General features: G+C 61.7%; 293 protein-coding genes, 2 tRNA genes, 4 pseudogenes and 1 riboswitch. Of the genes and pseudogenes, 116 read left to right on the top strand and 183 right to left on the bottom strand.

The features are described 5' to 3' along the window. Positions 1 to 235: 235 nt before the first annotated feature. The 6 genes from phhA to HBH1_RS11265 all read right to left on the bottom strand — a co-directional run bounded on the left by phhA (position 236) and on the right by HBH1_RS11265 (position 6,967). Positions 236 to 1,117, bottom strand: a complete 882-nt coding sequence (gene phhA, locus HBH1_RS11290; RefSeq protein ID WP_006465139.1) for a phenylalanine 4-monooxygenase — start codon at positions 1,115 to 1,117, stop codon at positions 236 to 238. An 80-nt stretch (positions 1,118 to 1,197) separates the two neighbouring features. Continuing rightward, positions 1,198 to 1,923, bottom strand: a complete 726-nt coding sequence (locus HBH1_RS11285; protein WP_077236185.1) for a GNAT family N-acetyltransferase — start codon at positions 1,921 to 1,923, stop codon at positions 1,198 to 1,200. A gap of 14 nt (positions 1,924 to 1,937) precedes the next feature. Beyond that, complete coding sequence (locus HBH1_RS11280) at positions 1,938 to 3,170, bottom strand: multifunctional CCA addition/repair protein (RefSeq protein ID WP_102662824.1); 1,233 nt, start codon at positions 3,168 to 3,170, stop codon at positions 1,938 to 1,940. A 10-nt stretch (positions 3,171 to 3,180) separates the two neighbouring features. Continuing rightward, a complete protein-coding gene (locus tag HBH1_RS11275) occupies positions 3,181 to 3,882 on the bottom strand; it encodes a glutathione S-transferase family protein (RefSeq protein WP_102662823.1) in 702 nt (233 codons plus the stop codon). Positions 3,883 to 3,926: 44 nt separating this feature from the next. Further along, a complete protein-coding gene (locus tag HBH1_RS11270) occupies positions 3,927 to 4,895 on the bottom strand; it encodes a complex I NDUFA9 subunit family protein (protein ID WP_102662822.1) in 969 nt (322 codons plus the stop codon). Positions 4,896 to 4,954: 59 nt separating this feature from the next. Continuing rightward, positions 4,955 to 6,967 carry a lytic transglycosylase domain-containing protein gene (locus HBH1_RS11265; RefSeq protein ID WP_102662821.1) on the bottom strand — a complete coding sequence of 671 codons (2,013 nt, stop codon included), beginning with the start codon at positions 6,965 to 6,967 and terminating at the stop codon, positions 4,955 to 4,957. 34 nt (positions 6,968 to 7,001) lie between these two features. Between HBH1_RS11265 and HBH1_RS11260 the strand changes: the two genes are divergently transcribed. Further along, positions 7,002 to 7,598 (top strand): 5-formyltetrahydrofolate cyclo-ligase, encoded by a 597-nt coding sequence (locus HBH1_RS11260; protein WP_233207584.1) that lies wholly within the window; start codon positions 7,002 to 7,004, stop codon positions 7,596 to 7,598. Positions 7,599 to 7,701: 103 nt separating this feature from the next. Here HBH1_RS11260 and metF read toward each other — a convergent pair whose 3' ends face one another. The 4 genes from metF to metK all read right to left on the bottom strand — a co-directional run bounded on the left by metF (position 7,702) and on the right by metK (position 11,885). Continuing rightward, positions 7,702 to 8,544, bottom strand: a complete 843-nt coding sequence (gene metF / locus HBH1_RS11255) for a methylenetetrahydrofolate reductase [NAD(P)H] (RefSeq protein WP_102662819.1) — start codon at positions 8,542 to 8,544, stop codon at positions 7,702 to 7,704. Then, positions 8,541 to 8,894, bottom strand: coding sequence for a phage holin family protein (locus tag HBH1_RS11250; RefSeq protein ID WP_006465147.1), 354 nt, complete (start codon positions 8,892 to 8,894; stop codon positions 8,541 to 8,543). Before HBH1_RS11250 ends, metF begins: the two co-directional genes overlap by 4 nt. A 145-nt stretch (positions 8,895 to 9,039) precedes the next feature. Continuing rightward, positions 9,040 to 10,440, bottom strand: coding sequence for an adenosylhomocysteinase (gene ahcY / locus HBH1_RS11245; RefSeq protein ID WP_208399168.1), 1,401 nt, complete (start codon positions 10,438 to 10,440; stop codon positions 9,040 to 9,042). A gap of 49 nt (positions 10,441 to 10,489) precedes the next feature. After that, positions 10,490 to 10,579, bottom strand: a riboswitch (S-adenosyl-L-homocysteine riboswitch). A gap of 142 nt (positions 10,580 to 10,721) precedes the next feature. Continuing rightward, positions 10,722 to 11,885, bottom strand: a complete 1,164-nt coding sequence (gene metK / locus HBH1_RS11240) for a methionine adenosyltransferase (protein WP_102662817.1) — start codon at positions 11,883 to 11,885, stop codon at positions 10,722 to 10,724. A 189-nt stretch (positions 11,886 to 12,074) separates the two neighbouring features. Between metK and HBH1_RS11235 the strand changes: the two genes are divergently transcribed. From HBH1_RS11235 to dapF, 3 genes are read left to right on the top strand one after another with little or no spacing between them, the layout of a single operon-like run. Further along, positions 12,075 to 12,923: a lysophospholipid acyltransferase family protein gene (locus HBH1_RS11235; protein ID WP_102662816.1), complete on the top strand. Its 849-nt coding sequence runs from the start codon at positions 12,075 to 12,077 to the stop codon at positions 12,921 to 12,923. After that, a complete protein-coding gene (locus HBH1_RS11230) occupies positions 12,920 to 13,804 on the top strand; it encodes an LpxL/LpxP family acyltransferase (protein ID WP_077236195.1) in 885 nt (294 codons plus the stop codon). Before HBH1_RS11235 ends, HBH1_RS11230 begins: the two co-directional genes overlap by 4 nt. 41 nt (positions 13,805 to 13,845) lie before the next feature. Then, positions 13,846 to 14,709: a diaminopimelate epimerase gene (gene dapF, locus HBH1_RS11225; RefSeq protein ID WP_006465152.1), complete on the top strand. Its 864-nt coding sequence runs from the start codon at positions 13,846 to 13,848 to the stop codon at positions 14,707 to 14,709. A gap of 93 nt (positions 14,710 to 14,802) precedes the next feature. Here dapF and HBH1_RS11220 read toward each other — a convergent pair whose 3' ends face one another. Beyond that, positions 14,803 to 16,422 (bottom strand): tetratricopeptide repeat protein, encoded by a 1,620-nt coding sequence (locus tag HBH1_RS11220; RefSeq protein WP_102662815.1) that lies wholly within the window; start codon positions 16,420 to 16,422, stop codon positions 14,803 to 14,805. Between the two features lie 368 nt (positions 16,423 to 16,790). Here HBH1_RS11220 and HBH1_RS11215 point away from each other — a divergent pair, with 368 nt between their 5' ends. The 4 genes from HBH1_RS11215 to HBH1_RS11200 all read left to right on the top strand — a co-directional run bounded on the left by HBH1_RS11215 (position 16,791) and on the right by HBH1_RS11200 (position 20,667). Continuing rightward, the gene (locus HBH1_RS11215; RefSeq protein ID WP_102662814.1) at positions 16,791 to 17,945 is read left to right on the top strand and encodes a porin; all 1,155 of its coding nucleotides are present in this window, start codon (positions 16,791 to 16,793) and stop codon (positions 17,943 to 17,945) included. Between the two features lie 291 nt (positions 17,946 to 18,236). Beyond that, entirely contained in the window at positions 18,237 to 18,905 is a 669-nt protein-coding gene (locus HBH1_RS11210; protein ID WP_102662813.1) for a DUF484 family protein, read from the top strand. 64 nt (positions 18,906 to 18,969) lie between these two features. After that, positions 18,970 to 19,968 carry a tyrosine recombinase XerC gene (locus HBH1_RS11205; RefSeq protein WP_102662812.1) on the top strand — a complete coding sequence of 333 codons (999 nt, stop codon included), beginning with the start codon at positions 18,970 to 18,972 and terminating at the stop codon, positions 19,966 to 19,968. Between the two features lie 126 nt (positions 19,969 to 20,094). Continuing rightward, positions 20,095 to 20,667 carry a Fur family transcriptional regulator gene (locus tag HBH1_RS11200; protein WP_006465157.1) on the top strand — a complete coding sequence of 191 codons (573 nt, stop codon included), beginning with the start codon at positions 20,095 to 20,097 and terminating at the stop codon, positions 20,665 to 20,667. A gap of 42 nt (positions 20,668 to 20,709) precedes the next feature. On the opposite strand, the gene HBH1_RS11195 is transcribed toward HBH1_RS11200, so the two are convergent. Then, positions 20,710 to 21,447: an HAD-IA family hydrolase gene (locus HBH1_RS11195; protein WP_077236202.1), complete on the bottom strand. Its 738-nt coding sequence runs from the start codon at positions 21,445 to 21,447 to the stop codon at positions 20,710 to 20,712. 73 nt (positions 21,448 to 21,520) lie between these two features. Between HBH1_RS11195 and HBH1_RS11190 the strand changes: the two genes are divergently transcribed. After that, a complete protein-coding gene (locus HBH1_RS11190; protein ID WP_102662811.1) occupies positions 21,521 to 22,441 on the top strand; it encodes a TraB/GumN family protein in 921 nt (306 codons plus the stop codon). 86 nt (positions 22,442 to 22,527) lie between these two features. Here HBH1_RS11190 and argB read toward each other — a convergent pair whose 3' ends face one another. The 4 genes from argB to HBH1_RS11170 all read right to left on the bottom strand — a co-directional run bounded on the left by argB (position 22,528) and on the right by HBH1_RS11170 (position 26,075). Next, positions 22,528 to 23,421: an acetylglutamate kinase gene (gene argB, locus HBH1_RS11185; RefSeq protein ID WP_006465160.1), complete on the bottom strand. Its 894-nt coding sequence runs from the start codon at positions 23,419 to 23,421 to the stop codon at positions 22,528 to 22,530. Positions 23,422 to 23,549: 128 nt separating this feature from the next. Next, complete coding sequence (locus HBH1_RS11180; RefSeq protein WP_102662810.1) at positions 23,550 to 24,386, bottom strand: SPOR domain-containing protein; 837 nt, start codon at positions 24,384 to 24,386, stop codon at positions 23,550 to 23,552. A 64-nt stretch (positions 24,387 to 24,450) separates the two neighbouring features. Further along, a complete protein-coding gene (locus tag HBH1_RS11175; protein WP_102662809.1) occupies positions 24,451 to 25,236 on the bottom strand; it encodes a type III pantothenate kinase in 786 nt (261 codons plus the stop codon). Further along, positions 25,233 to 26,075: a biotin--[acetyl-CoA-carboxylase] ligase gene (locus tag HBH1_RS11170; protein WP_199181566.1), complete on the bottom strand. Its 843-nt coding sequence runs from the start codon at positions 26,073 to 26,075 to the stop codon at positions 25,233 to 25,235. Before HBH1_RS11170 ends, HBH1_RS11175 begins: the two co-directional genes overlap by 4 nt. A 97-nt stretch (positions 26,076 to 26,172) precedes the next feature. Between HBH1_RS11170 and HBH1_RS11165 the strand changes: the two genes are divergently transcribed. The 4 genes from HBH1_RS11165 to HBH1_RS11150 all read left to right on the top strand — a co-directional run bounded on the left by HBH1_RS11165 (position 26,173) and on the right by HBH1_RS11150 (position 29,836). Next, positions 26,173 to 27,333 (top strand): VanZ family protein, encoded by a 1,161-nt coding sequence (locus HBH1_RS11165; protein ID WP_102662807.1) that lies wholly within the window; start codon positions 26,173 to 26,175, stop codon positions 27,331 to 27,333. A 69-nt stretch (positions 27,334 to 27,402) separates the two neighbouring features. Next, the gene (locus tag HBH1_RS11160) at positions 27,403 to 27,723 is read left to right on the top strand and encodes a (2Fe-2S) ferredoxin domain-containing protein (protein WP_102662806.1); all 321 of its coding nucleotides are present in this window, start codon (positions 27,403 to 27,405) and stop codon (positions 27,721 to 27,723) included. A gap of 31 nt (positions 27,724 to 27,754) precedes the next feature. Next, positions 27,755 to 28,417, top strand: coding sequence for an alpha/beta hydrolase (locus HBH1_RS11155; protein WP_102662805.1), 663 nt, complete (start codon positions 27,755 to 27,757; stop codon positions 28,415 to 28,417). A 264-nt stretch (positions 28,418 to 28,681) separates the two neighbouring features. Continuing rightward, positions 28,682 to 29,836: a D-alanyl-D-alanine carboxypeptidase family protein gene (locus HBH1_RS11150; protein WP_039873826.1), complete on the top strand. Its 1,155-nt coding sequence runs from the start codon at positions 28,682 to 28,684 to the stop codon at positions 29,834 to 29,836. 212 nt (positions 29,837 to 30,048) lie between these two features. On the opposite strand, the gene ahpF is transcribed toward HBH1_RS11150, so the two are convergent. Further along, entirely contained in the window at positions 30,049 to 31,650 is a 1,602-nt protein-coding gene (gene ahpF / locus HBH1_RS11145; RefSeq protein WP_102662804.1) for an alkyl hydroperoxide reductase subunit F, read from the bottom strand. A 252-nt stretch (positions 31,651 to 31,902) separates the two neighbouring features. Further along, complete coding sequence (gene ahpC / locus HBH1_RS11140; RefSeq protein ID WP_102662803.1) at positions 31,903 to 32,466, bottom strand: alkyl hydroperoxide reductase subunit C; 564 nt, start codon at positions 32,464 to 32,466, stop codon at positions 31,903 to 31,905. Positions 32,467 to 32,829: 363 nt separating this feature from the next. Between ahpC and HBH1_RS11135 the strand changes: the two genes are divergently transcribed. After that, a complete protein-coding gene (locus HBH1_RS11135; RefSeq protein WP_102662844.1) occupies positions 32,830 to 33,273 on the top strand; it encodes an acyl-CoA thioesterase in 444 nt (147 codons plus the stop codon). Positions 33,274 to 33,362: 89 nt separating this feature from the next. On the opposite strand, the gene HBH1_RS11130 is transcribed toward HBH1_RS11135, so the two are convergent. After that, the gene (locus tag HBH1_RS11130) at positions 33,363 to 35,231 is read right to left on the bottom strand and encodes a phosphoenolpyruvate carboxykinase (GTP) (protein ID WP_102662802.1); all 1,869 of its coding nucleotides are present in this window, start codon (positions 35,229 to 35,231) and stop codon (positions 33,363 to 33,365) included. A gap of 386 nt (positions 35,232 to 35,617) precedes the next feature. Next, complete coding sequence (locus tag HBH1_RS11125) at positions 35,618 to 36,508, bottom strand: LysR family transcriptional regulator (RefSeq protein ID WP_102662801.1); 891 nt, start codon at positions 36,506 to 36,508, stop codon at positions 35,618 to 35,620. Between the two features lie 206 nt (positions 36,509 to 36,714). Here HBH1_RS11125 and HBH1_RS11120 point away from each other — a divergent pair, with 206 nt between their 5' ends. Both HBH1_RS11120 and HBH1_RS11115 read left to right on the top strand, forming a co-directional pair. Next, positions 36,715 to 37,725: a zinc-dependent alcohol dehydrogenase family protein gene (locus HBH1_RS11120; protein ID WP_199181565.1), complete on the top strand. Its 1,011-nt coding sequence runs from the start codon at positions 36,715 to 36,717 to the stop codon at positions 37,723 to 37,725. A 101-nt stretch (positions 37,726 to 37,826) separates the two neighbouring features. Continuing rightward, the gene (locus tag HBH1_RS11115) at positions 37,827 to 38,813 is read left to right on the top strand and encodes a D-2-hydroxyacid dehydrogenase family protein (RefSeq protein WP_006461393.1); all 987 of its coding nucleotides are present in this window, start codon (positions 37,827 to 37,829) and stop codon (positions 38,811 to 38,813) included. On the opposite strand, the gene HBH1_RS11110 is transcribed toward HBH1_RS11115, so the two are convergent. Further along, a complete protein-coding gene (locus HBH1_RS11110) occupies positions 38,791 to 39,555 on the bottom strand; it encodes an L-asparaginase (RefSeq protein ID WP_102662800.1) in 765 nt (254 codons plus the stop codon). The two genes, HBH1_RS11115 and HBH1_RS11110, sit on opposite strands and share 23 nt — an antisense overlap. A gap of 228 nt (positions 39,556 to 39,783) precedes the next feature. On the opposite strand from HBH1_RS11110, the gene HBH1_RS11105 reads away from it, so the two are divergent. Beyond that, positions 39,784 to 40,269: an asparaginase domain-containing protein gene (locus HBH1_RS11105; RefSeq protein WP_006461390.1), complete on the top strand. Its 486-nt coding sequence runs from the start codon at positions 39,784 to 39,786 to the stop codon at positions 40,267 to 40,269. Between the two features lie 21 nt (positions 40,270 to 40,290). Here HBH1_RS11105 and HBH1_RS11100 read toward each other — a convergent pair whose 3' ends face one another. Further along, the gene (locus HBH1_RS11100; RefSeq protein WP_077236213.1) at positions 40,291 to 41,190 is read right to left on the bottom strand and encodes a LysR family transcriptional regulator; all 900 of its coding nucleotides are present in this window, start codon (positions 41,188 to 41,190) and stop codon (positions 40,291 to 40,293) included. Between the two features lie 184 nt (positions 41,191 to 41,374). Here HBH1_RS11100 and HBH1_RS11095 point away from each other — a divergent pair, with 184 nt between their 5' ends. After that, complete coding sequence (locus tag HBH1_RS11095; protein ID WP_102662799.1) at positions 41,375 to 42,442, top strand: YeiH family protein; 1,068 nt, start codon at positions 41,375 to 41,377, stop codon at positions 42,440 to 42,442. 88 nt (positions 42,443 to 42,530) lie between these two features. On the opposite strand, the gene HBH1_RS11090 is transcribed toward HBH1_RS11095, so the two are convergent. Further along, positions 42,531 to 43,001, bottom strand: coding sequence for an SRPBCC family protein (locus HBH1_RS11090; protein ID WP_077236216.1), 471 nt, complete (start codon positions 42,999 to 43,001; stop codon positions 42,531 to 42,533). Between the two features lie 156 nt (positions 43,002 to 43,157). Between HBH1_RS11090 and HBH1_RS11085 the strand changes: the two genes are divergently transcribed. The 6 genes from HBH1_RS11085 to HBH1_RS11060 all read left to right on the top strand — a co-directional run bounded on the left by HBH1_RS11085 (position 43,158) and on the right by HBH1_RS11060 (position 49,749). Further along, positions 43,158 to 45,230, top strand: a complete 2,073-nt coding sequence (locus HBH1_RS11085; RefSeq protein WP_077236217.1) for a UvrD-helicase domain-containing protein — start codon at positions 43,158 to 43,160, stop codon at positions 45,228 to 45,230. A gap of 229 nt (positions 45,231 to 45,459) precedes the next feature. Continuing rightward, on the top strand, positions 45,460 to 46,269 hold the full coding sequence (locus HBH1_RS11080; RefSeq protein ID WP_102662798.1) for a basic amino acid ABC transporter substrate-binding protein: 810 nt from the start codon (positions 45,460 to 45,462) through the stop codon (positions 46,267 to 46,269). An 89-nt stretch (positions 46,270 to 46,358) separates the two neighbouring features. Then, positions 46,359 to 47,102, top strand: coding sequence for an amino acid ABC transporter permease (locus HBH1_RS11075; protein ID WP_102662797.1), 744 nt, complete (start codon positions 46,359 to 46,361; stop codon positions 47,100 to 47,102). A gap of 94 nt (positions 47,103 to 47,196) precedes the next feature. Continuing rightward, complete coding sequence (locus HBH1_RS11070; protein WP_102662842.1) at positions 47,197 to 48,495, top strand: TIGR03862 family flavoprotein; 1,299 nt, start codon at positions 47,197 to 47,199, stop codon at positions 48,493 to 48,495. Further along, positions 48,492 to 48,701, top strand: coding sequence for a SlyX family protein (locus HBH1_RS11065; protein ID WP_102662796.1), 210 nt, complete (start codon positions 48,492 to 48,494; stop codon positions 48,699 to 48,701). The genes HBH1_RS11070 and HBH1_RS11065 overlap by 4 nt, the downstream gene beginning before the upstream one ends. Positions 48,702 to 48,822: 121 nt before the next feature. After that, entirely contained in the window at positions 48,823 to 49,749 is a 927-nt protein-coding gene (locus HBH1_RS11060) for a recombination-associated protein RdgC (protein WP_102662795.1), read from the top strand. A gap of 95 nt (positions 49,750 to 49,844) precedes the next feature. On the opposite strand, the gene HBH1_RS11055 is transcribed toward HBH1_RS11060, so the two are convergent. Continuing rightward, entirely contained in the window at positions 49,845 to 50,480 is a 636-nt protein-coding gene (locus HBH1_RS11055; RefSeq protein ID WP_102662794.1) for a TetR/AcrR family transcriptional regulator, read from the bottom strand. 230 nt (positions 50,481 to 50,710) lie between these two features. On the opposite strand from HBH1_RS11055, the gene fusA reads away from it, so the two are divergent. Further along, on the top strand, positions 50,711 to 52,816 hold the full coding sequence (gene fusA, locus HBH1_RS11050; protein ID WP_006461379.1) for an elongation factor G: 2,106 nt from the start codon (positions 50,711 to 50,713) through the stop codon (positions 52,814 to 52,816). 96 nt (positions 52,817 to 52,912) lie between these two features. Here fusA and HBH1_RS11045 read toward each other — a convergent pair whose 3' ends face one another. Then, a complete protein-coding gene (locus HBH1_RS11045; RefSeq protein ID WP_102662793.1) occupies positions 52,913 to 54,226 on the bottom strand; it encodes an MFS transporter in 1,314 nt (437 codons plus the stop codon). 68 nt (positions 54,227 to 54,294) lie between these two features. Further along, positions 54,295 to 55,107 carry a class II aldolase/adducin family protein gene (locus tag HBH1_RS11040; protein WP_006461377.1) on the bottom strand — a complete coding sequence of 271 codons (813 nt, stop codon included), beginning with the start codon at positions 55,105 to 55,107 and terminating at the stop codon, positions 54,295 to 54,297. Positions 55,108 to 55,279: 172 nt separating this feature from the next. On the opposite strand from HBH1_RS11040, the gene HBH1_RS11035 reads away from it, so the two are divergent. Then, positions 55,280 to 56,167: a LysR substrate-binding domain-containing protein gene (locus HBH1_RS11035; RefSeq protein ID WP_102662792.1), complete on the top strand. Its 888-nt coding sequence runs from the start codon at positions 55,280 to 55,282 to the stop codon at positions 56,165 to 56,167. 259 nt (positions 56,168 to 56,426) lie between these two features. Here the strand turns inward: HBH1_RS11035 and HBH1_RS11030 are convergent. The 7 genes from HBH1_RS11030 to rpmH form a co-directional block, all read right to left on the bottom strand. Then, positions 56,427 to 56,503 (bottom strand) — tRNA-Asp (locus HBH1_RS11030). 109 nt (positions 56,504 to 56,612) lie between these two features. After that, a complete protein-coding gene (locus tag HBH1_RS11025; RefSeq protein WP_102662791.1) occupies positions 56,613 to 57,206 on the bottom strand; it encodes a nitroreductase family protein in 594 nt (197 codons plus the stop codon). 326 nt (positions 57,207 to 57,532) lie between these two features. Next, positions 57,533 to 58,933 carry a tRNA uridine-5-carboxymethylaminomethyl(34) synthesis GTPase MnmE gene (gene mnmE, locus HBH1_RS11020; RefSeq protein ID WP_006461364.1) on the bottom strand — a complete coding sequence of 467 codons (1,401 nt, stop codon included), beginning with the start codon at positions 58,931 to 58,933 and terminating at the stop codon, positions 57,533 to 57,535. Between the two features lie 152 nt (positions 58,934 to 59,085). Next, positions 59,086 to 60,801, bottom strand: coding sequence for a membrane protein insertase YidC (yidC, locus tag HBH1_RS11015; protein WP_006461363.1), 1,716 nt, complete (start codon positions 60,799 to 60,801; stop codon positions 59,086 to 59,088). Positions 60,802 to 60,817: 16 nt separating this feature from the next. Continuing rightward, positions 60,818 to 61,159 (bottom strand): membrane protein insertion efficiency factor YidD, encoded by a 342-nt coding sequence (yidD, locus tag HBH1_RS11010; protein WP_102662790.1) that lies wholly within the window; start codon positions 61,157 to 61,159, stop codon positions 60,818 to 60,820. 6 nt (positions 61,160 to 61,165) lie between these two features. Next, positions 61,166 to 61,579, bottom strand: coding sequence for a ribonuclease P protein component (gene rnpA, locus HBH1_RS11005; protein WP_102662789.1), 414 nt, complete (start codon positions 61,577 to 61,579; stop codon positions 61,166 to 61,168). A gap of 26 nt (positions 61,580 to 61,605) precedes the next feature. Then, a complete protein-coding gene (rpmH, locus tag HBH1_RS11000) occupies positions 61,606 to 61,743 on the bottom strand; it encodes a 50S ribosomal protein L34 (protein ID WP_006461360.1) in 138 nt (45 codons plus the stop codon). A 1,183-nt stretch (positions 61,744 to 62,926) separates the two neighbouring features. Here rpmH and HBH1_RS10995 point away from each other — a divergent pair. From HBH1_RS10995 to HBH1_RS10980, 4 genes are all read left to right on the top strand, one after another. Beyond that, positions 62,927 to 64,849 carry a PrkA family serine protein kinase gene (locus HBH1_RS10995; RefSeq protein ID WP_102662788.1) on the top strand — a complete coding sequence of 641 codons (1,923 nt, stop codon included), beginning with the start codon at positions 62,927 to 62,929 and terminating at the stop codon, positions 64,847 to 64,849. A 102-nt stretch (positions 64,850 to 64,951) separates the two neighbouring features. Continuing rightward, positions 64,952 to 66,220, top strand: a complete 1,269-nt coding sequence (locus HBH1_RS10990) for a YeaH/YhbH family protein (RefSeq protein ID WP_102662787.1) — start codon at positions 64,952 to 64,954, stop codon at positions 66,218 to 66,220. Beyond that, positions 66,217 to 67,746: a SpoVR family protein gene (locus tag HBH1_RS10985; RefSeq protein ID WP_102662786.1), complete on the top strand. Its 1,530-nt coding sequence runs from the start codon at positions 66,217 to 66,219 to the stop codon at positions 67,744 to 67,746. Before HBH1_RS10990 ends, HBH1_RS10985 begins: the two co-directional genes overlap by 4 nt. A gap of 22 nt (positions 67,747 to 67,768) precedes the next feature. Further along, the gene (locus HBH1_RS10980) at positions 67,769 to 68,422 is read left to right on the top strand and encodes an LON peptidase substrate-binding domain-containing protein (protein WP_077236298.1); all 654 of its coding nucleotides are present in this window, start codon (positions 67,769 to 67,771) and stop codon (positions 68,420 to 68,422) included. 23 nt (positions 68,423 to 68,445) lie between these two features. Here the strand turns inward: HBH1_RS10980 and HBH1_RS10975 are convergent, their stop codons facing one another. The 4 genes from HBH1_RS10975 to metH all read right to left on the bottom strand — a co-directional run bounded on the left by HBH1_RS10975 (position 68,446) and on the right by metH (position 74,854). Continuing rightward, positions 68,446 to 69,135 (bottom strand): MarC family protein, encoded by a 690-nt coding sequence (locus HBH1_RS10975; RefSeq protein WP_102662785.1) that lies wholly within the window; start codon positions 69,133 to 69,135, stop codon positions 68,446 to 68,448. 141 nt (positions 69,136 to 69,276) lie between these two features. Further along, positions 69,277 to 70,440 (bottom strand): MFS transporter, encoded by a 1,164-nt coding sequence (locus tag HBH1_RS10970; RefSeq protein ID WP_369878614.1) that lies wholly within the window; start codon positions 70,438 to 70,440, stop codon positions 69,277 to 69,279. Positions 70,441 to 70,718: 278 nt separating this feature from the next. Further along, positions 70,719 to 71,003 (bottom strand): WGR domain-containing protein, encoded by a 285-nt coding sequence (locus HBH1_RS10965; protein ID WP_077236299.1) that lies wholly within the window; start codon positions 71,001 to 71,003, stop codon positions 70,719 to 70,721. Positions 71,004 to 71,110: 107 nt separating this feature from the next. Further along, complete coding sequence (gene metH, locus HBH1_RS10960) at positions 71,111 to 74,854, bottom strand: methionine synthase (protein ID WP_102662783.1); 3,744 nt, start codon at positions 74,852 to 74,854, stop codon at positions 71,111 to 71,113. 203 nt (positions 74,855 to 75,057) lie between these two features. On the opposite strand from metH, the gene HBH1_RS10955 reads away from it, so the two are divergent. Continuing rightward, complete coding sequence (locus tag HBH1_RS10955) at positions 75,058 to 75,642, top strand: phosphorylase family protein (protein ID WP_102662782.1); 585 nt, start codon at positions 75,058 to 75,060, stop codon at positions 75,640 to 75,642. Between the two features lie 10 nt (positions 75,643 to 75,652). On the opposite strand, the gene fmt is transcribed toward HBH1_RS10955, so the two are convergent. The 7 genes from fmt to hemE all read right to left on the bottom strand — a co-directional run bounded on the left by fmt (position 75,653) and on the right by hemE (position 84,998). Next, positions 75,653 to 76,606 carry a methionyl-tRNA formyltransferase gene (gene fmt / locus HBH1_RS10950; protein WP_102662781.1) on the bottom strand — a complete coding sequence of 318 codons (954 nt, stop codon included), beginning with the start codon at positions 76,604 to 76,606 and terminating at the stop codon, positions 75,653 to 75,655. A 43-nt stretch (positions 76,607 to 76,649) separates the two neighbouring features. Beyond that, a complete protein-coding gene (locus HBH1_RS10945) occupies positions 76,650 to 77,456 on the bottom strand; it encodes an SDR family oxidoreductase (protein ID WP_102662780.1) in 807 nt (268 codons plus the stop codon). A gap of 108 nt (positions 77,457 to 77,564) precedes the next feature. Next, a complete protein-coding gene (locus tag HBH1_RS10940) occupies positions 77,565 to 78,272 on the bottom strand; it encodes a thiol:disulfide interchange protein DsbA/DsbL (RefSeq protein ID WP_102662779.1) in 708 nt (235 codons plus the stop codon). A 108-nt stretch (positions 78,273 to 78,380) separates the two neighbouring features. Continuing rightward, positions 78,381 to 79,037, bottom strand: coding sequence for an SPOR domain-containing protein (locus HBH1_RS10935; protein ID WP_039873803.1), 657 nt, complete (start codon positions 79,035 to 79,037; stop codon positions 78,381 to 78,383). Positions 79,038 to 79,057: 20 nt separating this feature from the next. Continuing rightward, positions 79,058 to 80,791 (bottom strand): arginine--tRNA ligase, encoded by a 1,734-nt coding sequence (gene argS / locus HBH1_RS10930; RefSeq protein WP_102662778.1) that lies wholly within the window; start codon positions 80,789 to 80,791, stop codon positions 79,058 to 79,060. Positions 80,792 to 80,998: 207 nt separating this feature from the next. Next, positions 80,999 to 83,170, bottom strand: a complete 2,172-nt coding sequence (locus HBH1_RS10925; RefSeq protein ID WP_102662777.1) for a primosomal protein N' — start codon at positions 83,168 to 83,170, stop codon at positions 80,999 to 81,001. Positions 83,171 to 83,888: 718 nt separating this feature from the next. Continuing rightward, the gene (gene hemE / locus HBH1_RS10920; RefSeq protein WP_102662776.1) at positions 83,889 to 84,998 is read right to left on the bottom strand and encodes a uroporphyrinogen decarboxylase; all 1,110 of its coding nucleotides are present in this window, start codon (positions 84,996 to 84,998) and stop codon (positions 83,889 to 83,891) included. 240 nt (positions 84,999 to 85,238) lie between these two features. Between hemE and HBH1_RS10915 the strand changes: the two genes are divergently transcribed. After that, the gene (locus HBH1_RS10915) at positions 85,239 to 86,030 is read left to right on the top strand and encodes a transporter substrate-binding domain-containing protein (protein WP_102662775.1); all 792 of its coding nucleotides are present in this window, start codon (positions 85,239 to 85,241) and stop codon (positions 86,028 to 86,030) included. Between the two features lie 27 nt (positions 86,031 to 86,057). Here the strand turns inward: HBH1_RS10915 and HBH1_RS10910 are convergent, their stop codons facing one another. From HBH1_RS10910 to HBH1_RS10855, 12 genes are all read right to left on the bottom strand, one after another. After that, on the bottom strand, positions 86,058 to 86,870 hold the full coding sequence (locus tag HBH1_RS10910) for a polyphosphate kinase 2 family protein (RefSeq protein ID WP_102662774.1): 813 nt from the start codon (positions 86,868 to 86,870) through the stop codon (positions 86,058 to 86,060). Positions 86,871 to 86,922: 52 nt separating this feature from the next. Then, on the bottom strand, positions 86,923 to 87,384 hold the full coding sequence (locus tag HBH1_RS10905; protein ID WP_102662773.1) for a CoA-binding protein: 462 nt from the start codon (positions 87,382 to 87,384) through the stop codon (positions 86,923 to 86,925). Positions 87,385 to 87,691: 307 nt separating this feature from the next. Beyond that, positions 87,692 to 88,114, bottom strand: a complete 423-nt coding sequence (locus HBH1_RS10900; protein ID WP_102662772.1) for a F0F1 ATP synthase subunit epsilon — start codon at positions 88,112 to 88,114, stop codon at positions 87,692 to 87,694. Between the two features lie 116 nt (positions 88,115 to 88,230). Continuing rightward, positions 88,231 to 89,631 (bottom strand): F0F1 ATP synthase subunit beta, encoded by a 1,401-nt coding sequence (gene atpD / locus HBH1_RS10895; RefSeq protein ID WP_006461339.1) that lies wholly within the window; start codon positions 89,629 to 89,631, stop codon positions 88,231 to 88,233. A 57-nt stretch (positions 89,632 to 89,688) separates the two neighbouring features. Next, positions 89,689 to 90,561, bottom strand: a complete 873-nt coding sequence (atpG, locus tag HBH1_RS10890; protein WP_006461338.1) for a F0F1 ATP synthase subunit gamma — start codon at positions 90,559 to 90,561, stop codon at positions 89,689 to 89,691. Between the two features lie 30 nt (positions 90,562 to 90,591). Next, on the bottom strand, positions 90,592 to 92,133 hold the full coding sequence (gene atpA, locus HBH1_RS10885; RefSeq protein WP_006461337.1) for a F0F1 ATP synthase subunit alpha: 1,542 nt from the start codon (positions 92,131 to 92,133) through the stop codon (positions 90,592 to 90,594). A 45-nt stretch (positions 92,134 to 92,178) separates the two neighbouring features. Further along, a complete protein-coding gene (locus tag HBH1_RS10880) occupies positions 92,179 to 92,712 on the bottom strand; it encodes a F0F1 ATP synthase subunit delta (RefSeq protein WP_006461336.1) in 534 nt (177 codons plus the stop codon). A gap of 1 nt (position 92,713) precedes the next feature. Further along, positions 92,714 to 93,184: a F0F1 ATP synthase subunit B gene (locus tag HBH1_RS10875; RefSeq protein WP_006461335.1), complete on the bottom strand. Its 471-nt coding sequence runs from the start codon at positions 93,182 to 93,184 to the stop codon at positions 92,714 to 92,716. Positions 93,185 to 93,258: 74 nt separating this feature from the next. Continuing rightward, a complete protein-coding gene (gene atpE / locus HBH1_RS10870; protein ID WP_006461334.1) occupies positions 93,259 to 93,504 on the bottom strand; it encodes a F0F1 ATP synthase subunit C in 246 nt (81 codons plus the stop codon). Between the two features lie 76 nt (positions 93,505 to 93,580). Then, positions 93,581 to 94,402: a F0F1 ATP synthase subunit A gene (gene atpB, locus HBH1_RS10865; protein WP_102662771.1), complete on the bottom strand. Its 822-nt coding sequence runs from the start codon at positions 94,400 to 94,402 to the stop codon at positions 93,581 to 93,583. After that, positions 94,399 to 94,743: an ATP synthase subunit I gene (locus HBH1_RS10860; protein ID WP_077236247.1), complete on the bottom strand. Its 345-nt coding sequence runs from the start codon at positions 94,741 to 94,743 to the stop codon at positions 94,399 to 94,401. The genes atpB and HBH1_RS10860 overlap by 4 nt, the downstream gene beginning before the upstream one ends. A gap of 592 nt (positions 94,744 to 95,335) precedes the next feature. Then, positions 95,336 to 96,853: an HD domain-containing phosphohydrolase gene (locus HBH1_RS10855; RefSeq protein WP_102662770.1), complete on the bottom strand. Its 1,518-nt coding sequence runs from the start codon at positions 96,851 to 96,853 to the stop codon at positions 95,336 to 95,338. A 203-nt stretch (positions 96,854 to 97,056) separates the two neighbouring features. Here HBH1_RS10855 and HBH1_RS10850 point away from each other — a divergent pair, with 203 nt between their 5' ends. The 5 genes and pseudogenes from HBH1_RS10850 to rfbD all read left to right on the top strand — a co-directional run bounded on the left by HBH1_RS10850 (position 97,057) and on the right by rfbD (position 101,543). Then, on the top strand, positions 97,057 to 97,842 hold the full coding sequence (locus HBH1_RS10850) for an alpha/beta fold hydrolase (protein ID WP_102662769.1): 786 nt from the start codon (positions 97,057 to 97,059) through the stop codon (positions 97,840 to 97,842). A 236-nt stretch (positions 97,843 to 98,078) separates the two neighbouring features. After that, positions 98,079 to 99,159, top strand: a pseudogene (rfbB, locus tag HBH1_RS10845) (dTDP-glucose 4,6-dehydratase). Next, entirely contained in the window at positions 99,156 to 100,058 is a 903-nt protein-coding gene (rfbA, locus tag HBH1_RS10840) for a glucose-1-phosphate thymidylyltransferase RfbA (protein WP_102662768.1), read from the top strand. The pseudogene rfbB and the gene rfbA overlap by 4 nt, the downstream one beginning before the upstream one ends. A gap of 22 nt (positions 100,059 to 100,080) precedes the next feature. Further along, positions 100,081 to 100,626 carry a dTDP-4-dehydrorhamnose 3,5-epimerase gene (gene rfbC, locus HBH1_RS10835; RefSeq protein WP_102662767.1) on the top strand — a complete coding sequence of 182 codons (546 nt, stop codon included), beginning with the start codon at positions 100,081 to 100,083 and terminating at the stop codon, positions 100,624 to 100,626. After that, positions 100,623 to 101,543, top strand: coding sequence for a dTDP-4-dehydrorhamnose reductase (rfbD, locus tag HBH1_RS10830; RefSeq protein WP_102662766.1), 921 nt, complete (start codon positions 100,623 to 100,625; stop codon positions 101,541 to 101,543). The genes rfbC and rfbD overlap by 4 nt, the downstream gene beginning before the upstream one ends. A gap of 295 nt (positions 101,544 to 101,838) precedes the next feature. Here the strand turns inward: rfbD and HBH1_RS10825 are convergent. Further along, positions 101,839 to 101,914: transfer RNA gene (locus HBH1_RS10825), tRNA-Arg, on the bottom strand. Between the two features lie 233 nt (positions 101,915 to 102,147). Between HBH1_RS10825 and HBH1_RS10820 the strand changes: the two genes are divergently transcribed. After that, the gene (locus HBH1_RS10820) at positions 102,148 to 102,708 is read left to right on the top strand and encodes a c-type cytochrome (protein ID WP_006461323.1); all 561 of its coding nucleotides are present in this window, start codon (positions 102,148 to 102,150) and stop codon (positions 102,706 to 102,708) included. Positions 102,709 to 102,855: 147 nt separating this feature from the next. Here the strand turns inward: HBH1_RS10820 and HBH1_RS10815 are convergent, their stop codons facing one another. From HBH1_RS10815 to HBH1_RS10795, 5 genes are all read right to left on the bottom strand, one after another. Beyond that, entirely contained in the window at positions 102,856 to 103,581 is a 726-nt protein-coding gene (locus HBH1_RS10815) for a YiaD family glycine zipper/OmpA-like lipoprotein (RefSeq protein WP_006461322.1), read from the bottom strand. Positions 103,582 to 103,757: 176 nt separating this feature from the next. Next, a complete protein-coding gene (locus HBH1_RS10810) occupies positions 103,758 to 104,186 on the bottom strand; it encodes a hypothetical protein (RefSeq protein WP_077236254.1) in 429 nt (142 codons plus the stop codon). A gap of 30 nt (positions 104,187 to 104,216) precedes the next feature. Beyond that, on the bottom strand, positions 104,217 to 104,627 hold the full coding sequence (locus HBH1_RS10805) for a phage holin family protein (RefSeq protein WP_102662765.1): 411 nt from the start codon (positions 104,625 to 104,627) through the stop codon (positions 104,217 to 104,219). Between the two features lie 11 nt (positions 104,628 to 104,638). Beyond that, the gene (locus HBH1_RS10800) at positions 104,639 to 104,947 is read right to left on the bottom strand and encodes an ElaB/YgaM/YqjD family protein (RefSeq protein WP_077236255.1); all 309 of its coding nucleotides are present in this window, start codon (positions 104,945 to 104,947) and stop codon (positions 104,639 to 104,641) included. Between the two features lie 286 nt (positions 104,948 to 105,233). Continuing rightward, positions 105,234 to 106,424 (bottom strand): gamma-glutamyl-gamma-aminobutyrate hydrolase family protein, encoded by a 1,191-nt coding sequence (locus tag HBH1_RS10795; protein WP_102662764.1) that lies wholly within the window; start codon positions 106,422 to 106,424, stop codon positions 105,234 to 105,236. Positions 106,425 to 106,740: 316 nt separating this feature from the next. Here HBH1_RS10795 and HBH1_RS10790 point away from each other — a divergent pair, with 316 nt between their 5' ends. Both HBH1_RS10790 and kefC read left to right on the top strand, forming a co-directional pair. Further along, entirely contained in the window at positions 106,741 to 107,262 is a 522-nt protein-coding gene (locus tag HBH1_RS10790; protein ID WP_102662763.1) for a glutathione-regulated potassium-efflux system oxidoreductase KefF, read from the top strand. 54 nt (positions 107,263 to 107,316) lie between these two features. Next, a complete protein-coding gene (kefC, locus tag HBH1_RS10785) occupies positions 107,317 to 109,146 on the top strand; it encodes a glutathione-regulated potassium-efflux system protein KefC (protein ID WP_102662762.1) in 1,830 nt (609 codons plus the stop codon). Positions 109,147 to 109,307: 161 nt separating this feature from the next. Here kefC and HBH1_RS10780 read toward each other — a convergent pair whose 3' ends face one another. The 5 genes from HBH1_RS10780 to HBH1_RS10760 form a co-directional block, all read right to left on the bottom strand. Beyond that, positions 109,308 to 110,792 carry a DegQ family serine endoprotease gene (locus tag HBH1_RS10780; protein WP_102662761.1) on the bottom strand — a complete coding sequence of 495 codons (1,485 nt, stop codon included), beginning with the start codon at positions 110,790 to 110,792 and terminating at the stop codon, positions 109,308 to 109,310. A gap of 168 nt (positions 110,793 to 110,960) precedes the next feature. Further along, entirely contained in the window at positions 110,961 to 112,304 is a 1,344-nt protein-coding gene (locus HBH1_RS10775; protein WP_102662760.1) for an ATP-binding protein, read from the bottom strand. Beyond that, the gene (locus HBH1_RS10770) at positions 112,301 to 112,957 is read right to left on the bottom strand and encodes a response regulator (protein WP_006461313.1); all 657 of its coding nucleotides are present in this window, start codon (positions 112,955 to 112,957) and stop codon (positions 112,301 to 112,303) included. Before HBH1_RS10770 ends, HBH1_RS10775 begins: the two co-directional genes overlap by 4 nt. A 21-nt stretch (positions 112,958 to 112,978) precedes the next feature. Further along, a complete protein-coding gene (locus HBH1_RS10765; protein ID WP_006461312.1) occupies positions 112,979 to 113,173 on the bottom strand; it encodes a DUF2905 domain-containing protein in 195 nt (64 codons plus the stop codon). A gap of 10 nt (positions 113,174 to 113,183) precedes the next feature. Further along, a complete protein-coding gene (locus HBH1_RS10760) occupies positions 113,184 to 114,344 on the bottom strand; it encodes a class I SAM-dependent methyltransferase (protein WP_102662759.1) in 1,161 nt (386 codons plus the stop codon). 44 nt (positions 114,345 to 114,388) lie between these two features. Between HBH1_RS10760 and HBH1_RS10755 the strand changes: the two genes are divergently transcribed. The 4 genes from HBH1_RS10755 (at position 114,389) to HBH1_RS10740 (ending at position 116,410) form a co-directional block, all read left to right on the top strand. After that, positions 114,389 to 115,156, top strand: coding sequence for an SDR family oxidoreductase (locus HBH1_RS10755; RefSeq protein WP_102662758.1), 768 nt, complete (start codon positions 114,389 to 114,391; stop codon positions 115,154 to 115,156). A gap of 17 nt (positions 115,157 to 115,173) precedes the next feature. Beyond that, positions 115,174 to 115,569, top strand: coding sequence for a dihydroneopterin aldolase (locus HBH1_RS10750; RefSeq protein ID WP_006461309.1), 396 nt, complete (start codon positions 115,174 to 115,176; stop codon positions 115,567 to 115,569). A 143-nt stretch (positions 115,570 to 115,712) separates the two neighbouring features. Then, on the top strand, positions 115,713 to 116,006 hold the full coding sequence (locus HBH1_RS10745) for a type II toxin-antitoxin system HigB family toxin (protein WP_102662756.1): 294 nt from the start codon (positions 115,713 to 115,715) through the stop codon (positions 116,004 to 116,006). A gap of 11 nt (positions 116,007 to 116,017) precedes the next feature. Further along, complete coding sequence (locus tag HBH1_RS10740; RefSeq protein WP_006461307.1) at positions 116,018 to 116,410, top strand: helix-turn-helix domain-containing protein; 393 nt, start codon at positions 116,018 to 116,020, stop codon at positions 116,408 to 116,410. A 79-nt stretch (positions 116,411 to 116,489) separates the two neighbouring features. Here HBH1_RS10740 and HBH1_RS10735 read toward each other — a convergent pair whose 3' ends face one another. From HBH1_RS10735 to HBH1_RS10720, 4 genes are all read right to left on the bottom strand, one after another. Further along, positions 116,490 to 117,122, bottom strand: coding sequence for a YitT family protein (locus tag HBH1_RS10735; RefSeq protein ID WP_077236265.1), 633 nt, complete (start codon positions 117,120 to 117,122; stop codon positions 116,490 to 116,492). Further along, positions 117,115 to 118,305, bottom strand: a complete 1,191-nt coding sequence (locus tag HBH1_RS10730; protein WP_102662841.1) for an amino acid aminotransferase — start codon at positions 118,303 to 118,305, stop codon at positions 117,115 to 117,117. The genes HBH1_RS10735 and HBH1_RS10730 overlap by 8 nt, the downstream gene beginning before the upstream one ends. 118 nt (positions 118,306 to 118,423) lie before the next feature. Next, entirely contained in the window at positions 118,424 to 119,740 is a 1,317-nt protein-coding gene (locus HBH1_RS10725) for an MFS transporter (protein WP_102662755.1), read from the bottom strand. 50 nt (positions 119,741 to 119,790) lie between these two features. Continuing rightward, entirely contained in the window at positions 119,791 to 121,230 is a 1,440-nt protein-coding gene (locus HBH1_RS10720) for a M20 family metallopeptidase (protein ID WP_102662754.1), read from the bottom strand. 279 nt (positions 121,231 to 121,509) lie between these two features. On the opposite strand from HBH1_RS10720, the gene HBH1_RS10715 reads away from it, so the two are divergent. The 4 genes from HBH1_RS10715 (at position 121,510) to galE (ending at position 126,198) form a co-directional block, all read left to right on the top strand. After that, entirely contained in the window at positions 121,510 to 122,433 is a 924-nt protein-coding gene (locus tag HBH1_RS10715) for a LysR family transcriptional regulator (protein WP_102662753.1), read from the top strand. A 216-nt stretch (positions 122,434 to 122,649) separates the two neighbouring features. After that, positions 122,650 to 123,615: a tRNA 2-thiocytidine(32) synthetase TtcA gene (gene ttcA, locus HBH1_RS10710; protein WP_199181564.1), complete on the top strand. Its 966-nt coding sequence runs from the start codon at positions 122,650 to 122,652 to the stop codon at positions 123,613 to 123,615. A 452-nt stretch (positions 123,616 to 124,067) separates the two neighbouring features. Continuing rightward, positions 124,068 to 125,144 carry a CDP-glucose 4,6-dehydratase gene (gene rfbG / locus HBH1_RS10705; RefSeq protein ID WP_174616835.1) on the top strand — a complete coding sequence of 359 codons (1,077 nt, stop codon included), beginning with the start codon at positions 124,068 to 124,070 and terminating at the stop codon, positions 125,142 to 125,144. A 34-nt stretch (positions 125,145 to 125,178) separates the two neighbouring features. Further along, positions 125,179 to 126,198 (top strand): UDP-glucose 4-epimerase GalE, encoded by a 1,020-nt coding sequence (gene galE / locus HBH1_RS10700; protein ID WP_006461302.1) that lies wholly within the window; start codon positions 125,179 to 125,181, stop codon positions 126,196 to 126,198. A 17-nt stretch (positions 126,199 to 126,215) separates the two neighbouring features. Here the strand turns inward: galE and HBH1_RS10695 are convergent, their stop codons facing one another. From HBH1_RS10695 to rfbF, 15 genes are all read right to left on the bottom strand, one after another. Continuing rightward, a complete protein-coding gene (locus HBH1_RS10695; protein ID WP_102662752.1) occupies positions 126,216 to 127,190 on the bottom strand; it encodes an NAD-dependent epimerase/dehydratase family protein in 975 nt (324 codons plus the stop codon). Between the two features lie 46 nt (positions 127,191 to 127,236). After that, positions 127,237 to 128,349: a class I SAM-dependent methyltransferase gene (locus HBH1_RS10690; RefSeq protein WP_158243293.1), complete on the bottom strand. Its 1,113-nt coding sequence runs from the start codon at positions 128,347 to 128,349 to the stop codon at positions 127,237 to 127,239. 150 nt (positions 128,350 to 128,499) lie between these two features. After that, a complete protein-coding gene (locus tag HBH1_RS10685; RefSeq protein ID WP_102662750.1) occupies positions 128,500 to 129,828 on the bottom strand; it encodes an FkbM family methyltransferase in 1,329 nt (442 codons plus the stop codon). 63 nt (positions 129,829 to 129,891) lie between these two features. After that, the gene (locus HBH1_RS10680) at positions 129,892 to 130,560 is read right to left on the bottom strand and encodes an LbetaH domain-containing protein (RefSeq protein ID WP_006461298.1); all 669 of its coding nucleotides are present in this window, start codon (positions 130,558 to 130,560) and stop codon (positions 129,892 to 129,894) included. Continuing rightward, entirely contained in the window at positions 130,557 to 131,279 is a 723-nt protein-coding gene (locus HBH1_RS10675) for a nucleotidyltransferase family protein (RefSeq protein ID WP_158243291.1), read from the bottom strand. The genes HBH1_RS10680 and HBH1_RS10675 overlap by 4 nt, the downstream gene beginning before the upstream one ends. Further along, a complete protein-coding gene (locus tag HBH1_RS10670) occupies positions 131,276 to 131,839 on the bottom strand; it encodes a D-sedoheptulose-7-phosphate isomerase (RefSeq protein ID WP_006461296.1) in 564 nt (187 codons plus the stop codon). The genes HBH1_RS10675 and HBH1_RS10670 overlap by 4 nt, the downstream gene beginning before the upstream one ends. Before the next feature lie 25 nt (positions 131,840 to 131,864). Then, the gene (locus HBH1_RS10665; protein ID WP_102662839.1) at positions 131,865 to 132,704 is read right to left on the bottom strand and encodes an SDR family oxidoreductase; all 840 of its coding nucleotides are present in this window, start codon (positions 132,702 to 132,704) and stop codon (positions 131,865 to 131,867) included. Between the two features lie 79 nt (positions 132,705 to 132,783). Next, entirely contained in the window at positions 132,784 to 133,530 is a 747-nt protein-coding gene (locus tag HBH1_RS10660; protein ID WP_102662748.1) for an SDR family NAD(P)-dependent oxidoreductase, read from the bottom strand. After that, the gene (locus HBH1_RS10655) at positions 133,520 to 134,359 is read right to left on the bottom strand and encodes a sugar phosphate isomerase/epimerase family protein (protein ID WP_102662747.1); all 840 of its coding nucleotides are present in this window, start codon (positions 134,357 to 134,359) and stop codon (positions 133,520 to 133,522) included. Before HBH1_RS10655 ends, HBH1_RS10660 begins: the two co-directional genes overlap by 11 nt. Continuing rightward, on the bottom strand, positions 134,359 to 135,105 hold the full coding sequence (locus HBH1_RS10650) for an SDR family oxidoreductase (protein ID WP_006461292.1): 747 nt from the start codon (positions 135,103 to 135,105) through the stop codon (positions 134,359 to 134,361). Before HBH1_RS10650 ends, HBH1_RS10655 begins: the two co-directional genes overlap by 1 nt. 7 nt (positions 135,106 to 135,112) lie before the next feature. Then, on the bottom strand, positions 135,113 to 136,906 hold the full coding sequence (locus tag HBH1_RS10645; protein WP_102662746.1) for a thiamine pyrophosphate-binding protein: 1,794 nt from the start codon (positions 136,904 to 136,906) through the stop codon (positions 135,113 to 135,115). 100 nt (positions 136,907 to 137,006) lie between these two features. Then, a complete protein-coding gene (locus tag HBH1_RS10640; protein ID WP_102662745.1) occupies positions 137,007 to 138,908 on the bottom strand; it encodes an N-acetylneuraminate synthase family protein in 1,902 nt (633 codons plus the stop codon). Then, positions 138,905 to 140,248 carry a GHMP family kinase ATP-binding protein gene (locus tag HBH1_RS10635; protein ID WP_102662744.1) on the bottom strand — a complete coding sequence of 448 codons (1,344 nt, stop codon included), beginning with the start codon at positions 140,246 to 140,248 and terminating at the stop codon, positions 138,905 to 138,907. Before HBH1_RS10635 ends, HBH1_RS10640 begins: the two co-directional genes overlap by 4 nt. 17 nt (positions 140,249 to 140,265) lie before the next feature. After that, complete coding sequence (gene rfbH, locus HBH1_RS10630; protein WP_006461286.1) at positions 140,266 to 141,579, bottom strand: lipopolysaccharide biosynthesis protein RfbH; 1,314 nt, start codon at positions 141,577 to 141,579, stop codon at positions 140,266 to 140,268. Between the two features lie 39 nt (positions 141,580 to 141,618). Beyond that, on the bottom strand, positions 141,619 to 142,389 hold the full coding sequence (gene rfbF / locus HBH1_RS10625; protein ID WP_006461284.1) for a glucose-1-phosphate cytidylyltransferase: 771 nt from the start codon (positions 142,387 to 142,389) through the stop codon (positions 141,619 to 141,621). 303 nt (positions 142,390 to 142,692) lie between these two features. Here rfbF and HBH1_RS10620 point away from each other — a divergent pair, with 303 nt between their 5' ends. Together HBH1_RS10620 and glmU are read left to right on the top strand one after the other, a co-directional pair. Next, on the top strand, positions 142,693 to 144,096 hold the full coding sequence (locus HBH1_RS10620) for a CDP-glycerol glycerophosphotransferase family protein (RefSeq protein WP_006461283.1): 1,404 nt from the start codon (positions 142,693 to 142,695) through the stop codon (positions 144,094 to 144,096). Between the two features lie 45 nt (positions 144,097 to 144,141). Beyond that, the gene (gene glmU / locus HBH1_RS10615; protein WP_102662743.1) at positions 144,142 to 145,500 is read left to right on the top strand and encodes a bifunctional UDP-N-acetylglucosamine diphosphorylase/glucosamine-1-phosphate N-acetyltransferase GlmU; all 1,359 of its coding nucleotides are present in this window, start codon (positions 144,142 to 144,144) and stop codon (positions 145,498 to 145,500) included. Between the two features lie 95 nt (positions 145,501 to 145,595). Here glmU and HBH1_RS10610 read toward each other — a convergent pair whose 3' ends face one another. Continuing rightward, positions 145,596 to 146,066, bottom strand: a complete 471-nt coding sequence (locus HBH1_RS10610) for an Lrp/AsnC family transcriptional regulator (protein WP_102662742.1) — start codon at positions 146,064 to 146,066, stop codon at positions 145,596 to 145,598. Positions 146,067 to 146,272: 206 nt separating this feature from the next. Here HBH1_RS10610 and glmS point away from each other — a divergent pair, with 206 nt between their 5' ends. Together glmS and HBH1_RS10600 are read left to right on the top strand one after the other, a co-directional pair. Next, the gene (glmS, locus tag HBH1_RS10605; protein ID WP_102662741.1) at positions 146,273 to 148,090 is read left to right on the top strand and encodes a glutamine--fructose-6-phosphate transaminase (isomerizing); all 1,818 of its coding nucleotides are present in this window, start codon (positions 146,273 to 146,275) and stop codon (positions 148,088 to 148,090) included. A gap of 333 nt (positions 148,091 to 148,423) precedes the next feature. Beyond that, on the top strand, positions 148,424 to 149,404 hold the full coding sequence (locus HBH1_RS10600) for a toll/interleukin-1 receptor domain-containing protein (protein ID WP_102662740.1): 981 nt from the start codon (positions 148,424 to 148,426) through the stop codon (positions 149,402 to 149,404). A gap of 30 nt (positions 149,405 to 149,434) precedes the next feature. Here the strand turns inward: HBH1_RS10600 and HBH1_RS10595 are convergent, their stop codons facing one another. Further along, positions 149,435 to 149,725, bottom strand: a complete 291-nt coding sequence (locus HBH1_RS10595) for a DUF3892 domain-containing protein (RefSeq protein WP_102662739.1) — start codon at positions 149,723 to 149,725, stop codon at positions 149,435 to 149,437. 270 nt (positions 149,726 to 149,995) lie between these two features. Here HBH1_RS10595 and HBH1_RS25420 point away from each other — a divergent pair, with 270 nt between their 5' ends. Further along, positions 149,996 to 150,157, top strand: coding sequence for a hypothetical protein (locus HBH1_RS25420; RefSeq protein WP_233207582.1), 162 nt, complete (start codon positions 149,996 to 149,998; stop codon positions 150,155 to 150,157). A 272-nt stretch (positions 150,158 to 150,429) separates the two neighbouring features. On the opposite strand, the gene HBH1_RS10585 is transcribed toward HBH1_RS25420, so the two are convergent. Further along, on the bottom strand, positions 150,430 to 150,939 hold the full coding sequence (locus HBH1_RS10585) for a DUF6471 domain-containing protein (RefSeq protein ID WP_146012844.1): 510 nt from the start codon (positions 150,937 to 150,939) through the stop codon (positions 150,430 to 150,432). 1,096 nt (positions 150,940 to 152,035) lie between these two features. Here HBH1_RS10585 and HBH1_RS10580 point away from each other — a divergent pair. The 6 genes from HBH1_RS10580 (at position 152,036) to HBH1_RS10555 (ending at position 160,748) form a co-directional block, all read left to right on the top strand. Then, positions 152,036 to 153,412, top strand: a complete 1,377-nt coding sequence (locus HBH1_RS10580; protein WP_146012843.1) for a P-loop NTPase family protein — start codon at positions 152,036 to 152,038, stop codon at positions 153,410 to 153,412. Then, entirely contained in the window at positions 153,409 to 155,355 is a 1,947-nt protein-coding gene (locus tag HBH1_RS10575) for a TnsD family Tn7-like transposition protein (protein WP_158243290.1), read from the top strand. Before HBH1_RS10580 ends, HBH1_RS10575 begins: the two co-directional genes overlap by 4 nt. Before the next feature lie 36 nt (positions 155,356 to 155,391). Then, entirely contained in the window at positions 155,392 to 156,966 is a 1,575-nt protein-coding gene (locus HBH1_RS10570; RefSeq protein ID WP_158243289.1) for a TniQ family protein, read from the top strand. Beyond that, positions 156,942 to 157,883 (top strand): PDDEXK family nuclease, encoded by a 942-nt coding sequence (locus HBH1_RS24895; RefSeq protein ID WP_146012842.1) that lies wholly within the window; start codon positions 156,942 to 156,944, stop codon positions 157,881 to 157,883. The genes HBH1_RS10570 and HBH1_RS24895 overlap by 25 nt, the downstream gene beginning before the upstream one ends. A 225-nt stretch (positions 157,884 to 158,108) precedes the next feature. Continuing rightward, on the top strand, positions 158,109 to 160,400 hold the full coding sequence (locus tag HBH1_RS10560; protein WP_102662732.1) for a hypothetical protein: 2,292 nt from the start codon (positions 158,109 to 158,111) through the stop codon (positions 160,398 to 160,400). A gap of 3 nt (positions 160,401 to 160,403) precedes the next feature. After that, the gene (locus HBH1_RS10555; protein ID WP_102662731.1) at positions 160,404 to 160,748 is read left to right on the top strand and encodes a hypothetical protein; all 345 of its coding nucleotides are present in this window, start codon (positions 160,404 to 160,406) and stop codon (positions 160,746 to 160,748) included. Positions 160,749 to 161,084: 336 nt separating this feature from the next. Here the strand turns inward: HBH1_RS10555 and HBH1_RS24890 are convergent, their stop codons facing one another. From HBH1_RS24890 to HBH1_RS24885, 14 genes are all read right to left on the bottom strand, one after another. Beyond that, a complete protein-coding gene (locus HBH1_RS24890) occupies positions 161,085 to 163,553 on the bottom strand; it encodes a phospholipase D-like domain-containing protein (RefSeq protein ID WP_146012841.1) in 2,469 nt (822 codons plus the stop codon). Beyond that, a complete protein-coding gene (locus tag HBH1_RS10545; protein ID WP_102662729.1) occupies positions 163,550 to 165,148 on the bottom strand; it encodes a hypothetical protein in 1,599 nt (532 codons plus the stop codon). The genes HBH1_RS24890 and HBH1_RS10545 overlap by 4 nt, the downstream gene beginning before the upstream one ends. An 86-nt stretch (positions 165,149 to 165,234) precedes the next feature. Further along, positions 165,235 to 165,873: a hypothetical protein gene (locus HBH1_RS10540; protein ID WP_146012840.1), complete on the bottom strand. Its 639-nt coding sequence runs from the start codon at positions 165,871 to 165,873 to the stop codon at positions 165,235 to 165,237. After that, positions 165,870 to 170,369 (bottom strand): AAA domain-containing protein, encoded by a 4,500-nt coding sequence (locus HBH1_RS10535; protein WP_102662727.1) that lies wholly within the window; start codon positions 170,367 to 170,369, stop codon positions 165,870 to 165,872. Before HBH1_RS10535 ends, HBH1_RS10540 begins: the two co-directional genes overlap by 4 nt. A gap of 481 nt (positions 170,370 to 170,850) precedes the next feature. Further along, a complete protein-coding gene (locus HBH1_RS10530; protein WP_102662726.1) occupies positions 170,851 to 172,038 on the bottom strand; it encodes a Wadjet anti-phage system protein JetD domain-containing protein in 1,188 nt (395 codons plus the stop codon). Then, positions 172,013 to 175,369, bottom strand: a complete 3,357-nt coding sequence (locus HBH1_RS10525; RefSeq protein WP_102662725.1) for an ATP-binding protein — start codon at positions 175,367 to 175,369, stop codon at positions 172,013 to 172,015. Before HBH1_RS10525 ends, HBH1_RS10530 begins: the two co-directional genes overlap by 26 nt. After that, complete coding sequence (locus tag HBH1_RS10520) at positions 175,366 to 176,097, bottom strand: DUF4194 domain-containing protein (RefSeq protein WP_233207581.1); 732 nt, start codon at positions 176,095 to 176,097, stop codon at positions 175,366 to 175,368. Before HBH1_RS10520 ends, HBH1_RS10525 begins: the two co-directional genes overlap by 4 nt. Further along, positions 176,081 to 177,544 (bottom strand): DUF3375 domain-containing protein, encoded by a 1,464-nt coding sequence (locus tag HBH1_RS10515; RefSeq protein WP_102662723.1) that lies wholly within the window; start codon positions 177,542 to 177,544, stop codon positions 176,081 to 176,083. Before HBH1_RS10515 ends, HBH1_RS10520 begins: the two co-directional genes overlap by 17 nt. 174 nt (positions 177,545 to 177,718) lie before the next feature. Continuing rightward, the gene (locus HBH1_RS10510) at positions 177,719 to 180,892 is read right to left on the bottom strand and encodes a UvrD-helicase domain-containing protein (protein WP_102662722.1); all 3,174 of its coding nucleotides are present in this window, start codon (positions 180,890 to 180,892) and stop codon (positions 177,719 to 177,721) included. Further along, complete coding sequence (locus HBH1_RS10505) at positions 180,892 to 183,510, bottom strand: PD-(D/E)XK nuclease family protein (RefSeq protein WP_102662721.1); 2,619 nt, start codon at positions 183,508 to 183,510, stop codon at positions 180,892 to 180,894. The genes HBH1_RS10510 and HBH1_RS10505 overlap by 1 nt, the downstream gene beginning before the upstream one ends. A 158-nt stretch (positions 183,511 to 183,668) precedes the next feature. Beyond that, the gene (locus HBH1_RS10500) at positions 183,669 to 183,845 is read right to left on the bottom strand and encodes a hypothetical protein (RefSeq protein ID WP_102662720.1); all 177 of its coding nucleotides are present in this window, start codon (positions 183,843 to 183,845) and stop codon (positions 183,669 to 183,671) included. Between the two features lie 17 nt (positions 183,846 to 183,862). Further along, positions 183,863 to 184,141 carry a hypothetical protein gene (locus tag HBH1_RS10495; RefSeq protein ID WP_102662719.1) on the bottom strand — a complete coding sequence of 93 codons (279 nt, stop codon included), beginning with the start codon at positions 184,139 to 184,141 and terminating at the stop codon, positions 183,863 to 183,865. Positions 184,142 to 184,215: 74 nt separating this feature from the next. Further along, positions 184,216 to 185,208, bottom strand: a complete 993-nt coding sequence (locus HBH1_RS10490) for a helix-turn-helix transcriptional regulator (RefSeq protein WP_102662718.1) — start codon at positions 185,206 to 185,208, stop codon at positions 184,216 to 184,218. Continuing rightward, complete coding sequence (locus HBH1_RS24885) at positions 185,181 to 185,324, bottom strand: DUF4236 domain-containing protein (RefSeq protein ID WP_146012846.1); 144 nt, start codon at positions 185,322 to 185,324, stop codon at positions 185,181 to 185,183. Before HBH1_RS24885 ends, HBH1_RS10490 begins: the two co-directional genes overlap by 28 nt. Before the next feature lie 731 nt (positions 185,325 to 186,055). On the opposite strand from HBH1_RS24885, the gene HBH1_RS24880 reads away from it, so the two are divergent. Beyond that, positions 186,056 to 186,433, top strand: coding sequence for a hypothetical protein (locus HBH1_RS24880; RefSeq protein ID WP_146012839.1), 378 nt, complete (start codon positions 186,056 to 186,058; stop codon positions 186,431 to 186,433). Between the two features lie 272 nt (positions 186,434 to 186,705). Here HBH1_RS24880 and HBH1_RS10480 read toward each other — a convergent pair whose 3' ends face one another. Then, entirely contained in the window at positions 186,706 to 187,539 is an 834-nt protein-coding gene (locus HBH1_RS10480) for a P-loop NTPase family protein (RefSeq protein WP_102662716.1), read from the bottom strand. A gap of 338 nt (positions 187,540 to 187,877) precedes the next feature. Then, positions 187,878 to 188,237, bottom strand: a complete 360-nt coding sequence (locus HBH1_RS10475) for a hypothetical protein (RefSeq protein ID WP_102662715.1) — start codon at positions 188,235 to 188,237, stop codon at positions 187,878 to 187,880. 169 nt (positions 188,238 to 188,406) lie between these two features. Between HBH1_RS10475 and HBH1_RS10470 the strand changes: the two genes are divergently transcribed. The 9 genes and pseudogenes from HBH1_RS10470 to HBH1_RS10430 all read left to right on the top strand — a co-directional run bounded on the left by HBH1_RS10470 (position 188,407) and on the right by HBH1_RS10430 (position 198,951). Beyond that, positions 188,407 to 189,138, top strand: coding sequence for a hypothetical protein (locus tag HBH1_RS10470; RefSeq protein WP_102662714.1), 732 nt, complete (start codon positions 188,407 to 188,409; stop codon positions 189,136 to 189,138). A gap of 92 nt (positions 189,139 to 189,230) precedes the next feature. Beyond that, positions 189,231 to 190,055: a hypothetical protein gene (locus HBH1_RS10465; protein WP_146012838.1), complete on the top strand. Its 825-nt coding sequence runs from the start codon at positions 189,231 to 189,233 to the stop codon at positions 190,053 to 190,055. A 247-nt stretch (positions 190,056 to 190,302) separates the two neighbouring features. Further along, positions 190,303 to 190,713: an SHOCT domain-containing protein gene (locus HBH1_RS10460; RefSeq protein WP_102662712.1), complete on the top strand. Its 411-nt coding sequence runs from the start codon at positions 190,303 to 190,305 to the stop codon at positions 190,711 to 190,713. Positions 190,714 to 191,039: 326 nt separating this feature from the next. Continuing rightward, positions 191,040 to 192,134, top strand: a complete 1,095-nt coding sequence (locus HBH1_RS10455; protein WP_102662711.1) for a hypothetical protein — start codon at positions 191,040 to 191,042, stop codon at positions 192,132 to 192,134. Positions 192,135 to 192,193: 59 nt separating this feature from the next. Beyond that, positions 192,194 to 192,847, top strand: coding sequence for a hypothetical protein (locus tag HBH1_RS10450; protein ID WP_102662710.1), 654 nt, complete (start codon positions 192,194 to 192,196; stop codon positions 192,845 to 192,847). 480 nt (positions 192,848 to 193,327) lie between these two features. Then, positions 193,328 to 194,433: pseudogene (locus HBH1_RS10445) on the top strand (IS3 family transposase). A gap of 416 nt (positions 194,434 to 194,849) precedes the next feature. Beyond that, positions 194,850 to 197,699, top strand: a complete 2,850-nt coding sequence (locus HBH1_RS10440) for a DEAD/DEAH box helicase (RefSeq protein ID WP_102662709.1) — start codon at positions 194,850 to 194,852, stop codon at positions 197,697 to 197,699. A gap of 414 nt (positions 197,700 to 198,113) precedes the next feature. Continuing rightward, a complete protein-coding gene (locus HBH1_RS10435) occupies positions 198,114 to 198,380 on the top strand; it encodes an HTH domain-containing protein (protein WP_102662708.1) in 267 nt (88 codons plus the stop codon). Between the two features lie 310 nt (positions 198,381 to 198,690). Beyond that, positions 198,691 to 198,951, top strand: a complete 261-nt coding sequence (locus tag HBH1_RS10430) for a helix-turn-helix domain-containing protein (RefSeq protein ID WP_102662707.1) — start codon at positions 198,691 to 198,693, stop codon at positions 198,949 to 198,951. A 123-nt stretch (positions 198,952 to 199,074) separates the two neighbouring features. On the opposite strand, the gene HBH1_RS10425 is transcribed toward HBH1_RS10430, so the two are convergent. Genes HBH1_RS10425 through HBH1_RS10415 form a run of 3 tightly spaced genes read right to left on the bottom strand, consistent with a single transcriptional unit; the run spans position 199,075 to position 202,078 of the window. Further along, positions 199,075 to 199,641 (bottom strand): carboxymuconolactone decarboxylase family protein, encoded by a 567-nt coding sequence (locus HBH1_RS10425; protein WP_102662706.1) that lies wholly within the window; start codon positions 199,639 to 199,641, stop codon positions 199,075 to 199,077. Between the two features lie 11 nt (positions 199,642 to 199,652). Beyond that, the gene (locus tag HBH1_RS10420; RefSeq protein ID WP_102662705.1) at positions 199,653 to 200,924 is read right to left on the bottom strand and encodes an MFS transporter; all 1,272 of its coding nucleotides are present in this window, start codon (positions 200,922 to 200,924) and stop codon (positions 199,653 to 199,655) included. Positions 200,925 to 200,965: 41 nt separating this feature from the next. Then, the gene (locus HBH1_RS10415; protein WP_102662704.1) at positions 200,966 to 202,078 is read right to left on the bottom strand and encodes a porin; all 1,113 of its coding nucleotides are present in this window, start codon (positions 202,076 to 202,078) and stop codon (positions 200,966 to 200,968) included. Positions 202,079 to 202,413: 335 nt separating this feature from the next. Between HBH1_RS10415 and HBH1_RS10410 the strand changes: the two genes are divergently transcribed. Further along, positions 202,414 to 203,424, top strand: coding sequence for a helix-turn-helix domain-containing protein (locus tag HBH1_RS10410; RefSeq protein WP_102662703.1), 1,011 nt, complete (start codon positions 202,414 to 202,416; stop codon positions 203,422 to 203,424). 94 nt (positions 203,425 to 203,518) lie between these two features. Here HBH1_RS10410 and HBH1_RS10405 read toward each other — a convergent pair whose 3' ends face one another. The 4 genes from HBH1_RS10405 to HBH1_RS10390 are packed head-to-tail and all read right to left on the bottom strand — an operon-like array spanning position 203,519 to position 206,582. Then, positions 203,519 to 204,295, bottom strand: a complete 777-nt coding sequence (locus HBH1_RS10405) for an alpha/beta fold hydrolase (RefSeq protein WP_102662702.1) — start codon at positions 204,293 to 204,295, stop codon at positions 203,519 to 203,521. A 1-nt stretch (position 204,296) separates the two neighbouring features. Continuing rightward, on the bottom strand, positions 204,297 to 205,124 hold the full coding sequence (locus HBH1_RS10400) for a DODA-type extradiol aromatic ring-opening family dioxygenase (RefSeq protein WP_102662701.1): 828 nt from the start codon (positions 205,122 to 205,124) through the stop codon (positions 204,297 to 204,299). Next, positions 205,117 to 205,422 (bottom strand): subunit of meta cleavage enzyme, encoded by a 306-nt coding sequence (locus HBH1_RS10395; protein WP_102662700.1) that lies wholly within the window; start codon positions 205,420 to 205,422, stop codon positions 205,117 to 205,119. The genes HBH1_RS10400 and HBH1_RS10395 overlap by 8 nt, the downstream gene beginning before the upstream one ends. Continuing rightward, a complete protein-coding gene (locus tag HBH1_RS10390; protein WP_102662699.1) occupies positions 205,419 to 206,582 on the bottom strand; it encodes an alpha/beta hydrolase family protein in 1,164 nt (387 codons plus the stop codon). The genes HBH1_RS10395 and HBH1_RS10390 overlap by 4 nt, the downstream gene beginning before the upstream one ends. Before the next feature lie 271 nt (positions 206,583 to 206,853). On the opposite strand from HBH1_RS10390, the gene HBH1_RS10385 reads away from it, so the two are divergent. The 3 genes from HBH1_RS10385 to HBH1_RS10375 all read left to right on the top strand — a co-directional run bounded on the left by HBH1_RS10385 (position 206,854) and on the right by HBH1_RS10375 (position 210,268). Next, positions 206,854 to 207,975: an FAD-dependent monooxygenase gene (locus tag HBH1_RS10385; protein ID WP_102662698.1), complete on the top strand. Its 1,122-nt coding sequence runs from the start codon at positions 206,854 to 206,856 to the stop codon at positions 207,973 to 207,975. Positions 207,976 to 208,115: 140 nt separating this feature from the next. Beyond that, positions 208,116 to 209,270: an aromatic ring-hydroxylating dioxygenase subunit alpha gene (locus HBH1_RS10380; RefSeq protein WP_102662697.1), complete on the top strand. Its 1,155-nt coding sequence runs from the start codon at positions 208,116 to 208,118 to the stop codon at positions 209,268 to 209,270. Between the two features lie 26 nt (positions 209,271 to 209,296). Beyond that, positions 209,297 to 210,268, top strand: coding sequence for a PDR/VanB family oxidoreductase (locus HBH1_RS10375; RefSeq protein WP_102662696.1), 972 nt, complete (start codon positions 209,297 to 209,299; stop codon positions 210,266 to 210,268). Between the two features lie 52 nt (positions 210,269 to 210,320). On the opposite strand, the gene HBH1_RS10370 is transcribed toward HBH1_RS10375, so the two are convergent. The 8 genes from HBH1_RS10370 to HBH1_RS10335 form a co-directional block, all read right to left on the bottom strand. Continuing rightward, positions 210,321 to 210,812 carry a DinB family protein gene (locus HBH1_RS10370; protein WP_102662695.1) on the bottom strand — a complete coding sequence of 164 codons (492 nt, stop codon included), beginning with the start codon at positions 210,810 to 210,812 and terminating at the stop codon, positions 210,321 to 210,323. 108 nt (positions 210,813 to 210,920) lie between these two features. After that, complete coding sequence (locus HBH1_RS10365; protein ID WP_102662694.1) at positions 210,921 to 211,736, bottom strand: IclR family transcriptional regulator; 816 nt, start codon at positions 211,734 to 211,736, stop codon at positions 210,921 to 210,923. A 58-nt stretch (positions 211,737 to 211,794) separates the two neighbouring features. Then, positions 211,795 to 213,345 (bottom strand): AMP-binding protein, encoded by a 1,551-nt coding sequence (locus HBH1_RS10360; protein ID WP_102662693.1) that lies wholly within the window; start codon positions 213,343 to 213,345, stop codon positions 211,795 to 211,797. 27 nt (positions 213,346 to 213,372) lie between these two features. Further along, complete coding sequence (locus tag HBH1_RS10355; protein WP_102662692.1) at positions 213,373 to 215,088, bottom strand: ABC transporter permease subunit; 1,716 nt, start codon at positions 215,086 to 215,088, stop codon at positions 213,373 to 213,375. 12 nt (positions 215,089 to 215,100) lie between these two features. Further along, on the bottom strand, positions 215,101 to 216,153 hold the full coding sequence (locus HBH1_RS10350; RefSeq protein WP_102662691.1) for an ABC transporter ATP-binding protein: 1,053 nt from the start codon (positions 216,151 to 216,153) through the stop codon (positions 215,101 to 215,103). 152 nt (positions 216,154 to 216,305) lie between these two features. Beyond that, complete coding sequence (locus HBH1_RS10345; protein WP_006461254.1) at positions 216,306 to 217,364, bottom strand: ABC transporter substrate-binding protein; 1,059 nt, start codon at positions 217,362 to 217,364, stop codon at positions 216,306 to 216,308. A gap of 72 nt (positions 217,365 to 217,436) precedes the next feature. Further along, complete coding sequence (locus HBH1_RS10340) at positions 217,437 to 218,210, bottom strand: enoyl-CoA hydratase/isomerase family protein (RefSeq protein WP_102662690.1); 774 nt, start codon at positions 218,208 to 218,210, stop codon at positions 217,437 to 217,439. 444 nt (positions 218,211 to 218,654) lie between these two features. Next, positions 218,655 to 219,587: an NAD-dependent epimerase/dehydratase family protein gene (locus tag HBH1_RS10335; RefSeq protein WP_102662689.1), complete on the bottom strand. Its 933-nt coding sequence runs from the start codon at positions 219,585 to 219,587 to the stop codon at positions 218,655 to 218,657. 107 nt (positions 219,588 to 219,694) lie between these two features. Between HBH1_RS10335 and HBH1_RS10330 the strand changes: the two genes are divergently transcribed. From HBH1_RS10330 to HBH1_RS10320, 3 genes are all read left to right on the top strand, one after another. Further along, the gene (locus HBH1_RS10330) at positions 219,695 to 220,588 is read left to right on the top strand and encodes a LysR family transcriptional regulator (protein ID WP_102662838.1); all 894 of its coding nucleotides are present in this window, start codon (positions 219,695 to 219,697) and stop codon (positions 220,586 to 220,588) included. Between the two features lie 211 nt (positions 220,589 to 220,799). After that, positions 220,800 to 221,411, top strand: coding sequence for a TetR/AcrR family transcriptional regulator (locus HBH1_RS10325; RefSeq protein ID WP_102662688.1), 612 nt, complete (start codon positions 220,800 to 220,802; stop codon positions 221,409 to 221,411). Between the two features lie 9 nt (positions 221,412 to 221,420). Beyond that, positions 221,421 to 221,900: a nuclear transport factor 2 family protein gene (locus HBH1_RS10320; protein WP_102662687.1), complete on the top strand. Its 480-nt coding sequence runs from the start codon at positions 221,421 to 221,423 to the stop codon at positions 221,898 to 221,900. 19 nt (positions 221,901 to 221,919) lie between these two features. Here the strand turns inward: HBH1_RS10320 and HBH1_RS10315 are convergent, their stop codons facing one another. Both HBH1_RS10315 and HBH1_RS10310 read right to left on the bottom strand, forming a co-directional pair. Continuing rightward, positions 221,920 to 223,245: an MFS transporter gene (locus HBH1_RS10315; RefSeq protein ID WP_102662686.1), complete on the bottom strand. Its 1,326-nt coding sequence runs from the start codon at positions 223,243 to 223,245 to the stop codon at positions 221,920 to 221,922. Between the two features lie 60 nt (positions 223,246 to 223,305). Next, positions 223,306 to 224,535, bottom strand: coding sequence for a lactonase family protein (locus HBH1_RS10310; protein WP_369878611.1), 1,230 nt, complete (start codon positions 224,533 to 224,535; stop codon positions 223,306 to 223,308). A 78-nt stretch (positions 224,536 to 224,613) separates the two neighbouring features. On the opposite strand from HBH1_RS10310, the gene acnA reads away from it, so the two are divergent. From acnA to HBH1_RS10295, 3 genes are read left to right on the top strand one after another with little or no spacing between them, the layout of a single operon-like run. Further along, entirely contained in the window at positions 224,614 to 227,241 is a 2,628-nt protein-coding gene (gene acnA / locus HBH1_RS10305) for an aconitate hydratase AcnA (protein ID WP_102662684.1), read from the top strand. A gap of 41 nt (positions 227,242 to 227,282) precedes the next feature. Beyond that, positions 227,283 to 228,179: a GntR family transcriptional regulator gene (locus tag HBH1_RS10300; RefSeq protein WP_369878613.1), complete on the top strand. Its 897-nt coding sequence runs from the start codon at positions 227,283 to 227,285 to the stop codon at positions 228,177 to 228,179. A 15-nt stretch (positions 228,180 to 228,194) separates the two neighbouring features. Further along, entirely contained in the window at positions 228,195 to 228,920 is a 726-nt protein-coding gene (locus tag HBH1_RS10295; RefSeq protein WP_102662682.1) for an ABC transporter substrate-binding protein, read from the top strand. 31 nt (positions 228,921 to 228,951) lie between these two features. Here HBH1_RS10295 and HBH1_RS10290 read toward each other — a convergent pair whose 3' ends face one another. The 4 genes from HBH1_RS10290 to HBH1_RS10275 all read right to left on the bottom strand — a co-directional run bounded on the left by HBH1_RS10290 (position 228,952) and on the right by HBH1_RS10275 (position 233,557). Further along, the gene (locus tag HBH1_RS10290) at positions 228,952 to 229,935 is read right to left on the bottom strand and encodes a M14 family metallopeptidase (RefSeq protein ID WP_102662681.1); all 984 of its coding nucleotides are present in this window, start codon (positions 229,933 to 229,935) and stop codon (positions 228,952 to 228,954) included. A gap of 20 nt (positions 229,936 to 229,955) precedes the next feature. Next, positions 229,956 to 231,314, bottom strand: coding sequence for an MFS transporter (locus tag HBH1_RS10285; RefSeq protein WP_102662680.1), 1,359 nt, complete (start codon positions 231,312 to 231,314; stop codon positions 229,956 to 229,958). Between the two features lie 276 nt (positions 231,315 to 231,590). Then, a complete protein-coding gene (locus HBH1_RS10280; RefSeq protein WP_102662679.1) occupies positions 231,591 to 232,520 on the bottom strand; it encodes a LysR family transcriptional regulator in 930 nt (309 codons plus the stop codon). 65 nt (positions 232,521 to 232,585) lie between these two features. Then, positions 232,586 to 233,557 carry a 3-hydroxyacyl-CoA dehydrogenase NAD-binding domain-containing protein gene (locus tag HBH1_RS10275; protein WP_102662678.1) on the bottom strand — a complete coding sequence of 324 codons (972 nt, stop codon included), beginning with the start codon at positions 233,555 to 233,557 and terminating at the stop codon, positions 232,586 to 232,588. Positions 233,558 to 233,733: 176 nt separating this feature from the next. Between HBH1_RS10275 and HBH1_RS25645 the strand changes: the two genes are divergently transcribed. Then, a complete protein-coding gene (locus HBH1_RS25645) occupies positions 233,734 to 233,892 on the top strand; it encodes a DUF5993 family protein (RefSeq protein WP_338073354.1) in 159 nt (52 codons plus the stop codon). A gap of 14 nt (positions 233,893 to 233,906) precedes the next feature. Beyond that, the gene (locus HBH1_RS10270; RefSeq protein WP_102662677.1) at positions 233,907 to 234,521 is read left to right on the top strand and encodes a disulfide bond formation protein B; all 615 of its coding nucleotides are present in this window, start codon (positions 233,907 to 233,909) and stop codon (positions 234,519 to 234,521) included. 128 nt (positions 234,522 to 234,649) lie between these two features. Here HBH1_RS10270 and HBH1_RS10265 read toward each other — a convergent pair whose 3' ends face one another. From HBH1_RS10265 to HBH1_RS10245, 5 genes are all read right to left on the bottom strand, one after another. Beyond that, complete coding sequence (locus HBH1_RS10265) at positions 234,650 to 235,729, bottom strand: porin (protein ID WP_102662676.1); 1,080 nt, start codon at positions 235,727 to 235,729, stop codon at positions 234,650 to 234,652. Between the two features lie 197 nt (positions 235,730 to 235,926). Next, on the bottom strand, positions 235,927 to 237,015 hold the full coding sequence (locus tag HBH1_RS10260; RefSeq protein ID WP_102662675.1) for an ABC transporter ATP-binding protein: 1,089 nt from the start codon (positions 237,013 to 237,015) through the stop codon (positions 235,927 to 235,929). An 85-nt stretch (positions 237,016 to 237,100) separates the two neighbouring features. Beyond that, on the bottom strand, positions 237,101 to 238,912 hold the full coding sequence (locus HBH1_RS10255) for an ABC transporter permease (protein WP_006461241.1): 1,812 nt from the start codon (positions 238,910 to 238,912) through the stop codon (positions 237,101 to 237,103). Between the two features lie 180 nt (positions 238,913 to 239,092). After that, positions 239,093 to 240,199: an ABC transporter substrate-binding protein gene (locus tag HBH1_RS10250; protein WP_102662674.1), complete on the bottom strand. Its 1,107-nt coding sequence runs from the start codon at positions 240,197 to 240,199 to the stop codon at positions 239,093 to 239,095. Positions 240,200 to 240,278: 79 nt separating this feature from the next. Then, a complete protein-coding gene (locus HBH1_RS10245; RefSeq protein WP_102662673.1) occupies positions 240,279 to 241,250 on the bottom strand; it encodes a Bug family tripartite tricarboxylate transporter substrate binding protein in 972 nt (323 codons plus the stop codon). Between the two features lie 291 nt (positions 241,251 to 241,541). On the opposite strand from HBH1_RS10245, the gene HBH1_RS10240 reads away from it, so the two are divergent. Continuing rightward, a complete protein-coding gene (locus HBH1_RS10240) occupies positions 241,542 to 242,216 on the top strand; it encodes a response regulator (protein ID WP_006461238.1) in 675 nt (224 codons plus the stop codon). Next, on the top strand, positions 242,216 to 243,673 hold the full coding sequence (locus HBH1_RS10235) for a sensor histidine kinase (protein ID WP_102662672.1): 1,458 nt from the start codon (positions 242,216 to 242,218) through the stop codon (positions 243,671 to 243,673). The genes HBH1_RS10240 and HBH1_RS10235 overlap by 1 nt, the downstream gene beginning before the upstream one ends. Before the next feature lie 52 nt (positions 243,674 to 243,725). On the opposite strand, the gene HBH1_RS10230 is transcribed toward HBH1_RS10235, so the two are convergent. Then, positions 243,726 to 245,516: a methyl-accepting chemotaxis protein gene (locus HBH1_RS10230; protein WP_102662671.1), complete on the bottom strand. Its 1,791-nt coding sequence runs from the start codon at positions 245,514 to 245,516 to the stop codon at positions 243,726 to 243,728. Between the two features lie 399 nt (positions 245,517 to 245,915). On the opposite strand from HBH1_RS10230, the gene HBH1_RS10225 reads away from it, so the two are divergent. After that, positions 245,916 to 246,506, top strand: coding sequence for a biliverdin-producing heme oxygenase (locus tag HBH1_RS10225; RefSeq protein ID WP_102662670.1), 591 nt, complete (start codon positions 245,916 to 245,918; stop codon positions 246,504 to 246,506). A gap of 6 nt (positions 246,507 to 246,512) precedes the next feature. Further along, on the top strand, positions 246,513 to 246,980 hold the full coding sequence (locus tag HBH1_RS10220) for a YbaN family protein (protein ID WP_199181563.1): 468 nt from the start codon (positions 246,513 to 246,515) through the stop codon (positions 246,978 to 246,980). A 60-nt stretch (positions 246,981 to 247,040) separates the two neighbouring features. On the opposite strand, the gene mgrA is transcribed toward HBH1_RS10220, so the two are convergent. The 4 genes from mgrA to HBH1_RS10200 form a co-directional block, all read right to left on the bottom strand. Then, positions 247,041 to 248,075, bottom strand: coding sequence for an L-glyceraldehyde 3-phosphate reductase (gene mgrA / locus HBH1_RS10215; RefSeq protein WP_102662669.1), 1,035 nt, complete (start codon positions 248,073 to 248,075; stop codon positions 247,041 to 247,043). 163 nt (positions 248,076 to 248,238) lie between these two features. Continuing rightward, positions 248,239 to 249,792: an ATP-binding protein gene (locus tag HBH1_RS10210; protein WP_199181562.1), complete on the bottom strand. Its 1,554-nt coding sequence runs from the start codon at positions 249,790 to 249,792 to the stop codon at positions 248,239 to 248,241. Next, positions 249,776 to 250,489: a response regulator gene (locus tag HBH1_RS10205; protein WP_006461231.1), complete on the bottom strand. Its 714-nt coding sequence runs from the start codon at positions 250,487 to 250,489 to the stop codon at positions 249,776 to 249,778. Before HBH1_RS10205 ends, HBH1_RS10210 begins: the two co-directional genes overlap by 17 nt. A gap of 59 nt (positions 250,490 to 250,548) precedes the next feature. Further along, positions 250,549 to 251,952, bottom strand: a complete 1,404-nt coding sequence (locus tag HBH1_RS10200) for an ABC transporter substrate-binding protein (RefSeq protein ID WP_102662668.1) — start codon at positions 251,950 to 251,952, stop codon at positions 250,549 to 250,551. A gap of 412 nt (positions 251,953 to 252,364) precedes the next feature. Between HBH1_RS10200 and HBH1_RS10195 the strand changes: the two genes are divergently transcribed. The 7 genes from HBH1_RS10195 to HBH1_RS10165 all read left to right on the top strand — a co-directional run bounded on the left by HBH1_RS10195 (position 252,365) and on the right by HBH1_RS10165 (position 259,906). After that, a complete protein-coding gene (locus HBH1_RS10195; protein ID WP_102662667.1) occupies positions 252,365 to 253,657 on the top strand; it encodes an ABC transporter substrate-binding protein in 1,293 nt (430 codons plus the stop codon). A gap of 186 nt (positions 253,658 to 253,843) precedes the next feature. Continuing rightward, entirely contained in the window at positions 253,844 to 254,758 is a 915-nt protein-coding gene (locus HBH1_RS10190) for a carbohydrate ABC transporter permease (protein ID WP_006461227.1), read from the top strand. 72 nt (positions 254,759 to 254,830) lie between these two features. Beyond that, the gene (locus HBH1_RS10185; RefSeq protein WP_102662666.1) at positions 254,831 to 255,685 is read left to right on the top strand and encodes a carbohydrate ABC transporter permease; all 855 of its coding nucleotides are present in this window, start codon (positions 254,831 to 254,833) and stop codon (positions 255,683 to 255,685) included. A 15-nt stretch (positions 255,686 to 255,700) separates the two neighbouring features. Then, the gene (locus HBH1_RS10180; protein WP_102662665.1) at positions 255,701 to 256,834 is read left to right on the top strand and encodes an ABC transporter ATP-binding protein; all 1,134 of its coding nucleotides are present in this window, start codon (positions 255,701 to 255,703) and stop codon (positions 256,832 to 256,834) included. 3 nt (positions 256,835 to 256,837) lie between these two features. Continuing rightward, positions 256,838 to 257,779, top strand: coding sequence for a glucosamine kinase nucleotide-binding domain-containing protein (locus HBH1_RS10175; RefSeq protein ID WP_102662664.1), 942 nt, complete (start codon positions 256,838 to 256,840; stop codon positions 257,777 to 257,779). Continuing rightward, on the top strand, positions 257,776 to 258,903 hold the full coding sequence (gene nagA / locus HBH1_RS10170; protein ID WP_102662663.1) for an N-acetylglucosamine-6-phosphate deacetylase: 1,128 nt from the start codon (positions 257,776 to 257,778) through the stop codon (positions 258,901 to 258,903). The genes HBH1_RS10175 and nagA overlap by 4 nt, the downstream gene beginning before the upstream one ends. Beyond that, entirely contained in the window at positions 258,896 to 259,906 is a 1,011-nt protein-coding gene (locus HBH1_RS10165) for an SIS domain-containing protein (protein ID WP_102662835.1), read from the top strand. Before nagA ends, HBH1_RS10165 begins: the two co-directional genes overlap by 8 nt. 8 nt (positions 259,907 to 259,914) lie before the next feature. Here HBH1_RS10165 and HBH1_RS10160 read toward each other — a convergent pair whose 3' ends face one another. After that, positions 259,915 to 260,802 carry a LysR family transcriptional regulator gene (locus tag HBH1_RS10160; protein ID WP_077234892.1) on the bottom strand — a complete coding sequence of 296 codons (888 nt, stop codon included), beginning with the start codon at positions 260,800 to 260,802 and terminating at the stop codon, positions 259,915 to 259,917. A gap of 249 nt (positions 260,803 to 261,051) precedes the next feature. On the opposite strand from HBH1_RS10160, the gene HBH1_RS10155 reads away from it, so the two are divergent. Continuing rightward, a complete protein-coding gene (locus tag HBH1_RS10155) occupies positions 261,052 to 261,480 on the top strand; it encodes a hypothetical protein (protein ID WP_102662662.1) in 429 nt (142 codons plus the stop codon). 385 nt (positions 261,481 to 261,865) lie between these two features. Further along, entirely contained in the window at positions 261,866 to 263,524 is a 1,659-nt protein-coding gene (locus HBH1_RS10150) for a DUF3300 domain-containing protein (RefSeq protein WP_102662661.1), read from the top strand. A gap of 89 nt (positions 263,525 to 263,613) precedes the next feature. On the opposite strand, the gene HBH1_RS10145 is transcribed toward HBH1_RS10150, so the two are convergent. Beyond that, positions 263,614 to 264,135: a GNAT family N-acetyltransferase gene (locus HBH1_RS10145; protein ID WP_102662660.1), complete on the bottom strand. Its 522-nt coding sequence runs from the start codon at positions 264,133 to 264,135 to the stop codon at positions 263,614 to 263,616. Between the two features lie 184 nt (positions 264,136 to 264,319). Between HBH1_RS10145 and HBH1_RS10140 the strand changes: the two genes are divergently transcribed. Beyond that, entirely contained in the window at positions 264,320 to 264,751 is a 432-nt protein-coding gene (locus HBH1_RS10140) for a hypothetical protein (RefSeq protein WP_006461217.1), read from the top strand. 4 nt (positions 264,752 to 264,755) lie between these two features. On the opposite strand, the gene HBH1_RS10135 is transcribed toward HBH1_RS10140, so the two are convergent. Then, positions 264,756 to 265,088, bottom strand: coding sequence for an ArsR/SmtB family transcription factor (locus HBH1_RS10135; RefSeq protein WP_006461216.1), 333 nt, complete (start codon positions 265,086 to 265,088; stop codon positions 264,756 to 264,758). 124 nt (positions 265,089 to 265,212) lie between these two features. Between HBH1_RS10135 and HBH1_RS10130 the strand changes: the two genes are divergently transcribed. Both HBH1_RS10130 and HBH1_RS25205 read left to right on the top strand, forming a co-directional pair. Continuing rightward, positions 265,213 to 266,301 (top strand): NADH:flavin oxidoreductase/NADH oxidase, encoded by a 1,089-nt coding sequence (locus tag HBH1_RS10130; RefSeq protein WP_102662659.1) that lies wholly within the window; start codon positions 265,213 to 265,215, stop codon positions 266,299 to 266,301. Between the two features lie 111 nt (positions 266,302 to 266,412). Continuing rightward, positions 266,413 to 266,565: a hypothetical protein gene (locus tag HBH1_RS25205; RefSeq protein WP_166758000.1), complete on the top strand. Its 153-nt coding sequence runs from the start codon at positions 266,413 to 266,415 to the stop codon at positions 266,563 to 266,565. 273 nt (positions 266,566 to 266,838) lie between these two features. Here HBH1_RS25205 and HBH1_RS10125 read toward each other — a convergent pair whose 3' ends face one another. Then, positions 266,839 to 267,462 carry a glutathione S-transferase family protein gene (locus HBH1_RS10125; protein ID WP_006461213.1) on the bottom strand — a complete coding sequence of 208 codons (624 nt, stop codon included), beginning with the start codon at positions 267,460 to 267,462 and terminating at the stop codon, positions 266,839 to 266,841. A 220-nt stretch (positions 267,463 to 267,682) separates the two neighbouring features. Between HBH1_RS10125 and HBH1_RS10120 the strand changes: the two genes are divergently transcribed. Continuing rightward, positions 267,683 to 268,588 carry a DMT family transporter gene (locus HBH1_RS10120; protein ID WP_102662834.1) on the top strand — a complete coding sequence of 302 codons (906 nt, stop codon included), beginning with the start codon at positions 267,683 to 267,685 and terminating at the stop codon, positions 268,586 to 268,588. Between the two features lie 112 nt (positions 268,589 to 268,700). Here HBH1_RS10120 and HBH1_RS10115 read toward each other — a convergent pair whose 3' ends face one another. The 8 genes from HBH1_RS10115 to HBH1_RS10080 all read right to left on the bottom strand — a co-directional run bounded on the left by HBH1_RS10115 (position 268,701) and on the right by HBH1_RS10080 (position 274,196). Beyond that, on the bottom strand, positions 268,701 to 269,621 hold the full coding sequence (locus HBH1_RS10115) for an ornithine cyclodeaminase family protein (RefSeq protein WP_102662658.1): 921 nt from the start codon (positions 269,619 to 269,621) through the stop codon (positions 268,701 to 268,703). Positions 269,622 to 269,670: 49 nt separating this feature from the next. Then, the gene (locus tag HBH1_RS10110) at positions 269,671 to 270,609 is read right to left on the bottom strand and encodes a LysR family transcriptional regulator (RefSeq protein ID WP_102662657.1); all 939 of its coding nucleotides are present in this window, start codon (positions 270,607 to 270,609) and stop codon (positions 269,671 to 269,673) included. A gap of 249 nt (positions 270,610 to 270,858) precedes the next feature. Beyond that, on the bottom strand, positions 270,859 to 271,722 hold the full coding sequence (locus HBH1_RS10105) for a cysteine hydrolase family protein (RefSeq protein WP_102662656.1): 864 nt from the start codon (positions 271,720 to 271,722) through the stop codon (positions 270,859 to 270,861). 134 nt (positions 271,723 to 271,856) lie between these two features. Next, positions 271,857 to 272,081, bottom strand: a complete 225-nt coding sequence (locus tag HBH1_RS10100) for a hypothetical protein (RefSeq protein ID WP_006461205.1) — start codon at positions 272,079 to 272,081, stop codon at positions 271,857 to 271,859. A gap of 144 nt (positions 272,082 to 272,225) precedes the next feature. Further along, the gene (locus HBH1_RS10095; RefSeq protein WP_006461204.1) at positions 272,226 to 272,486 is read right to left on the bottom strand and encodes a DUF4148 domain-containing protein; all 261 of its coding nucleotides are present in this window, start codon (positions 272,484 to 272,486) and stop codon (positions 272,226 to 272,228) included. 424 nt (positions 272,487 to 272,910) lie between these two features. After that, the gene (locus tag HBH1_RS10090; protein ID WP_146012837.1) at positions 272,911 to 273,114 is read right to left on the bottom strand and encodes a hypothetical protein; all 204 of its coding nucleotides are present in this window, start codon (positions 273,112 to 273,114) and stop codon (positions 272,911 to 272,913) included. 17 nt (positions 273,115 to 273,131) lie between these two features. Continuing rightward, positions 273,132 to 273,725: a low affinity iron permease family protein gene (locus HBH1_RS10085; RefSeq protein ID WP_102662655.1), complete on the bottom strand. Its 594-nt coding sequence runs from the start codon at positions 273,723 to 273,725 to the stop codon at positions 273,132 to 273,134. Positions 273,726 to 273,914: 189 nt separating this feature from the next. Further along, entirely contained in the window at positions 273,915 to 274,196 is a 282-nt protein-coding gene (locus HBH1_RS10080) for a hypothetical protein (protein ID WP_102662654.1), read from the bottom strand. A 205-nt stretch (positions 274,197 to 274,401) separates the two neighbouring features. Between HBH1_RS10080 and HBH1_RS10075 the strand changes: the two genes are divergently transcribed. Then, on the top strand, positions 274,402 to 275,844 hold the full coding sequence (locus tag HBH1_RS10075; protein WP_199181561.1) for an MFS transporter: 1,443 nt from the start codon (positions 274,402 to 274,404) through the stop codon (positions 275,842 to 275,844). A gap of 8 nt (positions 275,845 to 275,852) precedes the next feature. Here the strand turns inward: HBH1_RS10075 and HBH1_RS10070 are convergent, their stop codons facing one another. Both HBH1_RS10070 and HBH1_RS10065 read right to left on the bottom strand, forming a co-directional pair. Beyond that, a complete protein-coding gene (locus tag HBH1_RS10070; RefSeq protein ID WP_102662653.1) occupies positions 275,853 to 278,348 on the bottom strand; it encodes a DEAD/DEAH box helicase in 2,496 nt (831 codons plus the stop codon). A gap of 87 nt (positions 278,349 to 278,435) precedes the next feature. Beyond that, complete coding sequence (locus HBH1_RS10065) at positions 278,436 to 278,615, bottom strand: metallothio multi-domain protein (RefSeq protein WP_102662652.1); 180 nt, start codon at positions 278,613 to 278,615, stop codon at positions 278,436 to 278,438. Positions 278,616 to 278,818: 203 nt separating this feature from the next. Here HBH1_RS10065 and HBH1_RS10060 point away from each other — a divergent pair, with 203 nt between their 5' ends. Next, the gene (locus HBH1_RS10060; RefSeq protein ID WP_102662651.1) at positions 278,819 to 279,349 is read left to right on the top strand and encodes a cysteine hydrolase family protein; all 531 of its coding nucleotides are present in this window, start codon (positions 278,819 to 278,821) and stop codon (positions 279,347 to 279,349) included. Between the two features lie 14 nt (positions 279,350 to 279,363). Here the strand turns inward: HBH1_RS10060 and HBH1_RS10055 are convergent, their stop codons facing one another. Continuing rightward, positions 279,364 to 280,650, bottom strand: a complete 1,287-nt coding sequence (locus HBH1_RS10055; RefSeq protein ID WP_102662832.1) for an NAD(P)/FAD-dependent oxidoreductase — start codon at positions 280,648 to 280,650, stop codon at positions 279,364 to 279,366. A gap of 200 nt (positions 280,651 to 280,850) precedes the next feature. On the opposite strand from HBH1_RS10055, the gene HBH1_RS10050 reads away from it, so the two are divergent. Then, entirely contained in the window at positions 280,851 to 281,237 is a 387-nt protein-coding gene (locus HBH1_RS10050; protein WP_102662650.1) for a VOC family protein, read from the top strand. Between the two features lie 118 nt (positions 281,238 to 281,355). After that, the gene (locus HBH1_RS10045) at positions 281,356 to 281,811 is read left to right on the top strand and encodes an SRPBCC family protein (RefSeq protein WP_006461196.1); all 456 of its coding nucleotides are present in this window, start codon (positions 281,356 to 281,358) and stop codon (positions 281,809 to 281,811) included. Between the two features lie 10 nt (positions 281,812 to 281,821). On the opposite strand, the gene HBH1_RS10040 is transcribed toward HBH1_RS10045, so the two are convergent. Beyond that, complete coding sequence (locus HBH1_RS10040; RefSeq protein ID WP_102662649.1) at positions 281,822 to 283,504, bottom strand: phosphoethanolamine transferase; 1,683 nt, start codon at positions 283,502 to 283,504, stop codon at positions 281,822 to 281,824. A gap of 269 nt (positions 283,505 to 283,773) precedes the next feature. Here HBH1_RS10040 and HBH1_RS10035 point away from each other — a divergent pair, with 269 nt between their 5' ends. Then, positions 283,774 to 284,412, top strand: coding sequence for a cysteine hydrolase family protein (locus tag HBH1_RS10035; RefSeq protein ID WP_102662648.1), 639 nt, complete (start codon positions 283,774 to 283,776; stop codon positions 284,410 to 284,412). A gap of 59 nt (positions 284,413 to 284,471) precedes the next feature. Here the strand turns inward: HBH1_RS10035 and HBH1_RS10030 are convergent, their stop codons facing one another. From HBH1_RS10030 to HBH1_RS10020, 3 genes are all read right to left on the bottom strand, one after another. Further along, positions 284,472 to 286,043, bottom strand: coding sequence for a methyl-accepting chemotaxis protein (locus HBH1_RS10030; protein WP_102662647.1), 1,572 nt, complete (start codon positions 286,041 to 286,043; stop codon positions 284,472 to 284,474). A 173-nt stretch (positions 286,044 to 286,216) separates the two neighbouring features. Continuing rightward, positions 286,217 to 287,047: an amidohydrolase family protein gene (locus HBH1_RS10025; protein WP_102662646.1), complete on the bottom strand. Its 831-nt coding sequence runs from the start codon at positions 287,045 to 287,047 to the stop codon at positions 286,217 to 286,219. Then, the gene (locus HBH1_RS10020; RefSeq protein ID WP_102662645.1) at positions 287,044 to 288,285 is read right to left on the bottom strand and encodes an MFS transporter; all 1,242 of its coding nucleotides are present in this window, start codon (positions 288,283 to 288,285) and stop codon (positions 287,044 to 287,046) included. Before HBH1_RS10020 ends, HBH1_RS10025 begins: the two co-directional genes overlap by 4 nt. Positions 288,286 to 288,662: 377 nt before the next feature. Between HBH1_RS10020 and HBH1_RS10015 the strand changes: the two genes are divergently transcribed. Beyond that, entirely contained in the window at positions 288,663 to 289,394 is a 732-nt protein-coding gene (locus HBH1_RS10015; RefSeq protein ID WP_006461190.1) for a GntR family transcriptional regulator, read from the top strand. A gap of 104 nt (positions 289,395 to 289,498) precedes the next feature. Here HBH1_RS10015 and HBH1_RS10010 read toward each other — a convergent pair. Further along, positions 289,499 to 289,894, bottom strand: a pseudogene (locus tag HBH1_RS10010) (type II TA system antitoxin MqsA family protein); the annotation flags it as partial. A 1-nt stretch (position 289,895) separates the two neighbouring features. Next, entirely contained in the window at positions 289,896 to 290,192 is a 297-nt protein-coding gene (locus HBH1_RS10005) for a type II toxin-antitoxin system MqsR family toxin (RefSeq protein WP_102662643.1), read from the bottom strand. A gap of 444 nt (positions 290,193 to 290,636) precedes the next feature. On the opposite strand from HBH1_RS10005, the gene yfcF reads away from it, so the two are divergent. After that, positions 290,637 to 291,323, top strand: coding sequence for a glutathione transferase (yfcF, locus tag HBH1_RS10000; protein WP_166757997.1), 687 nt, complete (start codon positions 290,637 to 290,639; stop codon positions 291,321 to 291,323). 84 nt (positions 291,324 to 291,407) lie between these two features. Here yfcF and HBH1_RS09995 read toward each other — a convergent pair whose 3' ends face one another. Further along, complete coding sequence (locus HBH1_RS09995) at positions 291,408 to 292,664, bottom strand: MFS transporter (protein WP_039873717.1); 1,257 nt, start codon at positions 292,662 to 292,664, stop codon at positions 291,408 to 291,410. A gap of 463 nt (positions 292,665 to 293,127) precedes the next feature. Between HBH1_RS09995 and HBH1_RS09990 the strand changes: the two genes are divergently transcribed. Then, positions 293,128 to 293,856, top strand: coding sequence for a FadR/GntR family transcriptional regulator (locus HBH1_RS09990; protein WP_102662642.1), 729 nt, complete (start codon positions 293,128 to 293,130; stop codon positions 293,854 to 293,856). Between the two features lie 11 nt (positions 293,857 to 293,867). On the opposite strand, the gene HBH1_RS09985 is transcribed toward HBH1_RS09990, so the two are convergent. The 12 genes and pseudogenes from HBH1_RS09985 to HBH1_RS09925 all read right to left on the bottom strand — a co-directional run bounded on the left by HBH1_RS09985 (position 293,868) and on the right by HBH1_RS09925 (position 307,037). Continuing rightward, positions 293,868 to 294,644, bottom strand: a complete 777-nt coding sequence (locus HBH1_RS09985) for a DeoR/GlpR family DNA-binding transcription regulator (protein ID WP_102662641.1) — start codon at positions 294,642 to 294,644, stop codon at positions 293,868 to 293,870. 112 nt (positions 294,645 to 294,756) lie between these two features. Continuing rightward, entirely contained in the window at positions 294,757 to 295,218 is a 462-nt protein-coding gene (locus HBH1_RS09980) for a nuclear transport factor 2 family protein (protein WP_102662640.1), read from the bottom strand. A 24-nt stretch (positions 295,219 to 295,242) separates the two neighbouring features. Then, on the bottom strand, positions 295,243 to 296,427 hold the full coding sequence (locus HBH1_RS09975) for a sialidase family protein (protein WP_102662830.1): 1,185 nt from the start codon (positions 296,425 to 296,427) through the stop codon (positions 295,243 to 295,245). 31 nt (positions 296,428 to 296,458) lie between these two features. Continuing rightward, the gene (locus HBH1_RS09970) at positions 296,459 to 297,904 is read right to left on the bottom strand and encodes a sodium:solute symporter family protein (protein WP_102662639.1); all 1,446 of its coding nucleotides are present in this window, start codon (positions 297,902 to 297,904) and stop codon (positions 296,459 to 296,461) included. A gap of 95 nt (positions 297,905 to 297,999) precedes the next feature. Further along, positions 298,000 to 300,329 (bottom strand): annotated as a pseudogene (pdxA, locus tag HBH1_RS25640) (4-hydroxythreonine-4-phosphate dehydrogenase PdxA). Beyond that, on the bottom strand, positions 300,326 to 301,495 hold the full coding sequence (locus tag HBH1_RS09955; RefSeq protein WP_102662636.1) for an iron-containing alcohol dehydrogenase: 1,170 nt from the start codon (positions 301,493 to 301,495) through the stop codon (positions 300,326 to 300,328). The pseudogene pdxA and the gene HBH1_RS09955 overlap by 4 nt, the downstream one beginning before the upstream one ends. A 32-nt stretch (positions 301,496 to 301,527) precedes the next feature. Continuing rightward, positions 301,528 to 302,415, bottom strand: a complete 888-nt coding sequence (gene dapA / locus HBH1_RS09950; RefSeq protein ID WP_102662635.1) for a 4-hydroxy-tetrahydrodipicolinate synthase — start codon at positions 302,413 to 302,415, stop codon at positions 301,528 to 301,530. Positions 302,416 to 302,806: 391 nt separating this feature from the next. Then, positions 302,807 to 303,571, bottom strand: a complete 765-nt coding sequence (locus tag HBH1_RS09945) for a transporter substrate-binding domain-containing protein (RefSeq protein WP_369878612.1) — start codon at positions 303,569 to 303,571, stop codon at positions 302,807 to 302,809. Positions 303,572 to 303,660: 89 nt separating this feature from the next. Continuing rightward, a complete protein-coding gene (locus HBH1_RS09940) occupies positions 303,661 to 304,455 on the bottom strand; it encodes an amino acid ABC transporter ATP-binding protein (protein ID WP_102662633.1) in 795 nt (264 codons plus the stop codon). After that, complete coding sequence (locus tag HBH1_RS09935) at positions 304,439 to 305,092, bottom strand: amino acid ABC transporter permease (RefSeq protein WP_102662632.1); 654 nt, start codon at positions 305,090 to 305,092, stop codon at positions 304,439 to 304,441. The genes HBH1_RS09940 and HBH1_RS09935 overlap by 17 nt, the downstream gene beginning before the upstream one ends. Then, positions 305,089 to 305,886, bottom strand: a complete 798-nt coding sequence (locus HBH1_RS09930) for an amino acid ABC transporter permease (RefSeq protein ID WP_102662631.1) — start codon at positions 305,884 to 305,886, stop codon at positions 305,089 to 305,091. Before HBH1_RS09930 ends, HBH1_RS09935 begins: the two co-directional genes overlap by 4 nt. 296 nt (positions 305,887 to 306,182) lie before the next feature. Further along, entirely contained in the window at positions 306,183 to 307,037 is an 855-nt protein-coding gene (locus HBH1_RS09925; protein WP_102662630.1) for an NAD-dependent epimerase/dehydratase family protein, read from the bottom strand. A gap of 452 nt (positions 307,038 to 307,489) precedes the next feature. On the opposite strand from HBH1_RS09925, the gene HBH1_RS09920 reads away from it, so the two are divergent. Continuing rightward, positions 307,490 to 309,127, top strand: coding sequence for a methyl-accepting chemotaxis protein (locus tag HBH1_RS09920; protein ID WP_102662629.1), 1,638 nt, complete (start codon positions 307,490 to 307,492; stop codon positions 309,125 to 309,127). Positions 309,128 to 309,206: 79 nt separating this feature from the next. Here the strand turns inward: HBH1_RS09920 and HBH1_RS09915 are convergent, their stop codons facing one another. From HBH1_RS09915 to HBH1_RS09905, 3 genes are read right to left on the bottom strand one after another with little or no spacing between them, the layout of a single operon-like run. Next, positions 309,207 to 310,697, bottom strand: coding sequence for an efflux transporter outer membrane subunit (locus HBH1_RS09915; protein WP_369878609.1), 1,491 nt, complete (start codon positions 310,695 to 310,697; stop codon positions 309,207 to 309,209). Between the two features lie 11 nt (positions 310,698 to 310,708). Continuing rightward, entirely contained in the window at positions 310,709 to 313,864 is a 3,156-nt protein-coding gene (locus HBH1_RS09910; RefSeq protein WP_102662627.1) for an efflux RND transporter permease subunit, read from the bottom strand. Between the two features lie 11 nt (positions 313,865 to 313,875). After that, positions 313,876 to 315,216 carry an efflux RND transporter periplasmic adaptor subunit gene (locus HBH1_RS09905; RefSeq protein WP_102662626.1) on the bottom strand — a complete coding sequence of 447 codons (1,341 nt, stop codon included), beginning with the start codon at positions 315,214 to 315,216 and terminating at the stop codon, positions 313,876 to 313,878. Between the two features lie 209 nt (positions 315,217 to 315,425). Here HBH1_RS09905 and HBH1_RS09900 point away from each other — a divergent pair, with 209 nt between their 5' ends. From HBH1_RS09900 to HBH1_RS09885, 4 genes are all read left to right on the top strand, one after another. Next, complete coding sequence (locus HBH1_RS09900) at positions 315,426 to 316,877, top strand: ATP-binding protein (RefSeq protein ID WP_233207580.1); 1,452 nt, start codon at positions 315,426 to 315,428, stop codon at positions 316,875 to 316,877. Next, positions 316,874 to 317,605 (top strand): response regulator, encoded by a 732-nt coding sequence (locus HBH1_RS09895; protein WP_102662625.1) that lies wholly within the window; start codon positions 316,874 to 316,876, stop codon positions 317,603 to 317,605. Before HBH1_RS09900 ends, HBH1_RS09895 begins: the two co-directional genes overlap by 4 nt. A gap of 201 nt (positions 317,606 to 317,806) precedes the next feature. Beyond that, the gene (locus HBH1_RS09890) at positions 317,807 to 318,385 is read left to right on the top strand and encodes a ComF family protein (RefSeq protein WP_102662828.1); all 579 of its coding nucleotides are present in this window, start codon (positions 317,807 to 317,809) and stop codon (positions 318,383 to 318,385) included. A 4-nt stretch (positions 318,386 to 318,389) separates the two neighbouring features. Further along, positions 318,390 to 318,980: a hypothetical protein gene (locus tag HBH1_RS09885; RefSeq protein WP_102662624.1), complete on the top strand. Its 591-nt coding sequence runs from the start codon at positions 318,390 to 318,392 to the stop codon at positions 318,978 to 318,980. Between the two features lie 13 nt (positions 318,981 to 318,993). Here the strand turns inward: HBH1_RS09885 and HBH1_RS09880 are convergent, their stop codons facing one another. The 4 genes from HBH1_RS09880 to HBH1_RS09865 form a co-directional block, all read right to left on the bottom strand. Then, positions 318,994 to 320,544: a methyl-accepting chemotaxis protein gene (locus HBH1_RS09880; protein WP_102662623.1), complete on the bottom strand. Its 1,551-nt coding sequence runs from the start codon at positions 320,542 to 320,544 to the stop codon at positions 318,994 to 318,996. A gap of 177 nt (positions 320,545 to 320,721) precedes the next feature. Next, entirely contained in the window at positions 320,722 to 322,230 is a 1,509-nt protein-coding gene (locus HBH1_RS09875) for an efflux transporter outer membrane subunit (RefSeq protein ID WP_102662622.1), read from the bottom strand. Then, a complete protein-coding gene (locus HBH1_RS09870) occupies positions 322,227 to 323,441 on the bottom strand; it encodes an efflux RND transporter periplasmic adaptor subunit (protein ID WP_102662621.1) in 1,215 nt (404 codons plus the stop codon). Before HBH1_RS09870 ends, HBH1_RS09875 begins: the two co-directional genes overlap by 4 nt. A 3-nt stretch (positions 323,442 to 323,444) precedes the next feature. Further along, positions 323,445 to 326,633, bottom strand: a complete 3,189-nt coding sequence (locus HBH1_RS09865) for an efflux RND transporter permease subunit (RefSeq protein WP_102662620.1) — start codon at positions 326,631 to 326,633, stop codon at positions 323,445 to 323,447. 418 nt (positions 326,634 to 327,051) lie between these two features. Here HBH1_RS09865 and HBH1_RS09860 point away from each other — a divergent pair, with 418 nt between their 5' ends. Beyond that, the gene (locus HBH1_RS09860; protein WP_102662827.1) at positions 327,052 to 327,930 is read left to right on the top strand and encodes an oxygenase MpaB family protein; all 879 of its coding nucleotides are present in this window, start codon (positions 327,052 to 327,054) and stop codon (positions 327,928 to 327,930) included. Between the two features lie 11 nt (positions 327,931 to 327,941). On the opposite strand, the gene HBH1_RS09855 is transcribed toward HBH1_RS09860, so the two are convergent. From HBH1_RS09855 to HBH1_RS09845, 3 genes are read right to left on the bottom strand one after another with little or no spacing between them, the layout of a single operon-like run. Beyond that, positions 327,942 to 328,322, bottom strand: a complete 381-nt coding sequence (locus tag HBH1_RS09855) for a c-type cytochrome (RefSeq protein ID WP_199181560.1) — start codon at positions 328,320 to 328,322, stop codon at positions 327,942 to 327,944. Between the two features lie 34 nt (positions 328,323 to 328,356). After that, on the bottom strand, positions 328,357 to 329,148 hold the full coding sequence (locus tag HBH1_RS09850) for a DUF2145 domain-containing protein (RefSeq protein ID WP_102662619.1): 792 nt from the start codon (positions 329,146 to 329,148) through the stop codon (positions 328,357 to 328,359). Positions 329,149 to 329,171: 23 nt separating this feature from the next. Further along, complete coding sequence (locus HBH1_RS09845; protein ID WP_102662618.1) at positions 329,172 to 329,582, bottom strand: hypothetical protein; 411 nt, start codon at positions 329,580 to 329,582, stop codon at positions 329,172 to 329,174. Between the two features lie 190 nt (positions 329,583 to 329,772). On the opposite strand from HBH1_RS09845, the gene HBH1_RS09840 reads away from it, so the two are divergent. Next, a complete protein-coding gene (locus HBH1_RS09840) occupies positions 329,773 to 330,516 on the top strand; it encodes a helix-turn-helix domain-containing protein (protein WP_102662617.1) in 744 nt (247 codons plus the stop codon). Positions 330,517 to 330,522: 6 nt separating this feature from the next. Here the strand turns inward: HBH1_RS09840 and HBH1_RS09835 are convergent, their stop codons facing one another. From HBH1_RS09835 to HBH1_RS09825, 3 genes are all read right to left on the bottom strand, one after another. After that, on the bottom strand, positions 330,523 to 331,752 hold the full coding sequence (locus HBH1_RS09835; protein WP_102662616.1) for an MFS transporter: 1,230 nt from the start codon (positions 331,750 to 331,752) through the stop codon (positions 330,523 to 330,525). Beyond that, positions 331,749 to 332,096, bottom strand: coding sequence for a DMT family protein (locus HBH1_RS09830; protein ID WP_006461163.1), 348 nt, complete (start codon positions 332,094 to 332,096; stop codon positions 331,749 to 331,751). Before HBH1_RS09830 ends, HBH1_RS09835 begins: the two co-directional genes overlap by 4 nt. 133 nt (positions 332,097 to 332,229) lie before the next feature. Further along, entirely contained in the window at positions 332,230 to 332,994 is a 765-nt protein-coding gene (locus HBH1_RS09825) for a hypothetical protein (RefSeq protein WP_102662615.1), read from the bottom strand. 175 nt (positions 332,995 to 333,169) lie between these two features. Between HBH1_RS09825 and HBH1_RS09820 the strand changes: the two genes are divergently transcribed. The 3 genes from HBH1_RS09820 (at position 333,170) to HBH1_RS09810 (ending at position 335,378) form a co-directional block, all read left to right on the top strand. Further along, positions 333,170 to 333,523, top strand: coding sequence for a DMT family transporter (locus HBH1_RS09820; protein WP_102662614.1), 354 nt, complete (start codon positions 333,170 to 333,172; stop codon positions 333,521 to 333,523). 128 nt (positions 333,524 to 333,651) lie between these two features. Continuing rightward, on the top strand, positions 333,652 to 334,464 hold the full coding sequence (locus tag HBH1_RS09815) for an SDR family NAD(P)-dependent oxidoreductase (protein ID WP_102662825.1): 813 nt from the start codon (positions 333,652 to 333,654) through the stop codon (positions 334,462 to 334,464). A 155-nt stretch (positions 334,465 to 334,619) separates the two neighbouring features. After that, on the top strand, positions 334,620 to 335,378 hold the full coding sequence (locus HBH1_RS09810; RefSeq protein ID WP_102662613.1) for an SDR family oxidoreductase: 759 nt from the start codon (positions 334,620 to 334,622) through the stop codon (positions 335,376 to 335,378). Positions 335,379 to 335,519: the final 141 nt, after the last annotated feature.

Raw genomic sequence — 335,519 nt, 5'->3', positions numbered from 1 at the left:
GCGTGGGCGGGCGGTACCAGCAAGGTGCTGGCGGCCAGCAGCAGGGTGGACAGGATGGGCTTGAAGGGCATGGCTGACTCCTTGGTGACGGACAATGAAGTCGATCATTGTCTGTAGCCAAGGCGGGCCTTTCTTGACCTGCATCATCGCGTCTTGAAAGGTCAGCAATCTGACCGGCGGCCTCGAAGTTCTTCAGTGAGTCTTCAACGAGGCCGCCTGCCGATCTCTTCAGGTTTCAGCGATTCGGTGGCAGGTTGGTCTCGCCCGGCAGCAGGCTGTGGGCGGACAACGCTTCCTGTTGCTTCAGTCGCTCATAGATGGGCGTGAAATCGGGCGCAGTGTCATTGAACAGTTGCTCGAAATCGCGGATGACGAAATAGGTTTCCTGGTAGGTATCGATCTTGTAGAGCGTGCGCATGATGCGCTCCACGTCGAAAGGTACGCGGCGTGGCTGCTCGCTGGAGAGGCAATATTCCACCTCGCCGCCGGAAGACAGGATGCCGGCGCCGTAGATGCGCAAGCCCTGTTCGCTCTGGATCAGGCCGAACTCGATGGTGTACCAGTACAGGCGTGCCAGGTAGGCCAGGCCGTCGAGCTTGAGCGCCTTCAGGCCGCCCTTGCCGTATTCCTGCAGGTGATTGGCGAAGACCGGATTGAACAACAGCGGTACGTGACCGAAGAAGTCGTGGAACACGTCGGGCTCGACGATGTAGTCGAATTCGTGTTCTTCCCGCAGCCAGACCGTGACCGGGAAGCGGCGGTTGGCCAGATGCTCGAAGAAGGTGTGGTCTGGTACCAGGCCCGGCACGGCCACCAGCTGCCAGCCGGTGGCCTTGAAGAGTGCCTCGGTGGTCTGGTCGAAGCGCGGGATGCCTTGCGAGACGTCCAGGGCCTTCAGGCTGTCGATGAAGACATCGCAGGCACGCCCCGGGATCAGGCGCGCCTGGCGTTCATACAGACGCCGCCACAGTGCGTGCTGGGCCGGCGTATAGGCCTCCCAGTTCTGGGCCACGACGTAGTTGGCGTCGGCCTGGCTGTAGTCGCCGCGCAAGGCGCCGCTATCGGACTTGGTGGCGACGGTGGCAAAGAAATCGTCAGTGTTGGGATTGGTGCTCATGGCATACCCGTTATCAAAGTGAGGCGCATATTATGCGCCCCCTTGCCGGGATGGTCATGCGTGGCGGTGCGGGAGTGACTCTATGCGCCCGGCGGAGGCGGCGTCCGGTCCTTCTTGTCGCTGCCGATGCCGGTCACGCGGGCGCCCCATTTGAGCAGGGCCTTGAAGTTGGCCTTGACGATGTAGTCGAGCATGGCGACCTGCTCTTCCACGGCCTCCTGGAACACCGTGGCCGAATTGGCGGGCTTGATCTTGAGGTAGGCATCGGCTTCGCCGTAGTCACGATGGATTTCCATGCCGGCCTTCTTGGCGATGTGCATCATCACCTTGTTGGAGGAGAGGCAGTGCATGTACAGCGTATCGACGTCGGCATTGCGGCAGCGCATGGAAGCCCGCATGAACAGGCGCGTTCCCACGCCCAGCCCGCGTGCGGCGGCCGTGACGGAGACCCCGAACTCGGCCACCACCGGCTTGATGGTGGCGCCGCTGATGCGCGTGCTTTCCTTGGGCGCGAAAGCCAGATGCCCCACCCCCAGCAGGCGCAGGCGCCGGTCGTAGACGCCGAAGACGGTATCGCGTTCGAAGTTGATGCCCTCGACATAGCGCGTCACCATCTCGTCGGAGAGCTTGGAGCCGAAGCGCAGCAGGCGATCCTTTTCTTCCAGCGCCAGGAAGTGGCGCAACAGGTGACGCCGCGAGCGGGGTGACAATTCCTTGACGAAGACATGCGGCTTCTCATGTCGCTCACCAGCGGCCGCAGAGGCGCCGCGCAGTCGTTGCATCCAGCGGGTGAAGGGGTTGCTCATGGTCGGCCTCTGCTTCAGTGCTGCACCGGCCGGTGCTGCGCGACGAAGGCCTCGACCTGGGCGGTACGGGCTGCCAGGATGGCCTCGGGGATGCGTTGCGGCTGCGTCTGCTGGCCTGCAATGGCGCCGGCATCGATCTGTTGCGCGGCCTGCAGCGCACCCTCCAGATAGGGCGCCTGCGGGAAGGGCTGCTGCTCCAGGCCGGTGCGGCCGCGATGATCACACTCGGCGGCGCGCAGCATGTCGATGAAGCGCTGCGGCTTGCGGAAGGCGTCGCAACGGGCGAAGAACCTGACCAGCGTATCGGGACGCATCTCGAAGGCGCGGCCGACGTTGCCGTGCTCGCGAGCCGTCATCAGCGCCAGGTCGCGACATTCACCGGGTACCTTCAGGCGGGCGCAGACCTGCTCGGCCAGGCGCTCGCTGCGTGCTTCATGACCGTGATGGCGTGGCCACATCTCGGGCGGCGTGCTGCCCTTGCCGAGGTCGTGCAACAGCGCGGCGAAGCGGATGGGCAAGGAGAAGCCCTGTGCCGCTGCCCAGTCCACCACCAGCATGACATGCACGCCGGTATCGATCTCGGGATGCCACTTTTCCGGTTGCGGCACGCCCCACAGCGCGGCCAGCTCGGGCAGGATGCGCTGCAATGCGCCGCAGCTGCGCAATACCTCGAACATGCGTGAGGGCTTGCGCTCCATCAGGCCACGTGCAAGCTCCTGCCATACGCGTTCGGGCACCAGGGCATCGACTTCACCCTCTTCGACCATGCGCTGCATGAGCGCCTGGGTCTCGGGGGCCACGCTGAAATCGGCGAAGCGCGCCGCAAAGCGCGCCAGCCGCAGGATGCGTACCGGGTCCTCGATGAAGGCATCGGAGACATGGCGGAACACGCGGCGCTCGATATCGGCTCGGCCCTGATAGGGATCGACCAGGGTGCCATCCTCGTCCTGGGCGATGGCATTGATGGTCAGGTCGCGGCGCGCCAGGTCTTCTTCCAGCGTGACGTCGGGCGCGGCATGAAAGGCGAAGCCCTTGTAGCCGGGCGCGGTCTTGCGCTCGGTGCGGGCCAGGGCGTATTCCTCCTGGGTCTCGGGATGCAGGAACACCGGAAAATCCTTGCCCACCGGACGAAATCCCCGCTCCAGCAACTGCTGCGGGGTGGCGCCGACCACCACGTGGTCGCGGTCCTTCACCGGCAGGCCCAGCAAGCCGTCGCGCACTGCGCCGCCGACGGTGTAGATCTTCATCTTGCTTGCCTCACTTGTGATCGGGAAGGACTTCCTTCTCGGCCAGCGCCTCGGCGATCCAGCGTGCCACCGCCGGATGCGCGCGCACGCGGTCGGCGTAGGCCTGCAGGGCCGGGGCCAGCGGCACCTGGTAGCTGATGAAGCGCATCACCACGGGCGCGTAGAAGGCGTCGGCGATCGAGAAATCGCCGAACAGGAAATCGTGATGGCCGAACTGCGACAGGCATTCTTCCCAGATTTCGCAGACGCGGCCGATATCGGCCTGCGCCTCGGGGGTGCGGCCCTGGCCGGGGTAACGACCGCGGATGTCCATGCTCATGGCGCTGCGCAGGCCGGTGAAGCCGGAGTGCATCTCGGCGCAGATGCTGCGGGCGATGGCGCGGGCGTCGGTGCGTGCCGGCCACAGGCCACGGTCGGGGAACTGTTCGGCCAGGTATTCGCAGATGGACAGCGAATCCCAGATCGCGATGTCGCCATCCAGCAGCACCGGCACGCGGCCGGAGCCGGTGTAGCGGGCGATGTCGGCGGCGGTATCGGGCTGGTCCAGCAGCACGCGCACTTCCTTGAAGGGGATGTCGAAGGCGACCATGGCCACCCACGGTCGCATCGACCAGGACGAGTAGTTCTTGTTGGCGATCACCAGCGTGGGCATGTGGCGGCCGGCTTTTTGCAGCGTCTCGGACAGTACCGGATCAAGTTCAGTGTCTTGCATGGGGGCTCGTTTCTTGAAGGTCAAAAGCGCGGTGAGCGACAGGCTCAGCGCCGCGCGGTGCTGCGAAAAAGGTCGAACTGCTGTTGCGGGCTGCGCGAGGACAGGTAGCCGGGGACGATCTCCTCGACCGACCGGGGGGCAAGCCGCAGTTCGGCTGCGATGGGGCCGTGCAGTACGTTGTCCACTTGCATGGAGGCTACGTTGTCGCGGCTCATCAGCTTGCCGGGCAGGTGTTCCAGGGCGAAGGCCTGCAGCCAGCCCAGGGCATCCGGCAAGCCTACCACCGGGCGCGGGTGGCCACTGTACCAGCCCGCCAGACGTACCAGATCACGCAGGGCGTATTGCCTGGGCCCGCCCAGCTCGAACACCTTGCCGCCCAGGCGCGGCAACGCCAGCGCATTGACGAAGGCCTGTGCCACGTCACCCACATAGACCGGCTGGAATCGCGCCTGGGCGCTGCCCAGCGGGATCACGGGGAACATCCGGTTCAGGCCGGCAAACATGTTGAGGAAGTTATCTCCCTCGCCCAACACCACCGACGGCCGGAAGATGGCCACATCCAGCGCCGGCGAGGCCAGTGCTTCCCGTTCGCCGGCTGCCTTGGAGCGCAGGTACATCGATGGCCCCTGGGCATCGGCGCACAGCGCGCTCATGTGCAGGTAGCGCGGTACGCCTTGCTGCACGCAGGCGGCGACGATGCGGCGCGGCAGCAGGACATGCTGGCGTTCGAAGTCGGGGCCATAGGGCGCGCCACCGCGTGCCGGGCGCGACTGCAGGATGCCGACCAGATTGATGACTGCATCAGCCTCGGCCACCAGCCGCGCCAGCACGGCGTCGTCATGGATATCGGCCTGTACCACGCTGACCACCGGCGACACCAGCAGATGCTTGGCGCGCTCGTAGCGGCGCGTGGGGACCATGATGCGATAAGCGGTGCTGCTGCCCAGCAGTTCCACCAGCCGCGTGCCGATGAAGCCGGAACCACCGATGACGAGGATCTTCCTGACTGCCATTTGTCACTCTCCGATTTCCTGTTGGCCGCCGGCCATCGCCGACAGCGCGGGCGACGGGATCAGGGCAGGTCGGTGGCGACGTTGGAATTAGGCGCCACCGTGCCCATGCGCTGCTTCAGCGATTGCGGGCGGTTCTCGAACATGGCCGCATAGTAGGTCGCATTGGACATCACGTTCTTGACATAGCCCCGGGTTTCATTGAAAGGGATGATCTCGGCGAAGATCGCGCCTTCCACCGGACGCGGCAAGGTCGCGCGCCAGGTACGGGGGCGGCCGGGGCCGGCGTTGTAGCCGGCGGTGGCCAGGGTTTCCGAGCCTTCCATGTTGTTGAGCACCATGTCGAGGTAGCTGGTGCCCAGCAGCAGGTTGGTGTTGATGTCGTTGACCTGGTCGGCGGTGAATTCGCTCATGCCGATCTTCTTGGCGACGAACTTGGCGGTAGCTGGCATCAACTGCATCAGGCCGGAGGCCCCCACATGGGAACGGGCCGACTTGATGAAGCGCGATTCCTGGCGGATCAGGCCATAGACCCAGGCGTTCTCCATGCCCAGCGGCTTGGTGGCGGCGTTCATCTCGGGCAGGTGCGGGGCCGGGAAGCGCTGGGTGAAATCGAATTCACTGCGGGTGCGATCGGAGGTATTGACCATGCGGTCCAGCACGTCGCTCTGGCGCGCGTACTCGGCGGCGGCCAGCAGCTGGCGGTCGCTCATGTTGCGCAATTCCCAGTTCCATTCGCGGATGGCTTCGAAGCGCAGGTTCAACTGATAGAACTTGAGCGAACGCTTGAAGCCGGCATTCTGCGAATACAGCGCCACTTCGCCAGCGCCGGGCGGCGTCGGTCCGGGCGGGATGCTGATCTTCTGGCCCAGCTCTTCCAGGGCCAGCTGGCCGTAGAAGCTGAAGTTGGGTGCGATCGATTCGAACAGGCGACGCGCGGCGTCGGTCTGCCCTTCTTCCTTCAGCGCACGGCCCAGCCAGTAGACCCAGGCGGTGTCGCTGCGCAGCGGGGCCGGCATGGCCTCGATGGTCTTGCGCACGGTCTTCCAGTCGCCATCGCGCAGGGCCATGCGGACCTTCCACTGCATGGCATCTTGCGTGAGCGCTGCATCCTTGGCGCGGCGCCAGTAATCGGAGGCTTCCGGCGCCAGCTTGTAGGACGCCGCCAGCGCGATCTGCGCCCAGCCCTGGGCGACTTCCTGCGCCGTCATGTTGCGCCCGGCATCGCCGAGATAGGTGGCGGCCTGGGTCGGATTGCTCTTGGCGATGCGGCCCAGTGCGATGATGTAGAGCTGGTGGTTGGCAGCACCCTTGCCCGGCCCTTTGGCCAGCATCAGCGCGGGGCGGTCCATGACCTGGGTGACGCCGACATCGCCGCTATCGACCAGCACGGCGGCGCGACGGGCGACGGTGGCATTGCCGTTCTCGGCCGCCTGGCGGATCTGGAACCAGACATCGGCCTGGCTGAACTGGCCGTTCTGGGCCAGCGTGGAGATCAGGTCGCTGCAGCCCTGGCCATAGTCCTTGGGGTTGCTCAAGAGGGCGCGTGCTTCCTCGGCCACGTTCTCACCCTTCAGGGCGCGCGAGTTGAGGGCGAAGCACTTGACCTGGACATCGTCGTTGAGCACGAACTTGGGGTATTGCTCGTCGAAGACGGTCCAGTTGCCGGTCTTGCCCAATGCCAGCAGCCAGTCGTTGCGCAGGCGGTCGACGATGGCCTGGCCATCCCAGCGTGCCAGGAAATCGCGGATATCCTGTTCACTGGCGCTATAGTCGCGCACGCGCGGCTTGAGGCGATAGTAATCGACGTAGGAGGCCAGCTCGTAGCCGGACAGGCGCGCGGCCAGGTCCTGCGCCAGCGCGGCATTGTCGCTGGCAGCGGCCTGGCGCAGGGCGAGGAAGAGATCGTCGGGCGCCGCGTCCGGGGCCAGGCGTTTCTGGGCGTGGGCCGCTGGCGCCACGATCAGGACGGTGCCGGTCGCCACGACCAGGGGCAGCGCCAGCGAGGTGGCCAATGAGGCGGCCAGCGCGCGCAGGCGCTGGTTGAACGGATGTTTCTTCGGACGCATACTCATGCAAGCTTCTTCATGCAGATTGATGGAACAAATAATGAACCCAAGCATAGCACGCGATGCACCCGCTCCGGAGACCGAACAGGCCCTCGCGGTGCTGCACAAGAATGCCCTGCGCGCCGACCTGCTCGGACGTCGCAAGGCCCTGGGCGACGCGGACAAGCTGCGCGCCGAACAGCGCATCGGCCAGCGTGTGGTGGATTGGTGCGTCGGCTCGGCCATCACCAGCCTGGCGGTATATCAGCCGATACGGCGTGAACCCGACCTGGCTGACGCCTATAACGCGCTGGCAGCGCACGGCGTGGACCTGTGCCTGCCGGTGGTGGTGGGGCGGGAGATGCCGCTGGAGTTTCGCCGCTGGCGCCCGGGTGATGCCCTGGAAAAGGATGCCATGGGGACCAGGGTACCGCCGGCAGGTACCGCAGTGGTCCAGCCGCAGGCCCTGCTCATTCCCTGCCTCGGCTTCAACGAGGCCGGGTTCCGGCTGGGTTACGGGGGCGGCTTCTATGACCGCACCCTGGCCGGCCCGGTGCGGCCGCTGGCGGTGGGCGTGTGTTATGGCTTCGGGCTGGTGGCGTTCGAACCGCAGACGCATGACGTGCCACTGGAAGCCATCCTCACCGACGTCGGCTGATGTGGGCTGATGTCTTCCAACCATTCGCCATTATCGATTGGACAATGAAAAAGCCGGGCCAAGGCCCGGCTATGCGACTGGCACCCGCTTGCCAGGTGTGGCGTTACTTGACCAGTTGCTGCCAGATCGCCTCGGTGGGGGCGGCCTGGTTCAGTGAATAGAAATGCAGACCCGGTGCGCCACCGGCCAGCAGGCGCTCACACAGCTGCGTGACCACATCCTGGCCGAAGGCGCGGATCGATTCCGTATCGTCGCCATAGCTGGCCAGCTTGAGACGGATCCAGCGCGGGATCTCGGTGCCGCACATGTCCGAGAAGCGCATCAGCTGCGAGTAATTGGTGATGGGCATGATGCCGGCGATCACCGGCACGGTCGCGCCCAGGCGAGCGGCCTCGTCCACGAAGCGGAAGTAGGCATCGGCGTTGTAGAAATACTGGGTGATGGCTGCATTGGCGCCGGCCTTGACCTTGCGCGCGAAATTCTGGACATCGTCCTGCGGCGAACGGGCCTGGGGATGCATTTCGGGGTAGGCCGCCACTTCGATGTGGAACCAGTCGCCGGTCTCGGCGCGGACGAACTCGACCAGTTCGTTGGCATGGCGGAACTCACTGGATGCCTGGTCCATGGCGCCATAACCGCTGGGCAGGTCACCGCGCAGCGCCACCAGGCGCTTGATACCGTTGGCGCGGTAATCGTCCAGGATGGCACGCAGGCTGGCACGCGAGCTGCCGATGCAGGACAGGTGCGGTGCCGCCTGATGGCCTTCGCCGATGATCTCCAGCACGGTGTCGCGGGTACCCTGCTGGGTGGAGCCGCCGGCGCCGAAGGTCACCGAGAAATAGCGGGGCTGCAATTGGGCCAGCCGGGCGCGGGTGGCGCGCAGCTTTTGCGCGCCTTCGGCGGTCTTGGGCGGGAAGAATTCGATACTGAAATTATGCGTACTCATTGATTCGATCCCGATTTCAGCAACAGCGTCGACAAGGCCCAGGACACGATGCTATAGAGCAGCGCGCCGCCCACGGCAGACCAGAATCCGGCCACGTGGAAGCCGCCCACCAGTTGCGCCACGACCCAGAACATCAGGCCATTGATGACCAGGATGAACAGACCCAGCGTGACCACCGTCACCGGCAGGGTCAGCACGACCAGCACCGGGCGCACGATGGTATTGACGAAACCCAGGATGAGCGCGGCCAGCAGGGCCGAGCCGAAGCTGTCGACCTGCACCGAGTGCATCAGGTAGGGAACGGCCAGCAAGGCCAGGGCGTTGATGAGCCAGGTCAGCAGCAGGCGCACGGAGATTCCTTTCGACCCCGTCAGGGGAGTGATGAAGACAACAGCGGCCACTGTGAGCGCGGCGCCCCTGGGGACGCCGCACGGGCCGCTGGATCAGACGTTGCCAACCATGCAGGGCCGACGTGAGGCCGGCCGCTGGCATGGATCAGTAGCGGTAGTGTTCCGGCTTGTACGGACCTTCCAGCTTCACGCCGATGTAGGCGGCCTGCTCTGGCGTGAGTTCGCTCAACTGGGCGTTGAGCTTCTTCAGTTGCAGGCGGGCGACCTTCTCGTCGAGGTGCTTGGGCAGGGTGTACACGCCGACCGGGTAGGCCTTGGTGTTGACGAACAGTTCGATCTGGGCAATGGTCTGGTTGGCAAACGACGAGCTCATCACGTAGGACGGGTGGCCGGTGGCGCAACCCAGGTTGACCAGACGACCTTCGGCCAGCAGGATGATGCGCTTGCCGTCCGGGAAGATCACATGGTCGACCTGCGGCTTGATGTTTTCCCAGGTGTACTGCTTCAGGGCGGCGACTTCGATTTCGTTGTCGAAGTGGCCGATGTTGCAGACGATGGCCTGGTCCTTCATCTTCTTCATGTGCTCATGGGTGATCACATGGTAGTTGCCGGTGCAGGTGACGAAGATGTCGCCATGTTCGGCGGCATAGTCCATGGTCACCACGCGATAGCCTTCCATGGCGGCCTGCAGGGCGCAGATCGGGTCGATCTCGGTGACCCAGACCTGGGCCGACAGCGCGCGCAGGGCCTGGGCCGAACCCTTGCCGACGTCACCGTAGCCGGCCACGATGGCGACCTTGCCGGCGATCATCACGTCGGTGGCGCGCTTGATGCCGTCCACCAGCGATTCGCGGCAGCCGTACAGGTTGTCGAACTTGGACTTGGTGACCGAGTCGTTGACGTTGATGGCCGGGAAGGCCAGCTTGCCTTCCTTGTGCATCTGGTACAGGCGATGCACGCCGGTGGTGGTCTCTTCGGTGACGCCCTTGATTTCCTTGAGGCGCTTGGAATACCAGTTGGCATCCTTGGCCAGGTAGCGCTTGATGGCGTTGAAGAGGCAGACCGCTTCTTCGGAGTCAGGTTTGGCCAGGACCGAGATGTCGGTCTCTGCGCGCGCACCCAGGTGCAGCAGCAAGGTGGCGTCGCCGCCGTCGTCCAGGATCATGTTGGAATAGCCACCGTCGGTCCATTCGAAGATGCGGTGGGTGTATTCCCAGTATTCGTCCAGGTTCTCGCCCTTGACGGCGAACACCGGAGTGCCGTTGGCGGCAATCGCGGCAGCGGCGTGGTCCTGGGTCGAGTAGATGTTGCAGGACGCCCAACGCACCTGCGCACCCAGTGCTTCCAGGGTCTGGATCAGCACGGCGGTCTGGATGGTCATGTGCAGCGAACCGGTGATGCGGGCACCCTTGAGCGGCTGGGAAGCGGCGAATTCGTCACGGATCGCCATCAGGCCCGGCATTTCGGTCTCGGCGATCTTGATTTCCTTGCGGCCCCAGTCGGCCAGGTTGATGTCGGCGACGATGTAGTCTTGTTGAGTAGTCATGGCAATGGCGCTGTTCACGCCCTCCTTTCATGAAAAAGCCAGAAAAAAAGTAACGTGAGCGCGGTTGCCAGGCGCGGTGCGCCTGTTCATCGCTGCAAGCCTGGCAGGGGTTGTCCCTGTCGCAACGCTCCTTGCGGCGGTGAGGCATTGTGAGGATTGACGTACCGGACGCAATGCCGACATCGGTACGGGCAGCGGATGAAGCTGTTCATCCGCGGGAACAGCATTGTAGCGCGGGCCGGGCGTTAGTCAATGCCCGGTCCGCGCCGTCAGGCTGCGTATTACAGGCCGGCCGACGCGCGCAGGGCGGCGACCTTGTCGGTGCGCTCCCAGGTGAATTCCGGCTCTTCGCGGCCGAAGTGACCATAGGCGGCGGTCTTGGCGTAGATCGGGCGCAGCAGGTCCAGCATCTGCACGATGCCCTTGGGGCGCAGGTCGAAGTGTTCCGTCACCAGTTGCGCCAGCTTTTCGTCGCTGATCTTGCCGGTGCCGAAGGTGGTCACCATCACCGAAGTCGGCTTGGCAATGCCGATGGCGTAGGACACCTGGATCTGGCAACGCTCGGCCAGGCCGGCAGCGACGATGTTCTTGGCCACGTAACGGCCGGCGTAGGCGGCCGAACGGTCGACCTTGGACGGATCCTTGCCGGAGAAGGCGCCACCGCCGTGGGGGGCTGCACCGCCGTAGGTATCGACGATGATCTTGCGGCCGGTCAGGCCGCAGTCACCCTGCGGGCCGCCGATGACGAAGCGGCCGGTGGGGTTGATCAGGTAGCGGGTGTTCTTGAGCCATTCGGCCGGCAGCACCGGCTTGATGATTTCCTCGATGGCGGCTTCGTGGATAGCCTTCTGCTCCATCTCGGGCGAATGCTGGGTCGACAGCACCACGGTGTCGATGGCGACCGGCTTGCCGTCCACGTACTTCAGGGTGACCTGGGACTTGGCGTCCGGACGCAGCCAGGGCAGGCGGCCGTCCTTGCGCAGTTGCGACTGGCGTTCCACGATGCGGTGCGCATAGTAGATGGCAGCCGGCATCAGCTCCGGGGTTTCGTTGCAGGCGTAGCCGAACATCAGGCCCTGGTCGCCGGCCCCCTGCTCCAGGTCCACTCCCTTGCCCTCATCGACGCCCTGGGCGATGTCGGGGGATTGCTTGTCGTAGGCGACCAGCACCGCGCAGCTCTTGTAGTCGATGCCGAAGTCGGCATTGTCGTAGCCGATGCGCTTGATGGTTTCGCGGGCCACATCGATGTAGTCGACATTGGCGCGGGTGGTGATTTCACCGGCCAGCACCACCAGACCGGTGTTGCACAGGGTTTCGGCGGCCACGCGAGATTGCGGATCCTGGGTGAAGATGGCATCCAGGATGGCGTCCGAGATCTGGTCGGCGACCTTGTCGGGATGACCCTCGGAAACGGATTCGGAAGTGAAGAGATATTCGTTGGACATGCAAGCCTCTGACTGAAAACGATTTAGCAATGTCGCGGCCCATCGTCAGTCGTGCCTGCGACGCTTTAGCGAAATTTGTACCCCGTCTCGCAAGTTGTCATTAACTCGACGGCTTGTGATATTTTACGCCTCTTGCAATTTTCTGCAATTTGGCGGCGGAAGCGCCCCGCTCAACCGTTATCGGCACGTATGCTCGTTTCTTTATTCCGCCTGCTGTCCTTGCTGCCCTTGCCTGTCCTGCATGCCATCGGCGTGATAATGGGCTGGATGGTGTTCCTGCTCTCACCATCCTATCGGCGCCGCCTGCAGAACAACATTGCCCTGGCCGGACATCGCGCCAGCCTGTTCAAGGCGATCGGCGAGGCGGGCAAGGGCATGTTCGAGCTGCCCTTCATCTGGTGCGCCTCGCCCCGCCGGGTTCTGCGCACGGCACGCCTGCGCAACTGGGATCTGGTGGAGCAGGCGCTGGCGGCCAAGTCCGGTGTCATTTTCCTCACGCCGCACCTGGGTTGCTTCGAAATCTCGGCCCAGGTGGTGGCGCACCAGACCAGCCTGAGTGTCCTCTACCGCCCCCCGCGCAAGGCTGCCCTGAAGCCCCTGATCGAGGGCGCCCGCGCCCGCGCCAACCTGCACCTGGCCCCGGCCAATCTGGCGGGCGTACGCATCCTGCTGAAGGCGCTGAAGAATGGCCAGGCCATCGGCCTGCTGCCGGACCAGGTACCGCAAAACGGTGAAGGCGTCTGGGCCGACTTCTTCGGCAAGCCGGCCTACACCATGACCTTGCCCGCCAAGCTGCAACAGATGAGCGGTGCGCCCTTGCTGCTGGCCTATGCGGAACGACTGTCCTGGGGACGCGGCTTTGCCGTGCACTTCGTTCCATTTGAAGGTGAACTGCCCGAAACGCCGGTACTACAGGCCCGCGCCATCAACGCCGCCATGGAAAAACTGATCGCCCACTGCCCGGCCCAATATATCTGGAGCTACAACCGCTACAAGACACCGCCCGGCGTGACCCGCCCCGGGGAGGCATCGTCATGAGACTGCTCCTGGCCATCATGTGGCTGCTGCACTGGTTGCCCCTGCCCATCCTCGGCCGCCTGGGCGAAGGTATCGGCGCGCTGCTCTATATCTATATGCGTCCCCGGCGCCATATCGCGCTGACCAACCTGCGCCTGTGCTTCCCGGAGAAGACCGAAGAAGAACGCGTACGCATTGCCCGCGAGCATTTCCGCCTGTTCGCCCGCAGTGCACTGGAACGCGGCATCCTCTGGTGGGCGCCGGTATCGCGTCTGCGCCGGCTGATCCAGGTCGACCCGGGCATGCCGCTGGAGACCTTCGCCAAGGGCCCGACCATCCTGCTGGCACCGCATTTCGTCTGCCTGGAAATTCCCGGCGCGACCCTGGGCGTGTTCTCCGAATATTCGGCCTGTACCATCTATACCAAGCAACGCAATGCTGTCATTGACCGCGCGTTGCTGAAGGGCCGCCTGCGTTTCCGACCAGCAACCCTGCTGGCGCGCGAGCAGGGCGTCAAACCCATCATCCGCGCCATGCGCAAGGGCCTGCCCTTCCTGATGTTGCCGGACATGGACTTCGGCATCCGCGACGCCGAATTCGTGCCTTTCTTCGGGGTACCCGCCGCCACCCTCACGGCCACGGCCCGTATCGCCGCGGCTACCGGTGCCGCAGTGGTGCCGGTGGTCTGCACCTTCCTGCCCAACTACAAGGGCTGGAAAGCCACCTACTACCCCGCCTGGACCGACTATCCGGGCGAGGACATCGTGGCCGCCACGCGCCGCATGAATGCCTTCATCGAAGAACGCGTGCGCGAACATCCGGCTGAATACTTCTGGGCCCACAAGCGCTTCAAGACCCGTCCGCCCGGCGAGCCGGACGTCTATGGACGCGACGCGGACTGAGCAGCGAGCGCGACGGCCAGCAGCCGTCCTATAATCTGTCCATGAAAATCAAATTTACCAAGATGCATGGCGCCGGCAACGACTTCGTCGTCCTCGACGCCGTCAACCAGGCCATTTCGCTGACCCCCGCCCAGTGGCAGTTCATCGCCGACCGTCGCTTCGGCATCGGTGCCGACCAGATGCTGGTGGTGGAAAAAGCACAGGGTGCCGGCATCGATTTCCGTTATCGCATCTATAACGCCGATGGCGGCGAGGTCGAGCAGTGCGGCAATGGCGCGCGCGCCTTCGTGCGCTTCGTCACTGAAAAGGGACTCACCGACAAGCGCGCCATCCGTGTGGAAACCATGTCCGGCGTGATCGAACCGCGCCTGGAAGACGACGGCCAGATCACCGTGGACATGGGCGCGCCCATCCTGACCCCGGCCGATGTTCCCTTCGACAGCCATGGCCTGCAGCATCGCAGCGAGGCCGAAGACAATCTGTGGCCGCTGGACGTGGCCGGCAAGACCACCTGGATCTCGGTGGTGTCGATGGGCAATCCGCACGCGGTGCAACTGGTCGATGACAGTGAAGCAGCGCCGGTACTGACCGACGGTCCGCTGATCGAACATCACCCGCGCTTCCCCAAGCGCGTCAATGCCGGCTTCATGCAGGTGGTCGATCGCCATCACATCAACCTGCGTGTCTATGAACGCGGTGCCGGCGAGACGCTGGCTTGCGGCACCGGCGCCTGTGCCGCGGTGGTCGCTGGTATCCGGCGCGGCCTGCTGGATTCCCCGGTGGCGGTGCAGACCCATGGCGGCGTGCTCAACATTGCCTGGGCCGGCCCGGGCGAACCGGTGATGATGACCGGACCGGCGGTGACCGTGTTCGAAGGCGAGATCGATTTGCCGGATCAGCTCTGAGACAATCTAATGCACATATGAAAACGGCTTGCTGAACACATCAGCAAGCCGTTTTCATTTGCCTGCGACCTTGCAAGGCCGTGGCGCGGCGGTTCAAGCAGCCAGATCCTGTTCTTCCACCTCGTCGTCCTCCTGCACCTGCGGCAACACGCTCTTGAGGCGGTACAGCCGCTGACGATAATTGCCTTCCGGACCGGCGGGGCCGCAATCCATGTCTTCGAACAGGCGTCCGATGCGATTGAGCGTACCGCGCTGCTCTCCCGTCTCCACCAGGATCAGGCGCCGCTTGCTGCGCGCATACTGGCTGCGGATGTCTACCATCAGGCAGTGGCCGCAATCGGCCTGTTTCAGATCGATCAGCAGCGCTTCCGGCCGGGTCAGTCCGAACAGGGCCGCCAGTTCGATGCGTGCCGCCAGGAAGGGATGCGCATTGACCTGCTCGCGACTGAGCTGCGCGCGCGCCCGCATCGCCCATTCGGCAGCCAGGGGGCGATCGGCGACCTTGTCCAGCAAGGTCCGCGCCTGCTGCGCCCCCTGGGTGGCAGCCTTCTGCAACCAATACAGGGCGCGCACGTCGTTGCCCGGATCATCGCGGCGGTTGCGCCAGGCGCCCACGCCGCATTCGACCTGGGCTTCCACATGGCCCATCTCGGCAGCACGCTCGAGGTAATGCTGCACGTCAGCCAGATTGCGCTGCGAAAACTCGGGCTTCAGATAGATACGCGACAGGACATACCAGGCCGCTGCCATACCCTGCTCCCCCGCCAGGGTGAGCCAGCGGATGGCCTTCTTGTAGTTGGCCGAACCCTGGCCGGCGAAGCGCCGCACGCCCGCCTGGTCCAGACGTCCATATAAAAGACCCAGGGCCAGCTGCGCATCACGGTCGCAGGCCAGCGCAGCCAGTTCCAGCAATTGCTGGGCGTGCAACAGGTCGGGACGCTTGTCGGCCATGTGTACCTGGGCCAGGCGGTGCAACAGCTGGATGTTCTGCGCGCCCAGCGCCGCCGCCAGGGCCTCGGAGGGGGCATTGAGTTGCGCCACCGTGCTCTCGTGCTGGCGCAACAGGGCGTCAGCCAGGGGCTGGGCCCGCTGGCGGAAGGTGGCGAAGTCAGATTGCCGCCAGGCCGCGTCGGCCAGCGCGTGCTGGGCTTGTTCGACGCCGGCGTCGGCGGCTTTCTTCGTCCACTGATGCAGATCCTCGGCCTTGACCGCCGGCTCGGGCGACTGCGCTTCTGCAGGGATGGTGTTCGAAGAAGCTGTAGTGGCGGGAGCCAGCATGCGCTCGCCCTGCCGGGCTAATAGCCACTGCGCGTCCGGATCCCCCTCACGGGCGACCACTTCCAGGGCGCGGATAGCCTTGTGCTTCAACTCGGCGCTGATGGTGGCGGTCACGGCCGGGTTATCCAGCACCAGCCGCGCAAACACCAGCCCGGCGCGCGTCAGGCCGGCGTCGAATGCACGTTCGTACCATTGCGCAGCTTCCTGCGGCTTGGCCAACGGCACCACGACTTCGTAGGGAATATGCTGGGCGATCAGCATCCAGGCATCGGCCAGCCCCTGGCGCGCCGCCCGCTCCAGCCAATGAAAGGCAGTGCCTGCACTTTGCGGCAAACCATTGCCGCCAAACAGGTAACGCTTGCCCAGCGTCAATTGCGCCTGCGCCTCTCCAGCACGCGCGGCGCGGATGATTGCAAGATCCTCGCGATTGGCCATCAGACCTCCACGTCCGGTCAGAAAGCCAAAATTATGCCCCACAATCGACATTTCTTTAAAAATGACTCGAAAAACTATCAGAATGCATCTTTTTGACAACAAACGTATTGACGAGACGATACGGATCAAGTTTGCACAATACTTGCCGTTAATAAGTGACAAACTGAGCTCCAAAATTTGCCTGTCATGCATTGACGGGGTGGAAAGCGTTTGAAAAAAACAACACTCATACAGCACTTTGGCGCTTTCAACCAAAATTCCTCCCTCCACGTGACCAATCTGCGGCCACGCCAAATGAGAACCCTTAATGTCTCACCATCCGACCAGAAGTACGGATCCTCAAGACTATTTTTATAGAAGGATGTCAAATGAAAAAATCTCTGCTGGCACTGGCCGTCCTCGGCGCGTTCGCAGGTGCTGCTCAAGCACAAAGCTCCGTCACCATCTACGGTATCGTTGATACCGGTATCGCTTACTCCAGCAAGGTCGCTACCGCAACCGGTGGCACCGGCAGCAAGTTCGGCATCAACTCTGGCGTGATCCAAGGTTCCCGTATCGGTTTCAAGGGCGTTGAAGATCTGGGCGGCGGTCTGTCCGCAGTCTTCAACCTGGAAGCCGGCTTCACCAACGACGACGGCGGCCTGCAAGGCTCCGACGCCGTGACCTCCTCCAACCTGTTCCGCCGCAAGTCGGTGGTCGGTCTGGCTGGTGGCTTCGGTACCGTTCTGCTGGGTCGTCAAACCGACTTCTCGGACACCATCTCCGCTTACACCGCTGTTAACGACTTCGGCGGCGTGGTCTCCAACTCGGGTTCGGGCCTGAACCGCCTGCAAGGTGTTCGTACCAACAACTCGATCAGCTACACCACCACCAACCTGAGCGGCTTCACCGGTAACCTGATCTACGGTTTCGGCGAACAAGCTGGCAAGACCTCCGCTGGTCAAGCCTACGGCATCGGTGGTAAGTACGACAACGGTCCTCTGGGTCTGGGTATCAACTACTACCAATCCAAGGCCGGTTCGACCCCGTCTGACACCAGCCTGATCCCGGCTGCTGGCACCACCGGCAACGCCAACACCGCTGCTGCCGTCGCTGGCAACACCGCTCTGAAGGCCCTGAACGTTGTGGCTTCCTACCAGTTCGGCGCCGCTCGCGTGTACGCTAACTACTCTCGCGTCAAGCAAGATCTGAAGGGCACCCCGACCGTTGCTACCGCAACCCTGGGCAACGCACAGAAGGTTGATACCTATGAAGTCGGTACCGCCTACTCCCTGTCGCCTTCCCTGAAGCTGCTGGCAGCTGTTGACCACTCCCGCGCGACCTTCAACGGCGTTGACGGCAAGGGCAAGCTGACCCAGATCAGCCTGGGTGCTGACTACTGGCTGTCCAAGCGTACCGACCTGTACGCCTTCGTGTCCAACATGCGCGCTACCGACATCCAAAACCCGGGTGTCACCGGCGGCGCAACCGGTTCCGATGCCAGCCAAACCGCTGTCATCACCGGTATCCGTCACAAGTTCTAATTCATGGATCTGAAACTGGCATGAATGTGTCAGTTTCAACCTGAATTGAGCCTGAGCTGGAACGAAAAAGGCCTGCATGAGCAATCATGCAGGCCTTTTTCTTTTACCTTTCCTTTACCTTCCCTTGCCTTTTCTTATCGCGCCGACATGCTTTGCACGCCATGGCAGGCAAGGCCGCCAGCCCGCGCCGGCGATGATTGTCAGCATGTCCGATAGCGAGGATAATCTCGCGATATTTCCGGCACGCCATCTTTTGCCTGCCTCTGGTACCTCACTCACAGACCCTCGACGATGACCTCCGAACTGGATTCCAACCTGATTGCCGACTACCTGCTGGAACATCCTCATTTCTTCGAGGAGCATGCAGAGCTGCTTTCGACCATCAAGTTGACCAGCCCGGTGATGGGCCGCGCGGTCTCGCTGCAGGAGCGGCAGATGGAAATCCTGCGCGAAAAGATCCGCGTGCAGGAATTGCGCATGGCCGACCTCATGCGCATCGCCCAGGAAAACGACGAGATCACCAACAAGTTCCAGGCCTGGAGCCGCGCCCTGCTGTTGACGCGCGATGCCGCCGACCTGCCGCGCACGCTGGTCACCCAATTGCAGGAAATCTTCCACGTACCGCAAGTGACCGTGCGCCTGTGGAACCTGGGCCCAACCCATGCCGACAACTGGGCCACCCAGCAAGTCTCGGACGACGCCCGCATCTTTGCCAACGGTCTGTCGGCGCCCTTCTGCGGTCCCAACAAGGAATTCGAAGCGGCCACCTGGCTGGACGATGCCGACTCGGTGAAATCGGTCGCCATCCTGCCACTGCGCGTGGGCGCAGCGCCGGAAGCCTTCGGCCTGCTGGTACTGGGCTCGCCGGACCCGAGCCGTTTCACCTCCGACATGGGGACCGATTTCCTGACCCGTATCGGCGAAACCGGTAGCGCCGCACTGGCCTGCCTGCTGCGCTGATGCACCGCCTGGCAGAGCGGCCCCGTTCCGTTCTGCGCACGCCGCCAATGTGAAGGATGACGCCATGGATGGCACCGCCTCCGCCCTGATCGGCCACTATCTTTCCTTTTTGCGCGCCCAGCGCAAGCTGTCCCCTCATACACTGGACAATTACGGCCGTGACCTGCAGGAATTACGCTCGCTGCTGGCACCGGCCGACGACGCGGCCGCATCCACTGCCGAGCTCGACCTGCGCGGCGTGACCCAGGTACAGATCAGGAAATGCGCCGCCCGGCTGCATGCACGCGGCCTGAATGCCCGCTCGATTTCGCGCAAGCTGTCGGCCTGGCGCGGCTTCTTCGGATGGTTGTCGATGGAAATCGAACTGCCGGCCAACCCGGTCGATGGCGTCAAGCCCCCCAAGAAGAGCAAACCCCTGCCCAAGGCGCTGGCCGCCGATGATGCCGTGCGCCTGGTCGCACAGGCTGATCCGGGGCGCGACCCCGACTCCACCCTGGCGGCCTGCAACCGCGCCATGTTCGAATTGCTCTATTCGAGCGGATTGCGCGTCTCCGAACTGGTCGGCATCGATGTGGCCGATATCGGCGCAGGCAGCTATGAGTCCGCTGGCTGGATCGACCTGGGCGAAGCCGAGGTCACCGTCACCGGCAAGGGTGGCAAGAAGCGCAAGGTGCCGGTGGGAAAAGCCGCCCTGCAGGCCATCGGCGACTGGCTGCCGCTGCGGGCCGGCCTGGTGCGCGCCGATGGCGGCACCGACTGCCATGCACTTTTCCTCAACGAGCGGGGCGCCCGCATGTCGCCCCGGGTCACGCAATTGCGTTTGAAAGCGCATGGCAAGGGACTGGCAATGGCGTCCGACGTGCATCCCCACATGTTGCGGCACTCCTTTGCCTCGCATGTGCTGCAGAGCTCGGGCGACCTGCGTGCGGTACAGGAAATGCTGGGCCATGCCTCCATCACCGCGACCCAGGTCTATACCGCGCTGGACTTCCAGCGCCTGGCCCAGGTCTATGACCAGGCCCACCCGCGCGCGCGCAAGGGCGGCAAGGACAACAACAACTAGCCGCGACCGCCGCTAAGGCTGTCGGCGCGGGAGGGTGAGCGCCGCATGGGCTAAAATAGATGACCGGCGCTTGCTGCGCCGCCAAGTTTCTCCGCCAGTGACCTGGCTCCTCGAACGTTCCAGCCGATGCCGACCATGAAAGCCAAAGCCGCCGACCACTCCTCCGCCAGCACCAGCGCGCAAGCCGCGACCGTGACGGCGCTGGCCGAGGCGCAACTGCGCGAAGCCGGCGTGCGGGTGACACAGGCCCGCGTGAATGTGCTGGGGGCATTGCTGGAAACCCGCAGTGCGGCGTCACACCAGGATATCCAGGATCGCTTCGCCGACATGGACCGGGTCACGCTCTACCGCGCCCTGGATTGCCTGACCGAGGCCGGCCTGGCGCACAAGATTTCCAGCGATGACCGGATCTTCCGCTACAGCGCCGGTGCCGATCATCCCGAGCACGGCCTGCACGACCACTCCCATGGCAAGCAACACCAGCACGGCCATTTCAAGTGCACCCGCTGCCACCGCGTGTTCTGCCTGGATGCCAGCGATGGCACCGATTTCCTGGCGACCGTCCTGCCCGATGCCGACCGGCATCGTTCCACCGCCGCACAATTGCAGTCAGCCCTGCGCAAGACATTGGGCAAGGGTTTCCAGAGCCACGAAGTGGAGCTGACCATCAAGGGCTGGTGCGCCGATTGCGCCGACTAAGGTCACCCCGGCCACTCAGCAACCCAGCAACCCCATCCTCGCCTAGCGCAAGGCTCCCAGCGCCGCCAGCCGGCGCGGCAATTGCCGCACTGAACGAACCTTCACATCAACAAAACCCGGTAAGCGGCTCAAGGCGCGCTGTCCCCCCATATGTCCCAGAAGCGCCTGGCTGCCGCGCAGGTACTGGGTCACCCAGGCGGTGCGCACACCAAGTTCACGGGCACTTTTCAGGTTATCTACGGTGTCCTCGACCAGGATGCAGCGACGCGGCGCGATCTTGTGACGCGCCAGCAGCTTGCGCAGCATCAGCCGCGAAGGTTTGGGCCGCAACTGGCGATGCACGTGCATGCTCTCGATGGAAATGTGGTGCGAGAAATGGCGGTGCAGCCCCAGATGCCGCACCAGTTCGCGTGAATAGCGACGGGGCGCATTGGTGAGCAGGATCTTGCGGCCCGGCAGTTGCTGCAGCCAGCGGCCGATGCCACGCTCGGCACGGACCATGCCGGGCAGGTCATCGAAGAGGTGTGCCTCGTGCAGGAACTCGTCGATATCCATGCCGTGATGGCGCACCAGGCCCAGCAGGGTGGCGCCGTACAGTTTCCAGTAATGCCGGCGCAGATAGTTCACCGCCGCCTCGTCGCTGGGCTGCCCGTCGTTCTCCAGCACCCGCTGGATGATGCGGTTCATGTTGGTGTTGATGGCCGGGAAGATCGCGTGCGAGGCGTTGTGCAGGGTGTTGTCGAGGTCGAACAGCCAGAGCGGTGTAGTATTGGACGCCATAAATCGGACCGGCGCGCCTGCCAGCAGGCATGGACGCACCTTCAGCAAAGAAAGGCCAGCAGTGAACGGATTGATGCAACGGGTGATTATAGTGAGTTTGACCTGGCTGTCCTGCTTTAACTTCTCCCTCCCCGCCCATGCGGCCACCGCCGCCGAGGGGCAAAGCAGTATCCCGCCGCGCGGCGCGCTGTATCAGGTCTCCGATGGTCGCCATTCCCTGCTGCTGTTCGGCACCATCCACGTGGGTGCGCCCGATTTCTATCCGCTGGAACCGCGCCTGACCCGCGCCCTGTCTGCCGCCCCCGTGCTGGCGCTGGAACTGGACCCGGACAATGGCGCCGCGATGCAGAACGCCGTGCAGCGCTATGCCCTCTACCCTGACGGTCAGCGCCTCCAGGACCACCTCGATCCCGCCCTGGCGCAGCGCACGCTTGCCACGCTGGAACGTCTGGGCCTGCCGCTGCAGGCCGTGCAGCACATGCGTCCATGGATGCTGGCCATGGCCCTGACGGTGCAGGAATACGGGCGCCACGGTTACCGCACCGACCTGGCCGTGGACAGCCATCTGGCCCACGCCGTGCGTGCCCACGGTGGCGAGGTAGTCGAACTGGAGAGCGCGGACCGCCAGATGAGCCTCTTCAGCCAGCTTACCGAAGCACAACAGGCCGAATTCCTGGCCGATACCCTGCGGGAACTGAATGACGCCGCCCTGAGCCGCAAGCTCGACCTGCTGGTGACCGCCTGGCGTCACGCTGACAGCGCCGGCTTCGCCACAGCGCTCAAGGACATGCGGCAGGATGACAGCTTCGCCACCCGCTTTACGCTCAAGACCCTGCTCCAGCAACGCAATCCCGGGCTGGCCAAGGGCGTGGCCGACCTGCTGCGCCAGCATGACGGCGCCGTGGCGGCGATCGGCATCCTGCACCTGGTGGGACCGGATAGCGTGCCGCTCTTGCTGAAGAAAACGGGATTGCAGGTCAAACAACTCTATTGAGCTGTACCACGCCTTGACCGGCGGGCATAAAAAAATGGATGAGCATGCTCATCCATTTTTTGTGCTGCCGACTACCCGACGCGGTATCAGTGCGAGCGGATCATGGTCCCGAAGGCCTGCTCGGTCAGCACTTCCAGCAGCAGCGAGTGTTCGATGCGACCGTCGATGATGTGCACCGTGTTCACGCCCGACTTGGCCGCATCCAGGGCCGAGGAAATCTTGGGCAGCATGCCGCCGGAAATGGTGCCGTCGGCGAACATCTCGTCGATCTCGCGGGCCGACAGGTCGGTCAGCAGATTGCCTGCCTTGTCCTGGACACCGGCGATGTTGGTCATCATGATCAGCTTTTCGGCGTGCAGGATCTCGGCGATCTTGCCGGCCACCACGTCGGCATTGATGTTGTAGGCCTGGCCGTCGTCACCGAAACCGATGGGCGAGATGATGGGGATGAAGGCATCGTCCTGCAGCGCCTTGACCACCGCCGGGTTGATCGCCTCGATCTCGCCCACGTAGCCGATGTCCAGGAACTGGCCCGGATGCTCCTTGTCCGGCATCTGCATCTTGCGTGCGCGGATCAGGCCGCCGTCCTTGCCGGTCAGGCCCACCGCCTGGCCACCATAGTGATTGATCAGCATCACGATGTCCTGCTGCACTTCGCCGCCCAGCACCCATTCCACCACTTCCATGGTCTCTTCGTCGGTGATGCGCATGCCCTGCACGAAGGTCCCCTGCTTGCCGATCTTCTTGAGTGCCGCATCGATCTGCGGGCCGCCACCGTGGACCACCACCGGATTCATGCCGACCAGCTTCAACAGGATCACGTCACGGGCGAAGCCGTGCTTGAGGCTTTCCTCGGTCATCGCATTGCCACCGTACTTGACCACGATGGTCTTGCCGTGAAATTTACGGATATACGGCAGCGCCTCGGCCAGGATTTCGGCTTTGATCTGGGGGGCTACGTTGGTCAGGTCGGTGGTCATGGCAATGTCCTGTCGATGCGATGAGGGATGGGTGACGGGTAAAGGTTAGGGACGGGATTTTACATGGAAAGCCGCCCGGCTTCGCAGCGCAACATGCGGCGTGTCCGATCCAGACAACGCCGCCGCCTTCAGGCGCTGCAGCCGCGGATTTCCTGGTCCGGGAAAGCGCTCTTGATGTTGTCCAGGGCGCTGCGCGCCTCCGGTGTCAGATCACGCAACTGGAACACCTGCTTGCCAGCCCCGGAGCGGCGCGCAATGATGCGGGCGCTGCGCACCCCGCGCGAGATCAGCTGGCTGACATAGGCCTTGGCCGCCTCCTCGGTGCGGAAGATGCCCAGCGAAACGCCCGAGCGCAATGCCGGGTTGGGGAAACTGTCAGGAATGACGTAGAAGTCGCCGATGCCCAGGCGACGCAGCTCGGCGATACGCCGGTCGGCTCCCTCGCGGCCATCCTGCGGGGGGATGTAGACCATGTGGCTGGTCACATCCTGGGTCAGCTTCTGGACCACCTTGTCACCCAGGTTGAGGCTGGCCAGCTGGGCCGAGAAGCGACGGGCATCGGCAGCCGTGAAGTTGCCGACCTCGGTACAGGACGGGGTGACGGCAGCGACCTGGGGCGCCGTCGTGGCTGGGGTGGCTGGGGTGGCTGGGGTGGCCGGCCCCGCCGACATCGCTTGCGCAGCGGCGGCAGGATCACCTGCAGCAGGCGTGGCGGCAGCAGCGGGTGCTGCGGCGGGCGCCCCCTCGGCGCTGGCAGGCGCGCCGGGCGCCGGCTGCGCCCGCAGCTGGGAGGCCAGCTTCTCGCTATTGGCCGGCAGCACGCTCAACAGCTCGGGATGCAATTGCTCGGTCAGGCGCTGCGGCTCGCGTCGTTCGGTCGCGCTGGCGCCGAAATAGCCACGCGGCAAGCCGAACAGGACCACGTTACCGACCAGCAATAGCCAAAAAAGCAGTTTCAGCTTCATCCGTGCCTTGTCTTTCCTTGTCTTTGCTTGCCTTGGTTGATCTGCCTGAGTCGATGGACTGGCTTCAACGCCCATGGTTCATGGCCGTCTGCAGGCCGAGCAGGACCAGATTATCCACTTTTTCCAGCGCCGTATCGCCCAGCCGCAGGTAAGGCGCCAGCAGCACGCCGGCCCCACCGGACAGCAGACAGCGCACCCGCGCCCGGGGTCGCGCCAGCTGGCGTTGCGCCAGCGCATGTTCGATCGCCCCGACCTGGGCGGCGATGCAACCGGAAACGATGGCGTCCACCGTATTGTCGGCAAACACCTTCTCGGGCGGTGCCGCGCCATCGATGCGTGGCAGTTGCGCGGTGTTCAGCGCCAGCGAGGTGGCCATGGTGCCGAAGCCAGGCAGGATCATGCCGCCCTCGAACACACCAGTGGCACTGAGCACGTCGATGGTCGTGGCCGTGCCACAGGTGACCACCAGCAATTCCTCGTCGGGAAACAGCGCGCGCGCGCCGATGGCGGCGGCGAAACGGTCACAACCGAGTTGGCCGGGATGGCGATAGCCGTTGCGTACGCCGGCACGCTCGGCGGTGGAGGCAAACCATTCGACGATGGCGCGTGGCCCGAAAGCCTCCTGCAAGATGGCCTGCAGGCTGTCCCGCAATGCCGGGCCGGCCACGTTGGAGACGCATACCTGCATTCCTGCAGCCGGCACCACCAGGCCCGACCAGGCCTGCAACAGCGTGGCCACGTCGGCACGCCCGACCGCGCCCTGCTGCAGCCAGCCGCCCGTCACGGCCTTGTCCACGCTGGACAGGGCCCACTTGATACGGGTATTGCCGGCGTCGATCAGCAGCATCATCCGTCCTGCAGGCGCAACGACAGGTCACCGGCCAGCACCTCGACCTGGCCCAGCTCGGTATCCATCAGGAAGCGGCCCATCATGTCCACGCCGACGGCAGTCCCCTCATGGACCACGCGACCGTTGTCGACGATCTTGACGGCCTGTCCGGCGTAGGCGTGGAAGGCTTCCCAGCGCTTGACGAAGGCACCGAAGCCACGTTGTTCGAACTCCTCCAGCACGCCGGCCAGGGCGCTGGCGATGATGGCCAGCACCGTCTCGCGGGGCGCCTTCTGCAATTCGGTCGCTGCCCCCACCGGGCGCTGCAGCTCGTCGGCCAGGCCCGCCGGCACGGCCAGGTTGATACCGATGCCGATCACCGCCCAGGTGGCGTCACCGCGCCCACCGTCGGAAGCGGTCTCGATGAGGATGCCGGCCAGCTTGGCGCCGTCGCGCAGCACGTCATTGGGCCATTTCAGCTGCGGGCGCACGCCGAACACTTCGAGCGCCTCGGCCAGCGCCACGCCGATGGCCAGCGGCAGACCCAGCAGCGCATGCGTGGGGCGCTGCAGGCGCCAGGCCAGCGAAAAGGTCAGCGAATCCTCGGGAGCCGCGCGCCAGGGACGGCCGGCGCGGCCGCGACCAGCGGTCTGGCGGTCCGCCACCAGCAACAGAGGGCGTTGCAGGCTGCTCAAACGCTGCATCAGGTCGACGTTGGTGGAACCGGTCTGGGCCACGGCCTCGACGTCGATGCGTTGCTGGCCATCGCGGTCGGAACCGGCCAGCAACATGCCGATGCGCTCGGGACGCACCAGCGGCGCCGATTCCGATTCGGCGGGCATGGGAAAAGTCAGGGTCATAGCGCGCATTGTACCGGCAGACAGTGTCCGCGCGGCGGGCCAGGGGCAGTAGGGACGGCAGGGGCGGCGGCCCGCGAAATCGGTTACCCTCTGGCGCATGCCAGCTCCAACCGATTCCGCCGCCAACAGCGAGGCCAACCGCACCCGCGCTCCTGCTGCGCCGACCGCGTCTTCCTTTGCGCGGGTCAGCCTGCTGGTCTATGCCCTGCTGATCGTCTACGCCAGCTGGTACCCCTTCAGCGGCTGGCGCGACATGGGCATCAAACCCTTCGACTACCTGGGCGCGCGGCTACCCTATTACTGGACCGCCTTCGACGTCTGGACCAATGTCGCCGGCTACGCGCCCCTGGGAGCGTTGCTGGTGCTGGCCATGTATCCGCGCATCCGGCCGTGGTGGGCCGTATGGCCGGCCATGCTGGGCGGGGTGCTGCTGTCGGCCTGCATGGAGGCGGTGCAGACCTACCTGCCGACCCGGGTACCCTCCAACCTCGATCTCTTGACCAACTCCGCCGGGGCCGCGCTGGGCGCCGTCCTGGGGGCGCTCTGCAGCCGCTATTTCCTGCACGAGAGCCGCTTCCTGCTGGTGCGGCGGCGCTGGTTCTCGGGTGAAGCCAGCCGCGGACTGGCGGTGGCGGGCCTGTGGCCGCTGGCGCTGATCTATCCCCAGAACCACCTGTTCGGCCTGGGTCATCTGGTGCCCCCCTTGTCGGCCTTCTTTTCCGACCTGCTCGATACCCCCATCGACCTGGCCACCACCTGGCTCAACAGCGCCCAGCTCAGTGCCGAGCAATACTGGCTGGCCGACGTCATCGTCACCGCCTGCGGCCTGACCGGGGCCGCCTTGCTGTTCCTGCTGCTGTTGCGCAGGCAGGCGCCACGGCGGCGCCTGGTGGCGCTGTACCTGCTGGCCTGCATCGCGGCCAAGTCGCTGGCCTGCGCGCTGTTCTTCGCGCCGCAGAATGCCTTCATCTGGATTTCGCCCAGCGCCGTGGGCGGGATCATGCTGGGCACCCTGATGATCGCCGGCCTGACCTGGGCGCCCCCCACGGCACAGCGACGCGTCGCCGCACTGGCGCTGATCCTGAGCCTGGTGGCGACCAATGCGGTACCGGCCAACCCCTACTACCTCTCCACGCTGGAGACCTGGGTACAGGGCAAGTTCCTCAACTTCGATGGCGCCGCCCAGTTCCTGTCGGTCCTGTGGCCCTTCCTGGCGATCTGGTTCCTGTTCCACCCGGTGCACCGCAGGCAAGTCTGAGCGGGGTGTATCATTGACGCTTTGCCGGCCCGCGCCGGCAGCGTCGCCACTGTCCAGAGGTCTTCATCCATGAGCGATCAACCCTACTACGAACACCACGTCTTCTTCTGCCTGAACCAGCGCAAGCCGGGCGAGCGCACCTGCTGTGCCGACAAGGGCGCCCAGGCAGCCCAGGAACACGCCAAGAAACGCATCAAGCAACTGGGCCTGTCGGCACCCGGCAAGGTCCGCATCAACAAGGCCGGCTGCCTGGAACGCTGCGAAGAAGGCCCGGTGGTGGTGATCTATCCGCAGGGCACCTGGTACACCTACGTCGACAACCAGGACATCGACGAGATCATCGACAGCCACATCGTCGGTGGCAAGGTGGTCGACCGCCTCAAGATCTAGCAGCACGCTCCATCACAGTTTTCAGCAAGCCATGAACGCACACACCCAGAATTTCATGATCGCAGGCGCCGTCGGCCAGCTCGAATGCGCACTCGACCTGCCTGACCCCGAACTCTTCGCCGCCCCGGTCGGCCTGGCCCTGGTGGCCCATCCCCACCCGCTGTATGGCGGAACCATGGACAACAAGGTCGCACAAACCCTGGCCCGCACCTTCCTGGCGCTGGGCTATGTGTCGGTACGCATGAATTTCCGTGGCGTGGGCAAGTCCGAAGGCGTGCACGACCATGGCGGCGGCGAGACCGACGACATGGCCCTGCTGCTGCAACACATGCGCAGCCAGTACCCGGACCTGCCGCTGGCGCTGGGCGGATTTTCCTTCGGTACCTTCGTCCAGGCCCAACTGCAGCAGCGCCTGCTGCAACAGGACGCGGGCTCGGCCGCGGAGCGCCTGGTGCTGGTCGGCACCGCCGCCGGCAAGTGGCCCATGCCACCGGCTCCGGCCAATACCATCCTGATCCACGGCGAGCAGGACGACACCATTCCCCTGACCGCCGTACTGGACTGGGCCCGCCCGCAGGAACTGCCGGTAGTCGTCATTCCGGGATCGGACCACTTTTTTCACCGCAAGCTGCAACATATCAAAAACGTCGTGGTCGAAAGCTGGCATCGCCGCCCGGCGCAGCTTCAGGCCTGAGCGTTTTCAGCGACGGCCCGAAGGCACGGCGGCGCTGTGAAGCACAGGGCGCCATGCCGGTTTCGTGAGGGGATTTTCGGGGTGAAGATCCATTCAATTGGGAACGAAGCCACATGACGTTTATAATTCAGTGCGTGCAGCCGGCCCGGTGTCCTCGGCGCCTTCGCCACGCTGCCACCTCACACTGAGCCTGCCCTGCCTTACTCTCTTTTCAAACCAACAGCTACGATGTCCCCCCGTGCTGGCAATTTTTCTTAGGCACCGATGAAAAAGCTTCTCGCGGCGCTCGCCGCAACCGTCCTTTCCGTTTCCGCCCTTACCGCTTCCGCCCAGAGTCTGCCGCCGCCTACCGTGGCTGCCAAGAGCTGGCTGCTGCTGGATGCCTCGGCCAACCAGGTGATCGCCTCCGCCGATCCGGACACCCGCGTGGAGCCAGCCTCGCTGACCAAGCTCATGACCGCCTACCTGGCCTTTGCCGCCCTGCGTGACAAGCGCCTGAGCCTGGAACAGGAAGTCAGCGTCTCGGTCAACGCCTGGAAGGTCGACCCGAGCAGCTCCAAGATGTTCATCGAGCCCAACAAGCCGGTTTCCATCGACAACCTGCTGTACGGCCTGATCTCGGTCTCCGGCAATGATGCCGCCGTGGCCGTGGCCGAAGCGGTTTCCGGCACCGAAGACGCCTTCGTGCAGCTGATGAACCGCGAAGCCCAGCGCCAGGGCCTGACCAATACCCACTTCAGCAACCCGCACGGCCTGCCCAGCGCGGACACCTATACCACCGCGCGCGACCTGGCGATCCTGTGCCGCAACCTGATCAACGACTTCCCCGACTATTACAAGCGCTACTACTCGGTCAAGAAGTTCACCTACAACAACATCACCCAGCCCAACCGCAACCGCCTGCTGTGGCTGGACCCGACGGTGGACGGCATGAAGACCGGTCACACTTCCAGCGCCGGCTATTCGCTGATCACCTCGGCCCACCGCCCGGTGCCCAACGGCGAGCGCCGCCTGATCTCGGTGGTGATCGGTACCGTCTCCGACCAGGTCCGTACCCAGGAAAGCCAGAAGCTGCTGAACTGGGGCTTCCAGAACTTCGACGCCGTCAAGCTGTACGCCAAGGGCCAGCCGGTTGATACGCCTGACGTATGGAAGGGTTCGCAGGGCAAGATCAAGGTCGGCTTCAAGAACGATGTCTATATCACCATCCCCAAGGGCAGCGCCGACAAGGTCAAGACCAAGCTGGATCGCAACGATCCGCTGATCGCTCCGATCTCGGAAAACGCCAAGATCGGTACCCTGAAGGTGACCATCGATGACAAGACCGTGGCAGAACTGCCGGTAGTGGCCCTGGAATCGGTGGGTCCGGCCGGCTTCATCGGCCGTGCCTGGGATTCGCTGCGCCTGATGTTCAAGTAAGCAGGTCTTCCGGCCGCTTCGGCACCCAGCAAAACGCCATCGAGCAATCGATGGCGTTTTTTTTATGCCTTCCGGGAAGGTATGAGAGGCATGAGATGCATGAGATGTGTGAAATGCATGAATTGCGCGGAATGCCGCTGTCGGCATCCCACAAACAAAAACGCCAACCGGCATCAAACCGGTTGGCGTCTTGTTCAGGACTGCGATGATGCTCAGGCAGCCACGGCTTCCTTGGTCACGGCCGGCGCGACATCGTCGGCCGACGAGCGGATCAGGTGATCGAAGGCCGACAGGGCTGCAGTGGCGCCAGCACCCACGGCGATGACGATCTGCTTGAACGGCACGGTGGTCACGTCACCCGCGGCAAACACGCCGGGAATCGAAGTCTGGCCACGGGCATCGATCTCGATCTCGCCGTGCTTGGACAGTGCCAGCGTTCCCTTCAGCCATTCGGTATTGGGCACCAGGCCGATCTGGACGAACACGCCTTCCAATTCCACGTGCTTGACCTCGCCGGTGTCACGCTCCTTGTAGCTGATGCCGTTGACGCGCTGGCCGTCGCCGGTGATCTCGGTGGTCTGCGCCGAGGTCACGATGGTGACATTGGGCAGGCTCTTCAGCTTGCGCACCAGCACTGCATCGGCCTTCAGTTCGGCGGCGAACTCGATCAGGGTCACATGGGCGACGATACCGGCCAGGTCGATGGCCGCTTCCACGCCCGAGTTGCCACCGCCGATCACCGACACGCGCTTGCCCTTGAACAGCGGACCATCGCAGTGCGGGCAATAGGCCACGCCCTTGTTCTTGTATTCCTGCTCGCCCGGCACGTTCACATTGCGCCAGCGGGCGCCGGTGGACAGGATCACGGTCTTGCCCTTCAACACGCCGCCGTTGGCCAGCTTCACTTCGATCAGCTTGTCGCCCGGCACCAGGGCCTCGGCGCGTTGCACGTTCATGATGTCGACGTCATAGGCCTTGACGTGCTGTTCCAGCGCGGTGGCGAATTGCGGGCCCTCGGTTTCCTTCACCGAGATGAAGTTTTCGATCGCCAGCGTATCGAGTACCTGGCCGCCGAAACGCTCAGCCACCACACCGGTGCGGATACCCTTGCGGGCGGCATAGATTGCAGCAGCTGCACCAGCGGGACCACCGCCGACGATGAGCACGTCATAGGCTTCCTTGGCACTCAGTTCCTCACCCTTGCGGGCGGCGGCGCCGCTGTCCAGACGGGCAAGGATTTCTTCCACGCCGGTACGGCCCTGGCCGAACACTTCACCGTTCATGTACACGGTCGGCACGGCCATGATCTGGCGTTGCTCGACTTCACCCTGGAACAGCGCGCCATCGATGGTCACCGAACGGATGCGCGGGTTGATGATGGACATCACGTTCAGGGCCTGCACGACTTCCGGGCAGTTCTGGCAGGTCAGCGAGACATAGGTCTCGAAGCTGTAGTCGCCATCCAGGTTCTTGATCTGCTCGATGACCTTGTCGTCGAGCTTGATCGGGTGTCCGCCCACTTGCAGCAGGGCCAGCACCAGGGAGGTAAATTCGTGGCCCATCGGGATCGCGGCGAATTCGACGCTGATATCGGTCCCGGGGCGGTTCAGTGTGAACGACGGGGTACGTGCGTTCGCGCTGGAGTCGCGTTGCTCGACCAGCTTGATGCGGTCCGACAGCAGCACGATTTCCTGCAGGAGTTCCTGCATCTCACGGGACTTGGCGCCATCATCGAGCGACGCGACGATCTCGATCGGGTGGCTGACCTTTTCCAGATAGGCCTTCAATTGGGTCTTGAGATTGGCATCAAGCATGATGATTACTTCCTAGTTGGGAGATTCAAGTCTTCTGGAGCACGGCTTGGCCCTTGTGAGGATCCGCCGCTGGCCCAAAGGGGCCGCTCCAGACAGGTACTACAGGATAAATTTTGCGTGTATTCCCACGCGTATTTAATTGCCGAGTGGGCGTAGCGAGCGGCCCGAGGTCTGCGGGAGAAGCGCAACCGTACTTCAGTACGGTGCGCATCGCAGCGCAGAGATCGGGCCGCGCAGTAGCCCAATCGGTAATTAAATCTTGCCGACCAGATCCAGGGACGGCTTCAGGGTGGCAGCGCCTTCTTCCCACTTGGCGGGGCAGACTTCACCCGGGTGCGAGGCGACGTATTGTGCAGCCTTGACCTTGCGCAGCAGTTCCGAAGCGTCACGGCCGATGCCGTTGTCGTGAATTTCCAGGACCTTGATCTGGCCTTCCGGATTGATCACGAAGGTGCCGCGCAGTGCCAGGCCTTCTTCTTCGATCAGCACTTCGAAGTTGCGTGCCAGGGTAGCGGTCGGGTCACCCACCAGCGGGTATTGCACCTTCTTGATGGCGTCCGAAGTGTCGTGCCATGCCTTGTGGGCGAAATGGGTGTCGGTGGAGATACCGTAGACTTCAACGCCCAGCTTCTTGAATTCAGCGTAGTTGTCGGCCAGATCTTCCAGCTCGGTCGGGCACACGAAGGTGAAGTCCGCCGGGTAGAACACGAACACGGACCACTTGCCCTTCAGGGTGGCTTCGGTGATGTCGACGAACTTGCCATCGTGGTAAGCAGTTGCCTTGAACGGTTTGATAGTGGTGTTGATCAGGGACATGTCGATTTCCTTTTAAGGGGGGTTGAGTGAAGCGATGGGGTGAATAGTAGAACGCCAAACAAAATAGATCAATTTTATTTAATAAATACTTTTGATTGGATTTAACTATCAGACTCGGAGGCGAGGCTATCGGGCCCGCCGGCGACCGGCCAACAGTCCGGCCACCCGGATCACATGGCGGCACGGCCTGCGGATGCAAGTGCGACGCGAGCCAACATCCGATATCGATCGCTTAAGATGGAGCACTTTCGACGCTCCGGCCGACGTCTGACCGGGGGACAGCGAAAGTGGGAGCAATGTTACTGCAAGCCTGCCGTTCTTGTGCAGCCGCACAAGCCGACCAATCCTGACGCCCAGCCCGAGATGAGTGATTCCCGACCGCAAGCCGGCCAACGCGCCGATTTTCCGCATTTCCACCCGATCCAGACACGCTGGATGGATAACGACGTCTATGGTCACGTCAACAACGTCGTCTACTACAGCTGGTTCGATACCGCCGTGAACCACTACCTTGTGCAACAGGGCGTGCTGGATATCGAGCGCGGGGAAGTCATCGGCCTGGTCATCGAGACCCATTGCAATTATTTTGCGTCGGTCGCCTTTCCGGATGCGATCGAGGTCGGCGTGCGGGTGGCACACATGGGGCGTAGCAGCGTGCGCTATGAACTGGGGATCTTCAAGGCCGGGGAAGAGCTGACGGCGGCACGCGGCCACTTCGTGCATGTCTATGTGGATCGCGCTACGCGGCGGCCGGTGGAATTGCCGGCCACGCTGCGTCAGGCGCTGGCCGGGCTGATGCACGGCTGATACACGACTGATCCGAGGCTGATCCGCAAAAGAAAACGCCTGCCGCATCGCTGCGGCAGGCGCCTCTCGTCTTCTCCGTGCCGGTCAGCTTAGGCTGCCAGCTTCTTCTCCAGCTTGTCCTTCACGCCCTGCAGTTCGGGCGGCAGCTTGTGCTTGAGCTTGTCGAACAGTTCCGCATGCAGCTCCAGTTCCTTCAGCCAGGCGGCCTTGTCGATGGAGGTGATGGTGGAGAACTGCTCGGCGCTGAAGTCCAGGCCTTCCCATTGCAGGTCATCGAAACGCGGGGTGACGCCGAACAGGTGCTCGACACCGCCGGTCTTGACGCCTTGCGGGTCTTCGATGCGGTCCAGCATCCACTTCAGCACGCGCATATTGTCGCCAAAGCCCGGCCAGACGAACTTGCCGTCGGCATCGGTACGGAACCAGTTGACGCAGTAGATCTTGGGCAGCTCGGCCGGGGAGGCGGCGATCTTCTTGCCGATGTCCAGCCAGTGCTGGAAGTATTCGCTCATGTTGTAGCCGGCGAAAGGCAGCATGGCGAACGGGTCACGACGCACCACACCCTGCTGGCCGACAGCCGCAGCGGTGGTTTCCGAACCCATGGTGGCGGCCATGTAGACACCCTCGACCCAGTTGCGGGCTTCGGTCACCAGCGGCACGGTGGTGGAACGGCGGCCACCGAAGATGAAGGCCGAGATCGGCACGCCGGCCGGATCATCCCAGGCCGGGTCGATCACCGGGTTCTGGGTGGCGGCGACGGTGAAGCGGGCGTTCGGGTGAGCCGCCTTGCGGCCGGTTTCCTTGCCGATTTCCGGCGTCCAGTCCTTGCCCTGCCAGTCGATCAGGTGGGCCGGGGCTTCCTTGGTCATGCCTTCCCACCAGACATCGCCGTCATCGGTCAGTGCCACGTTGGTGAAGATGGTATTGGCCGAGACAGAGGCCATGCAGTTGTAGTTGCTCTTCTCGTTGGTGCCCGGGGCCACGCCGAAGTAGCCGGCTTCCGGGTTGATCGCATACAGGCGGCCGTCGGCACCGGGCTTGATCCAGGCGATGTCGTCACCGATGGTGGTGACCTTCCAGCCGTCGAAGGCCTTGGGCGGGATCAGCATGGCGAAGTTGGTCTTGCCGCAGGCCGAGGGGAAGGCCGCTGCGACGTAATGCTTCTTGCCCTCCGGAGATTCCACGCCCAGGATCAGCATGTGCTCGGCCAGCCAGCCCTGGGCGCGGCCCATGGTGGAAGCGATGCGCAGGGCGAAGCACTTCTTGCCCAGCAGCGCGTTGCCGCCGTAGCCGGAGCCGAAGGACCAGATTTCGCGGGTTTCCGGGTAGTGCACGATGTACTTGGTGGCATTGCACGGCCAGGGCACGTCCTTCTGCCCGGCGGCCAGCGGTGCGCCCACGGTGTGCACGCAAGGCACGAACTCGCCATCGCTGCCCAGCACGTCGTACACCGCCTTGCCCATGCGGGTCATGATGCGCATGTTCACCGCCACATAAGGCGAATCCGACAGTTCCACACCGATGTGGGCAATGGGCGAACCCAGCGGGCCCATCGAGAACGGCACGACGTAGAGGGTGCGGCCGGCCATGCAGCCATCGAACAGGCCGCTCAGGGTCTGACGCATCTCGGCCGGGTCGGTCCAGTTGTTGGTCGGGCCGGCGTCTTCCTTGTTCCTGGAGCAGATGAAGGTGCGGTCTTCCACGCGCGCCACGTCGGACGGATCGGAGCAGGCCAGGTAGCTGTTGGGACGCTTTTCGGCGTTCAGCTTCTTCATGGTGCCGGCGGCGACCATCTCGCCGCACAGGCGGTCATATTCTTCCTGGGAGCCATCGCACCAGTAAATGCGAGCCGGCTTGGTCAGCGCGGCGATTTCTGCGACCCAGTTGATCAGTTTCTGGTGTTTGACGTAGGCGGGGGCGTTCACTGCGGGAATGCCTGCCATGAGGGGTTGGTTCATATGCTACCTCCAATGCCACTAAGTTGATGAATTCGGTTGGCACGGCAGGATCGTCGTTTCCAGGCGATGGGGTGTTCACATCAGGCTGCGAGACGGCGGTCTTGTCGATGGCGACCGCCTCGCCGAGGCCGGCCACCTTGCCCGTCACCGTGGGCGGCGGCGGGTTTTGCTCACTCTTCGACAGTCGAGAATGCAAGAAAGTGGCAGCGATTGTACCCCGATAAAAAAGAATTTACGCAAATTTGTAGCGGAAAATACCCGACTTATGTAGTAGGTAATTACAAATCAAAAAAATTCTGTTTTTTCATTACTGTGGCGCATAACATAGATTTCGTTAAAAACCGCATGAAGACTGGATTTGCGAGGGATTGCGGGCGATTCATCATTCACGTTGTGAATATCTCACGTAGAAATTCGACAAAAACTTTCACCTTGGCGGTTTCCCGACGTGTGGGCTGGTAGAGCGCGACGATATCGGGACCAGCCGCCTGCCATTCGGACAGCACCGGTAGCAGACTGCCCTCCTGCAAGGCCGGAGCGAGGGTCACCGACATCTGCTGGATAATGCCGCAACCGGCCTGGGCGGCCGCCACTAGCGACTCCACGTGGTCCATCATCACCAGGCCCCGGGGAATATGCGAGCTTTCCTTCCCCTCATGACTGAAGCGCCAGGGCCGGACCATGCGCGTACGCGGATTGAGAAAGCCCAGGCAGGCAAACTGGTCCAGTGCGTCGGGCGTTTCCGGCCAGCCGTATTGCTGCAGGAAGGCCGGCGCGGCGCAGCACAGGTAACGGGTCGCGGCCAGCTTGCGCGCCACCAGTCCCGAGTCGCCCAGCGCGCCGATGCGCACCAGTACGTCCACACCTTCTTCCACCATGTCGACCATGCGGTCGCTGACGGTGATGCGCAGCTCCAGCTCCGGATACTGGCGCAAGAAACGTGGCAGCGCGGGTGCCACATAGCGGCGGCTGATGACGCTGGGCAGGTCGACCCGCAGCACACCGGCCGGACGGGTATCGGAGGCACGCAAGCCGGCCTCCAGCTCGCCCATGTCCGCCAGCAGTCGCAGTGCCTGCTGGTGGCAGTGGCGGCCTTCTTCGGTGAGAGACATGCTGCGCGTAGTGCGGTTGAGCAACCGCACCTTGAAATGTGCCTCCAGGGCGGCGACGTGGGTGGTCACCGAGGAGGTCGACATCGACAGTTTCTCGGCCGCCCGACTGAACGCGCCGGCCTCGACCACGGTACAGAACACCTTGAGCATGTCCAGCCTGTCCATCTTTTTCTCCCCGGTTTGGTTGTCGTCATCCGTTAGCGAGATTCTAGGGCCTCGCGACGCCGCGATTATCCGCAAACCCGCAATTCTGACTTCGGTCGCGCCCGGTTTTTCCGCTGGCCCGGGCTACCTAGACTGCGTGCATCGACCTCACCGCCACCTGGCGCATGGCGATATCCACCCGTTCACCCAGTCTCAAGGAAGCCATCATGACCCACGCCATCCCTGCCACCATGCAAGCCGCCGTCCTCACCCGCTTCGGCGCAGCACTCGACATCATCGACATCGAAACGCCCAGCCTGCGCCCCGGCCAGGTGCTGGTACGCATCGCTGCCAGCGGCGTCAACCCGCTCGATACCAAGATCCAGGCCGGCAATGCCGCCCACGCCCAGACCCGCCTGCCAGCCATCCTCGGCATGGACATGGCTGGCGTGGTCGAATCCGTGGCGCCCGGTGAAACGCGATTTTCGCCCGGCGACGAAGTCTTCGGCATGAGCGGCGGCATCGGTGGCGTCCCCGGTTCGCTGGCGCAGTTCGCCGCCTTCGATGCCGATCTGCTGGCCCACAAGCCCCGCACCGTGTCCATGCGCGAAGCCGCCGCGCTGCCGCTGATCTTCATCACCGCCTGGGAAGGCCTGGTTGACCGCGCCCACGTGCAGCCAGGGCAGAAGGTATTGATCCACGGCGGCGCCGGTGGCGTAGGCCACGTGGCCGTGCAGATCGCTGTCGCCCTGGGTGCCGAGGTCTATGCCACCGGCAGCGCCGACCAGAAGACCGTGATCGAGAGCCTGGGCGCCACCGCCATCGACTACCGCGCCCAAGAGGTGGAGCAGTACGTGCAGCAACACACCGGCGGCGAGGGCTTCGATGTCATCTACGACACCGTCGGCGGCGCAACCCTAGATGCCTCGTTCGCGGCCGCCCGGCGTTATCTCGGTCATGTCGTCAGCTGCCTGGGCTGGGGCGTGCACAAGCTGGCGCCGCTGTCGTTCCGGGCGGCCAGCTATTCGGGCGTCTTCACCCTGCTACCGCTGCTGACCGGGCAGGAGCGTGCGCGTCACGGCCGGATCATGGCCGAGGCCGCCCGCATGGTCGATGCCGGGCAGTTGCGCGTGCTCACCGATACGCATCACTTTACGCTGGAGCAGGTCAACCAGGCCCACGCGCTGGTCAGCGAAGCTCAGGCCCGGGGCAAGGTGGTCATCGATATCGCCCGCTAGGGTCAGCTCGTGCCGAATCCTGGCAATCGCTTTATGATGGACGCCCACGCCGGCCACCCACCTGGCCGGCGCAGCCCCGAAAGACTGCCACGGAGACCCTCATGAAGATCGCCATCCTCGACGACTACCAGGATGTAGTACGCCACCTCGATTGCTTCAGCCTGCTCGACGGTCACGACGTCAAGGTATTCACCAATACCATCCGCGGCACCGGCCAGCTGGTGGCGCGCCTGTCACCCTTCGACGCCGTGGTGCTGATCCGCGAACGCACTGCCCTGACCCGACCCGTCCTGGAAAAGCTGCCCCTGCTCAAGCTGATCTCGCAGACCGGCAAGGTCAGTGGCCATGTCGACGTGGCGGCCGCCACCGAACGCGGCATCGCCATTGTCGAAGGCGTGGGCGACCCGACCGCGCCGGCCGAACTGACCTGGGCGCTGATCATGGCGGCCATGCGCCGGGTGCCGCAGTATTGCAGCGCGCTGCGTGCCGGTGCCTGGCAGCAGGTCTCGCCCACCCCGCACCTGAACCTGCTGGGCACGGCACTCAAGGGCCGCACGCTGGGCATCTGGGGCTACGGCAAGATCGGTCGCATGGTGGCAGGCTATGGTCGCGCCTTCGGCATGCAGGTGCTGGTGTGGGGCCGCGAGGCCAGCCGCGAACAGGCAGTCAAGGATGGCTACCAGGCCGCTGCCAGCAAGGAAGCCTTCTTCGCCCAGGCCGATGTACTGAGCCTGCACCTGCGCCTGAACGACGCCACCCGCGGCATCGTCAAGGCGGCCGACCTGGCGCTGATGAAGCCGACGGCCTGCTTCGTCAACACCAGCCGCGCCGAGCTGGTCGAGCCGGACGCGCTGGAAGCCGCACTGGCGGCAGGACGCCCGGGCCTGGCCGGACTCGATGTCTTCGAGCGCGAACCCTTGCCGGTGGACTCCCCCCTGCTGAAGATGGATAACGTGGTGGCCACCCCGCACCTGGGATATGTGGAAAAGGACGGCTACGAACTCTACTTCCGCGCCGCCTTCCGGAACATCGTGGACTATGCCGCCGGCACGCCCGCGAACGTGCTCAATCCTGAGGTTCTGGGGTGATGCGATGAATGGTCCGCACCGGTGGCTGATACGCCGACTGCGGCATCGGGCCGCCTGACTTCCACAGATGCCGCCATCCCGGCGGCCATGGCAGCGGTGGCCCCGCATACTCGGGGACATTGCGCCGCACCGGAATGACCGGCAGATGCTCCGGCATGCTGCCGTTGTAGTGCCAGCCCAGGCTGAACGCATAATCCGGCAGCAAGGTGGCGCACACCAGCTCGAACCAATTGGCGTGCTCCTGGTCCTCGCCCAGCGCCTGCGCCAGCCCGTGCGGATCGAACTGCGCCAGCAGGCGTGCCAGTTCCTGCGGCGAGGCCGAGGGGCCATCGCCCCAGCCCAACACCGGATTGAAGTTGTAATCAGCGCCCGAACCATACCAGCCCTCCCGCCATGGCCGCTCGATCCAGTTGCGCGGGCCGCTGAACAGGTGCCAGCGCCAGTGCAGGCCGGACGGTTTGGGCCAGCTGTAGAGATAGAGCCGCTGATAACCGGCACGATGCAGTTCGCGCACCATCTCCATGAGCCGGGCATGCGGCATGCGGTCCGGCGGGGTGCGACGGAACAGGATGGGCGTGCCATCGGCGTGCTGCACTTCGTCGGAGGACAGGTTCAGATCCAGCGTACGCACTTCACTGCCGAAACGCGCAGAAATCCAGCCCGTCAACAGGTTGACGAGCACGATCACGCCATAGCCGCGATGGCGGTGGAAGATAACGGTGCCGGGTGCCAAAGGTTTCATATCCGGACCATTATAGATGTCCTTGCAGAATCGCATTGGCGACCAGGCCGCCACGCGTGCGCCACGGTCGCACCAGGCAGGAAACCGCCGCGGCTGCGTGTAAGATAGCGGCTGGCCCGTGCCGGAACTGCCGTTCCCCGCGCCCTTGGAGCGTTCCTTGCTTGATGCCCGGAACACCCTTTTCTCGATTTCTCGATTTTTTTTGACCAGTTGGAAGATAGGAAGACCATGAGCCTGCGCATCATCGCCACCGGCGGCACCTTCGACAAGCACTATGACGAAATCGCAGGCCAGCTTGGCTTCGGCGAAAGCCACCTGCCGGACGTCATCGCCCGTGCCCGCATCACCACCGAAGTGTCCCTCGAAATCCTGCGCCTGCTCGATTCGCTGGAGATGCAGGATGGCGATCGCCAGCGCGTGCTGGCGGCCTGCCAGGCCTCGCAGCAACAGGCCATTGTCATCGTGCACGGCACCGATACCATGCAGCAGACCGCCCAGGTGCTGGGCCAGGCGCTGACCGACAAGACCGTGGTGCTGACCGGCGCCATGATCCCCTACGAGATCGCCAACTCCGATGCCCTGTTCAATTTCGGCTTCGCCTGCGGCGTGGCGCAAGTGCTGCCGCCGGGTGTGTATGTGGCGATGAACGGGCGCATCTTCGCCTGGAACAAGGTCGCCAAGAACCGCAGTGCCGGCGTCTTCGAGCCGATCTGAAATGGCACCGGCCGCCCTGCGCTAGCGGGGTTGCTGCTGCGCCCACTCCCGACAGAACGACAACAGCGCCGCCAGGCTGGGCGAAGCGGCCCGGTGGCGGCTGACGACCATGTAGAAATGGCGGCGCAAGGTCGGCAACGGGGTCTCCAGTTCGACCAGCTTGCCGGACTCGATCAGGTCCTCCACCACCGAGCGCGACAGGCAACTGATACCCAGGCCTTCGGCGGTGGCGCGCTTGATCGCCTCAGAATTGCCGAATTCGAACGACGACGGCAAGTGGTGCAGATAGGGAATCAGGGCATGCTCGACCGCCTCGCGCGTGCCTGAACCGGCCTCGCGCAAGAGCCAGTCGGCCTCGCGCAACATCTTCAGCGTGATCTTGCGCCCGCCCGTGACAATGGGATGCGCGGGCGCGGCCACCACGATCAGCTCGTCCATCATCCACGGTTCGACCCGCACGTCATCGGCGTGGCAGGGGCCTTCGATCAGGCCGGCATCGACCTCGAAATTGACCACCGCATCGACGATGTCGGCCGTATTGGCCACCAGCGCCCGTACCCGTGCACCGGTATGCTCCCGGCGATAGGCCGCGATCATGGCCGGCAGCAGATAGCTGCCGATGGTGGTGGAGGCCCCCAGATGCAGTTCGCTGCCGGAGGCCGGGTCGTTGAACTGGCGCTCGATGGTATGGGCGGCGTCCAGCATGTGGCGTGCCTGCGGCAGCAGCTGCCGTCCGCTGTCGTTCAAGACCAGGCGCTTGCCGACGCGGTCGAACAGCTGCACGCCCAGCAGACTCTCCAGCTCATTGAGTGAAGCGCTGGCCGCCGATTGCGACAAGGCGACCAGCCCGGCTGCGGCCGTGGTCGAACCCGACTGGGCCACGGCCAGGAAGATCTGCAATTGCCTGAGTGTGATCCGCATATTTTCCCCAATATCCCCCAATATCCCCCAGATGCATTCCCGGCGCCCGGGAGCCATCGCCAATCTACCCATTTAACAGGTAGATATTAGCAAAACAACGCGTTTTTCTTTTACATCCAGCCCACGTACAGTGCACTCCATCAATCGAACTGATCCATCGAACACATCCTGTGTGGAGAGCATCATGCGTACCGCAACCCAAACTTCCCCCCTGCATCCGGCGCTGGCCGGCATCGTCCTCTCGGGCGCGGTGGCGTGGGTCGCCATGCGCCTGGGTGATATCGGCTGGCTGCAGAATCACGGCTTTTCGGCCCTGACGGTGGCCATCGTGCTGGGCATCATCCTGGGCAATACCGTCTATGCGCGCATGGGCGCCTACTGTGGCGAGGGCGTACGCTTTTCCAAGCAGACGCTGCTGCGCGCCGGCATCATCCTGTACGGCTTTCGCCTGACCTTCCAGGACATCGCCCATGTCGGCATCTCCGGCGTGGTGATCGATGCGGCCATGCTGCTCTCCACCTTCGGCCTGGCCTGGCTGGTCGGTACCCGGGTGCTGAAGCTGGATCGCGATGCCGCGTTGCTGATCGGCGCCGGCAGCTCGATCTGTGGCGCGGCCGCGGTGATGGCGACCGAACCTGTGCTGCGGGCACGCAGCGAAGAGGTCACCGTGGCGGTATCGACGGTGGTGATCTTCGGCTCCCTGGCCATCTTCCTCTATCCGCTGCTCTACACCTTGCAGGCCGAACCGGTCTGGGGCCTGCGCCTGCCGGACTTCGGCGTCTACATCGGTTCCACCGTCCATGAAGTGGCACAAGTGCTGGCTGCAGCGCGCTCCATCGACCAGCATACGGCCGACGTGGCGGTGATCACCAAGATGGTCCGCGTGATGATGCTGGCGCCCTTCCTGCTGATGCTGTCGATGCGGGTCGCCCCGCGCAGCTCGGGTCAACAACACCAACCGCACCAGCCGCACCAGCAGCGCAAGCTGTCCATTCCCTGGTTTGCCTTTGCCTTCATCGGCGTGGTGATCTTCAACTCCTTCTTCCCGCTGCCGGCCCAGGTCAACCAGGTGCTGCTGCAGATCGATACCCTGATGCTGGCCATGGCCATGGCCGCCCTGGGTCTGTCCACCCACCTCTCGGCCCTGCGCAGCGCCGGCATCAAGCCGATGATCCTGGGTGCAGTGCTGTTCGCCTGGCTGGTGATCGGCGGCGCACTGGTCAACGGCGCACTGGGACGCTTGCTGGCCTGAGTGTTGGCACGAGATTGAAAAAAAGCGCGGTCTCCCTGGGGAGCCGCGCTTTTCGCATGCGGAAATGACTGCCAGCCAGGGGCGTCACTCAGTGCAAGCCGCCGCGCTGGGACAATTCACGGATGATGCGTATCGTATCGATATCGGCCTCCTGATAGGCCTGGCGCCGGAAATTGTCGTAGAAGGCTTCGGAACCATCGATATCGGCCGGCTTGCCATCGTCGTACTCGAAGCGCACGAACAGCACCTCGGCCTGCGGCTCCTCGATGGTCATGCTCATGCGCGAGGCCGGGATGTCACCCTGCGCCGGCACCTCGTAGAGCACCTGGATCTGCGGCAGGTAGGTCACCTTGTCGATGATCACCAGTTCGCCATAGCGCAACTCGCGATGCACGCCCTCCAGGCTCTTGTCGGACAGGCGGCACTCGTCCAGGTGCGGCATGAACAGGCGCGGCGACTCCGCCCGCAGGACCAGGCCATGCCACAGCTCGTCGCGGCTCAGGGTGTCGATCAGCGGATTGAGCGGATCGTTGATCTGGATGAGGTGATTGAATTTCATGTTTGCACTCGTTTAGTCTGGCCACGCTGGGTGAGCCCAAGCGCGCATTGTCCCACAGGGCCGGCCCGCCGGTAGCGACCTGAAGCGGCCGGGCTGCAGGCGGACTGCTACAATGGCGCCTCTTTTCCACCCCCTGCCGCCGCCGATACCCTCCGTATGTCCGCCCCTTCTTTCGGCCTGAACAAGCCACAAAGCGAAGCCGTCCACTACATGGCCGGACCTTGCCTGGTGCTGGCCGGGGCCGGCTCGGGCAAGACCCGGGTGATCACGCAGAAGATTGCACACCTGATCGAGAACTGCGGTTACGAATCGCGCAACATCGCCGCGCTGACCTTCACCAACAAGGCTGCGCTGGAAATGCAGGAGCGTATCGCCAAGCTGTTGAAGGACCCGAAACAGGCCAAGCACCTCACGGTGTCGACCTTCCATTCGCTGGGGGTGAAGATACTGCGACAGGAGTCCAAGCATCTGGGGCTGAAGGACCGCTTTTCAATCATGGACAGCGACGATTGTTTTTCCCTGGTGCAAGAACTGGCGGTGACCACCGACAAGGCCATCATCCGCGGCATCCAGAACGCCATCTCGCTGTGGAAGAACGGCCTGGTCGATCCGACATTGGCCGAGAAGAACGCCCGCACCGAGGACGAGGCCCAGGCGGCCCGCATCTATCGCAGCTATGTCGCCACGCTCAAGGCCTACCAGGCAGTGGACTTCGACGACCTGATCCGCCTGCCGGTGGAACTGTTCCGCAGCAACGAGGAAGTGCGCGACCGCTGGCAGCGCAAGCTGCGCTACCTGCTCATCGATGAATACCAGGACACCAACACCTGCCAGTACGAACTGGTCAAGCTGCTGGTCACCGGCGTGGGCAAGAAGCCCATGTTCACCGCCGTGGGCGACGACGACCAGGCCATCTATGCCTGGCGCGGCGCCACCATCGAAAACCTCAAGCTGCTGGGTGTGGACTTCCCCAACCTGCACCTGATCAAGCTGGAACAGAACTACCGCTCCAGCACGCGCATCCTGCAGGCGGCCAATGCGGTCATTTCCAACAACCCCAAGCTGTTCGACAAGACGCTCTGGTCGGAACACGGCCTGGGCGATCCGATCAGCGTGATGGCCATGGATGACGAGGAAGCCGAGGCCGACCAGATCGCCATCACCCTCTCGGCGCACCGCTTCGAACGGCGCGCCAAGTTCGCCGACTACGCCATCCTGTATCGCGGCAACCACCAGGCCCGCATCCTGGAAAAATCGCTGCGGCGCGAACGCATTCCCTACGTCATGTCCGGCGGACAGAGCTACTTCGACCGCGCCGAGATCAAGGACATCATTGCCTACCTGCGCCTGATCGCCAATCAGGATGACGACCCGGCCTTCATCCGTGCCGTCACCACCCCGCGCCGGGGCGTCGGCCAGGCCACGCTGGAAGTGCTCGGTACGCTGGCCGGGCAGTGGCAGTGCTCGCTGTTCGAAGCCGTCTACAAGGGCGGTCTGGAAGACAAGCTGACCGACCGCCAGCTGCTGCCGCTGCGCAAGTTCTGCGACTTCATCAATGCACTGGAGTCGCGTGCCACCCGCCCCGGACCCTCCGGCAGCGGTGCCGAGGCCGGCCGCGTGCTGGACGACATGATGGAGGCCATCAACTACGAGTTCTACCTCTATGACAGCTTCGAGGAGCGCGCCGCCCAGGCACGCTGGCAGAACGTGGTGGACTTCATCAACTGGCTGAAGGAACGCGCCTGCGGTGGCCGTGATGGCGACGGCGAGGAAAAGAACCTGCTGGAGATCACCCAGATGGTGGCCCTGATGAGCATGCTCGAAGGCCGCGACGAAGAGCAGGATGCGGTGCGCATGTCGACCCTGCACGCCTCCAAGGGACTGGAGTTTCCGCACGTCTTCCTGGTGGGCGTGGAAGAAGGCATCCTGCCCCACAAGGGCGACCCCGATACCCCGCCCGAAGCCGCCGCCGCACGCGTGGAAGAAGAACGCCGGCTGATGTACGTGGGCATCACCCGCGCCCAGCGCTCGCTGCATCTGTCCTGGTGCAAGCGCCGCAAGCGCGCCAAGGAAGTGATCGAGTGCCAGATTTCGCGCTTCGTGAAGGAGATGCGGCTGGACGAAGGCGAGGCAGTGCCGCAGGAAAGTGAAAAGATCACGCCCCAGGCGCGGCTGGCCAATCTGAAGGCCTTGTTGCAGAAACCTCGTCCGACGCCGGAAGGAAGTTGAGCCTGGCCGCGCCAGGGTGTTCAAAACGTGGCAAAAATGTCGTCCACACGCACATAAATTGTGCGATTTGCCCGGATTTGATGTGCAAGCGCCCGCCCCGGCCGTCTCGCGGTTTAAAATGCCGCCTGCTAAAAAATCCCCGAGTTTCACCGGAGCAACATCACCGGCTGTGCCATCCGCGCGTGCCGCCTTGCTCCGCCCAACCATTCCAGACAAGGAAATCCACAAGATGATCAAGATGTTCTCCCGCCACGCCCGCGCGCTGGCGCTGACCGCCGGCTTCGTCGGCATGCTGGGCCTGGCTGCCTGCAGCAAGCAGGAAGACAAGAGCGCTGCCGCCGCGCCGCAGGCCGCCCCGGCACGGGTGTACGTGGTTGGCGTGGAATCGGCCTATGCGCCCTTCTCCTCGGAAAACGAACAGAAGGAAGTGGTCGGCTTCGACATCGACATCATGAAGGCGCTGGCCAAGAAGATCGGCATCGAAGTGAAGTTCGTGCCGACCCCGTTCGAAGGCTTCTTCAACTTCCTGGCGCAGGGCGACCGTGACCTGCTGATCTCGGCCATCACCATCACCGACGAGCGCAAGAAGTCGGTGGCCTTCTCCGAGCCCTACTTCGTGGCCACCCAGACCATCGCCCTGCCGGCCGCTGATACCAAGGTCAGCAAGATGACCGACCTGAAGCCCCTGACCGTGGGTACCCAGAGCGCCACCTCCGGTGACGAACTGGTGCAGCAGGTGCTGGGCAAGAACAGCGCCAGGATCAAGCGCTTCGACTCGACCCCGCTGGCCCTGAAGGAACTGGAAAGCGGTGGCGTCGATGCGGTCGTGGCCGATGAGCCGGTGGTCAAGAACTACATCGCCAACAACCCCAACAGCAAGCTGCGCACCGTCACCGATCCGGATTTCCCCAAGGAAGACTACGGCATCGCCGTGCGCAAGGATGATCCGGAACTGCTGGCCAGGATCAACAAGGGCCTGGCCGAGATGAAGGCCGATGGCAGCTTTGCCGCCATCAGCGCACAATACTTCGGCAAGTAAGCCGACCGCTGCCAAGACAGGACGGCGGCGCCATGCCGCCGTCCTGCATTTTCGACACCCGATTTCTTCAATCACCGATCGAGTCCGACATGGATTTCCGCTGGAGCATCATCCAAGGCTATGCGCCGCTGTTCGCCAAGGGCGTTCTCATGACCTTGCAGGTGTCGCTGATCAGTATCCTGATCGGCACCGTGATCGGCTTGCTGGTGGGCATGCTGCGCCTGGCCGAGGTACAGCACGGCGCCTGGAAGTGGCCGCTCAGATGCCTGCGCTGGCTGTCCGGCTTCTATGTGGCCTTCTTCCGTGGCACGCCGTTGTTCGTGCAGATCATGCTGATCCACTTTGCAGTGATGCCCTTGCTGGTGCAGCAGGAGCATGGCCTCCTGATCAGCGGCGAACTGGCCCGGACCATCAAGCAGGACTACGGCGCCTTCCTGTCGGGTACGGTGGCCTTGTCGCTCAATGCCGGGGCCTACATTTCGGAAATCTTCCGTGCTGGCATCCAGTCCATCGAGCGCGGCCAGTCCTATGCCGCCGCCAGCCTGGGCATGAACTACGGCCTGACGATGCGCTACGTGGTGCTGCCCCAGGCCTTTCGCCGCATGCTGCCTCCGCTGGGCAACGAAGCCATCACGCTGCTGAAGGATTCCTCTCTGGTCTCGGCCATCGGCCTGGCCGAACTGGCGTATGCGGCCCGTACCGTGGCCGGCACCTATGCCCGCTACTGGGAACCGTATATCACCATCTCGGTACTGTATTTCTCCATGACCATCTGCCTGGCGCTGCTCGTGTCGCGCCTGGAAAACAAGTACAGCGCACCGCATCGTCGTTGATCGCAGCTGACCACTACTGACCACCACCGCAGCAATGTGCGGCAATCGCGTGCGCTCAGCGCAGGCGGGCGGTATCATCCCGCGCATGACACAGATGCAGACTCTCCCAAGCAACACCCCAGGCAACGGACGCGCAGTCGTGATCGGTGCCGGCCCGGCCGGGCTGATGGCGGCCGAAGTGCTGGCCGCCCATGGCCTGGCCGTGGACGTCTATGACGCCATGCCCTCGGCCGGCCGCAAGTTCCTGCTGGCCGGGCGTGGCGGCATGAACATCACGCACTCCGAAGCGCAGCCCGACTTCCTGCCGCGCTACGGCAATCGCCGCGAGCAGGTCGCGCCCTTCGTGCGCCGCTTCGATGCGGATCGCCTGCGCCAGTGGATCCATGATCTCGGCATCGAGACCTTCGTCGGCAGTTCCGGCCGGGTCTTTCCGCGCGAGATGAAGGCTGCACCGCTGCTGCGCGCCTGGCTGCATCGCCTGCGCGAATCCGGCGTGCGCCTGCACATGCGCCATCGCTGGCTGGGCTGGCAGGACGATGGGAGCCTGCGCCTGGCCGGCCCTGATGGCGACATCAGCGTGCGCGCCGACGCCGTGGTCCTGGCCCTGGGCGGAGCGAGCTGGCCGCGCCTGGGCTCGGACGGCAGCTGGGTGCCATTGCTGCGTGAACGGCAGGTCGAGGTCGCTGCGCTGCAGCCCTCCAACTGCGGCTTCGAACTGGACTGGAGCGAACACTTCCGCGAGCGCTTCGCCGGCGAGCCGGTCAAGCCGGTGGTCGCCAGTACCGCGCTGCCCAGTGGCGGCGTACAGAATCGTCGCGGTGAATTCATCGTCACCGCACAAGGCATCGAAGGCAGCCTGGTCTATGCCATGTCGGCTGCCCTGCGCGAGACCATCGCCAGCACCGGATCGGCCCGCCTCTACCTGGACCTGCTGCCGGACTGGTCGCTGGAAAAGGTGGAAGCCGAGCTGGCCCATCCACGGGGCGCCCGCTCGCTGTCCAGCCACCTGCAGAGCCGCCTGCATCTCAAGGGCGTCAAGGCCGGCCTGCTGCGCGAACTGATGAGCAAGGAAGATTTCGCCGACATGGGCAAGCTGGCGCGTGCCATCAAGGCACTGCCGCTGCCGGTGTTGCGACCGCGTCCGATCGAGGAAGCCATCAGCAGTGCCGGTGGCGTCAGCTTCGAGGCCCTGGACGACGCGCTGATGCTGCGCGCCCTGCCGGGCGTATTCTGCGCCGGCGAAATGCTGGACTGGGAAGCGCCCACGGGCGGCTATCTGCTCACTGCCTGCTTCGCCACCGGCCATGCCGCCGGCCTTGGCGTGGTCCAATGGCTCAAGGACGAAGGCCGCCATGCCGGCCTGGCCACCCCCTCTACGGAAGGACAGAAGTGATCAACGAAGACCGCATCATCGACATCGAGATGAAGATCGCCCATCAGGAAGATCTGGTGGAAGAGCTGAACCAGACCGTCTATCGCCAACAAAAGAAGATCGAAGAACTGGAAATGCTGTTGCATGCCCTGGCCAAGCGCTTCAAGGAAATGTCCGACAGCAGCCAGGATCGTGCGGCGGCCAATGAAAGGCCGCCGCATTACTGAACCATAGGCGACGGCACTGTCGCGGGATGGAGAATTCAGGGAGGGACGTGGACAATCCGACATCGCTTGTGTCGGGACGGACGTGTAAAATCTTCCTTTTTGCCCCTGCCTCCGGAAGCCTATGTGGTTTAAGAATCTACAGATCTATCGTCTGCCCGCACCGTGGGCGATCAACGCCGACGAACTCGAATCCCACCTGGCACCGCAGGCCTTCACCGCCTGCTCCAGCCTGGATATGCAAAGCCAGGGCTGGGTCCCGCCGCGCAACAATGAAAAGCTGGTGCATGTGGTGAACCGCCAGCTGTTGCTCAAGCTCGATACCGAAAAGAAACTGCTGCCCTCGACCGTCATCAACCAGGTCACCAAGGCCCGCGCCGTTGAGCTGGAAGAACAGCAGGGCTTCCCGCCCGGCCGCAAGCAGACCAAGGAATTGAAGGAGCAGGTCACCGATGAGCTGCTGCCACGCGCCTTTTCCGTGGTGCGCAGCACCTGGGTGTGGATCGATCCGGTCAATGGCTGGCTGCTGGTCGATGCCGGCTCGCCCTCCAAGGCCGAGGAAGTCCTGAAACTGCTGTTCAAGGCCATTCCGAAGTTCCCGCTGGAAACGCTGCGCACCGTCATGTCGCCAGGCGCGGCGATGACCGACTGGCTGGTCAGCGATGAAGCCCCCAACGGCTTCACCGTGGACCAGGATACCGAACTGCGCTCCACCGCCGAGAGCAAGGCCACCGTGCGCTATGTCCGCCACGCACTGGAAGCGGAAGACATCCGCCGCCACATCGAGGCCGGCAAGCAGTGCACCCGCCTGGCCCTGACCTGGGCGGACAAGGTGTCCTTCGTGCTGACCGAGAACCTGTCGGTCAAGCGCATCGCGCCGCTGGACGTGCTCAAGGAAGACAGCGAAATCGCCGGCAAGAACGACGACGAACGCTTCGACGGCGATTTCATGCTGATGAGCGGCGAACTGGCCAAGCTGCTGGCCGCGCTGGTGGACGCCCTGGGCGGCCAGTTGAAGGAAAATGACGGTACCCTGGCACAAGCGGCCTGAGCACTAAGGCCTGAGCTGCTGCAAGCAAGCCAATGAACAACGGGAGCCTCGGCTCCCGTTTTTTTATGTCCCTTGCCAGCACTGGCATCGCGGTGTCAACTGCCCGCCTCCACCAGCACATTCTCCAGCGGCAGCATGGCGTGCTTGAGCGTGGCGGCCAGCCGCGCATTGGACACCCCGTCCCGGGCGCCCAGCGCCAGCCCGTTGAGGAAGCTGGTATAGAAATCGCCCAGCGCAGTCACGTCGGCATCGGCGCGAATCTCGCCATCGCGTTGCGCCTGTAGCAGGCGGGCGCGGATCTCGTTGCGGCGCTTGTGCCGGCGTTGCGACAGCGCATCACTGTGTTCGCTGTTCTCGGGGGCACAGTTGATGGCGGAAATCACCACCATGCAGCCTTTGCCAACCGGCAATCCTGGTAACTCGGATTTGCCGGAATACATGCGCACGCTGGCGCGCAGCATGGCCTGCAGATCTTCGCGTATGCCCTTTCCAGCCTGCAACAGGCGCAAGGGTTCGGCGCTGACCGTGCGCGAATAGACTTCCACCACCTCCCGGAACAAGGCATCCTTGTCGCCAAAGGCGGCGTACAGGCTCGGGGCCTTCACGCCGATGGCATCGGTCAGGTCGGCCATGGTGGTGCCTTCGTAACCCTTGTTCCAGAAGACTTGCATGGCCTGGCGCAATGCCTGATCGCGATCGAAACTGCGCGGGCGGCCGCGGGTTCTTATCATCGGTGTCCTTTGCGGGGTGTTACCCCAATCGGTAATGGATTCGTCAGGCAGTGTAGTTTATTTTAATCTGGGTTACAAAAATAATTGCAAACCCCTTGAATAATCCCGCAGTCGTTTCTATTATCTAATGCTCGTTACATAAATAAGCGTGTACCGGACAGGATTGGTGGTCCATGACCACCTGTTTCCCACCTCATCAGTCAAATAGGCACCCATCGAAAGGACATGCCATGAGCCGCAAGACCCGAATAGAAAACTACCGCAACATCGGTATCAGCGCCCACATCGACGCGGGCAAGACCACGACCACCGAGCGCATTCTTTTTTATACGGGTGTGAATCACAAGATCGGCGAAGTGCATAACGGTGCGGCCACCATGGACTGGATGGAGCAGGAGCAGGAACGCGGCATCACCATCACCTCGGCCGCCACCACCGCCTTCTGGAAGGGCATGGCCGGCAATTACCCCGAACACCGCATCAACATCATCGACACCCCGGGCCACGTGGACTTCACCATCGAGGTGGAGCGTTCCATGCGCGTGCTGGATGGCGCGGTGATGGTGTACGACTCGGTGGGTGGCGTGCAGCCGCAGTCCGAGACCGTCTGGCGCCAGGCCAACAAGTACAAGGTGCCGCGCATCGCCTTCGTCAACAAGATGGACCGCATCGGCGCAGACTTCTTCCGCGTGCAGCGTCAGATCGAGGAGCGCCTGAAGGGCAAAGCCGTCCCCATCCAGATTCCGGTGGGCGCGGAAGACCACTTCTCGGGCGTGATCGACCTGGTCAAGATGAAGGCCATCATCTGGGACGAGGCCAGCCAGGGCGTGCTGTTCAAGTACGAAGACATCCCGCTGGAGCTGGAAGAGACCGCACGCGAATGGCGCGACCGCATGGTCGAACAGGCCGCCGAGGCCAATGAGGAATTGCTGGAGAAATACCTCTCCGGTACGCCCCTGACCGAGGACGACATCAAGCGCGGCCTGCGCCTGCGCACGGTGGCCAACGAGATCGTGCCGATGCTGGCCGGCAGCGCCTTCAAGAACAAGGGCGTGCAGGCCATGCTGGATGCGGTGATCGACTACCTGCCCTCGCCCATCGACGTGCCGGCCATCGCCGGCCATGCCGAGGACGACAGCGAGATCGAGCGCCATCCGTCGGACGAGGAACCGTTCTCGGCCCTGGCCTTCAAGATCATGACCGACCCGTTCGTGGGGCAGTTGACCTTCTTCCGCGTGTATTCCGGCCTCATCAACTCCGGCGACACGGTCTACAACCCGCTGAAGGGCAGGAAGGAACGCCTGGGCCGCATCCTGCAGATGCACGCCAACGAGCGCAAGGAGATCAAGGAAGTGTTCGCCGGCGATATCGCGGCGGCCGTGGGTCTGAAGGACGTGACCACCGGTGACACGCTGTCGGACCCGGAGCACCCGATCATCCTGGAACGCATGATCTTCCCGGAACCGGTGATCTCGCAGGCGGTGGAGCCGAAGACCAAGGCCGACCAGGAAAAGATGGGCATTGCCCTGAACCGCCTGGCGCAAGAGGATCCGTCCTTCCGCGTGCATACCGATGAGGAATCGGGCCAGACCATCATGTCGGGCATGGGCGAGCTGCACCTGGAAATCCTGGTGGACCGCATGAAGCGCGAGTTCAACGTCGAAGCCACCGTCGGCAAGCCGCAGGTGGCTTACCGCGAAGCGATCCGCAAGGGCGTGGAAGACGTGGAAGGCAAGTTCGTCAAGCAGTCGGGCGGGCGCGGTCAGTACGGCCATGTGGTGATCAAGCTGGAGCCGCAACCGGCCGGCAAGGGCTACGAATTCGTCGATGCCATCAAGGGTGGCGTGGTCCCGCGCGAATTCATCCCGGCGGTCGACAAGGGTATCCAGGAATCGCTCAAGGCCGGTGTGCTGGCGGGTTATCCGGTGGTGGACGTGAAGGCCACGCTGACCTTCGGGTCGTATCACGACGTGGACTCCAACGAAAACGCCTTCCGTATGGCGGGCTCGATGGCCTTCAAGGAAGCGATGAAGCGCGCCGGTCCCATGCTGCTGGAGCCGATGATGCAGGTCGAGGTGGAAACGCCCGAGGAATTCATGGGCAACGTGATGGGCGACCTGTCCTCGCGGCGCGGGATGGTGCAGGGCATGGAAGACATGGTGGGCGGCGGCAAGCTGGTGCGCGCCGAAGTCCCCCTGTCGGAAATGTTCGGCTACTCGACCACGCTGCGTTCGCTGTCGCAGGGTCGCGCCACCTACTCGATGGAGTTCAAGCACTATGCCGAGGCGCCACGGCAGGTGGTGGAGCAGTTGACCGGTAACAAGGCCCGCGGCTGATTGCCTGGCCTGCGCAGGCAACCGGGGTTCTACGCCGGGTAGTCACAAAGCCGGGGCATCTTGCGATGTCCCGGCTTTATTTTTAGAGACGGCCAGTCAACGTGGCTGGTTGACCTTCTCCCTGGCCATCGACAGGGCAATCGCCGCCGCCACGACCAGGCTGGCCGAGATCACATACAGGCCGTTGTTGGTGCTGTGCGTGACATCCTTGATCCAGCCGACGATGAAGGGGCTGACAAAGCCCGCCAGGTTGCCCACCGAGTTGATGACTGCGATCCCTGCGGCGGCAGCGGCACCCCGCAGGAAGGCCGGTGGCAGACACCAGAACTGCGCCAGGCCGGTGATGATGCCCATGGTCGCCAGCGTCAGCGTGGCCACGGCCACCAGCGGCGTCTGCGGCAGCAGGGTACTGGCAATCAGGCCGACCATCCCCAACAGCGCCGGCAGGGCCACGTGCCAGCGGCGTTCACCGGTGCGATCGGAGTGCGTGCTGGTCCAGATCATTGCCAGGGTGGCGGCAGCATAGGGGATGGCGACCAGCCAGCCGATGGTTTCAGGGCTGCTCACACCGGAGGCCTTGATCAACGTTGGCAACCAGAAGCCGATGCCGTACAGGCCCATGATGAAACCGAAGTAGGCCGCCGACAGCACCCACACCATCGGATGTCGGAATCCGCCCAGCATCGAATGCTCGCTGACCTTGGCGTCGTCGGCGTCGATATTGGCCTGCAGCAGGCGCTTCTCGTCATCGTTGAGCCAGGAAGCCTTGTTGATCCCGTCGTCCAGGTATTTGAGCACCATCACGCCCAGCAGCAGCGAAGGCAAGGCTTCGATCAGGAACAGCCACTTCCATCCCGCCATGCCATGCGCACCATCGAAGGTCGCCAGGATCCAGCCCGACAGCGGACCGCCCAGTACCCCGGCCATGGGGATGCCGGTCATGAACAGCGACGTCACCTTGGAGCGCCGGGCCGAGGGGTACCAGTAGGTCAGGTAGAGAATGATGCCAGGGAAGAAGCCGGCCTCCGCCACGCCCAGGAGGAAGCGCATGATGTAGAAGACGGTAGGCGTCTGCACGAACATCATCGCGCCGGAGATGATGCCCCAGCTGAACATGATGCGGGCAATCCAGCGGCGCGCGCCGAAGCGATGCAGCATCAGGTTGCTGGGTACTTCGAAGATGAAATACCCGAGGAAGAAGATGCCGGCGCCCAGACCGTACACGGCCTCGGAAAACTGCAGTTCATTCAGCATCTGCAGCTTGGCGAAACCGACGTTGACGCGGTCGAGATAGGCGACCACGTAGCAGATGAAGAGGAAGGGAATCAGGCGCCAGGTGACTTTGGCATAGAGCCGCTCTTCGGCGGCCGGCGCAAGCCCGGCGTGGCCGGTGGCGATAGTGGTGGTCATGGGGTCTCCGTTGTGATGGGGTATTGCTGGCCGGCCGCCTCTGCGGGGGCTCGGCCGCTATTGCCGGCTCAGGTGAACATGTCGGGCTGGGTCGCCACCAGGTCGTCGTAGATGGGCTGGAAGTGTAACCAGCCGATATAGTCGCTCCCGACGTGTTCGCGGCTGTAGCGGGCCTTGTCTTCGGGCACCAGGCGCGGCGTCTGGCCGCTGGCGGCGATGAGCAACTGCTGTTTGCAGCAGCGTTCCAGGGCGATGAACCAGAAGGCGGCCGATTCGATGCTGTGGCGGCTGGCGGTCAACAGCCCGTGGTTCTGATGGATGGCCGCCTTCACGCCGGCAAAGGCATTGGCCACGCGATGCCCGGCCTTGACCTCGACGGCGACCTGACCAGCCTCGTCGCCGATGACCACGTGGTCTTCGAAGAAGGCGGCGGCATCCTGGCTGATCGGCAACAGCGGCTGGCCCAGCGTGGAGAAAGCGGTGCCGTATTCGGTATGGGCATGGCACATGGCGACGATCTCGGGATGCGCTTCGTGCACGGCCGCATGCAACACGAAACCGGCGCGGTTGACAGCATAGTCACCTTCGACCACGCGACCTTCGTGATCCACCAGGATCAGGTTGGACATACGCACCTGATTGAAATGCACGGCCATCGGATTGGTCCAGTACAGGTGGGGACGTTCCGGGTCACGCACCGTCAGGTGGCCGGCGAAACCGTAGTCGAAGCCTTGCTGTGCGAAGGCGCGGCAGGCCGCGACCAGGCGCTTCTTGAGGTAGAGGCGCTGCTCGTCGAAGCTCTTGAACTCGGGAATCTCGGGGAACCTCAGGCCCAATTGCTCGGGCTGGTAGACAGATGTGCGTTTGACGGTGTCGAGCATGATGCGGTCTCCTGTTATCGGGAATGAAGGGGCGCAGGTAGTCTTCCTGACGGCTGGCTGCCATGGTGGCAGTACGCCCGCGCGTTGACAAAAGACCTGTTTTCACCGATTGTTGAATCTGGCTCAACCATAAGCCGTTCCGCCGCACACTCCACCCTGCCAGCCATCCGCCATGCGCAAACTGCCTTCCTTCTTCTCGCTACGTGCCTTCGAGGCTGCTGCCCGGCTGGGCAGTTTCACACTGGCGGCACAGGAGCTGCACCTGACCACCTCGGCCATCAGTCACCAGGTACGCTCGCTCGAGGAGTGGTGCGGCAAGGAGTTGTTCATCCGCCAGACCCGGCGGGTGACGCTGACCCTCCAGGGGCAGCTGTTTCTGGGCAAGCTCTCCCCGGCCTTCGATGCGATCGAAGACGCCTGTGCGGTGTTCCGCCAGGCCGATGAGCGGGCCGTGCTGGCGGTGCATTGCGCGCCCAGCTTTGCCAGCAAGTGGTTGAGTCCGCGCCTGGGGCAGTTCATGCAGGCGCATCCGGCGATCACCCTGCAGATGTCCACCAGTGCCGAGCCCATCGACCTGCAGCGCGATGCCGCCATCGATATCGACATTGCCTACGGCGCCCCGCCGCACCGCGATGGCGTCCTCGTCGAAGCCCTGGGCATGGAACCGACCGTACCGCTGTGCTCTCCGGCTCTGCTGCAGCGTCATGCCATCCGTGGGCCGCTGGATCTGCTGGAACTCACCCTGATCGAATCCAAGCTCAATCCGGTGCGCTGGAAGGACTGGTTCGACCTGCACGGCGTGCGCCTGCCGCCGCGCGCCCATCCCTCCTTCGACCGTGGCTCGCTGGCAGTAGCCGCCGCCGTCGATGGCCTGGGCGTGGCGCTGGAGACGGCGCGCTTCGCCGAGACCGAACTGGCGCGCGGAGACCTGGTGCGGCTGGACGAGAATGTCTTCAAGCCCATCCAGAAGGAAATGCACTTCCTGTGCTATCGCCGGGGAGACGCCGGCATGCGGGCGGTGAAGGCATTCAGGGAATGGATACGTACGGCTGCGGGCTAAACCGGCGAAGACCACGTGCAACGCGGCTAGTCCGCTTGTTTATACAAGCGCAAAAACAAAAACGCCCCGTTCTTGCGAACGAGGCGTTTTATTTGGCGGAGCGGACGGGGCTCTCCTACACATGCGCAGGCCGCGGAATCGCTTGCAAGCGATTCCCTTCTCGCCCCGCCCGGAGCCGCGCAGGCGGCTCCCTCCACTCCACAGGTTTTTGCTGCGCAAAAACAAAAACGCCCCGTTCTTGCGAACGAGGCGTTTTATTTGGCGGAGCGGACGGGGCTCGAACCCGCGACCCCCGGCGTGACAGGCCGGTATTCTAACCAACTGAACTACCACTCCTAAAACCGTTTCAGCCGTCTTTGCTTGCTGAAAGAACGCTATTATAGGAGAGCTTTTTTTAAAAAGCTAGCCCCTCTCCATAAAATTGCGAAATATTTTACGGTCAGGCTCACGCCTTGAATTTGCCTTCGAATGCCAGCTTCGACAGCGGTTCGCGCGGGCTGGGGACTTCGCGGGCTTGCAGGCCTTCCGGCAGGACGGACTTGTCGCCCAGCTTGCCGATGACGACCATGGCTTCCACCGAGAATTCGGCCGGCACGTTCAGTTCGGTACGGGCCTTGTCCTTGTCGAAACCGGCCATGCCGTGGGCATGCCAGCCGGACAGCGAGGCTTGCAGGGCCAGGTAGCCCCAGGCCGAGCCGGTGTCGAAGGAGTGGGTCGGGGCCGGGACGACTTCGGTCGCGCCAGGGGGCAGCATGACGGTACGCGACAGCACAACGATCAGGACCGACGCGTTGGCGCACCAGGCGCGGTTGAATTCGTTGAGCAGGCCCAGCAGGCTGTCCCATGCAGGCGTGCCGCGACGGGCGTAGACGAAGCGCCAGGGCTGGGCATTGTAGGCAGAGGGCGCCCAGCGGGCGGCTTCCAGGAAGGTCAGTACGGTTTCTTCGGAAATCTCGGCGCCGTTGTAGGCGCGGGGGGACCAGCGGTTCAGGAATTGCGGATCGATGGGGTAGTCGGCGTTGCGCGGATTGGCGGACATGCTCTTTTCCTGTGAAGTTGTTTTTGAGGGATGAATTCAGGCAGCAGGCATATTAGCAGTGCCGCCTTTTTCGTGCAGGGCAGCAAAGGGTGTGGCGGCTGCACGGCCGCGCCAGCCATAAAAAAACCCGCGCACCTTGCGGCGGCGGGTTAAATCCAATTCTCAGGGGTGATGAATTGGAGGGGGAGGAACTTCAGAATAACGATGCTCGCTTCCCGCCTCCAAGCTTTTTACACGCTGTAACATCCGTTGCAATTCTGCAGTGGACTGTGGGGAATCTGTCAGGAATGGCATCCGCACCATCCCCGTCCCCATCGGTGCCACACCTACTTGCCGATACAGAAACGCGAGAAGATCACGCCCAGCAGGTCATCCGGAGTGAACTTGCCGGTGATGCTGGACAGGCGCTCCTGCGCCAGCCGCAACTCTTCGGCGAACAGGTCCAGCGCGTGCTCGCCGGCCTCGTTGTCCAGGGCCGCATGGGCCGCTGCCTGGGCCAGGTGCTCATCGGCCGCCTTCAAGGCCAGCAGGTGGCGCTCACGTGCCAGGTAGCGCGATTCCACCGTCTGCTGCCAGCCGGCGATGCGCAGCAGTTCTCCACGCAGCAACTCCACGCCCTGCCCTTCGGCCGCCGACAGGTAGACATGGGTGGCGTCGGGCATCTGGTCCACCGCCGGCTTGTGGCCGGAACGGTCGATCTTGTTCCAGATGCGGATGATCGGCACGCCCTCGGGGAAACGGGCGGTGATATTTTCGTCTTCCAGTGTCGGTCCACGGTCGGCATCCAGCATGTGCAGGATGACATCGGCCTTGGCCACCTCGGCCCAGGTGCGTTCGATGCCGATGCGCTCGACCTCGTCGGGGCCACTGCCATCGGCGCCAGCCTCGCGGATACCGGCGGTGTCGATGATGTTCAGCGGCATGCCTTCGATCTGGATGGTCTGGGTCACCTTGTCGCGGGTGGTACCGGCGATGGGGGTGACGATGGCCACGTCCGAACCGGCCAGGACATTGAGCAGCGAGGATTTGCCGACATTCGGCTTGCCCGCCAGCACGGCGTTGAGACCATCGCGCAGCAGGGCGCCCTGGGCGGCATGGCGGAAGACATCTTCCAGCGTGCTGCGGATGGTGGCCAGCTGACCACGTGCATCACTCTGCTTGAGGAAGTCGATCTCTTCCTCGGGGAAGTCCAGCGTGGCCTCCACCAGCATGCGCAGCCGGGTGACCTGATCGACCAGCTCGTGGATCACCTTGGAAAAAGCGCCGGAGAGCGACTCCGAGGCCGACTTGGCGGCCGCCTCGGTGGTGGCTTCGATCAGGTCGGCCACGGCCTCGGCCTGGGCCAGGTCGATCTTGTCGTTGAGGAAGGCACGCTGGGTGAATTCACCCGGCTCGGCCAGGCGCAGGCCGATCTCGGCGCCGGCCTGGACACAGCGTGCCAGCAACATCTGCATCACCACCGGGCCGCCATGGCCCTGCAGTTCGAGCACGTCTTCGCCGGTGTAGGAATGCGGGCCCGGGAAATGGATCGCCAGACCCTGATCGATGGCGCTGCCGTCCTCGTTGAGGAAAGGCAGGTAGGTGGCGTGGCGCGGCGCCAGGCTGTCGCGCCCGCACACCGCGCGGATCACCGGTGCCAGGTTCTTGCCGGAAATGCGGACCACGCCGATGCCGCCGCGTCCGGGAGCGGTGGCGATGGCGGCAATGGGAGAAGAATCGAAAGTCATCTGCGTCTACTTGTTGTTGTGTGATCAAAACACGCCGGATCCCCCCTTCGGGCCAGCGGTAAAGACAATGTTAAACCTGACGAGCGCGTAAGACCGAAAAAAAACCCGTGGAATCCACGGGTTTTTCCTTTGATGGCCTGCAGGAACCAGCTTTACTTGGTCTTGCCGCTCTCGATATTGCGGGTGATCACCCATTGCTGCGCGATCGACAGGATGTTGTTGGTCACCCAGTACAGCACCAGGCCGGACGGGAAGAAGAAGAACATGAACGAGAACACCAGCGGCATGAACATCATCACCTTGGCCTGCACCGGGTCCGGCGGGGTCGGGTTCAGCTTGGTCTGCAGGAACATCGAGGCAGCCATGATGATGGGCAGCAGGCCGATGGGCATGTTGAAGTAGGGGATGGTGCCGAACAGGCGGTCCGGTGCGGTCAGGTCATGCACCCAGCCCAGCCACGGCGCGCCGCGCATTTCTACCGATGCCAGCAGCACCGAGTACAGCGCGATGAACACCGGGATCTGGATCACGATGGGCAGGCAGCCGCCCAGCGGGTTGATCTTCTCGGTCTTGTAGAGCGCCATCATCTCGCGGTTCATGGCCTGCGGATCACCCTTGTGGCGTTCACGGATGGATTGCATCTTGGGCGAGACCGCCTTCATCTTGGCCATGCTGCGATAGCTGGCAGCCGACAGCGGGAAGAACACCAGCTTGATCAGCACCGTCAGCAGGATGATGGTCCAGCCCCAGTTGCCCACCAGGTTGTGGATGTGGGTCATCAGCCAGAAGATGGGCTCGGCGATCACGGTCAGGTGGCCGTAGTCACGCACCAGGTCCAGGCCCGGGGCGATGGCCTGCAGGGTCTTGGAGACGGTGGGGCCGGAGTACAGCTGGCTGTCCATGGTCACGCTGGCGTTCGGCGCCACGGTACCCAGCGGCAGGATGGAACCGACCGCATACAGGTTGTCGCCGACCTTCTTGCTGAAGACGTCGCGCTGGGCCTTCTCCGGCGGGATGAAGGCCGAGACGAAGTAGTGCTGCACCATCGCGATCCAGCCGTTGTCGGCCTTGTTCACGTGCTGCTGCTTGCCGTTGGCGATCTTCTCGAAGTCCAGCTTTTCGAAGTGTTCGCTGTCGCTGTAGACGGCCGGGCCGGTGAAGGTGCTGTAGAAGTGCGACTCGCCGCCCGGCTTGTTGCCGTCGCGCACCAGCTGCAGGTACAGCGAGGGATTGATGGCCGCGCCGGTGGCGTTGGTCACCGTGTGCTTGACGTCGATCAGGTAGCTGTCGCGCTTGAAGGTGTAGGTCTTGGTCAGCTTCACACCACCCTGGTCGGCCACCAGCACCAGTTGCACTTCATTGCCGTTGTCCAGCGAACGCGGACCCGGCTGGGCGGTGAAGATGGTCTTGTGGTTGGGGAAGGGGCCGCCGATCAGGCCCGACTCGGCCAGGTACATATGGCCGGGCTCGGAATCGAAGAGCACCACGTTCTTGGTCGGATCGACCACGTCCGGCTGCTTGAGCAGTTCCAGGCGCTTCAGTTCGCCACCGACGGTGTCGATGCTGGCCTTCACCAGATCGGTCGTGATGGTGATGGTTTCGCCCTTGGTCGCCACGGCGTTGCCGTCCGCGCCCGGCACTGCGCCAGGGGTACCGGCAGCGGCCGGCGCCGGCGTACCTGCCTGCGGGACAGGCGAACCGGTCGGGCTGGCGGTGGGTGCGGCCGGATTGGCGGCGGCTTGCTCCTGAGTCGGGGTGGCCGACGGGAAGAACATCGACTGATGTCCGTTATGGCGCATCCAGCTATCCCAGAGCAGCAGCAGGGAGAAGGAGAATACAACCCACAGGACGGTACGTTTGATATCCATATGCGTATTGATGAGTTCAGGAGTGGCTGCAACCGTCAGCGGCCACAGGGGGAGAAACCCGCGCAGCCGGGGGCTGCGACGAAGTATTCGGAAAATCGGGAGAAGACGCGGAAGACTGGCTCATCGCATGCGCCCGCGCTTCGGCCGAACCCGGCACGAAATCCAGTCCGCCGGCATGCCAGGGATGGCATTTGCACAGGCGCTTGCCGGCCAGGAGGCTGCCCTTGAGCGCGCCATGCACGCGCACCGCCTCGGCGGCGTAGTCGGAACAGCTGGGATAGAAACGGCAATTCTGCCCCAGGAACGGGCTTACTCCCAGCTTGTAGGCACGTAACAGCAGGAGCAAAGGCGTTTTCATCACTTCCTATTTCCTGGCAAATGCCGGCGCGTTCGGCAAGAAGGCGAACAACTGCAGCAACTCGGCCCGCAGCATGGCCTTGACGCTGGCACTGCGGGCCGGATCCTTGCGTGCATTGACCGGGCGCGACAGGCGCACGATGCAATCCACGGCGGGCAGTTCGGCCTGGCGGAACAGCTCGCGCGTGGCACGCTTGATCGTATTGCGGGTCACGGCACGCGGCGCGAGCCGCTTGGCCGCAACCACGCCCAGGCGGGCCTGTGGCAGGCTGTTACGGCGCGCATACAACACGAAGTGCTCGGTACGATACACGGGGCGCAAACGAAAAACGGATGAAAACTCATCCGTTTTAACGATTCGCCGATCGCGTGGGAAGTCGCCTGCTTGACGTGCTGGAAGCGGTGAGCGGACGTCCGTCACACGAAACGGCAGCGCAATGCCCTGGCTTAAACAGCAGCCAGACGCTTGCGGCCCTTGGCGCGACGGGCGTTGATCACGGCACGGCCGCCACGGGTTGCCATACGGGCACGGAAACCATGGGTACGCTTGCGACGCACGACGGAAGGTTGGTAAGTACGTTTCATGTTGGACTCGCTAAGTTGGGCTGCCTTGGAGCAAACAGCAAAAATAAATCGGAATTCTGGAACCGCTTTCGGTGTGCCTGTTCCGCATCACCGATGCCCTGCCGCCATATAAGCCGGCAGCCCCTGCATCGCTGACACCATTTGTTGGCCTCTGTCGCTGGCGGCCTGGCTTACCGGGGTAATCGGGCGACCTGCAACTGAAACAGCACTGCGACGGCACCGCGCGCAATTCTTCAGATGGTGAACCCTGAATTAGACTGCATTTTCTACTTAGCTGTCAATGACTTATGTGCTTTTGAGGCCGCTGATGGCAGCCAACGGCCGAGTTCGCGACAGGAACGTGGCAGATTAGCCTCGCCGACGACAGGGACAGGAAAGAAATTGCCATGACGACGTGATTCCCATCCCCTTCCGCCACTGCAATTCTGCCAACGCATGGAGTCCATGCACACGCCTCATGCCTAACTGCGAAAATCATCTAAAGCATTTCACAGCGCCGTACTGGCTCACGGGATGAGGCAGAACAGCAACACCCCAGGCTTGCGACCGCCCTCGTTACAAAAAAGATGGTGGCTCCACGCCGCTGGTAGAAATAAGTCATACCGGGCTGGCACGATTCCAGCTATAAGGAACTAGGGGTAGTCATCAGTGTGCAAATCGCACCGCAACCAGGAGACGACAAACACAGGCGGGAACGCCTGCCAATCTGACCAGGCGGATATTGTCTGCCGGTTTTCTCCCGACGGCCATCAGGGTTTTTACGATGGCACGCTGCGCGAAAATAGCGCACCGTGAGGTCAACCGCTACAGCAATCCGCACATTGAAAGAGCATGGACAGAAGATTGCTTCGCAAATAGCGCGAAAGAATGGCGCGAAGGGATCGTTCCCGGCGGATGGATCATTTTCACCATGACTTCCGGGAGTTCAGAAAATCTTCGCATCAGATGAACCATGCTGGTCACAATGGATCACTACCTGGAAGCAAAAGACGAAGTAAAAAAGGACTAGAATAAAAAACAGAACTGAAAAGTTCTTCGCATCACGCTGTAGATGCTACGGCTTTCAAAGAACACACCGGCAATGACGCTTTCCAGAGTCACCGACGCGTTCTTCGATAACCGCAGATGGCAAGTCCAGACATATGAATCTGTTTCGTACTTTTTTGAGAGCGACGGAGGTGGTATGGATATCTACAGCAGCTTTGCAAGCCGGTTCGACAAGACCAGAGAAGAAGAATTATCGCTTGAAGAGTATCTGAATCTTTGCAAGAACGACCCGGCAGTCTATGCATCGGCTGCCGAACGGATGCTGATGGCCATCGGCGAGCCGGAGAAGGTCGACACCCGGGAAGATCCGCGCCTCTCGCGCATCTTCGCCAACAAGGTCATCAAGGTCTATCCCGCCTTCAAGGAGTTCTACGGCGCGGAAGAAGTGATCGAGCAAGTGGTTTCCTATTTCCGCCATGCCGCCCAGGGCCTGGAAGAGAAGAAGCAGATTCTCTACCTGCTGGGTCCGGTGGGCGGCGGCAAGTCCTCCATCGCCGAGCGCCTGAAGCAGCTCATGGAGCAGGTGCCCTTCTATTCCATCAAGGGTTCGCCGGTCAATGAATCGCCGCTGGGCCTGTTCGACTATGACGAGGATGGCGCCATCCTGGAGGAACAGTACGGCATCCCGCGTCGCTACCTCAAACCCATCCTGAGCCCCTGGGCCGTCAAGCGACTGCACGAGTACAACGGCGACATCCGCCAGTTCCGCGTGGTCAAGCGCTACCCGTCGATCCTGCGCCAGATCGGTATTTCCAAGACCGAACCGGGCGACGAGAACAACCAGGACATCTCGACCCTGGTGGGCAAGGTCGATATCCGCAAGCTGGAACAGTATTCGCAGGACGATGCCGACGCCTACAGCTATTCGGGCGGGCTGTGCCTGTCCAACCAGGGCCTGCTGGAATTCGTGGAAATGTTCAAGGCGCCCATCAAGGTGCTGCACCCGCTGCTGACGGCAACCCAGGAAGGCAACTTCAAGGGCACCGAAGGCTTTGGCGCGATTCCCTTCGATGGCGTCATCCTGGCCCACTCCAACGAATCGGAGTGGAAGGCCTTCCGCAACAACAAGAACAACGAAGCGCTGCTGGACCGTATCTTCATCGTCAAGGTGCCGTATTGCCTGCGCGTGTCCGAAGAAATCAAGATCTACGAAAAACTGATCCGCAGCTCTTCGCTGGGCAAGGCCACTTGCGCGCCGGGCACGCTGAAGATGATGGCGCAGTTCTCGGTCCTCACCCGCCTGAAGGAGCCGGAAAACTCCAGCCTCTTCTCCAAGATGCAGGTCTATGACGGCGAGAACCTGAAGGACACCGATCCCAAGGCCAAGTCCTATCAGGAGTACCGCGACTATGCCGGTGTCGATGAGGGCATGAACGGTATCTCCACCCGTTTTGCGTTCAAGATTCTGTCGCGGGTGTTCAACTTCGATACCACCGAGGTCGCGGCCAATCCGGTGCATCTGATGTATGTGCTGGAACAGCAGATCGAGCGTGAACAGTTCCCGCAGGAAGCCGAGCAGAAATACCTCTCCTTCGTGAAGGACACGCTGGCCTCGCGCTATGCCGAATTCATCGGCAAGGAAATCCAGACCGCCTACCTGGAGTCGTACTCGGAATATGGTCAGAACGTCTTCGATCGTTACGTGACCTATGCCGACTTCTGGATCCAGGACCAGGAATACCGCGATCACGACACCGGCGAGAGCTTCGACCGCGCCGCCCTGAATGCGGAACTGGAAAAGATCGAGAAGCCGGCCGGCATCAGCAATCCCAAGGACTTCCGCAACGAGATCGTCAACTTCGTACTGCGCGCCCGGGTCAACAACGGTGGCAAGAACCCGCTGTGGACCAGCTATGAAAAGCTGCGCGTGGTGATCGAGAAGAAGATGTTCTCCAACACCGAAGACCTGTTACCGGTGATCTCCTTCAATGCCAAGGGCTCCACCGAGGAAATGCAGAAACACGAAGACTTCGTCAACCGCATGGTCAGCAAGGGGTACACGCCCAAGCAGGTGCGCCTGCTGTGCGAATGGTACCTGCGCGTGCGCAAGTCCTCGTAAGCGCCGCTGTTGCGCATCGTCCGCGGCATGCGTGGCGATGCGCGCGGCGACCCTTCGGCGCCGTGCGCCTGGCGCACCGCCGACCACTAGCAGGAGAACCGAGTGCTGCATCAGATCATCGACCGCAGGCTGGCTGGCAAGAACAAGAGCATCGCCAACCGGGAGCGCTTCCTGCGGCGCTTCAAGGGGCATATCCAACGTTCGGTGGCGGACGCCGTGCGCGACCGCAGTATCACCGATCTCGAAAAGTCGAAGAGCATCAGCATCCCGCGCAAGGATGTCTCGGAGCCCTTCTTCCATCACGGCAAGGGCGGCAAGCGCGAAGCCGTGCATCCGGGCAACCAGGATTACCTGCAGGGTGACCGCATCCCGCGCCAGAACGGTGGCAGCGGCGGCGGAGGCGGCAGCAGTGCCAGTAACGACGGCGAAGGACAGGATGATTTCACCTTCGAACTGACCCGCGAAGAATTCATGCATTACTTCTTCGAGGACCTGGAACTGCCACGCCTGGTGGAAACCAACCTGCTGCAGGTACCGAACTGGAAGAACCAGCGCGCCGGTTATTCGGTCGACGGTTCGCCCAACAACATCGACGTGGTGCGTTCGCTGCGTTCCTCGCTGGGCCGCCGCATCGCCCTGGGCGGTCCGCTGCAGCGCCAGCTCGACGTGGCCGAGGAAACGCTGGCCGAAATGAAGCGCAAACCCGAGGAGCACAGCGCCGACATCCAGTTGCTGGAAGAGGAAGTGAAGCATTTGCGCGCCCGCATCCTGCGCATCCCCTTCATCGACCCCTTCGACCTGCGCTATGTGAACCGGGTGCGTCAACCGCAACCCTCCAGCCGTGCGGTGATGTTCTGCGTGATGGACGTATCGGGTTCGATGGATGAGCAGCGCAAGGATCTGTCCAAGCGCTTCTTCATCCTGCTGTATCTCTTCCTCACGCGCAATTACGAGCACATCGAAGTGGTCTTCATCCGCCATCACACCCGCGCCGATGAAGTCGATGAGAACACCTTCTTCCATTCCCAGGAAAGCGGCGGCACGGTGGTCTCCAGCGCGCTGGAACTGATGCACGACATCATCACCAAGCGCTACTCTCCCAGCGAATGGAACATCTACGGTGCGCAGGCCTCCGACGGCGACAACTGGAACGACGATTCCCCGAAATGCCGCGAGCTGCTGGAGTCGGCCATCCTGCCGCTGACGCGCTACTTCGCCTACATCCAGGTGGCCGATCCGGAACAGAACCTGTGGACCGAGTACATGCAACTGATCGAGTCGCACCCGCACTTCGCCATGAAGAAGGTGCAGTCTGCCGCCGAGATCTACCCGGTCTTCCGCGAACTCTTTGAAAAGCAGGTGCACGCATGAACAGCCGCTTCAAGCATGACCCCCTGCCCTGCCCCTCCGACTGGAGCTTCGATCTGATCGAACGCTACAACGATGAAATCGCCCGGGTGGCCAAGGGTTACGAGCTGGACATCTATCCCATCCAGCTGGAAATCATCTCGGCCGAACAGATGATGGATGCCTATGCCTCGCACGGCATGCCGGTCAACTATCGGCACTGGTCCTACGGCAAGCACTTCATGCTGACCGAACGCGACTACAAGCGCGGCCAGATGGGCCTGGCCTATGAGATCGTGATCAACTCCGACCCTTGCATCGCCTACCTGATGGAAGAGAACACGATGACCATGCAGGCCCTGGTCATCGCTCACGCGGCCTACGGACACAACTCCTTCTTCAAGGGTAACTACCTGTTCCAGTTGTGGACCGATGCCAGTGCCATCATCGATTACCTGGTGTATGCACGCAATTACATTGCCGAGTGCGAAGAGCGTCATGGCTTCGAGCGGGTCGAGGAGCTGCTGGACTCCTGCCATGCGCTGATGAATTACGGCGTGGATCGCTACAAGCGCCCGCAACGGCTGTCGCTGGCACAGGAAAAGGCGCGTCAGCGCGAGCGCGAAGCCTACATGCAGTCGCAGGTCAACGAACTCTGGCGCACCCTGCCGGCGAAGAAGGAAACGGCCGCCGCTGCTGTCGAAGGCCGCTTCCCCTCCGAGCCGCAGGAAAACCTGCTCTACTTCGCCGAGAAGAACGCGCCCTTGCTGGAGCCCTGGGAACGTGAGGTGATCCGCATCGTGCGCAAGGTCGGCCAGTATTTCTATCCGCAGCGCCAGACCCAGGTGATGAACGAGGGCTGGGCCACCTTCTGGCATTACACGCTGTTGAATACCCTCTACGACCAGGGTCGCCTGACCGATGGCTTCATGATGGAATTCCTGCATTCGCACAGCAATGTGGTGTTCCAGCCGCCCATCACCAAGCCCTATTACAACGGCATCAATCCCTATGCCCTGGGCTTCTCGATGATGAGCGACATCCGCCGCATCTGCGAACACCCGAGCGATGAAGACCGCGAGTGGTTCCCCGAGATCGCCGGCAGCAACTGGCTCGATACCCTGCAATACGTGATGCGCAACTACAAGGACGAGAGCTTCATCGCCCAGTATCTTTCGCCCAAGCTCATGCGCGACATGCGCATGTTCGCCGTGCTGGACGATGAGGCGCGCAGCGAGATCGAGGTCTCGGCCATCCACAACGAGCGGGGCTTCCAGTATGTGCGCCAGGCCCTCTCGCGGCAGTACGACATCAACCACCGCGAGCCCAACATCCAGGTCTGGTCGGTCAACACGCGCGGCAACCGCAGCCTGACGCTGCGCCACTTCCGCAGCGACGGCCGCTCGCTGGGCGACAGCACCAACGAGGTGCTGCGGCACATGGCGCGGCTGTGGCAGTTCGACGTCTATCTGGAGAGCGTGGATGACAACGGCTACATCGTGCAACGCTATGAATGCGTGGCCGAGAACAGGTATGCTCTGCGCTCATGACTGATCGCCATCAGGAGTGATGATGCCCGCTGCCCCCGCCACCCCGCGCCCGCCGATCTCGGCCCGAACCATCCCGCTGTTTCCGCTGGCCAGCACGCTCTTTCCCGAAGGGCGGCTGCCACTGCAGATCTTCGAGGTGCGCTATCTGGACATGATCGGCAAGTGCATTGCCGAAGGCAGTGGCTTCGGCGTGGTGGCCCTGACGGCAGGCTCCGAGGTCCGTCGTCCGGGACAGAGCGAGCGTTTCGTCGGCGTGGGCACGATGGCCCGCATCAAGGAGTGGAGCACGCCATCCCCCGGTCTGATGCGGGTGGCCTGCCTGGGTGACGAGCGCTTCCGCATCCTGCAGGCCGAACAGCAGAAGCATGGCCTGTGGACGGCCCAGGTAGAAATGATGGAAGCCGATCGCGCCGTGACGATTCCCGAGGAACTGGGCAACACCGCGCAGGCGCTGGACAACCTGCTGCAGTCGGTATTGCGCCAGGGCCTGCCGGAGAGCGAGGTGCCGATCGCGGCGCCTTACCGGCTGGACGATTGCGGCTGGGTCGCCAACCGCTGGGCCGAGATGATGCCCATCACCGTCGAACTCAAGCAGAGCCTGCTGGCGCTGGACAACCCCGTGCTCCGCTTGGAGCTGGTGCAGGACGCGCTGGATGAACTGGGCTGGCTGAAGTAGCCGCCTACCCCTTATCCCTTGCCTTACGGCGCGACCCCGCTGATCCCCGCCTCGGCCAGCAAGGCCGACAATCCCGACCAGAAGATCTGGATACCGATGCACAACAGGATGAAGGCTGACAGGCGCAGCACCACCATGGTGCCCAGGCGCCCCATCAGGTTGACCAGCTTGTGGGCGTAGTTGTAGCAGAGGAAGATCACCAGCGCCGTCAGCGCGGCACCCAGCGCAGCGCTGCCCACCGAAATCACCCAGTCCAGCAGGCGCGTGGGCGTATTGGCACCCAGCGTGATGGAGGCGGCAATCGTGCCCGGTCCCACGGTGAGGGGAAAGCTCATGGGATAGAAGCTGCGCGCCTTGATCTCTTCGTCGGGCAGGTCTTCGTCATAGGTCTTGGCAACCTGGGTGGGGATGGAACTGTCCTGGCTGTTGTCGTTGAGCAGCTTCCAGCCCGATACCGCCACCAGCAGGCCACCACCCACGCGCACGATGGGCAGCGAGATACCGAAGAAGGTCAGCACGTGCGAACCGATGAAGATCGCCGCCACCAGCATGAACCAGCAATTGATGGCCACCTGGCGCGCAATACGCTTCTCGGTGCTGCGGCTGACGTTGCCCAGCAGGTTGGCGAACACCGGTGCGATGCCCAACGGATTGAGGATGGGCAGCAGCGTGATCGGGATCAGGACCACGGCCTTGAGGAAGAGGATGAGCATGGCGGAATGGGCGCTTGGAAATGCATTGATCGGTTGACCCGGCAGCGTAGCTGAAAGCCGCTACGCTGCCAACTACGACCGTGCTGTGCGCCCGATCTTCGGCCCAATCTTCGCCCTGATGTCCACCCGCTGTTGGCCTGATCAGGCCGCCCGCAAGCGCATGCCGCGCGCACGGGTCAGCAGCAGGACCGCGATACCGAGGTTGAGCAGGTTCCAGGCGATGCCGTTGGCGAAGGCGGCGTGATAGGAGCCGGTCAGGTCGAAGATCTTGCCCGACATCCAGCCGCCCAGGGCCATGCCGAACATGGTCGCCATGATGACCGCCCCGACCCGCTGGCCGGCTTCGGCGGCCGGGAAGTATTCGCGCACGATGATGGCGTAGGACGGCACGATGCCGCCCTGGAACAGGCCGAACAGTGCCGAGATGATGTACAGCGAAGCCAGGCTGTCGAAGGGGATGAACAGCAGCAGCGACAGGCCCTGCAGCATGGAACCCAGCAACAGCGTGCGCAGGCCGCCGATGCGGTCGCAGATGGCTCCCGAGACCAGACGGCTGACCACGCCGCAGGCCAGCATCAGTGACAACATCTGGGCACCCCGCGCCGGACCGTAACCGAGATCGCCACAGTAGGCCACGATGTGTACCTGGGGCATGGCCATGGCCACGCAACAGGCCACACCGGCCACGCATAGCAGCAACTGCGCCGCACCGGGCGAGAGGCCGAAGGGACGCGGCCCGCCGCCGATGCGGGCGCCGGTCGTGCCACTTTCCTGCACCGGAGGACGGGCGCGCATCAGCAGGGCCAATGAGCACATGATCAGCGTACAGGTGATGCCCAGGCCGATATAGGTCTGCTGCCAGCCGACACTGTCGACGAAATGCTGGACGATGGGTGGCCAGATCGCGCCACCCAGGTAGTTGCCGCTGGCGCACACCGCCACGGCGATACCGCGTCGCTTGCGGAACCACAGCGAGGTGTCGGCCACCAGCGGCGAAAAGGTACAGGCCGTCCCCAGCAGGCCGATCAGCACACAGTGCGCAGCCATGAAGAACCAGATATTGGGCGCCAGCGCTGCGGCGATGAATCCTCCGCCCAGGCAGACGCCGCCCAGCAGCAGGGGGCGCATGATGCCGGAGCGGTCGGCCATGCGGCCCATCAGCAGACCACCCACGCCCACGCCAAGCATGGTCAGCGTGTAGGGCATGGACGCCAGGCCGCGATCCACCTGGAAATGCGCCTGCACCGCTGGCAGCACCACCGCCATCACGTACATGCCGCTGGCCCCGACGACCATCAAGACCATGGTGATGCACAGGCGCAGCACGGCATAGGAGGAATCGACCTGATGACGGTCAACGGCAGCAGGCTCTGGGGGCAATGAGGGTGGCACGGTCGGTCTCCGGACTAATTATTGATATCGCTGCGGCGTTTCTGGTTTTTATCTGCCGCGCAAGAATTGCACCCGACTGGTGCGGGCCGACTAGCCTAACATGGGTCGCGCCGGCTTGCTGGTGAGTACTTGGCGCCGGCGATGTGGGGGGATCAATCCACGTGTTCAGCCGACGTGATCAGCCAACGTGATCAGCCAACGTGATACAGGTGCACCTGGCGAAAGCCCAGGCGCTCCTTGTGGCGGGCGATCTTCTGCAGCATCTGCAGGCCCTGCTCATGGCCCTCGACCACCACGCGACGCACCGCACTGCGGCCCTCGGCACCGTCCCACGCCTGCGTGAGCACCCAGTCCCCCAGGAGGTCCTGGACCAGGTCCACGGTGAAGATGGCGCGCGACTTGCCGTCCGAGAAGTGCAGGCGCGTGGCCACGGTCACGGGCAGTGCATGGGTGACGTGGTCAGCGGAATCGATCATGGCTAAAGCAAGGGCTACGGAACGGCGGGCGTGGATGATAGCAGGACGGCTGCCGAATACAAGCCACAGGAAAAACTGCCCGGCGCGCAGGCCGGGCATGGGAGGACTTACAGGTTGGGGGCGAGCCAGCGTTCCAGCTCGTCCCTGGACACCTGGCGACGGCGGGCCATGTCCTCGACCTGGTCGGCGCCGATCTTGCCGACCACGAAGTACTTCGACTGCGGATGGGCAAAGTAGAAGCCCGACACCGACGCGCCAGGGAACATGGCATAGGACTCGGTCAACTGCATGCCGATCTCGTCGCACTGCATGGTGCGGAAAGCGTCAGCCTTGACGGTGTGCTCCGGGCAGGCCGGATAGCCGGGCGCGGGGCGGATGCCGAGGTATTTTTCCTTGATCAGGTCGGTGCTGCTCAACTGCTCGTCGGCGGCATAGCCCCACAGGTCCTTGCGCACGCGCTCGTGCAGGTATTCGGCGAAGGCCTCGGCCAGGCGGTCGGCCAGGGCCTTGAGCATGATGGAGGAGTAATCGTCATGCGCATCCTCGAAGCGCTTCTCGTACTTCTCGATACCCAGGCCGGCGGTGACGGCGAACATGCCGATGTAGTCCTGCACGCCCGAGTCCTTGGGGGCGATGAAGTCCGACAGGCACTGGTTGGGACGCGCCACGCCATCGACCACCGGCTTCTCGGTCTGCTGGCGCAGGCCGTAGTAGGTGAAGGCGACCTGGCTGCGGCTGTCGTCGGTATAGATCTCGATGTCGTCGTCATTGACGCTATTGGCCGGCAGCAGCGAGATGACGCCATTGGCGGTGAGCCAGCGGCCATCGATGATCTTCTTGAGCATGGCCTGGGCTTCTTCGAAGACCTTGGTAGCGGCTTCCCCCACGACCTCATCGCTCAGGATGGCGGGGTAAGGTCCGGCCAGATCCCAGGTCTGGAAGAACGGGCCCCAGTCGATATAGTTGGCCAGCAGGCCCAGGTCGACATTCTTGAACAGACGACGGCCGATGAACTTGGGCTTGACCGGTGCGAAGTCGAGCCGGGTCTTGTTGGCGCGGGCCGCCGCCAGCGACAGCATGGGTGCGGCCTTCTTGCTGGCGTGCTGCTCGCGGATGCGTTCGTAGTCGGCATTGAGTTCGCTGACGTACTGGGTCTTCTGCTCGTCGGCCAGCAGCGATTGCGCCACCGACACGGCACGCGAGGCGTCCGGCACGTAGACCACCGGGCCTTCGTAGTTGGGCGCGATCTTGACCGCCGTGTGTGCGCGCGAAGTGGTGGCGCCGCCGATCATGAGCGGCATCTTGATGCCGGCGAAATACGGATCGCGCTGCATTTCCTTGGCCACGTAGGCCATCTCTTCCAGCGAGGGGGTGATCAGGCCCGACAGGCCGATGATGTCGGCCTTCTCTTCCTTGGCCTTGGCCAGGATCTCGGCGCAGGGCACCATCACGCCCATGTTGACCACCTCGAAGTTGTTGCACTGGAGGACCACGGTGACGATGTTCTTGCCGATGTCGTGGACGTCGCCCTTGACGGTGGCGATCACGATCTTGCCCTTGGGCTTGGCGACCTCGCCGGTGGTGATTTCGAGCTGGCGCTTTTCTTCCTCGATGAAGGGGATCAGGTGCGCCACGGCCTGCTTCATCACGCGGGCCGACTTGACCACCTGGGGCAGGAACATCTTGCCCTGGCCGAACAGGTCGCCGACCACGTTCATGCCGTCCATCAGCGGGCCTTCGATGACATGGATGGGACGGCCACCATCGGCGGCGATCTGCTGGCGCACCTCTTCGGTGTCTTCCACGATCCATTGCGTGATGCCGTGCACCAGCGCATGCGAGAGGCGCTTGGCGACCGGTTCGCTGCGCCATTCCAGGGTGGCTTCTTCCATCTTGTCGCCGGCCTTCAAGGTGGCGGCATATTCGATCATGCGCTCGGTGGCGTCGTCACGGCGGTTCAGCACCACGTCTTCCACGCGCTCGCGCAGTTCGGCCGGCAGGTCGTCATAGACGCCGATCATGCCGGCATTGACGATGCCCATGGTCATGCCGGCCTTGATGGCGTGGTACAGGAAGACCGTGTGGATGGCCTCGCGCGCAGGGTCGTTGCCGCGGAAGCTGAAGGACACGTTGGAGACACCGCCGCTGATCTTGGCGTAGGGCAGGTTCTCGTGGATCCAGCGGGTGGCTTCGATGAAGTCGACCGCGTAGTTGTTGTGTTCCTCGATACCCGTTGCCACCGCGAAGATGTTGGGGTCGAAGATGATGTCCTCGGGCGGGAAGTCCAGCTTGTCCACCAGCAGGCGATAGGCGCGCTCGCAGATCTCGATCTTGCGCGCGAAGGTATCGGCCTGGCCCACTTCGTCGAAGGCCATGACGATCACGGCGGCGCCGTAGCGACGGCACAGCTTGGCTTCGCGCAGGAATTTCTCTTCGCCTTCCTTCATCGAGATGGAGTTGACGATGGACTTGCCCTGCACGCACTTGAGACCGGCTTCGATGACTTCCCACTTGGACGAGTCGATCATGATGGGCACGCGGGCGATGTCCGGCTCGGAGGCGATCAGGTTCAGGAAGCGCGTCATGGCGGCGACCGAATCCAGCATCGCCTCGTCCATGTTGATGTCGATGATCTGCGCGCCGTTCTCGACCTGCTGGCGGGCCACGGCCAGGGCTTCGTCGTACTGCTCGTTGAGGATCAGGCGGGCGAAGGCCTTGGAACCGGTGACGTTGGTGCGCTCGCCGACGTTGACGTACAGCGATTCATCATTGATGGTGAAGGGCTCCAGGCCCGACAGGCGCATCTCATGAGTGGCTTCCGGGACCTTGCGCGGAGCGATGGTGGCCACCGTCTCGGCGATGGCCTTGATGTGCGGCGGCGTGGTGCCGCAGCAGCCGCCGGCGACGTTGACGAAGCCGCTCTCGGCGAATTCCTTCAGCAGGGCCGAGGTGACATCGGGCGTCTCGTCGAAGCCGGTGTCGCTCATCGGATTGGGCAGGCCGGCGTTGGGGTAGATGCAGACGTAGGTATCGGCGATGCGCGACAGTTCTTCGGCATAGGGGCGCATCAGGGCTGCACCCAGCGCGCAGTTCAGGCCCACCGTCAGCGGGCGGGCGTGACGGATGGAGTTCCAGAAGGCGGTCACGGTCTGACCCGACAGGATGCGGCCGGAGGCGTCGGTGACGGTGCCGGAGATCATGATGGGCAGGCGCTTGCCGCTTTCCTCGAAGAAGGTATCGATGGCGAACAGTGCCGCCTTGCAGTTCAGGGTATCGAAGATGGTCTCGACCAGCAGCACGTCGGCGCCACCTTCGACCAGCGCGCGCGTCTGTTCCAGGTACGCGGCCACCAGTTGATCGAAAGTTACGTTACGCGCAGCGGGGTCATTGACGTCCGGCGAGATCGATGCGGTCTTGGGCGTGGGGCCAAGGGCGCCGGCCACGAAGCGCGGCTTGTCCGGGGTGGAATACTTGTCGCAGGCGGCGCGGGCCAGGCGGGCCGATTCCAGGTTCATCTCGTAGACCAGATGCGCCATGTGGTAATCGTCCTGGGCCACGCTGGTGGCGCCGAAGGTATTGGTCTCGATCAGGTCGGCACCGGCAGCCAGGTATTGCTCGTGGATTTCCTGGATGATGTGCGGCTGGGTCAGCGAGAGCAGCTCATTGTTGCCCTTGACGAACATCTCCTTGCCGGGAACGCTGAAATCAGCAAAACGCTGGCCACGATAATCCTCTTCGGTCAGCTTGTAGCGCTGGATCATGGTGCCCATGGCACCATCGAGGATGAGGATGCGCTGCGACATCAGGTCGCGCAGCAGCAATTCGGTCTGGCACAGTTCGTTCGGCTTCATCTGGCGTTTTTCTCTGGTTGCGGCAACAATGCGGGCCTGTCTGCGGGACTGTCCACGCTTTGGCGGGACAAAAAAACCGGTCTGGACTGACCGGTTTCACAGGCAAAAATGAGAGCCAGATTATACGCGAAAGCGCCCTACCACCCCGCGCCGGCCGGCCTTTGCGGCTGGATTTGCTTGCAATCCATTAACTGTTGACAAAGATGACAGCGCCTCGCCCCATCCTCATCCTGAGCGCCCTGGAAAGCGAACTCCAGGCCACTGACGCGCCCGATGGCGTAGAGCTGCTCTATTGCGGCGTCGGCAAGGTCAATGCCGCGCTGCATGCCACCCGGGCCATCCTGGAGCGGCAGCCGCGCCTGGTGATCAACTTCGGCACGGCAGGCAAGATCGACCCCCTGCATGACGGCCTGCTGGAAGTGGCGGCGGTGATCCAGCGCGACATGGCGGCCATGCCGCTGGCGCCGCGTGGCGTGACGCCGCTGATGAACCCGGAGCAGCAACCGCCGCGCCTGGAATCCGGCCATCCCGGCGTGCTGTGCGGCACCGGCGACAGCTTCGTCACCGCAGCCGACGACTGGCTGGTGGCGCAGGGGGTCGATCTGGTGGACATGGAGTTGTTTGCCATCGCCCGCGTCTGCCACCATTTCGGGCTGCCCTGGCGGGCCTTCAAGTTCGTCACCGACGGCGCCGACGACGATGCCGCCGATGACTGGCAGGCCCGCGTCCACCTGGGTGCGGAGCTGTTCTGGCGGCATCTGCCGCACGTGCTCAAGCAATACGCCTGAGCCCACCCGCTCAGGCGAAGCGGCCGCCTTCCAGCGGGAAGCCCTTCAGGAATTCCGCCGCCGGCAGGCGCTTGCCGCCGGGCTTCTGCAATTCGGTCAGCAGCAGTGCGCCTTCGCCGCAGGCCACCACGATCCCGCCCTGGGCATCGGCCGACAACACCTGGCCGGGCTCGCCCCGCTGCGCCACGCTGACCGCACGCGCCTGCCACAGCTTGACCACGGTGTCGCCGAAGCGGCCGGTGGCGCCTGGGAAGGGATTGAAGGCGCGGATGCGGCGCGCCAGTTGTTGCGCGCTCTGGCTGAAGTCCAGCGCAGCCTCTTCCTTGGCGATCTTGGCGGCGTAGTTGGCACCTTCTTCCGGTTGCGGCGTGGCCGGCAATGCGCCCTGCTCCAGCTTTTCCATGGCGTCCACGATCATCCGGCCGCCCAGCGCGGCGAGCTTGTCATGCAGGCTGCCGGTGGTGTCCTCGTCAGTGATGGGCAGGCTTTCGATCAACATCATCGGGCCGGTATCCAGTCCTTCTTCCATCTGCATGATGGTGATGCCGGTCTCGGTGTCGCCGGCCTCGATGGCGCGGTGGATGGGGGCGGCACCGCGCCAGCGCGGCAGGAGCGAGCCATGGATGTTGATGCAGCCGTAACGCGGGATGTCGAGCACGCTGCGCGGCAGGATCAGGCCATAGGCGGCGACCACCATCACGTCATGCGGGGTCGATTGCAGCAACGCATGCGCTTCCTGCGCGACCTCGGGGTACTTGCCGTTCAGGCGCAGCGAGACCGGCTGCGCCACCGGCGTGCCGTGCTTCAACGCGCATTGCTTGACCGGCGAGGCCTGCAGCTGCATGCCACGTCCGGCCGGACGGTCAGGCTGGGTCAGGACCAGCGTGATCTCGTGACCGGCGGCGTACAGGGCTTCGAGGGCAACGGCGGCAAATTCCGGCGTGCCGGCGAAAATGATCTTCATGAAAAACTCCAGAGGCGGCGCCGGGCGCCGCGATGTCGGGTGGCTAGAGATTGCGAGGCTTGTGCGGGGCGCGGGCGAAGGCCATATCGTACAGCCAGTTCGGCAACAGCCTGAGCAGCTTGGCCACCACCCCCATCTGCCAGGGAATGACACGGTAGCTGACGCCTTCGGCGATGCTCTGCACGGCGCGTTCGGCGAAGCGCTCCACCGGCATCAGGAAGGGCATGCGATAGGTGTTCACGCGGGTCATGGGGGTGTCGATGTAGCCGGGTGCGATGGTCACGACCTTGATGCCGGAGGTGCGCAATTCCACCCGCAGCGATTCGCAGTAGCTGATCACGGCAGCCTTGGAGGCGCTATAGGCCTCGGCACCGGGCAGGCCACGGATACCGGCCACGCTGCCGATGCCGACCAGGCGGCAGCGGCGACGCTGTGCCTCGGGTTGTGCCTTCATGCGCGCCACGAAGGGCGTAAAGGTGGCGAAGGTAGCGGTGACATTGACGGCCAGGATGCGCTCGAAGGCGCGCAGGTCTTCCTGGTATTCGGTGAGCGTGCCTTGGGAGATGCCGGCGTTGGCGATGACCACGTCGGCGCCACCGAACTCGGTCATGAAAGACTCTGCGGCAGTGGCCAGGGCGGCGTGATCGGTGACATCGAGCGCATACACGCGATGCCGTTCAGGATGCGGCAGGCTGGCGCGCAAGGCATCCAGCTCGGCGCCACGCCGTGCCACCAGCCCCAGGACCGCGCCACGCTGTGCATAGGCGCGCGCCAGCGCCATGCCGATGCCGCTGGAAGCTCCGGTCAGGAACACGCGTTCCTGGGCTGCGACGACGGGAAGGGTGGCCATGCCGGCTCCAGAGGGTATGTGAAGGGTTGCGACGGGGCGGACATGCCCGGGCTCAAATGACAACGGTCCGCGGCCTTGCGGACGCGGACCGTGCAGGACAGGTGAAGCTTACTTCTTTTTGGCTGCAGCGCCGCCGGCGGCCTTCTCGGCAGCGACCTTGGCCACCAGGTGATCCATCACCTGCAGGGCAGCGGCCTGCTGCATCGACTCGGGCTGGTTGGCCAGGGCCACGCCGACCACGGCCGGCGAGGTCACATAACGACCGTCGATGGCGATCATGGGCACGCCGTCCACCTTGTAGGCTTCCTGCAGCTGGGCGGCACGACGGGCCTTGGTCTGCACGCCGAAGGAGTTGTACAGGTCGAGGAATTTCTGCTTGTCCAGACCGATCTTCTCGATGTAGGCCAGGATAGTCTTGTCGGTGTTGATGCGCTGGTTCTCGACGTGGATGGCGTGGAAGATCTTGGGGGTCAGCTCATCCGCCTTGCCCATGGCTTCCAGCGTGTAGTACAGCTTCTGCTGCGGCACGAAGCTGTCGCGGAAGGCCACCGGCACCTTCTTGAAGTTGATCTTGTCGCCTTGCTTCTTGACCCAGGCGGTCAGCGAGGGGTCCCATGCGGCGCAGTGCGGGCAGTCGAACCAGAAGAATTCGGTGACTTCGACCTTGTTGCCGGAATCAGTCGGCTGGGCCTGTTCCAGCACGCGGTAGTCGCTGCCCACTTGCGGATTGGCCGGCGAAGCCGAGGCGCCGACGCTGGCGGTGAAGGCCAGTACGCCAAAGCTGACGGCTGCCAGCAGCTTTTGATGGAAACGCATGGTATTACCCTCTCTGATGGATAGTCGTTTGGAACCGGCCTGTGCGCCGGTCTGCACCCCGTGCCGGCCGGCCATCCCTTGCCGCCGGCACCGTGGGTGCGTTGTGGATTACTTGGGAATGCGCACGATGGCGGCATCGACCCCGTTATCGGACAGCTTGCTGCGCGTGCGGTTCATCGCTTCGGCATGGTCGAAGGGACCGATGCGCACGCGATAGAGCACGCCGCTGTCGGCGGTACGTTCGGTGACGCGGGCTTCGAAACCGAGCAGGGCCAGCTTGGCGCGGGCGCTTTCGGCATCGGCCTGGTCACGGAAGGCGCCGGTCTGCAGGAAGTAGCTCCACTTGTCGTCGTTGCTGTCGTTCTTGGAGGCCGACGGCGCGGCGGCAGAGGGCTTGGCGTCCGCCGTCCTGGTGTCAGGCTGCTTGGCCGGCGGAGTCGCGGCCTGGGGGGCCGGCGCTACTGGCGGCACCGGCTGGGCAGCGGCGGTATTGGGCGGCACCGGGGTCTGCGACTGCTGCTGGTCGCGCGCCGCCTCGCGGGCGATGTCGCGGTTGCCGTAGAGCGGACGGTTGGGGTCGGCCGCCTGGGCCGGGGTCGGATCGGCCCGTTCGGGCCGCACCACCTTGTTGACGAAGGGAATGGGCGACTTGGTGATCATCAGGGCCACGCCCACGGCGATGCCCAGGCCGACGATCAAACCCAGGATCAGGCCGAGCAGCGTGCCGCCGGCCTGCTTGTGATGTTTCGCGTTCAACGGTTTCACGTTTCTCTTTAGCTGCTTGTTTACATTCTGGCCGGAGCCGATACGCCCAGCAGGGCCAGGCCGTTGCGCAGTACCTGACGGGTGGCGGACAACAGCGCCAGGCGTGCGGACCTGGTTGGGACATCGTCGACCAGCACGCGTTCCGCATTGTAGTAGCTATGCAGTTCGCCTGCCAGATCGCGCAGGTAGAAGGCGACCTGGTGCGGTCCCAGCTCCTGCAGGGCATGCGCCAGCATGTCCGGGTATTCGGCCAGCTTGGCCAGCAGCGTCGCTTCACGCGGAGCGGTCAGCGGCGACAGGTCGCTCACGTCCTTGAGCTCATCCTCGTTGCCACCCCACTTGCCCAGCACGGTACAGATGCGCGCATGGGCGTATTGCACGTAGTAGACCGGGTTTTCGTCGGACTGGGCCAGGGCCAGGTCGACGTCGAAGACGAACTCGGTATCGGCCTTGCGCGAGATGAGGAAGAAGCGCACCGCATCGCGGCCGCGGGTGAGGTCGCGTTCCTGGCCTTCGACGGCCTCGCCGGCCGACCATTCGATCAGGTCACGCAGGGTGACGTAGGAACCGGCGCGCTTGGAGATCTTGACCTCTTCGCCATTGCGCATGACGGTGACCATCTTGTGCAGCACGTAGTCGGGATAGCCCTGCGGGATGCCCACGCCGGCTGCCTGCAGGCCGGCACGCACGCGGGCGATGGTGCCGTGGTGATCGCTGCCCTGGATATTGATGACCTTGCCGTAGCCACGTTGCCACTTGTTGATGTGGTAGGCGACATCGGGCACGAAGTAGGTATAGGTGCCGTCGGTCTTCTTCATGACGCGATCCTTGTCGTCGCCATAGTCGGTGGTGCGCAGCCACAGGGCGCCGTCCTGCTCGTAGGTCTTGCCGGCCTTGACCAGCGCGTCCACGGCGGCGGCCACCTTGCCGTCGGCATAGAGCGAGGACTCCAGGTAGTAATTGTCGAACTTCACGCCGAAGGCCTGCAGGTCCAGGTCCTGCTCATGACGCAGGTAGGCGACGGCGAAGCGACGGATCGACTCGATGTCTTCGACATCACCGCTGCCGGTGACAGGTTCGCCATCGCTGGCGGCGACGGTCTTCTTGTCCAGGAAGTCGCGGGCGATGTCGGCGATGTAGTCGCCGTTGTAGGCCGATTCCGGCCATTGCGCATCGCCCGGTTTGAAGCCGCGGGCGCGCGCCTGCACCGAGCTTGCCAGCGTAGCGATCTGGACACCGGCGTCGTTGTAGTAGAACTCGCGCAGGACATCGTAGCCCTGCACGTCCAGCAGCGACGACAACGCATCGCCCAGCGCACCCTGGCGACCGTGACCCACGTGCAGCGGACCGGTGGGGTTGGCGGAGACGAACTCGACCAGCACCTTCTGGCCGGCGCCTGCAGTGCCGCGACCAAAGGCCTCGCCCTGTTCGTGGATCGCCTTCACCACCGCCTGCTTGGCGGCTGCGGCCACGCGCAGGTTGATGAAGCCCGGACCGGCGATCTCGACCGATTCCACCAGGCCTTCGCGGGCCGGGTCGGCCATCACGGCGGCCACGATGGCTTGGGCCAGCTCACGCGGGTTCTTCTTGAGCGGCTTGGCCAGCTGCATGGCGATGTTGCAGGCGATGTCGCCGTGCGAGGCGTCACGCGGGCGCTCCAGGGTGATGGTCGGCGTCAGGCCGCTGTCGGCCAGCAGCGGCTGCAGGGCGGACGAGAACAGGTCGGAGATGCGTTGTTTCTGTTGTGCGAGCATGGGAATGAGGGGTAAAGCGGAAGCGACCGTGGCGCTGGACCGGCTGTGAGGCGCCGCGCGGAGGGATCGCTTGCAATTGGTTGAGCAGCCGAGATTATACCGGCTAGGCGTACCGTGTTGGCTGCATGAACAAGCGGCTTGCCTGCAGTCCGGCGCCCTGCCGAGACAAAGATGCCGTAATCACAACAAAAATCGGCCCGGGCCGTCTCAGATATCGACCGGATCGACTTCCAGCGACCAGCGCGCGCGGGTCTTCATCTGCCGCAACAAGGCCAGCCATTCCTTGAGGAAAGCCTGCAGTGTCGGGCGCGAGGGACATTCGATCAGCAATTGGGCACGCTCGACATTGGCCACCCGCATCATGGTCATCGGGATCGGTTCGTTGATGGTGATGGCCGGGGCGTCCAGCAAACTGGCCGCGTCCTTCAGGAAACCCATGGCGATCTCCAGTTCGCGACCTTCGGCGCGCAACAGTGCCTGGTACATGAAGGGCGGGAAATGCGCCTGGCGCCGCTCGTCCAGCAATTCACCGGCAAAGCCATCGTAGTCGTGGCGGATCACGGCCTGGTACAGCGGGTGATGCGGATAGCGGGTCTGGATCAGCACTTCGCCCGAACTGCCATCGGCCGACAGTCCGGCACGGCCGGCGCGGCCGGCCACCTGCATCAGTTGCGCGAACAGGCGCTCGCTGGCGCGGTAGTCGTGCGAGAACAGGGCGGTGTCGGGATTGAGCACGCCCACCAGGGTGAGCTTTTTGAAGTCATGCCCCTTGGCCACCATCTGGGTGCCGATCAGGATATCGACCTCGCCCCGGTGCACGCTGTCGAAGGCGCTCTGGGCCGAACCCTTGAGGCGGGTGGAGTCGGCATCGATGCGCAGGATGCGGGCCTCGGGGAAGATGCCATGCAGGCCCTCTTCGACCCGCTGGGTGCCGCGTCCCAACGGTTGCAGGTCGACGTTGCCGCAGGTCGGGCAGGCGCGTGGAATGTGCAGTTCCAGGCTGCAATGGTGGCAGCGCAGGCGCCGCTCGGGGCGATGTACCACCATGAAGGCATCGCAGCGCATGCAGTTGCTGATCCAGCCGCAGGCATCGCAGGCCAGCACCGGCGCATAACCGCGCCGGTTGAGGAACAGCAGCGATTGCTCTCCCTGCTCCAGGCGCTTGCGCACGGCCGCGATCAGGGTCGAGGTGAGGCCATCGACGGGCTTGTCGCGCTCCATGTCGATCACCTTGACGCTGGGCAGCACTGCCTGCAGGGCCGCGCGCTGGCGCAGTTCCAGGCGGCGGTAGCGGCCGGCCTGGGCGTGCTGCCAGGTTTCCAGCGAGGGCGTGGCCGAGCCCAGCACCACCGGGATGCCCAGCTGGTGCGCACGCCAGACGGCCAGGTCGCGCGCGGAGTAGCGCAGGCCTTCCTGTTGCTTGTAGGAGGGGTCGTGTTCCTCGTCGATGACGATGAGCTTCAGGGACGGCAGCGACGACAGGATCGCCAGCCGCGTCCCCAGCACGATGTGCGCCTGCCCCAGGTGGGCCGCCAGCCAGTTGCGGGCACGCTCGCCCTCGGCCAGGCCGCTGTGCAGGGCGACCACGTTCAGATGCGGGAAACGTGCGCGGATGTTGCCTTCCAGCTGCGGGGTCAGGTTGATTTCCGGCACCAGCACCAGGATCTGGGCGGGGGCCGGCGTCGACTGGCCAGGCTCAGGCGAACCGGATGAGCTGGCCTGCTCTGCCGCGCGACGCAGGATGGCGGCGGCAGCCTGCAGGTAGACCTCGGTCTTGCCGCTGCCGGTGACGCCATACAGCAGCAACGGGGCGAAACCCTCGGCGCCGGCGATCGCATCGACCGCCTGCTGCTGGGACGGGTTCAGCGGCGGCGCGGCACCCAGTTGCAGCGGGTCCGGCGATGGGTCGGCCATCACAGGATCGACGATGGCTTCCTCCACCGTGGCGGCCACCGCCGCCTTTTTCCTGGACCTGGGCTTGGCCTTGGTGGCGGGCGCAAGCCGGCCCAGGGCCTTGAGTGCCTTGTCCAGCGCCACCGTGGTGAGGGCCCGCAGATTCTTGGGCAGCCCCGGCAGCATCACCTCACCCAGCGGACGCTGGTAGTAGTCGGCGGCAAAGCCGCACAGTGCCAGCCAATGCGCTGACATCGGCGGCAACTGGTGCCGCACGGCGATGACGTCCTTGATCTTGTCGGCCTGCAGGTCGGTCTGCGCATCCTGGCCGACGACCACCCCGACGGCTTCGCGGCGGCCGAAGGGGACCACCACCAATTGGCCGATCGCCGGCAACGGCTCATCCGGCGAACTGGCCTTCCAGCGGTAATCAAAGACGGTATGCAGGGGCGTATCGAGCGCGACCTGAAGCAGACGTTGTTCCACGAACTTAATGTAAATCCTGAAAAACCGGCCTAAGCCCCGGTTTAATCGTCATTTTTCAACCTATCCACAAACCCTGTGGATAACTTTGGGGACAAATGCCTCTTGACATCGCCACGAGTAGACTGGGCGAGGCTTACGGCGCGCTGCCCAAATGCAGGGCAAAAAATTAGTCCAATAAAATCAATGACTTAAAATTGTTCGCCTTAGCACGGGAAAAAAATTTGCTTAGACGGTTTGTGCAAATGCGGCATGCCTTTTATGTGCATAAGTCCCGGTTTGCGGATCAGGCGGAGGGCATTTGTCAAGTGCTGGCTGACAAAAAAACCCCGGCTTTGTCCTGCACCGACCTGCGCGTACTGTCCTACAAACTTAAAGTAATTCTTCAAATACTTCGATAAGCGGCGGTTTTGTAAACGCTTTTGCCCATTATGCACAGCGCCTGTGGATAACTTTGTTGACAAGTGCCTCTTGACAAGTCCGAGAGCTAATACCACAGCGGCTTACGGACAGACGAGGCATTTATTCGACGAAAATAAATCCATGAAAATCAATGACTTACAAACACCGTCTTGCGCTTTCCGTTCATATTCCGATAAGTTTGATTCTCAATCAGAAAACGGCGGCGAATGTGTATAAGTCAAGTCCGACCGGCAAGGATGTGCATATTAACTTATCCCGCCGCACAGATATGAACAGATAACGACAGATACGCGCACGATCAGCCGCGCATGGCACGACTCATCTCGTGCACCGCCTGCGCCAGGGTCGCCACGGCTTGCGGCGGGGTGTGCTGGGAGATGCCATGGCCCAGATTGAAGACGTGGCCACTGCCGGGGCCAGGACGTCCGAATGACTCCAGCAGCTTGCGGACTTCAGCGCGGATGGCGTCGTCGCCGGCGAAGAGGACGTTGGGGTCCAGGTTGCCTTGCAGGGCGACCTTGTCGCCCACACGGCGCCTTGCGTCGCCCAGGTTGACGGTCCAGTCCAGGCCTACGGCGTCGGCGCCGATGGCGGCGATCTGCTCCAGCCACAGGCCACCGCCCTTGGTGAAGACGATCACCGGAATCTGCTGGCCATCCTGCTTGCGCTGGAGCTGGCTGACCACCTGCTGCATGTAGGCCAGGGAGAACTGCTGGTAGATGCCGTCGGCCAGCGCGCCACCCCAGGTATCGAAGATCATCACGGCCTGTGCACCGGCGGCGATCTGCGCATTCAGGTAGGCGGCCACGGCAGCGGCGTTGGTGCTGAGGATGTGATGCATCAGGTCAGGGCGGCTGTAGAGCATGCTCTTGACCAGGCGGAAATCGTCCGAGCCACCACCTTCCACCATGTAGCAGGCCAGCGTCCAGGGGCTGCCGGAGAAGCCGATCAGCGGAACCCGGCCATCGAGCTCGCGCCGGATCTGGGTGACCGCCTTGAAGACGTAATCCAGGCGCTCCAGGTCCGGGGCCTGCAGGGCACGGATCGCGGCTTCATCACGCAGGGGACGCTCGAACTTGGGGCCCTCGCCCTCGGCGAAATAGAGACCCAGGCCCATGGCGTCGGGAACGGTGAGGATGTCCGAGAACAGGATGGCGGCATCCAGGGGATAGCGTTCCAGCGGCTGCAGCGTGACTTCGGTCGCGTAGTCCGGGTTGGTCGCCAGGCCCATGAAGGAACCGGCGCGACTACGGGTGGCGCGGTATTCGGGCAGGTAGCGGCCGGCCTGGCGCATCAGCCACAGCGGGGTGTAGTCGGTGGGCTGGCGCAACAAGGCTCGCAGGAAGGTATCGTTCTTCAGCGGAGCGAAGGTGGACTGAGAGGTGGACGGAGACGTGGAAGAAGACATGGTCGGCCTGCAATGCGCTCTGAGGACAATCCGGCATTATCGCATCCTACGGGCGGGGCTTCCGGGCTAATTGTCGCTATCGGCGTACGCTGATATTGATGCAGGTCGTGGCAGCGGGTTTTGCTATGATGGCCCGGCTGGCGAAGTGCTCGCCCAGCCGGCCTTTCAAATCAACAAGAACCGAACAAGAACCGAACAGAGATCGGGCCGATCCCGCGCAACCATCCACAAGGAGAATCCATGAAGAACACTATCCGCGCCGTCCTGCTGGCAGGTCTGGCGGTGCTGTCACTGACCTTGTCATCGGCCCGCGCCGAGGACAACGTCCCGGCGTCGCGCCTGGACCAGGTACTCAAGGCCGGCAAGCTGCGCATCTGCATGACCGGCGACTACAAGCCCTTCACCTATTACCGGCCCGACCAGACCTTCGAAGGCATGGATGTGGAACTGGGGCAGGCGCTGGCCAAGTCGCTGGGCGTAGAGGCGCAGTTCGTCAAGACCACCTGGAGCACGCTGATGAACGACTTCATCGCCCAGTGCGACATCGCCATGGGTGGCGTCTCCATCACCCTGGACCGCGCCCGCAAGGCCGCCTTCTCGGAACCCACCATGGTGGATGGCAAGGCGCCCATCATCCGCTGTGCCGACAAGGACAAGTTCCGTAACTTCGACATGATCGACCAGCCGGGTACCCGGGCCATCGTCAATCCGGGCGGCACCAACGAGCGCTTCGCCCGTGCCCGCTACAAGCGCGCCACGCTTTTGCTGCACCCTGACAACGTGACGATCTTCCAGCAGATCGTGGATGGCAAGGCCGACGTGATGGTGACCGATGCCAGCGAAACCCTGTGGCAATCCAAGCTGCATCCTGAGCTCTGCCCGGTGACCCCGGACCAGCCGCTGCAGTTCGCCGAAAAAGCCTACCTGCTGCCGCGTGGCGATGTGGCCTTCAAGGCGTATGTGGACACCTGGCTGCACCTGGCCAAGGCCACTGGCGAATACCAGCAGATCTTCGACAAGTGGCTGAAGTAGTCCGCCGGCATCCCGATGGCCGGGCGCTCAGTCGAACTTGAGGTTCTTCAGTTCCGGCTTGGCATCGGGGAATTTCAGTTTCAGTTTCTGCAGTGTTTCCAGGACCACATTGGCCACCAGCAGGTTGCGATGGGTCTTGGAATCCGCTGGCACCACATACCAGGGCGCATGCAGGGTACTGGTGGCACGCAGCACCTCCTGATAGCGCTGCTGGTAGGCATCCCAGAACTTGCGCTCGGCCAGATCCTGGGGATCGAATTTCCAGTGCTTGTTGGGGTCGTCGATGCGGGATTGCAGGCGTGATTTCTGCTCGGCCTTGGAGATGTGCAGGAAGAACTTCAACACCACCGTCCCGGTTTCCCACAGCATGCGCTCGAAATCGTTGATCTGACGATAGCGGCGCTGGCATTCCTTGTCATCGATCCAGTCATGGACGCGGGTGATGAGCACGTCCTCGTAATGGCTGCGGTTGAACACCGCAATCTCCCCTGCTACCGGTACCTGCGCATGTACGCGCCACAGGTAATCGTGTGCCAGCTCGATGGCCGTCGGTCCCTTGAAGTTGGCGATGCGGATACCCTGGGGATTGACGGCGGCGAACACGTCATTGACGGTGCCATCCTTGCCGCTGGTATCCATGCCTTGCAGGATCACCAGCACCTTGTGCTTGTGACCGGCGTAGAGCATCTGCTGCTGCAGGCCGATCTTGGCGGCCAGGGCCTGGACGGTGGCCTTGTCCTTTTCCTTGTCGCCGCTGGAGAGCGGCTTGTTGGAGGCTTCGCTCTCTTTCAGGACGAACTTGGGATGGACGGTGAATGGTGGGCCGATCTTCTTTGCCATGCTGTCTCGCTTTGTCGTTATCAGTGAATGTCCGTATTGCAGGTGGAGCCCTTTACAGCACGCCGTGCAATTCCCCCATGGCGTGCTCGATCTTGATGCACTTGTCCATGACGACCTTCAGGCCTGCGGCGCGGGCGCGCGCCGCCGCTGCTTCATTGACGATGTCCAGCTGCATCCAGACGCAGTCGGCACCGATGGCGATGGCTTCTTCCACCACCGGTGGGATGTCGGCCGACTTGCGGAAGCAATCCACGATGCTCACCCGCAGGCCCTGCCCCGCCAAGGCCGTGCTGGCCTCCTGCAAACTGGCGTGACACTGTTCGCCCAGTATGGTCTGCCCGACGTATATGGGATTGACTGCAACGATGCGATAGCCCGCCGACTGCAGGTAGGCGGCCACGTCGAAGCTGGCCCGCTCGGGGCGGTTGGACAGTCCGACCACGGCGATGATGGGCTTGCCATTGACGCGTGAGGACAGGGCGGCGGCGGAAGAAGGCGAGACGGCTGAAGACATGTGTGCTCCTGCTGAGGATGAAGGGGCGCTCGGGGCCCATATCATCTAAATGATTTACGCACGCCGATTTGGTTCGCCACGGCGCATCGAAGGGCTCACTTTACCCGAACATGGACATGACGGCAGGCGTGCCGCCAGGCCGCTTGATACAGGTTAAGCAGGCGGCGCGAAAGAGGAACGGCCGGGGCGGGAAAGATAGGCATGCGCAGCAAGCACGCAGCTTCGCGATGAACATGAAAAAAGGCAGCCGAGGCTGCCTTTCGATTTACTGCCTTCGTCCCCACTGGAGTGAGGACACGCCGAGTGATCAGCGCTTCTGACGCAACTTCTGGATCGCAGCCAGCTGTGCCACTGCGGCGGCCAGTTCGGCCTGGGCTGCGGCGTGGTCGATCTTGGAGTCGCGATTGACCAGCGCTTCCTCGGCCAGACGCTTGGCTTCGGCGGCCTTGGCTTCGTCCAGGTCGGCACCACGGATCGCGGTGTCGGCCAGCACGGTCACGGTGTCCGGCTGCACTTCCAGCAGGCCACCGGCCACGAACACGAATTCCTCGTGCGCCTGACCCGGCACCTTGATACGGACAGCACCTGGCTTGATGCGCGTGATCAGCGGGGTGTGGCGTGGGTAGATACCCAGCTCACCCGCTTCGCCCGGCAACGCGACGAATTCCGCCTCGCCGGAGAAGATTTCCTCTTCCGCCGAGACCACGTCCACGTGAATAGTATGTGCCATGTCGTTTCCTAGTCGATGGACCGCCACCCTGACGGGTGGCGGCGCCGAAAATCAAAGAATGCTTCCCTGCCCTGCCCGCTCCGCCAAACAGCGGAACCGGCCGGAGCCGGTCAGTCTTAGTTGATCTTCTTGGCTTTTTCGATTGCTTCTTCGATGGTGCCGACCATGTAGAACGCTTGTTCCGGCAGGTGGTCCAGTTCGCCGCTGGCGATCATCTTGAAGCCCTTGATCGTGTCCTTCAGCGAAACGTACTTGCCCGGGGAACCGGTGAACACTTCGGCGACGTGGAAGGGCTGCGACAGGAAACGTTGCATCTTACGTGCACGTGCCACCAGCAGCTTGTCTTCCGGAGCCAGTTCGTCCATGCCCAGAATCGCGATGATGTCACGCAGTTCCTTGTAGCGCTGCAGGGTACCCTGGACCGCGCGGGCGGTCTCGTAGTGTTCCTGGCCGACCACTTGCGGGTCCAGCTGGCGCGAGGTCGAGTCCAGCGGATCGACGGCGGGGTAGATACCCAGCGAGGCGATGTCACGGGACAGAACGACGGTCGAGTCCAAGTGGGCGAAGGTGGTTGCCGGCGACGGGTCGGTCAAGTCATCCGCAGGGACGTAGACGGCCTGGATCGAGGTGATCGAACCGGTCTTGGTCGAGGTGATGCGCTCTTGCAGACGGCCCATTTCTTCGGCCAGCGTCGGCTGGTAGCCCACGGCGGACGGCATACGACCCAGCAGCGCGGACACTTCGGTACCGGCCAGGGTGTAACGGTAGATGTTGTCGACGAAGAACAGAACGTCCTTGCCTTCATCACGGAAGCCTTCGGCGATGGTCAGGCCGGTCAGCGCCACGCGCAGACGGTTGCCCGGCGGTTCGTTCATCTGACCGTAGACCATGGCCACCTTGGAGTTGGCCGGGTTTTCCAGGTCCACCACCTTGGCTTCTGCCATTTCGTGATAGAAGTCGTTACCTTCACGGGTACGCTCACCAACACCGGCGAACACGGACAGACCGCTGTGCGCCTTGGCGATGTTGTTGATCAGTTCCATCATGTTCACGGTCTTGCCGACACCGGCGCCACCGAACAGACCGACCTTACCACCCTTGGCGAACGGGCAGACCAGGTCGATCACCTTGATGCCGGTTTCCAGCAGCTCTTGCGACGGCGACAGTTCGTCGTATGCAGGAGCCTTGCGGTGGATCGAAGCGGTTTGCTCGTGCGAGACAGGACCGCATTCATCGATCGGGTTGCCCAGCACGTCCATGATGCGGCCCAGGGTCGCAGTGCCGACCGGCACCGTGATTGCCTTGCCGGTGTTCGAGATGGTCAGGCCGCGGCGCAGACCGTCCGACGAACCGAGCGCAATGGTACGAACCACGCCGTCACCCAGCTGCTGCTGGACTTCCAGGGTCAGATCCGAACCTTCCAATTTCAAGGCATCGTAAACCTTGGGCATCGCATCGCGGGGAAACTCCACGTCCACCACAGCGCCGATACACTGAACGATTTTGCCATCAGCCATTTTCGTTCCTTCAATAGATAAAATTTAAATTCTGTTTCGCTGCGCTACGTTAGCTGATCAGCCAACTGCGGCCGCACCGGCGACGATTTCCGACAGTTCCTTGGTAATCGCGGCCTGACGAGTCTTGTTGTAGACCAACTTCAACTCGCCGATCACGCTACCGGCGTTGTCGCTCGCTGCCTTCATCGCCACCATGCGCGCCGATTGCTCGGACGCCATGTTCTCGGCGACGGCCTGATAGATCAGTGCTTCGACGTAACGCACCAGCAGCTCGTCCACCACGGATTGCACATCGGGCTCATAGATGTAGTCCCAGGAGTGCGCACCCTCGTCAGCCTTGAGCTTGTCGCTGGTCAGCGGCAGCAGCTGCTGCAGGGTGGCTTCCTGCTTCATCGTGTTGATGAACTTGGTGTACACCAGGTACACCGCGTCCAGCTTGCCTTCCTGGTAAGCGTCGAGCAGCACCTTGACGGGGCCGATCAGCTTTTCCAGGTGAGGCGTATCGCCCAGTTGCGTCACGTTGGCGGCCACGCGGGCGCCGATACGATTCAGAAAACCCAGACCCTTGTTGCCAATGGCGACGGTCTCGATGGACTTGCCCTGGCCTTCCAGTTCACGGAACTTGGTGGTCAACAGACGCAGCGAGTTGGTGTTCATGCCGCCGCACAGACCCTTGTCGGTCGTGACGACGATGAAACCAACGCGCTTGGCCGACTCCTGCTGGACCATGAACGGGTGCACGTACTCCGGATTGGCCTGCGACAGGTTGGCCGCAATGTTGCGGATCTTGTCGCTATACGGGCGGGCTGCGTGCATCCGGTCCTGCGCCTTGCGCATTTTGGATGCCGCGACCATTTCCATCGCCTTGGTGATCTTCTTCGTATTTTCTACGCTCTTGATCTTGCCACGTATCTCTTTACCTGTAGCCATGAGTAAGACTCCTTATAGCTTCAGTAAAAATTAGTACGCGCCGGATTTCTTGAAGTCAGCGATGGCGGCCGCCAGGGCTGCTTCAGCATCCTTATCCAGTTGCTTGGTGTCTTCGATCTTCTTCAACAGGTCAGCATGGCTGGTCTTCATGAAGTTGTGCAGACCGGCTTCGAAGGCCAGGATCTTCTTCACTTCGACGTCGTCCATGTAGCCCTTGTTGACGGCGAACAGGGTCACGGCCATGATCGAGATCGACTGCGGGGTGTACTGAGCCTGCTTCAGCAGTTCGGTCACACGTGCACCGCGGTCCAGCTGCTTGCGGGTGGCTTCGTCCAGGTCGGAAGCGAACTGCGCGAAGGCAGCCAGTTCACGGTACTGTGCCAGGTCGGTACGGATACCGCCGGACAGATTCTTGATGACCTTGGTCTGGGCAGCACCACCGACGCGCGACACCGAGATACCGGCGTTGATCGCAGGACGGATACCGGCGTTGAACAGCGAGGTTTCCAGGAAGATCTGGCCGTCGGTGATCGAGATCACGTTGGTCGGAACGAAGGCCGACACGTCACCCGCCTGGGTTTCGATGATCGGCAGTGCGGTCAGGGAACCGGTCTGGCCCTTGACTTCGCCGTTGGTGAACTTCTCGACGTAGTCGGCGTTCACGCGGGCAGCACGTTCCAGCAGGCGGCTGTGCAGGTAGAACACGTCGCCAGGATAGGCTTCACGGCCCGGCGGACGGCGCAGCAGCAGCGACACCTGACGGTAGGCCACGGCTTGCTTGGACAGGTCGTCATAGACGATCAGGGCATCTTGACCGCGGTCGCGGAAGTATTCGCCCATGGCGCAACCCGAGTAGGCCGACACGTATTGCATCGCAGCCGATTCGGAGGCGGTCGCGGCCACGACGATGGTGTATTCCATCGCGCCGTGCGCTTCCAGTGCGCGCACCACGTTCTTGACCGACGAAGCCTTCTGGCCGATCGCGACGTAGATGCAGGTCATGTTCTGACCCTTTTGATTGATGATGGCGTCGATCGCGACAGCGGTCTTGCCGGTCTGGCGGTCACCGATGATCAGCTCGCGCTGGCCACGGCCGACGGGCACCATGGAGTCGATCGACTTCAGGCCGGTCTGCATCGGTTGCGACACGGACTGACGCGCGATCACGCCCGGAGCGATCTTTTCGATCGGGGCGGTCAGCTTGGCGTTGATCGGACCCTTGCCGTCGATCGGCTGGCCCAGTGCGTTGACCACGCGGCCCTTCAGTTCAGGACCGATGGGCACTTCCAGGATGCGGCCGGTGCACTTGACAACGTCGCCTTCGGAAATGTGTTCGTATTCGCCCAGGATAACGGCGCCCACCGAGTCACGCTCCAGGTTCAGCGCCAGGCCGAAGGTGTTGCCCGGGAATTCCAGCATCTCACCTTGCATCACGTCGGACAGACCATGGATACGGCAGATACCGTCGGACACGGAAATGACCGTGCCCTGATTGCGAATCTCAGCGGTATCGCCAAGGCCTTGGATCCGGCTCTTGATCAGCTCGCTGATTTCAGATGCGTTGAGTTGCATACTAACTCCTAAAAATTGTTCTTTCGCTTAGCCAGCCAGAGGCACTTACGCGGCCAGAGCAGCTTGCAGCTGCTGCAGCTTCGCGCGCACGGAGGTATCGAACACTTCATCGCCGACCACAACGCGCACACCACCGATCAGGCTGCTGTCCACCGTCACCGAAGGGTTCAGCTTGCGGCCGAACTTCTTCTCCAGTGCCGAGACCACATCCTTGACCTGGGCATCGCTGAGCTCGAAGGCGCTGACGATGTTGGCATCGGCCGAACCTTCCGATGCGTTCTTGAGCGCATGGAATTGTTGGGCGATTTCCGGCAGCAGCACCAGACGGCCATTGTCAGCCAGCGTCTTGACGAAGTTCTGCGCCTCGATGGACAGCGGGGTCTTCAAGGCGGCAGCAAAGACGTCAGCCAGCTTGTCATGGGATACGGAAGGGTTCTGCGCCAGGGCCTGCACCTCAGGATGCGCTGCCACCTGGGCCATCTCGTCGACGAGATCGGACCAGGCCGCCAGGCTGCCTGCCTTGGCCACACGGAACAAGGCTTCAGCGTAAGGACGAGCGATCGTTGCGAGTTCGGCCATATTACAGCTCTGTCTTCAGTTGATTCAGCAAGTCGGCGTGGGCCGCAGCATTCACTTCGCGCTTGAGGATGTGTTCCGCGCCCTTGACGGCGAGCGTTGCGACCTGGCCGCGCAGTTCTTCACGCGCCTGGTTCACTTGCTGTTGGGCGTCGGCACGCGCAGCGGCGACGATGCGGGCAGCTTCTTCAGCGGCCGTCTTCTTCGCTTCTTCGATGATCAGCTGAGCGCGCTTTTCGGCTTCGCCGATACGCTTCTGGCCTTCATCACGTGCCGATGCCAGTTCGCCCTGGATGCGCTTTTCGGCGGCGGCCAGATCGGCCTTACCGCGGTCAGCGGCTGCCAGCCCGTCCGCAATCTTCTTGGCGCGTTCGTCGAGCGCCTTGATCAACGGCGGCCACACGAATTTCATCGTGAAGCCGGCGAGGATGAAGAAGACCACGAACTGCGCAATCAATGTTGCATTTAAGTTCACGGTAATTTCCTTCTCAGAATAACGAGTGCCGGAACCAATCGTCCGGCAGATGAGAATCGGCTATGAAGCGCGAATTACTTGGCGATGAACGGATTTGCGAATGCGAACAGCATGGCGATACCAACGCCGATCAGGAAGGCGGCGTCGATCAGGCCGGCCAGCAGGAACATCTTGGTTTGCAGGGTGTTCATCAGTTCAGGCTGACGTGCGGATGCTTCGAGGTACTTACCGCCCATGATCGCGATACCGATACAAGCGCCGATAGCACCCAGGCCAATGATCAAACCGCAAGCCAGAGCAACGAAAGAGACATCAGTCATGACAATTCCTTAAGAAAAGTTAATTAAATACAAAACCAAAAAAACAAACTGAAAAACAGGTACTGCAAGCCTTGTGTTAGTGCGCTTCGTGCGCCTGGCCCAGGTAAACCAGTGTCAACATCATGAAGATGAATGCTTGGAGCAACACGATCAGGATGTGGAAAATTGCCCAGATAGAACCGGCGATCACATGGCCGATGAAGCCGAATGCGGTCGCGGTCGATCCCAGCAATGCGATCAGCAGGAACAACAGTTCGCCTGCATACATGTTGCCGAACAGTCGCATGCCCAGGGACACGGTCTTGGCGGCGAATTCGATGATGTTCAGCAGCAGGTTGAACGGCGCCAGGTAGATGCCGAACGGTGCTGCGAACAGTTCGTGGATGAAGCCGCCGGCACCCTTGATCTTGACGCTGTAATACAGCATCAGGGCCAGCACGCCCAGGGCGATACCCAGGGTGCCGTTGAGGTCGGCGGTCGGAACGATGCGGTGGTGCATTTCACCCAGGCCGAACAGGCCCAGGATGCCGGAAGCCAGGTCCACCGGCAGGAAGTCCAGCGAGTTCATCAGGGCAACCCAGACGAACACGGTCAGTGCCACCGGAGCGATGAAGGTGCGGTCGCCATGCACGATGGCCTTGGACTGGTCTTCGACCATTTCCACGACCATCTCGACGAAGGCCTGGAAGCGGCCCGGCACGCCCGAGGTCGCCTTGCGGGCGGCCAGGAACATGAAGAAGCAGGCAATCACGCCGGAGAACACGGACCAGAAGATGGTGTCCACGTTCAGGATCGAGAAATCGACGATCTTGGTCTGGTGATGGGTGGAGAGGTGTCCGAGGTGGTGGACAATATATTCGGAGGCTGTCGGCGCGTGCTCAGCGGCTTCTACGGTCATGGTCGGTGTCTAAACAGTAAAATGAAATAACTCTTAAGCACCACGATGAAGCTCAGCAGAAATGCGAGCCAATTGACACCGTGGTACAACCAAACGGTCGCGCCCATGAGCGCAAACGTCGTAGCAATCTTGATAAATTCCCCGAAGAAAAAGGCCATCGGGTTGGTACCACCGGGTTTCTGTGCACTGACATGGAGTCGCAGGGCAAACAGGGCGTTGGGGACGACACAGCAAATCCCGCCCAGCAGAGCAGACCAAAGCGCCGAAAGTCCACCCAACATGCCTGCGACCAAAGCAGCGACGACCGTGGCTACGAGCTGCAAGAGAATGATGCGCAGCATATCTATCCAATATCGTGCAGGCGCCGCACCCCTTAAGGGCAGACGGCAGCTTAAAAGCCCGGCGATTATAAAGGTTCGTTTTCCGGTAAGTCAAACCTTTTGCGGCCAGATCAGGGCCTTATCTGGGGCACTTCGCGGCGAGTTGTGGCAAAAAGGCAGCCAGTTCGATTTTTTGCACCGCAATAAGAAGGTTTGCTGATCCGTGCATGGCAGCCATCCTCTTTTCGCGCGCAGCGGGTTCTCCCCTGCTGACTGTTTGTTCAGGTTTGCACAAGCTGCACTGAAATTGCTGGCAAGAATGCACAAAAGGCCAAAAATGGCGCCGGTTTTGCGAACAGCGCTCAATTTAATCAAAAATGTCGCGCAGGGCCAGAAAAATATCCCGCAAATTCAATGATTTACGGAAATTAGCCGGGCGCTCGCAATCGAGCGGCGATTGTACTGACATTTTGTCAGGAAGTTGGAAGTTGTCAGACGACCAAGCTCGCGTTCGCAGCCATATGTTGCAGTACAGCGAAGGTCCCCAGCAAACGTGAGCCCGGACCGCGACGGGCAGGATCGGTCCACCTGGCATGCAGTAGAAATACGGTCTTCAGATCAGACCCAGGTTCAGGCCCTTGAGTGTGGCTGCAGCCCGCGTAGAACACTGCAGCTTGCGGAAAATGCTCTCCACGTGGGTACGCACCGTGGAGGGACTGATCTGCATCACCCGGGCGGCTTCCTTGTTGCTTTCACCCAGGCTGATGCGCCGCAACACCTCGACCTCGCGTTCCGACAGCAACCCTTTGCGGACCGGCACAGGCAAGGAATTGCCGGCGTCGCCGGCGGCGGCAGCGAGCACCCAGCGCACGGCATCGGCGTCGAACAGGCCGTCCACCGCCTGCTGAGTGAGCAGGTCGGCAGCCTCGCCCATGGTCAGCGCCGCCCGCCATGGGCGTCGGGCGCAGAGCGCGGCGTGGGCGGCAGCCACCGCCAGCAGGCGCGCGGGTTGGCCGAGGGTATCGTGGTCCAACCCACGGAAATAGCCCGTGCCGTCCAGGCGCTCATAGAGTTGGGAGGCCAGGGCCGTGTGCTCGCGCAGGGCCGGAATCAATGCGCCGGCGCGCGCCGTCCAGTAGGGTGCCAGGCGGATGCGCTCCCAGTCGTCCACGCCAGGACGCCCCGCGCGCTCCCAGATGGTGTTGGAAACGGAGACCCGACCGATGCCGTGGAGCAAGGCCGCACGCACCAGCCCTTGCTGTTGCAAGGGTGGCAGACCCGCCAGCGCGGCGGCCCGCGCCGCCAGTTCGCTGACGCGACGCGAATAACCTGTCAACCAGGGCAGCTTCAGTTCGATCAGGTCCGCCACGATGCTCAGCGGCACCTCGTGGGCGGGCAGCTCACCGGAGGATGCCAGCGTGTCCTGGCCGTCCAGCGCAGCCAGCCAGGCGCCGGCCTGCGCCGCCACGCGTTCTGCCAACGGTGCCGGGTACTTGATGCCGCCGGAGGCAAGCACCATGCGGATGGCACTGTCGGTACCGTGCGTGCGGCCCAGGATGTCGAGGTCGCCCGCCAGGCTGGTGTAATACACCAGCGCCGGCACCTGGTCGCCGCTCAGTTGTTGTGGCGCCCCGCTGCCGTCGAAGTGCTCCCAGACATGGCGCAGTCCGGCCTCCACCGCGGGCGGCAGGCCCAGCATGCCGGCCACATCGCCGGCGACCTCGCAATGGATGCGCGCCAGCGGTTCGATATTGGAAAAGGTCAGTGGATGGTCTGGCGGCAAGCCATGGCGCAGCATGGCCTCCCGACCACCAACGTCGTCGCCCAACAGGTTGGCAAAACCAGCGGCATTGGCGGTACAGCCCGACCAGCGCAGCAAGGCCACCAGGCGCGCATGCAGGATGTCTTGCGCACCGGCGCCGTCCAGCTGCGCCACCTGGGCCGCCAACCGTGCCGCGCGCTGCGACTGGGCGGGGGGCTGCCCCATGCTGAGATCGCCCACCAGCGCCAGGACATGCACTGCCACCTCGGCGGAAATCATCGGAACACCGCAGGCAAGCGGATCGGAAGCAGCCAGATCGCTGGCTGGGGCAGGCGCGGCACTGCCGGATGAAATGACGTCGGGAAGCATCCCGACACTGTAGCGGCAACTCCGAGCTTGAGGCAATCAACTCTTCGGTGAATGGGCAGGGCCGGCATGAGGGGCCACCATCGCCGCGCCGCACCCGCTGCCACCCCCGGGTCGGTCAATTGACCGATACCGGTGGCCGGAGCGCATTCCTATACTGGCCTCACTGAAACGAACACCCCAACCACCTTCCCAAGGAGAACATCATGAAAGCAACTTCCCGCCTCTTCAGCCTCAAGACCGGCCTCGGCATGCTCGCCGTCGCCGCCGCCTTCACCGGCAGCAGCGCCATGGCTGCCGAACCTGCCGAAAAGCCATCGGTGGTGATCGTCCACGGCGCCTTCGCCGACGGCTCCGACTGGGCCAAGGTGATCCCGCTGCTGCAAGCCAAGGGTATCAAGGTCACCGCCGTGCAGAATCCGCTGACCTCGCTGGCCGACGACGTGGCTGCAGCCAAGCGCGCCATCGACAACCAACCGGGTAAGGTCGTGCTGGTCGGCCACTCCTGGGGCGGCACCGTGATCACCGAGGCCGGCAACAATGACAAGGTCGCCAGCCTGGTCTATGTGGCCGCCTTCGCACCGGACGCCGGCCAGGCCACGGGCGATCTGGGCAAGGACCTGCCGGTTCCCCCGGGCATTGCCAAGCTGTCGGTGGACAAGGCCGGCTTCGCCAGCTTGCCGCCGGCCGCTCTGGCCGCTGACTTTGCCCAGGATGCGCCGGCCAAGCAGGCTGCCGTGATGGCCGCGACCCAAGGTCCGATCGCCCTGAAAGCCTTCGGCGACAAGGTCGAGACCCCCGCCTGGAAGACCCGTCCCAGCTGGTACATCGTCAGCAAGAACGACCGCATGATCCAGCCTGACCTGGAACGCGCCTTCGCCAAGCAGATCAACGCCAAGACCACCGAACTGCCGACCAGCCATGTGCCGCAGCAATCGCGTCCGGCCGACGTGGCCAAGGTGATCCTGGATGCCGTGGCGGCCACCAGGTAAGCACGCGGCCCCCTGCCCCGGCTGCTTAGGCCGGGGGCAGGGGCGCACCCGGCTGCCTTGCCGGATTTCAGTGCATGCAGACTGACCCCGCAGACGATTGCGTCCAAATGCTGCGAACCGGCCTGTGACTCTGACATAATCGCGCTATCCCGTACCAATCAACAGGACCAGCATGATTACCCTCGTCAACCTGCAGGTGGTCTGCCGCCGTCAACCCTGCTGAACCGGGCCGCCCCATGATTTTCATCACTGGCGGTGCCGGCTTCATCGGCAGCAACTTCATCCTCGACTGGTTGACGCAGGCCACGGCCGAACCCGTGCTCAACATCGACAAGCTGACCTACGCCGGCAACCCCTATAACCTGGGCGCGGTCGAGAAAGATGCGCGCTATGCCTTCGTGCAGGCCGATATCTGCGATGAGACAGCGATGGCTACCTTGCTCTCGCGCTACCGCCCACGCGCGATCATTCACTTCGCCGCCGAAAGCCACGTCGATCGTTCCATCCGCAGTCCCGACGAGTTCATCCGTACCAACGTCAATGGCACCTTCAATCTGCTCAACAGGGCGTTGCAGTATTGGCTGACGCTGCCGGGCCCGGAAAAAAACGGACTTCCGCTTCCTGCACATCTCCACCGATGAAGTCTATGGCAGCCTGGCGCCGGAAGATGCGCCATTTACGGAAGCTTCACCGTATGCGCCCAATAGCCTCTACTCGGCGTCCAAGGCGGCATCCGACCATCTGGTGCGGGCCTATCATCAAACCTATGGATTGCCGACACTGTCCACCAACTGCTCCAACAACTACGGCCCCTTTCACTTCCCGGAGAAGCTGATCCCGCTGGTCATTTCCAACGCCCTCGCGGGAAATCCCCTTCCTGTCTACGGCGATGGCTTGCAGATTCGGGACTGGCTGTTCGTGACCGATCACTGTGCCGCATTGCGAACAGTTCTGGCCAGCGGTACGGTCGGCGAGACCTACAACATCGGCGGGGGCAACGAACATACCAACCTGCACGTGGTGCACACCCTCTGCGATATCCTGGACGAACTGGCGGCGCGATCGCAGGGCAGCTATCGCGACCTGATCACCTTCGTCAAGGACCGGCCCGGACATGATCGTCGCTATGCCATCGACGCCGGAAAGATCAAACGCGAACTGGGCTGGCAACCGGCGGAATCCTTCGAGACCGGCATCCGCAAAACGGTGCAGTGGTATCTGGCGCATGGTGAATGGGTACGCCAGGTGCGCTCGGGCGATTACCTGAACTGGCTGCGGCAGCAATACGGCGATCATCCACCGGGAGCACAGATATGAGCGATACCACCCCGCCGGTGCGCCGCAAGGGCATCATCCTCGCGGGAGGCTCTGGCACGCGGCTTTATCCGGCCACCCAGGTTGCCTCCAAACAGCTCATGCCGATCTACGACAAGCCGATGGTGTACTACCCGCTATCGAGCCTGATGCTGGCCGGCATCCGAGATATCCTGCTCATTTCCACTCCGCGCGATACGCCGCGCTTTGCCGAACTGCTGGGAGACGGCCAGCAATGGGGCCTGCAGATCCGTTATGCGGTACAAGCCTCGCCCGACGGACTGGCGCAGGCTTTCCTGATCGGCCAGGATTTCATCGGCAATGATCCTTGTGCGCTCATTCTGGGAGACAACATATTCTACGGACGCGACCTGGAACCGCCGATGCGCCAGGCCAATGCGCGCACCGATGGCGCGACCATCTTTGCCTACCATGTACAGGATCCGGAACGCTACGGTGTGGTCGAATTCGACCCGTCACGCCGGGTAATCGGCATCGAAGAAAAACCGGCGCGGCCGAAATCCAATTTCGCAGTGACCGGCCTCTACTTCTACGACAACCAGGTGGTCGACATTGCCCGCACCATCCGCCCCTCGGCACGTGGGGAGCTGGAAATCACCGATATCAACCGCAGCTACCTGGCACGTGGGCAATTGCAGGTGGAACTGATGGGACGCGGCATCGCCTGGCTCGATACCGGCACCCATGAATCGCTACTGGATGCAGGCCAGTTCATCGCCACCATCGAGAAGCGCCAGGGCCTGAAAGTCGCCTGCCCGGAAGAGATCGCCTATCGTCGAGGCTATATCGATGCCCTCCAGCTGGAGAGGCTTGCCGAGCCGTTGAAGAACAATGCCTATGGCAAGTATCTGCTTCAGCTGCTGACCGAAATGAGTTATTAACTGCCATCGCGGCTACCATTCCATGCTGGTCACCCCCACTCCCCTAGCGGGCCTGATGCTGATCCAACCCCAAGTCTTCAGCGACAGTCGCGGCTTCTTCTACGAAAGCTTCAACGAGCGCGACTTCCGCGCACGGACCGGGGCCGATGTCCGTTTCGTACAGGATAACCACTCTCTCTCCGCGCGCGGTGTCGTGCGCGGTCTGCATTACCAGCTCCCGCAGGCACAGGGCAAGCTGGTACGGGTCACCCGGGGCGCCGTGCTGGATGTGGTGCTTGATATCCGTCGCAGTTCGCCTACTTTCGGTCAGTGGTTCAGCCAGGTCCTGAGCGCGAGCAACCAGCTGCAACTCTGGTTGCCGGCGGGATTCGCGCATGGATTCTCGGTCCTGGAAGATGAGACCGAATGCCTTTACAAGACCACCGATTACTGGATGCCGGAACAGGAACACACCATTCTCTGGAATGACCCGGCGCTGGCTATCGATTGGCAGCTGCAAGGGGAAGCTATCCTGTCCGACAAGGATAGAAACGGGATTCCGCTGGCGCAGGCCGCGGTGTTCGAATGAAGCGCTTGCGCATCCTGCTCACTGGCGCATCGGGGCAGGTGGGCCAAGCGTTGGCGCAACGACTGTATGGCGCAGAACTATTCACTCCCACTCGCTCCGAGCTGAATCTTGAAGACAGTGCGGCCATCCTCCGCTACGTGGACCGGACCCGACCCGACCTGATCATCAATGCGGCGGCCTACACCGCTGTCGACCAGGCCGAAAGCGAACCTGAGGTGGCCATTGCCATCAACGCCGTCGCCCCCCGGGTACTGGCGCGCGCGGCCCGGCACCACGGTATCGGGTTGATCCACTTCTCGACCGATTATGTGTTTGATGGCATGCAGTCTGAACCCTACCGGGAAGATGACCAGACGGCACCACTGAACGTCTACGGTCGCAGCAAGCGGGATGGTGAGATCGCCGTACTGGAAGAGTGCGATGCCGCCTGGATACTGCGAACGAGCTGGGTCTACGCTGCCCACGGCCGCAATTTCCTGAACACCATCCTGCAACTTGCGCAGCAGCGCAGGCAGTTGAACATCGTTGCCGACCAGTGGGGAGCGCCGACCTGGGCTCGCACGATAGCTGACGTCGTAACGCGCATGCTGGGGGACGACGGCAGGATGACGCTGCACGCTCGCATGCAACACACCCGCGGCGTGTATCACCTCAGCTCGCGCGGCGCCACCAACTGGCAGCAGTACGCCTGCCGCATTGTGGAAGCCATGCCTGCCCTGGGTCTGCAGGCACAGCTATCGCCCGCCGAGGTGGCGCCCATTTCGAGTGCGGCGTATCCGACGCCGGCGCAACGTCCGAGCAATTCCCGCTTGTGCACGGACAAGCTCACGCGCGTTTTCGGCATCACCCTTCCCGACTGGGATCAGGCGCTGGATGAGTGTCTGCGCGAAATGAAACAAGAAATGGGACAAGACTAAACGTCAATACCGCGCGGCGCATCCGCAGCCCGCAGGCTGAGAGACATATCAAACATCTCACAATGTCGGCCTGCGCCGGCTGGACATTGATATCGCGCAAAGTATTTGCCGTATAAGCAAAGGATAATATTTCCCAGCAGAATACGTTGCTGTTTTGATAATTTTTGTATCGCGTGGATATCTGCTTTGCCGGAATGACTAATTCTTTTCCAGACTGGCTGAAGGAGTTCCGGACAGGACGGCCCGACATTGCAGGGCACAGGGCGGCGGGCAGGTGACGGCGAAGGGGGGAAAGTGGCGCGGCTGGCGGGGATCGAACCCACGACCCTTGGCTTCGGAGGCCAATACTCTATCCACTGAGCTACAGCCGCGCTGACGGGGCGAACCCCGGAAAGGCCTGAAGGATACCCCCTTTCCCTCTGGACGTCCATGGCACTGGCGGTTTTTCCGTGTCAAACGGAAAGCATTGTGACTATAATCAAGAGTTCGGCGAGAGAGCGCAATGAAAGCCCTGCCTGATCCTAGTTCCACGCAATGCCAGGCGATACAAAGGGAACCGACGTTTTCCGCCCCAATTTCGAGGAAACATTACGGAGGGACGCCAATGAGCTCAGCTCAGCATGAACACGAGTCGGCAATCAAGACTCCCAAGCAATTGATCGCAGCGGTAGTCGCAGGTTTTATGGTCCCCATCGTGTGCATCGTGCTACTGGTGCAGTACGTGACCAACGGCCAGAAGACCGGTGCCGGCTCCGACAGTCAGACGCCCGAGATGATCGCGGCGCGCATCAAGCCCGTCTCCGATGACGGCTTCACCTTCCGCGATGCCAACGGCCCCAAGCAACTGCTTTCGGGTGAAGAGGTCTACAAGACCACCTGTGCCGCCTGCCATGGCGCCGGCGTGGCAGGTGCCCCCAAGGTGGGCGATGCCGCCTCTTGGCAAGCCCGGATCGCACAAGGCTATGACACCCTGGTCACGCACGCCATCAACGGTCTGCGCGCCATGCCCGCCAAGGGCGGCAACCCGGACCTGGACGATGTGGAAATCCAGCGTACCGTGGCCTACATGGCCAACCAGTCCGGCGGCAAGTTCAAGGAACCGGAAGCAAAGGCGCCCGCCGCCGCTGAAGGTGCCGCACCCGCTGCAGACGCACCTGCCAAGTAAGAACTGCATCCCACCGGAAATCATACGTCCGCAAAAAAAATCCCCGAATCGAATTCGGGGATTTTTCATTTGCGGCCGCCCTGTCATGCTGCCAGGGCGCCAGTTGCCGGTGGTGCGCATGGCACCTTCCGGCTGGTCATCTCAATCTCAATAACGCGGCGGAGGCGGCGGGGGATAGCCACCCGGCGCATAGCCTGCCGGCGCTTGCTGGGCGGGTGCTGCAGCCTGTTGCTCGGCCACGAAGATTTCCACGCGACGGTTCTTGGCGCGGTTGGCATCCGAATTGTTCGGCACCAGCGGCTCATGTGAACCACGCCCCATGATCACGAAACGATTGGCCGCTACGCCGCGCGAGCTCAGGTAGTCGCGGGTACGGGCTGCACGCTGTTGCGACAGCGGGTCGTTGATGGCATCACTGCCGGTGTTGTCGGTGTGGCCAACGATGGTGACCGTGGTCGCCGGATTTTCCACCAGGGTGGCGGCGAAGCGATCCAGCACCGGACGCATCTCGGGCTTGATGTCGGCACGACCCGTATCAAAGGAGATGTCACTCGGGATTTCCAGCTTCAGGCGGTTGTCCGCGGTCTGGGTGACTTGCACGCCAGTGCCCTGGGTTGCCTGTTCCATGGCGCGCTTCTGGTTTTCCATACGGTTGGACCAGATGTTGCCCGCTACCGCGCCGATGGCGCCACCAATGGCCGCACCACCCAGGGCGCGTCCGCCACCACCACCACCGGTGGCTGCGCCGATGATGCCACCCAGGCCGGCGCCGATACCTGCACCGGTAGCCGTGCCACGTTGCGTCGGGCTCATGTCGGCGCAGCCGGAAAGCGCCAGCACACCGGCGATCGCCGCAATGGAGAGTTTCTTCATGTCATGTCCTTTCTTGTCTTTTAGTTTTGTTGTCCGGGCCATTAGCCGGTCTTCCTCAGAGCATTCGCCGGCCCGATATGTTCCTGCTTGGGAGATGCACCCGCCAAATTACAAAGGCATCCGGATGAACGGATGCCTTTGGGTGAAACGGCCGGTGCAAATAGAACCAAGCAGAACTAGTCAGGCTGGGACGGTCCTTCCAGTTCCACCGTCTCGTTGCCGCCCGACCCGCCGCGCTGGCTGAAATAATAGGCCAGCCCACCCACGGCGGCGATGACGCCACCCATCATCAGCGGCTTGCGCAGCCAGCGACGCGACAGCAGCGAAGCACCTGTCATCAGCAATGGCGTCACCGTCTGCAAATTCAGGTTGCCCAGCCCGCCGCTGCTGATCGACTTGATCGACTGCACCGTCTTGCCGCCGCCAAACAGCGAAGCGGCAAAATGGCCAACGCGGCTCAAGGCCCCCTTGGCCAGCGACTCGGCGCTGAGATTTTCGCGCACCACCTCACGCGACTCCATCACGCCCAGCCGATACAGCGCACCCTGCGCCAGTACCTTACGCTTGCGCTCCTCATGGGTCATGCCGTGATCCAGGTCTGTCATGCTGTCCTCGTTCTGATGGAAAACTTGCACCTACAACAGTGCATCACGATCCTTGCGCAGCTCGGTCATGGTCTGCGGCAGCGAAAGCTTGCCTTGCTGCAGCACCGAGCGGGCGTACCACACCAGCCCGACCGTCGCCGCAGTGAAAAAGGCGCCCAGCAGGGCCAGGATCTTCCAGCCCCAGGCGTCCCAGGCCAGCATCACGATCAGCACCGACCAGAAGGCAATGGCAAACCACAAGCCCACCGCCGCCAGCACGAAGATGACAGCAAAGCGCAGCAGGTTGGCACCGATTTCGGACATCTCCAGCGATGCCAGCTCGATACGGCTGATGATCAGGCCGAGCAGGTTCTTGGCCAGACCCAGGAGCCCCGCCGTCAATCCGGGGTGGGCGGCCTGGGCGGTGGAGGCCGCCGGGCCTTCCTTGTGGGGCGTCGCCATCGGCGCGGCGCTTACTTGCTGCGACCGATGACCAGGCCCACCAGCAGGCCCAGCCCGGCCGAAATGGCCACCGCACGCCACGGATTTTCGTGGACATAGTCGTCGGTCTTGGCAGCCACTTCCTTGCCCTTCTCGATGGCGGCAGCCTGCGCGCCCTGGGCCGCTTCGGCAGCGGCTTCCAGCAGGGTCAGGCCCTTGGCGCGCAATTCGTCAGCCTTTTCACCGGTGGCAGCAGCGGCCTCGGCGAACAATGCCTGGGCGTCCTTGACCAGGGTCTTCATGTCGTTGCGGACGGTCTTCAGTGCGGGGGATTGAGGCATTTAAATTCTCCTTTTTTGCCGGTTATGGAAAAGACTAGCAAGACGTCGCATCCCTCTCGCCACTTGCCCCATGTCCAGGCTGAGGCGAGCAGGTTTGCTGCGTTGCGACGAGCTTTTGATTCTACAGAGTCCGGTTGCTGGCGAATAGCGCCTTGCCGGTCTGCTGCACATGCATTGGAGCAGGCTTGCGCCAGCGCAAACTGGTTCGATGATGCGGGGCACGTTAGGTTCCGGCGGATTCTCCCGACACAGGCCGTGTCGGGAGGCCATCAGAACCGGCCGACCATCAGAAGCGGGTTTCCCGCGCAGCGCGCAGGAAACTGTCGAGGATGGGGGTGCAATCCAGCAGTTCGGCTCCACCGGCGCGGTGGAATTCCGGGTGCCACTGCAGGCCCATCACGAACGGCGCCTTGCGATAGCGGATGGCCTCCACGATCTGGTCCGGGCCCGATACCGCCTCCACCGACAGGTCGCGTCCGATGTCACGCACCGCCTGGTGGTGAATCGAGTTGACGATGGCATTCTCGGTCTTGACCATGCCTGCCAGCGACGAGCCCTGGGGGAAATGCAGCGCGTGATAATTGCTGTCGTACTGGTCATTGACGTGCAGGATGGCGGTCGGCACATCGGTAGCGATGTCCTGATACAGCGTGCCGCCGAAGGCCACGTTGATCAGCTGGCAGCCGCGGCAGATCCCCAGCACCGGCTTGCCGGCCTCGATGAACTCGTGCAGCAGCTCCAGTTCGTACATGTCGCGCACCCGGTCACCGCTCCACTCCGGGCGCGTGGCAGCCTGGGCATAGCTCTGCGGCGAGACGTCGGCCCCACCCTGCAAGACCAGCCCATCGAGGTGCTTGGCATAGTCCCGCAGGCGGATATTGCTGGGGTGGACCAGGCCATTGGTATTGACGGTCGGGATCATGAAGACCAGCACATCGCGCGACATGACCCACTGCGCAATCGATTCCTCCAGATATTGCAGGGTCTTGCTGCGCAGGCCCTTGGCACCGCTTTCCGGGTGGAAGATACGGGCCGACACGCCGATCTTCAACGTCCGTTGCATGACCCGGCGACCGGCCTTGTCCGACAGCTGGCGCAGGCGCGCCGTGAGGAAACGCCAGGTCTGCGCCCAGGGCGCGTCGCCGGCATGATGGGGCGGCGGGGGCAGGGAAGAATAGGGACTTTGCTGCGGACTTTGCTGCGCCTGTGCCTGGGTCGCTTCTGCCGCAGGCTGGGCACCGGGTCCAGGCTGCACGGGAGCGGCTGCAGCAGCAGGGGCGACCGGCGTAGGCACTGCGGGTTGGACCACGGGGCTGGCGCCAGCGCTGACGGTGGGGCCCGCTACCGGCGGCGTCCCGGCAGGATTCTGGGAGGCGGCCGGCGCCCCGGAGGCGTCGGCGGAGAGAGGCTTGGCCGCGGCCGTACCCGGGGTGCGGTCGGGCGGCAGGTTGGCTTCGGAATCTTGGATGTCGGACATGGCTGCAATAAGTGATCTGGATGGATGAACTGCCGCGCGCTTGATGGGCCACGCGCATGGCGACAATCTACGACAGAGGACCCGGGGAGTGGCTGAGTATAAGCGCATTGCCCGGCTTTGGACACCTGTCGCCCGGCAAGGCGGCTGTGCCTGCGGCAGCCGGTGCTGGCAAGCAGTTTCATACAAGCCGCCGCTCCCGCTTTCATGGCACACTCCTTTCCCTCGTACTGGCAGACAACACAAAGGCCGTGCATGTTCCGGCCAATTTCACCGGATCTGCCAGGCCCGGCCAGATCAACCGTCCAGCTCCGCCACCATGTCCAAGGTCCTGATCCTCTACGCCCATCCCGCTGCCGAGCTTTCGCGCACCAACCACCTCATGCTGGAAGCCGCTGCCCGGCTCCCCGAGGTGCGGGTCCACGATCTCTATGAGCATTACCCGGATTTCCACATCGACATCGCGCACGAACAGCAACTGTTGAGCGAGGCTGAACTGATCGTGATGCAGCATCCCATCCACTGGTACAGCATGCCGGCGCTGCAAAAGGAATGGCTGGACCGCGTGCTCGCCCGAGGCTGGGCCTTCGGCCACGACGGCCACGCGCTGCAGGGCAAGCGATTCTGGCTGGTGGCCTCCACCGGTGGCGAGACCGCCTCCTACAGCAGTGACGGCCGCCACGGCCACCGCTTCGAGGACTTCCTCCCGCCTTACCAGCAGACCGCCCGCCTGTGCGGCATGCAATGGGTAGAACCGCTGATCCTGCACGGCGCCCACCATATCCCACCGGTGCAATTCCAGCACCACGTAGAACGCTATCTGGAGGGCCTGCAGGCATGATGCGCAGCACCCTCCCTCCACACCCGACCCCATTTCTGAAAACTGGACGCTTCCATGGATGAACAACTGCTCATCGCCCTGGTTTATCTGCTCGCCGCGGTGGCCGCCGTGCCCATCGCCAAGCGCCTGGGCCTGGGCGCCGTGCTGGGCTACCTGCTGGCCGGCATCGTCATCGGTCCCTGGGGGCTGGGACTGATCACCGAGGTCAAGCACATCCTCGAATTTTCCGAGTTCGGCGTGGTGCTGCTGCTGTTCCTGATCGGCCTGGAACTCGATCCCAAGCGCCTGTGGGCCTTGCGCCGCTCCATCTTCGGCTGGGGCAGCGTGCAGGTCGCCAGTGTCTCGCTGGCCCTCTTCGCAGCGGCCCTGGCAGCCGGTGTACCCTGGCGCATCGGCCTGATCGCCGCGCTGGGAATGTCGCTTTCTTCCACCGCCATCGCCCTGGCCACGCTGGGCGAGCGCAAGCTCACCGCCACCCCGGCCGGCGCCGCCGGCTTTTCCATCCTGCTGTTCCAGGACATCGCCGCCATCCCGATGATGGCCGCCGTTCCCCTCCTGGGCGTGGCGGCCAGCCAGGGCAGTGGCCAGGGCTGGTTGCATGCTGGCCAGGTGGCCCTGGTGATCGGCCTGCTGATCTTCGGTGGGCGCGTGCTGATCCGCCCCATCCTGCGCATCATCGCCAAGACCGACATGCGCGAAATCTTCACCGCCTTCGCCCTGCTGCTGGTGATCGCCACCTGCCTGCTGATGCAGTCGGTGGGCATGTCGATGGCACTGGGGACCTTCCTGGCCGGCGTGCTGCTGGCCGATTCCGAATATCGTCATGCGCTCGAAAGCGACCTGGAACCCTTCAAGGGCCTGCTGCTGGGCCTGTTCTTCATCGCCGTGGGCATGTCGGTGGACTTCGGCGTGTTCCTCGCGCAGCCCTGGCGCATCATCGGCATGGTGCTCGGCTTTCTGGCCATCAAGACCAGTGTGATGTGGGTCCTCGGCCGCTGCTTCGGCATTCCCCGCGGACAGCAATTGTTCTTCGCCTTCCTGCTCTCCCAGGGTGGGGAATTCGCCTTCATCGTCTTCGGCGCGGCGGTCACCGCCAAGGTGCTCACGCCCGAGATCTCTTCCATGCTGGTGGTGGTAGTGGCCTTGTCGATGCTGATCACGCCGCTCATGCTCCTGGTGCACGACCGCCTGCTGGTACGCTGGCTAGAAGGCGGCAAGCGCCGTCCGGAAGACAAGATCGATCCGCAGGACCATCAGGTCATCATCGCCGGCTTCGGCCGCTTCGGCCAGATCGTCGGCCGCCTGCTGGCCGCCAATGGCATCGGTGCCACCGTGCTGGACCATGACCCGGACCAGATCGATTTCCTGCGCAAGTTCGGCTTCAAGGTGTTCTACGGCGATGCCACCCGCATCGATCTGCTGCGTACCGCCGGTGCCGACAAGGCGCGCGTACTGGTGATCGCCATCGACGATGCGCAAGCCGCACTGGAAATGGTGGACAAGGTCCGCGAAGAATTCCCGCACCTGCAGATCGCGGCCCGCGCCCGTAACGTCACCCATCTCTACGACCTGATGGATCGCGGCGTGACCGTCCTGGAACGCGAAACCTTCGAGAGTGCCCTGCACATGGGCCGGCAGGTGTTGCAGCAGCTGGACTTCGGCGCCTATCGCGCCCGCGAGGCAGCCATGAAATTCCGTGCCCATAATCTCAAGACCCTGGAAGCGCTCTATCCGCACTACAAGAACCAGGCGCAGATGGTATCGATGGCCGCACAGGCAAGAGAGGAACTGCAGGCCATGTTCGCCGGCGACCGCGAGGCGCTGGAGCGCGATCACTCGCACGACCAGTGGCGCCAGGAGCCCCCCGCACCGCCCGCGCCATAAAAAAAGGCCGGACACGCTTGCGCACATCCGGCCAAATCCCTCACTGCTTACTGCTTACCACTTACTACAAGACTACCTACTGCTCACTACTCACAACTACTCACTGCGTACTACTGACTGCTCACCGGTACTACCCACTGCAAAACGTCAAATCATTTATATCAATTCAGCGCCAGCGGCACGAAGATCTTCTCGTCGCCGCGCTCCACCAGCAGCGCCACATTCTTGCCGGCTTCGGTAGCCAGCTTGCGCAACTGGGGCACGCTCGTGACCGGGGTGCCATTGAGCGCCAGGATCACGTCTCCGCTCTGGATGCCGGCCACGGCCGCAGGTCCGCTGGCGTCTTCCACCAGCAAGCCCTTCTGACCACCCAGCTGGGCTTGCTCGTCCTTGTCCAGCGGACGCACCGCCAGCCCCAGGCGCCCCTGGTCATCGCTCTTACCCGGCTTGGCATCGCTCTTGGCCTGCTTCATCTCGCCCACCGTCACATTGAGGGTGCGTACCTTGCCGGCCCGCATCACTTCCATCGGCTTGCTGCTGCCCGGGGCGGCATCGGCCACCAGCGTGGGCAGATCCACCGAGTGATCAATGGCATGACCATCGAAACTCAGAATCACGTCGCCCGGTTGCAGACCCGCCTTGTCGGCCGGGCTACCCTTCTCCACCGAGCTGATCAGGGCACCCTCGGACTTCTTCAGACCGAAGGAATCCGACAGCGCCTGGTTCAGGTCCTGTACGGACACCCCGAGGCGGCCGCGTGTCACCTTGCCATGCGTGACCAGCTGCTGCTCCACCTTCATCGCCACATCGATCGGGATCGAGAACGACAGGCCCTGGAAGCCACCGGTCTGGCTGTAGATCTGCGAATTGATGCCGATCACCTGGCCATTCAGATCGAACAGCGGGCCACCCGAGTTACCCGGATTGACCGCGACGTCGGTCTGGATGAAGGGAACATAATTGTCGTCCGGCAGGCTGCGCGACTTGGCGCTGATGATGCCGGCCGTGGCGGTATTGTCGAAGCCGTAGGGCGAGCCGATGGCCAGCACCGGCTGTCCGACCTTGACCCGCGACGGGTCGCCGATCTGCACCGTCGGCAGGCTCTTCGCATCGATGCGGATGACGGCGATATCGCTCTGCTTGTCGATGCCCAGCACCTTGGCCTTGAACTCGCGGCGATCAGTCAGCTTGACCACCACCTCCTGGGCGCCATCGACCACGTGGGCGTTCGTGAGGATCAGGCCATCAGGCGAAATGATGAACCCCGAACCGAGACCATGCATCACCCGCGGTTGCTGCGGCATCTGCAGCTGCGGCCCGAAGCGCTTGAAGAATTCGGAGAAGGGATCGTTGGGGTCTACGCCGTTGTCGTCGTCATCGGCCACCTTGCGCGCCTTGCCGGTCACGCTGATGTTGACCACGGCCGGACCATAGCGCTGTACGATGCCCGAGAAATCGGTCGCCGCCGCGACCACCGGTCCGGCCGGGGCAGCGGGCGCGGGGCTGGCCGCCACCAGCGGGGCGCTGACCGCGGCCGCCTGCGCCGATGGCAGGTCGGCGCCACGAAAATAGACATAGCTGCCGCCGACCACTGCGGCAATCATGACGGCCAAAGTGTTACGAACAAAAACAATGCGACGGCTCATCTTCTTCTCCTTGATCGAACGCGATATCGATGGTCGGGTCGGTTCGCCGCACTTGAGCGACCCACTGGCCTCAACCGTTGGAGTGAAGATTAAGCAGTGAAAATTAAGGCAGACTTAAGGCAGAAAAAAGAAGCCTGCATGCCCTGCATGTGGTTTGCCTGGCGCCGCCTAGGCAGGCAGCAGGATGAAGTCGACCCTGGCCTGCAAGCCCTTGCCGGTATTGACCAGGGTCACCGGTACGCGGTGCAGGTCGGCGATCTGGCGCACGATGGCCAGTCCCAGGCCGCTACCGAAGGCGGCACGATTGCTGCTGGCATCCTGCGCACCGTGTGGACGCTGGGCGCGATAGAAACGATCGAAGACACGCGGCAATTCGCTCTCGGCAATACCCGGTCCGCTGTCCTGGATGACGACCGTGCAACGACCGGCAACGGACAGATCGACGCCGACATCGACCACGCCGCCCGCGGGCGTGTAGCGCAAGGCGTTGTCCACCAGATTGTTGAAGAGGATGCGCAGGGCATCGGCATTGCCTTGCACCTGCAGCCGCCGGCCATCATCACCCGCATCCGACAACCCCAGATCGATGCCGCCATGCTCGGCCACCGACGACAGGTCGCCCACCACGCTGGCCAGCAGCGCGCGCAGATCGACCGCCGTAAAGCCCATGGCATCGGGTTCCTGGCGCGCCAGGGTAAGCAACTGATGCACCAGGTGGGAGGTCCGCTCCAGGCCGCTCTTGAGGTCCGCAAAAGCAGCCCGGCGCTCCTCTTCATCGCTGGCACGCTCGGCCAGTTGCGCCTGCAGACGCAGGGCGGTCAGCGGCGTGCGCAATTCATGGGCGGCGTCGGCGACGAAGGCGCGCTGGGTTTCGGTGGAATGCTTCAGGCGCGCCAGCAGGTCATTCAAGGCATGCGTGAGCGGCTGGATTTCCTGCGGCATGCCCACGTCCGACAAGGGCTGCAGCGAATTCATGTCGCGCGCGGCCACTTCGGCGGCGGCCTTGCGCACCGGCGCCAAACCACGACTGACTGCCACCCACGACAACACCCCGATGAGGGGAAACAGCAACAGCAGGGGCACCACCGTCTTGACCGCCATCTGCGCGGCGATCTCGTCGCGTGCGCTCTGCGGCTGCGCCACCTGCACCACGGTACTGCCGATCTGCGCGCTGTAGACGCGCCACATGCCATTGGGCCCGCGCACATTGGCAAAGCCCAGTTCGGCCTGGCGCGGCATGGCGCCACGGGCATGCGAGTGGTAGATGACGGAGCCACGACTGTCCCAGATCTGCATCATGATCTCGTCCTCCAGCTCAGGGAACTGCTGCCCCGGCGAGATCGGCGAGAAGGCCTGGCGCGGCAGCGAGGCCGCGATCTGGCGCATCTGGTAATCGAAGATCTGGTTGGCCTCGCCACGCGCCTGGAAGTACAGCGCCACCCCGGCCAGCACGATGATGGAGAACAGGCCCAGTCCCAGCCACAGCAACAGCTTGTTGCGGATCGATTTCATGCCGGCACCAGGTAACCCACGCCGCGCACGTTCTTGATGAAGTCGCTGCCGACCTTCTTGCGCAGCGCGTGGATATGCACTTCGACGGCATTGCTCTCGATGCTGTCGTCCCAGCCGTACAGTTTTTCTTCCAGCTGCGCCCGCGACAGCACCACCCCGGGACGATCCATGAAGGCCTGCAGCAGCGTGAATTCACGCGCCGACAGGTTGACCGGCTTGCCACCCACGGTGACCTCGTGGGTGGCTGGATTCAGTACCACCTCACGCACCTGCACCAGACTCTCTGCCCGCCCCGCCTGACGGCGCGAAAGGGCGCGCATGCGGGCCGACAGTTCTTCCAGGTCGAACGGCTTGATCAGGTAATCGTCGGCGCCGGCATCAAGCCCGGCCACGCGGTCGGCCACTGCGTCACGCGCCGTGGTGATGAGCACCGGGATGCCATTGCCGCGCTCGCGCAGCGTGCGCAACACCGCCAGGCCATCCTTTTGCGGCAGGCCCAGGTCCAGCAGCAACATGGCGTAATCCTCGGTCCGCAGGGCAACGTCGGCCGACTTGCCATCCTGCACCCAGTCGATGGCAAAACCGTCCTGGCGCAAACCCTTGCGCACGGCTTCGCCCACCATGGGATCGTCTTCCACCAGCAATACGCGCATGTCGCAGGCTCCTTGTCGGATTCAGAGTAGCTTCGCCAGCAGGAACACCACCACCGAGATCAGGATGGTCGAGGCAAAGGGCAGCGAAAAGATGCGGCCGAACAGACGGAAGCGCAAGTCCCCCGGCAAGCGGCCGATGCCCAGCTTCTCCAGCCAGGGCAGCAAGGTCGAGAACACGATGACCGAGAGAAAGATGACGACGATCCAGCGTATCAAGCGCTTCTCCTCAGAGTCGGTGGGTGCGGTCGTGACGCAGCATACGGGCCGGCCATTCGACATTCTTACCGATGGCCAGTACCTTGAACAGCTCGCCCATCTCGGCCGGGGAAATCAGTTTCTGCATGCCATTGGCCAGCGGCAGATAACGCAAGCTGTCCTCGGGCGAAGTACGCAGCAGCAGCTCGCCAATGCCGGCATTGAGCAGGAATGCGCCCTGGCTGGTATAGGCCAGCACTTCGGCCCCCTCTTCCACCGCGGCTACTGCCATCGCGGTGAAATCGACGTGGGCCGTAATGTCCTGCAGGCCTGGCCAGTAGAACGGATCAGGGTGGGCATGATGGCGGTAGTGGCACATCAGTGTCCCCTGATCACGATCCAGCAGATAGTATTCCGCGGCCGGGAATCCGTAATCCGGCAGGATCGCCAGGCCACCTGCGCCCCGGGCCAGCATGCGCCCCAGCGTATGCATGAAACCGATGGCCACTGGCGCCAGTTCGGTGAGATAACCCTGCGGCAGTTCATCCGCGTCGGGAATCTGCGCCACCGGCAGATCGGCCACGGCACGGTCCTCGAAGCGCAGGCGCCCCTGGGCATCACATGCCACGCCGCGCTCCAGCCAGCCCTCGGCCGCCTTCACGGCCAGCCGCACCGGCATGGCGTCCAGCACCTCATTGCCCACCACCACACCGGAAAAGCTTTCCGGCAAGGCATCGAGCCACTCCACCACCGACGCGAAAGCGGCCAGTGTTGCCTGTTGCTGTGCGCGCAACTGCGCCGAGATTTCCACGATGAAATATTTTCGCGGCAAGGCCTCCCGCAACTGCAATTCGCTGAGGATGTCCCGTGCCAGCTTGCCGGTACCGGCGCCGAATTCCAGCAGCACGTTGTCCACCTCGGGACTGGCGGCGATCACCTCGGCGGCCAGGTGGGCCAGCGTGGCGCCATACAGGGGCGAGATTTCCGGCGCGGTTGTAAAATCCCCCTCTTTGCCCAGCTTGGCCGAACCACCGCTGTAATAGCCCACCTGGGGCGCATACAGGGCCAGATCCATGTAACGTTCGAAGGAAATCCAGCCACCGGCGGCGGCGATCTCGCCGGCGATCAGTTGCTGGAGGGTGTGCGAGGCCGACTGTGCGTCGGCGCCTGGTTCGGGTAGTTGCAGTTGCATGGGCCGTATTGTATTGGAGTATCGGACTATTGGAGACCTGGAGCATGAGCTCATCCACTTCAGCCGGCGTCGCGCTGGTCACTGGCGCGGCGCGGCGCATCGGCAGGCATATCGCCCTGGCACTGGCGCGGGCCGGCTGGGACGTGGCCGTCCACTACAACCGTTCGCGCGAAGAGGCCGACACCCTGGTACGCGAGATCGAAGCCCTGGGACGCCGGGCGCTGGCCGTGCATGCCGAACTGGGCGACCAGGCCCAGGTGAGCAGCCTGTTGACCCAGGCTGCACCGCTGGGACGCGTGCGCTGTGTGGTCAACAACGCCTCGCTGTTCGATTTCGATGACGCCGCCAGCTTCGGCAACGAACGCCTGCTGCGCCACATGAGTGCCAATGTCGGCGCCCCGGTGTTGCTGGCGCAGGCCTTGTACGAGGCCACGGCGGAGGGCGAACAAGCCGTCGTGGTCAACCTGCTGGACCAGAAACTGTACAATCCCAATCCCGACTTCCTGTCCTACACCCTGTCCAAGGCTGCCCTGCACAGCGCCACCACCCTGCTGGCGCAGGCACTGGCGCCCAAGGTCCGGGTGGTGGGCGTGGCGCCCGGCCTGACCATGGTCTCGGGCGACCAGACCGAGCAACAGTTCGACCGGGCGCACACCGTCACGCCCCTGGGCCGTGGCAGCACCCCCGAGGACATCGCCGCCGCCGTCTGCTACGTGGCCTCGGCGCGGGCCGTGACGGGTACCACCCTGCTGGTCGATGGCGGCCAGCATTTGCTTCCCCTTTCGCGCGACGTCATGTTCGTGGCGAAATAACCTTTACATTTCTGATCATGCTCTTCCTGTCCCATCCTTCCCTGCAAGATTGCCGCCGCGTGTTCCTGCGCAACTACGAGGTGTTCATCAACATCGGCGTGCACGAGTTCGAAAAGAAGGGTGAGCAGCGCATCCTGATCAACGTCGATCTCTACGTCCCGCTGGCCGATACCACCCCCACCGCCGATCACCTCGACGAAGTGGTGGACTACGACTTCATCCGCTCCACCATCGCCCAGCGCATGGCACGCGGCCACATCCACCTGCAGGAAACCCTGTGCGATGACGTGATGACGGCCATGCTGGCCCATCCCAAGGTGCGTGCGGTCCGCGTCTCCACCGAAAAGCCTGACGTCTATCCGGATTGCGATTCGGTGGGCGTGGAGACATTCCGTATCAAGACCGCGGGCTGATCCGATCCGCCGCATTCCAGCCGTCCTCCGCCGGCAGCACGACCAGAACCCCGCCTGATGCGGGGTTCTGTGTTTTTCGAGAATTACATACGGTTTTACACTTCCGTCCCGCTACCAAGGTGGTAGCATGTTACGGTGTGTCGATGCGCATCATTGCCCTCTCCACCTTACGGACTTTCTGGACCGCACACCCTGCCGCGGAGACTTCGCTGCGAGCATGGCACGCCCTGGCCAGCCGGGTGAACTGGAAGACCCCGGCCGACATCAAGGCGGCCTATCGCAATGCCAGCTTCACCAGAAACAACCGTGTGGTGTTCAATATCAAGGGCAACGACTACCGGCTGGTGGTCGCTGTACGCTACGACAAGGAATTGATCTACATCCGCTTCGTCGACACGCATCGCCAGTATGACGCCATTGATGTGGAAACGATTTGAAGGAATGCCACATGCAACTCAAACTGATACGTACCCGCAAGGACTACCGCGCTGCACTGGCCGAGGCGGAGCGTCTGTGGGATGCTCCGGCACGTTCGCAACAAGCCGATCAACTGGATGTACTTACCCTGCTGATCGCCCATTACGAGCGCTCGCACTTTGCCATTGGTGATCCGGACCCCATCGACTTCCTGCTGCATGTCATGGAGGCGCGTGGCCTGACGCGTAAGGATCTGGAGCCCTACCTGGGACCACGTGGTCGCGTCTCCGACATCCTCAACCGGGTGCGTCCGATGACCCTGGACATGATCCGCAAGCTCAGCGCCGGCTTGAACCTCCCGGCCGATCTGCTGATCCAGCCCTATCCCGTCAGGTCGGCGACCGGTGAACCGGTCAGCGCCTGATGCCATCAAGAAAAATGCCGTCCAGCTTGCGTTGGACGGCATTGATCCTGAGCGACAGGCTTGGCAGGAATAAGCTCAACTACATCCCCATATACCTGCCCGCCCGGTGATTCAAGGCAATCACCAGATTGGCAGTAACCGCACCCAGGATGGACGCCAGCAAGACCCGCGGCGTTACCACCAACAGCGAACACAGTACGATCACCACGTCCACGCCCATCTGCAACTTGCCGGCACGCAGGCCGTAACGGTCCTGCAGGAACAGCGTAACCACGTTGATCCCGCCAAGGCTGGCGCCATGGCGGAACAGCATCACGAATCCCACCCCCATCAACAGGCCACCCAGCACCGCGCTGTAGAACAGGTCCAGCTTGCCGTAGCTGATGAAGTGCGGATGCATCAACGAAAAGCCGGACACCAGCGCCACCGCGCAGAAGGTCTTGCCGGTGAAGCGCCGGCCCATCCGGCGAAACGCGAAATAGTAGAACGGGATGTTGATGACGAAGAACACCACGCCAAACGGCAGGCCCGTCAGGTAATGCGTCAGGAAGGCCAGGCCGGCAGTGCTGCCGGTCAACAGGCCCACCTGGCTGTACATGTTCACCGCCAGCGAGACGAAGAGCGTGCCGGCCACCAGCGCCAGCACGTCTTCATAGCTCTTGTGGCGGATGTCGGCCGCAACCAATGCGGCCTTGCCCGCCACTTCAGCCACGCAGCACCTCGGCCATGGTCTCGGCCACGCGTGCAACGTTGCTGTCGTTGAGGCCGGCCACGCAGATGCGACCGGTACCCACGGCGTAGACGCCGAACTCTTCGCGCAGACGGTCCACCTGGGTGGACGTCAGGCCGGTGTAACCGAACATGCCGTTCTGGCGCAGCAGGAAGGAAAAGTCCTGGTCCGGAACCGCGCTCTTGAGTTGCGAGGCCAGCTTGACGCGCATGTCGCGCACCCGTACCCGCATCTCCTCGACTTCGGCACGCCATTGCGTGGCCAGCTTGTCATCGCCCAGCACATGCGCCACCAGCAGCGCACCATTGCGCGCCGGGCTGGAGTAGTTGCGACGTACGGTCAGCTTCAGTTGGCCCAGCACATTGGCCGCCTGGCCTGCCTGCGGGCAGAACACCGACAACGCACCGATGCGCTCGCTGTAGAGCGAGAATATCTTGGAGAAGGAATTGGAGAGGAAGAACGGAATCTGCCGACGCACCGCCTCGCGCACCGGCCAGATATCTTCGTCCAGGCTCTCGGCGAAGCCCTGGTAGGCCAGGTCGAAGAAGGGCAGCAGACCGCGCTTTTCGAGCACGTCGACGATCTGTTCCCACTGCGCGCGGGTCGGATCGACGCCGGTCGGATTGTGGCAGCAGGGGTGCAGCAGCACCACCGCGCCCTTGGGCAGGGAATCCAGCTTGGCCAGCATGCCCTCGAAGTTCAGGCCCTTGGTCTGCGCATCGTAGTAGGGGTAACGCTCGGTCTTGAAGCCGGCGCCTTCGAAGATGCCGACGTGGTTGTCCCAGGTCGGGTCCGGCAGCCAGATGGTGGGTTGAGGGAAGAAACGCGCGATCAGGTCGGCACCCACCTTCAACGCACCCGAGCCGCCCAGGGTCTGCACGATGGCCAGATGTTCCGCCGAGGGCAGATCCGCACCGAAGAGCAGCTTGGCCACCGCCTGGCGATAGGCGGCATGGCCTTCCATGGGCAGATAGACGTAGGGCGCGCCGACTTCGGCCACCGCCGCGGCAGCGGTGCGCACCGAGGGCAGCACCGGCACCACGCCACGACCATCGGTGTAGATGCCGATGGAAAGGTTGACCTTGTTGCTGCGCTCGTCGCGCTGGAACTGTTCCATCAGGCTCAGGATGGGATCGCCGGCATACGGCGGGAGATGCGAAAACATGAGGACCTCGTCAGATTGAGAAACGCCGATGCCGGTGCAGCCGAGCTTCACCGGCAAAACCGCCATGGTAGCGCGGCGCGGGGAAAATTTCCTGCCCCGCGTCACGCTGTTGGCTGTTTTACAGGTATTTTTTCAGGCGCAGGTGGTAGATCGACACGCACACCAGGCTGATGGCCGCGCAGCCCATCAGGTAGTAGCTGGGCGACACCGGATTACCGGTCTTGCCCACCAGCCAGGTCACCATGAAGGGGGTGAAACCGCCGAAGACCGTTGCGCCCAGGCTATAGCTGATGCCCATGCCGCGCACCCGGGTCGCCGGCGGGAAGATCGAGGACAGCACCACGCCCAGCGAACCGAAGTACACCGCCTTCAGGATGCCGGCCCAGATCATGATGGCCATCATCACCCATACGCTGGGCTGGGCGATGACCCAGACGAAGGAGCCATAGATGGTCGCCAACGTCAGCACGGTGGACACCACCATGATGCGGGTGCGGCCATAACGGTCGGCCAGCAGGCCCATGAAAGGCGCGCCCACCATCAGGATGGCGCCGGTCACCGCCGCAGCGGCAAAGGCCGTCGATTGCGGCAGGTGCAGTTGCTTGATGGCAAAGGTCGGCATGTACAGCAGCATCAGGTAGGTGGCGGCAGTGGAGACAGACAGGATGCCCATGGCCACCAGCACGCGGGTCACCTGCAGGCCCCAGGAAGCGTCATCCGCCTGACTGGCCTGGGCCTTCTTCGCCATCGGTACTTCATCGATGTGACGGCGGATGTACAGGCCCACCGGCGCGATCAAGAGGCCGAAGGCGAACGGCAGGCGCCAGCCCCAGGCCGAAATCTGCTCCGGCGTGAGCCACAGGTTCAGCAGGAAACCGGCCAGCGCCGCCATCAACGCGGCCGCGCCCTGGCTGGAGAATTGCCAGCTGGCCATGAAGGCGCGGCGCTTGGAGCCGGTCTCGGTCAGCAAGGCGGTGGCCGAACCGAACTCGCCACCGGCCGACAGCGCTAGCAGGATGCGCGCCACCAGGATGCCGATGGGAGCCGCCACGCCGATCGATTCATAGGTCGGGATCACGGTACAGATCAGGGTGCCGACCACGGTCATCGACAGCGAGACCAGCAGCGCCGGCTTGCGCCCCACCTTGTCGCCGTACCAGCCCAGCAGGATGGCCCCCAGCGGGCGGAACAGATACGACAGGCCAAAGGTAGCGAAGGTCACCAGCAGCGAGACCGTGTCGTCGCCGGTGGGGAAGAACAGCTTGGAGATGGTCACGGCGAAGAAGCCGTAGGCCACGAAATCGAACCATTCCAGGGCATTGCCGATGGAGGAGGCAATGATCAGTCGCCGCGTGCGGGCGGCCGACATCGGGGCCGGCTCGCTGTGCGCGGAGGGAGAAACTTCCTGTGCTGCCGATGGAGACGCTGCGTTCATGTTCTTGTTCCCGTATGGATGGACTGCGTTGGGTAGTGTTCGACGGCCGATCAGGCAGGCAGGGGTGCGGGGTGATGCGCGGCCTGCCCGGCGCGCCGGGCATCGGCCACCTGCCGTCCCTGCTGCCCGATATCCCACAGCAGGCCCGCCATCAGTTGCAAACCCTCGCGGGCCACCGAGGCCAGCAAATGCTCGTCCGGCGCATGCTGCGAGCACGAGGGGTAGGAATGCGGCATCCACAGCGTAGGCAGGTCCAGCGCTTCGGAAAAACAGTGATTGGGGATGGTGCCACCCAGGTTGGGCAGGATGGTCACCGGCTTGCCGACGGTCTCTTGCATGGAGCTGGTGGCCAGCGCGACCCAGGGGTCGTCCGGATCGAGACGGGTAGCCGGGGCGGCCGCCTGGATCTCGATCTGCACATCGTGGTAACCCTGCTCGTCAAGATGCTTGCGCAGGCTCGTCTGCACGTCCTCCCACACAGTGCCGACCACGAAGCGCAACTGGAACACCGCCTGCGCCCGCGCCGGGATGGCCCCCACCGGACGCTGGGCGTTGCCGGCCTCGAAGGCGATCAGTTCCAGCGTGTTCCAGGCAAACAGACGCTCGCCAGCAGACAAGCCTGGCTCACCCCAGTTTGCATCCAGCTTGGGATCGCCGGCGTCACTGCCCACGGCAAAGTCGCGCACCAGTGCGCGCACGCGCTGGCTGACCTGGCGCGGGCGCAGACCCGGCACCAGGATCACGCCCCGCGCATCCACGAGAGAGGCCGCCGCATTGGCCAGCACGGTGGCCGGATTGCGCAGCACGCCACCCCAGTTGCCGGCGTGATGGGCGCCATTGCCGATATCCAGACTGAGCTTGAACTGCAGTGCGCCACGCGAACCGAGGAACAGTGTCGGGCTGGACGCGGCCAGCCGTGGACCGTCCGAGGCCAGGAACAGGTCTGCCTCCAGGTAGTCGGCATACTCGCGGCAAGCCTCGTACAGGCCGGGCGACCCCACTTCTTCACCCATCTCGAAAATCATCTTCACATTGCAACCGAGCTTGCCGTCGGCAGCAGCGATCGCCGCGGCCAACGCTCCCAGGTTGATGCTGTGCTGGCCCTTGTTGTCGGCCGCGCCGCGTCCGTACCAGCGGTCGCCATGGGGTTCCAGCTGCCAGGGCGAGCGGTCCTGCTGCCAGCGCCCTTCCTGGCCGTTGACCACGTCACCATGGCCATACATGAGCACGGTCACGGCATCGGCCGACTCCATGCGGCGCGCCAGCAACAGAGGGGGCGCGCCAGCAATCGGGTTGTCCACCTGGCGCGATTCGAAGCCCAGTGCTGCCAGGGCCGGGGCGATCTCATCCTGCAGATACTGCACCAGCTCCGGTGCACGGGCAGCATTCTGGCTTTCGGTAGGCAGTGCGATGCGACGCTGCAGGTCGTTCTGGAAAAGGCCAGAGTCGAAATACTCGGCGGCCAGATGGAGGGCGGTACTGCGGGACATGGACAAGGCTCCTTGGATCTGAATCTCGAAAGAATTCTAGGAGCCATCAACATTTCCAACAATGTCAATTTTTAAAACGATTCATTCTCTATTTAGCAAACCATAAAATGGTGCTGCAACACCGCCATCAGCCCAAAAATCGTGCACATCTGGCGCTAAAACCGTATTTTTTTACGCACCTATGTCGCCATGCACCATAAGATACTTCCATTGCTTTGCAATGATTAAGCTTCATATTTGTTTAAAATGAAAACCCTTTTCCCTTCACTGGTCCCTTCCATGCAAAGTACCACGCTGCGCTATTTCTACCAGGTCGGTCGCACCGGTTCGCTGACGGCCGCCGCCGAGCGCTTGCATGTGGCCGTCTCGGCAGTGAGCCGTCAGGTTGCCAAGATGGAGGAGGAGACCGGCGTTGTGCTGTTCGAGCGGCGCGCACGCGGCATGCACCTGACCCCGGCCGGCGAGGTACTGATGGCCTTCGCCCGGCGCAACCTGCTGGAGGTGGAACAGGTGCTGGCCGAGGTCAAGGGTCTCAATGCAGTGGGCCAGAGCGTGGTCACCCTGGCCTGTTCGGAAGGCTTCGCCTGGGACCTGCTGCCCAATGTAATGGCGCAATTCCGCGAGCAATATCCGGGCATGCAGTTCAAGCTCAACGTGGTGGGAGCGGCCAAGGCCTCGCAGATGGTCATCGACGGCGAAGCCGATATCTCGGTCACCTACAGCCTGGGGCCGGCGGAGGGCCTGGCCATCGCCTACCGCGAGTCCGGGCCGATCTTTGCGTTGATGAAACGGGAGCATCCGCTGGCCACCCGCAAGCTGCTGGCCCTGAGCGATCTGCAGCCCTATCCGCTGGCGCTGCCGGAGGAAGGCTCCACGGTGCGGCAACTGTTCGACATTGCCTGCGGCATGCGCGGCCTGCTGTTCGCCCCGGTCTTCACCAGCCACTCACTGGGCGCGGTGTACCGCTTCACCGCACGCTCGCCCGATACGGTGGCGCTGGGTGGCTTCCTGACCGTACAGGAGCGTGCCGAGGAAGATGGCATGGCCCTGGTTGCCATGGCCGAGTCCGAACTGCACCAGCGCACCCTGCAGGTGCAGACCATGGCGGGCCGCAAGCTGCCCCCTGCAGTCTCGGCCTTCGCTGATTTCCTGATTGCGGCAATCCGCCAGATTCGCAGTCGCCACGAACTGGGCGTGCGCTGAACCGCCAGGTGAACGTCGGCCCCTACACCGATGCGGCCTGAATGCCACGTTTTGCGCAAGGCGCACTGCCCGAACGCGCCCCGCCCATGGCACGAACCGGCGCTGCATGAGAAAATGCCGGTCCTCCGCCCGTGCCCAGCCATCTTGCCTGTTTATCAACCGGCAGACTTGGCGTTGGCGCGGCAGCAACAGCCTACCGATTGAAGGAATTCCCCCATGAACGACATTGCGGCCGCAGTGCAACTGTCCGACCTGACCCAGCTGCCCGGGCTGGATGAACCGTCCACGCCGGCTGCCGGCGCGCATGCGGAAGTGACGGCACGCGGCTCACGCCGCTTCGAGATCCTGGAAAAGAGCATCCGCCGCATGACCGGCCGTGCCATCGCCGACTTCGACATGATCCGCGACGGCGACGTCATCATGGCCTGCATGTCCGGCGGCGCCGACAGCTACACCATGCTGGAGACCCTGCGTTACCTGCAGACGGTGGCACCGGTGAAGTTCGAGATCATCGCCGTGAACCTGGACCAGAAGCAGCCGGGTTTCCCCGAGCACATCCTGCCCGCGTATTTCGAGCGCATCGGCGTGCGCTACCGCATTGTCGAGGAAGACACCTACAGCATCGTCAAGGACAAGATCGCCCCAGGCAAGACCACCTGCTCCCTGTGCTCGCGCCTGCGCCGCGGCATCCTGTACCGCGTGGCCAAGGAACTGGGCGCCACCAAGATCGCCCTGGGCCATCACCGCGACGATATCCTGCATACCTTCATGCTCAACATGTTCTACGGTGGCAAGATCAAGACCATGCCGCCCAAGCTGATCGCCGACGATGGCGAGAACGTGGTGATCCGTCCGCTGGCCTATGTGCGCGAGCCGGATATCAAGAAGTACGCGGCCGCCATGGAATTCCCCATCATCCCCTGCAACCTGTGCGGATCGCAGCCCAACCTGCAGCGTCAGGCCATGCGCGAAATGCTCAATGAGTGGGAAAAGACCAATCCCTTGTGGATCAAGAGCATGTTCACCGCCATGGCCAACATCACGCCATCGCATATGCTGGACCGTAGCCTGTTCGACTTCGGCAGCTTCCAGCCGGTTGCAGGCAAGCAGGCCGCGGGCGACACCCTGTTCGATCGCGACGACCAGCTCGACCAGGGGCAATCGGTGGTCAGTCTGCTCTGATTCCCAGCCCGACCGGCGTCGTTCTCACGCTTGCCACACCCGCTGCAAGACTTAGGATGACGAGACACCGCGTATCACCTCATTGCCCGGAAGCCCGCCTGCAAAGCGGCTTCTGCGGCCAGCGCGGGCGCCAGCCAAACCCAAAAAAGTAAATTTTTGTTGTCATCCGGCTATAGTCGGGGATTGGACGACAAATACCCTCCTCTTCCACGCTTGAAGGCGAAAAACCGCATGTTCTAATCTGACCCATCGTAGTGAGCTGCCGCGAGGGCTCGCTGCCAGGTCAGAATAAAGACAACCATGCAGTCGTGGTTTCGCAGGGAAAACGTGATCCCGACACGGAAAATACCGGGAGGCCGAGCCGCCACCGACGTGCCGGCCGCCGCGTGAAACATCGCACCCACGCCTCTGCACCCGAACGACTCTCCGCCCTACGTGTAAGAGGCTGCCTGATGGCTCATTTTTGGCGCGACAAGCGCGTTTTCATCACCGGTCACACCGGCTTCAAGGGAAGCTGGCTGACTCTTTGGCTGCACCTGATGGGCGCCAAGGTCAGCGGCTATTCGCTGCCGGCGCCGACCAATCCCAGCCTGTTCCACCTGGCGCGGCTGCACAATTGTGTGCAGACCACCACCGGTGACGTGCGCGATCCCAAGCACCTGGCCGAAACGCTGGCGGCGGTGCAGCCGGACATCGTCTTCCACCTGGCCGCCCAGCCGCTGGTACGCGACTCCTACAGCACGCCCCTCGATACCTACGCCACCAACGTAATGGGGACCGCACACCTGCTGGAAGCAGTGCGCCACACTCCGTGCGTGCGCTCGGTGGTGGTGGTCACCAGCGACAAATGCTATGAAAACCGTGAATGGCTGTGGGGCTATCGCGAGGACGACCCGATGGGTGGCCACGATCCCTACAGCAGCAGCAAGGGCGCGGCTGAACTGGTGACCTCGGCCTATCGCCGTTCCTTCTTCGCCAAGGACCCGGAGAACCCGGTCGGCATCGCCAGCGTGCGCGCCGGCAATGTCATCGGCGGCGGCGACTTCGCAGCCGACCGGCTGGTGCCCGATTTCGTCCGTGCATTGGAAAGAAACGAGGCCGTGAGCATCCGCAACCCGCATGCGGTACGCCCCTGGCAGTTCGTGCTGGAGCCATTGTCGGGCTATCTGCAGATCGCCCAGTTGCTCTATGAGCACGGCGGCAAGTATGGCGAGGCCTGGAACTTCGGCCCGGCCGACACCGATATGCAGACCGTCAGCCAGCTCTGCGCCACCTTCAACCATTCCTTGCAGAAGAATGACGTGATGCCGGTGGAGGTAAGACTGGAGCCGCAACCGCAGGGCCCGCATGAGGCCGGCACGCTGCGGCTGGACATTTCCAAGGCCCGTCAGCGCCTGGACTGGATTCCCAAGATGGAGCTCTACACCGCGCTGGAGCTGACTGCGCAATGGTATGCCGGCTACCTCAACAACGAGGATCTGCGCAGCCTGAGCGAGAATCAGATCGCCTTCTACCAGAGTCTGACATAATCTCCGGGTTACACACCCGGAGAACTGTCAGCTCATGAACATCCTCGTCACCGGCGGCGCCGGTTATATCGGCTCGCACACCTGCGTGGAACTGCTCAATGCAGGCCACGAAGTCATCGTCTTCGACAACTTCTGCAACAGCAGCCCGGAATCGGTCAAGCGGGTACAGCAGATCAGCGGCAGGCAGGTCTCCCTGGTCAAGGGCGACATCCGCAATCGCGACCAGCTCGAGAGCGTGCTGCGCGAATTCAAGTGCGATGCGGTCATCCACTTCGCTGGCCTGAAGGCGGTGGGCGAATCGGTGGAAAAGCCGCTGATGTACTACGACAACAACGTGGTCGGCACAGTGCGCCTGCTGGAAGCGATGGAAGCGACCGGCGTGAAGACCATCGTCTTCTCCTCCTCGGCCACGGTCTACGGTGATCCGCAATACCTGCCGCTGGATGAAGCCCATCCGCTGTCGGCCAGCAACCCCTACGGCCGCAGCAAGATCGTCATCGAGGATATGCTGCGCGACTATTACCGCGCCCATCCCGACTGGAAGATCGCGCTGCTGCGCTATTTCAATCCGGTTGGCGCACACGAGAGTGGCCTGATCGGTGAAGACCCCAACGGCATTCCCAACAACCTGATGCCCTTCGTGGCGCAGGTCGCCATCGGCCGCCGCGAGAAACTCAATATCTGGGGTGGCGACTATGCCACACCCGATGGCACGGGCGTGCGCGACTTCATCCACGTCGTGGACCTGGCCCATGGCCACGTCGCTGCCCTGCAGGCACTGACCACGCCGCAATGCTTCTCGGTCAACCTCGGCACCGGCATCGGCTACAGCGTGCTGGACGTGGTCAAGGCCTACGAAAAGGCCTGCGGCAAGACCTTGCCCTATACCATCGCCGATCGTCGTCCTGGCGATATCGCCTCCTGCTACGCCGATCCGGCCCAGGCCAGGGAAAAGCTCGGCTGGGAGGCCCGCCTCGGTCTGGACGCCATGTGCGCGGATTCGTGGCGCTGGCAGCAGAAGAATCCCAACGGCTTCAAGGACAGCGCCACCTGACTCCGGTCAAAGGCGACTCAGCTGCGTTGCCGCAGGGACTGGACCGTGTCCGCGATGGCCTGGCGCAAGCCGCGCACTGGCGGCGCGCCCAGTGCCTGGGCCTTGGTGATATCGGGAATGTAGCGGTTGCGGCCCGGATTGTCGGCAACGGCCTTGGCCATGATGCGTACCGGCTTGTCCGGTGCAACCAGCTCTCGCACCAGTCCGGCCAACTCGGCCACCGTCACCGCCTCGGACGAACCCACGTTGTAGGCCTCGCCGGCCTTGCCTTCGCGCAGCAAGAACGTCAGCCACTGCGCAAGGTCGGCCTGGTGCATGTAGGAACGTACCGGGCTGCCATCCCCACCGACCACAATTTCCTGCCCGTACAAGGCATCTCGGATGAAGTTGCCGATGGCGAAATGCGCGTTCAACGGCAGATCTTCGCCGACAAAGGCGAAGCAGCGTGCCACTACCGCCTCGAACCCGTATTGCGCCGCATACAGCGCGCACAGGTGCTCCGCCTGGCGCTTGGCGAGGCTATAGACATTACCGGGATTGAGCGGGTCGGGCATGCTGTGCAGATGTTCTGGCATCGCCACCATGTCGGCAGGCTGCGGCCCATAGGCACCACCTGAACTGGTCAGCAGGAAGCGCGAGGCGCCGGTGGTTGCCGCCAGCTCCAGCATATGGCGCGTGCCCGCTGCGATCTGGTCGTACCGTTCCAGCGGCGTCAGCCTCGCTGCATCGGTGGAATCAGCCGCAGCATGCAGGATGTGACTAAAACGGTCGGTGTGCGGCAAGGTCTGCGGCGACAGGATGTCGCCCTCGTGAAAGCGCAGCCAGGGCAAGCCATCGAATTCCGGATGCTGGTCGAGAAAGCGCCGCGGCGCGCGACTGAGCACGACGATCTGGGCGAAGTCCGGCGTGCCGCTCTCCAGTGCCCTGCCAAGGAAATGGCGCAGCAGTGCCTTACCGAAAAAACCCGTCCCGCCAGATATCAGCAATTTCATTGCTTCTCCTTTCATGTTGCGTCCGCCCGCATGATCGTCGCGGATATCAGAACACCAGCACCTTCTGTGCCCCAGCTTCGGCCAGCATTCGTCCTATCGTCTCGCCCCCCCACGATACGGTCACCACAATGGGCAGTCCGGCATGCTCGCGCAGCGCGGCATCACGGTCCATGAAACGGTATTGCCCGGCATAGGCCGATTGCGACAGCGCTTCCCAGCGCGCATCGATCACGGCACGCACCCGGCAGGCAGACAGCGGCCCGCCGGCCGCGCGCGAGCGGAAGAAATTATCGCCAAAACCATAGACCACGATCTCCTGCCCGGGGACAAACTGCGCCGCCATCCTGCCTGCGCGGTCGCGCTCTTGCGCAAGATAGGAGGCCAGCGCCTGCGGCAGGCCACGCGGCGCCTCCAGACCAGCCGCGCTGTCGCCCCCTGCTGCGCCGATGACATAGCAGGCGGGGAAGGGATTGCCATCCTTGTAGGTGAAATCCTGGCGACCAGCCTGGCGGATTCCCAGACCCCAGCTTCGTACTACATCCGACAAGGACGCGAGGGAGAAATGATTCACGTGCAGGCGATCGAAGTAATAGCAGAACTCCCGGCGCGGCGCGGACGCATAGTGCGCCGCATCCGGTACCTCGATGTAGATCTTGCCGCCCGGCGCAAGCTTGCCGACGATGGCGGAAAAATCCTTGAGGTCGACGATGTGTTCCAGCACGTGCGACAGGATGATCACGTCGAACTGTTGATCGATTTCCTGCCACGAACGATTGAAGCGGATGCGCGGATGCGCGCCACGCCCACCCGGCGCATCCTCCTTGACGTTGGGATCGCTGCCGGCATAGCGATGCTGCGGAAAACGCGCCACCAGGGTGCGCAACAGGCCTGCCTCGCCGCATCCCACGTCGAGGACATCCAGCGCCTCCGGACCACCGAGGATGGCGGCCAGGGTATCGGCCTGCGTGACATAGCGCCTGGCGTCCAGCTCGGAAATCTCCGCGTGGACCGACATCTGGTCATTGGTATTGGCGGCGTAATAGCGGTCATAGGCTTGCGCATCGACCGGTGCCACGTAGGCGAAATCGCAGGCTGCACAGACGGATACCGTAATGTCGGAGGGCAGCCCTGCACGCTGCGACAATGAGAGCGACAGCAAGGGTTGCTCGGGCAGGGAGCCGCAAAGGGGACAGGCGCACAGGGGGGGGCGTGTCCAATGGCGGGTATCGGAATGGGGATGGTCCATGGCGTCAAGTCCAGGTCGGAAAACAAGGCGGGAGCGCAGTGCCCGGCACCGCGCTGCGCATCATCAATAGAAATAGAACGACGAGTCGTCCATCAGATCGGAGTAGTGACGCAGTCCCACCTTGTAGTCCGGACGAATCCGCTTGACCTCGTCAAGCAGTTTCCAGAGGTCGGACGCCCGGTGATAGGCACACACGCATAGCTTGGGCCGCTGCGCCCGGATGGTGTCGGCCGCGCCCTTGAGCGCTTCTTCCTCGGCACCTTCGATATCAAGCTTGAACAGCGTCACCGGGCCGGTGATGATGTCGTCCAAACGTATGGTCTGGATGTAGGAGACGATGTCATTGGGGATGGGATTGTCGATCTCCTGCAGCAGGTCGAACGACATCGCGGGACGATAGGTGAATTTCTGGTACGACGACGACAGGCCGAGATTGTAGAAAAACACCTCGGGCCGGTCGGCATGTCGTTTCAGGCCATCGTAATACGCCGGCAACTCCGGTTCGAACAGGTAGGCATGGGTCACCTTGCCCAGGCGCTGTTCCATGCGCTCCAGGCTGTCGCCGTTGAAGGCGCCGGCATCGACGTAGTAGGCCATGTCGGCTGGCTGGACAAAATCCGCATCGAGGTATTCATCGGCGAAAGGCGACTTGATGGCATCAGCCACCTGGGTGGCCAAGGTACGGCGCATCCGGATCAGACCGTCGAAGACCTGGCGCGAACGCTCGTCGTCCAGTGCCAGGAAGGCCGAGATGAAACGCATGGCGTCGGTGTCGAGTACGTCGACGAAGGAGCGGAAATCGCTCTCGGCATTATGCGAGGTACGCAGTGCGAACATCAGTTCGTGCATGTTCTTCACATGCTTCCAGCCCAGCCCCTGCAACTGCGCCATGATGACGTTGCTGTAGCGACCGCTGGCCACGACCACGGACTCGTTCTCGCCATCGATCTGCCCGGGACCACCGATGAGGATGCCATCGATGCGCTTGCCATGCTTATCGCTACTGTTATCGATGAAGCCCTTCACCTCGATCCCGCGTTCCACGCAGAACCGCGCAACCTTCGCCCCCAGCTTGTGGGCACCGAAGATGTACAACCCACGGTCCACACTGAATGCCCCTGCCAGCGCCGCCTCCAGCGTGGCGCTGGCAGCCGGGCGGTTGGCGTCGGCCAGGGCCAGGATCTCGGGATAGCGATGCAACTGTCTGAGCAGCTCGAACTTCTCCCGCGCTGCCAGCACCACATGCTCGCCGCACTCCGAGAGGCGCTGGTCGCCAAGGCGGAACGGCAGCACGACCGCGCCGCCATCGGGCCGGGCGATGCTCAGGAAGTAATCCGTGTCGGCCTGCAGATCGTTGGCGTTCATGCCGGCTGCGTCAATTCCCTTGAACATTCTTTCCTCGCGATGAAATGGAGGGCGCCGGGTGACGACGCCGCAATGCCTGATGCCTGATGCCTAGGCCGACGGTACGTTGAAATAGCGCTCGGCCAGGCTCTCGCGTCCCCGTGGACGGATGACGAGTCCCGTCGGCCCGTTGTAGACCACGCTGTCCGCCGGAATCTCACGATCGAACACCAGCGTATTGGCACCGATGGAAGAGCGCGCACCGATGGGCTTGTTACCGATGATCTGCGCGCCAGCGGTCAATGCCACACATTCACCGATCTTCAACTCCGGATCGGTATTGACGGTCACGTTCTGCAGTATCACCAGGAAATTGGAATACTGCGCATGGCCGAGCACGCTGCCCACCGGATGGTTGAGGAAGAAGATCTCGGGCAGCGCCAGCTTGTAGGAGCAGAACACGCCGTTGAGCGCCTGGTTCAGCAGCATCAGCTTGTCGCACAAGGCTTGATTCTGCGACCGCTTCCAGAGGCTGTTGCCCATGAAATACAGCAAATGGCAGTACTGGCCCGAATGCAGGTGCGACAACTGCACCTTGCCATCGACCACGAAGCCGCGGATCGAGACGAACTTCAGGCAATACTCCAGCCGCTGCAAGGCCTCATCGAAGGCGGCATCGACATCCGCGCCGGCAAACGCGTAACGGTCAGGAAAAAAACGGTCGAGCTGCTGGCCCATGTAGGCCTTGAACTCCTCTACCGGCATGGACAGATCCATCATCGCGCAGGGCCCTCCCCGGCAACGTCCCGCCGTGGCAGTGGCAGTTCGTATTGGGCGCGCGCGAGATCTTCCGGCACTCCCATGTCGATGAAATAGGCATCGGTCTGCATGCCGTAGATGGCTGCCGTATCGAGCTTGCCGGCCAGCACATCGAGCTCGAAGCTGAAGGCGGCGTCGGTGCTGTCAGCGAACACGCGGGCATGGACGTGATAGACGCCGGAGTTGATCAGACCCGCCTGGCCCACACCCTTTTCCCGAAAACCCAGCACGCGTGCAGCCTGGTCAATCTCGACGCGCCCGAAGCGAGAGGTATCGGCCATGTATTTGAGCGCCATGGCAACATCGGCCGCCTTGTCACGGGCGAAAGCGGCCAATGCACCGGCATCCAGGTCGAGCAGGGTGTCGCCGTTGACGACGATGGCTTCTTCAATCTCGTGCGAACGCATGGCATGACGGATCGCGCCGCCGGTTCCCAGCGGCTGCGGCTCCACCGAATAGACCACGGGGACACCACGCCACTGGCTGCCGTAGAGCGCCCTGATCTTTTCCCACTGGAAGCTGACGGCCAGCACCAGCTCACTGGCACCACCCTCCACCAGCCGGTCCAGCACGTAGGACAGGAAGGGACGGCCGGCCACGGGAATCATGGGCTTGGGCGTCTCCCGGGTCAGCTCGCCCAGGCGGGTTCCCAGTCCACCGCACAGGACGATGGCCTTCATACAGGCTCCGGCCGGAAGATCCGTTGTTCGATGTGCGCACACAGGGCATGTTCGATGACCAGGTGACATTCCTGAATGCGCGGTGTGGAAGCCGACGGCACGCACAGGCAATGATCGGACAGGGCCTTGAGCTTGCCACCCGATTGTCCGGTGAGGCCGACGACCTTGATGTCCTTCTGGCGGCAGGCCTCGATGGCGTGCAGGATGTTTTCCGAATTGCCACTGGTGGAAATGGCGATGAACAGGTCACCTGCACACCCATTGGCCAGCACCTGGCGGGCGAACACTTCCTTGTAGCCATAGTCATTGCCGATGGCCGTGAGGATGGAGGAATCGGTGGTCAGCGCGATGGCCGATAGAGGCGGCCGGTCGAAATAGAATCGGCTGACGAGTTCGCCGGCAAAATGCTGGGCGTCGGCGGCACTGCCGCCATTGCCGGCGATCAGTATCTTGTTGCCGCGTTGATAGGTCTGCACGCACAGCTCGCCGATGGCCTGCAACTCCGCATTGAGGGCGGCATCCCCCAGGAAGGCCTGGAAGACCTGCAGCGATTCCTGCATGTGCAGGGACAGTCCATTGGATGAGTTACCAGACACTTCTGCCTCCATCGACGACCAGGTTGGTTCCATTCAGATAGCTTGATGCATCCGAGCAGAGGAAGGCAATCGCGCCACGATATTCGTCAGGCCGGGCCATGCGCCCCATGGGAATGAGCTTGACCAGCTTGCTGACGAACACATCGTTCTGCCCGGCGTACACACCGCCCGGTGAAAGCGAATTGCAGCGCACGCCCTGCTCGCACCAATAGGTGGCCAGGTACTTGGTCAACCCGATCAGGCCGTGCTTGACCACCGAGTAGGTCACCGGCTTGACCGGCTGCAGATGCGGCGCGCGGCCCTCGACCTGGTACAGCCGCTGATCCGGCGCGATGACCCCGAGGTCGGAGGCGATATTGACGATCACCCCGCCACCGGCCTGCGCCATGTGCGCACCGAATACCTTGGAACAGTTGAAAGCGCCGCCCAGACCGACATCGATATCGAGCTGCCATTGATCGGAAGGGAAATTTTCCAGACGCGAGAAATTCATCCCGTCCGCATCTTCCACCTTGGGATTGCGGGCAGCGTTGTTGATCAGGATAGCGATTGCGCCGTGCTGCTGGAGGATGGCCTCACGCGCGGCCTGTACCTGGTCCAGCCGGGTGATGTCGGTCTGCAGGACCAGCACATCGATGGCGAACTCGTCGCGCAGCGCGCGGGCGTTTCTTTCCAGGCCGGCGGGGTCGATATCGAGCAATACCGGCTGCCCTCCCAGGCTGGCAATAGTCGCTGCGTGCTGGTAACCCAGCATGCCGCCACCGCCGGTGATGACAGCGACTTTGCCTTGCAGGTCGAACAGGTCTTTGCTGGAAACGGGATTGGACATAGCCTTGATCTTTGCCACAGAGAAAATGAAAGGACGCTCGCCATCAGGCATGCCAGCTGGCCAGCGCCGGGACGGCCGCTCAACTGCGCAGCTGCCCTCCATCGAGGACGAACACGGCACCGGTCGCGAAGCTGGTGCGCGCCGAGCACAGGAAGAGCACCATGTCGGCCACTTCCTCGGGGGTACCGAAACGGGCCAGTGCGACATCGCGCTCCAGCATCTCGGTCACCTTCTCGGGCGCGGCCTTGACCTTGCGTTCCCAACTGCCGCCCTCGAAGAGGATATTACCCGGTGCCACCGCATTGATGCGCACGCCCTCCTTGGCCAGGTAACGCGCCGCGCTGCGCACGAAACTGTCGACCGCAGCCTTGGAAGCCGAATAGGCCGTCGGCGCACCCAGCTCGGCGCTGCCGCAGATGGACGAAACGCACACGATGGCCGCACCTTTCTTCAGGAAGCGACGCGCGGCGTGAACCGTGTTGGTCGTGGCCAGCAGATTGAGCTGCAAGACCCGCAACCACTCTTCTTCCGATTCGGTACCGGGTGGCACCGAGGTGCCGCTGCCGACGTTGCACACCAGCAGATCCAGCTGACCATGAACGGCAACGGCGCGCTCCACCACCGAGGCGGCGCCGGCCGCAGTGGTGACGTCACCGGCCACGCCGATGCCACCGATCGCATGCGCGGTGGCCTCCAGCCTGGAGGGGTCGCGGCCGTTGAGCAGCACCTGGCAAGCTTCACCTGCCAGGGCGGCGGCGATCTGCCGGCCTATGCCCTGCGAAGAGCCGGTGACCAGGGCCACCTTGCCGCGCAGATCAAGTTCCATAGTGGCGGCTCAATAGCCCGGTCACCATCTGCACATACCGCGCCAGGGCACCGGCATGGTCGCCGTCGTCGGCGCGGGCGGTCTGCAGGATGAAGCTTCCGGCGTAGTGTCGGCGCGCCAGGCCGGCCATCACCTTCTCGAAGTCGGCGTCGCCGGTCCCCAAGGGGACGGTGGTTCCGCCCAGCTTGCGATCCTTGACGTGGACATTGACGATGCGCTCGCCATAGGCGGCAAATTCTTCATCGGGATCGAAGCCCAGGCTGGCGCTGTTGCCGATATCGTAGTTGACGTTGAAGACGTCAGCCGGCAACAGGGCCATGAAGGCCCGATAGTCATCCGGACCATAGTCAGTCTCGAAGATCACCTGCACCCCGGTGGCACGCAGCACCTCTGCCCGTTCCAGCAGATGGCGTACCAGCACATCGCGTTGTTCCGGTGTCTCCAGGCGGCCGTTGTCCACCAGCGGCACCACGACGAAGCGCACCTCCAGGCGCGCAGCCGCGGCCAGCACCAGATCAAACTTGCGCAGCAGTTCGCTGCGTTGCTGGCCCTCGTATTTCCAGAACGGCATCTGCATGAAGCAGTCGCCTGTCAACGAGTGGACGGCCACGCCATGGCTTGCCATCAATGCCCGTATTTCGGCCTGACCTTGTTCAGTGATGAAGGGGTTCTGCTCCAGACGCTCGTCGTCCAGGGTCCATTCCATTGCCGTCAGGCCCAGCGCCTGGGCACGCGGAAACTCGAGTTGCCAGGTATCCCAGGGAAAGGCCTGGATCTTGCCGTCGATACGATCGACCAGGCGTCCCTGCATGAATCCTATGTTGTTCATCACAATCCTTTTGCAGTCCATCCGCCATCGACGATGAGGTCGGTGCCGGTGACGTATTTGCTGGCTGGCGAAGCCAGGAAGATGGCGGCGCCTACCAGGTCCTCGGGCTGTCCCCACCGTCCCAGCATGGTATGACCGGCGCGCTGTTCATGCAGCACCGGGTCGGCATGGCTGGCGGCGGTCATGGCGGTCTGGACATAGCCTGGCACCAGGCAGTTGACGCGCACCTGGCTCGGCCCCAGATCCAGCGCCAGTGCCTTGCTCATCATGCGCAGACCACCCTTGGCGGCGACGTAGGCGGGATTATTGGGAAAGGCCATGAGCGAGCCGATGCTGGTGACCGTGATGATCGAACCCTGCCCGCGTGCGGCCATGCGGCGTCCGGCGTTGGCGCAGCAGTCGTAGGCGCTGCTGAGGTTGCTGGCAAGGGTGGCGTTGAAGGTCTCGCTCGATTGCATACCGCCCTGGGAAGGCAGGGTAATCCCGGCCACGTGCAGGTAGACGTCGATGGCGCCAAACTCGGCCTCGACATCATCGAACAGCCCAGCCACGGCGGCCGGAGCGCATACGTCGCAGCGACGGTAGTCGAAGCGCGCATCGGCAGCGGCATCCGAACGCCCGAAGCCCACCACCCTGGCGCCGGCATCGACCAGGCCATTGGCGATTGCATGACCGATACCGCGCGAGGCACCGGCCACCACGGCGACCTTGCCCTGCAGGGAAAAGAGAGAAAGGATGTCGCTCATTGCGAACTCATTCACCGATCAGCGGGATGAGCATGTTGCTGCGCAGCTCTTCGCGGTCGAGGAAGGGGAACAGGTCTTCCAGCGGCGACGATTCCATCTTGCCGTTGGCGCCCTGGCGGGTGGCAATACGCGGGATACGCGGCTCTTCCGGCAGCACCATGACCTCGCACAGCAGCGGACCGTCGCCGGCCAGTGCCTGCTTGAGCTGCTCGGACAAGCGCGCGCCTGACTCGATGCGGATGAACGGCACGCCATAGGCGCGGGCCAGGGTTTCCAGGTCGGGCAGCGCCATTCCGCTGCTGGCATCGGCTCCGACCAGGCGCTTGAAATAGTTGGTCTGCGAGGTGCGGATCGAAGCGTAACCGGCGTTGTTGATGACGAAGCATTTCACCGGCAATTGCAGGCTGGCCATGGTTGCCAGTTCCTGCACGTTCAGTTGCAGACCGCCGTCACCCTCCACGCAGATGGTGCGCTGGCGGCCCGCCGCCAGGCAGGCGCCGACGGCCGCCGGCACGCCGAAGCCCATGGCGCCGGTGCCACGGTTGTGGAAGCAGCGCTGGCCTGGTTTCAGGCGCAATGCCAACAGGAACAGTTCCACCGAGAAGCCGGCACTGCCGGTGGCGATGACGTCGCCCTCGGCCATCTCGGAGGAGAGTGCATCGGTGAAGTGATACAGGCTAAGCGGTCCTTCGGTGGTGATCTGCTCGGGCTGCAGCAGGGGATACTTCTGCTTCCAGCCGGCAATGCGCTCCAGCCATGCTGCGTAGGACGGCAGGGTCGGCTGGCGATCGAGCGCCGCGTGCAAGGCCACCAGATAATCCTTGGCATCGGCCACCACAGGCAGGGCGATTTCCATCTTCATCTTGCGAATCTCGGCGACGTCGATATCGACCATGATCTTCACGGCACCGCGGGCAAAGCGGTCATGCGCGTAGGCCGTCATCGCCATGTCCAGACGGGCGCCCACCACCAGGATCAGGTCGGCGTTCTGCAACGCGAAGTTGGCCCAGCGCGGCGCGATCGAACCAGGACGACCGGCGTACAGGGGATGGTCTTCCTCGATGATGTCCATGCCCAGCCAGGTGGTCAGCACCGGCACGCCGGCGCGATCGAGGAAATCGCGCAGTTCCGGAACGGCGCCTGCAATGCGCACGCCGCTACCGGAGATGACCACCGGACGTTGTGCCTTGCGCAACAATGCGAGGGTTGCCTCGGCCTCGCTGCGCAGGTCTGCGCGCGGGGCTTGCACCGCTGCCGGCGCCCGGCGCAGGGTGGCCGGATCGACTTCCATGGCCTGCACGTCCAGCGGCACATCCAGCCAGACCGGGCCACGACGGCCACTCATGGCGGCCTGTTCCAGCTCGTCGAAGACCACGCCCACGTCTTCCGGGCGCAACAGGGTCACGGCCTTCTTGGTGATGGAAGACACCATGGTGACGATATCGGCTTCCTGCACGCCCAGCATGCGCAGTTCGGTACCGGCCTTGAGGTCGGCGGTCTTGACCTGACCGGAGACGAAGAATACCGGTGTCGAATCCAGCCAGGCGCCGAGGGTGGCGGTAATGACGTTGGTCGCGCCCGGGCCGCTGGTCACCAGGCAGGCACTGGGGCCGGCCAGCAGCTTGCCGGCGGCTTCCGCGGCGATGCCGGCAGCCTGCTCGTGCAGGCAGAGCACCGGTTCCAGCTGCGGGTGAAGGCCCAGGGCGTCGTTGAGGTGCATGGCCCCGCCACCCGGCAGGAAGAACACCTGGCGGATGCCCAGTTCGGCCAGGCGGGACATGATGTAATCGGCGACGCGCATTTCAATTCCTTCAATGGCTGGGAGCCGTTGGCAGGCTCATCCTTGCCACCGGTTCAAGAGTTGACTTCAGCGTCTTTTAACGGCACGAAGTCCATTTTGTTTAGTTCAGCGAGGCCAGATATTCAAGCGCCGACCAGAATCCGGCGCCGTGGTCCTTGTGCCCTTGCCATACCTCGGGGATGAATCCCATACCCGGGCAGGCAGCGATCTTCTTCCAGCTGGCGGGCCAGTCGACGTCGCCGGTGCCCATCACCACGCCTTCGCCGTTGGTCCCCTTGGCGTCGGCGACGTGCAGATGCGCCGAATAGGGCAACAGCAGGGCCAGGGATTGCTGGAAGTCCAGGCCGAAGTGGTTGCAGGTCATCTGCAGGTGCGACAGGTCCAGGCACAGCCGCATGTTCATGGCGCGCGCCTGGGCTGCCAGCTCATCGGGCATCATGAAGATGTTCTGATGACGCTGGCCGCCGAAGTGCCAGGGGAAAGGCGCCATGTTCTGCGGGACCAGTTCGGTGCGGCCGAAATCGATCTGTGCGCACGATGCCAGGAAACGCTCATACAAGACCTTGCGATGTGCCAGCGGGAACGGTGCATCGGCGGAGAAGCCGCCGACATTGGCCACGATCAGCAAGGAATCAGCCTGGGGGAAGAACTCGGCGATGCGATGCGTGGCATCGACCACGCGCTGCAGGTTGTCGATGGAACGCTGGCGATAGGCTTCGTCGTCCGCGGCCAGGTCCAGCAGTTCGCTGTTCTCGAACAGTTCCGGCGCATGCACCACCAGTCGGGTGCAGGCGACCTGCGTCAGATAGGGAGCAGGATCGACCCCAAGGTCGCGATACGACAGGTGGAACTCGAACAGGTCCGGCTTGACCCAGGTCTCGTACTGACGGAAATCGTGATAACGCACCGGCACGCCCCATTTCACAGGGAAGTGGTAGCGGCGGTCGATGCTGAGTTTTTCGCGCAGATCGCTTTCGAACAGGAATTCACCCTGGGCGATGGCGCGATTGGCCGGCTTGCCCAGCAATTCGACCAGCTTGTAGGGCGCCAGGCCCTGGCCCGGACTGGCCACGCGCAAGGCACTTTCGCTGAATACCTCGCCTTCGGCGATGTCACGCGCGGCAATCACGCTCTTGGCGAGGTTTTCACGGTTGAGCAATTCACCCTGGCTGGCATGACGGCCGGGGCCGCTCCACGGCAGCGCTTTCTCGATCTGGCGGATACCGTCCACCAGCTGCCGGAACTCGGCCGGCTCCAGGCTGGCCAGGTGGTCCGGCCCTTCCATGTTGCGGTCCAGGGTGATGTGGCGCTCCACCAGCGACGCACCCAGCGCCACGGCGGCCAGGGTCACGGCGGTGCCACGCTCGTGGCCCGAATAGCCGATGACGCCATGCAATTGCTTCAGGCGGGCGATATACCCCAGCTGGATATCGGACTCCGGCGCCGGATAGGTGCTGTTGCAATGCAGGAGCGCGAACGGCACCTGCAAGCTCTTGAGCTGATCGATGGCGCGCACGATTTCATGCTCGAAGGACATGCCGGTGGACAGCACCAGCGGCTTGCCCAGGCTGGCCGCCTTGCGAATCAGGTAGGGATTGCACAGGTCGGCCGAGGCGATCTTCAGGGCCGGGACATCGAAGCCTGCCAGCACGTCGACGCTGGGCTCATCCCAGGGCGTGCACATGTAGGTGATGCCGCGCTGGGCGCAATAGTCGCGCACGGCGCGATGATCTTCGATGCTCAGTTCGACCTTGTTGAGCAGGTCCTGGATATATTCGACACCGAGGTCTTCCGCCACCGAGCCGTCGGCCTTGGTGCGATACAGCGCGCTACGATCGCGCAGCTGGAATTTGGCGCAGTCGGCACCGGCCTCGATGGCCGCGTCCACCAACTGCTTGGCCAGTTCCAGCGAACCGTTGTGGTTGTTGCCGATTTCGGCGATGACGAAGACGCGTGCCCCGCCGATTTCATGTCCATCGATGGAAAAAACGGTATTGCTCATAGGATTTTGGTGCGCCAGGAAACGACACCCTCATTTTCAAATTTGAAGATCGACAGCTTGCAGTTCAGGTCCTTGAGGCGCTTGGCCAGTTGCTGGCGATACTGCGGCTGCACGAAAAACAGGAAGAACCCACCCGCGCCGGCACCCAGCAGTTTGCCACCCAGCGCGCCGGCTTGCATCGCCGATTCGTAGATATGGGCCAGTTCGGGATTGCTGATGTCGGCGGAAAGACCGCGCTTGAGCTGCCAGGCCTTGTCCAGGCAACGACCGAAGTCCATCAGTTCGCCGCGGAGGAGATGGCGATGCATCTCCCGGCACAAGGCCACCATCTCGGTCAGTTGCTCGGCCTTGTTCTCGTTGGAGTAGGTCTCGCGCTGCTTCTTGTGCAGCGTGCCGGAATCATGCTTGATGCGCGAATCGCAGAGGATCAGGCATTCTTCCAGTTCGTTGACGGTCGCGGCTTCCAGGCGGATCGCATGGACCAGGTTCTTCTTGTCACCCAGTTCGATCAGGTTGAAACCGCCGAAGGCTGACGCATACTGGTCCTGCCAGCCACCTGCCACACCGAAGCAGACACGCTCGGCCTGGAAAGCCAGTTCAGCCACTTCATAAGTGGTCCAGCGGTCCAGCCGCATTTCATTGAAGGCCGCAACCACGGCGGTTGCGACCGCGGACGAACCGCCCAGTCCGGAACCCACCGGGAAGTCGGAGCGCACATACAGGTCAAACCCATAGATCGGCTTGATCACCGATACCACTGCCGACAGCAGGTCCTGGCGGGGCGAAGCCAGCAGGTCCAGCAGCGAGGGGTAGTGGGTATGGGTATCGAGGTCTTCGGAATAGATGTGGATGTTGCGGTCGGCGCGCGGGATCAGGGTAGCGTGGGCATACAGCGCCACGGTGGTGCTCAGGACCGCACCGGGATGATCCACGAAGTAATAGGTCAGGTCCGATCCACCGCCGCCGAAGCTGATCCGCACCGGGGCGCGGGCGCGCGTGAGGACCGGAGCCTCGGGCGAAGCCAGCTCGTACTCCGGGGTGATCAGGTCCATCAAGCGGCCGTCCGGGGCGACCTTGGGAATGACAGTGAATCCCAGGTCCAGCAACTTCAGCATTTCCTCGCGACTGGCATTCATCCCGACGCTGCGGAAACTCTTGTTCATGCAGGCAGTGACGGCTTCATCGGTCTGGCCGCCGTTGAGCAGGAAGCGCCGCACGTCACCATTGGTGATCAGGCCCTTCAACTGGAGCTCACGATCGGTTACGAAGACGGTCTGGAAACGGCTCGCTTCAATCTTGTCGATGGCAGACAGCAAATCCTCGTCGTCGTAGACGATCATTTTTTCCAGAAGCTGGTTCAAAATGCGACCCCCAGGAAGCGTTCAAGATGATCAACCACGTGATCCAGATGACTTTCGGTCAGCCCAGGGAAGACACCGACCCAGAAGGTATCGTTCATGATGACATCGCTATTGCCCAGCTCACCGCTGACGCGATAGTTGCGCCCGATCATGTAGGGCTGGCGGGTCAGGTTGCCGGCGAACAACAGACGGGTGCCGATGCGCTGCTGGTCGAGGTAGGTCAGCAGGTCTACCCGTGACACCGGCGCGTTGGGGCGCAAGGTGATCGGGAAACCGAACCAGGACGGATCGGATTCCGGGGTGGCCTCCGGCAGGATCAGGAACTCCTCACAGCTCTTCAGACGTTGCTTGAGATAGGCGAAATTGCGCTTGCGGGCAGCCACGAAGTCATCCACCCGCTCCATCTGGGCCAGACCGCAGGCGGCCTGCATGTCGGTGATCTTGAGGTTGTAGCCCAGATGCGAATAGGTGTACTTGTGGTCGTAGCCTTCGGGCAGGTTGCCCAGTTTCCAGCAGAAGCGTTTCTGGCAGGTATTGTCCTTGCCCGGGGGGCAATAGCAGTCGCGCCCCCAGTCGCGGAAGGATTCGGCAATACGCTTGAGCTCGGGGTTGTTGGTGAACACCGCGCCGCCCTCGCCCATGGTGATGTGGTGCGCCGGATAGAAGCTCAGGGTACCGATGTCACCGAAGGTCCCCACCAACTGGCCACGATAGGTCGAACCCAGGGCATCGCAGCAATCCTCGATGAGCCACAGCCCGTACTTCTTGCACAGGCCGACCACCACGTCCAGGTTGTAGGGGTTGCCCAGCGTGTGGGCCAGCATGATGGCCTTGGTCTTGTCCGAAATGGCAGCCTCGATCCTGGCCGGGTCGATGTTGTAGGTCGGGATATCCACGTCCACGAACACCGGCACGGCGCCAAACTGCAGGATGGGGTTGACGGTGGTCGGGAAGCCGGCGGCCACGCCGATCACTTCATCTCCCGGCCGGATGGCGCGCGCGCCCAGGCTGGGCGAGGTCAGCGTCGAAAAGGCGATGAGATTGGCCGATGACCCCGAATTGACCGTGATCAGGTGCTGCACCCCCAGATACCGGGCCAGCTTGGCCTCGAAGGCATCGTTGAAGCGACCGGTGGTGAGCCAGCCATCCAGCACCGATTCGGTCATCAGTTCCAGTTCCCTGCTGCCGATCACCTTGCCTGCCGGGGCCACGGTAGTCACGCCGGGGACGAATGCCACCGGCTGGTGCGCCAGTTCGCCATACTGTTTCACCAGTGCGGCGATCTGCTTTCTCAACTGATCTTTATCCATGATGTTCTGTTTTGCTGTCTTGCGACCTGGTTACCCTGCTTACGTCCAGCGCTTCCACGGAGCGCGTCCGGACCACCACAGGTCTTCGAGATAGTTCTTGTCGCGCAGGGTGTCCATGGGCTGCCAGAAACCGTTGTGATAATGCACCCTGAGCTGGTCTTCCTTGGCCAGGCGCTCGATGGGCGCGCCTTCCCAGACGGTGGCATCCTGCTCGATATAGTCCAGCACGCGCGGCGAGAGGACGAAGAAGCCGGCATTGATCCAGCCGCCCTCCTCGGGCGGCTTTTCCTTGAAGCTCATGACCCGGTCGCCGTCCACGCTGAGCGTGCCGAAGCGCCCCAGCGGGCGCGCCCCGGTCACGGTCGCCATGCGGCCATGCTGGCGGTGATAGGCAATCGAGGCGGTGATGTCGATGTCGCCCACGCCGTCGCCATAGGTGAAACAGAAGTCGTCGTCACCGATATACTGGCCCACGCGCTTGAGACGCCCACCAGTCTGGGTGTCGGCGCCGGTATCGATGAGGGTCACCTTCCATGGCTCGGCATGCTTGTGATGCACTTCCACCGAGTTCTTGGCCAGATCGAACGTGACATCGGAGGTGTGCAGGAAATAGTTGGCAAAGTATTCCTTGATCACATAGCCCCGGTACCCGCAGCACACCACGAAGTCGGTCAGGCCATGGCTGGCATAGATCTTCATGATGTGCCAGAGAATGGGATTGCCGCCGACTTCCACCATCGGTTTGGGTCTGAGAGCCGTTTCTTCGCTGAGTCGAGTACCCAGTCCGCCGGCCAGGATGACAACCTTCATAAGCGCCTTTATTGAACTTTGATGCGATAATTCCAATAATTCGGCCCATTAAATCACACTTGAAAAACGGCCTATTTGGCGATTAGAAAGGTTTTTTTCAGCCTCACCCGCGCCTTCGTAGCTCATCCGGCGACCCGCCACCGCCGCGTTGGATGAATACGGATCAGCTGCGGCGGACGCCCGTCGAACCGTACCAAGAACGGGCCAATCTGATCCAACATGCTTCAATTCCAGACTTCTTCCTTAAAAATCCTGTATTTCCCCGAACAGGTCCCTGTTTAATCCTCTCACTCCGGAATCGCAATGAGCCAGAATGCAAACGACAACGCCCCGTCCTCCAAGGCACTGGAAGAAAAACTGGCGCAGATCGACGGCCGCCTTGACGGGCTGGAACACAGTTTGAGGCAGTTGATGACGACCACCCGCGTCATGGCCGAGACCCAGGCAAAGGGGATCGCCCAGATCGAACGGTCGATGCAGCAATTGCTGATCCCGCTGCATATTTCCTTGTCAAAACTGAAATCGACCACGCAACTGGTGTCGCGCAACGTCTATCGCGGCCCGCGCGAGGTGATCCGCGTGATCTTCCTTGTTCACAATGTGGAAACCTGGAACGCCCTGGATGAAATCTACCGGCTCATGCTGGAACACGAGCGTTTCGAGCCGGTGGTCGTGACCCTGAAGCGGGATTTTCTCAACGCACAGCGCTTTGGACAGGAAGAGATCAACTACAACGGCCTGATGCAGCTGGGCATCAAGCCGATCCGCTTCAACAGCAACGATCCGGTGGAAGAACTGGAACTGCTCAAGCTGATGAACCCGGACATCATCTTCCGGCAAGCGCCCTGGGATATCAGCATCCAGCCTGAATTCCGCTACAACGAAATCAACTTCGCCAAGGTCTGCATGGTGCCCTACGGTTTCGGTTCGGTGGCCATGCAGGATGAACACTACAACCACCACTTCATGCGCAACTGCTGGCGCATCTATGCCGAGTCGCCGCTGGCGCTGGATCGTGCGCGGGACTTCATCTTCGATTCCAACATGGTGGTGGCTGGAACGCCCAAATTCGACCAGATCATCCGTGCCAAGAGCGAGGCTGCCTGGCCACTGCCGATCGGCCCCGACAAGATCCGCATCATCTGGGCACCGCATCACAGCATGACCGCGGACTGGCTCAATTTCTCCACCTTCCGGAGCAACTACAAGCATTTCCTGCAACTGGCGCGCGAATGTCCGCACCTGGACATCGTCTTCAAGCCCCACCCGGCCCTGCTGGAAAAGGTCGTCGCCTATGGCTTCATGACGCAACCGGATCTGCGCAGCTATCTCGAAGAGTTTCTCGCCTTGCCCAACACCGCCATGGTCACCAACGGTGACTACGCGCCGCTGTTCTGGGGTTCGGACATCCTCATCACCGATGGCATTGGCTTCTTCGGGGAATACATGGTCACCGGCAAGCCCATCATCTGGACCGAGAACCCGGGGCACTTCCCCTTCAACCCGATCGGCGAGATGTTGCAGGAAGGCATGTATCGGGCCGGCGATTTCGAGGCTGTCGTGGGCTATCTGGAGCAACTCTGCGTGGAAAAACAGGACCCGCTCAAGGAGAAGCGCGAGGAAATCATCAAGCGCCTGTTGCCGCGCCCCGAGGGCAGCGCGCAATTCATCGTCAACGACCTCCTCAATGAAATGGACAAGCTGTAATCTCGCGTCCTGCTTTGCCTGGTATTTCACCTACAAGAATATCGAATGAACATCGTCATCCTCGCCGCCGGCATGGGCAAACGCATGCAATCTGCCCTGCCCAAGGTCTTGCATCCCCTGGCCGGCAAACCCCTGCTGGGCCATGTAGTCGACCTCGGCCGCTCGCTGGCCCCCTCACAACTGTGCGTCATCTACGGCCACGGCGGCGACGCCGTACCCAAGGCCTTCGCCGACCAGGGCCTGTCGTTCGCCCTGCAGGAACCGCAACTCGGTACCGGCCACGCCGTCATGCAGGCCTTGCCCCATCTGGACGACAACGCCCCCACCCTGGTGCTGTACGGCGACGTCCCCCTGACCAGCACCGCGACGCTGCAGCGCCTGCTGCAAGCCGCCGGCCAGGACAAGCTGGGGGTGCTGACCGTGGAGCTGGACAACCCCACCGGTTACGGGCGCATCGTGCGCGAAGGCGGCAAGATCACCCGCATCGTCGAACAGAAGGATGCCAGCACGGCCGAACTGGCCATCAAGGAAGTCAATACCGGCATCATCGTCGCGCCCACCGCGCGTCTGCGTGACTGGCTGTCCAGGCTGTCCAACAAGAACGCACAGGGCGAGTACTACCTCACCGACGTGATCGCCGCCGCCGTGGCCGATGGCGTCGAGGTGGTCTCGGCCCAGCCCGACGATGTGGCCGAAACCCTGGGTGTCAACAGCAAGGTGCAGCTGGCGGAACTGGAACGGGTACACCAACTGCGCATCGCCCGTGCCCTGCTGGAGTCCGGCGTGACACTGGCCGACCCGGCACGCATCGACGTACGCGGTGCGCTCAACTGCGCGCGCGACGTCAGCATCGACGTCAACTGCGTCTTCGAAGGCGAGGTCAGCATCGGCGAAGGCGCCACCATCGGCGCCCACTGCGTCATCCGCAACGCCCATATCGCTGCCGGTGCGAACATCAAGCCCTTCACCCACATCGAAGACGCGGTGGTCGGCGCCAAGGCCCAGATCGGCCCCTATGCCCGCCTGCGCCCCGGTACCGAACTGGCGGCCGACGTACATATCGGCAACTTCGTCGAGGTCAAGAACAGCATCGTCGGCCTCGGCAGCAAGGCCAATCACCTGGCCTACGTGGGTGACGCCGACATCGGCAGCGGGGTCAACGTCGGCGCCGGTGTCATCACCTGCAATTACGACGGTGCCAACAAATTCCGCACCGTCATCGAGGACGATGCCTTCATCGGCAGTGACAGCCAGCTGGTCGCACCGGTGCGCGTGGGCAAGGGTGCCACCATCGGTGCCGGCACCACGCTGACCAAGGACGCACCGGCCGGCCAACTGACCCTCTCGCGCGCCAAGCAGCTGTCGCTGGCGGGATGGCAGCGCCCGGTAAAGATAAAGAAGTGAGTGCCCGGGCGCGAATCTGAATTATCCACAGCAAAAAAAATCGGCCGGCCACATTGTGCGCTGGCCGATTTGTTTTTAGCGCCGCTCACACGGCATCAGGTCTCGATGGGCACTGCCGTTTCGAACTTGCTGCGATGGATGGAGAAATAGCTGCGCACATTGCGCACATTGCGCTGCGAGGCGAACAGGCGATGCGCCAGCGCGTGATAGGCCGGCATGTCCCGCACCAGCACCACCAGCACGAAATCCGGCCCCGGCGAGACGCGATAGCACTGCTGCACCGCCGGCTCGGTCGCCACCAGCACCTCGAAGGCCTGCTGCTCTTCCTCGCCCTGGCGGTCCAGCGTGATCTCGACCACCGCAGTCAATGTCGACGACAGGCGCACCGGATCCAGCAAGGCCACCTGACGCGCAATCACGCCTGCCTCGACCAGCCGCTTGACCCGCCGCAGACAGGTGGGCGGAGAGGCATGCACCCGGGCAGCCAGCTCCTGGTTGGTCTGGCTGGCATCGGTCTGCAAAGCCTGCAGAATCCGGCGGTCAAGGTCGTCCAGGTCGAGTTTCATCAGCGTTGAATCAGGGGGCCAGTCATGGATCGGAAAAGATTGAACGGCGCATATTGAAATATAAATTCATTAGTTTGAATTTTCTTTCCAAATATTTCTACATGCAGTGATAAGGCAATATTAATTCATTTAATGCTAATTTTAGAAATCATATTTCAAATTGCCTGCCCTACCATGCATGCACATCTTTTCCCAAGAGGCATTCCATGTGCGGCATCGTCGGCGCAGTAGCGCAACAAAACGTCACTCCCATCCTGCTTGAAGGCCTGAAGCGCCTCGAATATCGCGGCTACGACTCCTGCGGGGTGGCGCTGCATGTGGATGGCAAGCTGCAGCGTTCGCGCAGCACCTCGCGCGTGGCCGACCTGCAGCAGCAGATTGCCCAGACCGGCCTGGCCGGCTTCACCGGCATCGCCCACACACGCTGGGCCACCCACGGCGCCCCTGCCACGCACAATGCCCACCCGCACTTCTCGCGCGACCGCATCGCACTGGTCCACAACGGCATCATCGAGAACCACGACGAACTGCGTGCCGAACTGCAGGCAGCCGGCTATACCTTCGAGAGCCAGACCGACACCGAAGTGATCGCCCACCTGGTCGACCACATGTACGACGGCGACCTCTTCCACACCGTACAGCAAGCCGTGCACCGCCTGACCGGCGCCTATGCCATCGCCGTCTTCTGCGCCGACGAACCGCACCGCGTGGTTGCCGCACGCCAGGGATCGCCCCTGATCGTGGGCGTGGGCGAGGGGCAGAACTTCGTCGCCTCCGACGCCATGGCCCTGGCCGGCACGACCGACCAGATCATCTACCTGGAAGAAGGCGACGTCGTCGACCTGCAACTGCAAAAGGTCTGGATCGTCGACAGCAACGGCCGACCAGCCGAGCGCGAAGTACGCACGGTGCAGGCCTACACCAGCGCGGTGGAACTGGGCCCTTACCAGCACTACATGCAGAAGGAAATCTTCGAGCAACCGCGTGCCATCGCCGACACCCTGGAAGGCGTGGTGCGCATCATGCCGGAACTCTTTGGCGACAAGGCCTACAAGGTCTTCAAGGACGTCGACTCCATCCTGATCCTGGCGTGCGGCACCAGCTACTACGCCGGCCTGACCGCCAAATACTGGCTGGAATCGATAGCCCGCATCCCCGTCAATGTGGAAATCGCCAGTGAATACCGCTACCGCGACAGCGTGCCCAACCCGAAGTCACTGGTGGTCACCATCTCGCAAAGCGGCGAGACCGCCGACACCCTGGCCGCACTGAAGCATGCCCGCAGCCTCGGCATGCCGCATACCCTGACCATCTGCAATGTGGCCACCAGCGCCATGGTGCGCGAATGCGAACTGGCCTACATCACCCGCGCCGGTGTGGAAGTGGGCGTTGCCTCGACCAAGGCCTTCACCACGCAGCTGGCGGCATTGTTCCTGCTCACCCTGGCACTGGCACAGACCCGCGGCCTGCTGACTGACGAGGAAGAAGAAGCCCACCTCAAGGCCATGCGGCACCTGCCCGCAGCCCTGCAAAGCGTGCTGGCACTGGAGCCCAGCATCGTGGCCTGGTCCGAGGCCTTCGCGCGACGCGAAAACGCCCTCTTCCTGGGTCGCGGCCTGCACTACCCAATCGCACTGGAAGGCGCACTCAAGCTCAAGGAAATCACCTATATCCACGCCGAAGCCTACGCCGCTGGCGAACTCAAGCACGGCCCGCTGGCCCTGGTCACCGACCAGATGCCGGTGGTGACGATCGCACCCAACGACGCACTGGTGGAAAAGCTCAAATCGAACATGCAGGAAGTGCGCGCACGCGGCGGACAGTTATATGTCTTCGCCGACGGCGACTCACGCATCACCTCGGCCGAAGGCGTGCACGTGATCCGCATGCCGGAACATTACGGCGTGCTCTCGCCTATCCTGCATGTGGTGCCGTTGCAGTTGCTGTCGTATCACACGGCGTTGGCGCGGGGGACGGATGTGGACAAGCCGCGGAATTTGGCGAAGTCGGTGACGGTGGAGTGAGGGGGGATGAGGTTCTGACTATGTTGTAGGCGGTAAATAGATGACCTACTTTCGCCCGTCGTAGATGACCGGATTTCCCTACCCCCGATTCCTGGGAAATCCGCGCCAGACGGGCCAGTCGGCTATTTAGCCATCCGGTATCAAACAACACGCAAAACAGGGGGAAACTACCCTTGTTACAGGATTACCCCTAATTTGAAGCCACCCTCGGGTGGCTTTTCTTTTGGGGCAGCGCCCTTATTTGAAATTGTCCGCAAATAGCACCCTACTTACGGCCGTGCTATCTTGGGATCGGACCTTACTTTTCCCTGATTTCCTTGGTGAGCTAACTGCATGGCATCTGTTTTCTTCTCATACACACACGTGGACGAGCCTCTGCGCGACCAGTTGGAAGTCCATCTTTCACTATTGAAACGCGAAGGCCTGATTACTGCCTGGCACGACCGGCGCATCGTTGCCGGCGACAATCTGGACGATGCTATTAGTGAGCAACTTGAGAAGGCAGACATCATCCTGCTGCTCGTCAGCGCCGATTTCATTGCATCGGATTACTGCTACGCAACGGAAATGAAGCGTGCACTGGAACGCCATGCGGCGAACGAGGCGCGTGTCATCCCGGTTATTCTGCGTGCCTGCGAATGGCATGGTGCTCCATTTGGCAAGCTCAACGCGGTTCCCACCGACGGCCGAGCAGTGACATCATGGCCCAATAAGGACGAGGCATTTGCCAATATTGCGAAGTCCATTCGCGCAGCCGTTGCAGCGACCGGGAAGTCATCCGCGCCAAAAGATCGAGATGGCTTCTTCGCAAGGACCCCGATAGCGGCGCAGGCATCCGCGCCTGAGCAATCGTTCTACGAACTACCCCGGTCAAGCAACATGCGCGTCAGACAGCATTTCTCAGACCTGGATAAGGATACGTTCGTCACTCAAACGTTCGACTTCATCGCCCGATTCTTCGAGGGTTCGCTACAGGAATTACAGACCCGACACGACCAATTCCAGGGGAGATTTACGCGCGTGGATGCCCGCCGCTTCACCGCGAGCATCTATAAGGATGGGAAGAGCGTTTCTCAATGCACCGTCGTACATGGCGGAGCCTTTGGTGGGAATGGCAATCGCGAAATTACCTACTCGAATCAAATCTCCACCCATTCAGGTAGCTACAATGAGGCTTTGACCATCACCGAGGACAGTCAAAGCTTGTACCTCAAGCCAATGATGAGCAGTGCTAGAGGTGTCGTCGACAAGCTGTCAGAAACAGGCGCCGCGGAGTATCTCTGGTCAATGTTGATCGAGCCTGTTCAGCGGTAACAAGTGCTGAACAGGCGACTTTGTTTCTACTCAGAACTCTGGCAAATTCCCTAGGTTGTCCTTTGCTGTTTTATTTGGCTCCGTGGTCAAATATTCGTCGTCAATCACGTGAACGTCAGCCCCATGCTTATAGCCCTTTTCCGGCCCCTTGAACCTAGTGATAAACGTTGCTTTCTTCAAGCGAATCAGGTCGGCCACAAATGCCCGGGCAACTATCCGGTCCGGGCCAAGTGCATCTGGCTTCTCTTCGTTCACGAGGACGAAATCAATGTGGGTGCGCTTCTCGTTATAGCGAACTGCTGTAATACAAAAATCTGCCATACCTCCTCCATTCCTTGTTCTCAGCGGGCGAAATCGCCAACAGTCATATAGGGAGGAGAAAATAGATTTCAAGGATGAGCTTGAGCAAGGGTTACGCAGCACCTTACTGGCCAATCAACTCACCTCTCACCGCGCTGCCCCCCCCCGCCCCATCACCACTGCGATAACAGATGGATTGGCCCTTTCGAGCTGAGCTGCATCGACGCTGAAACCGTATAACCCATGTATGGCCGCGGCGATCCCAGCTGATTTGGAGAAATCGTCCGCGCAATGGACCACGATTGTTTTGATGGCGGCCGGCAGTTCTTCGACGAATTCACCCACCTCGGCAGCTTGCTGCTGCGAGAACGCCTCTGGGAGCTTCTGTACAGCCCGTTTGCCAATTCCCGGCGCCAAATGGTCAACGTCTGCGAAACTCAACCGCAAGATTGAGGTGAAGCCTTACAGCAACAGTGGAGGCTGGGTGGGCGCAGTGATGGAAATGATTGAGACGCTATCAAAGGGCAGCCGCCGCTCCGCCTTCGCGCGCGATAGGACAACGACCTGCGTGGCACCGCCTCCAGACGAATTGTAGATTTTTGGGGCCAGAATCGTAGCTGGCAGAGGCATCTTTCACCCCAGAAAAATCGCTGTATTTACAGCACTTTTCCCTATAGCTATGCGCTTTACCTTGTTCAATGAACGTGCGGCAATTCCAGTGCCCTCTACTCGCTCAACACCAGCTCAGCAGCAGCCACCAAATCGCGATAGTCGATGAAATCGTCCAGGCTATGGCTTCTCAGTACCACGAGGCATCTCAAGAAATCGGACAAGGTGATATTCCCCTTATCCAAGTGAGACATAAGCGTCTGAACCTTGAAGCCAGCCCCAATGTTGCCAATACCCACCGCCAATTTCTCAGTGCTCATTGGTGGAATCTGCGCACGCTCTGCCGCCACAACCCTTGCTGCGCAGTCCTCCCAGCCACTCGCCTCCCTGAACGAACACTGCCAATCAGAAGGGATTTCCGATCCCAAGACATGAATCATTTGAAGGAACATCGCCAAGCGCACGCGTCCGATTGCTACACGAGACGCAAGGGACCTCTCATCTTCCACTACGTCGATGGTAGCCAGCCGACGAGATAGCTCTGCATAGCCGATATCCTTGCGCATCATTGCAACGCGCACAACGCGCGCAGCCAAACTCGCCCACGGAGCACCATTATTGCTCATGAAATCCCTTGCAATTTGCGTTTGCGCGACTATCGTTTACCGATAGATATCTATCAGTTTTTTGAGAGCATCTGCCTTAGCGCGGCACACGACTGAATTCTCTTAATTGTATTGAGGATGAGGGGCACAGCCAACTACATCGACTGACAACGTAACCAATGTCACGCGCAAAAACGGTGCTAGAGAGCAAAACTGTTCGCCGTTAAGAAATCGGACGAGAAGCGCCAACCAAAGTTGGGACTGAAGAAAGGAATGAAACTGGCCGAATCCAGTTTGCAGCAAGAAACACAAAAAGAGCCTTGCTCAAAAGAACAATGCTCAGTACACTTCTAGGCTTCATTTTTTACAAAAATCGGAAAATAATTACCCGATTTTCTGTTAAGTCCGATTATAAGAAAGAATGCCGCTTTTGACAAGTGGCTGCACCCTCTAAAAATTGCACTTTTTCTCAACATCCTTCGAAAAGGACAAAGAACATGTAACCCCAAGACCCCAGCGCCACCCTAGCGTGATTCGCGAGTGAGTTTGTCCACCAAAACACAGGACGCTCTGCTGGCTCGTTAATGTCCGCTAGAAATGAGAAGGGGAGCAAAACCGATTGCAGTCGGCCGCTCCCCCAGTGTTCGCCTGCCCTAAGACACACGCGCCACAGCTACGCGCGATTTTCCCATGGGTAGCGAACGATGTCAACGGCTTCGCCGAAATATTTGGCGAAGTTCAAAGGTATCAACACGCCTATGAAAATGACCTCGCGCGTCGAAGCGCCGGGCTGCACGCATCTACGCGCTCCCGACCCACGCCCCACTTCGGCCTCCCCTCCAAGCTCTCGGAGTAAATGCCCCGCAGCTCTTGAGCGGCTTATGCAAGCAGCGCTGATCACGTCCTCAATACGAGAACCATCGCTGAAAAGAAATTTTGGTGATGAGGAATTCAGACCCTACTACCTCTCCTGCCCGCGCCAAGCATTGATTCCGCGACCTGCATGCCTGAACGCGCTTAAAACAATCGGCCCCAGCATGTGTGTCCCTGCTGGAGCTGGACGTCCGACGCTTTTCAAGCAACAAGTCAACGCAGCTCTTCAATTCCAGGAGGAGTCATGGAAACAGGCGTAGTCACAACTGAAGGAACACCTTCCGCTTCAGTCGCAGTTCCGATTCCGGAGGGGGCACTCATTTCGGTGAGCCAAATGGGCGGCGACACTATGGCGCGTCTCATGCGACAAACGAGCAGTGCCGCTCTGAGACAGTTCATGGAGCGAGACGCCATCCCGCACGCGGACGAACTCCGAGACGCTGACGTGGATACCAAGGTGACGGCACTGAACCGGTTTGGAACCGGGAACCTCCCTCTGAACGAAGGGGTTTTATTCCTCACACAAGTCACAGCCGCCATGAGAGCGTTCTACTCAGCGAAGCATTTTGGCGGCGAGGAATTCAGACTCTACTACCATTCCTGTGCGGAAGTTATGCGGGGCAAGGCATTGCGCCCGCTACCTGCATGCCTGAGCGCACAAAAAACCCTTGGCTTCTGCCTAACAGGCCCGTCCATGATGGGACGCTCGACGTTGATTAAGCAACTCGCCGAGTTTCTAGGGCCACCATTCAGGATTTACGGCAGTCCCCCTGCGCCCCGAGCCATGTGGGTGAAGCCGTCGTTCGTATTGAAGTACCCGACATGTGGCACACCCAAAGGGCTGTTCCGAGATATGAGGCAGACCATTCTTGCCGAATTCGGTGACGAGAAAACTGACCTCAACGCTCTCTCAGATTTGGAGGGAGCAAATGGGGAGAATGTCGCAATTGCACTGTGCACGTTGCTAAATGTGGGCGTGTTCATTCTGGATGGTGCCGGTTGGGATGATATCAACTTCCGCACCACGGCCCTCTTCCGATTCCTGGTGAAACTACGCGAACACACCGGCATCCCCATAGTAATTTCCGGGACGAGTGCGTTCATGTATGCCGCCTCGAACACGCTTGCCTCTAACTTGCTCAACGGTCCGCAGTTGCATCTGGACCCGTTTATGCCTCCCGTCCCACAGCCAACGGAAGGCAAGCGAGTCGAGGACACGGGTATTTGGCGCCAGTATGTCGCGTGGCTCTGGGCGCAAGGGCTACTGCCTCGCGGAAGCAAGATGCCCAGACATCTTCCTGAGTGGACCTACGAGGCGACCCTAGGTCGCCTCGGCTGGCTGGTTCAGGGTTTCCATACTCTTCATGTTGCCCTGGTCAAGATGCCCGATCTGAAGATCGCCGAGACCGTAACGCAAGAGTTTGTGACAAACATCTTTGGACTAGCCTTGCGTGTGTTCGCAAATCCCATGCGCTTGATTCTCCAGCTCGAGAACGGCGCACCAACGGCCGGCAAGATTTCGTTTCTGCGCTCAGCTGACCACTTCCCATCGGTGGCTTTTGAAAACACAACTCTGAATACATGGATGGAAGAGACGCTGGTGAGAAGGGGGTTGGTATGAATTCCAATCTTTTATCGATCCCCCCATTCCCAGATGGACAGATCGTCAATGACTTCCTCCGCCGGACTTTCAGCTATGGCGGGAAGGACTCAGTGCGCATTGCCAACCGACTTCTCTTGAATAACCGCGTCGCACTGAACGGTATGCCGAACTGCATGGGCAAGTTCCACAGAGAACTCGGGCATCACTATGGAGACTTGGACTACCTAATTGACCACCACACCGAATATAACTTCTATTGCTGCGGCCTCCCACGGCACAAGTTTGCACTTCAGAAGGAACGGCTCATCAACAAGCTGCCGGGGCCGGTTCGCTTGTGTCGGCTGCCACTTCTGTTTGGCTCCACAGAGAACCGCTATCTGCGCTGCCCTGAGTGCGATGAACTCCAACTCAAGGAAGTGGGTTTCACGTACGTGCACCGGCGTACTGGTGCACCGCTGGTGAATGTCTGCCCGATTCACGGCGTGGTGATGAGACCTCGTGAGGAACAACTCCTGCTTTTCGATTCGAGATGTCTATTTCCTCCAGATGACTACCAGAGAGGTATGACTATGAAGCTCGCTCAACGAATCAATATTTGCATGGAGAACACTGTGGAACACAGTCAACATCACAAAGACGACGTCTTGCAGTACGCTGCCGGCAGGGGCTGGATTGGCGACAACGGCCGCTGGAATCGAGAGACCGCATCAGAGCTGAAACTGTTCTATCAGGGAGCGTTTTCTGACGCTCGCCTGGACATCATGTTCGCTTCTGAGGAGTCGATTCAGAACGCCTTGAGCAAAATCTCACGTCCCAACGCCAGTATCCATCCTGAATGGCTCTGTATCGTCAAACTCTTCCTGGACGAGTGTGCACCACCCTCAAGCCTCAGCACTCCTTCGAAGACCATCGTAACCAAAAACAAGAAATTGGCCACACCTGCGGAGACTCCGACGAAGGACCTGGTCGTCGAAGCCCTCGCGAAGGGAAAAACGCTCGATGCCGCAGCTCAGTCATTGGGTATGAGCAGTGCTTTTCTGCGTAGCATCACCAAATTCTATGAGATTGATGTCTCTGCCCGTCCCAAGAAAGTCGACGCGGCATTGTCCACCCAGATCAGGGCCGCCTATCTCGATGGGTGCTCTCCGCGGGAGATTCAAAAGATGTTCAAAATTTCCGCGTCTACTGCCTACCGTGAATTCAAGGCCATAAATCCTGACATTAAACCTCGAGACAGGGCGTACACACCAAGCGTCGACCTTGACAAGAAGATGTGGCTTCTCATGCGTGAAAAATATCCGGATGCGTCACGCGGAGAGCTGCGTGAATTCGAACCGCGGCTCTACATGCGACTGTATCGCAACGCTAAGGAATGGATGGAGGCGAATTCTCCACTGCGGAAGCCACGTACTAATGGTGTGCGCCCGCAACCTAATAAACAACTTGTCGAACTGGCTCAAGCTGCCCTTTTCGACGCAACCGAGTGGTGCACGACACCTCCCGAAAACCGCTCGCGCAAAACGGCGTACCGTGCGAGGCGGACGACAGACCTTTCTGAGTACGCTGTGAACGCGCTTACGAAGAGGAAACTCGTCAGGCTCGACACAGAGTCCAAGGCGGACTTCCACATGGATCGCGTGCTGCAAGCGATTGATCCGAGGCAGCTGGACCTTTATCAAGATCGGACCACTAGCGGCAGCCCTATCGCCAACACTCCTCCTGTCCGGAAGGCCGCAACCGACAAGCCGACAACCATAGATAACGGCCCTGGGCCGTTATCGCCTCGTGTGAGGGCGGCACTCAAACACTCATCACGCGCATTCGCCAAAGAAAAGATGAAGACCATATCGCGGCACGCCGACGAAATTTTGTCTCATCCCGCTGCTGTAGCGAAGAAAGCGGGAATTCGGACCGAAAGCTTGCAGAAGGTCCTGAAGCTCGCGACGAAAAAGGGCTCGTAAATGCTAGGTTCGTCTGATGGATTGCAGCTGTTTTCGATGGATATCAAATCCGAGGAGGACATCACAGGCTACGTTCTACGGGAATCTACCGACCGTCGCCAGGGAAGAGGTTTTCTGAAGGCCGATGGCGCATTCGACCCAGCCAAGAAACCCGGCTGGGTATTGCCCTCCAACCTTGGCTCCATGACTGAGAAGCTTGGGCTCAACTTCAGGGAAATTGCTGTGAACAATACTCGGGTACAAGCATACGAGTGGTGCCTGAACAGCGAAGATGCGTCCGCCCTCTGGGAACACTACGAGGGGCGGGCAAAACCCGGCATGGCGGCCAAGTTAGGAATTCTGGGATTCCGAGGCCGACTTGCATTGTGCCCCGACTGTCTGGAGGCCGATCAAAGCTCACACGGGTACACATTTTGGCGTCGACTACCGTTGATGCCAGGAATCTCGGCATGCCATATGCACCAGAGGGTCTTAATGACATTCTGTGATGCATGCGAAGCAGGCCATCGCCGACTGAAATCAAATTGGCATCCCACGATGGAATGCCTGTGCGGTGGAAGTTTGAAACCAGTCGCAGACCTCGACGACAAAGGGATGCTCATGTCCATCAGTTTGTCGTCCATGATCGATAAGACTATGCGTGGTCAGCAACCGAGCGAACTGTCAGCTGAGGCAGTCACTAAAGCTATTGGTTACGAGTTTGGTGCTCATCTTCATGGCGGAAAAGCTGCAGATAACCTTCTTGCAGAGGCGGTGTATGCCAAAGTGGGTTATGAAAATGTCCGCGAGCTGGTGAACTTCCGCGGACACACTTTCAGCCGACTCGCCGGCACCCGGCCTGGTCTCGGCCTCTTGCGGTGCCCTATTCAGCTTCTGCTCGGCGTTTACGCAGTCTTCGAAGACCTCGACGGTTTTTCGGTGGCACTCAAAACAGCCAACGAAGCACCTCCAGTTGAGCAAATGAAGGATGCCAGCAGTGATAGACGGCTGGGAAACCGGGCACGGCGGGGAGCCAAGTTCGTTGCTTGGTACATGTCGCTGGCCATTGAGGAACGGCTCACAATCAAGACGGCCTCCAGGCGTTGGCTGCTAGAGACTCTTAAAGATAACCTCGGAATTATTCGTTCCGAACTGTATGACTGCGAGGGCTCCAATACTCCAATGCGTTACCTCAAGCACATCGAACCCGAATGGCTTGACTACATGGTGCCGAAGGTGAACGGTATCCGGTGGCGTGTCTCAACTGAGATGGAGCTCGTCGAGCGCCTTGAGGAATTGAGCTTGCACATTCCTCAGCGGCAAGCGCTCTCTCTGAAGGTACACCCGATGCATCGCGTTAGTAAGACATTCCTGCTGGCCGGTATCCCTTCCGAATCTACTGGTAGCAAGGCCTTGGAAAGTCCCGAGATTCTGCAAATGTTGGACAAGTATTCGGAGACCGTGGAACAGCGGCAGCAGCGAATTACGAATGACTTCTGTGCAGGCGTTAGGGCTGTTTACCCTGACTCTCCTTACGGGGACGAGCACACGTTCACCAATCTGACACCAGCTAGTTTCAGCAAACGCATGCAAAACGGAGCAAAGCAATGCCCACTCGCCGCCCTCAAGTAATTAGCCATACTCCCCCATTACCCTTCACTGCGGCCGATGCTGAATACATTGCTCGGACCGGCAAGCTGAAGTACGAACGTCCTTACGTACGCCCTAAGAACGAATCAAATTTCTATCTGGACGATCTCACTGGGCACCCTATTCTTTCATGGCCACCAGAACTTCCTGAATGTGATCCACGTGGCAATGCATCAGCTCCAGCGTTTGATCCTTGGAAGAAGGCAACAGACAGTACGGAAGGTATCGCAGGCAACGACTTCAGCTTCAAAGCCGGTGGTCGTATTGTTCCTTTTCACTCGTACGTAGAGGCCAAGATTTTCAGCTGCCTGGAGATGAATCCGTTCGTTGTTGAGATACGTCCGCAGTATCCCGAATGGGACGCCGCCAAGCTTTTCAAGCGTGCTGCCGAGGGCAAGAAAATGCTTAAAACGTCCATCTTGACGATTGATTTCATGCTCACTCTCAAATATCCAGACGACCCAAAGTTGTATTACCACGCCATTTCCTGCAAGCCGTACGACTTAGTAGCAGGAGCTGCTAAGAGACATCTCAAGGAATTTACCTATGTGAACATGTGGAGGTGCACTCACGAAATCATGACGGAGTTCACCTACACCGAACAGCAGAGCGTCAATTGCCGGCGCTTGATGCAGTACATGCGCTACGTGCAAGACATTAGCTCTCACAAAGAGAATGCAGCTCGCCTGGCCCTGTCCTTAGCTCGACAGAGCCATGGCGCCACAACCGACCAACGTATTGACCAAGCTTGCGCGCAACATAGTTGGCATCGGGATGAGGGCTACCGCTACTTCGGCATTGCCGCCTTCCTGGGCTACGTGATCCCGAACCACGACTTCGAGTTGTGGCCCACCAAGCCGCTGCACCTTCGTAGCCGGCTCATTGCGTCAGATAGCTAGTTAGGAGAATGCCATGCAAGTGCAGCCGCATCTCGAAGTTGCCATTTCAGACACCGAACCCTCCGGGCTCTCCATAGCTCTGCAGGAACTAGGGTTTCGCGCAGCGGAAGTTCAATGCTACGGAGCCCGAGATTCCTGGCCGAGAGCCGAGGTCGTTATTACGCGCGCAAGTCAGACATTAGTAGCGTGACGGCTGAGCCGCTCGCCAGACGATAGGAGTACGCCATGGACGTACTAGAAACTCCCCCACAACGCATCATCATCAATGGCAACGTTACGAAGGCTGAAGGACGAGGCCAGATTGGTGTCTATCGAGTGCTGGCCGTGACGCCAAAGTATTGCCACGTCATCAAGCTTGGAACCGATATTGTCACGAATAAGAACGGCATATTGGAGACAGTATTTCAACCACTTCCTCCTAATACGAAAACACGTGCGCGAAAGCCATGGTCACGAGACGACTACGACCGTGGGCTCGCCAACGGCTCAATCAAGAACACCTATGAGCACGGCATTCCGGCGCAAATGAAGATAGAGATTCCAGAGGGGGCCAACCCTGAGCTAGATACCAAGCGCAGCTCGGTGAAGGCCGTCGAGACTTTCGCTGGTGATCGCCTGTTGGAAGATGGGACCCTATATACCCAAGCTTTAACTGAGGTGGCGAATCGTTTTGCAATTGGTGTCAACACAGTTCGAGAACGGTACGAGAAGCACCTGTTCTATGGTGGTCATCCCAATGCACTTATGGACCACTATTGGCTTCGAGGCGGCCCTGGACAGTCACGACGATATCTTCGTGTTCGACTGGGCAACAAAACAACCGCTGAAAAAGACATTAAAGGTACCAAACATACGAGTCGACGCTTGAAAGATCAGGTTTACAGTAGATTCCGTAACTTCATCAAGGACCAGGTGGAACGAAAGTGCTTTCACTTTCCAACTATCTTCCATCGCTGGATAACCAGTAGGATTGCAACAACCCGCAACAAGGACGGAGACATTGTTCGGCTCCCTATTGATGAGAAAAATTTCCAAAATGATGACCACGTCAAGAGGCTGGGGAGGAACTATCTAAAGAAGCTGCTTAATGAGATGGCGGCAGGCAAGCAACGCCGCACTGGCTCTCGCGGTGGTCATGCCACGGACATTGTTCATGCTCAATTGCCAGTTTGGGATATTGACTCTACCGTTGCAGACAATTTCTTAAAGTTCGGTAATAGGGAAATCAGTGTTGAGGGGGTTGGGAAGCCCACAGTCACTTTGGTCACCTGTCGAGGAAGCGGTGCAATCCCTGGCTGGCACGTGTCATTCGGCCCTGAAAATGGCGATGCCTATTTGAATGCAGTCTTCTGCGCATCTACCGACAAATATCGCGAACTCTTTAGATGGAATATGACGCACCTCTATGACGGCATGGTGTACGGCTGCGCTTCCGAAGTCTTTCTCGACCGAGGGCCTGGCGTTTCTATGCGGACGCAGACCACGCTAGTTGAACGATTCCGTGCTGCTGCCAAGATGGCTCAGCCAGGAACCCCGGAAGGCAAGGGAAACGTCGAGCAGGTGATGCGTTACTTCCAAGATGCATTACGCGATATTGCTGGCTCAATATTTAAAGTAGGTGACGACGATGAAGACTGGATGCGGCGAAAGGTTGCCAGGGAAAATGCGGTCACGATAGAGCAATTTATGCAGGCGCTGCTGACAGCTATCTACAAACGTAATATTGCGTCCGACGTTCAGCATCTGCTGACTCCTGACATGATTAAATCTGAAGTACCTGCAAGCCCCAAGGACATCTTCCAGTTCTGCAAAAAATACACCCGCGGTGACGTTTCTTGGGATTGCGCTCCTGAAGATGTCTTCGAACGCCTATGCGTAAAGACCCTCAAAAAAGCGCCAAAGGGCATCATCACACTCGACAAACGCACGTTCACGTCCACCGATCTTCAGTTCCATACCGATGCGATGGAGCGATTGAATAACGGACGCACAACGCAGGTCAATATTTACGAAATTCCCAATGCTCCCTTCTTGCTCCTTTGGGAACTTCCAGGCGGTGGCAAAGGGATTCTCGAGGCAACCAAGAACACGCAGAGGATGTTCGAGGATGGCGGTATGTTTTCCATCAAATTCCAGAACAACCTCAAGAAGCACCTGTTCGCGGAGGCGCGCTGGGCAAGCCGACGGGATGTCATTCAGGCGAATATCATCGCTACCGACGCAGTCGAAAACGCCAAAACATCATCTCGCGCTGAGGTATCCAATGAAAGGCAGGACAAGTTATTCAAAACGGAACGAAGGGCGGAGAACGTCGTACCGGGAGTTTCAGCGAATGACACTGCTCGTCAAAAGGCGAAAGCAGTCTCTGATTGGGAGAATGGCAATGCCATGGCTTCCGTTGGAATTCCTGGTTATGTTCCTCCCGTGAAACCGAAGATACCTGTCTCACAGTCGCGGGCTGCGGTTTCATCTATTGACAATACCCAGTTACTGTTTGAAGAAGATGATGAGGACTGAATCGTGAATCCCGATACGACTCAAGTTGTACCCGATGACTTTCCACGGAGCAGGCACCTGGCCGCGATAGGAGGCGCCCAACCGAAGGCAGCAGTACGGCTGACTCAAGGACAGTTCCTCGAGGGCTGGACGCATGCGGAGCTCATTGAAAGGTTTGACGCCTGCCAGGACCTCGTGGAGCAACTCACACCATTCTGTCTCCAGAAGCTGGCAAGCCTTCCGGATTCAACCGTAGAGAACCTTCTACCGAGGGTCCGCAAGGGCGTGCTCAACAAAGGGTGGGACCTCACTGATGCAGAATTGGATTGGATTTTCGCGAAGGTCAAAGCGAAACTGGAGGAATCGTGAACTCCCACATGCCGATCCAGAGCAACCAGCCAACACTCGACACCGGCCTTAGGTATGTAGATATTTTATTGTCCCCATCCAAGAGAGGCTACCACCCGGAAGACCGTTTTCCCGGGAGTCTCTGCTAAAGCCGGCTCTGAAAAATATCGGCATCACATACTCCGCATTGGTAGCCACGAGAACGACATCTACCGAACTAAAATAGACAGATACAATGCACTCCCCAACCTCCTCAGGCTTCGATTTGTGGTGCAGCTTCTTCAACAGCTCAGCGAGCTCGGACGCACCTTCATCGCAAGCATTACGGATGTATGGCGGCAAGCGTCCTCATCAAGGTCATTCAGAAAGTTTCTCTATGGCTGGCCAGAATTTTCTAGCGCAATCTTGGTGAAATTCTATGAGCTCGAAATGATCAACACCTAGTTTCTCGCCGAAATGTTCAGAATGGCTTCTAAAGGTTGAAATCATCTCATCTCGTTCCAGACCAGAAAACCAGGCCGCCTGAAAATAGATAGCCCTCACAACATTCATCCGAGTATCGGAGCGCCCCAATGCCATTCCGTCATCATCTCTCGCACAAAACATCGCACAAATAGTCCAGATACATTGATATATCGTCTCTACGACATCAACCGGGGCCTCTGATTCTCTATATTCAGCCGCGACATACGAAATCCACGGACTATCGCTCGACGCCGCCCTGAAGAACGGATATAGAAGTCGGCCCGCAACCTCCTTCCAACCACTCTCTCCCTTACTCGGCAAAACACCTGAGGCATAGTCATTGTTGGATTGGGTGAGACAAACGCTATCACGGCACCCTGAATCAAGGATCACCATAATAAGTGCGCGTAGTCTGACGAGTTCAACAATAGAAAGCGTACCGTCCGTATAGATTTTGTCCGCTATCCCACTACTGAATTTCTCAACTGCCTTAAGAATTGCTTTCTGAGAATCTCTAGCTTTGTGCTGGTCTACTTTCTTCTCCGCAGCGTTGTTCCCAACGGTTGTAGACGTAATCTGCTCATTCGAATTGAAGTTCTCGTTTTTTTCCAACGAATTGTCGTCTTCTGGTTCATCATCCCCGGTCGAAAAGTCTAGGGACTCCGCGTCATCCCCGTCTTCTTCCTGCTGCAATTCGGTGCGACCAATAATTACATTGAGGATTGCACGAACGGACTCTAAGCCCGAATGCCTTAATAAGCTTTCTCCTAATGATTGCGATGAGATATTACTCTTCTGAGCTGCAACAAATTCTTCGTAGGACAGCTTCTTCCCACCTGTATTTGATGTGGCGCCCTTAACTGACTGAGTTCTCACCTCCCTTTCCACCCCCTGATTCTCTTGTGCCTCATAGCGCTCGATTCGCTGAATGACATCAAGAAGCCACAATCCAGGGCGAGAGTAATTCTGTTGAAACTCATCCACTACGGATTTCCCAAATTTAGTCACAATGCGATGCTGCTCATTCCTAATTTTGGCGGCAGTAACGATGATGATCGGCGCATAAGTAGTATCCCCTGAAACAGCATGTGCAAACATCGGGTTTTCAGTCCCCGTGCATTTGAACCTCAAGTAGCCGCTCGACTCTGCAATCAGTGCATACTCGATTCCGACGCTTCTTCCATCTCGATCCGTAAAGGACAACTCGAAATCACCCAAGTCGACGCAGTGGGGTAACCACCAATGCAAGACATCGCCATGCATTTCCATGCGTCCGGCTAACCGTCCCTCCATTTCAGCTAGGGGTATTTTCTCCTCTTCCTTGTAGGGAGCAATCTCATCAATTTCAAGCTCTTGGCTCAAGACTTTCCCTAAACCTAGAATCCGAACTGCCTCGCCCCTTGGAAGCTCTTTATATATTGAAGCCTCATGATTAAGTGCCCCTCTGGTGCCAAGTCCTAATGCGGCCTCGGTACAATTTGCACTGCCAAACAAAAGGCAGTCTACTTCGTCAGTTTCCGCTATGAAAATTTTAGCATGTGCAAACCGTCCGGCATTCTCCGTGGAGACCAAATCGATATTGTGTACGGACAGCTTATCTTTTGACGACAACCGATGAACCGGAAATAGCCCGCGGTTCTTCTGTATCAAAAGTGACGTCTTGCGTGGGTTGAGAACTTGTTTAATTACTCGAAGTGACGATAGATCCTTATCCCAATATGGGCTCGCCACAATCAATCTTTGAACTCGCCTTCTGCCAACCAACCTGACAAATTGGCGCCCAATACTTTCGTCCTGATCTGAAGTGAGAAGCCCCAACATTCTCGCGCCGCCCGTGTCAACCACATGAGCATGTTGACTTCTCTCAAGCAGCCATGGGGTTCTAGCTGCAGCCCATTCAACTTGCTTACCTGCGATAGATTTCTTTTCGATAAACCTACTTAGAAAAGCCAAGGCCGAACACAGTATTTGGGCGGCCTCTGGCATGTTTCCATCAAAAACAACCTCGCCAACAATTTCAAGGTTTCCCACCAAGCCTGAGGCTGTCATATTCGCCGACGCCAGAAGTAACCGCCCACTACTTCTCCCTAGTTGAAGAACCATCTTTGGATGGAAAACCCCTAGGTCATTAGATGGGACGCCAAGAACGGAGTATCGCTGGCCTGCTGACTTGGGTCGGGAAATGCCGTCAATTAGCGACAAACCTAACATTCGTTCATCGGCTAATAACAGATTGTTGGTTGACCCAGCTTGGTTGAGACGAGGAAGCACTATTTGCTCGTAAGCCGAGAAATCCACTCCGAACGTGGTGATAATCGTCGTGTGGTAGCCGGCTTTTGAGAAGGCATCGAACAGCTTCATAGTGCCCTCAAAACGTTGCTAGCTCTAGCTGTTAAACCATGCTCATCGATAAGATAAATATCTCTTAAGAAAAGCAAAGCCGACCGAAGGCGAGGATTTGTTAGAACTGGAGTATCTTTTCTCCTAGTGCGAAGATACCCCCCGTCTGATTCAATCAGAAATGTGTAATCTCCGCTTGCCCTGAGCTTTTGCATGCCAACCCATAAATGACGCTCTAATACACGTTCTTTGATAATTAGCTCAAGAAATTTGGCGAACGGAAGATTTGCATTGCAATTAATCAGGCTCAATTCTGTATAAATCGATTGTTGACTTTTATGCTCATCAACTTCTGGGCAAATGCGTTTGATGTCCTCTACCACCCCAGCACAACGCTTATAGATTACGGCAAGAAGCACCACTGCAGACTTCGCACATTCAGCGGTACAAATCCCCGAAAGCTGAGTGCCATACATAATCTCTTCGAGTAGAACCACTTCCGAATTTTCATCGTCCATCAATTTGGGAGTATCAGACACCTCAAAGGAGTTCACGAACTCATGCCATGTAGTTCCGTCTTCAATGGTGCAGGCGTCCTTGATGGCCTGACTCACCTCGGCGATTAGTCGAGAAATAGGAAGTCCGGCAGAATATCTTTCCAGCACATCTAAGCAATATTTCATCAGAGCTTCATAGCAGACATGAAGCATGTCATTCGCATGATAGATTCCCCATTTGTATCTACCTTTATTCCTTTTTCCCTCCAATCCAGCCAAAAGATGAATGCTATTGCGACAGAAAAATTCATACATTGACCAGCGAATATCACTTACAGATGTATCTTCCCGCCTCTCATCGAATACTTCCAACGCAAGCTCGCAAGAGGTACCTCTATCGATATCATTTTTTTCAGCATCCTCTAACTTTGCGAAAATGAGCTGTTCATAAATCTCTCTCTCATGCCCATCCACAGACAGTGCTTTCGGCAACATGACTCCGAAACGTTTTAGATCATCGCGACTAACACGACCGCCATTTACTGCCTTTATATAATCGTCACGCACGCTGGCGATAGCTTCAGAAAAAGCATCTCGCAGCCTGTTCCCCCTCTCTTCTGTTGGGGTTGGAATGTCATGCAATTCAGGATTGATCTTCAATAAGCCCATTTCGATGAGCTGAGAGCCATATGCAGCACCAAAAGCTCCAAACTTCTGTTTGAGATATTGTGTATTCCCCGTTCGATCAGTCGAATCCTCAAATTTAATTATGGACTTTGTGGTGCCTTCAATTGTTCTTTTGGCCCAGTCTGTCCCCGCGATTCCTGGTCGCTCTGAATTGAAATAGGCGGTGAGAGCGTAAAGTGCCTCAGCTCTTCGCAAAAAAATGCACCATTCTTCGATATCTGTGCTGCCGCTATTTCTCGCATATTCATCGGTAAGCCAGACATAGAAACCGTAATAGCGGACTCTCAATGTCACATTGCTGATACCAGGCATTAGCGACTGATAGATTGCGACACTAGTGTTTTGCATCCCAAGCGGGTCATTTCCCCGCTTGTCCGCTTTCTCCGTCCACTCGGGAACTCCAATGTCCGAACTCCCCCATATCTCAGCCATCGGCTTAATTCCTTTTACTTTTTAACTGTGAGGTGCAATGAGCAGCAGCAAAGACTGGCAAATCACTGACCGAGTTACACGTCCGTTCAGTATCTTCCTTGCATATAATTCGCCAGCACTGCATATGCGCTGGAGATTTCTTTCAGCGCCTCATTTGCTTGGGGCACTGCAACACCTGAATTTGGTCGATACTTAAACACCAGTTTTTGACGCGCAGTCTCTACGTCACCCCATGACGCTGCTTTTGTTAGTTCAAATAAGCACAGCGCCCGTTGAACATCATCCCCGACGCCGGCGACACATCTGCATGGCGCTCCTAACACAGCAGATTCCTGCTCAACCTTCTTCTGAGAATTTAACTGTGAATTTGATACTTTCTCTGGCTCCTTCGGATTAGCGCTCGCTTTCACCAAATCAAGTAACTTCCCGGATTTGGCGGAGGTCCTGCTCTCAAGAACCTCAACCAGGGAATCTCTCACACCCGTCACTCCAAGAAATGATTTGTACACAATCTCCAACTCCGGCAGCAACAGGGATTGAAACAGCCGGCCTGACGCGTTCGCCGCAAACACCTCCAAAACTCGCTTGTTCAGCGCAATGGCTTTCGGAGTATTTCTGTGGCGGAGTTCTTTAACCAATTCCAGCGCAACGATTACATCCCCATTTGCCGCGTCGAATTTCTCTATGAGGTCAACAATCGAGAGACTGAGCAAAGGACGATTCATGCTACAGCGGCTCCTTTCCCTTCCTGTTCGTCGTCATTCGCAGATTCAAGTGCGGCCGATGCTATTGGGTCGATAACGCGACGTTCAACGTACTTTGTATTGTCGACATCTTCAGCACCTATTGCATCAATTCCCATTCGTTCCATCGTTGCAAAGAGGTCTGCTAGAACTTCATCTTTTCTCATGTAGTAGCTGGATGCGAAACATCTCCAGAACGTCCAGCCGGCACGCTCCAAGATGCGTTGGCGTGTCATATCATCAAGCCACTGACCTGGTCCGTGGAAACGGTCGCCATCGAGCTCAATTGCCAATCTACGGTCCTCAGCCCCCTCAACCACAAAGTCAATTTTGTACCCTCCGACTTTGACCTGCGGCTTGATGCGATATCCCTTTCCAGTAAGGACGTCGTATACGTCGCGCTCGAAGCCTGAATCACAGAGCTCACGCAAGTTACTGACTTCCTGGGCATCTTGCTTGAACGGCGCTGCAAAATGTCGAATGAGTTTTGCCCGCAGGTCTTCGGGCTTCATATCAGCCTCATCGACCGACCGGAAGAGCATCATGCGTTCTCGAGCTCGAGAGGCTGCCACGTTATAGCGCTGCTCGAATGTCGCGGCGCTGCTTGTCGCCCTGTCTCCTTTCGCAGACACCATGGATACAAGCATGATGTCTCGTTCACCGCCTTGGAAAGTAGGAGGCGTCCCTACCATGATGTGCCGCTCGAGGATTTCATTCATTGGAATCCGCTGATGTACAAGGTCATGGATATGGGCGGCTTGCGCGGTACCCTGCAAGGTTACGACGCCGATACTCCGCCCCGATAGTGTGGAATCTCCAATAATGCGTTCGATTTCATCAACTATCGCGTCTGCCTCCGGCGGATTCAAATCCCCCTTTCTATAGCCGCTCTTCACATACACATCAATGAGCGGCGGGTCGAGACGCTCGGAACGACGAGGAATACGCATCGGTCGAATTTCATGCTGATAGAACTCCCGTTTGGAGAATTCGATAATCGCGGGAACGCAACGGAAATGCTCCTTCAACATGGTCGAATTTCCAGCGAAAACGACCCGCGCCAAATCATAAATCGACTTATCGGGAGTCATTTCAGAGCCATGGGGCTGGCTAGCCAGGAAGCGATGATGCAGCTCTTTAATCTTCTCTTCCGCCATCCCGACGGCCCCCGGAGAGACCTGCTTATGGTCTCCGACGATAAGAAGTTTTTTCCCTCTCAGCAGAACTGGGAAGGCCCAAATATCTGATTGCGAAGACTCGTCAACAATAACCAGGTCAAAAAGACCTAGTTCAGCCGGAATACTTTCCGAAACACGCCACTGAGGCATAACCCAGCAAGGTACTGCTGAATAAGCGCGAGTCATCGCCTCTCGAGCATTTCGTCGATGACGGATTGCTCGAATACCTGTGCCACTGCCGACCGATTGAATCGAGTTCAGATATTGCTGTAATGCCTGTTGCACCGATTCGGGGGAATTTTTATAGACCCCTAGCCATGTCTTCGCCGCAATTAGTTCTTTGTAGACGCGACTGAGGGAGCGCTCAGTTTCATGCCGCTGCGTCTGCAGCTTTTTGAGCTCTTCGTGCACATCGATGCTATCTAGGAACGTTCTTGCGCAGCGCCAGAACCATGCTTCTAGCCAATTGGAAGGAGTCAACAAATCAACTTCGCCCGTAGCGACCTCGGTCCGCAAACGTGCAGCCCACCTTGGCGCACCGGCTCGTTCAACCAGGTCTGCCACTTGGGCAACCGTGTCCAACATTCCCCGAAGTTCGTGGACACGGCGTAGTTCCGCCAATTTATCCGCCCATTCAAGGCCGATGTATTCTGGTGCCCTTTCGGGATTTCCCAACTCGTGCCGTAAGAATGCGTTCAACTCAGTTGTAATTGCTCCGCTCTTCTGCTCGAGCTTTGATAAATATTCTGCAACCCGAAGAATTGCGTAGTTAAGACGATTCTTATCGAGATGCTGAGCAAGTGCTGCGAGCAGCACCTCGGCGCCTCCCTCGCCCGCTGCAAGGACTCGTTTGCCAAAAACAGCCTCCACTTTAGCGGGCAACGCACGCTCATATCCTTGGACGAAATCCTTGAGGCGGTCCACCTTCTTGGCAAGGTCATTTAGGCTGCGCAAGGGGCTAGAGTCGACGTCAGCATTCGGTAAATCATATTCGCCCGCCACGGCATTCCAGCGAAATACCAGCTGCCGAATATCCTTTCTCAGCTGACATGTTGCGGCAACAGCTTTCCAACCTTCGGCGCCAGCAGGCTTGGCACCGGATACGGTGACTGAAACGACAATCTCACGCGCGTCTTTCTTTCCAAACGGAAGTGAGAACGCACTTTTCCCTTGAATGAGACGACCCAGAGCCTCCATGAAATCGCTATCCGATTCAGCATTCGCTGGAAGCTCCACCGGGGCCTTCATGAGATTTTTCCGCTCGACTTCCAGAGACTCCACTATCGCAAGCAGTTCGCCCAGCTGGACAAGCACTACATCGGGCTGGGACTCTTGATATGCCTTCGACAAACTCGAAACCCAAGGAGCGCCATATCCTTCAACTTCTCTCTGGAGCTCCAGATAGGACTCAAGGAAGGGGACCAGCTCCTGTGCCCTCATCAAGGTCTCAGGAGTGGCATCAGTAAGCGGCAATGTCGCCCCCGCCTTAACCTTAGACTCAATCTGTCGAGCTCGCACCAAGTCATCGTGCAGTGCTGCTAGCTCAGGACCAGAGCAGAAGTCATCAACAGATGGGAGCTTTGCTGGCAAATACCCCAAATCTTCTCTGAGAGTAACGCGCGCGGTGTGAGCATCTGCGATGATGTGCTCCGCAAACGGCACGTTCCCATTTCGGACGGTGTCTAAGGAGTCATCTAGCCAACCAAAGTCATCTTCATTTTCTAGAACAAAATGCGCCAGGTCAGGAGGATTCATCTCCCGTCCATGCAACACGAACTTAGTCATGTGCTGTCTCGCAAATTCCGCAATATTGGAATCTATCGCGGCGAGCTTGCGATGCATCTCGTCCAATTGCTGTTCCAAGTTGCTGATGTCTTGCGCAACCCGTCCCGGCTGTAACGAGCTGACGCGTGTGGCAATTTCTTGAATCGAAGCTTCAAACTGCTTCATGCCTGCCTTATCTTCCGAAAGCAGCGCGACGCAGAGCGGGCGAATCGACTCAGGAAGCTTTTCCTGAACAACTGAAAGAGCTGCCTCCCCCTTTGAAGTCACCAACACTCGCTTACCTTGCGCCAAGTAGTGACTGATAATATTCGCAATCGTGTGCGTCTTGCCCGTCCCTGGCGGCCCTTGAACAACCGAACCATTTCCGGTTTCCAACTGCTGCACGATAGCGACTTGCTCGTCGTTATATGGCATTGGGAAGTACAGCTCACGAACACCCTCCGCAGAGCTACTGGATGACAAACCTCTAAAGAGAATCGACTCCGGCGCCTTGACCTCTGCGCTACCACGCTCGACAAAGCCACGAATAACGTCCGGCACCTCTACGTTATCTTCCAGCTTAGAAATGAGCCGCTCGATGTCTTGCAACAGAATATGCTCAGAGCGTTTCCTAGCGTAAAACACCCAAGTGTCAGTGACGCAGAGTTTCTCAGTCGCATCTGGCATGAGACGGTCTTCTGGCGTCAGGTAATGTCCATTGGCGTCAAGGTTTGCCACTGCATTCTTCAAAACCCGCTCAAAAGTCAAAGAATCAAATGGAGTCAGGTTATTCGCCGCTGCTGCCTGATCTGCCTTCCAAAAGCCCATTACGGCTGGAACACCAGCATTCTCTATCTCGGCATAACAATCCAACTCTACCCTTGGCTCCATATCTCGCGGGCGCACCTCGAGCGCATACGTACGGTCATTCAGAGTCAAATCGCACAACTGAGTGATGAGGGGATGCTTAATGGTCTTTCCTTTGCCCTCTGGACGCCAGATAGTGTGACCAATACCCCAAACTAGCTCGATAGGCGTTTCGGCTCCTTCTGTGGCCATATGCTGCTGAAGAGAAAACAGCTTTGCATAGACGGCCATCGTCTTCCGCCGCTCTTTCTCGACCAAAGCCCAGGGCGTCCAAAGATGCTCCACATACCAGTCAAAAAGTTCTTTGACCTCGGGGTGGTCTTGCAGCTTCAGGGTAATAACCTCGGCATCCTTCTTATTGGAGGATTTCTCGATGAGTTCTGTACGTAGTTCTGGCTCTTTACTTGGAGACTTCGAAAGTACAAGCCACTTCGCAAGATTTTCATCTGGCTGTGGCGGGTTGACTTCCATTAACCTCGGAACACGCAACCACACGTCATCGCCATTTTCGACCTGATTAAACTCGAGCCCTGGAATTGCGCGCATATCGGACTCGAGAGCGGCAAAGTATTCCGTCGGCACCGCAATTGGAGCGGTTTTAGTGAGCTTTTCAACGTGCTTGATGTAATCCAGCACCTCAATCACGGGTGCATTTTGAGTTATGGTCATTGAATTTTCTTTGTTCAACACCAAGGAACGGCTTCCCGCGCATCAAAAGATGGCTAACCAATTCGATGGATTTTCTACGAAGTTCCCCGCGATGGCATAACGCTTGCGCTCGAACTCCCTTGCTCAGCGTTGCACCTCATCGCCCCTAGCGATTCTCATACAATTTTAACGGTGATTTTCAACGCGAAGAGATGACAAGGCATCACCAAAAGAGCCGCCTCCGTAGTACATCAAAGCAGAAAAACAACGCAGAGGTGAAGCAAGAGTTACTGCCCCCCCCCAGCACCTCAAGGAACTGGTCATCACCACCACGCAAGACAATCGTGGTTGTCTGATAGAGGCGACTCGACTTCAGAACATACCGCTGCTCACAGAGATCACTCCCTTCCATAGATAAGAGAAAAACATCTGAATTTTTGGATTTCCCATGGAAACCGGTGGCCTCTGTTTTGCAGCTCCTGCGTACACGCTATACATCGAATCACTCAACTGAGACGCTTGCAAGGGCAGCTCTCAAGGTTTTCAAAGAAGAGGCCCAATCCAGTCGTTCCTGCTCGAGACGAATGCGCTCCCCCCACGTGTGGGTCCGCAGATTACCGTAGACCGATGTCTCTTCCTCAGTGAGTCCTTCGAAAGAAATATCCGCGCATTGCACGGGCTCCCTCCCCCAAAGCGATTGATGCGCTAAAAGCGTTACTTCATCCATAAGCACAGACCGAATCCGAGGAACGGTCCGGCGCGCCCTATCTAGGATCGCGAAGCCGTGGGTGTCAATATCCCCCCAATACAGAACTTCAGCCGCTCGCAACCATGGAAGTGCTTCTAACGCGTTCACCGCATTCCCGAGCTTCATAATAAGCACGGTGTTCGCGATATCAGGAAGCGCTAACCCTGTTTCGAGGTTCTCAACAACCACTACAGCCAAAGGGGAAATTGGTAAGCTGCCAAGCTCCTTAACAGGAGCCTCAATATCCCCCAACCCTCCCACGAGGCTACGCAGCTTAGGACAGAGCAATCTGATGCGTACTCTATGAGCCGGCTTCTTGAGTCCAGCCAGTGTATGGAAATCACTGCCCTCACTTCCGCCTTCCCGTATCGCTCGAAGAAGCGCTGCAACTAAGCCAGTACGAGCCTCCAACCACTTCGTGTCTAGCCCCTCTACTGGGAGTTGTCGCAGATACAGACCCGAAACCGGATTGGCATTCAACCACGTAAGCAAGCTTACCAAGCGGTCAAAGTCCTGCGGTGAATAGTCTGCAAGCACATCGAATCTAGAAGCCAATACATTACCCCGAGCAAGGACCGGCCATCGGCTCGACATCTGCTGATATCGCTCGCCAGCTATCGCCCAGCGCTTGGACTGACCAACCGCAGCAGCAACCACGGCGGCGTTTTCAAAGCTCAGCTTACTGGGCAATTGATGCCTGCCAAATCTCGCAAACTTCTTCTCTTCAAACAAGACTTCCCCTGGACCAACCCGAGACTGCCAATCAGCCGCCCAAGCTCTGACCGAAGAAACATCCTCCGCGATATCCTTGTCTGTTGGAACTCCCAGGGCGATAACTAGCGGCCAAGTTCCTTCACCCGACAGCCAATTCTGATGCTGGTTGTTAAAGCGACGAACCAATAAATATTGCGCAGTCTCAAGGGACAGTAGTTTCTTCGACATTACGTATATCCTGCGTCAGCTTCAGCCGATGGTATTCACTATCGTATTCGATTGGTATGACTGCAGATTTTTTGCGATCCTTGATGTGCACAAAGCATGCTCCACCGATGAATGGCTCCAGCGTCATCACGGACTTCAACGGGGTCGCCACAATCATCTGGAATCCGAAGGTCTTGAAAATATTCATGGCCATGGCAGTGAATTCCGCATCAGCCTTATCAAACGCTTCGTCCAACACAACGGTCGAGTAGCTAGGCAATGCCCTGTCTTGGCCTCCAAGCTGGTACCGCAACGCTGCTGCCAAACACGTTGCCGCTAGTTTCTGACGCTGCCCACCTGACTTGCCCGCCCCGCTCCGGTAGACCTCAACCTCCAGATCATCCTCGTCCAGTTCCCGAGCCACAAACTCCACATGCTGCCGTACATCGAGTACGAAATTTCGCCAATTCTTATCTGTGGTTTCCTGGCTCGCCAGACGTTTTACCAATGCAGCCAACGTCTTGAAGCGTTCTTCGGCTAAGTCTCGGTCGTTGGAGAACGAGTGGCTAAGCGACTCTCTAAGACTGGCGCGGAACAGACGCACATCCTCGATAGCCTTATCGTTCGTATCAATGACAAGGTGCGTTTTTTGATTGAATGGGGCCGTCCGCAAGCTTTCATTGACAAGCTCCATACGCGCACGAATGGCAGAACGTTCCTCGTCCAGCTTTGTGGCAAGCAACGTAAGATTCTGATCACTTTGCTCTCGCAGAAGACTAAAGAATCGGTCTTCGAATGCAGGAAGATTGTCGTCTTCCAAGCGCTTGAGTTTCGCAAGATAATCATCGGCACTATCGAGCGTGGCATCCAGTCCACCAGCAAGTGCTGGCCACAAACGATTGAAATCCGTAAAACGCTGCACGATGGAGTTGCGAAGGCTCGAAAGCCGACCTTCGAGTATCCGCAACTCCGAGTTCAAGGCGCGGTCGACCAGGGTGGTTACATGGTCAAGACTTTCTAAAGTAATTGCTTTCTCGGTGGCCTCATATCGAACAAGAATCTGGTCTGCGAATACCGGAGGGCGATCTGACGTTGGCCAAAGACGAGCGAGCGCCTCTAGTCGCTGGTTCACATTGCTGATTTCGGTCGCAATGGTCTGCCCATTGCTGTCCTCTGTATTCTTCGTCGACACCGCCTTGGAATACGCCTTCTCTTGCAGGATGATACGGTCATTCAGGATGGCCAAATCTGGACGCGCATCGCTCTCGGCCTTCAACCGAATAGAAAGGTCATCAATTCGCGTCAGTAAAGACCCAACGTCCACATCGTTCCACGTCAAGTTCGATAAATTTTGGCAGTGCAGCATCTGCCCTTGTTGGGCATCCTCCTCCTCCCCAATTTTGCGAATGGCCTTTTCCAACTCGCCAATACGCCCTCCACTCTCAGCTGCCTGCAGCTTAAAAAGCGCCAATTTCTCTTTATTATCGAAGCCCAAGACCCATTGACTGCGGTCATCGACAGAATAGCGGTCATTCTTTTCATGCCGCATGGTACTGTGCTTGACCTGACCCTCTTTCGTAACCGCACGTGAAGCATTGCGGAACGTTTGCATACTGTCGGCGCATTCGAAATCGAAGGAGCGCTTAATCTCCTCCCGAACCCAGTCCCCGAAATTACCTGATGCCATACTAAGCTTCCGCACAAGGGAGTTTGGTCCGAGAGGGCGTACCGAGGTTTGAGGAATGGTTCTGAAGTACACCAACCGTTCACCGATGTTCCGTTCGTTCAGGTATGCAGACACTGCTGTGTAATGCTTTTCATCCACAAGAATAGAGCGAGCGAAGCCGCCGAGGACGCGCTCGATGGCACCGCGCCACCCGGCCTCCTCGGGGCGCACCTCGACCAGCTCACCGACAAAGGGTAACCTCTCCTCAGGAATCGAGAGGTCCTGAGCCATTCGCTCCCTCAGGCCAACTAGCCGTGCCGGCAAATTCGATTTCTGGCGCTCAAGCGCCTTAACTTCAGCGACAAGCTTCAGAAATGCCTCATTTTCCTTCCGCAGCATCTCCTTAACACCATCTTTTCGTTCTTCGACCTCGTTTTTCAAATCACGAGCCTTTAACACCCGCTGCTTGGCAGCCTCGACACGCTGGACAAACCACACTACAGAATCAGGAACGGACCATCCCATGGCATGACATGCCGCAGCAGCCATGTCGCGCTTTGCCATACGGCTGATTTTTTCAGATTCTGCTGCCTTGATATCCTCTTCAAGACGAACGAGAACATCAGCCCCCATATTGAGCTTCTGCTTCTGCAGGTCAGTCAACTTTCCGAACTCATCCTCAGCAACTGCCGCAAGGCGCAAAGATTCCTGCCTCGAACCCTCTCTATCCACTTCCAACTCAGCATTACGCTCGTCAAGCAGAATTTTTCGACGATATTCCCGATATTGGTCAATAGCAGTCTGTATTGCCTCTAATCCGTTGTGTTCAAGTTTTACCCTATCCAGCTCCCAGTGTTCGTCACGTGCGGGGGCCAAAGTTTGAATCTGCTTACGCGCCGCCACTACTTCTTGATGCGCCTCGTTCAGCTCACCGAATTCATTGACCAAGCTTGCCGCTATGCCAAAGGTTTCGGGCTCGTCCAACATGAAGTCTCTCAAGAATGCATTGAGGTCACCAAGATTCTTAGCGGACTGCGTCTTATGCAACAAGCGCAACGCACGCTCGTTCTCTATGCCCAGCAGCCGGCGGAAGCGCTCTTGGTAGGCACTGAACTCCGTATACACTCTTGCATCAGGCAAGTCGTGCTTGAAGCGGCGAGCGTCAAACTCGTTCTTCGCGAAGAACTCCAGCTCTTGGATATCAAACTCCCGTTCAAGCGTCAAAAACACCCGTTTGGCATCTCCAGGTGCAGTCGAGCCCCCCTTTACCCATAGCACTTGAGCGAGCACCACCACTCGCCCCAATTCATCACGGTAGGTCTCAGCGATGGCGGACCACGTCGTGCCGCTGCGTAAATACTGCGACACATATTCGCCCGCCTCGCCAGTTTGCTGCGCCCAAGCTCCGCGAAGGTACGTCATCACGCTACGATCCCGACCACTGCGTTCTGCCTCGCGCGCAGCAACGTTGAAGTCTACCCATCTCGGCGGAGTCAGAAGTGCGGCGTGTGCATCCAAGACCGTCGACTTGCCGGACCCAGAGGGGCCAACAAATAGATAGCCTTCTTTCGAAATGGGGAAATCGAATACGTTCGAGAACGTCCCCCAATTGAATGTCTGAATTCGGGCGAGACGGTATTGATCATGGCTACCGCCCAGTGGTTCGGCTTGATTGAGCAGGTTCATTGAACGTTTTCCTCATCATCCACCAGCGATGTATCGTCATCACCGCCAGCACCTTCATTGGCACTACCTCCGCGCGGGGATGCAACCAAAGAAACATACGTGCGTGTGAGCTCTTGAATTTCCTCAGCGGAAAACAAGAGTTTTAGTGTCGGTGAGACCTCGTAGCGCTCCCCTGATCCGCGGATTGACTGCAACAGACTCAGCTTTTTCGCCTTGTCGATAGCATTGATAATTTGCCGTCCAAACTTGGCGTGATCGGAGTTGTTCTCTTTCTCAAACACTACCAAATGCTCTTGCATATCTTCCCTCGACACGACCGCACGTTCACCTTGAGCGTCGGCCTGAGTCAACCTCTGCCGCAGGAATAACAACAGGGCCGTTTCCAGGAATGTGAGCGAAGCTTTTCGCAGCAGAATGGGGACATCCAATTCTTCAGAAACAACTTGCCGTGTAAAAGCAATTTTCTGCTCATGGTCGATCACGACTTCCAGAAAAAGGTCATGCATCCGCGAACGGATGACGGCCTCGTCGCGCAGCAAAACAGGCCATAGCTTTGACTGACGCCGAGCGTCCACGGAGGGCCCCAGAAGAAGCTGTACCAGAACCCTGCGAGTATCAATGGGCAGTGTTCCCACATCTCCCTGGAAGCTAACCGCTTCGCTGCCAGAGGAATCTGCGGCTACATCGCCTGCCAGCGAATCATCCATCGAGTCAGTCAACGAGTTCAAGATAGCGCTCCCTCATGAAATAGATGGCGGGGACCTTAGCGCGACGTTGTACCTCGTCCTTCCCCGCCCAGAACACAAGCTCTGTGCCGTCGGTCACCTCCCCATGCTTAGAACCTAAGGCGACATACCCAACTACACTCCCCAAACCTTGCTCCGCGGGGTATTCAGCGAGCACTTGTGCAATAGAAACCTGAGATTGCCGCTCCAAGATTTCGCGTACATGAGCCTTGAGCGTTCGAAAATCGATTTCGGATTGCCGGACCAACTCACTCACTGTTTCAAGGTCAAGGTCGGATGGCTCTGCTGCTTGCATCGACGAATCGGTCACACGCTCTGCCGGGTCATACAATAACCACTGGGATACTGATCGGATTCGGCTACTAGACTGCATGAGTTCAAAACCCATTTGTTCATTTGGCCGAACTGTATCTTTGACATCTAACGCGGCTTGGGTCGCCGCTTTAATGAGACCATGCAGCCGCCGATGTTCGAGAAACTCTCTGCTTTGAACAAAGCTCTTGAGACTACGAGCAAAATTCTGCAGTACATCATGCACACCTCGCCCTTCGTTCAACAAAGCCCCCGTCAGCCCCAATAGGAATTTTCGCTCCTGCGACTCCAACTGTCGTGCAAAGGGACGACCAGTCACTTCATCCAACGACTCACGTAGCGTCGCAGCCTGCTCGCTATCAGTCAGCAGTCTCCAAAACGCATGAAATGTTCGGCCCGCTTCGCTTTCCCCTATGAGATCAACCCCGGCAAATAGCTGCTCGAGTACATCACCGCGACTACCTTCATTCTCCATCAGGCTCTGACGTAGCCCTCGGTTTAATCTTTCGAACTCATCTCGAACACTGCGAAAATCAGCCGCGAGCTCCTGCGCCAAAGCGATGACTTCTCGTGCCCGTTCCACAGCCCTATCTGGGGCAAGTTCCGTCACTCCTACACGCTCTACCTCATCAATCGCCCGGTCAATACGGTCACGCTCAGCGCGAAGCGCTGCCAAGCGCGCTTGTGGATTAGTGTTAGTTTCCTCTGCCAGCCGCGACAGCTGGTGAATAACAACAGACAACCTACTTTCGGTCGCAGTAGTACGAGGTTTCAAAATTCCGGTGATAAAACGTAGCGCTGCTAGCGCGTCCGCCGACAGTTCATACTCTTCTTCAGAGGCTCCTGTGGGAAACCTTCGGGTCAACCACCCTAGGCTGAGCCATTCCGCGACATATGCCTGCGTTGTCTGCGGAAGCTCTTCTCCTACCGCTCGCAACGCGTCAAGGTCCCGGGTCAGCCGTTCATGGAGCACTGAGCTGGGAAGTTCCTTTTCAGCGTCCATGAACAGAGACTGCAATAAGGCGATTACAACAGGTCCTTTAGTGGCAGCCAACAAACGCCAAAGTGGCTGCTCTCTTAGATTTCGGAAAGCAGCGGCGCCCCTCAGCGCCTTCATATCGCGCCCCAAGCAACTTCAAGCGCGCTAATCTTCCTCATTGAAACCTCCACGAGCCGGTTCTCTATGGCTCCAAAATCGTTCGTTGCGTGGACATGACCGGCTCTTGTCCAACGCAATAGACCCAACGTTAAAATATTTCATTAGGGTATGTGCACCGCTCTCGGAATAAATTCATGCAAGGCGCAGCGCTCGAGCAGCGACCGGAAGATATAACCACTGCTCGACGACTGACATTCCGGTTGCAGTAGACAGTGCCTCCGCATACGCAGCTAGTTGCGGACCGTGCTCCAGAACCAACCGCTCATTCCGTTCCGATCCACCTGGGTTGGATTTGTGATCGAGGAGAATCCATCCCTTAGGGGACTGCACTAATAAATCAATACGCCCCCTGATACACGTTCCATCGGAACAATTGGCCTCAATTGGAACCTCTACAAAGGTCGGGCAACCAGGCCAGCGTTCGTCGCACCATGCACGGAAGGCGATTAGTTGCGCGACGACCGCGGCATTGTCAACAGCATTACCGACACCCCAGAAACCGAGAATGCTACTGACATCGGACGTCTCCACTGCTCCCCGTGCACCAGCCCGAGCAATGCAATTGTGGATTGCCGTCCCCAATTCCGTCATATCGGGCTTCCCCGTTAATGCAATGCGAATGCCGATATCTATGGCCTCAATGATGTCGAACTGTCCGCCAACAGCGCTACTCGGCCGATGCCACAAGGGCATAGGTGACGCGTAAGGGCGACGAACGAACCAATGACGGTTCTGCGATGCCCGCACCGGTGGCTCTATCGCGCACTCATCTTTGTTCCAGACCTTGGAGATTCTTGAACATCGCTGCTGATCAACCAGGGACAGTTCCTCAGATGGACCGAATAGAATCGGACTTGCTCCCGGAACCTCATCCACCCAGCTACGTACTGGTCCAGATTTTCTGGCGAACGACACCAGAACGTTCAAATCTCTGGCACGGGTCAACCCAACATAAAGCAAGCGTTTATTCTCAGTCACCGCATCTTGCTGCATGGCCACCCCGGTTGCGCTTGCCTCTGCACGTACCGCAGCCTGGGGAGCAGAACGCTTGCCCCAAGTCTTCAGCCAGCAGTGAATGAAGCGATTACCAAGCGGCAGTTGCGGATCAAAAGCGCCTTCCGTTCGTGCTCGCACGCTCCAAATGGCGCTCCTAGCTGTTTCCCCAAGCGCGGTGAGGACAACCACTGGCCATTCCAAACCTTTGGAGCCGTGATATGTGAGAACTGTGACGGCGTTATCCGCTGTCGCCGCTCGGCTGTCATCTTCCGCTTCCGCAGCCGCATCGAGCCATCTCAACATCCCGCTGACTGTCGCCGGTCGCTTAGCAGCAACACACTCGTCTTCGTAATTTCTTCCCAGTTCAACCAGCGCTTCAACATTGGCCAATCTATTATGAGCCTCATGCGGAGAGCTGGACCATTGGGCGACAAGCTGAGCGACGTGCGATTCCGCAGCCGATAGGCGCAGAGCTTCCAACGGTGTCAGAGACGAAAACGAAGGCCGCAGTCCTTCGAGGCGCACAAGAAGGGGATGGGCTGAATCGCCGATTGTCTTCCACTCGTGAGCAATGACGTCGGCCTGCTCAAGGTAATCGAGACGGTCCGCAAGCCATGTGGCTACAGGGGTAGCCTCTGCCAACGTAAGCACCAGAGCAGATGCAACCGTGTCGCTAACATCATGCATGCGACGCAGACAAGCGAGAACAAAGATTGCCTCTGCGGTCCCTAGCAAGCCTGCACGAGGACTTGCCGACGGAATTCCCCATCGAGTAAGTGACGTGACGGCCAAGCTCACTTGGTCATTTTTCCGACAAAGAACTCCTACGTCACCGGGTCGGATTTCCCGAAGGTTTTTTGTCTTCTTATCTTCCACCTGCATCTTAGAGGCAAGTAGCTCCGCAATAGCCTGGCCCAATGCTAGATAGTCCGTACCGTTCTTGTCGCTGTCAAAGTTCCAGTTCAAAAGCGAAGGCTGATCAGGCAACTCCTTGCGAATGGGCTGTAGCTGAACGTCCTGTGGTGCGAGGTCCGGCAGGAAAGCATCCCCAAACACTGCATTCGTAAGCGAGACCAAGGCTGGAGTGGACCGACGCGATGTTGTGAGAGGCTCTCCGATAGTGCCGCCCCAACCCGGGATAGCTCCGATGACTCCGGAAATGAGACTGGCGTCGGTCCCTCGAAAGCCGTAAATCGCTTGTTTGGGGTCACCGACCCAAATGGAACGCTTGGCTAATTTAGCTAGCTCCACAAACAGAGCTAGCTGAAGAGGGCTTGTATCCTGGAACTCATCAACCATCACGAGATCAAGTTCGTCAGCCAAGACCGCTCGAACGCTCGCGTTCTCTCGAATCGCACGAAGCAATAGCACTTCTTGGTCACTGAAGTCCACGGCCCCCAGAGTTTTCTTGGCTTCAGAGTAGGCATCTCGAGCGTCGGCAGCGAGATTAAACACCAGTTCCAAATACTGCCGCACGTCAGCGTGGAAGGCCGGATGGGACTCGTGCGTTTGAGCTGCCTCTTTCACGGGATCGAGAAAATGTTTTACCTTCGCGCCAGCATTGAGACCTGCGGCACCAAGCCAATCCGGCCAAGACCATCGACCCTCACGAAACGCACGTTCGAGCTTTTGTAAGTCGGCTAAACCGTCCTGGAGGTTCTTAGCCACATTTGTACCAGCAGCAACTTGTGCGTTGACATAAGATGAGACATTTTGGAGCGCCGTAGCAAGTGTCCCAGAAAGAACTGCGGTTGGGTCTACGCCGGCAGTAGGCGCGGACCAGTTCGCGAGCATCTGATCTGCATTACGCTCCCCCATCTGCCGCAGCGTCACGGGCTCAATATCGTTGTCCAAGGAGGCCTTGACTACATCCTTGACAGTTTTTGCCCAGTCTTCCTGTTCGATGCCAAATTTTCGGGTAAGCCGAACAAACACGGACTGCCCCGCTGAATCGAGAGTCTCAGCAAGTGACGTTTCTAGAAGCCGCTTCGTTTGCCCTTCGCTGAGAACGGTCTGATCGGGGGACAGTCCCAACTCAAAGCAGAACTGCTTGAGCATCTGCCCGCAGACACTGTTTACTGTCCCCAATCTGGCTTGTCCAATGGCCGTGGCCAGGTCCACACGACCTTTCTCCAGCAACCATGACCGTGCGCGTTCCCGCAGCTCCGAGGCGGCCTTCACTGTGAACGTCGTCGCCAAAATGGCGTGAGGCCGGGCGGTTCCGGACTCGAGGGCATGGGCGAGGGTCTCGGTCAGCTTATAGGTCTTACCGCTTCCGGCGCCTGCGCTCACAAATTCAATGTTATTCATTACTCCCACCCTCCCAGCAACACGAGATAGTCCCGGTCCCACTGACTGGGTCCTTTCACAGGCAAAGTCCCGTCGGGACCGTTGTAGTCGTCAGTGACCTCTTGCGGAACGACTTCAATCTGCCCTTCTGCGAGCTGGCTAGTTCTCCACGTCCAAGTCGCTTTTGCACGGTCGAGAAGAGTCTCAACCGTAACGTTATCCGGTGGCGGTGTCAGTTGTGCCTGTGGGAAGACTCCAGGATGAGAGATGAACAGCGCTCCACTCTCCAGAATGAAGAATCCCAGTGCCGCAGGCGCAGTACCAGTCTTTTGCTTGACTAGGCTGGAATAAAGGGCCAGCTGAAGGTGACCGCCCTCGCGCAGCATCCGAGAGTAGTAATTGTCTCCGCGCCACTTCATATCAAGCGCAACAAGCTTGTTGCCTGGCAGTTCGACCAAAAGGTCAATCTTGCCTGTCAATGGAACCGGACCGAGTGCGCCATCGAACTCAGCTTCCGTCTGCACACGCACTGCTTGGGCTCCCCGCAAATGATCCAAGAGCGAGCCGATTGCGCTTTCGCATGTCATCTGGAACCGCTGGAGACTGATGCCTGCGCCTTGCATCAAGAGAATAGCGCCCTCCGTACGGAGCAGCTCATCGGCCTGAGCTCGGAACCAGTCGGTGGCCTTTTGGTTCGACCATGTAAGGGCATCTGCGCGCGCGAAGAGCATTTCAAAGACACGGTGCGCAAGAATACCTAAAAGACGGTTACTCTCCTCCACCGCAAGGATCGATGCTGGATTCAGCCGAGCAATGCGTTTGAGCACAAAGAGCGCAGGCGCGTTGAACAACTCGTTGAGAGCCGTGTACGACTGTGAATTAGTAGACAGATTTAGCGGACCGCGAAGCTGGATATGGCGTTGCACATCAGGGAACGGGAGCGATTCGACCCGTTCAGTCAGGTTTCCTAGAAATTGGCTGTTGCATGCAGCATCCAGGTCCAGGGCCTGAGCTTCAAAGTCCGGGATAAGTTTTTGGATAAGTTGTCGTACAGGATGCTCTTCCGCGCCGGGAGGCGGCGACACCATTACAAAGCGTTTGCGAGCCGCCAACAAAGGGCGTAGCCACTGCATGGCCAAGGCCGTTAACTGCTTCGAGGGGTCCCGCAGCTCGACATTTAACTCCTTCAATGCTTGGACTTCCACACTTGACCAAGGGAGTTGCTGCGCCAGCATTGGCGTAGAAGGCATCCACCAGATCACCTCATCAGCTGGCTCAATACAAGCGGCTGCACTGCTTGCGGAGCGCATACACCCAACCTGGGAAATAGCACCGGGATTAGATGCACCTGTGGGCGTCGCATGGGCCACAAGCTGTTCAACCTGCCTGGGCATCAGCGTGCTTACTCCCTGCCGAGAAAGTTCGGAGAGACTATCGAAAACAGCCGCGCATTGGTGATGCGCGGGTGCAAAAGTGGCCACTGTAGCGGGGTTGCCAGACAACCTGCGTCGCATAGCCTCTTTGAGTCTGTCAGTTCGTGCAAGCAAGGCATCCAAGGGCACGCCTTGATCCCTTTTCCAGCGCTCACCTTCAAGCCAGAACTCGATCTCGAGCACCAGTTTTTTTCCATCCTCACCTTCGGCAATCTTGTTCTTAGCCTTGATCCAGGACGCTCCGCCGATTCCAGGTTGCTCAGCGACGGCTTTTGCGAGCGCGGATCGAGCTTTCCGACTGAAGGGACCCACAGGGTGAGCTAGGAAATCGACCAGGCGACCAACGTCAAGAGGTGTCCAGCACATCTCCAAGGCCAGGCCCAGTGCCTGCAAGGCAGGGCGAAGTTGGCTGGGGTTCTCAAAGCCGCAGCTAACTCCCCCGGTAGCAACCAACATGGTATCGAGCGAGTCACCGTGTTCTTCTGCGAGAACCACTCGGTCCATGGGATACGCTGCAGCATGCGCACTGAGCCAATGCTCAGCAGTAGAAAAAGAGAGCGTGCGAACGAGCTGCACACTACCGTCCTCAATAGACGGAATCTTGCTTAGCGGCTCCTTTCCCGACATGACAAGAATCGCCTTTTCTTGTAAGGCGCGCAGCGCCCCTTCTCCATGCGGGATAGGATTTTTTACTTCCACGTCCGGCAAGCAAGCGAGTACCCTCCGCCACAAAGATGGAAAGTCTTCCAACGGATCAACAAGGGAAACGGAGGCAATCGGGCTAGGGCCAGTTTTTTTGAGCATCTCCTCAACCAACTGCAACCGAGTAGCTTCTCCTGCGGGAATAGAAACGGCGGTCGATTCAACCAGAGCCAGTTCCCGAAGTCGAACGGGATGAGACGCCAGTGCCGTTCCCCGCCAGCCACCTAGAAGCCACTCATCGCGCCAAGACAGGAGCTTTGCCGCTGTACCGACGCTGTCGACTCTCATCGAAGCACTGTAGAAGCGGGTGCCGTCGTCATGGCGCTGCAAATGCCCCATATAGATCGCAACGCGCTGTGCCGCTGCGACCTCAGGTTTGGCCAATCCAAGATACGTTTCCAGTAACGACAAAAAACCGAGCCGCCCCACAACTGGGGCGTTGAAGGAATTCTGCAGCGACGGCCCCTGACGGGCATCGAGACTCAGACCAAAGGTGACATGCATGGCGCGTTAAAGAAATAGCTTAGGCACGTCTGGGAACCGTGCCTACGCGGTCCAAGCGAAAGGCAACATCAGCAAGATCGGGCTTCACTTCCCAGAACGTTGACCCGACTGATCTGATGAAGGTCTAATGCTGCCCAATTTCTTGAGCAGCACATTCGTTACTTGTGTTCCTTGCGAACTCCCTTGAAAGGTTCGCCATCCTTCTTTTGGTCCATGAAGCGCCCGTTGCCGGTATCACGCTTGGTCCAGGTCTGATTTGTAGGGTTGAACACTTGCGAACGGTCACGTACAGCACCGCGACGAGCATTGTCACCAACGGGAGGATTCTTGGCCATTTCAGTCTCCTATGTAATTACACGTCGAGTGAGTGGGTCCAACCAGGAAGCCCACTACGAGAAAGGAAATTCACCAAAGGTGAGCTTCCAAAAAACTGCAACCGCCCCCCGGATATAAAGGCCAAAGCAGCTTGGTCAATGCGAAGGTTTGCGTTGCGTGCTTTGGCAGTCAGCTCGGCCAGCAAGCGGGAGTTATCGTTTTGAGTACCAGAGGACGAGCGAGCCTCGAAAACGGCAAAATTAATCCAGCCGCCGTTCTGTGCACGCTCCCGTAGATGGGCGAAATTCACCTTCATTTTTGCAACCTCCTAACCAGTAAGAATGTTGAGCATGAGTTCATTATTGCGTGAGCACTAGCTCAAATAACGACCTACTGGCTGGCGGCGGGGAGATTTTTTTTGGCAGCGGCGCACAGCGCTGCGTGAAGGCGCTGACGCAGCTCTGGTGGTTCCAGAATCTCGACTTCTGGACTGTGCCGCAGAAGGTCCATCAACAGCTCTTGGTCGTTGGAGTACGGAACCTCCAAGACATAGCTGCCATCCTCAAGATGCTTACATGACTGGTCGTGGTGCCAAGTCTCCTTGCTGACCCACTGAGCTCGCTCAGGGGTGAACTTCAGGCGAGCACGGTGAGCCGCCTGGCCGGCGAAAATTCCGTAGCCGCTACGGAAATGCTCCTGCATTTTCTCCTGGCTGACTTCGAAAGCAGCTTCATCTACAACGTGAACATCGTCAACAGCCTCCAGCGCGAAAGACCTAATGGCATCCCGGGAGTGGCACCACGCGTCTAATATCCAGTTTTCTCGGTAGTGCACCAGCTGTTGGGGCGAGATGACGCGCTCTGTATGCTCTTTACGATCACGGTTCAGATATCGCAAACGCAAGCGCTTTCCGTCCAGCAAGGCTCCCGCTATGAGTTGAAAGTGCTTTGACTCAACTTTCCTGGACGCAAAATGAATAAGTTTAAGCTTGCGTTCAATCGGCTTAGCCGACTTGGTGCCTTCAGCGAGCAAGCCGCGAAGACGGGACTTCAGTGGCCCAACGTGCTCATCGAGCAGTCCAGGCTGGACGCCCTCCACCAGATGAAGCATTGTCAACAACGCAAAAATCTCTGATGCGTTGAACCAAACGCCGGGGAGCTCAAATCGGCCACCATCCGCCAACTCGTCGCGAACAACCCAGCCACGGCGACTACGATCCCATTCGAGTGGGCACCCTAGACGGTCTCGAAGAAAATCAAAGTCACGTTTCACAGATGCCTTAGACACCTCAAGTTCGGCAACGAAAGTATCCATCGATACGGCGCCACGTTGGCGGATAAGACGTACGATTTTTGTTATACGCTCGATACTGATCTTCGACATGGCTGCCTTTTTCGAAAGAGGCTTTTGACACCGACAGAAATTCTGACGCGTCGCTTGCTGACGTTGATACCTACGCCCGGCGCGATCTTGAACGACTTACAGAATCCCCAGCCAATTTATTTTCATTTTTGAACCGCTGCCGAGGTCTCAGGATGGCAGTACAGCCTTCCTCGCAAGGCCAGTTACATCAAAATTTCCCGCACGTTGCAAGCAGCGTGCGAATCCAATTGTCGCGACCCAGCTGCGTAACCTTCTATCGGTACTCCCCAGCACCAGTTACGTCAGCAGTTTGTAAGCTCATCAATATACTTGGTTTTTTATTATCGTGTGATGAGAATGAACGTTTTAATTGATGTAGTTGATATGCCGCGTTCTCCATCTCACCCTGCGGCCGATAGAAGTGCCATCTCTTCCGTAATGCACACGAATGACCGACTTGATTTCTGGATTCATCTACGGCATCATTTCCGCAGCCGTTCTACGGCACATAATTGAATCGTTATAAAAATCAGCTGGGAATCCAGCATCAAGACACTGCAGTTCTGTCGCCTGCCGAGAGAATTCGCCAGCGCCAGCAGTTGAAATCCACTGCTAAAAATCGCCCCTCCAAGAAATTTGGCTAGTCGGGTGCCCCCCATCGAAGTCGGTGGGCGAAACTACGCAACGTGGGAGCACTTTCAGTGCCCCTGTGGTTGCTCACAAATCTATCCAAATGTCGCCCTCGACCTCGGGCAGTATCGAACTGCGGATGCAGTGCGATTTCTTTGGTCACATTGCCTGCACACCATAGGCGGACTTCACTCGTCCGGTCTGTGCCGGCTCACGTCCCTATTACTTGGAGATTCTGATGTCTCGCCCTACCGATTTCACCCCAAAAGATCGATTGCAACTCGCTCTCGAAGTGGGCTACAGATGCGTAAACGAAGAATGCGGCATATCAACAACTGCCTTCGATTCGATCACGAACAGACTCGTCTGTATTGGCGTTGCCGCCCACGACGTTGCCGCGAGCCCCAAGGGCCCTCGAGCAAACCCAGATATGAGCGTCGAAAAGAAGCGCTCAATTTCGAATGGTGCCTGGCTCTGCCGAAACTGCGCAGAGATGGTGGATCGCCTCCCGGAACGCTTCCCCGTGGGCACCATCTCGGGCTGGCAGCGAGCGGCGAAGAACGACCTGCTCTACCGCGTCACCGGCATAGCTAAAGAGCCGGACAACGACGAATAAATCTCAATCTGCACTCAGGAGGGGGGGGGGCCGTCATCTTAGCTGGTCGCCCCTTTCGGTCCCTCCGAGATAAGCAGCGCTCGTCCATAAAAAGCCAGCTCAATTCGTCGACGTCCGTTCTTATGCGGGTGCGATAGCTCGGAACATCACGACGCATTCTGCTGGTGTGATGCGCCGATGGTGGCAACTGTGGCGAAGATGAGCGGCGGCCAAAGAAAAAGTCCGGCTAGGCGTCGAGGCCTGCTGGGCTGCTGAACTGCAATTGACTCTCTCTACGCTTGATCGGGTTTCAATTCGGCAAATCTGCCTTGTGCGAAGGCCTCGCGAATCTGTTCGGGGCTACGCGGCGGAGTCGACGTCAAGCTAGACAAGGACACAGTGCGGCGTGGGAACGTACGAAGAAATTGTTGCAACGCCTTCAGCCGCACTAGGTAGAGCTCGGCGTTCTGGCGCGAGTGCCATGGCGCAATAGCGTCGGCATACAAGAAACCAACGGCAGAGGGCTTATGCGCAATGGCCAGTCGCTGTTCGATACCCAGTACAACGTTTAGATGCGAATACTCCGCGTACTCCACCCACTTGGGTGTCCTTAGACCTACTGGCTTGTAATGGCGATTCACGAGTAGCTGCGCGTCGTCGTTCTGAGGAGATGCAAAGTATGGCAACCAGGAGCGCATCTCTGCTTTGGCCCGTGACTCAGGGTGGATGCGGAACTGTGGGACCGCCAGCAGGCACTCTATAAAGTCGACTGCAAAATCGACAGCATTTGCGCCATCCGCAAATTCATCTACGAGTTGTGCTGTCGCCCGCTCTGCCGGACTTCCCGGTTGGGTGTAGTCATACGGGCCTTGAGCTCGAACTTTATGCATGGCCAGGCGCATCTCTTCCGCTGTGCGGACAAAACGGAAGTATTCACGCCTTGGTGCCGAGACAGGAGCAGCAGCCTCGGGGGAAGCGTTTTTCATCAACAGCGCCCAGGTGCTGAAGCCCTGCTCGCGCGCGATGGCATTGAGTGCCTCAGTATGAGAAATGTTGGAGGTACGGGAACGGTGCTTCGCCTGCTGTCGGAAGCTCTTGATATCAACGTCGGAAAAAGGGTTGGCCATGGGGCTCTCCAATTAAAGCTACCAACCATCAGCACGCCCACACACCAAGAAAGGTAGCGATAAAGGGGAAGTCCCTTTGCAACCAGAGATAGACACGTTGCCTTACTGCACTTCGCTATGTGGGCGCGCAAGCCGACGTGAGGCGGCTGATAACACGTTAGTGGATCAGCCCAAGTTTGTAAAGAGCATTGAATGGACTCTCAACAAGAGCGTCATTATCAGAAATGCGCCGGCAGAATAGAAAGCCCGGCGTGCCGTAGATGGCAGGCCGGGCGGATGGCGCTTCATTCATTTCATCAACATCCCCTAAAGGGATTTCTACTTCATCAAATTGTGGTCTAACTGCCTGTGCCTAATTTCTTCGCCAATGCTTGCCTGAGGTACTCGTTCACGTCTATCGAACGGGCCGACTCTACCTTCTTTAAGCCGGACCATGCGTATAGAGCAAACGGGACGACGAAGACCCCTGGACTCTCCGTTGCCGGCACCTGGCTAGCCAGAGCCACCACTGCAGCCATGACACCATTGACATCAGCATTCGAACTACCCAAATATTCGGCATCTGGAAGATGGTACGCATCAGTACCCTTCATGATGTAACGGCTAAAACCCGCCTTCTCCATGATTTCATGGAGGCGCTCATGGGGGTCCTTGACCGTTGGCCGATGCAGTTCGATTCGTACTAGATACTTATTCATATTCCCTCTTAGGGTAGTTGGCGAAATGTCGAGATTGAGCTCGGCATTGGGAATTCAACCCCAGCTCAACAGATTATTTGCCTCTTTCTTGATCGCCCTTTACGCCAGGTGCAACCACGCCTCTCCGGACATACTAGAATTAGTTTCCACATAGACACAAGGAGAGCAAATGTCGTTGATACCCCTGCGAATCGACTTCGTCGACCCAGAGACACACTGCGCCCGGCTTGCCGACAATGGACGCATTCATGGGTTCAAAAGCGGAAAGGCAACCTTCATCTTGCACGAGAGCGATGGCCGGGAATACCCGTATGGGCCCATCTGCGCCCCAAAAATGATGGGAGGCCGGGAGCTCCTGCGCGGGATACCAGATTTCACCACCCGGGACTTCTCACCTGTCCAGGAGGATGAAGACGAGGTAGTGAACGGCAATGGATTGGGCGGGGGAAAGCGTCCGCCGGATGACTCAAACGACGACGAAAAGGCTCAGGCCTTCGCCAAGCGGTACTTGATGCTTCGGATGGACCGTGTCGCAAACCTTCCAGGGGTACAACCTGGCGTTCAATATGCTCCCCTCGCCGCCATCTATGAAGAATTCAAGAAGACGAGGCAGCTCGCGCCCGACGCAGTAAGGTACATCATCGCAGTGGAGCGTACGTCGAAGACCCCTGAAATGTATCGCTCGGATAATCTCTTGGATGTCTACACAGCCTATGTCCAGATCAATCGGTTTATCAAGACATTGAAACAGGGAGATTTCCTGGACATCATTGTGAGCATCCGCGACAACACTCTCCTAAGGAAATTGTATTTGAAGCCCAAGCAAGTGAAAGCAGCGAAACTGAACTTGCACCCGCGGGCCTTTCAATGGGCAGTGGCGGGAGAACCGGCCGCGCAGTAGCGCTGATTTGACCCAATTGCTAATGGCGAAAAGGAGCAATATTGGACGACAAGCGAGCAACTCTCCTCCGTAGCGCGTTCGAGCAATACCTGATGCAGCTGAAGAATGGAAATTCCAACTTCACCGAAAACTATTTACCGTACGACTTCGATGACTTGAATGCAGTACAGTGGCGCTCATTCGGCCGACTGATGGTAAAGGACGAGTTGCGAGAACTCATTAACAGCCTCAATCAATGGCATGTTGCGTTGCGCAAGTGGGAGGCATGGAATACCGTAATTTCCCTTCATGCTAGCGAAATGGATGCCTGGGACATTCGCATGGAATTCCTAGAGGGAACGGCTCATCGCTGCCTCTACCAGCCAAGTTCCATGCGCGACATGTTTACGCTTCTTGCGACCAATTCAATGCATCAGGTCTACCTCGCGAGCGATCCACAGCATGAGGACCGGCTACCTAGCGATCCACGAGACCTGAAGTCCCCGCACTATCCTAGTCGGCGACAAAAGGAAAAATTCCTCAAACGGCAAATCAAAACTGCCCCAAATAGCACTGAGTTTTTGGACGCGTTATTTGAATTGGATGACGATGAATATAGAAAAGAGACTTCAGACTATCGTAATCGGACAAGCCATGCGATTGGGCCTCGTCTGGCAATCGGGATTACGAGCACGGTCACCCGCTCTTTAGTTCAGGCTAAGCAATTACAGGCGCAGCCTAATGGAACAGCAATATCAATCCCCATTCCCGAGAAGATGGTTGTTCAATACGGTGTCGGCGGTACAGCACCTTTGGCAATGGCCGACGCACTTAACTCGAATCGTGGCCAATATGAGCGTGCAATGCACTGTTACACCCAGTATCGGAAGATGTTGTCCTTAGGAGTGGCAAAGATACCTAAAGCCGCTGAGCCTTGATCTCGTGGCACCCATTGATTCTCTCGAAGCGTGCAGGAGTTAAATTAATAAGATATTCTGCAAAAGCACCGCGCATATGCGACCGAGAAGCAACTAGAAGAAGTAAAAACGACGTAATCACGAAATGATATTCGTCCGACCAAGCGTGTGAAGCCTAGTTAAGTACAACAGTCAATAAAGGGGCAGGCCTCTGCATGAGGCTTGAATTACTCGCTAACCTGATTTAGCGATTTATAGGGGGATTAAGATGGAAGTATTTGGCATTATTGTAGTTCTTGTGATCGTCAGCGCCGTCTGGGGGGCGATCAAAAAGCAGCGCGAATTGGACGCCGCGAAGCAGGCCTACCATCAGAGCCTAGAACAACTCAAGCAAAAGCCAGCTGATCCCGAACTAAGGCAAAGCACCTTGGCAAAGGGTCGCCACTATTCAAATCTGACGCGTGATAAGAAAGGCGTCACGATGTTCGACGAAGTGGCGTTGATGAATGATATCAATGCCGCATGTGCGGGAGCCTCAGCGTTCCAGACGCGTGAATCTGCGTCGCAGGGCCCTTCTATCGAAGATCGCCTCAAAAGGCTGTCAGGCTTACATAGCAGCGGCGCGATCACTGATGAAGAATACTCATGTAGACGCGCTACGATTCTGAGCGAAGTGTAGTCTCGGGATAGAGGCTTCAGCAAGGGCTCGCCCTCGACGGACGCAACAGCAAGCGTCCGTGCGTCGCCTAAATCCTAATAAAAGATGCATGACTCTGTTGGCCTAAGCGGTCGCAGCCACACACAAAATTCCACGACCAAATACCAAATCGGTTCAAATTGTGATCTTTCGTTGCCGTACTTCGGATACCGAAGTGTCTTCAGCGGACCCACGATTTAAGCTCAAGATTCGGCACAATTCATAGTCCTCCTGGCACCGGATATCCCACTTTGACTTCCCAACTTTCCCTATCTCGCATCTGGACTTGGCTTAAATCGCCAGGAGTTATGGCTGCAGTAACCTTCCTGAGTGTAGCCCTCGCGATATATCTGGGCTTTTTCTATGAAAAAAAGCCGATGCTAGTCGGCACCATCAATAGTCTCTCGCCAGTATTCGACGTATTGAAACCCGTCGGTGGCCTCGACATATCTTATAGGGGCGTGAACCTTCGCGAAGCAAAAAAAAGCCTCTGGTCCGTTGAATTGACTCTTCGCAACGATGGTAGTGCAGCTATCAAGCGAGATGATTTCGACCCAGATGCGCCAGTACGAATTGCTGTCAAAGATGCTCAAGTAGTCGATAGGCCAAGCCTTAGCGCTTCGAATGAATATCTATCTGAGAATGTGAAGATAACTCCGGGAGCGAGCCACGTCGCTCTTTCGCCGGCCATTATCGAGCCAGGTGACACGATCACGATTAACTTCCTGGTGCTAGGGGCCGAAGGAAGTCGGCCGACCATAAACATCCTGGGAAAAATCTCGGGCATGCAGACGATTCCCCTAAGCAGCGCAGAGTCCACCACAAACAGAAAGTCATGGTGGATACGGACGGTCCAAGCTGATTCTATTTGGATTCAACTACTACGCGGCCCCACCTACTTTATAGCCTTCCTAGGTGGGTCTGCATTTATCGCATTATTCATTGCCGCAATTACGAGCCCATTTGCTCGGATTCGTGAAACGCGGGCTCGACGTTCCCGAAACGAAGAGATTCGCAAGTTGAGAAGAGAGCATGCTTTCGATCAAAGAGAAAATTCATTAGCCGATGAGTATATTGAGAAAGGCGTTCGCTCGATTGCAAAGATCGCCAAGGAAGTAAGCGCAGCTCAATTGACCATCGATGCCCGCAATACGATTGAAAATGGTGGTGACGAGGAGGCAGTTAATAAAGTCATCGAGATGCTCGATGCTCCTATGTCAGAGAGAACAATTAAACGGCTTACCAACTTGAATCTTATAACCGTCGAAGACGGAAATCCGGTTGGAGTGGTCGAACTCTATGCTGCCGTGAGAAGTTTTTGCCAGAAAATTGGCAAAAGCCCTGACGAGCTAATTAAAGATGAGACAGAAAATAATCGGATGATAATGATCGACGATATCTAGCAGACCATCTTAGTTGCGGACGCTCAAGCGGCATGATCTGGACTTAGGAATCGCTTGCAGTGTCCATTAATACTGTCGAAGTGACCGCCCTAGTCTTCCTGAGAATAGTGAAAATGAACAAAAAGCTAGTTGCAGCGCTATCATCCTTGCTCTTGATGATGCTAATGTCGGGCAGCGTCTCGGCTGAGACCAAGATCAACCGGACGAACGTCGATATCCCTGGTTTCAAGAAAGTCCTATTTGGCATGTCCAGCGAGGACGTATCCAAGCTCGGCGCGTACTGTAAATCGGATGGAATGGGTTTCGGAGGAATGGACCCTGTCGCTTGCAGCGGTTCCGAAACACTCTTTGGTAACGGTGCAGCAGTTACTGTTTACTTCACCGGCAATAAAGCACATTACATCGGTGTGACTGTTTCGAGTGCCCAGCCAATTGACTTGATTACTCCTTATACCAAGGCATATGGGACACCCAATACAGCTGTCATCCAGAACGCAGCGGGGATGAATTTTAGGATCAATTTCTGGTTATCGCCTACCGGAAAATCTATCCAATTGACCACGCCACTATTGGATGATGGCGTGACACCGCGTGCGAAAGCGAAAGACAATCAAGGCCGTTTTACAGAAACAGCTGCGTACTATGATGAACAGAGAACGTATGAGTTGATGCAGAAGGTGAAGGCTAGGTTGGCCCCCGAGAAAGACTATTGAGCCAAGCCGGTCCAGTTGAGAAAATGCGCCAATAGAACGTACCAATCTACTTGAAGGGTCCAACTTGGGATTTCGAGGTCCAATTGGCTCGAAAGGCCCGCCCAGAGCGGTAGTCGGCTATCTTCGATCCGGAGGTGTTTTCGGAGAAAAAGGGGGTACTTTGATTTGGAAGATAGCCTACTTGGATTAGAATTGTCCTTTAATTTAAAGCACTTAGAAAATCACGGCGCTCGTAAGTAGGCTATTTATCTACCAAGTACAACTATGTGTAGGCCAGAAATAAAAGGCTTCCCTTTTGAAAAAGGTGAACTGCACCCCAAAAGTTGGACATAAATCCAACCTTTGGGGTGTTTTTCATGACCTGCCCACGGAAGTTGGACAGTTTAGAACTAGAGATGAGCCGCCTCTTTGGGTTTCACTTGACCTGCTCCCCGAGATTAGTACGGCAATGACGTAGAGTCTGCCCCATACGGAGGCAGCATGAAGAAACGATTTACCGAAGAGCAAATTATTGGCGTATTCAAGGAAGCCGAAGCCGGTATGAAAGTGGCCGAGGTATGCCGGAAGCACGGCATCAGCGACGCGACGTACTACAACTGGAAATCCAAGTTCGGCGGGATGACGGTATCCGAGACCCAACGGCTCAAGGCGCTGGAGGCCGAGAATGCCAAGCTCAAGAAACTGCTAGCAGAAAGCCTGTTGGACAACGCTGCACTGAAGGATGTGCTCGGCCGAAAGTGGTAAGCCCGCAGGATAGGCGAAGCGCCGTGACGCACATCATGCATGCACACGGTCTAGGCGTAACCCGTGCCTGCGGGCAGATAGGAATTTCCCGCTCCTTATATCACTACGAGTCCCGTCGTCCTGACGATGAGGAACTGCGTCAGCGTCTTTGCGAACTGGCGGCCATAAAACGTCGATATGGCTATCGGCGTCTGCATGTATTGATGCAGCGGGAAGGATGGCAGGTCAATCGAAAGAAGCTGCTCCGCGTGTATCGATAGGCCGGCCTGAGCGTCAGGCGCCGCAAGAGGAAGCGCATCGCGGGCGTGGAGCGGCAACTGAAAGTTCCAGCGACGATGCCCAACCAGAGCTGGTCGATGGACTTTGTATCGGATGGATTGGCTGATGGTCGCCGCTTGCGCTGCCTGAACATCGTAGACGACTTCACCAAGGAATGCCTGGCTATCGAGGTGGATACGTCGCTGCCAGGCACACGGGTCGTATCAGTGCTGTCGCGCCTATCAGAGCTTCGAGGATTGCCGCAATCGATTACCATCGACAACGGTCCCGAGTTCGCCGGCAAGGTGCTCGATGCCTGAGCCTATGCAAACGGATTGAAGCTGAACTTCATCGAGCCAGGTAAGCCGCAGCAGAATGCCTACATCGAGAGTTTCAACGGCAAGTTTCGAGATGAATGCCTGAATGAACATTGGTTCGTGTCGATGCGGCATGCTCGTGAAATCATTGCGGCCTGGCGACGAGAATACAATTCTGAGAGGCCGCATAGTTCTCTTGGATACCTGACGCCGCAACAGTTTGCAGAGACTTTTTTAACCGCAGACTCCAAGTCGTTCTCGTACTAAATTGGGGAGCAGGTCACTGTCGCAGCAGCGTCTCTCGGAGTAAGAGCGGCCGATTTCAGCGTCGTTCGAGAAAGCCGATGCCCATCGCGCGAGAAGCCAACTGCTTCGTAGAAGCGGTGTGCCTCTTCTCGCTGGTCACTACCCATCCCGGTCGCAGCGTTCTAGGAGCAGTAGTTTGCCACGTACGTCCTGTAGAAAATTTCATTGGGACTGTCCAGTGCTGCAAGGGATTATGAGCCCTGTGAGTTCGACCTGAGTTAGTGCCCTCAAACAATTCATTTGACGCAGCTCAGAGCCCATCTTTACATCCCAACAATTAAACTGGGGCATAATCCCTGCACGTAATCAGTGCTTAACTGAACGAACTCATTGCTGGGGAGAAATGGGTTCGCACTCGACATTCATGGAGGGGATACATGCGGGTAAAACTGCCTGCCGTGCTTTCTGTCAGCCAAAAATCAAGCTTGGGCCTGATATCTCAAATCAGTTACCCATCACGCGACATCGAATGCGAAGCTGTGCCGTTCACTCTTGAAAAGTCCGTTGGATATCTCCTCCGTGGAGACGACGGTATCGAGTACGCATACATATTTCCGACGAAACCGAAGTCAGCAATCCCCTCCGGCAACACGCCGATCTTGATTGCAAAGTTCGGTTCAGTGGATGTCGACGAACTGGACCTGTCTGACGGCAAATGGTGGCCAGAAGCCGAGCCGGCAATCGTCGCCGCGGCTCTGACAAAAGCGGCAGGAGCCGCTCGCATCTCCTGGCAACACGCCTTTCGATTTTCAGAGGAAGACCCCTCAGGCTCACACATCGGTCTTCGAAAACCGCAATTAGGTGCTCTGCACGCCATTCATGCGCACTGGAGCATAAGCGATGAAATTGCCACGATTGTGATGCCGACAGGGACAGGAAAGACGGAGACCATGCTGTCCGTCCTTGTCTCCTGCAGGTGTGAACGTGTTCTAGTGGTAGTTCCATCAGATGCTCTGCGGACTCAACTAGCCGAAAAGTTCGAAACCCTCGGTATGTTGAAAAAGCCGAACAGCAAGATTTTGAATGAATTTGCGTTTCGCCCGGTAGTCGGCCGCCTTCAATCCAAACCGGCCACCATTGAAGACGTCGATGCGTTCTTTCCCGGTTGCAACGTCGTTGTCACGACAAGCCAGCTCCTTAGCGGCCTTGCCCAACCAGCGCGAAAGCGCATCGTCCATTGGTGCTCACATTTATTCATCGACGAAGCTCACCATGCCGAGGCTAAAACATGGCGAACGTTCCGGGATGCATTCTCTGAGAAGCGGGTTCTCCAGTTCACCGCCACGCCATTCCGAGAGGACGGCCAAAAAATTGATGGCAAGCTGATTTATATCTATCCCTTGAAGACCGCCCAAGAGGAGGGTTATTTCAAGCCAATTAAGTTTCACGAAATCAGCGAGTTCAATTCCGAGACCGGCGATATTGCAATTGCGAAGGCAGCGCTTCAGGCATTAGATGACGACAGAACTGGTAAGCACATCGTGATGGCCCGCGTCGATACCAAAGCAAGAGCCGAAGAGGTATTCAAGCTGTATCAGCAGTATGGCGCCGGCCGGTATGAAGCGATTGTGATCCATTCCGGGATAAAGGCCTCTCAGGTCCGCATAGAAAAGCAGAAACTGTTTAGCGGTGCCGCCCGCATTGTCGTATGCGTCGACATGCTTGGAGAAGGCTTCGATCTTCCTGAACTCAAGATTGCCGCCTTCCACGACATCCGTAAGAGCCTGGCCATCACGCTTCAGTTGGCAGGTCGCTTCACTCGCACGAGAGAAGATTTGGGTGATGCGCTGTTCATCACCAATACTGCGCTCATCGAAGTTAGGGACGAGCTTCAACAGCTATATTCTCGCGACCCTGATTGGAATTCTCTTCTACCAGAGCTAAGTGGGACGGCGATTGACGAAGAATTGTCGACCCAAAAATTCTTCAAGGGCTTCAAACGAATAATCGACAAGGTACCACTGAAGGACCTCAGGCCAGCCGCCAGCATGGTGGTGTACCAGACTGAATGTAAAACCTGGAGACCTTCCGATTTTAAGAAGGGGTTTCGTCGCGGCTCTCCTCGAGACAGGCTATTTTTCTCGCTCAACGATGAAGAAAATACTTTGGTCATCTTGGCGGTCACTGAAAATGGCGTCAGATGGAGCGAAGTAGAATCAATCAAAGAGACAAACTGGGAGCTCTTGATTGCAATCTGGGATAGCTCTTTAGAGTTACTCTTCATCCACGGCTCCGGCATCAGCGGGGAGTACAAGGAACTTGCAAAGGCTCTCTGCGGCAATGACGTAAAGCTTATTGTCGCCCCTGACGTATTCCGGTCGTTTCATGGCGTCACGCGATTGGTAATGAACAACGTCGGTCTAGAAGAACATTTGGGGCGCCAAGTGCGATACACAGGGCGAATGGGCTCTGATGTGGAGGCACGTATTGGTCAGGACGCGAGACGTACAGCTAAGCGTGCCGTTCTCGCCGGAACGGGTTATCAAGATCAAACCAAGATAACAGTGGGAGCGGCCAAACGCGGACGCGTGTGGTCGAATCAAAGGTTGCGTATCGACAGTTTCAGTCGCTGGGCACGTGAATTGGGTAGGAAAATTTCTGACGACACCATCGATCCTAATGTCGTTTTGGCCGGCACTCTGAAACCGCGCCAAATTGGTAGCGTTCCGGTTTTGGCAGCCATTTCCGTTGAATGGCCGCGTGAGGTATGGGAAAGACCACTCAGTACAAGCATTATTGCAATATCCAAAGTCAAAGCAACTAACGCGTCCTTTGTCGACATTGAGGTCACCCCCAGGGGTGATGCTGACCCGATTGTGCTTCGAGTCTTTGCGGAAGACTGGGAGAGCTTCTATCGATTGGAATTTTCTGGCAAGGATGAGGACTACACTGCGACATTCACCCACATCAGAGGTTCCAAGCCATACATCACGCCAGGCCCCCGTAGCGATGCCGTTTTGATTGAGGAGTTCTTGACTGAGTACCCGCCCACTATCTGGTTCGCCGACGGGTCATCTTTAGAAGGCACTGAGTTCACCGAGCATCCTGGCAAAGACCTTCTGCCGTATCGACGCGAACTCGTTCAAGTGGAGGATTGGACTGGCGTCGATGTAACCTCAGAATCCCAAGGGCCGACGAAGAAGACCGATTCCATTCAATACAGAATTATCCAGAACCTACAAAAGGACCATATCCCCAGAAGAAAATCGACAGTTACGCACGACTGAAAATTGAGATGGAGGATACGTTGACCTGGTTTGCAAAGGAGAAGTAACGACTAAACAAGGGGGGACCAACGGGACTTTGAGATTCGTGGATGTCCAGGCCCAGCGGGCATCTTCGTCGTGTTGGCACTAGAAAGGAACGCCTTTTATTTCTGAATTCTAGATTTTTGCGATTTCGAGACTTAAAGGGGGGCTGCAGCAAAATTAAAAAGCGTTCTTATACGGGCGGAAAACCTTTCTGAGCCTGAATCAGCGCCATCTGGATTAGATGAAAAGAATGGCTTTCATTTCTAAGACACATATGTTGTGTTGAATTGCATCCAAATCCGCATCCCCACTTTTTCCCAGAAGTTTGCATACTAAGTTGACCCATGTTTAGACCACAATCCTGCTCATGACAGCGAGCGGAAGAACGGAGTGATAGACGTGGCCCTACTTGGAATTATTCGGCGCTGGTACATCAGAGACCATATCTCTATCCGGGAAATCGCGCGCCGACTGGACATCTCCCGCAATACAGTTCGCCGTTATATCCGTTCGGATGCGATCGAACCAGCATACCCAGCAAGGCATTCGCCTAGCTCTCTTGATGAGTTCGCTCCCAGGCTCTCTGCTTGGCTGAGTGCGGAATCCGTCAAATCTCGCAAGCAACGAGAACCCCGAAACAGATGTTTCTGGACCTGAAAGAGCGGGGATATGAAGGGTCGTACGACCGTGCGGCCGCCTTTGGAAGGCATTGGAAAGAGGGGCAACTGGAGAGGGTCAATTCTGCGAGCAAATCAACAGACAAATCCCCTTCGGAGCCGCGAATACATCCTCGACTCATTGACGCTTCTACTACCCCCTAGCTAGGCCGCATTCGTTTTATCTGATATGCAGATACTTTAAAAATATCCGATATTCAGATATTTTAATATTATCTGCTATTCAGATATATTTACTTTATCCGCAATTCAGATAAAATGGATTTATCTCGATATCGGATATTCTTACCATGGCTATCAATATCTCCCATCCCCTCCTCACCACATCACAGCTCGGCCAACTGCTCGTGTCGACACGCAAGAGGAAGAAGCTCACGCAAGCGGAGGTAGCGACCCGTCTCGGCCTGAGCCAAAATCGAATCTCTCATCTGGAACACAACCCAGACGAAATCAGTGCCAAGCAGTTATTCACTTGGTGCGCAGCGCTTGAGCTGGACCTGCGGCTTGGGGATAGAGCTCCGGCACCGCTCAACACCGCGCTGGAGTGGTAACTATGGGACGTCGCTCACATAACTGGGCCTCCGGTCCAGTGGGTCCGATTCCTCTTAACTAACGATTGCCACCACCATGGCCCGCTCCGCATATCGTCAAGCCAGAATCAGTATCGGAGACAACTACCCTTCAAACGGCAGCGGTCCATCTCCATGGCGTACCTGGAAAACATTCAACGTCATGGCAACCAACGCGTAGTAACCCAGCAGCCCAACAAGATTCACCAATACCTCGACACCAAAGTACTGCTCTGCCTCTTTGTAGAGCGGCTCTGAAATTCGCTTCGTTTCATAGAGTTCCTCCACCAGCTCCCAAATCAACTGTTCTTCACGAAGCGCGAATTTCGGCTCCTTGCCCAGGCGCACCAGTTCGATATTCCGTTCATCCAGTCCGGCATCGATGCCAATAGGATAGTGAATCTGCCACTCTGCCTGGGCCCGCCACTTCGAAGCCGTACAAAGGATCGCCAGCTCAGAGAGCCGTAACGACAACTTCGTGTGATAGCGGCAGAATGCGCCAAGCTTCTGTGCATGCTGTGCCAGCTCAGGGCTATGAATCCACGAGAGGAAAGGACCTGCCAGGTTACCGCGCGGCCCGTTCAAGATGTCATCCAGAACGCGCTTCTGTTCTGGCGAGGCTGTTGCAACGTCGACGACTGGCAGCCGAGGTTCGCCTGCTTTTTGTTCCATAGACTTCCTTGTCAAATACTCGAATGATGGGGGTGTGCTTGAGCTTGCCCGATACGACCGCACAGGTGGAGCATGATGAGCAGCAATGCGCAAACCAGGGTGGCGGCTGAAAAGCTTAACAGACCGGTGCGATAACTTCCCGAGGCTTGGCGCATGATGGGAAGAAATGCGGCGCCGGCACCAGCACCGAACTGGAATACAGCGAAAATCACGCCATATAGCTTGCCGAATGAGCGCATACCGAAATAGCGCTTCAAAAGGTAGCTGAGCACATCGAACTCCGCCCCCAGCACCATTCCCAGCAATGCGGCACACAGGAACACCACGTCGCCGGTGACGCCGTACGCGTAGAGCACACAGGCAATCGTGCCTCCCAATGCGAGGACACACATGACCAAAGCCGCAGAGATGTAGTCGATAAGCAGGCCGGTGAGCAAGCGGCCCACGATGACGAAGATGCCGAAGGTCGCCTGCACCATCGCAGCGCGCTGTGGGGTAACGCCTGCATCAATCAACATCGGGATCTGGTGAACAATCAATGCAGTATTGATGATACCCAGCAGCATGAAGATGCCGACCAGCAGTTTGAATTGCCTGCTGCGCGCGGCCTCCTTGAAATCAACACCGGGAACGCTCTGCGCTTTTCCCTTTCTGGGTTCGGTACCGGGTTTTTCGCGGATGAAGAAGAAGGCAATGGGTAGCGTCAATGCGACCAACACGGCCAGGCCCACGAATCCGGCACGCCAGCCTTGTTGAACGACCACCGTTCCAATCACGAGTGGAATCACTGCGCCACCGATGCCAATACCCGCGTTGGCGATGCCGATCGCCAGGCCCAGGCGCTTGTCGAACCAGGAACTGACGACACGCCGATACGAGAGCGGGAAGATACCAATACCGATAGCAGGCAGAGCAACCCACGCAGCGTAGTAGATCCACGGCACCGGCGGCATGAAGTACATCAGACCTATGGCGACGCAGAACAAGGGGATGCACGGAATGATGATGGCCCGCGCGCCGAAGCGGTCCGTCAGGTAGCCCTGAATCGGGGAAATTAACATCACCGTATAAGACACGATAGAGCTGGCGAGCGCGATCTGGGTGCGATTCCAGCCAAAATCGGCTTCCAGGGGCTTGATGAAAAGCCCCAGACTGAGCACCGCCACAGTACTGGGCCCGAACATCAGGGCGATCATCGATGCAAGGACCACCACCCACCCGCGATACCGCCAGGACTCTTCTCCGACCGCAGCGGCGGCAGTCCCACTGGACAACATATTCATACTATCTCCGTTCTGTTCTTTTAATTCAGGGCGTAGGCTGCTCAGAAACGGGTTGCCATGCCGATCCGGAAGATGGCTTGGCTACCTGTGCTGGAAGCAGACCCCGGGCCGTACAGGCCGTTGATCCAGGCCTGGGTAGTGGCGTTGTCGCCACCTGCCTTCTGATACACGGTCTGCAGGTAGATATCGGTCCGCTTCGAGAGCCAATACTGCAGCGTCGCATTTCCCTGATGGGCGTAATTGTGCGCCAATTGCGCGTTCCCCTTCATGTACTCATAGGAGACGCCCAGGTTCCAGGCAACATCCATCTGCCAGTTGACGCCGGCTTGATAGACGTTCACCTCGCCCTTGGTCAGGGTATTGCGGGTGTTGGTGTAGAGCAGATTGAGCTTGTAGTCGCCGATCCGGTATCGCGCGCCCAAACCCCAGTTGCGGATACCGTCGTGACCGTTGCTCATGGTGGAGTAGCGCGCATCGGTATATGCGGCTGCCAGGCCGAATGCACCGCTGGCATAGTTGGTGCCGAGGCTGATGGTGCGCGATGCCGAGGTGTCTCCCGCTACCTCGCCGAGGCCATACATCCCACCGAACGTCACGCCATTGAAATCCGGACTCAGATACTTGACGGAATTGGCGACGCGAGCCAGGCCGGCCAGGCGGTCGAAGTCCGAAGCGCCGGTTGGGTTGTTCGGCACCGCCAGGGCATTGAACGGTCCCTGGCGGAATGTGTAGTACCCGCCATAGGTCAGCGCGGAATCAAAGCCGCCGAATAACAGCGAGTCGTGCATGAATTCGTACTGGTTGCCGGCGGTGAGTGTGCCCCATTTGTTATCCCTCAGACCCACCAGCGATTGACGTCCGAAGATGAGATTGTTTCCGGGCAAGGATGCGCCGGTGCTGAGATTGAACTGGCTCTCAAGCTGGAAGATGGCCGCAGTGCCTCCACCAAGGTCTTCTTGTCCCTTGATGAACAGGATGCTCGGGACGCCGATGCCGTTATCGGCCCGCAGATTGCTTTTCCCGGATTCATTGCTGACGTATGAAACCCCGGCATCCATGATGCCCGAGATGGTGACGCTGCTTTGAGCCCAGGAAGCGACGGGCAGCGTAGCAAGGGCAGCAATTGCGCCGAATTTCCATTTGATTTTTTGCATGTCTCTCTTTCCTCTTTCAGAAGGACGCACGACGCCCTATCGGCCAAGTGCGACATTCGGTTTCGTTGTTATGGTTGTAGCTCGTCGTCACAGACGACGATGCATCTGGCGCTGAGCGCCGCGTGATGAAGTGGGCAGGTCTCCGATGAGCTGCGTTTATGGAACTGCATTAATGAGCTGCATTAATGAGCCACATTCATGAGCAGCTTTTTGTGTTGATGCGAGCAAACTATTTCCGTCTCCCATTTCCCGGTGGGAGTAGCGTTAATCTATTCCTTTACGATTCCCCATCTTGCTTCAGTCCGCGCTAGAATTTGACTAATAAGGCGACATCAATGGCGAACGCATTTCGCCCACCAGATGAAAACAAAAAGAGCGCCGCAACGACCAAGGAGACAGCCATTTTTATCCGCACCTTCTCTACCGCCGAGAGTCCGTCCCGTGAGGGCGCGCGATTGTTCGAAAGGCAGATGGCCAGCCTTTTTTCGATCGGCCTGTCACTGGACTCCGGAAAAGACGAGCCCTTGAGCACCCAGATGCAAGCCTATTGCGGCAGAAGCCTGCAATTTGCATCCATCCGCTTTTCTCCCCATGAGACGTCCGCACCGGCGACACATAAGGACACCCGCCGGTGGCTGGTGACTGTCCAGAAGGAAGGTGAGGCGCATGTTTCCCAAGGAGGGCGCAGCGCCCGTGTACGGCCTGGAGACATGGTGCTTATCGACCTGGCATCCCCCTTCCACATCGAAACCGGGCATATGGTGACGCACTCGACCTATGTCGATTCGGAGCTGTTGCGCAGGGTGGTTCCCGATGCGCATCTGCGCACGGCCAGGCGAATCGAGACGGCCGGTGGCCCGGGGGCAATCTTCCGGGCAATGAATGACGAGATGTTCGGCATGGCACCGGATCTCGATGAAAATACGGCCGCGCGTATTGCGCAGGCCCTTCCCTACACGCTTGCGGTTGCGCTTTCCCTCTGCGACAAGGAGATGACGGCCCTGCCCTCCAAGCTGCATGTTTTTCACCTTGAGCGCATCCGTGCGTTTGTTCGTGACAACCTGCACGATTCGTCGCTGGATGCCGAGATGATTTCGCAGGCGGTCAACCTGTCGACGCGGCACATCTATCAGCTCTTTACCGCAGAACAGACGTCGCTGATGAAGTGGGTGTGGTCCGAGCGTCTTGAGCGATGCCGTGAAGACCTGGTATCGCGTCAACTCTCGAACCGGCCCATCGGGGAGGTGGCTTATGGGTGGGGCTTCAGCGATGTGGCCCACTTCAGTCGTGCCTTCAAGGAGAAGTTCGACATGACCCCTCGGGAGTACAGGAAAGTGCACGGCTAAGCCCTGCATGGATGTGGCAGGGCCATGTGGCAAGGCCCCAATCCGCATTCAACGGATTGGGGCCTCGGCCGTCAGGAGCTGCCTGACTCCTGACTCAGCTCAGCAGGAATTGCCCGACGACTTCCGTGAATTCGGCAGCGGCTTCAACATTGCTGATATGACCCGACGGCAGCACCACAAATCTGGCGCCCGTAATGGCCTCGGCGACCTTTGCACAAATCTCCGGCTTCACGGCGGCATCCTTCTCACCGGCGACGACCAGCGTGGGTACTGATATCTCCTGCAGCCGTGCTACGTGGTTCATTACCTTGATGGCATCGACTGCCTCAAAATACCCCGCCTGGGTCGTACCTCGTACAAGGGATTCAATCCATTTCACGGTCAGCGGCGCACGGGCGCGATAGTCATCATCGAACCAGCGTTCTATCGTCGAACGTACATGCTGCTCGGCGCCGAACTCGCGGTAACTCCTCTGACGCTCATTCCAGAGCGCCACCACGGGTTCAGGAGTGACCGCTCCCGCGTTGGCAAGGACGAGCTTGCGGATTCGCTCCGGAAATTCCAGTGCAAAAGCCTGTGCAAGCATTGCGCCAAGCGAGACGCCGACCAGTGATACCTGGTCAACCCCCGCCCTCGTCAGAGTCACAGCCAGTTGCCGGGCGAAGTCCGTGAGTGTTGGCGTCCCCCCGAGCGGCTTGCTGAAGCCATGTCCAGGCAGATCAACCAGCACCAGCCGGAACGACTTTGACCAGACGGGCAGTTGCAGGCGCCAGATATCGCGATTCGCACAAATGGGGTGCAGCAACACAACCGCGTGATGTTCATCCTTGCCGAGTGACTCGGCTGCAAGTGGAACAATTTCTGCGTTCATCTCAGCCTTTCACTTTCCACTGGGCCAGGCCAATCCCTGTGTACCATTTGGAGACTGCCTTGTAGTAGAGCGACTCGAACTGGGCACCGTCTGCCGCACCATGGCCAATCAACCAGTTGCGGATTTCTTCCGCACCATTTCCGGCAGCAGCGACATGGTTTGTCGCGTGCTCAACAATCGTATCCGTATGGCCGCTGCCCAGGTTGACCAGGAACTGGCGGTCAAATTCCTCGTTGACCATGCCCATTCGCGGCGTGGCGATATCGTGGCTGATGCCACCGGTGGCAAGAATCGCGATGCGCTTGCTGGCGTCAAAGCTGGTGATCGCCTTGCGAAGGAACTTGCCCCAGTCGACGCATCGGCGCATCGTGGGCAAGGGTGGCTGGACACAGTTCACCAGCAATGGAACGATTTGTACGTGAGGTACCAGACCGGCCAGCAACAATGGGGTCAGCGAGCCGTGGTCAAGCACCAGCTCGATCGAGAAGGACGGGTCAAACCCGTTTTGTAGCGCTTCACCCAGGAGGTGCGCCCCCAATGCCGCATTCCCCGGCAAGACTTGCTTCTCAGCCTTCAGCCAGTGTTCCACAGGCGTCTGGTAGCTTTCGGCGGCACCGATGCAGAACGCGGGGAAATTGTTGAAAAAGAAGTTGTGGACATGGTCGTCGGAAATGACGATGACGGTATCGGGCCGCGACTCGGCGATACGCCGCCCCATCTCCTTGAACGCCGCGAAAATCGCGTCCCGGTCTTCACCGGGGATGGCATCCGGAAAATTCAGCATGACGGGCGTGTGGCTCGCCGCATAGATTCCTACGAGTTCAGCCATTCTTTTGCCCTCCTGCGACGGCCTTGAGTGATGCAAGGAATTCCTGTTCCGAAATGCGCAATCCCAGGCAGTGCGCCCGTAACAGATAGGGATTGGCACCCGCCAGATACATGGCGCCAATATCATTGGAACGAACCGCTTCCCGCAGGTTTTCCGGCATCGGCACCGTCGACAGATACTCGCCCGGAGATGCCAGATAGCGCTTGAGCTGCCCATCGTTGTGATGGACCTCGAACAGCACCTTGTTCAACCAGTAGGCAGATTGCGATGGAATCTGCTGGACCCAGTTTCCGCTCATGCGGCCCCCACCTGGCTTTTGACGTGGGTGGACAGCCACTGGACGATCGTTGGCAGCGTCTGCGGCGTATTTCCCATGTGTCCACCCGGGAACAGGCGAACGGCCTTGGGAGTGCCACGCTCGATCAGGAGATGCAGGTCAGCGATGGGACACTGCTTGTCTTCTTTGCCGTTCACCAGCAGCATCGGCGCGCTGGGTTGGTCGAGCAGCCCCTGGTCGACCAGAGAAAGGCGCTTGAAGCCGTCAATGTATTCCTGGTCGGTGGTCACGCCCAGCATGCGCTGACGCGTTTCGACAAGCTCCATCAGGTAGCTGTCGGGGTAGCGGGAGGATTCGACCCACTCTGGCTGGAACATATAGTGGGCACCACCGCCCCAGTTCACAGCGGCCGCAATGCGTTCCGGCTGCAAGTGCGCCAGTTTGGTCGCCCAGTAGCCGCCGAACGAGCGCCCCAGGATGCCGACCTTTGCGCCGTCCAGGTCACTCTGACGACTGGCCCACTCGAAGACGGGCAGGAACTGGCGCTCTGCATCCTGAACACCCTTCACCGGTGACTCGCCGGTGCCTGCATTGTCCATGGCGATGGTCGCCACGCCGGCCGCCAGGAAGGCATTGCATGCGGCGGTCATCTGTTCTTTCCATGCATCCACCCCGCCCCACATGACAACGACAGGCGGGCGCTCCACACCTTGGGGACGACGGATCAGGAACACGATTTCCTTGCCTTCACCGCTGCGGCCTTCGAAGGGAATGGTGACGCGCTGCACCGGATTATCCCAATAGGAACCCGCCAGGACATAGGTCTCGCGCTCTGCGCGTGCACAACACTCCTTGTCCGGATGATTCGGGCAAGGGAATCGACCCATGAAATAGAAGCCGCTTGCCTTCATGTAGAGCGCGGCGGCTTCTGCGTCGTTGGCGCTGTCACGGGCGCGGTCAGCCAGAGCGCGGGTTTCGTCACCGGCCTTGCCCCAGACGGCCGCCCACGATGCGCCATCCAGACCCTGAAGGGAGTCAATGAGACGCTCACCGTCTTCCTTCGACACCAGATTCATCGGGTGCACCTTGGCGGCCAGCTTGCCCAGCATCCATTGCTTGGCTTCGGCCAGGGTCTTGGGGCGGCCCTGCACGGCGCCGGCATTCTCTACGTTCTCGCTCAATTCGTCACCTCTGTCAGTTGCAAGCCCTTATCGATGTGGGCCCGGGATTGATATCGTAGGCGCGCGAAGGCCCGCTACTTTGCCCCCTGTGCTGCGCCTTTTGACCCTCAGCGCAGCATCGCTGTCTGCCTCCTTCGCTCCGAGACAAATTGCACGGCCAGTTCAGGCAAATTTCATCCATGCATACCGCTACGCTGCCAGTGTGAACAACATCCTGGCCTTTCGTATCGACTGCGGTCGTGCTGGGTCCGGTAACTGGAGACTTGTGTAGATGCAACAGAAGAAGATTCTTATCGTGGGCGGTGGGGTTGGCGGGATGTCTGCCGCCATATCGCTGGCCAGGTTCGGTCACCAGGTGGAGCTCATCGACCTTGACCCGGAATGGCGTGTCTACGGCGCCGGCATCACGATTACCGGCCCCACACTGCGGGCGTTCAAGGCGCTGGGCGTGCTACCGGACATTGAAGCGCGGGCCTACACCGGCGCCGGCATTCAGGTGTGCTCTACCGACGGTGCGCGTCTGGCAATATTGCCTACCCCCGTACGACCAGAGGATGGCATTCCCGGCTGCGGCGGCATCATGCGGCCGGTACTGCACAAGATTCTGTCGGCCAGAGTCCTGGCGGCTGGCGTGAATGTGCGTCTTGGACTCTCGGTTGAGAAGTTCAACCAAGGTCATGACCAGGTCGACGTAGAACTGACCGACGGCACCCGGTCCAGCTATGACCTGGTGATCGGCGCGGATGGACTGTTCTCGCGTATCCGGAGCCTGCTCTTCCCGGACGCCCCCACTCCCGAGTACACCGGTCAGAGCGCCTGGCGCGCCCAACTGCCTCGCCCTCCTGAAATTGACCGGCGCCATTTCTTCCTGGGCGGCCCGTATAAAGTCGGTTTGACACCCGTATCCAAGGAGCGGATGTACATGTTTCTCCTGGAAAACGCCAAGGAAAAGCGCCGCCTCCCGGAAGAGTCCCTTCCTGAAGAACTGGAACGTCTGACTCGCTCCTATGGCGGCATCATCCGTGAAATCGGCAAATCTCTGAGCGCGGAGAACACCATCGTCCATCGGCCGTTGGAAGCCTTTTTGCTGCCGGGTCCGTGGTTCAAGGGCCGAGTCCTGCTCATCGGCGATGCCGCCCATCCGACGACGCCTCAATTGGCGTCCGGTGCGGGTCTGGCGGCGGAAGATGCCTTGGTATTGGCCGAAGAATTCGGCGACGGCCAGGATATCGACCGTGCGTTGATGCGCTACATGTCCCGGCGCTATGAGCGCTGCCTGCTGGTGGTGCAGAACTCACTGGAGATTGGGCGACGCGAACAGGCCGGTCGGCCGATCGCGGAGCAAACCGTTCTCGTCGAACAATCCCTGAAGGTCCTGGCAGAGCCGATCTGACGCCGGCTCCTGGAGCAGCATGGCGTTTCTGTGCGCGGCAAAATCGGGCAAGTCCTGCTTCGCATAGAGACAAAATCGTGCAGGCGAGAAGACTAATATCGGAATTTGTACCTAGCAATCACTACAAAGTGGAGACCAGCATGACACAGCCATCTCACGACATCATCCGCGGCGCACAAGTCGCCATGAGCCGCCTCGCCGACCGCAATACGCCGTTTATCTTCAACGAATGGTATGTCGCAGCCTTCAGCGATGAAGTAGGTCGTTTTCTGCTCAAACGCACCCTGCTCGGCAAACGCGTGATCCTCTACCGCACCGAAGCTGGCAATCCGGTCGTCATGGACGACCGTTGCGTACACCGTTCCTATCCTCTGTCCGCAGGTCAGCTGGACGGTGATACCGTCGTCTGCGGCTACCATGGCCTGCGCTATGACGCATCCGGTGACTGCATCGAAGCCCCTGCAGTTGCAAAATGCCCGAAGAACATCGGCGTACGTACCTATCCGCTAGCGGAGCGTGGCCCGGTCATCTGGATCTGGATGGGTGACCCCGCCTTGGCTGATGAGTCCAAGGTTCCGGCGCTGCCCTGGATGATGGATAGTGAATGGGCCGGCGCCAAGGGCTACTACGACCTGAAGTCCAGTTACGTCTACTTGCACGAGAATCTGCTGGACACCTCGCACCTGAGCTACATGCATGCGAACACCATCGGCTCACCCGACTATGTGAAAGCGCCCACCACATCCGAAATGGGTGAAGGCAGGTTTGCCTTGGTACGCACGGTGTCGCCGACCAAACTGCCACCGGTCTGGGGAAAGCCGACTGGCCTGGACGGTGTGCCAACCGCATCGCGCATCGTTCGCAATGAATTCCTGACGCCTGCGCTCTACGAGGTGACGACCCGCTTGTACGATTCGGCACTTGCCGAAGGAGAACGTCCGGAATTCCTCATCAAGGTCGCTCACATGGCCACACCTGCCACGCACAACACCACCCATTACTTCATCTATCTGGGTCGTGACTTTGCCCAGACCGACGAGGCAGCGACGCAATTCATGGCCACGAATTTCTTCAAGGCATTCGATGAAGACGTGGTCGGCCTGAGCTTGCTCGAAGAAGTGATCGCAGAACAGGGGGACGACCTCTACGAAATCTCCATCGCCAGCGATGCGCTCGGCGTGGCCATGCGGCGTTATCTCAAAGGACGGGCCGACCAGGAAGCCAAGGATAAGGAAAACGCTCCGCCATCGACCGGTGCTGGCTTCCCCCAGGTGGTGATGATGCAGCAGTCCTGAATCCGGAAGTCAGCAGGAATGAGAATATGAAGCTCGATGCAGGCAGTAACTTGTGGATGACCATGACCGTATCGGCCAAGGTCCTGGAAGCGGATGGAATCTATTCGTTCAGGTTCAGAGCGGCCAGTGGTGAGGCCTTGCCCCGCTTCACCGCCGGTGCGCACATAGATGTCGAAGTCGCTCCCAACCTGGTCCGCCAATATTCGCTGTGTAACGTGGCGGGACAAAAGAGCGAATACGAAATTGCCGTGCTTCTGACAGAACCGTCCCGTGACGGCTCCAGGGGCATGCATGCGATTGAAGTTGGCCAATCGATCCGTATCAGTGCTCCCCGAAACAACTTCAACCTGGTACCCACCACCGGTCGGTCGATTCTGGTGGCCGGTGGCGTGGGCATCACGCCCATTTTGTCCATGGCAGAGGAGTTACACGCCCAATCCAAAGCATTCGAACTTCATTTCAGCGCCCGGTCACCCGCTCGCGCAGCGTTTCGCCAGCGTCTTGCCGAACGCTCCTTTGCCAAGGACGTGCGGTTCTACTTCGATAACGAAGGCCAGAAGCTCGACCTGGCTGACCTCGCCAGGTCTCGTCAACCCGATGACCACCTCTACGTGTGTGGGCCGACCGGCTTCATGGACTTCGTCCTGGGCGAATCGGAACGGCTGGGCTGGCAAAAAGAACAGCTCCACAAGGAGTATTTTTCCCCACCGTCGGTCGAGGAAAAAAGCGGCGCCAGCTTTGACGTCAGGATTGCAAGCACCGGCGATGTCTTCCACATCCCTGAAGATAAGTCAGTCGTTCAGGTATTGGCAGAAAATGGCATCGAAATTCCTACTTCCTGCGAGCAAGGGATATGCGGGACATGCATCACCCGCGTCCTGAGCGGCAGTATCGACCACCGCGATTTCATTCTCAGCGATGAAGAGAAGCGCCGCAATGACCAATTCACGCCATGCTGTTCCAGAGCGGCTTGCCAGATGATCGAACTGGATTTGTAGTTACCCGTCATGGGCGCCGTGGCCTGCCAGAGTTGCTGAATGGGGGATGCAATCAGCCCCTTCTCTCCGGCTCGGCAGCATGAATGAATACGTTGTAGGTATCGGCCGGACGATGACCACCGGCCAGATCAAGAGCGTGACCAATCGCCCCTCGATGGTAGGTTCCATGATTGATGAGGTGGAACAGGGCTTCTTCGCGGCTGAGTCTTCCGCGCTTGCCATCGACAAACGTGAAAGAAATGCTCTCCTTCCAACTACTGGACGTCAGGCTCCTGGCATAGGCCAACGACCACTGGTTTGCCGCCGTCAGCCTGGAATCCAGCTCGGCCAATTCCGGCAGATGCTCGGTATTGGTGGAGTCATGGGGGTCTTCAACTCCGCGCAATCTGGCTTGAAACAACTCCTCGACGCGAACCATGTGGTTCAGCTGTTGCCGTGCGAAATCCAGGGCGCTTTTCTGTTCCGCTTGGGTGAGTTGCGCTACCGCGTCAAGAGTGCGTCGGTCCGACCAACTCTTGTATTCCAGGATGTTAAACAAGTCCATTTTCAAGTTCCTCCTCAGCGCTGCACGATACCTCATCCGGGAGACGCATGCGACTCCACAGCTTCACGCTGGATGAAGCCGGCGTTTCTGAACAGGGAAATGAGATGATCAATTGGCAATGGCACGTGCAGCAGACATCACCAGATCGGCGTGCCTGCGCTCATCGGCGTCGCCGCCCCAACGGGCTGTGACAATGGCCAGGTTGACCGCCCCCACCGGGCGGCCGCGACGGTGATCCATCACCACCGCCGCCGTCGAGATATCGCCCAGGAAATATTCTTCGCGGCTGTGTGCATAGCCCTGCTCGCGAAAACGGATCAGCCGCTGCTTGATCGCAGCCTTGTCGGCCACGGTGTAGGGGGTGTACATGCGCAAGTCGCTGCGCGCGAGAATGTCGTCGACCTCATGGGGATCGAGCGCCGCCATCATGGCAAGACCGCTGGCGGTGCAAAAAGCAGGCAAGCGCGTGCCGGTCACCACCGTCGGATTGAGCACGTTGCTGCTGACGATACGCTGGACGAAAACAATCTCGGTGCCATCGAGGATGGTGAGATTGGTGGTCTCCTCGGTTTCCCGGCTCAGTTGCTGCAAGTAGGGCGTCGCGCGCAGCACAAGGTCGCTCGATGACAGATAGTGGTAGGCGAAGTTGAGTACCTGTGGCGCCAGCTCGTACTTGCGCACGGCCTCATCCTTGCTCAGGTAGCCCAGCGTCATCAGCGTGTAGGTGAAACGCTGCGTGGTACTGAGATCGAATCCGGTGAGGGCGGCGATCTGCGTCAGCGACAACTGCCGCTGCTGGCCGTCGAAGGCCATCAGTACCTTCATCGCCTTCTCGACCGAGTTCACGTACAGCGGCGAGTCTGCGCCCGTCAGTTCGTTGCCTGTGCGGGCGGTGTCTTTTTTTGTGGCCATGCGTTCGCTCATTGGCCCCGCATTGCGGCGGGGCATCTGTCAAAAAACACTATTATCGCCGCTTCCCGCGTTACTTCAGCACACTACTGGCACGATCCCAGGCCAGCGACAGATCACGGCTCAGCAAATGCTTGCGGATGCGTTCTGACAGCGTGGTTTCGAATCCTTGCGTCTGCTGGTAGTAACGCGGCAGCTGATAACTCGCCAGGCGCGAGCTGGCCCAGGCCGCCAGTTCGTCAAATGGGAGCCTCATCCCTTCCTTGAATTGCACGAACAGCATGATTTCCTGTTCGCCGACATCGCTGGCCACGCCGATGGCGGCGACGGCGGCGATGGCCGGGTGCATGACGAAGATGCGTTCGATTTCCCAGGCCGACACATTTTCTCCACGTACCCGCATGCTGTCGGTCTTGCGGCCGACGAAGAACAGATCGCCTTCGTCGTCCGAGCGTGCCATGTCACCGGTGTAGAGCTTGCCGTGGCGGCGCGCTTCGCTGGTGGCTTTCGGGTTGTCCAGATAGGTGGGCAGGAAGCATCCCTCGACATCGGTGGACACCACGATCTGGCCGAGCTCGCCGGTGGGTACGGGTTGGTCGTTCTCATCGAGCAGCTCGACACGCAGCCAGGGCAAGGCGCGGCCGATCGATCCTGGTTTTCCGCTGTAGTTGACGGTGGTGAAACTCGACACCTCGGTCATGCCATAACATTCGCGCAAGGCAATCCCCAGGCGTTGCACGATGCTGTCCCACGATTTGGTCGATACGCCGGCGCCCCAGGCGACCTGCAGCGTGTGCTGCGCTGGCTGGGACTCGGGTGGCAGCTGGCAGACGATATCCAGAATGCCGCCCAGGTAATGCAAATGGGTCGAGCGGGCCTGCTCTACCTGCTGCCAGAAGCGGCTGGCCGAGAAACGTTCGACCACCTGCAGACTGACATCGGCCAGGAAGGGAACCAGCAGCAGCTGTGCGCCACCGATGTGGCACAACGGCTCCCAGACGAACATGCGGTCGCCCGGCTTCACACCAGAGACCAACACCGTGCCCTCGCTGGCAATGCGCATCATACGATGGGTAAATACGACGCCCTTGGGTGCGCCGGTGGTGCCGGAGGTGTAGATCAGGCAGAGCGTATCGTCCGATGCGATGGGTATGGGCGGCAGCGCTTCAGCGGCCGGCAGTTCCAGCTCATTGAGCCAGACCAGTTTTTTGGGTTCCTGTTCCAGGCCGGCGAGAGCCTGGGCAAAGCTGGGTTGCGTAATGAAGAGATCGGGCTTGCAGTGGCCGAGCAGATAGTCGATACCGGGCGCCTTGAGGCGCGTATTGACCGGCACCCAGACTGCTCCGCTCAGCATCAGTGCATAGATCAGCGCCATGTGTTCGAGGCCATTTTCGAGCATCAAGGCAACCCGGTCGCCGTGGCCGATACCCTGGTGCGCCAGCCAGGTTCGCATGCGTGCGACACGCTGTGCCATCTCGCCATAGGAGGTGGGTACACCGTTGAACTCGATGAGCGTCTTTTGCGCGCGCTCTGCATGGGCGGCAAAGCCGGATTGCAGTAGCGGCACAACATCGAGGTTGTCAGCGGCGTCGCGAACGGGAAAGTAATGTGGATAGACGTGCATGTCGATTCTTATTCAAAAGGGATGGAGTCAGCTACGGGCCATGCGTAGTCTCTTGTGCAGCGACGGGAGCGCCACCAGCAGTGAAATGATCACCACCATCACCAGCGATACGGCGGCCAGCGTCGGGTTCACCTGCAGGATCATGTCGTCCCACATCTGCTTGGGCAGCGTGTTCTTGAGGCCACCACTGACGAAGATGGCGATGGTCAGTTCGTCAAACGAAATGATGAATGCCATCTGTAACGCCGCTGCGATGCTGCCGATCATGATCGGCAAGTGGATGGTGCGCAGCCGCGTCATGGCCGACGCGCCGAGGATGCGCGCGGCGTCGTCCAGGCGCCAGTCGAAGCGCTTGAGTGCGGCCGCCATCGTCACCACGACATAGGGGATGGCCAGCACGGTGTGACCGATGACCAGGCCGATATCGGTGCCGACCAGGCTCAACCGGGAGAAGAGATAAAACAGACCGACTGCCACCACGATGCGTGGCACGATGAGGGGTGCCAGCAAGAAGGCGAAGAACGGCTTGGTCCAGCGCGAAGGCAAGCGGGTGAGCGCCAGCGCTGCGCCGATGCCAAATGCAGTAGAGGCCAGCGCCGTGACGGTGGCGACGCCAAATGAACGCAGGAACGATGTCTGCCAGACTTCCGAGAACAAGAAACTGTTGAACCAGCGCAGGCTGAGTCCCTTGGGGGGGAAACTCAGGAAGGGAGAATCGGTGAAGGCAATGGGCAGCACCACGATGATCGGCAGGGACAGCAATGCCACGATGCCGAAGCCATAGACCTTCATGATCGGACGACGCCCATCGGTGGCACGACGGAGCCCGCTGAACAGGCGCCCGATGGCAATCAAGAGGGTGTTGCTCCAGGTACCGCCACTGGACGACCGGGCCCGCGTTTCGCCACTTAAGGACGATAGACCGACCAGCTTGTCGTAGAGCATGAAGATCAGGATGGCCGCCACCAGCAGTACCGCCGAAAGGGCCGCAGCGTAGGGCAGGTTGAACAGTTCGTTGATGGCCTGGATCACCAGTTGCGCCACCATGGTCTCGCTGGGTGCGCCGAGCAAGGCCGGCAGGATGAAGAAGCCGAGGCTGGTGATGAAGACCAGCAAGCCGGCAGCAGCCACGCCCGGCCCTGCCATGGGGAGGAAGATCGAGAAGAATGACACCGACGGGCTGGCCCCCAGCGTTTCGGCCGCATGCATCAATTGCATGTTGACGCTGCGCATGATGGGCAGCATGTTGATGACGGCCAGCGGCAGCATGGCGTGCACCATGCCGATCATGACACCGAACATGGACGGCACCAGGGCGCGCCCGTCATCGACCATGCCCAGCGCGTGCGCCAGGGAAAACAGTACGCCGGTCTTGGACAGCACCAGGATCCAGGCAAAGGTCTTGACCAGATAGCTCGTCCAGAACGGGATCATGATCCACATGATCCAGCGCTCGCGTATCCGATCGTCCAGCTGGCTAAGGAAATAGGCCACCGGAAAACCAAGCAGGACGGAGAACAGCGCGGTCATCCCGGAGATCGAGAAGGTCGTCCACAGCACCTTGAAGAATACGAAGTCACTACCCAGGCGCACATATTGCGCGGTGGTGAAATGGCCATCGGCATCGAGTACGCTGGTTTGCAGGATCTCCACCACCGGCAGACAGAAAAAGATCGCCAGGAACAACAGACAAGGCACGGCTGGCAGCAGTGCGCGCAGGGTCTTCATGAATGAGGCCGGCATGATGTGCTCCGCTTATAGATTGACCACTGCGGCGTGGGCTGGATTCCAGCGCAGGCCGATGTTGGCGCCGACCTCTGGCGCATCACGGCGACTGCAGCGCAAGAGGAAAGGCTCGTCACCGCCGACGTCGACCAGCACGCGGTAATCGGATCCGGCAAACACCACTTCGGTGACCTGGCCGTTGAGCAGCGCTTCAGTCGCACCGCACGGTGTGGCCTGCTCGGGTCGCACCACCAATGCTTGGGCCGCGCCTTCGCGCGCGGCCGCCGCGTCCAGGGGAAGTGTGTGGCGGCCGTGATGCAATACGCTGACGCCGCCGGCACCGCGTTGTGCCGTTCCCCGCAACAGGTTGGAATAACCGATGAACTGCGCTGAGAAGGCGGTGGCCGGGCGATCGTAGAGATCTTCTGGCGTACCCAGTTGCTCGATCCTTGAATTGTTCATCAGGCAGATACGGTCGGAGAGGTTGAGTGCTTCTTCCTGATCGTGGGTGACGTAGATGAAGGTGGCGCCGAGCTCCTTGTGCAGCTTGCGGATCTCGGCCTGCATGTGTTCGCGCAGTTTTTTGTCCAGCGCACCCAGCGGCTCGTCGAGCAGGATCACCGAAGGTTTGTAGACGAAACAGCGCGCCAGCGCGATGCGCTGTTGTTGTCCGCCCGACAGCTCGCGCGGCAGGCGGTGTACATAGGCACCCATTTGCACCATATCCAGCGCATCCTGGACGGCGGCAGTGATCGCGGCCTTGTCCATCTTGCGCATGCGCAGCGGATAGGCGATGTTCTCCCACACTGACAAATGCGGAAACAGGGCATAACTCTGAAACACCATGCCAATGCCGCGTTCACCGGCCGGCTTGTGGGTGGCTTCCTTGCCGCTGATGATAAGTTGGCCTGCGCTGGGCTCGACCAGACCGGCGATGATCTGAAGCAGTGTGGTCTTGCCCGAGCCAGAGGGTCCGAGCAAGGTGAGGAACTCGCCATCTTGCACCGTCAGGTCGGTCGGCGAAAGCGCGGTGACGCTGTCGTAGTGTTTGCAGATACCCAGTGTTTGCAATCGTGCAGTCATGATGTGTCATTCAGTTCATGCACCCGCGCGGCGCAGTTGACAAGCGCGCGGACGACGGTGCGAGGGGAACAGGTCTGGCTGCGCCGCATGACGCCCTGTGGTGTTGGCGTTGGCGCTGCGGCGCGGCTTTACGTCAGTGCGGCGGTGCGGTTCTAGCTGAGCAGCCAGGCGTTGAAACGATCCGATACGGCGAGACGGTTCTTGTGCCACCAGGGGCCGTTTGGCGGGCGCATCTGACCGATGTTTTCCGGTGAGGTCGGCAGGATCGCCGCGCGCTTGGGCGGGATGTCCTTGTACGCCTCCAGCGCCGTCGGACCATAGGCCAAGGTATCGGTGAATGCGCTTTGCAGCTTGGCGTCGGCACAGAACTTGACGAAGTCCCTGGCGATGGCCGCCTTCGGCGTACCCTTCGGCACCCCCCAGCCTTCTACCGAATACAGACCCTGGTTCCAGTTGATGGCCACCGGTGCGCCGCCTTCGATGGCGGTTTGCGCGCGCGCATTCCAGATCGAGATCATGTCGACCTCGCCGGATTGGATCAGCTGCATCGATTGCGCACCGCTGGTCCACCATACCGCGACGTGTTTCTTGATACGGTCCAGGCTCTTGAAGGCGCGATCCAGATCCAGCGGGTAGAGTTTGTCGGGGCTGACGCCGTCAGCCATCAGGGCTTGTTCCAGGGTATCGATGGCATTGCGGCGCAGCGAGCGGCGGCCGGGGAATTTCTCGACGTTCCAGAAATCGGCCCAGGTCTTGGGGCCATTGTTGGCGTACTTGTCGGTGCGGTAGGCCAGGATGGTGGCGTAGACATCCACCCCCAGGAAATTGGGTGTGACAGTACCGGCCAGCATGTTCTTGAAGTCAGTCGGCACCAGGCCCAGCGGCTCCAGCAGCCCACCTTCTTCAAGGATGGGAATATCTTGTTGCAGCGTGAGCGTTGTGACGTCCCAGACAAAGTTTCTGGCCTTCACCATCGCGGTGAACTGGGCAACGGGTTGGGACTCGCGCGCCACGTTGACGATCTTGACACCGGTTTCCTTCTCGAACGGATCGTAGAACGCCTTGCGATACGCGGTCGTGTAAGGGCCGCCCGGATCGGACACCACCAGTGTCTTGTTCTGTGCGATGACCATCGGTGCTGCGACTGCCAATGCCGTGCCGCCTGCTGCCTTGAGCACTCCACGACGCTTGTTGTTGACGGGCTGTTTCATACCATGCTCCCTGAATAGAGTAGTTGATCCAAAACCTGCATTCCCTGCTGCTGTTACCGACGATGTCGCGCCTTACTTCGTGATGCTGTGGCCTCGCTTCTTGAAGAACTCTTCCATCATGCGTGCCGGCTCTCCAGTGGCGTAGGCTTCCATCTGGATACGACGTCCTGCCGCGATGGTCTTGACGAAGCTTTCTTCGGACACTTCGCAGAAGCGCTGCTTGTTCAGGCGCATTGCCACCGACGGTTTGGCGGCCAGCTCACGTGCGATTTGCAGCGTCTTGGGCAGCACCTCTGCTGGCTCCACCAGGTGGTGAATCAGGCCCAGGGCATGCGCTTCAGCCGCTTCCATCATGCGACCGGTCAGCGTCAGTTCGATCGTGCGGGAAATGCCCAGCATCTGTTTCATGATCCAGGGACCGGTGACGCTGGGGATACCCGAATTGATCTCGGGTTGCCCCATCCGTGAGCCGGCGTGGCCGACGCGGATATCGGCCAACAGCGCCACCTGGAAGGCCGAGCCGGCTGCCGTTCCGTTGAGCGCGATGAGCAATGGCTTTTGCAGGGTACGGATGGTGCGGTAGTAGTTTTCCCACTCGCTCATCCATTCATCGGCGCGCGCCTGGTCGAAACCATGGGCTTCTTCCAGATCCTGGCCCGCGCAGAAGGCCCGGTCACCAGCACCGGTCATGACGATGGCGCCGATCGCCGTATCGGTATTGAAAGCGGCAAGTGCGGCGATGATCTCGTTGCGCATGGCGGTGTGCCATGCATTGAGTTTCTCGGGCCGGTTCAGCGTGATGATGGCGACATTGCCGTCCCGTGAAGTCTTGATGTATTTTTCCATAACTATTCCTATGTAATAACTAATGTTTTAATGTGCCATAAAATGATATAGCAACAAATGTGCCTGTCTATATGCAATGCAATAGGCACTAAATGCACCATTAGCTATCTTTGGGAGCGAGACGAATCCCTGAAATTTGGCGCTGCGCACAATGAATGGGCGAAGGCGAAGGGCTGGCCTGAGGGAAGAGGATGGTGGGAACGCGACCGGGAGTCGGCCTGGTGGCCAGTGCTGTGTGCGTAGTGTGCTGTACAAAGGGGGGAGGAGCGTGTTTCAGTGAGGGCGGACACCCGGTCCGGCGAGGCGGGCGTTTCCAGGTGGATCTACTGGCGTACCGGATGGCTGCCTGAAGGGCTAGGACCGCCGAGCGCTACGGCCTTGATACCGCCAGAAATCCAGGGCCTGTTTACATTCAATCGACGAGTGATTGAATGTGAACCGGCGCTAGCCCTTCAGCGCCAGCCGGATACCCTCAGCATAGGAAGTCTTTTCTATCGGCCCGATCAACTGCTGCAGCGCCGAATCGTCCATGATCACCGGCTGCGTCTGCAGATAATGCATCTCCACCAGTTCGCGCATCAAGGGGTTGAACATTCCGATGAACCGCAGCAGGGTCTTGCCCGCCACCCGGATTTTCAGCTTGCGCCCGGTCTGGCGCTCCATTTCCGCCACCAGCGCTTCTTGCGTCGTCACGCCCGCACCCGCCAGGTGCCAGATCCTGCCGAAGGCCGCAGGCGTGTTGACCAACCTGGCCACGACCGGACCGACGTCCGGCACGAACACAAACTCGTGCGGCCGATCCAGCGGGCCGATCATGTCCGCCCTGCCGCCTTGCGCCGCTGCCTTGATCGCACCGTGCAACAGGCTGGCTTCGACACCGGGGCCGTAGAAGTCCGGCAGGCGCAGTACCGCCGCCTGGATGCGCCCTTCGATGTGCGCCTGCATCAGCAGATCTTCCTGCGCCTTGCGCATGCGGCCCTTGAAGGTATGCGGCTGGCGTGGATGGTCTTCACGCACCGGTGTGGTCTGCGGAAAACCATACGGGTACACCGTGCCGATCAGGAGAATGCGCTTGACACCGGCGCGGATGGCGCCGGCCAGGGTCTTGCGCATCAGTTCTGGATGCAGCTCGAACTGCGTGTAGTTGACGCCCACCAGGTAGATCAGTGTATCGACGCCATGCGCGGCCGATTCCACCGACGCCGGTGAATCGGGGTTCCAGCTGACGATCTCGGCGAGCGGATCTGATCCGAAGGTCTTGCGCAGGCTCGCTTCGCTACGGCCAACAACGCGGTAATGCTGGCCTTGCGCGCTGATGGCGGCAGCGATGCTGCGACCGATGGCGCCGGCAGCACCGAACAGGGCAATCTTGGACATGGACTTCTCCTTGGGTAGCGTGTGATGGAAGAAGCTCCAGTATGCAAAATTGACGCATCAGTGAAAATTGCATAAATTAACCTAGCATCTATACATAAATGAATACCATGGCCGACATCGAACCGAATTGGGAGTGGTACCGAACCTTCCTCAAGGTCTTGGAGACGGGCTCGCTGTCAGCGGCCGGACGCGAGATGGGTCTGACGCAGCCGACCGTGGGCCGCCATATCGACCAGCTGGAATCGACGCTGGGATTGAAACTCTTCGTTCGCTCCTTCGACGGCTTTTCGCCCACTGGCGCAGCACTGGAACTGAAACCCTATGCAGCCGGGATTGCCGCCACCTCCGCTGCATTGCGCCGGGTCGCCAGCAGCCAGGGCAAGGAAGTGCGCGGAACCGTCAGGCTGACCGCCAGCGAAGTCATCAGCGTGGAAGTGCTGCCGCCCATCCTGACCGAACTCAGACGTCAGCATCCGGAGTTGCGCGTCGAACTGGTCATGTCAAACAAGCCCGATGACCTGCTGAACCGAGAGGCCGATATCGCCGTGCGCATGTTCAAGCCGTCGCAGGATGCGCTGATCGCCAGGCGGCTGGGCAGCATCGAAGTGGGGCTACATGCCCACCAGCGCTATCTTGCGGCCCACGGCACGCCGCGCTCGCTCGACGCGCTGGCCGAGCATGCGCTCATCGGCTTCGACCAGGAAAGCGCCTATGTGCGCAAGGTATTGAAAGAGCTCCCCTGGCTTTCGCGTGCCATCCTGGCGTTCCGCACCGATAGCGACCTCGCACAACTGGCCGCCATCCGCGCCGGCTTCGGCATCGGTATCTGCCAAGTGGCACTGGCGGCGCGGGACGATGCACTGGTGCGTCTGCTGCCCAGGCAATTCTCGCTCAAGATGGAAACATGGGTCGCCATGCATGAGGACCTGCGCGCAAGTCCGCGTTGCGCTGTGACATTTGCCGCCCTGGTAAAGGGTCTGGGCGCCTATATACGCAATTGACCTCCGCGTCGGGCGTTCAGGCAGCTTCTGCCGGTTTTTCTCGAACACCGGGTTTTCCCTCCCTCTGTCCAGACAGCGATCCATTGCGCATTCGCAATTGATCAACAACCACAAGGTCCGTTGTTTCTTTCTCCCCATCGCAACGAAAGTTGTTGACCACTGAGAATGATCGTTCTACTATACATAGAACGATCATTCTCATCTGGTTCACATGGATACTACTGACGACTCCCCTCTCACCGCCCGGCTGCTGGCCGCGACCGAGAAACTCATCTATTCAGGGGGCATTCACGCCACCGGCATGGATGCCATCGTGAAGGCCTCCGGTGTGGCGCGGCGCAGTATCTACCAGCTCTACTCAAACAAGGAAGCCTTGGTCGCGGCCGCGCTGCTGGCGAGAGACCAACGGTGGATGGCGTGGTTTATCGATGCGACTTCGCAAACCAGTGCTCCGCTTGAGCGACTTGCGTCGATCTTCCCTGCGCTGCGCCAATGGTTTGAAACCGAGGATTTCCACGGCTGCGCATTTATCAATGCCGCCGGTGAGCTTGGCGGGGTCAATCCCGAGATTGGCGCGGTAGCGGCGCTGCACAAGCAACGCTTGCTCTCCTATCTCCGTGAGCTGACCAATGCGTCAGGCTTGAACAATCCGGACGAAATCGCGAACTATTTTCTGATTCTTATCGACGGCGCAACTGCAGTGGCCATGGTCACTGGCGATACAGGCGCCGCCGATAGCGCTGGTAGAGCGGCCGCTCTGCTTTTATCAACCCTGCAGCAGCAGGCGGGGTCCGTTTCACCTAAACATTCACGTCACCATTGAGGTCATATCATGTCATCCAATACTGAAATTCGTCCGCCCCTTCCTCCGTTCACCCACGAGTCCGCCATCCAGAAGGTGCGCCTGGCCGAAGATGGGTGGAACACCCGCGATGCAGCAAAAGTCTCGCTTGCATACAGCCTGGATACGCGCTGGCGCAATCGTGCCGAGTTCGCCAACGGCCGGGACGAAGCACGCGCCTTCCTTGAGCGCAAGTGGGCCAAGGAGTTGGAATATCGCCTCATCAAGGAACTGTGGGCATTCAACGGAAACCGCATTGGCGTGCGCTATGCCTATGAATGGCGCGACGATTCCGGCAACTGGTTCCGCTCCTACGGCAACGAGAACTGGGAATTCAATGAAGATGGGCTGATGCAGAACCGTTACGCCTGCATCAACGACCGCCCCATCACTGAAAGCGAAAGGCTGTTCCGCTGGCCGCTCGGACGTCGCCCCGACGATCACCCCGGCCTGTCCGAACTGGGACTCTGAGCTGGTCTCGCCGTCGCGCCTACTTCGGCTCGGCCGTACGCAAGTCCGGCGCGACGACACCTCTGTTTTCCTTGATGCGGATGAAGACGGTCATCAGGAATGCGATGAGCAGCAGACCTGAGAGGAACATCAGCCCGGTGCCTGCCGAGTGACCTTGCCCCTTTACATAGCCAATCAGCGATGGGCCCACAAACCCTCCCAGGTTGCCCAGGGAATTGATGACGGCGATGGAAACCGCGGCCGTCTCCCGGGACAGGAATAGTGTCGGGAGCGCCCAGAAAGGGGACTTGAATGCATAGAGACCGGCAAGGCTGATGCTGATCAGCGTGATCGCGACGAAGGGATTAGCGACGTTGGCAATGGTACCGAGTGCGGCAGCGGCGACAGCCAGGGGAATTGCCGAGTGCAACTTGCGTTCGACGCGCTTATCCGAACTACGCGACCAGAGCACCATGACGATGGTCGCGAAGATATAGGGAATCATCGCGATGAGGCCGATCTGGGTGTGGCTCAGCTTGTCCGAGAAACCCTTGATGATCTGCGGCATCCAGTAACCGATGCCCAAGCTTCCGCACTGGTACACGAAGTAGATGAACGACAGATACAGCACGCGCGGGTTGGACAGCGTCTTCATCGTGCTGAGATGCCTGGCCTCCGGCTTGGCCAGCCGGTCTTTCTCCAGTTCTCCGGCGATCCAGTCCTTTTCTGCCTGGGATAACCACTTCGCGTCCTGTGGACGGTCGATCAGGTAGAAGTAGCACAGCAAGCCGCCAAGAATTGCCGGCCCTCCCTCCAGGACCAGCATCCAGCGCCAGCCGCTCCAGTTGAACCAGTGGACGTTATCCATGATCCAGGTCGAGAGCGGTGCACCGATGATGTACGAGACCGGAATGGCGGCCGTGAAGAGTGCCACGGTGGTGGCCAGCTCCTTCTGGCGGAACCAGTAGGTCAAGTACACGATGATGCCGGGGAAGAAGCCGGCTTCGGCCACACCCAGCAAGAAGCGCAGTACATACAACTGGTTGGCACTCTGTACGAAACCGCAGGCCACCGACACGGCACCCCAGGTCAACAGGATGCGTGCAATCCAGCGACGCGCCCCGAATTTGTTGAGCATCACGTTACTCGGCACTTCAAACAGGAAATAACCAATGAAGAAGATGCCCGAGATGAAACCGAAGGCCTCCGCCGACAAGGCCAATTCCTTGTTCATCTGCAGCGCAGCGTAACCAATGTTGGCGCGATCCAGATAGGAGATGATGTACAGGATGAAGACGAAGGGAATGATCTTCCAGGTAATCTTGCGTACCAGCGCGCCTTCGTTGATGTCTTGATGTGTCTGCATGCGACTGCTGCCGGCGGTTGACCGCCGGCATCCTCATGGAATGTTGATCGGGTGGCGAGGTCAGGAAAAGATCATGCAGACCGGGCTGCCGGAGGCGACGGAGAAGCCAGTCGGTTTCAGGGCGGCCGTGCGCTGGTCGAGCGTAAAGGCAACGATGGTGTCGCTGTCCTCGTTCAATGCGTACAGATAGCGGTTGTCCGGCGTGATGGTGAAGAAGCGCGGGGTCTTGCCTGCCGACTGCGTTACTGCGCCAGCGCGCAACAAGCCGGTTTGTGGGTCGATGAAGAAGCCTGCGATGCTGTCGTAGCCACGATTCGAAGCGAACAGGAATTGGCCGCTGCGGTCGATTTCGATTTCCGAGGCACGGCTGTTGCCGGTAAATGTCTCGGGCAAGGTGCTGAGGATCTGGCGCGGCTCCAGGCTGCCGTCTGCAGTCGAGTAGGCGTAGGTCGTGACGGTCGAATCCAGCTCATTGACCACGTACGCAGTCGGCAGGCGATGATGGAACACGATATGGCGGGGTCCGGAGGTCTCGCGCGCCACAACGAACGGCTTGACCGCCGGCACCAGCTTGCCATCGGCAAATTGGAACGAGAAGGTGCGGTCCAGCCCCTTGTCCGGAACGATGACGAATCTGCCGCTCGGGTCAAAGGGATTGAAGTGCGGCTTGGAGAGCTTTTGCTCGACACGGTGAGGACCGATCGGACCTTCCAGCGTTACCAGCTGGCTCATCTCCTGCAGCGAGCCGTCCGCCGCGATGGGCAACACAGCCAGGCTGGAACCGAGGTGGTTCGACACGACCACGTACTTGCCGGTCGGATCGATCGCCAGGTGCACCGGATTCTTGCCATGCGTGCTCTTGCGATTGATAAAGGTCAGCTTGCCTGTGGCACGGTCCACCTTGAATGCGCTGATATCGGAGAGATCGCCGTGCACCGTGTAGAGGTATTGACCATCGCGGCTCAATGTCAGGAACGAAGGATTCACCAGGTCCTTGACCAGTTGCACCAGCTCCAGATTGCCGTTGGTGAGGTCGACCTTGTACACGCTGATACCGTCGCCGCGTGCGTTGCGCTCCCGCGTCGTGCGGGAACCCACATAAGCAAACATTGCATTACCTCTTGAGTTGACGGGCGTGGCCACGCCCTGGTTTGTTGTTCCCACGGCACAACCGCTCAGCCCGGCAACCGCGAGCCCTCCCATGGCGCCCGCCGCTTGCAGGAGCTTCCGGCGAACTCCCTGAACGCCTGCCTGCACGCTACTTCCCGAGCTATTCCTGGCTTGCTTCATACGTGTGTCTCCTGTCGATAGATGTTTGTTCTTTTTTTCATATTGCATTTGTTTGCGTATTTATGCAACAATGAATTGATGAAAAATTCCTTGCCATTCGCCCCGGGACTGATTGACCACGCCGGAACGTCTTACCAGATGGTCGACCTGCCGGCCCTGTTCGGGGAGCGCCTGGATCAGCTGCCAGTGGTGCTGCGCATCCTGCTGGAAAACATCGTTCGCAATGGCAGGGGTGCAGAGCGAGAAGCCTCTGTGGCTGCGGTTTTCGAATGGCTGGAGTGCGGCACCAGCGAAGCCGAGATTACATTCCAGCCCGGGCGCGTGCTGATGCACGACACCACCAGTACCCCGGCATTGGTGGATATCGCAGCCATGCGGGATGCACTGGCCGAAGCTGGATGGGACCCGACGGCGCTCAACCCCGGGCTGCCGGTCGATGTGTCTGTAGACCACTCACTGGCCGTGGAATTTTTCGCACGGAAGGATGCCCTGGAGAAAAACCTGGCGCTGGAAGTGAAGCGCAATGGCGAGCGCTACAGCTTCATGCGCTGGGCCTCCAAGGTCATGAAGGGCGTACGCATTCATCCGCCGGGCACCGGCATCATGCACACCATCAACCTCGAGCAACTCGCGACGGTGGTGTCGACGGAACAGCGCGACGGACAGACCTGGGTCGTCCCCGATACCTTGCTCGGCACCGACAGCCACACGCCGATGATCAACGGCATTGGTGTTCTGGGCTGGGGCGTTGGTGGCCTGGAGGCGCAAACCGTCATGTTCGGCATGCCGACCATGATGCGCATCCCTGACGTCATCGGCGTACGCCTGATCGGCAAGCTCCGCGCCGGCGTACTGGCGACCGACCTCGCGCTGGTAGTGACTCAGCGGCTGCGCGCCATTGGCGTCTCCGGCGAGTTCGTTGAATATTTTGGTGATGGCGTTGCCAGCCTCACAGCGGGCGAACGTTCTGTCGTGGCCAACATGGCTCCCGAGTATGGCGCCAGCTCCGGCTTCTTTCCTATCGATGCTCATACCATCGACTACCTGCGCGCAACAAATCGTCCGGAAGAATTGCTCAGCCTGGCAGAGGCGTATGCCCGGCGTAACGCCTTGTGGTTCAACCCTGCTGCTACGCCGCGCTACACGCGCACCATCGAAGTCGACCTCGACACCATTGAAATGCATGTGGCCGGCCCGCGCCGTCCGCAGGACCTGCTGTCGTACTCGCAACTGGCGCCGACCGTCAGCGCCATCGGGTTTACGCCGAAACACGCAGACGGCCCGCTGCCACGCCATCCGTTTGCGATTGCCGCAATCACCAGCTGCACGAATACCTCAGACCCGGCACTGCTGGTCGCGGCGGGCCTGGTTGCCCGCAAAGCCCGCGCCCTTGGTTTGCGTGTGCCATACTGGGTCAAGACATCGCTGGGCCCGGGTTCGCCGGCCGCCGCTGACTATCTGGCACGTGCCGGTCTGACTGAAGACCTGTCGGCGGTCGGTTTCGACATCGTCGGTTATGGATGTACAACCTGCATCGGCAATTCCGGCCCGCTGAGCGAGCCCATCCAGCAGGCGTTGGCACAGGGCGACATCTACCCGGTTGCGGCGTTGTCGGGTAACCGCAATTTCCCGGGACGCGTGCATCCCGACCTGGACCTGGGCTTCCTGATGTCCCCGCCCCTGGTTGTCGCCTGTGCGATCGCTGGAAACGCCGAGACCGATTTGGCCACGCAGCCTGTGCAGACGACGGCCGACGGTCGCGAGGTGTGGCTGACGGACCTGTGGCCGACGCATGAGGAAATCGCCGAAGCCGTGACAGCGGGCGTTCGCCCGGCGGACTTCCCTAACGCCTTTTCCATTGCCACGCAGAATCCCATGTGGCACGCGTTGCAGGTGCCGGATACTCCGCTGTTCCCCTGGTCGCCGACCTCGACGGCATTGCGCCGCCCACCATTCGCAGCATTGTCGGAAGCCAGTCTGCTGGGCAGCTTCACGGCATATCCCCTGCTGGTCGTTGGCGACGACATCACGACCGACCATATCTCGCCGGCCAGCGCCATCCCGAAGAACAGCTTCATCGCCGACTTCCTGGTGGAGCGTGGAGACGACCGCAATGACCTGAATGTCTTCGCCTCGCGCCGTGGCAACTGGGAGGTGATGATGCGTGCAGCGTTCTACAACAGGACATTGCGTAATCTGCTGGCACCAGAATCCCCACCGGGCTACACGGTTCATGTACCGACGGGTGAATTGGCGCCCATCCACGAGGTGGCTGCGCGATATCGCACAGCCGGTGAATCTGCCGTACTGGTGGCAGGCGAGCGCTATGGCACCGGCTCTTCGCGCGACTGGGCCGCCAAGGGCCAGCGCTTGCTGGGCATTCGTTGCGTGTTGGCCATGAGCTTCGAACGCATCCACCGCTCCAACCTGATCGGGATGGGCATCCTCCCGCTGCGCCTGCCGGTTGGCGCCTCGCCCAGCGAGCTGAACATCCTTCCTGGCGACCGTATCGAGGTGGTCACCGATGCGACCACGCTGAAGCCTCGCTGCGAGGTGGCAGTGCGCCTGCTCCGCAAGGATGGTCAGGTGCTGGATATTGCCGCCCGTGCCGCAGTGGAGACCCAACTGGAAGTGGAGCTACTGCGCCGTGGTGGGGTGATTCCCTTCATTCTGGGAAATACGATCGAGGCGCAGCGTCAGTCATAATAGGGGGAAAGGCCCGTCCGGGCCTGCAAACCATGACGACCATGAGCACGGAATCATCCATCTCGAAACAGATTGTGGAACTGGTCAAGAACCAGTCTTGGGAAACTGGCACCCATCTGCCTGCTCAGTTGCTCGCCGACCGTCTTCGGGTATCCCGCCAGCCCATCAACACCGCGTTGGCCATGCTGCATGAAAAGGGACTTCTGACGCGCGAACGCAACAAGGGCTACTTCGTGGGGGAAGGGTTCTCCCAGGGTGTTTCCGACATCATGCAGGCGCTCGGCATCGAGGAGACCACGGTCACCACCGCTGTGTATTTCCGTATTGCCGATGACCTGCTCAAGGGAGAGTTGCCCCAGGAATTCTCGGAACTGCTGATCAAGACCCGATACAACCTGACCGCATCCCAGCTCAACGCCGTCCTGAGCCGCATCGCCAAGGAAGGCTGGGCCGAGCGCAAACCGGGATACGGGTGGGCATTCTCCAGCATGCTGCTGACGCCTGACAGCCTGTTGCAGTCATATCGCCTTCGCCTCGCACTGGAGCCAGCCGCACTACTGGAGCCTGGATTCAAACTGGACCCGCAAGTCCTGGAGCAGTTGCGCACAACAGAACGACACCTGCTGGCAGGGGGTTTCGAGACGGCCACCGCCGACGAGCTGCATGACCGCGGCGTCCGTTTCCATGAAAGTCTGGTTGAGGCGTCCGGCAATGCCTTCTTCATCGACACCATCAAACGTGTCAATCGCGTGCGCCGCCTGCTGTCCTATCGCTCCATGCGACAGCGCGACCGCTACCCGGAGCATTGCCGGCAACATCTGCATGTACTCGACCTGCTGGTCAAGGAGCGCAATGATGAAGCCTCGGAGTTCATGAAAGAGCACCTGCAATACACCCTGTCGTCGATTTCGAAGATCGGGGACATTCTGAAACCCTAGCCGACCACTGACACCATGAATCCGACTCCCGCCGTCCGCTCTGCATTGACCCCGACTGGCAAGCTGCGTGCCTCCATCAACCTGGGCAACCCCATTCTCGCAGGACGTGATGCGGAAGGCCATCCCTGCGGGGTATCGGTCGACCTGGCGGGGGCGCTGGCACGTGCGCTGGACGCAGAACTGGAACTGGTCGTGTTTGATGCTGCCGGCAAGTCGGTTGAGGCGGTCGCGGCAGAACAGGCTGATTTCGGCTTCTTCGCCATCGACCCTGTGCGGGGCCAGCAAATCGCCTTCACGGCGCCCTATGTGCTGATTGAAGGCTACTACCTGGTCAAGAATGAATCGCCGCTGAAGACCAACGACGAAGTCGACCGTGCCGAACATCGCGTCGTCGTCGGCAAAGGCAGCGCCTATGACCTTTACCTGACGCGCGAACTGAAGAACGCCACCATTCTGCGCTCGCCGACCTCCCCCACTGTGGTCCAGCATTTCCTCCAGGAAGCTGCCGAGGTGGCCGCCGGCGTGAAGCAACAACTGGAGCACGACGCCGCTCAAATTGGCGGACTGCGTCTGCTCAACGAACGCTTCATGGTGATTCAGCAGGCCATGGGTACACCGAAGAGCCGCGGCCCGGAAGCAGCTGACTTCCTGGCCGCGTTTGTGGAGAAGATGAAGGCCTCAGGCTTTGTCGCCGAGGCCTTGAAGCGTCACAACATCAACGGTGCATCCGTTGCTCCCTGAATACGCAATCGTCAGAAAAATAGAAAGCCGGTCAGCAGATGACCACCTGCCCCAGCCGCGCCACGGTGACCCCGGGCCCGAGCTGGCGCAGGGACGGCATGACGATGACGCAATTGTCATAGGGCGTGACGAATTCCCGCTCACCTTCGCGGGCGATGACGGTCCCGGCTTGGGCGATGATCTCCATGCCGCGATAGTCTTCGGCGAATTCCAGGTCATAGGACGTGGCCACCACCGGCTCGGTCACCTTGATGACACGCTGCGCTACGGTTTCGCCGGCTGACATGAAGGCCATCAGAGCGGCCCTCTCCATCACGCCGGTCGCGATCAGGAAGCGGCAGGCCGAGTCCATCGCCACATCCCGGCTGCGCGCGGAGAAGTGCTGGCCGGTTTCGATGAGCAGCGCATTCTTCGCGCTGGCAGGATCGCCGAAGCCGCCGTAGTCGCGCATGCGCACACCATTCGGGTGCCCGACGTCGACGATCGCATGTTCCGGTGCTCCGACCTCCGCGGCGAAGCGGATGCCCTTGTCCAGGGGACCACTCACAATCAGCGGTACCGCCTCTTCGTGCATGGAATGCAGGTCGAGCATGTAGTCGACCGTGTCGATGACGGGGCGCAGCTGGCGTGCACGACGCAGCTCCACGCTGTCGTCGGCGCCGTCCAGGCGCGCTGGCGACCAGACCCGGTTCATGTCTTCATCCACATAGCGCGTCGCATCCGGGTCGCGGGCGTCGAAGCGGCGATAGGCATCGACGTTGGCAAAGCCCAATGTGATACGTCCCTTTACCGGCTTCAGGCCGGCTTGCAGCAAGCGGTCGACGGTGATCGCACCGCTGACCTCGTTGCCATGCATCAGCGCCAGGATCATCACGTGCGGGCCGGCGACGCCGCTGTCGATGCTGTGCACGTAGTCGACACCGGTGTTGCCGTGCTGCCACTTGGCGATGTCGGGAAAGGCCACTTCGACGGGATATTGCTTCAGTGCGGCGCGTACTTGTTCCAAGGTTTTCATTCAACAGGCTCCAGCTTGATTTATCGGGCGCGTCCCGTTCGGCGGCCCAGCACGATGACTGCCGTCAGGCTGATCAGTGCGGTCGCCATGACGTAGAAGCTCGGTGCCATGTTGTTGGCGCTGGCCGCGATCATCCAGGTCACGATGAGCGGGGAGAAGCCGCCGAACAGGGTCACGGAAAAGTTGTAGCTCAATGCAAGACCCGTGCCGCGGGTCTGGGTCGGGAAGATATCCGACAGCAGGGCCGGGATCGGACCCAGGCAGGCCGCGATCAGCACGCCGACGATGCCCTGTACCGCAATCAGGGTGGAAATGGTCGGCCAGGTGTTGAGCAACATGAACAGGGGGTAGGAACTCAATCCGATCGCCGCCATGGCGATGGTCAGCACGCGGAAGCGCCCATAGCGGTCCGACAGGGTGCCGAACACGGGTGCGGTCAGCATCAGTACCAGTCCGGTGATGAGGGCACCGATGAAGGATGAGGTCGCAGGAATGTGCAGTTGCTTCAACGCATAGGTCGGCATGTAGAGCTTGTGCACGTAGTTGAACGCAGTGGCACCGGCGACCACGCCAATGGCCAGCAGCAGCTTGGCGCGATCACGTACCAGCACCAGTACCAGCGGTGATTTTTCGGATTGGGTCGCTGCTGCCGCGACCTTCTTGAATTCCGGTGTTTCATCGATCTGGCTGCGGATATAGAGACCCACCGGACCCACCAGCAGACCGAAGCAGAAGGCGACGCGCCAGCCCCATTCATTGAGTTGCGTCTCGGTGAGAAGATAGCTGAGCAGCGCACTGACACCGGCGGCTAGTACCGTGGCCAGGCCTTGCGTAGACAACTGCCAGCTGGCGAAGAAGCCGCGTCGTTTGGCGTCGGCATGCTCGACCATGAAGGCCGTCGCCGCACCGAATTCACCGCCGGTGGAGAAACCCTGCAGCAGGCGCGCCACGATGATGATCAACGGAGAAGCGATGCCGATCTGTGCATAGGTCGGCGCGAAGGCGATCATCGCCGTGCCGACCATCATGATCAGGATCGATGCCGTGAGTGAGGCCTTGCGACCGGCACGGTCGGCGTAGGAACCCAGCACGATGGCACCGAGCGGACGGATGACGAAGGAAATCCCGAAGGTACCCACACTGAGAAGCAAGGAGGTCGTATCGTCCTGCGCCGGGAAGAACAGCTTGCCGATCACCACGGCAAAGTAGCCGTAGATCAGCAGATCGTAGAATTCTAGGGCGTTACCGATACTGGCGGCACAGATCTCCTTCCAGGGGTTCTTGCGGCGGGCTGCGTGCTGGGCGGAGGCGCTGGTGGCGCTGGTGGCGCTGATGGCGTTGGCGACACTTGCGGCGGATGACTCTAGTTCGGCTGACATGCGATGGCTCCCTCTTCTCTGTGGGCGGCGCATCGCTGCTGCGTTGGCAATCCTGGCTGCGCCGCCTGTTCTATTTGGCTCGCACGCTTGATCTGTCCGGAAAAGTGCGCGCAGATAGCGCGTGTTGCGCACCAGGTGCGCGCACTTTCCAGACGCATCGGAAGGCATGCCGAGAACGTCGAGGGAGTATAGGGAGCCGCTTTTTCTGGCGATTGCCGTTTCGGCACAAGCCTGTGCTTTTTACGGCAGGAAGGGGCTGCGACGGGCCGGCGCCTATCAGGCCTGCTCGATGGCGTCCGAGGAAACGCCCTCCCAGATGGCATTGACCAGCGCATTGTCGTTGCCCCGCATGCGATAGAGCGAAATGTCGAAGTTCACGCGCATCTCGGGTTCGCCGATGATCTTCAGGCGGTGCTCGCTGAGGTCTTCCTGCACCAGCCGCTGGGGCAGCCAGGCGACGCCTGCGCCGCGACGGGCCATCTCGTGGATGGATTCGTAGGAGTCGGCTTCATACACCATGCGCAAGGCAATCTTTCTCGACAGGCCCGCCAGATGCTTGGCCAGCACCCCGCGCAAGGTCAGCGACTGCGAGAAGCCCAGCCATGGAATCGGCGTCAGGGCGGCGGCACCGGCTGTACCGGCCGCGGGCAGCTTGAAGCGCGCCCGTCCCTTGGCATCGACGGCGGCCACCGGCAGCAGGATCTCGCGCGCCAGCGTCAGGGACTCGTAGCGCATCGGGTCGATCAGCAGGCGCGTGGTGGGACTGGAATAGATCACCAGCAGATCGGCATCCCCTGTGCCCAGTCGCAGGATCACCTCCTGGGCACCACCGGTACTGAGCGACACCGGAAACGGCCCGAAGCGCTGGTTGATGCTCTCGTACCAGTCCGGAAAAAAGGTCCGCGCCAGGGTGCGCCCGGTAGCCACACGCAAGGTCTTTTCCACTGGGCTGGAGGCATCCTGCAACTGGGCCCGGGCAGCGTAGAGCACATCGGTCGAATGCGTGGCCGCATCCAGGAACAGCCTGCCCGCGGCGGTCAGTGACACCGGATGCGCGCGCACGACCAGCTCCGCGCCGACCCACTGCTCCAGCGCCTTGATGCGCCGCCCGAAGGCCGGATGCGTAACGAAGCGATTCTCGGCGGCCCGCGAAAAACTGCGCGTGCGTGCCAGCTCGATGAAGTCTTCCAGCCATATCAAATGCACAATGCCACCTCTGGAGTTTGGTGTTGGCGATACTCGTCCATGCTGCTTTCCGCGGCCCTTCGCTCTCAGGGAATGACCTTGGCCCGCCCCTTGGCCGCCAGCAGCTGCACCAGCAACTGATCGCGCTCGGCGGCGATCGCAACAGAAGTCTTGCCGGCCATCTGCTCTTCCACGCCGGCACGGATCCGGGCCTTGAGGGCGTCGGTGATGGCCGGCGTGCCGAGGTCGGCCCACCAGCTCTCGATGGGAGGTCCCAGGTGGTCCAGCATGTGCTGGATGCCGCCCTCGCCGCCCGACATGTGCAGGTTCAGATAGGGCCCCATCAGGGCCCAGCGCAGGCCGGGACCGTAGGCAATGGCGGTGTCGATGTCCTCGGTACTGGCCACGCCCTGCTCGACCAGATGGAAAGCCTCGCGCCACAAGGCGGCCTGGAGCCGGTTGGCGATATGCCCCTTGACCTCCTTGCGCACGTGGATGGCCTTCTTGCCGATGGCGGTGTAGAAGTCCAGCGCGGCCTGCACTGCCTCGGGCGAACTCTGTTCACCGCCGATCACTTCCACCAGCGGGATCAGATGGGGCGGATTGAAGGGATGGCCCAGCACCACCCGGCCGGGATGGCGGCAGGCGGCCTGCACCTTGCTCATCAACAGGCCCGAGGAACTGGACGCCAGCACCACGTCGGCCGGCAGCACGGCATCCATGCGCCGGAACAGGTCGATCTTGAGGTCTTCACGCTCGGGGCCATTTTCCTGGACGAAATCGGCATCGGCCAGCGCCTCTTCCAGCTGCGCCGAAAAGCGCAGCCGATCCAGCGACGCGCCCGGCGCCAGCCCCAGCACTTCCAGGCTGGGCCAGTGGCGCGCAACGGCCTGACGCAACTTCTCTTCGGCGCCAGGCATGGGGTCGGTCGCCGAGACGTCCAGGCCTTGTGCCAGGAAATAGGCCACCCAGCTGGCACCGATGACCCCGGTACCCACCACGGCAACACGCCGCACGCCCTGCTTGCCGCGGACGGCGCCGGATGTTGATTCTTGCATCTGTCTCTCCTCTTCTTGCCCTGATGGGAAGTGAAATGAACTCAAATAAAGTAATGATTTCTCGATTTTATTCGAGGAATTTTAGCGAGATTCCTACGGGCCTTCAGCTACGATGCCGTACAAACCATATAAAACAATAAATCGGACACGAATCCGAACCAACTCCAGGCGCTTTCATGTTCTTGTACATCCCCTTCCTGCTGGCATTTCTGACCGTCGTGGTGATCGCACTGGGTTGGAGGTCATTAAGCAATAGGCTATGGTTGGCAAGCGTGGGCGTCAGCTTGTGGTGGTTCAGCCAGCACATACAAGGTAACCCGGGTTTCGTATTCTAGAGATGAGTGCGATCATGGACCGTTCCATCGTCTTTACGCCTCGTGACCCTATCCTGCCGGGCGGGGTCTTCCTCAACTGCGTCTGCCTGCTGGCCATCAGCGGCTGCCTGGGCCTGCTGCTCTACTTCCAGTGGGCCTTGCAGGAACCCCTCTGCCCGCTCTGTCTCCTGCAGCGCACGGGCATCATCCTGACTGGCATCGGGTTCATGTGCAATCTGCGCTTTGGCGTCAAGAGCGCGCACTACGGCATGGCCGTGATCGGCGCCCTGCTGACCGGTGTGAGCGCGCTGCGCCAACTGGCACTGGAAGGTCTGCCAGGTCAGGATGCGCAGGGTGCACTGCTGCTGGGAATGCATTTCTACACGCTCTCGGCGCTGTTCTCGCTGGTAGCGCTGGCCACCATCGCCGGCCTGCTGGGCGTCAAGAGTGCCGAATATCCGGCCACACTGGTGCTGATGCAGATGGCCGAGGAGCCCGATATCGAGCCCCGCACTCCCTGGGCCAGGATCACGATGTGCACGACCTTCGTCGTCCTGGTGGGCGGTCATCTGGCCGCCACGATGGTCGCTTGCGATCCCGGTATCTGCGACGAGAATCTGTTCGGCCGCCTGCAGGCTTCAGACCGGTAATCCCGCCATCCCGCAATAAAAAAACGGCGCACCCCGCTGATGACGGGGATGCGCCGTGCAATGAACGACTCAAGACTATCCAGTCCGGGTGCCTTGCCACCCGGACCTTGCTTCAATACATCAGGACATCAGAAGCGGTGCTGCATGCCCAGCGACATGCCGAACTGGCTGTTGGCGAAGCCAGCGTCGTCACGCGAGAGGCCGACCAGCTGGTTGTTCTTGGCCTTGGCATAGGCCGTGCTCAGGTACAGGTCGGTGCGCTTGGACATCGCATACTTCAGGCGCAACGAGTACATGATCGGATCGGCATCGTTGGCCACGTTCTTGATGTTCTGGTAGTAGATGGCACCGATCACGCTCATGGCCGGAGTGAACTTGTAGGTCACGCCACCCCAGAAGAAATCGCTGCGCAGGTCGGTGGCGCCGGTGGCCAGGGTCTTCTTGTAGTAGCGGTAGCCCAGGTTGAACTTCCACGCATCCGACAGCTGGTAGCCGGCGGCCAGGTGGGCGCTGGTCGCGCGGTCATAGGCGACGCTGGTGGCGGTGGTGCTGTTGACGCGGTCGTAGGTCGCGGCCACGCTGAACGGACCCGAACCCCAGCCCAGGCCGACGCCATACTTGGCGCCGTTGCTGGTGTCGCCGGCCACTTCGCCGAAGCCATACATGGCACCGACCTTCACGCCGGAGAACTCACCCTGGTACTTGACCAGGTTGGACACGCCGGTCGGCATGCCATCCTTGCGGCCGCCGGTGGCACCGGCCGAGGTCACCCACGAATAGTTGGCCGAATAGCCCATGGGATCGAAGGGCAGGATGAAGTCATAGGTGGTCGAGAAGGAACGCCCCATGACCACGCGACCGAAGCCGCCTTCCAGGCCCACGGTGGACTGGCGGTTGAAGAGCTGGTTGGTGTCGCCGTCGAAGCTGCCGGTGTCGAGCTTGAAGCCGTTTTCCAGCTGGAACACGGCCTTGAGGCCACCGCCCAGGTCTTCCGTGCCACGGAAGCCGATGCGGGAGGTGTTCATCATGCCCGAGCTCAGGCGCACGACGTTGTTGCCGGCCGCATTGGCGTGGTTGACGAATTCCACGCCCGAATCGATCAGGCCGTAGACGGTGACCGACGACTGCGCCTGGGCGCCGGTCGTGGCCATGGTGGCGAGGGTGGCGAATGCTGCCAGCATGCTGGCGGCGAGGTGATTCCTTTGCACTGAGGTCTCCTTGGTTGAAAGCTTGGATGGTTTGCGTCGGCACGGGCGCGCCGTGCGACGTCTTCTGGTATTGCGCCCTGCCGCGCCGACGAGCCGGCCGGACGAGCGGGAAGAACGGCGGGTAGCCGTCCGCTCCCTTGCTTCATCGATGGGATGAACCGTTGATAGCCTGGGCGAGCTGCAGCAACGTCAGCGCGTCAGAACGCCCACAGCGCCTGTTCCGGCAGCGACAGCCAGTACTCGCCCTGCTCCAGGCGCTGCGGCGCGTAGGCACGCAGGCCGACCGCGCCGGCCGGGCCGCCTTCGACCTTGAACAGGCATTCCCAGCGGTCGCCCAGATACATGCAGGTTGACAGCGGCAGACGGATGGCATTGCCGGTCTGCTCGCCGGAGACGCGCACCTGTTCGACGCGGATGATGCCGGTCAGCTGCTGGCCCGGCTGGGCATCGTTGCGGCCGCGCAGGGTGGCAACAGCGGTGCCGCCATCGAGCTTGAGGGTCACACGCTCGCCATCCCGGCTGACTACCTCGGCGGCCAGCTTGTTGTTGCTGCCCATGAACTCGGCGGTGAACAGGGTATCGGGGGTCTGGTACATGCTCTGCGGCGTACCCTGCTGTTCGATGCGGCCATTGTTGAGCAGCAGGATGCGGTCGGAGATCGCCATCGCCTCGCCCTGGTCGTGGGTCACCATCAGGGCCGACAGGCCCAGGCGCACGATCAGTTCGCGCAGGAAGGCGCGGGCTTCCTCGCGCAGCTTGGCGTCGAGGTTGGAGAGCGGTTCGTCCAGCAGGATCACCTGCGGGTTGTAGACCAGGGCACGGGCAATGGCCACGCGCTGCTGCTGGCCGCCGGAGAGCTGGTGCGGATAGCGCTCACCCAGGTGGCCCAGGCCCAGTTGCGAGAGCACCGCCTTGACGCGGGTGGCGATCTCGGCCGAGGGTGTCTTGCGCAGCTTCAGGCCATAGGCCACGTTGTCGGCCACGGTCTTGTGCGGCCACAGCGCATAGGACTGGAACACCAGACCCAGGTTGCGCTCTTCGGCCGGCATCTCGAAGTTGCGGCTGCCATCGAAGACGCGGCGGGTGCCGATGTCGATGCTGCCGGCCTTGGGCGATTCCAGCCCGGCCACGGCGCGCAGCAGGGTGGTCTTGCCGCTGCCGGAAGGGCCCAGCAGGGCCACCACTTCACCGCGTTGCAGTTCCATGGAGACGCCCTTGAGAATGGGGTTGGCGTGGGCGCCGCTACCGTAGTCCAGGTGCAGGTCGTTGACGGAAAGTTCGCTCATGATGATTCCTTTGGAGACGCTTGCTTAAGGGGCGTCGGGCAGCCAGGCGCCCGACGCATGCAATGGATAGATTCGGTTGTCGGAGTCAGTCGTGCAGCTTGACGCCAAAGCGCAGCGCAATGCCCAGGCCCACGGCCACCAGCGTGATGTTGATGAAGGACAGTGCCGCCACCAGTTCCACCGCACCGGCCGCCCACATGGAGACGATCATGGAACCGATCACCTCGGTGCCCGGCGAGAGCAGGTAGACGCCGGTCGAGTATTCGCGCTCGAAGATCAGGAACACCATCAGCCAGGCGCCGATCAGCCCATAGCGCACCAGCGGGATGGTGACGTCACGCGTGACACGGGAGCGCGAGGCGCCGACCGCGCGGGCCGCCTCTTCCAGTTCCGGCCCGACCTGCAGCAGGGCGGTATTGATCAGGCGCAGGCCATAGGCCATCCACACCACCGAGTACGCCAGCCAGACCGAGAAGATGGTCGAACGCAGGCCACGCAGCGCCGGGATGAAGCTGTCCACCAGCCACAGGGCGATGGGGTTGTCGATGCCCTTCAAGGCCGAATCAAGCAGCGACGGTACGAACAGGAACACCCACAGGAAGGACAGGCCGGCCAGCAGGCCCGGCACCGCACGCGGCACCAGCACGCTGTAGTCGAGGAAGCGGGTGATGCCATCCTGCTTGCGGTGCATGGCCAGGGCGATGGCGGTATAGCAGGCCACCGCCAGGGCGCCACCGATGACACCGATGAGCACCGTATTGATGATGCCGCGCACCAGCGAGGGCTGGTCCCAGACGTTCAGGAGGTTGTCTAGGGTCAGCACTTCCAGCAGGTTCACGCCGTCGCCCCAGTGCGAGACGAAGGTACGCAGGGCAATACCCGACAGCGGGATCACCACGGTGAAGAGCAGCCAGCCGGCGATCAGCGCGAACGCCACCCAGCGCCACTTGCCCAGCGGCAGAGCCTTCTGGCGCGCACCCTTGCCCTTGATGGCGACATACTTGTTGGCCGAACGCAGCAGCCAGCGCTGCATCATCACCAGCGGCATGGTCACCGCCACCAGGCACACGGCCACTGCCGCCATCAGGTGATAGGAAGGCGTCCCCAGCTTGTTGGTGAGCTTGTAGAGATAGGTCGGCAGGACCAGGTGACCTTCCGGATCGCCCAGCACCAGCACCAGGCCGAACACCTCGAAACCGAGGAAGAACACCAGCACGCCCGAATAGGCCAGGGCCGGCGTGATCATCGGCAGCGACACGTTCAAGGCCACCTGCAGCGGCGAGGCGCCGGCCACGCGGGCCGCCTCTTCCACGTCCGAACCCAGGCTCTTGAGCGCCGACGAGGCATACAGATAGACGTGCGGTACGTGGGTCAGGCCGGCGATGATGACGATGCTGGTGAAGGAATAAATGTTCCAGGGGTCGCCCTCGAAGCCGAATACCGACAGCAGGTTTTTCATCCACACGGTATAGAAACCGACCGGTCCCATCGAGACCACGTAGCCGAAACCGATCACCATGGGCGAGACGAAGATCGGCACCATCAGCGCCGGGGCGATCAGGCTGCGGCCGGGCAGGTCGGTCCGCACCATCAGGAAGGCCAGCATGCCGCCCAGCGGCACGGCGATGAACGTCAGGCCGGCGGCCAGGGTGAAGCCATTGATGAAGGCCTGGCGGAAGTCCGGATCATCGAAGATGAAGCGGTAGGAATCGAAGGTCAGGGTCTTCACCGGCGCGAAGAATGGCGCCGACAGGAAGCTCTGGTAGAAGATCAGCAGCAGCGGCACGAAGATGGCCAGGGCTGCCAGCAGCACGACCAGGCCGCGTGGCCAGTTCAGCCGGAAGCGGCGGACTGGCAGGGCTTGCTCGCTGCGCGCTAGCGTTGTGGAGGTTTGCATGGTGCGCCTCATGAATAGGCAAATCAGGACAAATGGATCAGGGTCGGCGGAAAGACGGCAAGACGTCATCCACGGAGCTGCGTGGAAACGCGCTCCGGGCAAGCAATGATTCAGGCGAATGGGAACTACATTGCGTCGATGGCCCCGCCCGGACCTCCCCGGACCGGACGGGGCAGAGGCTTACTTCTTGGTGGCTTCCTTCCACTGCTTCAGGAAGTCCAGGCGCTTCTTCTGGTCCAGGTATTCCAGCAGTTCGGTGGAGACCGGCATCGGCTTCAAGGCCGCGCCCAGTTGCTTGGTCAGCTCGGCCGAGGTGGTGGCGCCGGTCACGTCGCCACGGATGGCGAACAGTTGCGCGTCATTGGCGATGATGGTCTGGCCGCGCTTGGAGAGGATGTAGTCCACCCACAGTTTGGCGGCATTGACGTTCTTGCCGGCCTTGTTGACGAAGATCACCCGCGAGAGCACCAGGTTGTAATCCTTGGTGAAGGCCACGCCGATGGACGGGTCCTTCTTGGCGCGCACCAGGGCGTAGGGGCCGAGGATGTTGTAGCCGATCAGGTTTTCACCGGAGGAGATGCGCTCCAGCATGGTGCCGGTGGAGGATTGCACGCGCGCCGCCACGCCGCCCATGGCGCGGGCGAAGTCCCAGAACTGCGGATTGTGCTTGAGGTCGTAGGTCATCAGGCTGAAGCCGACACCGGACTTCTCGATGTCGTAGGTGGTGACCTTGTTCTTGAACTTGTCCTGCTTGGTGCTCAGCAGCTTGGTGAAGTCGGCATGGGTGGTCGGCACTTCAGCCTCGGTCACCAGGCGCTTGTTGTAGACGATGGCCGCCGGCTCGAAGGTGGTGCCGTAGGCGGTGTCCTTCCAGTTGGCCCAGGCCGGGACGGCAGCGGCTTCCGGGGACTTGTAGGGCAGCGCGTAGCCTTCGGCCGCCAGCTTGACCTGCAGGTCCATCGAGGACGACCACATCACGTCGGCGGTGGCGCCACCGGCGGCCGCCTCGGAGATGAAGCGGTTATAGGCTTCGGTGGAATTCATGTCGTTGTACTCGACCTTGACGGCCGGATAGAGCGCGCTGAAATCCTTGATCAGCGATTCGGCGGCCTTGGAATCGGTGGTGCTGTAGATCACGACCTTGCCTTCCTTCTTGGCGCCTTCGATGATCTTGGCGTAGTCGGCAGGATAGCCGGCAGGGGTATCGGCGTGAGCGACTCCACTCAAGGCGACGGGCAAAGCGAGGGCCAGGCCGAGCGCGATGCTCAGGCGACGTTTGTGCAACATGGATTCTCCTTGATGATGAAAATGGCCCGCGCCGGCAAGTCAGCAGAGAGCGCCTGACGGCGCCTGCCCACCCGCACTGTCAACGCACCAGGCCTAACTCCTGGGACAGCTTGCGATATCGCGCCACGGTCTGCGCGATGTAATCCGAAAGCGGCTTGCCGGTCATGGCAAAGGGCTGCAAGCCGCCGATACTGCGCTGGCGATCGAATGCAGGATCGGCCATCGCCTTGTCGAAATAGCGCACCCAGCGCTGGTAATCGTCCTCGCTGGCATACGGGCTCATGTAGAAGCCGCGGATGATGGGCCACACCACGTCATAACCCTGCTCGCGTGCGGTCGGCACCGCCTGCAGCGGCCCCGGCAGGCGCTGCTCGGACAGTACCGCCAGGATGCGCACCTTGCCTTCGGCGATGAAATGGGCGGCCTCCGAGGCATCGCCGGAAATCACCTGCACGTGGCCGGCCTGCAGGGCCGCGAACGAGTCGCCACCGCCTTCCAGCGCCACGAAATGGAACTGGCGCGGTGCCATGCCGGCACGCTGGACCAGCATGGCCACCTTCAGCCAGTCCTGGCTGCCGGCCGTGCCGGACAGGCCGATGGTGGTGGCCGAGGGATCCTTGCGGATGGCCTCCAGCAACTGCTTCAGGCTGCGCCAGGGCGCATCGCTACGGACTGCGATCATGCCGTGGTCGATCCCGACCCCGGCCACCCAGCGTACATCGCCGACATCGGCGCGACCGTACTTGCCTTGCGCCAGTCCCAGCAGGGATCCCCCTGAAAACGCCACCAGCGAATCCGGACCACCGCGGCGGTGCGACACCACCGACCCCCAGGCCACGGCCCCGATGCCACCGGGCAGGTAGGCGACCTTCACGTTGCCCTGGGCGTCGCGACCGTCCTGTTCCTGCATCACCCGCCGCAACAGCTTGCACGAGGCATCCATGCCACCGCCAGGCTTGGCCGGCACGATGCATTCCACCGCCAGGGCGCACGGCGCCGCGCATGCCAGCAGGCAAGCGGCCACAAAGCGGTGCCAGCGGATCGCCTTCATGGCGTCAGCGGCACAGGGGATGCAATACGGGACGGGCGGTGTCGGCAGGGCCGACGGACAGGGCGGTCATGATGTGTCTCCTGCATGATCTTTTTTGATATGGGCGCATCGTACAAGAAAAGCCTTTCAGCCGGCTTTCAGTAAAGCTTGCAATGCGGCTTTCTCTCCACAATGGCGGCTACGCGTTTTCCGCAATTGCTGCGCCGGCCATTTCAAAGGGCGACGGCCTTCTGTTAGCATCCGCGCTGGAGACAAGCCGCACCGGACCTACATCAATAAAAAGGCAGCATCATGCGCATCCTGCTGGTCGAAGACCATATCGAACTTTCCCGCTGGCTGGCCAAGGCCATGCGCGACGCCCACCTGACCGTGGAATGCGCCCATAACGGCGCCGATGCCGACAGCCTGCTGTTGACGCAGGACTATGCGCTGGTGATCCTGGACCTGACCCTGCCGCGCATGGATGGAATGGAAGTCCTGAAGCGCATGCGCGCCCGTGGCAGTCGCACCCCGGTGCTGATCCTGACCGCACGCGGCGGCCTGGCTGACCGCGTCAGCGGCCTCAACATGGGCGCCGACGACTACCTGGCCAAACCCTTCGAACTGGAAGAACTGGAAGCCCGCGTGAAGGCCCTGCTGCGCCGCTCGCAGAGCCACGAAGCGGTCACCGTCACCTGTGGTGCGCTCAGCTTCGACACGGTCTCGCGCACCTTTACCTATGGCGGCGAACTGCTGGCGCTCACGCCCCGTGAGCATGCCGTGCTGGAAGCGCTGATCGTGCGCCACGGGCATACGGTCCCCAAGGAAAAACTGTTCCAGCAGGTGTTTTCGCTGGACGACAATGCCAGCGTGGATGCCATCGAGATCTATATCCACCGCCTGCGCAAGAAGCTCGAACGCGATGGTGCCGGCAAGGTCGGCATCACCACCCTGCGCGGCCTGGGCTATCTGTTGCAGGCAGTGTGATGGCAACCGCGATCCGGCGCCTGGGCAACCTGCGCAGCCAGCTGGTGCGCTGGCTGCTGATTCCGTTGACGCTGCTGGTGGCGGTGGATGCGGTCTCGGTCTACTACAACGCGCTGGAAGTGGCCGACCTGGCCTACGACCGTTCACTGCTGGCCTCGACCCGGGCACTGGCCGAGCGGGTTTCCATCGTCGATGGTCACGTCACGGCCGATGTGCCCTATGTGGCGCTGGACAGTTTCGAGACCGACAACCTGGGCCGCATCTACTACAAGGTCACCGGCTTGAAGGGTGAGCTGGTGTCGGGCTACGACGACCTGCCGCCGGTGCCGGCCAATGTCAAGCGCTCGGAAGTCTATCCGGCCCTGGTGCGCTTCTACCAGGCGGACTACCACGAGCAACCGATCCGCATCGCTGCCCTGCTGCAGCCTGTGTATGACGACAGCATGCGTGGCATCGCCCTGATCCAGGTCGGCGAGACCATGGAGGGACGCAACGGCATGACGCGCAAGATCCTGTTCGACACGCTCTGGCGGCAAGGCACGCTGGTATCGGTGGCCGCGCTGCTGGTGTGGTTCGCGGTGCGTTTCGTGCTGCGGCCGGTGATGCAGTTGAAGGGGGAGGTGGAGTCGCGCGCGCCAACCGACCTGTCCGGCTTCGATCCGGCGCTGGTGCACAAGGAAATGCGTCCGCTGGTACAGGCCATGAATGGTTACATGGACCGCTTGCAGGCCCTCATCAGCGGGCAACGCCGCTTCATCGCCGATGCCTCGCACCAGTTGCGCACGCCTTTGACGGTCTTGAAGACGCAATCCGAACTGACCCTGCGCGAACTGCGTCGTGAGCGCCTCGATGCCGGCGAACTGCGCGACCTGGTCGAGGGCATGGCGCGCACCACCGACTCGGCCGTGCATCTGGCCAATCGCCTGCTGACCCTGGCGCGTGCCGAACACGGCGCGGCCGAAGGCGGCACCATGCGCGTCTCGCTCACCGATGCGGCGCGCCAGGTGGCGCTGGAACTGTCGCAGCAGGCGGTGCTGCGTGACATCGCCCTGGCCTTCGAGGAAGAGGGCGACATCGGCATCCAGGCCAATGCCCTGCTGCTGCACGAATTGATGGTGAACCTGCTGGACAATGCGATCCGCTACACCCCGCCAGGCGGTCACGTCATCCTGCGGGTGCGGGCCGCCAGTGCAGCGGGACAGCCCACCGGTGCGCTGCTGGAAGTGGAAGACGACGGCCCCGGCATTGCCGAGGCCGAGCGTGAGCGCGTGTTCGAACCCTTCTACCGTGCCGGCGCGACCCAGCACGTCAATCCCGGCGGTACCGGCCTGGGGCTGTCCATCGTGCGCGAGATTGCGGCCATGCACTGCGCCAGCGTCACACTGGCAACTCCGCTGCGGGGCAACGGGCTGGTGGTACGAATCACGTTTCCGGGCGTGGTGGAGTTGCGGACCTGAGACGCGGCTCCTGGCCACACAGGCGCAGGAGCCGTTGGCATAGCGACGCCTCTCAGAACTGTTCCCAATCCCCGTCGTCGGCAGTCATGGCCTTGCTACCGGCCTTGGCACTGGCCTTGGCACTGGACTTGGTGCTGGCCGCCGGCAAGGCAGGGGGTGTCGCAGTTGCCGCAGTTGCCGCTGCAGGCGATGTCGCAGCCGGTGCTGCTGCCTGCCCTGTTTTGGCCGCCGGGCGGGCGGTCGTCGCAGGCCTGGGGGCCAGCGGCTTGCGTGTGGCTTGCGCGCGCGGGGCATCGCTGCTGCTGAGCTTGAAGACACCCACCGTTTCGCTCAGGCGGACCGACTGCTCCTGCAACGATTGCGCGGCGGCCGCGGCCTGCTCCACCAGCGCGGCGTTCTGCTGGGTCACTTCATCCATCTGCACGATGGCGTGGTTGATCTGTTCGATACCATCGCTCTGCTCATGGCTGGCCGCCGAAATCTCGGCCACCACGTCGGTCACCCGCCTGACACTGGCCACTACCTCGCTCATGGTACTGCCGGCCTGTTCCACCAGCCGGCTGCCGTTGTCCACGCGGGCCACCGAGTCGTCGATGAGGGCCTTGATTTCCTTGGCCGCCGAGGCGCTGCGCTGGGCCAGCGTGCGCACTTCCGAGGCCACCACCGCAAAGCCGCGTCCCTGCTCGCCGGCCCGGGCCGCTTCCACCGCCGCATTCAAGGCCAGGATATTGGTCTGGAAGGCGATGCCGTCGATCACGCTGATGATGTCCACGATCTTGCGGGATGCGTCATTGATCTCGCCCATGGTCTGCACCACCTGGCCGACCACGCTGCCGCCCTGCACGGCGACCTCCGAGGCTGTCGCGGCCAGCTGGTTGGCCTGGCGCGCATTGTCGGCGTTCTGCTTGACGGTGGACGTCAGTTCTTCCATGGCCGAGGCGGTCTCTTCCAGCGCACCAGCCTGTTCCTCGGTGCGGGAGGACAGGTCCAGGTTGCCGGTGGCGATCTCGGAAGAAGCGGTATTGATGGTGTCGGTGCCGGTGCGGACTTCGCTGACGATGCGATGCAGGTTCTGGTTCATGGTCTTGAGCGAGGCCAGCAGCATCCCGGTTTCATCCTTGCTGGTATCGGCAATCTGCACGGTCAGGTCGCCCTGGGCCACGGCGCTGGCGACGTTGACCGCCTCGTTCAGCGGCCGCGTGATGGAGCGCGTCACCAGCCAGGCGGCGATCACGCACAGGATGATGGCCACGCCCGAGAGTTCCAGCATCAGCGCAATGGCCGAGCTGGTGGTGTTCTGGCTCTCGACGACGCTGTCGTCCATCAGGGTCTTCTGGAAGGCGACGAATTCGTTGAGCACGTCGAAGTAACGGTCCTGCGCCGGTATCACTTCGGTGAAGAGGACCTCGGTGGCCTCCTCCTTCTTTTGCTGGCGGATCAGCTCTCGCAGCTTGTCGCGTGGCGTGTTGTAGGCCGCACGCGCATCCTGGATGGATTTCATCAACTCCTTGCCACGCGCGGTGCCGACCATCTTCTCGACATCGGCCAGCGCTTGGGTGGTCTTGGCGGTGTTGGCCGCACCGCGATCAAGGTAGCGGGTGGCTTCCTCGGGATTGCGCGCCAGCAAGGCATTGCGCAGGTTGCGGGCAGCCGAGTTGACGTTCTCGCGGATTTCCATCACCAGCGAAATCTTGACATAGCGGTCCTCCACCACCATCCGGGAGGCCTTGCTGATGCTGTTGAGGCTTTGCATGCCCACGCCGGTGATCAGGCACATGACGCCGATCAATATGGCAAAGCATGCGGCCAGGCGCACGCTGATCTTGATATCCTTGAATTTCATTGGTCGACCCCCATTCGTCGCATTGAAGAGATGCAAGAGAAGCCCGGACCATGCTGCCGATCCGGACCCGCGCGCGTCTGCAGTCGCGGTCCTGTGGGTGTCGCCTTCGAGCAACCGGCTCGGTCGCGGGCAATCTGTTACCTGAGGACAATCGATCGCCCGCCATTGGCGAGAGCGGAGACCGGTCATGTGCGATGCAGTCGGTATAAATTGCAGCGCGTTGCTTGTCAACGGCAGTTTCTCCCGTTACTTGAGCGTTGCTCACCTGCCCGGCCGCCAGCCCACAGCCCTGCTGGCGCTTTGGGTTAGAATGGGCACTGCCGTCAGCCCTCTCCGCCCTTCCAGGACGGTCCGCCAGCCACTCCTCCCTGTGCCGCGCCTGACCAGTCCTGACCATCGATGAATCCAGTCACTCCCCACCCCGCACCGCTGTCGGCGCGCCTGAAGTCCGAGACCGCCGATCTGCACCAGCAGATGCACGCGCTCATGGAAAGGGCGCAGCCATTTTCCGATCGCCTGCGTTACAGCCGCTTCGTGGCGGCGCAATATCATTTCCAGCGCGACGTCGAGCACCTCTTCGATGACCCCGGTCTGCAGGCCGCCCTGCCCGATCTGCAGGTACGCGGTCGCGAAGCGGCGGCACTCGCCGATCTGGCCGACCTGCAGGCAGCACCGGGTGAGGTGACCATCGCCACCGCCTCGGTACGGTTGCCGCAAGCCTGGGGCTGGCTCTACGTATCGGAAGGATCGACCCTGGGTGCGGCCTTCCTGTTGAAGGAAGTCCAGGACAAGCTGGGCCTGTCCGAACACTTCGGCGCACGCCACCTGGCGGCCTATCCGGAAGGCCGGGCGCTGGCCTGGCGTCGCTTCGTCGGCTTTCTCGATGCCAGCGAGCTGACAGCGGCCGAGCAGGATGCCGTGGTGGCCGGCGCGACGGCGGCGTTCGAACGCTTCGGCCTGTTGCTCAGGCGCCATTTCGCGCTGGATTGAGGCAACGTGGACCATCCGGCTCCGGATCCGCGGCAGGACGCCGCTCCTGAAGAACGCTCCCCCAACGCCAGCTCGCTGGCGCCACCGCGCACGCGCTGGCTATGGCTGCTGCTGGCCTATGCCAGCCTGGGCATCGGCATCATCGCCATCTTCATCCCGGGTATCCCTACCACCGAGTTCGTGCTGCTCTCGGCCTGGGCCGCCGGCCGTGGTTCGCCGCGGCTGCAGCGCTGGCTGGAACAGCATCGCCTGTTCGGCCCGATGATCCACAACTGGCGCCATGGCCGGGTGGTGGCGCGGCGCGCCAAGATCAGTGCCTCGCTGATGATGAGCCTGTGCCTGGTGATCATGCTCTTTACGGTCAAGCGCCACTGGGTGATCGTGCTGGCCACGCTGGGCATGGCCCTGGGCGCGGCCTGGATGTGGTCGCGCCCGGAACGCACAGAAGACGCCGAGCCCGGCGAGCGCTCATGAAAAAAGCCCGTGCCGCGATGACGGCACAGGCTTCCCGGCTCCCACCCTTGCACGCCGGGCTCAGGTAATGGACGACGACACCTTCCACAGATCGACATCGCCATCGGTGGCATGACTGTCGATGCGGGCCAGTTCATCGGCGCTGAAGTCCAGCTTCTTCACGGCATCCAGCGAATCATCCAGCTGCTCCACGGTGCGCGCACCGATCAGTGCCGAGGTGACGCGCGCATCGCGCAATACCCAGGCGATCGCCATCTGCGCCAGGGTCTGGCCGCGCTGGCTGGCGAGCTCGTTCAAGGCACGGATGCGCGCCAGGTTGTCTTCCGACAGCATGCGCTGCGGCAGCGAAGGCGCACGCGTGACGCGAGCGCCTTCCGGCACGCCGGCCAGGTACTTGGAGGTCAACAGGCCCTGCGCCAGCGGCGAGAAGCCGATGCAGCCCACGCCCAGCTCTTCCAGCGCCGGCAACAGCCCCTGTTCGATACTGCGGTTGAGCATGGAATAGTTGGGCTGGTGGATCAGCAATGGCACGCCTTCGCTCTTGAGGATGGCGGCAGCCTTGCGGGTCAGCTCGGGCGAATAGGAAGAAATGCCCACATACAGCGCCTTGCCCTGGCGATGCAGGTGGGCCAGCGCGCCCATGGTCTCTTCCAGCGGGGTGTCGGCATCGACCCGGTGCGAATAGAAGATGTCCACATACTCCAGGCCCATGCGCTTGAGGCTCTGTTCGCAACTGGCGATCAGGTGCTTGCGCGCGCCGCTGGGACCGCCATACGGGCCGGGCCACATCTGCCAGCCAGCCTTGCTGGAGATGACCAGTTCGTCGCGATAGGGGGCGAAATCCTTGGCCATGTAGCGGCCGAAGTTCTCTTCGGCGGAACCGGCCGGCGGGCCGTAGTTGTTGGCCAGGTCGAAGTGGGTAACGCCTCGGTCGAAGGCGCGGCGCAATACGGCGCGGCCGGTCTCGAAGTTGTCGACGCCACCGAAGTTCTGCCACAGGCCCAGCGACACGGCGGGCAGCAGCAGGCCGCTGCGGCCGGTGCGGCGATAGGGCATGCGGCCATCGTAGCGGGAGGGTTCGGCGATATAGCTCATGAGTCTCCTTGGGGAAGTTCCACTGTAGGGATTGAGGGGTTGACCACGGTGGTGCGCAGAAGTCTACACTTCCGTCGCTTATTCATTAAATGCAATATTTCGATGCGATTGATCTATCTGACTGATCAATCTACCGGCCCGTTCCCGCCTTCGCGCCGACCGATCAGCGGGCCGGCAGGATGATGGTGGCGGCAAGGCCGCCTTCCGGATGGTTGCGCAGCAGCAGTTCACCACCATGGGCCTGCACGATGTTGCGCGAGATGCCCAGGCCCAGCCCCATGCCACCGCTGTTCTGGGCACGCCCATGCTCCAGTCGCACATAGGGCTGGAACAGGGTGCGCATGGCGTCTTCCGGCACGCCGGGACCGTGGTCGCGAATCTCGATTTCCACCAGATCGCCGTCGGCACCGGCCGAGGGACGAATGCTGATCTCGACCTTCTGGCCGTAGTACAAGGCATTGTCGAACAGGTTGCCGATGGCGCGCTTCAAGGCCAGCGGCTTGGCCATGACATTGATGCCGGAGGGTGTGAAGGCGATCTCGTGGCCGGCCAGCCGGGCGTCGCGGATCATGCGCAGCACCAGCGCATCGAGGCGGACCTCGGTGCGGTTCTCGTGGATGTCGCTGTCCTTCACCGATTGCAGGGCGCCCTTGACCATCATGTCCAGCTCGTCGAGGTCGTCATGGAAATCGGTGCGCATGGCGTCGTCATCCATGAGCTCGGTGCGCAGTTTCAGTCGCGTGATAGGGGTGCGCAGGTCATGCGAGATGGAGACGAACAGACGCTCGCGATCTTCGAGATAGCGCTTGATACGTTCGCGCATGCCGGAGAAGGCGCGCGCAGTCTTGACGTATTCGCGGCTGCCGGTGCCGGGCAGGCTGGGCACGGTCTCGCCCTTGCCGAAGGCTTCTGCGGCGTCGGCCAGCGCGGCCAGCGGGCGCGTGGTCCAGCGCACCACCAGGATGGTCAGCAGCAGGATCGCCGCCAGCGACAGGCCCTGCAGCACCAGCCGGTCCAGCCAGAGCGGATTGTCGCTGTCGAGGAAGTAGGGGTTGGGCATCAGCGCGGCCAGGTAGATCCAGCGCCCGCTTTCCACCTGCATCTGGATCACCAGCACCGGCGCCGAGTTGGGCTTGGTCAGCAGGATGTGCTGCACCCAGTTGTCGGGCAGGTCGTTGACGGTGAGGCCATCGCTGGCCACCGGCAGGCCGTCCGGCCAGGCAAAGGCCAGCCGGGCTTCGGGCAGGAAGGGCAGGTCTTCGCGCAGGGTCTGCGCGGTCACCTCGATGGCTAGGTTGGCCAGGCGGCTCTCGCCGATGGACTTGACCGGCACCGCGCTGCTGTTGGCATTGATGAAGAAGCGGGTACCGCCCATCTCGCGCAATTGCTGGATCATCAGCGGACGATAGTTGGGCGGCAGGGTCATGAAGTAGCGGATCGCCGAGGCCGCGCTGTGAGCCAGGTGCTGCGCGGCCACGCGGGTCTCGGCCTCGGACTTGCTGCGGAGCTGGATGTCCCAGATCAGGCCGCCGGCCACCTGCGTGACCAGCACGCCGAAGATCATCACCACCGACAGCCGGCCCAACAGGGAATCCGGCAGCATCCAGTCCAGCAGCGCGGCCAGGCGACCGCGCAGGCTGGGTGAGCGGGTCTCCTCTGCTGCATCCGGAGGCGCCAGCGCCGTCTCCGGCGCCGCGCTCTCAGGCGGCTGCGGCACTGACGTCGGCCGAGAAGACATAGCCGGCACCGCGCACGGTCTTGATCAGGTGCGGCTGGCGGCCACCATCGTTCAGGCGCAGGCGCAGCTTGCTGATCTGCACGTCCAGTGAACGGTCCAACGGGCCGGCGTCGCGTCCGCGCGTTTCTTCGCACAGCACGTTGCGGTCCAGCACGTCGCCGGGATGTTCGACGAAATACTTCAGCAACTGGTAGTCCATGCCGGTCAGGGCCACGATGGCGCCCGCACTGTCGGTGAGGGTGCGCTCCACCGTGTCGAGCGTGAAGCCCGAGAAGCGGTAGTAGCGCGGCGCGGCACTACTGTCGATGCCGATGCGGCGGTGGATCGCCTTGATGCGTGCCAGCAGCTCGCGTGGGCTGTAGGGCTTGGCGATGTAATCGTCGGCACCCAGTTCCAGCCCGACCACGCGGTCGGTCTCGTCCGAACTGGCGGTGAGCATGATGACCGGCACATTGGACTTGCGACGCACCGCCTTGCACAGGGCGAAGCCGTCGGTATCGGGCAGCATCACATCCAGGATCACCAGCGAGAGCTCGTCGGCAAAGCGCTGGAACTCGGTCATGAAGGCTGCGCCGTCATGGGCCAGACGGACCTCGTACTGGTTCTTTTCCAGATAGGCCTTCAAGAGCGTGCGGGTCTTCTGGTCATCGTCGACGATCAATATCTTGCGCGTCATATTGCTGCTCCATCTCCGTGTTTCCTGGAACTCATTTCACATCCGTGGATGCGATGAGCCTAATCATTGCGATTGCGCGACAGGGTGCGCGCAATCGCTGCAAGTCGTTTCTGTGTCTGTTCTTCGCTGATGCTGCGGTCCAGGAAGAAGCGCTGCACCTCGGACACGATGGCATCCTTGGTGGTGTCGTCGGTGGCCATGCGGTGCACCAGGCTGGGCGCCTGCCAGGCCGGACCCTTGCTGAAGGCGCGCCAGGAATCCCTGGCGCAGCGGTCCATGTGCGGGTCGGCCGCGCGCAGCACGGGGATCGAACCCTTGATCCTATTGTATTCGGACTGCACCGCCGGCGACATGGTCAACCGCGCCAGGGTTTCCTGCACCGCCTGGTGCGCGTAGTTGCCGGCGAACATGGCCAGGGTGTCGGTACTGTAGAGGTGGAAATCTCCCGTGCCGGGGACCGGGGCGCAGCCGAACTGCTGGTCCACTTCCATGCCCCAGGCATTGAGCTCGCCCTTGGCCCAGTCACCCATGATGAGCATGGCCGCCTCGCCGCTGACCATGCTGCGCGCCACCTCGGTCCAGGGGCGCTCGCGCACCGGCTGCGCCATCGCCGCCGACAGTCCGCGCAGGCGCTTGAGGATATGCAGCATGCGCGCATCCAGATAGGCCGCCGGGCTCATCTCCACGAACAGCCTCCGGTAGTAGGCCGGGCCGCTCTCGGCCAGCGCCAGGTTCTCGAACAGGGTGGCCAGTTGCCACGCTTCGGCGCTCTGCGCCAGCGGCGTGATGCCGCTGCCCTGCAGCTTCTTGACGATCTGGTCGAAGTCGTCCCAGGTCTTGGGCGGGCTCAGGTTGTAGCGCTTGAAGACGGCGGTGTTGTAGAACAAGGAATTGATGCGGTGGATGCCCAGCGGCGCCGCCACCACGTGGCCATGGTTGTTGAGCAGCGACCAGACGGTAGGGAACATCTGCTTTTCCCAAGCGCCCTGCACGGCCACATTGTCCAGCTCCAGCAGCAGACCCAGGTCGGCCCATTCGCCGAAGACCACGCCGTTGAGTTGTGTCACTTCGGGGGCGCGGTTGGCCAGCACCATGCTCTTCAGGACCTTGGCCGCGCCCATGCCGGCGCCGCCGGGAATGGCGACGTCGCGCCACTGGATATCCTGTTTCGCCAGCTGGTTGACCACCACGTTGATGGCCTGGCGCTCGCTGGCCGAGGTCCACCAGTGCAGCACCTGCAGGGAGCCGCCACCGGAGGACGGCGGGACCGGTGAAGGTGAGGATGAGGATGACGAGGAGGATAGCGATACGCCGGAAGCCGGGCCGGAGCTCGACAGTGGCAGCGACTGCGCCTGCGCCCCATTCCACCCCCAGCCCAGCCATAGCGCGAGCAGACACAGCAGGGCCGGCCAGCAGGTGGCCGGGCCGGTGCGTGCATTCGCGGGCCGTTTCTTTTTTTTCATGGGGTGCGTGTCTCCAAACCGGGAGAGACTATAGCCGGGTGCATGCCAATGCGCAATTTGCATGCGCCCCGGCGGGAGCCCGATCCTGCCTTGCGAAGCATGAAGCCGGTTTATCTCTTGTTAAGAAACGTAAGCCTTGCTCTGCTTATCTTATCCACAGGCCAGCGCCAATGCTGCGCATCACTGTCCCTTGCCTCGACGTCCAGACCGCCTGCAGATGCTGCAGGCCATGTAAGGATATGTAATGGCAAGAATCCTGCCCATCCTTAAATTATTCTTTTAAATCAACAACTTAAAAATACTTCAAGGGTCCTGGCACCGTTGCTGGCATCACATGATCGGCGCTGCTACTGTCACGGCGTTTCGTCGCGGCTGGCGTGCGGCGATCCCCACAACACCAAGGAGACCCAAGATGCAGACCGAAAAAAAGCCTGGTCGTTTTTCCCTCATCCCGCGCCGTCCACTGCTGGCCGCCTGCGCCCTCGCCCTGGGCCTGGCCGGCGGCCTCGGTGCCGCGCACACCCAGGCCGGTACGCTGACCATCGAAAGCTGGCGCGTGGACGACCTGCCGCTGTGGCAGGAAGTACTGATCCCCGCCTTCCAGCGCAGCAATCCCGGCATCACCGTAAAGTTCTCGCCCACCGCCCCGACCGAATACGATTCCAGCCTGGCCGCGCGCCTGGCCGGCGGCACGGCCGGTGACCTGGTGGCCTGCCGCCCCTTCGATGTCTCGCTCTCGCTCTACAACAAGGGCCACCTGGAAAAGCTGGACGGCAAACCCGGCATGGAATACTTCGCACCGGCCGCCAAGGCCGCCTGGCAGACCGATGATGGGAAGGACACCTTCTGCATGCCGATGGCCTCGGTGATCCACGGCTTCTTCTACAACACCAAGATCTTCAAGGAACTGAACCTGGAACCGCCCAAGACCGAGGCCGAGTTCTTCAAGCTGCTCGATACCGTCAAGGCCAACGGCAAGTACGCGCCGCTGGTGATGGGCACGGCAGAACAGTGGGAATCGCACCAGGTGCTGTTCACCGGCATCGGCCCCAACTACTGGAAGGGCGAGGAAGGCCGCAAGGCACTCATCGCCGGCCGTGCCAAATTCACCGATCCGCAATTCGTGGCCGCCTGGGAGTATGAAGCCAGGCTCGGCAAGTACCTGCCCAAGGGCGCCTCGGCCCAGACCTACAGCGACAGCCAGAACATGTTCGCGCTCGGCAAGGGCGCGGTGTATCCGGCCGGCTCCTGGGATATCGCCTACTTCAACGGCAAGATGGACTTCGCCGCCTTCCCGCCACCGGTGCCCAAGAACGGTGATGCCTGCTACATCTCCGACCACAACGACATCGGCATGGGCATCAACAGGAAGTCCAGGAACAAGGAAGACGCCTACAAGTTCCTGGCCTGGCTGGGCTCGCAGGAATTCGCCGATCTCTATACCAACAAGGTCACCGGCTTCTTCTCGCTGTCGAACCACCTGATCTCGGTGAAGGACCCGATTGCCAAGCAGATGATGGGCTGGCGCAAGAACTGCGCTTCCACCATCCGGGTCAATTCGCAGATCCTCAACCGTGGCACGCCGAGCATGGAAAACGAGATGTGGAACGTCAACGCCCAGGTGCTCAACGGCAAGCTCACGCCGCAGGATGCGGCCGCCAAGATCCAGGCCGGCTTTGCCAAGTGGTACAAGCCGCAGCAGTAAGGCTGCTTCACTGAGGTAAGCAGTGCCCGCCCGTTCGGGCTGAGTAGCGGCAACGCCGCGTATCGAAGCCTGATCTGAGCCCGTCGAAGGGCGCACCGTCCGCGCGCCTTCGATACGGCCCTCGCGGGCCTACTCAGTCCGAACGGGAGTAGATGTCCGCGCTCCCCCTTCAGGAACAGGAGACCCATGAAAACCATCCGCGCCTGGCAACTGGCGGTGCTGCTCGCGCCGGCCGTGCTGATCTACGCGCTCTTCAGCGCCCTGCCCCTGCTGGACACCCTGCGCCTGGGCTTCTATACCGCCAATGATGCCGGGGTGCGCAGCTTCGTGGGGCTGGACAACTACCGCACCATCCTGTTCGACCCCGACTGGTCGGCCGCCTTCTGGAATGCCATGTGGAACAACGTCAAGTTCTTCTGCCTGCACATGCTGCTGCAGAACCCCATCGGCCTGCTGCTGGCGACGCTGTTCAGCCTCAAGGGCCTGCGCGGGGCGCGCACCTATCGCACGCTGATCTTCCTGCCCACGCTGTTGTCGGTGGTCATCATCGGCTTCATCTGGCAGCTGATCCTCTCGCCGCTGTGGGGCGTGGGCGAAAAGCTGCTCGGCCTGGTCGGCCTGGCCGACTGGTTCGCGCCCTGGCTGGGTCAGGAATCCACCGCCCTGGTGACCCTCTCGCTGATCTCGGTATGGCAATACGTGGGCATTCCCATGATGCTGATCTACGCCGCCCTGCTGGCGGTGCCCGAAGAAGTGCTGGAAGCCGCCCACGCCGAGGGTGCCAGCGCCATGCGCATCTTCTGGCAGATCAAGCTGCCGCTGATCTATCCGACCCTGGGGCTGGTGACCATCCTCACCTTCGTGGCCAACTTCAACGCCTTCGACCTGATCTACTCGGTCAAGGGCGCGCTGGCCGGCCCCAACTACGCCTCCGACCTGCTGGGGACCTACTTCTATCGCACCTTCTTCGGCTACCAGGCGCAGATCGGCAGCCCCACCATGGGCGCGGCGGTGGCCACGCTGATGTTCCTGGTGATCCTGGGTGGCGTGGGCGCGTATTTCGTGATGGTGCAGCGGCGCCTGACGCGCTATGCGATGTGAGGGGAGGATGACGACATGCTGGCTTCTTCCCCATCCTCCCCACGTTCCCCACTTTCCACCGCTCCCCACACCATGCGCAAACCCACGCTGATCCAACGCAGCTTCGGCACCGCCGGTCATCTCTGGGTACATGTGGTGCTGTGCCTGTATGCGGTGATTGCGCTGTTTCCGATTGCGCTGATCCTGATCAACTCGGTCAAGACCCGCAACGCCATCTTCGAAGGCCCGATGGCCCTGCCCACGGCCGAGACGCTGACCTTCGCGGGCTTCCAGAAGGTGCTGGCCGGCACCCACTTCCTGCTCTACTTCGGCAACAGCCTGGTGGTCACCGTGGCGGCGCTGGTGCTGATCGTGCTGTTCGGCGCAATGGCGGCCTGGGCGCTGACCGAGTACCGTTTCTTCGGCAACCGCGCGCTGAACTTCTTCATCGCCGTCGGCATCATGATCCCGATCCGGCTAGGCACGGTCTCCATCCTGCAGCTGGTGGTGGCACTGGACCTGATCAACACCCGGACCGCCCTGGTGCTGGTCTATACCGCGCAGGGATTGCCGCTGGCGGTGATGATCCTGTCCGAGTTCATGCGCCAGATCCCGGGCGAGCTCAAGGATGCGGCGCGCTGCGATGGTGTGGGCGAGCTGGGCATCTTCTTCGGCGTGATCCTGCCGCTGCTGCGCCCGGCCATTGCGACCGTGGCGGTGTTCACCATGATCCCGGCCTGGAACGATCTGTGGTTCCCGCTCATCCTCGCCCCCGGGGAAGACACCCGCACTGTCACGCTGGGGGTGCAGCAGTTCATCGGGCAATACGCCACCGACTGGAATTCGGTGCTGGCTGCGCTGTCGATGGCAGTCATCCCGGTGCTGTTGCTGTACATGGCCTTCTCGCGCCAGCTGATCCGCGGCCTGACCTCGGGCGCCGTCAAATAATCCAAAGGAGACCTCATGGCACACGTCAACATCAAGCAACTGCGCAAGACCTACGACGGCCGCGCCGATGTGCTGGCCGGGCTGAACCTCGATATCCGCGATGGCGAATTCTGCGTACTGGTCGGGCCGTCCGGCTGCGGCAAATCGACCCTGCTGCGCATGCTGTGCGGGCTGGAAGAGATCAGCGGCGGCGAACTGGCCATCGGCGGCCAGGTGGTCAACCACCTGCCACCGGCCGAGCGTGGCATCGCCATGGTCTTCCAGAGCTATGCGCTGTATCCGCACATGAACGTGTACAAGAACATGGCCTTCGGCCTGAAGGTGGCCGGCAACAGCAAGAGCGAGATCGACCGCCGCATCCGCCATGCGGCCTCGATACTGAAGATCGATCACCTGCTGCAGCGCCTGCCGCGCGAGCTCTCGGGCGGGCAACGCCAGCGCGTGGCCATCGGCCGCGCCATCGTGCGCCAGCCGCGCCTGTTCCTGTTCGACGAGCCGCTGTCGAACTTGGACGCGGCGCTGCGGGTGCAGACTCGGCTGGAGATCGCCAAGCTGCACCGCCAACTGGCGGCCACCATCGTCTACGTGACCCACGACCAGGTGGAAGCCATGACCCTGGGCGACAAGATCGTGGTCATGCACGAGGGCCGCATCCAGCAGGCCGGCACGCCGCTGGAGCTTTACCAGCAGCCGCAGAACCTGTTCGTGGCCGGCTTCATCGGTTCACCGAAGATGAATTTCTTCCAGGGCGTGGTCACCCGTTGTGACGATCGCGGCGTACAGGTGGAAATCGCCGGCGGGCTACGACTGCTGGCCGATGTCGACCCCACCGGGGTACAGGTCGGCGAGGCGGTCACGCTGGGCCTGCGCGCCGAACAGATCCGCGAGGGCCTGGGTGACGGCCAGCCGCTGCGCGGCGTGGTCAACCTGGTGGAACACCTGGGCGAAGCCAACTTCCTCTACGTCAGCCTGGACGGCGACCATGACATCGTGGTGCGCGGCGACGGCAACCGCAGTGTGCGCATCGGCGAGCAGGTAGCGCTGTCGGTCCAGAGCCAGGCCTTCCATCTCTTCGATGCCCAGGGCCAGGCCCTGCGCCGGCGTCAACCGGGCAACCTGCAATCGGCGCGTCGCCTGGACGAGGCCTGAACCATGGACGGCATTGCCTACCTGATCGGGGTGGACGGCGGCGGCAGCAAGACCCTGGTGCGGCTGGCCACGCCCGAGGGCCGCGTGCTGCAGGAAGCCAGCGGCGCCGGCTCGGCGCTGCGCAACGGCGCGGCCAAGGCCTGGCAGGTGATCGGCCAGACCATCGAACGTGTCTTTGTGCAAGCCGCCCTGGTGCGCCCGGACAATGCGGCGCTGGCGGTCGGTATCGGCATCGCCGGCGAGAACGTGGCACAGTGGTCGGCCGACTTCCGCGCCATGGCGCCGGCCTTCGGCGCGCTGGAAATCGTCAACGATGGCGTGGCCACACTACTGGGTGCGCATGGCGGAGCGCCTGGCGCCATCGTCGCGGTCGGCACCGGTACCATCGGGCTGGCCCTGGACACCGACGGCAGCCGCCGCATCGTCGACGGCTGGGGATTTCCCAGCGGCGATGACGGCAGTGGCGCCTGGATGGGCTTGCGCGCCCTGCATCACGCCCAGCTCGCACTGGATGGCCGCGCTGCCCGTGGCCCCCTGGCCGAGGCGGTGCTGGCACTGTGTCGCACCGAACTCCCCCCCACCACGGCCAACGAAGAACGCGCCACCTTGCTGGACTGGCTGGCCCGGGCCGACCAGGCGGCCTTTGCCCGCGCTGCCCGGCCGGTGGTCATGCATGCTGCGCAGGATGCGGCAGCCCGCGACATCCTGCAGGCGGCAGCAGCCGAGATCAGCCTGATGATCGCCACCCTCGATCCGGCGCAGCGCCTGCCGCTGGCGCTGTGCGGCGGACTGGCGGCGGCCTTGCAACCCTACCTCGAGCACCGCCTGCAGGCGCGCATCGTCCCGGAGCAAGCCGATGCCGCCGGCGGCGCGCTGCTGCTGGCGCAACGCGCCTGGCAGCAACAGAAGAACCCAGCGAAAAACCCAAAGGAAACCCCGGCATGAACGCACCGACCCAACTGCACGGCAACGTGCTGACCCCGCAGGGCTGGATCCAGGGCAACATGGTCTTCGACCAGCGCATCCGCGCCATCGACGGCCGGCCGCTGCGACGTGAACCACGCGTCATCGACGAGGGCGACTACATCCTGCCCGGCTTCATCGACCTGCACGTGCACGGTGGTGGCGGGCGCGACGTGATGGAAGGCGGCGATGCGGTACAGGTGCTGTCGCGCCTGCATGCGCGGCACGGCACCACCAGCCTCCTCGCCACCACCATGACGGCGCCGCTGGAGGAACTGGAAGTGGCCCTGCGCGCCATCGCCGACGCCTGCGGCAGCCGCCAGCCAGGGCAGGCGCGGGTGCTGGGGGTGCATCTGGAGGGGCCGTACATCAATCCCGGCAAGCTGGGTGCGCAACCCGACTTTGCCATCGAGGCCTCGCTGGAGCAGGTCGATTACCTCAACAGCCTGGCGCCGCTCAAGCTCATCACCATCGCCCCCGAGGTGGATGGTCACCTGAAGCTGGTCTGCAAGCTGGCCCATCGCGGCATGAAGGTGCAGATCGGCCATACCGCCGGCAGCTATGACGATGGCGTGGCCGCACTGGCACACGGTGCCTCGGGCTTCACCCACCTGTTCAATGCCATGAGCGGCTTCCATCACCGCGCCCCCGGCATGGTGGGCGCGGCGCTGGCACATGCCACCTATGCCGAACTGATTCCCGATCTACTGCATGTCCACCCGGGTGCCATCCGCTCCGCCCTGCGTGCCATCCCGCGCCTGTTCTGCGTGACCGATTCCACGGCCGCCGCCGGCATGCCCGATGGCGACTATGCGCTGGGCCGGCAGGTAGTACACAAGTGCGCCGGCGGCGTGCGACTGGATGACGGCACCCTGGCCGGCAGCGTGCTGACCATGGACCAGGCGCTGCGCAACCTGATCGCACTGGGCATGGACGTGGCCGAAGCCTCGCTACGCACCTCGACCTATGCCGCCGATTATCTGGGCCTGTCCGACCGTGGCCGCCTGGCCACCGGTTGCCATGCCGACGTGGTGGTGCTGGACCGGCATTTCGCCATCAAGGCTGTCTATGTGGAAGGAGAAGAGATTGACCTCGCTGATGCTTGAAGAAGCCCGTTCGGCCACCCGCCATGTGGCGCAGCAGCTGACCCGCGACCAGCAGCGCTATGCCGAACTGGGCGCCCGCCTGCGGGCCACACCGCCCACCAACGTGGTCACGGTGGCGCGTGGCAGCTCGGATCATGCGGCCGCCTATTGCGCCTACCTCGTCATGGCGCGCCTGGGGCATATCGTGGCCTCGCTGCCGATGTCGCTGGTGACCCTGAACCAGGCGCCACTGCAGGTGCGCAACGCACTGGCCATCGCCATCTCGCAGTCGGGACAGAGCCCGGATGTGGTGGAACCGCTGCGCTATTTCCGCGCCCATGGCGCCACCACGGTGGCGCTGGTCAACCATGCCGATTCACCGCTGGCGACGGCGGCCGAGTGGAGCATGCCGCTGCATGCGGGCGTGGAGTCGAGCGTGGCCGCCACCAAGAGCTTCATCGCCAGCCTGGTGGCCGGCGCCCTGCTGACGGCGCACTGGCAGGACGACGCCGCGCTGCTGGACGCTCTGGGGCAGTTGCCGCAAGCCCTGGAGACGGCCACCCGATGCGACTGGTCAGAAGCGATCGAGGTGCTGGCGCCGGCCAGTCGCATCATGGTGGTGGGGCGTGGCACCGGCTTCCCGCTGGCGCTGGAGGCCGCGCTCAAGTGTAAGGAGACCTGCGCCATCCAGGCCGAAGCCTTCAGCGGCGCCGAGATCAAGCACGGGCCGATGGCGCTCATCGAGGAGGGGTATCCGTTGCTGATGTTCGCCCCTCGCGGTCCGGCCCAGGCCGGCATGCTGGCGCTGGCGGCCGAGATGCGCGTGCGCGGTGCCAGGGTGCTGCTGGCCGCGCCGCAGGACGTGGTGGAGCGTGACCTCACCCTGCCGGTGGCGGCCACGCCGGACCTGGACCCGATCGTCGCCATCCAGGCCTTCTACGTGATGGCGGCGCAATTGTCGGCGGCACGGGGCATGGATGCGGACCGGCCGCGCCACCTCAACAAGGTGACCCGGACCAGTTGACGATCCCCTCAGGCCTGCGCCTGGCGCGCTTCTTCGATGAAGGCGCGCAGGTAGTCGATGTCGACATCGCTTTCGCGCGCACCCAGGTAGATGTGCTTGGCAATACCCTGCTTGCCCAGGCGCACCGGTACCACCGCCATCTGTTCCGCGTACTCCAGCACCAGCCAGCGCGGCAGGGCCGCCACGCCGCGCCCGCTGGCGACCATCTGCAGCATGATGTCGGTGGTCTCGATGGTCTTGTGCCGGCGCGGCACGACTCCGGCCGGCGCCAGGAAGTGGGTATAGATATCGAGCCGGTCCACTGGCACCGGATAGGTCACCAGCACCTCATTGTTCAACTGACGTGGCTTGACATAGTCGGCCGCGGCCAGCGGATGGTCGGCTGCCACCACCAGCACCTGCTCGTAATCGAACACCGGTTCGAACACCAGACCCGGCTTGTCCAGCGGATCGGGCGTGACCAGCAGATCGATCTCGTAGCCGAACAGGGCGCCGATGCCACCGAACTGGAATTTCTGCTTGACGTCCACATCCACGTCCGGCCAGGCCGCCAGATAGGGCGACACCACCTTCAACAGCCATTGATAACAGGGATGGCATTCCATGCCGATACGCAAGGCGCCACGCTCGCCCTGGGCGAACTGGCGCAGCCTTTCCTCGGCCAGGGCCAGTTGCGGCAGCACGCGGTTGGCGACCGCCAGCAGGTACTGGCCAGCCTGGGTCAGACGCAGATGACGCCCTTCCCTTAGCCAGATGTCGGTACCCAGCTGCTGCTCCAGCTTCTTCATGCTGTGGCTCAGGGCCGACTGGGTCACATGCAGGACACCGGCTGCAGCGGTGAGCGAGCCCTGGCGCTCGACTTCCTGGACGATGGAGAGGTGGATGCGGTCCAGCATGATGATGAACGTAACTCATGGATGGTTGGAATAGACGGATTTTACTTCATGCATCCGGCACACCATCATTGCACGGACCGGCAGCTGGGCAACACGACTCCAGGCACTGACGTTTCAATTGAAATATTAGAGGCCGCTACTGACATCCTGGGTCAACCGGGCACACGCAGACTACGTCCATGCCAGCCCAACGCCAGACAGGCAAGGGGCAAGCAGACCAAGTCCCCCACCCTGACCGAGGAAATCATCATGCGCCCATCCTTCCGCACCCTGTCCACCCTGTGCAGCATCGCCGCCATCGGCACCCTGGCCGTGTTCGCCTCGGCCTTCAGCAACACCGCCTACGCCGCCTCCGACAGCGCGCTGGAGCAGGCCCTGTCGCCGCACCGCGCCATGGTGCGCACGGCACTGCAATCGACCAGCGGCAACGGGATGGGCGCGGCCAGTGGCAACGGTGGTGGCGCCATGATGCAAGTCGCCGCCAGCAGCGAATCCTCGTCCTGCCGCACCCTGCGCATGCAGGCCGAGCGCGCCCGCACCAACGAACCGAGCAGCGTGCAACGCGACCCCACCCCCGGCACCATGCGTGATGGCCGCTTCACCATGACCGGCCCGGGCTCCATCGAATATGGCGAACGCGCCCGGCTGGAATCGCGCTACATGACCGAGTGCCGGTGAGAGTGGATTCCAGGAATTTTTCCGGCTTCGGAAACTAAGTTTTTCTCTCCTTGTGGTTCTTTCAGGCAGGCCGATCCGGTCTGCCTTTTTTTATTTTCCTGACAAAGCACTGACATCAGCATGCTGCTGGAATCCAATATGGACGCGGCTTCCAGTCAGCTATTTGTCAGCGATCCGTCAAATTTTCCCCAGCCTTCATCCTTCCTCTTGAGCATGAACCTTTCTTTATCAGGTCTCTCAAACTTAGAAATATGACACGCGCCCGCACCGTTACATCCCATCACAATTTGATCGTCAACTGCGCAGTGCGGCGTGTCGTTATCAAGGCTATCCAGGCAATCCCCCCCACCGTTCCCATCATCCATGCCGGATCGAGGACCAGATCATGACAACAAGAAACAGACATCGCGCCATCATCGTTTCCGCTTCGCTCCTGAGTGCCGTGCTGGCACTCTCGGCCTGCGAGAATAAGGACAATGCCGACACCGCACCGCCCAATGCGGCAGCGTCGGCCACGCCCACTGCTGCGAGCGCGCCGGCCTACGTACCACCCACGGCGGCCCAACTGTCACAGATGGTGGCGCCCATCGCGCTGTTTCCCGACAAGCTGGTGGCCCAGGTATTGGCCGGCTCCACCTATCCCGACCAGATCGTCGCGGCCAACCAGTGGCTGGGACAGAACGCCGCGCTCAAGGGTGACATCCTGCGGGCCGCCGAGGACCGCCAGCCCTGGGATGTTAGCGTGAAATCACTGACCATGTTCCCGGCGGTGCTCTCGCAGATGGCGGCCAATCCGGACTGGACGCGGGCTCTGGGTGACGCCTTCGTCAATGATCCGAACGACGTCATGAACGCCATCCAGGAACTGCGGCTGCGCGCCCAGCAGGCCGGCAACCTGAAGAATTCCTCGCAGCTGCGGGTCTCCACCACGGTGCGCAGCGGCCAGAGCCAGGCACCTGTGTCGGCACCGGAGCCGGTTCCCGTCTATGCGGGTGCGCCGGTGATTGCGCCGCCGCCGCAGACCATCGTCATCGAATCCAGCCAGCCCGATACCGTCTATGTACCGAGCTACAACCCGGCGGTGGTCTATGGTCCGCCGGTGCCGGTCTATCCGGGTTACGCGTATCGCCCGCCCAGCCGGGTGGGCAATGAAGTAGTCGTAGGGGCCCTGTCGTTCGGGGTGGGCATCTTCGTGGGCGAAGCCATCAGCCACCACGCCGACTGGGGCTGGCACGACTGGGGCATGCACTGGGGCGGTTCACCGGCGGGCGCACAGTCCGCTCCGGGATGGCAGCGTCCGGCGGTGGTGTACCGGAACACCACCTATGTCTCGCACTCGACCACGGTGATCAATCGCGTGACCAACAACAACGTGACCATCAACAACAACCGGGTTGTGAACAACAACGTCAGCAATGTGCGCAATGTCAGCAACGTGGACGAGCGCAACATCAACCGCGACCAGACCCGCATCGACAATCATCCGGAAGCGGCCAACCGCCAGGCCGGCATGAGCATGCCGCACTTCACGGCCAACGATGCGCATGCCGGTGCGATGCCGGCAGTCCATCCGCAACCGCAGCCGCAACACCCGCAGTCGCCAGTGGAGGCCGCCGATCTCCACCATCAGGAAGCCGAGCAGAAGCAGGCTGTCCAGGCCAACGCGGCACGCCAGCATCAGGAGATGGAACAGCAGGCCGCCCGTGAACATCAGCAGGCGCAGCAGAATGCGGCTCAACAGGAACGGCAACAGGCCGAGCAGCGTCAGGCGCTGGCCTTGAAGCAGGAAGCCGCGCACGCCCAGCCAGCCCATCCCGCCGAGCATAAGGAGGCTGTGCCGGCCCATCCGCAGGCAGCCGCCAGGCCGGAAGCACGCCAGGAAAGCCGGCCGGTCCACCCCCAGCAGGCGCCTGCGGAAAGACATGAGGCCGCTGCGCATGAACATGCGTCAGAGCAGCATGCCGTCCAGAAGCACGAGCCGGCGCGGCATGAAGAGGACAAACGAGGCAATGAACGGCATGAAGCCGAAAAGCACAATGGCTGAACGCTGACGCTTCCTGCCATGCAGCAAGCAACAGGGCCGCTCTAAAGCGGCCCTGTTGCTTGGTCAGTGAAGGCCATCAACGATGGCGATCAGCCCGGAAGGCGGTCGGGATCGCTGCGCTGGTCCAGCGTCAGTTGCAGGAAAATCAGATCCAGCCACTTGCCGAACTTGGTACCGACCTGGGGCATATGACCGACCTGGTCGAAGCCCAGCTTCTTGTGCAGGGCGATGGAACCGACATTGCTGGCGTCGATGGCCGCTACCATCACATGCTTGCCCACGGCGCGTGCACGCGGGATGAGCGCTTGCATCAGCGCCACGCCCAGGCCTTCACCACGATGCTCCTTGTGGACGTAGACCGAGTGTTCCACCGAATGGCGGAAGCCGTCGAACGGGCGCCAGTCACCGAAGCTGGCATAGCCCAGCACTTGGTCGCCGTTCACCGCCACCAGCACCGGATAGCCGAGCTGACGGCGTGCGGCCAGCCAGTCATGGCGGTTCTTTTCATCGACCTGGGTATCGCTCCAGATGGCGGTGGTATTGACCACGGCGTTATTGAAGATCAGGGTGATGGCGGGGATATCGGCGGGGGTGGCGTCGCGGATCTGCATGATGTGGGCGGCTGGCTTGCGTTAATGAGAAATGGGGAATGGGAAAGGGGAGTAGATGAGCCCACAGTGTAGCTCAAGACGGGCAGTGCTTCGGCGGCCGCCTGGCGGGTGGGGCGACAGCGAGTGGGCAAAGGGCTTATAGTCCTGTCTTGGTCACCCTCAGCGCCTTTTCGACATCTTCAACATGAATCAACCCTACGGCGCCACCTATCGCGGCAAGCACATCAGCGTGGAGAGCACGCAGCAAAGAAACGGCGACGTGATCTGTTCGGTCCGCATCGACGGCGAACCGGCACCCGGCCTGCGCGGCAATCCCTTCGCTTCGCTGGCGGCAGCGCAGGTGGCCGGGGTCGCCTATGCGCGGGCGCTGATCGATACCCAGCTCGACAACGATGTGGCCGAACATCATGGCTACTTCATCCGCGTGAGCAGCACCGAGCAGATCGACGGTAGCTGGGTCGGCAACTACCAGCTGCATCGCAATGACAATCCGGTGGCTTTCCGTCGCGTGACGTGCGACGACTTCCGTGGCAATACCATGGTGGAGGCCGAGGAGCATGCCATGGCCAGCGCCTTCCGGGCAGTGGACGCCGATATCGCGGCAGGTCGGCTTTAACGAGCTAGGCCGCCTTGCGGCGGCGCGCCGGCAGCTTGTCGGATTGCGCCAGGATGGCACTGAGCAGGCCGGGGAAACGCTGTTCGATATCGGCGCTGCGCAGGGTGTTGATGTGAGTGGTGCCGTTGCTTTCGGTACGCACCAGCCCTGCCTCGCGCAAGACCTTGAAGTGGTGCGAGACGGTGGACTTGGGGCGCCCGCCATCGAGTTCGCCGCAGGTCGCGCATTCCACGCGGTCGAGATGGCGCACGATCTCCAGGCGGATCGAATCGCTCAGCGCGTAGAGCACGCGCTCCAGCACGAACTCGGCAATCTCGGGATGTTTGTAGGGACGCATCTGCAGGATGATACACCCTGGGTTATACTCCTTCCATAGTTCGAATATTTTCGAACCAACGAAACAGGTGTCCGCAATCCCGACGCCTGGCGCTCCCTCATTGAACCCTGACAAGAAAACGCCCATGTCCGCCCTCTTTACCCCCTTCAAGCTCAAGGAGCTGAACCTGCGCAACCGCATCGCCGTGCCACCCATGTGCCAGTACATGGCGGTGGACGGCAAGGCCAACGAATGGCACCTGTCGCACTACGCCGGCATCGCCCGCGGTGGTGCCGGCCTGGTGATCGTGGAAGCCACCGCCGTGGCCCCCGAGGGCCGCATCACCCCGGGCTGCACCGGCATCTGGTCGGACGAACTGGCGCAGGCCTTCGTGCCGGTCGTGCAAGCCATCAAGGCCGCCGGTGCGGTCCCCGGCATCCAGATCGCCCATGCCGGCCGCAAGGCCAGCGCCAACCGTCCATGGGAAGGTGACGACCACATCGCCGCCGACGACGCCCGCGGCTGGGACACCCTGGCCCCGTCGGCCATCGCCTATGGCAAGGGCTTGCCCAAGGTCCCCAAGGCCATGAGCCTGGACGACATCGCACGGGTGCGCCAGAACTTCGTGGACGCGGCCATCCGCGCCCGCGATGCCGGCTTCGAATGGCTGGAACTGCACTTCGCCCACGGTTACCTGGCGCAGAGTTTCTTTTCGGCACATTCCAACCAGCGTGACGACATCTATGGCGGCAGCGTCGAGAATCGCGCCCGTTTCCTGCTGGAAACCCTGCGTGCGGTGCGCGAGGTATGGCCGGAAAGGCTGGCCCTGACCGTGCGTTTCGGCGTGCTGGAATACGACGGCCGGGATGAACAGACGCTGCTGGAATCGATCGCCCTGGTACGTCAATTCAAGGCCAGCGGCATGGACATGATCAGCGTGACCATGGGCTTTACCATCCCCGAGGTCCAGATCCCCTGGGGTCCGGCCTTCCTCGGCCCGATCGCCAGGCGCGTGCGTGAAGAAGCCGGCGTGCCGGTCTCGTCGGCCTGGGGCTTCGGCACGCCCGAGCTGGCCGAACGTGCGGTCAAGGAAGAGCAGCTGGACCTGGTGATGGTCGGCCGTTCGCACCTGGTCAATCCGCACTGGCCCTACCAGGCGGCGCGGGAACTGGGCGTGGATCGTCCCTCGTGGACACTGCCAGCGCCCTATGCGCACTGGCTGGAACGTTATTGAGGTGCCTGCCGCTCGGGATTTCCCTGAGCGGTCTCGTGGTTTTCTAGGGAAAATCACTAAAGCCAACGGACGGGGGATTTCCTAAGATGACATCGTCTTGAGGAGATCACCATGTTCACCACCTACCTGCTGACCGTCGTTCTTTCCGCATTGGCGACCGTCGCCTTTTCGTCCCTGGGCATCTATCTGTTTGCCGAGGCGAAATGGCAGCATCACCCGCTGGCGCGCAATATCCGCCTGCCGGGACAGCGTCTGCCGGTCTGACGTCGGTTTGCAGGCAGGTGGAAGTGGATCTGGTGTTGCCCCTTGGTCTTTGGCCAAGGGGCGTTTTTTTTGGTGAGGATGAAAAGCTGCGGGTCCGGAACTGTGTTCAGTAGAACAACAGACTCAGCAGCGGCACGCTGGCCAGCAGCAGGCAGCCCAGGAAGGCGGCGAGGAACAGCAGTTTTTTCTTTCGGGTGGCCATGGTGGTCCTGCAAAGGGCAATGGGAGACGCGGTAAAAAGCGCAAGGCCGCAGTGTACCGCGCCAGCCGCCTTCAGGCCATGCCGTTGCGGCCGTAGGTGCGAAAGCCTGGGCGCTCGGTCAGGCGTTCGAAATAGGCCGCCACCGCCGGCAAGGGCGCGTGCTCGAAGGGTGTACCGAACCAGCGGTTCACCGACAGGCCGACCGCAATGTCGGCCAGCGTGAAGTCCGCTCCGGCAACGTAGCCACCGCTGTGCTGCAACTGCTGTTCCAGCACCCGCATGAAACGGGTCCAGCCGGCAATGGAGGCCGCTACCTGTTGTGCATCGCCATGCTCGGGCGACTTGCGGGCCAGGGCCATGAAAGCATAGCTCCAGCTGCGGTTGAGGTCGCTGGCCTGCCAGTCCAGCCATTGGTCGATGCGGGCACGCTCGCGCGGCGCGGCCGGATAGAGCGCGCTGCCGCCATGTTGCGCGGCCAGGTAGCGCAGGATGCTATTGGATTCCCACAGCACGAAACCATCATCGTCGATCACCGGCACCATCGCATTGGGATTCATGGCCAGGAAGCCTGCTTCGCTGGTGGGACGAAAGCCGGCGCCCCAGTCTTCCCGCTCGAAGGCGATGCCCAGTTCGGCACAGGCCCACAGCACCTTGCGTACGTTGATGGAATTGTCGCGCCCGTAGATTTTCAGCATCGCTGCCCTCCCTGTTGTCAATCTGCCCAAGATTATCAGCACGGCGCAGGGGGCGACATGTACAGTTGCCCGGCCGTATCGGCAGCCACTGTTGCGGGCGGCCAAGTGGCACGGTGCAAAGCACGCAACTGTACCGGGACGGCCAGGGGCCGGTCGCCTTACAATCATCATCCGACCAGCCCTCCATGGCGCTGCCCTTGTGGCGCAACGCCTCATCTCCATGTCCTCCTCCAATATCGCCAAACTGTTGTTGCTGGCCGCCATCTGGGGCACCAGCTTCATGCTCATGCGCATTGCCGCGCCCGTCTTCGGCCCCATGCTGACCACCTTCGGCCGCGCCTCGCTGGCCACGCTGTCGCTGCTGGCCTTTGCCCGCGTGCGCGGTGTACCGCTGCAGTGGCGCAAGAACTGGCTGCCCTACCTGGTGATCGGCGTGTTCAATACCGCCCTGCCCTTCGCGCTGTTTGCGTGGTCGGCGCTGCACATTCCTTCCTCCTACATGGCGACGATGAATTCGCTGGCGCCGGTGTTTACGGCCATGTTCGGTTTCCTGCTGATGGGTGAGCGGCTCAGCCTGTTGCGCGGCGCCGCCTTCGTGCTGGGCCTGGTGGGCGTGGCGGTGCTGGTGGGCATCGGCCCGGCGCCGGCCGATTTCCTGGTCATCGCAGGAGTGCTGGCGGCCATGGGGGCGGCTGTCAGCTATGGCTTCGCCGCCACGTTCACGCGTATGCGCGCCGGTGGCATCTCTCCCATCGCCATGGCGACCGGCAGCCAGTTCGCCGCCGCCCTGTGCCTGCTGCCGCTGGCCGCACCGTCGGTGCCGCATGCGCTGGAGGCCGGCACCGCGCCGGCGCTGCTGGCTGTACTGGTGCTGGGCGTGGTCTGTACCGGGATTGCCTATGCGCTGTTCTTCCAGCTGATCGCCGCCGAGGGCGCGACCAAGGCCATCACCGTCACCTTCCTGGTGCCGATGACGGCCTCGCTGTGGGCCTGGCTGCTGCTGGATGAACCGGTGACCCTGGGCACCGTGGCCGGGATCGCCATCGTGCTGGTGGCAACCGCCACGGCGCTGCGCGCCAAGCCGGCGGCCAGCGTCAAGCCGCCGCAGGCCAAGGCCACCGTCTGAGGACAGGCCGACGGCTGTGGACAAGACAAAGGCGCTGCAGATTCTGCAGCGCCTTTTTGCTGGTGCGTATTTCCCGCGAAGTATTGACCGGCAGTCGCCTGCCGACCCCGGCTTACCAGCCGTAGCGGGCGCAGGCCTTGCGATAGGCCAGGCCGGCCAGGGCCACGTCTTCCAGGCCGATGCCGATGGCCTTGTAGATGACGATGTCGTCGGGCTTGCGCTGATAGGCCATGCTGCCGTCGACCGCCTGTGCCAGTTCCATCACCTCGGCCCAGTCGAACACGCCCGGCGCGCATTGCACCAGGTCGCCGGCTTCCTGCTGGGCCTGTGGTTTCCATTCGACGAAGAGGGCAGCGGCGCGGCTGATGGCCACGTCATCCAGCTCACGCACATTGGCCTTGGAAGCGCCAACGGCGGCCACGAAGGTACCGGGGCGCAACAGCTGGCCATCGAACAGGGGGGTGGCGGCGCGGGTCACTGTCACGAGCACGTCGGCCTGGGCAGCGGCCTCGTCGATGCCGACCGCGCGCGCCGGCACACCCAGGGTACGGGTGACTTCCTCGGCCAGTTCCTGCTGGCCCGACTGGCCGGCGATCAGGACTTCCTTGAATGGGCGGACCTGCAGCAGCGCCGGGATGTGCGAGCGCGCCTGCACGCCGGTGCCGATCACGGCCAGCACCTGCGCATCCGGTCGCGCCAGCGCATCACAGGCCACGGCGGTGGCCGCAGCGGTACGCAGGCCGGTCATGGTGTCGCCCTCGATGGTGCACAGCGGCGCCCCGGTCTCGGTGGAGAACAGCTGGATGACGAACTTGAACTGGCCCTTGATGGTGGTGTACACCTTGGCGCCGGCGATGCCGGCGGCCGGAATGACCGCACCCATCATCGACAGCATCACGCCATTGGAGGCGCTGGTGCGCACGCGCCCCTGGTGGGCGCCTTCGGCGGCATGGGCGAAGGCTTCGCGCATGGAGGCGATGGCGTCTTCGGTGGTCAGCAGTTCGCTGATCTGCTGGTTGGTGAGAAATTTCATCGGTAGATCCTTGTGATGTTCAGGCGTGGGAGGTCCGGGCAGGGCAGGCTCACTGCCCGCCGTGCTCGGACTTGAGGTAATTCCAGATACGGTCGATGTCGGGATTGGCGCCATCCAGGCGGCGGTAGGCGCGGATATCCATCTCTTCACACCACAGCCCCTGTTCCAGTGCCTCGCTGTCATTGGGCGCGATGGCCAGGGTCAGCTTGCCCTCAGCGATCTCGCGGGCCACCGCGCTGGCCGGCAGCCAGGCGATGCCGTGGCCTTCCACGGCCATGCTCTTCAAACCCTCGGCCAGGTCAGTCTCGAAGCGGCGGAACAGATGCACGCGGCGCGGGCTGGAATGCAGGGCCTTCTCGACGATGCGCGACAGCGACGAATACGGCGAATAGCTGAGGAAGGGTTGTGGATCATTGGGCGTGCCAGGCAAGACATATTTGGGCAGGCCACTGGGCAGGGTTTTCACATAGGGGCGCAGCGGCTCCTTGCCCAGCGAGAGCACGGCGTAGCGCTCGGTATCGAGGGCGATGCCCTGTTGCCGGTGGTCGTAGCAGATCAGCAGGTCGCAGTTGCGCTCCACCAGCGCCATCACGGCATCGTGGACGTTGCCGGCCATCACGGTGGTGGAGATGGCGCCGATCTTCTTTTCGATCTCGGAGAGCAGCTTGGGGAAGACCGTCAGCAGCAGCGTATGCGGCATGGCGAAACGCACCGCCGATTGCGCACCGGCCAGCTGGCCGCGCAGCACCAGCCTGGCCTGCATGGACTGGTTCAGCATTTCCTTGGCGATGGGCACGAAGGATTCGCCTGCCGGGGTCAGGGTACAGGGGTAGGAAGAGCGATCGAACAGTTCAGCGCCCAGCCAGGTTTCCAGCGAGCGGATGCGGCGTCCGAAGGCCGGTTGCGTGACATTGCGCAACTTGGCCGAACGGCTGAAGTTGAGCGTGTCGACCACCGACAGAAAGTCTTCCACCCATTTGATTTCCATGCTTGCCACCCCGTTGGCATGCCGCGCCGGATGGGCGGCATGGTGTTTGCGCGCGCGTGGCGCCGTGTGCGCCGCATGCCATCGGCATCGCAGTCGCCCTCTCCCTTGGCGGCAACTATACCGAAACGGCACCGCCGACGTCCCATGCCATTTTGGCATAAGTCGCGCCCGGCGCTCGGTTGCGGCCGATCTGGATCAGTGACAGGCGATGGCGAAAAACGAGCCGGCAGCCGCCATGGGCGCTGGCGCTCAGGCGTTGGCTTGCAGTTCGGACAAGACTTCGTCGGCGCGGGCCAGACGTACACCGGCGGCCGACATGGCTTGCAGGAATTGCTGGTAGTGCGCCTCGAAGCCGGTCACGGGACTCATGCAGTCGGTGACCAGCACCAGGCGCATGCGAGCGGCCTCATCCAGCTGGGCGACGATGTGTTCGGTGGTGGCGCGCACGCAATGGCTGCCGGCCTCGCCGGTGATGTAGACGCGATCTGCCTCGGCCAGGCGGGCGATGAAACCGTGGTTGAGCTGGGTGGCGGGGTCGTCGGCATCGGGGACTTCGGCCATCACCGCCGAATAATGCTCGGTCCAGGGATTGCTGCCCTTGCCGAGCTTGGTGACCTGGCCCAGGTGCGCATCCTCCCAGCGGTTGTAGGCGGCCCGCACATCGGCATGCACGGCGGCACCCCAACTGCCGATCTCGCAGTGGACCGGCCATATCATGAGGCGGTAGCGGCCGGCTGCTTCCAGCGCATCCAGGTAGGCCAGGCTGCGTGCCAGTGCCTGCGGGTCACGCGGCTGGTAGAGGCCGGCGCGCACCTGTGCCGCCTCGATCTGGGTGAAGGGCGCGACCGGCGCGCCCTCGCCGCTCTGCCAGAAGGTGGGGTGGGCGATATCGAGGCGGTGATGGGCGTCGAGGGTGATGCTGATGGCAGAGAGCCCGGCCCCGCCCTGGTCGATCAGCCCCGCCACGCGCTGCAGGTCGGCATGGCTGCCAGCCACGGGCAGCGCCGGACGTAGCACGTCGCCGCTGACCGGGTCAGCCGGCAGGTAGCTGGCGGGGAGATCGCAGAAATCGTTTTGCGGATCGATGACAAGCAGGTGGAAGTTGCGTTTCATGGGGGCTCCGGAGGGCGGCAGGCAGTCGCTGTCCCCAGAGTGTAGAACACTGCGCGCCAGGCGGCAGCCGCAACGAAAACGGCGCGCCGTTGAAGGCACGCCGTTTTCGTCAGTAGCGGGGTTGTGTGGGCCCCTCAGGCACAACAGTTACCGTCGATATGTTCACAGCGCTCCTGGCGCCGGGCTTCACGACGGTGGCGCACGCGTTGCGAGACGCGGTACACGGCGCGCTGGGTCAACATCATGGACAGCGTGCTCAGGCTGAACTCTGCTGCAATCAGCAAACCGACCAGAGCGGCAAACTGCAGATAGATCCGTGGATAGAAGGACAGGCCACGCGAGAACACTTGCTGCAACATGATGATTTCCTCTTTGTTGTTGTACTTGCTCTAACTTGCTTTGGCTTGCTTTGACTTCCTGCTTCAATCAGCCTGGCAGGCCAGCGAGGCGGGATGCGCGGTCATCGGATGAATCGGAATGACCTTGCATCCGCATGCCCTGCATCAGGCACCAGCGTAGGTCGAAGCAGCGGCACGACCGGCGGTCTGCACTTCGCTCTTGGCGGGACCGTTGCTGATCACCGGGAAGACCGAGTCAGGCTGGTTGGCCAGGCCTTGTTGCTGGGCACGTGCCAGGTCGGCCTTGACTTCGGCACGGGTGGTGTGGGAAACGAAGGCTTGGTCAACCGGATACTGGGCTTCAGCGAAAGCGACGGACGAAGCGGACAGGGCCAGGACTGCTGCGATGATGGTCTTTGCGGACATGATGTTCTCCTTGGGTACAGTTAAGTTCAATCGGGTTAAATACAGTTTGGTGATGCACAGGCAATGATGGGTACATGTTTCGGTGGAGCGAATGGGACACATGTGCCGCTCTCTAGAACTCCGTCGCCGCCGCCTCGTCTGGGGCGTTGCGATGTCGTTCATCGATGGACTGAAGTCTACGGAAGAGCGGCGCGAAGAAAAACCATGCCAGAGAGAATTGAGTGTTCCGCGATCTGGAACAATCGTCAGGGACTATCGAAGCGATAGGTAATAGCCGCAACAGTATCAGCCTCTACCGCTACACAATCACGACGATAGCGAGGGCCGCGCAGAGGACAGCACCGGGCCACTGCGGAGCGCAGGTGGACTGGCACTGTGCAGGCCAGGGGCCTGCAGGCGGCTGGAAGATATCGGGGGGAGGCCCTTAGCGAGCCGAGCGATCCAGCTTCTGCTGCTCCAGCAGTTGTTCGGCCTCGGACAGGCCCCCGGGCTTGAGCACGGTGCGGCCCTTGGCAGGCGCGCCATCCAGTGGTGCAGGAACAGTTTCCTGCTCAGGGGTATGGCGCGGATCGGGATGATCCTCGAGGGCGTTATCGGGCTTGGTCGGATCGGCGGGATGCATGCTCATGATGGTCTCCTCATCGCTCAGGTCCACTGGCGCTGGCTGGCGCGCAGCGGACGGGTGTATTCCTCGTGCTGACGTTGGGCCGGCCGCTCGCGCCTTTGCGCCGCGACGGCGGGTCGGGGCTGTTCCTGGACGTCACCCGTGGAGGAAATCGAGCGCGCCACCGCGCCACGTCCCAGCGAGCGGCGCAGGCGCTGGCGCACGGGGTCGTCAGGGTGCTCGCCCATGCGCGCGAATTCTTCCTTCAGGCGCGACAGTTCCTGGTCGGACAGGTCTTCGGCATCCATCATCTGCTTGCGGGTCCCTTTGACGGCGCGGATCAGTTCATCCAGCTTCAGCTGCGTCGCCTGGGCATCGCGGTTCTGGGCGTTCTGGATCAGGAAGACCATCAGGAAGGTCACGATGGTGGTGCCGGTATTGATGAGCAGTTGCCAGGTGTCGGAGTAGTCGAACATCGGACCGGTGATGGCCCAGACCAGCACCACACCGAGCGCCAGGACGAAGGTCCAGGAACTGCCCACCGCATGCGCGCAGGCTTCGCTGAAATGATGGAAGGTTTCGGAAAGACCGGCATCGGCAGGCGTGGCCGATCCGGGGTGCTTGGTGGCTTTCATGATGCGCTGTCTCCTCCCGCAATCTCCTTGTTGTTGCGGCAAGGGGGCGAACTCAGGAGTGCAAACTCAGGAGTGCAGACTGATGGCGCAGACCCATGCCGGGAATGGGAAAGAGTATCTCTGCGGTAGCCACCCACTGCAAAGCAGACAAGCGCCATCCCTGCTGTAGGAAAGCAGGCAGCCCAGCGCTCAGGCCACGTTCTTGTAGGGAATTGGGCGGTCGGATTCTTCGGCCACGATCTGCATCTCGCCGATGCGGTTGCGCAATTCCTCCCAGGGATGCAGGGGCAGGCCGTCGTGCGCGTGCTCGGCCTGCACGCGGGTGGCCAGCTCCTCGACATCTTCGGCCACGCGTTCCTGCCAGCGTCGTTCCAGCGCGATGAACAGCACGATGGCCGCCACCAGCCCGCCCATGCACAGCGCAAGCGCGGCATAGATGGCGTACTGCATGATGGCGTCGATCCAGTCCATGTGCGGCCTGTCCTCGTGGATGAGTAGGTGAATATCGGGAATGGACGGATCTTAGGCGTGTAAGTCGACGATGCCCATCAGGAAATGACTGAGTCGCCGTCCTGCCACAGGCCAAGCTCATCCGCAGGAACCGCCTCGCCAGCGGAAAGGTCTGCCGTCTTGCCGTCCAGCCTTCTGCTGTTGGCTCATCCCACCGGAGTCGCCCATGTCCGCCCCCTCGTCCGCCCACGCCGGCAGCACGACCATTCCTGCCCGCCTGGACCGCCTGCCATGGTCGCGCTGGCACTGGCGCGTGGTCATTGCACTGGGCGTGGCCTGGGTTCTGGACGGGCTGGAAGTCACGCTGGTCGGCTCACTGGGCAGCGTCCTCGAACGCTCCGATACGCTGGGGCTGGATGCGGCGCAGGTCGGCTGGACCGGCTCGCTCTACATCGCCGGCACGGTGCTGGGGGCATTGCTGTTCGGGCGCCTGACCGACCGCCTGGGGCGCAAGCGCCTGTTCATGCTGACCCTGGCGCTGTACATGGCCGCCACGCTGGCGACCGCCTTCGCACAGGACTTCCTGTTCCTGGCCCTGTGCCGCTTCGTCACCGGCCTGGGCATCGGCGGGGAATATGCGGCCATCAACTCGGCCATCGACGAACTGGTGCCGGCGCGGGTGCGCGGCCGCGTGAACCTGATCATCAATGCCAGTTTCTGGATCGGCGCGGCACTGGGCGCCGGCCTGTCGCTGGTGATCCTGGACCCGCGTGTACTGGGTGCGGCGCTGGGCTGGCGCGCCTGCTTCCTGCTGGGGGCGGTATTGGCGGTGGCGATCCTGCTGGTGCGCCGGCATGTGCCGGAAAGTCCGCGCTGGCTGCTCATGCATGGGCATCACGAGAAGGCCGAACAGGTGGTGCGGGAGATCGAGGCACAGGTCGCGGCTGAACACGGTCCATTGCCGGCGCCGCTGCCTGCCGATACCTCGCCGGGTGCCAGTACTGGTACCGGCATGCTGCCCTGGCGCGAGATGGCACAGGTGCTGCTGCATCGCTATCGCCAGCGCAGCCTCATGGTGGCGCTGATGATGGTGGCCCAGGCTTTCGTCTACAACGCCATCTTCTTCACCTATGCGCTGGTGTTGACCCGTTTCTTCCAGGTGCCGGACCACCGCGTGGCGCTCTACATCTTCCCCTTCGCGCTGGGCAATGTGCTGGGGCCGCTGGTGCTGGGCCATCTGTTCGACAGCATCGGCCGGCGTCGCATGATCGCCGCCACCTACCTGCTCTCCGGCGCCGGACTGGCGGCCACCGCCTGGGCCTTCCAGGCCGGCCTGCTCGATGCGCTCGGGCTGGCGCTGTGCTGGAGCGCGGTGTTCTTCGTGGCATCGGCGGCGGCCAGTTCGGCCTATCTCACGGCCAGCGAGGTATTCCCGCTGCGCATGCGGGCCATGGCCATTTCGATCTTCTATGCCATCGGGACCGGGGTGGGGGGATTCATCGCGCCGCTGCTGCTGGGCTGGCTCATCGTCAGCGGCGACCGTCATGCGGTGGCGGCGGGTTATGCACTGGGCGCATGCCTGGCCCTGCTGGCGGGTGCCTGCGCGCTGCGCTGGGCGGTGGATGCGGAACGGCGCACGCTGGAAGACGTAGCGGAGTGGAAGGACTGATCGCCCCGCTAGGCCAGGACCTTCTCGGCGATGCCTGCCCCCAACGGCGCCAGCAGTGCCTGCAATTCTTCTTCGCCGAACTTGATGGTGGTGGTGTCATCCCGCCCCAGCATGCCTTCGGCCAGGGCCGACTTGCGCGCCTGCAGCTCCAGCAGGCGCTCTTCGATACTGCCCTCGATGACCAGCTTGTAGACGAACACCTGGCGCGTCTGACCCAGTCGATGGGCGCGGGCGATGGCCTGCTCTTCCACGGCCGGATTCCACCAGGGATCGACCAGTACCACGGTATCGGCAGCGGTCAGGTTCAGGCCCACGCCGCCGACCTTCAGGCTCACCAGCATGAGCGGCACCTGTTGTGCCTGGAAGCGTTCAATCACGGCACCACGGGCGGCCGGTTCGGTGTCGCCGGTCAGCATCAGGCAGGGTAGCTGCAAGGCCTGCAGCTCGCTGTCGATGAGCCGCAGCATGCTGGTGAACTGCGAGAACACCAGGATGCGGCGCCCCTCGGCCACCAGCGCCGGCAGGGTATCGCGCAACCACTCGATCTTGGCGCGCTCCAGCCCCTGGGGCATGCGTCCCTGCTTGAGCAGGTAGGGGTCGCAGCAGACCTGGCGCAGCTTCAACAATGCATCCATCACGCTGACCTGCACACTGCCCAGGCCGCGCCGTTCCAGGGCGCGCCGCACCTGCTTGTCGGCGGCCACGCGCACGCTTTCGTAGAGTTCCCGCTGGCGCCCCTGCAGTTGCAGGCGCTCCACGATCTCGATGCGGGCCGGCAATTCCTGCAGCACGTCTTCTTTGCGCCGGCGCAGGATGAAGGGGCGCACCCGCTGCGCCAGCAGTCGCGCGCGTACGGTCTGGCCCTGCTGTTCGATGGGCTTGCGCCACAGCCGCGCAAAGCTGCGCGCATCGCCGAGAAAGCCCGGCATCAGGAAATGGAACTGGCTCCACAGCTCGCCCAGATGGTTTTCCAGCGGCGTGCCGGTCATGCAGAGGCGATGGCGGGCATGCAGTCGGCGCGCGGCGGCGGCGCTGCGGGCGCCGGCATTCTTGACGGTCTGGGCCTCGTCCAGCACCAGCAGGTGAAAACGCAAGGACAGCAGCGCATCCAGATCGCGCCACAGCAAGGGATAGGTGGTCAGCACCAGGTCGGCCTGGCCGGCGGCAATCGTGGCGACGTGGCGGGCGCGGTCGTCCCCGTGCAGCACCACCACGCGCAGTGCCGGCGCAATGCGCTGCGCCTCCTGCTGCCAGTTGAACAACAACGAGGTCGGTACCACTACCAGCGCCGGCAGGTCCAGGCGAGCGGCCTGCTGCTCGATCAGCAGGTGGGCCAGCACCTGGGCGGTCTTGCCCAGGCCCATGTCATCGGCCAGGATGCCGGCCAGGCCGTGCTCACGCAGGTATTGCATCCAGGCCACACCTTGCAGCTGGTAGCCCCGCAGGCGCAGACCCAGCCCCTCGGGTGCGGCCACCGGTACGACGCTGCCGGCGGCGCGCAGGCGCTGCGCCAGTTGCAGCACGCCGGTCGCGCCGCTCATATGCCAGGGCTGGCCACCGTCGAGGGCCTGCAGCGCGCCATGCAGGCTGTCGAGGCGGTGCGCATCCCAGGGGGTCAGGCGCAGCGGACCGTCCTGGCGCTTGAGGTCGATCAGCAGATCGAGCAAGGCCAGCACCACCGCCTTGAGCGGACCGGCCATGGCATCGATGCGACGCCCGCCGGGAGCGCGCAGGGAAATCACCGCATGCGGGTCCATGCGCTCGACCTGTTGCGCATCGGCCCAGCGCGGGTCGCGCCGCAGCAGGTCGGCCACCATCGGCGCCACGTCCATGGATTGCCCATCGACATCGATGCCGATGGACAGCAACCAGCGGCCGGTCGGATCCAGGCCATCGAAGACTTCGCTGGAAAAGGCACGGGGCAACAGGGGCGCGGCCACTTCGCGACTGACGACTTCACCGGTGTCGGGGCTGACGATGATGCGCCAGGCAGTTACCGGTACGCTCTCGTGGGCGAAGCCGGGGCGCAGGCGCAAGACCCAGCCCATCTGTTGCAGGCGTGGCGCCTGGTCGGCCCAGAAGTCGCCGAAGAATTCTTCCTGCACCAGCGTCCAGAGTGGGCCGGCGTCGTAAAGCGGATTGCTGGCGCGCCATTGCAGGGCATCTTCGCGCAGGGGCAGGAGGCCCATGTCGCGGATGGTCTCCAGCGCCAGTGCTTCGGCCTGGGAATCGCGCACGATGTGGGCCGGCGTGTAGCCGGCTTCGTCCTCGGCGTGACCTGTCGGCGCCGGCGTGCTCCAGCGCTGCGCCCCATCGCCATAGACCCAGTCGATCTGCGCCACCGTGACCAGGGCGCCACGCGGCCCGAACAGGCCATGGGCGCGCATGCCCAGCAGCCCCTCGCCACGGGTGAGGGACTGCAGGGTCAGGCGCGGATGGAAGGCACTGGGAGAAGGAGAAGGCGAACTGGACATGCGGCCTAGGAATGTCGACAAAGCGGCCATTGTAGGGTGCTTCGCGGGCTAGGTGCAGCAGCGGGGGGCAGGTGCGCGACAGAAAAGACGATGCGACCCGGGAAGACGGCAGGCCGCTTACCTGGCCGGCGGAGTGATGCAGAAGTCCAGCATGCCGAAGGGGGTGCGCCCTTCGCCGGTGGCCCATACCCACACCGCCCAGCACAACAGGCCGCACACCAGCAGCAGGGCCAGCACGATGTGCAGTCCGGAGGCCTTGCGCAAGACGTCTTCGACGCGGTCAAAGAGGGCGGTCATGGATGAGCTGGGGAATAAGGAAGTGGAAAGTGGGACGCGGGGAGAAAAGGAACAACCAGCATTCTAGCCAAGGCCGACGGCCGATGTAATGGGACAAATTGACGCAGTGTCAGGCTGGCAATATCGGGAAACATTGACGCAACCTGCTCTGCCTGCTCTGTTACCCTAGAGCACTTCACTCCCTACCCACACACCTTCACGCCATGACTACCGCCCTGCTCATCATCGATGTCCAGCACGCCCTGTGCACCGGTCCCGACGCCGTCGTCAACGGCGAGCTCACCATCGCCAACATCAACCTGCTGTCGCAGAAGGCGCGTGCCGCCGGGATGCCGGTGATCTTCGTGCAGCACGAGGACCAGGGTGCGTTGCTGCAGGGCAGCCCCGGTTGGCAACTGGCATCGGGCCTGCAGCGGCATGCGACGGATGTGGACGTGCGCAAGCGTGGTTCGGATGCCTTCCATCACACCGGGCTGGAAGCGCTGCTGCGCTCGCTGGGTGTGACGCAACTGGTGGTGTGCGGCATGCAGACCGAATTCTGCGTGGAATCCACGGTGCGGCGCGCGCTGGCGCTGGGTTTTCCGGTGACGCTGGCGGCCGATGGTCACACCACCGCGCCCAACGGCGTGCTGTCGGTGGCCGATGTGGTGGCGCATCACCACGCCACGCTGTCCAACCTGGGGGCCTATGGCGTGCGCACCACCATCACGCCGGTGGCCGAGATCGCCTTCTGATCGCGGTGACGCCCTCAGAAGCGCTGCGCGCTGAAGGGTGACAGGTCGATCTCGGGGGCTTGCCCGGTCAGCAACTGGGTGACGATGCGACCGGTGCGGGCCGAGCAGCCCAGTCCAATGTGGCCGTGACCATAGGCATGGATGATGTCGTGGCTGGCACGGGCGTGGCCGATGCAGGGCATGCCATCGGGCGTGCTGGGACGCCGGCCCAGCCAGAATTGCACATCCTCCGGGGCCAGTGTGCGGGGCAGGCCGGGGAAGAGCTTGAGGGCGATGTCGCGCATGATCTCGCCGCGGCGCCAGTCCGGCGCAGCTTCGAAGGAGGCGAATTCCACCTGGCCGGCGATGCGCAGGCCGGTTTCCATCTGGGTGGCGATGACCTTGAATTCGGACACCATCATCGGCGTGCGGGCAGTGGCCTGCAGTTGCTGACCACGGATCACGGCGTGGTAACCCCGCTCGCTCTCCAGTTGCACGCGGTCGCCGGCCTGGGCGGCCAGGGCCTTGGAGCGTGCGCCGGCAGCGATCACGGCGGCATCGCAGGCGATCTCGCCCTGGTCGGTCAGTACCGCCTTCAGGCGCCCCTGCTCGACCCGGAAGCCGCTGGCGCGGCCGCTGATGCGCGTGGCGCCGCGGGCCAGCGCATAGGCTTGCAGTGCCTGCATGTAGGCGCCAGGATTCTTGCAGTGACCGGCCTCGTCCACATGCACCGCGAAGCCGAAGGCCGGATCGAGATCGGGCTCGCGGCGACGCAGGCTCTCGCCTTCCAGCTCCTGCCAGGTGATGCCCAGTTCGCGCCGCACGCCCCAGCCGAAGGCGTCGTTGTCGAAGTGCCGGCGCGAGCGATAGATGTGCAAGACGCCCGAGGTATCGATCAGGTGGGCCACGCCGGCACGGCGCGCCACCTCCAGGTGCAGATTGCGGGCATCGGCCACCAGCGTACGCAGGGCGCGGGCGGTGGTGCGGATGCGATCACGCCGGGCGCTGGCCAGGTTGCGCAGCAGCCAGGGCGTCAGACGGGGCAGGTAGCGCCAGCGGATCGATAGCGGGCCCAGCGAGTCCTTCAGATAGCCCGGTACTTTTTTCCACATGCCCGGCTCCACCGGGGGAATCACCGAATGCGAGGACAGCCAGCCGGCATTGCCGTAGCTGGAGGCTTCTTCGCTACCGGCCTCGTTGAAGTCCAGCAGGCTGACCTGCAGGCCCTCGTCCAGCGCGTGGATGGCGCTCATGAGCCCCACGGCACCGGTGCCGATGACGACGACGTGGCGGGGAAAGACAATTTCCTGAGAGGTGGACATGGGCGGATGTGCGGAATAAAGCAGCATGATACGAGAACTTGCCGGCGGGTGTCTGATAGACGTCGCGGTCAGCATTGATCAGGTCCGGCAGACCGATCCGGATCAAGGCGGGCTGGATTGACCCGCTGCACGGCGCCGCCTAAGATCGGCATCCGGCATTCCCTTAGGCCACCCTCATCACCATCCACAGGAGAACGAGCATGATCGACCACACCGGTATCTTCGTCAGCGATTTCGAGAAGAGCAAGGCTTTCTACCAGGCGGCACTGGCCCCCATCGGCTACACCCTGGTGATGGAATTGTCGGCAGCGGTGACCGGCCATACCGATGTGGCGGGCTTTGGCGAGAACGGCAAACCCGACTTCTGGATCAGTCGCGGCACGCCCAACCAGCCGCCGCTGCACATCGCCTTCCGCGCCGAGACCCGTGCTCCGGTGGAGGCCTTCCACGCGGCAGCACTGGCCCAGGGCGGGCGCGACAACGGCGGCCCGGGCATTCGCGCCCATTACCATCCGAATTACTACGGCGCCTTTGTCCTCGATCCGGACGGGCACAACATCGAAGTCGTCTGCCATTGCCCGGCCTGAAACAGATGCGGCACTGTTGCGCTTGACAGCATCACCGGAGCGGCGGAGGCTGGCATGCGCCGGCCCCGTTGCCGCCCGCAGCCCGTCACCATCCATCCGCCAGCCCAAGGAGACCCGCATGAGCCAGCCCCATACCGTCAAGATCTTCCGCGTACTGCGGGCCAAGCCGGAGCGCGTCTATCGCGCCTTTCTGGATCCCGACGCCATGGTGAAATGGCTGCCACCCCATGGCTTCACCGGCAAGGTGCATCACATGGATGCGCGGGTCGGTGGCTCGCACAAGATGTCGTTCACCAATTTCAGCACCGGGCAGTCGCACGCCTTCGGCGGTACCTATGTGGAGCTGGTACCGCATGAGCGCATCGTCTACACCGACAAGTTCGACGATCCCAATCTGCCGGGCGAGATGAAGGTCACCATCAGTATCGCCGCCAACCTGGTGGGCAGCGAACTGACGGTGGTACAGCAGGGCATACCGCCGTCGATCCCGCTGGAATTCTGCTATGCCGGCTGGCAGGAATCATTGCAGCTGCTGGCGCAACTGGTCGACCCGGAAATCCCGGACGGCGCCTGACGTCGCTGCGTCATTGCCCCTGCGCAGCGGCTTCGTTGTAACGCAGCGTGCGTGGCTGGTAGGGCTGGCCGTTGATGCGCCGCAACTGGTGGAAGTGCGCACTGACGAAGCGCTCGCTGAGGATGTCGTGACGGGCGTCGTAATAGACCGAATCCACACCCAGCAGGCCTAATACCGTGTGTTCCATCTGGTCGGTCTGGTAGGGGCGGTATTCGAGCTGGGCTTTTTCTTCCGGGCTCTTGCCGGTGAAGGAGCGGGTCCACGCCAGCATCGGGATCTCATAGCCGGTGGCATCGGCCACCGACTGGCCGGCGTGGTTGCGGGTGTGGCCGACCTCCTGCGCATGGTCGGAGCTGAAGAGCAGGCTGGCATTGTCTTCGCGGGCATCGTTCATGGTCAGCCTGAGCATGCTGCCGAGCACGTAGTCGTTGTAGGCGATGGCATTGTCGTATTCGTTGCGCAATTGCCGTATCCAGGCCGAGCGATCGGCGTTCTCCAGCCGTTCGGCCACGCTGTCGCGCAGGCTGTCGAAGCGGGCGTACTGGCTGGGATAGCGCATGTCATAGGTGGGATGGGCGCCCAGCAGGTGCACCACGATCAGCTTCTTCGGGGCCGGGTCCTGCAAGGCGGCTTCCAGGGCCGGCAAGAGGTTGCCGTCGAAATTGTTTTCCCCGCGCCCGGCCCCCTTGTTGATGAAGACCTGATGATCGGCACGGCGCGAGACCAGCCCCAGCCAGCCGTCATTGGGTGGCTGATTGGATAGCCAGTGGATGCGGAAGCCGGCCTCGCGGGCCAGCATCAGCACGTCCGGCTTGCGGTTCCAGGCCTGCGGGTCGTTCAGGTCGGCCGGAGTCAGCATCTTCATCAGCGAGGCCATGGTGGCCGGCTCAGAGGAGACCACGTCACGGAACACGATCAGGTCCTTGCGCATCGCCTCCAGCGTGGGCGAGGTCGCACGCTCATAGCCATACAGCGACATGTTGGCGCGGTTGAGGCTCTCGCCGATCACCCACACCACGGTGTTGCGTTCGGGGCCGTGGTAACGCACCTGCCATTCCGACTTTTGCGCCATGTTGCGCGCCACGTTCTCTTCCATGCTGGCGGCCTGGGCCATCTGGTCGCGGTAATCCAGATAACGGATGGGCCAGAACAGCAAGGGATTTTCCTTGGCCATGGTCGGGTTGAAATGCAGCGCGATGAAGATCGCCAGCAGACTGCCGACCCCCGCCACACCCCGCCAGCGCCAGGCCGGTGCCGGCTGGCCCGCCTCGCTGCGGCGCAGGCGGCGCTCGGCCAGCCAGACGGCAGCCCACGTCAGCAACAGCAGTCCCGCTGCCTCGGCCACGTCGCGCCCGTTGTGGCGGAAGAATTCGCTGCTCTCGGCGGGGTTGGTATTGAAGATGGCCTGCAGCACCAGTACCGGATTGGGGCGCAGCCCGAAGTAGTCGCGCAGGAAGCCCTTGATGGCGGCGTCCAGCAAGAACAGGCCGATGATGCCCAGGCTTGCCGCCGAGAACCAGGCGGGCCGACGGCGCAAAGCGGGGATCGCCAGGAACAGGCCGGCGATCCCGGGCAAGGCCGTGGCCATGAGCACGCTGCTCTTGGCCAGCTCGTTGGCGCTGATGCGACCCAGCGCCCAGAACACCGCCAGGCCGGCCAGGCCCAGCAACAGTCGTTTGAGCAGTTTGTTCAATGCTGTCTTTCCGCCGCCCAGTCGGCAATATGGCTGTCATCGGGAAATGGATGGCGGCACCGGCGCTCCCCTGCGCCGGTCACCGGTGCAGGGGAGCGCCGGTGCCGCCACGGTGGCCTGTCACATCCTTCACGTTTCACGCACGCAGTCTGCGCGATAGGACAAGCTCAGCGATAATTTGTTTCCAGGCCGCGAGGATAACATTGCATAACAGGCAACCGCGTCCGGTGCAGATTTTCCAGCGACATCCCCCTATCGAAAGGAACACCATGCGTACCCTCCCCCATCGCCTCTGCGTCGCGCTCATCGGTCTGTCGGCCTGCGTGGCCGCCCTGTCGCCGGCCTCGGCCCAGGGCGTCTATGACGACTGGTCCTCGGTCAAGGCGCCGGCTGCGCCGGCACTTTCGCACATCACCGTGGACCCGTCCACCACCGCCCTGCTGGTGCTGGACTTGGCGCGCCAGACTTGCCACCCGGATACCCGGCCGCGCTGCGTGGCCATGCTGCCACGGGTCGCCAAGATGCTGGCGCTGGCGCGGGAGAAGAAGATCACCGTGATCCATACCCTGGGCGGTGCCAGCACACCGGCCGATGTCTGGCCCGAGGCGGCCATGCAGGCGGGCGAGCCGCTGTTCAAGTCCGGCCCCGACAAGTTCCTCAATACTGACCTGGAAAAGACCTTGCGTGACAAGGGCATCAAGACCGTCATCTGCATCGGTGCCGCAGCCCATGGGGCGGTACTGCATACGGCCTCCAGCGCTGCGCTGCGTGGCTTCGACGTGGTGGTGCCGGTGGACCTGATGGCCTCCGACACCCCCTATGCGGAGCAATATGCGGCCTGGCACCTGGTCAATGCGCCGCGCCTGGGCGAACGCGTGAAGCTGACCCAACTGAGCTGGATCAACTAGGCGAAAAAAATCCCGTCCGGCAGGGCCGTGACGGGATGGCAGCGGGACGGCCGTGTGGCTTATGCCGACAGCAGCACGCGCTCGTTGCCGCGCAGGCGGAAACGTCCCACCAGGCCGGCCAGCTGGTCGGTCTGGTCGCGCAGGGAGTGAGCGGCGGCGGCGGCCTCCTCCACCAGCGCGGCATTCTGCTGGGTGCCTTCATCCATCTGCGTGACGGCATGGTTGATCTCGTCGATGCCGCGACTCTGTTCCCGGCTGGCCACCGCGATCTCGTTCATCAGGGTCGCCACGCGGGCCACCGAATCGACGATCTCGTGCATGGTCTTGCCGGCCTGGTCGACCAGGTCGGCGCCGGTGGCTACCTGCTGCACCGATCCCTCGATCAGCTCCTTGATCTCGCGCGCCGCTGCGGCCGAGCGCTGCGCCAGGCTGCGCACCTCGGTGGCTACCACCGCGAAACCGCGTCCCTGTTCACCGGCACGGGCCGCTTCCACCGCCGCATTGAGCGCCAGGATATTGGTCTGGAAGGCGATGCCGTCGATCACGCCGATGATGTCGGCAATGCGCGAGGAACCCAGGCGGATCTCGCCCATGGTCTGCACGACGCGGTCGACCACCGCGCCACCCTCGCTGGCCAGACGCGAGGAGGTTGCCATGAGTTCATTGGCCTGGTTGGCATGGTCGGCGTTCTGACGCACGGTGGAGGTCAGTTCTTCCATGGCCGAGGCGGTCTCTTCCAGACTGGAAGCCTGCGACTCGGTGCGCGATGAGAGGTCGGCATTGCCGCTGGCGATTTCGCCGGAGGCGGTATTGATGATGGCGATACTGCGATGCACCTCGCCCACCATCGTGCCCAGGCTCTCGGTCATGTGGTTCAGCGCCAGCATCAGCTGGCCGGTCTCGTCACGGCCATGCACCTTGACCTGGCCGGTCAGGTCATTGTCGGCCACGCGACGTGCCAGTTGCAGAGCCTCGACCAGGGGACCCGCCACCACCCGGGCGATGGTCACGGCCAGTATCAGGCCGATCAGGATGCCGGCGGCCAGCACGCCGATGATCCAGTTCTGCGAGGTGTTGTAGACGCGGTCAGCCTCGGTGTTGGCGGCTTCCTTTTGTTCGATGTTGGCCAGGCGCAGGGTCGAGAACTGCTTTTCGATGGCGCGATAGGCCTTCAGCGAGTCACCCTTGGTCAGGGCCAGCGCCTCTTCCTTGTGATTGTCGTGGGACAGCGCGATGATCTTCTTGTGCTCGACCAGATAGGCGGCCAGGGTCTTGCTGAGCTGGTCGAATGTGCTGGCCTGCTCCGGAGTGAGGTCGAGCTTGCGGTATTGCGCTTCCAGATTGCTGAATTCCTGGTAGCGGTCGGCCAGCGCCTTTTCCAGCGTGGCCATGGTTTCCTGGTTGCCCAGGATGTGCTGGAACTCGGTGGAGCGCACCCGCACCAGCGTGCGTTCCAGCATCAGGCTGATGCGTATGCTGGGTTCCCACTTGTGGGCGATTTCGGTGGCCGTGTCATTGACCTTGTCCATCTGATACAGCGAGAAGATGCCAAGCGCTGTCATCAGCCCCAGCACCGTGACGAAGGAGAGCAACAGCTTGGTTGCGATCTTCCTGTCCATGAACCATTTCATTGTGATATCCCTTTCCTGTCCAACCCCACCTATCGGTCACGGAGAAAATCCGAAGGCCTGAGAAGATTGGCTTTTCGATATTTCCTCTTGCGCAAAACAAAAGGACCCAGCCCGTGTCACGGACTGGGTCCTGGAGACGCCGCCCAACCGGCCGGCCCTCCATGTCGGCAGACTCAGGCGAAGTCGAACAACTGCGCCGCTGTCTGGCCGGTGATGAGACGACGGTCCTGCTCATCGCTCACCAGATCCTCGAATCGCCGCCAGCTGTCGGCATAGTCGGTCATGCTCTCATGCTGGGTATGCGGCCAGTCACTGCCCCAGAGCAGGCGCTCCGGCCCCAGATGCTGGCGTAGCAGCGGCCAGGCCTGGCGCGCAAAACGCGCGCCGCCCTCACTGCCGCCATTGCGGTACTGCGCCGACAGCTTCACCCACACCAGGCGCGAGGCACCGGTGGAGAGCAGGTAACGGAAACCCGGATCGTCCACGCCCAAACCCGGATCGACCCGACCGAAGTGATCCACCACGACCTTCATGCCCAGTTCCAGCAAGGGCTCCAGCACCCGCGGCAGGTCCACCGCCTCGCGATGGATCTCGACCTGCCAGCCCAGTTGCGCGATATGCCGCAGGGTGTCGCGCCAGGCGCCCTTGAAATCCGGCAGCGGTGCGCCCCCCACCAGATTGAAACGCACGCCGACCACGCCGCCTTGCTGCAAGGCCAGCAGGGCTTGCTCGTCGATATCGGACTCGACCATGGCAATGCCGCGCAGTCGGTCCGGTGCGCGGGCGATGGCCTGCAGCATGTAGCTGTTGTCGCTGCCCAGGAAACTCGGCTGCACCAGCACGCCGTGACTCATGCCCTGCGCATCCAGCCGGGCCAGGTATTCGTCGACGGTGATGTCGTAGGCCGGGGTGTAGCGACGGCCATCGGCCATCGGCAGGCCACGCGCAAACACGTGCGCGTGGGTGTCGATACGCAGACCGGTGGCGATGGCCGCTGTGCTCATGCTGCCGTTTCCATGCTGCGGCCCTTGGTTTCCGGCAGCATCAGCACGGCTACCACCACCAGCGAATAGGCAATGGCGGCGTCGATGCCGATGGCCTGGCCCAGTGGCATCGAGTCACTCATGTGACCCACCAGCACCGGGAAACCGGCCGAGGCCACGCGACCGAAGTTGTAGCAGAAACCCACCCCGGTGCCGCGGATGCCGCTCGGATAGAGCTCGTTGAACAGCGCGCCCAGACTGGCCGGAATACCGGCTGCAAAGAAGCCCAGCGGGAAACCGCAAACCAGCATCTGCGTGTCGGTCAACGGCAGGAAGATGTAGCACAGCACGGTCAGCACGCAGCAGATGGCAAACGAAGCCACCGTACGACGGCGACCGATGCGGTCCAGCAATTGCGAACTGGCGATGCAACCACACCAGAAGGCGACGATGATGACCGCCAGATAGCCCCCGGTGGAGAGCACCGACAGGTGCTTCTCGGTCTTGAGGTAGGTCGGCAGCCAGGTCATCAGCGCGTAGTAACCCCCATGGGCGCCCACCCCCAGCAGGCTGCCGATGATGGTCAGGCGCAACACGTCGGGGCGGAAGATGCCCAGCAGGGTGCTGGCGGCAGGCTTGCCGGCAGCGGCCTTGCGGCCGGCCAGGAAGGCATCGGTTTCCGGCACCGAGCGGCGCACGTACACCACCAGCAGTGCCGGCAACAGACCGATGACGAACATCACGCGCCAGGCCATTTCCTGCGGCAGCAGCGAGAACAATACGGAGAACAGCAACACCGCGCCGCCCCAGCCGACGGCCCAGGCGCTTTGCACCGTGCCCATGGCTTTGCCGCGATGTTCGGCGCGGATGGTCTCGGCCATCAGCACGGCACCGGCCGCCCATTCGCCGCCGAAACCGAAACCTTGCAAGGCCTTCAACACCAGCAGCTGCGGATAGCTCTGGGCAAAGGCGCTCAGGAAGGTGAACAGCGAGAACCAGATGATGGTGATCTGCAGCGTCTTGACGCGGCCGTAGCGGTCCGACATCGCGCCGGCAAACCAGCCGCCGATGGCCGAGGCCACCAGCGTGGCGCCGCTGATCAGGCCGGCATCGGCCTTGCTGAGGGAAAAGGCCGCGATCAGCGCCGGAATGGCCAGGCTGAACATCTGCACGTCCAGCGCATCCAGCGCCCATCCGCTGAAGCAGGCCCAGAAGGTCTTGCGTTCCTTGGCAGTCACCTGCCGATACCATGAAAACATTGTCTCGTCCTCTAAGCTGAAGGCGCGCAACCGGTGCGATCCCCTCCCGGCAATGGCTGGGGAGGGATGAACGGAAGCGCGAAGCTGATTGAATTATCTCGTTGATTACTCATATAGACATATATATGAGTTGGCGTAAGATAACACAGGCAGGTGGCCTCAACAATCCTCATCGGCGCGTGGCGCAATCGCCCATGGCGAGGCCGTTTCGGGTAGCCGCCATGGGTCAGCTGCATCATCGTGGCGACGCAGCGACAAGGCAAGGGAGGCGGCGCTGTACCTGCCGGGGCCGGGCCGCACTGTTCACCCCGCCGTTGTGGGCAAGCCGCGCCACGGGTAGACTGAGCCCCTTTCATCCATGCAAGGCCAGTTCCACCATGCCTGACCAGTCCGTCGATGGGCGCCTGCCGCTTTATCTCCAGTTGCGCGACCTGTTGGCCGCGCAGATCCGCGCCCAGAAGTGGCAACCGGGTCAAGCCATTCCGTCGGAAGCGGAGCTCAGCCAGACCCATCAGATGGCAGTGGGAACGGTGCGCCGCGCCATCGAAACGCTCATCGCCGAAGGGCTGGTGGAGCGCACGCATGGCCGGGGGACCTTCGTGCGCAAGGCGCGCTTCGACAATTCCTTGTTCCGGTTCTTCCGTTTCGAATCCGCCGAGGGGCAACCGCTGGCGCCCAGGAGCGTCATCGTCGGCCGCAAGACCATCGAGGCGCCACGCCAGGTAGCCGAGGCCCTGCACCTCAAACCCCATGCCCGGGTGATCGAACTGCTGCGTCTGCGCACGGTAGACGATCAACCGGTGCTGGCCGAGAACATCTATCTCTGCGCGCAGCGGTTCAAGGCCCTGGCCGACAAGGCGCCGGAAGATTTCGGCGACCTGCTCTATCCGCTATATGAACGTGAATGCGGCCTGATCGTGGCCTCGGCCCGCGAGACCCTGACGGTGGAAACGGTGACGGCGGCGCAGGCGCGCCTGCTGGGCTTGAAGGAAAAGACGCCGGTGGTGGTGATCGAACGCATCGCCTTCGGTTCGGACGGAACACCGCTGGAGTGGCGGCAGTCCAGGGGTGCGGCGAGCAAGTTCAGGTATAGCGCGGAGATTCGCTAGCGGCAGCTGCCGGGACGCTACTTGCGTCGACCCTGGGTCAGCCGGGCGACCCGTGGTTCCCGGATTTCAAGTATGCGAGGCGGGCGCGCTACATCGTTCGTCCCGGCCCTTACCTCGGCCAGCAGTTCCGGATGCTTGCGCAGCAGGCGCAGCAACAATACCAATGCGCGTGGTGGCTTGATCTTCCCGGCCTCGTAGCGGTTGAAGGCATTGATGCCGCCGCCGAACAGCAGGCTGGCTTCGCGCTGGCCCAACTGCAGGAGCTCGCGTGCCTCGATGATCTCGGACGGATCGATGAGGCCGGCATTGACCTCCTTGTTGAAGGCCAGTGCCTCGGAAGAGACTCTTTCTTCCTCCGCAGGCAGGGGCAGGCATTCACCGCAGAGCGGGCAATAGTCACCTGTGACGTCCACGATGAGGGTGGTCTCGCCCTTATAGGTATAGGGCAGGTCTCGGGTGGCGCGAACCATCTCGGCACCGCCGCAACTGGGACAGTTCATCTCATCTCTCCTTGAACGATACGATCAATACGTCATCCAGCACGGTCAGCTTGATATACAGCACGCCATGACGGGTCAGCGGGCAGTACACGTCATGCCAGATCCGGTGATCCAGGTGGCTGGTCATGCTCTTGTAGAAATCACTGCTCGTGAGCGCGGCCACCACTGCGGTCATCTCCGATTCGTCCATGCCCAGTGCTGCGGCGCCCAGGATGGCCGTCGCAGTTTTGCGGATTCGTCCCTGGGCGAGCAGTGAATGGATTTGATACAGCTTGCGGTGAGGCGTGTGCTTTTCCATTTGCATGGTAACCATCCTGGTTACATAAACCAAGGTGATATGGGCGAAAGTTGTTCGAGAAAACTGCGCAACAAGGTCAGCTACGACTGATGTGTGCAGCAGGAGAGGTGGAGCGAAGGTGGGAGTGTGGTGCGAGTTGTGCGGATTTCAGACAGATGGTTTGAAATCCTGAGGAGATCTCGTTTACTATCGTCACTCAGCCCATCACTTCCCGCACCATGAATCTGAAGCGATCCATCACCCGCAAGTCCACTGCCCTCCCGGCGGCAGGCGCGCGCGCGTGCGGGCTGAATACCAAAAAACGGCATCTCCGCTGACGGGGATGTCACGTCCCGTCCGGCGGATCGCCTGGCGGGACTGGATCGCAGCAGCATTTCCCCTTTCAGACCTCGCCCGGCAGCGCCGGCGGAACGGCTTTCTTCAACCGTTCTTCCAGAGGTACTCATGCAAAACAGTTTTACCGGACTCCAGATAGCCGGCGCCTTTCCCGCCACCGCCGACAAGGCGCTGCAGCTGTACGCCGACGCGCAATACGCCAGTCCCTACGCCATGTCGGTCTTCGTGGCCCTGCGCGAAAAGCAGCTGCCCTTCACGCTGCAGACCGTGGATCTCGACGCCGCCGCCAACCTGGCACCGGCCTATGCCGAGCTGTCACTGACGGCGCGCGTGCCGACGCTGCTGCATGGCACGCTGGCGCTGTCGGAGTCCTCGGCCATCAACGAATACCTGGATGAGGTCTTCGCCGGCCCGCGGCTCTATCCGCAAGATCCCGTGCAGCGCGCACGGGCGCGACAGGTGCAGGCCTGGCTGCGCAGCGACCTGATGCCGATTCGTGAAGAGCGCAATACGCAGGTGCTGTTCTATGGCGCGAAGAAGGCGCCGCTGACGAGGGCGGCCCAGGCCGCGGCGTCGCGCCTGTTCCGCTTTGCCGAGAGCCTGCTGGCGCCGGGTGCGTCCTGCCTGTTCGATGCATGGAGCATCGCCGATACCGACCTGGCGCTGATGCTCAACCGGCTGGCCCTGCATGGTGACCCGGTGCCGGAGGCCCTGCTCCGTTATGCACAGGCCCAGTGGCAACGGCCGGCCGTGCAGGAATGGGTAGCGTTGCAGCGCCCACCACTGGCAGACTGAGGCAAGCCACCGGGTTTCATGACCCATGAAAAAGGGGCGACGTCCTGCGACGCCGCCCCTGCCCTACTCCCCCCTGCAATATCGTCAGGCCAGCGCCTGCGCGCGCGGACGGGCCAACGCAAACACCACCGCCACGGCCACCAGATCGAACACCGCCAGCAGCACAAACAGCGGGCCATAGCCGATCTGCGTGACTAGGATGCCGAACAGCAGGGTGAACAAGGTCGCCCCCAGGTAGCCACTCATGCCGGTCAAGCCAGTGGCGGTCGCCACTTGGTTGCGGGTGAAGACGTCGGAAGTGATCGAATACAGCGCACCCGACAGCGTCTGGTGGGCGAAACCACCAATGGACAGCAGCGCGATAGCCACATAGGGACTATCCACGAAGCCCACGCAGGCCGGCCCGATCATGGCCAGGCTGCCCACCAGCATGACCAGCTTGCGCGAGGTGAACAAGGACACATTGAGATGCTTGTGGAAGAACGGGCTCAGGTAGCCCCCCAGCACACAACCGATGTCGGCGGCCAGGAAGGGCAACCAGGCGAACATGGCGATTTCCTTGATGTTCATGTGGCGCTCGGTCGCCATGTACAGGGGAATCCAGGCATTGAAGGTCTGCCAGGCCGGCTCCGAGAGGAAGCGCGGAACGGCGATCGACCAGAAGTTGCGGCTGCGCACGATGAGCGTCCAGCTCTCGCGCTGTACCTTCTCGGGCGATTTTTCCTGGCCGTCCAGTATGTAGGCACGTTCTTCCGGCGACAGCAGCTTCTGATCCCGCGGGTTCTTGTAGAACAGCATCCACAGCACGAACCAGATCACCCCCAGCACGCCCACCACCACGAAGGACATGCGCCAGCCGCCGTGCAGGATGGTCCACACCACCAGGGGCGGCGCGCACAGGGCGCCGATGGAGGAACCGATGTTGAACCAGCCGATGGCCACCGAGCGCTCCTTAGCCGGGAACCACTCGGTGGAAGCCTTCACCCCGCCCGGGATGCCAGCCGCCTCGGTCACGCCCAGCAGCGCCCGGAAAAAGGCCAGGCTCTGCCAGCCGGTGGCCATGGCAGCAGCGGCGCACACCAGCGACCAGGCCAGCGCGAAGATGCCGAAGCCGATCTTGGTCCCTACCGCATCAAGGATGTAGCCCGCCACCGGCTGCATGAGGGCATAGCAGATCTGCCACGACACCACGATGTAGGAATACTGCTGGGTGCTCATGTCCAGCTCTTTCATCATGGTCGGTGCGGCCACCGACAAGGTATTGCGGGCCAGGTAATTGACGATCAGGGCCAGGGTCACCAGGGTGACCATGTACCAGCGGATTCCTCTTACGTACTTCATGGCGTCTCCAAAAGGATTTTTATTCAAATGGGCAGTACTGCAGCAGGCCGTCCCTGCTGCGCGCGACGCCGGACAGGCCGGACGACGATGGATGACGCGCAGGGATACAGGCCCGGCCGTCCTGAGGACGGGCGCAAGCTTGAGAGAAACCAGGCGGGTCTTGGGGTCATACCGGTCTCCACGCTGGCTGCTGTCGTCTTTTTTTATGGCTGCAATTATACGATGTCGTATAAGTTAAAGTGCAATTAGTCCGACTAATTTCAAATGCAGGTGGACAACTTTAATGATCGACGCCCATGAAGTCAACCGGATTCGCGCCATCTGCCAGCCTGGAAGCGCTTTTTAACGCGGTTTTCCGCTCGGTTGCACGAATTGCAACAGCTTTTGGTCGCGCTGGCTTGCACAGGCAAGGCGAGTCCTTCATAGTGTCCGGAGAAGAACTCAACGGCAGCAGTCATCGTACATGTCAGAATCCCGCACACCGCCGCCCCCTGTTCCAACGCCAGCGCCCGGCCAGCTCAGCCGCTCCGAACATATCTGCAAGCAGATCATCGCCGCCATCCTGCGCGGCGAACTGGGCGAGAACCGCCGTCTGCCGACCGAGGTGGAACTGGCACAGCGCTACCAGGCCTCCCGCACCACGGTGCGCGAGGCGCTGTCGCGGCTTCGCTCGGAGGGCATCGTGGTATCGCGCCGCGGCTCCGGCAACTATGTGCAGCGCCTGCCGTCCCTGCAAAACAGCGTACCGGCGCAGATCGCCAGCATCCACGACATGGAGCGCTACTACGCCTTTCGGGAATGCGTGGAAGTGGGCGCGGCCGGCATCGCCGCCCAGGCGCGCCAGGAAGACGACGTGCGCCTGATGCACGCCTGCCTGCAAGCCTTGCGCAGTGCGCAACTGAAGGGGCAGACCGGGGTCGAGGAAGACCTGGCGCTGCACATGGCCATCGCCCGCGCCAGCCGCAACCCCTTCTTCATCTCCACCATCGAGCATGCGCTGGGACCGATACGCCAGTGCATGGAGCTGGCCCGGAATCTGGGCTCGCCCCAGGACAGTGTGCGCATCCAGACCATCGACGATGAGCACCAGGCCATCGTCCAGGCCATCGCCGAGGGGTCGCGCGAGCGGGCCGAAGCGGCCATGCGCGGACATATCGGCCTGGCGCGGCTGCGCATCTTCGAGGGCGGCTGAATATCAGGCCGTCAGGCCTGGCGCTGCACCTCGACCGACACGATCTTCACGCCCGGCAGGCTCTCGAAGCTGTGCCGCCCGGCATGCCCGGGCTGGGCATCGGTGATCAGGGTCCAGGGCTTTTCCACCGGGGTCCAGTGTTGCTGGCTGTCGCGATTGAGCTTGTCGGCCGTGACCAGCACGAACACCGTGGCGGCCTGGCGGATGATGCATTCCTTCAGATAGGCCTGTTCCACCGTGGCTTCGCACAGGCCGCGCCCGGCCACCACGCCATCGGCACCGAGGAAGGCCTTGTCGAAGGTCAGGCGGGTCAAGCCCAGCTGGGCGATGGGCCCGAAGGTACTCATGCTGGTGGGACGCACATCGCCGCCGATCAGGGTCACGCCGACCTGGCTGCCGGCCAGCGTCTGCACCACCAGCAGGTTGTTGGTGATGACCTGGATACCGGTGCGCGGCGCCAGCGCCTTGGCCAGGGCCGCGGTGGTGGTACCGGCATCGAGGAAGACGGTATCGCCATCGGCCACGCAGGCGGCGGCCGCCGCACCGATGGCATCCTTCTCGGCCTGGAAGCTGTGGCTGCGCTGCTCCAGCGACTCTTCCGGCGCATGCAGGCTGACCGAGGCGGCGCCGCCATAGGTACGCAGGATCAGGCCCTCATCGGCCAGTGCGCGCAGGTCGCGACGCACGGTGACTTCGGAGATGCCGAAGTGGTCGCACAGGGCGCCCACTTCCGTCATCCCCGAGAGGACGGCCTGGACCATGGCCTCGCGGCGGCGGGTAACTTTCATAGGGTGCAGTCTTGGGTTGTCGTTGCCGCCATCCCGGCGGGGATGGCAGGCAAGGAGTATACCGGCTTCCGCAGGCGCTCCACCGCTTCCGGGACTGCGCCGGTCGTGTTGCTCAGGCCGGTACGGTGGTGGCGCTGCGTGCCAGCATCTGCCAGCCCTGCCCCTGGCTGACCCAGCACAGCAATACCTTCAGGTGGCCCGTGCTCTTCTTCTCGTCGTTGTTGACCACGTCATAGGTGTGCCGCACGATGCCGGTGCTGCCCGCCACCTCCACCGTCTGCGCCGAGGTACGCACACTGAGGTAACGCTGCTTGCCGGCGATGGCCTCCAGCAACACCGCCTTGGTCCACACCCGGCCATCCGAGTGGGAGTAGGTCATGCGCTCGTGCAGCAGGCTCTGCAGGGCCGGGCCGTCGCCCTGTTCCAGCGCCTGGCGCAGCGCCTCACTGGCGGCTTCCAGCGAGGCCGCATCGGCTGCCGTGGCCGCCATGGCCGGCGTGCTCGCACCGGCGGCGGCGATTCCTGTTCCCAATGCCACGAGGGCCTCCCTGCGGGTGATGGTTTGCTTGTTCATGCTTGTCTCCTGCGAATAAAGTAATCAGGCCGCAGCCGCTACCGGTTGCGCGACCCAGGCTTCATCGACGGTCACGTACTTGATGTTCTGGCGGAAGTAGGTATAGGCGATATGCAGCCTGCCATCGGCCGACTGCACGATGGAGGGATAGGAATATTCGCGATTGCGCTTCTCGGCCGAATTGTTGGTCATGCAGTAGCCATCGCCCACTTCCAGGTTGCGCATCAGCGGCCAGCTGCGGCCGCCATCCTGGGAGATGGCCAGCGTCATCGGCGCGCGCGGTGCACCCCAGAAGGCCGTGCCGCGCTGCGAGGCGGACTGCGTGACCAGGCTGCCGCTGTCTTCCGAGTCCTCGATGTCGTCATACAACGAAGCGCGACGTTCAGTGCTATTGGCTGCGCTGCTGTGGTTGAACACCAGTCCCAGGTGGCCATTGGCCAGCGCCACGAACTGGATCGAGGAATTGTTGTTGGGCAGGTCCAGCGGCTGCGGCGCGCTCCAGCTGATGCCATCGGCCGAACGACTGCTGTAGATGTGGTCGGCCCAACGGCTGCGATACAGCGCCAGGAAGCCACCGTCCTTGAGCGGCTGGATGTTCATGTGTACGCAACCCACGCTGGCCGGCACCTCATGCGCACGCCAGTGCTGGCCGCCATCGGTGGAACGCATCACCACGCTGATGTCGTCATTGCCGGACCAGCGCTCACCCTCGGCCACGCGGCACATGAAGACCGGACACAGCCAGGCGCCATCGGCCGCCACCACGATGGGCTGGCGCACGAAGGTGCCGGGCGTGTCGAACAGGGTCTCGATCGGGCCCCAGGTCCGGCCCAGGTCACCGGAGACGCGGCGACGCACGATGGACGTATTCTGATGGCCCGACAACTGCGCGGTATAGATCAGCCACAGCTTGCCATCGGGCGCTTCGAACAGCACCGGGTTCTGCTCGGAGCGGCTGGCATCTTCCGACAGGCGCACCGGCGCGCTCCAGGTATCGCCACCGGCAACCAGGCGCGACAGGTAGATCGAGATATCGGGAATACCCTCCTGGGTGCCGCCGAACCAGGCGCACAGCAGGTCGCCGTTGGACAGCGCGATCAGGTTGGCGGCGTGGTTCTGTACGGTCAACGCCGGCAGGTGCGCCTCGCGGCGGGCAGTGTCGCCTGCGGCCTGGCTGACCTGGCCGACGGCGGGGGTGGACTGGTTCATCTTGTCATCCTCTTTCTTGACTGGGAGCGGTTCAGTGCTGCTGCCGGCGGCCGGCGGCCAGCTCGGGCGCGCCAGGGTGCGGAGTAGCGTGCTCGGTGGCATTGGGCGCAGCCGGGAAGATCAGCCGCTCGATCACCATCACGATGGCCGGCGCCACCAGGGCGATATACATGTTGTCGATGCCGAACGGGTTATCCAGCAGGTACCAGACGGTGGTCGCCACGGTGGCCAGCACCAGCGCCGAGATGGCACCACGGCTACTGTTGAAGAACGGCAGGTAGATGCCCATCAGGGCCACCACCGTCACCGTCAGGCGCAGCGCCCGGGTGAAGAAGGACAGCGCCAGGATCTGCGGCACGAACAGCACGAAGATCAACGGCACGAAACCCACCACCAGCGAAATCCAGCGGGTCGCTGCCAGCTCGCGCTCGGGCGAAGGCTGGAAGCGCGGTACGTAGAAATCCTTGACGATGAGCGAGGCGATGGCCAGTGCCACGGTACTCACGCTCACGAAGATCGAGGCCACCAGCGACACCGTCACGACGCCCGCGAGCACCGGATGCATATGCTGCAGGAAGATCGGCAGCGCATACAGGCCCTTGATCTCCGGGAACAGGAACTTGGCCGCCACGCCCAGCAGGCCCAGGGCCAGCGCGATGGGCAGGCACAGTGCGGCGGCCACCAGGGTGGCCTTGCGGGCGTCTTCGCCGGAGCGCGCACCGGAGATGGCCTGGATGATGAACTGGGTAGAGAAGATCGCGCCCGAGGTACCGATGATCCAGGCGCCGATGGTGCCGCCGTTCAAGGCGCCCTTCCAGGTGAAGTAATGCTCGGGCATGGTGCTGACCATGGGCGCGATGCCGCCGGTCAGGGACAGTGCCACCCACACCAGGATGCCGATGCCGAGAATCTTCATGGCACTGTGGAAGATGGTCACGTAGAGCACGCTCTTGAGACCGCCGTAAGCGAAGTAGATGGTGCTGACGATGGCGGTGATGATGGCGGCAGTCGGCAGGTTGACCTTGAGCACGGTGGAGATGGCCGCCGCGCCGCTGACGTAGTTGCCGACGTTGACGATGAAGAGGGCATAGATCATCACCGCCGAGACCACCAGCTTGGCGGTCTTGCCGTACTTCTGGGCGACGAAGCCGGAGATGGTGAATTCACCCGACTTGTACAGGCGCTTGGCCATGAACAGGCCGAACAGCAGGAAACCGATGGCCGCCGCGATCACCGACCAGGAGGCAGCAATACCGACATTGAAGGCCTCCTGGGAGGTACCGATGGTGGACTTGGCGCCGATGAATTCGGACATCAGCAGGATGGCGATCACCACCACCGGGGCGGCGCGGCCGGCCACCATGAATTCGCCGGTGGTCTTGCTGCGCAGGCGGATGCTCAGCCACGAAGTGGCGGCGATGTAGACGACGACCATCGCGATGATGATGGTCGTGTCCAATGCTCCAAACTGGTTCATTGTGTTCTCCTCCCGATCCTCGAAGATCGGATAACGTTTTAGATGATTTTCTTATCGGACCGGGCGCCGCGGGATCGCGGCGCCGGCCGTTTGCATCAGGCTGCCAGGGCAGCGCGGCGCGTGGCCAGGTCTTGTGCCTGCTTGAGCGCTTCCAGCATGCTTCCTTCGTCGGCGATGCCACGGCCGGCGATGTCGAAGGCGGTGCCGTGGTCCACCGACGTGCGGATCACCGGCAAGCCGACGGTGACGTTCACGCCCGCTTCCAGGCCCATCACCTTGACCGGGCCGTGGCCCTGGTCGTGGTACATGGCCACCACCACGTCGAAGTCGCCACGGCCGGCGCGATAGAACAGGGTGTCGGCCGGCAGCGGGCCTTCGACGTCCCAGCCACGCGCCTTGAGCAGGTCGACGGCGGGGATGATCTTCTTTTCTTCCTCGCCATAGCCGAACAGGCCGTTCTCGCCGGCGTGCGGATTGATGCCGCACACGCCGATGCGCGGCTGCGTGATGCCGGCACGCACCAGGGTGTCGTGCGCCCGCTCGATGGTCCGTTGCACCAATCCTGGTTCGATGCGGTTGATGGCATCCAGCAGGCCGATGTGGGTGGTGACGTGGATCACGCGCAGCTTGGGCGCCACCAGCATCATCGACACCTCGGGAATGCCGGTGAGGTGGGCCAGGATCTCGGTATGGCCGGGGAAGATATGGCCGCCGGCATGCAGGGCTTCCTTGTTCAGCGGGGCGGTGCAGATGGCATCGAGTTCACCGGCCGAGGTCAGCTCCACGGTGCGGGCGATGTACTGGAAGGCGGCATTGCCGGCCACCGCCGAGAGCTTGCCGTAGGGCAGATCGGCCGGGATCAGGCCGAGGTCGATGCAGTCGATCTCGCCGAAGGAAAAGTGCGCCTCGGCAGGATTGGCGATGGCGCGTACCGTGAGGTCCACGCCGGTGATGCGGCCGGCATCGCGCAGGCGTCTGGCGTCGCCGATGACCAGCGGACGGCAGGCCTCATAGACTTCGCGCCGGGCCAGGCTTTTCATGATGATCTCCGGCCCCACGCCGGCGGCATCTCCCATGGTGATGCCGATAACCGGACGGTATGTCATAACTCTTCTCCAGTGGATGTGGGCGCTGCCGACGCAGCACCCGCTCGCCGGGCGGACAGTTGCCGCCATGCGCGATAAAGGGTATCGGGCCGGCCGAAGCCACCCGCCTTGGTCACGACCGGGAACTCCCGGTCCAGATGGCGTGCGCGCATGAGCGGCACGCCGGTGTCGATTTCGCTGACGATGCCCAGTTGCCGTACGCCCATGCGGGTCAACATGGCGCGCGCGGTCTCGCCGCCGGTGGCGATGAGCGCACTGGCATGTTGCGCCGCCGGTCCCAGGTGCTCGGCCAGTTGCCGCGCCAGCCGCGCACCGTCGCTGACGGCTGCGCGCTGGTCCTGGCTCACGGTCACCAGCACGCTGCGTCCCTGCTGCAGGGTCTGCGCGACCAGTTGCGCCAGCTCGCGAGCGCGAGTGGACATCGGGTCCAGCAGGGAAGTGGCATCGATGCTGCAGGCCAGGATTTCGGCGCCAGCCTGTTCGGCCAGGGCTTCTGCCTGTGCGTGCGAGACACTGGACATGCTGCCCACGATCACCAGTACGCCGCCGGCATGAGTCGCCTTGTCGCTGAACCCGGCTGCCTGCGCCTGTCTCGGTACGGTCACCGCAGCTTGCCAGGCGCGCACCAGTGGCGTGGCCAGCCCGGCCGATCCGACCCAGTACAGTCCATCCAGTGGGGCCGAGGCCTCGGCGATGCACGCCAGGTCCTGCACGGTACGGGCGTCGCAGACCAGTGCCTGCACGCCATCGACCTGGCAGGCGATGATGCTGTGACGCACCTGCTGCGGACCTTGATGCAAGCTCTCCAGTCCCAGCAGCGCCACCTTCATGCCAGCCTGGCGCAGCATCTCCACCAGGTCGGCGCGGCCGGCGATGCGTTCATTGCGCCAGACTTCGGATTCCTCCACCGGCACGTCAAAGACATATTGCCGACCCTCCACCGTGGTGCGGCCGGCAGCGGGGAAGGCCGGCGCGACGATGGCCATGCCGGCCCCGGTCAGCGCGGCGATCTCGGCGGCGACATTGCCGCGCAGGGTGGAATCGATTTTCTTGTACAGCCGGCGTCCGTCGCTGTGCGCTTGCCAGGCCGCCGCGTTGAGGCGGGCGGCGTCGCCCGGCGGCAGTGCGCGCGTGTCGGCATCCAGTGCCAGCACGTCCACGGCCTGCCGCGCGGCATCGGCGTCGGCGCCCAGTGCCACCACGCTGTCCAGCCCGAAATGGGTGCAGGTGACGGCGCAATCGGCGGTGCCCGACAGATCGTCACCGACGATCAGCAGGCGCACGCGGTCAGCGACGGTAACGGCGGCGGCCAAGGTCATGGCAGCAGCCTCTGGTAGATCGCCTTGATGTCCTCATGGCCGAGCGCCTTGGGATTGTTGCCCAGCAGGCGCTTGACCTTGGCGGCAGCAATCGCCAGTGGTTCCAGATGGGCTTCGGAGACGCCGAACTGGCGCAGGTCCTGTGGAATCTCCAGCACCGCGGTCCATTCACGCAGGCGCGCCAGCAGCTTGTCGGCAGCAGCCTGATCGCTGTCGTCATGGCGCGCGATCTGCAGCGCATGCGCCACGCTGGCCAGGCGGTCGACGATGGCATCCAGGTTGAAGGCCATCACGTGCGGCAGCAGCATGGAATTGGCCACGCCGTGGGTGATGTTGAACATGCCGCCCAGCGGATAGGCCAGTGCATGCACCGCCGCCGTGCCGGCTGCCGTCAGCGCCAGGCCGCCATACATGGACCCCATCAGCATCGCCTGGCGGGCCGGCAGCGAATCGCCGTTCTGGTAGGCCTCGACCAGGTTGGCGCCGATCAGGCGCATCGATTCCATGGCGAACATGTCGCTGACCGGATTGGCCTTGGTGGAGATATAGGATTCCAGTGCGTGGATGAAGGCATCCATGCCGGTGGCCGCCGTGATGGGCTTGGGCAGGCCGATGGTGAGCGTGGCATCCAGGATCACCAGTTGCGGCAGCAGGTGACGGCTGACGATACCGACCTTCAGTTCCTCGTCCGGCAAGGTGACGATGGCGTTGGGGGTGACTTCCGAACCGGTGCCGGAGGTGGTTGGCACCAGCACCAGCGGCACGCCGGGACGCTTGATCAGGTCCACGCCCAGCCACTGGCGCAGCGGCTCCTCATTGGTGAGGCGTACGGCGAAGAGCTTGGCCGCGTCCAGTACGCTACCGCCGCCGATGGACAGGATCGCGTCCGGGGCGAAGGGCGCGATCTGGCCGGCAAACACGGTTTCCACATTCTCGATGGTCGGCTCGGGCTCCACGTCGCGCACCACCAGGGTCTGCACATCGTGCTGCGCCAGCGCTTGGACCACGCGGGCCACCACACCCTTCTGTTCCATGATGGGTTGGGTGATCAGCGCGATCCGGCGCACCGGGCGATCCAGCAGGGCCAGCTTGTCGGCCAGTTGATCAAGACTGTGCGGGCCATGCACGATGTGCTTGACGGTCTGGAAGTGATAGGTAGTGCTCATGGTCGGTCCTCGGATAGGCAGGCGCGGGCGGCTCAGGCCACGCGCGGATAGGCGGCGATGGCCTTCTTGAGCTTGTCCAGCGCGGCCTCGTCCAGCGGCAGCACGGGCGAGCGCGCCGGACCGGCCGGCATGCCCAGCAGGCCGGCGGCGGTCTTGAGCACCACCGGCAGGGTCCCCAGCGCAAAGGCGTCGCGCAGCGGGCGCAGCGCTTCCTGCGCCTGGCGGGCAGCGGCGATGTCGCCTTTGTGGAAGTTGTTCCAGATCGACATCACCACGCTCGGTACCGCATTGGTGGTGGCGGCCACCGCACCGTCGCCACCGGCCATCAGGGTCCACAGGATCATGGAATCGGTCCCGGTGAAGACGGCGAAATCCTCGCGTTTCAGATTGATCAGCTGCAGCAGGCGGTCGAAGTCGCCGCCGCTGTCCTTGATGCCGCGGATGTTCGGGATTTCCGACAGGCGGCGCACGGTGTCGATGTTCAACTGCACGCCGGTCTTGGCGGGGATGGTGTAGAGCATGACCGGCAGCGAGGTGGCGCGGGCGATGCTGTCGTAGTGCTTGAACAGTTCGGCCTGGGTGGCGCCGTTGAAATAGGGCGTAATTACCGAGACCGCCTCGATGCCCTGGTCCTGCATCTTGCTGTTCAGGGCGATCACCTCGCGGGTGGCGTAGGCGCCGGTGCCGGCGATGACCGGCACGCGGCCGCGCGCCTGGTCCACGGCGATGCGGGCCACGCGCAACTTTTCGGCCTCGGACAGCGAAATGAATTCGCCGTTGGTGCCCAGCACGAACAGGCCATGCACACCGGCCTCGATCAGGCGATCCACCAGCGTGCGCAGGCCCGCTTCGTCGATTTCCTCGTCCGGGGTCAGGGGCGTGATGAGTGCAGGGACGATGCCCTTGAAGTGAAGCGACATGCGATATCTCCGTCTGTTCTTGTGGTGACCGGATCAGTCCGGCCCCAATGAATGAGAGCCACTACGCCTGAGAAAATGATCGATTCGATCATTATTTGAAGAAAACAAGCGCGTCGGTTGTGACTCAACGATTTTTTTGATCAAGATATACTGCTGCAGAACCAAAATCAAGAGCTCCGGCAAATATTTTGATCGAAATATTCATTAGATGATGAGCGCAAGTGTCGTTTTCTTTCCCGTCGGGAATGAAATGCACGCAAAACGACCGAGTCGATCATTTCAGACCACTCTGCCCTGACCCTCGATCAGCCGCTGAAAATGAAAAGGACCGGGGATGCGACCCCGGTCCTGGTCTTGCGTCAGCGTTCAGACCGCTGCTGTCCGCCCTTGCCTACTGCGGATTCTGGGTCGCCTGTGGCAGGTCGCGGCCGTGGTATTTCTTGTAGATGGCATTGAGCTTGCCGTTCTTCTGGTTGGTCCGCACCCAGTTGTCGATCCATTCCTTCAGACGCGGCTGGTTCTTGTTCATGGCGATGCCCAGGTCGAAGGCCTTTTGCTCGAATTTCATTTCCAGGTTCTTGTCCGCTGCCTTCTTCTGCATCTCCTGCAGGTTGGACGGCGTGCTGGAGAACAGGTCGATCTGACCGGTCACCATCGAGGTGATCAGGGTGGCGTCGTCTTCATAGCGCACCACCTCGGCGCCTTTGGCGTTCTGCGTGGTCAGGGTGTCATTGGGGGTGGCGCGGGTGACGCCGACGCGCTTGCCGGCAAGGCCGGCGTAATCCTTGACGGCCACACTCCGTGGACCACCGATGATGAGACTGATGACCGCATAGGGTATCGAGAAATCAATGACCTTCTGCCGCTCCGGCGTGATCGACAGCGAGCCCACCACGATGTCGGCGCGATTGGCCTGCAGGGTCGGCACGCGGGCGGCATTGGTGACGCCGGCCAGCTCCAGCTGCACGCCGAGGTCCTGTGCCAGCAGGCGCGCGGCGTCGACATCGGAACCGGCCAGTTGCAGCTTGTCGTCGGTGAAACCGAACAAGGGTGTACTGATGGTGGTGGCAATGCGGATCTTGCCGGCCTTGCGGATATCGTCCAGCTGGTCGGCCAGTGCGCTCTGGGTGGCCAGGCCGAGCAGGACGACGGCCATGGTGGTACGGGTCCAGCGGTGGAAGGATGGCAGGGGCATGTTGAGTCTCCGTTATAGATATGGGTGAAGCAGCAAGGGACGCCGTTGGGCTACAGGTCGGCAGCCAGGAAAGCCTTCAGTTCGGGGGTATGGGGATGGTCCAGCATCTCGCCGGGGCCGACTTCCCAGACCCGGCCCTGATGCATGTAGATGATGCGGTCGGCCACGCGCTTGGCGAAGTTCATCTCGTGCGTCACCAGCAGCATGGTCATGCCGTTGGCGGCCAGGTCTTCCATCACGCGCAGCACTTCACCGGTCAGTTGCGGGTCCAGCGCCGAGGTGACCTCGTCGAACAGCATCACCTTGGGCGACATCGCCAGCGAACGCGCAATGGCCACGCGCTGTTGCTGACCACCAGAGAGTTGCTCGGGATAGGCTGCGGCCTTTTCGTCCAGCCCGACCTGGGCCAGCGCCGCCAGCGCCACGCGCCGCGCCTCGGCCTTGTCCTGCTGCTTGACGTGGCGCAGGGCCAGCATCACGTTCTCCAGCACGTTCAGGTGGGGGAACAGGTTGTAGCTCTGGAAGACGATGCCCACCTCGCGGCGCAGGCGATGCAGGTCCACCTGCGGATCATCGACACGGATGCCGGCCACCTCGATGCTGCCGGAGTCGATGGTCTCCAGCCGGTCGATGCAGCGCAGCGCCGTGCTCTTGCCCGAGCCGGAGGCACCGATGATGGCGATCATTTCGCCGCGCGCCACCTCGAAGGACACCCCCTTCAGGACCTGGTTGTCGCCGAAGCTCTTATAGACCTGATCAAGCCTGACGATGACGGGCTGCACCTCCTGGGCGGGCGCCACGGGACGCAGGTGCGTCACCGTCTCCGGATTAACGATTGCCGACATTGAGTTTTCTCTCCATGGATGCGCTCCAGCGCGATAAGGGATAACAGAGCAGGAAATAGAAGGTTCCGACCAGCACGAATACCAGGAAGGGCTGGAAGATCGAGTTGTTGATGATCTGCCCGGCATGCGTGAGCTCGATGAAACCGATCACCGAGGCCAGCGAAGTCATCTTGATCAGCTGCACCAGGAAGCCGATGGTCGGTGGCAGCGACAAGCGGACCGCCTGCGGGATGATGACCAGGCGCAGTGTCTGCCAGCGCGTCAGCGAGAGGCATTCGGAAGCCTCCCACTGCGGCCGTGGCATGGCCTCCACGCAGCCGCGCCAGATGTCGCCCAGATAGGCGCTGGCATAGATCATCATGGCGATGCTGGCCGCCACCAGCGCCGGCAGCACCAGGCCGTAGACCGACAGCCCGAAGTAGACGATGAACAGCAGGATCAGCAGGGGAATGCCCTGTATGCACTCAATGAAGAGCAATGCCGGCCGCCGCAGCCAGGCCCGGGGCGAGATGCGCGCCAGCATCAAGAGGAAACCGCCGACACCGCCCAGCACGAAGGCCAGCGCCGAGAGCACCAGGGTCCAGCCGATGGACTGCACCAGGTAAAAGAAGTAGGTCCAGGTAAAGCCGCCCATCATGAGACCCTCCCACCGGTGCGGGCGCGCAGGCGTACGGCCGCATGCACGTAGGGTGTGTGGACCAGTGGCGCGGTGCCGGGCGGATCGTTCACCGGGCTGCGCCGGCCGTGGGCCGCGGCGCGACGCAGGGTACGACGACGCTTGAAGATGGTCTCGCCCACGGCATAGGCGATCAGCTTGACCAGCACTGCCAGCACCAGATACAGCAGCGCCACCACGATATAGGTCTCCAGCGAACGGAAGGTATCGGATTGCACGGTATTGGCGATGGCCGTCAACTCTTCCGCCGAGATCTGCGAGGCCATCGCCGAGGCCTGCATCATCAGCAGGAACTGACTGGTCAGTGCCGGATAGACGCGCTCGATGGCCGGCTGCAGCATCACGTGCCAACGGATGCGCCAGGTCGACAGGCCCAGGCATTGCGCCGCCTCGATCTGGCCACGCGGCACGGAATCGATGCCGGCGCGGATGATCTCGGCCGCATAGGCGGCGATGTTGACCACCATCGCCAGGGTGGCCGCCGCGAAGGTCGGCATGCGCACGCCCAGGCTGGCCAGGCCGAAGTACAAGAGGAATATCTGTACCAGGAAGGGCGTATTGCGCACCACCTCGATATAGGCGCTGCACAGCTGGGCGAGGATGCGATTGCGGCTGTTCTTGGCGAACGCGACGAAGATGCCCACGCTCACTCCGGCAATGACGGCCACGCTGGTCATCCTCAGCGTCAGCCAGGCGCCGCGCAGGAATACCGGCCAATAGGGGGCGAGGGGCGAGAAATCCAGAGAAAAGTTCATGGCTGCCGGTCCATCAAGGTGGAAGGGAACCGGACATCGGTGCGACGCGTGCGCGATCCTGCTGCGTGCGGGCGGCCCGGTGTACCGGGTGCTGCCTTGCTGCGATTCAGGTCAAGCTGCTGCTCAAACGCTTACATGCGGGACGGGCCGGCGCGCACTGGGGCGACGCGCTGCACATCGAGTGCTTTCAGGTCTGGCGGGTGAAGGACTTCACGCCGCCGGGGAGGTACTGCGCTGCTGCGATGACTGGGTACTGCCTTGCTATCGGGACCGGACGGAGAAACCTGGCCTGCCGCTCAGCCGACCAGGGGATCGAACGGACCGGCGGCCGTGAAGGCACCGCCCTGCAGGGTCGCCACCGGATCATCCGGGGCCGGCTGCGGCTGGGCTTCCACCTTGGCACGGAAGATCTCGGAACTGTCCTTGGGCGCATAGCCCAGATGGGCGGCGTAACGGTTATCCCACCAGGTGTGGGCATTGGCCGACATGCCATAGACCACGGTATGACCGACGTCCGGGGTAAACAGCGAGCGGCGCAGCAGCTGCTCGAAATCATCCATGCTCATCCAGCTGGCCAGCATGCGGCGATTGGTCGCCTCGGGGAAGATCGAACCGATGCGGATGCTCACCGTCTCCACGCCATAGCGGTCGAAGTAGAACTGCGCCATGTCTTCGCCATAGGACTTGGACAGCCCGTAGTAACCGTCGGGACGACGCAGGTCATGCGCATTGATGCGCTGGTCCTGGCGATAGAAACCGGTGACGTGGTTGGAACTGGCGAAGATGACCCGTTTGACGCCATGGCGGCGTGCCGCTTCATAGATGTGGAAGACGCCCTTGATGTTGGCTTCCAGGATTTCCTCGAAGGGTCGCTCCACCGACACCCCGCCCAGGTGGATGATGGCCTCGCAGCCGGCCACCATGGCATCGACCGCAACACGGTCGGCCAGGTCGCACCCTAGTACCTGCTCGTGGGGCGCTGCCGGGCCGGCCGCCTCCATGGCGCTGGCGAGGTCGGCCAGTCGCACGCTGTCGGCAAAGGATGCCAGGCGCGGGCGCAACTGCTTGCCCACGCCACCGGCCGCGCCGGTCAGCAACAGGCGGGAAAAGCGTGCGGTCTGCCACGCATCGCGATCGGAATCTGCGCTCATGCGGGCTGTCTCCTGATGGTTGCTCATCGTTGTTGTTGTGGAATCGGGTTCAACGGCGACATCGCGGACAAGATGCCATCGTTGCAAACGATCTTGTACGTTGTCGTATCACTTGCGGATTATTCCCGCCGGGCGAGGCCTTGTCAAATGGATTTATACGGCAAACAAGGCGCGTCAAAAGCGCGACAGCGTAGGCAATTCTCACGGGAAAATCACACGATATACCCTTTATCTCTCAACAAAACAATGTTAACTCGCATCAACTGAGATAAACCTGATGTCGCCCCCGAAAGTCCTTGAAGCTGGGAATCACTCTCATCTACAATCTTTTCCATCGGGAAAGCCGAGCTGCAACGCGCCCTCCCCAACGGCCATCGCGGCAGGCAATCCTGCTCCTCCTCCTCCCGCTGCCCCCACAGCCGGACTCCACGTACAAGAAAAGTCACAATCCCATGAATCATCTGAGCAAGCTCAAGATCGGGACCCAGCTGCGTCTCGGCTTCGGCATCGTCATCGCATTGATGCTGGTGCTGATCGCCATCGCGCTGGTCCGCATGCAGTCCATCTCCGGCGCGATGCGCTACCAGAACCAGGTCACCGCCAGCAAGCTGGAGCCGCTGTACATCGCCCGCGAGGCACTGGACCAGACCGGCATCGCTGCCCGCAACGCCTATATCTTCCGCGATGATGCCGACGCCACCCGCGAACTGGCCCTGCTGGATGAGCAAAAGGCCATCTACCTGGCAGCGCTGCGCCAGCTAGACGCGGTCATGGCGGGCAATGCCCAGTTCGAGAAGGCCAAAAGCGGCCTGCTGAGCATGGCCGACGAACTGAAGCGGCCGCGCCGCTATCGCGAGAGCGGCCAGATGGACGCCTATGGCCAGTTCCTCGTGAAGGAATGCAGCCCGCTGCGGCGCCAGATCGTCAGCGACATCGACACCCTGCTCAAGACCGTGCAACGTGAAAACCAGCAGGCCAGTGATGCTGCCGAAGCCCTGTTCGACAGCTCGCTGCGCCTGATCGTGGTGTGTGCCGCAATCATCCTCGCAGTCTCGATCGTCACGGCCTGGCTGATCCGTCGCAGCCTGCTGGGCCAGCTGGGTGGCGAACCACGCTACGCGGTGGAAATCGCCGGGCGCATCGCCGACGGCGAACTGGCCACGCCCGTCCATACCGAACCGGGTGACCGCTCCAGCCTGATCCATGAAATCCGCATCATGCGCGACAAGCTGGCCTCGCTGGTCCAGCAGGTCCGCAGCGGCACCCACACCATCGCCAGCGCCTCGACCGAAATCGCCATGGGCAACCAGAACCTGTCGGAACGAACCGAACAACAGGCCGATACCCTGGAAAAGACGGTGATCGCCATGGATGAACTGAGCCAGGCGGTGCGCCGCAATGCCGACCACGCGCAGCAGGCCGAGACGCTGGCCGCCTCGGCCTCGGACATCGCCAGCCAGGGTGGCGCGGTGGTCCGGCAGGTGGTCGAGACCATGGGCGTGATCGATGCCTCCTCGCGCAAGATCGTGGACATCATCAGCGTGATCGACGGCATCGCCTTCCAGACCAATATCCTGGCGCTCAATGCCGCCGTCGAAGCGGCGCGTGCCGGTGAGCAGGGACGCGGTTTCGCGGTCGTGGCCTCGGAGGTCCGGTCGCTGGCGCAACGCTCGGCCGCCGCCGCCCGCGAGATCAAGCACCTCATCGACAGTTCGGTGGCCAGCGTGGCCGACGGCAGTCGCCTGGTGCAGCATGCCGGCGGCACCATGCAGGAAGTGGTGAGCAGCGTGCAGCGCGTCACCGCCGTGGTGGCCGAGATCGGCGCCGCCGGTCGCCTGCAGTCCGATGGCATCCAGGCGATGCAGCACGCCATCTCGCGTCTGGATGAAAACACCCAGCAGAACGCCGCGCTGGTCGAACAAGCCGCAGCAGCTTCGCAATCGATGAGCCAGCAAGCCGACCATCTGAACCACCTGGTGGATGCCTTCAAGCTCAGTGCAGCGCAGATGGAAGGTCAGCCGGCGCAGGAGGATGGAGAACACCGCACCATCGATATCACGCCCGCGCGCGCCAGCCTCGGTCTGCGCTGATCCAGGAAGAAATGGAAATACAAACGCCGCGACCCGGTAACAGGTCGCGGCGTTTCATCCTGTGAGCCGGCCCCCGCAATCAGGAGGGCGCCCCCTTGTCCGCAGCCGAGGCCGACGCGGGCTGGGTCTGCTCGTTCCAGCCACCGCCCAGCACCTTGTAGAGCGTGATGCGATTGCTCTGCTCGGTCAGCCGCAGCGAGATCAGGGTCTGTTGCGCCGAATAGAGCGTACGCTGCGCCACCAGCGTTGTGAGGTAGCTGTCGATGCCGTTCTTGTAGCGCGCCTCGGACAGGCGGAATGCCTTATCGCTGGCGGCGGTCGCCTTGCCCTGGGCATCCAGTTGCTGGTCCAGCGTGGCGCGCACGGCCAGCGCATCGGCCACTTCACGGAAGGCAGTCTGGATGGCCTTCTCGTAATTGGCCACGTCGATGTTGCGCGTGATCTTGGCCGCATCCAGGCTGGCGCGCAGGCTGCCGGCATTGAAGATGGGCAGGCTGATGGACGGTACGAAGCTCCAGCTGCCGCTGCCCGCCTTGAACAAGCCCCCCAGCGTACGACTGGCGGTGCCGCCATCGGCGGTGAGTGAAATGCTGGGGAAGAAGGCCGCGCGCGCCGCCCCGATATCGGCATTGGCGGACTTGAGCGTATGCTCGGCCGCCAGCACGTCCGGACGACGCAACAGCACTGCCGAGGGCAGGCCGGACGGGGTGGAGGGCAGCACGCTGGCGGTCTCCGGCAGGCCGCCGGGCAACAGCGCCGCATCGACATCCGTGCCCACCAGCAGACGCAAGGCATTCAGATCCTGCGCCACCTGGCTGGTATAGCTGGCCACGTCGGCGCGGGCGCTTTCCACGGTGGCTTCCTGGCTGGCCAGGTCGACCCCGGAGACGGTGCCGATCTCGTGACTGCGCTGGCTCAGCTCGAAGGTACGTGACTGGCTGGCATAGGTGTCCTGCGCCAGCTTCAGGCGCTCGCGATCGGAGGCCAGCGTGAGCCAGGCCGTGGCGACCTCGGCCACCAGGCTGATATGGGTGCTGCGGCGGGTCTCGACCTGGTACTGGTAGGTTTCCAGCGCGGCATCGGAGAGGTTCTTCAGGCGCCCGAAGAAATCCAGCTCGTAGGCGCTGATGCCCACGGTAACGCTCTGCTGGCGCGTCACCGTGGCGCGGCCACTGGTGGACAACTCGGCCGGCGTGCGGCTGGCGCTGCTGGTGCCGGTGGCGGAGATGGCCGGATAGCGGTCGGCATCGGCGATGCGATATTCGGCCCGCGCCTTCTCGATGTTCAGGGCGGCCACGCGCAGGTCGCGGTTGTTCTCCAGCGCGGCGGCGATCACCTGCTGCAGGCGCGGGTCGAGGAAGAACTCACGCCAGCCCAGCTGGTCGGCATCGATCTCGCCGGCAGCGCGCGAACCGCTGGTGACCAAGGGCTTGCCATCGACCTGTTGCGACCAGCTGGCCGGAACCGGCGCGGCCGGTTGCGCATAGTCTGGCGCGAGGTTGGCGCAGCCGGCCAGGGCAGCGCTCAGGGCCAGCGCCAGGACGGTGCGCAGGTGTTTCTCATGAATCATCGGGCGCATCATCACAGGCCCTCCTTTGGCATGGCGTGATCGTCATCCCGGTGCGGTCGGGCCGCGGCGCGGCGGTCCAGCCAGGTGCCGATCAGGTAATAGAACAAGGGCACGAAGAAGATGCCCAGCATGGTGGCCGACAGCATCCCGCCCAGCACACCGGTACCGATGGCGCGGCGGCTGGCCGAACCGGCACCGCTGGCCAGGGCCAGTGGCAGCACGCCGAACATGAAGGCCAGCGAGGTCATCAGGATCGGGCGCAGGCGCAGCTGCACCGCCTCCAGCGTGGCATCGCGCAGGCTCTTGCCGGACTCGTGCAACTGCTTGGCGAATTCCACGATCAGGATCGCGTTCTTGGCCGACAGACCCACCGTGGTCAGCAAGCCGACCTGGAAATACACGTCATTGGACATGCCGAAGATACCGGTGAGCAGCACGGTACCGACGATCCCCAGTGGCACAGCGAGGATCACCGCGAAGGGAACCGACCAGCTCTCGTAGAGCGCTGCCAGGCAGAGGAACACGAACAGGATGGAAATCGCATACAGCATCGGTGCCTGGTTGCCCGAGAGCCGCTCCTGATAGGACGAACCGGTCCACTCGAAACCGATGCCCGCCGGCAGTTGCGCCACCAGCTTTTCCACCTCCGCCATGGCGGTCCCCGAACTCACCCCGGCCGCCGGTTCACCGACGATCTCGAAGGAAGACACGCCGTTGTAGCGCTCCAGCAGCGACGGCCCATAGGTCCATTGGCTGCTCATGAAGGCCGAGAACGGCACCATCTGGCTGGCCGAGTTGCGCACATACCAGCGGTTGAGGTCATCGGCCTGCATGCGGAACGGCGCATCGCCCTGCACATAGACCTTCTTGACCCGGCCATTGCTGAGGAAGTCGTTGACATAGGTACCGCCCATGGCGGTGGCCAGGGTGGCATTGATATCGGAGGTCGCAATCGACAGCGCATCAGCCTTGCGGTCATCGATGGCCACGCGCAGCTGCGGCGTATCGTCCAGGCCGGTGGTGCGCACGTTGGCCAGCAGGGCATTGCTGCGCGCCAGCTGCAGGAACTGGTCGCGTGCCTTCAGCAGGGCATCGTGCCCCACACCACCGACGTCCTTCAGTTCGAGGTCGAAGCCGGAACTCTGGCCCAGGCCACGCACCGCCGGCGGGTTCATCAGGAACACCCGGGCGCCACGGATCTTGGACAGGTCCGCATTGGCACGACGCACCAGGGCCGAGGCCGACTGGTCAGCCCCCGTGCGCGCATCCCAGGGCTTGAGGCGGATGAAGGCCCGTGCACCGTTCTGGCTGTTGCCGCCCACGCCGGCACCGACAATGGCCAGCACCGAATCGACCGACTCAGGCTTGTTCATGAAGTATTCCTGCACGGTCTTGACCACGGTGGCGGTCTGCTCGGCCGTGGCGCCGGTAGGCAGCTGGATCTGCGCCATCAGCACCCCCTGATCCTCTTCCGGCAGGAAGGAGGTGGGCAGGCGCATGAACAGGATCGCCATGGCCGCCGCGATCAGGGCATACATCAGCAGGCCGCGCTTGCCACGCTGCAGCAGGCCGGCCACGCCACCCTGGTAGCGCGTGGCGCTGCGATCGAAGGTGCGGTTGAACCAGGTGAAGAAACGGCCCTGCTGCACATGGCCGGCGGCATGCGGCTTCAACAGCGTGGCGCACAGCGCCGGGGTCAGGGTCAGCGCCACCATCACCGACAGCGCCATGGCCGAGACGATGGTGATGGAGAACTGGCGATAGATCACGCCGGTGGAGCCCCCGAAGAAGGCCATCGGGATGAACACCGCCGACAGCACCATGGCAATGCCCACCAGCGCGCCGGTGATCTCCTGCATGGACTTGCGGGTGGCCTCACGGGGACTGAGTTTTTCCTCGCTCATCAGGCGTTCGACGTTCTCGACCACCACGATGGCATCGTCCACCAGCAGGCCGATGGCCAGCACCAGGCCGAACATGGTCAGCGTGTTGATCGAATAGCCGAACATGGCGAGGATGCCGAAGGTCCCCAGCAGCACCACCGGCACCGTGATGGCCGGGATGAAGGTAGCCCGCAGGTTCTGCAGGAACAGGTACATGATCAGCACCACCAGCACGATGGCTTCGATCAGGGTCTTGACTACCTCTTCCAGGGACACCCTCACAAACGGCGTGGTGTCATAGGCGACATTGGTCTTGAGCTTCATGGAGGCCGGGAAGTACGGCTCCAGCTCGGCCATCTTCTGCTTGACCGCATCGGCCGTGGCCAGCGCATTGGCGCCGGTGGCCAGCTGGATGGCCAGCGCCGAGGACGGCTTGCCGTTCTGCTGCGAGGCCACCTGGTAGCTCTCGCCACCGAGCTCCACCCGCGCCACATCGGAGAGCTTGACCAGCGAACCATCGGCCGATGACTTGACGATGATGTTGCGGAATTCATCGGGCGTGGTCAGCTTGCTGCGCGCGGTGATGGTGGCATTGATCTGCTGGCCGGGCCGGGCCGGCAGCGCACCGATTTCGCCGGCGGAGACTTCGGTGTTCTGGGCTTCCAGGGCGCTGGTAACGTCGGACGGCATCAGCGCATATTTCTGCAGCTTGGCGGGATCGATCCAGATGCGCATCGCATAGTTGGTCCCGAAGGCGGTGACGTCACCCACGCCCTCGACCCGGCTGATCTGGTCGGTCAGGGTGCTGCTGATGAAGTCGCCGATATCGATGCTGGTGATGCGCGGATCATCCGAGGTCAGCGACAACACCATCAGGATGTCGGTAGAAGCCTTGGTGACGGTCACACCATTGTTCTGCACCGCCTGCGGCAGCCGCGCCGTGACCTGCTGCAGCTTGTTCTGCACCTGCATCTGCGCCACGTCCGGATTGGTGCCGGCGGTGAAGGTGAGCGAGACCGTGGCGCTGCCGGCCGAGCTGGAGCTGGCCGACATGTATTGCAGGTTGTCCAGGCCCTTCATCTGCTGCTCGATGACCTGGGTCACTGAATCCTCCAGGGTCTTGGCCGAGGCACCGGTATAGGTGGCCTTGATGTTGACCTTGGGCGGGGCGATGTCGGGATACTGCTCCAGCGACAACGAACGGATGGCCATCAGGCCACCCAGCATGATGATGATGGCGATGACCCACGCGAAGATGGGCCGGTCGATGAAGAAACGTGCCATGTGCGCCCCGCTTACTTCGACTTGGCGCCGGCGGCGTTGTCGGTGGTGGTGGCGCCGGTGGTGGCGGGGCTGGCAGCGTTATTGCCAGCGTCTGTATCAGCGTTGTCGGCATCGCCTCCCAGCGAGGGATCGGCAGCGGCGGCGGCGGCTTCGCTGGCCAGATCCTTCTTCAGGCTGTCGGTGATGTCGATGGCACGCGGGGTATCACCGGTGCGCACCTTCTGCAGGCCATCGACGATGAGCTTGTCACCCTCCTTCAAGCCCTTGCTGATCCACCAGCTGTTACCCACTGCACGCGCCACGGTGACCAGACGCTGCTCCACCTTGCCATTGGCGCCCAGCACCAGGGCCGTTGCCGCCCCGGTCTGGTCACGGCTGACCGCCTTTTGCGGCACCAGCAGGGCATGCTCGTCCACGCCCTCCTCCAGCACCGCCCGTACATAGGCGCCCGGCAGCAACACACCGTCCGGGTTGGGGACCACTGCGCGCAGGGTGATCATGCCGGTACCGGTATCGACCGACAGGCCGGTGAATTCCAGGCGGCCGGTGCGGTCGTAGGCGGAGCCGTCTTCCAGCAGGATCTTGACCTGGGCGGCGTTCTCGCCGCTCTTGCGGATCTGGCCGCTGGCCAGTTCGCGGCGCAGACGCAGCAGATCCACCGTGGACTGGGTGACGTCCACGTAGATCGGATCGATCTGCTGCACGGTGGTCAGCGCCGTGGTCTGGCTGGCGGTGACCAGCGCGCCGGGCGTGACCGAAGACTTCTCGATACGTCCGGAAATGGGTGAGAGGATCTTGGTGTACTGCAGGTTGATGGCCGCCGTCTGCACGGCCGCCTTCTGCACCTCGACGTCGGCCTGGTTCTGGCGCAGGGTGCTCTGGGCGTCGTCGTTATCCTGTTTGGAAACGGCGTCGATCTTGTTGAGTTCGGCGTAGCGCTGGGCCTTCAGCCTGGACGAAGCCAGCGTGGCCTCGGCCTTGAGCAGCGATGCTTTGGCGCTGTCGTAGGCCGCCTGGTAGCTGGCCGGGTCGATCTGGTACAGCGGCTGACCGGCCTTGACCTTGGCGCCCTCCTTGAACAGCCGCTTCTGGATGATGCCGCCCACCTGCGGGCGGATATCGGCGGCCAGGTAGGCACTGGTGCGGCCGGGCAATTCGGTGGTCACTGCCTGTCGCTGGGCCTTGACCACCACGTAACCGACCTCGGCCTGGGCCGCTGCCTTGGGCGCCTCGCCGGAGCGGGAGCAGGCCGCCAGGGTCACGGCCAGCAGGGCGGCCAGGGTCAGGGTGCGCAGCAGGCGGGGCGGATTCTGGCGCAGCAGGGGCAGGGCTTGGGAGCGGAAATCGGTCATCTGGGCGGCTTTCTGCCAGGAACACCTGCCGCCTTGGGCAGGCAATCCGGGCGCAATGAGCTATCGGACCCGTGATTATGGAAAGCAAATGTGAAGGAAATTTGAGCGCAGCCACTTTCTTCCCGGAATGAAACAGATCGCTCCCCGGCGCTCGCCGCCATGCGACTATCTTGTTAAGCTGGCGCCTTGTCCTGTCATTCCCGGCCCCCGTGTTCAAGTCCATCGCCCACTCGCTGGCGGCGCTGTCCGACCGCTTCTTCCACCGCGCCAACATCCGCCTGAAACTGTTCTACGCGATGCTGGCGCTGATCGTGGCGCTGATCGCCGCCATCAATGGCGCCGGGCACTACATCTTCAACCGCGACTTCCTCGGCTATCTCAACGAACAGGCCCAGCAACGCATGGAAGACATGGTGCCGCGCCTGGAACAGGCCTATCGCGAGCACGGCAACTGGGACTTCATCCGTGGCCAGCCACGGGTCTGGTTCGAACTGATGAAACCGGCCATCGTCGAGCACAACGGCGTGGTGCCGCCATCTGGCCCGCCGCTGACCCCATCCGACCTGACCGGCGCCACGCTGCGCTTTTCCTTGCTGGATGCCCATCGGCAACTGGTGATCGGTTATCCCAACATCGGTCCCGATGCGCGCCTGCGACCGCTGCTGCTGGACGACACGATCGTCGGCTGGGTGGCACAGACGCCCTTCGAAAACGTGATCGGTGCCATCGACCTGCGCTTCCAGCAGAGCCAGTTCCTGGCGCAGCTCATCATTGCGGTGGTGGCGGTGATGCTGGCGGCATTTCTGGTGGTGCGCATCTCCGGCGTGCTGACACGCCCGCTCACCCGGGTGGCGCGCGCCACCCACCGGCTGGCCGGCGGCGACTACGCAACCCGGGTCGAGGTCGAGTCCGGCGACGAGGTGGGACGGCTGGCGCAGGACTTCAACCAGCTGGCCATGACCCTGGAGCGCAACGAGCAACTGCGGCGCGAATTCATGGCCGACGTCTCGCATGAACTGCGCACGCCGCTGGGCATCCTCAACGGTCAGCTGGAAGCACTGGAAGACGGCGTCATGCAACCGGACGCGCAGACCCTGCGCTCGCTCAAGAGCGAGGTGGAACATCTCAACAAGCTGGTGGGTGACCTTTACGACCTGTCACTGGCGGACGCCGGTGCGCTGGCCTATCGCCAGACGGACATGGATCTCTTGCCGCTGTTGCGTACCAGCGTGCAGGTCTATGGCGAGCGCTTCAGCCAGCGCGGCCTGACCCTGACGGCACAACTGCCGGCGGCCATGCCGGTGCATGCCGATGGCGCGCGCCTGCAGCAACTGTTCAACAACCTCTTCGAAAACAGCCTGCGCTACACCGATGCCGGCGGCGGCCTGCACCTGCAGGCCAGCCTGCAGGAACAGCACTGGCATCTGGTCTTCGACGACAGCGCGCCGGGCGTGCCGCCGGAGGCGATGGCGCGCCTGTTCGAGCGCTTCTTCCGGGTCGAGAGTTCGCGCAATCGCGCCAGTGGTGGTGCCGGACTCGGGCTGGCGATCTGCCGCCGCATCGTCGATGCGCACCAGGGCAGCATCGCGGCCAGCGCCTCGCCCACGGGCGGCCTGCGCGTCACGGTGGTGCTGCCAGCGCGGTTCGAGGAGCAGCCATGAGCGAAACCTTCCACTTCCAGCCGCCCCAGAGCGCCGACATCCTCATCGTCGAGGACGAGCCCAAGCTGGCCGAACTGCTGCAGAAATATCTCGCCGCAGCCGGCTACCAGTCACGCCATGTGGCGCGGGGCGATGCCGTCGTCGCAGCGGTGCAGCAGCAGCGCCCGGACCTGATCCTGCTCGATATCATGCTGCCGGGAATGGATGGCTGGGAAATCTGCCGCCGCCTGCGCAGCTTCTGCGACGTGCCCATCCTGATGCTGACCGCCCGTGCCGAAGAAGAGGATCGCCTGCGTGGTCTGGAACTGGGTGCGGACGACTACATCAGCAAGGCACCGTTTTCGCCGCGTGAAGTGGTGGCGCGGGTCAAGTCCATGCTCAGGCGCAATGCGCTGGTGCAACGCGCCCAGGCACAGACGAGCCCGACCGCTGCGGAGTTGCTGCACATCGACGAACTGCGGCACCAGGCCAGCGTGCGCGGCGAGCCGCTGAACCTGACGCCACTGGAACTGCGCCTGCTCAAGACCTTCGCCGCCGCACCGGGCCAGGTATTTTCACGCGAGCAGTTGCTCAACCACCTGCACGACGACGACCGCCCGGTCACCGACCGCGTCATCGATACCCACATCAAGAACCTGCGGCGCAAGCTGGAACCGTTCTTCCCTGGTCATAACGCGATCCAGGCGGTGTACGGGGTGGGGTATTGCTTCGAGTTGCCGTCGACATAGCGACCGGCCGCGCAACGAAAAAATTTGGCGAAGGAAGCTTAGTTCGGATCAGAATCGATCAATCCGGCAAATGAGGTTTACCGTCCGCTGGCAGCAGCGGACGGTACCGGATTTTCAGGAAACGGAAAGGTACAGGACTCTTGGGAGATGACTTGCAAGCACGTCTGGCTGTTGCATCCACAGTCACTATGGGCGGAGCACATGCGGGTCAACATCAAGAAAATCTTCGGCAAATTCGATCTCGGTTTTGTCCTCGACAAACACAGTCTCTATAGCATCCCTACCGGCCATGACGAATATGGCCATATGCTCTTCGACACCAGGCGCAGCGACGCGGGGGAGGCGCTCTACCAGCTCAAGTACCGGCAGCAGTGGCAATATGTTCTCCCCCTGGCACGGGCAATACAAAGCAGTATCCTGCCCTTGTTACCGGCGTTCGGCCTGATCATCCCGATGGCTGCAAGTGCAGGGCGCGCGGTGCAACCGGTCACGGCGGTGGCAGATATGCTGGGTCAGATCACTGGCAAGCCGGTCTTTGAACTGTTACGCAAGACAGCAAGCGGACCGGCGTTGAAGGACCTTCATGTACGCTCAGAAAAGGAGGTGGCCCTCGCCGGAACCCTCACCCTGAACCGGCTGATTACCAATACGGGGAGGTGGAACGCGCTGCTTTTGGACGACCTGTATCACACCGGGGCCACACTCGATGCGGCGTCCGATGTACTACGGACTTATGAGAAAATCGGACAGATTTATGTGGCGGCGCTGACATGGAGGTAGATCAATGACGACCGTTTTTATTGGCGGGTCAATCACCATCCGGCACCTGGATGCCAAGGTGCAGGATCGGATCATGAACATCGTGCATCAGAAATTCGATGTGATCGTCGGAGATGCCGACGGCGCGGACGCGTCCATTCAGCAGTTCCTGGCCGACCAACGCTACCAGCATGTCACCGTCTTCTGCACCGGCAACGTTCCGCGCAACAACATCGGCCAATGGGCCATACACCAGGTCAAGAGCTATCACAGTCCCGGATCGAGAGCCTATTTCACGGCAAAGGACCTGGCGATGGCGGAAGCGGCCGATTCCGGTCTGATGATCTGGGATGCAAAGAGTACCGGCACGCTGAGCAACGTGATCGAACTGCTCAGCCGAAAAAAATATTCCTTGGCTTTTGTGGACAAGCTGAAGAGCTTTCACGCAATCAAGAGCGTGGAGGCACTCGAACAATTGTTGGACTACATGCCGTCTCCGGACCGCAGGAAAGCCGATGTCAAGATCGGCCTGTCCGAGAAGGTCGGCGTGCTACGCTCACGCGAACAGCAGTTGTCCCTGCTGGCGGAACGCCCCGCCATCATTGTGCATCACTGAGCAGCGACCGGCATCAGCGCTGGATCTTGAACACGCTGACCACCTGCGTCAGCCGTCCGGCCTGGTCCTGTAGCGACTGCGCGGCGGCAGCGGCTTCTTCCACCAGCGCGGCGTTCTGCTGTGTGACTTCGTCCATCTGGGTGATGGCGCGGTTGATCTCCTCGATGCCGGTGCTCTGCTCGTGGCTGGCGGCGCTGATCTCGGCCACCACGTCGGTGACGCGGCGCACGCTGGCGACCACCTCGCTCATGGTGGCACCGGCGCGCTCGACCAGCTGACTGCCGGCGCCGACCTTTTCTACCGAATCATCGATGAGCTGCTTGATCTCCTTGGCCGCCGAGGCCGAACGCTGGGCCAGTGAGCGCACTTCGGAGGCCACCACGGCGAAACCGCGGCCCTGCTCGCCGGCACGGGCCGCCTCCACGGCTGCGTTCAGCGCCAGGATGTTGGTCTGGAAGGCGATGCCGTCGATCACGCTGATGATGTCGGCAATGCGGCTGGAACTCTCGGTGATGCCTTCCATGGTCTGCACCACCTGGTGCACCACTTCGCCCCCCTGGCTGGCGATGTCGGAGGCCGAGGCCGCCAGCTGGTTGGCCTGGCGGGCGTTGTCGGCGTTCTGCTTGACGGTGGAGGTCAGTTCTTCCATGGCCGAGGCGGTCTCTTCCAGGGAGCCAGCCTGTTGCTCGGTGCGCGAAGACAGGTCGAGGTTGCCGGTGGCGATTTCCTGCGAGGCGGTAGTGATGGCATCGGTGCCGGTGCGCACCTCGCTGACGATCTTGTGCAGGCTGTCATTCATGGCGCGCAGGGAATGCATCAGCATGCCCGTCTCATCCTTGCTGTAGGAGCGGATTTCCACGGTCAGGTCGCCCTGCGCCACCCGCTCGGCCACGCTCACCGCTTCGTTCAGGGGTCGCGACACCGCGCGCGCCACCGCTGCGGCCAGGGCAAAGGCAATCACCACGATGGCCACCAGCAGGCCGATGATCCACTTGCGCGCAGCGTCGAACACGTCGCTGGCGTCCTGGTCGGAGCGGGCGCTGCCGGCGTCGTTGATCTTGACGATCTCGTCCATGTTTTCCAGCATGCTGCGGAAGGTCTTGTTGGAGTCGCCCTTGAACATGGCGCGGGCGTCTTCTTCCTTGCCTTCGCCGGAGATGTCGGCGAGCTTGCGATTGATCTCAAGATAGCTGGCGAAATTCTTGGAGAATTTTTCGTAGACCAGCTTTTCCTCGGCCTCCGAAATCTGCTTTTCGTAGGCGGCGCGCTGCTTCGCCAGGATCTCCAGGCGCGACTTGATGGCCTTGAGCGCGTCTTCGCGTTCGGCAGGGTTGGCCGCGGTGATCATCTGCAGTTCGGAGATGCGCATGCGCGGCAGCGAAGCCTGGATCGCCTGCGCGGCCTTGATGGTCGGCAGCCAGTTGCTGGCCATGTCGGTGGAGGCCTGGTTCACCGCCTTGAGCTCGCGGATCGCAAATACCCCCAGGATGACCGTCAGGATGATGACGGCAGCAAAGGAAAGGATCAGTTTCCGGGCGATCTTCAGATTGTTGAACCAGTTCATGTATGCCTCGTTATTCTCACAGTGCTGGAATGCAGAGTCGATTCTAGGCAGGTCGTGAACGGGCCATATCGCTGATTACGCGGGGGTTTACCGGGCAATTGCCGGACTTGCCACGTGGAACTGACAAGCCCGTCAGCAAGCGGGTTTCCGGCCGGTCATATTGGTCAGACCATCACATCAGTCGTTCTCTTGCGGCGATAAGATTGGCAATTGCGCAAGTGCCGGAGCTGACGCTGTACCGACCTGCTGCGCACTCTCGCGGCGATCCTGCCAGTCGCCCCCGAGAGCTTTGATGAGGAATACCGACACCAGCAGCCGCTGCCCCATCAATTGCGCCGCCTGGCGCTCGCTGTTGAGCAGGGACTGTTGCGCGGTGATCACATCGAGATAAGGCGTGGCACCACCTTCGTAGCGGCTGGTGGCGATGTCCAGCACCCGACGCGCACTGGCGATGGCCGACTGGGATTGCCGATAGGCCCGGTCCAGGGCGGCGATGCCGGTGATGCCGTCTTCCACCTCCTGCATGGCGGTCAGCACGGTACGCCGGTAACCGGCCACGGTAGCCTGGTAGCCAGCCTTGCTGAAGTCCACGCCGGCGCGCAGGCGGCCGGCATCGAACAGGCTTTGCGAGGCCGATACCCCGAGCGACCACAGCACGCTGGGCGCGTTGAAGAGCGCGCCCCAGTTGCGGCTGTCCACGCCATAGGAGGGTTGCAGCATGAAGCTGGGATAGTAGGCCGCGCTGGCCACGCCGATCTGGGCATTGGCCGCCGCCATGGCGCGCTCGGCCGAGGCGACGTCGGGGCGGCGTTCCAGCACGTCCGATGGCACGCCCAGCGGGATGGGCGGCAAGGCGATCGGCGCCAGCGAGGGGGCGATTGCAAAGCCGGGAGCGGGCGTGCCGGTCAGGGTGGCGATGGCGTGCTCGTACTGGGCGCGCTGGCGGCCCAGCAGATCGACCTGGGTCAGCGTGGTGTCGAGCAGGGCCTGTTGCTGGGCCACATCCAGCCCGGAAGTGGCGCCCAGGTCGTGCCGCGACGTGGCCAGGTCCAGCGCCTTGCGCTGCAGTTCGATGGCGCGCCGGACCACGTCCAGTTCGACATCCAGTTCACGCAGGTTGAAATAGTTGCTGGCCAGGTCGGCGCTGATCAGGAGGCGGGTGTTTTCGAGATCGGCGGCCGATTGCTGGAGGGCGGCGCCGGCCGCTTCCACCGAGCGTCGTACACGGCCGAAGAAATCCAGTTCGTAACTGACAGTCAAGCCCAGCGCGAAATCGTTTTGTACGGTCGCGTAATTGGGCGAATTGTAGTTGGTCAGCGGCCGGTTGGCCGAGATGCGCGCACGCGCGGCACGGCTGCTGATGCCGACCTGCGGCGCCTGCGCCGCCCCGCTCACATCCAGTTGCGCCCGTGCCTGGGCCAGCCGCGCGGTGGCAATGGCCAGCGTCTGGTTGCCGGCCTGCGCCTGCTGTTGCAAGGCGTTGAGCTGGGCATCGCCGAAGCGCTCCCACCAGGGGCCGCGCGCGACCTCATCCTGCGGCTGCATGCTGCGCCAGGGAGCTTCCGGCGTCCAGGCGGCGGGCATGTCCAGCGTCGGCTTGACGTAGTCGGGGCCGCTGGCGCAGGCAGTGAGTGCCAGGGCGCAGGTCAGCATGACCAGTGCGGCCGGCGGGCGGCGCAGCTTCATGATGCGGCCTTCTTCGCTGGAGCGGGCTGCTCCAGGGTGGGTTCGACCTGGTCACCTTCGGACAGCGAATCGGAGGGATTGAGGATCAGTTTTTCCTTGCCGCTCAAACCCTCCAGCACTTCCACTGTGAGCCCGAAGTTGCGCCCCAGCCTGACCTTCTTGAGCTGCACCTTGTTCTGCTCATCGACGGCCGCCACCAGCGAACCGTCGCGCCGGAACATCAGCGTATCGGCCGCCACCAGCAAGGTGCCGCTGGGTTTCAGGGGCAGTGCCACCTGCACGAAGGCACCGGGCAGCAAGGCGTTATCGGCATTGGCCAGGGTCACCTCGATCTGCATGGAGCGGGTGGCCGGATCGATGGACCCCGCAGTACGCGCCACCTTGCCTTCGAACTTGCGGCCGCGCAGTTCGGACTGGGTGACCGTGACCTGCTGGCCCGGCTTGACCAGGTTGGCATAGGACTGCGGCACGTTGACATAGACCCGCAGCGGATCGGTCTGCGAGAGCACGAACAGCGAGCGCCCTGCGCCCGGATCGATCAGGTCGCCCACGTCCACGTTGCGGCGCGTGATGATGCCCGAGAACGGTGCCACGATGCGCTTGAAGCCCTCCACCTGGCGCAACCGTTCGACGTTGGCGTCGGCTGCCGCCAGGTTGGAGCTGGCCTGGGCGAAGGCGCTGCGGCGCTCATCCAGTTCCTGCTGCGAAACCGCATCCTTCTTGCGCAGGGCTTCCCAGCGGGCCATCGAGCTCTTGGCCAGTTCCATGCTGGAGGCGGCCTGCTGGCGGGCGGCCAGGGCCTGCGAGAGTTGCTGGTCGATTTCCGGGGTATCCAGTTCGGCCAGCAGGTCGCCCTTCTTGACCTCGGCGCCGATGTCCTTGTACCAGCGCTTGAGGTAGCCGCCGGAACGCGCCGAGATGGGCGACTGCACGAAGCCCTGCAAGGTCCCCGGCAGGGCCAGGGTCTGGCCATCGGCGCTGCTGCGCGCTTCGGTCACGCGCACGAACACCTTGGCGCGCTCGGCGGTGCCGGCTTCCAGGGCGCGTGCGTTGGCCGTGCGGCTGATGATGGTACGCGCCGCGCCTGCGGCCAGCAGGATCAGCACCACCACCAGCACCAGCCGGGCGCGCTTCATCATCTGCTGGCGCTGTTGCGGCTCGCCCTCGGAAAGGGGGTGGATACCGAGTTCGGAATGACGGTCATGCGACATGGTTCAAGACTCCTGATGCGCGGGCCCGGCCACGGGATGGCGGCGCTTCTCGGCGCGGCGGGCCAGTCTCTGATGCACGCCGGCAAACACCACCGGCACGAAAAACAAGGTCGATACGGTGGCCAGCATGAGCCCACCGATCACGGCACGCCCCAGCGGCGCGTTCTGTTCGGCACCCTCGCCCAGGCCCAGGGCCATGGGAATCATGCCGATGATCATGGCCAGTGCCGTCATCAGCACCGGGCGGATACGGGTGGAGCCGGCTTCCAGCGCGGCCGCCAGCGGGGTGGCCCCCTCTTCCCGGCGCTGCCGCGCAAAGGCCACGATCAGGATACTGTTGGCGGTGGCCACGCCCATGGTCATGATGGCGCCGGTCAGGGCCGGCACCGAGAGCGTGGTGCCGGTGATGAAGAGCATCCAGGCGATGCCGGCCAGTGCGGCAGGCAGCGCGGCGATGATGATGGCGGCGTCCACCCACGACTGGAAGTTGACCACCACCAGCAGGTACACCAGCACGATGGCCATGGCCAGGCCGACGCCCAGGCCGATGAAGGAAGACTGCATGGTTTCCACCTGGCCGCGGATCACCACCTGGCTGCCACGGGCCAGCTTGGGCTTGATCTCTTCCACCAGGGCCGTCACCTTGCCGGCCACGCTGGCCAGGTCGGTCCCCTGCACGCTGACATAGACATCGATGGCCGGCGAGATGTTGTAGCGCGAGGCCACGGCCATCTGGCGTCCGGCATGCACATCGACCAGGTTGCCCAGCATTTGCGGCGGGGTGGTGGCATTGGCGCCCGCCCCGACCGGGATATTGAGCAGGGAATCGAGCGAATCGACCTGGTATTGCGGGGACTGCACCGCAATGCTGTAGACCACACCGTTATTGGGATTGAGCCAGAAGGCCGGCTGCGTCTGCGAACTGCCGGACAGGGCGATCAGGAGGTTCTGGCCGACATTGGAGGCCGACAGGCCGAACTGCTGCAGGCGCGTGCGATCCATGCGCAGGTCCAGCGAGGGACCGTCCAGCCGCTGGTGGACGTGGGCGTCCACCGCGCCGGGAATCTGCCTGATCTTGCGCGTCAGCTCGGCCGCCAGGCGCGCATTGGCTTCCATGTTGGGGCCGGTGAATTGCACGTCGATGGCCGCCGGCAGGCCGAAGTTCAGGATCTGGGTGACGATGTCGGCCGGCTGGAAGAAGAACTCGATGCCGGGGAAGCGGCGCGGCAATTGCTCGCGCAGCATGGACACCAGTTCCTCGGTGGGACGGTGGCCTTCCTTCAGAGCCATCAGGATTTCGCCGTCGAGGGTGCCGATGGTGCCGGCATTGCTGTAGGACAGGTTGATGCCGGAATTGGGCACGCCCAGGTTATCGAGGATGGTCTCCAGTTCGGAGGCCGGGATCAGGCTGCGGATGACGCGCTCGACCTCATCGGCGGCACGCGCGGTCTCCTCGATGCGGGTGCCGGTGGGCATGCGCATGTGCAGGCGGATCTGGCCGCCATCCACGTTGGGGAAGAAGTCACGGCCGAGGAAGGGATACAGCAGGCAGGACAGCAGGCAGAACCCCAGGAAGCCCAGCGCGAAGCGACGCCGGTGCGCCAGCAGCGAGGACAACACCAGCGTATAGCCATGGCGCACCCGCTCGAAACGGTTGTCGAAGGCGCGGTACAGGCGCTGCAGCAGGCTGGCCTTGGCGCTGTCGACCTGGCCGTGGCTACCCATGAGCAGCATCACCAGCGTCGGCACCAGGGTGCGCGAGAGGATGTAGGAGGCAGCCATGGCAAAGACCACGGCTTCGGCCAGCGGCACGAACAGGAAACGCGCCACGCCGGAGAGGAAGAACATCGGCACGAACACGATGCAGATGCACAGCGTGGCCACGAAGGCCGGCACACCGATCTCGCCGGCGCCGACGGTGATGGCGTCGTGCAGCGGACGGCCCAGGTGCAGGTGACGCTCGATGTTCTCGATGGTGACGATGGCCTGGTCCACCAGGATGCCCACCGAGAGCGCCAGGCCGCCCAGGGTCATCAGGTTCAGGGTCTCGCCCAGGGCGGCCAGCATCAGGATCGCCGCCATGATGGACAGCGGAATGGTCAGGCCGATGATGAGCGTACTGCGCCAGTTACCCAGGAACAGCAGCACCATGGCGGCCGTCAGGCCGGCGGCGATGAGCGCCTCGCTGATGACGCCGGTCACGGCCGCCTTCACGAACAGCGACTGGTCGAACAGCGGCGTGATCTTGATGTCTTCCGGCAGGGTCTGGGCGGCGGCGGGCAGGAGCTTGCGCAGGTTGTCCACGATGTCCAGGGTGGAGGCGCCGCCGTTCTTCAAGATGGACAGCAGCACGCCGCGCGCGCCGTCCTGGCGCACCACGTTGGTCTGCGGCGAGAAGCCGTCGCGCACGTTGGCCACATCCTTGAGATAGATGGTGGCGCCGTTGGTGGTCCGTACCGGCAGTTCGTTGAGGCCGGCCACGGCTTCGGGCGAACCGTTGATCTTGACCGAATATTCGGTGCCGCCGAACTTGGCCGTGCCGGAGGGCAGGATCAGGTTCTGCGTATTGATGGCGTTGACCACGTCGATGGGGGCCAGGCCGCGTGACTGCATGGCCGGCGTATCCAGGTCCACCGAGATCAGGCGCGTCTTGCCGCCGTAGGGAAAGGGGACGGCCACGCCGGGGATGGTGATGAGCTGGGGACGCAGCGTCTGCACGGCGGCGTCAAAGACGGCCTGCTCGGGCAGCGTGGGCGAGGACAGCGCCAGCTGCATCACCGGGATGCTGGAGGCGGAATACTTGATCACCAGCGGCGGCGTGATGCCCGGCGGCAGCTGGCGGATCTGCGACTGCACCGAGGCCACCACCTGGGCGATCGCCTGCTGGATGTTGGCCTTGGGCTGGAAGAACACCTTGATCACCGACACCCCGGCCAGGGATTGCGACTCGATGTGTTCGATGTCGCTGACCACGGTGGTCAGTCCGCGCTCGTTCTGGGCGGCGATGCGCTGCCCCATCTCCTGCGCCGACAGGCCGTTGTAGTTCCAGATGATGGAGACCACCGGGATATTGATCTCGGGGAAGATGTCGGTGGCCATGTTCTTCAGCGTCAATGGCGTGGCCAGCACGATCAGCAAGGCCATCACGATGAAGGTGTACGGGCGGCGCAACGCCAGCGCGACCATGTTCATGAACTGCTATCCCTGTAAGGCGGGCAGGATCGACCGGGCAGCCTGCGTCATGCAGCCTGCCCATGCCATGAACCGGCGCCCCGTGCGGCACCGACCTTGCTCTCCTGCTGTGCTTTGTTCTATGTGGCGCAGACTGGCGCTTTTCCCCGGTCGCCGGCCTGCGTTCCCTGAATCCGATGAGCTTGCCGGAGCCCGGTTTTATTCTTCGTGGGCCGTGCGGCGAGGGCTATTGTAGCGGCCTCGGAGCCGCCTTGCAGAAGGCTTTTCGACAAATCGCTTTCTGACAGAAATGTCAGCGAAGGACTTCTCACCGGCTGCAAGCACAACCGGAAAAACGCCACATGTGGCGACCGGCAGGAAAGGCGCCGCTATGGCACACTGCCCTTCCTTCACCTTGTCCCTGCACTCTCCCTGCATCATGGAATTCCTGCGCCAGCGCATCGAAGCCAGTGTCCTCTCCATCAGCCGCGGCCCTGGCAGTGCCGACTTCCTGCAGCCGCCGGGCGACCCCGGCCTGTTCGGTCCGGACTCGGCAGCCTGGCAGGTCCACAGCGATTTCACGGCCATGCTCACCGGCGGCGTGGCGGCTTTACTGTTGCAGATGTTGCATCCGCTACCACTGGCCGGGGTGTGGGATCACTCCAACTTCCAGGCCGACATGCTGGCGCGCCTGCGCGCGACCGCACAATTCATCGCCGGCACCACTTTCGGCAGCCACGCCGACGCCGAGCGCCTCATCGAGCGGGTCAAGCGCATCCATCTCGTGGTCAAGGGCGTGGCGCCGGACGGACGCGCCTATTCCGCCAGCGATCCTGATCTGCTGACCTGGGTGCATGTGGCCGAGGTGCATTGCTTCCTGCAGGCTTATCTGCGCTATCGTCGGCCGGATTTTCCGGCGGTGCGCCAGGACCAGTATTTCGACGAGATCGCCCGGGTCGCCGAGGCACTGGGCGCGCGCGAGGTACCGCGTTCGCAGATGGCGGTGGACGGATACATCCAGGCGATGCGCCCCGAACTGCGCTGCGACGAACGCACCCGCGAGACCTTGCAGCTGGTATTGAATGCCCCCGCGCCGAACGCGCTGGCGCAGCCATGGACGCGCCTGATGATGCGCGCCGGGGTGGACCTGCTGCCGCCCTGGGCGCAAGAGATGCTGGGGGTCACGCCGCGTCCGCCGTGGCGGCGGGAACTGCTGCGGCGCTCGGTACTGGTGGCGGCACAACCATTGCGCTGGGCCGTGCGCAACGGTTCCATCCATCTGGCAAGGCGGCGCATGGGCTTGCCGCCGTACGGCTGAAGGCCGCTCTTTCAGGGCTGACGGACGCTGCGCAGGTAGGCCAGGATGTCGTCGATCTGGCGATCGCTGCCGATGCCCCAGAAGCGCATCTTGTTGCCCGGCACCACCTCGCTGGGCGCCTTGAGGAAGGCGCGCAGCTTGTCCTCGGTCCAGACGAAGCCGGCACCGGCCATGGCCGGCGAATACTTGAAATCTGCGGTGGAACCGGCCTTGCGGCCGATCACGTTGCTCAGCTGCGGACCGAAGCCGGCGCGGGCCGAGGGTCCGACTGCGTGGCAGCTGGCGCACTTGGCGAAGGCAGCGCGCCCGGCCACCGCATCCCCTGCCGCGTGGCCGGTCATCGGGATGATGGCAATGGCGAAGGCGAGGGTCAGGCAGGGATTCGGGCGCATGGATATTCCGGGTTGAGACTGATGAGGCGGGACGCTACTGGATCACGAAATGGCTGGCTTCGAGGCCCGACTTCTGCAGGAAGGCGAACACCGAATCGGCCGTGGTGGTCTCGATTCTATCGCTGAAGCGCAGGGCGCTGGGATGGTCGTCAAAAGCGATGTTGGCCTTGAACATGCGTCCGCCCAAGCGCGTCAGCGGGCCGAGCTGCAAGGTATCGGGCGCATAGCCCTTGAACTTCAGCCAGGCCTGGGCCTGCTCGCGGGTGCTGATCTGCGGCTCCAGCGCCGTCGCCAGCGTTTCGGTGACCCACTGGTTGGACTGCTGGTAACGGGTGGCCCATGGGTAGGCCAGCATGCTGTACTGCGGCTCGTGCATGCGGGTCACCTGGGGACGGACGATGGCCGCGCGCAGCTTCTGCTGCACCTCCGGCTGCGGCACGGTCACGTAGGCCTCCAGCAGGAAGGGGCTGTCCATGAAGAACTGGCCCATGCCCTGCTCGTAGACGTTGCTCACGGCGGTGCCGCACTCGTTGAGCTTGTGCACCACGTACCAGTCCTGGCCATCGCGATAGGCGATGGCGATGTGCGAATAGCGTTGATGGTACTTGCTCAGGTCCTGGCCGATACGGCCGATGATGGCCACATCGGCACCGCTGGCATTGAGCCGCTCGACCGTCCTGACGGCCATCTCCAGTTGCTGGCGCACGGCGCTGGCCTCGGGGATGGTCTGTTCGCAGGACTGCCCGGCATGCGCCGCCAGCGGCAGGGTGATGGCCAGGGCCAGGCTGGCCAGCAGATGCTTGATGCGATGTTGCGAAGTTTGCATGATGGTCTCCCGGTATGTGCGGATCAGGACAGTTTCTCGTTCTTCAGCAGGGCCTTGCCCAGTGCATTGGGGATGATCGCCAGCACCTTGCCGGAGGCCACCATCAGCGTGCCGGACGCGGTGGCCACGAAGCTCACCGATGCGCCCACGCCGACCGACGCCGCACCGCTGACATTGGCGCCCACCGTGATCGATCCACGGACGCCCTCTCCCACTTTTTCCAGCACATACACGGTTCCGTTGGCCGATCCCTCCACACCCTTGACCACATAACGGCCAGCTTCCGAAATGAATACGGCCGGGACGATCACCGAGACGGCCACCGAGACGGTGGACGCATCACTGTTACGCGACTGGGCGTGTACCGGAGAGGCCAGCAGCGCAGCCACCAGGGCGCAGGACAGGGACAGACGTTGCAGGGAAAGGCTTTTCATGACGGGCTCCTTGTAGTTTGACTTTTGGGTAACTGCTGCCACGACGGCGGGTCAGCGAGACGCAATGTAACAAGGGGCGGGAGCGCTGTTGAGCGTGTCATTCCGAAGCGCAATTCCTGTTTCATCAGGTATCGAAATACAATACCGGCCCAGAAAGAGTGAATAAACGGAGAACCCAGGAGGGATTACCATGGCCCAGGCGGAATCGCTGGTCAACGCATTGAAGAACCTGCTCAAGGCGCGCGGCATCACCTACGCGCAACTGGCCAAGGGGCTGGCCCTGAGCGAAGCCAGCGTCAAGCGCATCTTCGCCGAACGCAGCTTCACGCTGGAGCGGCTGGACCAGGTCTGTACGCTGCTGGGCATCCAGATCAGCGATCTGGCGCGCATGGTGGTGACCGAACAGCCGGTGCCGTCGCGCCTGACGGAAGAACAGGAAAAGAAACTGGTGGCCGATCCCAAGCTGCTGCTGGTGGCCGTGCATGCCCTACACCAGTGGACGCTGGAGGAGATCGTCTCGACGTTTGCCATGAGCACGGCCGAATGCATCCGCCTGCTGGCACAACTGGACAAGCTGGGCATTCTTGACCTGCTGCCCAACAACCGCATCCGGGTGCGCGTGGCGCAGGACTTCACCTGGCTGCCCGGCGGCCCGATCCAGCAATATTTCCGTGCCCAGTTGCGCAACGATTTCTTCAATTCGCACTTCGACCAGCCGGGCGAAAAGATGATCATGGTCAGCGGCACCCTTTCCGAAGAGAGCAATGCCGCCGTCCAACGGACCATGAACCGGCTCTCGGCAGACTTCCTCGCGGCCCACCACCAGGACCTGTCGCTGCCGCTGGAACGGCGCACCGGCACTGCCATGATCGTGGCGCTCAGACCCTGGTCGCCAGCGTATTTCCTGGAGTTGCGTCGGGACGAGAAGCCATAGCGCGAACTATTCCGTCATCACCGCCGGCCTGCCACCCGGTGCATGATCACGCCGCTCCGCCAGCCATCCCCACACCAGCAGCGCCAGCACGGCAATCCCGGTCAGCGCGGCAAACGCGGCGCCATAGCCGTAATGCTTGGCGACCACCCCGGCCAGGGCCGGGCTCAGCGCCGCGCCGACCGACTGGATGGTGGTGACCGCGCCCAGGCCGATGTTGATATGGCCGCTGCCCTGCAGGATGCGCGCCACCGAACCCGGCAAGGCCACGCCCAGCAGGCCGGCACCGACGCCATCGAGCATCTGCACCGGCAGCAGCGCCCAGGGCGAATCCCACACGCCGGCCACCAGGCCGCGCACCGGCAATGCCAGCAAGGCGATGGTGATGGGCAGCCAGTAGCCCTGGCGTTCAGCGAAGCGGCCTGTCAGCAGCGCCGTGGGGATCATCACCAGCTGCGCCACGATCACCGTGAGCGCGGTATAGAGCGCCGGATCGGCACCGCCGCGCGCCACCACCGACTGGCTCAGCAAGGGCAACATCGCCGCATTACCGAGATGGAACAGCATCATGGCCAGGGCCAGCAGCATCAGCGGGCGCGAGGCGACCAGCACGCGCCAGGTGGAGACCTGCGGGTCCGCTGCAGCGCGTTCCGGGTCCAGCCCACGGGCGACGTCGTGATCGATGTCCTGCGGGCGGATGCGCGACAGGCAGACCAGCGAAGCCAGCGCCATCACCGCCATCAGTACGAACACCGCCGGCAGGCCCCAGTAGTAACCGAGCGCACCGGCCAGGGCCGCCGAGAAGACATTGCCGGCGTGGTTCCAGGCTTCGTTGCGCCCGAGCTGGGCGGGCAAACCCTGTTGGCCGACAATGCCCAGGGTGAGGCCGGCGATGGCCGGGCCGATGACGGCGCCGACGATGCCGGTGCCAACCTGGGAAATGGCGGTCAGCGTGAAACTGGGGGCTACCAGCAGCAGCAAGGAGCCGGCCACCACCAGCACCGATCCCAGCCCGACCACCAGGCGCTTGGCGCGCACCGCATCGGTGAGCGCGCCGGCCGGTGTGGTGGCGAGCATGCCGGCAATGCCGCCCAGCGTCATCACATAGCCGATGTCGTCGGCGGCCCAGCCCTGCCCCATCAGGAAGACCCCGAGGAAAGGCCCGAGACCGTCGCGCACGTCGGCCAGGAAGAAGTTCAGCCTGGACAGCCAGGCGATGGAGCCGGCCTTGGCGTTCATCCTATCGGCCCCTTGAAGATGAAGAAGGCACCCAGGCAGATGCAGCCAAACCCGACCAGATGGTTGATGGTGAACTGCTCACCCAGGTAGAGCACCGAGAAGATCGAGAACACCACCAGCGTGATCACCTCCTGCATGGTCTTGAGTTCGGCGGCGTTGTAGACGCTGTGGCCGATGCGATTGGCGGGGACGGCGAAGCAGTATTCGGCCAGGGCGATCATCCAGCTGACCAGGATCACCAGGTACAGCGGACGGTTCTCGAACTTGAGATGGCCGTACCAGGCAAAGGTCATGAAGACGTTGGAGATGATCAGGAAGACGATGGGAAGGACTTTGGGCGACATGTTTTTTGTTCTTTATGAAAATGACGACAAGGAGGAAAAGAGGCGCAACCGATGGCACAAAGCCATCCGCTGCGCATCGACGGGACCATCAGTGACGCAGCCAACTGGGCCAACTCAGCCAGGCAGGGCAGCCTCAGCGCACCCGGCTGTACAAGGGTTGCACGCTGTCCGCACTGGCACCGACATCAATGGCCTCGATGGCGGTACCCATGCTGTTGCGGGTGCCCAAGCCATTGGCAGCAAACGGCGCGCCGGGTTCCAGCGACATGCGCACGCTGTCGGGCGCAAAGCGGGCGATGCTGCCGTCATCGAGGATGACGCCGTTGGCTTCGCCACGCGGGCCGGTGAGGACCATGGCGATCTTGCCGCGCACCGACAGCTGGCGTAGTTGCGCCGCGCGCAGATGGGGCGGCAGCGGCGGGTTGGCGTCGAATGCGGGCGGACGGTCGATCACGGTCTGGCCGGTGGCGAGATTGACGATGGCATCGGCCTTGATGGTGCCGGCCCCTTCAGCCTGGCCGAACACGCGCACCGACTGCCCCGGCTTGACCACGCCCTGCAAGGTCTGCGACAGGTGCGGCGGGAACTTGACCACGGTGCGCTCACCCACCAGCAGGCCATCGACCTCGCCATAGGGATTGATCAACAGGCGGCTGACGCGGCCTTCGGTGACCGGGGCCTGAGCCGTCAGGGCGGCTTCATAGGTGGCTGGTGGCGTTTGCACGGCAGGCGGCGCCATGCCCGCAGCGGGGACCGGACCGGGCAGGGGCGCCGGCGGGGGTGGCAGTGCCTGGGCATGGGCGGCCACCAGTGAAGTCAGCACGGCCAGGGTCGAGGCAGCCGCCAGCGAGCGCAGCGAGCGCAGCGAGGCTGAAAGCGGGGATGAAGAAAGATTCATGACAACTCCTTGAGGGGTGAGAGGTATTCCCTCTTCTGCAAACCCCATGCCTGCCACGAATCCCTTTATATTCAATCACTTAGGAACTCAGCTTGCGAACAGGTGTCCGTTTCCGTGACACTTCAGCGTCCGCAAACGGACACTGTCCGCCGCCATTTTTTACACAGGAGCCCCCATGTCCCTTTCCTCGCCCACCTCCTCGCCTTACCTGACCCTGGCCGTAGCCATCGTCGCCGAAGTCATCGCCACCACCGCCCTCAAGTCTTCCGACGGCATGACCCGCGTGCTGCCAGCCCTGGTGGTGGTGCTCGGGTACGGCCTGTCCTTCTATTGCCTCTCGCTGACCCTGCGCAGCATGCCCACCAGCGTCGCCTATGCCATCTGGTCGGGGGTGGGGATCGTGCTGATCACGCTGGCGGCCTGGCTGATCCACCACCAGCGCCTGGACGGGCCGGCGGTGGCCGGGATCGCCCTGATCGTGGCCGGGGTGCTGGTGATCAACATCTTTTCCAGCAGCGCCGCACATTGAGGGGGTCGCGGGACCGGTGACGGGATCCGGTCAGGATGTCCGAAAACACCACCTTCTACGTCATTCCGGATATCGGCCGCGGCCATAAGATGCTCTCCATCGCAACCGACAACCCCAAGGAGAACATCATGACCCAGTCCCAAGCCACCACCCAGCGCGGTACCGCCCTCATCACCGGCGCTTCGTCCGGCATCGGCGCCCTGTATGCCGACCGCCTCGCCCGCCTGGGCTACGACCTGATCCTGGTGGCCCGCAACCGCGAGCGCCTCAATGCCCTGGCCCAGCGCATCAGCAACGACACCCGCCGTACCGTGGAAGTGCTGGAAGCCGACCTGGGCCAGGCCCAGTCGCTGGCGCTGGTGGAAGACAAGCTGCGCAGCGATGCCAGCATCACCCTGCTGGTCAACAATGCCGGCATCGGCACCCACACCCCGCTGCTGCAGAGCAATGTCGATCACATGACCGACATGATCGCCCTGAACGTCACCGCACCGACCCGCCTGACCTATGCCGTGGTCCCCGGCTTCGTGGCACGCGGCCAGGGCGCGATCATCAATATCTCCTCCATCGTCGGCGTGGCGCCGGAGATACTCAACGGCGTCTATGGGGGCAGCAAGGCCTTCGTACTGGCTTTCTCGCAATCGCTGCATCATGAACTGGCGGCCAAGGGCGTGCAGGTGCAGGCCGTGTTGCCCGGCGCCACCGCGACCGACTTCTGGGCCATCGGCGGACTGCCGGTGGAACACCTGGACCCGGCCATCGTCATGCCGGCCGACCAGATGGTCGATGCCGCCCTGGTCGGCTTCCAGCGCGGCGAACTGGTGACCATCCCGTCGCTGCACGAGGAAGACGCCTGGACCCGCTTCGAGACCGCCCGCCAGGGCCTGGCCAGCAAGCTCTCGGCCAATGTCCCGGCAGCGCGCTACACGGCCGCGCACTGAGTTGCACTGAGCTGCCCTGAGCCGCACTGTATCGATCCACCATTGCGGCCGACCGGCCGCAGCCAATCCAGACACCAACGATCCGATCCGGAACGACTGCCCCTGGGCAGTCCTCCACAGCCCCCTTACGACCTTCTCTTCAGAAAGGCAACATCATGAAACTCACCGACAACGTCATCTTCATCACCGGTGGTACCTCCGGCATCGGCCGGGCCCTGGCAGAGGCCTTCCACAAGCTGGGCAACCAGGTCATCATCGGCGGCCGCCGCCAGGCGCTGCTGGACGAAGTCACCGCCGCCAATCCGGGCATGGAGGCAATCGCCTTCGACGTCTCGGAGCTGGCCAGCATCGAAGCCGCAGCCGCCACCCTGAAGGCGCGCCATCCGGGGCTCAACGTGCTGATCAACAATGCCGGCATCATGCCCTTCGACGACGCCGGCGGCATCATCGACGATGAAGTCAGCCGCAACATCATCAACACCAACCTGCTGGGCCCGATCCGCCTGAGTTCGGCCCTGATCGACCTGCTCAAGGCCCAGCCCGGCGCCACCATCATCCACAATACCTCGGTGCTGGCCTATGTGCCGCTGGCAGTGACGGCGGTGTATTCAGCCACCAAGGCAGCCCTGCACTCCTACGCGCTGTCGCAGCGCTTCATGCTGCGCCAGACCAACGTGCGGGTGCAGGAAATCGCGCCACCCTGGGTCGACACCGACCTGATCAAGAAGAGCGGTGATCCGCGTGCCATGCCGCTGGAGGCCTTCATCGCCGAAACCATGGCCAAGCTGGCCGGCGATGATGAGGAAATCCTGGTCGACGCCATCAAGCCCTTGCGTGACAACCCGGGCGCCAACGAGCACGCGCTGGTCAACGGTTTCAACGAAGCGCTGATCGCCAACCCGATCCCGGTCTGAGCCGGTCTTATCCGATCTCATCCGGTCTTATCCGACCTCCCGGCAGCGGCCGGTCTGCGGCGCCAGCAATCACCTGCTGCGCCGGGCAGGCCGGCCGCCCCACCTTGCCAGCGATAGACAGCATGAACCCTGCTCCCACCC

The organism is Herbaspirillum sp. BH-1, from assembly GCF_002870055.1.
GTDB classification, from domain to species: Bacteria; Pseudomonadota; Gammaproteobacteria; order Burkholderiales; family Burkholderiaceae_D; genus Herbaspirillum; species Herbaspirillum frisingense.
Note: the sequence above shows the minus strand (reverse complement) of the source record. Positions and strands in the feature narration are given on the sequence as shown.

Bases quoted from the DNA above. Each gene is read 5' to 3' on its own strand.
- HBH1_RS09910 (WP_102662627.1), bottom strand. From the start codon at position 313,864: ATGGCACGTTTCTTCATCGACCGGCCCATCTTCGCGTGGGTCATCGCC.
- HBH1_RS09935 (WP_102662632.1), bottom strand. From the start codon at position 305,092: ATGATGGGCGGCTTTACCTGGACCTACTTCTTTTACCTGGTGCAGTCC.
- HBH1_RS10580 (WP_146012843.1), top strand. From the start codon at position 152,036: ATGGAAACAGGCGTAGTCACAACTGAAGGAACACCTTCCGCTTCAGTC.
- HBH1_RS10750 (WP_006461309.1), top strand. From the start codon at position 115,174: ATGCTCTTCCTGTCCCATCCTTCCCTGCAAGATTGCCGCCGCGTGTTC.
- HBH1_RS10720 (WP_102662754.1), bottom strand. From the start codon at position 121,230: ATGTCCCGCAGTACCGCCCTCCATCTGGCCGCCGAGTATTTCGACTCT.
- HBH1_RS11235 (WP_102662816.1), top strand. From the start codon at position 12,075: ATGCTCGTTTCTTTATTCCGCCTGCTGTCCTTGCTGCCCTTGCCTGTC.
- HBH1_RS10725 (WP_102662755.1), bottom strand. From the start codon at position 119,740: ATGAACGCAGCGTCTCCATCGGCAGCACAGGAAGTTTCTCCCTCCGCG.
- HBH1_RS10900 (WP_102662772.1), bottom strand. From the start codon at position 88,114: ATGGCACATACTATTCACGTGGACGTGGTCTCGGCGGAAGAGGAAATC.
- HBH1_RS09840 (WP_102662617.1), top strand. From the start codon at position 329,773: ATGGCCCAGGCGGAATCGCTGGTCAACGCATTGAAGAACCTGCTCAAG.
- HBH1_RS10125 (WP_006461213.1), bottom strand. From the start codon at position 267,462: ATGCTGAAAATCTACGGGCGCGACAATTCCATCAACGTACGCAAGGTG.
- HBH1_RS10510 (WP_102662722.1), bottom strand. From the start codon at position 180,892: ATGAATAACATTGAATTTGTGAGCGCAGGCGCCGGAAGCGGTAAGACC.
- HBH1_RS11100 (WP_077236213.1), bottom strand. From the start codon at position 41,190: ATGCGGATCACACTCAGGCAATTGCAGATCTTCCTGGCCGTGGCCCAG.
- HBH1_RS10255 (WP_006461241.1), bottom strand. From the start codon at position 238,912: ATGCAAACCTCCACAACGCTAGCGCGCAGCGAGCAAGCCCTGCCAGTC.
- HBH1_RS10530 (WP_102662726.1), bottom strand. From the start codon at position 172,038: ATGTCGAAGAAACTACTGTCCCTTGAGACTGCGCAATATTTATTGGTT.
- HBH1_RS09995 (WP_039873717.1), bottom strand. From the start codon at position 292,664: ATGAAGTACGTAAGAGGAATCCGCTGGTACATGGTCACCCTGGTGACC.
- HBH1_RS10355 (WP_102662692.1), bottom strand. From the start codon at position 215,088: ATGCCGGCCTCATTCATGAAGACCCTGCGCGCACTGCTGCCAGCCGTG.
- fmt (WP_102662781.1), bottom strand. From the start codon at position 76,606: ATGAAGATCATTTTCGCCGGCACGCCGGAATTTGCCGCCGTTGCCCTC.
- HBH1_RS10045 (WP_006461196.1), top strand. From the start codon at position 281,356: ATGAGCCAGCCCCATACCGTCAAGATCTTCCGCGTACTGCGGGCCAAG.
- HBH1_RS11160 (WP_102662806.1), top strand. From the start codon at position 27,403: ATGAGCGATCAACCCTACTACGAACACCACGTCTTCTTCTGCCTGAAC.
- HBH1_RS11285 (WP_077236185.1), bottom strand. From the start codon at position 1,923: ATGAGCAACCCCTTCACCCGCTGGATGCAACGACTGCGCGGCGCCTCT.
- HBH1_RS10295 (WP_102662682.1), top strand. From the start codon at position 228,195: ATGAATCCGACTCCCGCCGTCCGCTCTGCATTGACCCCGACTGGCAAG.
- dapF (WP_006465152.1), top strand. From the start codon at position 13,846: ATGAAAATCAAATTTACCAAGATGCATGGCGCCGGCAACGACTTCGTC.
- HBH1_RS11220 (WP_102662815.1), bottom strand. From the start codon at position 16,422: ATGGCCAATCGCGAGGATCTTGCAATCATCCGCGCCGCGCGTGCTGGA.
- HBH1_RS10805 (WP_102662765.1), bottom strand. From the start codon at position 104,627: ATGGCGACGCCCCACAAGGAAGGCCCGGCGGCCTCCACCGCCCAGGCC.
- HBH1_RS10135 (WP_006461216.1), bottom strand. From the start codon at position 265,088: ATGCGTCCCTACAAACATCCCGAGATTGCCGAGTTCGTGCTGGAGCGC.
- HBH1_RS10225 (WP_102662670.1), top strand. From the start codon at position 245,916: ATGAATCCAGTCACTCCCCACCCCGCACCGCTGTCGGCGCGCCTGAAG.
- HBH1_RS10050 (WP_102662650.1), top strand. From the start codon at position 280,851: ATGATCGACCACACCGGTATCTTCGTCAGCGATTTCGAGAAGAGCAAG.
- HBH1_RS10810 (WP_077236254.1), bottom strand. From the start codon at position 104,186: ATGACAGACCTGGATCACGGCATGACCCATGAGGAGCGCAAGCGTAAG.
- HBH1_RS09835 (WP_102662616.1), bottom strand. From the start codon at position 331,752: ATGAACGCCAAGGCCGGCTCCATCGCCTGGCTGTCCAGGCTGAACTTC.
- HBH1_RS10240 (WP_006461238.1), top strand. From the start codon at position 241,542: ATGCGCATCCTGCTGGTCGAAGACCATATCGAACTTTCCCGCTGGCTG.
- atpD (WP_006461339.1), bottom strand. From the start codon at position 89,631: ATGGCTGATGGCAAAATCGTTCAGTGTATCGGCGCTGTGGTGGACGTG.
- HBH1_RS10770 (WP_006461313.1), bottom strand. From the start codon at position 112,957: ATGCGCGTATTGCTGGTGGAAGACGATCCCATGGTGGGCGAAGCCGTG.
- HBH1_RS09885 (WP_102662624.1), top strand. From the start codon at position 318,390: ATGACGACCGTTTTTATTGGCGGGTCAATCACCATCCGGCACCTGGAT.
- HBH1_RS10560 (WP_102662732.1), top strand. From the start codon at position 158,109: ATGGACGTACTAGAAACTCCCCCACAACGCATCATCATCAATGGCAAC.
- HBH1_RS10850 (WP_102662769.1), top strand. From the start codon at position 97,057: ATGAAAGCAACTTCCCGCCTCTTCAGCCTCAAGACCGGCCTCGGCATG.
- HBH1_RS10945 (WP_102662780.1), bottom strand. From the start codon at position 77,456: ATGGCCACCCTTCCCGTCGTCGCAGCCCAGGAACGCGTGTTCCTGACC.
- HBH1_RS10985 (WP_102662786.1), top strand. From the start codon at position 66,217: ATGAACAGCCGCTTCAAGCATGACCCCCTGCCCTGCCCCTCCGACTGG.
- glmU (WP_102662743.1), top strand. From the start codon at position 144,142: ATGAACATCGTCATCCTCGCCGCCGGCATGGGCAAACGCATGCAATCT.
- HBH1_RS10065 (WP_102662652.1), bottom strand. From the start codon at position 278,615: ATGACCGCCCTCTTTGACCGCGTCGAAGACGTCTTGCGCAAGGCCTCC.
- HBH1_RS10185 (WP_102662666.1), top strand. From the start codon at position 254,831: ATGCGCAAACCCACGCTGATCCAACGCAGCTTCGGCACCGCCGGTCAT.
- HBH1_RS10995 (WP_102662788.1), top strand. From the start codon at position 62,927: ATGGATATCTACAGCAGCTTTGCAAGCCGGTTCGACAAGACCAGAGAA.
- rpmH (WP_006461360.1), bottom strand. From the start codon at position 61,743: ATGAAACGTACTTACCAACCTTCCGTCGTGCGTCGCAAGCGTACCCAT.
- HBH1_RS11275 (WP_102662823.1), bottom strand. From the start codon at position 3,882: ATGCAAGACACTGAACTTGATCCGGTACTGTCCGAGACGCTGCAAAAA.
- HBH1_RS10330 (WP_102662838.1), top strand. From the start codon at position 219,695: ATGGCCGACATCGAACCGAATTGGGAGTGGTACCGAACCTTCCTCAAG.
- HBH1_RS09925 (WP_102662630.1), bottom strand. From the start codon at position 307,037: ATGAGCGCAGATTCCGATCGCGATGCGTGGCAGACCGCACGCTTTTCC.
- HBH1_RS10285 (WP_102662680.1), bottom strand. From the start codon at position 231,314: ATGTCAGCCGAACTAGAGTCATCCGCCGCAAGTGTCGCCAACGCCATC.
- HBH1_RS10670 (WP_006461296.1), bottom strand. From the start codon at position 131,839: ATGCAGGAATCGCTGCAGGTCTTCCAGGCCTTCCTGGGGGATGCCGCC.
- HBH1_RS10075 (WP_199181561.1), top strand. From the start codon at position 274,402: ATGTCCGCCCCCTCGTCCGCCCACGCCGGCAGCACGACCATTCCTGCC.
- HBH1_RS10055 (WP_102662832.1), bottom strand. From the start codon at position 280,650: ATGTCCACCTCTCAGGAAATTGTCTTTCCCCGCCACGTCGTCGTCATC.
- HBH1_RS10645 (WP_102662746.1), bottom strand. From the start codon at position 136,906: ATGCGCGTCGCCGATTACATCATGTCCCGCCTGGCCGAACTGGGCATC.
- HBH1_RS09845 (WP_102662618.1), bottom strand. From the start codon at position 329,582: ATGAAAAGCCTTTCCCTGCAACGTCTGTCCCTGTCCTGCGCCCTGGTG.
- atpA (WP_006461337.1), bottom strand. From the start codon at position 92,133: ATGCAACTCAACGCATCTGAAATCAGCGAGCTGATCAAGAGCCGGATC.
- HBH1_RS10380 (WP_102662697.1), top strand. From the start codon at position 208,116: ATGACACAGCCATCTCACGACATCATCCGCGGCGCACAAGTCGCCATG.
- HBH1_RS10030 (WP_102662647.1), bottom strand. From the start codon at position 286,043: ATGAAATGGTTCATGGACAGGAAGATCGCAACCAAGCTGTTGCTCTCC.
- HBH1_RS11195 (WP_077236202.1), bottom strand. From the start codon at position 21,447: ATGGCGTCCAATACTACACCGCTCTGGCTGTTCGACCTCGACAACACC.
- HBH1_RS10140 (WP_006461217.1), top strand. From the start codon at position 264,320: ATGAATCAACCCTACGGCGCCACCTATCGCGGCAAGCACATCAGCGTG.
- HBH1_RS10620 (WP_006461283.1), top strand. From the start codon at position 142,693: ATGAGCCAGAATGCAAACGACAACGCCCCGTCCTCCAAGGCACTGGAA.
- HBH1_RS10740 (WP_006461307.1), top strand. From the start codon at position 116,018: ATGCAACTCAAACTGATACGTACCCGCAAGGACTACCGCGCTGCACTG.
- HBH1_RS09905 (WP_102662626.1), bottom strand. From the start codon at position 315,216: ATGACCGATTTCCGCTCCCAAGCCCTGCCCCTGCTGCGCCAGAATCCG.
- HBH1_RS10515 (WP_102662723.1), bottom strand. From the start codon at position 177,544: ATGAAGGCGCTGAGGGGCGCCGCTGCTTTCCGAAATCTAAGAGAGCAG.
- HBH1_RS10405 (WP_102662702.1), bottom strand. From the start codon at position 204,295: ATGAACGCAGAAATTGTTCCACTTGCAGCCGAGTCACTCGGCAAGGAT.
- HBH1_RS11110 (WP_102662800.1), bottom strand. From the start codon at position 39,555: ATGAAACCTTTGGCACCCGGCACCGTTATCTTCCACCGCCATCGCGGC.
- HBH1_RS10160 (WP_077234892.1), bottom strand. From the start codon at position 260,802: ATGCTGGACCGCATCCACCTCTCCATCGTCCAGGAAGTCGAGCGCCAG.
- HBH1_RS10595 (WP_102662739.1), bottom strand. From the start codon at position 149,725: ATGGCAGATTTTTGTATTACAGCAGTTCGCTATAACGAGAAGCGCACC.
- HBH1_RS10535 (WP_102662727.1), bottom strand. From the start codon at position 170,369: ATGACCATAACTCAAAATGCACCCGTGATTGAGGTGCTGGATTACATC.
- HBH1_RS10860 (WP_077236247.1), bottom strand. From the start codon at position 94,743: ATGCTGCGCATCATTCTCTTGCAGCTCGTAGCCACGGTCGTCGCTGCT.
- HBH1_RS10790 (WP_102662763.1), top strand. From the start codon at position 106,741: ATGTCCAAGGTCCTGATCCTCTACGCCCATCCCGCTGCCGAGCTTTCG.
- metF (WP_102662819.1), bottom strand. From the start codon at position 8,544: ATGAGTACGCATAATTTCAGTATCGAATTCTTCCCGCCCAAGACCGCC.
- HBH1_RS10480 (WP_102662716.1), bottom strand. From the start codon at position 187,539: ATGGCCAACCCTTTTTCCGACGTTGATATCAAGAGCTTCCGACAGCAG.
- HBH1_RS10020 (WP_102662645.1), bottom strand. From the start codon at position 288,285: ATGTTTTCATGGTATCGGCAGGTGACTGCCAAGGAACGCAAGACCTTC.
- metH (WP_102662783.1), bottom strand. From the start codon at position 74,854: ATGAAGCCGAACGAACTGTGCCAGACCGAATTGCTGCTGCGCGACCTG.
- ahpC (WP_102662803.1), bottom strand. From the start codon at position 32,466: ATGTCCCTGATCAACACCACTATCAAACCGTTCAAGGCAACTGCTTAC.
- kefC (WP_102662762.1), top strand. From the start codon at position 107,317: ATGGATGAACAACTGCTCATCGCCCTGGTTTATCTGCTCGCCGCGGTG.
- argB (WP_006465160.1), bottom strand. From the start codon at position 23,421: ATGACCACCGACCTGACCAACGTAGCCCCCCAGATCAAAGCCGAAATC.
- HBH1_RS09930 (WP_102662631.1), bottom strand. From the start codon at position 305,886: ATGAACTTTTCTCTGGATTTCTCGCCCCTCGCCCCCTATTGGCCGGTA.
- HBH1_RS10175 (WP_102662664.1), top strand. From the start codon at position 256,838: ATGGACGGCATTGCCTACCTGATCGGGGTGGACGGCGGCGGCAGCAAG.
- HBH1_RS10365 (WP_102662694.1), bottom strand. From the start codon at position 211,736: ATGAGCGAACGCATGGCCACAAAAAAAGACACCGCCCGCACAGGCAAC.
- HBH1_RS10310 (WP_369878611.1), bottom strand. From the start codon at position 224,535: ATGAAGCAAGCCAGGAATAGCTCGGGAAGTAGCGTGCAGGCAGGCGTT.
- HBH1_RS11120 (WP_199181565.1), top strand. From the start codon at position 36,715: ATGACCCACGCCATCCCTGCCACCATGCAAGCCGCCGTCCTCACCCGC.
- HBH1_RS10970 (WP_369878614.1), bottom strand. From the start codon at position 70,440: ATGGTCTTGATGGTCGTCGGGGCCAGCGGCATGTACGTGATGGCGGTG.
- HBH1_RS10980 (WP_077236298.1), top strand. From the start codon at position 67,769: ATGCCCGCTGCCCCCGCCACCCCGCGCCCGCCGATCTCGGCCCGAACC.
- HBH1_RS10440 (WP_102662709.1), top strand. From the start codon at position 194,850: ATGCGGGTAAAACTGCCTGCCGTGCTTTCTGTCAGCCAAAAATCAAGC.
- HBH1_RS10415 (WP_102662704.1), bottom strand. From the start codon at position 202,078: ATGCAAAAAATCAAATGGAAATTCGGCGCAATTGCTGCCCTTGCTACG.
- HBH1_RS11170 (WP_199181566.1), bottom strand. From the start codon at position 26,075: ATGACCCTGACTTTTCCCATGCCCGCCGAATCGGAATCGGCGCCGCTG.
- HBH1_RS25645 (WP_338073354.1), top strand. From the start codon at position 233,734: ATGTTCTTGTACATCCCCTTCCTGCTGGCATTTCTGACCGTCGTGGTG.
- yfcF (WP_166757997.1), top strand. From the start codon at position 290,637: ATGCAAAACAGTTTTACCGGACTCCAGATAGCCGGCGCCTTTCCCGCC.
- HBH1_RS10195 (WP_102662667.1), top strand. From the start codon at position 252,365: ATGCAGACCGAAAAAAAGCCTGGTCGTTTTTCCCTCATCCCGCGCCGT.
- HBH1_RS10205 (WP_006461231.1), bottom strand. From the start codon at position 250,489: ATGACGCGCAAGATATTGATCGTCGACGATGACCAGAAGACCCGCACG.
- HBH1_RS10680 (WP_006461298.1), bottom strand. From the start codon at position 130,560: ATGATGGATCTGTCCATGCCGGTAGAGGAGTTCAAGGCCTACATGGGC.
- HBH1_RS09985 (WP_102662641.1), bottom strand. From the start codon at position 294,644: ATGAAAGTTACCCGCCGCCGCGAGGCCATGGTCCAGGCCGTCCTCTCG.
- HBH1_RS10025 (WP_102662646.1), bottom strand. From the start codon at position 287,047: ATGAGCACAGCGGCCATCGCCACCGGTCTGCGTATCGACACCCACGCG.
- HBH1_RS11150 (WP_039873826.1), top strand. From the start codon at position 28,682: ATGAAAAAGCTTCTCGCGGCGCTCGCCGCAACCGTCCTTTCCGTTTCC.
- HBH1_RS09940 (WP_102662633.1), bottom strand. From the start codon at position 304,455: ATGTCGGCAATCGTTAATCCGGAGACGGTGACGCACCTGCGTCCCGTG.
- HBH1_RS11210 (WP_102662813.1), top strand. From the start codon at position 18,237: ATGACCTCCGAACTGGATTCCAACCTGATTGCCGACTACCTGCTGGAA.
- HBH1_RS10320 (WP_102662687.1), top strand. From the start codon at position 221,421: ATGTCATCCAATACTGAAATTCGTCCGCCCCTTCCTCCGTTCACCCAC.
- yidC (WP_006461363.1), bottom strand. From the start codon at position 60,801: ATGGATATCAAACGTACCGTCCTGTGGGTTGTATTCTCCTTCTCCCTG.
- HBH1_RS10525 (WP_102662725.1), bottom strand. From the start codon at position 175,369: ATGAACCTGCTCAATCAAGCCGAACCACTGGGCGGTAGCCATGATCAA.
- ahcY (WP_208399168.1), bottom strand. From the start codon at position 10,440: ATGACTACTCAACAAGACTACATCGTCGCCGACATCAACCTGGCCGAC.
- HBH1_RS24890 (WP_146012841.1), bottom strand. From the start codon at position 163,553: ATGAAGCTGTTCGATGCCTTCTCAAAAGCCGGCTACCACACGACGATT.
- HBH1_RS10250 (WP_102662674.1), bottom strand. From the start codon at position 240,199: ATGTTGCACAAACGTCGCCTGAGCATCGCGCTCGGCCTGGCCCTCGCT.
- HBH1_RS25420 (WP_233207582.1), top strand. From the start codon at position 149,996: ATGGACCACGATTGTTTTGATGGCGGCCGGCAGTTCTTCGACGAATTC.
- HBH1_RS11045 (WP_102662793.1), bottom strand. From the start codon at position 54,226: ATGACCACCACTATCGCCACCGGCCACGCCGGGCTTGCGCCGGCCGCC.
- HBH1_RS11090 (WP_077236216.1), bottom strand. From the start codon at position 43,001: ATGAAATTCAATCACCTCATCCAGATCAACGATCCGCTCAATCCGCTG.
- acnA (WP_102662684.1), top strand. From the start codon at position 224,614: ATGAAAAATTCCTTGCCATTCGCCCCGGGACTGATTGACCACGCCGGA.
- HBH1_RS10110 (WP_102662657.1), bottom strand. From the start codon at position 270,609: ATGGAAATCAAATGGGTGGAAGACTTTCTGTCGGTGGTCGACACGCTC.
- HBH1_RS09915 (WP_369878609.1), bottom strand. From the start codon at position 310,697: ATGATTCATGAGAAACACCTGCGCACCGTCCTGGCGCTGGCCCTGAGC.
- HBH1_RS09865 (WP_102662620.1), bottom strand. From the start codon at position 326,633: ATGAACATGGTCGCGCTGGCGTTGCGCCGCCCGTACACCTTCATCGTG.
- HBH1_RS11115 (WP_006461393.1), top strand. From the start codon at position 37,827: ATGAAGATCGCCATCCTCGACGACTACCAGGATGTAGTACGCCACCTC.
- HBH1_RS10855 (WP_102662770.1), bottom strand. From the start codon at position 96,853: ATGCTTCCCGACGTCATTTCATCCGGCAGTGCCGCGCCTGCCCCAGCC.
- HBH1_RS10005 (WP_102662643.1), bottom strand. From the start codon at position 290,192: ATGGAAAAGCACACGCCTCACCGCAAGCTGTATCAAATCCATTCACTG.
- HBH1_RS10100 (WP_006461205.1), bottom strand. From the start codon at position 272,081: ATGTTGCAGCAAGTGTTCTCGCGTGGCCTGTCCTTCTATCCACGGATC.
- metK (WP_102662817.1), bottom strand. From the start codon at position 11,885: ATGTCCAACGAATATCTCTTCACTTCCGAATCCGTTTCCGAGGGTCAT.
- HBH1_RS10470 (WP_102662714.1), top strand. From the start codon at position 188,407: ATGTCGTTGATACCCCTGCGAATCGACTTCGTCGACCCAGAGACACAC.
- HBH1_RS10780 (WP_102662761.1), bottom strand. From the start codon at position 110,792: ATGAGCCGTCGCATTGTTTTTGTTCGTAACACTTTGGCCGTCATGATT.
- HBH1_RS09830 (WP_006461163.1), bottom strand. From the start codon at position 332,096: ATGTCGCCCAAAGTCCTTCCCATCGTCTTCCTGATCATCTCCAACGTC.
- HBH1_RS10760 (WP_102662759.1), bottom strand. From the start codon at position 114,344: ATGCAACTGCAACTACCCGAACCAGGCGCCGACGCACAGTCGGCCTCG.
- HBH1_RS10955 (WP_102662782.1), top strand. From the start codon at position 75,058: ATGACAGCGCCTCGCCCCATCCTCATCCTGAGCGCCCTGGAAAGCGAA.
- HBH1_RS10745 (WP_102662756.1), top strand. From the start codon at position 115,713: ATGCGCATCATTGCCCTCTCCACCTTACGGACTTTCTGGACCGCACAC.
- HBH1_RS10820 (WP_006461323.1), top strand. From the start codon at position 102,148: ATGAGCTCAGCTCAGCATGAACACGAGTCGGCAATCAAGACTCCCAAG.
- HBH1_RS09955 (WP_102662636.1), bottom strand. From the start codon at position 301,495: ATGAGCACTACCTATCACTTCCAGACCGTCAAGCACATCGTGCATGGC.
- HBH1_RS10975 (WP_102662785.1), bottom strand. From the start codon at position 69,135: ATGCTCATCCTCTTCCTCAAGGCCGTGGTCCTGATCCCGATCACGCTG.
- HBH1_RS10635 (WP_102662744.1), bottom strand. From the start codon at position 140,248: ATGATCGTCTACGACGACGAGGATTTGCTGTCTGCCATCGACAAGATT.
- HBH1_RS10230 (WP_102662671.1), bottom strand. From the start codon at position 245,516: ATGAAATTCAAGGATATCAAGATCAGCGTGCGCCTGGCCGCATGCTTT.
- HBH1_RS11180 (WP_102662810.1), bottom strand. From the start codon at position 24,386: ATGAAGCTGAAACTGCTTTTTTGGCTATTGCTGGTCGGTAACGTGGTC.
- HBH1_RS10600 (WP_102662740.1), top strand. From the start codon at position 148,424: ATGGCATCTGTTTTCTTCTCATACACACACGTGGACGAGCCTCTGCGC.
- HBH1_RS11070 (WP_102662842.1), top strand. From the start codon at position 47,197: ATGCAGACTCTCCCAAGCAACACCCCAGGCAACGGACGCGCAGTCGTG.
- ahpF (WP_102662804.1), bottom strand. From the start codon at position 31,650: ATGCTTGATGCCAATCTCAAGACCCAATTGAAGGCCTATCTGGAAAAG.
- mgrA (WP_102662669.1), bottom strand. From the start codon at position 248,075: ATGAGCTATATCGCCGAACCCTCCCGCTACGATGGCCGCATGCCCTAT.
- HBH1_RS10190 (WP_006461227.1), top strand. From the start codon at position 253,844: ATGAAAACCATCCGCGCCTGGCAACTGGCGGTGCTGCTCGCGCCGGCC.
- HBH1_RS10315 (WP_102662686.1), bottom strand. From the start codon at position 223,245: ATGCAGACACATCAAGACATCAACGAAGGCGCGCTGGTACGCAAGATT.
- HBH1_RS10685 (WP_102662750.1), bottom strand. From the start codon at position 129,828: ATGTTCAAGGGAATTGACGCAGCCGGCATGAACGCCAACGATCTGCAG.
- HBH1_RS10180 (WP_102662665.1), top strand. From the start codon at position 255,701: ATGGCACACGTCAACATCAAGCAACTGCGCAAGACCTACGACGGCCGC.
- HBH1_RS10505 (WP_102662721.1), bottom strand. From the start codon at position 183,510: ATGCATGTCACCTTTGGTCTGAGTCTCGATGCCCGTCAGGGGCCGTCG.
- HBH1_RS10345 (WP_006461254.1), bottom strand. From the start codon at position 217,364: ATGAAACAGCCCGTCAACAACAAGCGTCGTGGAGTGCTCAAGGCAGCA.
- fusA (WP_006461379.1), top strand. From the start codon at position 50,711: ATGAGCCGCAAGACCCGAATAGAAAACTACCGCAACATCGGTATCAGC.
- HBH1_RS11130 (WP_102662802.1), bottom strand. From the start codon at position 35,231: ATGAACCAACCCCTCATGGCAGGCATTCCCGCAGTGAACGCCCCCGCC.
- HBH1_RS10610 (WP_102662742.1), bottom strand. From the start codon at position 146,066: ATGAAACTCGACCTGGACGACCTTGACCGCCGGATTCTGCAGGCTTTG.
- HBH1_RS11175 (WP_102662809.1), bottom strand. From the start codon at position 25,236: ATGATGCTGCTGATCGACGCCGGCAATACCCGTATCAAGTGGGCCCTG.
- HBH1_RS10085 (WP_102662655.1), bottom strand. From the start codon at position 273,725: ATGAAAGCCACCAAGCACCCCGGATCGGCCACGCCTGCCGATGCCGGT.
- HBH1_RS10070 (WP_102662653.1), bottom strand. From the start codon at position 278,348: ATGGCCGCTTTGTCGACATTCCTAGGCCGCATGTCCAGTTCGCCTTCT.
- HBH1_RS10370 (WP_102662695.1), bottom strand. From the start codon at position 210,812: ATGGACTTGTTTAACATCCTGGAATACAAGAGTTGGTCGGACCGACGC.
- atpG (WP_006461338.1), bottom strand. From the start codon at position 90,561: ATGGCTACAGGTAAAGAGATACGTGGCAAGATCAAGAGCGTAGAAAAT.
- HBH1_RS11205 (WP_102662812.1), top strand. From the start codon at position 18,970: ATGGATGGCACCGCCTCCGCCCTGATCGGCCACTATCTTTCCTTTTTG.
- HBH1_RS10130 (WP_102662659.1), top strand. From the start codon at position 265,213: ATGTCCGCCCTCTTTACCCCCTTCAAGCTCAAGGAGCTGAACCTGCGC.
- HBH1_RS10655 (WP_102662747.1), bottom strand. From the start codon at position 134,359: ATGAACAACATAGGATTCATGCAGGGACGCCTGGTCGATCGTATCGAC.
- HBH1_RS10585 (WP_146012844.1), bottom strand. From the start codon at position 150,939: ATGAGCAATAATGGTGCTCCGTGGGCGAGTTTGGCTGCGCGCGTTGTG.
- HBH1_RS10395 (WP_102662700.1), bottom strand. From the start codon at position 205,422: ATGAGCGGAAACTGGGTCCAGCAGATTCCATCGCAATCTGCCTACTGG.
- galE (WP_006461302.1), top strand. From the start codon at position 125,179: ATGAACATCCTCGTCACCGGCGGCGCCGGTTATATCGGCTCGCACACC.
- HBH1_RS10880 (WP_006461336.1), bottom strand. From the start codon at position 92,712: ATGGCCGAACTCGCAACGATCGCTCGTCCTTACGCTGAAGCCTTGTTC.
- HBH1_RS11230 (WP_077236195.1), top strand. From the start codon at position 12,920: ATGAGACTGCTCCTGGCCATCATGTGGCTGCTGCACTGGTTGCCCCTG.
- HBH1_RS11265 (WP_102662821.1), bottom strand. From the start codon at position 6,967: ATGAGTATGCGTCCGAAGAAACATCCGTTCAACCAGCGCCTGCGCGCG.
- HBH1_RS11125 (WP_102662801.1), bottom strand. From the start codon at position 36,508: ATGGACAGGCTGGACATGCTCAAGGTGTTCTGTACCGTGGTCGAGGCC.
- HBH1_RS10375 (WP_102662696.1), top strand. From the start codon at position 209,297: ATGAAGCTCGATGCAGGCAGTAACTTGTGGATGACCATGACCGTATCG.
- HBH1_RS10350 (WP_102662691.1), bottom strand. From the start codon at position 216,153: ATGACTGCACGATTGCAAACACTGGGTATCTGCAAACACTACGACAGC.
- HBH1_RS10715 (WP_102662753.1), top strand. From the start codon at position 121,510: ATGCAAAGTACCACGCTGCGCTATTTCTACCAGGTCGGTCGCACCGGT.
- HBH1_RS11215 (WP_102662814.1), top strand. From the start codon at position 16,791: ATGAAAAAATCTCTGCTGGCACTGGCCGTCCTCGGCGCGTTCGCAGGT.
- HBH1_RS10795 (WP_102662764.1), bottom strand. From the start codon at position 106,424: ATGTCCGACATCCAAGATTCCGAAGCCAACCTGCCGCCCGACCGCACC.
- HBH1_RS10400 (WP_102662701.1), bottom strand. From the start codon at position 205,124: ATGGCTGAACTCGTAGGAATCTATGCGGCGAGCCACACGCCCGTCATG.
- HBH1_RS10905 (WP_102662773.1), bottom strand. From the start codon at position 87,384: ATGTCTTCAGCCGTCTCGCCTTCTTCCGCCGCCGCCCTGTCCTCACGC.
- HBH1_RS10385 (WP_102662698.1), top strand. From the start codon at position 206,854: ATGCAACAGAAGAAGATTCTTATCGTGGGCGGTGGGGTTGGCGGGATG.
- HBH1_RS09945 (WP_369878612.1), bottom strand. From the start codon at position 303,571: ATGGCCGTCGTCCTGCTCGGCCTGGCCACCCAGAGCGCACTGGCCGAC.
- HBH1_RS09875 (WP_102662622.1), bottom strand. From the start codon at position 322,230: ATGAAGCTGCGCCGCCCGCCGGCCGCACTGGTCATGCTGACCTGCGCC.
- HBH1_RS09860 (WP_102662827.1), top strand. From the start codon at position 327,052: ATGGAATTCCTGCGCCAGCGCATCGAAGCCAGTGTCCTCTCCATCAGC.
- HBH1_RS10460 (WP_102662712.1), top strand. From the start codon at position 190,303: ATGGAAGTATTTGGCATTATTGTAGTTCTTGTGATCGTCAGCGCCGTC.
- HBH1_RS09870 (WP_102662621.1), bottom strand. From the start codon at position 323,441: ATGTCGCATGACCGTCATTCCGAACTCGGTATCCACCCCCTTTCCGAG.
- dapA (WP_102662635.1), bottom strand. From the start codon at position 302,415: ATGTCGCTTCACTTCAAGGGCATCGTCCCTGCACTCATCACGCCCCTG.
- HBH1_RS11165 (WP_102662807.1), top strand. From the start codon at position 26,173: ATGCCAGCTCCAACCGATTCCGCCGCCAACAGCGAGGCCAACCGCACC.
- HBH1_RS09810 (WP_102662613.1), top strand. From the start codon at position 334,620: ATGAAACTCACCGACAACGTCATCTTCATCACCGGTGGTACCTCCGGC.
- HBH1_RS11040 (WP_006461377.1), bottom strand. From the start codon at position 55,107: ATGCTCGACACCGTCAAACGCACATCTGTCTACCAGCCCGAGCAATTG.
- HBH1_RS10245 (WP_102662673.1), bottom strand. From the start codon at position 241,250: ATGAAGGCGATCCGCTGGCACCGCTTTGTGGCCGCTTGCCTGCTGGCA.
- HBH1_RS10425 (WP_102662706.1), bottom strand. From the start codon at position 199,641: ATGGAACAAAAAGCAGGCGAACCTCGGCTGCCAGTCGTCGACGTTGCA.
- atpB (WP_102662771.1), bottom strand. From the start codon at position 94,402: ATGACCGTAGAAGCCGCTGAGCACGCGCCGACAGCCTCCGAATATATT.
- HBH1_RS10500 (WP_102662720.1), bottom strand. From the start codon at position 183,845: ATGGCCAAGAATCCTCCCGTTGGTGACAATGCTCGTCGCGGTGCTGTA.
- yidD (WP_102662790.1), bottom strand. From the start codon at position 61,159: ATGAAAACGCCTTTGCTCCTGCTGTTACGTGCCTACAAGCTGGGAGTA.
- HBH1_RS10275 (WP_102662678.1), bottom strand. From the start codon at position 233,557: ATGCAAGAATCAACATCCGGCGCCGTCCGCGGCAAGCAGGGCGTGCGG.
- HBH1_RS10035 (WP_102662648.1), top strand. From the start codon at position 283,774: ATGCGTACCCTCCCCCATCGCCTCTGCGTCGCGCTCATCGGTCTGTCG.
- rfbG (WP_174616835.1), top strand. From the start codon at position 124,068: ATGGCTCATTTTTGGCGCGACAAGCGCGTTTTCATCACCGGTCACACC.
- HBH1_RS10015 (WP_006461190.1), top strand. From the start codon at position 288,663: ATGCCTGACCAGTCCGTCGATGGGCGCCTGCCGCTTTATCTCCAGTTG.
- rfbC (WP_102662767.1), top strand. From the start codon at position 100,081: ATGCTGGTCACCCCCACTCCCCTAGCGGGCCTGATGCTGATCCAACCC.
- HBH1_RS10475 (WP_102662715.1), bottom strand. From the start codon at position 188,237: ATGAATAAGTATCTAGTACGAATCGAACTGCATCGGCCAACGGTCAAG.
- HBH1_RS10150 (WP_102662661.1), top strand. From the start codon at position 261,866: ATGACAACAAGAAACAGACATCGCGCCATCATCGTTTCCGCTTCGCTC.
- HBH1_RS11105 (WP_006461390.1), top strand. From the start codon at position 39,784: ATGAGCCTGCGCATCATCGCCACCGGCGGCACCTTCGACAAGCACTAT.
- HBH1_RS11155 (WP_102662805.1), top strand. From the start codon at position 27,755: ATGAACGCACACACCCAGAATTTCATGATCGCAGGCGCCGTCGGCCAG.
- HBH1_RS10340 (WP_102662690.1), bottom strand. From the start codon at position 218,210: ATGGAAAAATACATCAAGACTTCACGGGACGGCAATGTCGCCATCATC.
- argS (WP_102662778.1), bottom strand. From the start codon at position 80,791: ATGCTCGCACAACAGAAACAACGCATCTCCGACCTGTTCTCGTCCGCC.
- HBH1_RS09890 (WP_102662828.1), top strand. From the start codon at position 317,807: ATGCGGGTCAACATCAAGAAAATCTTCGGCAAATTCGATCTCGGTTTT.
- nagA (WP_102662663.1), top strand. From the start codon at position 257,776: ATGAACGCACCGACCCAACTGCACGGCAACGTGCTGACCCCGCAGGGC.
- HBH1_RS10235 (WP_102662672.1), top strand. From the start codon at position 242,216: ATGGCAACCGCGATCCGGCGCCTGGGCAACCTGCGCAGCCAGCTGGTG.
- glmS (WP_102662741.1), top strand. From the start codon at position 146,273: ATGTGCGGCATCGTCGGCGCAGTAGCGCAACAAAACGTCACTCCCATC.
- HBH1_RS10665 (WP_102662839.1), bottom strand. From the start codon at position 132,704: ATGTCCAATCCCGTTTCCAGCAAAGACCTGTTCGACCTGCAAGGCAAA.
- hemE (WP_102662776.1), bottom strand. From the start codon at position 84,998: ATGTCTTCTTCCACGTCTCCGTCCACCTCTCAGTCCACCTTCGCTCCG.
- HBH1_RS11075 (WP_102662797.1), top strand. From the start codon at position 46,359: ATGGATTTCCGCTGGAGCATCATCCAAGGCTATGCGCCGCTGTTCGCC.
- HBH1_RS10545 (WP_102662729.1), bottom strand. From the start codon at position 165,148: ATGGCTGAGATATGGGGGAGTTCGGACATTGGAGTTCCCGAGTGGACG.
- HBH1_RS11095 (WP_102662799.1), top strand. From the start codon at position 41,375: ATGCGTACCGCAACCCAAACTTCCCCCCTGCATCCGGCGCTGGCCGGC.
- HBH1_RS11080 (WP_102662798.1), top strand. From the start codon at position 45,460: ATGATCAAGATGTTCTCCCGCCACGCCCGCGCGCTGGCGCTGACCGCC.
- rfbH (WP_006461286.1), bottom strand. From the start codon at position 141,579: ATGGATAAAGATCAGTTGAGAAAGCAGATCGCCGCACTGGTGAAACAG.
- HBH1_RS10420 (WP_102662705.1), bottom strand. From the start codon at position 200,924: ATGAATATGTTGTCCAGTGGGACTGCCGCCGCTGCGGTCGGAGAAGAG.
- HBH1_RS10815 (WP_006461322.1), bottom strand. From the start codon at position 103,581: ATGAAGAAACTCTCCATTGCGGCGATCGCCGGTGTGCTGGCGCTTTCC.
- HBH1_RS11270 (WP_102662822.1), bottom strand. From the start codon at position 4,895: ATGGCAGTCAGGAAGATCCTCGTCATCGGTGGTTCCGGCTTCATCGGC.
- HBH1_RS10575 (WP_158243290.1), top strand. From the start codon at position 153,409: ATGAATTCCAATCTTTTATCGATCCCCCCATTCCCAGATGGACAGATC.
- HBH1_RS10495 (WP_102662719.1), bottom strand. From the start codon at position 184,141: ATGAAGGTGAATTTCGCCCATCTACGGGAGCGTGCACAGAACGGCGGC.
- HBH1_RS09975 (WP_102662830.1), bottom strand. From the start codon at position 296,427: ATGAACCAGTCCACCCCCGCCGTCGGCCAGGTCAGCCAGGCCGCAGGC.
- HBH1_RS10200 (WP_102662668.1), bottom strand. From the start codon at position 251,952: ATGAAAAAAAAGAAACGGCCCGCGAATGCACGCACCGGCCCGGCCACC.
- HBH1_RS10640 (WP_102662745.1), bottom strand. From the start codon at position 138,908: ATGAGCAATACCGTTTTTTCCATCGATGGACATGAAATCGGCGGGGCA.
- HBH1_RS11135 (WP_102662844.1), top strand. From the start codon at position 32,830: ATGAGTGATTCCCGACCGCAAGCCGGCCAACGCGCCGATTTTCCGCAT.
- HBH1_RS09970 (WP_102662639.1), bottom strand. From the start codon at position 297,904: ATGAACCAGTTTGGAGCATTGGACACGACCATCATCATCGCGATGGTC.
- HBH1_RS10915 (WP_102662775.1), top strand. From the start codon at position 85,239: ATGAAGAACACTATCCGCGCCGTCCTGCTGGCAGGTCTGGCGGTGCTG.
- HBH1_RS10300 (WP_369878613.1), top strand. From the start codon at position 227,283: ATGAGCACGGAATCATCCATCTCGAAACAGATTGTGGAACTGGTCAAG.
- HBH1_RS24880 (WP_146012839.1), top strand. From the start codon at position 186,056: ATGTCTCGCCCTACCGATTTCACCCCAAAAGATCGATTGCAACTCGCT.
- HBH1_RS09850 (WP_102662619.1), bottom strand. From the start codon at position 329,148: ATGCAAACTTCGCAACATCGCATCAAGCATCTGCTGGCCAGCCTGGCC.
- HBH1_RS10270 (WP_102662677.1), top strand. From the start codon at position 233,907: ATGGACCGTTCCATCGTCTTTACGCCTCGTGACCCTATCCTGCCGGGC.
- HBH1_RS10105 (WP_102662656.1), bottom strand. From the start codon at position 271,722: ATGAAACGCAACTTCCACCTGCTTGTCATCGATCCGCAAAACGATTTC.
- HBH1_RS10465 (WP_146012838.1), top strand. From the start codon at position 189,231: ATGCAGCTGAAGAATGGAAATTCCAACTTCACCGAAAACTATTTACCG.
- HBH1_RS10410 (WP_102662703.1), top strand. From the start codon at position 202,414: ATGGCGAACGCATTTCGCCCACCAGATGAAAACAAAAAGAGCGCCGCA.
- HBH1_RS11025 (WP_102662791.1), bottom strand. From the start codon at position 57,206: ATGTCCGCCAATCCGCGCAACGCCGACTACCCCATCGATCCGCAATTC.
- HBH1_RS10155 (WP_102662662.1), top strand. From the start codon at position 261,052: ATGCGCCCATCCTTCCGCACCCTGTCCACCCTGTGCAGCATCGCCGCC.
- HBH1_RS10660 (WP_102662748.1), bottom strand. From the start codon at position 133,530: ATGGAACTTGATCTGCGCGGCAAGGTGGCCCTGGTCACCGGCTCTTCG.
- HBH1_RS10490 (WP_102662718.1), bottom strand. From the start codon at position 185,208: ATGTCGAAGATCAGTATCGAGCGTATAACAAAAATCGTACGTCTTATC.
- HBH1_RS11085 (WP_077236217.1), top strand. From the start codon at position 43,158: ATGTCCGCCCCTTCTTTCGGCCTGAACAAGCCACAAAGCGAAGCCGTC.
- HBH1_RS10675 (WP_158243291.1), bottom strand. From the start codon at position 131,279: ATGAAGGCCATCGTCCTGTGCGGTGGACTGGGAACCCGCCTGGGCGAG.
- HBH1_RS10335 (WP_102662689.1), bottom strand. From the start codon at position 219,587: ATGTCCAAGATTGCCCTGTTCGGTGCTGCCGGCGCCATCGGTCGCAGC.
- HBH1_RS10650 (WP_006461292.1), bottom strand. From the start codon at position 135,105: ATGAGCGACATCCTTTCTCTCTTTTCCCTGCAGGGCAAGGTCGCCGTG.
- HBH1_RS09990 (WP_102662642.1), top strand. From the start codon at position 293,128: ATGTCAGAATCCCGCACACCGCCGCCCCCTGTTCCAACGCCAGCGCCC.
- ttcA (WP_199181564.1), top strand. From the start codon at position 122,650: ATGAACGACATTGCGGCCGCAGTGCAACTGTCCGACCTGACCCAGCTG.
- HBH1_RS11280 (WP_102662824.1), bottom strand. From the start codon at position 3,170: ATGAAGATCTACACCGTCGGCGGCGCAGTGCGCGACGGCTTGCTGGGC.
- HBH1_RS10775 (WP_102662760.1), bottom strand. From the start codon at position 112,304: ATGAAATCGATCCGCAACAAGCTGTTGCTGTGGCTGGGACTGGGCCTG.
- HBH1_RS10455 (WP_102662711.1), top strand. From the start codon at position 191,040: ATGGCTGCAGTAACCTTCCTGAGTGTAGCCCTCGCGATATATCTGGGC.
- HBH1_RS10695 (WP_102662752.1), bottom strand. From the start codon at position 127,190: ATGAAATTGCTGATATCTGGCGGGACGGGTTTTTTCGGTAAGGCACTG.
- HBH1_RS10730 (WP_102662841.1), bottom strand. From the start codon at position 118,305: ATGTTTTCGCATCTCCCGCCGTATGCCGGCGATCCCATCCTGAGCCTG.
- rfbF (WP_006461284.1), bottom strand. From the start codon at position 142,389: ATGAAGGTTGTCATCCTGGCCGGCGGACTGGGTACTCGACTCAGCGAA.
- HBH1_RS10755 (WP_102662758.1), top strand. From the start codon at position 114,389: ATGAGCTCATCCACTTCAGCCGGCGTCGCGCTGGTCACTGGCGCGGCG.
- HBH1_RS09820 (WP_102662614.1), top strand. From the start codon at position 333,170: ATGTCCCTTTCCTCGCCCACCTCCTCGCCTTACCTGACCCTGGCCGTA.
- HBH1_RS10120 (WP_102662834.1), top strand. From the start codon at position 267,683: ATGTCCTCCTCCAATATCGCCAAACTGTTGTTGCTGGCCGCCATCTGG.
- HBH1_RS24895 (WP_146012842.1), top strand. From the start codon at position 156,942: ATGCCCACTCGCCGCCCTCAAGTAATTAGCCATACTCCCCCATTACCC.
- HBH1_RS25205 (WP_166758000.1), top strand. From the start codon at position 266,413: ATGTTCACCACCTACCTGCTGACCGTCGTTCTTTCCGCATTGGCGACC.
- HBH1_RS10570 (WP_158243289.1), top strand. From the start codon at position 155,392: ATGGATATCAAATCCGAGGAGGACATCACAGGCTACGTTCTACGGGAA.
- HBH1_RS10360 (WP_102662693.1), bottom strand. From the start codon at position 213,345: ATGCACGTCTATCCACATTACTTTCCCGTTCGCGACGCCGCTGACAAC.
- atpE (WP_006461334.1), bottom strand. From the start codon at position 93,504: ATGACTGATGTCTCTTTCGTTGCTCTGGCTTGCGGTTTGATCATTGGC.
- HBH1_RS11060 (WP_102662795.1), top strand. From the start codon at position 48,823: ATGTGGTTTAAGAATCTACAGATCTATCGTCTGCCCGCACCGTGGGCG.
- HBH1_RS09855 (WP_199181560.1), bottom strand. From the start codon at position 328,322: ATGCGCCCGAATCCCTGCCTGACCCTCGCCTTCGCCATTGCCATCATC.
- HBH1_RS09825 (WP_102662615.1), bottom strand. From the start codon at position 332,994: ATGAATCTTTCTTCATCCCCGCTTTCAGCCTCGCTGCGCTCGCTGCGC.
- HBH1_RS10965 (WP_077236299.1), bottom strand. From the start codon at position 71,003: ATGATCGATTCCGCTGACCACGTCACCCATGCACTGCCCGTGACCGTG.
- HBH1_RS10115 (WP_102662658.1), bottom strand. From the start codon at position 269,621: ATGAAATTTCTCACCAACCAGCAGATCAGCGAACTGCTGACCACCGAA.
- HBH1_RS09920 (WP_102662629.1), top strand. From the start codon at position 307,490: ATGAATCATCTGAGCAAGCTCAAGATCGGGACCCAGCTGCGTCTCGGC.
- HBH1_RS10940 (WP_102662779.1), bottom strand. From the start codon at position 78,272: ATGCGTTTCCATCAAAAGCTGCTGGCAGCCGTCAGCTTTGGCGTACTG.
- mnmE (WP_006461364.1), bottom strand. From the start codon at position 58,933: ATGACTTTCGATTCTTCTCCCATTGCCGCCATCGCCACCGCTCCCGGA.
- HBH1_RS10325 (WP_102662688.1), top strand. From the start codon at position 220,800: ATGGATACTACTGACGACTCCCCTCTCACCGCCCGGCTGCTGGCCGCG.
- HBH1_RS11200 (WP_006465157.1), top strand. From the start codon at position 20,095: ATGCCGACCATGAAAGCCAAAGCCGCCGACCACTCCTCCGCCAGCACC.
- HBH1_RS10260 (WP_102662675.1), bottom strand. From the start codon at position 237,015: ATGAGCGAACTTTCCGTCAACGACCTGCACCTGGACTACGGTAGCGGC.
- HBH1_RS11260 (WP_233207584.1), top strand. From the start codon at position 7,002: ATGAACCCAAGCATAGCACGCGATGCACCCGCTCCGGAGACCGAACAG.
- rfbA (WP_102662768.1), top strand. From the start codon at position 99,156: ATGAGCGATACCACCCCGCCGGTGCGCCGCAAGGGCATCATCCTCGCG.
- rfbD (WP_102662766.1), top strand. From the start codon at position 100,623: ATGAAGCGCTTGCGCATCCTGCTCACTGGCGCATCGGGGCAGGTGGGC.
- HBH1_RS10145 (WP_102662660.1), bottom strand. From the start codon at position 264,135: ATGCAGATCCGCGACGCCACCCCCGCCGATATCCCCGCCATCACCCTG.
- phhA (WP_006465139.1), bottom strand. From the start codon at position 1,117: ATGAGCACCAATCCCAACACTGACGATTTCTTTGCCACCGTCGCCACC.
- HBH1_RS09880 (WP_102662623.1), bottom strand. From the start codon at position 320,544: ATGAACTGGTTCAACAATCTGAAGATCGCCCGGAAACTGATCCTTTCC.
- HBH1_RS10060 (WP_102662651.1), top strand. From the start codon at position 278,819: ATGACTACCGCCCTGCTCATCATCGATGTCCAGCACGCCCTGTGCACC.
- HBH1_RS10800 (WP_077236255.1), bottom strand. From the start codon at position 104,947: ATGCCTCAATCCCCCGCACTGAAGACCGTCCGCAACGACATGAAGACC.
- HBH1_RS09895 (WP_102662625.1), top strand. From the start codon at position 316,874: ATGAGCGAAACCTTCCACTTCCAGCCGCCCCAGAGCGCCGACATCCTC.
- HBH1_RS10095 (WP_006461204.1), bottom strand. From the start codon at position 272,486: ATGTCCGCAAAGACCATCATCGCAGCAGTCCTGGCCCTGTCCGCTTCG.
- HBH1_RS10540 (WP_146012840.1), bottom strand. From the start codon at position 165,873: ATGAATCGTCCTTTGCTCAGTCTCTCGATTGTTGACCTCATAGAGAAA.
- HBH1_RS11035 (WP_102662792.1), top strand. From the start codon at position 55,280: ATGCGCAAACTGCCTTCCTTCTTCTCGCTACGTGCCTTCGAGGCTGCT.
- HBH1_RS10910 (WP_102662774.1), bottom strand. From the start codon at position 86,870: ATGGCAAAGAAGATCGGCCCACCATTCACCGTCCATCCCAAGTTCGTC.
- HBH1_RS09815 (WP_102662825.1), top strand. From the start codon at position 333,652: ATGACCCAGTCCCAAGCCACCACCCAGCGCGGTACCGCCCTCATCACC.
- HBH1_RS10090 (WP_146012837.1), bottom strand. From the start codon at position 273,114: ATGAGCATGCATCCCGCCGATCCGACCAAGCCCGATAACGCCCTCGAG.
- HBH1_RS11055 (WP_102662794.1), bottom strand. From the start codon at position 50,480: ATGATAAGAACCCGCGGCCGCCCGCGCAGTTTCGATCGCGATCAGGCA.
- HBH1_RS09980 (WP_102662640.1), bottom strand. From the start codon at position 295,218: ATGAACAAGCAAACCATCACCCGCAGGGAGGCCCTCGTGGCATTGGGA.
- HBH1_RS10290 (WP_102662681.1), bottom strand. From the start codon at position 229,935: ATGAAAACCTTGGAACAAGTACGCGCCGCACTGAAGCAATATCCCGTC.
- HBH1_RS10165 (WP_102662835.1), top strand. From the start codon at position 258,896: ATGCTTGAAGAAGCCCGTTCGGCCACCCGCCATGTGGCGCAGCAGCTG.
- HBH1_RS10080 (WP_102662654.1), bottom strand. From the start codon at position 274,196: ATGGACTGGATCGACGCCATCATGCAGTACGCCATCTATGCCGCGCTT.
- HBH1_RS11190 (WP_102662811.1), top strand. From the start codon at position 21,521: ATGCAACGGGTGATTATAGTGAGTTTGACCTGGCTGTCCTGCTTTAAC.
- HBH1_RS10430 (WP_102662707.1), top strand. From the start codon at position 198,691: ATGGCTATCAATATCTCCCATCCCCTCCTCACCACATCACAGCTCGGC.